413 protein-coding genes and 7 pseudogenes (2 of these 420 cut by a window edge) are annotated in these 455,245 nt (G+C 63.0%); 224 read left to right on the top strand and 196 right to left on the bottom strand.

Going from position 1 to position 455,245, the window contains the following annotated elements:
- Window positions 1-127: the 5' portion of an FAD binding domain-containing protein gene (locus AB7245_RS31650; RefSeq protein ID WP_439035370.1), read on the bottom strand. Its footprint begins 701 nt before the window's first position; only the first 127 of its 828 coding nucleotides appear in the window; the start codon lies at window positions 125-127; its stop codon lies beyond the left edge, outside the window.
- 151 nt (window positions 128-278) lie between these two features.
- Here AB7245_RS31650 and AB7245_RS31645 point away from each other — a divergent pair, with 151 nt between their 5' ends.
- Window positions 279-1,628, top strand: a complete 1,350-nt coding sequence (locus AB7245_RS31645; RefSeq protein WP_439035369.1) for an 8-oxoguanine deaminase — start codon at window positions 279-281, stop codon at window positions 1,626-1,628.
- 109 nt (window positions 1,629-1,737) lie between these two features.
- Here the strand turns inward: AB7245_RS31645 and AB7245_RS31640 are convergent, their stop codons facing one another.
- The 4 genes from AB7245_RS31640 to AB7245_RS31625 form a co-directional block, all read right to left on the bottom strand.
- The gene (locus AB7245_RS31640) at window positions 1,738-2,814 is read right to left on the bottom strand and encodes a BMP family ABC transporter substrate-binding protein (RefSeq protein WP_439035368.1); all 1,077 of its coding nucleotides are present in this window, start codon (window positions 2,812-2,814) and stop codon (window positions 1,738-1,740) included.
- A 76-nt stretch (window positions 2,815-2,890) separates the two neighbouring features.
- On the bottom strand, window positions 2,891-3,808 hold the full coding sequence (locus AB7245_RS31635; protein ID WP_439035367.1) for an ABC transporter permease: 918 nt from the start codon (window positions 3,806-3,808) through the stop codon (window positions 2,891-2,893).
- On the bottom strand, window positions 3,795-4,886 hold the full coding sequence (locus tag AB7245_RS31630; protein ID WP_439035366.1) for an ABC transporter permease: 1,092 nt from the start codon (window positions 4,884-4,886) through the stop codon (window positions 3,795-3,797). Before AB7245_RS31630 ends, AB7245_RS31635 begins: the two co-directional genes overlap by 14 nt.
- Window positions 4,870-6,441: an ABC transporter ATP-binding protein gene (locus tag AB7245_RS31625; protein ID WP_439035365.1), complete on the bottom strand. Its 1,572-nt coding sequence runs from the start codon at window positions 6,439-6,441 to the stop codon at window positions 4,870-4,872. Before AB7245_RS31625 ends, AB7245_RS31630 begins: the two co-directional genes overlap by 17 nt.
- Before the next feature lie 573 nt (window positions 6,442-7,014).
- On the opposite strand from AB7245_RS31625, the gene AB7245_RS31620 reads away from it, so the two are divergent.
- Complete coding sequence (locus AB7245_RS31620) at window positions 7,015-8,124, top strand: hypothetical protein (protein WP_439035364.1); 1,110 nt, start codon at window positions 7,015-7,017, stop codon at window positions 8,122-8,124.
- A 190-nt stretch (window positions 8,125-8,314) separates the two neighbouring features.
- On the opposite strand, the gene AB7245_RS31615 is transcribed toward AB7245_RS31620, so the two are convergent.
- From AB7245_RS31615 to AB7245_RS31590, 6 genes are read right to left on the bottom strand one after another with little or no spacing between them, the layout of a single operon-like run.
- Window positions 8,315-8,800: a nucleoside deaminase gene (locus AB7245_RS31615; protein WP_439035363.1), complete on the bottom strand. Its 486-nt coding sequence runs from the start codon at window positions 8,798-8,800 to the stop codon at window positions 8,315-8,317.
- A gap of 13 nt (window positions 8,801-8,813) precedes the next feature.
- On the bottom strand, window positions 8,814-10,346 hold the full coding sequence (locus AB7245_RS31610; RefSeq protein ID WP_439035362.1) for an ABC transporter ATP-binding protein: 1,533 nt from the start codon (window positions 10,344-10,346) through the stop codon (window positions 8,814-8,816).
- Window positions 10,343-11,026 (bottom strand): biuret amidohydrolase, encoded by a 684-nt coding sequence (gene biuH, locus AB7245_RS31605; protein ID WP_354096633.1) that lies wholly within the window; start codon window positions 11,024-11,026, stop codon window positions 10,343-10,345. Before biuH ends, AB7245_RS31610 begins: the two co-directional genes overlap by 4 nt.
- 11 nt (window positions 11,027-11,037) lie before the next feature.
- On the bottom strand, window positions 11,038-11,964 hold the full coding sequence (locus AB7245_RS31600) for an ABC transporter permease (RefSeq protein ID WP_439035361.1): 927 nt from the start codon (window positions 11,962-11,964) through the stop codon (window positions 11,038-11,040).
- Between the two features lies 1 nt (window position 11,965).
- A complete protein-coding gene (locus AB7245_RS31595; RefSeq protein ID WP_439035360.1) occupies window positions 11,966-13,078 on the bottom strand; it encodes an ABC transporter permease in 1,113 nt (370 codons plus the stop codon).
- Window positions 13,075-14,187: a BMP family ABC transporter substrate-binding protein gene (locus AB7245_RS31590; RefSeq protein WP_439035359.1), complete on the bottom strand. Its 1,113-nt coding sequence runs from the start codon at window positions 14,185-14,187 to the stop codon at window positions 13,075-13,077. The genes AB7245_RS31595 and AB7245_RS31590 overlap by 4 nt, the downstream gene beginning before the upstream one ends.
- Window positions 14,188-14,585: 398 nt before the next feature.
- Here AB7245_RS31590 and AB7245_RS31585 point away from each other — a divergent pair, with 398 nt between their 5' ends.
- A complete protein-coding gene (locus tag AB7245_RS31585) occupies window positions 14,586-15,860 on the top strand; it encodes an allantoate amidohydrolase (protein WP_439035358.1) in 1,275 nt (424 codons plus the stop codon).
- A gap of 101 nt (window positions 15,861-15,961) precedes the next feature.
- Window positions 15,962-17,335: a hypothetical protein gene (locus AB7245_RS31580; protein WP_439035770.1), complete on the top strand. Its 1,374-nt coding sequence runs from the start codon at window positions 15,962-15,964 to the stop codon at window positions 17,333-17,335.
- 8 nt (window positions 17,336-17,343) lie between these two features.
- Here the strand turns inward: AB7245_RS31580 and AB7245_RS31575 are convergent, their stop codons facing one another.
- Window positions 17,344-18,663 carry a dicarboxylate/amino acid:cation symporter gene (locus AB7245_RS31575; RefSeq protein WP_063982032.1) on the bottom strand — a complete coding sequence of 440 codons (1,320 nt, stop codon included), beginning with the start codon at window positions 18,661-18,663 and terminating at the stop codon, window positions 17,344-17,346.
- Window positions 18,664-18,845: 182 nt separating this feature from the next.
- Between AB7245_RS31575 and map the strand changes: the two genes are divergently transcribed.
- The gene (gene map, locus AB7245_RS31570) at window positions 18,846-19,598 is read left to right on the top strand and encodes a type I methionyl aminopeptidase (protein ID WP_135215180.1); all 753 of its coding nucleotides are present in this window, start codon (window positions 18,846-18,848) and stop codon (window positions 19,596-19,598) included.
- An 86-nt stretch (window positions 19,599-19,684) separates the two neighbouring features.
- On the opposite strand, the gene AB7245_RS31565 is transcribed toward map, so the two are convergent.
- Window positions 19,685-19,906, bottom strand: a complete 222-nt coding sequence (locus tag AB7245_RS31565) for a hypothetical protein (protein ID WP_063982034.1) — start codon at window positions 19,904-19,906, stop codon at window positions 19,685-19,687.
- 365 nt (window positions 19,907-20,271) lie between these two features.
- Here AB7245_RS31565 and AB7245_RS31560 point away from each other — a divergent pair, with 365 nt between their 5' ends.
- Window positions 20,272-20,454 carry a hypothetical protein gene (locus tag AB7245_RS31560; protein WP_028152900.1) on the top strand — a complete coding sequence of 61 codons (183 nt, stop codon included), beginning with the start codon at window positions 20,272-20,274 and terminating at the stop codon, window positions 20,452-20,454.
- Window positions 20,455-20,479: 25 nt separating this feature from the next.
- Here AB7245_RS31560 and AB7245_RS31555 read toward each other — a convergent pair whose 3' ends face one another.
- From AB7245_RS31555 to AB7245_RS31545, 3 genes are all read right to left on the bottom strand, one after another.
- The gene (locus tag AB7245_RS31555; RefSeq protein WP_439035357.1) at window positions 20,480-21,859 is read right to left on the bottom strand and encodes a vWA domain-containing protein; all 1,380 of its coding nucleotides are present in this window, start codon (window positions 21,857-21,859) and stop codon (window positions 20,480-20,482) included.
- 5 nt (window positions 21,860-21,864) lie between these two features.
- Window positions 21,865-22,812 carry an AAA family ATPase gene (locus AB7245_RS31550; protein WP_085405733.1) on the bottom strand — a complete coding sequence of 316 codons (948 nt, stop codon included), beginning with the start codon at window positions 22,810-22,812 and terminating at the stop codon, window positions 21,865-21,867.
- Between the two features lie 146 nt (window positions 22,813-22,958).
- On the bottom strand, window positions 22,959-23,156 hold the full coding sequence (locus tag AB7245_RS31545; RefSeq protein WP_439035356.1) for a hypothetical protein: 198 nt from the start codon (window positions 23,154-23,156) through the stop codon (window positions 22,959-22,961).
- Window positions 23,157-23,383: 227 nt separating this feature from the next.
- Between AB7245_RS31545 and AB7245_RS31540 the strand changes: the two genes are divergently transcribed.
- Window positions 23,384-24,358 (top strand): quinone oxidoreductase family protein, encoded by a 975-nt coding sequence (locus tag AB7245_RS31540; protein WP_439035355.1) that lies wholly within the window; start codon window positions 23,384-23,386, stop codon window positions 24,356-24,358.
- A 44-nt stretch (window positions 24,359-24,402) separates the two neighbouring features.
- Here AB7245_RS31540 and AB7245_RS31535 read toward each other — a convergent pair whose 3' ends face one another.
- Together AB7245_RS31535 and AB7245_RS31530 are read right to left on the bottom strand one after the other, a co-directional pair.
- On the bottom strand, window positions 24,403-24,678 hold the full coding sequence (locus AB7245_RS31535; RefSeq protein ID WP_259256627.1) for a hypothetical protein: 276 nt from the start codon (window positions 24,676-24,678) through the stop codon (window positions 24,403-24,405).
- 99 nt (window positions 24,679-24,777) lie between these two features.
- On the bottom strand, window positions 24,778-25,386 hold the full coding sequence (locus AB7245_RS31530; protein WP_028152904.1) for a S24 family peptidase: 609 nt from the start codon (window positions 25,384-25,386) through the stop codon (window positions 24,778-24,780).
- Between the two features lie 166 nt (window positions 25,387-25,552).
- Here AB7245_RS31530 and AB7245_RS31525 point away from each other — a divergent pair, with 166 nt between their 5' ends.
- Both AB7245_RS31525 and AB7245_RS31520 read left to right on the top strand, forming a co-directional pair.
- Window positions 25,553-26,083 carry a GcrA family cell cycle regulator gene (locus tag AB7245_RS31525; protein ID WP_354102651.1) on the top strand — a complete coding sequence of 177 codons (531 nt, stop codon included), beginning with the start codon at window positions 25,553-25,555 and terminating at the stop codon, window positions 26,081-26,083.
- A gap of 38 nt (window positions 26,084-26,121) precedes the next feature.
- Window positions 26,122-26,694: a hypothetical protein gene (locus AB7245_RS31520; RefSeq protein ID WP_071911769.1), complete on the top strand. Its 573-nt coding sequence runs from the start codon at window positions 26,122-26,124 to the stop codon at window positions 26,692-26,694.
- Between the two features lie 50 nt (window positions 26,695-26,744).
- Here the strand turns inward: AB7245_RS31520 and AB7245_RS31515 are convergent, their stop codons facing one another.
- The gene (locus tag AB7245_RS31515) at window positions 26,745-27,101 is read right to left on the bottom strand and encodes a hypothetical protein (RefSeq protein ID WP_063982040.1); all 357 of its coding nucleotides are present in this window, start codon (window positions 27,099-27,101) and stop codon (window positions 26,745-26,747) included.
- A gap of 679 nt (window positions 27,102-27,780) precedes the next feature.
- Between AB7245_RS31515 and AB7245_RS31510 the strand changes: the two genes are divergently transcribed.
- Together AB7245_RS31510 and AB7245_RS31505 are read left to right on the top strand one after the other, a co-directional pair.
- Window positions 27,781-27,966 carry a hypothetical protein gene (locus tag AB7245_RS31510; RefSeq protein ID WP_063982041.1) on the top strand — a complete coding sequence of 62 codons (186 nt, stop codon included), beginning with the start codon at window positions 27,781-27,783 and terminating at the stop codon, window positions 27,964-27,966.
- A 151-nt stretch (window positions 27,967-28,117) separates the two neighbouring features.
- On the top strand, window positions 28,118-28,459 hold the full coding sequence (locus AB7245_RS31505) for a phasin (RefSeq protein WP_014493705.1): 342 nt from the start codon (window positions 28,118-28,120) through the stop codon (window positions 28,457-28,459).
- Window positions 28,460-28,509: 50 nt separating this feature from the next.
- On the opposite strand, the gene AB7245_RS31500 is transcribed toward AB7245_RS31505, so the two are convergent.
- From AB7245_RS31500 to AB7245_RS31490, 3 genes are all read right to left on the bottom strand, one after another.
- Window positions 28,510-28,686 (bottom strand): hypothetical protein, encoded by a 177-nt coding sequence (locus AB7245_RS31500; protein ID WP_439035354.1) that lies wholly within the window; start codon window positions 28,684-28,686, stop codon window positions 28,510-28,512.
- Window positions 28,687-28,764: 78 nt separating this feature from the next.
- Window positions 28,765-29,595: an alpha/beta hydrolase gene (locus tag AB7245_RS31495; RefSeq protein WP_063982042.1), complete on the bottom strand. Its 831-nt coding sequence runs from the start codon at window positions 29,593-29,595 to the stop codon at window positions 28,765-28,767.
- A 148-nt stretch (window positions 29,596-29,743) separates the two neighbouring features.
- Entirely contained in the window at window positions 29,744-31,540 is a 1,797-nt protein-coding gene (locus tag AB7245_RS31490; RefSeq protein ID WP_439035353.1) for a ShlB/FhaC/HecB family hemolysin secretion/activation protein, read from the bottom strand.
- A gap of 131 nt (window positions 31,541-31,671) precedes the next feature.
- Here AB7245_RS31490 and AB7245_RS31485 point away from each other — a divergent pair, with 131 nt between their 5' ends.
- Window positions 31,672-32,916 (top strand): FecR family protein, encoded by a 1,245-nt coding sequence (locus tag AB7245_RS31485; RefSeq protein WP_439035352.1) that lies wholly within the window; start codon window positions 31,672-31,674, stop codon window positions 32,914-32,916.
- Window positions 32,917-32,977: 61 nt separating this feature from the next.
- Window positions 32,978-35,722, top strand: a complete 2,745-nt coding sequence (locus tag AB7245_RS31480) for an EAL domain-containing protein (protein ID WP_439035351.1) — start codon at window positions 32,978-32,980, stop codon at window positions 35,720-35,722.
- Between the two features lie 19 nt (window positions 35,723-35,741).
- Here the strand turns inward: AB7245_RS31480 and AB7245_RS31475 are convergent, their stop codons facing one another.
- On the bottom strand, window positions 35,742-36,002 hold the full coding sequence (locus tag AB7245_RS31475; protein WP_439035350.1) for a hypothetical protein: 261 nt from the start codon (window positions 36,000-36,002) through the stop codon (window positions 35,742-35,744).
- A 267-nt stretch (window positions 36,003-36,269) separates the two neighbouring features.
- On the opposite strand from AB7245_RS31475, the gene rocF reads away from it, so the two are divergent.
- The 4 genes from rocF to AB7245_RS31455 all read left to right on the top strand — a co-directional run bounded on the left by rocF (window position 36,270) and on the right by AB7245_RS31455 (window position 39,605).
- Entirely contained in the window at window positions 36,270-37,247 is a 978-nt protein-coding gene (gene rocF, locus AB7245_RS31470) for an arginase (protein WP_439035349.1), read from the top strand.
- Window positions 37,248-37,406: 159 nt separating this feature from the next.
- Window positions 37,407-38,678 (top strand): sulfite dehydrogenase, encoded by a 1,272-nt coding sequence (soxC, locus tag AB7245_RS31465; protein WP_439035348.1) that lies wholly within the window; start codon window positions 37,407-37,409, stop codon window positions 38,676-38,678.
- On the top strand, window positions 38,665-39,207 hold the full coding sequence (locus tag AB7245_RS31460) for a c-type cytochrome (protein ID WP_439035347.1): 543 nt from the start codon (window positions 38,665-38,667) through the stop codon (window positions 39,205-39,207). Before soxC ends, AB7245_RS31460 begins: the two co-directional genes overlap by 14 nt.
- A 113-nt stretch (window positions 39,208-39,320) precedes the next feature.
- A complete protein-coding gene (locus AB7245_RS31455) occupies window positions 39,321-39,605 on the top strand; it encodes a hypothetical protein (RefSeq protein WP_439035346.1) in 285 nt (94 codons plus the stop codon).
- Between the two features lie 101 nt (window positions 39,606-39,706).
- On the opposite strand, the gene AB7245_RS31450 is transcribed toward AB7245_RS31455, so the two are convergent.
- Window positions 39,707-41,074 carry an NRAMP family divalent metal transporter gene (locus AB7245_RS31450; protein ID WP_439035345.1) on the bottom strand — a complete coding sequence of 456 codons (1,368 nt, stop codon included), beginning with the start codon at window positions 41,072-41,074 and terminating at the stop codon, window positions 39,707-39,709.
- Between the two features lie 695 nt (window positions 41,075-41,769).
- Here AB7245_RS31450 and AB7245_RS31445 point away from each other — a divergent pair.
- Complete coding sequence (locus tag AB7245_RS31445; protein WP_439035344.1) at window positions 41,770-41,943, top strand: DUF3606 domain-containing protein; 174 nt, start codon at window positions 41,770-41,772, stop codon at window positions 41,941-41,943.
- A 34-nt stretch (window positions 41,944-41,977) separates the two neighbouring features.
- Here AB7245_RS31445 and AB7245_RS31440 read toward each other — a convergent pair whose 3' ends face one another.
- Together AB7245_RS31440 and AB7245_RS31435 are read right to left on the bottom strand one after the other, a co-directional pair.
- Window positions 41,978-42,163, bottom strand: coding sequence for a hypothetical protein (locus AB7245_RS31440; protein ID WP_014493715.1), 186 nt, complete (start codon window positions 42,161-42,163; stop codon window positions 41,978-41,980).
- A 167-nt stretch (window positions 42,164-42,330) separates the two neighbouring features.
- A complete protein-coding gene (locus tag AB7245_RS31435) occupies window positions 42,331-42,489 on the bottom strand; it encodes a hypothetical protein (protein WP_193560894.1) in 159 nt (52 codons plus the stop codon).
- A 127-nt stretch (window positions 42,490-42,616) separates the two neighbouring features.
- Between AB7245_RS31435 and AB7245_RS31430 the strand changes: the two genes are divergently transcribed.
- From AB7245_RS31430 to AB7245_RS31420, 3 genes are all read left to right on the top strand, one after another.
- On the top strand, window positions 42,617-42,931 hold the full coding sequence (locus AB7245_RS31430; RefSeq protein WP_135215132.1) for a hypothetical protein: 315 nt from the start codon (window positions 42,617-42,619) through the stop codon (window positions 42,929-42,931).
- 42 nt (window positions 42,932-42,973) lie between these two features.
- The gene (locus AB7245_RS31425; protein WP_231142698.1) at window positions 42,974-43,165 is read left to right on the top strand and encodes a hypothetical protein; all 192 of its coding nucleotides are present in this window, start codon (window positions 42,974-42,976) and stop codon (window positions 43,163-43,165) included.
- A gap of 454 nt (window positions 43,166-43,619) precedes the next feature.
- On the top strand, window positions 43,620-43,868 hold the full coding sequence (locus AB7245_RS31420) for a hypothetical protein (RefSeq protein ID WP_014493719.1): 249 nt from the start codon (window positions 43,620-43,622) through the stop codon (window positions 43,866-43,868).
- A gap of 38 nt (window positions 43,869-43,906) precedes the next feature.
- Here the strand turns inward: AB7245_RS31420 and AB7245_RS31415 are convergent, their stop codons facing one another.
- The 5 genes and pseudogenes from AB7245_RS31415 to AB7245_RS31395 all read right to left on the bottom strand — a co-directional run bounded on the left by AB7245_RS31415 (window position 43,907) and on the right by AB7245_RS31395 (window position 46,835).
- Window positions 43,907-44,104, bottom strand: a complete 198-nt coding sequence (locus tag AB7245_RS31415) for a hypothetical protein (RefSeq protein WP_028153017.1) — start codon at window positions 44,102-44,104, stop codon at window positions 43,907-43,909.
- Window positions 44,101-44,301: a hypothetical protein gene (locus AB7245_RS31410; protein WP_439035343.1), complete on the bottom strand. Its 201-nt coding sequence runs from the start codon at window positions 44,299-44,301 to the stop codon at window positions 44,101-44,103. The genes AB7245_RS31415 and AB7245_RS31410 overlap by 4 nt, the downstream gene beginning before the upstream one ends.
- Before the next feature lie 213 nt (window positions 44,302-44,514).
- Window positions 44,515-44,895, bottom strand: a pseudogene (locus AB7245_RS31405) (SOS response-associated peptidase family protein); the annotation flags it as partial.
- Window positions 44,896-45,471: 576 nt separating this feature from the next.
- Window positions 45,472-45,786 (bottom strand): hypothetical protein, encoded by a 315-nt coding sequence (locus AB7245_RS31400; protein WP_439035342.1) that lies wholly within the window; start codon window positions 45,784-45,786, stop codon window positions 45,472-45,474.
- Window positions 45,787-46,232: 446 nt separating this feature from the next.
- Window positions 46,233-46,835 (bottom strand): helix-turn-helix domain-containing transcriptional regulator, encoded by a 603-nt coding sequence (locus AB7245_RS31395; RefSeq protein ID WP_439035341.1) that lies wholly within the window; start codon window positions 46,833-46,835, stop codon window positions 46,233-46,235.
- 111 nt (window positions 46,836-46,946) lie between these two features.
- Between AB7245_RS31395 and AB7245_RS31390 the strand changes: the two genes are divergently transcribed.
- On the top strand, window positions 46,947-47,729 hold the full coding sequence (locus AB7245_RS31390; RefSeq protein ID WP_354078568.1) for an outer membrane protein: 783 nt from the start codon (window positions 46,947-46,949) through the stop codon (window positions 47,727-47,729).
- Window positions 47,730-48,884: 1,155 nt separating this feature from the next.
- On the opposite strand, the gene AB7245_RS31385 is transcribed toward AB7245_RS31390, so the two are convergent.
- Both AB7245_RS31385 and AB7245_RS31380 read right to left on the bottom strand, forming a co-directional pair.
- Window positions 48,885-50,414, bottom strand: coding sequence for an FAD-dependent monooxygenase (locus AB7245_RS31385; RefSeq protein ID WP_439035340.1), 1,530 nt, complete (start codon window positions 50,412-50,414; stop codon window positions 48,885-48,887).
- 239 nt (window positions 50,415-50,653) lie between these two features.
- Window positions 50,654-51,088: a response regulator gene (locus AB7245_RS31380; protein WP_439035339.1), complete on the bottom strand. Its 435-nt coding sequence runs from the start codon at window positions 51,086-51,088 to the stop codon at window positions 50,654-50,656.
- A gap of 462 nt (window positions 51,089-51,550) precedes the next feature.
- Here AB7245_RS31380 and AB7245_RS31375 point away from each other — a divergent pair, with 462 nt between their 5' ends.
- The 4 genes from AB7245_RS31375 (at window position 51,551) to AB7245_RS31360 (ending at window position 55,806) form a co-directional block, all read left to right on the top strand.
- Entirely contained in the window at window positions 51,551-51,874 is a 324-nt protein-coding gene (locus tag AB7245_RS31375; RefSeq protein WP_049813059.1) for a hypothetical protein, read from the top strand.
- Between the two features lie 671 nt (window positions 51,875-52,545).
- Window positions 52,546-53,814, top strand: a complete 1,269-nt coding sequence (locus tag AB7245_RS31370) for a CaiB/BaiF CoA transferase family protein (protein ID WP_167768092.1) — start codon at window positions 52,546-52,548, stop codon at window positions 53,812-53,814.
- Between the two features lie 213 nt (window positions 53,815-54,027).
- Complete coding sequence (locus AB7245_RS31365) at window positions 54,028-55,233, top strand: acyl-CoA dehydrogenase family protein (RefSeq protein WP_439035338.1); 1,206 nt, start codon at window positions 54,028-54,030, stop codon at window positions 55,231-55,233.
- Window positions 55,234-55,242: 9 nt separating this feature from the next.
- Window positions 55,243-55,806: a flavin reductase family protein gene (locus tag AB7245_RS31360; protein ID WP_354123894.1), complete on the top strand. Its 564-nt coding sequence runs from the start codon at window positions 55,243-55,245 to the stop codon at window positions 55,804-55,806.
- A 24-nt stretch (window positions 55,807-55,830) separates the two neighbouring features.
- Here AB7245_RS31360 and AB7245_RS31355 read toward each other — a convergent pair whose 3' ends face one another.
- Entirely contained in the window at window positions 55,831-56,739 is a 909-nt protein-coding gene (locus AB7245_RS31355) for an NAD(P)-dependent oxidoreductase (RefSeq protein WP_439035337.1), read from the bottom strand.
- Between the two features lie 166 nt (window positions 56,740-56,905).
- Between AB7245_RS31355 and AB7245_RS31350 the strand changes: the two genes are divergently transcribed.
- From AB7245_RS31350 to AB7245_RS31325, 6 genes are all read left to right on the top strand, one after another.
- Window positions 56,906-57,889: an ABC transporter substrate-binding protein gene (locus AB7245_RS31350; RefSeq protein ID WP_038958560.1), complete on the top strand. Its 984-nt coding sequence runs from the start codon at window positions 56,906-56,908 to the stop codon at window positions 57,887-57,889.
- Window positions 57,890-57,964: 75 nt separating this feature from the next.
- Window positions 57,965-59,659, top strand: coding sequence for a dihydroxy-acid dehydratase (gene ilvD / locus AB7245_RS31345; protein WP_439035336.1), 1,695 nt, complete (start codon window positions 57,965-57,967; stop codon window positions 59,657-59,659).
- A gap of 124 nt (window positions 59,660-59,783) precedes the next feature.
- Window positions 59,784-60,629, top strand: a complete 846-nt coding sequence (locus tag AB7245_RS31340; RefSeq protein ID WP_439035335.1) for an ABC transporter ATP-binding protein — start codon at window positions 59,784-59,786, stop codon at window positions 60,627-60,629.
- A complete protein-coding gene (locus AB7245_RS31335) occupies window positions 60,626-61,411 on the top strand; it encodes an ABC transporter permease (RefSeq protein ID WP_439035334.1) in 786 nt (261 codons plus the stop codon). Before AB7245_RS31340 ends, AB7245_RS31335 begins: the two co-directional genes overlap by 4 nt.
- Window positions 61,408-62,175, top strand: coding sequence for an ABC transporter permease (locus tag AB7245_RS31330; RefSeq protein ID WP_135215118.1), 768 nt, complete (start codon window positions 61,408-61,410; stop codon window positions 62,173-62,175). The genes AB7245_RS31335 and AB7245_RS31330 overlap by 4 nt, the downstream gene beginning before the upstream one ends.
- A gap of 39 nt (window positions 62,176-62,214) precedes the next feature.
- The gene (locus AB7245_RS31325) at window positions 62,215-63,261 is read left to right on the top strand and encodes a peptidase M29 (RefSeq protein WP_439035333.1); all 1,047 of its coding nucleotides are present in this window, start codon (window positions 62,215-62,217) and stop codon (window positions 63,259-63,261) included.
- Here AB7245_RS31325 and AB7245_RS31320 read toward each other — a convergent pair.
- Genes AB7245_RS31320 through AB7245_RS31300 form a run of 5 tightly spaced genes read right to left on the bottom strand, consistent with a single transcriptional unit; the run spans window position 63,258 to window position 68,967 of the window.
- Window positions 63,258-64,250: a 3-hydroxybutyryl-CoA dehydrogenase gene (locus AB7245_RS31320; protein ID WP_439035332.1), complete on the bottom strand. Its 993-nt coding sequence runs from the start codon at window positions 64,248-64,250 to the stop codon at window positions 63,258-63,260. The genes AB7245_RS31325 and AB7245_RS31320 overlap by 4 nt on opposite strands.
- A gap of 3 nt (window positions 64,251-64,253) precedes the next feature.
- Window positions 64,254-65,342: an NAD/NADP octopine/nopaline dehydrogenase family protein gene (locus AB7245_RS31315; RefSeq protein WP_439035331.1), complete on the bottom strand. Its 1,089-nt coding sequence runs from the start codon at window positions 65,340-65,342 to the stop codon at window positions 64,254-64,256.
- A complete protein-coding gene (locus tag AB7245_RS31310) occupies window positions 65,339-66,865 on the bottom strand; it encodes a class I adenylate-forming enzyme family protein (protein ID WP_439035330.1) in 1,527 nt (508 codons plus the stop codon). The genes AB7245_RS31315 and AB7245_RS31310 overlap by 4 nt, the downstream gene beginning before the upstream one ends.
- 2 nt (window positions 66,866-66,867) lie before the next feature.
- Window positions 66,868-68,157, bottom strand: a complete 1,290-nt coding sequence (locus tag AB7245_RS31305; protein WP_085405771.1) for an acyl-CoA dehydrogenase family protein — start codon at window positions 68,155-68,157, stop codon at window positions 66,868-66,870.
- Window positions 68,158-68,169: 12 nt separating this feature from the next.
- Window positions 68,170-68,967: an alpha/beta fold hydrolase gene (locus AB7245_RS31300; protein ID WP_439035329.1), complete on the bottom strand. Its 798-nt coding sequence runs from the start codon at window positions 68,965-68,967 to the stop codon at window positions 68,170-68,172.
- 210 nt (window positions 68,968-69,177) lie between these two features.
- On the opposite strand from AB7245_RS31300, the gene AB7245_RS31295 reads away from it, so the two are divergent.
- The 3 genes from AB7245_RS31295 (at window position 69,178) to AB7245_RS31285 (ending at window position 72,299) form a co-directional block, all read left to right on the top strand.
- On the top strand, window positions 69,178-69,939 hold the full coding sequence (locus AB7245_RS31295; RefSeq protein ID WP_085405773.1) for an SDR family NAD(P)-dependent oxidoreductase: 762 nt from the start codon (window positions 69,178-69,180) through the stop codon (window positions 69,937-69,939).
- Between the two features lie 31 nt (window positions 69,940-69,970).
- Window positions 69,971-70,807, top strand: a complete 837-nt coding sequence (locus AB7245_RS31290; protein WP_439035328.1) for an enoyl-CoA hydratase family protein — start codon at window positions 69,971-69,973, stop codon at window positions 70,805-70,807.
- Window positions 70,808-71,048: 241 nt separating this feature from the next.
- Window positions 71,049-72,299, top strand: a complete 1,251-nt coding sequence (locus AB7245_RS31285) for a flavin-dependent oxidoreductase (RefSeq protein ID WP_439035327.1) — start codon at window positions 71,049-71,051, stop codon at window positions 72,297-72,299.
- Window positions 72,300-72,308: 9 nt separating this feature from the next.
- On the opposite strand, the gene AB7245_RS31280 is transcribed toward AB7245_RS31285, so the two are convergent.
- Together AB7245_RS31280 and AB7245_RS31275 are read right to left on the bottom strand one after the other, a co-directional pair.
- The gene (locus tag AB7245_RS31280; RefSeq protein ID WP_007601580.1) at window positions 72,309-72,764 is read right to left on the bottom strand and encodes a cupin domain-containing protein; all 456 of its coding nucleotides are present in this window, start codon (window positions 72,762-72,764) and stop codon (window positions 72,309-72,311) included.
- 27 nt (window positions 72,765-72,791) lie between these two features.
- Window positions 72,792-73,967 (bottom strand): ABC transporter substrate-binding protein, encoded by a 1,176-nt coding sequence (locus AB7245_RS31275; RefSeq protein ID WP_354246536.1) that lies wholly within the window; start codon window positions 73,965-73,967, stop codon window positions 72,792-72,794.
- A 260-nt stretch (window positions 73,968-74,227) separates the two neighbouring features.
- Here AB7245_RS31275 and AB7245_RS31270 point away from each other — a divergent pair, with 260 nt between their 5' ends.
- The 3 genes from AB7245_RS31270 (at window position 74,228) to AB7245_RS31260 (ending at window position 77,057) form a co-directional block, all read left to right on the top strand.
- Entirely contained in the window at window positions 74,228-74,737 is a 510-nt protein-coding gene (locus AB7245_RS31270; RefSeq protein WP_439035326.1) for a MarR family winged helix-turn-helix transcriptional regulator, read from the top strand.
- A 148-nt stretch (window positions 74,738-74,885) separates the two neighbouring features.
- Window positions 74,886-76,577 (top strand): benzoate-CoA ligase family protein, encoded by a 1,692-nt coding sequence (locus AB7245_RS31265; protein WP_439035325.1) that lies wholly within the window; start codon window positions 74,886-74,888, stop codon window positions 76,575-76,577.
- 21 nt (window positions 76,578-76,598) lie between these two features.
- Complete coding sequence (locus AB7245_RS31260; protein WP_354123911.1) at window positions 76,599-77,057, top strand: RidA family protein; 459 nt, start codon at window positions 76,599-76,601, stop codon at window positions 77,055-77,057.
- Window positions 77,058-77,075: 18 nt separating this feature from the next.
- Here AB7245_RS31260 and AB7245_RS31255 read toward each other — a convergent pair whose 3' ends face one another.
- The 3 genes from AB7245_RS31255 to AB7245_RS31245 form a co-directional block, all read right to left on the bottom strand.
- On the bottom strand, window positions 77,076-77,804 hold the full coding sequence (locus AB7245_RS31255) for a CBS domain-containing protein (protein ID WP_439035324.1): 729 nt from the start codon (window positions 77,802-77,804) through the stop codon (window positions 77,076-77,078).
- A 91-nt stretch (window positions 77,805-77,895) separates the two neighbouring features.
- Window positions 77,896-78,870: a CHAD domain-containing protein gene (locus AB7245_RS31250; RefSeq protein ID WP_439035323.1), complete on the bottom strand. Its 975-nt coding sequence runs from the start codon at window positions 78,868-78,870 to the stop codon at window positions 77,896-77,898.
- 25 nt (window positions 78,871-78,895) lie between these two features.
- The gene (locus AB7245_RS31245) at window positions 78,896-80,419 is read right to left on the bottom strand and encodes an AAA family ATPase (RefSeq protein ID WP_439035322.1); all 1,524 of its coding nucleotides are present in this window, start codon (window positions 80,417-80,419) and stop codon (window positions 78,896-78,898) included.
- Between the two features lie 183 nt (window positions 80,420-80,602).
- Between AB7245_RS31245 and AB7245_RS31240 the strand changes: the two genes are divergently transcribed.
- Both AB7245_RS31240 and AB7245_RS31235 read left to right on the top strand, forming a co-directional pair.
- Window positions 80,603-81,442, top strand: coding sequence for a universal stress protein (locus AB7245_RS31240; RefSeq protein ID WP_439035321.1), 840 nt, complete (start codon window positions 80,603-80,605; stop codon window positions 81,440-81,442).
- A gap of 68 nt (window positions 81,443-81,510) precedes the next feature.
- A complete protein-coding gene (locus AB7245_RS31235) occupies window positions 81,511-84,204 on the top strand; it encodes a bifunctional acetate--CoA ligase family protein/GNAT family N-acetyltransferase (protein ID WP_439035320.1) in 2,694 nt (897 codons plus the stop codon).
- A 9-nt stretch (window positions 84,205-84,213) separates the two neighbouring features.
- On the opposite strand, the gene AB7245_RS31230 is transcribed toward AB7245_RS31235, so the two are convergent.
- Window positions 84,214-84,696, bottom strand: coding sequence for a phage holin family protein (locus AB7245_RS31230; RefSeq protein WP_439035319.1), 483 nt, complete (start codon window positions 84,694-84,696; stop codon window positions 84,214-84,216).
- On the bottom strand, window positions 84,697-84,972 hold the full coding sequence (locus AB7245_RS31225) for a hypothetical protein (protein ID WP_354134238.1): 276 nt from the start codon (window positions 84,970-84,972) through the stop codon (window positions 84,697-84,699).
- A 176-nt stretch (window positions 84,973-85,148) separates the two neighbouring features.
- Between AB7245_RS31225 and AB7245_RS31220 the strand changes: the two genes are divergently transcribed.
- The 6 genes from AB7245_RS31220 to AB7245_RS31195 all read left to right on the top strand — a co-directional run bounded on the left by AB7245_RS31220 (window position 85,149) and on the right by AB7245_RS31195 (window position 90,221).
- Window positions 85,149-86,285, top strand: a complete 1,137-nt coding sequence (locus tag AB7245_RS31220) for an ABC transporter permease (protein WP_135215101.1) — start codon at window positions 85,149-85,151, stop codon at window positions 86,283-86,285.
- Between the two features lie 2 nt (window positions 86,286-86,287).
- Window positions 86,288-87,055 carry an ABC transporter ATP-binding protein gene (locus AB7245_RS31215; protein ID WP_167768084.1) on the top strand — a complete coding sequence of 256 codons (768 nt, stop codon included), beginning with the start codon at window positions 86,288-86,290 and terminating at the stop codon, window positions 87,053-87,055.
- Window positions 87,056-87,058: 3 nt separating this feature from the next.
- Entirely contained in the window at window positions 87,059-88,162 is a 1,104-nt protein-coding gene (locus tag AB7245_RS31210) for an ABC-type transport auxiliary lipoprotein family protein (protein WP_439035318.1), read from the top strand.
- Window positions 88,163-88,289: 127 nt separating this feature from the next.
- The gene (locus AB7245_RS31205) at window positions 88,290-89,003 is read left to right on the top strand and encodes a helix-turn-helix domain-containing protein (RefSeq protein ID WP_354134236.1); all 714 of its coding nucleotides are present in this window, start codon (window positions 88,290-88,292) and stop codon (window positions 89,001-89,003) included.
- Between the two features lie 83 nt (window positions 89,004-89,086).
- Entirely contained in the window at window positions 89,087-89,212 is a 126-nt protein-coding gene (locus AB7245_RS31200) for a hypothetical protein (protein WP_256376474.1), read from the top strand.
- Between the two features lie 280 nt (window positions 89,213-89,492).
- Window positions 89,493-90,221: a Crp/Fnr family transcriptional regulator gene (locus AB7245_RS31195; protein ID WP_028149678.1), complete on the top strand. Its 729-nt coding sequence runs from the start codon at window positions 89,493-89,495 to the stop codon at window positions 90,219-90,221.
- Window positions 90,222-90,225: 4 nt separating this feature from the next.
- Here AB7245_RS31195 and AB7245_RS31190 read toward each other — a convergent pair whose 3' ends face one another.
- Window positions 90,226-91,008 (bottom strand): cyclase family protein, encoded by a 783-nt coding sequence (locus tag AB7245_RS31190; RefSeq protein ID WP_028149679.1) that lies wholly within the window; start codon window positions 91,006-91,008, stop codon window positions 90,226-90,228.
- 429 nt (window positions 91,009-91,437) lie between these two features.
- Between AB7245_RS31190 and AB7245_RS31185 the strand changes: the two genes are divergently transcribed.
- The 5 genes from AB7245_RS31185 to AB7245_RS31165 all read left to right on the top strand — a co-directional run bounded on the left by AB7245_RS31185 (window position 91,438) and on the right by AB7245_RS31165 (window position 95,326).
- A complete protein-coding gene (locus AB7245_RS31185) occupies window positions 91,438-91,596 on the top strand; it encodes a hypothetical protein (RefSeq protein WP_439035317.1) in 159 nt (52 codons plus the stop codon).
- Between the two features lie 22 nt (window positions 91,597-91,618).
- Entirely contained in the window at window positions 91,619-92,590 is a 972-nt protein-coding gene (locus tag AB7245_RS31180; protein ID WP_439035316.1) for a TRAP transporter substrate-binding protein, read from the top strand.
- A 75-nt stretch (window positions 92,591-92,665) separates the two neighbouring features.
- Complete coding sequence (locus AB7245_RS31175; RefSeq protein ID WP_014493779.1) at window positions 92,666-93,214, top strand: TRAP transporter small permease; 549 nt, start codon at window positions 92,666-92,668, stop codon at window positions 93,212-93,214.
- Window positions 93,205-94,497: a TRAP transporter large permease gene (locus AB7245_RS31170; RefSeq protein ID WP_014493780.1), complete on the top strand. Its 1,293-nt coding sequence runs from the start codon at window positions 93,205-93,207 to the stop codon at window positions 94,495-94,497. The genes AB7245_RS31175 and AB7245_RS31170 overlap by 10 nt, the downstream gene beginning before the upstream one ends.
- Window positions 94,498-94,519: 22 nt before the next feature.
- Window positions 94,520-95,326: an SDR family NAD(P)-dependent oxidoreductase gene (locus tag AB7245_RS31165; protein ID WP_247303232.1), complete on the top strand. Its 807-nt coding sequence runs from the start codon at window positions 94,520-94,522 to the stop codon at window positions 95,324-95,326.
- 15 nt (window positions 95,327-95,341) lie between these two features.
- On the opposite strand, the gene AB7245_RS31160 is transcribed toward AB7245_RS31165, so the two are convergent.
- Genes AB7245_RS31160 through AB7245_RS31145 form a run of 4 tightly spaced genes read right to left on the bottom strand, consistent with a single transcriptional unit; the run spans window position 95,342 to window position 99,623 of the window.
- Window positions 95,342-96,040: a molybdate ABC transporter substrate-binding protein gene (locus AB7245_RS31160; protein ID WP_439035315.1), complete on the bottom strand. Its 699-nt coding sequence runs from the start codon at window positions 96,038-96,040 to the stop codon at window positions 95,342-95,344.
- Entirely contained in the window at window positions 96,037-98,163 is a 2,127-nt protein-coding gene (locus AB7245_RS31155; protein ID WP_439035769.1) for a molybdopterin cofactor-binding domain-containing protein, read from the bottom strand. The genes AB7245_RS31160 and AB7245_RS31155 overlap by 4 nt, the downstream gene beginning before the upstream one ends.
- Window positions 98,164-98,165: 2 nt before the next feature.
- Window positions 98,166-98,636 carry a (2Fe-2S)-binding protein gene (locus tag AB7245_RS31150; protein WP_063982107.1) on the bottom strand — a complete coding sequence of 157 codons (471 nt, stop codon included), beginning with the start codon at window positions 98,634-98,636 and terminating at the stop codon, window positions 98,166-98,168.
- A gap of 15 nt (window positions 98,637-98,651) precedes the next feature.
- Window positions 98,652-99,623, bottom strand: coding sequence for a Bug family tripartite tricarboxylate transporter substrate binding protein (locus AB7245_RS31145; RefSeq protein WP_439035314.1), 972 nt, complete (start codon window positions 99,621-99,623; stop codon window positions 98,652-98,654).
- 237 nt (window positions 99,624-99,860) lie between these two features.
- Here AB7245_RS31145 and AB7245_RS31140 point away from each other — a divergent pair, with 237 nt between their 5' ends.
- Both AB7245_RS31140 and AB7245_RS31135 read left to right on the top strand, forming a co-directional pair.
- Window positions 99,861-101,951 carry a molybdopterin oxidoreductase family protein gene (locus AB7245_RS31140; protein ID WP_439035313.1) on the top strand — a complete coding sequence of 697 codons (2,091 nt, stop codon included), beginning with the start codon at window positions 99,861-99,863 and terminating at the stop codon, window positions 101,949-101,951.
- A gap of 129 nt (window positions 101,952-102,080) precedes the next feature.
- Entirely contained in the window at window positions 102,081-102,863 is a 783-nt protein-coding gene (locus AB7245_RS31135; RefSeq protein ID WP_439035312.1) for an enoyl-CoA hydratase/isomerase family protein, read from the top strand.
- 1,502 nt (window positions 102,864-104,365) lie between these two features.
- On the opposite strand, the gene AB7245_RS31130 is transcribed toward AB7245_RS31135, so the two are convergent.
- The 4 genes from AB7245_RS31130 to AB7245_RS31115 form a co-directional block, all read right to left on the bottom strand.
- The gene (locus AB7245_RS31130; protein WP_439035311.1) at window positions 104,366-104,581 is read right to left on the bottom strand and encodes a hypothetical protein; all 216 of its coding nucleotides are present in this window, start codon (window positions 104,579-104,581) and stop codon (window positions 104,366-104,368) included.
- Between the two features lie 265 nt (window positions 104,582-104,846).
- Window positions 104,847-105,077 (bottom strand): hypothetical protein, encoded by a 231-nt coding sequence (locus AB7245_RS31125; RefSeq protein ID WP_166342999.1) that lies wholly within the window; start codon window positions 105,075-105,077, stop codon window positions 104,847-104,849.
- Complete coding sequence (locus AB7245_RS31120) at window positions 105,074-105,394, bottom strand: hypothetical protein (RefSeq protein WP_439035310.1); 321 nt, start codon at window positions 105,392-105,394, stop codon at window positions 105,074-105,076. The genes AB7245_RS31125 and AB7245_RS31120 overlap by 4 nt, the downstream gene beginning before the upstream one ends.
- Before the next feature lie 34 nt (window positions 105,395-105,428).
- Window positions 105,429-105,563 (bottom strand): helix-turn-helix transcriptional regulator, encoded by a 135-nt coding sequence (locus AB7245_RS31115; protein WP_439035309.1) that lies wholly within the window; start codon window positions 105,561-105,563, stop codon window positions 105,429-105,431.
- A gap of 209 nt (window positions 105,564-105,772) precedes the next feature.
- On the opposite strand from AB7245_RS31115, the gene AB7245_RS31110 reads away from it, so the two are divergent.
- Window positions 105,773-105,982 (top strand): hypothetical protein, encoded by a 210-nt coding sequence (locus AB7245_RS31110; RefSeq protein ID WP_439035308.1) that lies wholly within the window; start codon window positions 105,773-105,775, stop codon window positions 105,980-105,982.
- A gap of 557 nt (window positions 105,983-106,539) precedes the next feature.
- Here the strand turns inward: AB7245_RS31110 and AB7245_RS31105 are convergent.
- From AB7245_RS31105 to AB7245_RS31095, 3 genes are all read right to left on the bottom strand, one after another.
- Window positions 106,540-106,806: a hypothetical protein gene (locus AB7245_RS31105; RefSeq protein ID WP_157788368.1), complete on the bottom strand. Its 267-nt coding sequence runs from the start codon at window positions 106,804-106,806 to the stop codon at window positions 106,540-106,542.
- Window positions 106,807-106,876: 70 nt separating this feature from the next.
- On the bottom strand, window positions 106,877-107,029 hold the full coding sequence (locus AB7245_RS31100; protein ID WP_439035307.1) for a hypothetical protein: 153 nt from the start codon (window positions 107,027-107,029) through the stop codon (window positions 106,877-106,879).
- A gap of 8 nt (window positions 107,030-107,037) precedes the next feature.
- Window positions 107,038-107,739 (bottom strand): hypothetical protein, encoded by a 702-nt coding sequence (locus tag AB7245_RS31095; RefSeq protein WP_439035306.1) that lies wholly within the window; start codon window positions 107,737-107,739, stop codon window positions 107,038-107,040.
- Between the two features lie 170 nt (window positions 107,740-107,909).
- Between AB7245_RS31095 and parS the strand changes: the two genes are divergently transcribed.
- Window positions 107,910-108,389: a type II RES/Xre toxin-antitoxin system antitoxin gene (gene parS / locus AB7245_RS31090; RefSeq protein ID WP_439035768.1), complete on the top strand. Its 480-nt coding sequence runs from the start codon at window positions 107,910-107,912 to the stop codon at window positions 108,387-108,389.
- A 35-nt stretch (window positions 108,390-108,424) separates the two neighbouring features.
- Here the strand turns inward: parS and AB7245_RS31085 are convergent, their stop codons facing one another.
- Window positions 108,425-108,655, bottom strand: a complete 231-nt coding sequence (locus tag AB7245_RS31085) for a hypothetical protein (RefSeq protein ID WP_038934721.1) — start codon at window positions 108,653-108,655, stop codon at window positions 108,425-108,427.
- Window positions 108,656-109,670: 1,015 nt separating this feature from the next.
- On the opposite strand from AB7245_RS31085, the gene AB7245_RS31080 reads away from it, so the two are divergent.
- Entirely contained in the window at window positions 109,671-109,871 is a 201-nt protein-coding gene (locus AB7245_RS31080; protein ID WP_282520785.1) for a hypothetical protein, read from the top strand.
- Window positions 109,872-110,315: 444 nt separating this feature from the next.
- Here AB7245_RS31080 and AB7245_RS31075 read toward each other — a convergent pair whose 3' ends face one another.
- The 5 genes from AB7245_RS31075 to AB7245_RS31055 form a co-directional block, all read right to left on the bottom strand.
- Window positions 110,316-111,755 (bottom strand): undecaprenyl-phosphate glucose phosphotransferase, encoded by a 1,440-nt coding sequence (locus tag AB7245_RS31075; RefSeq protein ID WP_439035305.1) that lies wholly within the window; start codon window positions 111,753-111,755, stop codon window positions 110,316-110,318.
- Window positions 111,756-111,903: 148 nt separating this feature from the next.
- Window positions 111,904-112,833, bottom strand: a complete 930-nt coding sequence (locus AB7245_RS31070; RefSeq protein ID WP_439035304.1) for a hypothetical protein — start codon at window positions 112,831-112,833, stop codon at window positions 111,904-111,906.
- A gap of 194 nt (window positions 112,834-113,027) precedes the next feature.
- Complete coding sequence (locus tag AB7245_RS31065) at window positions 113,028-114,170, bottom strand: acyltransferase family protein (RefSeq protein ID WP_439035303.1); 1,143 nt, start codon at window positions 114,168-114,170, stop codon at window positions 113,028-113,030.
- Entirely contained in the window at window positions 114,167-115,192 is a 1,026-nt protein-coding gene (locus tag AB7245_RS31060) for a hypothetical protein (protein ID WP_439035302.1), read from the bottom strand. The genes AB7245_RS31065 and AB7245_RS31060 overlap by 4 nt, the downstream gene beginning before the upstream one ends.
- 17 nt (window positions 115,193-115,209) lie before the next feature.
- Window positions 115,210-116,385 carry an O-antigen ligase family protein gene (locus AB7245_RS31055; RefSeq protein ID WP_439035301.1) on the bottom strand — a complete coding sequence of 392 codons (1,176 nt, stop codon included), beginning with the start codon at window positions 116,383-116,385 and terminating at the stop codon, window positions 115,210-115,212.
- 237 nt (window positions 116,386-116,622) lie between these two features.
- Between AB7245_RS31055 and AB7245_RS31050 the strand changes: the two genes are divergently transcribed.
- The 3 genes from AB7245_RS31050 to AB7245_RS31040 all read left to right on the top strand — a co-directional run bounded on the left by AB7245_RS31050 (window position 116,623) and on the right by AB7245_RS31040 (window position 119,989).
- Complete coding sequence (locus AB7245_RS31050; protein WP_439035300.1) at window positions 116,623-118,194, top strand: hypothetical protein; 1,572 nt, start codon at window positions 116,623-116,625, stop codon at window positions 118,192-118,194.
- A 74-nt stretch (window positions 118,195-118,268) separates the two neighbouring features.
- Window positions 118,269-119,192, top strand: coding sequence for a glycosyltransferase family 2 protein (locus AB7245_RS31045; RefSeq protein ID WP_439035299.1), 924 nt, complete (start codon window positions 118,269-118,271; stop codon window positions 119,190-119,192).
- A 71-nt stretch (window positions 119,193-119,263) separates the two neighbouring features.
- Window positions 119,264-119,989 carry an FkbM family methyltransferase gene (locus AB7245_RS31040; protein ID WP_354134222.1) on the top strand — a complete coding sequence of 242 codons (726 nt, stop codon included), beginning with the start codon at window positions 119,264-119,266 and terminating at the stop codon, window positions 119,987-119,989.
- A 37-nt stretch (window positions 119,990-120,026) separates the two neighbouring features.
- On the opposite strand, the gene AB7245_RS31035 is transcribed toward AB7245_RS31040, so the two are convergent.
- The 3 genes from AB7245_RS31035 to AB7245_RS31025 all read right to left on the bottom strand — a co-directional run bounded on the left by AB7245_RS31035 (window position 120,027) and on the right by AB7245_RS31025 (window position 125,480).
- Window positions 120,027-121,316, bottom strand: coding sequence for a lipopolysaccharide biosynthesis protein (locus AB7245_RS31035; protein WP_439035298.1), 1,290 nt, complete (start codon window positions 121,314-121,316; stop codon window positions 120,027-120,029).
- A gap of 206 nt (window positions 121,317-121,522) precedes the next feature.
- A complete protein-coding gene (locus AB7245_RS31030; RefSeq protein WP_439035297.1) occupies window positions 121,523-122,578 on the bottom strand; it encodes a glycosyltransferase family 2 protein in 1,056 nt (351 codons plus the stop codon).
- Window positions 122,579-122,897: 319 nt separating this feature from the next.
- The gene (locus tag AB7245_RS31025; protein ID WP_439035296.1) at window positions 122,898-125,480 is read right to left on the bottom strand and encodes an Ig-like domain-containing protein; all 2,583 of its coding nucleotides are present in this window, start codon (window positions 125,478-125,480) and stop codon (window positions 122,898-122,900) included.
- 669 nt (window positions 125,481-126,149) lie between these two features.
- On the opposite strand from AB7245_RS31025, the pseudogene AB7245_RS31020 reads away from it, so the two are divergent.
- Window positions 126,150-127,238: pseudogene (locus tag AB7245_RS31020) on the top strand (acyltransferase family protein); the annotation flags it as partial.
- Between the two features lie 192 nt (window positions 127,239-127,430).
- Complete coding sequence (locus AB7245_RS31015) at window positions 127,431-128,342, top strand: aldo/keto reductase (protein WP_049802953.1); 912 nt, start codon at window positions 127,431-127,433, stop codon at window positions 128,340-128,342.
- Window positions 128,343-128,435: 93 nt separating this feature from the next.
- On the opposite strand, the gene AB7245_RS31010 is transcribed toward AB7245_RS31015, so the two are convergent.
- On the bottom strand, window positions 128,436-129,641 hold the full coding sequence (locus AB7245_RS31010) for an acyltransferase family protein (protein ID WP_439035295.1): 1,206 nt from the start codon (window positions 129,639-129,641) through the stop codon (window positions 128,436-128,438).
- A gap of 170 nt (window positions 129,642-129,811) precedes the next feature.
- Here AB7245_RS31010 and rfbF point away from each other — a divergent pair, with 170 nt between their 5' ends.
- The 5 genes and pseudogenes from rfbF to AB7245_RS30985 all read left to right on the top strand — a co-directional run bounded on the left by rfbF (window position 129,812) and on the right by AB7245_RS30985 (window position 134,261).
- Window positions 129,812-130,654: a glucose-1-phosphate cytidylyltransferase gene (gene rfbF, locus AB7245_RS31005; protein WP_354134217.1), complete on the top strand. Its 843-nt coding sequence runs from the start codon at window positions 129,812-129,814 to the stop codon at window positions 130,652-130,654.
- The gene (locus tag AB7245_RS31000) at window positions 130,602-131,726 is read left to right on the top strand and encodes an NAD-dependent epimerase/dehydratase family protein (RefSeq protein ID WP_439035294.1); all 1,125 of its coding nucleotides are present in this window, start codon (window positions 130,602-130,604) and stop codon (window positions 131,724-131,726) included. The genes rfbF and AB7245_RS31000 overlap by 53 nt, the downstream gene beginning before the upstream one ends.
- A 273-nt stretch (window positions 131,727-131,999) precedes the next feature.
- Entirely contained in the window at window positions 132,000-132,770 is a 771-nt protein-coding gene (locus AB7245_RS30995) for a response regulator transcription factor (RefSeq protein ID WP_354134215.1), read from the top strand.
- Between the two features lie 828 nt (window positions 132,771-133,598).
- A pseudogene (locus AB7245_RS30990) lies at window positions 133,599-133,892 on the top strand (hypothetical protein); the annotation flags it as partial.
- 96 nt (window positions 133,893-133,988) lie between these two features.
- On the top strand, window positions 133,989-134,261 hold the full coding sequence (locus AB7245_RS30985; protein ID WP_244433011.1) for a Crp/Fnr family transcriptional regulator: 273 nt from the start codon (window positions 133,989-133,991) through the stop codon (window positions 134,259-134,261).
- A gap of 150 nt (window positions 134,262-134,411) precedes the next feature.
- Here the strand turns inward: AB7245_RS30985 and AB7245_RS30980 are convergent, their stop codons facing one another.
- Window positions 134,412-135,800 (bottom strand): glutamate-1-semialdehyde 2,1-aminomutase, encoded by a 1,389-nt coding sequence (locus AB7245_RS30980; protein ID WP_354134214.1) that lies wholly within the window; start codon window positions 135,798-135,800, stop codon window positions 134,412-134,414.
- Window positions 135,801-136,360: 560 nt separating this feature from the next.
- Between AB7245_RS30980 and AB7245_RS30975 the strand changes: the two genes are divergently transcribed.
- The 4 genes from AB7245_RS30975 (at window position 136,361) to AB7245_RS30960 (ending at window position 140,135) form a co-directional block, all read left to right on the top strand.
- Complete coding sequence (locus AB7245_RS30975) at window positions 136,361-136,942, top strand: dTDP-4-dehydrorhamnose 3,5-epimerase family protein (RefSeq protein ID WP_354134213.1); 582 nt, start codon at window positions 136,361-136,363, stop codon at window positions 136,940-136,942.
- Window positions 136,943-137,067: 125 nt separating this feature from the next.
- Window positions 137,068-138,357, top strand: coding sequence for a methyltransferase domain-containing protein (locus AB7245_RS30970; protein ID WP_439035293.1), 1,290 nt, complete (start codon window positions 137,068-137,070; stop codon window positions 138,355-138,357).
- Between the two features lie 29 nt (window positions 138,358-138,386).
- Window positions 138,387-139,748 carry a DUF4910 domain-containing protein gene (locus AB7245_RS30965; RefSeq protein WP_354134211.1) on the top strand — a complete coding sequence of 454 codons (1,362 nt, stop codon included), beginning with the start codon at window positions 138,387-138,389 and terminating at the stop codon, window positions 139,746-139,748.
- 9 nt (window positions 139,749-139,757) lie between these two features.
- Window positions 139,758-140,135 (top strand): VanZ family protein, encoded by a 378-nt coding sequence (locus AB7245_RS30960; RefSeq protein WP_439035292.1) that lies wholly within the window; start codon window positions 139,758-139,760, stop codon window positions 140,133-140,135.
- 38 nt (window positions 140,136-140,173) lie between these two features.
- Here the strand turns inward: AB7245_RS30960 and AB7245_RS30955 are convergent, their stop codons facing one another.
- Together AB7245_RS30955 and AB7245_RS30950 are read right to left on the bottom strand one after the other, a co-directional pair.
- The gene (locus AB7245_RS30955) at window positions 140,174-142,183 is read right to left on the bottom strand and encodes an HlyD family type I secretion periplasmic adaptor subunit (RefSeq protein ID WP_439035291.1); all 2,010 of its coding nucleotides are present in this window, start codon (window positions 142,181-142,183) and stop codon (window positions 140,174-140,176) included.
- 90 nt (window positions 142,184-142,273) lie between these two features.
- On the bottom strand, window positions 142,274-144,415 hold the full coding sequence (locus AB7245_RS30950) for a type I secretion system permease/ATPase (protein WP_439035290.1): 2,142 nt from the start codon (window positions 144,413-144,415) through the stop codon (window positions 142,274-142,276).
- A 343-nt stretch (window positions 144,416-144,758) separates the two neighbouring features.
- Between AB7245_RS30950 and AB7245_RS30945 the strand changes: the two genes are divergently transcribed.
- The 4 genes from AB7245_RS30945 to AB7245_RS30930 all read left to right on the top strand — a co-directional run bounded on the left by AB7245_RS30945 (window position 144,759) and on the right by AB7245_RS30930 (window position 149,639).
- Window positions 144,759-146,114, top strand: coding sequence for a glycosyltransferase family 4 protein (locus AB7245_RS30945; protein ID WP_439035289.1), 1,356 nt, complete (start codon window positions 144,759-144,761; stop codon window positions 146,112-146,114).
- A gap of 1 nt (window position 146,115) precedes the next feature.
- Window positions 146,116-147,249, top strand: coding sequence for a radical SAM/SPASM domain-containing protein (locus tag AB7245_RS30940; protein WP_439035288.1), 1,134 nt, complete (start codon window positions 146,116-146,118; stop codon window positions 147,247-147,249).
- Window positions 147,250-147,266: 17 nt separating this feature from the next.
- Entirely contained in the window at window positions 147,267-148,463 is a 1,197-nt protein-coding gene (locus AB7245_RS30935; protein ID WP_439035287.1) for a glycosyltransferase family 4 protein, read from the top strand.
- 405 nt (window positions 148,464-148,868) lie between these two features.
- Window positions 148,869-149,639 (top strand): hypothetical protein, encoded by a 771-nt coding sequence (locus tag AB7245_RS30930; RefSeq protein ID WP_439035286.1) that lies wholly within the window; start codon window positions 148,869-148,871, stop codon window positions 149,637-149,639.
- A gap of 35 nt (window positions 149,640-149,674) precedes the next feature.
- On the opposite strand, the gene AB7245_RS30925 is transcribed toward AB7245_RS30930, so the two are convergent.
- Both AB7245_RS30925 and AB7245_RS30920 read right to left on the bottom strand, forming a co-directional pair.
- Window positions 149,675-149,917 (bottom strand): cold shock domain-containing protein, encoded by a 243-nt coding sequence (locus AB7245_RS30925; protein ID WP_430642631.1) that lies wholly within the window; start codon window positions 149,915-149,917, stop codon window positions 149,675-149,677.
- 63 nt (window positions 149,918-149,980) lie between these two features.
- A complete protein-coding gene (locus AB7245_RS30920; protein WP_439035285.1) occupies window positions 149,981-150,124 on the bottom strand; it encodes a hypothetical protein in 144 nt (47 codons plus the stop codon).
- A gap of 237 nt (window positions 150,125-150,361) precedes the next feature.
- Between AB7245_RS30920 and AB7245_RS30915 the strand changes: the two genes are divergently transcribed.
- Both AB7245_RS30915 and AB7245_RS30910 read left to right on the top strand, forming a co-directional pair.
- On the top strand, window positions 150,362-150,697 hold the full coding sequence (locus AB7245_RS30915) for a TIR domain-containing protein (protein WP_439035284.1): 336 nt from the start codon (window positions 150,362-150,364) through the stop codon (window positions 150,695-150,697).
- Window positions 150,698-151,127: 430 nt separating this feature from the next.
- Window positions 151,128-151,556, top strand: coding sequence for an SDR family oxidoreductase (locus tag AB7245_RS30910; RefSeq protein WP_439035283.1), 429 nt, complete (start codon window positions 151,128-151,130; stop codon window positions 151,554-151,556).
- Between the two features lie 346 nt (window positions 151,557-151,902).
- Here the strand turns inward: AB7245_RS30910 and AB7245_RS30905 are convergent, their stop codons facing one another.
- Window positions 151,903-154,485 carry a MobA/MobL family protein gene (locus tag AB7245_RS30905; RefSeq protein WP_439035282.1) on the bottom strand — a complete coding sequence of 861 codons (2,583 nt, stop codon included), beginning with the start codon at window positions 154,483-154,485 and terminating at the stop codon, window positions 151,903-151,905.
- Window positions 154,486-154,746: 261 nt separating this feature from the next.
- Here AB7245_RS30905 and AB7245_RS30900 point away from each other — a divergent pair, with 261 nt between their 5' ends.
- Window positions 154,747-155,457: a hypothetical protein gene (locus AB7245_RS30900; RefSeq protein WP_439035281.1), complete on the top strand. Its 711-nt coding sequence runs from the start codon at window positions 154,747-154,749 to the stop codon at window positions 155,455-155,457.
- A 301-nt stretch (window positions 155,458-155,758) separates the two neighbouring features.
- Here the strand turns inward: AB7245_RS30900 and AB7245_RS30895 are convergent, their stop codons facing one another.
- A complete protein-coding gene (locus tag AB7245_RS30895) occupies window positions 155,759-156,151 on the bottom strand; it encodes a DUF1214 domain-containing protein (protein WP_354134197.1) in 393 nt (130 codons plus the stop codon).
- A gap of 66 nt (window positions 156,152-156,217) precedes the next feature.
- Here AB7245_RS30895 and AB7245_RS30890 point away from each other — a divergent pair, with 66 nt between their 5' ends.
- Window positions 156,218-156,721 (top strand): hypothetical protein, encoded by a 504-nt coding sequence (locus AB7245_RS30890; RefSeq protein ID WP_439035280.1) that lies wholly within the window; start codon window positions 156,218-156,220, stop codon window positions 156,719-156,721.
- Window positions 156,722-157,189: 468 nt separating this feature from the next.
- Here the strand turns inward: AB7245_RS30890 and AB7245_RS30885 are convergent, their stop codons facing one another.
- Both AB7245_RS30885 and AB7245_RS30880 read right to left on the bottom strand, forming a co-directional pair.
- Window positions 157,190-157,801 (bottom strand): hypothetical protein, encoded by a 612-nt coding sequence (locus AB7245_RS30885; protein ID WP_439035279.1) that lies wholly within the window; start codon window positions 157,799-157,801, stop codon window positions 157,190-157,192.
- Window positions 157,802-158,048: 247 nt separating this feature from the next.
- On the bottom strand, window positions 158,049-158,639 hold the full coding sequence (locus AB7245_RS30880) for a metallophosphoesterase family protein (RefSeq protein ID WP_439035278.1): 591 nt from the start codon (window positions 158,637-158,639) through the stop codon (window positions 158,049-158,051).
- Between the two features lie 81 nt (window positions 158,640-158,720).
- Between AB7245_RS30880 and AB7245_RS30875 the strand changes: the two genes are divergently transcribed.
- The 3 genes from AB7245_RS30875 (at window position 158,721) to AB7245_RS30865 (ending at window position 160,198) form a co-directional block, all read left to right on the top strand.
- Window positions 158,721-158,954: a helix-turn-helix domain-containing protein gene (locus AB7245_RS30875; protein WP_038934759.1), complete on the top strand. Its 234-nt coding sequence runs from the start codon at window positions 158,721-158,723 to the stop codon at window positions 158,952-158,954.
- 264 nt (window positions 158,955-159,218) lie between these two features.
- The gene (locus AB7245_RS30870) at window positions 159,219-159,521 is read left to right on the top strand and encodes a hypothetical protein (protein WP_354134192.1); all 303 of its coding nucleotides are present in this window, start codon (window positions 159,219-159,221) and stop codon (window positions 159,519-159,521) included.
- A gap of 224 nt (window positions 159,522-159,745) precedes the next feature.
- Complete coding sequence (locus AB7245_RS30865) at window positions 159,746-160,198, top strand: hypothetical protein (protein WP_354134191.1); 453 nt, start codon at window positions 159,746-159,748, stop codon at window positions 160,196-160,198.
- Window positions 160,199-160,668: 470 nt separating this feature from the next.
- Here the strand turns inward: AB7245_RS30865 and AB7245_RS30860 are convergent, their stop codons facing one another.
- The gene (locus AB7245_RS30860; protein ID WP_439035277.1) at window positions 160,669-160,965 is read right to left on the bottom strand and encodes a hypothetical protein; all 297 of its coding nucleotides are present in this window, start codon (window positions 160,963-160,965) and stop codon (window positions 160,669-160,671) included.
- Between the two features lie 385 nt (window positions 160,966-161,350).
- On the opposite strand from AB7245_RS30860, the gene AB7245_RS30855 reads away from it, so the two are divergent.
- The gene (locus AB7245_RS30855) at window positions 161,351-162,442 is read left to right on the top strand and encodes a nucleotidyl transferase AbiEii/AbiGii toxin family protein (protein ID WP_439035767.1); all 1,092 of its coding nucleotides are present in this window, start codon (window positions 161,351-161,353) and stop codon (window positions 162,440-162,442) included.
- A 497-nt stretch (window positions 162,443-162,939) separates the two neighbouring features.
- Here the strand turns inward: AB7245_RS30855 and AB7245_RS30850 are convergent, their stop codons facing one another.
- The 3 genes from AB7245_RS30850 to AB7245_RS30840 form a co-directional block, all read right to left on the bottom strand.
- Window positions 162,940-163,164 carry a hypothetical protein gene (locus AB7245_RS30850; protein ID WP_354134189.1) on the bottom strand — a complete coding sequence of 75 codons (225 nt, stop codon included), beginning with the start codon at window positions 163,162-163,164 and terminating at the stop codon, window positions 162,940-162,942.
- Window positions 163,165-163,961: 797 nt separating this feature from the next.
- Window positions 163,962-165,104, bottom strand: a complete 1,143-nt coding sequence (locus tag AB7245_RS30845) for an acyltransferase family protein (protein ID WP_354134188.1) — start codon at window positions 165,102-165,104, stop codon at window positions 163,962-163,964.
- A 723-nt stretch (window positions 165,105-165,827) separates the two neighbouring features.
- Window positions 165,828-166,043 carry a hypothetical protein gene (locus tag AB7245_RS30840; RefSeq protein WP_439035267.1) on the bottom strand — a complete coding sequence of 72 codons (216 nt, stop codon included), beginning with the start codon at window positions 166,041-166,043 and terminating at the stop codon, window positions 165,828-165,830.
- Window positions 166,044-166,383: 340 nt separating this feature from the next.
- Here AB7245_RS30840 and AB7245_RS30835 point away from each other — a divergent pair, with 340 nt between their 5' ends.
- Window positions 166,384-166,590, top strand: coding sequence for a hypothetical protein (locus tag AB7245_RS30835; protein WP_354134187.1), 207 nt, complete (start codon window positions 166,384-166,386; stop codon window positions 166,588-166,590).
- Window positions 166,591-167,216: 626 nt separating this feature from the next.
- Here the strand turns inward: AB7245_RS30835 and AB7245_RS30830 are convergent.
- The 5 genes from AB7245_RS30830 to AB7245_RS30810 all read right to left on the bottom strand — a co-directional run bounded on the left by AB7245_RS30830 (window position 167,217) and on the right by AB7245_RS30810 (window position 169,185).
- On the bottom strand, window positions 167,217-167,582 hold the full coding sequence (locus AB7245_RS30830; RefSeq protein ID WP_354134186.1) for a hypothetical protein: 366 nt from the start codon (window positions 167,580-167,582) through the stop codon (window positions 167,217-167,219).
- A gap of 96 nt (window positions 167,583-167,678) precedes the next feature.
- Entirely contained in the window at window positions 167,679-167,831 is a 153-nt protein-coding gene (locus tag AB7245_RS30825) for a hypothetical protein (protein ID WP_439035276.1), read from the bottom strand.
- A 511-nt stretch (window positions 167,832-168,342) separates the two neighbouring features.
- Window positions 168,343-168,639: a hypothetical protein gene (locus tag AB7245_RS30820; RefSeq protein WP_354134185.1), complete on the bottom strand. Its 297-nt coding sequence runs from the start codon at window positions 168,637-168,639 to the stop codon at window positions 168,343-168,345.
- Window positions 168,636-168,824: a hypothetical protein gene (locus AB7245_RS30815; RefSeq protein WP_354134184.1), complete on the bottom strand. Its 189-nt coding sequence runs from the start codon at window positions 168,822-168,824 to the stop codon at window positions 168,636-168,638. The genes AB7245_RS30820 and AB7245_RS30815 overlap by 4 nt, the downstream gene beginning before the upstream one ends.
- Window positions 168,825-168,912: 88 nt before the next feature.
- Window positions 168,913-169,185, bottom strand: coding sequence for a hypothetical protein (locus AB7245_RS30810; RefSeq protein WP_063983276.1), 273 nt, complete (start codon window positions 169,183-169,185; stop codon window positions 168,913-168,915).
- A gap of 270 nt (window positions 169,186-169,455) precedes the next feature.
- Here AB7245_RS30810 and AB7245_RS30805 point away from each other — a divergent pair, with 270 nt between their 5' ends.
- Window positions 169,456-170,820 carry an MBOAT family O-acyltransferase gene (locus AB7245_RS30805; protein ID WP_354134183.1) on the top strand — a complete coding sequence of 455 codons (1,365 nt, stop codon included), beginning with the start codon at window positions 169,456-169,458 and terminating at the stop codon, window positions 170,818-170,820.
- 310 nt (window positions 170,821-171,130) lie between these two features.
- A complete protein-coding gene (locus AB7245_RS30800) occupies window positions 171,131-171,700 on the top strand; it encodes a hypothetical protein (RefSeq protein ID WP_439035275.1) in 570 nt (189 codons plus the stop codon).
- Window positions 171,701-171,949: 249 nt separating this feature from the next.
- Here AB7245_RS30800 and AB7245_RS30795 read toward each other — a convergent pair whose 3' ends face one another.
- Both AB7245_RS30795 and AB7245_RS30790 read right to left on the bottom strand, forming a co-directional pair.
- Window positions 171,950-173,812, bottom strand: a complete 1,863-nt coding sequence (locus AB7245_RS30795) for an acyltransferase family protein (protein ID WP_439035274.1) — start codon at window positions 173,810-173,812, stop codon at window positions 171,950-171,952.
- Window positions 173,813-173,948: 136 nt separating this feature from the next.
- Window positions 173,949-174,500, bottom strand: a complete 552-nt coding sequence (locus AB7245_RS30790; RefSeq protein WP_439035273.1) for a site-specific integrase — start codon at window positions 174,498-174,500, stop codon at window positions 173,949-173,951.
- Window positions 174,501-175,704: 1,204 nt separating this feature from the next.
- Here AB7245_RS30790 and AB7245_RS30785 point away from each other — a divergent pair.
- Window positions 175,705-176,001 carry a hypothetical protein gene (locus tag AB7245_RS30785; RefSeq protein WP_439035272.1) on the top strand — a complete coding sequence of 99 codons (297 nt, stop codon included), beginning with the start codon at window positions 175,705-175,707 and terminating at the stop codon, window positions 175,999-176,001.
- A 210-nt stretch (window positions 176,002-176,211) separates the two neighbouring features.
- Here AB7245_RS30785 and AB7245_RS30780 read toward each other — a convergent pair whose 3' ends face one another.
- Window positions 176,212-178,278, bottom strand: a complete 2,067-nt coding sequence (locus tag AB7245_RS30780; protein ID WP_439035271.1) for an acyltransferase family protein — start codon at window positions 178,276-178,278, stop codon at window positions 176,212-176,214.
- 612 nt (window positions 178,279-178,890) lie between these two features.
- A complete protein-coding gene (locus AB7245_RS30775) occupies window positions 178,891-179,190 on the bottom strand; it encodes a hypothetical protein (RefSeq protein WP_439035270.1) in 300 nt (99 codons plus the stop codon).
- Between the two features lie 178 nt (window positions 179,191-179,368).
- Here AB7245_RS30775 and AB7245_RS30770 point away from each other — a divergent pair, with 178 nt between their 5' ends.
- Complete coding sequence (locus tag AB7245_RS30770) at window positions 179,369-179,890, top strand: hypothetical protein (RefSeq protein WP_439035269.1); 522 nt, start codon at window positions 179,369-179,371, stop codon at window positions 179,888-179,890.
- Between the two features lie 263 nt (window positions 179,891-180,153).
- Here the strand turns inward: AB7245_RS30770 and AB7245_RS30765 are convergent, their stop codons facing one another.
- The 6 genes from AB7245_RS30765 to AB7245_RS30740 form a co-directional block, all read right to left on the bottom strand.
- The gene (locus AB7245_RS30765) at window positions 180,154-180,426 is read right to left on the bottom strand and encodes a hypothetical protein (RefSeq protein ID WP_439035268.1); all 273 of its coding nucleotides are present in this window, start codon (window positions 180,424-180,426) and stop codon (window positions 180,154-180,156) included.
- 1,195 nt (window positions 180,427-181,621) lie between these two features.
- A complete protein-coding gene (locus AB7245_RS30760; RefSeq protein ID WP_439035267.1) occupies window positions 181,622-181,837 on the bottom strand; it encodes a hypothetical protein in 216 nt (71 codons plus the stop codon).
- A 436-nt stretch (window positions 181,838-182,273) separates the two neighbouring features.
- Complete coding sequence (locus tag AB7245_RS30755) at window positions 182,274-182,513, bottom strand: hypothetical protein (RefSeq protein ID WP_354248929.1); 240 nt, start codon at window positions 182,511-182,513, stop codon at window positions 182,274-182,276.
- Window positions 182,514-183,029: 516 nt separating this feature from the next.
- Window positions 183,030-183,458: a GlcG/HbpS family heme-binding protein gene (locus AB7245_RS30750; protein WP_354134181.1), complete on the bottom strand. Its 429-nt coding sequence runs from the start codon at window positions 183,456-183,458 to the stop codon at window positions 183,030-183,032.
- Window positions 183,451-186,426: an FAD-binding and (Fe-S)-binding domain-containing protein gene (locus AB7245_RS30745; RefSeq protein ID WP_439035266.1), complete on the bottom strand. Its 2,976-nt coding sequence runs from the start codon at window positions 186,424-186,426 to the stop codon at window positions 183,451-183,453. Before AB7245_RS30745 ends, AB7245_RS30750 begins: the two co-directional genes overlap by 8 nt.
- A gap of 104 nt (window positions 186,427-186,530) precedes the next feature.
- Window positions 186,531-187,268 (bottom strand): GntR family transcriptional regulator, encoded by a 738-nt coding sequence (locus AB7245_RS30740; protein ID WP_212102428.1) that lies wholly within the window; start codon window positions 187,266-187,268, stop codon window positions 186,531-186,533.
- Between the two features lie 131 nt (window positions 187,269-187,399).
- On the opposite strand from AB7245_RS30740, the gene AB7245_RS30735 reads away from it, so the two are divergent.
- From AB7245_RS30735 to AB7245_RS30720, 4 genes are all read left to right on the top strand, one after another.
- Window positions 187,400-188,602: a pyridoxal-phosphate-dependent aminotransferase family protein gene (locus AB7245_RS30735; protein ID WP_439035265.1), complete on the top strand. Its 1,203-nt coding sequence runs from the start codon at window positions 187,400-187,402 to the stop codon at window positions 188,600-188,602.
- Window positions 188,603-188,654: 52 nt separating this feature from the next.
- Window positions 188,655-189,980 (top strand): MFS transporter, encoded by a 1,326-nt coding sequence (locus AB7245_RS30730; RefSeq protein WP_439035264.1) that lies wholly within the window; start codon window positions 188,655-188,657, stop codon window positions 189,978-189,980.
- 71 nt (window positions 189,981-190,051) lie between these two features.
- On the top strand, window positions 190,052-191,251 hold the full coding sequence (locus AB7245_RS30725) for a pyridoxal-phosphate-dependent aminotransferase family protein (protein WP_354134177.1): 1,200 nt from the start codon (window positions 190,052-190,054) through the stop codon (window positions 191,249-191,251).
- A 41-nt stretch (window positions 191,252-191,292) separates the two neighbouring features.
- On the top strand, window positions 191,293-192,090 hold the full coding sequence (locus AB7245_RS30720) for an enoyl-CoA hydratase/isomerase family protein (protein WP_135215083.1): 798 nt from the start codon (window positions 191,293-191,295) through the stop codon (window positions 192,088-192,090).
- An 82-nt stretch (window positions 192,091-192,172) separates the two neighbouring features.
- On the opposite strand, the gene AB7245_RS30715 is transcribed toward AB7245_RS30720, so the two are convergent.
- A complete protein-coding gene (locus AB7245_RS30715) occupies window positions 192,173-192,784 on the bottom strand; it encodes an A24 family peptidase (protein WP_354126204.1) in 612 nt (203 codons plus the stop codon).
- 63 nt (window positions 192,785-192,847) lie between these two features.
- Between AB7245_RS30715 and AB7245_RS30710 the strand changes: the two genes are divergently transcribed.
- From AB7245_RS30710 to AB7245_RS30690, 5 genes are all read left to right on the top strand, one after another.
- The gene (locus AB7245_RS30710; RefSeq protein WP_354134174.1) at window positions 192,848-193,195 is read left to right on the top strand and encodes a hypothetical protein; all 348 of its coding nucleotides are present in this window, start codon (window positions 192,848-192,850) and stop codon (window positions 193,193-193,195) included.
- The gene (locus AB7245_RS30705; RefSeq protein ID WP_028149699.1) at window positions 193,192-194,166 is read left to right on the top strand and encodes a Bug family tripartite tricarboxylate transporter substrate binding protein; all 975 of its coding nucleotides are present in this window, start codon (window positions 193,192-193,194) and stop codon (window positions 194,164-194,166) included. Before AB7245_RS30710 ends, AB7245_RS30705 begins: the two co-directional genes overlap by 4 nt.
- 201 nt (window positions 194,167-194,367) lie before the next feature.
- The gene (locus tag AB7245_RS30700) at window positions 194,368-194,910 is read left to right on the top strand and encodes a tripartite tricarboxylate transporter TctB family protein (RefSeq protein ID WP_212102434.1); all 543 of its coding nucleotides are present in this window, start codon (window positions 194,368-194,370) and stop codon (window positions 194,908-194,910) included.
- A 9-nt stretch (window positions 194,911-194,919) separates the two neighbouring features.
- Entirely contained in the window at window positions 194,920-196,434 is a 1,515-nt protein-coding gene (locus tag AB7245_RS30695; RefSeq protein ID WP_354126207.1) for a tripartite tricarboxylate transporter permease, read from the top strand.
- A gap of 92 nt (window positions 196,435-196,526) precedes the next feature.
- On the top strand, window positions 196,527-196,793 hold the full coding sequence (locus AB7245_RS30690; RefSeq protein WP_354134172.1) for a right-handed parallel beta-helix repeat-containing protein: 267 nt from the start codon (window positions 196,527-196,529) through the stop codon (window positions 196,791-196,793).
- 97 nt (window positions 196,794-196,890) lie between these two features.
- Here AB7245_RS30690 and AB7245_RS30685 read toward each other — a convergent pair.
- The 3 genes and pseudogenes from AB7245_RS30685 to AB7245_RS30675 form a co-directional block, all read right to left on the bottom strand.
- A pseudogene (locus AB7245_RS30685) lies at window positions 196,891-197,079 on the bottom strand (CoA transferase); the annotation flags it as partial.
- 186 nt (window positions 197,080-197,265) lie between these two features.
- Window positions 197,266-198,267 carry a class I SAM-dependent methyltransferase gene (locus AB7245_RS30680; protein WP_354134171.1) on the bottom strand — a complete coding sequence of 334 codons (1,002 nt, stop codon included), beginning with the start codon at window positions 198,265-198,267 and terminating at the stop codon, window positions 197,266-197,268.
- Window positions 198,264-199,235: a fatty acid desaturase family protein gene (locus tag AB7245_RS30675; RefSeq protein ID WP_354134170.1), complete on the bottom strand. Its 972-nt coding sequence runs from the start codon at window positions 199,233-199,235 to the stop codon at window positions 198,264-198,266. Before AB7245_RS30675 ends, AB7245_RS30680 begins: the two co-directional genes overlap by 4 nt.
- Window positions 199,236-199,474: 239 nt before the next feature.
- Here AB7245_RS30675 and AB7245_RS30670 point away from each other — a divergent pair, with 239 nt between their 5' ends.
- Window positions 199,475-199,657: a hypothetical protein gene (locus AB7245_RS30670; RefSeq protein WP_439035263.1), complete on the top strand. Its 183-nt coding sequence runs from the start codon at window positions 199,475-199,477 to the stop codon at window positions 199,655-199,657.
- 404 nt (window positions 199,658-200,061) lie between these two features.
- Here the strand turns inward: AB7245_RS30670 and AB7245_RS30665 are convergent, their stop codons facing one another.
- Window positions 200,062-200,745 carry a class I SAM-dependent methyltransferase gene (locus tag AB7245_RS30665; RefSeq protein ID WP_212102441.1) on the bottom strand — a complete coding sequence of 228 codons (684 nt, stop codon included), beginning with the start codon at window positions 200,743-200,745 and terminating at the stop codon, window positions 200,062-200,064.
- 9 nt (window positions 200,746-200,754) lie between these two features.
- A complete protein-coding gene (locus AB7245_RS30660; RefSeq protein WP_212102442.1) occupies window positions 200,755-201,753 on the bottom strand; it encodes a glycosyltransferase family 2 protein in 999 nt (332 codons plus the stop codon).
- A gap of 232 nt (window positions 201,754-201,985) precedes the next feature.
- Here AB7245_RS30660 and AB7245_RS30655 point away from each other — a divergent pair.
- Window positions 201,986-202,183, top strand: a pseudogene (locus AB7245_RS30655) (tripartite tricarboxylate transporter permease); the annotation flags it as partial.
- A gap of 46 nt (window positions 202,184-202,229) precedes the next feature.
- Here the strand turns inward: AB7245_RS30655 and AB7245_RS30650 are convergent.
- The 4 genes and pseudogenes from AB7245_RS30650 to AB7245_RS30635 all read right to left on the bottom strand — a co-directional run bounded on the left by AB7245_RS30650 (window position 202,230) and on the right by AB7245_RS30635 (window position 208,016).
- Window positions 202,230-204,044, bottom strand: coding sequence for a chloride channel protein (locus AB7245_RS30650; RefSeq protein WP_439035262.1), 1,815 nt, complete (start codon window positions 204,042-204,044; stop codon window positions 202,230-202,232).
- Between the two features lie 396 nt (window positions 204,045-204,440).
- Window positions 204,441-205,382: pseudogene (locus tag AB7245_RS30645) on the bottom strand (CaiB/BaiF CoA transferase family protein); the annotation flags it as partial.
- 983 nt (window positions 205,383-206,365) lie between these two features.
- The gene (locus AB7245_RS30640) at window positions 206,366-207,559 is read right to left on the bottom strand and encodes a CaiB/BaiF CoA transferase family protein (RefSeq protein WP_439035261.1); all 1,194 of its coding nucleotides are present in this window, start codon (window positions 207,557-207,559) and stop codon (window positions 206,366-206,368) included.
- Between the two features lie 130 nt (window positions 207,560-207,689).
- A complete protein-coding gene (locus AB7245_RS30635; protein ID WP_224517384.1) occupies window positions 207,690-208,016 on the bottom strand; it encodes a hypothetical protein in 327 nt (108 codons plus the stop codon).
- A 201-nt stretch (window positions 208,017-208,217) separates the two neighbouring features.
- On the opposite strand from AB7245_RS30635, the gene AB7245_RS30630 reads away from it, so the two are divergent.
- The 3 genes from AB7245_RS30630 to AB7245_RS30620 all read left to right on the top strand — a co-directional run bounded on the left by AB7245_RS30630 (window position 208,218) and on the right by AB7245_RS30620 (window position 212,945).
- Entirely contained in the window at window positions 208,218-211,169 is a 2,952-nt protein-coding gene (locus AB7245_RS30630; protein WP_354134167.1) for a M10 family metallopeptidase C-terminal domain-containing protein, read from the top strand.
- Between the two features lie 178 nt (window positions 211,170-211,347).
- Window positions 211,348-212,016 (top strand): acetyltransferase, encoded by a 669-nt coding sequence (locus AB7245_RS30625; protein ID WP_439035260.1) that lies wholly within the window; start codon window positions 211,348-211,350, stop codon window positions 212,014-212,016.
- An 8-nt stretch (window positions 212,017-212,024) separates the two neighbouring features.
- Window positions 212,025-212,945: a hypothetical protein gene (locus tag AB7245_RS30620; protein ID WP_439035259.1), complete on the top strand. Its 921-nt coding sequence runs from the start codon at window positions 212,025-212,027 to the stop codon at window positions 212,943-212,945.
- A 5-nt stretch (window positions 212,946-212,950) separates the two neighbouring features.
- Here the strand turns inward: AB7245_RS30620 and AB7245_RS30615 are convergent, their stop codons facing one another.
- The 6 genes from AB7245_RS30615 to AB7245_RS30590 all read right to left on the bottom strand — a co-directional run bounded on the left by AB7245_RS30615 (window position 212,951) and on the right by AB7245_RS30590 (window position 219,599).
- Window positions 212,951-213,781, bottom strand: a complete 831-nt coding sequence (locus tag AB7245_RS30615; RefSeq protein WP_354134164.1) for a phytanoyl-CoA dioxygenase family protein — start codon at window positions 213,779-213,781, stop codon at window positions 212,951-212,953.
- Window positions 213,778-214,929 carry a class I SAM-dependent methyltransferase gene (locus tag AB7245_RS30610; RefSeq protein WP_354134163.1) on the bottom strand — a complete coding sequence of 384 codons (1,152 nt, stop codon included), beginning with the start codon at window positions 214,927-214,929 and terminating at the stop codon, window positions 213,778-213,780. Before AB7245_RS30610 ends, AB7245_RS30615 begins: the two co-directional genes overlap by 4 nt.
- Window positions 214,926-215,546: a class I SAM-dependent methyltransferase gene (locus AB7245_RS30605; RefSeq protein WP_354134162.1), complete on the bottom strand. Its 621-nt coding sequence runs from the start codon at window positions 215,544-215,546 to the stop codon at window positions 214,926-214,928. Before AB7245_RS30605 ends, AB7245_RS30610 begins: the two co-directional genes overlap by 4 nt.
- A gap of 23 nt (window positions 215,547-215,569) precedes the next feature.
- Window positions 215,570-216,547, bottom strand: coding sequence for a glycosyltransferase family 2 protein (locus AB7245_RS30600; RefSeq protein WP_212095417.1), 978 nt, complete (start codon window positions 216,545-216,547; stop codon window positions 215,570-215,572).
- 583 nt (window positions 216,548-217,130) lie between these two features.
- Window positions 217,131-217,826: a WbqC family protein gene (locus AB7245_RS30595; RefSeq protein ID WP_354134161.1), complete on the bottom strand. Its 696-nt coding sequence runs from the start codon at window positions 217,824-217,826 to the stop codon at window positions 217,131-217,133.
- Window positions 217,827-217,958: 132 nt separating this feature from the next.
- Entirely contained in the window at window positions 217,959-219,599 is a 1,641-nt protein-coding gene (locus AB7245_RS30590) for a hypothetical protein (RefSeq protein WP_354134160.1), read from the bottom strand.
- Between the two features lie 609 nt (window positions 219,600-220,208).
- Between AB7245_RS30590 and AB7245_RS30585 the strand changes: the two genes are divergently transcribed.
- Window positions 220,209-222,002, top strand: a complete 1,794-nt coding sequence (locus AB7245_RS30585; RefSeq protein WP_439035258.1) for a hypothetical protein — start codon at window positions 220,209-220,211, stop codon at window positions 222,000-222,002.
- Between the two features lie 2 nt (window positions 222,003-222,004).
- Here AB7245_RS30585 and rffA read toward each other — a convergent pair whose 3' ends face one another.
- The gene (gene rffA / locus AB7245_RS30580) at window positions 222,005-223,165 is read right to left on the bottom strand and encodes a dTDP-4-amino-4,6-dideoxygalactose transaminase (RefSeq protein WP_354134158.1); all 1,161 of its coding nucleotides are present in this window, start codon (window positions 223,163-223,165) and stop codon (window positions 222,005-222,007) included.
- Between the two features lie 372 nt (window positions 223,166-223,537).
- On the opposite strand from rffA, the gene rfbA reads away from it, so the two are divergent.
- The 3 genes from rfbA (at window position 223,538) to AB7245_RS30565 (ending at window position 227,418) form a co-directional block, all read left to right on the top strand.
- A complete protein-coding gene (gene rfbA, locus AB7245_RS30575) occupies window positions 223,538-224,428 on the top strand; it encodes a glucose-1-phosphate thymidylyltransferase RfbA (RefSeq protein ID WP_212095421.1) in 891 nt (296 codons plus the stop codon).
- A 12-nt stretch (window positions 224,429-224,440) separates the two neighbouring features.
- Window positions 224,441-225,505, top strand: a complete 1,065-nt coding sequence (rfbB, locus tag AB7245_RS30570; protein ID WP_439035257.1) for a dTDP-glucose 4,6-dehydratase — start codon at window positions 224,441-224,443, stop codon at window positions 225,503-225,505.
- Window positions 225,506-226,086: 581 nt separating this feature from the next.
- Window positions 226,087-227,418, top strand: coding sequence for an O-antigen ligase family protein (locus tag AB7245_RS30565; protein WP_439035256.1), 1,332 nt, complete (start codon window positions 226,087-226,089; stop codon window positions 227,416-227,418).
- Here the strand turns inward: AB7245_RS30565 and AB7245_RS30560 are convergent.
- Window positions 227,407-228,399, bottom strand: coding sequence for an ABC transporter substrate-binding protein (locus AB7245_RS30560; RefSeq protein WP_354134155.1), 993 nt, complete (start codon window positions 228,397-228,399; stop codon window positions 227,407-227,409). The two genes, AB7245_RS30565 and AB7245_RS30560, sit on opposite strands and share 12 nt — an antisense overlap.
- Window positions 228,400-228,468: 69 nt before the next feature.
- Window positions 228,469-229,794, bottom strand: coding sequence for a hypothetical protein (locus tag AB7245_RS30555; protein ID WP_439035255.1), 1,326 nt, complete (start codon window positions 229,792-229,794; stop codon window positions 228,469-228,471).
- 243 nt (window positions 229,795-230,037) lie between these two features.
- Between AB7245_RS30555 and AB7245_RS30550 the strand changes: the two genes are divergently transcribed.
- The 11 genes from AB7245_RS30550 to AB7245_RS30500 all read left to right on the top strand — a co-directional run bounded on the left by AB7245_RS30550 (window position 230,038) and on the right by AB7245_RS30500 (window position 241,949).
- A complete protein-coding gene (locus tag AB7245_RS30550; RefSeq protein ID WP_439035254.1) occupies window positions 230,038-231,174 on the top strand; it encodes a Gfo/Idh/MocA family protein in 1,137 nt (378 codons plus the stop codon).
- The gene (locus AB7245_RS30545; RefSeq protein ID WP_354134152.1) at window positions 231,171-231,638 is read left to right on the top strand and encodes an acyltransferase; all 468 of its coding nucleotides are present in this window, start codon (window positions 231,171-231,173) and stop codon (window positions 231,636-231,638) included. Before AB7245_RS30550 ends, AB7245_RS30545 begins: the two co-directional genes overlap by 4 nt.
- An 11-nt stretch (window positions 231,639-231,649) precedes the next feature.
- The gene (locus AB7245_RS30540; RefSeq protein WP_354134151.1) at window positions 231,650-232,750 is read left to right on the top strand and encodes a DegT/DnrJ/EryC1/StrS family aminotransferase; all 1,101 of its coding nucleotides are present in this window, start codon (window positions 231,650-231,652) and stop codon (window positions 232,748-232,750) included.
- Window positions 232,751-232,775: 25 nt separating this feature from the next.
- Window positions 232,776-234,326 (top strand): lipopolysaccharide biosynthesis protein, encoded by a 1,551-nt coding sequence (locus AB7245_RS30535; RefSeq protein ID WP_354134150.1) that lies wholly within the window; start codon window positions 232,776-232,778, stop codon window positions 234,324-234,326.
- An 84-nt stretch (window positions 234,327-234,410) separates the two neighbouring features.
- Window positions 234,411-236,249, top strand: a complete 1,839-nt coding sequence (gene asnB / locus AB7245_RS30530) for an asparagine synthase (glutamine-hydrolyzing) (protein ID WP_439035253.1) — start codon at window positions 234,411-234,413, stop codon at window positions 236,247-236,249.
- Between the two features lie 3 nt (window positions 236,250-236,252).
- Window positions 236,253-237,344 carry a glycosyltransferase gene (locus tag AB7245_RS30525; RefSeq protein WP_354134148.1) on the top strand — a complete coding sequence of 364 codons (1,092 nt, stop codon included), beginning with the start codon at window positions 236,253-236,255 and terminating at the stop codon, window positions 237,342-237,344.
- Between the two features lie 87 nt (window positions 237,345-237,431).
- Window positions 237,432-238,028, top strand: coding sequence for an acyltransferase (locus AB7245_RS30520; RefSeq protein ID WP_354134147.1), 597 nt, complete (start codon window positions 237,432-237,434; stop codon window positions 238,026-238,028).
- Window positions 238,029-238,046: 18 nt separating this feature from the next.
- Entirely contained in the window at window positions 238,047-238,904 is an 858-nt protein-coding gene (locus AB7245_RS30515; RefSeq protein ID WP_354134146.1) for a class I SAM-dependent methyltransferase, read from the top strand.
- A complete protein-coding gene (locus tag AB7245_RS30510) occupies window positions 238,901-239,827 on the top strand; it encodes an NAD-dependent epimerase/dehydratase family protein (protein ID WP_439035252.1) in 927 nt (308 codons plus the stop codon). The genes AB7245_RS30515 and AB7245_RS30510 overlap by 4 nt, the downstream gene beginning before the upstream one ends.
- Window positions 239,824-240,984 carry a glycosyltransferase family 4 protein gene (locus tag AB7245_RS30505; protein WP_354134144.1) on the top strand — a complete coding sequence of 387 codons (1,161 nt, stop codon included), beginning with the start codon at window positions 239,824-239,826 and terminating at the stop codon, window positions 240,982-240,984. The genes AB7245_RS30510 and AB7245_RS30505 overlap by 4 nt, the downstream gene beginning before the upstream one ends.
- A gap of 32 nt (window positions 240,985-241,016) precedes the next feature.
- Window positions 241,017-241,949, top strand: coding sequence for an NAD-dependent epimerase/dehydratase family protein (locus AB7245_RS30500; RefSeq protein ID WP_439035251.1), 933 nt, complete (start codon window positions 241,017-241,019; stop codon window positions 241,947-241,949).
- A gap of 101 nt (window positions 241,950-242,050) precedes the next feature.
- Here the strand turns inward: AB7245_RS30500 and AB7245_RS30495 are convergent, their stop codons facing one another.
- Entirely contained in the window at window positions 242,051-243,271 is a 1,221-nt protein-coding gene (locus tag AB7245_RS30495) for a glycosyltransferase family 4 protein (RefSeq protein WP_439035766.1), read from the bottom strand.
- A 2-nt stretch (window positions 243,272-243,273) separates the two neighbouring features.
- A complete protein-coding gene (locus AB7245_RS30490; RefSeq protein WP_439035240.1) occupies window positions 243,274-245,187 on the bottom strand; it encodes an SDR family NAD(P)-dependent oxidoreductase in 1,914 nt (637 codons plus the stop codon).
- Window positions 245,188-245,800: 613 nt separating this feature from the next.
- Between AB7245_RS30490 and gmd the strand changes: the two genes are divergently transcribed.
- Together gmd and fcl are read left to right on the top strand one after the other, a co-directional pair.
- Window positions 245,801-246,871: a GDP-mannose 4,6-dehydratase gene (gene gmd / locus AB7245_RS30485; RefSeq protein WP_439035250.1), complete on the top strand. Its 1,071-nt coding sequence runs from the start codon at window positions 245,801-245,803 to the stop codon at window positions 246,869-246,871.
- Window positions 246,852-247,802: a GDP-L-fucose synthase gene (fcl, locus tag AB7245_RS30480; protein WP_439035249.1), complete on the top strand. Its 951-nt coding sequence runs from the start codon at window positions 246,852-246,854 to the stop codon at window positions 247,800-247,802. Before gmd ends, fcl begins: the two co-directional genes overlap by 20 nt.
- Before the next feature lie 189 nt (window positions 247,803-247,991).
- Here the strand turns inward: fcl and AB7245_RS30475 are convergent, their stop codons facing one another.
- A complete protein-coding gene (locus AB7245_RS30475; RefSeq protein ID WP_224517380.1) occupies window positions 247,992-248,510 on the bottom strand; it encodes a D-glycero-alpha-D-manno-heptose-1,7-bisphosphate 7-phosphatase in 519 nt (172 codons plus the stop codon).
- A gap of 696 nt (window positions 248,511-249,206) precedes the next feature.
- Entirely contained in the window at window positions 249,207-250,430 is a 1,224-nt protein-coding gene (locus AB7245_RS30470) for a phenylacetate--CoA ligase family protein (RefSeq protein WP_354134763.1), read from the bottom strand.
- Window positions 250,431-250,516: 86 nt separating this feature from the next.
- Between AB7245_RS30470 and AB7245_RS30465 the strand changes: the two genes are divergently transcribed.
- Window positions 250,517-251,668 (top strand): AGE family epimerase/isomerase, encoded by a 1,152-nt coding sequence (locus AB7245_RS30465; RefSeq protein ID WP_354134764.1) that lies wholly within the window; start codon window positions 250,517-250,519, stop codon window positions 251,666-251,668.
- Window positions 251,669-251,671: 3 nt separating this feature from the next.
- On the opposite strand, the gene AB7245_RS30460 is transcribed toward AB7245_RS30465, so the two are convergent.
- The 6 genes from AB7245_RS30460 to AB7245_RS30435 all read right to left on the bottom strand — a co-directional run bounded on the left by AB7245_RS30460 (window position 251,672) and on the right by AB7245_RS30435 (window position 258,910).
- On the bottom strand, window positions 251,672-252,511 hold the full coding sequence (locus AB7245_RS30460; protein ID WP_354134765.1) for an ABC transporter ATP-binding protein: 840 nt from the start codon (window positions 252,509-252,511) through the stop codon (window positions 251,672-251,674).
- A gap of 125 nt (window positions 252,512-252,636) precedes the next feature.
- Entirely contained in the window at window positions 252,637-253,920 is a 1,284-nt protein-coding gene (locus AB7245_RS30455; protein WP_208070463.1) for an ABC transporter substrate-binding protein, read from the bottom strand.
- Between the two features lie 46 nt (window positions 253,921-253,966).
- Window positions 253,967-255,040, bottom strand: coding sequence for a branched-chain amino acid ABC transporter permease (locus AB7245_RS30450; protein WP_071912027.1), 1,074 nt, complete (start codon window positions 255,038-255,040; stop codon window positions 253,967-253,969).
- A 3-nt stretch (window positions 255,041-255,043) separates the two neighbouring features.
- Complete coding sequence (locus tag AB7245_RS30445) at window positions 255,044-255,937, bottom strand: branched-chain amino acid ABC transporter permease (RefSeq protein WP_014493866.1); 894 nt, start codon at window positions 255,935-255,937, stop codon at window positions 255,044-255,046.
- A 223-nt stretch (window positions 255,938-256,160) separates the two neighbouring features.
- Entirely contained in the window at window positions 256,161-258,092 is a 1,932-nt protein-coding gene (locus AB7245_RS30440; protein ID WP_354134766.1) for a long-chain fatty acid--CoA ligase, read from the bottom strand.
- Window positions 258,089-258,910, bottom strand: a complete 822-nt coding sequence (locus tag AB7245_RS30435) for an ABC transporter ATP-binding protein (RefSeq protein ID WP_063986231.1) — start codon at window positions 258,908-258,910, stop codon at window positions 258,089-258,091. The genes AB7245_RS30440 and AB7245_RS30435 overlap by 4 nt, the downstream gene beginning before the upstream one ends.
- 337 nt (window positions 258,911-259,247) lie before the next feature.
- Here AB7245_RS30435 and AB7245_RS30430 point away from each other — a divergent pair, with 337 nt between their 5' ends.
- Window positions 259,248-259,922: a Crp/Fnr family transcriptional regulator gene (locus AB7245_RS30430; RefSeq protein WP_028160237.1), complete on the top strand. Its 675-nt coding sequence runs from the start codon at window positions 259,248-259,250 to the stop codon at window positions 259,920-259,922.
- Here the strand turns inward: AB7245_RS30430 and AB7245_RS30425 are convergent.
- Complete coding sequence (locus AB7245_RS30425; RefSeq protein ID WP_354134767.1) at window positions 259,919-261,169, bottom strand: MFS transporter; 1,251 nt, start codon at window positions 261,167-261,169, stop codon at window positions 259,919-259,921. The genes AB7245_RS30430 and AB7245_RS30425 overlap by 4 nt on opposite strands.
- Before the next feature lie 290 nt (window positions 261,170-261,459).
- Here AB7245_RS30425 and AB7245_RS30420 point away from each other — a divergent pair, with 290 nt between their 5' ends.
- Window positions 261,460-264,780 carry an adenylate/guanylate cyclase domain-containing protein gene (locus AB7245_RS30420; protein ID WP_354134768.1) on the top strand — a complete coding sequence of 1,107 codons (3,321 nt, stop codon included), beginning with the start codon at window positions 261,460-261,462 and terminating at the stop codon, window positions 264,778-264,780.
- Window positions 264,781-264,801: 21 nt separating this feature from the next.
- Window positions 264,802-265,482 (top strand): redoxin family protein, encoded by a 681-nt coding sequence (locus AB7245_RS30415; protein WP_354134769.1) that lies wholly within the window; start codon window positions 264,802-264,804, stop codon window positions 265,480-265,482.
- A gap of 17 nt (window positions 265,483-265,499) precedes the next feature.
- Here the strand turns inward: AB7245_RS30415 and AB7245_RS30410 are convergent, their stop codons facing one another.
- The gene (locus tag AB7245_RS30410; protein WP_354134770.1) at window positions 265,500-266,339 is read right to left on the bottom strand and encodes a uroporphyrinogen-III synthase; all 840 of its coding nucleotides are present in this window, start codon (window positions 266,337-266,339) and stop codon (window positions 265,500-265,502) included.
- A 142-nt stretch (window positions 266,340-266,481) separates the two neighbouring features.
- Between AB7245_RS30410 and purU the strand changes: the two genes are divergently transcribed.
- On the top strand, window positions 266,482-267,345 hold the full coding sequence (gene purU / locus AB7245_RS30405; protein WP_354134771.1) for a formyltetrahydrofolate deformylase: 864 nt from the start codon (window positions 266,482-266,484) through the stop codon (window positions 267,343-267,345).
- A 72-nt stretch (window positions 267,346-267,417) separates the two neighbouring features.
- Here the strand turns inward: purU and AB7245_RS30400 are convergent, their stop codons facing one another.
- On the bottom strand, window positions 267,418-267,702 hold the full coding sequence (locus AB7245_RS30400; protein ID WP_212095446.1) for a hypothetical protein: 285 nt from the start codon (window positions 267,700-267,702) through the stop codon (window positions 267,418-267,420).
- Between the two features lie 526 nt (window positions 267,703-268,228).
- On the opposite strand from AB7245_RS30400, the gene AB7245_RS30395 reads away from it, so the two are divergent.
- From AB7245_RS30395 to AB7245_RS30370, 6 genes are all read left to right on the top strand, one after another.
- Complete coding sequence (locus AB7245_RS30395; RefSeq protein ID WP_063982179.1) at window positions 268,229-269,419, top strand: ABC transporter substrate-binding protein; 1,191 nt, start codon at window positions 268,229-268,231, stop codon at window positions 269,417-269,419.
- 134 nt (window positions 269,420-269,553) lie between these two features.
- A complete protein-coding gene (locus tag AB7245_RS30390) occupies window positions 269,554-270,423 on the top strand; it encodes a branched-chain amino acid ABC transporter permease (RefSeq protein ID WP_354080902.1) in 870 nt (289 codons plus the stop codon).
- An 8-nt stretch (window positions 270,424-270,431) separates the two neighbouring features.
- Window positions 270,432-271,460 (top strand): branched-chain amino acid ABC transporter permease, encoded by a 1,029-nt coding sequence (locus AB7245_RS30385; RefSeq protein ID WP_439035248.1) that lies wholly within the window; start codon window positions 270,432-270,434, stop codon window positions 271,458-271,460.
- Window positions 271,457-272,212: an ABC transporter ATP-binding protein gene (locus AB7245_RS30380; RefSeq protein ID WP_071912046.1), complete on the top strand. Its 756-nt coding sequence runs from the start codon at window positions 271,457-271,459 to the stop codon at window positions 272,210-272,212. The genes AB7245_RS30385 and AB7245_RS30380 overlap by 4 nt, the downstream gene beginning before the upstream one ends.
- Window positions 272,205-272,921: an ABC transporter ATP-binding protein gene (locus AB7245_RS30375; protein ID WP_354134773.1), complete on the top strand. Its 717-nt coding sequence runs from the start codon at window positions 272,205-272,207 to the stop codon at window positions 272,919-272,921. The genes AB7245_RS30380 and AB7245_RS30375 overlap by 8 nt, the downstream gene beginning before the upstream one ends.
- A gap of 19 nt (window positions 272,922-272,940) precedes the next feature.
- The gene (locus AB7245_RS30370; RefSeq protein WP_439035247.1) at window positions 272,941-274,059 is read left to right on the top strand and encodes a cobalamin-independent methionine synthase II family protein; all 1,119 of its coding nucleotides are present in this window, start codon (window positions 272,941-272,943) and stop codon (window positions 274,057-274,059) included.
- Window positions 274,060-274,234: 175 nt separating this feature from the next.
- Here the strand turns inward: AB7245_RS30370 and AB7245_RS30365 are convergent, their stop codons facing one another.
- The gene (locus AB7245_RS30365; RefSeq protein WP_354134775.1) at window positions 274,235-275,932 is read right to left on the bottom strand and encodes a caspase family protein; all 1,698 of its coding nucleotides are present in this window, start codon (window positions 275,930-275,932) and stop codon (window positions 274,235-274,237) included.
- 166 nt (window positions 275,933-276,098) lie between these two features.
- Here AB7245_RS30365 and AB7245_RS30360 point away from each other — a divergent pair, with 166 nt between their 5' ends.
- From AB7245_RS30360 to AB7245_RS30340, 5 genes are all read left to right on the top strand, one after another.
- Window positions 276,099-277,454 (top strand): hypothetical protein, encoded by a 1,356-nt coding sequence (locus AB7245_RS30360; protein WP_028151997.1) that lies wholly within the window; start codon window positions 276,099-276,101, stop codon window positions 277,452-277,454.
- 62 nt (window positions 277,455-277,516) lie between these two features.
- Window positions 277,517-278,713, top strand: a complete 1,197-nt coding sequence (gene metK / locus AB7245_RS30355) for a methionine adenosyltransferase (RefSeq protein WP_071912054.1) — start codon at window positions 277,517-277,519, stop codon at window positions 278,711-278,713.
- Between the two features lie 126 nt (window positions 278,714-278,839).
- The gene (ahcY, locus tag AB7245_RS30350; RefSeq protein ID WP_063982186.1) at window positions 278,840-280,261 is read left to right on the top strand and encodes an adenosylhomocysteinase; all 1,422 of its coding nucleotides are present in this window, start codon (window positions 278,840-278,842) and stop codon (window positions 280,259-280,261) included.
- 163 nt (window positions 280,262-280,424) lie between these two features.
- Window positions 280,425-280,844: a nuclear transport factor 2 family protein gene (locus AB7245_RS30345; RefSeq protein ID WP_439035246.1), complete on the top strand. Its 420-nt coding sequence runs from the start codon at window positions 280,425-280,427 to the stop codon at window positions 280,842-280,844.
- A 49-nt stretch (window positions 280,845-280,893) separates the two neighbouring features.
- Window positions 280,894-282,360 (top strand): flavin-containing monooxygenase, encoded by a 1,467-nt coding sequence (locus AB7245_RS30340; protein ID WP_439035245.1) that lies wholly within the window; start codon window positions 280,894-280,896, stop codon window positions 282,358-282,360.
- A gap of 17 nt (window positions 282,361-282,377) precedes the next feature.
- On the opposite strand, the gene AB7245_RS30335 is transcribed toward AB7245_RS30340, so the two are convergent.
- The 3 genes from AB7245_RS30335 to AB7245_RS30325 are packed head-to-tail and all read right to left on the bottom strand — an operon-like array spanning window position 282,378 to window position 284,614.
- A complete protein-coding gene (locus AB7245_RS30335; RefSeq protein WP_439035244.1) occupies window positions 282,378-283,619 on the bottom strand; it encodes a YbfB/YjiJ family MFS transporter in 1,242 nt (413 codons plus the stop codon).
- A gap of 32 nt (window positions 283,620-283,651) precedes the next feature.
- Complete coding sequence (locus AB7245_RS30330) at window positions 283,652-283,888, bottom strand: tautomerase family protein (protein ID WP_063982190.1); 237 nt, start codon at window positions 283,886-283,888, stop codon at window positions 283,652-283,654.
- Between the two features lie 15 nt (window positions 283,889-283,903).
- Window positions 283,904-284,614 carry an SDR family NAD(P)-dependent oxidoreductase gene (locus tag AB7245_RS30325; RefSeq protein ID WP_439035243.1) on the bottom strand — a complete coding sequence of 237 codons (711 nt, stop codon included), beginning with the start codon at window positions 284,612-284,614 and terminating at the stop codon, window positions 283,904-283,906.
- Window positions 284,615-284,827: 213 nt separating this feature from the next.
- Between AB7245_RS30325 and AB7245_RS30320 the strand changes: the two genes are divergently transcribed.
- On the top strand, window positions 284,828-285,751 hold the full coding sequence (locus AB7245_RS30320; RefSeq protein ID WP_439035242.1) for a LysR family transcriptional regulator: 924 nt from the start codon (window positions 284,828-284,830) through the stop codon (window positions 285,749-285,751).
- 153 nt (window positions 285,752-285,904) lie between these two features.
- Complete coding sequence (locus tag AB7245_RS30315; RefSeq protein WP_166342742.1) at window positions 285,905-286,060, top strand: hypothetical protein; 156 nt, start codon at window positions 285,905-285,907, stop codon at window positions 286,058-286,060.
- 21 nt (window positions 286,061-286,081) lie between these two features.
- Here the strand turns inward: AB7245_RS30315 and AB7245_RS30310 are convergent, their stop codons facing one another.
- Entirely contained in the window at window positions 286,082-286,702 is a 621-nt protein-coding gene (locus AB7245_RS30310) for a hypothetical protein (protein WP_439035241.1), read from the bottom strand.
- A 233-nt stretch (window positions 286,703-286,935) separates the two neighbouring features.
- On the opposite strand from AB7245_RS30310, the gene AB7245_RS30305 reads away from it, so the two are divergent.
- Window positions 286,936-287,865 (top strand): aspartyl/asparaginyl beta-hydroxylase domain-containing protein, encoded by a 930-nt coding sequence (locus tag AB7245_RS30305; protein ID WP_282523645.1) that lies wholly within the window; start codon window positions 286,936-286,938, stop codon window positions 287,863-287,865.
- Between the two features lie 60 nt (window positions 287,866-287,925).
- Here AB7245_RS30305 and AB7245_RS30300 read toward each other — a convergent pair whose 3' ends face one another.
- Both AB7245_RS30300 and AB7245_RS30295 read right to left on the bottom strand, forming a co-directional pair.
- Window positions 287,926-288,753, bottom strand: coding sequence for an amino acid kinase family protein (locus AB7245_RS30300; protein WP_166342736.1), 828 nt, complete (start codon window positions 288,751-288,753; stop codon window positions 287,926-287,928).
- Between the two features lie 13 nt (window positions 288,754-288,766).
- Window positions 288,767-289,579, bottom strand: a complete 813-nt coding sequence (locus tag AB7245_RS30295) for an amino acid kinase family protein (protein WP_259256748.1) — start codon at window positions 289,577-289,579, stop codon at window positions 288,767-288,769.
- 131 nt (window positions 289,580-289,710) lie between these two features.
- Here AB7245_RS30295 and AB7245_RS30290 point away from each other — a divergent pair, with 131 nt between their 5' ends.
- Window positions 289,711-290,169 carry a YybH family protein gene (locus AB7245_RS30290; protein WP_282523646.1) on the top strand — a complete coding sequence of 153 codons (459 nt, stop codon included), beginning with the start codon at window positions 289,711-289,713 and terminating at the stop codon, window positions 290,167-290,169.
- Between the two features lie 57 nt (window positions 290,170-290,226).
- Here the strand turns inward: AB7245_RS30290 and AB7245_RS30285 are convergent, their stop codons facing one another.
- The 3 genes from AB7245_RS30285 to galE form a co-directional block, all read right to left on the bottom strand.
- Window positions 290,227-290,928 (bottom strand): fumarylacetoacetate hydrolase family protein, encoded by a 702-nt coding sequence (locus AB7245_RS30285; protein ID WP_166342732.1) that lies wholly within the window; start codon window positions 290,926-290,928, stop codon window positions 290,227-290,229.
- Window positions 290,929-290,966: 38 nt separating this feature from the next.
- Window positions 290,967-292,769 (bottom strand): ABC transporter ATP-binding protein, encoded by a 1,803-nt coding sequence (locus tag AB7245_RS30280; RefSeq protein WP_354134785.1) that lies wholly within the window; start codon window positions 292,767-292,769, stop codon window positions 290,967-290,969.
- A gap of 118 nt (window positions 292,770-292,887) precedes the next feature.
- Window positions 292,888-293,901, bottom strand: a complete 1,014-nt coding sequence (gene galE, locus AB7245_RS30275; protein ID WP_028153516.1) for a UDP-glucose 4-epimerase GalE — start codon at window positions 293,899-293,901, stop codon at window positions 292,888-292,890.
- Between the two features lie 126 nt (window positions 293,902-294,027).
- Between galE and AB7245_RS30270 the strand changes: the two genes are divergently transcribed.
- Window positions 294,028-295,065: a glycosyltransferase family 4 protein gene (locus AB7245_RS30270; protein ID WP_166342725.1), complete on the top strand. Its 1,038-nt coding sequence runs from the start codon at window positions 294,028-294,030 to the stop codon at window positions 295,063-295,065.
- Between the two features lie 219 nt (window positions 295,066-295,284).
- On the opposite strand, the gene AB7245_RS30265 is transcribed toward AB7245_RS30270, so the two are convergent.
- The 3 genes from AB7245_RS30265 to waaF form a co-directional block, all read right to left on the bottom strand.
- Window positions 295,285-295,683 (bottom strand): hypothetical protein, encoded by a 399-nt coding sequence (locus tag AB7245_RS30265; protein WP_282523651.1) that lies wholly within the window; start codon window positions 295,681-295,683, stop codon window positions 295,285-295,287.
- A 280-nt stretch (window positions 295,684-295,963) separates the two neighbouring features.
- Window positions 295,964-296,263, bottom strand: a complete 300-nt coding sequence (locus tag AB7245_RS30260; protein ID WP_028153513.1) for a hypothetical protein — start codon at window positions 296,261-296,263, stop codon at window positions 295,964-295,966.
- Between the two features lie 254 nt (window positions 296,264-296,517).
- Window positions 296,518-297,567, bottom strand: coding sequence for a lipopolysaccharide heptosyltransferase II (gene waaF / locus AB7245_RS30255; RefSeq protein ID WP_282523652.1), 1,050 nt, complete (start codon window positions 297,565-297,567; stop codon window positions 296,518-296,520).
- Between the two features lie 174 nt (window positions 297,568-297,741).
- On the opposite strand from waaF, the gene rfaD reads away from it, so the two are divergent.
- From rfaD to AB7245_RS30220, 7 genes are all read left to right on the top strand, one after another.
- Window positions 297,742-298,722 carry an ADP-glyceromanno-heptose 6-epimerase gene (gene rfaD, locus AB7245_RS30250; protein WP_282523653.1) on the top strand — a complete coding sequence of 327 codons (981 nt, stop codon included), beginning with the start codon at window positions 297,742-297,744 and terminating at the stop codon, window positions 298,720-298,722.
- 13 nt (window positions 298,723-298,735) lie between these two features.
- The gene (gene rfaE1 / locus AB7245_RS30245) at window positions 298,736-300,220 is read left to right on the top strand and encodes a D-glycero-beta-D-manno-heptose-7-phosphate kinase (RefSeq protein WP_354134789.1); all 1,485 of its coding nucleotides are present in this window, start codon (window positions 298,736-298,738) and stop codon (window positions 300,218-300,220) included.
- Between the two features lie 41 nt (window positions 300,221-300,261).
- Window positions 300,262-301,509: an O-antigen ligase family protein gene (locus tag AB7245_RS30240; protein WP_282523743.1), complete on the top strand. Its 1,248-nt coding sequence runs from the start codon at window positions 300,262-300,264 to the stop codon at window positions 301,507-301,509.
- A gap of 99 nt (window positions 301,510-301,608) precedes the next feature.
- Window positions 301,609-303,522 carry an SDR family NAD(P)-dependent oxidoreductase gene (locus AB7245_RS30235; protein WP_439035240.1) on the top strand — a complete coding sequence of 638 codons (1,914 nt, stop codon included), beginning with the start codon at window positions 301,609-301,611 and terminating at the stop codon, window positions 303,520-303,522.
- Between the two features lie 2 nt (window positions 303,523-303,524).
- On the top strand, window positions 303,525-304,745 hold the full coding sequence (locus tag AB7245_RS30230; protein ID WP_439035765.1) for a glycosyltransferase family 4 protein: 1,221 nt from the start codon (window positions 303,525-303,527) through the stop codon (window positions 304,743-304,745).
- On the top strand, window positions 304,742-304,882 hold the full coding sequence (locus AB7245_RS30225; protein ID WP_282523656.1) for an NAD-dependent epimerase/dehydratase family protein: 141 nt from the start codon (window positions 304,742-304,744) through the stop codon (window positions 304,880-304,882). The genes AB7245_RS30230 and AB7245_RS30225 overlap by 4 nt, the downstream gene beginning before the upstream one ends.
- Window positions 304,828-305,688, top strand: a complete 861-nt coding sequence (locus AB7245_RS30220) for an NAD-dependent epimerase/dehydratase family protein (protein ID WP_439035239.1) — start codon at window positions 304,828-304,830, stop codon at window positions 305,686-305,688. Before AB7245_RS30225 ends, AB7245_RS30220 begins: the two co-directional genes overlap by 55 nt.
- On the opposite strand, the gene AB7245_RS30215 is transcribed toward AB7245_RS30220, so the two are convergent.
- Window positions 305,676-306,671, bottom strand: a complete 996-nt coding sequence (locus AB7245_RS30215; protein ID WP_354134923.1) for an MraY family glycosyltransferase — start codon at window positions 306,669-306,671, stop codon at window positions 305,676-305,678. The two genes, AB7245_RS30220 and AB7245_RS30215, sit on opposite strands and share 13 nt — an antisense overlap.
- A gap of 35 nt (window positions 306,672-306,706) precedes the next feature.
- Window positions 306,707-307,666 carry a lysylphosphatidylglycerol synthase transmembrane domain-containing protein gene (locus AB7245_RS30210; protein ID WP_354081092.1) on the bottom strand — a complete coding sequence of 320 codons (960 nt, stop codon included), beginning with the start codon at window positions 307,664-307,666 and terminating at the stop codon, window positions 306,707-306,709.
- Window positions 307,667-307,887: 221 nt separating this feature from the next.
- Between AB7245_RS30210 and AB7245_RS30205 the strand changes: the two genes are divergently transcribed.
- From AB7245_RS30205 to AB7245_RS30155, 11 genes are all read left to right on the top strand, one after another.
- Window positions 307,888-308,877 carry an SDR family NAD(P)-dependent oxidoreductase gene (locus tag AB7245_RS30205; RefSeq protein ID WP_439035238.1) on the top strand — a complete coding sequence of 330 codons (990 nt, stop codon included), beginning with the start codon at window positions 307,888-307,890 and terminating at the stop codon, window positions 308,875-308,877.
- A gap of 7 nt (window positions 308,878-308,884) precedes the next feature.
- Window positions 308,885-310,297 carry a mannose-1-phosphate guanylyltransferase/mannose-6-phosphate isomerase gene (locus AB7245_RS30200; protein ID WP_439035237.1) on the top strand — a complete coding sequence of 471 codons (1,413 nt, stop codon included), beginning with the start codon at window positions 308,885-308,887 and terminating at the stop codon, window positions 310,295-310,297.
- 181 nt (window positions 310,298-310,478) lie between these two features.
- Window positions 310,479-311,483, top strand: coding sequence for a Gfo/Idh/MocA family protein (locus AB7245_RS30195; RefSeq protein ID WP_439035236.1), 1,005 nt, complete (start codon window positions 310,479-310,481; stop codon window positions 311,481-311,483).
- Between the two features lie 10 nt (window positions 311,484-311,493).
- Window positions 311,494-312,681 (top strand): DegT/DnrJ/EryC1/StrS family aminotransferase, encoded by a 1,188-nt coding sequence (locus AB7245_RS30190; RefSeq protein ID WP_354124025.1) that lies wholly within the window; start codon window positions 311,494-311,496, stop codon window positions 312,679-312,681.
- 320 nt (window positions 312,682-313,001) lie between these two features.
- Window positions 313,002-314,528, top strand: a complete 1,527-nt coding sequence (gene murJ / locus AB7245_RS30185; protein WP_439035235.1) for a murein biosynthesis integral membrane protein MurJ — start codon at window positions 313,002-313,004, stop codon at window positions 314,526-314,528.
- A 226-nt stretch (window positions 314,529-314,754) separates the two neighbouring features.
- Window positions 314,755-317,490, top strand: coding sequence for a helix-turn-helix transcriptional regulator (locus tag AB7245_RS30180; RefSeq protein ID WP_439035234.1), 2,736 nt, complete (start codon window positions 314,755-314,757; stop codon window positions 317,488-317,490).
- A 145-nt stretch (window positions 317,491-317,635) separates the two neighbouring features.
- Window positions 317,636-318,622 (top strand): alpha/beta hydrolase, encoded by a 987-nt coding sequence (locus tag AB7245_RS30175; protein WP_439035233.1) that lies wholly within the window; start codon window positions 317,636-317,638, stop codon window positions 318,620-318,622.
- A 446-nt stretch (window positions 318,623-319,068) separates the two neighbouring features.
- Window positions 319,069-319,986, top strand: coding sequence for an NADP-dependent oxidoreductase (locus AB7245_RS30170; protein WP_439035232.1), 918 nt, complete (start codon window positions 319,069-319,071; stop codon window positions 319,984-319,986).
- Between the two features lie 431 nt (window positions 319,987-320,417).
- Entirely contained in the window at window positions 320,418-320,693 is a 276-nt protein-coding gene (locus AB7245_RS30165; protein ID WP_063982213.1) for a DUF1127 domain-containing protein, read from the top strand.
- 286 nt (window positions 320,694-320,979) lie between these two features.
- Complete coding sequence (locus AB7245_RS30160; RefSeq protein ID WP_439035231.1) at window positions 320,980-323,289, top strand: xanthine dehydrogenase family protein molybdopterin-binding subunit; 2,310 nt, start codon at window positions 320,980-320,982, stop codon at window positions 323,287-323,289.
- A gap of 131 nt (window positions 323,290-323,420) precedes the next feature.
- A complete protein-coding gene (locus tag AB7245_RS30155; RefSeq protein WP_028153044.1) occupies window positions 323,421-323,867 on the top strand; it encodes a c-type cytochrome in 447 nt (148 codons plus the stop codon).
- A gap of 134 nt (window positions 323,868-324,001) precedes the next feature.
- Here the strand turns inward: AB7245_RS30155 and AB7245_RS30150 are convergent, their stop codons facing one another.
- Window positions 324,002-324,415: a hypothetical protein gene (locus AB7245_RS30150; RefSeq protein WP_439035230.1), complete on the bottom strand. Its 414-nt coding sequence runs from the start codon at window positions 324,413-324,415 to the stop codon at window positions 324,002-324,004.
- A gap of 234 nt (window positions 324,416-324,649) precedes the next feature.
- On the opposite strand from AB7245_RS30150, the gene AB7245_RS30145 reads away from it, so the two are divergent.
- Window positions 324,650-325,933 (top strand): cystathionine gamma-synthase family protein, encoded by a 1,284-nt coding sequence (locus tag AB7245_RS30145; protein ID WP_063982215.1) that lies wholly within the window; start codon window positions 324,650-324,652, stop codon window positions 325,931-325,933.
- A 132-nt stretch (window positions 325,934-326,065) separates the two neighbouring features.
- Here the strand turns inward: AB7245_RS30145 and AB7245_RS30140 are convergent, their stop codons facing one another.
- Window positions 326,066-326,317, bottom strand: a complete 252-nt coding sequence (locus AB7245_RS30140) for a DUF1127 domain-containing protein (RefSeq protein ID WP_063982216.1) — start codon at window positions 326,315-326,317, stop codon at window positions 326,066-326,068.
- 170 nt (window positions 326,318-326,487) lie between these two features.
- Here AB7245_RS30140 and AB7245_RS30135 point away from each other — a divergent pair, with 170 nt between their 5' ends.
- A complete protein-coding gene (locus tag AB7245_RS30135; protein WP_439035229.1) occupies window positions 326,488-328,056 on the top strand; it encodes a winged helix-turn-helix domain-containing tetratricopeptide repeat protein in 1,569 nt (522 codons plus the stop codon).
- A gap of 89 nt (window positions 328,057-328,145) precedes the next feature.
- Here AB7245_RS30135 and AB7245_RS30130 read toward each other — a convergent pair whose 3' ends face one another.
- Window positions 328,146-328,562 carry a CHRD domain-containing protein gene (locus AB7245_RS30130; RefSeq protein ID WP_014493929.1) on the bottom strand — a complete coding sequence of 139 codons (417 nt, stop codon included), beginning with the start codon at window positions 328,560-328,562 and terminating at the stop codon, window positions 328,146-328,148.
- A 153-nt stretch (window positions 328,563-328,715) separates the two neighbouring features.
- Between AB7245_RS30130 and AB7245_RS30125 the strand changes: the two genes are divergently transcribed.
- Entirely contained in the window at window positions 328,716-329,645 is a 930-nt protein-coding gene (locus AB7245_RS30125) for a c-type cytochrome (protein ID WP_439035228.1), read from the top strand.
- Window position 329,646: 1 nt separating this feature from the next.
- On the opposite strand, the gene AB7245_RS30120 is transcribed toward AB7245_RS30125, so the two are convergent.
- The 3 genes from AB7245_RS30120 to AB7245_RS30110 all read right to left on the bottom strand — a co-directional run bounded on the left by AB7245_RS30120 (window position 329,647) and on the right by AB7245_RS30110 (window position 333,086).
- Window positions 329,647-331,431, bottom strand: coding sequence for an alpha/beta hydrolase (locus AB7245_RS30120; protein ID WP_354124032.1), 1,785 nt, complete (start codon window positions 331,429-331,431; stop codon window positions 329,647-329,649).
- The gene (ypfJ, locus tag AB7245_RS30115; RefSeq protein ID WP_439035227.1) at window positions 331,428-332,534 is read right to left on the bottom strand and encodes a KPN_02809 family neutral zinc metallopeptidase; all 1,107 of its coding nucleotides are present in this window, start codon (window positions 332,532-332,534) and stop codon (window positions 331,428-331,430) included. The genes AB7245_RS30120 and ypfJ overlap by 4 nt, the downstream gene beginning before the upstream one ends.
- Before the next feature lie 306 nt (window positions 332,535-332,840).
- Complete coding sequence (locus tag AB7245_RS30110; protein ID WP_014493934.1) at window positions 332,841-333,086, bottom strand: Lrp/AsnC ligand binding domain-containing protein; 246 nt, start codon at window positions 333,084-333,086, stop codon at window positions 332,841-332,843.
- 128 nt (window positions 333,087-333,214) lie between these two features.
- Between AB7245_RS30110 and thiD the strand changes: the two genes are divergently transcribed.
- The 4 genes from thiD (at window position 333,215) to AB7245_RS30090 (ending at window position 337,144) form a co-directional block, all read left to right on the top strand.
- The gene (gene thiD, locus AB7245_RS30105) at window positions 333,215-334,015 is read left to right on the top strand and encodes a bifunctional hydroxymethylpyrimidine kinase/phosphomethylpyrimidine kinase (RefSeq protein WP_439035226.1); all 801 of its coding nucleotides are present in this window, start codon (window positions 333,215-333,217) and stop codon (window positions 334,013-334,015) included.
- A 225-nt stretch (window positions 334,016-334,240) separates the two neighbouring features.
- Entirely contained in the window at window positions 334,241-335,053 is an 813-nt protein-coding gene (locus AB7245_RS30100; protein WP_028159777.1) for a UDP-2,3-diacylglucosamine diphosphatase, read from the top strand.
- A complete protein-coding gene (locus tag AB7245_RS30095; protein WP_063982221.1) occupies window positions 335,053-336,096 on the top strand; it encodes a glycosyltransferase family 4 protein in 1,044 nt (347 codons plus the stop codon). The genes AB7245_RS30100 and AB7245_RS30095 overlap by 1 nt, the downstream gene beginning before the upstream one ends.
- 64 nt (window positions 336,097-336,160) lie before the next feature.
- Window positions 336,161-337,144 carry a threonine/serine dehydratase gene (locus AB7245_RS30090; RefSeq protein WP_439035225.1) on the top strand — a complete coding sequence of 328 codons (984 nt, stop codon included), beginning with the start codon at window positions 336,161-336,163 and terminating at the stop codon, window positions 337,142-337,144.
- Between the two features lie 73 nt (window positions 337,145-337,217).
- On the opposite strand, the gene AB7245_RS30085 is transcribed toward AB7245_RS30090, so the two are convergent.
- Window positions 337,218-338,990, bottom strand: coding sequence for a caspase family protein (locus AB7245_RS30085; RefSeq protein ID WP_439035224.1), 1,773 nt, complete (start codon window positions 338,988-338,990; stop codon window positions 337,218-337,220).
- Window positions 338,991-339,195: 205 nt separating this feature from the next.
- Between AB7245_RS30085 and AB7245_RS30080 the strand changes: the two genes are divergently transcribed.
- Window positions 339,196-339,411 carry an RbsD/FucU domain-containing protein gene (locus AB7245_RS30080; RefSeq protein ID WP_371497739.1) on the top strand — a complete coding sequence of 72 codons (216 nt, stop codon included), beginning with the start codon at window positions 339,196-339,198 and terminating at the stop codon, window positions 339,409-339,411.
- A 95-nt stretch (window positions 339,412-339,506) separates the two neighbouring features.
- On the opposite strand, the gene AB7245_RS30075 is transcribed toward AB7245_RS30080, so the two are convergent.
- Both AB7245_RS30075 and AB7245_RS30070 read right to left on the bottom strand, forming a co-directional pair.
- Window positions 339,507-341,189 (bottom strand): Na/Pi cotransporter family protein, encoded by a 1,683-nt coding sequence (locus tag AB7245_RS30075; protein WP_439035223.1) that lies wholly within the window; start codon window positions 341,187-341,189, stop codon window positions 339,507-339,509.
- A gap of 121 nt (window positions 341,190-341,310) precedes the next feature.
- Complete coding sequence (locus tag AB7245_RS30070) at window positions 341,311-341,694, bottom strand: VOC family protein (RefSeq protein ID WP_063986236.1); 384 nt, start codon at window positions 341,692-341,694, stop codon at window positions 341,311-341,313.
- 147 nt (window positions 341,695-341,841) lie between these two features.
- Here AB7245_RS30070 and AB7245_RS30065 point away from each other — a divergent pair, with 147 nt between their 5' ends.
- From AB7245_RS30065 to AB7245_RS30055, 3 genes and pseudogenes are all read left to right on the top strand, one after another.
- Window positions 341,842-342,201, top strand: coding sequence for a hypothetical protein (locus tag AB7245_RS30065; protein WP_063982225.1), 360 nt, complete (start codon window positions 341,842-341,844; stop codon window positions 342,199-342,201).
- Window positions 342,202-342,339: 138 nt separating this feature from the next.
- Window positions 342,340-342,606 (top strand): SDR family NAD(P)-dependent oxidoreductase, encoded by a 267-nt coding sequence (locus AB7245_RS30060; RefSeq protein ID WP_283843394.1) that lies wholly within the window; start codon window positions 342,340-342,342, stop codon window positions 342,604-342,606.
- Between the two features lie 71 nt (window positions 342,607-342,677).
- Window positions 342,678-343,090: pseudogene (locus tag AB7245_RS30055) on the top strand (SDR family NAD(P)-dependent oxidoreductase).
- 219 nt (window positions 343,091-343,309) lie between these two features.
- Here AB7245_RS30055 and AB7245_RS30050 read toward each other — a convergent pair.
- Window positions 343,310-344,674 (bottom strand): hypothetical protein, encoded by a 1,365-nt coding sequence (locus AB7245_RS30050; RefSeq protein ID WP_439035222.1) that lies wholly within the window; start codon window positions 344,672-344,674, stop codon window positions 343,310-343,312.
- A gap of 75 nt (window positions 344,675-344,749) precedes the next feature.
- On the opposite strand from AB7245_RS30050, the gene AB7245_RS30045 reads away from it, so the two are divergent.
- Complete coding sequence (locus AB7245_RS30045; protein ID WP_439035221.1) at window positions 344,750-345,946, top strand: MFS transporter; 1,197 nt, start codon at window positions 344,750-344,752, stop codon at window positions 345,944-345,946.
- On the opposite strand, the gene dgcA is transcribed toward AB7245_RS30045, so the two are convergent.
- On the bottom strand, window positions 345,916-346,911 hold the full coding sequence (dgcA, locus tag AB7245_RS30040; RefSeq protein WP_439035220.1) for an N-acetyl-D-Glu racemase DgcA: 996 nt from the start codon (window positions 346,909-346,911) through the stop codon (window positions 345,916-345,918). The two genes, AB7245_RS30045 and dgcA, sit on opposite strands and share 31 nt — an antisense overlap.
- Window positions 346,912-347,054: 143 nt before the next feature.
- Between dgcA and AB7245_RS30035 the strand changes: the two genes are divergently transcribed.
- Genes AB7245_RS30035 through AB7245_RS30025 form a run of 3 tightly spaced genes read left to right on the top strand, consistent with a single transcriptional unit; the run spans window position 347,055 to window position 349,871 of the window.
- A complete protein-coding gene (locus tag AB7245_RS30035) occupies window positions 347,055-348,188 on the top strand; it encodes an MlaE family ABC transporter permease (protein ID WP_166090162.1) in 1,134 nt (377 codons plus the stop codon).
- A 2-nt stretch (window positions 348,189-348,190) separates the two neighbouring features.
- Entirely contained in the window at window positions 348,191-348,973 is a 783-nt protein-coding gene (locus AB7245_RS30030) for an ABC transporter ATP-binding protein (RefSeq protein WP_208087736.1), read from the top strand.
- A gap of 16 nt (window positions 348,974-348,989) precedes the next feature.
- Window positions 348,990-349,871, top strand: coding sequence for an MlaD family protein (locus tag AB7245_RS30025; RefSeq protein ID WP_085405869.1), 882 nt, complete (start codon window positions 348,990-348,992; stop codon window positions 349,869-349,871).
- A 179-nt stretch (window positions 349,872-350,050) separates the two neighbouring features.
- Here AB7245_RS30025 and AB7245_RS30020 read toward each other — a convergent pair whose 3' ends face one another.
- A complete protein-coding gene (locus AB7245_RS30020) occupies window positions 350,051-355,792 on the bottom strand; it encodes a negative regulator of septation ring formation (RefSeq protein WP_085405870.1) in 5,742 nt (1,913 codons plus the stop codon).
- A 395-nt stretch (window positions 355,793-356,187) separates the two neighbouring features.
- On the opposite strand from AB7245_RS30020, the gene AB7245_RS30015 reads away from it, so the two are divergent.
- Both AB7245_RS30015 and AB7245_RS30010 read left to right on the top strand, forming a co-directional pair.
- Window positions 356,188-356,562 carry an Hpt domain-containing protein gene (locus AB7245_RS30015; RefSeq protein ID WP_187388006.1) on the top strand — a complete coding sequence of 125 codons (375 nt, stop codon included), beginning with the start codon at window positions 356,188-356,190 and terminating at the stop codon, window positions 356,560-356,562.
- Window positions 356,563-356,728: 166 nt separating this feature from the next.
- Entirely contained in the window at window positions 356,729-357,049 is a 321-nt protein-coding gene (locus tag AB7245_RS30010) for a 2Fe-2S iron-sulfur cluster-binding protein (RefSeq protein ID WP_014493954.1), read from the top strand.
- Between the two features lie 15 nt (window positions 357,050-357,064).
- On the opposite strand, the gene AB7245_RS30005 is transcribed toward AB7245_RS30010, so the two are convergent.
- Complete coding sequence (locus AB7245_RS30005; protein WP_231142336.1) at window positions 357,065-357,532, bottom strand: acyl-CoA thioesterase; 468 nt, start codon at window positions 357,530-357,532, stop codon at window positions 357,065-357,067.
- Window positions 357,533-357,714: 182 nt separating this feature from the next.
- Between AB7245_RS30005 and AB7245_RS30000 the strand changes: the two genes are divergently transcribed.
- Together AB7245_RS30000 and AB7245_RS29995 are read left to right on the top strand one after the other, a co-directional pair.
- Window positions 357,715-358,743, top strand: coding sequence for an NAD(P)/FAD-dependent oxidoreductase (locus AB7245_RS30000; RefSeq protein ID WP_354124042.1), 1,029 nt, complete (start codon window positions 357,715-357,717; stop codon window positions 358,741-358,743).
- Between the two features lie 107 nt (window positions 358,744-358,850).
- Complete coding sequence (locus AB7245_RS29995) at window positions 358,851-359,462, top strand: DUF2147 domain-containing protein (protein WP_063982234.1); 612 nt, start codon at window positions 358,851-358,853, stop codon at window positions 359,460-359,462.
- Between the two features lie 115 nt (window positions 359,463-359,577).
- Here the strand turns inward: AB7245_RS29995 and AB7245_RS29990 are convergent, their stop codons facing one another.
- Window positions 359,578-360,678 (bottom strand): hypothetical protein, encoded by a 1,101-nt coding sequence (locus tag AB7245_RS29990; RefSeq protein WP_245328613.1) that lies wholly within the window; start codon window positions 360,676-360,678, stop codon window positions 359,578-359,580.
- Between the two features lie 399 nt (window positions 360,679-361,077).
- On the opposite strand from AB7245_RS29990, the gene AB7245_RS29985 reads away from it, so the two are divergent.
- Window positions 361,078-361,434, top strand: a complete 357-nt coding sequence (locus AB7245_RS29985; protein WP_028158285.1) for a hypothetical protein — start codon at window positions 361,078-361,080, stop codon at window positions 361,432-361,434.
- Between the two features lie 9 nt (window positions 361,435-361,443).
- Here the strand turns inward: AB7245_RS29985 and AB7245_RS29980 are convergent, their stop codons facing one another.
- Together AB7245_RS29980 and AB7245_RS29975 are read right to left on the bottom strand one after the other, a co-directional pair.
- Entirely contained in the window at window positions 361,444-363,708 is a 2,265-nt protein-coding gene (locus tag AB7245_RS29980) for a TonB-dependent siderophore receptor (protein WP_439035219.1), read from the bottom strand.
- A 267-nt stretch (window positions 363,709-363,975) separates the two neighbouring features.
- Complete coding sequence (locus AB7245_RS29975; RefSeq protein WP_080583959.1) at window positions 363,976-364,392, bottom strand: winged helix-turn-helix transcriptional regulator; 417 nt, start codon at window positions 364,390-364,392, stop codon at window positions 363,976-363,978.
- Window positions 364,393-364,619: 227 nt separating this feature from the next.
- Between AB7245_RS29975 and AB7245_RS29970 the strand changes: the two genes are divergently transcribed.
- Window positions 364,620-365,741 carry an L-dopachrome tautomerase-related protein gene (locus AB7245_RS29970; protein WP_439035218.1) on the top strand — a complete coding sequence of 374 codons (1,122 nt, stop codon included), beginning with the start codon at window positions 364,620-364,622 and terminating at the stop codon, window positions 365,739-365,741.
- Between the two features lie 48 nt (window positions 365,742-365,789).
- Here AB7245_RS29970 and AB7245_RS29965 read toward each other — a convergent pair whose 3' ends face one another.
- The 3 genes from AB7245_RS29965 to AB7245_RS29955 form a co-directional block, all read right to left on the bottom strand.
- On the bottom strand, window positions 365,790-366,059 hold the full coding sequence (locus tag AB7245_RS29965) for a hypothetical protein (protein WP_063986239.1): 270 nt from the start codon (window positions 366,057-366,059) through the stop codon (window positions 365,790-365,792).
- Window positions 366,060-366,252: 193 nt separating this feature from the next.
- Window positions 366,253-367,521 carry a sensor histidine kinase gene (locus AB7245_RS29960; protein ID WP_245344303.1) on the bottom strand — a complete coding sequence of 423 codons (1,269 nt, stop codon included), beginning with the start codon at window positions 367,519-367,521 and terminating at the stop codon, window positions 366,253-366,255.
- Between the two features lie 92 nt (window positions 367,522-367,613).
- On the bottom strand, window positions 367,614-368,294 hold the full coding sequence (locus tag AB7245_RS29955) for a response regulator transcription factor (RefSeq protein WP_071912145.1): 681 nt from the start codon (window positions 368,292-368,294) through the stop codon (window positions 367,614-367,616).
- Window positions 368,295-368,641: 347 nt separating this feature from the next.
- Here AB7245_RS29955 and AB7245_RS29950 point away from each other — a divergent pair, with 347 nt between their 5' ends.
- Window positions 368,642-369,535: a MipA/OmpV family protein gene (locus AB7245_RS29950; RefSeq protein WP_201266286.1), complete on the top strand. Its 894-nt coding sequence runs from the start codon at window positions 368,642-368,644 to the stop codon at window positions 369,533-369,535.
- 6 nt (window positions 369,536-369,541) lie between these two features.
- Window positions 369,542-370,282 (top strand): hypothetical protein, encoded by a 741-nt coding sequence (locus AB7245_RS29945; protein ID WP_085405877.1) that lies wholly within the window; start codon window positions 369,542-369,544, stop codon window positions 370,280-370,282.
- A 17-nt stretch (window positions 370,283-370,299) separates the two neighbouring features.
- On the opposite strand, the gene garD is transcribed toward AB7245_RS29945, so the two are convergent.
- The 8 genes from garD to AB7245_RS29905 all read right to left on the bottom strand — a co-directional run bounded on the left by garD (window position 370,300) and on the right by AB7245_RS29905 (window position 381,720).
- On the bottom strand, window positions 370,300-371,841 hold the full coding sequence (gene garD / locus AB7245_RS29940) for a galactarate dehydratase (protein ID WP_439035217.1): 1,542 nt from the start codon (window positions 371,839-371,841) through the stop codon (window positions 370,300-370,302).
- 141 nt (window positions 371,842-371,982) lie between these two features.
- Complete coding sequence (locus AB7245_RS29935) at window positions 371,983-373,431, bottom strand: aldehyde dehydrogenase family protein (RefSeq protein ID WP_085405879.1); 1,449 nt, start codon at window positions 373,429-373,431, stop codon at window positions 371,983-371,985.
- Between the two features lie 19 nt (window positions 373,432-373,450).
- A complete protein-coding gene (gudD, locus tag AB7245_RS29930) occupies window positions 373,451-374,794 on the bottom strand; it encodes a glucarate dehydratase (protein WP_085405880.1) in 1,344 nt (447 codons plus the stop codon).
- A 26-nt stretch (window positions 374,795-374,820) separates the two neighbouring features.
- Complete coding sequence (gene kdgD, locus AB7245_RS29925; protein ID WP_038952797.1) at window positions 374,821-375,765, bottom strand: 5-dehydro-4-deoxyglucarate dehydratase; 945 nt, start codon at window positions 375,763-375,765, stop codon at window positions 374,821-374,823.
- A 131-nt stretch (window positions 375,766-375,896) separates the two neighbouring features.
- Window positions 375,897-376,802: a LysR substrate-binding domain-containing protein gene (locus AB7245_RS29920; protein WP_063982246.1), complete on the bottom strand. Its 906-nt coding sequence runs from the start codon at window positions 376,800-376,802 to the stop codon at window positions 375,897-375,899.
- Between the two features lie 122 nt (window positions 376,803-376,924).
- Window positions 376,925-378,280, bottom strand: coding sequence for an MFS transporter (locus tag AB7245_RS29915; RefSeq protein ID WP_063982247.1), 1,356 nt, complete (start codon window positions 378,278-378,280; stop codon window positions 376,925-376,927).
- A 317-nt stretch (window positions 378,281-378,597) separates the two neighbouring features.
- Window positions 378,598-380,547, bottom strand: a complete 1,950-nt coding sequence (locus tag AB7245_RS29910) for a hypothetical protein (RefSeq protein WP_439035216.1) — start codon at window positions 380,545-380,547, stop codon at window positions 378,598-378,600.
- A 90-nt stretch (window positions 380,548-380,637) separates the two neighbouring features.
- Window positions 380,638-381,720 carry a lysylphosphatidylglycerol synthase transmembrane domain-containing protein gene (locus tag AB7245_RS29905; protein ID WP_063982249.1) on the bottom strand — a complete coding sequence of 361 codons (1,083 nt, stop codon included), beginning with the start codon at window positions 381,718-381,720 and terminating at the stop codon, window positions 380,638-380,640.
- 444 nt (window positions 381,721-382,164) lie between these two features.
- On the opposite strand from AB7245_RS29905, the gene AB7245_RS29900 reads away from it, so the two are divergent.
- The 3 genes from AB7245_RS29900 (at window position 382,165) to AB7245_RS29890 (ending at window position 386,752) form a co-directional block, all read left to right on the top strand.
- Complete coding sequence (locus AB7245_RS29900) at window positions 382,165-382,671, top strand: YciE/YciF ferroxidase family protein (protein ID WP_439035215.1); 507 nt, start codon at window positions 382,165-382,167, stop codon at window positions 382,669-382,671.
- A gap of 143 nt (window positions 382,672-382,814) precedes the next feature.
- Window positions 382,815-384,248, top strand: a complete 1,434-nt coding sequence (locus AB7245_RS29895) for an MFS transporter (protein WP_085405883.1) — start codon at window positions 382,815-382,817, stop codon at window positions 384,246-384,248.
- A gap of 104 nt (window positions 384,249-384,352) precedes the next feature.
- Window positions 384,353-386,752, top strand: coding sequence for a bifunctional diguanylate cyclase/phosphodiesterase (locus AB7245_RS29890; protein WP_283017056.1), 2,400 nt, complete (start codon window positions 384,353-384,355; stop codon window positions 386,750-386,752).
- Between the two features lie 3 nt (window positions 386,753-386,755).
- Here AB7245_RS29890 and AB7245_RS29885 read toward each other — a convergent pair whose 3' ends face one another.
- Window positions 386,756-387,190 (bottom strand): hypothetical protein, encoded by a 435-nt coding sequence (locus tag AB7245_RS29885; protein WP_028158298.1) that lies wholly within the window; start codon window positions 387,188-387,190, stop codon window positions 386,756-386,758.
- A 79-nt stretch (window positions 387,191-387,269) separates the two neighbouring features.
- On the opposite strand from AB7245_RS29885, the gene AB7245_RS29880 reads away from it, so the two are divergent.
- Together AB7245_RS29880 and AB7245_RS29875 are read left to right on the top strand one after the other, a co-directional pair.
- Window positions 387,270-387,857: a hypothetical protein gene (locus tag AB7245_RS29880; protein ID WP_085405938.1), complete on the top strand. Its 588-nt coding sequence runs from the start codon at window positions 387,270-387,272 to the stop codon at window positions 387,855-387,857.
- Between the two features lie 71 nt (window positions 387,858-387,928).
- The gene (locus AB7245_RS29875; RefSeq protein WP_439035764.1) at window positions 387,929-388,519 is read left to right on the top strand and encodes a YdcF family protein; all 591 of its coding nucleotides are present in this window, start codon (window positions 387,929-387,931) and stop codon (window positions 388,517-388,519) included.
- 70 nt (window positions 388,520-388,589) lie between these two features.
- On the opposite strand, the gene AB7245_RS29870 is transcribed toward AB7245_RS29875, so the two are convergent.
- Window positions 388,590-389,933 carry a PLP-dependent aminotransferase family protein gene (locus AB7245_RS29870; protein WP_014493975.1) on the bottom strand — a complete coding sequence of 448 codons (1,344 nt, stop codon included), beginning with the start codon at window positions 389,931-389,933 and terminating at the stop codon, window positions 388,590-388,592.
- 185 nt (window positions 389,934-390,118) lie between these two features.
- Here AB7245_RS29870 and AB7245_RS29865 point away from each other — a divergent pair, with 185 nt between their 5' ends.
- The gene (locus tag AB7245_RS29865) at window positions 390,119-390,355 is read left to right on the top strand and encodes a DUF1127 domain-containing protein (RefSeq protein WP_071912174.1); all 237 of its coding nucleotides are present in this window, start codon (window positions 390,119-390,121) and stop codon (window positions 390,353-390,355) included.
- Between the two features lie 150 nt (window positions 390,356-390,505).
- Here the strand turns inward: AB7245_RS29865 and AB7245_RS29860 are convergent, their stop codons facing one another.
- Both AB7245_RS29860 and AB7245_RS29855 read right to left on the bottom strand, forming a co-directional pair.
- Complete coding sequence (locus AB7245_RS29860; RefSeq protein ID WP_071917342.1) at window positions 390,506-390,931, bottom strand: universal stress protein; 426 nt, start codon at window positions 390,929-390,931, stop codon at window positions 390,506-390,508.
- Between the two features lie 60 nt (window positions 390,932-390,991).
- A complete protein-coding gene (locus tag AB7245_RS29855; RefSeq protein WP_439035214.1) occupies window positions 390,992-391,528 on the bottom strand; it encodes a SixA phosphatase family protein in 537 nt (178 codons plus the stop codon).
- Between the two features lie 93 nt (window positions 391,529-391,621).
- Between AB7245_RS29855 and AB7245_RS29850 the strand changes: the two genes are divergently transcribed.
- From AB7245_RS29850 to AB7245_RS29810, 9 genes are all read left to right on the top strand, one after another.
- Complete coding sequence (locus tag AB7245_RS29850; protein ID WP_085405887.1) at window positions 391,622-393,058, top strand: NAD(P)/FAD-dependent oxidoreductase; 1,437 nt, start codon at window positions 391,622-391,624, stop codon at window positions 393,056-393,058.
- Between the two features lie 108 nt (window positions 393,059-393,166).
- A complete protein-coding gene (msrB, locus tag AB7245_RS29845) occupies window positions 393,167-393,679 on the top strand; it encodes a peptide-methionine (R)-S-oxide reductase MsrB (protein WP_028148532.1) in 513 nt (170 codons plus the stop codon).
- Window positions 393,680-393,970: 291 nt separating this feature from the next.
- Window positions 393,971-396,250, top strand: coding sequence for a flagellar hook-basal body complex protein (locus AB7245_RS29840; protein WP_439035213.1), 2,280 nt, complete (start codon window positions 393,971-393,973; stop codon window positions 396,248-396,250).
- 34 nt (window positions 396,251-396,284) lie between these two features.
- The gene (flgK, locus tag AB7245_RS29835) at window positions 396,285-398,168 is read left to right on the top strand and encodes a flagellar hook-associated protein FlgK (RefSeq protein ID WP_439035212.1); all 1,884 of its coding nucleotides are present in this window, start codon (window positions 396,285-396,287) and stop codon (window positions 398,166-398,168) included.
- Between the two features lie 20 nt (window positions 398,169-398,188).
- Complete coding sequence (locus AB7245_RS29830; RefSeq protein ID WP_439035211.1) at window positions 398,189-400,063, top strand: flagellar protein; 1,875 nt, start codon at window positions 398,189-398,191, stop codon at window positions 400,061-400,063.
- 72 nt (window positions 400,064-400,135) lie between these two features.
- Window positions 400,136-400,918, top strand: a complete 783-nt coding sequence (locus AB7245_RS29825) for a hypothetical protein (protein ID WP_135214576.1) — start codon at window positions 400,136-400,138, stop codon at window positions 400,916-400,918.
- The gene (locus tag AB7245_RS29820) at window positions 400,908-402,557 is read left to right on the top strand and encodes a hypothetical protein (protein WP_439035210.1); all 1,650 of its coding nucleotides are present in this window, start codon (window positions 400,908-400,910) and stop codon (window positions 402,555-402,557) included. The genes AB7245_RS29825 and AB7245_RS29820 overlap by 11 nt, the downstream gene beginning before the upstream one ends.
- Window position 402,558: 1 nt before the next feature.
- Window positions 402,559-403,812: an ATP-grasp domain-containing protein gene (locus AB7245_RS29815; protein WP_439035209.1), complete on the top strand. Its 1,254-nt coding sequence runs from the start codon at window positions 402,559-402,561 to the stop codon at window positions 403,810-403,812.
- Complete coding sequence (locus tag AB7245_RS29810) at window positions 403,809-405,308, top strand: pyridoxal phosphate-dependent decarboxylase family protein (protein WP_439035208.1); 1,500 nt, start codon at window positions 403,809-403,811, stop codon at window positions 405,306-405,308. Before AB7245_RS29815 ends, AB7245_RS29810 begins: the two co-directional genes overlap by 4 nt.
- A 79-nt stretch (window positions 405,309-405,387) precedes the next feature.
- Here AB7245_RS29810 and flbT read toward each other — a convergent pair whose 3' ends face one another.
- Entirely contained in the window at window positions 405,388-405,813 is a 426-nt protein-coding gene (gene flbT / locus AB7245_RS29805; RefSeq protein ID WP_063982266.1) for a flagellar biosynthesis repressor FlbT, read from the bottom strand.
- 323 nt (window positions 405,814-406,136) lie between these two features.
- Between flbT and AB7245_RS29800 the strand changes: the two genes are divergently transcribed.
- The 3 genes from AB7245_RS29800 to flaF all read left to right on the top strand — a co-directional run bounded on the left by AB7245_RS29800 (window position 406,137) and on the right by flaF (window position 410,252).
- Window positions 406,137-407,741, top strand: coding sequence for a flagellin N-terminal helical domain-containing protein (locus AB7245_RS29800; protein WP_135214580.1), 1,605 nt, complete (start codon window positions 406,137-406,139; stop codon window positions 407,739-407,741).
- Between the two features lie 244 nt (window positions 407,742-407,985).
- Window positions 407,986-409,593 (top strand): flagellin N-terminal helical domain-containing protein, encoded by a 1,608-nt coding sequence (locus AB7245_RS29795; protein ID WP_028148522.1) that lies wholly within the window; start codon window positions 407,986-407,988, stop codon window positions 409,591-409,593.
- A gap of 290 nt (window positions 409,594-409,883) precedes the next feature.
- On the top strand, window positions 409,884-410,252 hold the full coding sequence (gene flaF / locus AB7245_RS29790) for a flagellar biosynthesis regulator FlaF (RefSeq protein WP_014493991.1): 369 nt from the start codon (window positions 409,884-409,886) through the stop codon (window positions 410,250-410,252).
- A gap of 53 nt (window positions 410,253-410,305) precedes the next feature.
- On the opposite strand, the gene AB7245_RS29785 is transcribed toward flaF, so the two are convergent.
- The 4 genes from AB7245_RS29785 to AB7245_RS29770 form a co-directional block, all read right to left on the bottom strand.
- On the bottom strand, window positions 410,306-410,668 hold the full coding sequence (locus AB7245_RS29785; protein WP_028148520.1) for a hypothetical protein: 363 nt from the start codon (window positions 410,666-410,668) through the stop codon (window positions 410,306-410,308).
- Between the two features lie 159 nt (window positions 410,669-410,827).
- Window positions 410,828-411,325 (bottom strand): hypothetical protein, encoded by a 498-nt coding sequence (locus AB7245_RS29780; protein ID WP_085405895.1) that lies wholly within the window; start codon window positions 411,323-411,325, stop codon window positions 410,828-410,830.
- 11 nt (window positions 411,326-411,336) lie between these two features.
- A complete protein-coding gene (gene flgJ, locus AB7245_RS29775; RefSeq protein WP_085405896.1) occupies window positions 411,337-411,705 on the bottom strand; it encodes a flagellar assembly peptidoglycan hydrolase FlgJ in 369 nt (122 codons plus the stop codon).
- The gene (locus AB7245_RS29770; protein WP_085405897.1) at window positions 411,705-412,829 is read right to left on the bottom strand and encodes a flagellar basal body P-ring protein FlgI; all 1,125 of its coding nucleotides are present in this window, start codon (window positions 412,827-412,829) and stop codon (window positions 411,705-411,707) included. Before AB7245_RS29770 ends, flgJ begins: the two co-directional genes overlap by 1 nt.
- A 270-nt stretch (window positions 412,830-413,099) precedes the next feature.
- Between AB7245_RS29770 and AB7245_RS29765 the strand changes: the two genes are divergently transcribed.
- Entirely contained in the window at window positions 413,100-413,513 is a 414-nt protein-coding gene (locus AB7245_RS29765; protein ID WP_063982271.1) for a flagellar assembly protein FliX, read from the top strand.
- Here the strand turns inward: AB7245_RS29765 and AB7245_RS29760 are convergent.
- Window positions 413,510-413,881, bottom strand: coding sequence for a winged helix-turn-helix transcriptional regulator (locus tag AB7245_RS29760; protein WP_085405899.1), 372 nt, complete (start codon window positions 413,879-413,881; stop codon window positions 413,510-413,512). The genes AB7245_RS29765 and AB7245_RS29760 overlap by 4 nt on opposite strands.
- Before the next feature lie 163 nt (window positions 413,882-414,044).
- Here AB7245_RS29760 and AB7245_RS29755 point away from each other — a divergent pair, with 163 nt between their 5' ends.
- Window positions 414,045-414,656: an NAD(P)-dependent oxidoreductase gene (locus AB7245_RS29755; RefSeq protein ID WP_231142312.1), complete on the top strand. Its 612-nt coding sequence runs from the start codon at window positions 414,045-414,047 to the stop codon at window positions 414,654-414,656.
- Window positions 414,657-414,869: 213 nt separating this feature from the next.
- A complete protein-coding gene (gene dksA / locus AB7245_RS29750; RefSeq protein WP_008554760.1) occupies window positions 414,870-415,235 on the top strand; it encodes an RNA polymerase-binding protein DksA in 366 nt (121 codons plus the stop codon).
- Window positions 415,236-415,524: 289 nt separating this feature from the next.
- Here dksA and AB7245_RS29745 read toward each other — a convergent pair whose 3' ends face one another.
- Window positions 415,525-415,923: a winged helix-turn-helix transcriptional regulator gene (locus AB7245_RS29745; protein WP_201266287.1), complete on the bottom strand. Its 399-nt coding sequence runs from the start codon at window positions 415,921-415,923 to the stop codon at window positions 415,525-415,527.
- A gap of 93 nt (window positions 415,924-416,016) precedes the next feature.
- On the opposite strand from AB7245_RS29745, the gene AB7245_RS29740 reads away from it, so the two are divergent.
- Together AB7245_RS29740 and AB7245_RS29735 are read left to right on the top strand one after the other, a co-directional pair.
- Window positions 416,017-416,811, top strand: a complete 795-nt coding sequence (locus AB7245_RS29740) for an NAD-dependent epimerase/dehydratase family protein (protein ID WP_439035207.1) — start codon at window positions 416,017-416,019, stop codon at window positions 416,809-416,811.
- 102 nt (window positions 416,812-416,913) lie between these two features.
- Entirely contained in the window at window positions 416,914-417,693 is a 780-nt protein-coding gene (locus tag AB7245_RS29735) for a 2-keto-4-pentenoate hydratase (protein ID WP_085405902.1), read from the top strand.
- Window positions 417,694-417,840: 147 nt separating this feature from the next.
- Here AB7245_RS29735 and flgH read toward each other — a convergent pair whose 3' ends face one another.
- The 4 genes from flgH to flgF are packed head-to-tail and all read right to left on the bottom strand — an operon-like array spanning window position 417,841 to window position 421,328.
- The gene (flgH, locus tag AB7245_RS29730) at window positions 417,841-418,605 is read right to left on the bottom strand and encodes a flagellar basal body L-ring protein FlgH (RefSeq protein ID WP_063982276.1); all 765 of its coding nucleotides are present in this window, start codon (window positions 418,603-418,605) and stop codon (window positions 417,841-417,843) included.
- A gap of 3 nt (window positions 418,606-418,608) precedes the next feature.
- Entirely contained in the window at window positions 418,609-419,751 is a 1,143-nt protein-coding gene (gene flgA / locus AB7245_RS29725) for a flagellar basal body P-ring formation chaperone FlgA (protein ID WP_085405940.1), read from the bottom strand.
- A gap of 10 nt (window positions 419,752-419,761) precedes the next feature.
- Window positions 419,762-420,550, bottom strand: a complete 789-nt coding sequence (flgG, locus tag AB7245_RS29720) for a flagellar basal-body rod protein FlgG (RefSeq protein ID WP_014494004.1) — start codon at window positions 420,548-420,550, stop codon at window positions 419,762-419,764.
- Between the two features lie 16 nt (window positions 420,551-420,566).
- Window positions 420,567-421,328, bottom strand: coding sequence for a flagellar basal-body rod protein FlgF (flgF, locus tag AB7245_RS29715; protein WP_063982277.1), 762 nt, complete (start codon window positions 421,326-421,328; stop codon window positions 420,567-420,569).
- A 381-nt stretch (window positions 421,329-421,709) separates the two neighbouring features.
- On the opposite strand from flgF, the gene fliL reads away from it, so the two are divergent.
- From fliL to AB7245_RS29690, 5 genes are all read left to right on the top strand, one after another.
- Window positions 421,710-422,210: a flagellar basal body-associated protein FliL gene (gene fliL, locus AB7245_RS29710; RefSeq protein ID WP_085405903.1), complete on the top strand. Its 501-nt coding sequence runs from the start codon at window positions 421,710-421,712 to the stop codon at window positions 422,208-422,210.
- Between the two features lie 19 nt (window positions 422,211-422,229).
- Window positions 422,230-423,432, top strand: a complete 1,203-nt coding sequence (gene fliM, locus AB7245_RS29705) for a flagellar motor switch protein FliM (protein ID WP_071912214.1) — start codon at window positions 422,230-422,232, stop codon at window positions 423,430-423,432.
- A complete protein-coding gene (locus AB7245_RS29700; protein WP_063982280.1) occupies window positions 423,429-423,875 on the top strand; it encodes a DUF6468 domain-containing protein in 447 nt (148 codons plus the stop codon). The genes fliM and AB7245_RS29700 overlap by 4 nt, the downstream gene beginning before the upstream one ends.
- A 9-nt stretch (window positions 423,876-423,884) precedes the next feature.
- Window positions 423,885-424,646 (top strand): MotE family protein, encoded by a 762-nt coding sequence (locus tag AB7245_RS29695; RefSeq protein WP_014494009.1) that lies wholly within the window; start codon window positions 423,885-423,887, stop codon window positions 424,644-424,646.
- A 661-nt stretch (window positions 424,647-425,307) separates the two neighbouring features.
- Window positions 425,308-425,505 carry a hypothetical protein gene (locus tag AB7245_RS29690; RefSeq protein WP_144030896.1) on the top strand — a complete coding sequence of 66 codons (198 nt, stop codon included), beginning with the start codon at window positions 425,308-425,310 and terminating at the stop codon, window positions 425,503-425,505.
- Window positions 425,506-425,527: 22 nt separating this feature from the next.
- Here the strand turns inward: AB7245_RS29690 and AB7245_RS29685 are convergent, their stop codons facing one another.
- Window positions 425,528-428,926, bottom strand: a complete 3,399-nt coding sequence (locus AB7245_RS29685) for a VCBS domain-containing protein (RefSeq protein WP_439035206.1) — start codon at window positions 428,924-428,926, stop codon at window positions 425,528-425,530.
- A 371-nt stretch (window positions 428,927-429,297) separates the two neighbouring features.
- Here AB7245_RS29685 and AB7245_RS29680 point away from each other — a divergent pair, with 371 nt between their 5' ends.
- From AB7245_RS29680 to AB7245_RS29660, 5 genes are all read left to right on the top strand, one after another.
- Window positions 429,298-429,990, top strand: coding sequence for a FecR family protein (locus tag AB7245_RS29680; protein WP_084795356.1), 693 nt, complete (start codon window positions 429,298-429,300; stop codon window positions 429,988-429,990).
- 144 nt (window positions 429,991-430,134) lie between these two features.
- The gene (locus tag AB7245_RS29675) at window positions 430,135-430,908 is read left to right on the top strand and encodes a tetratricopeptide repeat protein (protein WP_245328614.1); all 774 of its coding nucleotides are present in this window, start codon (window positions 430,135-430,137) and stop codon (window positions 430,906-430,908) included.
- 36 nt (window positions 430,909-430,944) lie between these two features.
- The gene (locus AB7245_RS29670; protein ID WP_085405907.1) at window positions 430,945-431,139 is read left to right on the top strand and encodes a hypothetical protein; all 195 of its coding nucleotides are present in this window, start codon (window positions 430,945-430,947) and stop codon (window positions 431,137-431,139) included.
- Between the two features lie 232 nt (window positions 431,140-431,371).
- On the top strand, window positions 431,372-435,118 hold the full coding sequence (locus AB7245_RS29665) for a tetratricopeptide repeat protein (RefSeq protein WP_439035205.1): 3,747 nt from the start codon (window positions 431,372-431,374) through the stop codon (window positions 435,116-435,118).
- A gap of 81 nt (window positions 435,119-435,199) precedes the next feature.
- A complete protein-coding gene (locus tag AB7245_RS29660; protein WP_028148501.1) occupies window positions 435,200-435,436 on the top strand; it encodes a hypothetical protein in 237 nt (78 codons plus the stop codon).
- Window positions 435,437-435,664: 228 nt separating this feature from the next.
- Here AB7245_RS29660 and fliP read toward each other — a convergent pair whose 3' ends face one another.
- A complete protein-coding gene (gene fliP / locus AB7245_RS29655; protein WP_439035204.1) occupies window positions 435,665-436,420 on the bottom strand; it encodes a flagellar type III secretion system pore protein FliP in 756 nt (251 codons plus the stop codon).
- Entirely contained in the window at window positions 436,417-437,394 is a 978-nt protein-coding gene (locus AB7245_RS29650; protein ID WP_354134558.1) for a flagellar biosynthetic protein FliO, read from the bottom strand. The genes fliP and AB7245_RS29650 overlap by 4 nt, the downstream gene beginning before the upstream one ends.
- A gap of 350 nt (window positions 437,395-437,744) precedes the next feature.
- Between AB7245_RS29650 and flgB the strand changes: the two genes are divergently transcribed.
- From flgB to atzF, 9 genes are all read left to right on the top strand, one after another.
- Window positions 437,745-438,149, top strand: a complete 405-nt coding sequence (flgB, locus tag AB7245_RS29645; protein WP_208070577.1) for a flagellar basal body rod protein FlgB — start codon at window positions 437,745-437,747, stop codon at window positions 438,147-438,149.
- A gap of 97 nt (window positions 438,150-438,246) precedes the next feature.
- Window positions 438,247-438,672, top strand: coding sequence for a flagellar basal body rod protein FlgC (gene flgC, locus AB7245_RS29640; protein WP_028158335.1), 426 nt, complete (start codon window positions 438,247-438,249; stop codon window positions 438,670-438,672).
- Between the two features lie 16 nt (window positions 438,673-438,688).
- A complete protein-coding gene (gene fliE, locus AB7245_RS29635) occupies window positions 438,689-438,997 on the top strand; it encodes a flagellar hook-basal body complex protein FliE (protein WP_008142413.1) in 309 nt (102 codons plus the stop codon).
- Window positions 438,998-439,127: 130 nt separating this feature from the next.
- On the top strand, window positions 439,128-439,391 hold the full coding sequence (gene fliQ, locus AB7245_RS29630) for a flagellar biosynthesis protein FliQ (protein ID WP_014494021.1): 264 nt from the start codon (window positions 439,128-439,130) through the stop codon (window positions 439,389-439,391).
- Window positions 439,392-439,408: 17 nt separating this feature from the next.
- Complete coding sequence (gene fliR, locus AB7245_RS29625; RefSeq protein ID WP_028148497.1) at window positions 439,409-440,179, top strand: flagellar biosynthetic protein FliR; 771 nt, start codon at window positions 439,409-439,411, stop codon at window positions 440,177-440,179.
- 7 nt (window positions 440,180-440,186) lie between these two features.
- Window positions 440,187-441,266, top strand: a complete 1,080-nt coding sequence (flhB, locus tag AB7245_RS29620) for a flagellar biosynthesis protein FlhB (RefSeq protein WP_063982289.1) — start codon at window positions 440,187-440,189, stop codon at window positions 441,264-441,266.
- 154 nt (window positions 441,267-441,420) lie between these two features.
- Window positions 441,421-444,003 carry a cell cycle histidine kinase CckA gene (gene cckA / locus AB7245_RS29615; RefSeq protein WP_439035203.1) on the top strand — a complete coding sequence of 861 codons (2,583 nt, stop codon included), beginning with the start codon at window positions 441,421-441,423 and terminating at the stop codon, window positions 444,001-444,003.
- A gap of 229 nt (window positions 444,004-444,232) precedes the next feature.
- Entirely contained in the window at window positions 444,233-445,264 is a 1,032-nt protein-coding gene (locus AB7245_RS29610) for a Tim44 domain-containing protein (protein ID WP_208087689.1), read from the top strand.
- A 169-nt stretch (window positions 445,265-445,433) separates the two neighbouring features.
- Entirely contained in the window at window positions 445,434-446,819 is a 1,386-nt protein-coding gene (atzF, locus tag AB7245_RS29605; protein ID WP_439035202.1) for an allophanate hydrolase, read from the top strand.
- Between the two features lie 10 nt (window positions 446,820-446,829).
- Here the strand turns inward: atzF and AB7245_RS29600 are convergent, their stop codons facing one another.
- The 4 genes from AB7245_RS29600 to AB7245_RS29585 form a co-directional block, all read right to left on the bottom strand.
- The gene (locus tag AB7245_RS29600) at window positions 446,830-447,555 is read right to left on the bottom strand and encodes a Crp/Fnr family transcriptional regulator (protein ID WP_063986244.1); all 726 of its coding nucleotides are present in this window, start codon (window positions 447,553-447,555) and stop codon (window positions 446,830-446,832) included.
- 90 nt (window positions 447,556-447,645) lie between these two features.
- On the bottom strand, window positions 447,646-448,485 hold the full coding sequence (locus AB7245_RS29595) for an ABC transporter ATP-binding protein (protein WP_439035201.1): 840 nt from the start codon (window positions 448,483-448,485) through the stop codon (window positions 447,646-447,648).
- Between the two features lie 20 nt (window positions 448,486-448,505).
- Entirely contained in the window at window positions 448,506-449,330 is an 825-nt protein-coding gene (locus AB7245_RS29590; protein WP_439035200.1) for an ABC transporter permease, read from the bottom strand.
- 14 nt (window positions 449,331-449,344) lie between these two features.
- A complete protein-coding gene (locus AB7245_RS29585) occupies window positions 449,345-450,346 on the bottom strand; it encodes an NrtA/SsuA/CpmA family ABC transporter substrate-binding protein (RefSeq protein ID WP_439035199.1) in 1,002 nt (333 codons plus the stop codon).
- 323 nt (window positions 450,347-450,669) lie between these two features.
- Here AB7245_RS29585 and AB7245_RS29580 point away from each other — a divergent pair, with 323 nt between their 5' ends.
- Together AB7245_RS29580 and AB7245_RS29575 are read left to right on the top strand one after the other, a co-directional pair.
- Entirely contained in the window at window positions 450,670-451,344 is a 675-nt protein-coding gene (locus tag AB7245_RS29580) for a lectin (RefSeq protein ID WP_439035198.1), read from the top strand.
- A 200-nt stretch (window positions 451,345-451,544) separates the two neighbouring features.
- Window positions 451,545-452,252: a glutathione S-transferase gene (locus AB7245_RS29575; RefSeq protein ID WP_439035197.1), complete on the top strand. Its 708-nt coding sequence runs from the start codon at window positions 451,545-451,547 to the stop codon at window positions 452,250-452,252.
- A 17-nt stretch (window positions 452,253-452,269) separates the two neighbouring features.
- Here the strand turns inward: AB7245_RS29575 and AB7245_RS29570 are convergent, their stop codons facing one another.
- From AB7245_RS29570 to AB7245_RS29555, 4 genes are all read right to left on the bottom strand, one after another.
- Window positions 452,270-452,944: a methyltransferase family protein gene (locus AB7245_RS29570; protein WP_135214607.1), complete on the bottom strand. Its 675-nt coding sequence runs from the start codon at window positions 452,942-452,944 to the stop codon at window positions 452,270-452,272.
- Between the two features lie 80 nt (window positions 452,945-453,024).
- A complete protein-coding gene (locus tag AB7245_RS29565) occupies window positions 453,025-454,146 on the bottom strand; it encodes a helix-turn-helix transcriptional regulator (RefSeq protein ID WP_135214608.1) in 1,122 nt (373 codons plus the stop codon).
- Window positions 454,147-454,522: 376 nt separating this feature from the next.
- The gene (locus AB7245_RS29560) at window positions 454,523-454,693 is read right to left on the bottom strand and encodes a hypothetical protein (protein ID WP_166090739.1); all 171 of its coding nucleotides are present in this window, start codon (window positions 454,691-454,693) and stop codon (window positions 454,523-454,525) included.
- A 258-nt stretch (window positions 454,694-454,951) separates the two neighbouring features.
- A protein-coding gene (locus tag AB7245_RS29555) for a hypothetical protein (protein WP_071912253.1) crosses the window boundary here: on the bottom strand, window positions 454,952-455,245 show its 3' portion. 180 nt of this gene lie beyond the right edge of the window; only the last 294 of its 474 coding nucleotides appear in the window; its start codon lies off the right edge, out of view; the stop codon is at window positions 454,952-454,954.

The following is a 455,245-nucleotide window of genomic DNA, read 5'->3' as shown; positions in this document are numbered from 1 at the left end:
TCAGGTGGACCTGGGGCTCCGCGAACAGCCAGGTGCCACCCGCGAGCCAAGCATCACCTTCCGTCCAGGCGGGCAGCTGCGCGCGCGTTTGCGGATGGGCCACCGTCGTGATGGTATTCAAATCCATGGCTGCGCCAAAGCTTCCGCCCGGTGAATCGTACAGATGAGTCTTGCAAGACCGGAGCCAAGTCGCAACAAGCAAGTCGTAGCATGAAGGTGATCGGGCCGGCGGCCGCCTTGCCGGCCTTGTCATCAGCGGGTGTGAGGAGACCACGATAATGAGCGATGCAAAGCCGATCTGGATCAGGGATCCCCTCGCCATCCTCGCTGATGGTGCCGAGCGCGGGATCGTGGTGAGTGATGGCCGGATTGTCGAGCTCGTGCCGGCCGGCGGCAGGCCTGCGACGGCGGATGTCGCAGTGTTCGACGCGGGCGAGCATGTCGTGCTGCCGGGCCTGATCAACACACATCATCATTTCTACCAGACGCTGACGCGGGCGCTGCCGGCGGCGATGGACCGCGAGCTGTTTCCCTGGCTCCAGGCGCTCTATCCGGTGTGGGCGAGAATGACGCCGGAAGCACTCGAGCTTGGCGTCACCGTGGCGATGTCCGAGCTCCTGCTCTCGGGCTGCACCACCACAACGGATCACCACTATGTGTTCCCGGCGGGACTCGAGGAGTCCGTCGATATCGAGGTCGCAGTCGCAAAGCGGCTCGGTGTCCGGGTGCTGCTCACGCGCGGCTCGATGAACCTGTCGCAGCGCGACGGCGGCCTGCCGCCTGACAGCGTCGTACAGGACGAGGACACGATCCTCGCCGACAGCGCGCGGGTGGTTGCAAAGCATCACCAGCGCGGCGCGGATGCGATGGTGCAGATCGCGCTGGCGCCATGTTCACCATTCTCGGTCACGACGTCCCTGATGCGCGCCACCGCCGATCTCGCCGACAAGCTCGACGTCCGCCTGCACACCCATCTCGCCGAGACCGAGGACGAGAACAAATTCTGCCAGCAGATGTATGGCTGCCGTCCGCTCGACTATCTCGAGCAATGCGGATGGCTCAATGCGCGGACCTGGCTCGCCCACGGCATCTTCTTCAATGCGGAGGAGATGAAGCGGCTCGGCAAGGCCAAGACCACCATCAGCCACTGCGCATGCAGCAATCAAATTCTGGCGTCGGGCTGCTGCCCGGTGTGCGAGATGGAGGAGGCCGGTGTCGGCATCGGCATCGGCGTCGACGGCTCGGCCTCGAACGACGGATCGAATTTGATGCAGGAGGTGCGGGCGGCGTTCCTGCTGCAGCGGGCGCGCTACGGAGTGGCCAAGGTCAGCCACAAGGATGCGCTGCGCTGGGCGACCAAGGGCTCGGCGGCCTGCGTCGGCCGGCCGGAACTGGGTGAGATCGCCGTCGGCAAGGCTGCCGATCTCGCCCTGTTCAGGCTCGACGAGCTACGCTTCTCCGGTCACGGCGATCCGCTGGCCGCGCTGGTGCTGTGCGGGGCGCATCGGGCCGACAGGGTGATGGTGGCGGGACAATGGGCCGTGATCGACGGCGCGATCCCGGGACTGGATGTTCCCGATCTCATCCACCGCCACGGTTCCGCGGCGCGGGCGATGCAGGCGGGATAATCCGGGCAAAAAAGAAAGAGGGGGCGACCACAAGTGCCGGGTGCTTCTGGCCACCCCCTCCGAACCTCCTCCGGGAGGAGCAGGTGATCTAGGCAATGCAAGAAGCGTGCTACTTGCCCGGAAGCTTGTCGTCGATGCCCTTGACGTAGAAATTCATGCCGAGGATCTGGCCGTCATCGAGGTGATCGCCACCTTTGCACTCGACCGGCTTGTCGTCCTGCCCAATGACCGGGCACTTGAATGGATGCAGCTTGCCCGCTGTGATCGCGGCCTGGGCATCCTCGGCGAGCTTCTTCACGTCGTCAGGCATGTTGGTGTAGGGCGCCATCGCAAACATATGGCTGTCGAGGCCACCCCAGCTGTCCTCGGACTTCCAGGTGCCGGCGAGTTCGGCCTTGACGCGTTCGATGTAATAAGGGCCCCAGGTGTCCAGGATCGAGGTGAGCTGGGTCTTCGGCCCGAACTTGATCATCTCGGAATCCTGGCCGAAGGCGAGCTTGCCGCGTTCGCTGGCAATCTGCATCGCCGCCGGCGAATCCGTGTGCTGCATGATCACGTCGGCGCCCTGGTCGATCAGCGCCTTGGCGGCGTCGGCCTCCTTGCCCGGGTCGAACCAGGTATTGGCCCAGATGATCTTGACCTTGATGTTCGGATTGATGGTCTGCGCCGCGAGGATCGTCGCGTTGATGCCGGAGACGACCTCCGGAATCGGGAACGAGCCGATATAGCCGAGCACGCCGGACTTCGACATCTTGGCCGCGATCAGGCCCTGGATGTAGCGGCCCTGCCACCATTTGGCCGAGTAGGTCGACATGTTCGGGTTGCGCTTGTAGCCAGTGGCGTGCTCGAAATGCACGTTCGGATATTTCTTGGCGACTTTCAGCGTCGGGTCCATGTAGCCGAACGAGGTCGTGAAGATCAGCTTGTTGCCGGCGCGGACGAGCTGCTCGATGGAGCGCTCGGCGTCGGGACCTTCGGGCACGTTCTCGAGATAGGTGGTCTCGATCTTGTCCCCCAGCTCCTTCACCAGGGCCTGGCGCGCGAGGTCGTGCTGGTATGTCCAGCCCAAGTCTCCGATCGGACCCAGATAGATGAAGCCGACTTTCAGCTTGTCGGCGGCGGAGGCTGCGCTGACGCTTCCGGCAAGCAAAAGCCCGGCAGCCAGCGCAAGAAGTGATTTCCTCATCATCAATCTCCAAACATCAGGGGACAGCCACGATCCGCAACGTGCGCGCCCCATCGCGCCCGCCGCGGAAATGAAACTAGCGGTCGGGCACGAACACGGTGCCGAGTGCGGCCGGCGCGGTCGAGCCGCCGGTGCGCGCGCGTGAGAGCAGGACCAGAACGATGACGGTTGCGAGGTAAGGCAGCGCCGACATGAACTGCGAGGGAATGCCGACGCCCCAGCCCTGCGCGTGCAGTTGCAGGATCGTCACCGCGCCGAACAGGTAGGCGCCGACCACGAGCCGGCCCGGCCGCCAGGACGAAAACACGACCAGTGCCAGCGCGATCCAGCCGCGCCCCGCGGTCATGCCGGGAATGAAGAACGGCGTATAGGCTAGCGGCAAATAGGCGCCGGCCAGGCCTGCGCAGGCGCCGCCGAACATCGCGGCAAAGGTGCGGATGCGCAGCACGGGATAGCCGAGCGCATGCGCGGAGACATGGTTGTCGCCGCAGGCGCGGAGGATCAAACCCGCCCGCGTGCGGTACAGGAACCACCAGACGCCGATGACGAGTGCGATGGAGAAATAGACGAAGGCGTCCTCGCCGAACAACACCCGGCCAATCAGCGGCATATCCGTGAGGCCGGGAATATAGAGGTGCATCGCGGGCGTGATGCGCTCGCCGACGAAGCCGGCGCCGATCAGGCCGGACAGGCCGACGCCGAGGATGGTCAGCGCGAGGCCCGTTGCAACCTGGTTGACGGCGAGCCCGAGCGTCATCAGCGCGAACACCAGCGACATCAGCGTGCCCGCGACGATGCCGAACAGCGCGCCGATGAAGATCGATCCGGTGAGCCACGCACCCGCAAAACCGCAGGCCGCACCGACGATCATCATGCCCTCGACGCCGAGATTGAGCACGCCGGAGCGCTCGGTCACGAGCTCGCCGGTCGCCGCGATCAGGAGCGGCGTGGATGCGGCGAGCACCGCGAGGATGATGGCTTCAACCAGTTCCACGGGGCACCTGTCGATTCGGGAGCACCAGCTTGAAGCGGTAGAGAATGAGGGAATCGCAGGCGAGCACGTAGAACAGCAGAATGCCCTGGAATACCTTGGTGACGTCCAACGGGATCTTCATCGCGATCTGCGCCTGCTCGCCGCCGATAAAGGTCAATGCGAGGAAAAGGCCTGCAATTAATATTCCAAGCGGGTTCAGCCGGCCGAGGAAGGCGACGATGATCGCGGTAAAGCCGTAGCCGGGCGAGATGCCGGGCTGAAGATGCCCGACCGGACCCGCGACCTCGATGATGCCGGCGAGCCCGGCGAGCGCGCCCGACACAGCGAAAGTCAGGATGACCAACTGGTTGGCGTTGAAGCCGCCGAACCGTGCGGCGCGCGGCGCCGCGCCGACCACGCGAATCTCAAAGCCCTTGATGGTTCGGCCGAGCAGGATCGCGGCTGCCGCGACGACGAGCAGGGCGATGATCGAGCCGAGATGCAGCCGGCCGCCTTCGATCAGCAGCGGCACCGTTGCCACCGGATCAAATTCCGCTGTGGTCGGGAAGTTGAAGCCGTGCGGATCGCGCCAGGGCCCGCGCACGAGATAGTCGAGGAAGAGGTCGGCGACATAGACCAGCATCAGGCTGGTCAGGATTTCGCTAGCGCCGAACTTCACCTTGCAGATCGCCGGGATTAGCGCATAGAGCGCGCCTGCTGCGGCGGCGAGCACGAGCATGACCGGAAGCACCCAGGCGCCGGCATCGGTGCCCTGCGTCTTCACCGCGATCCAGCTTCCGGCCACCGCGCCGATCAGGAATTGGCCCTCGGCGCCGATGTTCCATGCGTTGGCGAGATAGCAGAGCGACAACCCGATCGCGATCATCACCAGAGGCGTCGCCTTCACCGCGATCTCCTGCAGCGAATAGCCATCGGTCAACGGCGCGATGAAGTAGGCGTGCAGCGCGAGCAGCGGATTCTTGCCAAGGATCGCGAACAGGATGGTCATGGTGACGATCGTCAGCCCGATCGCGATCAGCGGCGAGACCAGCGCGATCGTGTTGGAACGCTCGACGCGCTTCTCAAGCACCAGCTGCATGCGCGGCCTCCTTCGGCTCCAGGCTGCTGCCCCCCATCAACAGGCCGAGTTTTTCGCGCGTGGCTTCGCTCGTGGCAAGCGGCGCCGAGAGCCGGCCGTGGAACATCACGGCGATCCGATCGGCGATCTCCGCGAGCTCGTCGAGATCCTGGCTGGTGACGAGCACGGCGGCGCCTGCGGTTGCGAGATCAATCAGCGCCTGGCGGATCACGGCGGCGGCGCCGGCATCGACGCCCCAGGTCGGCTGGCTCACCACCAGCACCGCGGGGTTGCGCAGGATCTCGCGGCCGACGATGAACTTCTGCAGATTGCCGCCGGACAGGCTCGCCGCTTCCGGATCCCGCTTGGCCTTGCGCACGTCGAACGTTTCGGTGGCGCGGTCCACGGTCTTTAGTGTCGCCGCGGTGTCGATGAAGCCGTGATGGACCATGCCGCTGGCGGCGTGCCCGGTCAGTAGCGCGTTCTCCGACAGCTTCATGCGCGGCGCGGTGCCGTGGCCGAGCCGTTCCTCCGGAACGAAGGCCGCGCCCAGCTTGCGGCGCCGGGTGATCGAGAGGTGGCCGGCGGCGATGCCTTCGATCACGACGGTGCCGGGGTCGTTCGACAGGCGCTCGCCGGAGAGCACGGCGAACAACTCGTCCTGGCCGTTGCCGGCGACGCCGGCGATGCCGAGGATCTCGCCGCCCTTCAGCTCGAACGAGATGCGCTCGAGCCGCACGCCATGCGCCTCGCTCGGCGCGAGTGAAAGGTCGTTGACGACGAGCCGCGGCACGGTGGTCTTCCGGCCTGCCGGTGCTCTCACTTCCCTGATCTCGCCGCCGACCATCATCCGCGCGAGCGAGGCCGCGGTCTCGAGCCGGGGATTGCAGGTCTCGACCTTCTTGCCGCCGCGCAGGATCGTGGCGGTGTCGCAGAGCCGCTTCACCTCCTCCAGCTTGTGGCTGATGTAGAGGATGGCGCGGCCTTCGGCCTTGAGGCGTTCCAGCACGATGAAGAGCTGGTCGGCTTCCTGCGGTGTCAGCACGGCGGTCGGCTCGTCCAGGATCAGGAATTTCGGATCCTGCATCAGCGCGCGGACGATCTCGATGCGCTGGCGCTCGCCGACCGAGAGTTGCCAGACCTCGCGCCTGGGATCGAGCGGCAGTCCATAGGTCTTCGACACCTGCTCCAGCCGCGCCGACATGTCCTTGAAGGATTCCCTGCCGTCGAGGCCGAGCGCGACGTTCTCGGCGACCGTGAGATTGTCGAACAGCGAGAAATGCTGGAACACCATGCCGATGCCGCGGCTGCGCGCCTCTGACGGACCCGACAGCACGATGGGGTGGCCCTGCCAGTGGATCTCGCCGGCGCTGGGCTGGATCAGCCCGTAGATCGCCTTGACCAGCGTCGACTTGCCGGCGCCGTTCTCGCCGAGCAGGGCATGGATCTGTGTTGGCTGGATATCGATGCTGATGGAGTCGTTGGCGAGGAAATCACCATAGCGCTTGGTGAGCCCGATCGTCTGAAGCAGAGGGGGCTCTCCGGAATGCTGGTCGTTGGACGTCTGATCTAACATTCGCTGATGCGCTGGCACGGGGTGAAGTGCCTCAATTGTGGGCTAGTTTGAACCGTCGCGTAAGATGTGAAAAAGCGTCATCCCTTGCTCAACGCTTCGGCAGGCGGTCTGTGTCGCGAGTCGCGGCCCTTGTCAGTCGATGATCGTCGCCAACCGACATCAGGGAGAGCCATTGCGGCGGCCTCCTGCGAGAGAGCCTGTTGCAAATTTGTGACGGCTCAAACGAAATCGGAACCCGCTGTGCAGGCCTGACGTGAAGTTGAGCAAAGTCGCGCCGGCGCGCGTATGCAATTCCCGACCGGGCCAACGGTCGCTGTCGTCAATTGTGTCTGCATTCTTGCGCCGCCACAAAAGACAAGTGAAATCAAACGGGAATGTTCGGCATCGCGTCACCGCACGCACGCAACAGCGAAACGGAAAAAATCCTCGAATTCCTAGGTTGAAAGGCCACCTCCTGCCGAAACAAGCGGCATGCCTTGAAAGAAGTTGAGGCTTCTCACTCCGGGAGATCGGCGCAAGTGTCGCACCCAAGGGGCGTTCATTTTTACGTGTCCAAACTTGGGGGTATTCAGGATGTCGTTTCGTTTCAAGGCAATCGCAGCCGCGGCGCTGTCGATTGCTACACTCGCTACCAGTGGGCTGGCTCAGGCCGCGGACCTGCCGGTCAAGGCTGCCAAGAAAGCGTCGGACGTCCCGTTCTTCCTGGTGATCGACAACCGCGTCACGTTCTCCTGGATGCCTAAGGGCACTGACCCCGGCATGTGGAGCGTCAATCCGAACGGCAGCATCAACGGTACGACCGCCAAGCAGGTCTATTCGTTCACACACTTCGACCTCTGGGCCTATGGCACCAACTTCTTCACCATCTCGATGTTCAAGTCGGGCCATAACGACCCTGCTTCGCCCTGTATCGCACCTGGTCTATCTTCCTCCTTCGGTGCAGCCGACTGCGCCGGCGCGACCGAGATCTACGGCCTGTTCCGCTCGACCTTCGGCTGGAACCAGCTCTTCAACACCAAGGCCTTCACCACGGGGCCGCTGCAGAACATTTCGTTTGAAGTCGGTATGGATGGCAATTCTGAGAACACCTTCTTGGCGCCCGCGAAGCGGGACGTCGTTGCCGGTCTCCAGTTCGCCTTCGATCTTCCTTACAAGGGCTACATCAACGTCGCGCCCTTGATGTACTGGGAATTCTCCAACCACAACGCCTTCACTCAGTGCGGCAGCGGTTTTGCTGGCCCCCTCCCGGGTGTGAGCTGTAACTCCGATGGCAATGTCAGCTACAACCCGACCTGGGCCGTCGAAATCAACTACTACATGGACCTCGGCTTCCTGCCGCCGAACATGCAGTTCTGGTCGATCAGCGGCCGCGCCGGCTGGTATGGAGCGAAGGGCGACTCGAACGGCCTGCCTGCGCTCTCCGGCCCTGGCCGGTTCTCCACTGCTTCCAAGGTCGAGTTGAACAGCGAACCGATCCGCCTGACCTTCGACGCTTCGAAGGCCGCCTGGGGTGACAAGTACTCGCACTTCGTCGATCTCTGGGTGGCCTACCGCTACTGGCAGAACAAGTTCGGCCTCGACCACAACGCCATGCCCGGCGTCTGCACGGTCGCCGCGACCGGCCAGAGCACCAACAGCTGCACCGAGTCCACGGTGTACGGTGGCGTCACTGTGAAGTTCTGATCGGCTGAGTCTCCAAGCTACAACGATGGCGCCGCGCATGTCCGCGCGGCTCCATCGGCGTTTGTGAGAGCGTAGGGTGGGCAAAGGCGCAACGCGCCGTGCCCACCATCTCTCCGAGCGGTTGGGATTGCTGGGCACGCTTCGCTTTGCCCGCCCTACGAAGGCTACGAAGCTGAGTATGTGGCGGCGCCTACTTCGTCCACACGCCGCCGTGGAGCGCCTCGGCCTCGTCCTCGAGCAGCGGCCCCACAACCTCCGTCGGCCGCTGGCCGCTGGCAAAGACCTGGCGGCACGGCAAATCGAGCGTGGGGTTCTCCGGATGGTTGCCGGTGACGCCGCGCAGGCGGTGCTCGCTGAGGCCGTAGACCACACGGCCGATCCCGGCCCAGTAGATCGCGCCGGCACACATCGCGCAGGGCTCTGCGGAGGAATAGAGCGTGGCCTTCGCCAGCACCTCGCGGTCGAACCTACGGCAGGCCTGCGTGGCCGCGAGGCGCTCGGCATGCGCAGTGCCGTCGTGATCGGGCATGTAGCCGTTCTCGGTCTCGATCAGTACCTTGCCTGCGGCATCGACGACGACGCAGCCGAACGGATGGTTGCCATGGGTGAGGGAGCGGCGCGCGACCGTAAAGGACAGGCGGAGGAAGTGCTCGTCGCGCTCGGATCCGCCGCTCATCGCTCGTCCCTGGTCAATGCCCCGCCATATGCCGGCCGACCACGGTGAGATCGGCTTCGCTGGTTCGTGCTTCATACACGAATTCGCCGTGGAACATCACCACCAGCCGATCGGAGAGTTCGAGCAATTCGTCGAGATCCTCGCTGACGAGCAGCACGGCGGCGCCACGGTTGCGGGCGGCCACGATCTCGGCGTGGATCTGCGCCACCGCCGCGAAGTCGAGGCCGAAGCAGGGATTGGCCGCGATCAGCACCTCGACGTTGCCGCCAAGCTCGCGCGCCAGCACGGCACGCTGCACGTTGCCGCCCGACAGCGCCGCGATCGGCGTATCGGGCGTGCGGGTCTTGATCTTGTACTGGACGATCTTCTTCTTCGCATCGTCCCGGAAGGCGCCGCGGTTGAGCCACCAGCCGAGGCTTGCGAAGGGCGCGCGGTCGAATTCACGGAAGGCGATGTTGTCGGCGACGCTCATGCCGCCGACGCAGGCGTTCTTGAGCGGCTCCTCGGGCAGCAGCGACATCTTGTGGCGGCGCATCTCCTCGCGGCTGGCGTGATAGGAATCGCCCGCGACGCGAATTTCACCACCCTCTGGCTCGCGCTGGCCGGCCAACACCTCGACCAGCTGGCGCTGGCCATTGCCGGAGACGCCGGCAATGCCGACGATCTCACCGGCGCGGACCGTGAGTGAGACGTCGTGCACGGCGATGGCGCCTGCGTCGTCGAGCGCGCGGACTTTTGCCAATTCCAGCCGGGCCTGGCCGGCTTCGCCAGTGCGCGGCGGCTGCACGGTCAGTTCTTCGGCGCCGATCATGGTTCGCGCCATCGCATCCGGTGTGAGTTCGGAAATCTTGCCGGCACCTGCGAGCTTGCCGCGGCGCAGGATCGTGACGTCGTCGGCGAAGGCCATGACCTCGCGGAACTTGTGCGTGATCATCAGGATGGTCAGCTCGCCCTTGACGACCATGTCGCGGAGCATGCCGAGCACCTCGTCGGCCTCCGCGGGCGTCAGCACCGAGGTCGGCTCGTCCAGGATCAGGAAGCGGCGCTTCAGATAGAGCTGCTTGAGGATCTCGCATTTCTGCCGCTCCCCGGCGGAGATGTCGGAGACCTTGGCGCCGAGCGGCACCTTGAACGGCATCCGCGCCAGAAAGGCCTCGAGCTCCTTCATCTCCTTCGGCCAGTTCACCACGGCCGGCACATCGTCGCGGGCCAGCACGAGGTTTTCGGCGACTGTCATGGCTGGCACCAGGGTAAAATGCTGGTAGACCATGCCAAGGCCGAGCGCGTGGGCGTCCTTTGGATTTGCGATCGCCTGCTCGCGACCGCCGACGAGGATGTCGCCCTCGGTCGCGTGGTAATAGCCCATGATGCATTTGACGAGCGTCGACTTACCGGCGCCGTTCTCGCCGAGGAGCGCGTGGAACGAGCCCGGCCGCACCTTCAGCTCGACATTGTCGAGCGCGAGGAAGTCGCCGAAGCGCATGGTCATGGCGATTGCGTCGACGCCGAAGGCGCCTGCTGGCGGCGGCGATTCGCCGATGATCACGAAATAGCTCCGATGAAGGCGTCGGACGTCGAGACCGCGCCGAACACGCCGCCCTGCATCTTGATCATCTTCAGGGCATGATCGTGATTGCTCTTGTCGGTCGCGCCGCAGCAATCGTGCAGCAGGACGCATTCGAAGCCGCGGTCGTTGGCCTCGCGCATGGTGGTGTGGACGCAGACGTCGGTGGTGATCCCGGTCAGCACGATATTCTCGATGCCGCGCACGCGCAGGATCAGCTCCAGGTCGGTGGCGCAGAACGAGCCCTTGCCGGGCTTGTCGATGATGGGCTCGCCCGGCAGTGGTGCGAGCTCTTCGATGATGTCCCAGCCCGGCTCGCCGCGCACCAGGATACGGCCGCAGGGACCAGGATCGCCGATGCCGGCGCCGATCTGGCGCGAGCGCCAGCGCTTGTTGGCGGGAAGGTCGGAGAGATCGGGGCGATGGCCCTCGCGGGTATGGATGATGTGAAAGCCTTGGGCGCGCATGGCCGCGAGCAGCTTCTTGATCGGCTCGATCGGCGCCCGCGTCAGCGAGAGGTCGTAGCCCATCTTGTCGACATAGCCGCCGATGCCGCAGAAATCGGTCTGCATGTCGATGATGACGAGCGCGGTGTTTTGGGGGCGGAGATCGCCATTGTAGGGCCACGCGTAGGGCTCGGACTTGATATAGCGCTCGGGCATGATTTCGTTCTCTAACGGGTGATCGACAATTCGGCCGGGGCTCCGGTCAGTGTGCGTTTCGGCGAGCAGGTGATGATCATGATCGCCAGCGTCAGGATGTAGGGGGCGGCGTTGAAGAGGTGATAGCCGGAGGTGACGCCGACCGATTGCAGTGCAGGGCCCAGGGCCGCGGCACCGCCGAAGGCGAGCGAGGCCCACAGGCAGAGCAGAGGATCCCAGCGCGCGAAGATCACGAGGGCCACGGCCGTGATGCCCTGGCCTGAGGAGAGGCCCTCGTTCCAGCTTCCGGGATAGAACAGCGACAGGAACGAGCCGCCGATGCCGGCAAGGAAGCCGCCGACCATGGTCGCGCGCAGGCGGATCAGCAACACGGAATGGCCCATCGCGCGCGCTGCGTCGGAGCTCTCGCCGGCGGTGCGGATCAAAAGGCCCCAGCGCGTGGTGCGGAAGGCCCAATAGAGGATCGGCGCGAGCGCGACGCCGATCAGGAACAGGACGTTGACGCGCAGCGCGGCGCGAACCTGCGGGACGTCGCTCCACCAGCCAAAATCGATCGCGGGCAGGCGCGGCGCGGTGGGCTCGATCAGCGGCTTGCCGAGATAGAAGGCAAGGCCGGTGCCGAGCAGCATCAGCGCGATGCCGACCGCGATATCGTTGACGCGCGGCAGCGAGCAGATACCGGCGTGCAATGCGCCCAGCAGTGCACCTGTAATGCCGGCGGCGAGCACGCCAAGCCAGGGGGATCCCGTGAGATACGAGATGCCGTAGGCACTCATCGCGCCCATCACCAGCGTGCCCTCGAGGCCGAGATTGATGCGGCCGGAGCGCTCGGTGATGCATTCGCCGAGACTCACGAACAGGAACGGCGTCGAGACGCGGATGGCGCCGCCCAGCACGGCAAGGGGGACAGTCCAGAGTCCGATCGATCCGTCTGCCATCTCAGGATTTTCCCTTCAAAAATCCAATGCGGCCGTAAAGCGCGTCGCTGGCCAGCACGAAGACGAAGATGATGCCCTGAAGCACCAGAACGGATGCGTCGGGCAATCCGAGGCGGCGCTGCAGCAGGCCGCCGCTGGCGCTGATGCCACCGAGCAGGATCGCGACGGGAATGATCGCGAGGGGATTCTGCCGGGCGAGGAACGCGACGAGGATGCCGGTGAAGCCGTAGCCCGCCGCAAGGTTGGCGTTGGTGCGTCCCTGCACCGCGGCGACCTCGACCATGCCGGCAAGGCCCGCGGCGCCGCCGGCGAGGAAGCAGACGGTCAGGATCAGCTTGCTGACGCCGAGACCGACGATCTTTGCGGCGCGGATGTTGCCGCCGGCGACGCGCGCGGCGAAGCCGAACACGGTGTGATAGATCAGGATGTAGGCGGCGATCGCGGCGATCAGGCCGAAGACGAGGCCCCAATGCACGTCGGTGCCGGGAATGCTGCCGATCATGTTGGCGGCGCCGATCTCGCGCGTCGACGGCTTGTTGAGGCTGGCGGGATCGCGCATCAGCCCCTCAACGAGATGGTTGAGGATCGCGAGCGCGATGTAGACGAGCAGCAGGCTCGAGATGGTCTCGTTGACGCCGCGATACTGGCGCAGCGCGCCGGACAGCATGATCCACAGGCCGCCCCCGATCACGCCGCCGATAACCATGGCAATTTGGACGACGAGCGGCGGCATGCCCTGAAGCGCTAGCGCGGCGCTGGTCGCCGACAGCGCGCCGATCAGGAGCGCGCCTTCGCCGCCGATGATGACCATGCCGAGCTGTGCCGGCAGTGCGGTGCAGAGCGCGGTGAGGATCAGCGGCGCGGCACGCGTCAACGTATTCTGCCAGGAGAACCAGGTGCCGAAGGCGCCGTAGTACATATAAAAATAGAGATCGAGCGGGTTCTTGCCGAACATCGCGACGAAGATGCCGAAGACCACGAGCGCGCCGGCCAGCGCCGCACCCGGGATCAGGATGTATTCGATTGTCGCGCCGTGGCGCTGAAGAAAGCCGGGACCGGCGGCCGAGGCAATTGTCCCGGCCGCTTCAGTGGAATCCGCGGCTTCCGTTGTCACGAAGTCGCTCCGATCACGCCTTCGACCAGGTAGTCCATCTTCTCCAGCTCAGGATCCTTCTGGCCGCGATCGGTGCCGGCCGCGATCACCGTCTTGCCCTTGTTGTCGACCAGCCCGCCCTTGAAGATGGCGTAGCCCTCCGCCGACAGGAATTTGGCCTTGACCTCGTCGGCGTGCTTGCGCGCCTCGGCGGCGACTGCCTCACCGTAGGGCGAGGTCTTGACGATCTCTTCCTTGAGTCCGCCGCGATAGAAGTTCGGGATGCTTTCGCCGGCGGCGATCATCTTGACGAACTTCGGATAGAGCGCTTCCCAATTCCACTCGGCGCCGGTGAGATACGCCTTCGGCGCCAGCGGCGACTGGTTGGTGTGATAGCCGCAGACGAAGGAGCCGCGCCGCGCCGCGTTCTCCACCATGGTCTTCGGGCCGTCGACGTGGCAGGTGAGTACGTCGACGCCCTGATCGATCAGGCTGTTGGTGGCTTCGGCCTCCTTGACCGGCATCGACCAATCGCCCGTGAAAATAACCTGCGTGGTGGCCTTAGGGTTGGCGAGCCTGGCGCCGAGCGCGAAGGCGTTGATGTTGCGCAGCACCTGCGGGATCGGCTTGGCGGCAACGAAGCCGAGCTTGCCGCTCTTGGAGGTGTAGCCGGCGACGATGCCCGAAATGTACTGGGCCTCGTCGATATAGCCAAAATAGCTGCCGGCGTTCTTCGGATCCTTGTCGCTCCACAGGCCGCCGCAGTGCTCGAAGCGCAGCTTCGGGAACTTGGTGGCCATCTTGATCATGTGCGGGTTGTAGTAGCCGAACGAGGTCGGGAAGAGCAGGGTAGCGCCGTCGAGGTTGATCATGGACTCGATCGTCTTCTCGACCGCGTCGGTCTCCGGCACCTTCTCTTCCTCGACGACCTTCAGCCCCGGAATTTTCTTCAGTGCCGCCGCGCCCTGCGCATGCGCCTGGTTGTAGCCGTAGTCGTCACGCGAGCCGACATAGATGAAGCCGATGGTGGTATCGGCCGCGAAGGCGGGACGGACGCCCGCTGCCGCACCGAGGGTCAGGGCCGCGCCGCCCTGCAACAAATAACGTCGTGAAATCTTGCCGAAATCCATTGCTCGCTCCCCTTGGCGGATGTCCCGCCTTAATCTCGCGGCCGCGCCGGTCTGGCGGAGCCTGGGGATAGATGTCGCAAGCTTCGTGCCAGAGGCCACCGCGTGGTCAATTGATCTGAAGCCATTGAAAAATATCGTGTTTACAAATTTTCAGAATCCTGCCGAGCAAGCTGGCAGATTAACTTTTGAGCAAAATATAGAAGTTGTATGCAATCGAGTTGAGCAGGCAGGCCAGGTCGTGTGTGTGCATGGCGGGAGCTACGAACTGCCGGCAACCCGCATTCATGCTACCCACGCGCGGATCGGGACCGCGGTCGTGATTTTTTGCTGGCACCGAACTTGTATCGATCGCCGCCAGGACCGCCGCCGCGGTCCCAAGAGATGGGAAGCTCGTCGAGATGGTTGCTGGTAACGCCGTTCAGAATGCATCGCTCGGCGAGGAGATCGTGCGACGGATCGACGAGCTCGCCGCGATCTCGGAAGACGGCGACAAGCTCACCCGCATCTATCTCACCAGCGAGCTGCGCAAGGCCGCTGACCTCATCCTGAGCTGGATGCGCGAAGCCGGCATGAGCGCGCATCTCGATGCGATCGGGAATGTCTGCGGACGCTACGAAGGCGAGCAGGCGGGGGCGCCCTGCCTGATGCTCGGCTCGCACTACGACACGGTGCGCGATGCCGGCAAATGGGACGGGCCGCTGGGGGTGATCACGGCGATCGCCTGCGTCGCCGATCTCAACCGTCGCGGCAAGCGCCTGCCGTTCGCGATCGAGGTGATCGGCTTTGCCGACGAAGAGGGTGTGCGCTTCGCCTCGACGCTGCTCGGAAGCCGTGCCGTGGCGGGCACCTTCGACGAGAGCGTCCTGAACACGCGCGACCGCGACGGCGTGTCGATGCGCGATGCGCTCGTCGCGTTCGGCCTCGATCCCGATCACATCGGCGCGGCCGCGCGGGCACGGCGCGAGCTGCTCGCCTATCTCGAATTGCACATCGAGCAGGGCCCGGTGCTGGAAGCCCAGAACCTGCCCGTCGGGGTCGTCACTGCGATTGCGGGCGCGACACGGCTCGCTGCGCGGCTGACCGGCATGGCCGGCCACGCCGGCACCGTGCCGATGGCGCTGCGCCGCGATGCACTCGCCGGCGCGGCCGAATGCATCGGCGCGATCGAGCAGTTTTGCCGCACCGACGCGGACGGGCTGGTCGGCACCGTCGGCTATGTCCAGGCGAGGCCCGGCGCGACCAATGTCATCCCGGGCGAAGTGTCGTTCACCATCGACATGCGGGCACCGACCGACATGCATCGCAAGCGCGCAGTCGCCGACGTCGTCCGGCAAATCGAGGCCATCGCCAAGCGCCGGCAATTGGCGCTTCAGCTCGACGTCACTCACGAGAACCGCACCGCGCCTTGCGCACCCTGGCTGAAGGACCAGATCGCGCAGGCGATCGCCGCCGAAGGCGCGTCGGTGTTCGAGCTGCCGAGCGGGGCAGGGCACGACGGCATGGCGATGATCGATATCGCCGATGTCGGCATGATCTTCGTCCGCTGCCGCGGCGGCATCAGCCACCACCCGGACGAGCACGTCGAGCTCGCCGATGCCAACGCGGGCGCGCGCGTGCTGCTGCGGGTGATCGAGAATTTCAGGCCGCAGGAGGGCCGTGCCGGCGCGAACTGATAGCCCGAAGCCCGCAAGTCACCGGGTAGAGATACGAATCAGTCATGTTTAAAATGGTGACCGCCATCACGGAGTCACGAGACATCAGCCGATTGACGCATATGAACAGCGACATCTCTTTTCCATCGCATCGTGAAAACCGGTTCTACCAGGGGATGGCTGCGACCTTCGTCGCCAACGCGCTTCAGGCGTTCAATTTTCTCGGTGATCGCTTCCTGAGACAATCGCATCATGCGTTGTCGGACATCGAGGATCTCTACCGGCACTCGATGGACAGCGCCTTTTCAGTGACCGAGGCCTTCCTCGTCACGGGGGCGCCACATGCTTCCGCCTATTACCCGCGCGACTTCGCCTGGTTTTATCCCGACGTTCTCGATCCCGAAACCATCATGGATTCGCAAGACGCAGTGCGCCGGGCGCGCCTGCTCGAAAAGAGCGTTCGCCTCTTGCTGCAGGCGGTTCGCGCCGACGTGGTCACGACGACCATCGTTCCTGCGGGACGCGGGCGGTACCTCGGCGTGAATTATTTCTCGCGCCCCTCGGACACGCTGCTCGGCATTCTCGCCGGTCTCCAGCAGATGATAGGTGCCGACGAGAGAGCGTCTTCCTATCTGGCGATGTCGCAATGCGCACATGCCGGCCGCCTGTTGCTGGCCGAGTATGGCGCAGACCTGAAGCGCGCGATCCTCCGGCTTGCGAGCGAACTGGAGCCATTTGACACTGATGGCACCAGATATCTGCTGTGCGATGCCGGCGGGCCTCGCTCTGCGGCAACGGATACGCGGGCCGAGCGCAGGCGCTTCGTCACCAACGCCTGCGTTTACACGACGTTTGTGTGGGGCGTGCAGCTCGGGATCGTCGACGAGAACGAACTGAAGCGGCTGCTCGGTCGCGACCTTGCGCAGTACAAGCGAGATCTGCTCCGTTTGTTCGGCAAGGACGGCCATATCAGGCATTCGCTTGACGGCCCGGCGGGCGCACCGGTGTCCTTGGTGGCCTTGGATTTCGTCAGCGTGCATCGCGGCTTCTGGGACATGAACGATGTCAGCGAGCGGGCGCTGTTTGCGGCTACGACGGATCTGATCATCGCCGAGCCGCGCTTTCGCATCCCCAGCACGTTCCACTTCCTGGTGTCCGCGGATAATCCACGGAACAAGATGATCCACAAGATCGCGGCGCCGGCCTATCAGGGGCGCTCGTCGTGGCCGACATTCAATGTCGAATTCGCGGATCGGATGCTGGATTTTGATGAAGCCTCAGGGAGCGATACCTATCGGGCTTGCGCGCAGGGGATATTGAAGGACATTCGGACCGCGACCGAGGTCCATGGCGGCTATCAGGAGCTGATCTCGGAGCAGGGGCTCAAGTATCGCACCTGGGCCTATAAGGGCGCCGTGGCGCACTCCTGGTTTCCGCGCTTCCTGTCGGTCTGGAGGAGGGCGTATGGAACGCCGCTCCTCCAGTGGAATGATTGATCCGCGGCCTATCCCGCGGTCACGTCCACCAGTTCGCCGCCCTCCAGCACCTTGGCCGCCTTGGCGCGGTCGAGATCGCCTTCCCAGGCGGCCACCACCACCGTCGCCACGCAATTGCCGACGAGGTTGCCGACCGCGCGGGCCATGCCGATGAACCAATCGACCGACAGCACCAGCACGAGGCCGATGGCGGGAATGCTCGGCACCGCGTTGAGCGTCGCGGCCAGGATCACGATCGCCGAGCCCGGCACGCCGTGCGCGCCCTTCGACGTGATCAGCGAGACGCCGAGCACCAGCAGAAGGTCGCCGAAGGACAGCGGCGTGTTGGTCGCCTGCGCGATGAAGACGACGGCGAGCGTCAGGTAGATCGAGAAAGCGTCGAGGTTGAAGGAATAGCCGGTCGGGATGACGAGGCCGACGACGGAATCCTTCACGCCCATCCGCTCCAGTTTCTTCATGATCTGCGGCAGCACGGCATCGGAGGACGCGGTCGCCAGCACAATGGTCAACTCTTCGCGCAGGTAAGCGAGGAATTTGAGGATGTTGATTCCGGCGAGCGCCATCACGCCGCCGAGCACGCCCAGCACGAAGATGCCGACCGAGACGTAGAACAGCATCACCAGCGAAACGAGCTGCTTCAGCGAGCCGACACCGTATTTGCCGACGGTATAGGCGACCGCGCCGAGCACGCCGAGCGGCGCGACCCGCACGATCAGCCCCATGACCCGAAACAGCACGGTGGAGGCCGCGTCGATGATCGATGTGACCAGCGCGCCCTTCTCGCCGCCGACGAGCGCAAGGCCGACACCGAACAGGACCGCGAAGAACAGCACCTGGAGCACGTCGTTGCGCGACAGCGCATCGAAGGAGGTGCTGGGGATCACGTTCATCAGGAAGGCGCCGATGCCGCCGCCGGACAGCTTGTGGGCGTTGTCGGCATAGGTGTTGAGCGCCTTGGCGTCGAGCGTCGAGGGATCGATGTTCATGCCGTGGCCGGGACCGAAGAGATAGGCGAGCAGCAGACCGACCACGAGGGCGACCGTCGTCATCACCTCGAAATAGACCAGCGCCTTGACGCCGACCCGGCCGACCTTCTTGAGGTCGCCGGCACCGGCAATGCCGTGCACGACGACGCAGAACACGATCGGGGCTACGATCATCGAGATCAGCTTCAGGAAGGCGTCGCTGAGGATCTTGAGCCCGATGGCGAAGTCCGGAACGGCCATCCCCAGGATGACGCCAAGCACCAGCGCGGCGAGGACCTGGACGAACAGCGAGGTGTAGAGCGGCTTCGGCTCGGCGGTAGGTGCCGCGGTGATGGTCGACATGGTGGACTCCCCCGGTTTGACGCGTCTTGGACGTCAAAAAGGAGCAACAACCGTGCCAGATTGTCGCGGCCTGGTCTTGGAAGTGATCCAGGGCGCCGCATAATCCGGGATTCTTGTGCGCGCTCTTCCGTTTGCAAGTCGGCATCGCAACAGCTATGTCCCGGCTTTCGCAAGAGCTTGATATGACAATCTCGAATGAGAACGATCTGATCTGCCTGAAAGAGGTCGGGCGTATCGTCGCCAATGCCCTTGAGGCGATGGGGAAGGCCCTCGAGCCCGGCATGACCACCGCGGAACTCGACCGGATCGGACGAGAGCTCCTTGAGGCCGCCGGAGCGCGTTCGGCGCCGGAACTGGCCTATGCCTTTCCTGGCGCAACCTGCATCAGCGTGAACGAAGAGATCGCTCATGGCATCCCGGGTGCCCGGCGGATCGAGCGTGGCGACCTCGTCAACATCGACGTCTCGGCCGAGAAGAGCGGCTTCTTTGCCGATACGGGAGCCTCGTTCGCCGTTCCGCCCGTGACCCGTTCGATCGAGCGTCTTTGCAGGGATGGTCGGCGGGCGATGTGGACGGGCCTGCGGCAGGTCGGAGCCGGCAAACCGATTGCCGGCATCGGTCAGGCCATCGGGACGTTTGCGCGGAAAAACGGCTACATGCTCGTCAAGAACCTAGCCAGTCACGGTGTCGGCTTGTCGCTCCACGAGGAGCCGACGGAGATCGCGACATGGCCCGATCGCTCCGAGCGCCGCATCATGAGCGATGGTTTGGTGTTCACCGTCGAGCCATTCCTGTCGCTCGGCGCGGAGTGGGCCGAGAACGGTGATGATGATCCTTGGACGCTCTACAGCAACCCCGAGGCGCCAACCGTTCAGTACGAGCACACGGTTATCGCAACCCGAAATGGACCTTTGATCGTTACGTTGGCGGGTTGAGGTCATCCCCGCGACACGCCGTCAGCGGGAACGCAAAAGACAATTTTCAGGCGATCATGCAGAGCTGTTGCGCGCGGACAGTCTCGTCACGCCACGAGATCCAGTAGCCGGCACGATCCGCGCACCAGCACCTTGCGTCCCGTCGGCGTCATCGAAGGTACGCCGTCACTGACAACAACGAGACCGAGCTTGACGAGACCTTCGACGAGATAGGCCTTCGAGAGGCGACCATTCGACACGGGGTTGCGAAGCGCTTTCAGCGCTTCCCATTGGTCCGGCGAAAGATCGAAGTCGATGTCGTTGCTCATGTTGCCTCAAGCGATAGTCCAAGTTCGCGAGCCCCTGTTAGCGGCGCCGCATGAACACCGTGCGACGACAATGAGTCGGGAATTCGGTAAGCTGTTTAGAACCTCTCTTCACGAATTGCCGCACTTCATTGCGCCACAACAGTTAAGATCGTTCGCGCACGAAAATCGTCCCGGTCTCCGATCACTAATTGATGATGTGCGCTTGATCGTGCTGCGAGAGTTACCGCAGTGCACGGGAAGCATCACTGTCCCATTGCGCGTCGCGATATGCACAGAAATCGTGAAGCGAGGGCGATTGGACTCTGACTGGACTCTGCTACGTTGATTCGCAGGGGATTGGCTTCACACGACAGGAGTGTGAGTGCATGAACAGGCTGATGGCAATTCGCAGTCAGGAATTCCTCTGCCGAGAGCGCGCCGCGCTGGATTCGGAGCGACGGGCGTTCTGGCTCGCGCAGGCCCAGGAATGGGAGCAGCGCGCGCTCGACGAAATTGCGCATCACTTTCGGGAGTGCAACCTCGTCCAGGCCGAGCTGACTGCCGCCTGACGCCAGCGGCGGACGTGATTGCCGTCTACTGATAAGTCGCCACGATGTCGGACACGGCGCGTTCGAGCTGCTGTGCGGTGGCGCATTGGCGCACGACAGTGCAGAAGGTCGCGTAGCGCGGCATCTCGGAATCACCGAAGCCCCAGGCGAGCCGTCCTTCGGGATTGAGCCAGACCACGCGCTTCGAGCGTTCGGAGATGCGGCGCAGGATGTCGGCGCGCGGGTCGAGATTGTTGCTGCGGGCGTCACCGAGCACGATCACCGTGGTCTGCGGCGTCAGCGTGCTCATAAACTCCTTCTCGAAATCGACGAGCGAAGAGCCGTAGTCGGATGAGCCGAAGCCGACCTTGGACATGATCTCGGCCATCGCCTCTTCCGGCGACTTCTTCTCCAGGATCTCGCTGACCTCGATCAGATGCGAGGAGAAGGCGAAGGAGTGGACGTCGTCGACCACCTCGTGCAGCGAGTGGATCAGGAGCAGGAAGAAATCGGAGACCTGCGCGACCGAGCCTGAGACGTCGCAGATTGCGACGATCTTCGGCCGGTCGCGGTGCTTGCGCTTCCACGCGGTGAGGAAGGGCACGCCGCCCCATGCCGCGTTGCGGCGCAGTGTGCGGCGGACGTCGAGATGGCCGCGGCGCTGACGCTTGCGCGGCTTCGAGTAGCGCTCGCGCAGGCGCCGCGCGATCTGGCGGATGAGAGCGCGCATCTCCGCGACCTGGCGCCGCTCGATGCGGGCGAGAGGCGCGTTGCGCAGGATCTCGTTGCGGAGGTTTTCGGCCTCCTCGCGGGCATAGAGCGCAAGGCCTTGCGAGACGGTGTCGCGGACTGCTTCTCGCAACGCGTCCAGCGCGCCGCGCAGACGCTCGGCCAGCGACGGATTGGTCGCGGTGAGCGCGTCGAGATCGTCGCGCAGGCGCTGAAGGCCCATGGCGTCGAGGATGCGGCTGGAAAAGATCCCGCGCTGAGTCGAATAGCGGATGTCGGACAGCGAAGCCGCGCCGGAAGCGCTGGCGATCGCGGCTGCGATCGCGTTGCGATCCTGCGACAGCAGCATCTGCGCAAGCGGGCCTAATCCTTCGGAAGGCTGGCCTTCGCCTGCTTCACTGGCCGAGCCGGGTGAGGGGGTTTGATCCGCGTCCTGCGATGCGTCGTCGTTGTCGTCGGCCTCGGGTTGATCCTGCCGCGGCTCTGGTTGGCTGAAGAAGAGATCAAAGCAGTCGCCGAGGGCGAGCTTCTCGTCCTGCGACTTGGCGAGCGTCAGGAGCAGCGCATCGCGCAGGATGGCCCGGTCGGAAAAGCCGACCTGGTTGACCGCGCGCATCGCATCGATGCTTTCGGCGGGCGAGACATGCACGCCGGCACCGCGCGCCGCTCGAAAGAAACGATGGAGATTCTCGCGCATCGGCGTCAACCGAAGACGTTGGACCGTGCCGCCTTGGCAATGAAGGTCGTAACTTGCGGCGTTGCTGCCTCGATGTCGGCCTCGTATTTCAGGAGCACGTTGAGTGTGTCCTTGACGATATCGGTGTCTAGCTCCGTGGCCTGAAGTAGAACCAGAACGCGCGCCCAGTCGATGGTCTCACTGACCGAAGGCAGTTTCTTCAGGTCGAGCGAGCGGATCTCGTGGATGAAGCCGACCATCTGCCGGCGCAGCGCCTGCGAGATGCCGGAGACGCGGCTCTCGACGATGCGTTCTTCGAGCCGCTGCTCGGGGAAGCCGATATGCAGATGCAGGCAGCGCCGCTTCAGGGCGTCGCCGAGGTCACGCTCGCTGTTCGAGGTGAGGATCACCGTCGGCGGCGTGATCGCCGCGACCGTGCCGAGCTCCGGGATCGTGACCTGGAAATCGGAGAGGATTTCCAGCAGCAGCGATTCGAATTCAGCGTCGGACTTGTCGATCTCGTCGATCAGCAGCACGCAGCCGCCAGGCTGCTCCAGCGCCTGCAGCAGAGGGCGCGGCTCGACGAACTCCTTGGAGAAGAACACGTCGCCGAAATCGTGGAGCTGATTGAGTGCGTCATGCAGCGTCTGCGCACCGCCGAGGACTTCGCCGAGCTTGTCCTTGAGGATCTGGGTGTAGAGAAGCTGTTTTGCGTATTTCCACTCGTAGAGCGCCTTGGCCTCGTCGAGGCCCTCGTAGCATTGCAGGCGGATCATCTTCATGCCGCGCCAGGCAGCAATGGCCTTGGCAAGCTCGGTCTTGCCGACGCCCGCGGGGCCTTCGACCAGAATCGGTTTCTCGATCTGCTGCGACAAATAGACGGCGGTCGCGATCTGCCGGCTCGCGATATAGCCCTGCGCGGCGAGGCCGCTCTCCACTGCCTCGATCGAGGTCGAGGCCTTCTGTTCAGCCACGAAAGGGCGCTCCCAAAGGTCTTGCTTGAGGCTTGTTCTGCCTGCGTTCCCGGCAAAGAACAAGCCTCGTTTGGGACGGCCTGACCCGCGCAGAACGTCGCTTTTTCCGTTCAGCGCAAATACTTAAGCGATGGCTGATCGTGCGGTCAGTGCCGCAGCTCCGGCTTGCGCATGGTCTGCCGGACTTCCGCGCCGCAGTCCGCGCATTCATAGACGAAGTCGATCCTGGCAAGGCCCCAATGCGGTTCGACCTCGCGGACGTACATCGGCAGGAACCCCATGCAGGCGGGACAAATTACAGGCGCGATTTCGATGTCCTGATGATGCTGTACATAAGCTGGCATCTCGGCTCTCCTTCGCAGGCGACCACCAAACCCCGCGAAAAGGCTACTGCCGGAACGCGCCGGTGCCGTCATCAACTCTTTCGAACAGAGGCGGAACGGCAGGCGTTTGTCGTTCGCTGTGACATTCTTGTTACGTCTCTGTACTGTAACGGGCCGACCGAATTCCTATTTCACAGGCCGATCCGTTTTCCACGGACCTTCACTGCAACTATAAGGGAGCAACGCCCATGACGCATGCCATTCGCTTTCACAAGACCGGCGGTCCTGAAGTCCTGGTCTGGGAGGAAGTCAGTGTCGGCAAGCCCGGGCCGGGCGAGGCGCGCATTCGCCACACGGCGGTCGGCCTCAACTTCGTCGACATCTACAATCGCTCCGGTGTGTATCCGGTACAATTGCCGAGCGGTCTCGGCAGCGAGGCGGCCGGAATTGTCGAGGAGGTCGGGGCCGGCGTTACCGATCTGAAGCCCGGCGATCGCGTTGCCTACGGCGCCTCGCCGCTCGGTGCCTATTCCGAGGCGCGGCTGATCCCGGCAGACCGGCTGTTGAAGCTGCCCGACGGTGTCGATGACAAGACCGCGGCGGCCATGATGCTGAAGGGCCTCACCACGCAATATCTGATCCGGCAGACCTATCGCGTGAAGGCCGGCGACACGATCCTGCTCCACGCCGCGGCCGGCGGCGTTGGTCTCATCTTGAGCCAGTGGGCAAAACATCTCGGCGCGACAGTGATCGGCACCGTCAGCAGCGACGAGAAGGCAAAGCTCGCCAAGGCACATGGCTGCGATCATGTGATCATCTATACGCGCGAGGATTTCGTGAAGCGCGTGGACGAGATCACGGGCGGCAAGAAGGTGCCGGTGGTCTATGATTCCGTCGGCAAGGACACGTTCCTGAAGTCGCTGGATTGTCTTGCGCCGCTCGGTGTTGCCGCGCTGTTCGGTGCGTCCTCCGGCGCTGTCGAGCCGCTCAATCTCGGCCTGCTCGCGCAGAAGGGCTCGCTCTACGTCACCCGTCCAACGCTGTTCACCTACGCTGCCAAGCGCGAGGCCCTGGTCGCGATGGCGAACGAGCTGTTCGACGTTGTGAAGTCCGGCGCGGTCAAGATCGAGGTGCACCAGACGTACCCGCTGAAGGATGCCGCCAAGGCGCATGCCGATCTCGCCGCGCGCAAGACCACGGGATCAACCGTTCTCACGGTGTGATCTCCGGCCGGGCAGTGGAGTGACGCAGGCCGCTTGGGCCTGCGTCACGTCTTCTCGTGCTTGCGCAGGTCGCGGGCGTGATCGAGGCGGATGGCCTGGAGGTCGACTTCTTCAGGCGGAACCTGGGGGAGGGCGGCCTCGGTCAGGATCGCCTCGGTCACGTCCTCCACCGCATTCTCCGCGATTTCGTGGATGAACGAGATGTTTCGATATTCACCCGAAGCGACGCGGGAGATGACCTCGCGCCTCGTGATTTCGGGATCGACGACCGCCTCGCGTCCGCGCCGCCCATAGTCGATCATCACGACGAAATACTGCATGAAACGATCCTGCCGCGCCCCGTAGCCGGGAGCGCGGCAGAGTATTTCCGAAAAACAGAATTAAGTCAAGGGTGATTTCCAGAAATCGGAAATCGACCTTTATTTGCTCTTCTTGCGAGGGCGTGCCGACTTGGCGCGCAGCCGCTCGAGTTGACCCTTGGGCATGGACAGGCAGATCTCGCCGACCCACTCGAGCTTGACGCCGACGATCGGCTTGGCGTTGAAGCTGTTGAGATTGACGACGGAGGGAGTTTTCCCGCGTTCGATGGTCTTCAAATAGCGTTCACCGGTCTTGAGCCGGACCACGGCCTCTTCACCGTAGAAGCTCGACAGCGGATGACGCTGGTCCTTGTAGACGACGATCACGTCGCCGCTCTCGTATTTGGGCAGCATCGAATCGCCAACGATCTCGAAGGCGACGGTCTCTTCCATGATCGGGAACGGCAGCGCGATATCGCCGAGGCCTTCCGGGGGAACCTGTTCATAATCGGGCTCGATCACAGCGCCGGCCCCGACGCGGCCCATGATCGGCGCGAGATTGAGCTCAAGATATTCCATGATCGGAATGATTTCGGACGCCTTCACCAGGCGCTCGCCGCCCAGGATCTCCGACACCGCGCCGGGCCGCACGCCCATGGCCGCCGCCAGGCCGCCCTTGCTTTTGCCCGTCTTCTCCAGGCCCCGCTCGATCATTGCAACGTCCAACATGGTGATTCCCTCGATTGCCCATCGTCCCGCCTCTTGTAATCCGAAATTCGGAATTGATGCAATTATGAATATCAGAATTGTCGCTTGACAGTTGCTTCGGAATAACGGAATGTACGCTCCGCCTCGCGATCGAACGATCGGAGGAGGCGCATCACAGGACAGCAGCATGGAACCGGGTCATTGGCCGTCGGAGCACTCCGACGCGCTTCGCGACTATTTTCTCAAGGGGATGTCTTATGCGGAGATCGGAAGACAGATAAACGGAAGGTTTGGAACGGCTTACACACGCAACGCGGTGGCCGGCCGCGCCAAGCGGCTTGGACTCGCGGCACCGGCGCGGATGACGAGTCCATCGATCGTGCCGTCCTTGCCGTCAGGAGCCTGTCTCATCGGGCCGCCCCGTGCGGCGGTGCCGAACCTGAACTTGCCACCGAAATCCGCAATGAAGCCCGCGCGTGTCAAGTTGCGCTGTGTCGGCGTCCAGCCCCGCTTGGTCGCGCTGGGCGAACTCGGGCGCGACGACTGCCGCTATCCCTATGGTGGCGACAAGGACGGGGAGGGGATCGCCTTCTGCGGCCATCCGCGCCAGCCGGGCTCGAGCTATTGCACGCCGCATGCCTGCCTGACGCGAAGGTCTGAGGCTGCGTCCGCTCGCGCCGCCGGCCCCGTCGTCCTGAGGCTGATCTCTGCCGCCTGACGGGACCGCTATTCATTCAATTTGCGAGGAGTATCCGAGTGGCAGGTGCACGACGTAACAAGTCCTACAGATTGACTGGAATCTACGATCGGCGCTCGCGCGAGGTGCCGTTCAATGCCGAGGTGGCGGAGGTCGAGGTCGACAATCCGCTGGCGCTCGATGCCGGCGAGAAGATCGTCGCCGTCCGCTCGATCCGCGGCGATCCGCTCGGCCGGTTGCACGCGCATCACCAGATCGACGAGGCGCAATATCGCGGCGGGCGCGCCTTTCAGAGCGACTGGGAGAGGGCGGAGCGCGGGCCCCAGGCGGTGGACCCGACGCGCGAATACGTCGATGGGACGCGCTCGCGTGAGCCCGTTACCGAGGACCAGCGCCAGGCTGTGCTGCGCCTGAACCGGGTCGAGCGCGAACTCGGTACCGACGGCGCCGCGCTGGTGCACGACGTCCTGGTGCTGGGGCTGACCATGGATCAGATCGGGGAGCGGCGCGCTGTTCGTACCCAGCGCTGGAACGACTATTTCGCGCGGCGCTTTCGCGAATGCCTGGACCGGCTGGCGCTGATCTACGGCTTTGCGACGGAAGGCCGGGCTCGGCGCGCCAAGCAGCGTTGAGAGTAGTGGCGCGCCTGCGGGTCTCGCCGCAGGCGCGCCCGGGTCGCTTGTTACGGATGCGGCACGATCTGGTAAGGCGTCGTGTAGGGCTCGACACGGAGAGACGCGTTGGCCAAGAGCCCGATCTTCGCGGTCGGCGCCTGTTGCAATTCACCGTTCGGGCCGCGATGCACGTTGTACTGCCAGACCGTGAGATCGCCCTTCTGCGCCAGCGCGTGCGCAACCGCGCTCGCATCATTGCCGCCGAGCGCCTGGAGCTCCTCCGCCGACAATCCGACGACGATTTCGTCCTTGATGGTGACGATCTTGAACAGATTCATCCTGGTCTCCTGCGCCCACGCGCCTTGTATCGAGAAAGTGAGAAGCGCGACGGCGCCGCCCTTGATGAGATCGCAGCGGGAAAGCATGCTGTCGTCCTTTGGTGCTGAGGCGCGCCCGAATCGAGAAGTCCGTCAGCCATGGCGCCCGTGGTCTGCGTGGCCGCTTCGCAACCGCTTGGTCGTTCCACCTTGAACGACGGTTCATTGGCGGAGATATCTTCGGACCGATGAACCCGGTACGGGGAACCGCGTCCAAGCCGAGCAGCTCAAGGGGGGCTTCACTGGCGGACGGATCAAGACGCTGCAGGCCGGCTGCGCGGCTCGACGTTCATTTCGCCGACGATACAACCGCCGAGGTCGGACTCAACAATTACGTGTATACGCTGAAGAAACTTTAATCTGGCCTCGTTCACACCGGAAACACGGCGAAACGCCGCACCGATTGGCAGCGCCCGAGGCCGTGTGCGTGAGTGATGCCGCTTCTTGACGCAGGTGGGTGACGACGGTCCATATTCCTGTTATCCGGAATTGCCGTGGTGCGATGCGGACGAAGCATCGCTACGGCGACGGTTGGGCTTGCCGGAAGGGTTGTTTCTTGACATAATTGCAACCTGTTCGGTTGAGCCAGTATATGGTTCAGCGTGTTAACCCACCGGGTGCCCCGGCCGAGATCTCAGGGTCACCATGGCGTCCGGTCATGGTGTTCGGTTCTCGAGCGAGACCTCGACGTGTGATCACGAGGGCTGATGCTTGTCATAGGTGCGAGATGAAAAACCTCAATTTCGCGGCTGAACTGCACCTCAAGCTCGGCGCGCCTGCAAGCAGCACCGTTGAAAGTCTGCGCCTGCTTCGTGCGTTCCTGAAGCTCGGGCCTCGACAGCGTTTCGAGGTCATCAAGCTGGTCGAAGACCTCGGCACCGAAGAAACCCTTCCCGAGCACCCCCTGTCCTGACCCCGGCCGCGCGCCGGCCGTACGCCTCGTCCCTCGTTTTCCTGCCGGAGCGGACCGCCGGGCGACGTTTGTCCCCCAGGCTGCCGCTGGAATGCGGTCCGGCAAGTGTGGTATTCAGTTGGGAAAAACGGGGAGGAGGAGGAGTATGACCATGATCGAACCGAAGCTCGAAGTCCCGGCCGAACTGCGCGACCTGGCCGAAAAGACGATCGACCAGGCGGAACAGGCGTTCGGCATGTTTTTCGAAGCTGCCACCAAGTCGATGACGTCGGTTCCCGGAGCGGGTACCGAAGTGTCCAAGCAGGCGCTCGCGTTCACTGAGCAGAACATGAAGTCGGCGTTCGAGCACGCGCGCAAGCTCGTGCATGCCACCGACCTTCAGGAAGCGATGCGAATCCAGTCCGACTTCCTGCGCAGCCAGTTCACCAGCGCCGGCGACCACATGCGCCAGATGACCGGCAGTTTCATGCAGCCCGGCAAGGGAAAGTCCTGAGTTCCAGTGTGCGCCGCGTGCCCGCAAATTGATCCTGCGTGATGCCGCGCTCAGCCGCAGCACGATCCTGGAAATTGCGAGAGATCGATGCGGGCGATGATCGACCTCAGCAGCTTGCGGGTCGCACGATAGAGATGCCGCGCGAATGCCGGTGTCCTCGCAGCCGGCAGGCCAAGGCGTGCCGTATCGAGACGTTTCGGATCAAGGCTTTCGATGGAGTGCGACACGTGCCTCTCCGGGATGGTGAGGCCCTTCCTATCGTCGCCACCCTGGAGCTGCCTTGATCTGCCGCAAAGGGGGCCCGGCTAGTAGTCGCCGGGGTTCATGATCATCGGGCTTCTGGTGTCAGCCGGCGCGAGCGAGCTGCTGGCACTGTCACGCAGGAAGCGGTCGAGTGTCGCCTGGATCTTCTCCTTGACCGCATCGGGACCGCGATCGCTCATCTCGGTGTGCTGAGCACCGGTATGGACGATGTCGATGCCGCGCGCTTTGGCCTCTTCAGGCGTCGGCAGCACGCCCGGGTCGGTCTGGAAATGCGGATCCTTGGAGCGGAACGACAGGATCTTCAGGTTGTCGCTGAGCACGAAGGGCACCCGCAGATTGTCGAGCGTGATCACCTTCGACACGATCTCCGGGTGCTGATGGGCGACATACATCGAGACGTCGCCACCGTTGGAATGGCCGACGAGGGTGATGTGGTCGTAGTCGGTGTTTTCCTGCCGTCGCTTCAGTTCGGCCAGGGCGAAAAGGATGTTGGCCTCGCAGCGGATATAGACCTCGCGCCGCCCGACATATTGCTGACCGACATGGGTCATCAACGGCGGATCGCTCGGCAGGTCCTGCTGGATGCTGGCAACGAGATAACCGCGCGCCGCGAGCACGTTGGCGAGGAAGGAATACTCGGTCGCCTTGACGGTGTTGCCGTTGCTGATGATGGCGAGCGGGAGCTTCCAGAGCCCGAGATTGGCCTTGGTCTCGTAGTCGCGCCGCACCGCGATCTCGACCGAGATCGGCCGTTGGCGCGAGGCATCGAACAGGGTCAAAATCTCATGTCGGATCGCGAACCGGCTGACCACGAAATACTGGCCGACGCCGAGTACGCAGAGAAAGGCCAGGATTGCAAACACCCTCTTCATGGTTCCGTCCCAATCACTTTCGACTGAAAATGGTCATTGCAAGCCCCCGGATCGAGCGATCGTGAGCAGGTTACGGGATTAAATTTAGGCAAGTCTGTGAGCAAGGCCGCAAAAGGGCCGCATGCCGGGTGTGCTCAAAGCGCGGCAGCTAGAGGCAGCCGCCCCTGCCGCGTTCGGGGCAGAGCCGGAATGCGCTCGAGAGGGTGAACAGGAAGCGTGGGCTGCGGCGCTCGTTGTCTGGAGCCCGGTAGCTCAAGGGGACGGCTACGCCGAGATCGGCTTGAAGATCATCCGGCAGAAAGAACCGCACGCCGGCTCCGGCCGATGTCAGCGACAGGCCGTCGCTCAGGCGGTAGCCGTCGTTCCAGACTGCGCCGGCGTCGCCAAAGGCGTAGAGCTGATAGCCGGTCCAGTAGCGGAAATTGAGCTTCTGGTCGAAGCGCAGCTCGAGCGAGCCGGCAAGACCGTTGTCGCCGCTGATCTCGGCTGCACCATAGCCCCGGCCGAAAGCCGCGCCGCCGAGATAGAACTGCTGCGAAATGAACAGCGGCCGCGATGCCGTCTGGCTGGCGGTCGACAGCTTGAGCGACCAGACGTCGTTGAGGGTCTGGTAGCGCGTGAACCAGAGGTTCAGCACCGAGAAGTTCGACGCGGCGCCGTCGCGCGAGAGCAGATCGTCGTCGAAATGCGAGGCACCGAAGATGTCGAGACCCTGGCGGTAGGTGAGCGTCGCGAAATTGGTGCCGCCGAAGCGATCCTGGAGCCGGTAATCGGCGGTCAGGCTCGCGGTCCTGATGTGGTCGTTGTACCAGGGGCCGTAAAGATCGTGCTCGGACACGTTGCTGGAGGTCCCGGCCAAGGTCAGCGTCAACGCCGATGATTGCGACATGAAGGGCACGGTGCTTGCCCGCAGCTCGAACGCCTCTGTCGTGGTGATGTCGCTGTCGAGGCGGCGGGCGTCACCCGGCCGGACCGCGCTGTACAGGACGGAAGCGCCGAGGCGCACGCCGTCGACGCCGACGGGCGCGTCATAGGATAATCGCGCGAAGCCAAGCTCACGCGGATCGTTGGCAATGGTCGACAGGTTGACCGCCAGCGTATCGCCGGGCGTGAGGTAGGAGTTGAAAGCGCCGGTCGCGTAGGTCTGCCACGGGCCGACCGACGATGAGCCCAGATTATCCAGGCCGAACGACGAGAAGACGTGCCAGGTCTTCAAATGGACGATGAGGCGGAAGCGACCGGTGGCACCGCCGATCTCCTCGAGCGCGGTGTCGGTGATCCGGATGCCCGGCCCGCTATTGATGAGGAAGAGCTGACGTTCGAGCGTTGCCAGGCGCGACGGCTGCTCGGCGAGAACCGGGCCCAGCATCGGCCTCACGCCAAACTGCTCGGCGCCGTCGCCTTTCAGCTCGGCCTGCACGATGGCGCCTTCAATCACCTGGATCCGGACGCGGCCGTCGGCGATGTCCTGCGGCGGCACGATCGCCCGGCTCAGATGAAAGCCGTCTGCGCGGTAGAGATCGCTGATCGCGCCGGCGATCGCGGCGAGGTCGGCTTGCGAGACCTTCTTTCCGAGATAGGGCTGATAGGCTGCGGCGATGCGATCGCGGGGAATGGCTTGGGCGCCGCTGACATCGATCCCGCGCAACACGAATTGCGGTTTCGTATCCCCGCCTGTGTTGGGCCGGCCGACCGCCGGCAGCGTGACCGGAGGACGGCTCAGCGATTCCTGCTCGGTTTGGTTTTCAAAGTATTTCTCGGGCTGCCGCGGATCGAAGCCCGGTTGGTTCGCCTGTTGAGCGAACGCCTGCGAAACTCCCGTGAAAATCGGTGCCGCCAGCACCAGTGCAACGAGGAGATGCCGCTTCTCAATACGCGCAGCGAGCCGCTCACCGTAGTATAACGGAGCGGTGCCCAGGAGCCGGTAAGAGTTCGTTAGCTGCATGATTTTTCTTAGTTTTTTATGGTCAATGAATGGTTAATGCAGCCACTGGACTTGCCGCTTCCCGCTAATTCTCTCTTGAGTGATTTCGGATACGCCTCAGCACTGGCTGTAATGCGGGACTGAGGATCGTGATGCTGGGCAGAGTTGGAATGCGGTGCGCTTTCGTGGCCGCGCTGATTCTGGGTACGGCCTCGTTCGCATCTGCCGCGGACGATGGCGTCTGGTCAGTCAGCAAGTCCTCGGGTGAGGTCTGGCTTGCCGCCAACGGCGCGCAGCCTGTGTCATTGACCCAGGAAGGGACGCTGAGGGCCGGTGATACCATTCGCACCGGACGCAACGGACGCGTGCTACTCGTCCGCGGCGAGGAATCGATTTTGATCTCCCCGAACTCGGTGGTCGGTTTGCCGGCCGAGAAGAAGGAAGGGCTCTCGACCACCATCATCCAGCAGGCGGGTTCGATCCTGCTCGAGGTCGAGAAGCGCAACGTCAAGCATTTCGAGGTCGAGACGCCGTATCTCGCCGCCGTGGTCAAGGGAACGCAATTCAGCGTCACCGTGAATGCTGGCAGCACCAAGGTCGGCGTGCTCCGCGGCCAGGTTGAAGTCTCCGACTTCAAGTCCGGACAGATCGCACAGGTCATGCCGGGACAGGCCGCCACCTCCTTTGAGCACGGCAAGCCCGGCCTCAGCCTGAGTGGTGCCGGCACCTTCAATCCGATCGAGCACGGCAAGCCGCGCGCCTCGACGATCGAGCGAGTCCCGGTGCCGAAATCGGGCCTGTCGGCACCGCGCAATGCGGCGAGTGGCCATGCGATCCATGCGCTCGGTCCGATCGACAAGGGGACCAAGGCGGCCGGCGCGCCGGCGCAATCGCATCAAGCGGCCGGCGGTCAGGCGCCCAAAGGCGTCGTGCGTATCTCCAGTTCGCTCGGCGAGGTCAAGCTGAACGTCCACAAGGTTACGAACGGGCTCGCCCACGGCGCCGTGACAACGGGGCACGTGCGCAACGCGAACGCCAGCACCGGGACGGAGACGGTGTGGAGCGATACGAAGGCGAGCACGACGACCACGGCCGCCAACAGCTCCAACGTCACGGCGGTTACGGTGAGCAGCAGTGCACCCGCGGCCAGTGCCACGTCGACGTCGTCAAATACGACGACGACCGTTGCGACTACCGCTGGTTCGACCAGCGATGTGTCCGGCGGAAGCTCTGTGAGCGGAAGCAGCGGGACTGGCGCGACCAGCAACGGAAGCGGCGGCACCGGCAATAATGGCAACAACGGTAACGGGAACAGCGGAAACGGGAATAACGGCAACAACGGTAACGGCAATCATGGCCACCACTACGGTTGGTATTGGGGCAGAGGCCATCGCTAGGACCGTGTCGTCGGTATAGGGGAGCGCCTGGCGGCAGGGACCGCCGGTGCAGGGGAGCAAAGTGAAACGCCATCGGCCGCATATTCTTGTCATGATCGCGCTTGCGGTCGTGCTGTCCACGGGGTGGCACGGCGCGCTCCGCAATGCGCTCACCGATCTGCGCTTCGCCTGGCAATCGCGTACGGCCAGCGGCAATGTCGTCGTGGTGGCCATCGACGCACCCTCGATCGACCAGATCGGGATATGGCCCTGGCCGCGCCGGCTCCACGCGGAGCTGTTGCACAGGCTCGAGGCGGCGGGGGCACAGGACGTCGCCTTCGACGTCGATTTCAGCACACCATCGGATCCGGCCTCTGACGAAGCCCTCGTCACCGCGCTTCGGGAGGTTGGCGGTTCGACGATCCTACCCTCCTTCAAGCAGCCGACGCCGAATGGTGGCGCGGTTCACGTCAATCGTCCACTGAAGCCGTTCAGCAACCAGTCGTGGCCGGCCGTCGTCAATGTTGCGATCGAATCCGACGGGCTCGTGCGCCGCTATCCGGTCGGAGAGAAGCTTGGCGATGCCGTGATGCCGTCGATGGCCGTCGTGTTGGCCGGGCAGGATGCCAATCGGCGCCCGCCCTTCCTGATCGATTTCGGCATTCGTGCGGCCTCCATCCCAAGTGTCTCCTATTTTGACGTGCTGCACGGCGATGCCGCGACCTTGGACAAGCTGAGAGACAAGAAGATCATCGTCGGTGCTACTGCCCTCGAACTGGGCGACCGGTTCAGTGTTCCAAACGGTAAGAGCGTCTCTGGGCCCGTCCTCCAGGCGCTCGCGGCGGAATCGATCCTCCAGAACCGGATGCTGCGCTGGACGTCCGATGCCGGCATGATCATTGGCTTGGGCCTGATCTGCCTGGCGATGATGTATTCGTGGCGCCGTTCCGCACCGGGCGTCCGCGTCACCATCCTCGTCGCCGCAGGAGCGGGCGCGGAACTTGCCGCTGCGCTCGTGCAGGCAAGCTGGCCGCTCATCATCGACACGTCGCTGTTTCACATTGCGATCATTGCCTATCTGACCGCGATTGCACTCGACGAGATCGATTTCCGTAGTCTCCTGGGACGTATTGCCGAGAGCCGCTTTCATCGTATCGCGATGTCGCTCGGCGACGGTCTGATCTGCACCGACGAGGATCATCGGATCACGGTGTGGAATCCGGGCGCCAGTGCGATCTTCGGTTACATGCCGACCGAAATGATCGGACGTCCGTTCGAAACGCTCTGTGCGGAGCCCACCGGCGGTGGCGCAAAGGCTTTTGCCATGCGCGATGCTGCGCGCCAGGCGCTGTTGGTGCCCGGCGGTGCCGTCGTCGTCGAGTTCCAGGGGCGGCGGAAGAACGGCGAGACGTTCCCGGTCGAAGCGAGCTTTTCGGGCTGGCAGGGCACGGACGGCTTCCAGTACGGAGCGATCCTGCGCGACATCTCGGTCCGCAAGCGCGAAGCCGAACGCGTCAGGTATCTCGCCGAACATGACGCGTTGACCGGTCTTGCCAACCGCAACATGCTGCATGCGAGCCTCGCCAATCTGATCGCCGCGGCGGAGCGGCGATCGTCCGACGTCGCGCTGCTCGTGCTCGGGCTCGACGGCTTCCAGCAGATCAACGACATGCTTGGACATTCGGCCGGCGACCTCGTGCTGCGGGCCGTCGCGGAGCGCCTCCGGACCAAGGTCGATGGCAAGGCGGTCGTCGCCCGGCTCAGCGGCGACGAGTTCGCCATCGCGCTTGATTGCACGGAGGCTGGCGAGCCGATTGTGGAGTTTGCCGAGCGGATCGCGCGCGCGTTCGAAGTGCCGCTCGCAACGGGCGCGCGCCAACATCGCGTCAGGATCAGCATTGGCGTCGCCGTTTATCCGGAAGGTGGGCACAACGCCGATGATCTTCTCGGCAATGGTCATCTGGCGCTGAGCAAGGCAAAGATGACGCGGCGCGGCAGCCACGTGATCTTCGAGAGCGCGATCAGGCAGGAGCTGGAGAACCGGCTGACATTGGAGAGCGAACTGGCGCTTGCCGCGGATCGCGGCGAGTTCGAACTGTTCTACCAGCCACAGGTTCGGCTGGTCGACGGCAGCCTGCTCGGGGCTGAAGCGCTCATCCGCTGGCGGCATCCCGCGCGCGGCTATGTCTCGCCCGGGGAATTCATGCCGGTGGTCAACACCTCGCCCCTGTCCGAGCGGATCGCGAACTGGGTGATGGAGACCGCCTGCCGGCAGGCGCGAGCCTGGGAATTGTCCGGAAACAGCGTGCGCGTCGCGATCAACCTCTCGCCGTCGCAGCTCGACTCCGGCGACCTCGCGCATTCCGTTGCGGCGCTGCTCGCGGAGACGGGGCTCACGCCGTCGCTGCTCGAGCTCGAAGTTACGGAGGATATCCTGCTGCATGACGAAAGCCGCGTGCTCGACATGTTCGAGCGGATCCAGCAGCTCGGCGTCCGCGTCCTGTTCGACGATTTCGGCACGGGCTACGCGAGCCTGAGCTATCTGAAGAAGTTTCCGCTCGACGGGCTCAAGATCGACCGGTCGTTCGTGCTTGACCTGCTCGCCGATTCCGACGACGCCGCGATCGTCGGCTCGACCATCGGTCTCAGCAAGCAGCTCGGGCTCACTGTGGTGGCGGAAGGCATCGAGAACCGTGCCACGGCCGACTTCCTGGTCAGCATGGGATGCGAGGAAGGGCAGGGATATTTCTTCGGCCGCCCGATGCCTGCCGAGGCGTTCGAGAGGCAATTCCTGCCGGCTGAACTCGAAGCCGTCAGCGCGGCCTGAACCGCTTCAACTCCGATCGCTAGCGCCGGCGTGCAACTGCCACGCCAAAGAGGAAGGCGACGAACAGACTGGCCAGGGGCGCTTCGCGCGTGATTGCCGCGACCGTCGCGAGCGGCCGGCCGGGTTTTCGTGCTTCGTCGATTGCGGCAGTGAGGCGATCGACCGCGGCGTGCAGGCCGCCTGCCACCTCGCCAATGGTGCGGGACACGTCGGTTGCGCCGTCGATGGCACGCTCGGCCATGCCGGGCGGGGGATTGGGCTGCGGTATGTCCGTGCTCAAGATCGCGACCTCCGGAATTGGCGAAGAGATGGAGGCCGGCACCTTTGGCTATCCGCGCGTGCGCTCGTTTTGAACAGCGGGTCGAGAGACCTTTGGCTATCCGCGACAGGCGCCGTTTTGAACGGCGGATGCCGGCCCTGTAAACAAAACGCGGCGTCCGGGAATTTGTTCCCGGGCGCGCGAGCCCATTCGTCCTGTAATCCCGGGAAACGACGGATGCGAATCTCTGTTAGGCTGGCGAAGGCTTGCTGATCTCAGGAGATTGCCGTGACCGATCGGATCATGACGGATCAAGGCCGGCGCATCGCCTTGCTCGGCGCGCCCATCGACATGGGAGCTTCGCAGCGTGGCACCTTGATGGGCCCTGCGGCGCTGCGCACCGCCGGGCTTGCGGCATTGCTCGAAAGCCTTGATTTCGAAGTTGTCGATTATGGCGATCTCTCCGTGGCGGAGGTCAGGGACCTCGCTGACAGGCTGCCCGAAAAAGCCAACCACTATCGCGAAATCCAGCGCTGGACGCGCCTGCTGAGCCGCAGAGGCCATGAGATCGCACAGACCGGCGCGTTGCCGATCTTCCTCGGCGGCGATCACACATTGTCGATGGGCTCGGTGAATGCCATGGCGCGCCACTGGCAGGAGCGCGGACGCGAGCTGTTCGTGCTCTGGCTCGACGCCCATGCCGATTACAACACGCCCGAGACGACGATCACCGCAAACATGCACGGCATGTCGGCGGCGTTCTTGTGTGGCGAGCCCGGCCTCGACGGATTGCTCGGCGATGATCCGCGCGCCTCGATTGATCCCGACAGGCTGGACCTGTTCGGCGCGCGTTCGATCGATAAGCTCGAAAAGGAATTGATGCGCACACGCCGGATCAGGGTTGTCGACATGCGCCAGATCGACGAGTTCGGCGTCGCCGTGCTGATCCGGCGCGTCATCGAGCGCGTCAAGGCGTGCGATGGCGTGCTCCATGTCAGCTTCGATGTCGATTTCCTCGATCCGTGTGTGGCGCCGGGGGTCGGCACCACGGTGCCGGGCGGAGCGACCTATCGCGAGGCGCATCTGATCATGGAGCTGCTTCATGATTCCGGCGTGGTCGGATCGGTCGACATCGTCGAGCTCAACCCGTTCCTGGACGAGCGCGGCCGCACCGCGCGCACTGCGGTCGAGCTGATCGGCAGCCTGTTCGGACAGCAGATCACCGACCGCCCGACGCCGAGTAACGCGATCGCACCGGGCGAGTGACAGCTGAGAGCTGTTTTGCATCGCGAAGAACGGAATGGCTGTTGCGGCTGGCTGATCTAGACCAGTCCTGGTCGAAATCGCCTGTTTTTGAAATATGTGCGGATTGCAAACGCCCTTCGCGGAGGGTTTGATGCGGGTCGCGCTTCGGGAGGATCCGCAATGAGCAGCACGATCGACGCCGCCGGAAAATCCACGAGAACATCACGCCGTCGCTTCCTGCAAGGCGGCACCGCGGTGGCGGGCGGTGCCGTTCTGGGCGCTGGTGCGTCGGCCGCGGCGGAGACGGACAACCTTCCGCCCAACATTCCCGAATGGATGAAGGCGCCGGGCGAGCCGATGGGAGCCCAGCCCTATGGCGCGCCGTCACCGTTCGAGAAGGGCGTCGTCAAAAACTTCTCGAAGACTCTCAAGCAGTACATATCGGCCTCCAGCCGCACGCCATTGCAGGAGCTCGACGGCATCATCACGCCGAATGGATTGTTCTACGAGCGGCATCATGGCGGTGTTCCGACCATCGATCCCGCGCAGCATCGGTTGATGCTGCACGGCCTCGTCGAGCGGCCCCTGATCTTCACGATGGACGATCTCAGGCGCTTCCCGTCGGAGTCGCGCATCCACTTCCTCGAATGCTCCGGCAATCCCGGTTACACCAAGCCCTATGGCAAGACGGCATCGGACCTCGTGGGTCTGGTGAGTTGCGCTGAATGGACCGGCGTGAGCCTGAAGCTGGTGCTCGAGGAGGCCGGATTGAAACCGGACGCCAAATGGGTCGTCGCCGAAGGCGCTGACGCCGCCGCGCTGACGCGCAGCATTCCGATCGAGAAGTGCCTCGAGGACGCCCTTCTGGTCTACAGCCAGAACGGCGAGCGGTTGCGTCCGCAGCAGGGCTATCCCTTGCGGCTGTTCCTGCCGGGCTTCGAAGGCAATATGAGCGTGAAGTGGCTGCGTCGCCTGCACGTGACCGCGGAGCCCACTTATTCGCGCGAAGAGACCTCGAAATACACCGATCTCTTGCCCGACGGCACGGCGCGCGAGTTTTCCTTCTACATGGAAGCGAAGTCGATCATTACGCGCCCCTCGGGCGGTCATCGCCTGAGCGCGCCCGGCTTCCACGAGATCACCGGCATCGCCTGGAGCGGACATGGCAAGATCAAGCGCGTCGAGGTTTCGGTCGATGACGGCAAGAGCTGGCAGGACGCGCGATTGCAGGAGCCGGTGTTGACGCGCGCCCTCACGCGCTTCCGCCTGCCTTGGCAATGGGACGGCAAGCCGGCCGTGATCCAGAGCCGTGCCGTCGACGAGACCGGCTATGTGCAGCCGACGCTGGCGGAGCTGCTCGCGGTGCGCGGCGAGAACTATTTCTACCACAACAACGCGATCTGGCCCTGGCGCATCGCGGCCGACGGCGAGGTGACCAATGCGCTGGCGTGAGACCTGCGGCGTTGCCGTCGCAATCGCGCTGGGTGCCTTCGCGAGCGAAGCGCAGGCGCAAAGCCCTTATGGCATCGGTCGCCCTGCGACGGCTGCGGAGATCGCGGGCTGGAATATCGATGTCGGACGTGACGGCAGCAATCTGCCGAAGGGAGGCGGTTCGGTCAGCCATGGGCGCGAGGTGTTCGCCCAGCAATGTGCTTCGTGCCATGGCGATAAAGGCGAAGGCGGCCTGGGTGACCGGCTCGCCGGCGGGCAGGGCACGATCGCAACGGCCAAGCCGATCCGGACCGTCGGCAGCTATTGGCCTTATGCGCCGACGCTGTTCGATTATATCCGCCGCGCCATGCCGCAGAACGCGCCGCAGTCGCTGAGTGACGAGGATGTCTATGCGGTGTCCGCCTATATCCTGAACCTGAACGGGCTGGTGGGAGCCGATGCGACACTCGAAGCCAAATCGCTTTCGGCAGTCAAAATGCCGAACCGCGACAGCTTCGTCGGCGATGCGCGCCCGGACGTGAAAAAGTGATCGTATCGGGACGATCAGTTCCGCGCAGTGGCTCGGAACTTGCTTAAGCGAAGCGCGGAACTCGCAGGATGCGTTTGAGTTAACCCGCGAGAGGAAACAGCACGGGTCCTTCGATGACAACACATCGCTTCGCAAACTCCATGTCCTCGGCGCTTCGCCATCCCGGCGTGATCGCGCTGATCGTGGCCGGCTTGACGATTGCTGCGATGGTGATCGTCGATCACGGGCCGTGGAACCGCGCCAAGACTCAGCCGGCTCATGTTGCGATGTATGCGACGACGGGCGAGGCCGCACATGCCGCCGACGCCAAGGTGCTTCCCACCGCACCGAAGTCGCCGGTCGAGCCGGAGCGGCCGGGGCCGAAGACGTCTCCGACCGTCAATCCCGTGACACCGTAATACGATCCATCAGCGTGCCGGCCGTGCTCGCGGCTTTCATCATCGTAGTCACGTCGCAGATCTTGGCGTCGCAGATCTCGGCGTCGCTGTCGCCGGTCTGGTCAGCCGATCGCGGACGAGCCGAGCAGGGCGAGGACGGCCAGCGCCATGATCGCGGTGCCGAGCCAGCCCAGCGCGACCAGCCGTGAGCGGGCCTTGAAGCGGCCCATGATCGCACGGCTCGAGACGATCAGCATCATCATGGCCATGACCGGCACGGCAACGATGCCGTTGAGCACCGCGCTCCATACCAGCATGTGAATCGAGTCGATGCCGGTGAAGCCGAGACCGAAGCCGATGATGGTTGCGGCCGCGATGATGGCGTAGAAGCCGACCGCCTTTTCCGGCTTCGCCTCCAGCGTGGCGTGCCAGCCGAAAGTCTCAGCAACGGCGTAAGCCGCCGAGCCCGCGAGTACCGGGATCGCCAGAAGGCCGGTGCCGATGATGCCGAGCGCGAACAGCGCGAAGGTGAAATCGCCGGCGAGCGGACGCAGCGCTTCGGCCGCTTCCGTCGCCGAGTTGATCCTGGTGATGCCATTGCCGTTCAGCACGGCCGCCGTGGTCAGGATGATGAAGAAGGCGATGCTGTTGGAGAGCAGCATGCCGACGATGGTGTCGGCCTTGATGCGCGCGATTTCAGGGGCGCCCCCGGTTGGAAGGTCGCGCAGCGGCTTGTCGCGCTTGCCCTGGTTCATCTCCTCGACTTCTTGCGAGGCCTGCCAGAAGAAGAGATAGGGGCTGATGGTGGTGCCGAGCACGGCGACGACCATCAGGAAATAGTCGGCGCTGATCGTCGCCTTCGGCCATACCGCGGCGAGCAACGCGGTGCTCCACGGGATCTCCACGGTGAAGGCGGTGGCGACATAGGCGAACAGCGTCAGCGTCAGGAATTTCAGCACCGGCGAATAGCGGCGATAGGGCACGAACACCTGGAGCAGGGTCGAACCCGCCGCGAAGATCAGGGCGTGCTCGTGATTGAGCCCGCCGATGACCAGCGAGAGCGCCTCCGCCATCGCGGCGATGTCGGCGGCGATGTTGAAGGTGTTGGCGATGACGAGCAGCGAGACGAGCCCCAGCACGATCCAGCGCGGCGCGAGCTGCAGGACGTTGGCGGCGAGCCCTTTGCCGGTGACCCGGCCGATGCGAGCGCTGACGAGCTGAATCGCGATCATGAACGGCAGGGTCAGAAACACCGTCCAGAGCAGCCCGTAGCCGAATTGCGCACCCGCCTGCGAATAGGTGGCGATGCCCGACGGATCGTCGTCGGCTGCGCCGGTGATGAGCCCGGGCCCCAGCCGTTGCAGCAGCCCCGGTCCGGACTTCGCCGATCCTTTGGGGCTGTCGTGCTTGGCGGCGTGCTGCTTCGATCGGTTTGACAGGGGCTGACCTTCCGGCTTCCGGAATTGCGAAGTGTGCTTCAAGCGCGTCATGGCCGCAAAGTTCCTGCGTCGGCCAGCGCCCGCGCCGTCCGCTGACGCCAACGCCCCGTCATCCTTTGACACGTCGGGCAAAACACTTGTAGAGTGATACCATCACAGAGATCGTCGAGCCCGCACCGTCACCGGTTGCGGGCTCTTCCTTTTCCCTCCGTTCAAAACGGTCGCCAGCCTCTCGCGCGAGAAGATGTCGCCGACAGTCGGCCGATCCCTGGACACGGAAGCCGTCGGCGATCAGGCAGCACCTGCTCGGCTGTCCGCTGTCGCGCGCGGCACGGTTTGATTCTCATGCCAGTGGCGTCCGCCGACCGGTGGGGTTATCGTTGCTGTGATTCGCGCCTTCCGAAAACCTGGAACCAAAGCTGGATGAGCGCGTCGCGGTGCCGCTCGACGGGCCGTTCCAACCCGCCCCGGCAGCAAAGTCACGGTGCGGTCCTGCCCTTTCCAAGGCGGGGCCGGGCGCCGTACGAGCAAAGAATTTGCAACGACAAAAGGGGGCACATTTGGCCGCCGATCTGGTTTTCAGAATTGCAATTGTCGGGCTGTTTCTGTTTTCAGCGGTGCTCGCTTCCATGCTGTGGCTGAACGTGTGAGCCTCGACGCGTGAGCTCCGACGTATGGTCTCGTCCTGCCGTTTGGAACGGCCGGTCCATGGTGGCGTTTTGCTCTTCCATGAGGGAGGACACGCGATGGACAATCTGACGAAGCGCGGGCAACCGGACCGCAGCAAGATCAACATGCACGAGGCCTTCGAGGTCAAGTACTGGACGCACGCGCTCGGCATATCGAAGGAGGATTTGCAAAAGGCCGTCGACAAGGTCGGCAATTCCGCCGCCGCCGTCCGCAAGGAATTGGCGAGGTAACGCGCCCAATGCATGCGTGCCGACGCGCGTGCCGCTACTTGATGCTGACGAACATGCCCCAGGCGGCGGCCAGCGCGCCGCCGGTGAAGACGACCACCGGGTTGTCGCAGAACGTGCTGCCATAGCTGCACACGTTCGCACCGAACTGGCCGAGCTCGTGATGGCTCGCGGAGTAGAACAGTCCCGACAGCACCAGCAATGCGGCGGCGACGTAATACATCGACGGAATCTCCAGCTTGCCCATGCGCCCTCGCAAGGGACATGTCCCAGCATGACGCGGGGAGATTTCATTCCGCCGAATCCGCTTCGCCGCATTTGGATAAAATTCGAAGCGTCAGGTAGCAGAGTGAACCGTGTGCCAACGCGCGGGCCACGACGGGCGACCCACTAGGCGCGCAGGCCCTGCCGGGTCGAAATCCTCTTCATGCCGCCGCAGGCGCAATGGACGATCGCATCATCGGCGTACATTCCCAAAATCGTTTCGATGTCGCCGGTGCGGTAGGCATCAAGCCAGTCAACCGCAGCGGCCATCGGGTCAAAGGACATGTTTCCTACCTACGTGCCGTTATTGGCCGCAGCTTTAGGCAAGGCACCGTGAACCCGAAGTGAAGATCGTATTGACTCATTGTTCATGATTTGTTCTTATTGTCCCGTCGTCAGGTGGAGATGGGCCGTGGATAACCGCATCAATGAAATCCGCAACATCGTCAGAGCGTTACGCGTCAGCATGCGAGAGGCCGAGGCCATCATGCATGAGCAGATCAATCGCGACGAGGACTGCACCTTCGTGGCGGAAGAGATCATGAAGATGCGCGTCGTGATGAGCGGCCTGGTTCACGAGCGGACACGGCTCGGCGACAGCGAACCTATTCTTGTGAACAGCCTCTTCGTTCCGCGCCGGCCGCCGGCAGCGCCGCGGACTGGTCTTGCCAAGCGCCGCCTCGTACCGCGCGGAATTGAGCAGCAACGGGGCCACGCACGCCAGTGATCATGGATGGACAATCTCAGGCGGTTTCCGGCGCCGTGGGTCATGATCGCGGAAGAGGAGTGCTTCCGAGTCAAGGACGCGAACGGCTTCACGATCTGCTGCGTTCTTCATCGCGATGATCTGCACTCGTGGGGCTACCAATATGCCCACCAGTATCTATCGCGCGACGAGGCGCGACGGATCGCAACGGCAATCGCGCGATTGCCGGAGCTGTTGAAGCGTCCTCAGTATTGAGCTGTTCGCTTTGCCAGGTCCCCCATTGGAACTTCTTGCTCCAAACTGGAATTAGCTTTGTGGTCGGCCCACCGCCGATGGCCGGCCTGGAATGGCGGCTCCGGCGCCCCCAGCCCCCCGTCCCGCGCCGGGGCCGTTTTCAGGAGTTAGGGCTGGTCCGACAAAAACATCGGCGCAGGCCCTTTGCATCATCGGCAGACCTTCAGCAGGCACCGGTAGATCGTGTTCTGGAGATCGTTTTCGGTCTCGACGAAACACGCCTGAAACATTGCTGAAACCCGATTGTCCTGAACGCCGCGCCCGTTGGCCCCGACCAACGGAGCGAGAAGGAGACAAGTCATGATCCAGGTCGGTTCGAAGGAAGAAGTCGCGTTTCTGCTGGCGCTGTTCGGCACCCACACCCAGCCGGTCAAGCGACCGAACCCGAAATCGCAGCAACGCTGAAGGCTGAGCCATGCCCGGTTTGGCCGATTGCCAGAGCCTCTTGCGTCTCTTGATCGCAAGGGGCGATCCGAGGGCTATTCCGCTCGCCAAAGGCGCCATCGATCAATATTTGAACACCGCGCCGGCCAGCCTCCGGGGGCGTGGCCTGCGTGTGCTCCAGCGCGACGCGCTCGACCAGCATGGTGCCGCGGTGGGGGTGCAGCGCTCCTTCGCCGAGACGGTGGACGCCTATATCGAGCGCAAGCTTGCGGAGGAGTGACGCCTTCCGGTGCGGCGGTTCAGGCGCGTGGCTGCCAGTCAGGCTGCGATGGGCGGCGTGGCTTGCGCCAGCAACAGCCCGATCTTCCGGTCGAGCTGCCAGACCTCGACGTTGCCCCGGCGCGTGAACTGTTGTGCAACGCGAAGCGCGGATGCATCGGAATCGGCCTCGAACGCTTCGGCGGAGCGAAACACGCCGTTCTCGCCGACCAGATAGGCGCGGTATTGCCGGCTCATGTCGGCGCCCTCAGGCCCGGCGAATGCAGCCAGGACTCGATCTGCATGGCCGTCTCGTCCTGTCGCGCCCGGCGCAGCAGGATCTCGCGGCGGCGTCCCGGCGCAAGCGCCTGGGCCTCCTCGCGAAGGCGAACGGCCTCGTCAGCGAGCCGCTCCTTGAGAGTTTTGGACTGTTTGTAACGACGTCGCTTCAGCATGGCATTGCTCCCTCGTTCGAGTGGGGCGGGAGCGCAACTGGCGTTCTCATCACCGACCGATGCCAAGTGCCGCTGCGGTGACATTTCAACTCTACGCTTCGGGCCGAGGAGAGTCAGTATCATTTGTTAAGTGGTTCGAAGAATCTCTCGGGCGTCATCGCAGCTCGGTTTGAGCAGTTTATTCCTGTCGCGTGCAGGTAGTTCCTAAGTTCACTATTGAACGGAAGTGGCGTCGGCGATTGAAGGGCTATCCTCCTTGTCTGCGCCCCGCGCCACGATTTTAAGCGCTTGATCTGACAAAGGCCGTTGCAGCGCCTTGGCCTCGTCCCATGGCGCCCGCAGCCAAACATCTCGTTCTTCGGCCGTCGTCAGGATCACCGGCATTGCCTTTGGATGAATGGGCTCGACAACGGCATTTGGCGCCGTCGTGAGAAAGCCATAGACCTGATGAGGTCCAGGCACGGGCTTTGACTTCGTACCGCGATCGCCCTTGAAAGTCGTCCAGATACCGGCGAACGCGAACAGTGGCCGCGTCTCGTCTATCGCAAACCACACGACGTCTTTCTTCTTTGTTTCCGGATTCGGCTCAGGCCGGCACGATCGAGGGCGAGGAACGCATACGTTACTCCGATACGATAAGGGCGGAGAGACGGCCCTGGCTCCGGGGGCAAAGGCAGGAGTCGCTCCGCCGGCTCTGGCAGCGAGCCAGCGACGACTCAAATATTCGCGCGCGGTTGTGGTTCCTTTTAAAACTCAAGCCGGCGCTGTCCGTATTTGACCCAGTGTCCGAAGCTGATTCAACGGGGCCTAACATGGTAGAAGGCAAGCTAGCGGGGAAAGGCGCTCCCACGTCCCGCGCGGGCAACAGGAAGGCTCAGCAACGGATCAACTTTGCTGAGTGCCGAGAACATGCTGACCACTATAAGAGACTTTCTCGCGCGAGCGGCATTTCCAAGGATCGCGCCGCCGTCCTGAAAAACATCGCCCGTAGTTTCGTGGGTTTGGCCGGCCAACTCGATAGACTGGCGTCGCTCGCGAGGAACGAGCAGAGGTAAGGCCACGGCCTCGGTAACGCTGCGATGTAGTTGCCGGCGTCGAGCAGCGTCACCAGCCTGCGGCCGTCCGGCAGCGCGATCAGTTCATTGAAACTTCGGCTCCATCCTGTCGGCCTCATCCGCGCTTGTGCCACGGCCGGCTGCGGTCGCCACCGATCGCACGCGCCTCCTTGATCTGGTCGTAGCTGAGCGGCGATTCCAGGTCCGTCCAGGCAGCCGGGAAAGCCGCCTTGGCCGCCTCGAGGCTGCCGGCACGCCCGCGGTGCGTGCTCGGCTGGGGCACATTTGGCAGGCACGACCATGACCATGCTTCCTTGCCCCCGACGGTGGTCGTCTTAAAGATCCGGCCGATCGAGAGGCGATCCCAGGTCACAATATAGTCGTCATAGTCGTCGGGCGCAGTTTCGCCGCCGATCACGGTTCGGCGCATGGAGAGGTCGTCGGGTGTGGGCCTTCATGAAAGCTTGTCTGGTCAGTGCGGATAGAACCGGCCGGTTTGCGGCGATTTTGCTGCGCGCAATGACTTGCGGTTCTCGCGACGGTTGAGTATTGACCACGCGGGGCTGTAGGAATGAATTCTCGCACGCATATATTGTGCGCGAGCATACTGTGTATGCTTGCGTGTTATTTTTTGGTTTGGCCGGTCTGGCGGGCTCAATTCCCGATCGAGATTTGGTTCACCGAGTCGTGGAACGCATTCCATCAGGATATCGCGGCCGCTGGGCTGAGGTACTCGCCCGCCGCCGCACTGGTCGCAGGACGCGGTCCTGCACATCATGCAAGGCCAGCGGGTTTTCTTTGCCGTTTTCTGGCTTGAAAGAGTTTCCCGTACGAGGCCGCATATAGGTGCCGGAACGGGGCTCAACTTGAGAAATGCTAAGGCCGCTCGAGCAGGGTCTTTCGCGGTCGACCAAGCTTCGGACGGGGTGGTCTGACCTTGGGCTCAGTCGACGGCGCGACCTCCAGCCTGACCCGGAAAGTCTCAAAGAGACTTAGGACCCGGCTTAGTTGCGGATCCACGGTTCCTCCGAACGTCTTGTAGACCGTCGTCCGCATAATGCCGAGTTCGCGCGCGAGCGAGGTGACGTTCTGCGATTTGACGACGGTGCTCAGCTCCCGGATGGTGTCAGTCGGATCGTCGAAAGCGAAGGCTTGACTGAGCCGTGTAGCGATCGCGCTCGGGCTGGCGATCCTGGACGCAGGCGTAACCCGGGCCTTTACGTTCAGCGCTTCGAGCAGCCTAAGAACCCGGCTGAGCTGCGGGTCGATTCGACCGCCAAACGTCCTATAGAGGGTGTCGCGTCGAAGGCCCGCGTCCCGTGCCAGGATCTGTACGTTATGAGCTCGCGTGACGAGGCTGAGCGCCGTCTTAGCCTTTAGTATCTCGTTTTCTTCAAAGTTATCAGATAGATAGATGGCGATAGCCGCTGGATTGTCGCGGACTAAATTGGCTATGTCTTCTTCGTTGCCAGCCAGCATTTCCAGAGCGTTTGTCCGTCACTGTGGCCTTCCAGCTACAGCATTATCGGCCAATCCGTCTAGATTACCTCACAGACATCGACGACGCTTCCACTTGGGGTAATTTTGACAATGAAAAAGACTTTGCTCGCTCTCGCCGCGGTTGTGGCGATGACCGGTTCGGCCTCGGCCGCTGACCTGGCTGCCCGTCCTTACGTGAAGGCTCCGATGCCGGCGCCGGTCGCCAACTGGACCGGCTTCTACATTTTCGGCGGTGGCGGTGGCGGCCTCTCGAATGCTGACCAGAGCGTTGTGGATACGGTTTCCGGTACGCCGCTGACGATCACCCAGCGCCAGGGCGGCTCGGGCTGGTTCGGCACCGTGGGCGCCGGTTACGACTGGCAGTTCAGCGGCACCTGGGTCGCTGGCGTGTTCGCTGACGGTCAGTTCGGCAGCATCCGCGCCACCATCCAGGATCCGCTCAACGGTATCACGGGCAACCAGAAGCTGGAAACCTCCTGGGCCGCTGGTGTGCGCCTCGGCTGGCTGGCCGCTCCGAACGTTCTCACCTACGTCAACGGCGGTTACTCGGGCGCCCACTTCGGCCAGACCAACTTCACGGACCTCGCCGGCGTTCCCGTCGGTGCCCACCTCAACAGCTACAATCGTAACGGTTGGTTCATCGGTGGTGGCGTCGAGAACAGCCTGAACTTCTTCGGCATCAGCTCGCCGGGCTGGTTCATGAAGACCGAGTATCGTTCGGCCTTCTACGACCAAAAGACCCAGACCGAACTGCTCGACGTTGGCAACGTTCCGCTGGCCAACAGCATCCGTGCCAACAGCTGGAATCAGACGATCTCGACCTCGCTGGTCTACCGCTTCAATTGGACCGGTCCGGTCGTCGCGAAGTACTGATCTGAACTCAACTTCAGACGTCAAAGCCCCGGCATCGCCGGGGCTTTTTCGTTTGTCCTGAACGCTCGTGCAACACGAAGTGCGATGGGATCCAGGCAAACGCCTAGCGCTGGAATATGCAAAATGACCTGCACGATCACATTGAATGCCGAATTACGCTCGCCCGGACCTCCGCGGCGGGCTTTGTCGTTTCGGCCGGTAATGAAGGTCGGGGGTGCTTTCGGCCTCGGCTACGTTGCCGGCGGCTGTGGCTGAGCGTTCTTGGAAGCTTCGGCGCGACGGGCGATTTCGACGAAGAGCTTTGGCTGCGTTCGCAGGAGAATACATGAGCACTGACCGACAGAAGCGTAAGCGCTGTTCAGCGGCCACCTACCGGATGACGGGGTGATCTGCGAGTCTGCGGTTTGTTCGGACCGTTAGGCTTAGAATGGACACAGTGCATAGTGCTATCGCGGAGCCGGTGCGGCGGCTTGCCGATACCTCTCCCAACGCATTCCCGTACGAAACTGACCAGCGATATGATCGCGTAATTCGGTATGGTCGCAGCCGACCGCATAAGCGGGGCTGACGCGGCCCCTCAGAGCCATGCCAGTCCGTCTCAGCGTATTGCGGTACATCCTGAACGACGGATCTCTGAAGCCTCTCAGCGCCTCTCACTGGCGTGCCTTCTCATTGGTGACGTTGTCGCGATAGCGCGTGAGAAGCTGCGCAACAGTGATTGTATTGAGAGATCGTACGTCATTGGGGATCAAAGTCCGATCTAACTCGGCTTCGATCTGCCGTGCCCAACGTTGTGCATCAGATTTTGATTGAAACGACTTGGCTTGTTGTGTGTGTCCGTGGCGTCTGACTTGGACCTGCCACTTCCCGTTCCTGAACCGTAGGCTTGCCATTCAAAAAGCTCCTCACGCGTGACCAGCTTGTGACCGGCCGGTCTGAGGAGCTTTTGAGGAGCTACCACCAACGCTCTAAGAGGTTGGTAGATCGAGAGAAACACTGGCGCACCCGACACGATTCGAACGTGTGACCTTTGCCTTCGGAGAGCAGCGAGCGGCGTAATGTTCGGATATTGAGCCGTGTTTCGAAAACCTGATGCCAATCAAGCCCGCGGAATCCCGCGGGCTTTGTTTGTATGGCGCCTCTGACGTTCGCGCGCTACACCGCAGCAGCCGGTCCAAACCAGGTGGTCAGCGCGTCCTCGAGTCCTCGTTGGCTTTCATCGCCGACCCACGCCACGTGCCCGTCTGGCCGAACCAGCACGGCTTCGGGCGCGGCGACCTGCCCGATGGCGGGGAGCTCCCACGCGCCGTCGTGGCTGGCGTTGACGACCCTGATGCGGTCTGCCCAGGGTGCGATGTCGAACCCGCCGGACTTGCCGAAATTGATCAGCAGGGCCTGCGCTCCGTGCAGCAGCGTGAACAATCTCTGCGGATGGCCCTCGACGATCAGGTCGAGATCGGGCATCCGGCGCCCGAGCAGTTCGTGTCCTTCGCCGAGATCATAGCGGATGTCGAGTCCGCTCATCATCGCGCCAAAACGTTGGCGGGGCTCGTCCATGGCGAGCAGGTCGGACACCACGTCGCGCGCGGCCTTGAGGCCAGCCTCGCCGCGGCGGAGCATGGCGATTTGCGCCAGGGTGTTGCGCAAGACGCGCGCAGCAACGGGATGACGCTCGGCGTGGTAGGTATCGAGCAGGCCGTCGGGCGAAATTCCCCTGACCACCTGCGCCAGCTTCCAGCCGAGATTGACCGCGTCCTGCACGCCGGTGTTGAGGCCTTGCCCGCCGACGGAGTGATGGATATGCGCGGCATCGCCGGCGAGCAGCACGCGCTCCCGGCGATAGGACACGGCCTGCCGCGCCGCATCGGTGAAGCGGGAGATCCAGGCGGGATTTTGGAGCCCGAAGTCGGTGCCGTACACGGCGACGAGCGCATCGCTGAGATCGCGCAGGCCGGGTTCGCCGGTGCGGTCGAGCGTCGCTTCCGTCACGACGACCAGCACGCGACCGCTCTCCGCCTTGCTGAGGCCGTGAAAGCCGATGGCGTCGTGGCGGAGACCCCATACCGGCTCGTCGCGCATCTCGACTTCGGCCATGAGATTGCTGAGCGTCGGATCGGAGCCGACGAAATCGATGCCGGCCTTCTTGCGTACCCGGCTGCGACCGCCGTCGCAGCCGACGAGGTAGCTTGCGCGCAATGTCTTGCCGCCGGCGAACGCAACGTCGATGCTGGTCGCATCCTGAACGAAGCCGATCACTTCGGAGTTTCGATAGATCGGCACCGCGAGCTCCTCGACCCAGTCGGCCAGGATGCGCTCGATGTGGCTCTGCCGCAGCGCGAGGCCATAAGCGTGCCGGCTGGGGAGATCGCCGATGTCGAGCCTGGTCCAGGCGAAGCCCGCGAGCTGGGTGACTTGCCCCTCGCGCAGGAAGCGCTCCGCGACGCCGCGCTGATCGAGGATCTCGATGGTCCGCGCGTGCAATCCGCCGGCCCGCGTACCGACGAGCTCCTGATCCGGGCGCCGCTCGACCACGGCGACGTCGACATCCGCGAGCGCGAGCTCGGCGGCCAGCATCAAACCGGTCGGGCCGCCGCCGGCGATCAGCACGGCATGGTGACTCGCGCGGCTGGCGCCGGCCCGCTTGGTACGGCCGCGCGGCCGGGACGACGGAAGCAATACAGGCATGTGGACCCCCTCGCGTTGCTGCTTTGGATGCTCATTGGGGCGGGGGTTCTACGGCAGGGCGGGGGACTTGAAGCAAGCCCCTTGCGCACCACATATCAAACTGGGAGGAAGGGCTCCTTCTTCCGCGTTCGCCGTGTTGACACGTCGGGCAAAACACCGGCAGAATGGCATCATCGACCTGAGTTTGGTTCGACCCGCGCGGGAGCTCCCGCCGCGGGTTTTCTTTTGGGCTCTGGCGTTCAGCGAACGCCGGTGGTTCGCCGCATGGTGTCGGGGAGCTCCTCGAACGAAAACGGCTTCCTGATCATTGGCAGGCCCCCGCGCCGCGGTTCGCGCCCCGATAATTGCAGGATCTTCAATTCCGGGCGTAGCTGCTTCGCCAGTTCGGCCAGTTCGTGACCGTCCATGCCCGGCATACTGATGTCCGTGATGAGGATGGAGATGTTCTCGTTCTGCCTGAGCCGATCAAGCGCATCCGGGCCGCTTTGGGCGCTTGTCACCTCGCAGCCGAGATCTTCCAGCATGCCCACGATGACGTCGAGGACGCCGGGATCGTCGTCAACAACCAGTACAGTATGGCTCATCGCGCGCACGGTCCTTTGACCGAAGGAATAAACGCGCCGCTCTTCGGCTAAGTTCCGGCACGGTGTGGTCGAACGAGGGATGTTTGACATGTCGAAACACTGGCAAATGACATCATCGAGACGAGTTTGGTCACCCGCGCTGGAAGCACCCGCCGCGGGTTTTTCGTCTCGATTTTGAGATCGGACGGTGGCCGCGCATCCGGCCACGCACTCGCTAGACCACGTTCAAGGAACGCCGACCGGCGCGGCGCCGGGTCCGTTGCTCGCGCCGCTGCGGTCTCGGGGCTCACGGACATAGGGTTCGCGCCCGAAACGATCGCGCTTGGTCACGCGATCTGCCGCTTTTTTCCTTTTTAGTGGAGAGACGATGACCGCCTAACTGATATCGCTCGCACTCGCGGGCTTGGTTGCAGTCGTGTTGTGGGAGACATTTTCTTGAAAGATGAGATCGAAGGCGAGCTCGCGAGCGAGCCGGCCCGCCCGCCCGCGCGACGGAAGACGTCTAAGGCGCGGATGCTGACCGAGACTGATTGTATCCTTCTACTTCGCCAAGTGTGGTTTCGAGAACGTTGCAAGGATCATCAACCAGATGATGAAATCAGGGCGATCGTGGCTGAGACACTTGCCGAGCAACACAGGCTGCAACAGGAGAGCATCGATGCCTTCGTACTGAAGGCCGTCGCATCGGTGCTAACTTCCTTCGGAATCGAACACGACGACCGGAAGGAGCTAAGGGCTGATCTCCAACACGTGCGGAGGTGGCGAAAGAGCGTGGAGCAGGCGCAGAGCTACACCTTCAAGGCCGTTATCACGGTGATCGCGACCGGACTGATGGGGGCCGTTTTGCTAGGCGTTAGGGTCGTGCTGGGCAAGTGAGCTCCCACGGTGCCGACATCTCTGCACTTGCACGCACGCTATTTCCCGCAAACGGGCCGTACAAAATTCGTATCGTTGATGCATCCGATGACGACGTCGTCGATACGTTGGCTGATCTGCATCGGTCGACGCTCTTCGACGCGGCGGCCATGCCGCAATTCGAGTTGGGAGCGTGGTGGCTTGCCTAACATGGCGATGAGGCGGTCGCATTTGCCGGCGTCATACCGTCGACGCACATTCGAAACGGCGCTACTTCTCGAGGGTCGGCGTGCTGCGACGGCATTCGGAGCGGGGACTTCAGGGGGCTGCGTATCGAAAGGGATGCCATTCTCTTGAATACGACGGACAACTTCATCCAGGCGGGCTATCGGCTCTTCGAGCCAGAGGTACCCGAGGCCTCGGCGCACACGCTCTATTGGCGGAAGTGGCTTCGCTGAGCGGGGTTTCCCGTAATGCGGAACGAGTTTTTCTCGGTGCAGGATGGCCAATGCGAGACACAGCGTAGCTCGCACTCCCAAAATGTTCGGGCCCGACGGCTTGATGGCTGCCGGGCTCTTTTTGCGTATTGAAGCGATGCGGGTGAAGCACTTGCGAAGTTGGCGGCGCCGGGCTTTAAGTTTGCTCTTGCAAGAAATTCGGCAACCATAAGCCGATGTAAGGGAGCGCCGTCGATGCCCACCAAGCCTCAATTACCGGAACGTTCGTCGCGGGCGACGGGCGCGCCTACCGCGCTCGACGGTCTGTTGGTCGTCGATTTTACGCGGGTCGTGGCGGGGCCGGCCTGCACGCAGACGCTTGCCGATTTCGGTGCACGCGTCATCAAGATCGAGAATCCGGATGGTGGCGACGATACGCGCGCCTATGAGCACGCCGAAATCGGCGGCGAAAGCGCCGCTTATCTGAGCCTGAACCGCAACAAGCGCGGTATCGCGCTCGACCTGACCGTGCCGCAGGCTCGCGAGATCGCATTGGACCTGATCCGGAAGGCGGATGTGGTCGTGGAGAATTTTTCAAGTGGAGTCATGAAGAAATTCGGCCTCGACTACGAGGCGGTCGCGCCGCTCAACCCGCGGCTCGTCTATTGCTCGATCTCGGCTTACGGACGCTCAGGACCATTTGCCGCGCGGCCCGGCTTCGATCCCATCACGCAGGCGGAAAGCGGCTTCATGTCCCTCAATGGGTTTGCCGATGGGCCTGCGGTTCGTACCGGCCCCCCGATCGTGGACATGGCGACGGGGATGTCCGCCTGCAACGCCATCCTGCTGGCGCTTTTGGCGCGCGATCGGCTCGGCCGTGGGCAGCATGTCGAGGTCGCCCTGTTCGACGTCGCCATGGGCATGACCGGCTTCTACGGCATGGCCTATCTGATCAACGGCGAAAACCCTGGCCGGTTCGGTAATTCGCCGAACGGGTCCCCCACGGTCGGTGTCTATGAAGCTTCCGATGGGCCGCTTTACCTGGCCTGCGCCAACGACCGGCTCTATCGTCGGCTGGTGGTCGAGGTGCTGAACCGCCCCGATTTGATCACTGATCCGCAGTTCGCGTCGCGCAAGGCGCGCTCTGAGAACAAGGAGCTCCTGCGGGCAGCCATTGCAGAGGTCTTCGCGAGCGATACCCTCGAGAACTGGATGGCAAAGATGAAGCTGGCCAATATCCCGGTCGGCTATCTCCGAACGGTCGAGGAGGGGTTCAATGCGCCCGAGGCCCGCGAGCGTCATCGCCTGAACAGGATTCCGCACCGTACCGCGGAGTGGGTCCCTAATATCGAACCTCCGATCAATATGAGCCTGACGGGAGCAATTGATCCCGTCGCTGCTCCCTTGTTAGGCGAGCATACCGAAGACGTCCTGCGTGATACGCTCGGTTACGACGAGCGCCGGATTTCGGAGTTCACTCAGAAGGGCGTCTTTGGATCAGGCAAGCCATCGACCTCAGGCTAAGCTTGAGCGGTCAGCTCCGTGGAGCCAGGCATCGCAAAGCTTGCGGAAAGCTGCTTTGAGAACACGGTGTACGCGACATCGCATTCCTGCGAACAGCTGGGGTGTAGGGGCGACCACGCAACGTTAACCCTGCCCAGCTTGATTTGGCGAAGTTCCCGCCGCATAACTATGTGAAAGCGAGGGACACGAATGGCGCCTGGTCAAGAGCCGAGCATGGGCCAGCCGACGGGGCAGGAAGCCGGCGAACGCGCCTATGCGGCAATGATCGCGAGGACCCGGGCACTCGTGCCGCGGCTGCGAGAGCGGGCTGCCCGTACGGAGGAACTGCGGCATCTTCCGACGGAAACCGAGAAGGATCTCCACGACGCCGGCCTGTTCCGCATGCTGCAGCCGAAGCGCATCGGCGGTGCCGAGCTTGACTATGTCGCTCTTGTCGACTGCGCCGAACTGCTGGGAATGGCGGATGCGTCAGTGGCGTGGAATCTCGCTAACCTGGCGAGCCACCATTGGATGCTCGGCATGTTCGAGCAGAAGGCGCAGGATCTGGTCTGGCGCCGTGATCCCGACGCGCTGATTGCGTCCTCGTTCATTTTTCCAGCTGGTCGTGCCACGAGGGTCGAGGGCGGTTACAGGTTGCACGGGAGCTGGCCGTTCTCCTCGGGCGTTGCCTCCTGCGAATGGAACATGCTTGCAAGCGTTGTCTATTCTGACGACGAAGCGGACGGGATCGAGTACCGAATCTTCCTGTTGCCGAAAGTCGACTACAAGGTGCTCGACACATGGAATGTTACGGGACTGCGCGGTACCGGCTCCTGCGACGTCGAAGTCAGGGACACTTTCGTGGCCGACTATATGACGGTCGCGGTTGGTGATCTTGCCGGCGGCCCGACGCCGGGAAGCAAGGTCAATCCCAATCCGCTGTATTCGCTACCTGTGTTCTCGCTTTTTCCTTACGTCCTCTCTGGCGTCGCGCTGGGGAACGCTCAAGTATGTCTCGACGATTATGCGGAGGTCGCGCGTCATCGCATCTCGACCTACAACCGTGCCAAGCTCAGCGACTTTCAAAGCACGCAGATCAAGATCGCGGAAGCCTCGGCCAAGATCGACGCTGCGCGCCTGATCATGCGTTCGGCCTGCGTCAATGCAATGGAAGATGCGAGGCGCGATCGTACTCCTGATATGGCGACCAAGACCAGGTATCGTCGCGATGGAGCATTTTCGGTGAATCTATGCACCGACGCGGTCTCGATGCTGTTTGCGGCGAGCGGAGCGCGCGGTCTGTTCACGACGGGCGTGTTGCAGCGGCAGTTCCGCGATGCGCACGCGATCAACTCGCATCTTGCGTTCAACTTCGATGCGGCCGGAACCAATTACGGACGGGTGGCTCTGGGCCTGCCGTCCGAGAATCTCACGCTGTGAGGCCGGCCGATGAATGATCTGCCGAAGCAGCCGGCCATTTCCGATCCAGCCAATGAACTCGCCAGCGACAGTTCGCCGATCGATCCTCGCGATTTTCGCAACGCGCTTGGCACATACGGAACGGGCGTAACGATCATCACGGCCATGGCCGCTGATGGAAAGCCCTATGGCATCACCTGCAATTCGTTCGCGTCAGTCTCGCTGAATCCCCCTCTGGTCCTGTGGAGCCTCGGATTCTATTCCTCGAGCCTCCCCGTGTTTCAGAACGCCAGCCATTTCGCCGTTCACATACTCGGCACGTCGCAGCAGGCGCTTGCAAACAAATTTGCAAAATCGTCCGAGGACAAGTTCGCCGGGGTCGACTGGACCCCGGGCCTCGGGAACGCGCCGGTCCTTGCCGAGAGTGTCGCCAACTTTCAATGCCGATCGGTCAATCGCTATTATGGCGGTGACCACGTGATCTTTCTCGGCGCGGTCGAGGCCTATGCCTACAGTGCCAAGGAGCCCCTGCTGTTTGCGCGCGGGGGGTATGGCCGGTTCCTAGCTGATGATGAACGCAAGAAGTTGCCATAAGGCGATTCAAGGACGCGCGTCGGCTCAGCGGTCTGTGGCCGAGAGCTTGTAGATTTCCAAAGCGTCCGCGTCGGCGCCGCGTGCAGCCTTGGCCAGCCTGAATATCTGTCCCGCGAGGGTCGCCATCGGCACCGGCGTTGACGTCGCCTGGGCGACATCGGCGACCGTGTCGAGATCCTTGAGCATTGTCGCGATATGGCCAAGCGGCGGCGAGTGGATGCCCTGGACCATGCGCGGCACGAAGAGCTGAAGCGGGATGGAATCCGCAAAGCCGCCGGCGAGCGCCTCGGGCAGCCGGCTTGCGTCAATTCCTGCGTTCGAGGCAAGACGCGTTGCTTCCGCCAGAACGGCCATCGCGCATCCGACGATCACCTGGTTGCAGAGTTTTGTGGTTTGGCCAGCCCCGATCGGGCCCATGTGGGTGAACCTGCGTGCCATGTGCAGCACGTAGGGCCGTGCCCGCTCGATGTCAGCAGCTTCTCCGCCGGCCATGATGGCGAGCGTGCCTTCCTCTGCGCCCTTGGTGCCGCCGGACACCGGCGCATCTATCCAGCCTGCGCCATTCGCGTCTTTCAGCCGCGCTGCAAGATCGCGCGCGGCGTCGGGATGGATTGACGAGAAGTCAACGACGAGCTTGCCTGCGCCGGAAGCCGCTGCAAGACCGTCGGGGCCGAAAATCACGTCTTCGACGGCGGCGGCATCGGTTACGCACATAAAGACGATATCCGCGTTCGCCAACATGTCGCGGGGCGTGGCTGCGCGCCTGGCGCCGGCCGCGACGAGCGGAGCGACCTTGCCCTCCGAACGATTCCAGACAGCGACCTGATGGCCGGCTTTGAGCAAGCGCCGGGTCATCGGCGTTCCCATCAGTCCAAGGCCGAGATAGCCGAGCCTCTCGACGCCCTGCGGGTTTGTCTTGCTCGCATCAGCCATAGGTTGCCTCCTTCTGTCGCAGCGCAAACGCCGCCTTACCATACATTGCGGGTCGGACAGCGAAACCGTCCGGCTCGCATGGCTTGCCTGATTGTTTGAACCATGAAACATTTGAGTGGTCGGGTTGGGCGGCGCCGGTCGGCGCCGGAGCAGCGGAGTGGGCACGATGCGAACCGTTTCGAAGTGGATCCTGGCTTTGGGAGCGGCCGCGGCTGCGAGCGCGGGGGCAGGCCCGTCATGGGCACAGCAGACCATTCGCGTCGGCTGGACCATTCCGGCCGAGGAATCCAAGTACTGGATGATGCGCAGGCCGGCTGAGTTTCCCAATATCGGCAAGGCCTACAACATCGAATGGACCCAATTTCAGGGCACCGCGCCGATGACGCAGGCATTGGCGGCCGGCGCGCTGGACTGCGCGACGCAAGCGCCGCTGTCGCTCGCCAACGGTGTGGTTGGCGGCAATCTCAAGGCCTACATCGTGGCGCAGCACGTCTTCGAGAAGCCCGGCGGTTTCTCGGTCTATTGGGCGGTGATGGATGACTCGCCGATCAAGACGATCGCCGATCTCAAAGGCAAGACGGTCGGCATTTCCGTGATCGGCGGCGGCACGCAAGGCCCCTTCAACCTGTTGCTCAAGCAGAATGGCGTCGATCCGGCGAAGGACATCAAGCTGGTCGAGGTCGGATTTGCCGTCTCCGAAGATGCTCTGCGTCAGGGCCGCGTCGACGCAGTCAACATGAACCAGCCGTTTGCTGCACGTGCGGAGGCGAAGGGGGGCACAAGAAAGCTGTTCTCGTTGTCGCAGGCGATGCCGAACATCGTGCACATCCTGGAAGCCTGCCGCGCTGATTTCGTCGACAAGAACCCCGACTTGGTGAAGGCCTACGTGCGTGACATTACCTCAGGTATGAAGAAAGCGCTGGCCAACCGCGAAGAGACGCTAAAGGTCGTCAATGAGGTTCTGAAGGCGCCTATTCCGGTGCTCGAGACCTATCTGCTAAAGGACAACGATTTCGGCCGCGATCCGGGTGCGGCGCCGAACTTCCCCGCGATCCAGAAGATGCTGGACATCTACGCGGAGACCGGAATGCTGCCGAAGCTGGATGCCATGCAGTTCAAGCACGCGACGATCGTCGCGCCGCTAGAATAGGCGACGGGCGAATTGTCCCAACAAGGGGCGCGGCGTCCTGGATCATCCCGGACGTTGCATGAAAAAGATGCGCGCATGAAGAAGTTGCGATCACGGGTCACGACTGACGGCCTCGACCGGGCCCCGCACCGCGCTTTCATGCGCGCAATGGGGCTCGACGACGCAGCGATCGCCAAGCCGATGGTGGGCGTCGTCAGCATGAAGGGCGAGCAGACGCCCTGCAATATGACCCACGACTTCCAAGTGGCCGCGGCAAAGACGGGAATCGAGGAGGCTGGTGGCACGCCGCGCGAATTCTTCACCGTGTCGGTCTCCGACGGCATCAGCATGAATCACGAGGGAATGAAGTTTTCTCTCTTTTCGCGCGAGCTGATTGCCGATTCGATCGAAGCCGTCGTTCATGGTCTCGCCTATGACGCGCTGATCGGGTACGGCGGATGCGACAAGACACTTCCCGGCGTGATGATGGGCATGGTTCGTTGCAACGTACCGTCCATTTTCATCTACGGCGGCAGCTCGCTGCCGGGCCGGGTGGACGGGCGGACTCTCACGGTGCTCGACTCCTATGAAGCTGTCGGCAGCTTCATGACCGGAGAGATCGACGGCGCCACGCTCGAGCGGATCGAGCGCGCCTGCCTGCCGACTATTGGCGCGTGCGCCGGCCAGTTTACCGCGAACACGATGGGGATGGTGTCGGAGGCGATGGGGCTGACCATTCCCAACGTCTCGATGGTGCCCGGTGTCTATGCCGAACGTGCACAGATCTCGCGCCGCGCCGGGCGGCTGGTGATGGAGATGCTGGAACGTGGCGGCCCGCTGCCGCGCGACCTCGTGACTCGGAAATCCCTCGAGAACGGTGCGGCGATTGTTGCCGCCACGGGCGGCTCGACCAACGCTGCGCTGCATCTGCCGGCGATCGCGAATGAGGCCGGGATCGCATTCACGATTGATGACGTCGGCAAGGTCTTTGCCAGGACGCCGCTGATTGGAAACTTGCGGCCGGGCGGCAAGTACACTGCGAAGGATGTCTACGACATCGGCGGCGCGGCCGTCGTGATCCGCGAGTTGATCCAGAGCGGGCACATCGATGGGAGCTGCTTGTCCGTCACGGGACGCACGCTCGCCGAAGAATATGGCGCGGCCAACGCTCCCGATGGTGAAGTCGTTTACGCCTCTCGTGCGCCGATCATGCCTGATGGTGGCGTGGCGGTTCTGAAGGGCAATCTCTGTCCAGACGGTGCGGTGATCAAGGTCGCAGGTTTAAAGAGTCAGCACTTCGAGGGCGTTGCGCGCGTCTTCGAAGATGAGGAGGCGTGTGTCAAAGCGGTCCGTGACCGCGCCTACACGGCGGGCGAGGTGCTGGTGATCCGCAATGAAGGGCCAGTCGGCGGCCCGGGCATGCGTGAGATGCTCGGCGTTACCGCGCTGATCTACGGCCAGGGTATGGGCGAGAAAGTGGCCCTGATCACCGATGGACGGTTCTCCGGCGCTACTCGCGGCATGTGCATCGGCTACGTGTCCCCCGAAGCGTTCGTCGGCGGTCCGTTGGCGCTTGTTCGCGACGGCGACAGGATCCTGATCGATGCCGCAAACCGGCGGATGGATATGCTGGTCGACGAGCAGGAACTCACGGCGCGCCGACGCGATTGGAAGCCGAGGCCGCCCCGTCACCGTGGAGGTGCGCTCGCAAAGTATGCGCGGCTGGTCGGACAGGCGCCGGGCGGAGCCGTGACACATGAGGGCCCTGCAGAATGGCCTTGGTTCGAATGATGCGCCGCTCCCGCGCGAGAATGACCGCCTGTCTGGCAAGTTTCTTGCTAAGCTCGATCAGCTGATGGAGGACATCAGCGGATCGGCTGCGTGACGTTCGCGCGTGAGTCAAGCGAGAGACGGAATGAGGGTAGTGCCTTCGAGATCAAGCGAATGGGTGAATCCGGTGACGTCACAAAGGCCGGCTTCTGCGATCATCGAGATCGACCGCGTCTCCCAGGTTTTCCAGACCTCGGCGCGCAAGGATCATTTGGCGCTATCGGACATCTCGCTGACGATCGAGGAAGGAGCCTTCGTCTCCATCCTTGGTCCGTCCGGCTGCGGCAAGTCGACACTTCTTTATATCGTCGGCGGCTTCGTCCGCCCGACCAGCGGCGTGGCGCGGATGAAGGGACAGACGATCACGGGCCCGGGTCCGGATCGCGGACCAGTGTTTCAGGAGTTCGCTCTGTTTCCCTGGAAGACCGTGTTGGGCAATGTGATGTATGGCCCGCGCCAGCAAGGTGTGCCTGCCACCGAGGCCGGAGCACAGAGCCGGGCCTTGATCGAGATGGTCGGCCTCAAAGGCTATGAGAACTTTTATCCCAAGGAGCTCTCGGGTGGCATGAAGCAGCGCGTCGCGCTGGCCCGGACATTGGCTTACCACCCTGAAGTTCTGCTGATGGACGAGCCGTTCGGCGCGCTCGACGCGCACACCCGTACACGTCTCCAGAATGATCTCCTGAACATCTGGGAGCGTGACCGCAAGACGGTGCTGTTCGTGACCCATTCGGTCGACGAGGCCGTCTTCCTGTCGGACAAAGTCGTGATGATGTCGAAATCTCCCGGCCGCATTCGGCAGGTGATCGACATCGATCTGCCTCGGCCGCGTCGCCGCAACGAGCTGTTGCTCGATCCGCGCTACCAGAAATACGTCGTCGACATCGAGCGCATGTTCGACGAGGTCGACGAGACCGGATCGCCGTCATGACATCGCTGGCTGCCGCCGCCAGACGTGCCGCCCCGGTGTTCGCTTGCATCGGGCTGCTGGCGGTGTGGCAGGTCGCGTCGCTCGTACTGAAGAATGACAGCTTTCCGACGGCGATCGAGGCGATCCGCGCAATCCCGGATATCCTTGGCGACAAGGAGTCGCTGATCAACATCCTGGCCTCGCTTCGCCGCATGGCGATCGGGTTCGGCGTAGCCGTGCTCGTTTCGATCCCGCTGGGTCTGTTGATGGGGCGCAGTCGTGCCGTCGCGGCCTTCTTCAACCCGCTTCTAATGGTGATCTATCCCGTGCCGAAAGCGGCGCTGATGCCGATCATCATGCTTTGGCTGGGCGTCGGCGACATCACGAAGACGCTGGTGATCTTCCTCGGCGTCAGCCTTCCCGTGATCTATCACAGCTTTGAGGGCGCCCAAGCCGTCGAAGAGAAGATGCTGTGGTCGGGCGCCGCGATGGGACTTTCGCCGCTGCAACGGCTGGTGCGGATCGTGCTGCCGGCGGCGCTGCCGGAGATCCTGACCGGATGTCGCACCGGTCTCGTGCTGGCGCTGATCACGATGATCACCAGCGAGATGATCGCCCGCCAGTCCGGCGCCGGCAACATTCTGTTCAATGCGCTGGACATGGGCCAATACGACACCGTCTTCGCGATGATCATCATCGTGGGGGCGATGGGAATTTGCCTCGATGCGATTTTCGAGCGGGTCCGCGCACGGCTGGTGCGCTGGTCCGAGCCTCAGTTCGACATGCCGCTGAGCTTCTCATGACATCGCGTCTTCCCTCAGCAAACGTCGTTCTCGGGCTCGCGCCAATTGCGCTGGTGATCGCGGTTTGGCAAGGCCTCGTATCGTTCGGCTTTGCGCCTGCGGTCTTGCTGCCGCCCCCGGGATACGTCTTCAGCAGGTTGCTCCAGCAACTCGTGACGTGGACGTTTCAGCAGGAGATCGCGGCGACCCTGATCCGGCTGTTTGCCGGCTTTGCGATTGCGGTCGTGCTCGGTGTAAGTATCGGCATCGCCGCGGCCGCCAATCAAGCGATCAATGCCGTAGTTCGGCCAATCGTGCGCGTATTGGCGCCGTTGCCTAAAGTCGCACTCTATCCGGCGCTGTTGCTTCTGCTCGGCTTCGGCCACGGATCAAAGATCACGCTGGTGGCGGCGGACGCACTCTTTCCCATTCTGCTGTCCACTTATTACGGCGCATCAGCCGTCGAGCAGAAGCTGATCTGGTCGGCGATGGCAGCGGGAACGCCGCGCTATGAAATCTTGTTCAAGGTGGTCTTGCCGGCAGCGATGCCCTCGATCCTGACCGGCTGCCGGATCGGCCTTGTGATTTCCTGCATCGTGGTGTTTCTGGCCGAGATGATCACGTCGACGGACGGGTTGGGGCACGTGCTGGTGACGGCGGCCCGAACTTTTCAGGCCGTCGACATGTTCGTACCGCTGATCACGATTTCGCTGCTGGGGTTGATCCTGAACGGCTTGCTGGGTGCCCTGCGATCGTATCTCTTGCGGGGCTTCCCCGAAGCGTGATCTGACTGAACAAAGAAACCAGAAGACCGGGAGTGAACCATGCTGGCGGATCGCATCGAGGCAAAATGGATCGACGCGTTTTGCGAGATCTTTGAGCGCTGCGCCGTCAAGGCCGGCGACACCGCGGCAATCCTCTCGGAAACCCAATCGCGTGCGCTGAACGTTCATTTGGCGGAGCTCGCCCTGCTGCGGATGGGCGCGCGGCCGTTTCACGTGGTGATGCCGACGCCACGTAACCGGAATATCGTGCCGGTTCGCTCGACCGGGGCAAGCGAGGCAATCCAACGGCTTGGTCCGGTCATCACCGCACTCCAGCAGGCCGGCTTTGTGGTGGATTGCACCATCGAGGGCTTGATGCACGCGGTGGAGACGCCGGAGATCCTCAAGGCCGGTGGACGGATATTGGTGATCTCCAACGAACACCCGGAAGCGCTGGAGCGGATGGTGCCGGATCCCGCACTCGAGAAGCGTGTTCGCGCGGCGGCGAAATTGTTGCGTGGGACGAAGCGGATGCGCGTGACATCGAGGGCCGGCACGGCGCTCGACGTTGACATGGTCGGAGCGTCCACGGTCGGCGTGTGGGGCTGGACCGACAAGCCCGGCACGCTGGCGCACTGGCCGGGTGGCATTGTGGTTAGCTTTCCCAAGAGCGGAACGATCAACGGGACCTTGGTGATGGCCCCCGGTGACATCAATCTGACCTTCAAGCGCTACCTGGCGTCCCCGGTGAAAATGACGCTAAAGGACGATTATGTTGTCGAGCTGGAGGGCGAGGGCACGGATGCGGCGATGATGCGCGCCTATCTCGCAGCGTGGGGTGATCGCGAGGCCTATGCGGTCTCGCATGTCGGTTTCGGCATGAATCCGGGGGCCCGCTACGAGGCCCTCTCGATGTATGACCAGCGCGACACCAACGGCACTGAAATTCGTGCCGTCTCCGGCAATTTCCTGTTCTCGACCGGCGCGAACGAATTTGCCGGCCGCTACACGGCGGGCCACTTTGATTTGCCGATGATGGGGACGACGATCGAACTCGATGGCGTCGCGGTCGTTCGCGAAGGCGTGCTGCAGGACGTTTTCGGCTAGCTGCGGTCGAGGACCGGTGGGCGCGCCAGGCCGAAATGCCGGAGCAGGTCGACCATGGCCTGAAGCCGCTTCACGCGATAGGCATCGACGTCCATGCCTGAATAATCGAGGAAGCCGGCACCCGTTCGCAAGCCGATCCGGCCTTCTTGCATATTGCGGGAAATGACGTCCGGCGCGCGATAGCGGTCGCTGCCGAGCGCGCCTTCGAGGTACCGGCTGGCGTAGTACAAGATGTCGCCGCCGCCCCAGTCGATGAACTCGAGCAGTCCGAGCACGGCATAGCGGAAGCCAAAGCCGTAACGGATCGCTTTGTCGATCTCCTCGGCGCTGGCGACGCCCTCCTCGACCATGCGTGCGGCCTCGTTCATCGCCAACGCCTGGATGCGCGGGACGATGAAGCCGGGCGTCGCCGCGCACACCACGGGGACCTTTCCGATGGCTTCGAGCAGCGCCTTGACCTCATCGATGATGGCGGGATCGGTGGCTTTGCCGGGTGAAACCTCGACCAGCGGGATCAGATAGGCCGGATTGAGCCAGTGCACATTGAGGAAGCGCCGAGGGTTCACGATCGCCCCAGCGAGATCGTCGACGAGGATGGTCGACGTGGTCGAAGCGATGATCGTATCCGGGCCGACCTGCTTTGAGGCCGCCCCCAGCACCTCGCGCTTGAGCTCGACGACCTCGGGAACGCCCTCGAAGACCATCCCGGCTTCGGCCAGCGCTGCGCTGCTTCGGCTGGCTGGTACCACCGAGACCCGTGCGATAAGCGGATCGACATCTGCCTCGCTCAGCAGTCCCAGCTTCGACAGGCTGGCAAAGGTCTTCCTGACTTCGTCGAGCGCGTCCGCCTCCAGCCTGGCGAAGTCCTCCGCGGAACGGGCCTTGATGTCGATCATCGTGACCGCATGACCCGCATAGGCGAACGCGACGGCGATGCCGCGTCCCATGCGGCCGGCTCCCAGACAGGCGATATTGGCGCGACCGGTCATCGGTTAAAACCCCGTACGGAGAATCGTCTGTAGTTCGGCCTTGCCGAGATTGCCTAGTCCGAGCGTCTCGAGCGTTCGGCCGCCTTGCGCAAAATCCTCACCGCACACAGCGCCGCCGATGGAGAGGAATGCTCTGGCCAGCGGCGTGGATACACCCGCGATGCCGGCAACGGAGACCAGCAGCGACAGCCCAAGCCGCAGATCCTCACGCATATAGCGGTGCTCGGTCAGCACGATCCGCTCACGCCAGTCGCCGGAATCGGTCAGCCGGTCGTGCGAGCCACGGCCATACATCCAGATCTCGCCCTCTTTGGCGTAGTGGTGGGCCAGCGGAAAATGCGGTGCGCCATAGCCAAGCGCTTCGCGCACCGCGATTCGTTCTGCGTCGAGCGCGTCGGTCACCCGGCGGATCGCGGCCTGCGTTCCTTCCTTGTGGATGTCCCATCGTTCGAAATGCTCGATCGGGCCCGCGTTCATCACGATCAACGGCGGGTGAATAATGGGCCCAGCATTCATCAGCGCGCCGGAGAGTGCATCGCCGCAGGGCTCGATCGCATCAGGGAAAGCGCGTCCGATCACTTCGATTGCATGCGCGGCCCGATCGAGCGGAAACACGCCAACCGGCAACCGCTTGGCGCGGATGGTAATCGCGACCTCGAACGGCCCGTGCTTGCGGGTCAGCCAAGGCAGCGTGCCGGTCTCGGCAAAGCTCGCCTTGGCGTGGTTTCCGGCATCCCGCGCGGCTTGGGCGAAGATCATCGAGCCGAATGTGGCGGGCGGCAGGAACACGACCTGGCCGTCCTTTAAATGCGGAGCGAGCAAACGAGCAATGTCCGGCTGCGCGAAGGCAGGGGCGGGGCACAGAATCAGCTCGGTGCCATCAATTGCTTCGGCGATGTCGGTCGTCACCAGCGCGAGCTTCACATCGTGCCGGCCATTATGATCCTTCACCAGGATGCGCGAGCCGGCCGCGCGATGCGCCGTCACCTGATCAGCGTCGCGGCGCCAGAGCCGGACCTCATGCCCGGACAGCGCAAAATCGCCCGCGGCCGCGAAAGAGCCGTTTCCCCCACCCAGAACTGCAATCTTCAAGATGCTTCTCCTTGCGCGCGCGATTGCGCATCAAGCTGCTTCAGCAGGAAATGCTGGACCTTGCCCAGCGCCGTGCGCGGCAGGTCGTTGACGAAGACGATGTCGCGCGGAACCTTGTAACGGGCGAGCTGCGTCTGAAGATGCGCTCTCAGCTCCTCCGCTTCGAGCCGGCAGCCGGACCGCCCGATGACATAGGCGATCGGCACCTCGTCCCAGCGCGGGTCCGGCCGGCCGATCACGGCGCATTCGCTGACATCGGGATGTTCGAGCAGGACGCGCTCGATCTCGGCCGGATAGACGTTCTCGCCGCCGGAAATAATCACATTCTTCTTGCGGTCGCGGACCCAGAAATAGCCGTCGGCGTCGCACAGGCCGATATCGCCGGTGCGATACCAACCGTCGTGCAGCGCATCGCGCGTGGCATCCGCATTGCCCCAATATTCGAAGAACACGTTGGGCCCTCGCACGGCGATTTCGCCCGGCGTACCCGCAGGGACCTCATTGCCGGCCTGATCGATCACCTTCGCTTCGCAGCACAGGCCGGCAAGTCCGGTCGATCCCGCGCGCGAAAGATCGCCGCCAAGCCGGGTGTAGATTGCGATGGGGCAGGTTTCCGTCGATCCATAAACCTGAAGCACCGGAACATCGCGCGCCACGAAGCGATCGATCAGGTGCGGTGGCACGATGGTCGAGCCGGTCGAGACGGCTTTGAGCGACGAGAGATCGGTCGTTGTCCAGGCGGGATGCTCGCTCACGGCCTGGAGGATTGCAGGCACCATCACCGTCAGGGTCGGTCTTTCCCGTTCAATGGCCGCGAGCGCGGTATCCGGCGTGAAGCGGGCGTGGATCGTGACGGTCGCACCAAGCTGCAGCGCCGGCGTGGTCTGGATGTTGAGGCCGCCGACATGGAAGAACGGCAGCACCGTCAGCACGTGATCATCCGACGTCATGTTGTGCATGTGCTGGCTCATGACGCCGTTCCAGAACAAGGCTTCTTGCCGCAGAACTGCGCCCTTCGGCCGTCCCGTCGTTCCTGACGTGTAGACGATCAGAAGCGGGCAGGAGAGATCAGTGTGCGGATTGCGGCCGCTGCCTTCGCTGCGAGCCAGCAACGCCTCGAATATCGCGCCACGAGGTGGCGTGAAGTCGAGTCCGATGACGGCCGTCCCCGGCGCAAGCTCCGGGAGAACTCCCGCAAATGCCTGCTCGAGTACCAGGACCTTTGCGCCCGCATCGGTGAGAATAAAGCGCTGCTCGGCAACCGCCAGCCGCCAGTTCAGCGGCACCAGAATCGCACCAAGTCGCGCGCATGCGTAGAGCAGAACCAGATAGTCCGGTCGGTTCAGGCTCAGGATTGCGACGCGGTCGCCTCGGCCGACGCCGAACTCCTGCTTCAACGCCGTGGCGGTCCGTTCGATGCGCGCGGCGAGTGCGCCGTAGCTCAGCCGCTCACCTTCGAAGGCGATCGCCGTCTTGTCTGGCGCGAACGCCGCGTTGCGATCGATCAGACTACAGAGGTCCACCGTCAGTCGTCCGTTTCACCGGCCTCGTACAGCGCCTCGCGCCCGATCCGGTCGAGGCAGAGCTCGGCGGTCCAGGGCAGCATCAGCGAGCCGCAGCGGCTGTCGCGATAGATGCGCTCCAGCGGCAGCGAGCGGAGCATGGCCTGACCGCCGCAGGTGCGGATCGCGAGCGCGGCGAGCTCATTGGCGCCCTCCATCACCGAATATTGCGCGGCATAGGCGCGCAGCACCTGCTCCTTGCTTGGATTGGCGCGGGCCTCGGTGACGGCCTGGAACCAGATCGCCTTGATCTGCTCGAGCTTGATCTGCATCTGCGCGACCGCGATCTGTTTGGTCGGGTACATCCGGCGCTTGACCGGCGGCATGCCCGGTACCTCGCCGCGAAGATAGCGCACGGTGAAATCATAGGCGGCTTGCGCCAGGCCCATATAGGTCGGCGACAGCGTCAGGAACATATGAGGCCAGCGCATCGCCGCCTGGAAATAGACGCCGCGCGGCATCAGCGCGGAATCCTCAGGGACGAACACATCCTTGAACAGCAGCGTGCGAGAGACTGTGCCGCGCATGCCGAGTGGATCCCAGTCGCCGACCACCGAGACACCGTCCGATTTCGCGGAGATCGCGAGGTAAAGGGTGTTGCGGCGCGAGGCTTTTTCGCCCTCCTCGATCTCGGTGCAGAGCACGCCGTAATAGTCGGCATGACCGGACAGCGATGCAAAGATCTTCCTGCCGTTGACGATCCAACCGCCCTTCACGGGCTTTGCTTCCGTGCCGAACGCGACGCCGCCGGCCGCGGCCGCTCCACCCTCGGAAAAGGGCTGCGAGTAGATCGCGCCATCCTCGACGATACGCTTGTAATGCACCGCGCGCCGCCGCTCGTGCTCGGCGCGGGTCTCCGCGTCCATGTCGAGATCGTCGGCGAGCGGACCGGACCACAGGGTCGAGCAGACGTGCATGTTCCAGGTGAGGGCGGTCGCGCCGCAATAGCGGCCGATTTCCGCTGCCGCCAGTGCGTAGGTTTGATAGTTCGCGCCGAGCCCGCCATGCTTCTTGGGTACCGCGATGCCGAGCAGGCCGACGCGATGCAGGTCGCGATAGTTCTCAGTCGGGAAAATCGCCTCGCGATCGTAAGTCGCCGCGCGACCAGCGAACACGCTTTGGCCGATCTCGCGGGCGCGCGCGATGATGCCGGCCTGCTCGTCGTTCAGGCGGAATGCGACGGGATCGAAGATCGGCGTATCCAGTGCGACCTTGTCGGTTACGCCGATGTTCTTGCTGACTTGCATGGTCATTGCGCAGCCACCTTACGTTTTGGTTGCGACGGAATTCAGGAACCGGCCGAGGGCTTCGTCGAACGCGTCAGGGCGTTCAAGATTGGCGAGATGGCCGACCCCAGCCAGCTCGACATATTCGGCAGAGGGAATGAATGTTGCCGTCTTTGCCATCATGGGGGCAGGCGCATTATTGTCCTTGGAGCCGGACAACAACAGCGTCGGGACGGAAATGTCCTTGAGTGTGCTGCGCTGATCGAAGCCCATCAAAGCCAGCATCATGGCGCGATAGCTCGCCTCGGGCACGCTTGCCATGCACTCGCGCGCAAGCTCCATTCCCTTCGGATCGGGATCGTCGCCGACAAGCTCCTTCACCAGGGAGGGAGCCAGCGACTTCATGGTCTCACCGCGATCGAGCGGCCCAAGCCGCGCCGCGATGAACGATTTTTGCCAATCGCCATCGGCCTTGCCGAAGGCCGGGCTGGTCTGCGCGAGGACGACCGCGCGGGCCAGCTTCGGAAATTGCGCCAGCCATTTCTGCACGATCATGCCACCGATCGAATGGCCGACCAGAATTGGCTTGCTTGCACCAAGCTGCTCAATGAATTGCTGGAGCACATCGGCAAGGGCCGTGATGCTGACGGTGGCGAGTGGCGCCGATCCGCCGTAGCCCGGCATGTCCCACGCAATCGCGCGGAACTGGTTGCTGAATCTGGCAAGCTGCTGCCGCCAGGCCCGTGCCGCGCCGCCAATGCCATGCAGGAAGATCAGGGGCGTCGCGTCCAGATCGCCCGCGGCTTCATAGGCGAAGCGGCCGTCTTTTGTTATCATTGGCGCAGGCTGCGACACGCGACATCCTTTTGCTCGGCCGGGCGATGCTAACAGGCCTGTGGGGGATGGGAAGCGATAATTTTATACTTAAAGCAATTTTCGGGCCGGTCTCTCGCGCGAAGGCGTTCGCGGCGCTGCGGCAGCTTCGTTGCAAAAACTTGAAGGTTAAAATATATCGAGGAACGATCAGCAGAGCCAAGGAGCCAGCGCATGTCCGGATTGCCGCACTCGCCGCACGCGCTCGTGACCGGTGGCGGTCGCGGCATTGGCCGCGCCATCGCAGCCTCTCTTGTCGGGGTAGGTGCAACCGTGACGGTGCTCGGCCGGAACGCGGCTGTTCTAGAAGAGGCGGTCAGCGCAGGTGCCGCGCATTTTGCTGCGGTCGCCGACGTCTCGAACGAATTATCACTGAAAGCCGCTATCGCTGAAGCGAGCGCGCGAAAGCCGATCGACATCCTGATCGCCAACGCGGGAAGTGCAGAATCCGCGCCGTTCGCGAAATCGGACGCTGCCCTGTTTGCGCGCATGATGGACGTCAATTTCATGGGCGTTGTCCATGCCATCCAGGGCGTTCTGCCGGGCATGAAGGATCGTCCCTATGGCCGCATCGTCGCGATTGCCTCGACGGCGGGGCTCAAGGGCTACGCCTATGTCAGCGCGTATACGGCGGCGAAGCACGCCGTCGTCGGTCTCGTGCGCTCTCTTGCCCTCGAGACGGCCGGAAGCAATGTGACTGTGAATGCGGTGTGTCCGGGCTTCACCGACACCGATCTGGTCGCCGGCAGCATTGAAAACATCATGAGGAAGACCGGCAGGAGCCGCGAGCAGGCGATCGCCGAGCTCGCGAAGCACAATCCGCAGGGACGGCTGATCACGCCTCAAGAGGTGGCTGACGCAGTGCTTTGGTTGTGCGGCGAAGGCGCCGGTGCGATCACCGGGCAGGCGATTGCAGTCGCAGGCGGCGAAATCTAGTAGCGCGGAACAAACATAGTTAGGAGATCGCATGAGCAGACCAGCCAATCCTGTGACCGTGCCGCTCGCGGATTATTCGCCGCAGCACTTCCTGCTGGCGGTGGTCGACAGCGTTGCCACGGTGACGCTCAACCGTCCCGAGCGGAAGAATCCACTGACCTTCGAGAGCTATCGGGAACTGACGGATTTCTTCCGCGCCTGCGCTTTCGATGATGCAGTCAAGGCCATCATCGTCACCGGCGCCGGCGGTAACTTCTCGTCCGGCGGCGATGTGTTCGAGATCATCGGCCCGCTCGTGAAGATGGACACCAAGGGGCTGACCGCCTTCACGCGGATGACCGGCGACCTCGTCAAAGCGATGCGGGCCTGCCCTCAACCCATTGTGGCCGCGGTCGAAGGCATCTGCGCCGGCGCCGGCGCGATCATCGCGATGGCATCGGATATGCGGCTCGCGGCGAGCCGCGCGAAGGTCGCGTTCCTCTTCAACAAGGTCGGCCTTGGCGGCTGCGACATGGGCGCCTGCGCGATCCTGCCGCGGATCATTGGACAGTCCCGCGCCTCCGAGCTGCTCTACACCGGCCGGTTCATGACGGCGGAGGAGGGCGAGCGCTGGGGCTTTTTCAGCCGCATCGTCACGCCCGAGCAGGTGCTGCCCCAGGCGCAGTTGCTGGCCAAGCAGGTCGCGGAAGGCCCGACCTTCGGCAACACCATGACCAAGCGGATGCTGGCGATGGAATGGGCGATGTCGATTGAAGAGGCGATCGAAGCGGAAGCCGTTGCCCAGGCCTTGTGCATGACCACAGCGGATTTCGAGCGCGCCTTTGAAGCGTTCGCCAACAAGGTCAAGCCGGTCTTCAGGGGCGACTGAGCCCCGGACTTGCTGCGGGAAGCCAGCAATGGGGATTTGCGCCGCAGTACTTGCCCGGAACAGATCAGATTTTCTGCAACGACGTGCGCGACCGGCGGGATCTCGAGAAGCTGAGAATTAAGGCTAAGCCCAAGACCCGGGCCGAGCTCAAGGCGGAGGCGACAAAGCCGCTTGCGGCGGAGTGACCGCCCGTGCGACTTTAACCCCATTGCCTGGCGTATTTTCGAGTGGAGTAAGGGCGATGAAGGCGATTATCGTCGGTGGCGGTATCGGTGGTCTCACCACGGCATTGATGCTGCGCTCGCGCGGCATCGGATGCGAGATTTTCGAGCAGGCCGACACCATCCGCGAACTCGGCGTCGGCATCAACACGCTGCCGCATGCGATGCGGGAGCTTGCCGGCCTCGGTCTCCTCCAGCAGCTCGACGACGTCGCGATCCGCACCGACCAGCTCTATTACCTCAATCGCCACGGCCAGGAGGTCTGGCGTGAAGCCCGCGGCATCGACGCCGGCCATGACGTGCCGCAATTCTCGATTCACCGCGGCCGCCTTCAGGGCGTCATCCATCGCGCCGTCGAGGAGCGGCTCGGACCGGAGGCAATTCACGCCGGCTGCCGCCTCGGCGCCTTCACGCAGGACGAGGGCGGCGTCACCGCTTATTTCTTCGACCGCTCGGGCGCGCACATCCATACTGCGCGCGGCGATATCCTGATCGGCGCTGACGGCATCCATTCACGCATTCGCGACACGCTGTTCCCGAACGAGGGACCGCCGTGCTGGAACGGCCTGATGCTATGGCGCGGTGCGCGCGATTGGCCGCTGTTCCTCACCGGCAAGTCGATGATCGTGGCCGGCGGCCTCAACGCCAAGGTGGTGATCTATCCGATCGCAGAGGGATCGAGCCCGGCGAGCCGTCTCACCAACTGGGCGGTGCTGGTGAAGGTCGGCGAAGGTAATGCCCCGCCGCCCCGGAAGGAAGACTGGTCGCGGCCCGGCCGGCGCGAGGAGTTGATGCCGCATGTCGCGCGCTTCTCGGTGCCTTATATCGACGTCAAGAGCCTGATCTCGGCAACGCCGGAATTCTACGAATATCCGACCTGCGACCGCGATCCCTTGCCTTACTGGTCGTCCGGGCGCGTTACGCTGCTCGGTGACGCCGCGCATCCGATGTATCCGGTCGGCTCCAACGGCGCATCTCAGGCGATCCTCGACGCGCGCTGCCTTGCCGATGCGCTGGTGCGCGCCGAGCATCCGCGCCAGGCTTTGCTTGAATATGAGAAGAAGCGTCTGCCGATGACCGCTGACATCGTCCGATCCAACCGGCGCGGCGGTCCCGAGGGCGTCATCGACGCAGTCGAGCAGCTTGCGCCCGATGGCTTCGACAACGTCGATAACGTGCTGAGCTATTCCCAGCGCGAGGCGATCGTCCGCGGCTACGCCACCAAGGCCGGCTTCGCCGCAGTGCCAGGTCTGGCGGCGGTGCGCGCTTAGGACTCGCTGCTAGCCGCCGGGCGGCGGCGGCAGGAAGTGGATGTTGAACTCGGCGGCCATCGCCACCACGTCCTCGGGCTTCTGTTCCTTCATATTGTGAAGGCCCCAGAACAGGTCGAACAGCTTGCGGGTCGGCGACACCCAGAACAGCACCTTTGCGGTCTGCTCCGACTTGTTGAAGATGCCGTGCGGCACACCCATGCCGAGGCGGATCAGATCGCCCGCGGTCGCCTGCGACTCCGAATTGCCGAGCATGAAGTCGAGCTTGCCCTCGAGCATGTAGAGATACTCATCCTGGTCGGGATGGATGTGCGGCGGCACGAATGTGCCCGGCGGCAATGTCGCGTGCCAGGAGAAGCTGTGCTCGGTATTGCTCTTCGGCACGTAGGTCTGGCCGAGGATGTTCCAGGAAATGCCCTGGATCCCTTCATTGGCCCGTGTGATGCCGGTGATTTCGCTTTTCATTGCAGTCCTCCCGTAATGCGGTGCGGCTTAGTTTGCCGCCTTGCAGTCCTTGGCATAGCGGTCGCCATAGTTCTCAAAGACTTTCTGAACGATCTCGGTCTGGAACTTGCCGTCCGCACGCTTGGCGACCTTGGTCAGATAGAAATCCTGGATCGGATAGCCGTTGGTGTTGAACTTGAAGGCGCCGCGCAGAGAGGTGAAGTCGGCCTTCTTCAGCGCAGCTCCAACCGCATCCTTGTTCGAGAGATCGCCTTTCACGGCCTTGACCGCGCTGTCGATCAGCATCGCGGCGTCATAGGCCTGGAAAGCGTAGGTGCCGGGCACGACGTTGTAGGCGGCTTCATAGGCCGCGACGAACTTCTTGTTCTGGGGGTTGTCGAGATTGGGCGCCCAGTTCGCGCCGCCAAACATGCCGACGGCCGCATCCTGCTGCGCCGGCAAGGTCGATTCATCCACCGTGAAAGCCGAGAGCACCGGAATGCTGTCGGCAAGGCCAGCCTGCCGGTATTGCTTGACGAGATTGACGCCGAGGCCGCCCGGCATGAACGTGAACAGCGCATCGGGCTTCTGCGACGAGATCTTGGAAAGTTCCGGCTGGAAGTCCAGCGTGTTCAGCGGCATGTAGGATTCTTCGACGATCTCGCCCTTGTAGTCGAGCTTGAAGCCCGCCACTGAATCTTTGCCGGCCTGATAGTTCGGCACCATCAGATACATGCGCTTGTAGCCGCGATCCTGCGCGACCTTGCCGAGGATCTCGTGGACCTGGTCGTTCTGATACGACGTCACATAGAAGAACGGGTTGCAGTCCTTGCCGGCGAAAGTCGATGGGCCGGCGTTGGGGCTGATCAGGAACGTCTTGGACTCCGTAATGGGGCGGTGGATCGCCTGGAGGATGTTGGAGAAGATCGGGCCCACCACGAAGTCGACCTTGTCGCGCTCCAGAAGGCCCTTGACCTTCGTGACCGCTGCGTCGGGCTTCAACTCGTCATCGGCGACGATCACCTCGACATCTCGGCCGCCCATCTTGCCGCCGAGATCTTTCACGGCGAGCGCAAAGCCGTCGCGGACCTGCTGGCCAAGTGCGGCGGCGGGGCCCGACAGGGTCACGACCACGCCCAGCTTGATCTTCTCCTGGGCGAGGGAAGGGCTCACCGCGGTGCCGAGCAGCAGGGCGGCAGCGGCCAAGGTCATTTGCGTCTTCATGATGTGTCCCCCGTGACGATCGGGCTTGCGCAGCAAGCCGCGTACTCCAATCCAAGCTTATGCCGATGATGGCGGCCGCGGCAAGCAAGCTCAAGGCGCGGCCATCCTGCAGGCCGTGGCGCATGCAAGCGGCGCGCCAGTTATTTGAAGCCTAAAGAAATTCGGATGTGGTCGATTGTTGCAGCTTTAGGCTTGCGGCCGGGGCCGATTTATTTGAAGCTCAAAACGTTGGGGAATCCGTGCTGGCGCCAAGGCCGGCCATGAGTGACTGCATCGAGATGCTCGATTCCGAGACCAAGGCCGTCGAGACGCCGGAGGACCACGCCGAAGAGCTTCGGCTGTGGCTGCGTCTGCTCACCTGCACGAACCTGATCGAAGGCGAAGTCCGCGGCCGCCTGCGACAGCGCTTCGACGTCACGCTGCCCCGGTTCGACCTGATGGCGCAGCTCGACAAGGCGCCCGACGGCATGACGCTGTCCGACGTCTCCAAGCGCATGATGGTGTCCAACGGTAACGTCACCGGCCTCGTCGAACGGCTGGTGGAATCGGGCCATCTCGACCGGCGCACCTCGGAGACGGACCGCCGCGTCCAGGTGATCCGCCTCACAAAGCTGGGTCGCGCCGAGTTTCGCAGGATGGCCGCGGAGCACGAGACCTGGATCGCCGATCTCTTCGCCGACCTGACCCCGAAGGATGTCCGCGAATTGATGCGGCTCCTGGCCAAGACAAAGGCGTCGGCGCAGAAATCGGCCGGTCGCCGCCGGCCGTAGTCCGCCAGCCGCGGCCCCCGCCAGTCCCACCTTGCCGCAGGAAAATGCATGGGATGCCCAAAATCCGCTATTGCGCCGAATTGTTTTAAGCCTAAAATGTTTCCCAGATGATGCTGCCGGGTGCTTTCCATGCTGAAAGGAGCGTGCGATGGCCAACGCCGCTAAGGCTCAAGAGTCGGGCTCGTATGACGGCAACGCCGCGACAGCCCACGTCGATACATTCGCACGGCAGCATCTGCCGCCGCGAGAGTTCTGGCCTGAATTCATCTTCACGCGGCCGGAGCTGCACTACCCGCCGCGATTGAACTGCGTCAGCTATTTTCTCGACCGCTGGGTCGAGCAGGGCCACGGCGACGCGCCGTGCGTCATCAGTCCGGCCGTCAGCTACACCTATCGCGAGCTGCAAGCGCTCGTGAACCGCATCGCCAACGTGCTGGTTCGCAAGCAAGGTCTCGTAACCGGCGGACGCGTGCTGCTGCGCTCCGCCAACAATCCGATGATGGTTGCGACCTATCTCGCGGTGATCAAGGCTGGCGGCATCGTCGTGGCGACCATGCCTCTGCTGCGCGCCAAGGAACTATCTTATCCGATCCAGAAGGCGGAGATTGCACTCGCGCTCTGCGATGGAAAACTCTCGGAGGAGATGGAGAAGGCGAAAGCGGCGGCGCCCGGCCTCAAGCACGTGGTCTATTGGGGCAACGGCGCGTCGGACTCGCTCGAGGCGCTGATTGCTGATGCGAGCCCGGAGTTCAAGGCGGTCGATACCGCCGCCGATGACATCTGCCTGATCGCCTTCACGTCGGGCACGACGGGCGATCCCAAGGGCACCATGCATTTCCATCGGGATATGCTGGCGGTCTGCGACGGTTATGCGCACAACATCTTGAGGGCGGAGCAGAAGGATCGCTTCGTCGGTTCAGCGCCGCTCGCCTTTACCTTCGGCTTCGGCGGCGTGTTGTTTCCGATGCATATCGGCGCTTCCTTCGTCGTGCTGGAGAAGACGACGCCGGACGACATGCTGACGGCGATCGAGCAATACAAGACCTCGGTCTGCTTCACCGCGCCAACCGCCTATCGCGCCATGATCGGCAAGCTCGCAGGTCGCGACATTTCCTCGCTGCGAAAGTGCGTCTCTGCCGGCGAGACCCTCCCCAAGCCGACATTCGATGCCTGGCTCAAGGCCACCGGCATCAAGCTGATGGACGGCATCGGTTCGACCGAGCTGCTGCACATCTTCATCAGCGCGACCGAGGACGAGATCCGTCCCGGCGCAACCGGCAAACCCGTGCCGGGTTACGAAGCAAAAATCGTCGATGACGACGGCAATGACCTGCCGCCGGGCACGATAGGGCGGCTCGCGGTGCGCGGTCCGACCGGCTGCCGCTATCTCGCCGACGAGCGGCAGCGCAAATACGTCCAGAACGGCTGGAACATCACCGGCGATACCTATCTGATGGATAGCGACGGCTACTTCTGGTACCAGTCGCGCTCCGACGACATGATCGTGTCAGCCGGGTACAACATCGCGGGCACGGATGTGGAGGCAGCGCTGCTGACGCATCCATCCGTAGCCGAGTGCGGCGTCGTCGGTGCGCCGGACGAGGCGCGTGGCATGATCGTGAAGGCCTATGTCATCGCCGCCCCCGGCGTGACGCCGGACGCTCAACTCGCAGCGGAGTTGCAGGAGCATGTCAAACGTGAGATTGCGCCTTACAAATATCCGCGCGCGATCGAGTTCGTGGCGCAACTGCCGAAGACCGAGACCGGCAAGTTGAAGCGATTTGCCCTGCGGCAGTTGGCGCAGGCTGCAGCGACGTCCTCTGGCGTTGCGGCGGAATAAGAGAAGGATGAAGAATTGTCCGTGACGACGCCGAAAGGTCCGCACCTCGCGGTGCTGCCGACAGCAGCCGAGGACGAAACCGGCTCCAGGGCGCAGGTGCTCCAACCGTCTGGCTGGCCGCTACCGAAAGGCTATGCCAACGGCATGGCCGCCGAGGGACGCATCGTCGTCACCGGCGGCGTGATCGGCTGGGACGCCGAGGAGCGTCTCGCGGACGGCTTTGTCGCGCAGGTGCGCCAAGCCCTGAGCAACATCGCCGAGATATTGGCGGAGGCGGGTGCGCGGCCCGAGCACCTCGTGCGCCTGACCTGGTACGTCGTCGACATGGACGAATACCTGGCGAACCTGAGGGAGCTCGGCAAGAGCTACCGCGCCACCTTCGGTGCGCACTATCCTGCGATGGCACTGGTGCAGGTCGTCCGCCTCGTCGAGAAGGCGGCGCGCGTCGAGATCGAAGCCACCGCCGTCATTCCCCGCTAAGCCGCCTTTGGTTCGCACCTAGCTGGCCTTGGCGAGATCGTCGTCCTCGGGCGAATTCAGATAGACGCCCGATACGGTGTCGACCCAGCACAGATGGTCGTGCACCTTCTTGACACCCTCGACGTTCTCCGCCGCAACGACGGCGGCCTGACGCGCGCGTTCCTCGGTGATGACGCCGCTGAGATGAACGATGCCGCCCCGGACGATGACGTTCAGTCCGAACGGGCACCAGTCGTTTTTCTCCATGGTGTCGATGATACGGCCGCGAATGTGATCGTCGTCGGCCGTCGGATCCGGTACCTCGCGGGCGAGCCCCGCCACCGCCTGCAACAGATTCGCGCGGGAGACGATGCCGACGACCTTGTCGCCGCGCACCACCGGCAACCGCTTTACGTTGTTCCGTTCCATGAGATCAACGATCTCCGCGAGCGCCGTATCCTCGGTGATGGTCACGACCGAGGCGGTCATCACCTCCGAGACCGTGCGGCCATGTTCGTGGACGAAATCGCTGGCGGATGCGCCGGGGCCGAGGATGAACCGCAGCCAGCGGCCTCGCTTGCGCCCGGTGCCGATTTCGCTGCGGCGGACGAAATCCCCCTCGGAGACCACGCCGACCAGCTTGCCGGCATCGTCGACCACGGTGAGGCCGCTGACGTGCCGCTTCAGCATGATGTTTGCCGCCTCGACGATGCTGGTGTGGGGGGCAACCGAGATGACCGAGCGGGTCATGATCTGGTGGGCGCGCATGGGGAAGCTCCGCAAGTTCACACGAATATCGATGTGTGGAGCTTAGGTCACCGGCAGGAAGCTGATTTGACCCAAGTCAAGCTGGTCGCACCTAATCCTCGGGCTCTGCATTCGGGGCGAGGTCGGAGGAGCGGAACGGCTTGGCCTTGTCCAGTTTCCGGTAGGCGTTCGAGGCGGTCCGCAACAGCTTCTTTTCTCGCTTCCGGTTGAGGAAACGAATGCCCGCCTCGGGGACGGCCTCGTTCAGTGACGCTGCCAGGGTTTGCCCTCGCGCATCGTCGTTCAATTGCCCGAGGGACTTCTGCGCCTTGCGCAATTGCTTGAGGATCGACTTCTGTTTTGTCAGCGATTCGTCTGCAAACAAATCCTCCAGCGATTCGATCGAATAGGTCAGGCGCTTGTTGAGGAGCCGCAGCCTGTGCCGCTTTTCGACGTCGAGCTTGCGCAGTTTCCGCGCCTTCCTGAGCAGCGTCGTTTCCCATTCCGTGAGCTGCGCCGTCGCGTGGTCGGCAAGCGGGCAGCGGCGCAATCGGATGGCTTCCTTGCTGCGCCGGGTCGACCAAGGACCGCTCTCGATCCAGGCCGAGGTCTGCTCGACAAGACGGCGATACCGCGCCGATTGCAGCGCGCGCGCCAGCAGGCGGTGGCTCTCGGCGCGCTTCTCGTCCCAATGCTGAAGCTCGGCGATCACGTCAAGCTCGCCCCCGCTCTCGGCGATAACCCGCTCGATCGCCACGTCGAGGTCGCGCACCATGCCGAGCTGGCTGTTCAGCCATTTCAGTTCGGCCCAGACATTCGGCCGCAGGGCATCGTCGACCATGGGCGAGAAGAAGCGGATGGCGGTGCGCAGATGCGTCAGTGCGATCCGGATCTGATGCAGCGCCTCCGGATCGCCGTGGCAGGTGCCATCGTGCTGGGCGAGGACGGCATCGAGGTGACGGCGGGCGATGATCCGGAACGCGGTGTCGCAGGCCATACCGGGGCTGAGGCGGCCGGGCAGAACATTGCGTCGCGCCGCAGGCTTGGCGCGAGCGGTCGCCATCGAACTCGTGGTGGGTCGCGCCATCCTAGCCCGCGCCAATCGGATTGCCTTATTTGCCCTCAGCGATTACGTCCCGGCAGTTCTGGAGCGTCTGCGCTTGTGTCCCGGATGCATCGATGGTCGCCCAACCGACATGGCCGATACTATAGTGCTCTTGCTGCGCGGCAACCTCTTGCGTGGCGTCGGAAGCGTCGCCCCGGCGGCCGCCGATTCGCGCCTGGCGGGTGGCGAGGTCGGCGACGAGGAATAGTCCATTGAGCGGTGCGCCGCACTCGCGTGCCAGGGCGGCCATCTCGTTTCGCTCGGACTCGCGCGCAAAGACGGCGTCGACGATGGCCGAATGGCCTTGCGCCAGAACCTGCCGGGCGCGCTGCATCAGCACCTCGTAGACGCGCGCCGTCACGTCAGGCCGGTACGTGGACGGCGGTAGCCGTTCGGTGTGTCCCACCTGAAACAGCTGCTTGCGAATGACGTCGCTGCGCAGCACGACGGCGCCGGGCTGTGGCGCCACGGCGGGCGCCAGCGCGCGGGCGAGCACGGATTTGCCGGTGCCCGATAGTCCGCCAACCGCGATCAGGCGAGGGGCGGGGGGATGAATCAGAGCCTGGGCGCGCTCGAAATAGCGGCGCGCCTCGTCGAGAGTGCCGGGGCCGTCGGCATCAGGCCGCCTCAGCCGCGCCAGCGCCACCTGCGCACGGATCGCCGCGCGCATGGACATGAACAGTGGCAGCGCAGCCAGGGCGTCGAGCGTTTCGCCGGGCGCCGTCATCAGATAATGGTTCAGGACGGCATTGGCCGTGGCCGACTGGTCGTGGCGCAGCAGGTCCATCAGCGTGAACGCAAGATCATAGAGCATGTCCACGGTCGCCATCTGCGCGTCGAATTCGATCGCGTCGAACAGGACAGGCTGCCGGTCGATCAGCACGATATTGGCAAGATGCAAGTCACCGTGACAGCGGCGCACGAAACCGTGGCGCGCGCGTTGTTCCAGTGTAGCGCGGACGCGCAGGAATGCCTGATGTGAGGCTTCGCAGAGTTGCTCGATCTGGGCGGCTTCGAAATGATCGCCATTGCGCAGCCCGGTGCTGTTGCCATCGATCAGAGCAGGAATGGAGGCAATCCACGCGGCGCCATCCGCGACGGGCGCTCTCGCATGCGATGCTGCGATCGCATCCGCGATGGCCGGGGCGAGCGCTGCATCCAGCGGGCCGGCATTTGCCACATGGTCCAGCGTCCGGTTTTCGTCGAAGCGGGACATGTCGACTGCATACTCGACCGGCCGGCCGCGACCGTCGATCTCGATCGATCCATCCGGCTCCTCCGTGATCGCCACGACGCGGTGATAGATTTGCGGCGCGAGCGGCCGGTTGATCCTGATCTCCTCTTCGCAGGCCGCCTCGCGCTTTTCGAGCGTCGAATAGTCGAGGAATGGAAACTTGACAGCCCGCTTGATCTTCAGGGCGCGCGTTCCGTCGAGAAACACCGACGCTGCGTGGGTGTCGATCCGCTTTACGCCAGGACGCGCGTTTAGAGCTTCGAAGACCCGTTCCTGGATTGCAGAATCGTCTGTCATCTCAGCAGGCATTTCCAGATGCGTCAGCGGTGAGGCAGCAGGCTAATCCTTAGAGGCGGATCGGGGCCAGTCCTTGACACCGGTCAAAGCCTGTCGTCGGCTGGCTGCGCGGTGTTCCCGCCTTGAGGAGGATCAAGCTTCCCGGCGAAAGGTGGCTTATCCTGACCGGTAAGGAGAAACCCGATGCCCATCAAGGATGTCTTTCTGCCGCTTGTCGGCCAGCCGCGCGGGCCGGCCCTCGCTGCGATCGCGACATGCGTGGCTGTCGCCGCCGACCTCGGCGCCAGGATCACCGCGCTCGCGCTCGAGGAAGATGTTTTCGTGCGGCCGACGGTAATCAGCCCTGGCGATCTGGATTCCGCGGAGGCGAGCGGTTCGCGTGAGGTAAGCGACGTGCAGCAACTCCTCAACGCCTTCACCAATGCAGCCTCCCGCGCCAACATTCGCGCCCAAAGCCGATCGGGTAAGGTGCCGGCGGACCAGATCGCGTCGATCCTGGCCGAGCATGCGCGCTTCAGCGATCTGATGCTGGTCCCCGTGAGGCCGCATGACAGCCGAACGGAGCGCATCATCGAAACGCTCCTGTTCGAATCCGGCCGGCCGCTGCTGCTCTGCCCGGAACAGCATGTGGACGAGCTGCGACCGGAGTTCGAGAACGTCATGATCGCCTGGGATCACTCCGCCCGTGCCGCGCGGGCCGTTGGCGACGCGCTGCCCATTCTTCAGGCTGCGGCATCCGTCCGGGTGGTTACGGTGGCGGACGACAAGACCGATGCCATCGTGCAATCCGGAACCGCGCTCGTCGACCATCTGAGGGAACACGGGGTCTACGCCTCGTTCGAAACCGCGAAGGGCGGCGGCAGCTCGATCGGCAAGGTGCTCGGAAGCTGGGCGAATTCCCATGCCATGGACGCGATCGTGATGGGGGCCTACCATCATTCACGCCTGAACGAGATCGTCTGGGGTGGTGTGACAAAGACTGTCATTGGCCAGCCGCCGTGCTGGGTTATGATCTCGCACTAGGCGCATCGCCAGTTTATCGGCCGATCGTCAACCATCGGAATCGCCACCGACCGGGCGCATATGCTTTCATGTCAACCTATCGCTTGAAGAATCTGCTGTCGCCGCGTTCGGTTGCGCTCGTCGGCGCGAGCGCCCGCCCGGTCTCGGTCGGACGCGCCGTTCTCGAGAACATTCACAAAGCCGAGTTCAAGGGTCGGTTCGGCCTCGTCAATCCGCGCCATGCCGAGATCGGCGGCATCGCTGCGGTGGGCAGTCTGGACAGGCTGGACTTCGTGCCCGAGCTCGTGGTCATCACCGCGCCGGCGCGAGAGGTCCCTGGCATCATTGATCAGGCCGGACGTCGGGGCTCGGCCGGCGCGCTGATCGTCTCGGCGGGCCTCGGTCATGGACCGGGATCCCTGCACGAGGCCGCGATCGCTGCGGCACGCAAATACGGCATGCGGCTGATTGGGCCGAACTGCCTCGGCATCATGATGCCCGGCGTCAGCCTCAATGCCAGCTTTGCCGCACACATGCCGGGGGCGGGCAACCTCGCGCTGATCTCGCAGTCCGGCGCGATCGCGGCCGGAATGGTGGATTGGGCTGCGCAGCGCGGCGTCGGGTTCTCCGGCATTGTCACGATCGGCGATCAGATCGATGTCGATATTGCCGACCTGCTCGACCATTTCGCGATGGATCACAAGACCCGCGCGATCCTGCTTTATATCGAAGCCATCAAGGACGCGCGCAAGTTCATGTCGGCGGCACGGGCCGCGGCGCGCGTGAAGCCGGTCGTCGTGGTCAAGTCCGGCCGCATGGCGCAGGGTGCCAAAGCCGCGGCAACCCATACGGGCGCGCTCGCCGGCGCCGACGCCGTCTATGATGCCGCGTTCCGCCGTGCGGGCGTCCTGCGAGTCTCCGATCTGCGCGAGCTGTTCGATTGCGCCGAGACGCTCGGTCGCGTCGAGCCGCCGGCGGGAAAGCGTCTCGCTATCCTCACCAATGGCGGCGGCATCGGTGTCCTGGCCGTGGATCGGCTGGTGGACCTTGGTGGAATCCCGGCGTCCATCTCGGCCGCGACGCGCAAGAGCCTCGATGCGGTGCTGCCGCCGACCTGGTCCGGTGCGAATCCCGTCGACATCGTCGGTGATGCCGATGCATCGCGCTACGCGGCGGCGCTGGAGGTGCTGCTCGCGGACCCTGATAATGATGCCGTCCTCGTCCTCAACGTGCAGACCGCGATCGCCCCGGCGGCCGACATCGCCGCGACCGTGACCGAGCTCGTCGGCAAATATCGCGAGCAGCAGCGCCGATGGGCGAAGCCCGTGCTGGCGGCTTGGGTCGGAGCCGATCAGAACATCATTCAGGCGCTCTCCGGCGCGGGCATTCCGAATTATCCGACCGAAGATGATGCGGTGCGCGGCTTCATGCATCTCGTGAGGCATCGCGAGGTCGTAGAGGAGCTGAGCCAGGTCCCTCCCGCGATGCCCGACACGTTCGTGCCTGACGCCCGGGCTGCCAGGCAGATCGTCGCCGCTGCGATCGCGGACGGCCGCAAATGGCTCGATCCCGTCGAGATCAAGCACCTGCTCGGAGCCTATGATATCGCGATGGTACCGACTCGTGCGGCGACCGATGTCGAGCAGGCCGTCGCCTACGCCAGCGAGATGTTCGTGCAGGGCGTCACGGTCGTGCTGAAGATCATGTCGCGCGACATTGTCCACAAATCGGACGTCGGCGGCGTCGTCCTCAATCTGACCACGCCGGAGGCCGTGCGCGCGGCTGCCACCGACATTCTCGCGCGGGCGAGGAAGCTCCGTCCCGAAGCCCGCATCGAGGGCGTCATCGTGCAGGCGATGGTCGTCAAGGCGAAGGCGCGTGAGCTGATCCTGGGTCTTGCCGACGATCCCACCTTTGGCACCGTCGTCGTCTTCGGCCGGGGCGGGACGGCGGTCGAGATCATCAACGACAAGGCACTGGCGCTTCCGCCGCTTGATCTGCAGCTCGCCCGCGACCTGATCGGCCGCACGCGCGTATCACGGCTGCTGCAGGCCTATCGCGACGTACCCGCGGTCGAGCAGGACGCCGTCGCGATGGTGTTGGTCAAGCTCGCCCAGATGGCCGCTGACATTCCCGAGATCCGTGAATTCGACATCAACCCACTGCTTGCGGACGAGACCGGCGTGACTGCGGTCGACGCCCGCGTCGCGGTGGGGCCGCCGCAGCGCAAATTCGCCGGCTCCGGCCCGGCCAACTTCGCCGTCCGGGCCTATCCGTCGCAGTGGGAGCGCCGCCTGGCGCTCAAGGACGACTGGCGCATCTTCGTACGGCCCTTGCGTCCCGAGGACGAGCCGACCATCCACGAATTCCTGCGTCACGTCACGGCGCACGACCTCCGCCTGCGCTTCTTCGCGCCGATGAAGGAGTTCACCCACGAGTTCATCGCGCGCCTGACCCAGCTCGACTATGCGCGCGCAATGGCCTTCATCGCATTCGACGAAGCGACCGGCGAGATGGTCGGCGTGGTCCGGCTCCATTCGGACTCGGTCTATGAGAGCGGCGAATATGCGATCCTGCTGCGGTCGGACCTCAAGGGCAGGGGGCTCGGATGGGCGTTGATGCAGTTGATCATCGACTATGCGAGGTCGGAGGGGCTGAAGACCATCTCGGGTGATGTTCTCAGGGAGAACACCACAATGCTTGAGATGTGCCGCCAGCTCGGCTTCGACGTGAAGCCGGATTCGACCGAGCCCGACCTCTGTGACGTCAGGCTCAAGCTCTGAGCGTTCCGATCACGAGTGCGCTTCGCGCGATGCGGCGGATTCCGTGGCCGTTTTCCGCAGACTCTTGACGATGATCGCGATCAGCGGCACCAGCACCGGCACAATCGTGCTGAGCGGATGATGGACCGCGCCTGACACCTGGGCTTGGAGCGCCCGCGCCTCGAGCTGCAAGGCTTCGATAGATGCGCCGTGAATTTCATTGGCGAGCTCGATGTCGCGGCCGGATGGAGGACGGCCGGCAACGATGAGGAGAATCGCCGCGATGGCGAAATTGACGGTGCCGAGGATGGCGGCCGCCGCAATTGCGCTCCAGATCTGGACCAGGGCGAAATAGGCCGACAGCTCCAGCATCAGGAGCCCGAATGTCGCGATCAGCGCCGCGAAGGCCCGCAGGCCGAGACCGATCAACAGATGGCGCAGCCTGATGTCCGCGATGATCCTGTCGGTGCGCCACAGTGCACGCAGATGTTTGACGACATTTTCCGTGTTCACCTAGTGACTCCTCAGCATGACGCCGACGACCACGCCGAGCGCGAAAGCCGAGGCCAGCGACGTGACCGGGCGTTCCGCAATGAGGCGCTGAAGCTGCTCCTGCTCGTCGCTGACGGTTTCTCCGAGCTCGGCAAGCGCAGCCTTGATCTGATCGGCCAGAGCCTCGGTCCGGTCTTTCGAGCTGTCGAACATCTCTTCGCCTGCGGTGCTCAGCAGACGCGTGACGTCAACCTTCAGCGCTCGCAGTTCTTCGCTCATCCTGTCGCTGTTGAACATGGATTTGAGAACTCCCTTGAATGGAAGAGACCCTAAGGCCCGGCGGCGCGGCCGCGCTTGATTTGCGTCAAGGGACGGCGCGCGGTCCTGGTGTTGAGACAGGTCAACCCGGCCGCCATATGCTGGCCTAGAAGTGGCGGCTGAATGGGGGCCAATTGTCCCGATGAGGTGGATGCGTGAACTCCGAACCGCTGTTGCTGGCAACGCCCTCCGGCGATGCGCTGAAATTGCGCCCGGAAGGGCCGTGGACGGCAGCCAACGTCTCGGCGCTCGAGACGCTGTCCCGTTCGGTCGGGGCCGATGTCGATCGATCCAGCGCCGTGACGCTGGACATGTCCGGCGTCAGTGCGCTCGACACGCTCGGCGCCTGGGTGTTGGAGAAGCTGTCGCGACGGGCCGCATCATCCGGCAGATCGGCCGAATTCGTCGGCGTCGCCGATCATTTCAGCGGCCTGATGGACGAGGTGCGCCAGGTCAACCGCCACACCCCGGCGGTTGCGGCCGCGCCAAACCCGGTCCTGCTCAGGCTCGGCGATCTCGGCAAATCCACGGTTGGCGCGCGCGAAGACGTCACGATTTTTCTTCAAATGCTCGGTGCATTGTTCATCGCCGTGATCGGCGTGCTGCGCCGGCCACGCTCGCTGCGGCTGACATCGCTTGTCTATCAGCTCTACCGGATCGGCTGGCAGGCCATTCCGATTGTCGTTCTCATTACCTTCCTGATCGGTGCCATCATCGCCCAGCAGGGGTTCTTTCATTTCCGTAGGTTCGGTGCGGAGTCCTACACTGTCGACATGGTCGGAATCCTGGTGCTGCGCGAGCTGGGTGTGCTGATCGTCGCCATCATGGTCGCCGGCCGGTCGGGGAGCGCGTACACCGCCGAGCTCGGCTCGATGAAGATGCGCGAGGAGATCGACGCGCTCTCGACCATGGGCCTCGATCCCGTCCATGTCCTGATACTGCCGCGAGTAGCAGCCCTCGTCATCGCGCTGCCGATCCTCGCGTTCATTGGGGCAGTTGCGGCGCTTTATGGCGGAGGGCTGGTCGCGCAATTCTACGGCGGCATGGCGCCGGCGATCTATATCGCGCGGCTGCATGAGGCCATCTCCGTCACCCATTTCGAGGTCGGCATCCTGAAGGCGCCCTTCATGGCTCTGGTGATCGGGATCGTCGCCTGCAGCGAAGGATTGCGCGTGAAGGGCAGCGCCGAGTCGCTGGGGCGGCAAACCACGACGTCAGTGGTGAAGTCGATCTTCCTGGTGATCGTTCTCGACGGCCTCTTCGCGATCTTCTTTGCCTCGATCGGAATGTGACGATGGAGCAGTCGCAAGAGGAGTTCGCGATCCGCGTCCGCGACCTCGTGGTCGGCTTTGGCCGCCAGACCGTGCTCGATCATCTCTCGCTCGACGTCCGCCGGGGCGAAATCCTAGGGCTCGTCGGTGCGTCCGGCGGCGGCAAGTCGGTGTTGATGCGCACCATCATCGGCCTGATCCCACGCCAGGCCGGCACCATCGACGTGATGGGACAGCCCGTCGGCGGTCGCAAGGAGGGCGCAGCCACGACATGGGGCATCCTTTTCCAGCAGGGTGCGCTGTTCTCCTCGCTGACGGTCCGGCAGAACGTCCAGTTTCCGTTGCGCGAAAATCTGGTGTTGTCGCAAGAGCTGATGGACGAGATCGCGATCGCCAAGCTCGAGATGGTCGGGCTGCGGGCGCAGGACGCCGACAAATATCCGTCCGAGCTCTCGGGCGGCATGACCAAACGCGTGGCGCTGGCCCGCGCACTCGCGCTCGATCCGCCGATCCTGTTCCTGGACGAGCCGACCTCCGGTCTCGACCCGATCGCCGCCGGCGATTTTGACGCGCTGATCGGGACGCTGCAGAAGACCCTCGGCCTCACCGTGTTCATGGTCACCCATGATCTTGCGAGCCTCACCACAGTCTGCGACCGCGTCGCCGCGCTCGCCGACGGCAAGATCGTGGCGATCGGCCCGATGCACGAATTGCTGCAATCCGAGCATCCCTGGGTGCGCGCCTATTTCCACGGCAAGCGCTCGCAGATGCTGCAACACCAGATGAGGTGAGACATGGAAACCCGCGCTCCCTACGTGCTGATCGGCAGCTTCGTGCTGGCCGCTATCCTCGCGGTGTTCGGCTTCGTCTATTGGCTGAACAACACGGGCGGCATCGGGCCGCGCGCAAACTATCATGTGCAATTCCAGGGGCCGGTGCCGGGCCTGCTGGTCGGTGCCGGTGTGCTGTTCAACGGCATCCGGGTCGGCGAGGTGACGCAGATCGGCCTCGCGCCGGATAATCCGCGCTTTGTCAATGCGACGATCTCGGTTGCCTCGACGACACCCGTGCGTACCGACACGAAGGTCGGGCTGGATTTCCAGGGGCTGACCGGCGTGCCGGTGGTGACGCTGGAGGGCGGCATGATCGTTGCCAAGGCCGGCGAGCCCGTGACCCTGATCGCCGAAGCCGGTGCAGGCCAGAGCATGACGCAGGCTGCGCGCGATGCGCTGCGACGGGTCGACACCGTGCTGGAGGACAATTCCGGTCCGCTGAAGGACACCATCGCGAACCTCAAGACATTCTCCGACGGGCTCGCGCGCAACACCGGCAAAATCGACGGTATTCTGGCAGGCCTCGAAAAGATGACCGGCGGCGGGACGCCGGCGCAGAAGATCACCTACGACCTGCGCACGCCGCAGAATTTTGGGCCGGCCGGCAAGACGCTTTCGGCGTCACTGGCGATTCCCGAGCCGACCGCGGTCGCGATGCTCCAGACCCAGCGGATGTTGTTTGCACCCAGCGGGGATAATCCGGGCTTTGCGGAATTCCTCTGGGCCGACAGCATTCCAAAACTGGTGCAGGCGCGGCTGATCGACAGTTTTGAGAATTACGACATCGTTCACGCGCCGTTGCGCACGAGCGATCTCGGCCAGGCGGACTACCAGCTCCTGATCGACATCAGGCGCTTCCGGATCGCCACGGAAGGCGAGGCTCGGGTCGAGATCGGACTGTCGGCACGCATCGTCGACAAGAACGGCAAGGTGGTGGCGTCGCGCCTCGTCGAGACCAGCGAGACGCTTGACAAGGTCGAGCCGGCCGCAGCGGTCGCAGCGTTCGACACAGCTTTCGCCCGCATTGCAAAGGAGCTGATCGGCTGGACGGTGCAGGCGGTCTAGCAACAGCACAAGACGGCCATGCCCGCCAAAATTGATCTGGGTCAATCGGCTTTGGCGCAGTGCAGTAAAATGCAGCCCGCGCGGTGGGCTCGGCCTGATGCGGGGCAGCCGGTGCTTGGAGCGGTAGATGAAGGCTTCCGTGGTGACGATCGAGCCGAACGGGCATTTCTGCAGCGATTGTGCGGTCCGCGACTTCGCGGTGTGTTCGTCGCTGGACCCGGCCGAGCTCAGGGAATTCGAGCATCTGGGACGCCGCGTCCTCTTTGAGGGGGGCGAGACCGTCTTCTCCGAGGAGGACACCACGACCTCGTTCTACAATCTCCTCGACGGCGTCATGCGGCTCTACAAGCTGTTGCCCGACGGTCGGCGGCAGATCGTGGGATTTGCGTTACCAGGCGATTTCCTGGGGATGAATATTTCCGGCCGTCACAATTTTTCGGCCGATGCGATCGGTGGCGTCACACTGTGCCAGTTCGCAAAGGCGCCCTTCGGCCGCTTCGTCGAGAGCCGGCCGCATCTGCTCAGGCGGATCAACGAGCTGGCGATTCGCGAGTTGAGCCAGGCGCGCGACCACATGGTCCTGCTCGGCCGCCGATCGGCGGACGAGAAAGTTGCGACGTTTCTGCTCGCCTGGCGCGAGCGGCTATTCTCGCTGAAGGGGGCGTCGGACACGGTTCAGCTGCCGATGAGTCGTCAGGACATCGCCGATTATCTCGGCCTGACCATCGAAACCGTCAGTCGCACCTTCACCAAGCTGGAACGACATGGGGTGATCGAGATCGTTCAAGGCGGCATCAGCCTGCTCGATCCGGCGAAGGTCGAGGCCTTGGCTGCGGCCTGATCCGGCGCTCGCCAATTTTGATCCCAATCAATGACGGCGGTCGTGCGCCGCCAATAATGCCCAAAATAACAGGGGAGGGCATCATGCCGACTGACGCACTGCTGGTGACGATCGCTGTCGTGGTCGTTTTTGTCACATTCGCCGGGGCTTTGGCATGGGCAGACCGGCAAACCAGCGCAGGTCGGCCCGATTCGGAGGCCAAGCACTGACGGTCCTGAGATCACAATCGCGTTTTACCGTGCTTGCCGCGGAGGCTTCCACGGCCAGCTCGCGGCCGGCGGCAGCGCCTCAACGCAATGGTGCGCGCGATAGTGCAACTCTGCATCGACCGGGACACATTGGCTCATCCCCCGGATGCCGCTTTGGCGCCCGACCGCGGCATTTTCGCCGTATTTGGCTCAAACCGTGCACATGCTTTCCGGTTGAAAAGCCTGCTAACGTTGACTACGCAGGAACTCCAGTGCCTCGCAGTCTTAGGAGCCGAGCGGCGTGCCTCAGGACAAGACCGGCGACCCCCGACAAGCGGCGGGCAACAAATTATCGGTCCTGCGCAAGCACCCGATCTTCGCGGATCTGGAGCCAGATGCGCTCGATCAGCTCTGCCGCTACGCCAAGCACACCACGGTGAAGCGCGGTGCGACGATCGCCGCCAAGGGCGATCCCGGCAACAACCTGTTCGCCGTGATCACGGGAACAGTGAAGATTTCCTCTTCGTCGCCGGATGGAAGGAACGCTATTCTCAATCTGATCGGTCCTGGAGAAATCTTTGGCGAGATCGCGGTTCTCGACGGCGCGCCGCGCTCGGCCGACGCGACTGCCAACACCAATTGCGAACTCTACATCATCGACCGTCGCGACTTCCTGCCATTCGTGAAGAGCCAGCCGGCGCTGGCGATGAAATTCATCGAGTTGCTTTGCGCGCGCCTGCGCTGGACCAGCCAGCAGGTCGAGCAGGTAATCCTGCAAAATCTGCCGGGCCGGCTTGCGAGCGCGCTGCTCGGTCTCACCGAAGAGCGCAAGTTCGACTCCGGAAGCGGCACGCTCGCCATCACGCAGCAGGAGATCAGCGAGATGGTGGGGATGACGCGCGAGAGCATCAACAAGCAATTGCGCGCCTGGGCCGGCCGCAACTGGGTCCGTCTCGAGCACGGCGCCATCGTCGTGCTGGATACCGATGCGTTGCGCGACCTCGCCGCGAGCGGCCTCGACGGCGAGTGAGGCATCAGACCTGATTGTCGACGATGGCGACCGCTCGGGTCCACCCTGCGGACGCTCGCTCGATCTTTACCGGGAAGCATGAGACCGTGAATCCGGTCGACGGCAGCTTGTCGAGATTGTGCAGCTTCTCGAGATGGCAATAGCCGATGTGTCGTCCCGCCTTGTGACCTTCCCAGATCAGGCCGGCATCTTTTGTTTCGGCATATTTCTTCGCGGTGTAGACGAACGGCGCGTCCCAGCTCCAGCCGTCGGTGCCGGTCAGCCGCACGCCGCGTTCGAGCAGGTACATGGTGGCCTCATAGCCCATGCCGCAGCCGGAGTTGACGTAATCGGCCTGGCCGAATTTGGCGCCGGCGCTGGTGTTGACGACCACGATCTCCAGCGGCGACAGCGTGTGCCCGATCCGTTTCAGCTCCTTCTCGACATCGTCGGCAGTCACCACGTACCCATCGGGCAGGTGGCGGAAGTCGAGCTTCACGCCGGGCTGCAGGCACCATTCGAGCGGCACCTCGTCGATCGTCCATGACCGCTCGCCGCGATTCATGGTCGGGTGGAAGTGCCAGGGCGCGTCGAGATGCGTGCCGTTGTGGGTGGACAGCGAGACCTGCTCGACCGCCCAGCCCTGGCCATCTGGCAAATCCTCCGCCTTGAGGCCGTCGAAGAACTGCAGCATGCGGGGCAGGCCCTGCTGGTGATCAATATACTGGATCGTCGGGTGATTGCCCGGCGGATCGGCCGTCACGTCGTTTCTGAGCGGCACGGAAATATCGATCAGCTTCCGCGGCATGGGAATTTCCTCGCGATGTTCAGTTTCGGCGCATCTTGGGCGGGCTCTCCCTGTGGCGTCAAGTAACGCCCCGGTGCAGGCGATTTCGGAAAAACGGGGCCATTCGCCGGTCGCGCCCTCGAAGTGATGCATGACCGATCGATGCAACTCCAGCATTGATCGATGCCGGATTTGGCTTGGACTCAGAATGCCGCCCGCCCTAGGGACGACGTTGGCGACATCGCGCTGATCAGCGCGCATCGCACAAGGATGGGGCGACCGTCACGTCTGCACCTCCAAGCCGCAACCAATAGCGGTCGATTCTAAAACCAGAGGAACGTCCATGGATATGACGAGCATCGTCACCTCGCGTCCGGCATTGGCCGACGGCGAGGCGGGATTAAAGGGAAGCCGGCACCTGCCGTGCAAGTCGCCGCCGGGGAGGGCGCGATGAAGCTCGCACCTTCCCTCGCCGTGATCATCCACCAGTCAAATCCGCTCGACTCCGCCGCGCAATCCTACCAAGGTGGTGCGTTTGTGACGCTTGACTTTACACCTGAAGTGGAGCGACCCAAGGCGGCCTGCAGCATCGGCCCGACAACGACATAATTAACTCAGGAGGAAGCCCCAGATGAAGACACTCACCGGCATCATCGCAGCCGCCGTACTGGCGGTCTCAGCGCCGCTGGCGACCGCACGCGATTTCCGCTCGGCCGACATCCACCCCGTCGATTATCCGACCGTCGAAGCCGTCAAGTTCATGGGCAAGCAGCTCGCAGCCGCGAGCGGCGGCAAGCTCGGTGTGAAGGTGTTTCCCAACGGAGCTCTGGGCTCGGAGAAGGACACCATCGAGCAGCTGAAGATCGGCGCGCTCGACATGATGCGGATCAACGCATCGCCGCTGAACAACTTCGTGCCCGAGACCATCGCGTTGTGCCTGCCCTTCGTGTTCCGGGACACGCAGCACATGCGCGCGGTTCTCGATGGTCCGATCGGCGACGAAATCCTGGCGTCCATGGCGCCCGCGGGCCTGATCGGCCTTGCCTATTACGACAGCGGCGCCCGGTCCATTTACACCGTCAAGGCGCCGGTCAAATCGCTCGCCGACCTCAAGGGCCTGAAGATCCGCGTCCAGCAGTCCGACCTCTGGGTCGGCATGATCCAGAGCCTCGGCGCCAACCCGACACCGATGCCGTATGGCGAGGTCTATACCGCGCTCAAGACCGGCCTCGTGGACGCCGCCGAGAACAACTGGCCGTCCTACGAATCCTCGCGTCACTTCGAGGCCGCCAAGTTCTACAACGTCACCGAGCACTCGCTCGCGCCGGAAGTTCTCGTGATGTCCAAGACGGTCTGGGACACGTTGAGCAAGGAGGATCAGGCGATGATCCGCAAGGCGGCCAAGGAATCGGTGCCCGTCATGCGCAAGCTCTGGGACGAGCGTGAGCAGGCCTCGCGCAAGACCGTCGAGGCTGCCGGCGTTCAGGTCGTCACGATCGCCAACAAGGCGGAATTCGTCGACGCGATGAAGCCGGTGTACGACAAGTTCGCAGGTGACGAAAAGCTGAAGGGCCTCGTCAAGCGGATCCAGGACACGAAGTAGGGCCACAGCGTCGGGTCCGGCGTCGCCGCGAGGCGGCACCGGACCCTCGCGAAGGGGACGCGCAAGGAGACGCCGATGACAGACCCACATGTCGCAAGCCACGAGCAGGAGGTAACCGGCCGACCGTCGACCGGCTTGCTGTCGCGGATCAATGCCGTCGTTGCTCGCCTCGGCATGTATCTGTCCGTGACCGGCCTGCTCGTCATCGTCACCATCGTGTTCTACCAGGTGTTCGGACGTTACGTGCTCAATTCCAGCCCGACCTGGACGGAGAACCTTGCGCTGGTCCTGATCCTGTATGTCACGCTGATCGGCGCCGCCGTCGGCGTTCGCGACGCCGGACACATCGGCATGGACAGTTTGCTGGTGATGCTTCCGGATCATCTGCGAGAGAAGATCGAGCTCGTGATCCACGTTCTGGTGGCCGTGTTCGGCATTGCGATGGCCTATAACGGCTGGATCCTCGGAGCGTCGGTCGGAACCGTGAAGATCCCCAATCTCGGGCTCCCCGAGGTCATCCGCTACGTCCCGCTGATCGCCTCCGGCGTCCTGATCGTCTCCTTTTCAATCGAGCACATCATTGCGCTCCTGCGCGGCGAAGAGGTCGTCCCCTCATGGAACTGATCATTCTCGGCGCGACCTTCTTCGGCTTCCTGATCCTCGGCGTACCCGTCGCCTTCGCGATCGGCCTCTCGGCGATTTGCACCATCCTCTACGAAGGCCTGCCGGTCGCCGTCATCTTTCAGCAGATGATGTCGGGGATGAACATCTTCTCCTTCCTGGCCATCCCGTTCTTCGTCTTCAGCGGTGAGCTGATGCTGCATGGCGGGGTCGCCGACAAGATCGTGCAGCTTGCCAAGAATCTCGTCGGACACATCCGCGGCGGGCTCGGCATGTCGAACGTGGTCGCCTGCACGCTGTTCGGCGGCGTCTCCGGCTCGCCCGTGGCCGACGTGTCGGCGATGGGCGCGGTGATGATCCCGATGATGAAGAAGGAAGGGTTCGATACCGACTACGCCGTCAACGTCACCACCCATGCCTCTCTGGTGGGCGCGCTCATGCCGACCAGCCACAACATGATCATCTATGCGCTCGCCGCGGGCGGCAAGGTCTCGATCGGCGCGCTGATCGCGGCCGGCCTCCTGCCGGCGCTCGTGCTGATGGTGTGCATGCTGGTTGCCGCCTACGCGGTCGCGGTGAAGCGCGGCTATCCGGCCGGCAAGTTCCCGGGCTGGGCCGAGGTTTTCCGCTCGTTCGCGGCCGCGCTGCCCGGCCTGCTGATCGTCGGCATCATCCTGGCGGGCATCCTGTCCGGCGTCTTCACGGCAACTGAATCCGCAGCCGTCGCGGTCACCTACACGATCCTGCTGACGTTCTTCATCTACCGCACGATGACCTTGCCGAACTTCCTGCGGGCTGCCGCCAAGGCCGTGAAGACGACAGGCGTGGTGCTGCTGCTGATCGGCGTCTCCACCATGTTCCAGTATCTGATGGGGCTCTACGAGGTCGCCGACTTCGCCGGTGACCTCATGAGCAAGGTATCGTCGCAACCCTGGGTCATCTTCCTGCTCATCAACGTCATCCTGTTCGTGCTCGGCACCTTCATGGACATGGCGGCGACCATCCTGATCTGCACCCCGATCTTCCTGCCGATCGCGATGAAGGCCGGTATGGACCCAGTGCAGTTCGGCATGCTGATGCTGATCAACTGCGCGCTGGGGCTGAACACCCCGCCGGTCGGAACGACGCAATTCGTCGGCTGCGCTATCGGCGGCATCTCGGTTGGCGCGGTGATGCGCACCATCCTGCCGTTCTATGCCGCCCTGATCGCAGCTCTGATGTTCGTGACCTACGTCCCCGCGTTCTCGCTGTGGCTGCCCCGCCTGCTGATGGGCTACAAGGGATAGCAGCAACAGGGAGAATCCGTTCGTGACTGACTATCGCAAGCTCTTCGATCTCACCGGCAAGACCGCCGTGGTGCTCGGCGCCGCCTCGGGCATCGGCAAATCGTCGGCCGAGGCGCTGGCCGGGCTCGGCGCCCGCGTCGTTTGCGCAGATCGTGCGCTTGACGCCGCCGAGGCGACGGCAGCCGGAATTCGCGATAAGGGCGGCTGGGCGGAAGCAGCCAGCTGCGACGCCGCGAGCGCTGCTGACGTCAATGCGCTCGCCAAGATCGTGATGCAGAAATTCTCGCGGCTCGACATCGCCGTGACGACGCCCGGGCTCAACATCCGCAAGACCATCCTCGACTACACCGAGGAGGATCTCGACCGCGTCCTCAACCTCAACATCAAGGGCACCGTCTGGTTCTTCCAGGCCTTCGGCCGCATCATGGTCGAGCAGAAAGGCGGCAGCATCATCGCCTGCTCCTCGGTGCGCGCGGTGACCATCGAGCCCGGTCTTGGCGTCTATGGCTCGACCAAGGCGGCGATCGGCCTGCTGGTGAAGGGTTTTGCTTCAGAGGTCGGCCACGCTGGCGTCCGCGTCAACGCGATCGCGCCGAGCATTGCGGAGACCGCGCTGACCGGCCCGTTCAAGCAGCGGCCCGACATCTACAATCTCTACGCCGGCCACACCGTGTTCAACCGCTGGAGCAGCGCCGACGAGGTCGCGACCGCCGTGGCCTACCTCGCTTCGGATGCCGCGAGCTATGTCAGCGGCAGCACGCTGTTCGTCGACGGCGGCTGGACCGCGGTCGACGGGCCGCCGACCGGTCTCACCCAGCTGCACAAATAAGGCGGCCGTCGGCACCTAGCCGGTAAAGCCCATGCTCCGGCGCAGCTCCTTCCGGTCTGCGCCGGTCAGCAGTGCGATCAGCGCGGCCGCCTCCTTCGGGTGTGCGGCCCGCGCCGTGACGCCGGCCGTGTACATCGTCACCAGTTCGCAGCCCGGCGGCAGCGACCCTGATAGCGCGATGCCGTCGGTCGCGATGATCTCGGTCGCCTGCGTGCATCCGATTGGCCGTGCGGCGGTGGACGACGCAAGCTCCCGCATCGCGGTCGCTCCGTTCGGAAAGATCTTGAGACGCGATGCGACCTCATAGGCGATGCCGAGCTGATCCAGCACTTTTGCGACATGCTGTCCCGCGGTCGAGTCTTTGGTGTCTGGAACGTAGATGGCATCCGCGGATCGCAGCACCTCGCGGAGATCGGCTTCAGTCTTCACCGTGACTTTCGGATCGCGGTTGCGGACCGCCAGCGCGGTCTCGACCCGGCCGATATCTGCGATCGAGGAGGGGACGACGAGCTTCTCCGCGGCGAGCTTCGCAAGGAGCGCCTGCGTCAGGATCACGAGATCCGCCGGGGTGCTGGCGCGCAGCTTGTCGGCCATGATGCCGACCGCGCCGAACTCGCCGTCGATACTGAGGCCGGTCTGCACCTTGAAGGGCTCGCTGAGGCCGCGCACCAGGCCTTGCGCCGCGCCGCCGCTCAAAATGGTCACTGTCGTCACGATGCAAGCTCCATGGCTGCGATGATCCTGTCGCGCGTGATCGGCAGGTCGCGTACGCGCACGCCGAGGCAATCGTAGACCGCATTGGCGATCGCCGCCGTCACGGGACCGTGCGCGGCCTCGCCGGCGCCGACCGGCTCGATCTCCGGCCGCTGGATGATTTCGACATCCACCGCCGGCACCTCGCTGAAGGTCAGGATCGGATAGTCCGTCCAGGATGTCGACGTGATGTGCGTGCGATCGAAGCGCACGCGCTCCCTCAGCACCCAGCTCGTGGCCTGGATCGCACCGCCCTCGATCTGGTTGATGACGCCGTCCGGATTGATGGCCTCGCCGACGTCGACCGCAAGCGTCAACCGCCGGACGCGAATGTCGTCGGTGCCTTCGATCTCGGCGATCGCGGCGCAATAGGCGCCCGTGTTCTTGTAGCGAGCGAAGCCGACGCCGTGGCCGATGCCAGACTGTTTTTGCGGTTTCCACTGCGCGCGCCGTGCCGCGGCGCGAATGACGTCGCTGGCGCGCTCGTCGCGGAGATGACGCAGGCGGAACGCGATCGGGTCCTCGCCGCGCAGGACCGCGATCTCGTCGAGTATGGATTCGATCGCGAACACATTGCCTTGCCCGCCCAGGGTCCGCAGCGCCGACGTGCGCACCGGCATCGTCAGCAGCCGGTGGCTCGTGATGGTCCAGGCCGGAAGGTCGTAGAGTGGAACGGAGTTGCGGTCGCCGCCCCCGCCATTGGCGGCCGGTGGATTCGTCGAGATCATGCGCGGGTAGGGGTTCGCGATCTCGGTCGCCGCAAGCAGCGCCGGCTGTGCCGCGCGTCCCGGCCGGGCGGCGTGACCGTTGCTCCAGATCGCATGGCGCCAGCCGACGATCTCGCTGTTCGCATCGAGGTCGGCCTCGATCTCGATGGCCATCGCTGCGCCAAACGGCGCATGAGACATCTCGTCATGGCGCGACCACTGCACCCGCACCGGGCGGCCGCCGGCGGCTTTCGCCAGCCACACGGCATCGAGCGCGACGTCGTCGGCCGCATTGTGCCCGTAGCAGCCGGCCCCCTCCATATGCTCGACGACGATGTTCTCGGCCGGCAGCTCGAGCACGATCGCAAGATCGGCGCGCAGCAGATAGACGCCCTGGCTGTGTGTCCAGACATGGACACGCTCGCCGTCCCATTGCGCCATGGCGCAGGACGGCGCGATCGAGGCGTGTGCGATGTAGGGACGGGTGTATTGCCGGCGGAGGGTGCGCGCAGCTTTCTTCGTCGTTGACGCTGCTCTGGTGTCGATGACGGTGGTTTCGACCGGCTGGCTCTTCAGAAAGCTCGCGAGATCGTCTTCGTCGGGCAACGGCTCGCCGGCCGACCAGGTTGCGCCCTTGCGCAAGGCTTTCAGTGCGGCTTCCGCCGAAGCCTCGCTATCGGCAACCACGCCGGCAAAGCCGCCGTCGCGGACGATCGCGACGAGGCCGGGAACGACGCGCGCCGCCGTCTCGTCGAGCGCGATCAGCCTGGCACCCGAGATGTCAGGCCGCAGCACGCGGCCGTGCACCAGGTCCGGCAATGCACAATCGTGAATGAAGCGCGGTCGCGCAAACACCTTGTCGGGAATGTCGACCCGCTGGACCGAATGTCCGGCGACATCGCGTGTGGCAGCGGGCTTCGCGACGGCGCCCGCAGTGGCGTCGCGGTCGAGCGAGACGTCGCCAGCCAGCTCCCAATAGCTGGTCCTGACGTTGCCGGGACCCGAGATCGTGCCGTCATCGACATCGAGCAGCGCCGCATCGACGCCGAGACGCTCCGATGCGGCTGCGAGGAAGCGCTGGCGCACCTCGGCGCAGACGTGTCGCAGCGCGCGGCCGGACTGCTGGACCGAAAGACTGCCCGAGGTGACACCCTCGTTCGGGCTGGCCGCCGTCGAGGCGCGGATCAGCTCGATCCTGCCGATATCGACGTCGAGCTCGTCTGCGGCGATCTGCGCCAGCGCCGTGACGATGCCCTGGCCGATCTCGACCTTGCCGGGCGAGATTGCGACACCGCCTTCGCCGCTAAACCGCACCCAGGACGACAGCTTTGGATTGGCCGCGAGGCTAACCGGCAGTTTCGGGACGGGGGAGGGCATACTCATGACGTCGCCGTCTCCGCTGCCGCGCGCAGCACGGCGCGGACCATGCGATTGTGCGATCCGCAGCGGCACAGATTGCGATCGAGCGCGGCTCTGACCTCGGTCTCCGTCGGCGAGGGATTGCGCTTCAGCAGCGCTGCCGCGCTGATGAGGATTCCCGATACGCAGTAACCGCATTGCATCGCCTGCTCGGAGACGAAGGCGCGTTGCAGCGGATGCGGCTGCTCGGCCGTGCCGAGGCCCTCCACCGTGACGACGTCCTTGTCCGCCACCGACCACATCGGCATGTCGCAGGAGGCCATCGCGCGGTCGCCGACCATGACGTGACAGGCCCCGCACTCACCGGCCCCGCAGCCGAAATGCGGACCGGTGACGCCGAGCCGGCCGCGCAGCACATCGAGCAGCGTCTGGTCGGGATCGGCATCCACGGCTATCGCCGCGCCGTTGAGCTGAAATTGAATGGTCGGCATGATCGCTCTACGGCCTCAGGACTTGTCGAACTTCTTGACGACATCGGCCCATTTCTCGATATCGCCGCGAAGGAATTTTTCGAATTCCTCCGGCGTCATGGACATGGGTACGGCACCCTGCTCGGTCCAGAGCTTTACGATGTCCGGTCGCTTCACCATTGCGTTCACGGCGGCATTGAGCTTGTCGATGACAGGCTTCGGCGTGCCGGCCGGGGCCATTAGGCCAAGCCAGATCGTCGCCTCATAGCCTGCTACGCCGGCTTCGCCAGCGGTCGGCACGTTCGGCAGCACGGCCGAGCGCTCCTTGCCGGTGGTCGCGAGCGCGCGGACCTGGTTCTCGCCAATATTCGGCGCCATCGCCGGCACGGCGTCGATCATCATCTGCACCTGTCCACCGATCACGCCGCTGCGCGCCTCGCCGCTGTTGCGGTAGGGCACGTGGACCACATCGATGCCGGCCATCGCTTTGAACAGCTCGCCGGCCATGTGATAGGGAGTGCCCTGGCCGGAGGAGGCGTAGTTCAGCTTGCCCGGCTGCGATTTGGCGAGCGCGATGAACTCCTGCAGCGTCTTCGCCGGAACCTGCGGGTTCACCACGATGACGAGGTCGGAGTAGTTCACCGGCGCGATCGGCGCGAGGTCGCGCATCAACTCGTATTTGCGCTTGTCCGGCGTCAATAGGGATTCATTCGCGGTCTGGGTGTTGGACATCATCAGCAGCGTGTAGCCGTCGGCCGGCGACTTCGCCGCTTCGACCGTGCCGATGACGCCGCCCGCGCCGGTGCGGTTCTCGACCACGAAGGGCTGGCCAAAGCTCTCCTGGAGCACGTTGCCGATCAGCCGGGCCGCGACGTCCGCGGGCCCGCCGGCGCCAAAGGGCACCACGATCCGGACGGCGTGGGTCGGGTAATCCTGTGCCAATGAGGGGGATGCCGAGAGTGCGGCGAACAGGCTTACGGCCAGCGCCAGCATAAAACGTCGGGCCATTATGCCCACCTCCCTGATGTCGTTCTTGTTGGCTGGCACTGTAGCGGCAGGGAACGTGGACTGTCGACGCCTCACAAAGCTGGTCGAACAGGGAATATCGGGCGGTTTTCGGTGTGATCCCGCAGCATTTCGCAGGCGCGGCAGGAACCGCGGGCGCGCGCGATTTGAGCAAATCGCATGGGCATTGCCGGATAAATGCCCTCGGCTGCCCGCTATTTTGATGTTACGAACTGGGACATGAACCAGCACGCCAAGATCGAAATCCGCCATTCGACCTGTCCGCACGACTGCCCCTCGGCCTGCGCGCTCGATATCGAGGTGGTCGAGGGCCGCAGCATTGGCCGCGTCCGAGGTTCGAAAAAGCAGACCTACACGGCTGGCGTCGTCTGCGCCAAGGTCGCCCGTTACGCCGAGCGCATCCATCACCCCGAGCGGCTGATGTATCCGATGCGCCGCACCGGGCCGAAGGGCTCCGGGCAGTTCGCGCGGATCTCGTGGGACGAGGCGCTGGACGAGATCGCGGATCGCTTCAACAAGGCCGAGCGCGAGTATGGCGCGGAATCGATCTGGCCTTATTACTACGCCGGCACGATGGGGCTGGTGATGCGCGACGGCCTCAATCGCCTCACGCATGTGAAGAAATATTCGCGCTTCTATCAGACCATCTGCGCCAATGTCGGGCGCATCGGGTTCGCGATCGGCACCGGCAAGATTGCCGGCGTCGATCCGCGCGAGATGGCGCTCTCCGACCTCGTGGTAATCTGGGGCACCAACCCGGTCAACACGCAGGTCAACGTGATGACGCATGCTGCCCGTGCTCGCAAGGAGCGCGGCGCCAAGATTGCCGCCGTCGACATCTACGACAACGAGACCATGAAGCAGGCTGACATCAAGATCATCCTGCGTCCCGGCACCGACGGCGCCTTCGCGTGCGGCGTGATGCACGTCCTGTTTCGCGATGGGTACGCCGACCGCGCCTATATGGACAAGTACACGGACTGCCCCGATGAGCTCAAGGCGCATCTGAAGACGCGCACGCCGGAGTGGGCGTCCGCGATCTGCGGCGTGCCGGTGTCCGAGATCGAGGCCTTTGCGAAACTGGTCGGCGAGACCAAACGGACCTTCTTCCGGCTCGGCTACGGCTTCACCCGCTCGCGCAACGGCGCCACCCAAATGCATGCGGCGCTCTGCGTTCCCGCGGTGACCGGCGCCTGGCAATATGAGGGCGGTGGCGCCTTCTTCAACAATTACGCGCTGTGGCACTTCAATGAATCCCTCATCGAGGGCCACGACGCGATCGATAAGACCACGCGGGCGCTCGATCAGTCGCAGGTCGGCCGCATTCTTACCGGCGACGCCGAAGCCTTGCTCGGCAAGGGGCCGATCAAGGCGATGCTGATCCAGAACACCAATCCGATGACGGTGGCACCGGAGCAGGCGCTGGTGCGTCAGGGGTTTGCGCGCGAGGATCTGTTCGTGGCGGTGCACGAGCAGTTCATGACCGAGACGGCCGAGATGGCCGACATCGTGCTGCCGGCGACCATGTTCATGGAGCATGACGATCTCTATTACGGCGGCGGCCACCAGCACATCTCGGTCGGGCCGAAGCTGATCGACCCGCCCGGCGAATGCCGCTCCAACCATCAGGTCATGCAGGCGCTGGCGCCGCGGCTTGGCGCGAAGCATCCGGGCTTCGAGATGACGCCGCGCGAACTGATCGACGCGACGCTGAAGCTCAGCAACCACGGCGACATCGCTGGTCTCGAAGCCGACATCTGGCGCGACCTGCAACCGGACTTCCAGACCTCGCATTATCTCGACGGCTTTGCCCATGCGGACAAGAAATTCCATTTCAAGGCCGATTGGGCGCATCCGCCGTTCGGCCAGACGATGGGCGATTTCGACAAGATGCCGTCGCTGCCGGACCATTGGGCGGTGATCGAGCATACCGATCAAGCCCATCCGTTCCGGCTCGCCACCAGTCCCTCGCGCAGCTTCCTCAACACCACCTTCAACGAGACGCCGTCTTCGCAGGCGCGCGAAGGCAGAGCGAGCGTGATGATCCATCCGCTGGATGCGGCCGCGCTCGACATCGCCGACGGCGATGCCGTGACGCTCGGCAACACCCGCGGCGAGACCACGCTGCTCGCAACGCTGTTCGACGGCGTGCGGCGCGGCGTGCTGATCGCGGAATCCGTTCACCCGAACAAGAATCATATCGGTGGCCGCGGCATCAACGTGCTGACTGGAGCCGATACCATCGCGCCGATCGGGGGAGCTGCATTCCATGACAACAAGGTCTGGATCAGGAAAACGGTCTCGGCCTGAGCGCACGCTTCGCTCGCCCGCCCATTTGTGTCGAGGCACTAAAGCAAGGCCTCGTCGCAGATTGCCCTTGCGCCCGCCGCCCGAGCTGCCGCAAATGGCTGCAAACGGGAGCAAGGAAGCGAGCGTACCATGACCGACACCACAGCAATCATCACCGAAAAGCGTGGGCAGGCGTTCTGGATCACCATCAACCGGCCGGAGAAACGCAACGCGCTGAACGGCGAGGTCATCGCCGGCATCACCAAAGGCTATCGCGACGCGCATGACGACAAGGACGTCCGCGTCATCGTGCTGACGGGGTCGGGCGACAAGGCGTTCTGCGCCGGCGCCGACTTGCAGAATTCCGGCGCGGCGTTCGCGATGGATCATTCCAAGCCGAATGTCGACTATGCCGATCTGCTGCGGCTGTCGCAGAACGCGACGAAGCCGGCGATTGCGCGGGTCGGTGGCGTCTGCATGGCCGGCGGCATGGGCCTGTTGTGCATGACCGACATGGCGATTGCGGCCGATCACGTCATCTTCGGCCTGCCGGAGGTGAAGGTCGGCGTATTCCCGATGCAGGTGCTGAGCCTGTTGCAGAGCATCGCGCCGCCGCGACTCGTCAACGAATGGGCGCTCACCGGCGAGCCGTTCAACGCGAAAGCGGCGCAAGCTGCGGGCCTGCTCAACTACGTCGTGCCCACCGTCGAGCTCGATGCCAAGGTCGACTGGCTGATCGGCCGCATCGTCGACAAGTCCCCGACCGCGATCCGCCGCGGCAAATATGCCATGCGCGCCATCGCCTCGATGTCGTTCGACGAGAGCATCGCCTACACCGAAAGCCAGATCGCGTTACTCGCCATGACCGAGGACGCCAAGGAGGGCCTGAAGGCGTTCAGCGAGAAGCGGAAGCCTGCCTGGACCGGGAAATAGCATTCCCACTCCACGGGGTTCAAAGTAGATCGCAATTGCGAGGCGTTCACCTGTACGTCTCGCGTAAGCTCCAATTATCTCGAGAGCAATCTTCGGTCGCGTAAGCTCTGATGTTGTTGGTGTGGTCGCGACTCCGAACTCGCATCAGTCCTCGTCTGAAGCGCGCCGACAGGAGAGGCTCATCAATGATTGTGGCTCGCGCGAAAACGTTGTCCGTACATTATCGCCGATGGTGCAATCGGCGACGACGCTTGGCCTTAGAGTTTCACGAGCGAGCGGCCTCCGCCCAGTCTCCCCCTTGATTCCGAAGGCGGACTGAGAAGCTTGATCCGTATCGGAAATGACCTTCCGGCAACGGCTTGAGCGTCTGATGGTGTCGAGATAGCGCAACCAAGATGCGTCGAAGCCGATCGGCCGCGGTAGTCGCGAGTTTTGCTCGTCCATTCTCATGAGGGCAAAGTCTTTCGCGGCGCCTCACGCTGCAGAGTACGTCAGGGTCCCCGGGCGACGAACGCTGTACGTAGAACTTTTGAAGCGGGTCGCTCACCCGGTAAATGGACCTCAGGCTTGGCCTTTCAGGGCGAGTTGCTTGGCGGCCTCAAGTAGCAGGCGGCAAAGTATGGCCGCCGAACGCGATAACGTTGCACAAAGCCCTATCGGTCATTGTTATCAGGAAATGATGGCCGACACGCGGATACAAGGGAGCGCGCTTAGCGCCTGTCAAGTACCGGCCTGAGCCACCACGAGTGAGCTTGATCTCCGTCGAAATCGCACTGCGATAGGCGTTCGCCGTGAGGCTTGCCGGTCGGAAAATAAGCTTCGCATCAAGGCGATCACGGCTGGGAATTTCGTGCTTATCTAGGTATCTCGGTCCGAACAGCCAGATCCGCAGTATCCGTCTCGCTCGTGACGGTAAAGCCGACTGCTTTGCCGTTCACTGCTTCCAGCGCGCGAGTCAGTTCCGCCTTCGTCTCTTCCTTTCATGTTTATTTTCACCATGTTGGGGCCGCCTACGCGACCTATTAACAGACACTCGTCCGTTCGGTGACCTCCGGCGATTGCATCGGTAAGATCTGCCTAGAGCACTACCTTGGAATGATGCGTTGCATAACCGCAACCGCTGACCATCTGGCCCGCCGGAGACTCCGGTGCCGGCTGTTGAAAACGGGGACGGCAGCCGGAATCCTGTTAGGCCATCTGTACGTTCGGAGTTAACAGCGTTTTGGCTTGCCGAGATTTGCATGCTTTTGTGTCACGGTGCCGAACGAACTGTAAGGTCCGCGCCGTCGGCTGAGGCCTTTCCAGCGGGCATAGAAGCTTAGCTCGCGGCACAGATTCATCTCACCGCGGATCCAATCACCGACGCCCTGCTGAGGCCGAGGCGGTGAAGTCCCGCCGGAACCATTCCGCTGCCGCCGTTGGGACGAACGGGGGACCCAAAGTCCGGCCGGAGAGCCGTGTCCTCGAAGGAGCCCGAGAGGCAAGGACCGGGTCGATCTCCATCACATCGAAGCAGCCTTGAGAGCCATCCAAGGACGAGTGTCCGAGCGCGTCGCGGCCATGTCGAGACGCGCCCCCTGGCGAAAGCGATCGTCGCAAGGGCGCTGGCGCGCGGAATAGCACTTGACGAAGCCTTCGAAGATCGGCTGTCGATCTACGGCGATGCTGCCACGTTGGGGAAAATGCTGGAAGCCGCGGATCAGATAACGGACTTCCATGCCTACGCCTCCGAGATCGGCATCAAAGATCCGAACTCGCAACCATGAGCTACTGAAACGACGCCGGCACGTCCTCGCGCCGAAAGATCCAGGCGCGGATCTTGTGCGGATGCGGAGAAGACGGTTAACGGCTGGGCTTTAGTTCGGATCGTCCGAACTAAAGTAGTAATTTCCACACCGTAATCCGAGTAGCCGGTAATTCGATGAGCAGCTTGCCTGGGACGGCCGCCGCGCAGCAGGTGACTATCCGTTTTCGGAAACTTCTCTACTGCGGCCCGCAGTGACAGCGGTCCCTGGTGCAGATATCCTTGTGGCCTTCGCGCGGGCGCATGTCGAACTTCGGGCTCGCCATCGACTTCGACGCCTTGTCGGTCTCGGCGATCTGCCGCCTGACGGCGTGGGTCGCGGTGTCATCCTGGGGCTCCAGGCGCAGCGAGACGTTCTCGAGCGCGGTCAGGATCGCGAGTTGATTGCGGAGGGCCAGTTCGATGCTCATGCGGCAACTCCCTGATCGAGGCGCTCGAACGCCTTCTCGACGCCCTTACGAATTTGCGGATCTGCGATCGAGAGGTCCTCGAGGGTGAAGATGAAGTTGCGGACCACGACGTAGCGCAGGCCCGCGTCATCCACCGCCCAGGCCGTACGGCCGCCAGCGCCATCGATACCTTCAACGTAAGGCCACCGATCAGCCTTCCCTGCCTTGCGGCCGGCGCGTTTGCGCATCGCTGCGATCGCGCCCGTCAAGCCTGTGTCCGCCAGCATATCGGCCGTCGCCGTCGGGTTCTCGCGTGGGTCGAACATCAGGATCTGCATCAGACCACCTTCCTGGTGCTTTCCTGCCAGGCCTTCACATCATCGGCGAATTAGGCGATGCGTTGGGAGTGATCGCGCGAGCGGCCGGGAAGTGCCCAGCGTCCATCTCGCGATAGAGCGTCGCTCTCGACATCGGCACGGCCTTCAGCACTTGCTTGACGGACAGCATCGGTCGCAGATCGACAGGCTAATCGTTATTTGCGTTCTCGGTCATCATGAGACTGAGCATGACGCCGCCGCCGACAGCGCGTTAGAGGCACGCATTCTCTCTCCGCAAAAACCACCGTTCACCGTCCACCACCGGCGTCCACCATCCACCACCGTCATTGACGCGCTCTGTAAAATGTTCTCTATTTGTTCTCAAAGAGGAGGCGAGCTATGGCGGGTCGGCGGGCCGCGGAATGGCGACTTCCGACAGAGAAGCAGCAGCGCACCGACGAACTGCGCAAGGCGCTGCTCAACCGGACGCAGTCAGCTCCAACAGATGAAGATGCCTGGTGGGACTCGGTGCTGTCGGATCCTCGCGCCAGGCCGACGACGCCCATTGCTGATCGTGAGCTTGGTCAAATCACTGAGGAGGTGCTGTGAGTCGAGTGCTTGAGATGCATGCGCATCGTCCAGATCACGCGCGCGGATGCGATCAAGCTCTACAGCGTAGGTTCAGTGTGGCGCGCCGTCTGAATGCATCTGTCCGCCGATGGCTGCCAGCACCGCACCGGCAGCCACGAGGAAGACGGCTGCTGGCCGGATTTTCGTTGATGCTAACTAGGTCCGAATCGGCCCTGTTGGGAGCTCCCAACTTTTCGAGTTTTGAGCCAGCACCGCACCGGCAGCCACGAGGAAGACGGCTGCTGGCCGGATTTTCGTTGATGCTAACAGGTCCAAAGCGGCCCTGTTGGGAGCTCCCAACTTTTCGAGTTTTGAGCCAGCACCGCACCGGCAGCCACGAGGAAGACGGCTGCTGGCCGGATTTTCGTTGATGCTAACTAGGTCCGAATCGGCCCTGTTGGGAACTCCCAACTTTTCGAGTTTTGAGCCAGCATTCGCGCCGCCAACTAGGGCCGAAGCGGCCGAGGTGACACCTGTCAACTTTTTGAGTTTTGGCTCCCGGCCTTGTACAGCCGACTGAGTTGGCAGATGCCAACTCAGTCTTCCTGGCTGCGCCGGTGCGCCCACATGGCGACCTTCGCGACCAACAGCCAAACCGATGTCGCGCGGGAGTGCTTCTCGATGCGACCGGTATCTGTCCATGCCCGCACTGCGGTCAGATCGTTGTCTTCCTCACCCACCGTGAACTCGTAGTCGCCAACCCACGCTGAGCCGCCGACATTCGAGATCTCGGCGCGCGCGAGTGTACGGATGAACCTTTCTTGGCCACCTGGAATCAACTCAACTGTCACACGCAGCGTCATCTGAGACCTCCGCATTTTCTCGACTGAACAAAACGTTTAGTCGAAAAAAATCGCCTGACGTCAAATGCGATCAGGGCAGCTTCACGCGGTCGAATTCGGTGAAGACATCCTTCAACCACTTCTTAACCGTCCCGCTCAGCACGGCCAACTGATTGTTGGCACCGAACGCAGCGAAGCCGGAGTTGGACCTGTCGACCGCCTCGCTCGCCTTGGCGGACAACATCGGGATCTTCACTGCGCCAGCGGGGAAGGCGAACTTGGTGTCATTGATGTGGTTGACGATCGCGATGTGACGCATGCCGGCGATCTTCTGCGCGACCGGCGCCAGCTCATCGATCGACGCCTGGTTGTTGCCGGCACGTGCATGATCGTGATGCCAAAGCGGCTAGGATCGAGGAAGCCGATATCCTCCAGGAGCTGCCGCGTCGGCGACAGCAGGCCGGCGCGAACATCGATCACCGTGGCGGTGGCGCCGCTGATCGTGTCGAACACCTTCATCTGGTCGTCGGAGTCGCGCAAGTTCACGATCTCGGTGCGCTCCGGGAAGAAGCGCTTCCGCACGCCTTCGGCGACCTCATTCTCCGTATCGAAGGCTCGGTTGCTGACGCCGCGCGCGTCGAGGAAATCCAGAAAGGCGCGGGTGACGGTGGTCTTGCCGACGCCGCCCTTATCGGCGCCCACGACAAAGATGACGGGCTTGCTGTGCATGGTGGAAGGACCTCCTTGATCCTGCTGCGCGTGAATTCGCGGCAGGCACGATCGCCTCCATGCCGGTGTGCTCGCAAAGAAGAATCGAGTCGATTTAAGCGAACCTTGAGTCTGGCTGGCGACGCCCACCCACCAGGTGGCTACGCAGCATAGCCGACATCCCGCACCGCGAAGCCCAATGGTGCGCGCTCGATCGCTTGTCTGAATGCCCCGGATCTTGGTCATAAGGATGCGACCCAACCATATTCAGTGAGGTGGCTCGACCCGCTTCGAGGCCTTTGAGCATGCGTCCTACCGCAGGATCCCGCGGGCACCGGCCGCAACACCGATCCGCCTTTCTTGAACGTTTGCGCCAACTGTCATAGATGGAACGACACATGACTAAACGACTTCAAATGCGTAAACGAGACACCGACCCGCCACAACCGATTGAGAAGACGCGGCTGGCTGCAGTCGCTAGTCTGCTTGGCGCTCCGTCTACTTTTCGAAAGGTTCCCCAAAGCCCGTTGGAGGCGCATGAGATGCTTCTGAACGGGCTGCCGTCCAGAGCACTGTTACATCTGGTTGAGAACCTGGCGTTTCTTCGCTGGGACGACTCTTTCGCCAAAGCGATTGGAATGAGCCATCGCACCTACCAACGCCATGCCTCCGCGGGAGGCAAGCCACTCAGCCCAGAGCAAAGTGGGCGAACATGGAAGCTCGCGGAAGTCCTGGCGAAAGCAACCTCCATTTTCGGTTCCATGCAGGAAGCTGAGCAATGGTTGGAACGGCCGGCTATCGGCTTGAACCAGCATAAGCCAATCGATCTGTTGGCCACACCGGCTGGTGTTGAGTTGGTGGAAGATTTTCTCGTTCGACTTGAGCACGGTTTCTAAAGTCTGCGCTCAGCTGATCCGTTCGACATGACATATCATTGAGTGGTGCCGTGGTGATTGATCACGGCAAGGATACCGTCAACGAACGCCTGGCACTCAGCGTGGGTCTTGAATGTGCCTTTGTATTTTCCGAATAGGAAGATGGTTCGTCCGTGGCCCTTTCCGAACAAATATTGGCCGATCGGCCTCCCGGCTTCGTCTTTAAGTTCAATGCTGTCGACGCTTTGCACTGCCTTGAGGTCGGTCGCGGGAAGCTTAATCTGCATAAGGTGTCTCCGCTGGATTGAGACCAGAACAGCCTCGCACCTGTTTGGTCAAATCCGCTGCTGCCGCGCCGGCAAGCAAGCCGTTTGTGCCATTATTTCTGGTCGTCCTTGCCGATCCAGAGTTAAAAAGTAAGATGCGCATCTGAAAGCCCTCCATACATCCAACCGCAACCAAAGCGAGAGCTCAAGGGGCGCCACCCTCATTAAGCGGTGGATTGCCCCAATCATCCTTTGACCCGCCGCGACTAAGGCGCGCCCTTCCGCAGCGCAATTATGCGCGTTGTGGAGCCGAGTATATCCCGTGTCAGGGCGCCCTGGCGCCGCCACAGGTGCAGGCGCGCGGGCCGTCCCAAGGACGGTCACGGCTGTTTCTCGCAAACCCAGCCGAGATCGTCACAGTTGATGCACGTCGTGGTCATTGCACCGGCGGCCAGAGGCTAATCCTCACGGGGCATCAGGCGACTCCGCGCAAGGGCAGCGTCAGCTGCATGTCGAGGCGCCTTCGTGGCGTTAGCGGCGATGAAGTCCTGCAGTGCAGGCGAGACCTCCACATCGGTGTCGGCTGCGCGCTGGGCCAGTGCGTCGGCAACGTCGGAAGTCGCATCCCGCGACCAAGGTAGGGCTTACAAGGGCACGTCAACCGCCCGTTCGCACCCCCTGAGGGAGTAAGTCAGACTCCTGAAGGGATTGGACTAGCGCCCGGAGGGAGTGAAAATTGCTGAAACTTGAGATGCGTCAAATCGACGGGGCCCCTCCCATCTAAATTTTCTTCATGTGGGCAAGAACAGTTGTGGGGTTTTCAATCCTTTGTATTTCGGGACCGAGGGCTCGACCAGCCTTGGTGTACCACAAGTTGCGCTCAACTTTCCCTATCATTTCGTCCCTCGCAACGTTCGCGCGGCCCCGGAATATCCCGCCACCGGCGCTAGCTCTCCGCTGCGGCTATTTACGAATGACATAACGGCCAGAACAACACGCTCAGTATATGCGAGGCAGGCCTTTGAGTGACCCGGGGATGCTGAACATCGTGCTGGATGGGTGCAAGGCGGAGCTCCAAATTCTCCAGGCCGAGCTTGATGACTTGCTCGGCTCAAATCCGCTGGACGTGACTGCCGTTCAGGACGTCGCACGACGCACGAGCGCGGTTGCCTTAAATCTCGCAGCGGTCAGCTTTGCGATTCTGGCTGGCCGGCCGTCGGGTGATCCTGTGAACTGAGCAGTTCGCTACCCTTGAGGTAATGGACTGGCGCCATCGAAGGGATAAGAGTTGCGCCGCAGTATCGACCCAGAGTGCCGGCATTGTTGCCGATACCAACAAAAAATGCCAACAAGCTGACGCGCCGTGGCAAAAATAAAACAGCAGGCTCCTTGCAGCAGGGAATGCCCATGCCGCTCCGGTCTCCACAATCGTCCCAACTGGAATCGAACCCGGCTCGGATCGAAATTGCTGCGGGATCGAGCTAACCCAATATCAGGAGGTCAAGGGCGGGTCTTGTCATACGTACCCATCCATTAGGCCCGACGATGTCGAGCGAGACACTTACCTCACAATAGACGACTTTGGCGGTCAGCTCGGTGGCGCATGGCACGAGACCGACGTCGAAAAGCGCTGATCGCGCGACGCTGATCCGCGATATGCTGAACCTACGATAAGAATGGCTCAATAAACGTCCTGACCCGAGAGCGCCACCACAGTCCGCATCATGATGCGGATGTCCAGCCAAATGCTCCAATTTGAGACGTACCATACGTCATACTCGACGCGCTTATTCATCAGATCGATGGTGGGTGTCTCGCCGCGCAAGCCGTTTACCTGAGCCCAGCCGGTCAGGCCTGGTTTGACGTGACGACGACAGGCGTAATTGCCGATCATCTGATCGTAATAGTTGTCGTGCGCGAGAGCATGGGGTCGCGGACCTACTAGCGACATTTCTCCGCGCAGCACATTCCACAGCTGGGGCAACTCATCGATACTGGTCTTGCGCAAGATCCGGCCGGCCCTGGTAACGCGCGCGTCCTCCTTGCTTGCCTGCTTGATCTCGGGACCATTCTCCGAGACCGTCATGCTGCGGAACTTCCAGATATCGAACAACTCGCCGTTGAAGCCACGGCGGGTCTGACGGAAAATGATGCTGCCTGACGAATCCAGCTTGACGACGATCGCCGTGATGATGAGCAAGGGCGCAAGAAACAAAAAGCCGATCGAAGCAAGGCCAATATCGGTGGCGCGTTTCAAGGCTCGCTCGCCGACCGAAAGAGGCGCTCGCTGGATTTCGATCGTGACAGATCCGCCGATGGGTGAGAATGGCCGAGATACAAGGTCGGCGATCTCGGAATCCGGCAGCAGACGGACTGGATTCGGCACCTGACGCAAACATTGGCTCAGATGCTGAAATAGCGGCAGGTCTCGCCAGTTGAAGGCCAGCAGAAATTCGTCGGCGCCTGCGCGACGCGAACTTTGAACGACACTCGCGAGCTCGCGCTTCATTGCGGCTGCGTCAGACTTCAGCGCAGGGTCGAGGACGAAGTGACCTACCACCTGAAAGCCGTTTCTGCGCAGATCTTTGAAACGGGCTGAGGTGAAGTCAAGCGGCTCGCCGCTGATCAAAACGACTCTTCGTTTGGGGGAGTGCCTGCGCGCGAAAGAAGAAGACAGGGCAAGTCGCCAAATCACGCGGTGTGCGACCAGACCAACGAAGCCGGTCGCGGTAAACAGCACGATGGTGATGCGAGATAACTCGGCGGTCGATCTCAGCAGGAAGGCGGAAAGCACGAGAATTGCGAGTGAGAGAAGCCATACGGTCGAGGTATTGCGCAGCTGCAAGCTCGTGTTGGCCAGGTTGTGGTTGTCGTAATAGCCTCTGAAGAAGGAGATGGCGACGAATGCTGTCGCCACAAGGAACGCAACACCAACGGGAGGTTCCCGCTCGGCAAGTGTCGCCATGAATCTGCGGTAGATCAGGTCGGCCGCGGCGTAGCTGAGCAGAATGAGCAGAAAATCGCCGGCCACGATGAAGAATTGGAGCGGCCTCTGGAGTGAGACGCCCCGCCTTGCCGGCATCGGGAATGAGGACTTCGAACCGTATGTGGTTAATGACATGAATGGCCTCATATCAAAGACTTGACGCGGAAATCGTATTCGCGAGAGGTGCTTTCAAAAATCTGCGTCGAGAGGCGACGGCCCCGATGCGATCGACGTAGCTCCTCGCGACGTCTCGACGATCGCGAGGATGAATTGCGTATGGCTCCTATCGCGGCGCCAGGGTCCGCAGACACGGCGAGGGTCCGCTCGCAGTGCGCTGGGTGCTGGCGACAGTGGAGGGGAGCGAAGACTCGGCCAGGGGTGGGGGTGGGTCCGCGACGAACTGCGCCGTGCTACCCGAAAAGAAGTAGAGTGTTGACCAATTGGTAGAGAGCTCGACCCAGTTGCTATTGCCGGCTCCTCGATTGTTGGCACCGTTGTGCAGCGCGTCCGGAGAGCGCCACCAATCGGCTCCGACATTAGCGACCACTTTCATCTCGGGATCCGTCGTCTTCATGTCGATCTGGACGTAAACGGCATCGACGGCGCCGGCGGCGTAGCTACCGCGTCTCACGAGCCACATCAGGTCATTGCGGCCGGAAGGAGGGCCGTCGACAAGGGTGCCTCCATCCGTCTGAACTTCGACCTTCAACTGGACGGCCACGTTCCTCGAGACAATCGCGTCGAAATGGGCTCCGACGATCTCGTTCTCCGACTGGTCTTGCACCAGAACCCATTCCTTCGTGGTGCGGAGGCGAACCCATGTCTTTCCGTTGGCGACGACGATCTTGCCGTCCTTGCCCGGCGTGGTCGCCCCGAACTTTGGAAATACAGACGCTATTCCCGTGACGGCGGTGAAGTCGGCGGGAGGTTCGCCGTTCTCGGGTTTGGAGGCGCCATTGCACCAGGAGGCCGTCTTTGGCGCTCCGGCAGGATATGCTTGGCTATACCCGGTGGTGTTTTGCTCGACGACGCTCGGGACGGCGTTCGGCCTTTCGTTCGCGGCATCGGCACTCTTCGTAGGGAAGGCTAGAATGCCAATGATGCCGAGTGACAGGAGCCAACCTGAGATGGACCGCTCGCAGGCGCAAATCGTACGAGCCTTAGCGGTAGGTGGCGAACAGGACGACGGGATAGAATGGCAAGTGTCAGACATAGACCGACCCATAACCAGTTAAGCGTCTTTTGGATCGTAGGCACCGGCGGTGCTCCGGACTTGACGAACGTCAAGAATGGCTCTGCGATTGGCGATGCGGCTCGGAAGATCGGCGTTGCGAAGCATTCCGTATCGCCAGAGCTGTTGGTTCCGGGCTCCGGAACAGCCGTGATGACTGTCGGCGTGCTGCCGCGTCAGCCCGTTTGACGCCGAAGCCCTTTGTTGTCGGGTGCCACGACGTCCGCGATCCGGCGCCTGCTGCCTCGCCCGAGACCGTCGATATAGTGCCGCGCCGGCGTTTCGATCACGACGTAGGAGAAATAGGAGATCGCGAATATGATCACCCATGAGATTGCGCAGAACACGACCATGAGTCCGGACGATGCCTGGAAGAGCTTGTCGGCGATCGCATTCATGACGATCAGGATGACGAGGGAGTGCCACATATAGATCGAGTAGGTCAGTTGGCCGAGAGGAGCGAAGCGCTTGACCAGCGCCGGCGCAGTCGCTTGATCCGCCGCGATTGCCGCGATTGCAACGACATAGACGAGCCCAAGCGAGATGAGATGATGGGTGTGGGTGACCATCGAGATCGTCAACATCGTCAAAGATAATAGCAGGACGCGTCCCGGTGCTGGGATCCGAACCTTGTCGCGGAAGTAGAACAGGCAAACGCCGATCATGAAGGAGGGAAGCGCCCGGAGGGGTGGCCAAACGTCGACCCAGGAGCGATCGACCGGGTTCTGCACGAGATCGACGATGATCATTGCAACGAGCGCAAGGGAGGTTATCGCAAGGAACCGGAGCTTTGACCTGACCACCGCCCAGGCGAACAGCGGAAACATCAGATACATGACCATCTCGGCGCCGATCGACCATGATACGCTGCTGAATGAGATTCCGTTGCCGCAGGAGAACATCGAATTGAGCAGAACGGCGGTTTCAGCGATGCATCTCGCTTCGAAGGATGGCTGGTGATTTCCTGCCTTGCCGAGCGCGACGAATCCGGACCAGACGATAATCGCCGCGACTAGCGTCAGCCAATGCAGCGGCATCAGCCGGCCGACACGTCGTTGGAGGAACATCCCGTACTCGGAAAGGGTGCCCACTTTTCCCTGGTAGACATGTGCGATCACGAATCCCGAGATCGCGAAGAAGAGATCGACGAACAGGGCGAGGCCGCTCGGGAGCGTCGGCCGAATGGCAGCCGGATAAAAGAACTCGAACGAATGCCGGACGACAATGCCGACAGACGCGATGAACCGGAGCAGGTCCAGATGCAGCATCTCATCGGATGCGACCTGCAGAGCAGGAAGTTTCCACGCGTTGGCCGTCATGCTTTCACATCCGGTTTGCCCGTCTGCAGCTTGGCAGTTCTGGTCCGGCCAACTTTGACCAGTGCTCCCAGCGTCAGGGCGAAACCCAATAGGCAGTCGTTCGCCATCACACGGACGGTTGTGATCGGATCGGCGAGAATGATGTGCGAGCCGGAGTTGATGGACTGCTGCGAGGCCTGTTGAGCTGGAGCCTGCTCGCCGGTCGCGTTCAGGCCGGTGTGTTTCTGCTCCCCGGAAGGCGGCGCAGGTTGAATCGGCCCCTCCTGGATGACATTCTCGCCGCTTCGGGCAGGTGCCGGAGGGCTTGCGGGCGGCGTCTCCGTCGCCAAGCCGCGCAGCGGCGGAGCCGGGCTTGCGAAAAAATCATCGGCGCTCATGGAATAGAAGCCGATCACCTTCCACTGCGTCGAGAGCTCGATCCAGTTGGTGCCGCCGATGCCCGGATTATTGCTGTGGTCGTCGAGATATGGGGCTCGTGCGTCGCGCCACCAGTCGGCGCCGACCATAGCCACAAGACGCAGGTTCGGATCGGTGACCCGCATCTCCATCTGGACATAAACGGCATCCACGGCGCCAGCTGGGTAGGTTCCGCGCGCCTTGTACCAAAAATGGTTGTTGTAGCCGGCTGGGGGCGCATCGAACGCGATCGTCGCCCCGGCCAGGGGAGTGGCCTTCATGGGAATGGCAACGTTGCCGACGAAGTCGGGGACGAAATGTCCTCCCGTCAATTGGGTTTTGGCCTGGTCCTGCACCAGCGTCCATTCGCCCGCATGCTTGATGCGGACATAGGTCGTGGCGTTGGCGACCTCGACCGTCGCACCCGGATTGGAATACGGCGCCTCTCCCACCTTGGGATAGACCTGTCCCCAGCCCTCGACCGCGGTGAAATCCGTGGGCGGCGACCATAGCCCACCGTCATTCCAGCCCTGATACCAGTTGTAACTCGGGGGCACACCTGCCGGAAAGCCTTCGCTGTTCCCGGGGCTATTCTGCTTGATGAGCGCTGAGATCGAGAAATCCATCAACTATGCTTCCTTGCTCATGCATTGGGCAGGTCACGTGCCCGCCATTTCGGGGACGTGAACCGGCCTGCGTAGGAAAAGAACAGTGTCATCGACGTGAAATTGTCGATCAGGTTTTCGGACAGGAAGTAGATCAGAAGCACCGTGTACATTATCTTTGCCGCCCGATCCTTCAGCGAGAAAACGATGCTGAAGACGAAGACGACGAAGACCAGGAAATTGAGCAGGCCATATTCCGCCAGGACACGAAGGTAGTCGTTGTGCGGCGGGAGTGGCAGCACGGTAAGGACGCCGGTCTGGCTCGCGCCGTATCCGAACAGTATTCCGCCGGGCCCCAGCGACGAATAGATCTGCCAGATATTGGTCCAATGGGTGATGCGAAAGAACGCGGACATGTCCGTCGTTCCAGTCAAATCGATCAGCTGCTTCGTCGTCATCCGGGCGACCGTGCTCGGGTCAAGGCTCCAGATCAGCGCGATTGCGTTTAGCCCGGTCAGAAGTCGATCGAGTGCCCCGAAAGCGTGGGCCGCAATGCTGGCGCACGCCAGCAGGATGAGCACGACGAAGACCTGCGGTCGCAATGGGAAGAAGGACCAGAGGCCGATGGAGACGATGGTCGCCAGGGCCGGACCGACACGGTTCATGATCGCGGCATTGATAAACTGCGCGACCAGGACCCGATTTCCGAACCAGGGGGACAGAGCGAAGAACAACGCCGAGAAGTAAAGCGCTGCGGTATTCGTGTTGGGAAAGTAGGAGAACACGTCAGGATATTCGATGCTGGTGTAGACGTGGGTCTGGCCAACCACCCTGAAAATGAGCGGCAAAGCCGCAAGCATGTAGATGCAGCGCTTTTCCGGGAGTTGCATCCGCTCGGACATGCCGCGGCCGGCGACATAGAACGAATAGATCGAGACGAGCTTCAAACCATCGGATAGTTCGAAAGAGCCGAAGTTCACTAGATAGCTCGTACCCGTGAAGATGCAGGCCAGCGTCAACAGCGCATTATAGAAGTAGTTCTTTTCGTTCGTGATCATGACGTGGTGCGCAGACCACAGGATCAGGAGCAGGCTCGTCGAGTTGCTCAGGACGTTGAATACCGTCGAGCCGGTGAGATGAAAGAGGAAAGTCAGGCAATTCAGGAACACCAGGCCAAAGCAGGTGACCACGAAGAAGCGACCCTGCATGGTCATTGAACCGGAAGCGAGGTGCGGTGTTCCCTCCCTTCCCAGAGCTAGATCGTTCACGGCAGGCGTACTCCGCGCTTCTGACCTTTCGGTTCCGCGTCGTCCCTTCGAACGGGAGCGCCCTATCCGGCACCGATCTGTCGGATCAACATGTCGGCAATTGCCGGGTCTGAGTTGACGGTCGTCAATACCCGCCCGAGCGCTTGGGTGGACCGTGGGCTGTCACAAGAATTGGAGTCAACCGTGGAACGTGGCACGAGCAGTGTATTGGCCAGTGCATTCGGTCTGTTGTGGCGTCGGCAATGGGTCATCTATCTGTGCTTGTTGCTGACGTCCGGCGCGGCCTTTCTGTACTACGCTGCGGTTGGCGACCGCTATGAAGCCTATGTCCTGCTTCGTGCCGGGCAGGGCATCAAGGAGCGATCTGCCACGAATGCGGCGACCTCGCCATTCGGAGAGGGCGTCGACCTCCAAAGCCGAATGGAATCCCTGTCGCGCATCGCCAAGATCGATCAGGTCATCCTCGAAGCGGCGAAGAACGTCGGCTACGAGAGGCTATCGGCCGACTCGAATCCGACGCTTCTGGCCAGATTCATGGCATGGGGAAGGGAGATCGATCTTCGGGACGTATTCACCAGGGAATCTGCAGACCAGAAGGCGCAGGCGAATCCGGTTGACGAAACGGAAGAGGACATCGAGCGCAACCAGGCGGGCATTCTCAGCTTGCGGGACCGGGTGAATGCGAAACAGGAAGGGCGCTCGGATCTACTGAAGATAACGTTTCGCCACAAGGACCCGGTGATCGCCGCGAGCTATCTGAACGAGCTCGCCAACGCGTTGGTCACCGTGCAAAGCCTCGACGTGCAAATGCCGGGCGCTCAGGAGTTTTTCCAGGCACAAACGAAACGGCTGGAGGAGGAAGCCGAGGTCGCGGCTGCGGACCTGAAGCGCTTTTCCGTCGAGGCCTCGATTTATGCCGTCGACGACCAGCGGCAATTGCTTCTCAAACGAGCCAGCGACCTTTCTGCGCAGATTGCCACGACGCGAGGAACGATCGAGGACAAGAAGGGACAGAAATTGTCGATCGCCGATCAGCTGTCGATCTTGCGGCCAGTTGCACAGAACAAGACCGTCAGCCGGATGGTGACCACGCTCGGAGGGCAAGATACCCGCAAAGCGCTTGATCCGGTCGCAAAGCCGCCGGATCAGTTTGAGGAACAGCCGCCGTTGCTTCTGATCAAGGTCTACCAGGACAACATGGCATCACTGATGAAGCTGAATGCCGAACTCAATGGTCAGACGGAACTCCTCAATCAGCTCGGCACCGAGCTCGAGAAAGTGAACAAGGAGCTGGCGTCGCTCGCTGCGAAAGAGGCGGAATACGGAAGATTGAAGCGGGTTCTCACAACCGCATCGTCGGCTGCCGCTCAGTACGCGACTCGTATTCTCGAAGAGCAGATCAGCTCTGAGGTCGCCAAGAAGAGCCAGCTCTCCTCTCTTAGAGTGGTGCAGAAGGCGATAACGCCGACGGCCCCGGTGTTCCCGCAAGTCTCGCAACTCGTCGCACTGGCGATTGCTGGCGGAATTCTGCTCGGTCTGGGCGGCATTTTCGGTCCCGAGATTGCCAAGAGCACCATGTCTCCAGCGTCAAGCCAGGCCACCGCGGTTGCGGATCAGGATCAGGTCACGAATCTGTTGATGGCCGCCCAAAGAGGAGATCGGGTGAGGGGGCTCTATCCAGCCGGGTGGGCTGACTACGAGGACAACGGCGCCGGCACTGCGCGATCGTCCAGAATGCCGCCGCTCAAGGGATGAACGCAGTGTGCCGTGCGCGTGAGTGCCACCTGATGCGTTGGTAGCCGTCGCCGGTACAAAGGGTGATCCGCGACATGAAGATATTCAGCATTTGCTGCGTTCGAGACGAGAATGACATTGTCGAGGAGACGCTGAAGGCGGCTCTTGGGTGGAGCGATCGGATCTTTGTCTTTGACAACGGAAGTGTCGATGGGACCTGGGAGACGCTCCAGGATCTCGCCAATTGCCACCCCAGAATCGAGCTCGTTGGCCACGACGACAGGACGTTTACCGACGAACTCCGTGGAGACATATTTGAAACGCGACGCCACGTTGCTTCTCCGGGAGACTGGTGGTGCAGGCTCGATTCCGACGAGTTCTTCATCGATCATCCGGCCCGATTCCTCAAGGACGTGCCCCAGAACTACGGCTTCGTTCTCTCGGCGACGATGAATTTCTACTTCACGGATGCCGATTTGAGGAATTACGAGGAAAACCCGGCGGAATGGCTCGCCCGCCCTGTGCAGGAGCGCCTCAGATATTATCAGAACAATTGGAGCGAGCCGCGTTTCGTCCGTCATCGGCGCGATCTCCGCTGGGGCGGACTGATCTGGCCACATAATCGCGGACGCACATATCCGTCACGGATACGGTTGAAGCACTTTCCATACCGCTCGCCGGCCCAGATATCCAAGCGGCTTGCGATCCGTCAACAGCAGCCGGGGCTGTTCAAGCACGAGGCAAATCGGGTGCTTGCGAAGGGTCTTCAGCCTGACTGGGCGGACAGCGCTCCAACGCCGCAGCATGAGCTCGCCTCCTGGCGCGATCGCGTGAGAGAGGCTGCCGAATGCGATCTCGATCAGGGCGATGGAGTCTTCTTCACGCGCGACGATCTGATGCCCCCCCTTCCGTCGCCGGCCCTGGACCTGGTGAAGGTTGGGCTGCGGCGGACCCAACTGGGCAGGGCAATTGTGTCGCCGCTCCTGAGATGGCGGCGAAGCCAATTCGGCTGGCGGTGAGCCGTCTGTCCCACCCACACGCGATATCGACCACCTGGTCGAACTTGACTGAACCCGACAGGAGCAGAGACATGATGGTGAAGGATCGACTGAAATCGTTCGTCAGAGCAGCTGGATACGAGATTCGCCGTCATCATCCGAATTTGACGGAGTTTCTCCAATCCCGCTCTGTAAACCTTGTTCTCGACGTCGGTGCGAACGAAGGCCAGTTCGGGCAGGATCTCAGATCGCAGGGTTATTCGGGCAAGATCGTCTCCTTCGAGCCTGTGGTTGACGTGTTCAAGAGTCTCGAGAAAAGGTGCGCCGCCGACCAGAAATGGGAGTGCCGGAATACTGCGCTTGGTGACGCCAATGGCATCATCCAGATCAACGTGAGCAAGAACTCCGCGATGAGCTCGATCGTCAGCCAAACGGAGATCGGTCGCGCCAGCATCTACGAATCCCAAGTGGTTCGCGTCGACCAAGTCCCGATCGCCACGCTTGACTCGATGTTCGCGGAATTCGCCGGCGAGCGCGTGTTCCTGAAGGTCGATACGCAGGGGTTCGAGCAGAGCGTCCTGCGTGGAGGCGCAAACTCGCTTCATAACCTGCTTGGCGTTCAGCTCGAATTGCCCCTGATCCATCTCTATGAGGACACCTGGAAGTTCGATGAAGCACTCTGCTTCATGCGAGAGGCTGGCTTTACGCTGAGCCAGTTGCGCCCGGTGACTTATTACACCCGGGATCCCGCATCGTTGCTCGAGGTCGACTGCGTATTCAGGCGGACCAAATATGCCGGCGGTGTCAGCCGTCCCTGACGGCTGAACATTCCCGGGAACGCTCTGAACCTCTGAACTAGACGCCCGCCCGGCGGGAATGGACGTTCGAGACAGGGAAGCCGAACAGCAGCCAGTAGCGCCACAAGGTCATGATGAGCGAGGCCAGGAGGATTGCCGCTCCGGCGCCATGGAGCCCAGCGATGGGCAACAGCGCCAATTGCGCCAGTACAAGTACGCCGACCGAGGCGAGGTTCGTGACCGTCGTCAGACGGTCAAGATGCGCCGTAAACAAGGCCAAGGCTCCGAAATCGGCCATGTAACGAACGGCCAGTCCCGCCACGATCAGCCAGAATGCCGACAGTTGGGCGATGAGGGCTGGCTGTGGGGCAACCCAAGGCAGAAGCACCTGGAATGTGAATCCAACCGCCGTGCTGAGCGCAGCGGTCGCGAGCGCCGTCGTCTGCAGGAAACGCCAGGCCAGCTGACGATGCGCCGAGGGGCCGCTGGTCCGATATGCGCTGATCAGCGATGGGCGCTGCTTCTGTTGCAGGACCAGAGCCAGGAAGGTGGTTGCGGAACTGCCGACCGTCCAGAAAAGGAAGTAGACGCCGGCGACTTTCAGGCCCAGGAACAGTGTGATCAGGTAACGGTCGATATATTGACTCGTAATGAATCCGAGGTCGCTCAACAGCATCAGATAGGACCTGCGGATCGCGTCGGTGATCACGGCAACCCGGAACGGACGGGAAAAGGATGCCAGCCATGGCCATGACCGGCTCAGGAGGGCGAACAGTCCCACTGAGGCGGCGCCTCCCACCAGCCAGAAGCCGAACAGATGCGGAAGCGATCTGAAGCTGGTGTCCCAGATGGCGAGCGGGACAAAGACGAGAATCCAGGCCGCGCCACGAATGAAGCCGATGGCGTTTGCCCAGACGTGGCGCTGCAAGCTGGAAAGGAGGTAGAAAATGTCGTTGCCCACGTGCTCGAACGCGATCACGGCGACGATGAGGATCCAGAGAGACGTGGTGCCGAGGAGGACGGTTACCAGCGCCGCGATCGTCAGAAGAGTCGTGTACGCGAAGCCCACGAAGCCCCAATAGTGGCGCATGCTGTCGATCATGTCGTCGGTAGAGGCCGTGACGGCGTCGCGCATGAGCAGGTGGTTCATACCAAGATTGACCACGATCGGGACGGCTGCGATCGCGCCGGCGGCGAGGCCATAGAGACCCAGCGACGACAGGTCGAGATAGCGGGCGATGAACAGCGCGAGGCCGAATTTGCAACCCATGACGCTCGCCCGCATGGCCATGACCATGAGATCGACGAGAAGGCGGCTGGATGAAGCAGGCAACGCTGTTGTGCTCATGATGCGGGCAGTGAATCAGGCATAAAAAACCACCATCGCGCTCTTTCGCGTCCTGTCCGCTCGATCGGCAATCAACGACTCCCGGGCAGCCTAGGGCGCGAGAGCCGGACGAATTTGAGAGGCATCAATAACGGTTTAGGCCGGTCAATCGTGGCCGACTGTGCCGGCCCTGCAGAATTCGCTGGCGGCCGGCCAGGTTCGTGCCGTCAAGCGAGTTGTTCGGCGGTGCCGCGCCTCAAGCGACGCAGGCGGGCGGCGAGAAGCGGAGGACAAAGGGCGACAGCAACGAAGCGAAGGATGGCTTGCAGGCTTACGCCGCGAAAATCCCGGCGGAACTGCCAAGCCACGCTCGCCATCTCCGCGATGCTCGCACCGCCCTTGCGGAAATCCGTCAACGTGATCAGTCCCCGACGTGCAAAGCAGCGCCTGGCCTGGAGCTGGATGGTCTTGCGCAGCTGCATGTCCTGCACACAGGATTCCGCGGTGTGCGCGATCAGATCGGCGACCTTGCGACCGTCCTCCAGCAGCTGTTCCACTCCCAGTCGAGCCGTCTCGGAATCGTCGTGATAGGTGTAGGTCGCGCAAGCTTCGTTGACGAGACCGGCCTTGCCGAGAAGAAGCAGTGGTGCCCATGCGGCAACGTCGGCGGTGTGCGGCAGATCCAGCGGGATGCCGCCACGCTCGCGCAGGAGGTCGATGTTCATCATCACGCCGCATACATTGACGGTAATCTGGTCGGTCAGGAATGCATTCAGAATCGTGGCTCCGTCCCAGACGCCGGTATCGAGAGTCCGGCTGGCGCGCGGAGGGCGCGTCTGGCCGAGCGAGGCCGCATGCAGATTGCTCAGCGTGATGACGACTGGAAGTTGCGGCTGTTGTTCGATGAGGGCGACGCATCGCTCGAGCAGAGAAGGCATGATTCTGTCGTCATCGGAGACGAGAATGATGTAATCGCCGCGGGCATTCGCGACGCATGCATTCCAGTTCGGAAGCAGGCCGATGTTCGTTTCCTGGGTGATGACGCGCAGCCGCGGATCGCTGAATTCGCCCAGGATCCGTGCGGTATCGTCCGGCGACGCATTGTTCGAAACGAGAACCTCGAAATGAGGGTAGGTCTGCGCCAGCGCCGATACGATGCATCCCTTCAGGAGTGCGGCCCGGTTATACGTCGGAATTGCGATCGTCACGTAAGGATGGCCTGTCGCGGCTGGAAGCGCGCGATCGGCGGCCGCACCGGCATGATTGGGCGGGGGAAACTCCACGATGTTTGCCGAATTTGCCGTGGGATTTGGGATCATCCGACGTGTCGCCGCGTCAATTGCCATGAGGCGCTTGATCTCGCCCGACCTAGTTTCCGATCGGAAGTAGAATTGCTCGGATGCACGGCCGGCTCCTTCCACGTGTGAGATCGCGCAAAGGCGTCATGGACGGCGAACGGCATCATTCTGGGCGCGCCCGGGGTCATCTAAACTGCGGCAGGTCGGGCCGAGTTGACGGCTATCAATTCCGTCTCTCGAAGCAAAAACGGGGCGCCGTGAAAAACGGGGCCCCGGAACTTGGTTCTATCCCGTCGCCGGAAAGCTAGTGTTGGGCGGGCAAGGAGAGCGTCTGCGCGAGTGAAGCGTTCGGGTCGGTTACAAGCGGCCCGTTCGTCACTGCGCTGGTTGTGGTCGCATCGGTCGCACTATATTGGCTCATCAACGCGACCGCCTGGTTTGCAGTGCTCAGCAGCGACGCTGAGGCAGAGCCTGCCGGCTTTGCAACCAAAGACACGTTGTCGTAGAGCGCACCGAGCCCGTCACTGCTCTGGCCCGCAACTTCGCGGAACGTCACGCGGTCCTGTCCGCCCGTGCCGGTCACCGTGAAATCGTAGTTCTTCCACGTGCCGTCCGGCGGTACCACTCCGACGACCGAGCCGTTCCAGAGCACTTCGATCGAGCAGGTCGAGCTTGTGAACCCCGGCCGCGAACGCGCGTCGAGGGAAAGAACGTACTGCTGCCCGGCCACGGTTTTCACATCCTGGTAAAGTCCGTCGCGGGCCCCAGCGTAGTCCAGTTCGCCGAAATTGACGCCGTCGGTTGCCTTCACGCCATTCAGATTGTTCCAGAGCTCGATGGTTCCGCCACTGATGGCGTGCCAGCCTGGAATGGCATCGAAGGCACCCCAGCGGCCGTCGAGGAGGGGCCCCAGCGAAGAGGATTCGAACGATCCGTTCACCAGAAGGTTCTTGTCCGCTGACTGCGGCGGTGGATCGACCGGCTTCGCCGTGGCGGTGAGCTGGATGTTGTCGTACATGGCACCGAGGCCGTCGCTGCCCTGGCTGACGACTTCGCGGAAGGTCAGGCGATCATTGCCGCCGGTGCCTACGACGTTGAAGTCGTAGGTGTCCCAGGTGCTACCGGGCGGGACGGTCGCAATGACCGAGTTATTCCACAATATCTCGATCGAGCAGGTCGCGCCGGTGAAACCGGGTCGCGAGCGAGCATCGAAAGACAGTTGGTAAGTTTGTCCGGCGACGGTCTTCACGTCCTGGTAGAATCCATCTCGCGCACCGGCATAGTCGAGCTCGCCAAAATTGCCGCCGTCGGTCGCCTGGACGCCACCGAGGTTGTTCCAGAGTTCGATCGTTCCGCCGGAGATCGCAGTCCAGCCCGCCACCGACTGGAACGCACCCCAACGGCCGTCGGCGAAGGGCGCGAGAGTCGTTGCCTCGAACGATCCGTTGACCAGCAGGTTCTTGCCATCTGCCGGTGGCGAAGTGACGGGGCCGCCCACGGTCACGTTCAGGGCAGCAGATTTCGTGCTGACGTTACCCGCGGCGTCAGTGGCCATCGCTGCAAAAGCGTGGCTGCCGGCCGCCAATTGGCCCGTTGTCAGGCTCCAGGCGCCGCTCGCGTCAGAAGTGGCCGTGCCAATCACGATCGTTCCCTCGACGACCTTGACCGTGCTGCCGGCTTCCGCCGCGCCGCTCAACGTCAACTGCCCGGTGTTCGTCGTCTTGGCCGCGGCGGTAACAGCACCCGGTGCCGTGATCGTGGGGGCCGCCGGCGCCAGCGTATCCACGCGCATGCTGAGTGAAGCGGATGTGCGACTGACGTTGCCCGCCGCGTCCGTGGCGGTTGCGGTGAAGGCGTGATTGCCGTCCGACAATTGGGCCGTGGTCAGGCTCCAGCTGCCACTTGTACCGGCTTTGGTCGTGCCGACCACGGTGGAGCCTTCAAGCACCTTGATGGTGCTGCCCGCCTCAGCCGTTCCGCTCAACGTCAATTGCTTGGCGTTGGTGATCTTGTCTCCGGTGGTACCCGTGTCCGGCGAAATCGTCGCTATCGTGGGCGCTGCCGGAGCCAACGTGTCGGGAGACATGACCGGGGGCGTTTGAGGAGACCCAAGCAGCGGCGGCGGCAAGTCTGCCTGGAACGCCGTAGTGCTCAGGGAATAGTAGCCGATCGTCTTCCACTGGGTCGAAAGCTCAATCCAGTTGCTGCCTCCGACACCTGGATTATTGCTGTGGTCGGCAAGAAATGGTGCCGTGGCGTTGCGCCACCAGTCCACGCCGACCATGCCCACCAGCTTCGCGTTGGCGTCGGTCGTTCTCATGTCCATCTGGACGTAGACGCCGTCGACCGTACCGGCCGCGTAGGTGCCGCGCGATCCATACCAGAAATGATCGTTGTATCCGGTCGTCGGCGCATCAAAGCTCGCTGCTCCGTTCGACAGGCGGGTCACAGTCATCGGGTATGCCGAATTACCCGCGAAGTCAGAGACGAAATGGCCACCGCCGATGCCAAGCTTCGACTGGTCCTGGACTAGCACCCACTGACCGGTCTCCTTGATGTGCACGTAGGTGACTGCGTTGGCGACTTCGACGTCAGCGCTTGGAGACGCAGCAGGAGCACCTTCTTCCGTATAGACCTGGCCCCAGCCTTCCACCGCGGTGAAGCCGGCCGGCGGTGTCATCTGACCGCCGGGATTCCAACCCTTGTACCAACTGTAGCTGTGCGGAACACCGGCAGGAAACGCCTCGCTCTGCCCGAGCGTGTTCTGTTTGATCAGGTCTGATAACGAAATCCCCATTTCACCTTCCCAGTCTTTCGATTTTTTGGATGTGAGACAGCACTCAAGGCTGACCGCGGATTGCGAGGCCAGAAGGCGCGCCGACGTCACGTCGTTCGCGCCTACCAAACGCTGTTTCTGCTGATACTCGACAGGTGCAAGAATCGGCCGGACGCCCTGCGGCCATTAACTCGCATTACGAAATCGGACTTGCCGAATCACTCTGAGCCTTTCCCGAAAGGATGAACTAAGCTGCGATAAAGTTCAATCAACGAGGCGCAATGAAATCCACGTAGCTTCACGTGATTGCACTCATTTCGAGCAGCGACTGTCACAAGCAGCGACCCTGCAACAGGGTTAACGCTTGCAACAGAATCTGTCGTCAATGTGATTGATTTGTTGCGGAATGGGGTAGCACTGAGGCACTCCTCCATCATTGCTGGATCATCGCGATATCTGCCTCAAGAGGCAGCAAGGCCTGTTTAATTGCCACCGCCGCTATCGCGAGGAAATACCGCTTGTTTTCGTCTTTCGTGCGTCGTGGGCTGGTCGCATGTTGGGCGCATTGCGTCGAATTGTCCTGCCTCGGTGTGCCGCATGGCTCCTCTGACATTTGAAACTTCGCGCATCGGCATCTCCTGACGAATGCGATCCTCGCCATCCCTGCGACGAGAGGTATTCGCGTCTGCCGCCGCTGGACCGCTCATTATTGAGCATCGTCAACTCGACTGGAAAGCTCGGGATTAAGCGGGAAGGCTGGCGTCTTTTCGGTGGTTCGAAGTGGTTCGAGACGGAAGGCATCACGTGATCGGCTTTCGCGCACAGACCGGAATTTCGAATGTCGTGTCGGATTGGCTCGATCTCGCACGCGGCCTCGCGGCAGTCGAAGTCCTGGCATTCCATTCCTATCAGCTGATGTTCATGGAGAAGCTGCCGGACGAGAGTTACGGTCCGGCAATCAGAGCGGTCTATTCCATGCTGTGGGCAATCAGCGCGAATGGCCCCGCGGCCGTCCTCGTGTTCTTCGTCCTGAGCGGGTATCTCGTCGGTGGGCCTGCCTTGGTCAGAAGCTCGCAAGGACGGCTGAACGCCGTCGATTATTTCTCCGCGCGCCTATCGCGTCTCTACCTCGTTCTCCTGCCGGCGCTGACGATATCCTTTTGCCTGTACATCTCGACACGGCAGTCGACGGGGTGGCAGACCTACGTGTCCTCGCACCAGGATGTCTATAACAGTGCGCTCATTTTCCGCGCGCCTGTCAGTGCGGCGGCCGCGATCTGCAACGGCCTGTTTCTCCAGTCGATAGCCTGTTCGGAATTCGCGGGAAATGCCGCCCTCTGGAGCCTGTCGAACGAATTCTGGTACTATGTGCTGTTTTTTGCGCTGATCTCGGTGCGCAAGAAGCCAGCTTACGTCGCAATGATCGTCGTCGTCTTCGGGCTGTTTGCGCTCGCAGAGCATCACGACGCCAGCGGCACGCATGTGGGTCTGAAGTTCATCTTCTTCTTTTTCATCTGGTGCCTCGGCGTGATCGCCTACGCGGTGGTTGCGCCGGCCTGGGCGTGGTGCTGCTGCTTCCTGTTGAGTGCAACGGGACTGTATCTTCTCACAATGAAGGGCCTCTTCCCGCAATGGGCCGCGTTCAGCATGGCGGTCGGATTGGGCACAACCGCAGTCATTGTCGCCATAGACCATCTGAAGGTATCGCTGCCCTCATTTCTTCACGCCGGCAGGGAGCTCGCAAAGTTCAGCTTTTCCCTTTATGCGATTCATTATCCGATCCTGCTGCTCCTGAACGCCACAGCCGCCAGTGATCGCCAGGAATTCACCTTCGCCTCGGTCGGACTCAACGCAAGTTTCATCCTGTCGTGCCTGCTCACGGCGACCATCTTCTATTTTATGTTCGAAAGCCGTACGCCGGCCGTCCGTGACTGGCTGAAGGCCGTGATGGTTCGCAGTTGGGCAGGTGGGCGCGCTTTCCAATCGGCAGTGATTGCCTCCATGCCATACGCCTTGGCGTCCGATCGTGGCGTGGCTGGGCCGGCTACGACTGCTTTTGGAATGGCGCCGAGGCAAGCAGAGCCGCCGCAGGAGCACCTCGCTGCAGCTGCAGCGCAAGTCCCGATGGTTCTGTTGAACGACGGCCAGGCACTGCCTCAACTCGGCCTCGGGGTCTGGCAGATCGACAACGCGATCGCGCCGGAGGTCGTCACATCCGCGATCAACGCTGGTTATCGTTTGATCGACACGGCTGCGGGTTATGGGAACGAGAGCGGCGTTGGCACGGCCCTCAGACGGGCAAGAAACCAGTTCTACATCACGACCAAGCTTCGCAACGAGGATCAGGGATACGACCGGACGATGCGGGCGTTCGAGGCGAGCGCAGCGAGATTGCAGGTCGACATCGTCGATCTCTATCTGATCCATTGGCCATGCCCACAACAGGGCGCTTATCTCGAGACCTGGCGCGCGCTCGTCGAGCTCCGAAAACAGGGATGCGTCCGGTCGATCGGCGTATCGAACTTCGTGGCCGATCATCTGGAGCGAATCATCCACGAGAGTGGCGTCGTACCGGCGGTGAACCAGATTGAGCTGCATCCAGCGTTCCAGCAGCGCGAGCTGCGGAACATCCACGAGCGCTATGGCATCGTGACGCAGGCGTGGAGTCCGCTCGGGCAGGGCGCGGCTCTCGCCGACCCGAGGATATCGGCCATTGCGGAACGGTGCGGCCGTTCGCCTGCGCAGATCGTGCTTCGCTGGCACCTCGAAAATGGCACAATCGCGATACCGAAGTCAGCGAATGTGGCCCGTATGGCCGAGAACATCGACTTGTTCGGGTTCGAGTTGACCAGCGATGATCACGCCGTCATTTCGAGGCTCGACCGGCATGATGGAAGGATCGGCCCCGATCCGGCAGCTTACGGTCGCATTGGCCTGCTTCGCCGACTGAGCCGCCGCATCTCGAGGTCCTGAGGCAGCGGGGCTCCTGGTCCTCATGGTTTCCGGTTGCCCGACGCCGGCTGGATGAGTGGACGGAGCCGTCGGCTTGGAAGGTGCTGTGCGGGCTCACGCGGGCCGGCGAAACAGCGAGCTCCACGCGGTGAGGAGCATGTACCGCGAGCGATCCGCGAGTACGGAAACGAACGCCAGGATCGGTTTCTTTTCCGCCATAACCCTGGATTCGAGCAGGTGCCAGGATGCAATCGCGAATATCGAAGTCACGGCAAGGCTGAGGCCAAAATTGACGTACCAGATGCGGTGGTTCGGCAGCAGCTCGGCCATCGTTTGCTGGACGGGAAATCCGTAGAGATAGATGCCGTACGAGTAGTCGGCCACTCGGGTGACAGGTCCAATCTTGAAATTGAGCAGTCCGAGATACACCGTGAAATAACTGACGAAGAGTGCGGCGAGATCCTCCCCGGCGCGGCTGGAGGCGAGCACGGAAGCAGCGAAGCCAACCAGGCTGATCAATAGCCGCCAGCGCGAATACACAATCCGAGTTCGATTCAGGAACAGCGCCACTCCGCACAGGAAGGCGAGAACCAGCATCCGGCCCGGCGGCGCGGCGGGCGAGGCGGGCTTCGCCCCCACAATGTCTCGCAACGCCATCGCGATGACGACGAACAGGACTGCGAACAGGAAGAGCCGGTGCCGTTTCGTCAGGCCGATCAGCGCGGCCACGCTGATGACAACATAGCATTCGAGTTCGTGCGGGACGGTCCAAAGCTGGCTGTTCACCATGTTTGGTACGGGTAGGTCGGAAAAGACACCCGGCAGATAGAAGTGAATGTCACCGATCGTATTGAGAAAGTAACGGAAGAAGTCCGTGTCGGTGAAATATTGCGACAAAGCGAGATCCGTGAAGAGCGGGCCGATCAGAACGGCAGAGATCAGGACTTCCGCCGTCAAGGCAGGGAATATCCTGATGACCCGCAAAGTGACGAATGCCGGAAGGCTGTTTCGCTCGAGGCTTCCGGCAACGAGGAATCCGCTGAGAGCAAAAAAGGCGGGAACGATAACCCAGACCACAGGCTTCAATGGGCCGCCGTAGAACCATTGTTCGGCGGGCAAGCCGTAGCAGACCGCGACCGAGTGCCAGAGGATGACGGCGACCGATAACGAGATACGCAAGAGATCGAAGCCCGCGGGCCTGCCCTTCGCCGCTTCCCACTTGTCGCCGACCGATGTCATCGCGCTTTCCGCTTGGGTGGCGGGCGTCCGCCTCGATCCTCGAATATCGGTGGCGCCGATCGGCAAGTTGATGAACGTCAAATCGTCGCGCTGGTGAACGCGTCGCGACAGGGCGGTGCACGGTTCGATATCGCCCTCCCGAGTTGACGATCATCAACTTGATCGTGCCCCAGCGACCTACGGTCCAGGCTGCGCCATCCGAAACTGCAGCTATGCATGTTTCGGTGGGGAACCCAGCACAGGAGATCCCTATGAAGGTTGTTATCCTCGCCGGTGGCTACGGCACGCGATTGAGCGAGCATACTTCTGTGGTACCGAAGCCTCTGGTCGAGATCGGCGGTCGTCCGATCCTGTGGCACATCATGAAGCTGTATTCCCATCACGGCCTGAACGACTTCGTGATCTGCTGCGGCTATAAGGGCACCGTGATCAAGGACTACTTCATGAGCTATTTGTCCCATCAGGTTGACTTCACGATCGATCTCCAGCGCAACCGCATTGAGATGCATCGGAGCGGTACGGAGCCCTGGAAAGTGACGCTGGTCGATACCGGAGAGAAGACGATGACCGGCGGGCGGGTCAAACGGGTGCGCGAGCATCTCGGGGACTCCACCTTCTGCATGACGTATGGCGATGGCGTCAGCGACGTCGACATCGGCGGCCTCATCAAATTCCACCATCAGCAGGGCGCACTGGCGACGGTCACCGCGGTTCAGCTGCCAGGCCGATTTGGCGCCATCAATCTCTCGTCTGATCGTCCCCGCGCGGCCGGCTTCCGCGAGAAGGACGCGACCGACGGTCAGGTCATCAACGGCGGCTTTTTCGTTATCGAGCCGCAGGCCCTCGATCTCATCGACGACGACAGCACGAGCTGGGAGAACGAGCCGCTTGCCCGTCTGACCGAGCAGGATCAACTGGCCGTCTACAGGCACCGCGGTTACTGGCAGAACATGGACACCTTGCGCGACAAGGCCATTTTGCAGAGCCTCTGGGATGCCGGGGATCCACCCTGGTGCGTCTGGAATAAGGGCTCCGCCGCGAATGGAAGCGCCAAGGTATCGCAACCCGCAACCGCCGATCAGGCGACTCATTGAGGAGATGAATCAGATGCGAGTTCTCTTCACTGGGGCTGACGGATATATCGGTGCTGTGCTTGGTCCGCGACTGCTCGAGCGCGGTTACGATGCGACAGGCATCGACACTGGCCTCTATCGCCGCGGCTGGCTGTTCGATGACGGCAGGACGCGTCCGATGGTCATGTCGCGCGATACGCGGCAGCTGTCACCGTCCGATCTGGAAGGCTTTGACGCCGTGGTCCACCTCGCGGAGCTTTCCAATGATCCGCTGGGAGAAAACGATCCTGCCATCACGATGGAGATCAATCATCGCGGCTCCGTGGAATTTGCCCGCAAGTGCAAGGCGGCGGGTGTCGAACGGTTCATCTATGCGTCCTCCTGCAGCATCTATGGTGCCGCCGGCGCCGAGACGAAATCCGAGACGTCCTCTTGCGAGCCTCAGACTGCGTATGCGCGATGCAAGGTTCTCGTCGAGCGCGATCTTGTCGAGCTGACCGATTCCCGTTTCACGCCCGTGTTTCTGCGTAACGCTACCGCGTTTGGCGCGTCTCCCCGACAGCGCTTCGATCTCGTCCTGAACAATCTTTCGGGGTGGGCGTTCACAACGGGAAAAATCCGCGTCATGAGCGACGGCACTCCCTGTCGCCCGCTGGTCCACATCGAGGACATCTGCCAGGCCATCCTGTGCGCGTTGGAGGCGCCGCGCGAAGCGGTTTGTGCCGAGGCGTTCAATGTCGGCGATGAAAGTCAGAACTACACGGTGCGGGAGATCGCGGAGATCGTGAACGACACGTTCACCGGTTGCGATCTTTCGTTTGGTCCCAGCGGCCCGGACAATCGCAGCTATCGCGTCTCTTTTGCGAAGATCAAGGCGCATATGCCGAATTTCCGCTGCCAATGGAATGCGCAGCGCGGCGCGCAACAATTGAGGGGGGTGTTCCAGCGCATCCAGCTCGACGAAGCGACCTTCAATGCCGCGCCGTTTACGCGCCTTTCCGAGCTCCGGCACCTGCAGCACACCGAGCAGCTGGATCCTCATCTGCGGTGGACGCCAATTCCGGAAATCGTTCCGACGATTGTGGGTGCATGATCACGCAATTTTGACGTGTTCTCCAGGCGACGCCGGCCCTTTGGCGCGTCGACTTCGGAACGCATTGCTATAATGCGTTGACTTTTCCCTAACTCCTCATAATATTTTTGCAATGCGGCAATCGATCATGCCGTCGTTTGAGTGGAGGTAGGGGACACCAAGAGCTAAGAGCCTATGACCGTGCCTGTTTTGCCATCGTAATTATTATTCGTTCGAACTGCCATCTATGTGAGAGTCCCGGGTAAGAGTACGGGATTGCTCGGAGTTTGAGCAGTGCCTGTCATTCTGATTGTTGATGAGCACAGTGTTTATCGGAGCGGCCTCCAAGGTGTTATTGAAGCCCGGTTCAAGAAGTCGCGCGTCATAGACGCTTCACAGCTCGAGAATTTTGAGCTGGAGACAAGTGTCGACCTAATCCTGATTGATCTGGATTGTCTTAACCATCACGCGCTTGCGGTCCTATCCGAAGTTGTCGATTTGAGGCCGGCGACCCGTATTGCGGTCATGTCGGCGTCGAGCAGTCGGGCGGATGTACTGAAGTGTCTTTCGGCTGGCTTTCATGGGTTTTTGCCCAAGCTCCAGTCGGACGAGGAATTGCTGTCCGCGATCGGCGACCTGCTCTCCGGACGCATCTACGTTCCGCGATGGTTGGTGGATGATGATGTCAGCCGACCCGAGCCCCAACAGACGGTCAACTTCAATCTGGAATCTCTGCGATTGACTCGCCGGCAGAACGAAATTCTTCCACTGCTAGCCCAGGGAATGTCGAACAAGGAGATTGCGCGCGAGCTGAGCATCGCGGAAGGGACCAGCAAGATCCATACGGCGGCGCTCCTGCGTGCGCTTTGTGCCCGCAATCGGACGGAGGCGGCGTTTATCGCCGCGAAATTGGTCGGCCCCAGGGACAAGCTGGCGAGAAAGACGAGAACCAGGCGCTTCTCATTGGATCGGAGCAATGGCTCGGGCCCAGGCTCGGATTTGATTATTGGCGATCGATGGGCGCGGCCTGCGGAGAGGTTCGTCTTTAGGCGAACAAACGGGTGATCGCTGCATTGGCTCAAGCTGTTTGAGATGGCCTCTCGGCGACCGTGTTCGCCGGCGGTCGTGCCGGTTCGGCTGAATAAGCCCCCATGCGCGAGATCTTGTCCTTCTGAACCGGCTGCCGTGCGGCGGCAGCCGGAGGGATGCCGGTGGGGTCGCGATACGCGACCGCAACCGCAGAGCCGCCGATAATCCACGATATCATGAAGCTCCGCCACGCTGCGGACCAGCAAGGCCGAACCGTTGCAGTCCGGTCAAAGACGACCGGCGGCGGGTGTGGGGCCGCGGAGATTGGGTGAAAGCCGTCGAGGGTCGCGTCGTCCCGTCGCGGTGATCATCGTCAACGGCGACGGCCGGTCGGCAGGAGTTCGACATGGCTCACGCGATGTCACCACCGGTACGGGAGGTCAAGGTTCTGACGCCCTTTGGCAGCGCTGTACCAACCTTAAGCTGAGCTTTCCGGCTCAAGCGACTGTCAGGGCCTCTTCGAGGAGCTCGCGGCTTCTCGGACAGGCGAGCAGCTTCGGATGACGTCATGCCAAGGGGCAATAGCTTGTTCGAGAGCGTAACTTTCCTCGAAAAATGGCACGGAAGATGAAGCTCTCAGATTGGGCAAATGTGGCAACTGCGTGAGCATCGCTGCTGCCAATCTGCAAGAGTCTTTTGCGCCACTGAGCGCCGGACGGGCAGCGAATAGTTTTATCGCCTGACCGGACTAGTCCAACCGGCTTAGCCGGAACCGGAAAAATCCTAACGCATTAGCCTGAATATCCTTCGGATTTAGTCAGCCTACACTTCAGCGTATTGGAATACGTGCTGAGGTGTTTTCAAATGCTTACCGAATCCGCGTTTCTTCCGAATGGTGAATCCCTTTCGCAAGGTCTCAGATCGAACGTTGCTAATTTTCGGCGCCCATCCACGTCCTTTGTCCCTCGCTGCCGGGCCCTCTTTTGGGAAGGAGAGGAAGACGCGCAGAAGATCGAGATCGTTGAGGGGGTCGTGCGGGCAGTCCGCCTTCTCGAGAACGGAAATCGCCAGATCCTCGCTTTCTACTGGCCTGGCGAAGTAGTCATGCCGACCCATTCAACCCATCAGCAATTTACTGCGGAGGCCGTGACGGATTGTCGCGTTATCCGATCGAGGACCTCCGGAGTGTGCCGAAGCGATGAGCCCTGTGGGGCGCACCAGGTTCTGGCAGATACCCTTACCCTCGTGATGACCATGAGCCAGAAAAACTGTGTGGCACGCATCGCCTGGTTGTTGTTGCGCATTCGGCCGCGCCTGCCTCCAGACCCCAAACGCCCTGGCGCGTTTCGGCTTCAGCTCCCCCGGGCCGATATCGCCGATCACGTTGGCACGTCGCTCGAAACGGTCTGCCGTACGCTGGCGGAGTTCAAGGCGAAGGGGGTCATCGACCTTCCCAATCGTAAGACGATCAAATTCACTGATATCGAGGGGCTCGCGAGGATCTCCAACGGGCGCGCCGCCGACTAAACCGATCCATGTGTTTCAAGCTTCTCGCCGCGAATTGCTCCTTGAGCTCGCGGCGAGTTGTTTTTGGATGTCGAACGTGATCGGATCGGCGGGCCTTGCAATACGAGACGCCGCGCCAGCCCCGATGACTCAACCGGCCTTGGCGCGCCTTCAACGGCGAGCTTTCGTTGCAGGCGCCGCGGTCGAAGTCGAAGTGGCTCGTCGACGAAACACCGGCGCGACCGGTCGGCCAGTCAGATGGGTTTGCGGCCCGTCTTCCAGCGCCCTCTGATATACCGCGAATGCGCCGTCGATCGCCTCGATGGTCCGGTCGATGTCATCGTCGCTGTGCGAATAGCTTGTGACCAGCGAGGGCGCCAGCACGCCGCGACGAATTGTCTCCTGGAGGAACAACGTGCGGAAGATCTGTGATGGCACTCCGTCGCGATCACAACAGGCATAGACCAAATTCGCAGTTCGGCCGGCGAGCCTGAAATTGCGGGTAAGGCCGCGGCGCTGCGTCGCGGCTTCGATGCCTGCCTTCAAGCGATCTCCCTGGCGGTGAAGCGTTTCGACGACTGGCTCGTCACGATAGGTGTTCATGACGGCCAGGGCCGCAGCCAAAGCGTGGGTCTCGGCTCCATGGGTCGTCGAGAGCAGGAAGACGCGATCGCGATCATGATCAAGGCCGCCCAGCTCCATGATTTCGCGCCTGCCGACCAGCGCCGAAATCGCGATGCCGTTGCCCATCGCCTTGCCGAAGGTCGATAGGTCGCCCTCAATTCCATGGTGGCGTTGGGCGGAGCACCCTGGCCATCGAAAGCCAGTGATCATTTCGTCCAGGATCAGGAGGGCACCGTTCCGATGACACACCTCTCGCAAGCCGGCTAGATATCCTGGCGCCGGCGGCACGTCCTTTTCGGCCTCCAGGATCAATGCCGCCAGCCGACCCGGGTACCGGGCGAAAAGCGCCTCCGCCGAGGACAAGTCGTTGTATCGGAATCCCTGTGTCAGGTTCGCCACGGCGCTGGGAATGCCGCTGCTCATAGGTGTCGTGCAGATTGCCCAGTCGTCGTAAGAGAAGAAGGGGTGGTCGGAGCAAAGCGCGATCATGTCGCGTCCCGTGTAAGCCCGGGCAAGCCGGATTGCGGCCGTCGTGGCCGTCGATCCGTCCTTCGTGAACTTCGCCATTTCGGCGCCTGGAACGAGTTCGATCAGACGTTCCGCACATTCGACCTCGAGCGACGAAGGCCGCGTGAAGTTTGTGCCTCGCAGCAGCTGCTCGACTGCGGCCTGCGCGGCAGCCGGAAAGCCGTGGCCCAGCGACACTGCGCGCAGGCCCATTCCATACTCGATGAACTCGTTGCCATCGACGTCCCAGACATGGCAGCCCGCGCCTCTCGAGATGAAACCGGGCGACACGAGTGGATACTGATCGTCACCCTTCGCGTAAGTATGTGCTCCGCCCGGAATCGCGGCGCGCGCTTGCAACCGTAGCGCTCCAGACTTGGCATACTTCTGCGCGTCTACTTCCGAGAAAAACCGTGACCTGATGTTCATTGCCAAAGCCCCTCACAATGCGTGACTCATGAAAAACCGCAATCGCATGCCGCCCTGGGAGCATTTGACGAAGCCCGAACTAGGCGAATTTGACGGTTCTCAACTTGGAACCGACTCCGGCCACGATTCCGGGAGGCATTGTCCAGGCCGCAATCCGGTTCAGGCGAGACCTGGAGGTCATCGACCTCTAGACGATGTCCGGCGCGGATGCGGTCGGACTGGCGGGATCCATTATCCTGCTACCCACAGCGTCGTTCGGGCGCTGCTGTCCCATGGCCCGCGTTATTGAGCTTTGTCAGATTGGCGAGCCTTTCCCTGGCTAGCCTGTCGCGAGGTCTCGTCACAGATTGAGCGGCCCAATGTCTGAATTCGATCAACTCAGGACCACAACCTACGCACCGCAGCTCAGGATCGCGAAAGCCTTAAACTGGCCGGCTCTGGGTATCGGGGTTGCGCTGGTCAGCCTCGTTGCGTGGGATCTAGCCTTGGCGTGGCTTGCCTTCAAACTCTGCCGAATCGTCTTCCTCCAGTAGCCAGAATCGAGCCAACGCGTCTGTCGTATGATATTTTCCGAAACAATCCTCGCGGGCGCCTACACCGTGGAAATAGACCGGCATCAAGACAGCCGGGGTTACTTTGCTCGGGTATTTTGTGCTGACACGTTTCTTGCGCACAGTCTGAAGCTTGCCGTTGCGCAGGCGAGCATCAGCTACAATGCAAAACGCGGCACTCTGCGCGGCCTGCATTTCCAGTACCCCCCCGCAGCGGAGGTCAAGTACGTCCGTTGCACAAAGGGGGCGGTGGCGGACGTGATCGTCGACCTGAGGCCGGAATCGGCAACATATCTACGGCACGTCATCGTTAACCTCTCGGCGGACAATGGCCGCGGGCTCTACATACCGGAGCGCTTCGCGCACGGGTTCATCACGCTAACCGACGATACGGAGCTGATCTATCTCATCGGCAACTATTACACGCCAGGCGCGGAAGGCGGGTTGCCGCACGACGATCCTGCGCTGGCAATTTCCTGGCCGACAGAAGTGCGCGTGCTCTCGGATCGCGACCGGGTCTGGAAGCCCTATGGCAATATCGGGGACGAATTGAAGGCCCGCATGAACTTCGCTGCGGCCAGGGGATCGTAGATCGAGCGCGGACGCGATCCGCAGGCGTCAAAAGCAAACGTGACTTGACGACCGTCAATAGCTCTGTCCCTGGCCGACGCTAGCCTGTCGGCGACAATCACAGATTGCCCTGCAGGAGACCTAGAATGCTGAAAGAAGCGGCGTCCCCCATCAATCTCAAAGCACCAATCGGGCACGCGCCAGAGTTGAGCTGTTGCCGTTTCTGTAACGCGCCTCTCGAACGCGTGTTCATCGATCTGGGGCTGTCTCCGCTGGCCAATTCCTATCTTCGTGACGAGAAGGCCAAGCAAGACGAACGGTTCTTTCCGTTGCGTGCTTACGTCTGCGGAGAGTGTTTCCTTGTCCAGCTCGAGGAATGGGAGGCGCCGGAGAACATCTTTGGCGACTACGCGTATTTCTCATCCTACAGCGATTCATGGCTGCAGCATGTGAAGTCCTACGTCAGCCGGGTCATCGAACGGTTCGGAATCGGGGCGAACAGCAAGGTCGTCGAGATCGCAAGCAACGATGGTTATCTGCTGCAGTACTTCGTCGAAGCCGATGTGCCGGTCCTGGGCATCGAGCCGGCGCAGAACGTCGCCGCGGTGGCGCGGGCGAAAGGCATTCCCACTCGCGTGGAGTTCTTCGGTGAACGTGCGGCCCGTACCCTGCGACGCGAGGGGTTGCGCGCCGATCTGCTGATCGGAAACAACGTCCTGGCGCACGTGCCGAACCTGAACGATTTCGTCAAGGGAATGAGCTTGCTTCTCGCCGAGTCGGGTGTCATCACGATGGAGTTCCCCCATCTGATGCGTCTGTTCGACGAGTGCCAGATCGACACGATCTATCATGAACATTTCTCGTACTTCTCGTTCATCGCCGTGGAGAAGATCCTTGCGGCCCACGGCTTGAGGTTGTTTGACGTCGAAGAGTTGCCGACCCATGGCGGTTCGCTTCGGATCTACGCTCAGCACGCCAACGAGGGGTGGCATCCGATCTCCCATCGGGTGCTGGATCTCAGGCGACGCGAAATCGACGCCGGGTATGCCAATCTCGATCACTATGCTGCGTTCGAGGAGCGCGCCATGGAGACGAGGAAGAAGCTTCTTTCCTTTCTCGAGGAAGCAAAACGCCAGGGCAAGCGCGTGGTCGGATACGGTGCGCCGGCCAAGGGCAACACTCTCCTTAATTACTGCGGCATCACGGCGGACCTCATCGAGTATACGGTCGATCGAAACCCTCACAAGCAGGGATCGCTGTTGCCGGGATCTCACATCCCGATCTACGAGCCCGAACGCATCAATGTGACGAAGCCGGACTACATCCTCATCCTGCCTTGGAACCTGAAGCGGGAGATCGTCAGCCAATTGTCCTTCGCCCGCAGCTGGGGAGCTCAGTTTGTGGTGCCGATTCCCGAGCCCAGAATCGTCGATTGAGTCAGCAGGATCCCGGAGGACGGTAGAGCATGGACGATATAGCAAAACATGCGGACCTCGCGGGCCTCCGGGAGAGTGACGCGGCCGTCGACCTGTCGGCGGACAAGACCGGACGCGCACTCCACGAATTTGTTGCGGAGATGTACCCCATCTCTCGCAGCATCACGGGAGATGGGGTCCGAAGAACGATCGATCTCATCCGAAACCATATCCCGCTGACGACGTGCGAAGTGCCGTCCGGCCTCCAGGTATTCGACTGGACCGTGCCACCCGAGTGGAACGTGCGCGACGCCTACATCAAGAACTGCGCAGGCGAACGGGTGATCGATTTCAGGAAGTCGAACCTGCATCTTCTTGGTTACAGCATACCGGTCAGAGCGCGTATGACGCTCGAACAGCTCAAGCCTCATCTCTACTCGGACCCCGATAAACCGGACTGGATTCCCTATCGGACGAGCTACTACAAGGAGGCCTGGGGCTTCTGTCTGTCGCACAATCAATTGTTGGCGATGCAGGAGGACGAATATGAGGTTTGCATCGATACCAGCCTCGCTCCGGGCCATCTGACCTATGGGGACCTGAGGCTGCTCGGTCGCACCTCGGACGAGGTGCTGATCTCGTGCCATATCTGTCATCCCTCGCTCTGTAATGACAATTTGTCCGGAATCGCGGTCGCGACCGCGCTCGCGCAACACCTGCGGAAGATGGAGCACAAGTACACCTATCGCTTCGTCTTCATCCCCGGTACGATCGGAGCGATTACCTGGCTGGCGCTCAACGAGGGGCATGTCGGTCGCGTGAAGCATGGGTTTGTGCTGACCTGCGCAGGCGATCCGGGGTCGATGACCTACAAGAAGAGCCGCCGCGGCAATGCGGAGATCGATCGGGCCTGGTGCTATGTGCTCAAGCAGAGCGGCGAGGCTCACGAAATTCAGGAGTTCTCGCCCTACGGCTACGACGAGCGGCAATATTGCTCGCCTGGCTTCAACCTGCCAATCGGGACCGTGATGCGAACGCCCTTCGGCAAGTTCGCGGAGTATCACAGCTCGGCCGACAATCTGGATTTTGTTCGCCCCGACGCGCTGTACGATACTCTGACGAAAGCGATTGCAGCTATCGACGTCATCGAAAACGACGCCTGCTTTCGGAACGAAAAGCCGTTCTGCGAACCGAAATTGGGTAATTATGGCCTTTATCGCGGATTGGGCGGGCTCGCAGCTGGAACTTTCCAAATGGGGCTGCTCTGGATTTTGAATATGTCGGACGGCGACCATTCACTCCTCGACATAGCAGAACGATCTATGCTGCCTTGGGCCGTGGTCAAGGAAGCCGCCGCCGCATTGAGCGGAGCTGGTCTCATCAGGCAAGCCGTGCCGATTTCAGCAGAATAGTATGAGGCAATGATCCAAAGGCTGGCTCTCATTGCCGGGTGGGCGGCGCTTGGGTTCATCACGTTCGCGACACTATCACCGATTCAAGATTGCCCGACGCTGGCTGGCCTCAAGACGGAACACTTTGCAGCCTTCGCTGTCACGGGCTTTGCGTTTGCACTCGGCCTACCGCGTCGCACATCGGGCGTTCTTGCGCTGACGATCCTCAGCGCGCTTGTCCTCGAGAGTGCTCAGTTGCTGACGCCGGATCGGCATGGTCGGCTTCTCGACGCTGCCGTGAAGGTCCTTGGCGGCGTCTGCGGGATCGGCTCCGGCCGTCTCGCTCCGAGCTGGCGGCAGCTGATCGAACTCGGCACATCGTCATCCGCGAAACGTCAACAGCAGTAGCACGGCCAATGTTCGGGCGAAGTGCTCGCGCTCTAAAATTAGCGCTCCCGCAAGCTTTCCTGCTTGTACCGCATGATCGGCGACAAGAGATAACTGATGATGCTGCGCGAGCCGGACTTGATCTCGACCGTGGTGGCCATGCCGGGGGAAAGGCTGACGTGCTTGTTCTCGATGTTCATGTAGTTGCGATCGAGTGACACCCGTGCCGCATAGACCAGCTCTTGCCCAGTCGGTTCGCTGCTGGTCGTCCCGGCACCGAACGACTTGGCGTTGCCGTTTTCCGGCGGCTTGTTGCGGGGAATTGCATCCTGGGAGATGCTGATGACCTTGCCTGTGATCAGTCCATACCGGGTAAAATTGAAGGTATCGATCTTGATTGCGGCGTCCTGACCTGCCTCGACGAAGCCGATATCCTGATTGGAGATCATGGCTTCAACTTCGAGATTGCTATCGCGCGGGACGATCATCATGGTGGGTTGCGCGGGTGTCACGACACCCCCAACCGTGTGAACGGCGAGTTGCTGTACGACACCATCGATTGGTGCCGTCAGGGTCTGCAGGCCCGTGTGCCGCTCGGCCTTGATGACATCCTGGCTCAGGCCGGCAGCCTTCTGTTCGGCCTTCGCTAACTCCTCGAACAGATTGCGTTCGTACTCGGCGATGGTCTTGTTGCGGGTCTCCACCAGGACCGCGATGGCCGCTTCCGCTTCGCCAAAGCGGCTTTGCTGAACGAGTATTTCCTGGCGTTGGCCAAGTAGCTCCTGGTATTCGGTCAAATACTGTAGCTTGGATCCGAGTTCCTTCTGGTACAGCTGCTCGCGTATCTCGACGCGCTGCTGGAGTGGGCCGATCGTGGCCTTCAGCTTGTCGATCGACGCTTTCGAGGTGGCTCGTTCGGCTTCCTTTTGCGAGATCTGGCGGTCAATTGCAGCCAGTTTCGAGGCCTGCTCTGCGGTTTGGCTGGCGAGAAAGCGACGATGCATCTCGATCAGGGCAGGCGGGGCGGCTGGCGGTGGGACGAAAGCTGAGGCGGGGTCAGTCTTCGACAGTAATGCCTTCAGGCGAGCAGCGTCGAGCTGCGCACTCATCAGATCGCTCTTGAGGTGGTTCAGCTCTGCAGTCGAAATGGTCGCATCCAGATCGATCAGGCGTTCGCCGGTTCTGACGGATTGGCCGTCTTCAACGTAAATTGCGCGGACGACGGCTGTCTCGAACGGCTGGATGGTCTTGGTTCGATCGCTCGGGATGACCTTGCCGGGAGCGGTTGCAACAATGTCGATGGTTCCAAGGCAGGCCCAGATCAGCGCGACAACGAAGCCCGCCGTGATGCTGATGACGATCGTACGTCCCACCGGCGAAGGAGGGGTCTCTACGATTTCCAGCGCCGCCGGGAGGAAGGCGAGTGCTTCGTTCGGGCGAGCGCCGCGAGAAGGTGTCAGCCCCGCAACCGCCCGACCGAGCCTGCGGGCATGGTCAGCGAAAACGATGACGGCATTCCCGCCGTTCGTCCTCTGGAGCGGCTCCGCCGGCGCAGCCGGCTGCGGCTTGGAAACCGCGGACGCGCGACCAGCGAGGGATGAAAACAGTCCAGCCGGTCGTATCCGCACGACCCCGTAGCGCTCCTTTGACTGCCGAACAAATCCGAGACAGCTTCGCAGAATGCGCGAGAGCAACGCGGTGGCGGCGCGTCGTGGTGCGATCACGATCAATCGCCCGTCCCAAGTGGTCTCGAGGTCGTATCTCGAGATGATGGACGGCCTCTCGGCGCCCGATGTCATCACGACGGCCTCATGGCCATGGACCTTCCCGAGCAGAAGAAAGCCTCCGCCGCGAAATGGCAGGATGCCGGGCAGGGCAGATCCGGACAATCCATCCCAATCGGTCGTCACACAGCTCGCAGAGAGATTGAGCTCCTTCGCATAGGCGAGCATCTCCGGAACGCCGATCGGCCGGTAACCGAACCGCTGGAGAATGTGATCGAGGCTGCTGTCAACGCCGCGCAAGCGGAGGAGCAGGTCGAGCACGAACAGCCCTGGATCGTCGCGCATCTCCGCTCTTGTCTGTTTCATGCGATCTCGTCGACGCTGGCGTGTGCTCGACCGTTTCGTCGGTTGGTGGCGCGGTGAGCGATGGGGAAACTATGGAAGGTCATGGAAACCCGACTGTAGGCGGAAGAGCTTTGAATAGCGCCCCCCGCGCTTGATCAACTCCTGATGCGTGCCGTCCTCGACCAGGCGGCCATCTTCGATCGTGATGATCCGGTCGGCCATTCGTAGCGCCGATAGCCGATGCGCAATGATCAGCACAGTACGGCCCTGCACGATTTTCGCCATGTTCTGTTGGACGACGTGCTCACTCTCGTAGTCGAGTGCGCTGGTCGCCTCGTCGAAGATCAGGATTCGGGGGTCGGTGACCAGCGCGCGTGCTATCGCAATGCGCTGACGCTGTCCACCGGATAGACTGCTCCCGCGCTCCCCAACGATGGTGTCGTACCCGTTCGGTAGCTGCAGGATGAAATGATGCGCGCCGGCCATCGTGGCTGCCTGGACCACGCGTTCCGTCGATGTCGCAGGATCGGCGAAGGCGATATTGTCCCTGATCGAACAATTGAAGAGCACGCTATCCTGGAGAACCACGCCGATCTGTCGTCGCAGCCAGGCAGGGTCAACCTGCGTCACGTCAATCCCGTCGACCAGAACGCGGCCGCGCTCCGGGATATACAAGCGCTGAACCAATTTTGCCAAAGTGCTCTTTCCTGATCCCGAGGAGCCCACGATTCCAATGACCTGCTTTGCTGGAACGCGTAGTTGGACGTCTCGAAGGATCTCGGGTCCATCGATGCGGTAGCGAAAAGTCACCTGCTCGAATGCGATGTCGCCTCGGATCGTCGCCATCGACATCTTGCCGGGACTGTAAACGGGCTCGGGTTCCGTATTCAGGATGTCGCCGAGACGCGCGATCGATAGCCTAGCCTGATGAAAATCCTGCCAGGTTTGGGCCAACCGGAGCACTGGGGCGCTGACGCGACCGGAGATCAGATTGAAGGCAACCAGCTCGCCAACGGTAAGGTACCCTGTCATGACGAACCGTGCGCCGAAATAGAGGATGGCCACGCTGACCAGCTTGTTGATGAACTGGACTGATTGGCTCGATACGTTCGCGAGGCTGGTGACGCGAAAGCTTGCCGCGACATACCCGGCAAGCTGCTGCTCCCAGCGACGTTGCATCTGAGGTTCCACAGCCATCGCTTTGAGCGTTTCCATGGCCGTCACCGTTTCCACGAGAAACGCCTGGTTCTCTGCGCCCCGCTGAAATTTGTCGTCGAGACGTTGTTGAAAGAGAGGCGTTGCTCCGACGGAAATCGCGACGTAGATCGGAAGCGAGGCGAGAACGATCCAGGAGAGGGTTGGCGAGTAGAAGAACAGCACGGCAATAAAGACGACCGAAAAAAACAGGTCGATGACCAGGGTCAGGGCCGAGCTCGTCAGGAAGTTGCGGATATTTTCGAGCTCTCGGACCCTTGCGACAGAATCACCCACCCGTCGCGCCTGGAAGTAGCCGATCGGCAGCGCCAAGAGGTGACGGAACAGCCGGGCGCCGAGCTCGACATCGATCCGGTTGGTGGTGTGAGAAAACAGATACGTCCGTAGAACTCCGAGGATCACTTCGAACAACGCCGTTGCCAGGAGGCCGAACGCAAGCACGTCCAAGGTGCTCATGCCGCGGTGCACGAGCACCTTGTCGATGACGACCTGGAAGAAGAGGGGCGATATCAGGCCGAACAGCTGAAGGCAGAACGATGCTGCAAGGACCTCGAGAAGCAATCGCCGGTATTTTCGAATGGCACCAAGAAACCACGTGATGTCGAAGCGCCGTGCAAGATCGGAAAGCGAGGCGCGGCGCGTCATCAGGATGACCGCACCGTCCCAGACGGCCTCAAGTTCCATCCGCGACAACATCACCGGTTGCGGTTGACCAGGCTCGAGCGCGATGACTCGCTCCTCGGTGGCCTTTCCGAATATGAGAAATCTGTCTTCCCGAAGGATCGCAAGAACCGGCATCGGTAGACCGGAAAGCCTAGACCAATTGGTCCTGACGATTCGGGCCTTCAACCCAAGCTCCTTGGCGCAGCGGAGGATCTCGGCGGCCCTGATGATGGTCCCGAACTGGTGACGGATGCGCTCAGGATCTATCGCGAGCCCGTTGAATCGGAGCATCATGACCAACGCAATCAACCCTTGGTCGGGGGCTGCGCCGATTGGCTCAAGTTGCTCGGGCATGCTCTCTCCGCGCGGCATCAAGCAGTTATGACCCGGCAACCCCGTGCAGTTTCTCGCCGATTATGAGGCTATTTCGCGTTGGCGCCCGAGCGGGCCGTAGGAGCCCCCGTATCCGTCGAATGGGGCAGCCTTGCGACTTGAAGCCAGCACGACATCTTAGCTCGGGCGACGACGCCGAGTTGACGGCCGTCAACTTCGGCGGGCAGCGGTCGCCTATCATCCCGGAGATGGTTGTAATTGCGACGAGATCGGCCGTGCACCGCCCGACCGAATACCAGGCCCCAGGCTTTGGTGTTTGTCCAGCGGTGCGGCCTGTCCCGGTCACCAGGGAAGGGCCGCCGCGATGACGGAGCCTTCGATCGATTTCAGCGAGGAGGTCGCCGTTTCGGCCGCTCGTTCAAGGCTCATCATCGAGCAAGATGCCCAGGCACGCAAATTGAAGCGGCTCGGTGATCCGGAAAGGCACGTCGAGAAAGTCCTGTTTGCGAACAAGTTCTTCTTTCGCAATGGCGGATCCGAAGTCGTCATGTTCGACGAGATGGATCTGATGCGGAAATGGAAAGTCGACATCGTCGAATTCTCCATGAACGACGATCGAAACATGCCGTCGCGCTTCCAGTCGTACTTCGTTTCGCAGAAGTCGTACCGCGCCTCATCCAGGCGCGAAAAGCTGAAGTCGGCCATATCCTTCATTCATTCGCCGGAAGCAGTCTCGAACATTACGCGTCTGATCCGGGATGAGAAGCCCAGCATCCTGCACTGTCACAACATCTACCACCAGCTCACTCCCTCGATCGTCACCGCAGCAGCGGAGATGGGCGTTCCCGTCGTTCTCACGCTTCACGACTACAAGCCGGTCTGTCCGGTCTATACGCAGCTCAGCAACGGAGAGGTGTGTTCAAGATGCGGCGACGGCGCCTTTGAGACGATTCTCGCCCGCCGTTGCGCAGACGGCTCTTTGGGACGTAGCGCCCTGCTTTGGGCGGAGGCTCGCTATCACGCGCTGCTGGGAAGCTACCATCGTGTCGGAAAGTTCATTGCGCCGAGCAAGTTCATGTACGATGCCGTGGTTCGACGGTTCGGTGCCGACAAGGTCGTTCATATTCCGAACGGTATCGACGCGTCGCGCATCGACGCTTCGGCGGGCGATGACGGATACGCGCTGTATCTTGGCCGCCTGTCGCCCGAAAAAGGCGTCGAGGATCTTCTCAGGGCCCACGCGAAAGCCGAGGGAGCCTGGCGGTTGGTGATCGCCGGCACCGGTCCGCTCTTCGATGAGCTTCAGCGCAAATACCCCGCTGCGGAGTTCAGGGGGCATCTCACAGGCACCGACCTTGCGCGAACCATCAAGGGGGCCGCGCTGATGGTGGTGCCCTCCGTATGGCACGAGAACAGTCCGCTCTCGATCCTCGAAGCGATGGCGCACGGCAAGCCGACCGTTGCTTCGAGCATCGGCGGAATTCCCGAGTTGGTCAGGGACGGGACGACAGGTCTGCTGTTCGAGCCCGGCAATACGGCTCAAATCTCCGAAAAAGTCGGAAATCTTCTCGTCGACCGTAGTCGTCGCGAAGCGCTCGGTCGCAATGCGCGGGCAATCGTCGAGACCGAGTACACGCTCGAGAAGCACGGCGCGGCGCTGTTCTCGTTATACGAGGACCTGATTGCATCAGCTGGCTCTTACAGGAAAGTTGGATCATAAAATGGACCTCACCGTCATTTCCACGTTCCGCTGCAACTCCAAGTGTCAGATGTGCTACATCTGGCAGAATCCGACCGAGCCGAAGGAGGAAGTGTCGCTGGCAACATTGTCGAAGCTGCCGTCCGGCTTCGACAATCTGAACGTGTCGGGCGGCGAACCGACGCTTCGCAAAGACCTCGGCGAGATGATCGACCTTCTCTATCCCAAGGCGAGGGTGGTGGAGATCTCGTCGAACGGGCTGCATCCGGAGCGCCTCGTTCCGATCATCAAGAAGCACCCCAACATCAAGGTGCGGTTCTCGCTCGAGGGCGATCAGGAAACGAGCGACAGAATTCGCGGCGAGAAGGATGGCTATTACACCAAGGTCGCGGGGCTGCGTATGCTGCGCGAAGCTGGCGGCACCGACCTTGGCTTCGCCATGGTCATCCAGGACGAAAACGTCGATCAGCTCGTCAATGTCTACGAGTTCGCTCGCAAGGAGGGCTTTGAGCTCGCAACTTCCACGCTTCACAATGCCTGGCAGTTCTACAAGAACGACAATTACTTCTACGACCGGAAGGCAGTCGCGCGGAAGGTCGAGGGGCTCATCTCGGCGATGCTGCGCAGCAAGAAGCCCAAGAACTGGTTTCGTGCCTATCTGAACCTCGGCCTTATCGAAAAGATTCTTGGTCATGACCGGCTGATCCCTTGCAGCGCAGGCAAGGATTTCGCCTTCATCGATCCCTGGTCGGACGTGTGGGCCTGCAACGTCCGTTCTGATCTTCCCATGGGAAATCTCGCGCGGGAATCATGGGACGAGATCATGGACAGCGAGGTCGCCCAGCAGACGCGGAAGAAGGTCGCGAATTGCGGACAGAACTGCTGGATGGTGACCACCGCGCGAACGGCGATGCGGTCCAATCTGGTGCCTCAGCTCCCGAAAAGCGATCCGCTGCTCTGGGTCCTCAAGAACAAGCTCAAGGTCTCGATGGGCAAGAGCGTCTGTTTTGACAGTTACATCAATTATTCCGACGTGCGCCCGTCGCCGCACGTCGAGCGAACGTCGTTCCTGAACAAGACTGTCAAGGCCAGGCTGGTCAAGGGACGCATGACGGCAGACGAACATTACCCGTTGCGAACATTCATGAACAATTAGATTTGGAGGAAGTCCAGATGAGCAGGCGTGAGATCTACATGTTTGGCTTCCGTGGCTTCCCTCAGATCCAGGGTGGTATCGAGACGCATGCCGAGAATCTCGCACCAAGGGTGGTCGAGCTCGGCAGGCGGGTGACCGTCTGCATGCGATCTCCCTATGTGACGCCGGATGTCCCAAAAGTTTGGCGGGGCGTTCGGGTGCTGCGGCTGTGGACTCTCAGCAACAAATATCTCGAAACGCTGCTCCATTCCGTGGTCTGCGCAATTGTCGCGATGGTGCGGCGGCCGGGGTTGGTCCATATTCATGGCATCGGCCCTGCAATCGTGACGCCATTGCTTCGTGCTGTCGGCCTGCGGGTCGTCGTCACGCATCATGGTGAGGATTATAATCGCGAGAAGTGGGGCTGGGCCGCGCGCATGGTGCTTAGGACCGGCGAGGCTCTCGGAATGCGTTATGCGAGCAAGCGCATTGCGGTCAGCCGCAGCATCGGCGAACTGATCACGTCCAAGTACGGTAAACCCTGCGAGGTCGTGCCGAATGGCGTGGTATTCTCGGATTTGCCGCAGCAGAGCGAAAAGGTGGTCGAGTTGGGCCTCGAGCCGGGACGATACGTGTTGACCGTCGGCCGGCTTGTGCCGGAGAAGCGGCAGCTCGATCTGCTGCACGCGTTTCTGGCCGCGGAACTGCCGGGGTGGAAGCTTGCCATCGTCGGAAAGATCGACCACCAGAATGAATACGCCGATCAACTGGTTCGAGAGGCGGCCGGCCACCAGAACGTCGTCATGGCCGGTTTTCAGACCGGCGACGGCTTGCGGCAACTCTACGCACACGCTGCGCTGTTCGTTCTGCCGTCATCTCATGAAGGGTTGCCGATCGTTCTGCTTGAGGCGCTCAGTTACGGATTGCACGTGCTGGTCAGCGATATCGCCCCGAACCTGGAGGTGGTGACCGATCCCGAGCACATTTTCCATGTCGGTGACTGTGAGGAGTTGGGTGCAAAGCTGTCGGCGCTGACGAAGACACGTTTGAGCGAGGTCGAGCGCGAAGCGGTGCGCCGCGAGAGCGCCATGCGGTACGATTGGTCCGACATCGCGTTGCGAACGCTGGACATTTATGATGACCTGCTCGGCCGCCAGCAGCAGGGCAATCTGTCGCACGCAGGCTGGGCCGCAGGGTCGCCATCTTCGCCTTACGGCACGCCCGCCAACAACTGAGGCATGGCCCGACGCACAGTCTGGCAACATGCGCGACGCGCCCCAGTCGTTGATCGCACCAGTCTGACGCCGGGCGCCGGCCGGTGACGCAGCGGATTATGGGGGACCCGGAGTCCGGTTAAGATCGGGCCCCGAATGTTCTTGGTGTTGAGATCTCAACTCGGTTAGTTGCCCCGGGACGTTGGTGTGGCGATAACGCCGGCCCGACATGGGCTTGGCCGCTAAAGTCTTCAGCCTTCAATCGAAATCCTGGTGAACCGCAGTTTTTTGCGGCCGGATCCTGTCGATCGCCCAGCCGCCGGCACAAAGCCGGATTTGCCCCGTTGCCCGGGTACCAAGCATAAGATTGGGCTTTCGAAACCGGTTGAACCCTGAGAGGCTCCGGGCTGGGGATTCGTAGGCCCGATGGCCAGCCAGGTGTCGAGGCGCCGGGCGGCGTTGCCGGATGATCTGAGAATGAGCAGTGTGGTGGGTGTGCTGACGACCAGCGAGATCGACGAGCGGATCGTTTCGATCATCGAACTCGCCGGAGAAAGGTTGATGCGCTTGTCCGATCCGTCATTCGAGTTCGTGACGGAGCGGATGAGAGGAGGGATATTGACTATTCATCAGCGCCTGAAGGCTGAGCTTGCTTCGCTTGTCGAACTGCGGACCGTGTATGGCGATCTGATGGTTTGTCGGGTTGTTGCCGGCGACTATTCGCGGGGCCATGATCAGGTGTCACCGTATCAGCATTTGCGGCTCGCCTGGCTGCAGCTCAAGCAGTTGGGCAACATGTTCGATCACTCCATGAGCGAGCTTGATCGGCTTCACAACGAAACGCTTGAACTGCTCTCTATCGACGTCGAAACGGCAGCTGTGGGTGACGCTCCCCGAACGAGGTTGAGCGAACGAGAGGCGCCGGCCGATCGATGGTTCGCAATTTTGCCAGGACATGGAGTGCCGAGGTTCGAGAGGATGAGGGTTCCGGGCGAGTTGTCGATCGCTGATGCAGACGTCGCGGAGTACTGTGACAATGCCCGGCGCGAATTATTTGCGCAATTGGACGCGACCGTCGATATCGTCAGTTCCGGCATTGCCGGTTTCCTGTCGAACCATGGGGGCGAGCTGCTGGACCTTATCGGTCGCTACAACGACCTTATCGACAACCTTCAACATCAGCATCGACGGATGTAAGACGAATCCGAACCGTCGATGGCACCAGGTTGCGTTCATTCTGCAGACTTGGACTCGCGGGTTGCGACGCGCAGCTGACCGGCCGTGACCTTGCCTTCAACGGAGACGAGTTCATAGCTCACACTCTGGCCTTGGATGAGCGTTGGCAAACCAGCTTCTTCGACGGCAGACATATGGACGAATATGTCTTTACCTCCGCCGTCGGGCCTTATGAAGCCGTAACCCTTGAACTGGTTGAACCAGACTACAAATCCGTTAGCCAAAATTCCTCCGGGCATTCGCGTAATCCAGTCCGACGCAATCATCGCAATGTGCTGAATTTACATCGAATCCAGATGCAATCACCGTGCCAAAGAGCCCTGGTTACCGCGTTGCGCGAGTTTCCATCCTTCGAGCACGCAAACGACGCCGCGGTCGACGTATTCCTCGATCGCCGCGTAATCGATCGCGAACCAATCGAGGAGGACGCCGACCTTGCTCTCCATGCCTTGGGCTTCGCGCTACAAGATATCGGTTGGGCGTCTTGAAGGCTCAAGCCAGCGGATTCCGGTTCAGAGAGGGAGCCCGGCCCGCCAGCACGACGAAGGCCTCCTTGGGATTTTCGTCCACTAGGCGAGCGAGCAGATCGGTGCCGCCCCGGGAACGGGCTGCCACCAGTTGCCAGAGCTCCGCCGCCGTGTCCGGATATCGTCCCACCTATTTGCGACATATTCGGCAGGCCTATGACCGACACATCGAAAACTATTTTTGGTTTCCAGACGATCCTTGGTAACGAGCGCCTCGCTTGCATATCTAGCTGGAACTCAGCCGGCGGGCTGGTACATCCGCGCGCGCCGTACGAGTTCATCGACATGTCGGTGAAGGAGGCATACGACAGCGGTTGGAAAGATAAGGTGCGGACTCGGATTCGCCGATCTGACGGCGTCATCGTTCTTGTGAGTAAGAACTCCACCAACTCGACCGGCCAGAAATTGGAAATTGCCTGTGCCAAGGAAGAGGGCAAGAAGGTCCGTGGAATCCGGGCTACAGCAACGACCGCACGGAGATCCAGGGCATAACCACCTAACTTGGTTGGCGACGTAACGCCTGGCAGCGTCTATGCGCACATCGATCAATCGCTGGGGCCTTGGGGCGGCCAGAGGCCCGTATTCAAGACCAACGTCAAGTCATTTGTCTCCCTCCGAAAAGCCGCGCCACCCATTGCGCTCGAAGAGTTGCTGCAGTTGGCCAAGCACTTTCCGAAGCCGGGGTTCAATTTCCCGCTCGATCCATCTTACGAGCCGGAAAGATCTCAGGAGCAGCGCGACGATCCAAGCATTCCTCCACCTGGTCCTGCAAAGAATGTCATCTTTAAAGTGCTGCAGAACTACGTCAGGGTGAACTTGGTTCGGCGGGTTTCACGACACCAGTTATGCGAGGGTTATCGATTCCGAGGTCTGCCCGGGGGTAGAACTCGACCACCCAGGTTGGGAGCGCCGAAAAGACTGAGTGGAAACGTTTCCCGACCAAGCGGTCGAGCCAATCATGCGAGACGGTGGCTCGATCATCATGACCACGGCCTGGTTGAACCAGGTTGGGGTGTCGGGGCGTGCTGTCCTGTCGGCTTCAAAAGCGGCCGTGCGCTCTTTCGCCCGCACCCTGTCGGCGGAGCTGCTGGACCGGCGTATTCGCGTCAATGCGATCAGTCCAGGTCTGATCGACACTCCTATCCTGCGGGGAGTGGGACAGTCCGAAAATCCTGGACGGACCGAAGCGCAGTTTCGTGACTACCTCGCAGGCGCGAGCAGCATCATTCCGATTGGACGCCTTGGACACGCCGACGAAATTGCTGCGGCGGTACTGTTCCTCGCCAGCGACGCATCCAGTTATATGCTCGGATCGGAGCTGGTCGTCGATGGTGGGTTCGCCGAGCTCTGAGAAGGTTATCATGGCGCGGCACAATCCGACTTTGGGCCGAGCACGCTTGCAGTCAAGCAGGTCTGCTATAGACCCGAAGGCGATTTCGGCGGCTGTCATTTGACATCCGAGTTGGCGCCGAAGCCGGAACACCAGCGCGAACAAGTAAGCCCAAGTCTCCTCACGGCTTGTACCCGAACCGCGCTGCCGAGCAAGGCAGCGCGGCTTATTGTTGGTCACGGACCCTGCGACAATTCATGCGGAGCTTTTAGGATAAGCAGGTCAATTGAGGAGTGTTCCGCCGTCTCCTTCTCGTAGCGAAGCGCGATGGTTAACGAACGGTTCCGGAGGCTGCTCGATCGAATCGTCAGCCCATGTCGCGCTCGCCCGGACGGTTGTGCCGACGATCGTTATGACAGAGTGTTGCTTTCTGCCACGGCACAAGCGGATTCGGCAGGTCGCGGAAGCGCCCGAGTCTTACTTCGAGCTCAAGGCTGCTCAAATCCCAGATGAATAGCTGGACCTCCCAAATGGTCCAGTTCGTTGGTTCATCCAAGTCAGGCGGCAGATCGAGGTCCGCATCGGGATCGCTCTGCGCGTGCTTGTGCCGAGCGGTGAATCCATCGACTTCCTCACCGGCGTAGTGACGAACAAATGCCTTGGTGATAGGGCTGAACGCGTCCAGCGCCCTTTCCCGGAAGGAGCCGCAAGATGGATTTCTTGAGCTGCATAGGTCTTGCAGCAATTTGAGGCCGCTGCGAGCGGAGGCGCTATATGCAAGCCGATTGCGTACCTCCTGCGATGCAATGATCGGTGCTGGAGTGCTATCCTTTCCGTTCTTGGGCAGCTCTTCCCAAAAAAACTGATCCCCCAGCATGCTCGCGTCGGCGTTCGCGTCGCGACATTGTGTCCGTTGATGCGGGAGCGCGGCGAACAGCGACCGACGGGCAGCCTCGACAAGCTCAAGCTGGTTTCTCGCGATCTGGGGATCGACAAAAATCTTCACGCCGTCGTTATAGCGCGCTGCGAGCAGAAGAGCAGCCCATACCCGGCGCGGATCCGTGGCCTCAATGGTCAATTGGGCAGGGGCCGTGAGACCGAAGGCTTGCCTCAGGGAAATAGCTGCCGCCGGCTGAATGTGGGCGTGGTCAAGCTTAAGGTCGATCACCTGACGCTCGTCCCAGATCATAACGTCAGTTACGCCGCTTGCCCGATCGATAGCGGCGATCTGGAAAAACTCGCCGCATTCGATGGCCTCATTGGAGACCAACTTGTCGGTTGTCACGAACCATTCGCCGACAGAGAGTGCGTCCTGGACGATCGACGGCGCTATAGGAGTGTAGTGAAGACCGGAATGCCCGTCGGCGCCTCGCGCAACATTGTGCGTCGAGACAAGTCGCGTTGGATCGTCGCACACGATAAATTCCAGCTTGTGCGGACGGTGGTCAAGGCGATCGCCGAACGCGATAAAGCCACCGCGCACCATCAGCTCGACGGCGTGCCGCACGAGGCCGGCCCGGAGCAGTCGTCCGGCAACATCCGAAGCGTCCTGCTCCGCCGGAATTTCGGGGCTTGCCAGCACGTCCGCGGCGTAGGCGGCGAGCTGGCGGCGCACTGTTCCGGTCTGGGCGCCTTGAACGTGACCGAGGACGAGCTTGGAGCCGGCCTTTTTCGCGGCCACGATCAACGAAGCCAGCGGCTGGTCTTCGATGAGCTCGGCGTGGGGGACGATCACGGGGCGTCCGGGCCGCAGGGCCAGCGCGTCGGTAATGGCCGTTGATTCCAGCCCGTCGATCCTGAGGAGCCGGGTTTCCGGGTTTGAAAGCACATTCGCGGTGGCCTCGCAGTTGGAGAGCGCTTCTGCGAGGAGGAGGGGGCGGTCAGCCGATGCGTTCTCGCACAGCCGGGCGATCTGCACCACGACGGCGGGCTCATCGGCGCCAGTGGCGGCGACGACTGTGCTCTGTCCCTGCTGATCGAGAATTTCGGTGGCCAGCGTCAGCAGATCGTGGACTGGCTTCGTTGTCACGAAGGCGGCCGTCGACGGCTTGCGAAGATCGGCGTAAGTGACGATTTCCTTGCCCATCAAGATGCGGTCGATATGCGAGTCCCCGCCGTCCACGAAGAATTTCCCGCATAGTTGGCGCACAGCGGCAACCGGAAGGGTGGATCGGCCACGGAGGAGTCCGTCGACGAGCAGGAGGGGCGGCCCTTTGATGATGTCGATGTTGGCGCTGCGGTAGTCGAGACGCGCGGCGGGAAGCTCGTTCCTGTCCGTTAGATGCTTCATGGGGCTGGGAGCAATGGGATCGACGATGAGATCGGTGCCAAGCTCGACGAAAAATGCCTGCTGGGTCTCCCAGCTAAGGTTCGGCCAGTGGATCCCTTCCTTGACTTCTACCTTGACCTTGGCCTGATCGCCGCGAGGACGGACGCGTGCCACGAAATCGCGCTGCTTCAGACCGAATTTGCCGTTGGCGTCGATCGGCCGAGTGGAGAAAAGATAGTGCGCGTGGCGGTTCGTGCCAGCTTCGTGGATCGCCAGGTGGATCGTCAGACGTGACGATCCACGGACATGTAATGCGATCCTCTGCGTTATCTCGATAGCTTCGTGAAGCGACGCCTCGTGCGGTGCGGGCAGGGCGACAACGAGGGCAAACCCTGCCTGCGGTGGCCGTTGGCGTTCATCGAGGGGCTTGATCACCTTGCTAAGCTCGGCGCTGTCTATCGCGCGTGCAAGAGAGGCGCTGTCATAATGGCGGACGAGGTGAGCGTCCGGCAGCCAGACATCCTGGTAGCTGACGTCGCCCGCGAGGTGGATGTAATCGACAGCTCCTCCGGGGAGGCGTGGATCGTTGATCCGGTCCCGAAGGATATAGGCGACGTTCGTGGTCGCGCCCGCCAACTCGGTCAGCGACACGATGGTAAATCGGGCGTAAGGGATCGCCATCAGAAACTAAGCTTCCAAAGATTGCATATTGAGCGTTTGGCATTCAGCAGGCCAACAATGGGCAGCCGCCCTGGAAAGCCGCAAGCTCATAGGCCGGCCGTCCCCGCAATTTGAAGTTTTTGCAGGTATCCTGCCCGGCCGCGCGGTGGTGGACGGCAGCAATCCACACCACTCCACGAAATGTCACCCCGCTGGGCGTCTTCTCGCTTTGACCCTGCTGGACGTCGTGCTCCGATACGGCGGTAGACGGAGGGAGATCCCATGAAGAACGAACTCAAACGCATCGATGCAAGGCTGGCGCGTATCAGCGAGGAGCGCGCAGAGCTTGATCGCGACACCGCGGCCGCGAAGGGCGAACGTGAGGCGGTGGTGCTTGCCGGGTTGAAGGAAGCGGGGGTGTGCGAGCTGCCTCCTGCGGAGCTGGAGGCGCTGATCCGGGGCATCCGCGCCGCCGGACAGGTCCAGACCAAGGCTTCCATCGACGAGGCTGGCACCAAGCAGGATTGCGTGAAGGTGAAGGTCCGTCTTAGCCGTAACGCAAGCGAGCAAAAGCAAGGCGCTTTGCGCGCGGCGGGGGTCAACTGGAATGGTAAGCAGGGGCGGTATGTCGGTCGCGTCAGTAAAGCCACGCTGGCGAAGCTCATCGAGCAGTTTGATGACCGGGTCGAGGTCGAGGCCGCCGAAGAACCGCCGCCGGATGGAGGATTGCCGTCCACCGCCTTGCCGAGCGTCGAAGCGCCGTCGGTGGCAGCCGAACCGGCTGGCGAGCCGGCGCCGGAGGCTGCTCTTGAAGCTGACCAGGCGCCGCCGGCGGTGGACCCGTCCACCGCCGCCCCGGCCGCCGAAGAACCGCCGGTGGCCGCCGCTGAGCCCTCGCCGGCGTCTGAGCTGGTTGCTCCACGCGAGGGCCTCCAGCAGCCTCCGCAGGCGCCCTGGCCCCGCCTGCCGCCGTTGCGCCGCCCGAGCACCTAGAGCGGTTCACGGAATTATTGAATCGGTGCGGCGACGGGCATAAAACGCCCCCACAAAAACGCCCTCCACTTTCGCAGGACACAAAAAACCCCACCGGCGACGGCGGGGTTTTCCTTTGGGTGATGCGGTTGAACTTGATCGAGAGGAGGCTATCCCTCGAGCTTGTGGGTCCCTTCCAGCCATCCCGGGAGCAATTCCTCGACCACCCCGGACACGCTCGTCTTTTCGCGGGCGGCGGGCTCTCGCGCGGATCGAACAATGAGCCCCTTGTATAGCGGGCGCAGGGGCTGCGCCTGCTCGGTCAGTTGACCCGTTTCACCGCAGGCAGCCGGTACGAACCGTCGAGGATCGGCGTCTGCGGTCCGTAGAGCCGCAGCGTCAGATTGAAGGCACCCTCCGGAGCGGGAAGCCAGTTCGAGGTGTCGGCCGGCTTGTCCTTCTGGATCGCGACCGTGAGCGAGCCGTCGGCGTTTTTCTTGAGCCCGTCGGTGGTGCTGCCGATGCTGTAGCGGCCGAACTCGTTCTCGACGAACAACATGTCGCTTCCGTACATCGACATGTTCCAGAAGGTCGCGACCGGCGGCAGTTTGCCGGCATCGAAGTGCAGCACGTAGCACCGGGCGCCGGTCAGTTGCTCGCCTTTGTCGTCGACCGTCGTGTTCGGGTACCCGCCGGCAGCGTGCTGTCGGTTCAAGGGCCCCGGAGGGGAAACCTGAAGCAGCCTTTGCTTTGTCTGTTGGGCCTCGCCCCCTGAGAGCCTATGCGGATCATTATTTATGTTGACGGTTTCAACCTTTATTACCGGATGCTTGAAAAGCGTCCCGATCCGAAATGGCTGAACATCAAGCGGCTCTGCGTCCAGTTTCTCAAACCGGAAAATATCATCATTAGTGTTCGCTCTACACCGCGCCGCGTTGATCCGCTCGCTCCAGCCCGGCAGCAGGTCTATTTCGACGCGCTCGCTACCATTCCTGAAATTTCTCTGCACATGGGGAGTTTTCTGAGTGCAAAGAAATTCTCAGGCCTGGTCCACCCGCCAGCGCTCCGTCCGCCGCTCGCCAATCAACTTCCGCAGCCACGGCCAGCCGTCGTCAAGGTTCACAAGACCGAGGAAAAAGGCGGCGACGCAAATCTCGCCTCGCATCTTCTTCTCGGGGCATTTCGAAACGATTACGATGTTGCGGCTGTGCTCTTAAATGACACTGACCTTGTCGAACCTAGCATGTTGCTTCTCAAGATTTTAGCGAGTTGTTGCGATCCTTAAGTAATTCGCAACACGCCTTCTCCAAGAGGGCCCAGACCCTCTGTCTGCGGTGGTGCGCAACCACCATGCACTCGGCCTTACGCGCTGGGTCGCCAGTCAAAGGGTTTGCGGTCTCCGTAATCTCGACATGGTAGTCCGAGCAGTCAGCGAGGTCGCTTACGTTGGATATCTGCATCGAAGCGATGGCGCGGCTCTCCAACTCAATGCCTCCAGGCACCAATTCGATTGTTATCCTCAGCATTTGTTCCGCCTTCTTTGTTTGATGCGGGAAGCTCGGCCCGATGCCGATTGAACGTTGCCCAACCGGAAGCCTGAGCAGTGATCGAAAATTACGACTTTGGAGCGCCCATCGGCATCCGACGAATTGTTGAACCGCAGCAACTCATAGGAGGAGTTGCGCGAATTGCAGGAGAACTTAAACGCCAATAATGGAAGTGAGGTTTGCAGCTTCGCGTACATGGAAGGCTGTCATTCCAGCCCTAACGACGCAGGAGACACATCGGTAAAGCTGTTGGTTTTCGGATCGTATCGTCTGCAAGACAGAATTTGAATCTTGCCGTTGATCTCGCCTCGACGGATGTAAATGTTCTCGAGGCCAGGCTTCATTGGCGCTCGTTCACCCTTAGCGTGAAGGTCGCAAGCGGTTGCAAGGTAACTTCCGCGGCGGTAGAGCCGACCCTCCTCACTGCAGATTTCACACGTGCATGCTGAACACGCACATGCGAGCTCAATCAGCTTATCCACGTTAGCAGTGGTGGATTGCGAAAGTAGCCCATTCCAAGAAACCCGTAGGAGGCCTTGCTCCTCCTTGATCTGCATCAGCTTAATCGTATTGCCTTTACCTTCTTCGTCGAGAAGGTATTGGAGCTGTGTACAGAGCCGATCGAGAATGCCGAGCCATCCTATTCCGCAGTCGGGAAGACCTTCAGCCAACTCCGGATGAGATTCTGGTGGTTGGAAGAGCTTGTAGTGCACCCAGACAAGTTCAGCTCTCCAATCTTCGGGCACGGGGCACGAAGGCATGCCTTCCTCTTCGAGGTCCAGATTATCATGAGAAAAGACTCGCTCGTCTTCTGCCATCTTCAAATGTCTATGATGAGTTCAGGGTCGAAGTGGCCGCCTTCGACGGGATTGCAGATTACGCGGGTTCGACCGCATTCTACGTGGTAGGGAGCATGAACATGACCGCAGACCCAAAGTTCAGGCCGGACATGATCGGGTAATGTTGGTAGGATGTTTGATGTGTAGAAGGCGGGTGCCCACCAAGGAAGCCGAGCACCTCGATATGCATCGACGCAGGCAGCGAGAGGAGGGTGGTGTGTAATTACTACGGTTGGGCCTTCGTGGATAGAGACGAGTTCGTCAACGAGAATAGCCCTTTCCCGCGCATGCTCGGCTGCGGCATCATATGGGGTCCATCTGCCTCTTTCGGTTGTGATCGCGCCATACTCACGGGGACCGGTCTTTGGATGAACCGCGATAGCGCGCGCGCGGGCTGCCCACTCGATTTCATTGTCAGGCCCCACATCCAGCGGCTGGCTTGAGCCCAATCCCCCCAAAGCGTCAGCCCGATAAAGCGCGTATCGTCAATTTCGTATGTAGGACTGTCGGCGCTTAGAACGGTGACAACCTTTCGACGAGCCTCGGCGTTTTGTCGATCTGCCTCATTACGCATTAATTTGATGACGTCAGCGATGGTGTGTCCACCGGTCTCATGAGTCCAAAACTCATGATTACCAGGAACAATTAGCGCGGGCTTTCCACGCGCGATTTGCGTGACACACTGAACAGCTTTTTGGGGTTCGCCTTCCCAAATGTCACCGGCGCAGACCAGCACGTCGAATGACTCACTCAGGTACGGTAGTTCGTTTAACGCCCGGCGTTCCAAGTGCAGATCCGAAATAGCGAGTACTCTCATAAGATCGGATCCAGCCGGAATCGCACGATGTGAATACTATAGTCTGTAGTCCTTTAGTGTTCAAGCGCGAACTATCGCGGGGTGACAAACCCCAACATAGCCTTTGGAAAACTGGTCGCTAGTCTACGGCAATCCGCCCAACTCTCTCAGGAGGAGCTTGCGGACCGGGCGGCTATTCATCGAACCTACGTGAGCCAGCTTGAACGTGGCTTAAAATCGCCCACGCTTGTCACACTATTCAGGTTGTCGAAGGCGCTTGGCACAACTCCAAGCAAGCTGGTGCGGCAATTGGAGACCGATCTCGGCGGAATATAGTTCGAGGTCTCTTGGCTGAATGGCGTTTTCCGGAACATAGGTGGCAAATATCATTCGTGCACGGCCGCTCACCTCGCTTCAACTGGTTATCGAGGATGTCCGGTGGTTTGCGGGCGCGCCGGATACCTTACTAGTCGATGCTAGACCACCGCGCGCCGCTGTGCTTGCCGTTACCGGATTCAGTCGACGGGCACGCTTTGATAACGCTCGACCAGAGCCTCGCGGACCTCCGAATAGTTCAAGGTCGTTTCGGCCACGTGCAGCATGGTCGGAAAGGCGAAGGCTCGTGCACGCGCGAAGGAGTGGCGCAGCAAGAACGATGGTCAGGGCCGGCCGGAAACCGTTGACGTGGCGATGGCGATGCTGCGCAGCTTCCTGCGCCAGTTTGCGATCGACGAGACGTTCGCCACGGCGATGAACAAGCAGGAGCAGAACCTGATCGCCGGCATGCTGCTTGACCTGCTCGAGCAGGGCTACAGCCAGGACCAGATCGTGCTGGTCTGCAAGCGCTATCGCCAACGCGTCGACGCCGACGACGCCATCCAGGAGGTCGTGAACGACGAATAGGCTGAAAGCCGCGAGGAGAACGCGAGGATTTCTCTGCGCCGCCACCTAAGGCCGCGGCCGCCTGGGAATACTGACCACCTGTTCCATCGAGCTATGCATAAGCCCAATCAATCGGGCGTTCCTCGGGCTGTCCGGAAGCCGCCGGCGGTCATCCGGATAAGCGCCCCCTAGGAAGGCGCGTTTGAACGCGATGCAATCAGAAAGCCAACTGCCAGCGTGAGATTGTGCCCGCCACGGCGCCGGTCGGCGGCCTGGCGGACGAGTTCGACGCATACCTGATCTCCACCGGATCGCGTTTCGCGACCTTTTCTCGCGAACTGTGCGCCTTCGTCGTCTCCGAGGAAGGCAAGGTCCGGTACAGCGCCCGCTCTGCCCAGCTTTGCGAAGCGAAGGGGTGGATCAGGCCAGGTTCGCCGTTGCCGACAGATGGCTACAGCGCCCGTGTTCGCGCCGGTGAAAGGCCGTCGGGAGCCGAAGACGCCAATTCGGATTCATTCCTCGAGGAGTTGGCGCGGGATGGAGAGCTCTTCGAAAATGCGCTGCACTTGGGACAGTCGGACCAAACTTTGACGCTGCTGTGGTTCGACGACGATCAGCTGTCGGCGCCGGCTCCGGCGCGAAAGCAGTGGGACGAGGACACCTACAGACTGCCCAAGCTCGACGGAGTGCTTCCGTGACTTGATTCAGGTTGCCAATATTGGAATGGCGCGATCGCAACGGTGAGACACCGGTAGAACACATTGCGATCGCGATTTTTCGAATTGTCTGAATTGGTTACGAGGCGTCGACTGACGCCGCTGGAAGAGCTGCTTTTCGCTATCTAACCCACGTCGCGAAGCGCTTCTGGAAGCCCGTTCACCGGCATGCGCTTCGGTTAGCCCTTCGCTCGTCTGTGATGCCTTGCGCTTACTGCCGGGAGCCGGGCTTGCTTCTATCGGATTTCTGGCCTCGGCTCGGTTTCTAATTGCATACGCGTACGTAATTACGCGTCCACTCCAGAAAATGTGCTCCCCCATTACATGGCACAAAAAGAATCGATGATCTGGTGACCCTTTTGTCAACGGAGCGTGGCTACATCCCTGCCAGCACGCAAAGAAAAGCCCGCGGCCAGAAGGCAGCGGGCGACGTTGCGCTCGAAGTAGCCTAATCAAACGGGCGATCTCGGAAATGCATCGGAAAGCCGGCGCCTCGCCGTCGTCCAACTCGAACCAAACCGTATGCCGCCCTTGGGCTCGAAGCGCAGGCGGTCTTGCCTGCCGACAGCTAGGTCGGCCTGCAGGGCGCTGAAGTCGGTCCGCTCGTTGACGGCCACGACGATCTCGCCGTCGACGATCGCGCTGCCGAGTCCGGCCGAGGCGTAGGCCGCCGCGATGCCGGTGAAACGCTTGGTCCAATTCAGGCTCTTCCGGGTGAAGATCTCGGTGCCGGCGTCCGAGACGTGCAATTGGCTGCGGTAGCCGTCGAACTTGATCTCGTGGATCCAGCGGCCACCAGCCGGCGGCTTCGGCTTCAGCGTCGCGAGTTGAGGGGCGATGAACCAGGCATCGGCCCGAGGGGAACTACTCCCTCGACGGCCGTCAGGTCCGGGATCCTGCTACGCTAACGCCGCCCATTGTGAGAGAGATAGGGGCTCAAGTCCCTGAAATCGAATCATTTCTTGCGACTTGCAGGTCTGTTCCCGATTATCGGGTGTAGATCGAGAAGAGCCATGCTGCACACCAACAAGCCCGTTATGCCGGTCATCAACGGCATCCTGGAACTCCGCGAGGGCTACCGCCGTCCGCTCGGCGGGCGCGAACAGCGCGTCGTCGACGCTGGCCGCGCGCTCTATGGTGAGCGGTGGATGCGCCGTCTCCCGCCTCGTGAATGCCTCCCGTTCGATGGAGGTGTCTCACCAGGCTGCTGCTACGCGCTACGTGTTCGAGCGCGTCCTGGTGCGCCTCGGTGAGTGCGAAGTCTGGAACAAGCGCCTCGTGCTGAAGGGCGCGATGGCTCTGATCGGTGTGACGCAGGATCACCAGCGTACCACCACCGACATCGACGTCTGGGCGATCGACAAGCTCACGCGCGAGGAGGCGATCGAGGCGTTCAAGGCGATCGCCTCCGTTACGCCCTCCGATGCCGATCCAATGACGTTCAACCTCGACACGCTCAAGGTGGAATCGATCAACACCAAGGCTGACGAGCCGGGTCACCAGATCACCTGTGAGGCCCGCATCGGTAATATGCGCCTGAAGTTCAAGTTGGAGATCAGCCACGGCCACGTCTGCACGCCGAAGCCGGTCATGATGACCTATCCGACCGTCCTCGACGGCCACGCGCCGGCGAAGATCATGGCTTACAACGCCGAGACGATGCTCGCGGAGAAGGTGCACGCCATTGTCTCGCTCGGCACGCACACCAGCCTCTACAAGGACTTCTACGATGTCGCTCTCATCATGAAGAAGTGCGATCTCGACGGCCATGATACCGAGCAGGCTTTCAAGCGCACGTTCGGCAACCGCCTGACGGATATCCCGGACCTGGACAGCGAAAAGCTCCCCGTCTTTCATCCGGAGTTTTTCGCTGAGGGCGAGCGCAACTGGCGTGAATGGGCTGATAAGAAGTTCGCCGGACAGCGCGGCTACGTGAAGCAGAGCTACGCTGATCTGGTAGCTGTAATCGAGCCCTTCATTTCGTATTGCTGCTCGATGACCCGCGACGAGGCCATGACGATGGACTGGAAGGCCCAGGCCTGGAGCGTGCCGCTGGTCGACAAGGAGATTCTGGACTGGCAGGCGGACATCGCGTGGACTATCGCGACTGAGCGCCGAATGGCATCTGGCGAGTACGTCAGTCAGCGTGAGTTGATTGAGCGCGCGCGGTCCGCGGCCACCAGCGTGACGGAAGAGGAGGCGCCTGGGCCCGCCTTCGGCATGTAGCCTAGTGGGCCAGCGTCTCCGATCACGCGGCGCAGCTCAGCGGCGAGCGTAACCACGACGGCGCGCTTCTCATCCAGCATATATCGTACTTGTCATAGATCGCAGTGACGTCGCCGTTGATGTGATCGAGCATCGCCTTGACGTCCGGCCGTGGTGCGCCAGCGCGCCTGGCGAGCGCTGCAGCGGTGCGGCGCAGGTCGTGCTCGGTGAAGTGATCCAGCTTCAGGAACTCGCGAATCCCGATCCGGTCCTCGCGACGGCCGTCTCGCCGTTTCTCGTTCTTCTTGCTGTTCAGTCTGCCAGGGTTGAATGCGAATTAAGAACTGAGGACAAGTGCGCTCCCGACAATTGCGCAGCCTCTGGCGTATGCTTCCGGTTTTGCATGATTAGGAGGTTGAGCAAGCAAGTCCGCGACCGGTCGGCGTCGACCGTCGCAAAGACCTTGATGTGGTCGACGTCGCCGACCTATTTGGCGATGTTTACGTATGCGAAGACGGTCATTGATCCCTCTTGAGCTTGCGCCGGCCCCAATGCGGCCCTTTTCCCTTCGGGTTGAACTCTGGAACGTGGTGCCGGTTCAATGCCCGTATGATGCCGATCCGGGCGAACATCGTCGGGCCGCCGCGCTCAAGTGCCAGCAACAAGGCTTCCATCGCCGCTCGCCACTCCGTCGTGTTGTGCTCCTTCTTCGGCAGCACTGTGCGCCCGGCAGCGGCCAGCATTCGGGTTGTCTACTGCGGCTGACAAGAGCGACCTAGATCTGTAGGCTGGTCTTCTACATCCAGCTTACCGGTTCTGACGATGAGGGTATTGGCGGTCGTCGCCTTGCTACTACTGCCAACCAATCCGCTCCGCGCCGGCGCCACCATCGTGGGTGCCGGCTCGCAGTCGTGCTCGGCTTGGACGAACAGAACCAAGAATGCGGTAGTAAAGGGCGCTTTCGAATCCTGGGTTGTAGGCTTCATCAGTGGCCTGAATGTTAGCGGCGATAGAGAAATTGTTGGAGGCGGTGACTTTACAGCGATAATTGCTTGGATGGACCAGCGCTGTCGATCTCGTCCGACCGACCAAGTTGGAATCGCAGCCCTAGATCTCGCGATGGAATTAGCTGGCAACGCGGCGAAGCGCTGACCCGCCGGTTCACGTTGATGGGCCTGCGCTAATCATTCGTGAGTTGACCCCGTGCCGGACGCCTAGAAATATTAATCCGGCTATGGATCCCATGTTACTAATTACAGGCGTTGTCGCCGTTCTGGTTGTCGGCGTCACGTTCGCGGTGGTCATCTATTTCGATGCTAGAGCTGAACGCAGGCGCCACCGGTAGTCTGCGCAATAGACCAAGACCCCCGCACGCCCATCCCGCGCATGATTGGCTCGCGCGTCCGTCTAAGCTCGAACAGGCTCCGAGCCGCGGCCGGTATCCCTGGTCGCAATCTACAGTCCAAATAAACTCCCGGCCGGCTCACAAGGTCGGCGGGTTTTTCTTTTGACCTTGGGAAATTTACGGGTGGGCGCCGGTTCACGCTGGCGGGCCAGTCCGCGTCGGGGCAAAAACGGTTCCATCGCTGCTGGTGATTCTAGCGGGCTGCCGCGGCTCGGCGAAGCTTGCCGCGCGTGCACCGATCCATCTGGCTGCAACGATTGCCAGGTTGTTTGCCGGAAGGAACAGGACAGCGGCAAGCAGCGAGAGGATCACAACTGCAATGTCGATGACCAGACCAGCCATGATGCTGCCGTTCGCACGCCTCAGCAGGGGCTCCCCCACGAGCCAGATTACAGGGCCATGGATGAGGTAGAGCGGGTAGCAGATATCACCGAGAAGTCTCGATGTCTTCGATCCTAGCAAGGTGCGCGCGGAGTCAAGGCAAACGCATCCCACGACCAATGCCAGAACGCCGAGCTCCCATCCGATCCAGGAGCGTAAGGGAACGCTCAGGAATCCGGCCAAGATCAAAAGCCATCCTACGGGACGAGGAATGGTATTGAGCCAGCCCCTGAGATGAAGGTCCGCAAGGACGCAGCCGGCGGGAAAAAGCGCCAACATCCGCCAATAGTCGTCCAACACCAAGCTTAAGATGACGGCGATCGCGCTGAACCAAAAGATCCGTGCAGGGGCACGCCGCAAGGCGATGACACCCGCCAGCGCAATGAACGAGCCGAATAGCTCGTACCGCATTGTCCAGAGCGGACCGACATAAGTGTCGCGATAGTCGAAGAAGACACCGTACCAGGAAAAGTAGAACAAGTGCTGCCAGGTCGGAGCAAAAGCCAAACCCTGCTGGAATTTCGGGTGCCTGATCTCACCTGGTGATATTGCTCCCGCAATCATTGCGAGATGGACCACTAAGCAGGCCAGGAAGATCGGGATCGTCAGGCGGAAGTAGCGGCCGGCTACAATTCTTACCCACGACTTCAGATCGCCTCGATCGAGATAATCGACCGAGAGCGAAAATCCAGACACGACGAAAAATATGAAGATTGCCATGATCCCGCTGAAGGGCAGGAACAACTGAAGCAACGCCGCGGCCCTGTCGTCAAACGGGATTGCATCGCAAAAGACGTGATAGAGCAGCACAAAAATAGCTGCCCATCCGCGTAAGCCATCGAGAAACTTAAGCCGTGGCAAATCGTCGTCCCCCCCTGAAGGTGCCTGATTTACCATGCACGAGCCGGGCGAGAAAATCGGCTCACACTGGAGGCGCGGATCTTGCGCGAGCTGCCTGTCGGGGGGTGGGGAAGTGAAGCTCCGGCTCTCGTTGGCGGCCCACCATCCCCGCCCTTTCCCTGGCCTGGTGGATTTATTCTTCCACTCCGTGCACGCTAGCGTGCATTTAGTTCCCGGTAAGCGCTTAGTAATAATAAGGAATTTTTGCTAGAGATCTGAGCTGGGTGTTGCGGCTTGGCTACATCAACCTGCGGGCGAACGGAATAGCATCGATCTCGCAGGGGAGCGTCATTGCCTTTTTTGGGGATGGTATGGTGAACGTATCTCTCAGATCTTGGTGCGTGTCGTTCGCTTGGATTGCGATTCTGGCGTTCGTTGCGTACGAGATCGCAAAACTTCCCTGGTAACGCTTCAAGCAAGGCAGGCGCTCAACCCAACGGCCTTTTCTTTGTGCTCAGCGTAGCCACCAGCACCGCTGCCAATAAAGCCCAGCCGACGATATCGATAGCACTCATAGAACCGTACCCTCAAGATTATCAGGGTAGTGCCTTGGCTCCGAGAAAGGTTCAAAATCTTCGTGTCGTCGCTGGCGCGTGCGGTCGCTAGTTCGTGACTGGAATCAGAGCTTTTTTGCTTGATGACGCGCCTCCCCGGGGAATGTCGCGCCTCTTAGGGCGATGTATGCAAGTCCCAATCGTAGGAGCTCCGAATGCGCGCGAGCTACTGCCCGTCGTGGGTGTGGAAAAGCAGCCGAAGTCGCAGGCGTGCCCGTCGGTTGGTCGCAAGGTCATCCGCGATTGTTGTGCCGAGCGTGTTGATCGCCATTTTTTTTCGATTGGTCGTAGCGGGCGCTTCTGCCCCGAGCCGCTCGAGATACGCATTCATTAGCTGATCGACGAGGGAATGGCGGACCCGGGGCAGGTCAGTCCGAGCCATGATTTGAGCAGCGTCACCGTTCCGAACGGCCGAACGAGACCTGGCACGGAAACGAAAGCTGACTCGATATAGACTACGAGGCGCACTAGGACGGTCGCGACACGTCTGAGCCTCAGAAGCCGGCGATGTTGCTCATGCGTCGCGCCTACCACCGGCCAGGTTTTCATTGTTGGTAGTCGGTGGACATTCGGACATATTGCGCAGCCCGATGCATCTTTTGCGACTGAGGCAGCCGGTCCTTGTGTACAACAAGCGCGTTTGCCATGGTGCTCCTCCCGCGCGGCAACGGTCTTACCGCGCTCTTGTTCAAGCCCCAGAGCAATATTTAAGAACCAAGACCGTGGTCAGCGCCACGGAAGTCACAGGCGCAGGTGGACTGTCGATGCTTTTTTCCAGTCTCACGTTCTTGGTCGGTTTCTGTTTTTCTTCTTACTTGTCATTGGGGGCTCTGGCCACCAATCTGATAGTTGATCACCGCGAGAACGCCGTCGACGAAAGCCTGACATTCAGCGTGGGTCTTGAACGCGCCTCTATATTTCCCGAATAAGAAAACGATCCGCCCTCGGCCCTTTCCAAACAAGTACTGTCCGATCTGCCTTCCGTCCTCATCTCTAAGTTCAACACTGTCGAGGCTTTGGACTGATTTGAGATCTGTCTCCGGAAGCTTGATCTGCACAAGTGGTCTCCGCGATCCATTCTTCATAACGGGCAGCTTCGGAGGGCAGGCTAGATGCTGAGGGCAAACCGCCATCATCCATTTTTCCGCTTCCCATGCTGCGCCAAATCTTACCCGCATCTCCGAAAGAACAGAACGAGGTGCGCGCCGTTCTAATCTGCCGTCGTATTGAGCTGTGGTGGGCTGCAAAGCTGCACTGCTTTGCATGCCGCATAGGCAATTGGGTGCATGGGGAAGATCATTATTGCAAGCGCAACAGAGATCAGAATCAGGAACAGAGCGTCCCCAATTGAAAACTTCATCGAAATTACCTCAGCCCCAAAAGATAAGATCCCACCACCACAACCCCTGATCGAGCAACGCGTGTGTGCACGGGCGCGCCAAGGCGCCGCGCAAATACGCCGCTGGGCTCGAAATACTATGTCCCGGCGGCACCTTTGGCGCTGAGCCCTCTAAATCCTCAGCCAGAGCCGTTTCCATCTCGTGCCGCTGGACAACTAGGGTTTTACGGTGGCAGTTCGCTCCACCGCAGCCCTCAACGCGTCCAAATCGGCCCGAATTGCTCTTGTTTCCCTGACGTTGGCCGGGGTTTCTTCGGTAGCTTTTTCTACCTTGATCATGCGATCGTTCAATCCGGACAGTCCCCTGTAGATGAGGTCCAGATACATCGTTTCGTTCTTCTTGGTCTCAACTAATTCCTTGGCCAAGAAGTCAAATCGTTCGGTTGATGGTTGCTGGATCCGCGTAAAATATTCTTGCTCGGTCCGCCATATCGCGAGCCTCTGCCATTCGAGGAGGCCCATGAAGACGAGGTTGACCGCAAGCAGCGTCACCAAAATTACGCGCCAGTTCTCTTTGAGCATACGAATCCCCCTCCCGAGGCGAGAAGTCTTATCACCAAGGACCTGCTGACGGACTCGCAGACGGTTGATTGCCCACAACATCAAAGGCCCGCCGGTTTACTGTGAAAGTGCGGGCGAAGCATTGAGGCGCGCCATCAGGTCGATGACCATCCAATCGATGATACTGAGCTGGAGCAGAACATCGGCGCCGATGATCTCGAGCACGACGAGAGCGACCTGGAGCCCTCGCTGGGGTCGTGTGAAAACCATCCGACGAGCCCTTGGCACACTCCCGGCGCTCTAATCCGCAATTGGATCGGCAGCCGGGAGCAGTTGGGGCTGGAATCGATATGTGCCATGTCGGCCCTCCAAGTGACAATACGTAGAAAACCGGATTCCGGTAGTTGTCCGGACTCCATTTTCGGAACGGGGTGTTCTACTGAAGGAACACCGGCGCGATTTGAGCACCAAGTTTTTTCGTTATTCCGGGAATGCCGCAGTGGGGGCTGGAACCACGCTGCGGCTTTTCCCATTGTGCGGTAGTGGCCTGTTTCCGAGCGCCGTGGCCTGATTTGATCTAGCTCAACGGTCGGCGCCTGCCGTTTCGGGCCATGGGCGTCATGACGAAGCCCGATGAACAGAGTGAGGTGAAGGATCATCCTAGGCCCTCTCGCCTGGAAGAGGCACGCCGGGTTATCGAGGAGTACGCCGCCGGCCTCCGGGAGATCATTAGGAAGTTGCGCCAGCGGTTGCACTAGGATGCAGGACACCTGCGGCTTCTTTACTGATCCCTCTTCAGCTTCCGCCGCCCCCAATGCGGTTCTTTGCCCTTCGGGTTAAGCTCAGGGACGTAGTGGCGGTTCAATGCCCGCATGATGCCGACGCGGGCAAACATGGTCGAGCCGCCACCTTCCGCCACCAGGATCAGCGCTTGCATCGCGGCTTGCCATTCCGGTGCGGCGTGCTCTTTCTTAGGCAGTGCCGCGATGTACTCGCCGGCGTCGAGTAGTGTCACCAGTACGCGATCACCGATCCTGATCGGATCCTCGAAACGCCGACCCCAGCCTCGTTCGGTCATTCCTTCCGCTTCCGCTCAGGCACCACGGCAGCGATGGCGCGTTCAACCTCGTCGGCCAGGGTCAGATGCTCGGCCAGCTTGGTGAACAGGTCTCGCTTCTTGGGTTCAGTTGCCAGATCACGGATCAAGGCGCACTCGGCAGCATCCGTGCGGAGCTTTTCCAACTGGGCCTGCATGTCTTTCATTGCGATCGGTTCCGTCAAAAGCGGACAGAACCGATTCCCGGTTTTTCCCACATTACCGCCAAGGTAACCTCCAAACGGCCCCGGCAACTTAGTCTTTTGCTGGGGCCGCTTTTGCGCTGGTGTCGATCAGCCGGACGTAGGTCCCGCTCTCGTGCAGCTCGAGCCAGCCCTTCTCAACTGCATGCTTGATGCCAGCGCCGAACTCCAACCCGGTGGCCTTGAGCGTGTAGAGAAACGGAGCGTTGAGCTTTTCGATGTGAATGCGACCGTCCTGGACGGCTTCAATGGTCTTCGCGAGCTCGACCAGTTTGCGGGCGGCGGCTTCCGGAGCGGCAAAGGCACGTTCGGCGGCGAGTTTCATGCAGATCGACTACCTGATTCTTCGTCCCAAGGCCGAGCTGCTTCACCCGCACTTGTGGTTTTGGGCGTGCAGCGCGGTTCGATCGCCAGTCATCTCACCGCCATTGCGGTGGATCAAACTATTGAAAATAAAGGGATATTCTTCTCTATTCGCCATTAGTCCCCAAATTGGTCCCCAACCAAGATCAGGAAATCCGCTTCGAGCCTGCTCATTCTCACGTGTCCGCCTGCACTATCCGATTGCAGGGCGCTCTGTTAGACGACGACTCCGATGACCTTCACGTCCTGGCAGTTCGGTGTCTTTGTCGTTCTCGTGCTCGCGATCTACTACCTGCCGCTGGCGGCGCGGTGGCAGGTCCAACTTCTCGTCATGTCCAGCCTGTTCTTCTACGGGTACGGACAGTCGGAACTGCTACTGCTTCTAGCAGCCGCTGTGCTCGGAACCTACGCATTCCTCATCTTGGCAATCGCAAACAGGGCGGTGTGGCTGCCGCTCGGGATTGTCTTCAACCTCCTGCTTTTGGCCTTCTTCAAATACAAGTTCCTATTCATTGACGCGTCCCATCCGGCTGTTTCCGGCATCGGATGGCTGGATTTCCTAGTCAAGCTGCCGCTGCCAATCGGTATCTCGTTCTTCGTGTTCCACAACATCAGCTTGCTCGTCGATCTGAGCCGTAGGCTCGACCGGGCACCGCCGCTGCGAGATGTTTTCCTCTACATCATCTTCTTTCCTCAGTTGGTGTCGGGCCCAATTACACAGGCCAACAACTTCATGCCGCAGATTCAGCCGAAGGTCTGGGCCACTGTGCCCCTGGTCGAGGCCGTGCAGTGGATCGTGATCGGGTATTTCTTCAAGCTGTATGTGGCAAACAACCTGAACACGCTGACGGCGTTCATGGACTTCCCAAACTTCCAGCTGCTTGGTCGAACAGACAAGTGGATTATGGTCGGGCTGTACAGCGCGCAAATCTATGCAGATTTCTTCGGTTATTCCTCGATCGCTTTGGGGCTCGGGCTGCTATTCGGCTATCGTTTGCCGCTCAACTTCGATCGGCCCTATATATCGCGGTCATTCTCCGAGTTCTGGACTCGGTGGCACATTTCGCTGTCAAGCTGGCTTCGGACCTACCTTTACATACCGCTCGGCGGGAACAGATGCGGCCCTATCAAAACCTACGCCAACTTGATCGTGGTGATGGGCCTAGGCGGGCTTTGGCACGGCGCGGGCCTTAGCTATCTCACCTGGGGGCTGATGCACGGCCTATTGCTAGCCGTGGAGCGCCCGTTTCTGCCGCTAGTCAAAGCTCAGCACCGCATTCTCACGGCCGCTCGTATCGTGGTCGTGCTGTTTTGCGTGTCAATGCTTTGGATCTTCTTCAAGCTGCCTAACTTCGAGCATGCTGCGAGCTATATCGCCGGCCTGTTCTATAAAAACGCCCATCCGGGACAGGGGCATATAGTGCGTAGCCTCGCGTTGCTTTACGCCGCACCGGTAATCATTCAGCATGTCATACCTGTGCACACGCTTTTGAAGCGGATAGGGTACCGTTTCGAACCCGTGCTCTATGGCGGAATGGCTGCGATGGCCTTTCTCGAAAGTGGACCTGATAGTGCATTCATCTATTTCCAGTTCTGACTCAGCCCGCCGCACATATCGCTGGATGATGTCGGCTGGCGCTACGGCCGCAGCTATGATTGCCTTTTCGGTGGTCTTAGCTCCGGCAGCAAAGAGCGTGCCTCCCCTGCCTCCGACTACCGTGGCTGACGAGGCGGACCGGATCATCACCCGATACCGTTCCTCTCCCACGCCAGACGTCCTTCTCGTCGGAAGCTCTCTCACCTTCCGACTACTTGAAGGCTATTTTAGTCCTCTGAGGGTCAGCAACTTGGCACTTCCTGGCGATTCTCCGCTCACAGGGCTTGAGATTGTCAGACGGAGCGCGGCTGTGCCGCGGCTAGTGCTGGTCGAATCGAACTTGCTCAGCCGCCCACTAAACAAACCACTGCTGGAGCGATACTCGCAGCCACGCGACCAATTCTTCTTCAGACCGATTCAGACGGCGGTGGCGTACGTCGTGAGCGCGAGTTCGGCAGCTCAAACTTATATTGATTACTCCAAGCTGCTAGACTTGGCGCCTCAGGGCTACAACAACGCTGCGGCCATCGATGAGGCTGCGAAGGTGTTCAGCAACAGTGATCTAGATACCGTTATTCGGGAAGATGCAAAGGAACTGCCCGATCTGGTTTCGGCTCTCGAGGAAAGAGGCTCGAAAGTTTTCCTCTTTGAAATGCCATTGCCTGAAAAGATCGCCGCGTCTCACTGGGCAGAGGTTACACGGTCGGCAGCCCATGATGCTGTTCGGCAGGATCATTGGCTTCAGCTGCGATATCCGACCGAGGAACTGCGGTTCACGGATCACGCTCACCTAGACGAGCGTTCGGCCTTCATCGTAGCTCAATCGATTAAGCGGGCCATCGAACAGCCTCCATCCGAAAAAGCCAGCGGGGTCGAATAAGGACATGCGGCACGTTCCCGTTCGCGCTTTTAAATGTATGGCCGAGAACGGCGCGCCCCTGCAATAACCGTCGAACTCGCAAGCCGCCGACTAGGGCGTGTACTCATAAACGTCCGCTCTCCAACGCGGAGCGGAAGGCCCTGGCGGCCGCTCGGTACTCTGCCTTGGTCATGGCCAAGATTACGAGCGAGTCGGGCAGGGAGCCAGCCGCTGGATTTCGCAGGGCTGAAGCGGACCGAGCCCAAGCGGTCAATAGGCTAGCGCTCGTGGACCCCAAAGCACCTTATCGATCACCGTCGCCATTAGAAGAATAGACGCGCCGTCAGTGAGATGCACTGCATCGCTCGAGGTGAGATCGGCCGCCGTTGGTCCAAGCCGCGTCAGGCATCCCCGAGGATCGCAAAGAGCATCCCAAGCCGAAACGAATTCCGCCCCAAGCGGCTCTAGCTTTGCACGCATGGCCGCATCCTGCCAATTTGTGGAAAGACCTTCCCTCGTCCTGTCCGGTAGAAGTTCCTGGTGCTGCAAATAGTGCATTATCGCTTCTTGGGGGAGGCCGCGGCGCCACACGGGTACTAGACCAAGCACCACGACACGAGCGTGAGTGCGCCGTTTAATGGCTAGCACCAGATCGGCGATGCCATCGAAGTTTATGCCCCAGTAGGCATGGAGCAGCACTACCTCCGGATCTAGCTTCGCTGCGATTTCGAGCACCCGCGCATTGTGCTCGCGGCAGTTCAGGGCTGCGTCCAAAGCAGGCATGCAAGAACTGGCGGTGAATTGCGCAATGCCAAATTCGCGCGTTTCTTGGGCTTGGCGCAGTCCAGGCAGAAGCGCACCGGCCGTCGAATCGCCCCATAGGAAAACCATGGGGCGCTTGCCGTGATCGACGCACGTTTCGGCGTAATCTGTTTTTTGACTTAGATCGAGAAGGCATTCGCCGACTCGCCAGCCAGAGCCATCCTTGCGGATGGAAGCGATCGCTCGGACCTGCGGAGGCAACCGCGTGTCAAAGCCATCCGATCGAACCACAATTATACCGGCGGCCGCGATTGCCATCATCCCCGCGACTAGGCCGCCAGTCTTGAGCGGTTGGCTGCGGCCGAACCGGATTGGAGATTCAATGAACCGATAGGTCACCCATGCCAGCAGCACGCTGAGGCTGATGATTAGGCCACGCTCGATTTCGGTCAGTGAGGCGGTTTTGATCATCGCGAAGTAGACAAGCAGCGGCCAGTGCCAGAGGTAGTGCGGATAACTGATCAAACCACCCCACACCATCGGTCGGCTGGCAAGAATGACTCGGCAACCCCACGCGCCGGGAGACGAAAGCACAAGCAGCGTTCCGATAACGGGCAGCGCAGCCCGCCACCCAGGAAATGGAGTGGCGCTATCGAATAGAGCCACCGTGCAGCCGATCAACAGTGCGCCTGCCAGTGCTCGAATGTCCTGCCATCGCCCTTCCGAGGCCTCGCGACAGCCCAAAGCAAGCGTTGCGCCCGCGAAAAGCTCAAAGGCTCGGGTGAGCGGCAGATAGAAAGCCGCAATGGGGTGATTGCCGATCACCGCCAAATTTAGCGCGAATGAAGCCAAACCGAGGAACAGCGATGCCCGGAACAGGCTCAGGCCTTTGCGGGCAAATACAATTAAAACCAATGGCCAGAAAAGATAAAACTGCTCTTCGATGCCGAGCGACCATAAATGCAGAAGCGGCTTCTTCGCCGATTCCACGTCGAAGTAGCCGGACTGCATCATGAGCGCGATATTGGCAGAGAACGCCGCGCTCGCCGCCGTGTCGATGCCAAGTTGCCGATAGGCGTCTGGAAGCATCAACCTGTAGCCGAGGACCAGTGCGGCGGCTAGCACAACCAGAAGCGCCGGGAAGATCCGGCGAGCTCGCCTTGCGTAGAAGTCAGCCAGATCGAAGCGGCCCGCGCCAACGTCCCGAGCAATAATGCCCGTGATCAAGTAGCCGGAGATGACGAAAAAGATGTCAACGCCAATGAACCCGCCCGGGAAGGTGGACGGATAGGCGTGGAACAAGACGACCAGCGAAACCGCGATGGCGCGGAGCCCGTCAATGTGCGGTCTATAGATAGCTTGATTGCCCATGGCCCAGCGCCCCCAGAAACATTGGGCAATAAAGCGTAACGAGCGCACAAGAGCAATCATTGCGCGAGCCGCTATTCCAGGGTCGGAAATCGACTAACTGGCAGGTGCTGTTCGGGAGTTTCAGTCATAGAGATCCCTACAGCAGGCCAGCGCCAGCATGATCCTTAAAATGCTCAGCTTCTTGAACGTCGCCGCTCATGGTCTCAATCGACTTGTGCCGACTCACATCACGCATCCGGAACTTCCCGGCAGCAGCAGCGGATGTGGGGAAGCCGCGGCGCAGCGAGTGCCCGGAGAATTGCTTTTCATCCAGGCCAGCAACGCCCGCATAGGTTTTGACGATGTTGGCGACCGATCGATCCGTGAGCCTATCGGTGCTCACCGTGCCGGCTTTGTTGACCGGTCGGAACGCCGGCCCGGTCTCGATGCCAGCCGCATCGAGCCATTCCCGCAGAGCAGCGACGGGGCAGGCCGTGGAAGATCCTCGAGCAATGGCTATCGTCACGCCCTGGGCCTCCTGGTTGGTCTTCGACTTGGCGATGAAGGCCCGCAGCCCTTCGGCCGTCTCCTCCAGATGTTCCACGTCAAGCGCAACAAGCTCGGAACGACGGAAGGCGCCCCCAAAGCCCAGCAGGAGCAGGGCGCGGTCGCGCTTCCCGGTCAAGGTCACTGGGCACGCTTCCGCCATAGCCTTGATGCGAGAGGTGACGGCGGGGGCTTTCTACCCACTGCTGGATGACGCCTAGCACAGCTTGATTGTTTGATTTCTTTTCAAATGGCTGGCGGTCCACAGCGATCAATCGCAGGACGGCAATATTTTGTGCCCGTGTCTGACGTGGTTCGGCTTTCAATGGCTGACTTGCTCCCGCAGGCCTTACTAATTCCTACTATCGGCCGGCGCGCGCACTGCGCAGAAATTACGCCAGAGGCGCAATTGTCGCGCGCGGGGACCTTGTCATTTCTTGTCATGTGGAGGTTCACATTTGCTCACATGCGCCTTGCTATTTCTAGCCATCCCCGGAGCGGTCGACGCAGCCTGTCTAATCGCTTCTATTTTAGAAGCGTCGATGACCAACCGCTCAGTTCCTCGCGCGCGCGTATTGGTCTCGAAACTACGCCATCGGCGGACTGAGAGCGCTCCTTCACTTTTAGGGCATTACATAATTCGAGAGGATCGCCAGGATTGCCATTTTCAAAATGAGCAAGGCTCCTGACATCTCCTGACACAAAGGCCCCGTTGCTCTGAACGGCAGACCTTTGATTTCCTTTACAAAGAGATTTTACCCAACCCATCCGAGCACGCGAAGATGCTTTCATTTGCCTTAGTCCTGCTCTGATCAGCTCTAGTTGGAGGAGACGGCAAACATGCGCGAAAGATTTCCACCCTGGGTTTAAATTCAAACCGCCAGTGGCGTAGCGGTAACTAGGGCGTCTACTCATAAACGTCAGCTTCCGAGGGTTAAGCGGAAATCGCTCCGCTTGGTCAGCATCGACCGCTTTTGGACCCAAAGCGGAACTCTGCGATAGAGGTCCACCGCTCGCAGCTCTCCATCGGAAGGAGGTAACGTTGCACTTCATCTCAAGTAATTGACATTGGAGCGTACGCAGTTCCGAGTGAAGCTGGATCACGTTTCCGATCGGCCCACGCGCTTGATCTAGATCAAGAAGTACGTCGCCATTGTGCAGCATGCGTGAGACAACGTCGCAGAACTGGCCCAGTGCAGTTGTTTCGAGGGCACAGGAGCTACCGCTGCTGGCATATCACTGGAAGGTCGGAGCGGCGTTGCTCTTTGTCGCAGACTATTGTGTCTCGAGGGGGCAATCCCTGGACAGTGCCGGCTGATCGACCAGCATCACGCATTCACTCCGATCGCAAATGGCCGGAGCGAAGTGTGCTCGACGCCCGGTCGCCGACAATCGTTTCCGCCGCACCCGCGGTCAAGATCCCCGATGTCGCGATGTCGTCAGGCGTCACCGAACCGCCCGTCAACCGGATCGATAACCCGACAGTCGCGAATGCACTCGCAATGCTGCCGCGTCCGGATGCACGCCCGCTCGAATCTATCGATCGCAAGCGACAACACAAGACATCAAACGTCGCCGCCCGGCCGAGACGGCACGTCAAGCCGCAGATGCTTCTAGTGGCACGGCAAGGGCAGTTCGGCTGGTTCGGCTTCAGAACCTGGTGATCGGCGTCCGGGCAAGATCCAAACGCCGAGTCTCGCGGCCCCTATTCATACTTCGCACAGACACCTCCCTGCCAACGGAGACACCTGCGCACAGCACGCCGGGTTTGGCGGATCGTCGTCCTTGCGACGCAGACGCTGTTGATCCGCGTCCTGCTCACTCCTCCTTCCGACAAGGGGCAACACTCGGACATTGCGGTAAAAAGAGAAACACTACATCAAAAGAAAATCGAGGAAGTGCAAATGCTCCCGTACAAACACAGGACGCAGATGGACGCCGTCCGAAAATTTCGGCTCGCGCGGTCCGAAAAAAGGTGAACACGTCTCACCGTTACCGCAAACGTCAGGAAAGACGTCTAGCAACTTCGCGCCCGTGCGCTCCGCGACGGCGCGTAGATCTGCGTCATGCTGAGCAAAAGGCGCTCGCAAATCGGTAATTGGCACGGATTCTTGGGAATTTGGATCGACACGAAACCCAGTGACACTTCGAGTGACCATGCGTTGGGGATTTAGAGCGGTAGGGGACTGCGGCGCGCCTTGCACAAGGTAAACCGTCGCGTTTCGCTTCAGTTCGCGAACAAAATCTTCGAGGTTGGCATAAAAAGCGCGCCTGCCTTCGTCTCCCCCCTCCAGAGGGATAGACTTGCCCGCCCGCTCAATGAAGGCATGTTTCCTTGGCCAATAATGAGGACTGATAACGACCGCGTGCACCTTCTCTCTTCGCACTAACTCCGACAATCTGTTCACGACGACGCCGCAGTCTGCAAATTCGTCGCGTGCGGTCACGCCAGGCACCAACGGGCATGCGGGGCCTGTCACAAAATATGCGCTGACCGCCAATTGCCCTTGGTCTGCGAGTTGCTGCAAACGAGGGCCGTAGTGAAACATTGTGCTATTGCCGGCCAGCGCGACTTTACGGGCGCCTTGTCCGATCTGCGCCACTACCGAATTTCTGCGGCGATCAAACTCAAGAACGTTCATGCCGTTCGTCGGCGCGTAGGTCTCGTCGAGAGTGGCAGCATTCATCTTCTCCAGATCAAGGCTGGCCTGAAACCGTTGCGGCACACCACCTATGATCCATACCGTCAAGCCAGACGCGCCAAGCACGGCGACGCATGCCGCCGCAATGGCAGTGTATCGAAAGCGATTTGAACTAAGACGAACGGGCCGTTCAATGAAACGGTATGTGGCCCAAGCTAGCAGTAAGCTCGCAACCACAATTCCGAAAGCCATAAGAGAGGTTGGGGGCTTCCCTCGGATAACATAGGAGAAGGCGATCAGTGGCCAGTGCCAGAGGTATAGGGGATAGCTGATAAGGCCTATGGACACCGCAGCGCGGTTTGAAAGGATGGTTTTGTTAACAATGGCATTTGGTCCCGCCATGATGACCGCGATCGACCCCGCCACAGGTAGCAAAGCGAGCCATCCGGGAAAGCGCATCTCGGGCGCGAACGATGCCGCGGAGATTGCAATGGCTGCAATGCCCGCAATTGAAATTACATGCCTGAGGCTTGCTTTGAGATTGATATCCGGTCGCCAAGCCAGTGCTGCACCTGCCAGTAGTTCCCAGAAGCGGGAGACCGGCAGGTAGAAATCGCTCGCTGTGTCAGTGAGCGAGAGAGCAAAGTTGACCGCAAAGGAGGCCGCAAGCAACCCAGCTGTCAATCTCCCAATCGCAGCCTTTAGTTTGAAAGCAACCCAAAGCAGCGGTGGCCAGAGAATATAAAACTGCTCTTCAATCCCCAAAGACCAAAGATGCAGTAGCGGCTTTGAAGTAGCGTCACCGTCGAAGTACCCACTCTCGCTCCAGAGCGCGATGTTAGACAGGAAGCTGGCCCCGAAAAATACCTGCTTGCCGAGTTGAGCAAGCTGCGAAGGCATCAATACGACGAAGCCATATACGAAGACGGCGGTGAGGCAAACGGCGAGGGCAGGAAAGATGCGCCTGATGCGGCGCCCATAAAAGCCCGCCAAGGAGAAGCGGTGCTGCTCGATTTCGCTAAACAGGATTTTCGAGATTAGATATCCGGAGATGACGAAAAATAGGTCTACGCCGACAAAGCCGCCAGGGAGCCATGCTTCACCAGGGAAAGCGTGAAAGATCACCACCAGAAGCACAGCCACCGCCCGTAACCCGTCGATGTCGGGACGATAGCTTTGGACCAGCGCCGGTGTGTTGATTGGTGCAAGTCCGATGCAGTTTAGCTGCGGGGGCTGAAAGCCAAGTGCGACATCTGTCTTCGCCGACGCGTCGCGCGCAAGGCTGCCAAGCAGTTCCATTTCATCGGTTCGCCGGCGAACACCCCGCATCCTGTAATAGAGCCGACGCAACGGAGTAGCGTTGTGAAGCATCTCCCTAACCGCAGTATGATTTCGCCCTCAGGTTGGGTGGTCGCATGTTTTTCCATGTGTGTCTAATTATTTCCAAGGCTGCCTATTTCGCGGTAGCCGTCGCAAAATTCGGTGTAAATTGACGTTTGCTTGGTGAGAGACGGCGCCATTTGCCGGCCTAAACCGAAGCGTTTTCTGCGCTGCCGAAATCACCAGAGCCAATGGGGATTTCGGCGCTTCATTGGATGCTCGGTCTGTCTCGACCCTCGGAGGAGCGGGGCGCCGAGAGGGCGAAGCGCTCAAAGTACCGAACAACTTTCGAATGATCGCCAGAATGGTACGCGGCGAGAGCCGCTATATCGCCATCCAGGAACATCGCGAGAGCCACTTGGCTGACCACCCAAATGCCGCCCCCAACTCGCCTGCCGAGTCCATGCTGATGACACCAGTTGCGGATCGTGGTTTCCGACTTTCCAGCCCTCTTGGCTGCCGCAGCGAGGCTAATCCGTTCCCGAGGATCATACGGCATCAGGATCTTAAGATGAGAATGCTCTGGGGGTTTCATTTTTCCACCGTCCTAAGCAGCGTTGCTAGTGGGCCCGCCGAACCGCCCACTCGTGCCAAGGCACGCTGGATCGTCTCGACCGGACAGCCATGCTGAAGGGCCAAGTATGCGACGATTGCCGCATCCTGAGCGTTGGATTCGGCAGCCGTACCGACCTTCGTCCCGTTGATTAATACCTCGGCGATCCGCCCGTCCTCGAACGTGCCGATGCCGTCGGTATAGGACTGGCCGTCGCATTCGAACCGGAAGAGCCAATGGGCTCTCCGGTCCTTCAGACGGGTTCTGCGGCCGGTCATTGCGCGCCTCCAACCTCTCCATGGGCGCCCATGGTGCGTCCGGTAGCTCCAACACGTAGCGGGAACCGGGGCCGAAGCCGTCCCGCGTCGACTTGATCCCAAGCTCGGTTCGGGCGTCACGGAAGGACTTGCTCTTGCTGAGCCGCTTGTTGTCCTCCAGCAGCGCTGCCGCCCGGGCTTGGCGCTCGACCTCCAGAACGTCCACCGGACCATCGGACAGGATATCCCTAAGGAACTCTATGAGGTCCTCTTTGCCGCCACCCAATTGACCCTTCTTGGTCCCCCGATTCTCGGAGGCGGACAGCGCTTCGTCGATCGACTCGCTCACATGGTCGCCTTCGAACATGACGTTCGAGGACATCACGTCGTCGCCAACCAAGCGCTGCTCAAGCCGGAAGGCCAGTCCCTTGCACTTCTTGCCAAGGTTGTTCTTGGCTTGGAGCAGGAACCGTCGCTCATCGTCTTCCGGATCCTCGATAACGGCGAACGCTGCACGCTCCGCGGCGACGAAGGCGATCGAGCCGGCGAACCGGTTCAGAGCGCCCTGGCTGCCGCCACCTCCGCCCTTGTTGAGGTGCGTCACGGCGACCACGGCGATGCGCAGACGGGTAGCCGTGTCGGCCAGCGGCTCCAGGACTTCCCGGGTCTCCACGTTCCCGTTGCCGTCTGCCCATGTACGCCGAGATCGGATCGACGATGATCAGCCTGACCGTGCCGATTTTCCTCGCCATCTCTTCCAGGAGATCGACGTCCGTTTTCAGGCTGAACGTCTTCCGGCCCGTTCCGTCCGGTTGGGCTTTGCCTGAAAAAGTGAGTCGACCGGTTCTAATCGATCAGGTCTGCTGATAAGATCTAACCGCGATCGGCGGACACCAATTGTAATCGCAGTCAACTCCCCGCCGGCTCACAAGGTCGGTGGGCTTCTCTTGCGTGGCAAGCTAGCCATCACTCGCCGATGAGCCGTTAGTTCGCTAGTTGAGCGCGCGCCTGTTTGATATTGCGTGAGACGACGCAATCGTAGGCCGATAAAGCGGCATCGGTCGCTAACTCAACCATTTCTCGATAAGCGGCGTCGTTCGTTTGAGTGAAGCTTTCGCGGATTGCTCTGGCAAGCTGTTCGTCCGATACGGCGTCTCCCGGGGCCGCTCGTCCGGTGAGTCGGCTATACAGATTCAAGCGATACACGTCGGCGGCGATTTGCCAGGCCCAATCCTCCAGCCTCAGTTGTTGAACCACCCGGTCGACCCCTTGCTCTACGCTCAGAAAAATTGGGGTAGTCGACGCTGGGCATGGAAAAAACCAACTCAGGTTAGAAAAAAACCAGGTGGAAGCCGCCGCCCGAGGCTGCTAAAGACCCGGGCTGATGCGGACGCAGTCGAAGGCCCGTCAGCTTATCGGACTGGCGGTTCGTTTGCTGAGAGGCGGTGCGTCATGGACTGTCTCAGCCTTGTTATACCCGCCGCTATTGGCGTGCTGGCCGGTTTGTTCTTCCTTAGCCACAGTAAGATTGATCGGCGGAGACGGTGATGCAATTGGCCCTCATGTGTATAGAGAGCCCGCCGGCTCACGCTGGCGGGCTCTTCGTCAGTGGAATCGCGGTCTAAGCCGTTGAACTGACTCTGGTTTGATCCGGAATAGGCCAAAACGATTCACTGCCCGAATCCCCGCCGGCGTCACGTCGGCGGGGGGCTGACACTAACGGGAGGCGGAGTGAATGGTTTTTTGGGCGCTCGTTTCGAATTTGATGGTGGTGGCCTGCGTCTTGGCGGCAAACTACCTAGATGGCCGAGCTATTGAGGCCGGGGCCTCTGGTCTGCGGTGGCGCCGACAGTAAGGCCGCCTCAGTTGGCCTACTTGCCGGTTTTCGACACTGTCTCGCGCCGCATTGGCACAAGCTGCACATGCCAAGGAAAAGAGTCCCAGCTACGAACTTATCGGTTCGGCTTTGTCGTGCTGTCGATCTTCAGCGCTTTGGGGGTGGTATGGATGATTCTCACTGTGAGCCGCGCTACGCGGGGCGTCAGCACGTATCGTGCAGTTGGGTCTTGGTGCGTGTCGTTCGCTTGGATTGCGATTCTGGCGTTCGTTGCGTACGAGATCGCAAAACTTCCCTGGTAACGCTTCAAGCAAGGCAGGCGCTCAACCCAACGGCCTTTTCTTTGTGCTCAGCGTAGCCACCAGCACCGCTGCCAATAAAGCCCAGCCGACGATATCGATAGCACTCATAGAACCGTACCCTCAAGATTATCAGGGTAGTGCCTTGGCTCCGAGAAAGGTTCAAAATCTTCGTGTCGTCGCTGGCGCGTGCGGTCGCTAGTTCGTGACTGGAATCAGAGCTTTTTTGCTTGATGACGCGCCTCCCCGGGGAATGTCGCGCCTCTTAGGGCGATGTACGCAAGTCCCAATCGTAGGAGCTCCGAATGCGCGCGAGCTACTGCCCGTCGTGGGTGTGGAAAAGCAGCCGAAGTCGCAGGCGTGCCCGTCGGTTGGTCGCAAGGTCATCCGCGATTGTTGTGCCGAGCGTGTTGATCGCCATTTTTTTTCGATTGGTCGTAGCGGGCGCTTCTGCCCCGAGCCGCTCGAGATACGCATTCATTAGCTGATCGACGAGGGAATGGCGGACCCGGGGCAGGTCAGTCCGAGCCATGATTTGAGCGGCGTCACCGTTCCGAACGGCCGAACGAGACCTGGCACGGAAACGAAAGCTGACTCGATATAGACTACGAGGCGCACTAGGACGGTCGCGACACGTCTGAGCCTCAGAAGCCGGCGATGTTGCTCATGCGTCGCGCCTACCACCGGCCAGGTTTTCATTGTTGGTAGTCGGTGGACATTCGGACATATTGCGCAGCCCGATGCATCTTTTGCGACTGAGGCAGCCGGTCCTTGTGTACAACAAGCGCGTTTGCCATGGTGCTCCTCCCGCGCGGCAATGGTCTTACCGCGCTCTCGTTCAAGCCCCAGAGCAATATTTAAGAACCAAGACCGTGGTCAGCGCCACGGAAGTCACAGGCGCAGGTGGACTGTCGATGCTTTTTTCCAGTCTCACGTTCTTGGTCGGTTTCTGTTTTTCTTCTTACTTGTCATTGGGGGCTCTGGCCACCAATCTGATAGTTGATCACCGCGAGAACGCCGTCGACGAAAGCCTGACATTCAGCGTGGGTCTTGAACGCGCCTCTATATTTCCCGAATAAGAAAACGATCCGCCCTCGGCCCTTTCCAAACAAGTACTGTCCGATCTGCCTTCCGTCCTCATCTCTAAGTTCAACACTGTCGAGGCTTTGGACTGATTTGAGATCCGTCTCCGGAAGCTTGATCTGCACAAGTGGTCTCCGCGATCCATTCTTCATAACGGGCAGCTTCGGAGGGTAGGCTAGATGCTGAGGGCAATGGTCGCAACTGGAGTCAGTTGGCGAACTGATAGAAAAATCACACGAACCTTATCGGTAGGCGCTCCGTATCCCGGTGAAGCCGGTCGCATCACCGAGTGGATTGGCGCGTCGCGCGCTTGCACGGCGCTGGAACGATCGGATTCCGCAACAATGGCGAGATTTCCGTTCGAAGGAGCAACGGTTCGCTCCGTTCGAGTGATGTATTTTCAATTTTGTTGTGCGGGCTTCCAGGTCACCGCAGAAAGGATGTCGTTGATCAATGGACGAAGGGGAGAATGTGGGCGCGGCGTCGTTCCACCATCGGGAGGCTGAAGGTCCATTTTCGCTGGATCGGCGAGAGGTGGTTGTCGGCTTGGCGGCAGGGGCGGTCGGACCTCTAGCCGTGTAGGCTGCGACATCGTTGGCCTATCGATCAATTCCGTATTTCGCTCTCGGCGTGGACAACTGCTATCCCGCATTGGCCGTGAGGCCGGCGGTCAAGATGCCGGCCACGGCACAAGCCTCGTCATTGTCGGAGGTGTCGCCGGAGACGCCGACGGCGCCGAGCAAGGTCGCACCATCCATGATCAGCACGCCGCCGGGGACCGGCACCAGCGCGCCCTTGGCGATGGTGTTTACGGAATCGATGAAATAGGCCTGCTCCTGCGCGCGCTGGAACAAGGCGCGCGAGCCCATGCCCATGGCGAGCGCACCATAGGCCTTGCCGTGGGCGATCTCGGCGCGCATCAGGCTAGTGCCGTCCTGCGCCGCGGCGATCTTGAGCACGCCGCGTGCGTCCAGGATGGTGACGACCAGCGGCTTGAGCTTCAGCTCGGTGGATTTTGCGAAGGCGGCGTCGAGGATCTTGCGGGCGGTGTCGAGCGTGAGGTCAGCCATGGCTGGTTTCCTTTTTGGTGTGAGAAGTGGAATTTGCTCCGGCGCGGTCGAGGCTCATCGCCAGCACGCGCGCGACGTGAAGCGCTTCGCGCTGGGCGCCGTCGTGGATCTGATGCCGGCAGGAGGTGCCGTCGGCAACGACCAGTGTAGCTTGGTCGGCGCGCCGCACCGCGGGCAGCAGCGACAGCTCGGCCATCTCGATCGAGGCATCATAGGTGTCGGCGCCGTAGCCGAAGGCGCCGGCCATGCCGCAGCAGCTCGATTCGATGGTCTCGACCTTCAGGTCCGGAATGAGGCGCAGCACCTGCTCGACCGGTTTGAAGGCGCCGAAGGATTTTTGGTGGCAATGGCCGTGCACGACGGCCTTGTCGGCGACGATGCCGAGCGGCAGTTGCAGCCGGCCGGCCTCGGCCTCGCGCACCAGGAATTCCTCGAAAGTCAGCGCGTGGGCGCCGACGGCCCTGGCGTCGTTGTCCTTGCGCAGCGAGGCGAGCTCGTCGCGCAGCGTCAGCAGGCAGCTCGGCTCGAGGCCGACGATCGGCACGCCGCGGGCGGCAAAGGGCGCGAACGCGGCCACGAGGCGGTCGAGCTCGGCCCTGGCTTCGTCGATGAGACCGGCTGAGAGGAATGTACGGCCGCAGCAGAGCGGGCGACTGGCGCTCGCCGGCTTGGGCAGGTGCACGCGATAACCGCCCGCCGCGAACACGCGGAGCGCGGCGTAGAGATTTTCGCGCTCGTAGATGCGATTGAAGGTGTCCGTGAACAGCACGACTTCGCGGCCGGTCTCCGGCCCGACCGCTCCCGCGGGCGGCACGAACACGTCGCTGCGGAAGGCGGGCAGGGCGCGGCGCGCGCTGATGCCGGCAAAGCGCTCGAACAGCTTTCGCAGCAGCGGGCTGCGGTTGCGCAAATTGGCGAGTGGCGCGAAGCGCGACGCGAGACCGGCATAGCGCGGGAGGTAGCCGACCAGGCGGTCACGCAGGGTCAGGCCATGGGACGCGGCGCGGGCGGCGAGCACCTCGATCTTCATCTTGGCCATGTCGACGCCGGTCGGGCATTCGTGGCGGCAGGCCTTGCAGGAGACGCAGAGTTTTAGGGTCTCCATCATTTCGTCGGAGGACAACGCGTCAGGACCGAGCTGGCCGGAGATGGCGAGCCGCAAGCTGTTGGCGCGGCCACGGGTAACGTCCTTCTCGTTGCGCGTGGCGCGGTAGGACGGGCACATCACGCCGCCCTCGAGCTTGCGGCAGGCGCCGTTGTTGTTGCACATCTCGACCGCGCCCTGGAATCCGCCGCCGGCGCCGGGATAGGCGGACCAATCCAGCTTCGTCTGCAACTCGTTGACGCGGTAGTCGGGTTTGAAGCGGAACAGCGAGCGATCGTCCATCCGGGGCGCATCGACGATCTTGCCGGGATTGAGGACGCCCTCGGGATCGAAGCGGCTCTTCACCTCCCTGAAGTCGGCGACGAGACGCTCGCCGAACATGGTCTCGTGGAATTCGGACCGCACCAGGCCATCGCCATGCTCGCCGGAATGCGAGCCCTTGTATTCGCGCACCAGCGCGAAGGCTTCCTCGGCGATGGCCCGCATCGCCTTGACGTCCTTCTCCAGCTTCAGGTTCAGCACGGGCCGTACGTGCAGGCAGCCCTCGGAGGCATGCGCATACATCGTGCCGCTGGTGCCGTGCTTGGCAAAGACTTCGCCGAGCCGCGCGGTGTAGTCGGCCAGATGCGGCAACGGCACGGCGCAATCCTCGACGAACGAGACCGGCTTGCCCTCCTGCTTCATCGACATCATGACGTTGAGGCCGGCGGCGCGGAAATCGGCGATGCCGCTTTGCAGCGCGGGCTCGGTGATCTCGACCACGCCGCCCCATTTACGCTTGTCGTTGTTCCAGCCGAAGCCGAGATCGCCCATCAATTCGCCGAGCTGCTTGAGGCGCACCAGATTGTCGGCTTGGTCCTCTTCGGCGAATTCGACCACCAGAACGGCATCCGGATCGCCCTTGATGGCGGCGGAGATGACCGGCCTGAACATCGCGATGTCGCGGCCGAGTGCGAGCATGGTGCGGTCGACCAGCTCGACCGCGATCGGCTTGAGCTTGACCAGGTGCTGGGCGGCGTCCATCGCCTCGTAGAAGCTGCCGAAATGACAGATGCCGAGCGCCTTGTTGCGGATGACAGGCCACAGCTTCAGCTCGACCTTGGTGGTGAAGGCGAGGGTGCCTTCGGAGCCGACCAGGAGATGCGCCATGTTGTTGCGCGCATTGCGCGGCGTCAGCGCATCGAGATTGTAGCCGCCGACACGGCGCTGCACCTTGGGAAAGCGCGCGGCGATCTCGTCGGCCTCGCGGGCGCCGAGATCGAGCATGTCGCGGAACAGGGCGCGCGCGCTGTCGTTTGCATCGAGGTCGGAGAGATCACGCGACACCTCGCCGTAGCGGCCCAGCGTGCCGTCGGCGAGCGCCGCCTCCATCGACAGTGTGTTGTCGCGCATCGTGCCGTAGCGCAAGCTACGGCCGCCGCAGGAATTGTTGCCGGCCATGCCGCCGATGGTGGCGCGCGAGGCTGTGGAGACGTCGACCGGAAACCACAGGCCCTGCTTCTTGAGCTGACGGTTGAGGTCGTCGAGCACGATGCCGGGCTCGACCACGCAGGTGCGGCCCGCGACGTCGAGCGACAGGATGCGGTTGAGGTGCTTCGAGAGATCGACCACGAGGCCGTCATTGACGGTCTGGCCGCATTGTGAGGTGCCGCCGCCGCGCGGGGTGACGTTCAGGCCCTCGTCGCGGGCGATCGCCAGTGCCCGCAAGGCCTCGTCCATGGTCCTGGGCACGACCACGCCGGCTGGCACGATCTGGTAGAACGAGGCGTCGGTGGCATAGCGGCCGCGGCTGAAGCCGTCGAACAGGACGTCGCCGGTCATTTCCGCGCGCAGGCGCCGTTCGAGCGAGGAGGCGTTTGTCATCCCTGGTCCCGGATTGACCCAGCGAGGCCCAGCCTTGCCGAGTTATTCATTATTTCTCACGACCGATTATATTATGAATTCAAAATGAGCAAGTCGGGCGCCCCTCAGGGTGAGGCCGGTGCGTCCTCTTGGGGCTCGGTCAGGTGCTCGATCGCGGCCGCCCGCTTGTTGCGCAGGTGCTGGAACAGGATGTCGCTGAGCTCGCTGGCGGCGCGGCGGCGCAGCGCGTCGAGGATGGTCTCGTGCTCGCGCATCGCTTCCGCCCAGCGCTGCCGCTTGCGGGCGAAATTGGCGGAGTAACGGACCCGGCGGATGCGGCCCGCGAAGTTGGCGTAGGCGCTCTTCAGCGTCTCGCTGCGCGCGGCCGTGACGATGCTTTCGTGGATGCGCTGGTTCGTTTGGAAATAGCCGTGCATGTCGCGATGCAGATAGTGCCCGTACATCTCGTAATGCAGCTGCTCGATCGCGGTGATTTCCTCATCCGTAATGGCCTCGCAGGCGAGCCGCCCGGCAAGGCTCTCCAGCCCCGCCATGACGTCGAACAGCTCTTCGAGGTCGCGCTGGCTGAGTTGGCGGACGCGCGCGCCGCGGTTGGGCAAAAGCTCGATCAGGCCCTCGGAAGCGAGCACTTTCAGGGCCTCGCGCAGCGGCGTGCGGGAGATGCCGAGCATCGCGCAGAGCTGGCGCTCGGGGACGCGCGCGCCGTCGGGAATATTGCCCTCGACCACGTAGTCGCGCAGCCGCAGCAGGATCTCGCCGTGAAGCGAGGCCTCCTGGCGGTCGCCGCCATTGCCGGCGGGTGGGGTGATCGGAACCCCGGTGTCGGGAATCGTCGATTTCATTTGCAGCACAATAGTTTGCCTATTTGATCGCGTCGACGTTCACAATCGAATACCAAAATTCGATTGAAATGACAAAAAATGAATGCAAAATAACTCCGAAGCCGGCCAGAGTCAGCCGACAGGGAGGTTTCATGCACCAGGGACGCCATTTCCTTCAGATTCCGGGCCCGAGCCCGGTCCCCGAGCGGGTCCTGCGCGCCATGGACATGCCGGTCATCGACCACCGTAGCGCGGAATTCGGCGAGCTCGGCCGCGCCGTGCTCGCGGGCAGCCAGACAATTTTCCAGACCGCGGGTCCGGTCGTGATCTTCCCCTCGTCGGGGACGGGCGCCTGGGAGGCCGCGATCGTCAACACACTGTCGCCTGGTGACCGGGTGCTGATGGTCGAGACCGGCCATTTCGCCACCCTGTGGCGGCAGATGGCGGGGCGGTTCGGCATCGAGGTCGACTTCGTCCCCGGCGACTGGCGCCGCGGCGCCGACCCCGCATTGATCGAGGCGAAGCTCACCGAGGACAAGCCGCGCGCGATCAATGCCGTCATGGTCGTGCACAACGAGACCTCGACCGGCGCAACCAGCCGCATCGCCGAGATCCGCGCCGCGATTGATCGCACTGGTCACCCGGCGCTGCTGATGGTGGACACCATCTCCTCGCTCGGCTCGGTCGACTACCGCCACGACGAGTGGAAGGTCGATGTCAGCGTGAGCTGCTCGCAGAAGGGTTTCATGCTGCCGCCCGGTCTCGGCTTTAATGCGATCTCGGAGAAGGCCCGCGCTGCTGCGAAAACCAACAAGATGCCGCGCTCCTATTTCGACTGGGAGGAGATGCTCAAGCCCAACGCCAACGGCTTCTTCCCCTACACGCCGGCGACCAATCTGCTCTACGGCCTGCGCGAGGCGATCGCGATGCTGCTCGAAGAGGGGCTCGACAACGTGTTCGCGCGCCATCAGCGGCTGGCTGCCGCGACGCGTGCCGCGGTCAGTCACTGGGGCCTCGAGATCCTCTGCCAGGAGCCCTCGGAGTTCTCGCCGGTGCTCACCGCGGTGTTGATGCCACCGGGCCACGACGCCGATCAGTTCCGCAAGATCGTGCTCGATAATTACAACATGTCGCTCGGCTCGGGCCTGTCGAAGGTCGCCGGAAAAGTCTTCCGCATCGGCCATCTCGGCGAATGCAACGCGCTGACGCTGCTCGGCGCGCTCACCGGCGTGGAGATGGGCCTGTCGGTTGCGGGCGTGCCGCACCGCTCCGGCGGCGTCGACGCTGCGATGAAGCTGCTGGAGCAGCGCCCGCAGGGCAATGCCTCCCCGCATCTCAAAGTGGTCGGCACTTAGGTCGCGCGGGACACGCAAGGCCAATCATAAAAAACAGTCAGGGAGGGTGGAGATGGGAATTCGGTTCAAGGCCACGCACGTCGTCTTGGCGATGCTCTGCGCGATGTATTTCATCACCTATGTCGACCGGGTGAACATCGGCACCGCCGCGAGCGAGATCCAGAAGGAGCTGGGTCTGTCGAACACCCAGCTTGGCCTCGTCTTCTCCGCCTTCGCCTATCCCTATCTGCTGTTCCAGGTGATCGGCGGCTGGGTCGGCCATCGTTTCGGGCCGCGCAAGACGCTGTTCTGGTGCGGCATGATCTGGGCGGCGGCGACCATCTCGACCGGCTTCGTCAACGGTCTTGCCGCACTGTTCGTCGCGCGTTTCGCGCTAGGCTTCGGCGAGGGCGCGACCTTCCCGACGGCAACGCGCGCGATGCAATATTGGACGCCCGCGAACCGCCGCGGTTTTGCGCAGGGACTGACACACTCGTTCGCGCGGCTCGGCAATGCCGTGACGCCACCAGTGGTGGCGCTGCTGATCGTCTGGCTGACCTGGCGCGGCGCGTTCGTCGTGCTCGGTCTCGTCAGCCTGGTCTGGGGCGTCGTCTGGGTCTGGTACTTCCGCAACGAGCCGAAGGAGCACGCTTCCATCACCGAGGCTGAGCTCGCCGCACTGCCGCCGCGCCCGACCGGCGAGCGGCGGCGCGTGCCGTGGGGGCCGCTGCTCGGCCGCATGTGGCCAGTGACGCTGACCTATTTCTGCTACGGCTGGTGCCTCTGGCTCTATCTCAACTGGCTGCCGCTGTTCTTCAAGAACAACCACAATCTCGACATCAAGAACTCGGCGCTGTTCGCCTCCGGCGTGTTCTTCGCCGGCGTGGTCGGCGACAGCGTCGGCGGCGTGCTTTCGGACAAGATCCTCGATCGCACCGGCAACGTCCGTCTGGCGCGGCTGAGCGTCACCGTTGCGGGATTTACGGGCGCGCTGCTCTCGCTGTTTCCGATCCTGTTCGTCCACGACATCACGATCGTCGCGCTGTGCCTGTCGGCCGGCTTCTTCTGCGCCGAGCTGGTGATCGGCCCGATGTGGTCGATCCCGATGGATATTGCCCCGAAATATTCCGGCATCGCCTCGGGACTCATGAATACCGGCTCGGCCTTCGCCGCCATCGTCTCCCCGCTCGTTGCCGGCTTCGTGATCGACGCGACCGGCAACTGGTACCTGCCGTTCCTGATGTCGATGGGGCTGCTGTTGCTCGGTGGCTTCTCCGCCTTCCTGATGCATCCGGAGCGTCCGTTTACGGAGGCCGAGGGGCGCCTGCCGGTCGGAAAGGTGGTGGCCGCGGAGTACGGGCGGCGGAGGCCCGCCGCTTATGCATGGGAGGCGTCTTGAGAGGGGACAAGCCGGTCAAATGGTGCTATTCGGCGCCCATCAAAACCAAGGCTAGACCGGGAAGGACGCCGATGACCGTGCACACTGGAAGGCATTTCTTACAGATTCCAGGACCGACCAACGTGCCCGACCGGGTGCTGCGGGCGATGGACATGCCGACGCTGGACCATCGCGGTCCGGAGTTCGCGGAGCTCGGTTTTGCGGTCCTCGCCTCGATGCAGCGGGTGTTCCGCACCCAGCAGCCCGTGATCATCTTCCCCTCGTCCGGCACCGGTGCCTGGGAAGCGGCGATGGTCAACGTATTCGCCCCCGGCGACAAGGTTTTGATGTGCGAGACCGGCCAGTTCGCCGTGCTGTGGCGCGGCATCGCCGACAAGTTCAAGCTCGACGTCGACTTCATCCCGAGCGACTGGCGCCATGGCGCCGATCTCGCCGAGATCGAGAAGCGCGTTGCCGCCGACAAGCAGCACACGATCAAGGCGGTCTGCGTCGTCCACAACGAGACCTCGACCGGCTGCGTGACGCCGCCGCTCGACGTGCGCAAGCTGCTCGACCGCGTCAAGCATCCGGCCCTCCTGATGGTCGACACCATCTCCGGCCTCGGCTCGATGGAATACGAGCACGATGCCTGGGGCATCGACGTCTCGGTCGCCGGCTCCCAGAAGGGCCTGATGCTGCCCCCGGGCCTCGGCTTCAACGCCGTCTCGGAAAAGGCGCTCGCGGTGGCGAAGGCCAACCCCGGCATGCGCTCCTACTGGGACTGGCAGGAGGTCATCTCCTTCAACAAGCTCGGCACCTTCCCCTACACACCCGCGACCAATCTGCTCTACGGCCTGCGTGAAGCGGTCAAGATGCTGGAAGAGGAGGGGCTGGAGAATGTCTGGACCCGCCACAAGCGCCACAGCGCCGCGACGCGCGCCGCGGTCAAGGTCTGGGGCTTGGAGACGCAGTGCGCCGATCCTGCCGCACACTCACCCGCGCTGACCGGCGTGCGCGTGCCCGATGGACATGACGCCGACGCCTTCCGCAAGGTGGTGCTCGAAAACTTCGACATGTCGCTCGGCACGGGCCTGAACAAGGTCAAGGGCAAGGTGTTCCGCATCGGCCATATCGGCCATTTCAACGATCTGATGCTGATGGGCACGCTCGCCGGCGTCGAGATGGGCCTGGATCTTGCAAAGATTCCGCACCGGAGCGGCGGCGTATTGGCGGCCATGGACGTCCTGAAGGGACGCGACGCGGTGCCGATGGCCAAGGCTCAGGTGGCCTGAAGGCTCAGGTGGCCTGAACTAACTTAGAAAGTGAGCGCGCGATGAACGCACCGACGACGACCAACGAAGACCTGCTCTACTCCGTGACGGACGGCATCGCGCGGATCACCTTCAACCGCCCCCAGGCGCGCAACGCAATGACCTTCGCCATGTATGATCGCATGGCGGAGATCTGCCAGGAGATCAACGCCGATCGCTCGATCAAGGCGCTGATCCTGACCGGGGCCGGTGACAAGGCCTTCGCCTCGGGCACCGACATTTCTCAATTCCGCGCCTTCAAGACCGCGCAGGACGCGCTCGACTACGAGGCTCGCATCGACCGCGTGCTCGGCACGCTCGAGCAGTGCCGTGTGCCCGTGATCGCGGCGATCGCGGGAGCCTGCACCGGCGGCGGCGCCGGCATCGCGGCCTGCTGCGACCTCCGCATCGGCACCGAGACGACGCGCATCGGCTTTCCGATCGCGCGCACGCTCGGCAACTGCCTGTCGATGTCGAACATCAGCCGCGTCGTCTCGCTGGTTGGTCCCGCCCGCACCAAGGATCTGATCTTCAAGGCGCGCCTCGTCGAGGCGCAGGAAGCGCTGTCGCTCGGCCTGCTCAACGAGGTCGTGCCCGACGTCGAGACGCTGCAGCGCCGTGCCGACGAGACCGCCAAGCTCGTCGCAAGCCATGCGCCGCTCACGCTGGAAGCGACCAAGGAGGCGGTGCGCCGCATCCGCCGCACGCTGTCGCGCGAAGAGGGCGAGGACCTGATCCTCAAGGCCTATATGAGCGAAGATTTCCGCGAGGGCATGGACGCCTTCCTCAACAAGCGTACACCGAACTGGAAGGGCAAGTAGCGCGCAATCCAGGTCTCCGCGTCTCGATCACTCAACCGGCGGCCGTGAGACCGCCGCTGCACCGGCGTTGCAAGCCGCGAGGTCAACCCGGCCAGAAATACCCCCAGCGCAAGAGCAATTGTTCGCTCAGCCAGCCGACCCAAATAGCTGGTGCCATAAAAAGTCCGAACGGCAGGAATGCCGTACCTCGCAGCGACCGCCGTCGCACGAGAGCATTGGCGATGTATGCGGCAATCGCTGAAAGTGCGGCCAATTCGATCACCGCAGCCGCCGTTGGGAGTTCGAGCCAGGCACCGGCAACCGCGGCAAGCTTGACGTCCCCAAGCCCCAATCCGTCCCGGCCGCGCCAGTAACGGTAGAACAACAAGAGAAAAAACAACGGCAGACTTACCGCCGAGGCGCGAAAGACCGGCCACAATATCGATGTTGCACTGGCATTGGGTAAGGTTAATCCGCGTAACAAGGCAATGCCGAAAGCCGCGGCGGTCAGCTCGTTTGGAATGAGGTAGTGGCGGGCGTCGTTGCAGGCGATGCCGAGCATTAAGGCGGCGAGGTATGCACCTAACAGCCCATCCGCGCCCGGCGCGATCATGAGGCTCGTGACAACGAGCACGAATACGACAACAGCGAATGCCAAAGTGCTTTGAATTACTTCTGGTTTTCGACCAGTGGAATTCCGATTGAAATAGACCATAGGCTCTCGGCATCTGCGAAATGAGGAAACGCGCCTGTTCTTCACTGAAGCGACTGGAGACCAGTGATCATATCGGTTGCGTCCGGCGTGCTGGCCGATCCGCCCGATGATTTCGCGGACTTTGTGGCACAAAGCTGTGACAAATTATCTCTCACCGCCAGACAGCAGGGAATTTGCGGCAACCCGAACTGCAACGTTGATTTGGCGACTCGCCTTCTATTCCAGTCCCGAGATTTCAGCGGTCGAGCTTGCAATCGATCTCATTCCAAAGTCATAAGCGGAGCGGCGCCGGGCCGGCTTGAACTGGCCGGCATTCGCCCGCACAATGCAATTCGCATTGCTTCGCGAATTGCCAATCCGAACAAGAACATAGGCGAAAACTTGGGGAGACGCACGTGGGACAAGGAATGAAGGCCGCGGTCGTGCTGGCCGCTGCGCTTTGTGGCGCGCCGGCTTTTGCCGGCTGGGAGCCGACCAAGCCGGTCGAGATCGTGGTGGCCGCCGGCGCGGGCGGCGCCTCCGACCAGATGGCGCGGATGATGCAGGCCGCCATTCAGAAGAACAATCTGATGAAGCAGCCGATCGTCGTCTCGCTCAAGGGCGGCGCCTCGGGCGCGGAAGCGCTGATGTACATGAAGTCCAGCGAAGGCGACCCGAACAAGGTGCTGATCGCCTATTCGCTGATCTACATGCTGCCGCTATCGGCGAAGATCCCGTTCAACTGGCGCGAGCTGACGCCGGTCTCGGTGATCGCGCTCGACCAGTTCGTGCTGTGGGACAACAGCGCAGGTCCGAAGACGGTGAAGGAATTCGTCGCGGCTGCGAAGGCGGCGAGTTCGCCGTTCAAGATGGGCGGCACCGGCTCCAAGCGCGAGGATCACGTGCTGACCGTCTTCCTCGAGCAGAAGACCGGCGCTAAATTCTCCTATCTACCCTACAAATCCGGCGGCGAGGCCGCGACGCAGCTCGTCGGCAACCACACCGAATCCAACGTCAACAACCCGAGCGAAAATCTCGAAGTCTGGCGTGCTGGCCAGGTGCGCCCGCTCTGCGTGTTCGACAAGGAGCGCATCTCCTACACCAGCAAGGTGACGGACACGCAATCCTGGGCCGACATCCCGACCTGTAAGGAGGAGGGCGTTGACGTCCAGTATCTGATGCTGCGCGCGATGTTCCTGCCCGGCAAGGTCACGCCGGAGCAGCAGGCGTTCTATGTCGATCTGTTCCACAAGGTGACGCAGACCGCGGAATACAAGGACTACATGGAAAAGCAGGCGCTGAAGCCGATCTTCCTCACCGGCAAGGACATGGTGCAATTCCTCGAGGAGGACGACGCCACCAACAAGTCGCTGATGACGGAAGCCGGATTCGTCGCGAAGTAGCCGTCTCTCTTCTCCCTCTCCCCGTTCTTACGGGGAGAGGGCAGGGGGAGGGGCTCCCTCCCCGAAGAGAGTGGCAGACGGACTCGCGGAGAGTCTCCCTCACCCGCTTCGACGTTCGAGAAAACGGCCGCGGACGCGGCCTCTGCCTCTCCCCGCAAGCGGGGCGAGGTGACATCACTCCCGGCTTTTGCAAAGCAGCTCATGTCCCAAACCGATCTTGAAATCGTCGTCGACGATCCGACCGCGCCTGAAGACGACTCACCCTCCGTCGTCTCCTCCGGCACGATCGAGATATTCGTCTGCCTGCTGTTGCTCGCGTTGGCCGCAACGCTTGGCTATGACAATTGGCGCACCGGCGCCTCCTGGGATTCGACCGGGCCGGAGCCCGGCTATTTCCCGTTCTATCTCTCCGTCATCCTCGGTGGCGGCAGCCTCTATGGCCTGATTGCGGCCTTCGTGGCGCACCGCGCGGCATCCGAAAGCTTCGTCACGCGTGCGCAAGCGCGCCGTGTGATGGCGGTGTTCGTGCCGACGCTTCTGTTCTGCCTGGTGATGCAGTTCCTCGGCCTCTACGTCGCGAGCTTCCTCCTGATCGTGGGCTTCATGCGGCTCGTCGGCAAGATCGCGCTGTGGAAGTCGCTGCTCACGGCCTTCCTGTTCACGGCGATCATGTTCGTCACCTTCGACATCGCCTTCGACGTCATCATGCCGAAAGGGCCGCTCGAAGCGGCCTTCGGCTACTAGGCGCTCACGATGGAAGCTTTCGGTCTCTTGCTTCATGGCTTCGCCGTCCTGCTGACCTGGAAGACGCTCGTGCTGATGATGGTCGGGCTGGTGCTCGGCATCTTCGTCGGCGTGCTGCCCGGGCTCGGCGGCCCCAACGGCGTTGCGATCCTGCTGCCGCTCACCTTCACGATGGATCCAACCTCGGCGATCGTGATGCTGTCCTGCATCTACTGGGGCGCGCTGTTCGGCGGCGCCATCACCTCGATCCTGTTCAACATCCCGGGCGAGGCCTGGTCGGTTGCCACCACCTTCGACGGCTATCCGATGGCGCAGCAGGGCAGGGCGGCGGAGGCGCTGACCGCGGCGTTCACGTCCTCCTTCATCGGCTCGCTGGTCGCGGTGCTGCTGATCACCTTCCTCGCGCCGATGATCTCGTCCTTTGCGTTGAAGTTCGGTCCGCCCGAGTTCTTCGCTGTTTATCTGCTGACCTTCTGCTCCTTCGTCGGTCTCGGACGCGAGGCCAAGCACAAGACGGTCATCTCGATGTCGCTCGGCCTTCTGCTCGCCGGCGTCGGCATGGACACGGTGTCGGGCAATCTGCGCATGACCTTCGGCTCGGCCGAGCTCTTGCGCGGCATCAACTTCCTCGTTGCCGTCATCGGCCTTTTCGGCATCAGCGAGATCCTGCTGACGATGGAAGAGCGGCTGGCGCTGCGCGGACACGCGGCGAGCATCTCGCTCCGCGTCGTGCTCGGCGTCTGGAAGGACCTGCCGAAATACTGGGTGACGCTGCTGCGTTCCTCGTTCATCGGCTGCTGGCTCGGCATCACCCCAGGCGGCGCGATCGCGGCCTCCTTCATGGGTTACAACCTCGCAAAACGCTTCGCCAAGGATCCCGAGAGCTTTGGCAAGGGCCGCATCGAGGGCGTGTTCGCACCGGAGACGGCGGCGCATGCCTCCGGCACCTCGGCGCTGCTGCCGATGCTGGCGCTCGGCATTCCCGGTTCCGGCACGGCCGCGATCCTGCTCGGCGGGTTGATGGTGTGGGGACTCAATCCGGGTCCGCTGCTGTTCGTGGAGCATAAGGACTTCGTCTGGGGCCTGATCGCCTCGATGTATCTCGGCAATGTCGTCGGCCTCGTGCTGGTGCTGACGACGGTGCCGATCTTCGCCTCGATCCTGCGGGTGCCGTTCGCCGCGGTGGCGCCGATGATCGTGGTGTCCTGCGCGATCGGTGCCTATGCGATCCAGAACGCGATGTTCGACATCTGGCTGATGCTGGGCTTCGGCGTCGTCGGCTACGTCTTCAAGAAGATCGGCATCCCGCTCGCGCCGTTCACCCTGGCGCTCGTGCTCGGCAATCGCGCCGAGGATGCCTTCCGCCTGTCGATGATCGGGTCCGGTGGCAACCTCAAGGTGTTCTGGTCGAACGGCCTGGTCGGCTCGATCACAACCTTGGCGATCGTGCTGCTATTTTGGCCTGTGATCGACCGCTTGCTGCGCTGCGTCGGATGGCCGCGGCGGGCGAAGCCTGCCGCTTGACCCAAGCGGATTGGAAACTGGAGCGCTGAACGTCGTGAACACCACGGGATATGGGAGGCAGCGGCTTTACGATTGCAAGCGCGGCTGCGGGCTTGATCAAGGCGACGCTCAGCAACGTCAAGGTGATCAAAGCGGCCGGCGGTATCGGCGTGGGTGCCGGCGCGGCCGTTCACCTCAGCAATTCGGTCGTGTCAAGCAACTCGGTTGCCGGCATTGCCATCTCGGGCGGCGGCATCAACATTGACGCCACGACGATCTCCTTCAACACGATCGGCGTCAAGCAAGTCGGCGGATCGGTCGACCTGTCCAACAACGACCTTTCTCCGCTATGTCGGCACGCGCTTCGACGGTTTGCGTAAGATCTAGATGGTTGCTTAAGCCGTCAATGCGCGGCCGATGGTGATCACCGCGGCGGCCCGGACCCGAAAGGCCGGCTGTCGCGACGCGGCCGTTCTTTCACACCACCTTGGCGTTCCAGAGCGTCGCGATCTCGTCTGCACTGAGGCCGAACTCCTTCAAGATCTCGTCGGTCTGCTCGCCGAATTCCGGCGGCCGCGCCACCATCTTGCTCGGCGTGCGCGACAGCGTGACGGGTTGGCCGACCAGTCGAATGTGGCGGTCCTCGTCGTTCGGCACGTCCTGAGCGCAGGTCTTTGCGTGTGGTGATGGCTGAGAGAGGTCGGAGAATTCTCGCCAAACGGATGATCTTGCACGCAGATCTCGCAGCTCTTCTAGGCTGCGTCGGGAGTCTTCTCAGCCATGGCATTCATATGGAGCCGGGATTCAGATTGCCGTCCGGCCCGCGCGCTGATTCCTATTGGAGCGACGTGATCACGCACCGCCAGAAATCCTGCTTGACCCCAACTTCGCCCTCGAAATCGGTGTTGCCGATGATGTCTCAGAAGTGGATGATTGGGCCGTGAGGATGCAATTCATCTGCGACGTCTTAGAGAAAGGCATCCTGACAAAATCGAACGCCGCAAAAAGCAGATGAAAAAAGGGAGTAAGGCTGTTCTGCAGCGATGGCCGTGCAGCTGACACCTCCGCGAGGCCAAGGCGCTTTAATTCGTTAATGGCGCTTACGGTCCAGAATGGGGCGCCTTGCGTATACGAGCAATTCAAAACATGAAGGCCCGCGGATTCACAGTGACGAATGAAGCTAGGTTTGGTGAAGAGAACAAAATGTCGAGGCGTGTGATATCCTCCCCAGGAACGATATCTAAAAATACGAGCGTCTAGCGAGTCGTAGTTGGGCGTTTTAATCCAAATGAGACCACCAGGAGAAAGCAGGCTCTTTGCCTTTTTCAGTATCTGGATCGGATCTGGAACGTGCTCGATCAGGTTTAGCATCAAAATCAAGTCAAACGTTTTTTCAGTCTCGAAGCCTTCAATAGGCGTGAGGTGAAAGTTGTGACCTTTGGCGCGGGCGACATCGGCCGCTCCAGCATCAATGTCTACGACGGTTGTATCAGCAATTCTGGAATCGGCTCTCTTCAGCCCGTCGAGGAGCCAACCGATTCCGCCTCCAACGTCTAATGCAGACAGGCGTTCTCCATTGAGTTGTTTGGTGATTGCTTGGAAAGCCCTGTCGTCAAGACGCTTCTTGAAGCGTAGTGCCAAGGTATCGGCTGCATTGGCGTGAAACGAATAATAGTTGGATGGATAGATTTCATTCAGCCGATCCGACAGCATCGGGTAAATGAACAGAATATCGCAGCTGTCACAGCGGTAGAAATCGAAGAGCCTGCCGGATGTAAAATACTCAACGTCGTTGGCTTTCGCGAAATGACGCACAGAACCATCGGCACAAATCGGGCACGTTATTTTGGTCATGTGAACCTGAAGAGACTGAGGAACGTTTTCAAATATGTGGAGCGACGCTGCTCGATAACCGATGCTAACTCCGTCTTGAGGAGATATGTCTCCATTTCATGCAAGTTGGTATAGGAAACCTGCGGCTCCCAGTGGTGCAGTAGGTGGCGATTGAATCCCGCGGCTCCGAATACCGAAGCGAATATGCCGGGTCCAAACACCCTCGTATAGGCGCCATGATCATGCTCATTGTAGTCGACACATGGATCCGCAGAGGGGTCTCTATGTTCCAGCAACTGGCGAAGAGCGCCGAAGAGGGGGAAAAACATCACAGTCCCCAGGACCCACGCGGCGCAAAAAAGTAGCTCGCGAGAAAAGAAGGAAATCGTGACGATTGCGATGTGCGCAAGGAGACCCATGGGCCTGACCCATGTGCCTCGATCGACCCTCTTGGCTTTAGCTTCGAGTTCGGTGCGCGACCGCAGCACTTCCATCACTCGGACGCCAAACAGAGCCTTGATCAGAAATGCCAGATTAAGCGAGGAGAAATAAGTCGATTCGCTGTCGTCGATTCTGCCGAGCGCGCGATGATGCTGAAAATGGGTGATGCGGTACTGCTGAACAGATGTGCCTATCATCCAAGCAACCAGAATGTTGCATAGAAAATCACTCTGTCCTCTATCAGGGGCGAAATTGAAGTGAGCGCCTTCATGAAGGAACAGTTGCAGGTAGGCGATCCAGAAGCCAATAGAGATTGCACCAGCAAACACAGTAAATAGCAGTCCATAGTCCATTTCCACGGGCACGGCGCGGACAAACGCAAAAGTAACAATCAGCGCAAAGTAGCCGAGCGCAATATCCAGATAGAGCCTCGTATAGTTGGGCGTCAGCGTCTTGATGAAGTCCGCGTATCTGAGACCTTTGTCATTTACGAGAAATGGCCTTAGTTCCTGAAACCTTCGCGAATAGTCATCATTACTATCGATCATTTGCCGTCACCCCGGAGATGGTTCGCCGCCTGAGCGTGCGCCGAGCGTCATTGGTTTCGCCCCCGTCTGGCTCAAGTTGAAGAGGTCAGGTTAATATTTCCATTCCCGGTCCATCCTCCGATAGACGCGTTGAGCGAGAACGGACAGCGAACGGCAGCCGGGCGCAACAAACCGATGGATCAAATTGGATTCCCCCAGCGGGGCGACAATCTAATTCGCAACCTCTAATTGAGCAACTCATGACCGACCCTTCGGCGCCGATACCAAGTTGCGCACCGTCTCACTTCTACAATTCGCCTGGTGGCGCTACGGCTGTCGCGCAGTCGCCGACTACCGGCGCGAGCGGTGGCGTTAACGGCGGGCTCGGCGGCTCCGAGGCGCGGCCGCGCGATATCGCGCTGCTTGCGTGGATCAAATACTGAGAACTCGCTATGAAAATCTGGAACTACAGCTCAGAAGCCGGCGAGGTCCTTACTGAGAGCGCCGCCGATCCCTGTCCCGTGCAGGAAGACGTTGGTTAATCCCGGCTTTCGCGAGAAAATATCCTATTTGCGGACGGAGCTTGATTCGTCATGCTGGAAGCCGTTCTTCTGCTACTAGGAATTGGAGCGCTGGCTCTTGTAGTGATTGCCTTCTGGGGCGCGTCTATTTGGCCCCATCAGGCGCGATTTTCTCAAGCTGCTCGACGAATACAAGCTTGATGCGACACTGCTTGAGCTGGACACGCCGGGGGTGACGCTGCTCCACTGCCCGCCGGACTGGCAATGCATCTTCAGCGACAATGTGGCGGTCGCCCATCGGCGGTTGGATGTGTTGTAGAAATAGTTCAGGCGGTACCAAAGGCGGCGTATTGGGCGCCGAGCGGAATATGCCTCAAGGCACCCTCGACGCGGCGTGCCGGCTCTGCCTCCCAGGGCAACAGTAGGAAATGATGCGCGCCGATCTTCTGCAAACCGCTAGCCGCCATCAATCTCCGTGCCTTGCGAGCGCTGAGCAACACGGCGTCGCGATCGAATTCGCAGCGCGCAACGGCAAGGCGGGTAAGCGGATTGAGGGGATTGTGCTCGATGATGCAGATAAGGCCCCCCGGGCGCGCCACGCGCCGCATCTCATTGATGAAGTTGGTCCATTGCGCAGGCGCGACGTGGTGCAGCACGCAAATCGCAGTCACGATATCGAAACTGTCGTCGTCGAAGGGAAAGCTCCTGCCGTCGAAGGCGCGGTACTCGCCGCCGGGATTGTCGGCGCGCGCCTGCTCGATACTCTCCGATGAAACATCGATGCCGGTCAGGCTGCCGACCATGCCGCGCAGCAACGGATGAAAGCTGCCGACGCCGCAACCGACGTCGAGCATCGCGGGATTTGCCGATCCGAGACGCCGCGCGGTCAGGTCGCGCAGGAGGTCGGCTTTGGAGCGCATGAAGAAGCTGTGGGGCAGGCCCGAGAAGTCGATCGATGATTGGACGACGTCCCGGTAATTGCTGCGGTACTGGTCGAAGAGCTCGCTCATGTGGGCTCACTATTCGTGCATAGCGTGAGCTGCGGCGCCCGCCGGCGCAGCCTGGGCGCGATCGAAGCCCAACCGCTTCTGCACGACGTAGAGTGGACGGTGTTTCACCTCGGCATGAATGCGGCCGATGTAGAGCCCGACGATGCCCGTCATCAGCATGTTAAGTCCGCATAGGAGCGATATGACGACCATGGTCGAGGACCAGCCGGCAACCAGGTGGCTGTCCTTGCTCATCCACAGCACAAGCACCCAGCCGCCGTAGAGGAGGGCCAGACACGACACCACGAGCCCACACCAGATTGCCAGGCGTAAGGGCACATCGGAAAAGCCGAGCGCTGCAGCCAACGCAAGACGGGTCATCTTGAGCAGAGGATATTTTGTTTCGCCGGCCGCGCGCTCAAGGCGATGGAAGGTCACTTCAGTCTGCCGGAAGCCGAGCCAGGCGATCATGCCGCGCACGAAGCGGTCCCGCTCCGGCATCTGGCGCAGCGCGTCGAGCACCTTGCGATCGATCAGGCGGAAGTCACCGACGTCGGCCGGAATCCGAACCGAGGTCATGCGCCCGAGTATCCGGTAGAACAGATGGGCCGTCGAGCGCTTAAACCGGCTTTCGCCAGCGCGCGACAGGCGCCGCGCATAGACGACTTCGTAACCTTCTTCCCATTTGGCGATGAGTTGCTCCACGACCTCAGGCGGGTCCTGCAGATCGGCATCCATAACCACAATCGCTTGGCCCTGCGCCGCGTCCATGCCGGCGGTAATAGCGACTTGGTGGCCGAAATTGCGCGACAGGCCGATCAAGCGATAGCGCGGATCGCGTTTGACGAGTGCTTCCAGCACGATGGTGCCGGAATCGCTGCTGCCATCGTCGACGATAATGACCTCCGCCGGCCCGTTGAGCCGGGTCAGCAGCAGGTCGAGCCGGCGCAGCAATATCGGGAGAACGGCCTCCTCATTGAAGACCGGGACAATGATGCTGTAGCTAACCGTCCGGGAATCGATCGCCATTGGGTTCATTCCGCTTTGAATGGGCTGAAATCTAGAGCACCTGTGGTTAAAGCAGCCTTGCATGAACAACTAGGAACGGCCGGAACGGAGACTCTTTTTTCGTGAAAACCGGGATGGAGGGTCAATAAGGCTTATCCGGTCGGGCCGGGCGGCCCCGAACGGACAGGCATCCAACGTTTTACCCAATGCGAGACTGCCCCTGTTCTGAGCGGACTCAGACGACGCCCGCCTCCTAGTCTTCGTGCTCGGCAACCGCGCCGAGGATGCCTTCCACCTGCCGATGATCGGGTCCGGCGGCAACCTCAAGGTGTTCTGGTCGAACGGTCTGGTCGGCCCGATCACGACGTTGGCCATCCTGTTGCTACTTTGGCCGGTGATCGACGGTCTTCTTGGCGGATGGACGGGGCGGGCGAAACCCGCGTCGAACTAGCAAAGAGGGTCGTAGGCGCAGATCGTCGGCGAGGCGAATCCGCTGTCTAAAGCCGCGCGTCGTCAAGGGTGGTCACCTGTTCTGACGGGCTGCGGCGGCCGAGGCCGAAGAAGGCCGAGCGCTGCTTCTCGACGGATCTTGCGGTGGCGCGAATGCGCAGGAGATCCTTGCGGGCAACCAGGCCGACGAGATGCCCGCTCGCGCGTTCGACGATCGGCACGCGCCCGACGTCGGCCAGAACCATCCGATCCGCAAGATGTGACACCGGTTCGTCGGGATAACCGAGTGTGAGCGAGCGGTCCGAGGCGCAGTCGAACAGGGTGTCGCGACCGTCGGCGCTTTCCGCTCGCCAGCGCAGGACATCCGAGCGGCCGACGAGACCCGAGACCTGACCGTCCGCATCGATCAGCGGATAGGACTTGTGACGCCGCCCGTTCCCGGAGAAGAACGTCACCGCTTCGCCGACCGTCATCGTTGCCGGCAGCGTATCGACGTCCGTCACCATCACGTCGTTGACGCGGAGCAGTTCGAAGGGATCGATGCCGTATTCGCGCACCACGTGCTGGCCGCGCCGCGCGATTTTCTCCGTGAGGATCGAGCGCTTGAGCAGCAATACGGTGAGCGCATAGGAGGCGCTCGTGGCAATCAGAAGCGATCCGAGCAGCGGAAAGTCGCCGGTGAGTTGGACGGCGAACAGGATACCGGTCAGCGGCGAGCGCATGGTGCCACCCATCATCGCGGCCATGCCGACGAGCGCCCAGGCCCCATGCGACCCCGGCAGCAATTGTCCTTCGAGCCAGCCGACGCAGCCGCCGAAAATGAGAAGCGGCGCGAGGACGCCCCCAGATGTGCCCGACGCCAGGGCGACGATCCAAGTCGCGGACTTTACCAGCAGGATCAGCACCGCGGCCGATACCACGATGTTGTCGTTGAGCAGGTCGCCGATGATGTCGTAGCCGACACCGAGCGCCCGCGGTTCGATCAAGCCACCGGCGCCGACGAACAGTCCGCCGATCGCTGGCCACCACATCCAGTGGATCGGCAGGTGACTGAAATAATCCTCGGCCTTGTATAGCAGTGTGGTCAGCAATCCCGATTGCAGTCCCGCGACCACGCCGACACTCACGCAGGCAAGCGGCCCCCACCAGGGCAGATCGAGCTGGCCGGCGAACGGAAACAGTGCGCCGCTGCCGATCAGCCAGGGGCGCAGCGACGACGAGACCACGCAGGCGGCGATCACGGGGATCAGGCTGCGCGGCTTCAGCTCGAACAGGAGAAGCTCGACGGCGAGCATGACGGCGGCGATCGGTGTTCCGAAGATGGCCGTCATTCCCGCGGCGGCACCGGCCACCAGCAACGCCTTGCGCTCGGCCGCGCTGAGATGGAAGCATTGCGCGAAGAGAGAGCCCAACGCACCGCCGGTCATGATGATCGGGCCCTCTGCGCCGAACGGCCCACCGGTGCCGATCGAGATCGCCGACGACAGCGGCTTGAGGACGGCAACTTTCGGCTGCAAACGGCTGCCGCCGATCAGGATCGCCTCGATCGCCTCGGGAATGCCGTGGCCGCGAATTTTTTCGGACCCGAAGCGCGCCATTAGGCCGATGACGAGGCCGCCAATGGCCGGGGCCGCAACCATCCAGGCGTCGGGTTTCAGATTGGCTGTCGAGAGGGTCTGCGTGCTCAGCGTGTGCAGCCACACGGCATTGGTGACGAGCGCGATGGCGCGCAGCAACAGCCACGCCGTACCGGAGCCACCCGCGCCGACGAAGACAGCCATGGCGACCAGCATGAGAACGCGCCGGTCTGTCGTGAAGTCGCAGAGGCGCGGCATTGAATTGGCGGGGATGGGGCGGGGCATCTTGGTCCGATCGGGATAACGCGATTGTGAGGATGATGAAGCGGCGCCGATCACATCGGCCGGCGCCGGAAATATATCGTAGAACGATATAAATCAACGGATCATTGCTGGCAGGAAGGCTGGTTCGCAGATCAGGCGAGAAGGCAGCCTAGCGCGGCAGCTCGGGAATCCGGGTGATGCAGGCATGGGCTCGGCACCGCTTCAGATGCGCGGCGGAGCAGACCGCCAGGTACGATTTGAGTTGGACGACAACGATGACCCGCGGTTCTGCTCCCCTGGAGCATGATATTCTTCGGTCCGAGATCGCCTCGGCAGATCGCTTCAGGCAGGCCCGCGAGACGATCCCCGAGCCGTGCGCAGGCCCTAGCGGGCCGTGCGCGTTAGCGCTGCACGACGTCAAACGACCTTCGCTCGTCTCAGTTCGGCAGTTTCGTCAGGGGCGAAGCCGAACTCGGCGAGCACTTCGCTCGTCTGCTCGCCGAATTCCGGCGGCCGCGCCACCATCTTGCTCGGCGTGCGCGACAGCGTGACGGGCTGCCCGACCAGGCGGATTGCGCGGTTCTCGTCGTTCGGCACGTCCTGCGCCATGCCGAGATGTTTGACCTGCGCGTCCTCGAACATCTGGTCGATGGCGTAGATCGGCCCGCAGGGCACGCTGGCGTCGTTGAACTCGCGGACCCAGGTCTCGGTCGACTTGGTCACGGTGCGCTCCTCAAGCTCGGCGTTGAGCGCGTCCCGGTTCTTGGAGCGTGAGGGCGCGGTCGCATAGCCGGGATGGCTAAAGAGCTCGGGGGCGCCGATCGCCTGCGCGCAACGCTCCCAGATCCGTCCGCCCGTGGTGGCGATGTTGATGTAGCCGTCCGAGGTCTTGAACACGCCGGTCGGGATGCTGGTCGGATGGTTGTTGCCGGCCTGCTTGGCGACTTCCTTCTCCATCAGCCAGCGCGCGGCCTGGAAGTCGAGCATGAAGATCTGGGCCTGGAGCAGCGAGGTCTGCACCCACTGTCCCTTGCCGGAGACCTCGCGCTCGAGCAGCGCGGTGAGGATGCCCGTGGCGCAGAACAAGCCGGCCGTGAGGTCGGCGACGGGAATGCCGACCCGCATCGGCCCTTCGCCCGGCGCGCCGGTGATCGACATCAGTCCGCCCATGCCCTGAGCGATCTGATCGAAGCCCGGCCGCTTGTGGTAGGGGCCGTCCTGTCCGAAGCCGGAGATGCTGCCATAGACGATGCGCGGATTGATCTCGCGCAGGCTCTCATAGTCGATGCCGAGCTTCTTCTTCACGTCGGGACGGAAATTCTCGACCACGACGTCGGCCTTGGCGGCGAGGCGCTTGAACGCAGCAGCCAAAGTCCTCGTCCCACTAGCTGGAGCGAGAGAAGGCCGGCTAGTGCCACATCCCAAACGCTTAGCCTGGGGCCGCATCTAAGCGTCACCATCTCGCGCTGATCTCATCGGTTCTTCAGAGCGGACCATTCTCTGACGAGGGAGGCGAACGTCGATCTACTCGAAGTATTAAGTTGGTTTGTATTGAGGCCGCCACGACCGCTCAACGAAATCACTGCATTCAGGTGCAGGGTCCAAGATTTCGTCGAATATCGCTGCAACATTGGGCTTTCCAATATGAGTGCGCGTGAAAGGCTTTGCGGTGCCAAGCTTTGAGCGGGCTTTGAGCAACGTATAAATCGGCAAGTACTGAGTGTACCATTGGGCGAACACCTCGCCGCAACCGGGACATTGGAATTGTCCGGCTTCCGCTAAGGGAACGAACCGCATTGAACGTTCGTAAACAGACCCGCATGTTGGGCAGGACATTCGGTCATGAATCTTAGGGGCCATCCGAAGAGCTCACCATGAACGCTATTTGGCTAATCTGAGGCGGGGCTCTTTCCGCGGTGTCGATTTGGCTACTTCCAAGCCAATAGCTATATCCGAGAACTTGTCTATATTAACAGAATCGGCAGAAGGAAACCTCAACACACCTTTGCCTGACCGAGCCCGTGCCAAACGTCTTACTCTGATGAATGGTTCTCAAATGGCCAAGAAAGTAAGGAGGTCGGGGCGGATCACAGAGGCGGTTTTGGTCAGCCTTGTTGTCTCGTCCTGCGTGAGCTCCGATCAGGCTTCCTCGGTCGCGACCGTTAAAACCGGTGCACCTTGGGCTCGAGACCTCAATGAGCCACCGCCCAGCCGAGGGCCGGTAATGAGCCCTGCGCAGGCGTCAGCTGATCTACGGGCCGCACGGGAGAAAGCATTGCGCTAACGCTTGCGGAACTCCCACTGCTTCTTCGTTATCCACGCTCTCCTGGTCGTTTTGTAGTTCAAACGACCTTGGCAGCCTTTAGAGCTGCGATTTCCTCCTGGTCGAACCCGAACTCCTTCAGCACCTCATCAGTCTGCTCGCCGAATTCCGGCGGCCGCGCCACCATCTTGCTCGGCGTGCGCGACAGCGTGACGGGTTGGCCGACCAAGCGGATGTGGCGGTCCTCGTCGTTTGGCACGTCCTGCGCGATGCCGAGATGTTTGACCTGCGCGTCCTCGAACATCTGGTCGATAGCGTAGATCGGTCCGCAGGGCACGCCGGCGTCGTTGAACTCGCGGACCCAGGTCTCGGTCGACTTCGTGACCGTGCGCTTTTCGATCTCGGCGTTGAGCGCGTCGCGATTCTTGGAGCGGGCCGGGGCGGTCGCATAATCAGGACGGCTGTAGAGCTCCGGCGCGCCGATCGCCTGCGCGCAACGCTCCCAAATCCGTCCGCCCGTGGTGGCGATGTTGATGTAGCCGTCCGAGGTCTTGAACACGCCGGTCGGGATGCTGGTCGGATGGTTGTTGCCGGCCTGCTTGGCGACTTCCTTCTCCATCAGCCAGCGCGCGGCCTGGAAGTCGAGCATGAAGATCTGGGCCTGGAGCAGCGAGGTCTGCACCCACTGTCCCTTGCCGGAGACCTCGCGCTCGAGCAGCGCGGTGAGGATGCCCGTGGCGCAGAACAAGCCGGCCGTGAGGTCGGCGACGGGAATGCCGACCCGCATCGGCCCTTCGCCCGGCGCGCCGGTGATCGACATCAGTCCGCCCATGCCCTGAGCGATCTGATCGAAGCCCGGCCGCTTGTGGTAGGGGCCGTCCTGTCCGAAGCCGGAGATGCTGCCATAGACGATGCGCGGATTGATCTCGCGCAGGCTCTCATAGTCGATGCCGAGCTTCTTCTTCACGTCGGGACGGAAATTCTCGACCACGACGTCGGCCTTGGCGGCGAGGCGCTTGAACACGGCGAGCCCGCGCTCGTCCTTCAGGTTCAGCGACATCGCCCGCTTGTTGCGATGCAAATTCTGGAAGTCGGACCCTCGCCGCGGCCCGCCCGGCTGCTCGCCGCCGGAATCCTCGGTCAGCGCGTCGATCTTGACGACATTGGCGCCCCAGTCCGCGAGCTGCCGCACACAGGTGGGCCCGGACCGGACGCGGGTCAGATCGAGCACGGTGAAGCGCGACAGGGCTTCCGAGGCATGCGGAAAGGGCATCGTGAGAGGCTCCGGGTCAGATTGCGGAGCCACCATAGTGCCGAAACATCATGCGGCAAGTCTGCGCCGGCGCGGATGCCGCCTGTCAAAATGCAGTGCTTGGTGCGGTTTGCTGCGCTGCATGAAGGGATCAGCGCGACAGGCGCTTCAGCTCGTCGCGTGCCTGCTCGGCCAGCGGGTCATCGCCGTGGCGCGCAATGAAGAGCTCGAACGCCTCCCTGGTTCCGTTCTGACGCGCGGTCTCGTATTCCCGGGTGACCGTCGCCGCGGGGTCGCGGGCCATAGGCATGGAGGGGGCGCGTCCCGCCTTACCGCTTTCATTGCCTTTGTCCCTGCCGCCGTCGTCTGCATTGGCTTTCCCGACCATGGCGGGCTGTTCTCCGATGGGCAGACGATCCGGCCCGGCGAACACCGCCATGACCCCAATGAGACCGACTGAAAATAGGCCTGGTTTCATGATTTCCCTTACAGATCATACCCGCAGGCGGGACCTGAATCCTTGCCCTCGGCGCGTACCGCTACTTGATTTGATGGCTAATACGGCCTTATGAAAGGGGGCCGGCGGCCGCTGCCGAATTTTAACCAAACGTATAGCTCTCAAGCTAGAATCACACGCCTTCGTCCGCGAATCGCGTGATCCGTTGCTCCGGAGAGACCATTGGCTAATTCTGTCACCGTTGGTGCCACCAACAACGCCGATATTGACGGCTTGCTGTCGGGCTACAAGTGGACCGGCACGATCACCTATAGCTTTCCCGACTTGGCCAGCGACTACTCCAATCCTTATTACGGCGGCAACAGTGAGCCGACATCGTCTGGCTTCGCCGCGGCGCCAAGCGCGATGCAGGCGGCGATCAACTACGCGATCGGACTGATCCTCGGCTACACCAACGCCAGCATCCAGTACGTGGGGACCGACGGCGCGGACATCATGATCGCGCAGTCGTCGAAGCCCGCAACCTCCTACGCCTACTACCCCGGCGACTATGCGGCCGGCGGCGACGTCTGGTTCGGGACCCAATACAATTACTCGCTGGCCAAGCTCGGCAATTATTATTTCACGACCGCGATGCACGAACTGGGCCACGCTCTCGGTCTCAAGCACAGCCAGGAGACCGGCGGCCCCGCCAATGTCGCGGTGCCGAGTGCGCATGACGACAGCGAATACACCATCATGAGCTATCGCAGCTATGTCGGCGCCTCGACGACCGCCGGCTACAGCAACGAGGCTTACGGATATCCGCAGACCTATATGGCCAACGATATCCTCGCGCTCCAGACAATGTACGGCGCGAACTACGCGACCCAGGGCGGGAACACCGTCTACTCCTGGAATCCCACCACGGGTCAGGAGTTCATCAACGGTGTCGGGCAACTCGCGCCGGGCGGCGGCACCGGCAACTCGGCCAACCGCATCTACGAGACGATCTGGGACGGCGGCGGCATCGATACCTACGATCTGTCCAACTATACGACGAATCTGAGCATCAATCTCAATCCTGGCGCGACGTCGCTGTTCTCAACCGTGCAACGGGCCAATCTCGGCGACAACCAAAATCTCGGCTACGACCATTACGCCTCAGGCAACGTCTACAACGCCTATCTCTACAACAACGACGCGCGCTCCTACATCGACAATGCCACCGGCGGCTCCGGCAACGATACGATCATCGGCAACGCCATCGCCAACGTGCTGAACGGCGGCGGCGGCAACGATACGATCACTGGGGGCGGCGGCAACGACACCATTATTGGCGGCACGGGCACCGATACGGCAGCGTATTCAGACAGTCAGGCCAATTACGCCGTCACGTACAATTCGGCGACGCAGACATTTACGCTGGTCGATCAGCGCTCCGGTTCGCCTGACGGCACCGATACGGTGACGGGAGTGGAAAGCTTCCAGTTCGCCGACGGTACGGTGACGAGTGCGAGGCTGATCAGCCAGATCACGCCAGTCGTGATCGAGGCGGTCGGTACGACCAGCCTGGTGCAGCTGGGTGGCAACTATTACGTCAATCCGACGGCCGGTGGCACAGGGCCGACGCTGAAGTATAGTGGGCCCGCGATCACTGTCGGGCAGTTCGGCGATTACATTCCAATCGGCGCCGAGCAGATTTCGGGCGGCTACGAGGTCGCCTGGAAGAATACGACGACAGGACAATATTCGGTCTGGAGCACAGACTCCAATGGCAATTACACCGGCAACCTATTCATGCCGGGTTCGGGCGATAGTGCTGCGTTCGAGAACCTCGAGACGAGTTTTGGACAGGATCTGAACGGCGATGGCCTGATCGGCGCGCTTGTTCCGTTCGTTGTCGAGGCCGCCGGTTCGATTGAGCTGGACCGGTTGGGCGCCCATTATTTTCTTGGCCCGGTCGGTGGCGGCAGCGCGCAGGAGTTGATGTATCAGGGCGTGGCCGTCACTGCGGGCCAATTCGGCGATTACATTCCGATCGGCGCAGAGGCGGTTTCGAATGGCTACGAAGTTGCCTGGAAGAATGCCACGACCGGCCAGTATTCGATCTGGAGCACGGATGCCAGCGGCAACTATACCGGCAATTTCTACATGCCCGGTTTAGGCCATGATACTGCGTTCGAGACCCTGGAGCCCAGCTTCCATCAGGACCTAAACGGTGACGGTACGATCGGAGTCGCGTCTTCGGCGATATCCTCGACGATCGAGGCCATTGGAACGACCGCATTGGTCTCTTTGGAGAACAACTATCTCCTCAATCCCGTAGCCGGCGGAACTGGGCCGACGCTCAAATATCAGGGGACTGCGGTTACGGCTGGGCAGTTCGGCGGCTATACGCCGCTCGGCGTCGAGCCGATTTCGAACGGCTACGAGGTAGCTTGGAAGAATGCGTCCACCGGTCAATATTCGATCTGGACCACGGACAGCAGCGGCAACTATACCGGCAACCTCTTCATGCCTGGTCCAGGCAATGCTGCGGGGCTCGAGGCTCTGGAGAGCAGCTTCAACCAAGACCTAAATGGTGACGGGACCATCGGGCTCCCTCCGTCAGTAATTGAGGCGATCGGAACGACCGCACTGGTCTCTTCGGGAAACAACTATCTCCTCAATCCCGTAGCCGGCGGAACTGGGCCGATGCTAAAATACCAGGGGGCCACGGTCACCGCCGGCCAATTCGGCAGCTATGTTCCGATCGGCGCCGAGACGGTTTCGAATGGCTACGAGGTGGCCTGGAAAAACGCTGCCACAGGCCAATACTCGGTCTGGAGCACCGATAGCAGCGGCAACTACACCGGAAATTTCTACATGCCCGGGCCTGGTAACACCAGCGCGTTCCAGAACCTGGAGATCAGCTTCCAGCAGGACTTGAATGGGGATGGCGCGATCGGCGTTCCCAGCCATTCGAACACCGTGGCGACAGCGACTGTCGCCGGAGACCACTTCATCTTCGCGGCTAGCGCCAGCGGGCAATCGAGCTCGAGCATCATCGACACCTCGCAACTGCCGCTCTGGACGAGCGACGCGGGAGATCTGATGAACGCATCGGACTCCCGCGAACCCGTCGTGGATGACGGCGGACATCACCTCCCGCTTCATCAAGACCTGCTTGGTGGCTTTATCCTGTCCCACTGAACTACCTGATGTTATGCAGGCGGCGCTAACGCCGGCGGCCCTTTGATTTCCGCTCTCGATACCATTCGGGTTGGACGTTGCGGATTTCTTCGGAGTAGAATGGAGCGAGTTGACGATCAGGTGCTTTGTAATTGAGATGCGCGGAAAATCGCGCTAGGAAATTCCGGTGGGAGATATCGTGCAGAAGCAACCAATCGTCGTTTTTGGAACGGGTGAAATCGCCGAGTTAGCCGATTTCTATTTCACGCACGATTCGCAATACGAGGTTGCCGCATTCACGGTCGACGCTGCGTTCCTGAAGCAGCATGAGTTTCGCGGACGGCCGGTGGTGGCCTTCGAGGATGTCGCGGAGAGGTTTTCGCCCGCCAGTTTCGACTGCTTTGTGGCCGTCAGCTACGCCAAGATCAATGCGGTACGGACCGAGAAGGTCGCGGCGGCGCGGACAAAGGGCTATCGGCTCGCGAGCTATCTGAGCAGCCGCGCGACCGTGTTTCCCGGCTTCGACCTCAGGGAGAACTGTTTCATCCTCGAAGACAACACGATCCAGCCGTTCGCGACGGTGGGCGCCAATGTGACCCTATGGAGTGGCAACCATATCGGGCATCATTCGACGATCGAGGATGATGTGTTCATCGCCTCGCACGTCGTGGTATCCGGCGGCGTGCGGGTCGGGCAGGGGAGTTTCGTGGGCGTCAACGCGACGATCCGCGATCATGTGACGATGGGAAAGAAATGCGTGCTCGGCGCCGGCGCTTTGGTGCTGGAGGATCAGCCGGACTTCTCGGTGGTTGCACCGCGCGGGTCCGAGCGCTCGCCAGTGCCCAGCAACCGCCTTCGAAATCTCTGAGGCGCGCTATGTCGTGGCGGCGCCTGGGCCTTGTCTATGCTTCGAGCGGAACGCTGCCCTGGGCGCGCAGTCATGCGGCACTGCCTACGCCGATCCATCTGGATGGTGACATTTTTCGCTTCTTCTTCAGCTCGCGCGACGCGGACAAGAAATCGCATGTCGGATGGGTGGATGTTGAGGTATGCGACACGCCTCGTGTCCTCGATGCCGCGCTAGCTCCCGTGCTTGCACCAGGAGCGGACGGCGCGTTCGACGACAGCGGGGTTGGTATTGGAAGCGTCGTTGTCACGGACGAAGGGGTTTCGATCTACTATATGGGCTGGAACCTCGGAATTCGCTCACCCTGGCGAAATGCCATCGGGCTTGCGCGATCCTCTTCCTCGGGCGGTGCATTCGCACGGTACTCACCTGGTCCGATCCTGGACCGTTCGCCGGAAGACCCCTACACGCTCTCCTACCCTTGCGTGCTGCAGTTCGGTCTTGGCGACTGGCGGATGTGGTACGGTTCAAATGTCGCGCCGGCGGTGGGCAACGCCGATATGCAGCACGTGATCAAGCAGGCACGATCGGTCGACGGAATTCACTGGGGACGGGATGGCAAGACGGCGATTGGATTCGCGGACGAAACCGAATATGCGCTGGCGCGCCCGAGCGTGGTGAAAATCGGCGATAATCTTCTGATGTGCTTCGCCTGCCGAGGCGCCAGCTATCGTATCGGCGCCGCGATATCCAGGGACAGCGGCTTGAATTGGGAGCGGTGCGATGCCGAGATGGGACTTGGTGTTTCGGAGCACGGATGGGATAGCGAGATGACCTGCTACCCGGCGCTGTTCTGGCACAAGTCTCGCTTGTGGCTGGCGCATAACGGCAACGGATACGGGGCGACCGGCTTTGGCCTTGCCGTATGGGAAGGGTCAATTTCCTACTGAAAATGTCAGGACTTTTTCGGTCGCTGCGCGAGGTAGTCGGCGACCGATCCGGGCTGACGCACGTCGTAGCCGAGCAATCTGCGCAGCTTGCTGTCGGAGGTGAACGTATCTCCCAGCGCGCTCGGCAGATCGATCTGCTGGCTGATCAACGGAATGGTGTAGACATGATTGACTGCGCGGCGCGGTCTCACCGTCGTGTTGACGCCGCCGCTATGGAACACCATGCAGTCAAGCACGATGAACGAGCCTGCAGGTGCAGCCACGGGCAAGGCTTGTGTGTTCACGAAATCATCAGACGGAAAGTCCTCCTGACGGTGTGAGGCCGGCAGCACCTTCGTGGCTCCGTTTTCCAGCGTGAACGCGTCGAGGCAGAATAGCGCATTGATGGCCAGCGGGCGCGAAGATACGAAATGCTGGTACGGCAGATCTCTGTGCCATAAACCCTGATTGTACGGCTTTCCATTTGGCGGATTGATGATGCCGTTCTGCTGGTTGAGCACCGCGTAACCGGAGATCAGCCGGCTGCAGATCTCCAAGATTCTGTCGTTGCTGGCCAGTTGGAGGAAGACTGGTTCGTGCGCAAGGGGCAACCGGATCGTGTTGTGCTCGTCGATTGATCTGAGCGCATCGACGCCGCCGTGGCGGGTCGCATAACGCTCCTGCGTCCGGTCAAAAGCATCCGCCAGCGCTGCGAGCTGTTCGTGGCCATAACCGCCATTGATTACGCCATATCCCAACCGCCGGATGGACTCGCACGTCCTCTCGATCTCGTTCGTCGATTGTTCCTGCCGGAGGACACCATAGCGCCGGGGAGTTTCGTTCTGGGGCGTATTCATCTGGGTATCAGTTCGTTCCATGTAACAGGGTAGAGGCCATCGCGTTCCAGACGCTTGGCGACAGCCTGCTGAACGCGAGGCGTAGTCGCGATCAGCGTCGGCCTGCCGGGAGTCTGGACCGCATGCCGATAAAGTGCAACGGGCGGCCCCAGATTCCAGGCCTCGGTCGGATCGTCAAGTACGAGCGAGGCCACGCGTGCCCAGGTTTGCGGCGCATAGGCCCGCAGCAAGGCCGCCGTCTGGCCGGCACCAAAGCTCAGCAGATTTGCAGTGGATCGCGATCTCTCGAGCAGAAACTGGTCCAGCATTCGCCAACCATCGAGGTACGACTGCCGGTCAGAATGAAGCCGCGCCGCATCGGTGGCGTCCGCGGGGGGCGCATGGCTATTATCAGTCTGCGCGGTGAAGACTGACATCTGGAAATCGCCGATATTGTTTGGCGCCGGTATTTGCTTTTCTGCTGCCAGAGCCGCGCCTCTGCCGCAGATCCGGAGGCCGTCTCGCGTCAGGCTGTAAAGATGGTCGAAGAACAGCAGTTCCACGTTCGGCGAATGTCCGTCCGGACATATGATGACGATACGTCCGTTCGGAGCAAGATGATCGCGGAGGGAGCGGAGGAATGCGCTGGGGCTCGTCGTGTGCTCGATGACATTGACGGCGACGATCAGATCGAAGGCGCCCGCGACGGTGGGGATGTCCTCGACAAATCCGCGAACAAGCGAAATGTTCCGCTGTGACTGGGTCGTCTTCGGCAGGGCGGGGTCCACACCGCAGGCATGCGCGTCGGGCCAGGTTTGCAAAAGCTCGGACAGCAGCGCCCCCGAGCCGCATCCGATTTCCAGAATGGACCTCGGTGGATTGAATTCGCTGCGGATCCAATCGCCGTACGCCCGTGCTCGGGCCGCATCCGATTTCGGCGCAGCCGAGGCGAGTGTGTAATCGTCATCGTAGATGGCGCGAATGTCGACTTCGGCCGTGCTCGACGCGTGGAAGGCGGAGCCGCAGGCAAGGCAAGACATTTTGGTCAGTGCGCGGGGAATCACTCTTCCGTCGCTCAACATCGACCGGCTGGGATGCGGGGGCGTCAGCGCGGCGGCGCCGCTGCCGCAAAGCGGACAGTGGGCGGTCGATGAGGCCGCGTCGATCAAGGCTTCGTCTCCGGATGCCGCACCAGCACGGTGAACTCGTAAAGTCCGTAGTCCTGCAAGAGCGCGACAGATCGCCCATACCGCGACAGGCAGTAACCGAGCATCAATGTCGGGTCGGCATAGTACAGGTTAGGTCTTCGCCGGTCGGGATCACTCGAAAGGCTCAAGACGTTGAAGCCAAACCCCTTGCGTCCGGCGCCGGCGAGCACATCCAGGGTTCGGCGGATGTAGCCGAGCCATGCCTCGTCCCCGACCTCGCCCCTGACGTTAAATACGCCGCTTGCAATGGCGAAGTCCGCCGTTGCTTCTGGGGAGGCACCCACATGCCAGCACCGGTCGTCGCCTTCTCCGTGAACCTTGCGAGCAGCCTCGATCATGCTGCGCGCGACATCGTACCCTCTGAAATGTCCGCGATGGCCTGCGCTTCTGAGAAATCCCAGAAAATCCCCAAAGCCGCAGCCGAGATCGATGATCGATCCGTCCTGATCGTGCTCGATAAGGCGGAGAAATTGCCGGTGGCGAATTTGATGCGATTCGGTGCCGTTCCAATCGACGCCCCGCGACGTCGCGCCGTGCATCTCCAGTCTGGCGGCATAGTATGCCGCGACATCGGACAAGATTCGTTCTTGGCTCGCGTCTGTCACTCTCGGCCTTCTGTATCAAGGAGGGAAGCGGGCTGCATCTGCTCCACGGCGGGCCTGGACGACCGGTGCACGGAGCGCACGATAGTGTAAGGTCTGCGCTTGGTCTCGGCCAGGATGCTGGCCATGTAAATACCCAGTATGCCGAGGATCAGCGTGATGAGGCCTCCGAGAAACCACAGCGAAATAATCTGCGAGGTGAATCCACTCACCCCGATTCCGTTCGTGAGGTAGCGCAGCAGGAAGTAGAGCACGACACAGATCGAGGAGAAGAAGATCGACAACCCCGTGTAGAAGACGAGATACAGCAGTCGCGTCGAAGAGGTGGTCAGGTGCTTAACCGCAAGATCGATCCGCCTCCACACCGAGTAGGTCGACGGCGAGCTCGATAGCTTTGCGACGGTCATGGGGATTTGTCGAAACCCGGTGACCGCCCAGAGATCGGACATAACGAACTCCCGGTCGCGATGGCGGACCAGCGCCTTGACATAAGCGGCCGTCATCAATCGCGAGGTCACGAGATTGCGCGGCAGCGGTCGGTCGCCGAGTGCATCGACGAGCGCGAAAAACACCGCGCCTCCGGTGCGCTCCAGAAAACCGCCGCGTCGGGTCTGCTGTACGCCGTACACGACGTCGCAATCGCCCCGACGAAAGCGTTCATAGAACGACGCAAGATCTTCCGGCTGCTCTTCAAGGTCGCTGTCGATCAGGAAGACGAGCTCGCCGGAGGCATGAGCCAATCCCGTCATGATTGCCTTGTAGTGTCCGAAATTTCGGGAAAGATCGAGGACGATGACCCGAGGATCCGATCTCTGCACTTTCAGCGCCCTCTCCAGGCTGTCGTCTGGGGAGCCGTCATTCACGATTATTAGTTCGATTTCACCGGTGATCTGGCGTGCCACTTCGATCGTTCGCCGGTAAAATTCCTCGACATAGGCTGCCGATCGGTAAAGAGTGGTGACGATCGAGATTTTCATCTGCCGCTCCGCCGTGCGCAGAAGAGGGCCGAGCGCGCGTGGTGCGTGACTTTCCGGCATTTCAATGGAGCGAACACGAATCTATATCGCGGGTACTGCCGTTCAAAACCTTCGCCTCCGGGCAATCTGTCGCGCTCTGCTCTATCCATCAAACTTCTCTTCGAAACTAAGGTAATTCGCGAACGCCGCGATCTTGCAAATGCCGTTAGGACGTGACGGATGGCCAACGAACAACCTGTCATACGACAGGCAAACTCGACGGGCAAACTTACAGCACCTCCGACAACCACGGTGATGAACGCGGCGAAATGCACGGTCTTGGAAGCGCTTTTCGCAGGGAGCGGTCCAGACCTCGGCGGAACCTGCCACCTCAGTATTCCGCGAAACCTTGTTTCGGTATGCCATGGGTCAATTCGGTCGACAGGTTTCTGAGAATGCAGAATTTTGACGTACGCTCGGGATGGTTTCGAACTAATATTGTTTAAATATTTCAATGATTTGGAATATTTTTGATGGCAAGGAGGGCATTCGCCACTGCGCCGTTCGAGCTTTTCACATTCGCCATTGAAGAGCAGTCTGAGACTCAGTCCATGGTCTGTGGGATGATGAAGCGCGGTGCTTCAGGACCAGTGTTGAAGAGGACATCGAGCACGCTCACGGCATGTTCGAAGCTGCCATGAAGTTGCGGATACTCCGGATAGCCGTCGTAGCTCATCCAGTCGGTGGCGATCCCGGCGGCGGCAAACAGCGCTTCGTCGAGGTAGGCGCGTGCGGAAGGCCCGCTAAGATAGCGCCGGGCGCCCGCGGCCGCTGCAATCGCGAGCAATCTCTCCGTCTTGGCGCCGTCTGCTGGATAGGCCATATCCCTGACGATGTTCGTCCTCAGCCCAAGCAGACTTGCAATCTCGCGCGTGAACAATTCGTTGACGGCCGTGAGATGCGTCTCCTTGTCGGCGCGCTCATACCAGCCCCTCACAAGGGGCGCCAGAGCTTCGAAGAACGGTGCACGGCGATAAGCGAGCTCGAGCGCTCGCCAGTGCTTCTCGGCCCAAGATTTCTCGATCAGGACCTCGTCGATCGGCTGATCGAACCGTCCCTTCGTGATGACAGGTATCGTGAGCCATTCCAGGCCGTTTGCGGTCTTGATCCGATTTCGATTGTGCCAATGTCGCTTCACGAACTGCATGCGATCGTAGATCACATACTCGTCGCACTGCCCGATAAGGTCGAAAAAGCCCTTCCAGGGGATATAGCAGGACTGGATGATCGAAATTCGCAAGTTGCCGTTCCTGATAAGATCTGCCTGAAACCTAGACGCGCGGTATCTAGCCCTTTCCGGCGCTGTGGAAAAGGCCGGGCCGGCGCGTTCAGGGCAGATTTGGCAGCCGGTCAGGGCGGATAGCGGCACCGTTTATTCGGTTGCTGCTGCGCAGCTGGCGTTCACGATAGTCCACAGTTCGCCTTTGCTTGTAATCTGAGTCCGCAGCGGCGTCCCATAGTGTTCCATGCAATACGTGTTCAGGAGTGCCTGTTGCGACGGTGCCGCGATCAGGGATATTCCCGCCTCGGAGCGCAATCGCACCAGGAAGCCTCTGTTTGCAGCTTCATCCGCGGTGGGGACGGAAAATGGCGCGAGCGTCAATGCGCCCAGGCCGTAGAACCGGATTGAGCGGACCTCCTCCGCGCGTGTGAACACCGGAAACACGGTCTCAAATGGCAGCGCGTCGCCCCAAATGAACGTCGAATCCGATGACGAAAATTTCTGATGCCGGGCGAGCTCTATGGCTCGGTTGTCCGCGTCGGCCTCTCTGATGAGGTACCGACCGTTAAAAATTGCGCCGGCAATCACGGCGGCTGCCAGAACGATCCCCCTCCACTGTGGCAATCGCGATTGCATGGCCAGAGGAGCGAGCGTCAGAAGTGCGAGCAGCGGGAAGCAGACGCGAACCGGCGGCGGGCGCCCAATCGCCGCAAGTATGAGGATGGCAGCATAGAAGAGTAACCAGGCGAACAGCAGGCCTGGCCTCAACAAGACCATCAGCAGGAAAGCCCCGACACATGTCAGTGCTAGCAGCTCCGGACTCCGCGGCAACGCGTTAACAACAGGCAGGCTCGCCGCGAGATTTGTTTCGACCATCGTCTTCGCCGGAATTTCGCCGATCAGTGACCGGAGCAAATCCGGATTGGAGAGCTGCGGGTCGACGAAGAACCAACCGCTGACCATCCGAACGTCGTTCGCGGACACGCCATGCCGGTCCATGAGCTCGGGACGATCCAGGATGAACTTCGCCGCGCCGAAATCCGTGAGGGGGGCTCGCGCCGCGTTCTGTTGCCGGAAGGTCTGCCATTCCGGCGATGAGTAGGCCCGCTCGTCAGTGATCGTCGCGCCGGCGATGCAAATCACAAGTCCGGCCGCTGCCCAGCGTGCAGGACGTGCGTCGGCCAATTTGCGCCAGGGCAGCAGCGGCAGGGCAACAGCCATGACCAGCGCGAGTTCGAGATCCCGGATCAGAAATGCGAGAAAGATAAGCCAGCATGCGGCGACGAGATCGCGAACAGATCCGTGGCGAGAATAGGCCTGCAGGCCGAGCACGGCCGAAACCGCGAGCAATCCGGCTGTTACCGTGAATTGCGGCAGGAGGGTCGGTCGCATGAACACGAGGATCACGGCGAGGATGGCAACGATCGGCCTAACACCCAGGCGCAACAGAAAATAAGCGGTCGCGCCGCTGGCCAGTGTCATCGACAGCAATGTCGCGATGGAGTAGCCGAGTATGCCGTCGATCATCGGGAGGCTACGGACGAAGGAGCCCCACAGCACGTTGGAAAAGAACAGAAGATCCGAACCGTAGCTGGCAATGCCGTAGCCATGAGCGACCATCGACATCGTGACGTCGTCGTTACTTTCCCATCTGGGATCGAAGGCAGAGCAAAGCAGGATCGTCCAGCCGATTGAAATCGCGGCGGCGGTGAGCAATGCGCGGGCCGGCGATGAGCCGCGACCGGTCGCGCTCGGAGAGACGAGTGAGGTAATCGAAATGTTTGAATACATTGATTGGAAGAATCGCCGCTTTCTCGGCTATCGTTCTTTGCGGCGGATCCGCCAACCCGATCATCCGCTCCCACCCGGCCGGTGAGTCATAGAGGATTGAGCAGGCTATGGCAAACAGCCGGCCGACATCGAGTGAAGGATGCCTTGTACGACTGCTCTGAAAGGCTGCGAGGCGCACCGCTGGTGGGTGGCGCTGTGGGTTGATAACGCCGCGGACCGGATCTACTTTGGCGCTGAAGCCTCACCATCGCTGGTTTATTTTGATAGTGGGCCATCGTAGGGAAATATTGATGTCTGAATGCTTTGGGCCAACAGTATCGGCCGCGCTGTGTCCTGAGCTGGCCCCGCAATCATGATTGCCACAGCACCATATCCTAATGTCAGGTTCGACGATTTCGCGGGAAATCCAGGAACGATGCGTCCGATCGCGCTGCTCGCGACGCCGGCTCAGCGCAGCCCGGCTCTCGATCTCATCCGCCATGGGACGGGGTAGCCCTGGTGCCCCAAACCGACGTTAAACGAGCTTCTTCGATTGCATCGAGAGTGCGCACGTTGTCTCATTGCAAAGGTTCGGTTGAAGTGGTTGACGAGCAAAAAAGGGGAGGCCCGGTGGACTTCGCCTCATGGGCAGCTTTGCTTGGCATCCTGCTGGCGAGCCTAAGTTTGATGAGCTGGCTGTTGCTACTCTGTCGGTCAGGGTTCGACTTGACCGACGAAGGCTTCTACCTGCACTCGATCGCCGAACCGGGGAACTACCCATACTCGGTAACCCAGTTCGGATTTGTCTATCATCCGCTGTACAAGCTGGTTGGCGGCGACGTGTCGCTTTTGCGGGGCACCAATCTTCTCATTTCAATCAGCCTTGGGTTCCTGCTATCTTCGGCCATTGTGCTACCTGCCTTCGGGCCCTGGAGTTTAGTGTCCCGAAGCACGCGCGCGGCCGTCATCGCGTCTGCCTTTGCCGTAGCTGTCGCATCGCTCTCGTTCTTCGCACTCTGGCTTCCAACACCGAACTACAACACCCTGACCTTCCAGTCTTTGCTGGTTGCAGCAACGGGATTCGCTCTCGTTCGCGAGCCGCGATATCGTCTGGCGGGCTGGCTGCTGATCGGCCTCGGAGGAGGGGGCGCGTTTCTGGCGAAGCCGACCACCGCTGCGGCGCTTGCCTTCATCGCGTTGCTGCATGCCGCGATAGCCGGTCGGCTGCAGCTTCGTGAAGTCCTTGTCGCCGCCTTCGCCGCAGTCGCGCTGCTCGCCTCTGCGGCTTTGCTGATCGATTCTTCCTTGCACCTTTTCTTTGACCGGATGGCTGGCGGTCTTAAGCTCGCCGAGCTGATGTTGCCCTTTCAAGACGGCGTACTCAAAAGTTTCAGCCCGGAATTTCTCCACTTCAGTCACGAAGCGAAGGTCAGGTTTGTCACGCTCTTCGGCACGTATTTGACGATAGGGGCCTTGTGTTTCACCGTGACGCCTCCTGCGCGCATCGCCGCTGCGTTGATTATCTTGTTCAGCTCGGCACTTTCGATCTTCGCTCTGTTTGGATTTGTGGCCGTCAAGGCTTCAGATGAGCCGGGGGAGACCTATCTTTTGCTTGCGGGAGCCGCTGGCATCACGGCCGCTTCCGCGCTCGTCTTGAAAGCATGGCCGTCCCGTCAATCGATAGCCACCGCTTGTGTACTCTTCCTGCTTCCGTTTGCCTTGGCTGTGGGAACGAACGCCAATGGCTGGATGACGGCGGGGCGCGCCGGCTTCTTCTGGATTATGATCGGTCTGCTCGCCGCATGCAGATTGGCCGTCGCGCAAGCTACTTGGCGTCCATTGCTTTGCGTCGGTTCCTTATCGCTTGTGGGCACCACAATTTTGGTCCATCTCGCCACCGAATTCCCATACCGGCAGACGCAGCCCCTGCGATTGCAACGGCGCGTCACGGAGGTTGGTCCGGCAAAGACCCGGCTGGTTTTGACCGAGCAACGTGGAGCGCTGATTTCCGGTCTGCATCACCTTGCTGCGGAAGGCGGTTTCGAAGCCGGTCAGCCGATGCTCGATCTCACAGGAGAAAGTCCCGGACTGGTTTACGCTCTGGGCGCTCGTCCGCTAGGCGTTGGCTGGACCCTCGGAGGCTATCCTGGATCCGCGAAGCTCGTGTTGGCGGGGCTTAGTTGGGAGAGCTGTGCGGCAATCGGCGCATCCTGGATCTTGTCGTCCGGGACATCGCGGGGGTCGATCTCGCCTGATTTCCTTAGAGAAGTCGGAATAGACGCCCGTTCTGATTATCAGGACGTCGGAACCATCGAATCCGATTCCACGTTCGCCCAATTCCCGAAGATGCATTATCATCTTCTTCGACCCGCCAGAAGCCAAGCCACATCCATATCGTCTTGCGAGAGCGCGCGAGGCGAATAGAGCTAGCGGCTGGCGACGTCTCTGGACTGGCCTCGTAGATGGCGCCCGAGCACCTCGACGACGCGTTGCTGCTGGGTCTCGTCGAGACTGGTCCACATTGGCAGCCTCACGAGCCGCTGCGAGAGCGATGCAGTCAGCGGCAGCTCTCCATGGGTTCTGCCGAAACGCGTTCCGGCGGGGGAGGAATGCAAAGGAATGTAATGAAACACTGCTCCGATTTGCTGATTTTTGAACTCGCTGAAGAGGTGCTGTCGGTCGAACTCGGGCGCCAGGATGACATAGTACATGTGGGCGTTGTGCTCGCAGCCGTCCGGCACGACCGGACGGCGGATGAGGCCTGCTTGTTCGAGCGGGGCGAGCAGATCGTGATATCTGTCCCAGATCGCGAGGCGCCCTTGCGTGATTTCGCGTGCCTGTTCGAGCTGAGCCATCAGGAAGGCGGCTGCCAGTTCGCTCGGCAGGAATGATGAGCCGACATCCTCCCAGGTATATTTGTCGACTTCTCCGCGGATGAAGCGGCTGCGGTTCGTGCCTTTTTCGCGCAGAATCTCAGCACGCTGGACCAGGTTGCGGTCATTCACCAGCAAGCTGCCGCCTTCGCCCGAGATGATGTTTTTAGTTTCGTGGAAGCTGAACGCGCCGAGATCTCCGATCGAACCGAGGGCTCGGCCCTTGTAGCTTGCCATCACGCCTTGCGCGGCATCCTCCACGATCCTGAGATCATGCCTCCTTGCGATTGCTGTGATCGAATCCATTTCGCAGGCGACTCCCGCGTAGTGAACGGGGACGATGGCGCGCGTCCGCGGAGAGACCGCAGCCTCTATGAGCCGCTCGTCCAGATTAAGCGTATCCGCGCGGATATCGACGAAGACGGGTACTGCACCGCGAAGCACGAAAGCATTCGCCGTCGAGACGAACGTGTACGAGGGCATGATGACTTCGTCGCCCGGTTCAATGTCGACAAGCAGCGCGGCGAGCTCCAGGGCCGCCGTGCAGGAGTGGGTCAGAAGCGCCTTTGCGCAACCGGTCTTGCTTTCGATCCACTGGTGACAACGCTTGGTAAACGGCCCGTCCCCGGAGAGTTGACGATGAGCGATCGCTTGGTCGATATAGCCGCGCTCATTGCCGGTGGCCTGAGGCTTGTTAAAGGGTATATAGGTCAATGCGGGTGCCCGCTGATACTGGCTTGATGGTCGTTTGGCTCTGGTTTTGGCCGGCTGCCTCTCGCCGCCCGATCGATATCCCTGTCGGAGAAACGGAAACGCGGCTCTGGCATGACCGATGAATAATATGATAGTTCATCCTTATAAGCAACGCGATCCCGTGCGTAGGTCAGGGTGTGATGTCGCGCTCGAGCGCAATTCGGCCCTGCTTGCGAAAAGCGCTATTTCGATGAACCCGTTCCCTCCGGCTTCCTTGGTCCGAAGCGGTTGTAAAGATCGCAGATTGAGAATCGGCTTGCGTTGCCTAGGCCATTCACTAGCAAGTGGCGAGCGTGTCGACTAATATTGGTAGTTGGGCGGCTTCGAGGACTCATGAAGGGTATCATTCTAGCGGGGGGAACGGGTTCCCGGCTCTATCCGGTGACCGCCGTGGTGTCGAAGCAGCTTTTGCCGGTCTTCGACAAGCCGATGATCTATTACCCTCTATCCACCCTGATGTTCGCGGGTATCCGGGACATCCTCATCATCACGACACCGCAGGACCAGCCCTTGTTTCAGCGGTTGCTAGGTGATGGCTCCGAGATCGGACTTCGCCTCTCCTACTCTCATCAGGAAAGTCCGCGCGGGCTGGCTGATGCTTTTATCGTTGGCCGAGACTTCGTCGGAAACGACTCGGTTGCTCTGGTGCTCGGCGACAACATCTTCTACGGCAATCGTCTTCCGGAAATGCTTTGCCAAGCCGCTGCGCGGGGGGCTGGCGCCACGATTTTTGGATATCCCGTCAACACCCCGGAGCAATATGGCGTTGTCGAACTTGATGCCGGCGGGCGCGTGCTCTCCATCGAGGAGAAGCCGCTAGTTCCGCGGTCCAACATCGCCGTGACGGGTCTTTATTTTTACGACAATGATGTCCTCGATATCGCCGCCGGGATAGCGCCGTCTTCACGGGGCGAGCTCGAGATCACCGACGTCAACCGCGCCTATATGGAGCGTGGAGAGCTGTTCGTACGGGTCATGGGCCGCGGGATGGCCTGGCTCGACACTGGCACGCATTCCTCGCTTGTCGAAGCAAGCCATTTCGTTCAGATCCTGGAGCAGCGCCAGGGCCTGCGCATCGCCTGTCCCGAAGAAATCGCGCTGCGGAATGGCTACATCTCCTTGGCCGCCTTCGAGAAGCTGGCGCAGAAGAACGCCAAGAGCAGCTACGGCCAATACCTGTTGTCGGTCTACCGCTTCTTCGGGCGCGAGGTTGGTGGTTCCTGAAACGGAGACGGTATGCGTTTTGACGGGACCACTATTTTCGTGACCGGCGGCGCCGGCTTCATCGGCTCAGCCGTGATCCGCCATCTCCTTTCGGATAGCGGCGCACGCGTCGTCAATGTCGACAAGCTGACCTACGCAGCCAACCTCGATTCCCTGCAGGGCGCGGCCGGTCATCCGCGCTATGCTTTCGAGCAGCAATGCATCAGCGAAAGCGCCGGGTTGCAGAGCCTATTCGAGAAATACCAGCCGGATGCCGTGATGAACCTCGCGGCCGAAAGCCACGTGGACCGTTCGATCGACGGCCCGGCGGAGTTCATCAGTACTAATGTGGTGGGCACGTTTACCCTGCTGCAACAGGCGTTGCGCCACTGGCGGCGCCTGACGCCCGAGAAGCGCGCCCGCTTCCGATTTCTTCACGTCTCGACCGATGAGGTGTTCGGGTCACTCGGCCCCAGCGGTCTGTTCACCGAGCAGACTTCCTACGCGCCGAACTCTCCGTACTCCGCTAGCAAGGCGGCGTCCGATCATCTCGTCCGTTCCTGGCGCGAGACCTATGGCCTTCCCACCTTGGTGACCAATTGCTCGAACAATTACGGGCCATATCATTTTCCCGAGAAGCTGATCCCACACATGATCATTCGCGGACTAGCGAACGAGCCGCTGCCGGTCTACGGCGACGGTAGCAACGTCCGCGACTGGCTCTATGTCACCGATCACGCGGACGCGCTGATGTTGGTGCTCGAGCGTGGCGGCGTTGGGGAGACCTATAACATCGGGGCGCGCTGCGAACGGACCAACCTGGATGTGGTGGTGCGCATCTGCGATCTGCTCGATGAAATCTTGCCCGGCGCCGCGGCTCCGCGCCGGGACCTCATCAGCTTCGTAACCGATCGTCCCGGCCACGACCGTCGCTACGCCATGGATCCCGGAAAGATCGAGCGCGAGCTTGGCTGGCGCCCACGTGAGGATTTCGAGAGCGGCCTTGCCAAAACTATCCGCTGGTTCTGCGACAACCGGGCATGGTGGCAAGGCATTCTCGATCGCGGCTACCGAAGCGCGCGGATCGGTCTCGGCTGAAAAGACGTCCTTGCCCTGTATTTTGCCAGTCGCGCTCCACCTCCCGGGTGTGATGGGAAGGCCGAAACGTGGATCGCTTGTTGGTATGAAAATACCGCATCGCGCCCGGCAGACGGAGCCGGACCCATGGCTGCCGAGGGTGCGGTAACTCATCAAGATCCGCGTGTCGATATCTTCATTGCAGAAATGGCTTACATGATCTCTTGGCATCGGGTTCGGACTTGCATCGGACCACCTTGCGCCGCCCGCCGACGGATCAGGGAAGCGATGGGTTCCCAGCGCAAATAGAGTTTGGCTTTCGCCCTGAGCGCCAATTCGGCCGGGTGAAGGATCGCCCCGTGGCGGTTAGACCCGGTTCCTGCTTTCTGGCGATTTAAGGATCCTGGGTTGCCCGGGCTGCAGCATCATCCTCATCTCCTGGCAATCTTTCTTGAGCGTCTGATGCAATTAGATGACCGATTGAGCGATCCGATCCTGCGCTTGGGCCAGCAACCGATGTTCTGATATATTGAAGTAATGGTCGATTAAGCTTTGTACTAGGACGTACTATTCGCCAACAGTATGCTGAGGGGGCGGGACCATTGATCAGGATACCGAAAGCAGCGAGCTTGGCGTTTGCTCTAGCACTTTCCGGCTCTGCGGTATTTGTCTTGATATATGGATCTTTGGGCCTGAATGGATTCGGCGCTTTTACGGCGTCATATCTGGGCCTGACCGTCCTTATGATGATGGTTTTCGGCTCCTTTAGAGATTTCCGCTTCTCCGCGCTGGATGTTCCGTTCCTGGTTCTGATTGTCTGCGCAGGCGCATCTTTTGCCAACAATCCCGTTCATGCAGACCTTCGGGAATTTGTATTGCTGATGCTGGCAGCGTCGGCTTATTTTGCTGGACGTTTTCTTGCTAAGGAGGATCTGTCCGTCCTGCGGGCGACCTCCTTTTGGACATCGGCTGCCGTCGTTTGCGCGGGTGCAGTCCTGACGGTTCCATATCTCATCTCAGATTCCCAGCGTGGCGCCTTGGGAAGGCCGTTCGTGCTGGGGTTTGATAGCGCAACGACGGCTTTTTCAACCTCTCTAGGCATCTGTGTTATCGTATTATTGTCTTCGGGAAATAATTGGCGAGCTTGGACCCGATACGTAGCCGTGGCCATGATCGGAATCTCGACGGCGGTCTTTGCTGCCTCGATGGTCCGTTTCTCACTTTTGGCGATTATGGCTTGCGCGGCGCTCTGTGCCTTGGTGTCAAAGCATCGGCGGCGCTTTGCCTCGGGCTTGTTAGGCCTCCTTGTTGCATCAACGGGTCTCGGCTTGATTGCCAGATCCACCAATGCGGACCTCTATTTGCGCTACACGATCGAGGGAACTAGCTCAAGCAGCATTGGCTCAGCCGGCATCTTTCCCCCGTCCCATGCGGCATCAAGAAATCCCGAAGCGACCACAACCAGTTGTGAGCAGGTAAATACCAGAAACTCGGTCGCTATTCGAAAGCAACTGATGTCCGACGCTTTCGATCTCATTCCGCGGGCTGGTTTCTTTGGTTTTGGATTCATGTCTTTTGGTAACTTGGGATGCTTTCAGGGTATGTCACCCCACAATGATCTCGCACAAACAATTATTGAGCTTGGCTGGATAGCTGGGATAGCATTTTCGCTGTTGATTATCTGGGTACCCTTGTCCCTCGCTAAGTCGGCCCGTTCCGACGACGAGATGCTTTTCCCGTTTTTGCTAAACGCATTTATGATCATGCTCAGCATGAGTTATGGCCAGATCGGGAGAGACCTGCCGCTTTTTCTGTTTCTCGGTTTGGGTGTCAGTGTGTTGTCGAGGAATCATTCGCCAGCGGCGGCTGCTGAGTACTTGCCATACCGCAGCGAGCACGGAACTTCCGACAGGAAAGTTGAATCATTTTCGTAGTTGTTCAGGTTCGCAAGGGATTCCGGGCTCTGCTATGTCCCAATTGCGACCGCTAAAGCGCACGACATCGAGTTTGCAGCGGTTCACCTCGCTCGGGTCTCGTAGTGTCAACTCGATCGATCGCGCCAGGGAGTAACCGTAAGCAGCCGCGTTGGAATCCCAGTCATCCTGTGGCAGGTGCGCCCGGCTGAACGTCTTCCATTTCGCTGAATCCAGTGAAGTGACAGCGCCCTCATTCGCTATCGAGATGATCTGTGCACTAGGATTGAGCCGTCCGTGGTCGAGCGACAAGGCTGCATCGCTCATGACAAGAACAGGCTTCCACTCCAACTTGGCAAGATCGCGGCTCAGCTTCAGCTGCAGAGTCTCAGGACCAAACATAACAAACAGTCCGGAACGACCTATGCTCACGAGCTCAACCTGGTTCACGCGTTCATCGAGTTTCTTTATCTCGTCGGCATGCGCAATTGACGTTCGAGCGCGCTCCATGCCCAGACCTTCATAAAACCCGCTGGTGTATTCCGAGTTCGCTGGTTGGATCATCGCAATAGTGGAGTCAGGCAAATGCCAGGATACATAGCTTCCCAGTATTTTCGCCTGTCGAAAGCTGGGCACCCAGTGAAACAAAACAGGTATCTTCTTCAATCTCACATATGGGTGGACAATTTCGTTCGCTCTAGCGTTCAGGTCGAACAGGCAGGCAACATGATCCCTTTCGACGAGCGTTCGAGCCAAGTCTAGGGTCTTCTTCGAGTTGTCCTCGTCGTCATATGCGATGACCACGACCTTGCGACCCGAGATGCCGCCGCCGTTGTTGATCTTCTTGAAATATTCAGAGATCACGCGAGTCCGAATCAGCCTGCCTTCAGTCACTTCATCGTGGCTGAAAATTGTTCCGATACGGATGTCATTGCCGCTGACAGGTTCGTCGCTACGCGCAAATTCAGGAAGCGCAATAAATCCGAACAGCAGGACGATCAATGGGAGCAGCCTCTGGACAGCGATCATCTAATCCGTACCCAAGGTCTCACTGCGGGCATTGGCGTGCCATTACTTTCTGCGCCGATGAAGAATATCTCTTGCCTTGATCAATGCAAACAGCGTCAACGGAATGCTTGCCAATCCCCCGCCTAGCATTGCAGACTGTATCGAGCTGAGCATGAGCTGGACGATGCCAATAAATGAACAGCCAAGTAGCCCGATTGTCATCGGCGACTTGCCTTCGGCAACGAAGATGACGTCAATCATTCTACAGATCGCTCCCGCCAGAATGCTGGTCACGGCGACGCCAAAAAAGGAAAAATCCGCCCAGGCGTCGGCGATGAACATCGCATTGCTGGTCGAGCCGGATTGACCCCGCCACAACAATGAGACCTGTTCGTAGGCTGGAGTGAATTCCTTGTTGAACAAAATCGCCACAACGCGAATGTTGAGGCCCCAAGTATGCGAGATGTAATATGGAATCGCGCTGAAATATTCCAGCAGCACTTCATTCGAGATGAAGAACGTGCGCCAGAAGAAAAACTCCGTGGCTGATGTGGCGCGCGAAGCCTCCGGGATCGAGAGCTCGACCAGAGGATAAAACACAAGGGCAACCGCAGTCGCGGCGGCGACGCCGAGGCCGACACTGTTTCGATTACGAAAGGAAAGCAGCGTGGCCAGGCCAATCTGTGCCGCCAGCAAAGCTATCGGCACCTTGCTGAGGGTTTCCAGGCGACCAAGCAGTGTGAGCCCGAACAGCACGCAGGCAGTCGCGAGCAATAGCCAATTGCGCTTGATCAGACCTTCGAGAAAGCTCCACGTCAGGAGAAAGGGAGCGATTGAGGTAAGCGCGACCCGGTAGGCATAGGAGGCGCTTCCCGCATGCAGCAGGCGATATTCCCCTTTTGCGGATTGCGAATTGGCCGTCTCGAGAAAGCCCAATATGACGGCGATATGGTGCTCCCGTATGGAAGTCCAGGCCATGAGCGCAATCAGGGTCGCATTGACCGCAATCAACCAGCCGTCGATCGAGGATGCGCTCCGAAGTGGATTGGCATTCCAGTCTTGCAGTGTCTGGGTCAGTTTTAGCGCTCTTCGTGGGGCTAATCGATCGATCAACTCGATCCCGATGATACAACCCAGATACGTCATGGCGATCGCGAGATTGAGAGACGCGGACGCATCATCAAAGTAAGGCGTCTTCATCAGCTCCCGATAGATCGGGGAATCCTGATTGTAGTAAAGCATGTAAACGAGGTAGGCGGGGCCATAGAGCAGCAGCAGGAAGCTGAGCAGCATTGACGTGGCGGAGATGAAGCCTCGCGTCTTTTTGACGAGGTAAATGGCGGCGCCGAGCATCGAGAAGGCGGCCAGCAGAAGAGTCGCGGCGGTCATGCGCTCAAGCGCCCCGGTTCAGGGCAGGCGACGCCGGATATCCGAGATCCGAGGCCGTCTTGCTGTTTCCCGATCCAAACGATTGTCCTGCTGGGCCTGTAGCCCAACGGATTCACGGAGTTGGCACAGGCGTTCTTTATGAGAGTTGCTCATTGGACTAGACTAGGGCAGTTTCCGATACTTATCACAGGAACTCAACCCTCTTGATTGTTTTGCGCTTTTTCTAGTATTCAAGCGTGGTTATTGGCGAGGCTTCGGGGTGGACTGGGTGATCAACCGATCGTTGGTGAGCCGTTTCGGATTAGCAGGACAAGTTTCATGATCAGATTCGGTCTGCTTGGTTGTGGGCGCATTGCCAAGCGCCATTCGGAGCTATTGGGGGGGGGGCATATCGACGGAGCGCGCCTCGTCGCGGTTTGCGACCCAATTCGCAGGCGCGCCGACGCCGTTGCCTCGAAGTTCGGCGTCCCGGCAAGCTACGACATCGACGACTTTCTTGCCCGCAAGGATATCGACGCGGTAGCGGTCCTGACCCCGAGCGGAATGCATCCTGAACACGTGATCGCCTGCGCAAAGGCAGGCAAGCATGTCGTCGTCGAAAAGCCGATGGCGTTGCGTCTCCAGGACGCCGACGCGATGATCCGTGCTTGCGATGAAGCAGGCGTCAAGCTGTTCATTGTCAAGCAGAACCGCTTCAACGTTCCCGTCGTCAAGGCGCGTGAGGCGCTAAACGCTGGCAGGTTCGGCCGATTGATTTTGGGGACGGTTCGGGTGCGCTGGTGTCGCGATCAGTCTTACTACGATCAGGACGACTGGCGCGGAACCTGGGCTCAGGACGGTGGTGTGCTCACCAACCAGGCCAGCCATCATGTCGATATGCTGGAGTGGTTTTTCGGGGATGTCGTCAGCGTTCACGCCCGCGCGATTACTGCGCTTGCCAGGATTGAAACTGAAGATACCGCTGTCGCAACGCTGAAATTCCGCAACGGGGCGCTCGGCATCATCGAGGCGACCACCGCGGCCCGCCCGACCGACCTCGAAGGCTCGCTTTCGATCCTCGGCGAGGGCGGCACGGTTGAAATCGCTGGCTTTGCGGTCAATCAGATCAGGCATTGGCGTTTTGTCGACGAGCTTGCGTCAGACAAGGATGTGGTTGAAAAATTTTCCGTCAATCCGCCGAATGTCTACGGCTTCGGCCATCAGGCCTATTACCAGCACGTCATCGATTGCCTGATCAATCAGCGAGCGGCGCTGGTGGACGGGCTTGAGGGCCGCAAGAGCCTGGAGCTGATCTCCGCGCTCTATGAGTCGGTCGAGACCGGGCAGGAAGTCCCGCTGCATTTCACGCCGCGGCTGTGCCGCCTCGGTATGGCGTCGTGAACCAGCCGCAATCAAATCATGTCGCAGTACGCGACGTGACGTTCGGCGCCCGGGTAAAGATCGTCGAACCCTGCAATCTCTATGACTGTGAGATCGGCGACGATTGTTTTGTCGGACCTTTCACCGAGGTCCAGAAGGGCGTTACCATCGGCGCCCGCAGCCGGGTGCAGTCGCACGCCTTCATCTGCGAACTGGTGACGATCGGCGAGGATTGCTTTGTCGGTCACGGCGTGATGTTCATCAATGATACCTTCGCCACCGGCGGCCCGGCTCGCGGCGACAAGGCGTTGTGGCGGAACACAGTGATAGGCAACCGAGTGTCGATCGGCTCTAACGCCACCATCATGCCGGTGCGCATTGCCGACGATGTGGTGATCGGGGCGGGTTCGGTCGTCACCATGGACATCGCGGCCGCCGGCACTTATGCCGGAAATCCCGCGCGACGGTTGGTGCCCCGGAATTAGAAGGTGGATTCATGCTGGTACCCTACGCGGATCTGCAGCTGCAGTATCAAAACATCAAGGGCGATATTGATGCGGCGATAGCCGCGGTAATTCGCGACAATTCCTTCATTCGCGGACCCTACGTCGATGCCTTCGAGCGGGACTTCGCCAAGGCAGTCGATATCAAGCATTGCGTGTCCTGCGCCAACGGGACCGACGCGCTCTATCTTGCAATGTCGGCACTCAAGGTGCAGCCCGGCGACGAGGTCATCACCACAGCGCATTCGTGGATCAGCACATCGGCGATGATCACACATGCCGGCGCAACGCCGATTTTTTGCGACACCGACGGCGCGAACTTCACCATTGATCCGGCGGCGATCGAAGCTGCGATTACGCCGCGAACGGTGGGCATCATTCCGGTGCATCTGTACGGACAACCGGCGGACATGGACGCGATCATGGCGATCGCGCGCAAGCAGAAGCTATGGGTGGTCGAGGACTGCGCGCAGGCGCATCTGGCGCGCTACAAGGGCCAGCAGATCGGCACCTTCGGGCAGGCAGCGACCTATTCGTTCTATCCGGGAAAGAACCTGGGGGCGATGGGCGATGCCGGCGCGGTGGTTACGAAGGATCCGGACCTCGCCGAACGTATTGCCATGCTTGCGCGGCACGGAGGACTGCTCAAGCACCAGCATCAGATCGAAGGGATCAACAGTCGCCTTGACGGCCTGCAGGCGGCAATTCTGTCGGCAAAGCTACCGCACCTTGCGGAGTGGACCAAAGCGCGTCAGGAGGCGGCGAAGCGCTACGACAACGCCCTCAACCAGATCGAAGCCATCGAGATCCCCCAAGTGGCCCCGGGCCGGGATCACGTCTACCATCTGTACACAATCAAGCATCCGCAGCGTGACAAATTGGCAGCTTACCTCGCGTCGAAAGGCATACAGACAGCTGTCAATTATCCGACTGCGCTGCCGTTTCTGCCGGCCTACAGTCGCTTCGGTCATCGTCCGGAAGAATTCCCGCATGCATTTCGGGACCAGAGCCGGATTTTGTCCTTGCCGATGTTCGCCGAGATAACACCTGCTCAGCAACAGGAAGTCATTGAAGGGATCCGGTCTTTCCAGTGATGGAGCGACTGGCTCGCGTGGCGCGATGACCCAAGGCGGCGGCGCGAAGCGGCTGGTCGGAAATTCGATCTGGAACGTTGCGGCGTTCGTCGTCGTCGCCGCGCTGAACCTGATGATCTTGCCCTTTGCCGTGCGTCGTCTGGGTGTGCCCGCGTTTGGTGTGGCGTCCCTTGTTGTGGCGTGCATGGCGCCCGCCTTGATCTTCAGCAGTGCCTTGTCGTTGTCGACCTCGCGAGAGTTGGCTCACGGGCTTGCACATGAGCGGATAGGGGATACGCGCAGGCTGTTTGCGACAGCGATGTTCCTGGCGCTCGTGGTCGGCGTCTTGCTATCGTTCGCGTTTGCCTTCGCAGGGCCGCAGCTAGCGCGACTCGCTTTCAACTTGCCCGGTAATACTGGAGAGGATCTCGGCGTCGCGTTTGCTTTTGGTGCAAGCGGGTGGCTTTGCCAGTGTCTGATGTCAGTTCCGCTCGCCCTCCTGATCGCGCGGCAGGACTATGCGCGGATATCCGCCGCCGCCATGCTCGGCACGGTGGTTGCGACCGTGTCGATGCTGGTCCTGCTCCCCGGCCGTCCGATCCCCTCGACCTTTATTGCATGTCAGGCAGCGGGTTTGATGGCGAACCTGGCGGCCGTCCTTGCGCTTGCTCTCCGTTCCTCGAGCCGTTGGATGGCTTGGCCGGCTCTCCGACGCGAATCGATTCGCCGAATTTTGCATGTGGGCTCCTGGCAAATGGCAGCCCAAGGCGGAGCGCTGATCGCAGCGCAGGCCGACCGTTACCTGCTCGGAATCATGTTGGCACCTCAATTCGTCGGATTTTATTCGGTTGCTCAACGGCTCGAGGAGGCCGTCTACATCGGCATCCTCAAGGTCGGCGAGATCTTGTTTCCCTTCTTCAGCGGGATGCAGGACGAGACGTGTGAGCGCAAGGCGGAACTGGTCTTTCGCTCGTCGTGGATCTTGAACCTGCTTGCTGCAAGCGCGCTCGGCGCGATCGTTCCTGCGGCCGGCCCGCTCCTGACATTATGGGCAGGCCCCGAGTTGGCTTCGGGTGCGCGTCATGTGCTGATGGTCCTGGCGATCGGCGGCATGCTTGGCTGCGGCGTGAACGTATTTGCGTTCTTTCTACTGGCGCAAGGCCGTTCGAAGTCGACAGCGCTGATTTCCCTGGTGACAGCGTTCTTCACTTTGACAACCAGCGCTCTCGCGCTTCCTTATTTCGGATGGTCTGCAGCCGGGTGGAGCGCATGTGTGGGCGTAGCGGCTCAGAATGTCGCGACCGCTCTCTTGCTCAAGTCCACCTTCAGGCAGATTTCGATCTGGTCGCGGTTCGCTCATCTCGTGGCGCTGCCGCTGCTCGTCGGCATAGGAACCGCTATCTTGTTGGGGCAGCTGATGAGTTTGGACGGGCTTGCCGTGCACGCAAGCTGGCCGGTTGTCGGCGGCCTGTATTGCGTCTCCGCCGTTGCGATCTTCATAGCGGTGGCGGCGGCGTCTCAATTCGGCCCATATCGCGCCAGCTGCCGCGAAGACCTGCGTGTCATTGCACTCAGGGCTTTTGTATGGTTACGGTGACGAACTGGTGCTGAGGGCTGCAGGAGACCGGAGGCTGCTTGGCGTCAAGGATTTCTGTTCTCCCCATATAGGTTACCTGGACTGATGTGCGGCATAGCTGGGATCGTCGATTTCGGAGGCAAGCCGGTCGCGGCGGACGAGCTTGGCAGGCTCACGGACTTGCTTTCGCACCGCGGGCCGGACGGCGCGGGTGTATGGCTCAGCGCGGATCGCACGGTCGGATTGGGGCATCGGCGGCTGGCGATTATCGACGTCAGCGACCGTGGCTCGCAGCCGATGATGTCCAGCGATGGCCGATATACGATCGTATTCAACGGAGAGATCTATAATTTTCTCGAGCTGCGCCGAGAGTTGGAGAGCGCAGGCGCGATTTTTTGCAGCGACTCGGATACCGAGGTCATTCTCGCTGGCTGGAATGCCTGGGGCGAGGCCATGCTGCAGAAGTTCAACGGCATGTGGGCTCTTGCGATCTACGATACTGTCACAAGGGAGCTCTTCCTTGCGCGCGACCGCTTTGGCGTGAAGCCGCTGCTCTATGCCAGATCGGGGACACGGTTCGTGTTTTCGTCAGAGCAGCGCGCCTTGGTTCGAAGCAGGTTCGTTGACAGCGCCGTCGATGCGGACGTCGCCCGGCGGCTGATGGTTGACCCTTTCGGCGTCGAAGCAAGTACGCGAACATTGTGGCGTGAGGTCAGCCGCCTCCAGGCAGGGCATTGCATGTGGCTGCGGGAAGGGCGCCTCGAGATCAAGCGCTGGTGGCGTACAGTTGACCATCTGCCTGAGGTCCCGAGAACGGAGCCGGAGCGAGTCGCGCGATTCCGCGAGTTGTTCATGGATTCGGTTGCGCTGCGCATGCGCAGTGATGTGCCCATTGGCACGTGCCTGTCCGGCGGATTTGATTCCTCGGCCGTGGCATGTGCGATGGCCGCGCACGAGAAGAGCGGACTTGGGCCGCGGGACAATGTGTCTTGGCGTCACGCGTTCGTGGCGATTTTTCCGGGCTCTTCCAACGACGAGCGGCCAATGGCCGAGGAAGCGGCGCGATGGGCCGGCATTTCTCCCACCATGCTCCCGATCGGGGACAAGGATGCGCTGAACGAGATTGACCGCATCATCGACGACAATGACGACGTGTATATCAGTCTGCCCAGCGCAGTCTGGCTGATCTATCGCGAACTCCGCCAGCACAGCGTCACTGTTTCGCTCGACGGCCACGGGGCTGACGAGCTGATGGGCGCCTACCTACAGCAGGGGCAGTCCGCGGCTTTCAAGCTCCGGAATGCTCTAGCGGCGGGAATGCTTCATTCGCAACTCGCGCGACGGGCTGCGGATCTCTCCCGTGCAGCAATACTGGGGCAGCGGGGACGATATTTCCTGAGGGGCGGCCTGCGCGCACTCCCGAAGCCGTTCGACCTCGCAGCGGAAGGCGACAGACTCCCTTCGAGCTGGGGGCCGCTCAACCGCCGGCTTTATCGCATGTTTCACAGTACTGTTCTGCCGACTATCTTGCGGAACTTCGACCGTCTTTCAATGGCGCATGGCATCGAGGTGAGAATGCCGTTCATGGATTGGCGGCTGGTGACCTACACCATGGCGCTGCCTGACGAGAGCAAATGGTCCCAGGGCTACACCAAGATGGTGGCGCGCCAGGCCATGGCGGGAGCGATGCCCGAGGCGATCCGGATGGGACGGCGCAAGGTCGGCTTCAACTCGCCGATGCCTGAATGGCTTAATGGACCCTTAGCACCGTGGATCTTGGACTTGCTCGAAAAGAAAGTTCCGTTGTTCGCGGAACTCGTCGATGAAAGGCGACTGCATTCTGCCGTCGAGCTTCTGACCAAGCGCAAATTGTGGAGTTGGGAATCGGTTGGGCATGTCTGGCCGTACCTGAACATGAAGTGGGCTCTTGCGAGGGCAAGCTGACGGATGCGTGTCTTTCAAAACAGCGGCGTATATCCATCCTACCGCCCGCGTTTCGATGAGCTGGCTAGCGGATCGAAGAGCTTTCGAGAGCGCCGAGACGCCTTTTTGAAGGATCGCTTCGCCGCTTTGCATTTCCTTGAACCGGTGCTTGAGGGTTTCGAAGAGGCGTTTTTTACCAATGCGGACGATGAGGTGCTGCAGCGTTTCTGGGCGCGCGAGAACGGGCTGGCATCTAATACCTCGCTCGAAGACATCCTGTTGGCCCAAATCGAGCATCATAAGACCGATGTCTTCTACAATCTGGATCCAGTGCGCTTTCCGAGCGCCTTTTTGCGCAAGCTACCAGGCTGTGTACGTACCACGCTCTGCTGGCGCGCAGCGCCTTCCGGCAGCGTCGACCTAACGGCCTATGGCGCAGTGGTCGGAAATTTCCCATCGATCCTCGATTTCTGGCGCAACAATGGGTGCAGGGCCGAGCTGTTCTTCCCCGCAATCGATCCCGTGATGCGGGAATACGGTCAACAAGAGAGATCCATCGATGTCCTCTTTGTAGGAGGGTATTCGCGGCACCATTCTGGGCGCGCCAAGGCGCTTGAGCAGGTGGCCGGACTGGCACGTGCTCACGATGTTGTATTTCACTTGGATGCTTCCCGCTTAACCCGTCTGGCGGAATCACCGATCGGCCGCTTGGTTCCAGGGCTCGGGAGGCATAGACGACCGCGCGCAGTGGCTAGCATCGCCCGGCCACCAGTATTCGGGAGGCGCTTGTACGAGCTGCTCGGGGCGTCCAAGATCGTCTTTAACGGAGCGGTCGATATGGCAGGGACGGATCGGGGGAACATGCGGTGCTTTGAAGCGATGGGCTGCGGCGCTCTCCTCGTGTCAGACGCAGGAAATTACGCGGCGGGCATGGTCCCAGGGGATACGATTCAAACCTATGCTTCCTGGGAGCTCGCTGTGCCAACCATCAGCCATGCGCTAGAGTATTGGCCGCAAGCTATGGAAATTGCTGCAAGAGGTCGGTCGGAACTAAGCCAGATTTACACGAAAGGTCGGCAATGGCGCGATTTCAAGGAGCTGGTCGCGCAGTTATGAGCCACCGCAGCGCTGTTCCGAAAGAAGGCAAGTAGGGCGCCACTCTGGGCAAACAGTGACAGCGGAGCGACTCAGGAAGGAAAGCACGTGAACTTGCTTGCTCGCGGTACGATTGGTACTCTCCTTGGCTTGCCCAACTGGACTTCTAAGACAATGTCCGTGGGGGCTGGCACGACGTTGGCTCGGAGGCGCATTCGAGGTTTGCGTGGTAACAGCCTGAGGGTCGCTGACCAATCTATCATTCACGCCAATATCACATTCGAAGAGGCTGGCGGAGAGATTCAAATTGGAAGCCGGTGTTTCATTGGAAGAAGCAATCTCATTTGCTACCGCAGGATCAATATTGGCGATGACGTGATTATGTCGTGGGGCATCACTGTCGTTGATCATGATTCCCACAGTTTGGAATGGGAAGGCCGCAAGGACGATGTCCGGCATTGGGCAAATGGTCGCAAAGATTGGAGTAATGTCCCTCACGCGCCGGTTGAGATTGGAAGCAAGGTCTGGATCGGCTTCAATGCTGCAATCCTGAAAGGAGTCATCATTGGCGAAGGAGCAGTTATCGGAGCGTGCTCTGTAGTTACTCGGAATGTTCCTCCCTACTCATTGGTGGCCGGTAACCCGGCCAAAGTTATCCGTTCACTTCGACCCTCCGTTCAGGATTATTCAACCGGAGGGCTGTGATCTGCAAAGCTTTCTGTTATGACCCCTGAATCGAAGATGCTCACCTGGGAGGATGCCGTGGTGTGGCTGCGCGAGCAGCCGGATCAGCGCCAACTGGTGCTTGATGCCTATTACGACGATCCGTTGACCGATGCAGCGGAGCGATACTTCCGGAGCGGCGAGTGGCAGGAGATCGCCAAGCTGCTCGCGGGCCGCAGCGGCAAGGCGCTTGACGTAGGCGCGGGCCGAGGAATTGCCAGCTATGCGCTGGCGCGGGAAGGGTTCGACGTCACTGCGCTGGAGCCCGATGGCAGTGCCATTGTCGGCGCTGAAGCAATCCGTAAGCTGGGCCGCGATGCTGGGCTTGACATCGAGGTGGTACAGGAGTTTTCGGAAGTCCTACCGTTCGAGAGCGGCAGCTTCGACGTGGTTTTCGCGCGAGCGGTACTTCATCATACGCGTGATCTCAACGCGGCATGCCGCGAGATGTTTCGCGTGTTGCGCCCTGGGGGCGTATTCCTGGGGCTGCGCGAACACGTCATCAGCCGCGAAGAGGATTTGGCCCGTTTCCTGGAGCAGCACCCCCTCCACCGGCTCTATGGCGGCGAGTGCGCCTATCCGCTTTCAAGCTACCATGCGGCGTTGGAGAAGGCCGGCTTCTCGCGCATCGAAATCCTCACTCCACTGGCGAGTGCGATCAATCTCTTTCCCTACACCCGAGAGAGTCTGCGGGCAGCGATTGTCGACCGGCTTTCCCGACGGACTCCGGCGCGTCCCCTATTTGAGCTTTTACTCGGCCGAAGGCGAGGGTTCGATTATCTGTTGTCGCTTGCCGGACGCTTCGACAATCGTCCGGGCCGGCTTTACTCCTTCGTCTGTTACAAGAGCGCCTCATGAGCGTCTGGGTCACAGGCGGCAACGGCTTTATCGGCCGTCACCTCGTAGGTCACCTCGCCCGGCAGGGCCAGAGCGTGTATGGTCTGGGCCACGGTGCGATCGATGATTCGGACCGGCAGCAGCTTGGACTGACGGGCTGGATCAACGGCGAGATCAACGCGCCAAATCTGGACGGCTTGCTACAACGTGGTGGCACACCGAGCGCCATCTTCCACCTCGCCGGCGGCTCATCGGTCGCGCGTTCGATCGAACAGCCCTACGAGGACTTCTCGCGAACCGTTGCCGCGACGGCGAGCCTGCTAGAATGGCTGCGCCATTCCGCGCGCGACTGCCGGCTAATCGTCGCCTCCAGCGCCGCGGTGTACGGTGCGCAGCATGTTGGCGCGATCTCGGAGCAGGTCACCACGCAACCGATGTCTCCTTATGGTCATCACAAGCTGATCATGGAGCAGCTCTGCCGCAGTTACGCAGATTCGTTCGGCATTCGCGCCATCATCGTCCGCTTGTTTTCGGTCTATGGTCCCTCTTTGCGCAAGCAGCTGTTGTGGGACCTTTGCTTGCGGCTCGGGCGAGGCCAGCGGGAGCTCGTGCTCGGCGGCACCGGCAACGAGGCGCGCGATTGGACTGATGTCAGGGATGTCGTGCAGTTGGTTGCATGGCTGGCGAGGGTTGATGGGGAGTCCCTGAAGTTGCTGAATGGCGGCAGCGGCATCGCGACCAGCGTCGCGGAGATTGCCCGTTTGGTGACGAAAGCTTGGGGCGGCAATATCGCGGTGAGGTTTTCCGGCACGGTGCGCGCGGGCGATCCGTTCAGTCTGGTCGCCGACGCCCGGCAACTCGCCGCCTTGCCGTTCAACTGGCGCATCCCAGTCCAGGAGGGCATCGCCCAGTATGTGAGCTGGTACAAAGGACAAGCCCATTGAGCGTCGCTCGCCCGATCCGGCTCGCTTTCACCTTGATATCTCGCAAGGCTTGGGCGGGCGGTTACAACTACCAGCTCAATTTGTTCAATGCGCTTGCAAACTATTGCCCGGAGGCCATTACGCCCGTGGTGTTCGCGGCCGAAGGTCACGACGCCGGCGAACTTGAACCAATGCGACAGGTCCCGGCTGTTGAGATCGTTTGCTCAGCGCATTTCGATCGCCCCGCGCTGACGTCATTGCTGCCGACCATGTTCGCCCAAGATCGCGGTGCGATATCCAGCTTTCGCAGCAACAAGATCGATGCGGTCTGGGAGAACGCCCGCTTCTTCGGATGGAGCTCTCCCTATCCGACAGTGGCCTGGGTCCCCGACCTGCAGCATCGGCAGCTGCCACATCTGTTCTCGAACAAGGCGAGGCGCCGGCGTGAAATGGGTTTTCAGCTGCAGGTCCTGTCCGGCCGCACCATCATTCTGAGCAGCCGCAGCGCCGAACGCCATTGTCTTTCCTACTATCCGCGCACCAAGGGCCGAACCGCCGTCGTGAGGTTCGCCAGCGAGCCTTCGGCCGAATTGCTCAAGCTGGATCCGGTAGAAGTGCTCCAGAAGTACGATCTGCCGAGAACGTACTTCTATATCCCCAACCAGTTCTGGCGCCACAAGAACCACAGGATTGTCCTAGACGCGCTTTCGTTGCTTGCGCAGCGAGGCGTCCATCCGGTTGTCGCTGCATCCGGCGGCGGTGATCCGAATGATCCGGAATATCTCGATCAAATCGTGCGTGAAGCGGCAGACCGCGGCCTGGCACAGCAGTTCCGCTACCTCGGCATGATTCCGCTCGCCGAAGTCTATGCCCTTCTGCGTTCCAGCGCAGCGCTGATTAATCCATCTCGCTTCGAGGGCTGGAGCACCACGGTAGAGGAAGCAAAATCGTTCGGCGTGCCGATGATGCTGTCAGATATCGACGTGCACCGTGAGCAGGCTGGAGAGCGCGCGTGCTATTTTGGCGCCGACGATGCCGCAGCGCTCGCCGCCCATTTGCAGGATTTCACGTACCCCGCGTTTGTGGTGCGCGAGATGAACGATCAGTTGGGCGGGCGGGTGCGGGAGTTCGCCGAGAGCTTCTCCTCGACCATTAAACGGGTCGTTCGAGCGCATTGATATGGACTGGGTCTGCTGGAGCGCGCACCGCCATGAATCAACCGGTCGTCCTCGTCACCGGCGCAACCGGATTTGTCGGACGCAATCTCGTCCCGTTGCTTGAGAGCCGCGGCTATCGCGTGCGCCGGGCGCTACGGGCCGGCCGGGCCGGAGAGAACGATGTCGTGGTCGGTTCGATCGGACCGACCACCGATTGGGACGCTGCGCTCGCGGGAGTGGACGCGGTGGTCCATCTGGCCGCTCGGGTGCACCAGCCCAATGAAGAGCACGCCGCTGAGCTGTACGACGCGGTGAATACGCAGGGCACGATCCAACTGGCCCATGCCGCCGCGCGGGCGGGGGTGTCCACGTTCGTGTTTCTGAGCACGATCTTGGTCAACGGAAGCTCGACCGATGGGCGAGGGGCGTTCAAGCCGGATGACGCAGTGATGCCGCGCGGCGTCTACGGACAGTCCAAGGCGGCGGCGGAGGCTGCCCTGCAGCGCCTGGCAGCCCAATCCAAGATGCGGGTGGCTGTGGTGCGTCCGCCGTTGGTGTATGGGCGCGATGCGCTCGGCAATTTTCGTTACCTCGTCGGCGTGATCGGACGGCGGATCCCGCTTCCACTTGGCCTCGTCGATAACAAGCGGGCGTTCGTCAGCGTGCAGAATCTCGCGTCCTTTGTCGCGCATCTGGTCGCTCTACAGGCGGTGCCTGCGTACCGGGTCTATCTGGTTGCTGATGACGAGCAGATCTCGACCCCCGCTTTCGTTCGCCGGATTGGCGAGGCGATGGACCGGACCGCCATCCTGTTACCGGTTCCCTCGATGGTGCTGGCACTTGCTCTCAGGGCGATGCGGCCGGAGCTACGCCACAGCCTGTTGGGCTCCATGGAAGTTGATATGTCCGCCACGCTGTCGACCGGCTGGGCGCCACCGCTCAGCATGACCGAGGGATTGCGGCTAGCCGTCGGGCCATCGAGCTGAGCTCCTCCAGCAAAGGCAGGTTTGACCTTAGCGACCTTGGCGCTGCGCTCCAATTTTGCTCTAGATGTCGCAGCATTCTTCTGGCGAAGGGGCGTGGTGGCTTATTGTCGCTCCGCCAGATCGGGGTTGCGCAACAATTCGTCGATCAGCCCGGCATAGGCGTTCATCGCGGTCGTCCGGTCGAATTTCGCTGCCGCCTTCACTGCGCGTTCGGCCATAGCGGCGGCGTCGCAACGAGATGCCGCGCGGATTGCGTCGGCGAGCTGATCAGTGCGGCCCGGCGTCACGACCCAGCCGAGCCCGTTCTCCACCACCGTCAACGCAGCCTCGGCCTCCGGCTCGGAGACCAGCGCCACGGGACGGCCGACTGCCAGCAGATTGTAGAAGCGGCTCGGCACCGACACCCCCGCCACGTCCTTCCGGTACGGAATGATCCAGAGATTGGCAGCCGCCAGGAACGCCTCGAGCTCGGCATCCGCGACCCGCGCCACGAAGGACACATTGGGCAAGTTCGCTTCAGCCTGCAACTGCTTCAGCCGCTCGAAGCCGATGCCCCAGCCGGATAGCAGGAAGTGGATGTCCGGTTCGTTTTTCAAAAGGCGTGCCGCCTCGAACACGATCTCCGGATCATGGGTGAAGCCGAGATTGCCCGACAGGCCGACAATGAATCGCGCGGAAAGCGCTTTGCGGAACGGATTGTCCGGCGCCAGGGGACGTGCCGCGGGTACGAGCGTCGCCCAGTTCGGGATAAAGCGGATCTTGTTCCGCGTCATGCCGGAATAGCTCAAGAGCGGCGGCTCCGCATCGCGGCCGATGGTGATGACGGCATTGAGCGCGCGGAACATCAGGCTGTTGGCCGCGCGCATCGTCCGCGTCACCAACGAGCCGGGCTTCAGGATTTCCGCCATCACGAGAACATCGGGGAAGAGGTCGTGCATGATCAGCGCCGAGCGCGCCCCCCTCAGCCTTGCTGCCGCCGCGACCGCATATGGCAGCATGAACGGCGCGGTGACAGTGAGCACGACGTCACCTGCCCTAAGCTCCCGGATCAGCGCGAAGAACGTGCGCGCCGCAAACAGCAGCTCGGACCATCCACGCCGCACCAGCGCGGTCTTTCCCGCCATCCGGTTCTTGATGGCAATCACGCGCGGCTTGCCCGGGCCGGTTTGCGAGGCCGGCAATTCGCCGGGCGAGCCCGACAGCACGATGACCTCGTGGTCGACGGCGACGCGGCAGGCGATCTCGGCCATGATCGCCGCGGTCGTGCTCGGATCAGGCGGGTAATGCTGGCTCGCGACGACGATCTTGCCTTGAGAATGCATGGTCAAGCCGCGGTCGACCCGAATTCCGGAACCGCATCCTTCAGGATGGTCTTGATCGTGGCCCGATCGTCCCGCGCGATCGCCTGCTCCAGCGCCGCGATCCATTTGCGCAGCGTCTGCATCGGCGGCTCGTTCGGCTGCGCGGCCATAATGCCGGCGACACCGATCTCGCGGGTCGGCTCCTCGGAGGCGAACAGGATCTCGTGCAGGCGCTCGCCCGGCCGCATGCCCGTGAACACGATCTCGATGTCGTAGCCGGGCTGGAGGCCCGAGAGGCGGATCATGCGCTCGGCGAGATCGACGATCTTCACCGGTTGGCCCATGTTGAGCACGTAGACCGAGACGTCGGGACGCTGCGTTCCGAGCGCATGCGTTGCCGCCGTGATGACGAGATCGCAGGCTTCGCGGATGGTCATGAAGTAGCGGACCATGTCGGGATGCGTCACCGTCACGGGGCCGCCGGCCTCGATCTGGGCCTTGAACTTCGGCACCACCGAGCCGTTCGATGCCAGCACGTTGCCGAACCGGACCGAGATCAATCGCATCGGCGACCTGACACTACCGGTACCTGCGGCGAGATCGTGGTCGAGCGCCTGGCAGTACATCTCGGCGAAGCGCTTGGTGAGGCCGAGCATCGACACCGGCTCGATCGCCTTGTCGGTCGAGATCATCACCATGGCTTCGGCGCCGGCGCCGCGCGCCGCATCGGCAACGTTGATCGAGCCGAAGATGTTGGTCTTGACGCCCTCGCTCCAGTCGCGCTCCAGGATCGGCACGTGCTTGAGCGCGGCGGCATGGAACACGATGTCCGGCTTGAACTCCGCCATCAGGCGGATGATGCGCTCGCGGTCGCGAATGTCGGCGATCCGCCCCTCGATCGCGGCCGCCGTGCCGTGCGCAGCGAGCGCTTCCGTGACCGCGTAGAGCGCCGGCTCGGAATTTTCCACGATCAGGAGGCGCGCGGCGCCGAAGGCGACGACGCGCTCGCAGATCTCGGAGCCGATTGAGCCGCCGCCGCCGGTGACGATCACCGCCTTGCCCCTAATCAGGGATTCGAGGCGCGCATAGTCGATTGTCTCGCTCGGCCGCAGCAGGAGGTCCTCGACCGCGACGGCCGTGAGGCGCGGCGTATCGCCGCTCTCCAGCGAGGGCATGCGATTGACGATCACCCCTAACTTGCGCGCGCGCATCAGGATCGATTCCGGATGAGCGTCCGGCTCGAACGCGGACGGCGTCATCACCAGGCGTGCGATCGGCTTGTCGCGTTTGGCGAAATCACTAATGACGTCCTCAATGTCGTCAATACCGCCCAGCACCGGCACATTGCGGATCAACTGGCCGCTATCTGCACTCGACGGCGACAAGACGCCGACCGGCCAGATGCGCTTGATCGCGCCGCTCTCAATGCCGCGCAGCAGCACCTCGGCATCCGCGGCGCGGCCGATCAGCAGTGTCGGCGCGGCATTCTGGCCCTTGGCACGACGCCGCACGCGCGTATAGCGGAAGTGCCGGTAGGCTATGCGCAACGCAGTGAGGAACGTTATCTCAAGGAACCAGTAGAGGACGATCGTCACCTTGCCGATGAAGAAGGCGCCGCGGACGTTGGGGGCGACGAAGATGTAGTCGAGCGCCAGGAGGGCAACCGTCAGCACGGTCGCGACGCGGATGATGTTCAGAGCGTCAGGCAGCGAGATGAAGCGCCATTTCGTCGTGGTCAGGTTGAAGACGAAGAACACGACCATGCTGAAGGCGAGGAAGTAGGGCAGGATCTGGAATAGCAGCGGCAGGCGGTCGAAGAAGCCGTGGCCCCCCTCGAAACGCAGGTAGAACGCTGCGAACAGCGCCGCCGTGGTCGCCAGCAGGTCGTGGAGCGCGATCAGGAAATTGCGCAAGGTGAGATGCGAAAGACGCGTCATTAATTCGCTCATCTCGGACTTCGTTATTTACCGGTGGTTCGGTTGCAGCACCAAACAGGGGTCAATCCGAAATCCAATGTTCCATCAACGGTCGAGAAGCCCGCAGGGCTAAATCACATTCAAACGATTCGCTACGCGGAGAAGTCCTTCCGTTGATTCCCAACCGTGTAACTGACACCGCTCTCAGAGAGCTCCTTCTCCAATTGAATGATAGAGCGGGCCCGTTAAAGACAATTATTTAAGCGGCACACCAGCGCTGATTTTCCTAGCAGTCAGCTTGCTAGGCGGTCGGTTGTGTGACGGCGTCTTAGCGGGCCCATTCCGGCGATTCACGAAATACTTTGGCGAGCTATCTAGCTGGTTTGGGAACATATTCTAGCTGGTTGGGGAACATGTTGCCATGTGCCTACGAATAAACTTATAAGTGTATCAAGAGATTAATACTCCGTTTGCGCGATGCGGCCGTCAACGTTTTAGTCTTCGTTAGTTCACTCTTTCGGAACTCGCGTTTGTTGCCGCGGTGACCCGACCTTGACGAGGCGGCCGCAATGTTCAAATGGTATCAGCGGTATTGATCGGTACGCACTCGCTCGAATTTGGGGACAAGGATAGTATGACGAAGCGGGTGGCTTTAATCACCGGCGTGACCGGTCAGGACGGCGCCTATCTCGCCGAATATTTGCTGTCGCTCGGCTATGTCGTGCACGGCATCAAGCGGCGCTCGTCCTCGTTCAACACCGCGCGCGTCGATCACCTCTATCAGGACCCGCATGTCGGCAACGTGCCGTTCCTGATGCACTATGGCGACATGACGGACTCGACCAATCTGATCCGGCTGGTGCAGCAGATCCGGCCGACCGAGATCTACAATCTCGCCGCCCAGAGCCACGTCGCCGTCAGCTTCGAGAGCCCGGAATACACCGCCAACGCCGACGCGATCGGCGTGCTGCGCCTCCTGGAAGCGATCCGCATCCTCGGCATGGAAAAGGAGACGCGGTTCTACCAGGCCTCGACCTCCGAGCTCTACGGCCTGGTGCAGGAGATCCCGCAGAAGGAGACGACGCCGTTCTATCCGCGCTCGCCCTATGGCGTCGCAAAACTCTACGGCTACTGGATCACGGTGAACTACCGCGAAGCCTACGGCATGTTCGCGTCGAACGGCATCCTGTTCAACCATGAGAGCCCGATCCGCGGCGAGACCTTCGTGACCCGCAAGATCACCCGTGGCGTCGCGCGTATCGAGGTCGGGCTGGAACAGACGCTCTATCTCGGCAATCTCGAAGCCAAGCGCGACTGGGGTCATGCCAGGGACTATGTCGAGGGCATGCACAGGATCCTGCAGGCCGACAAGCCCGACGACTTCGTGCTCGCGACCGGCGAGATGCGCTCGGTGCGCGAGATGGTCGAGCTGTCCTTTGCCCATGTCGGCCGCCGCATCGCCTGGCGCGGCAAGGGCGTCGAGGAGACCGGCGTCGATGAGACGAGCGGCAAGACCGTGGTGAAGATCGATCCGACCTATTTCCGTCCGACCGAGGTCGATCTCTTGGTCGGCGACGCCAGCAAGGCGCGCGAGGTGCTCGGCTGGACGCCGAAGCGCAGCTTTGCCCAGCTCGTCGAGGAGATGATGGCAAGCGACCTGGCGGAGGCAAAACGGGATGCGGCCAGTGGCAAACGCACCGTTTGAGCTGAAGGGCAAGAGCGTCTACGTCGCCGGCCATCGCGGCATGGTCGGAGCCGCACTGCTGCGCCGGCTGGCGCGGGAGGACGTGCGGCTCGTCACGGTCGACCGGCGCGAGGTCGATCTCTGCAACCAGGCCGCTGTGTTCGACTGGTTCGCGAAAGCGCGGCCGCAAGTGATCTTCCTCGCCGCGGCCAAGGTCGGCGGCATCGTCGCCAACGACACGCTGCGCGCTGAGTTCATCTACGACAACATCGCGATTGCCGCGAACGTGATCCAGGCCGCGCATCTCAACGGCGCCGAGAAGCTAATGTTTCTGGGCTCGTCCTGCATCTATCCGAAGCTGGCGCCGCAGCCCTTGCGCGAGGATTCCGTGCTCACCGGCCCGCTGGAGCCTACCAACGAGCCCTATGCGATTGCCAAGATCGCCGGCATCAAGATGGCGGAAGCCTATCGCAGCCAGTATGGCAGCGACTTCATCAGCGTGATGCCGACCAATCTGTACGGCCCCGGCGACAATTATCACCCTGAATTGAGCCATGTCGTCGCCGCGTTGATCCGCCGCTTCCATGAGGCGAAAGTCGCAGGCGCAAAGAGCGTCATCGTGTGGGGCACCGGCACGCCGCGGCGCGAGTTCCTCTATGTCGACGACATGGCGGATGCCTGCGTGCACCTGATGAAGACCTATTCGAGCGCAGAGCTGGTCAACATCGGTACCGGCGAGGACATCACCATCGCCGAGTTCGCGCGGGTCGTAGCCGACATCGTCGGTTACGGCGGCGAGATCAGTTTCGACACCTCGCGTCCCGACGGAACGCCGCGCAAGCTGCTCGACGTCAGCCGGCTCGCCAAGCTCGGCTGGCGCGCGACGACCTCGCTCGAGGATGGAATTCGGCGCGCTCATGAGGCTTACTTGTCAGTTGCTGAGAAGCGATAGATCTCAAGAATTGATCGATCGCCACCCGTTTGAGCGGCCCGACTAGGGGGCGCACAATCGCGCACCACTGTTTCGGCACGTGGCCCACGACTTCCAGCAGCTTCGTTAGAAGTTCGTTCTTCCAACTCGCACGACACGCCGCTGGCTGATGTCGTTCCTAAGTCTGCGCCTGAGTTGGACCACCCACGCTCAACGCAAGGAGAGCGCTTGCCGCACGAACGCCTCGAGGTTTCCGTTCTGAAACAATAGGCCCTGGATGCCCGCAGCTTCGGCCGCCTCCAGGTCGCTTGGCTTGTCGCCGATCAGGATGCTTCTGTCCGCAACCACGGGAAAGCGCTTGAGGAGGTCGGTAATCATGCCAGGGGCGGGCTTGCGACGGTCGCTTACGCGTCGATAGCGCTCGATAGCGGCTTCGGGATGGTCGGGACAGTATTCAAATGCGTCGATGTGCGCGCCGATCACTGCCAGCTCCTTTGTGATCCAGCGATGGAGAGTTTGGACGTCGCTCTCCTCGAAGAATCCGCGGGCCACACCCGACTGGTTGGTGACGACAAAGGCAAAATAGCCCGCGTCGTTGACGAGCTTGACCGCTTCACGGGCGCCGTCTTTCCACGCGAACTTGCTTGCCTCGAAGACATAACCGTGATCGTGATTGAGTACGCCATCGCGGTCGAAAAAGACTGCCGGGCGAAACATTGTCGCTGTCATCTGCCGCCCCTGATAAGTTGTAGTCTCTCCTCACAAGTGGTTTGTCAAGGACCCGAATCTGTTGGCGGAGCTGTAGTCCGCGATTACCTTTCCGTTGCTTCAGGCCGCGGGCGTTCATCGACCCGGTGCCTTTCACTTGAGTTCTGAGTCCGCTGATCGCAACGTACGCTTGGGTTCGGGAGTATTTGGAAAACAAAATACGCCTTGGGAGCGGGAATACGCGGGTCTCTGTCGAAGGGGCGAATCTGAGCACCGAATCGCCCGGAGAGTAGCGCGCGCCTCCTGATGCGAGCGGATGGAATGACAGCCTTTGTTGGGGGCGTCCGATCGGCCCCGCAATCTCAGCAATTTTTGGACGCGCCACGAAATAAGGGCGACAATCGCAACTGTCACTATGATCGGCACAACGGTGAGTTCGACGGGTTTGTCATCGACGACGCTCGTCCTGTGACGATGCGCTTGAGAGGCGAATGTACAGGAATTGCCTAGCGGCCACTCTGACAGGCCGTTCCTATGCCTAACCGAGGAGCGCGCACTACGGCTTAGATTCCACGTGCCTTAATATCCCTGCCGCCAACAACGACCGACGCGCGTCCATGCCAGCGAGGGACCGCGAGAGCATATGTCGTCGGGCCTGCCGATTTGCACCGATTTCGCGCAGAATTCCCTAATACCAGGGAATTGGGGTGTAAGCACTTAACGCTCGTCCGCGATCACCTTGCCGTCGTTCGGCAGCGCGCCCGGGCTGACCAGTTCGACATTGCCGCCGAGTTTCGTCACCGCGCGCAAGGTGCCTGCAATTTCCTCGCGCAGGGCGTCGCTCGCGGCCGCAGTTTCTGCTCGCAGCGTCATCGCATCGGCCTCGCCCTGGCGCATGACGACGAGGCGCAGGCGGCCGAGCGCGGCATGGCGCTTGCCGATCTCGGCGACCTGCTCCGGTCGGACGAACATGCCCTTGACCTTGGTGGTCTGGTCGGCGCGGCCCATCCAGCCTTTGATGCGCATGTTGGTGCGGCCGCATTTGCTCGGACCCGGCATCACCGCGGTAAGGTCGCCGAGCGCGAGACGGATCCAGGGATGGTGCGGATCGAGCGAGGTCACTACGATCTCGCCGACGTCGCCCGGCGCGACGGGATCGCCGGTGCCGGGCCTGACGATCTCCATGATCAGATCCTCGTTCACGACCATGCCCTCACGCGCCTCGGTCTCGAAGGCGATGAGGCCGAGGTCGGCGGTGCCGAAGGCCTGGTAGGCGTCGATGCCGCGCGCCTTGATTTCGGCCTGGAGCGAGGGTGGGAAGGCCGCACCCGAGACCAGCGCGCGCTTGATCGATGAGACGTCGCGCCCCGAGCTTGCGGCGGCATCGAGCAGGATCTTCAGGAAGTCCGGCGTGCCGCTGTAGCCGACCGGACGGTAGGCCTCGATCAGCTCGAATTGCTGCTCGGTATTGCCGGGGCCGGCCGGGATCACCGCGCAGCCGAGCGCGCGCGCCGAGGCATCGAAGATAAAGCCGCCGGGGGTGAGGTGGTAGCTGAAGGTGTTGAGCACGATGTCATCGGGGCGGAACCCGGCCGCGAACAGCGCCCGCGCACCGCGCCAGGGATCGGCCTGCCGCCCTTCAGGCTCGAAGATCGGACCGGGAGAGGTGAAGAGGCGGGCGAACGATCCCGGGGCTGCCGGCACGAAGCCACCGAAGGGCGCAGAGGCCTTGTGCAGGGTGGGGAGCTCCGATTTGCGCAGCACCGGCAGGCCCGCCAGCGCCGCCCTGGAGGTCACTGCGGCCGGATCTATGCCCTTCAGCCGTTCGGCATAGGCGGGCGCGGCCATCGCGCCGCACAGCACGTCCGGCAGGCGGGAGAACAGCTCCGCCTCGCGCACGGCCGGTTCGCGCGTCTCGCGGGCGTCGTAATGGGCGGTCATGGCTGGTCTTTCCGGGTTGGCATCCGTTGCACGCCGCCGCCGGCATGGGTATCAGACGGCCAGTGTCGAGGCGTGGAGAGGACGCGATGGCGGACGAAGGCATCATTGCGGCGGACGAGGCGGCGGACGTCGTCGCGCGCCTGAAGCGCCGCATGATCGACGAGGCGCTGCCGCTGTGGTCGTCCGTCGGCTGGGACGATGCGGCAGGCGGTTTCATCGACCGGCTGCACCGTGACGGCACGGCCGATGCGGCCGCACCGCGGCGCGTGCTCGTGCAGGCGCGCCAGATCTATTGTTACGCCAAGGCGGCGCAGATGGGCTGGTACCCTGGGGGGCGCGCCATCGCGCTGAAGGGGCTGGAGCATCTGCTCAGCAAAGCGAAGGCGCCCGACGGCCGGCCCGGCTACGTGCACCGGCTGACGCCGGACGGCGCCGTGCTGGACGGCCGACGCGATGCTTACGACCACGCCTTCATCCTGTTTGCGCTCGCGGCCGTCTACGGGCTCGACCAGGATGCGCAAATTCGCGCCGAGATCGATGCGCTGCTCGCCTTCCTCGACGGCCATCTGCGCTCGCCGCATGGCGGCGTGCATGAAGGCCTGCCGGTCTCGCTGCCGCGCCGGCAGAACCCGCACATGCATCTGTTCGAGGCGATGATCGCGTGCTTCGATGCGACCCACGACCTGTCGTTCCAGAACCGCGCCGGCGAGTTCTTCGCGCTGTTCCTCGCCAATCTCTACGACAAGCAGAAGCGGATCCTGACGGAGTATTTCGAGGAGGACTGGTCCAAGATCGAGCCGGTCAGCGTCGAGCCCGGCCATCAGGCCGAGTGGGTCTGGCTGCTGAAAGGGTTTGAACGCATCACGGGATGCCCGACCGGAGAGCGTCGCGCCGAACTGCTCGCGACCGCGCTGCGCTATCGCGACGAGGCCACGGGGTGCCTGGTCGACGAGGGCGATGCCAGCGGCAACATCCGTCGCAGCACGCGCCGGCTGTGGCCGCAGACCGAGATGGCCAAGGCGTGGATCGCGCAGGCCGAGTCCGGCGAGGCGGGCGCTGCGGACGAGGCGCGCGCGGCGCTGGTGCGGCTCGAACGGCATTATCTCAGCCATCCCGTGAAGGGCGGCTGGTACGACCAGTTCGATCGCGACGGCAAATCGCTGGTCGACACCATTCCTGCGTCGTCGTTCTATCATGTTCTCTGCGCAGTCACGGAAGCGGAGCAGGTGCTGAGCTGAGTTTCACAGCCACCGTTTGCGCCGCTTGAAACTCTTGAGGTTCTTGAAGCTCTTGCGCTGATCGCCGGCGCCGCCGAGGTAGAACTCCTTGACGTCCTCGTTGTCGCGCAGTTCGTCCGCGGTGCCGTCGAGCACGACCTTGCCCTGTTCCATGATGTAGCCGTGGCTCGCAACCGACAGCGCGGCGCGGGCGTTCTGCTCGACCAGCAGGATGGTGACGCCGAGGTCGCGGTTGATCTTCTGGATAATCGAGAACACCTCTTTCACCAGCAGCGGCGACAGGCCCATCGAGGGCTCGTCCATCAAGATCATCTTCGGGCGCGCCATCAGAGCGCGGCCGATCGCAAGCATCTGCTGCTCGCCGCCTGAGAGATAACCGGCAAGGCCGGTGCGCTCCTTCAGGCGCGGGAAATAGTTGAAGACCATGTCGAGATCGGCATCGACCTCGCGATCCCTGCGGGTGAAGGCGCCGAGCTTGAGGTTTTCGAGCGACGTCATGTCGGCGACGATGCGCCGGCCCTCCATCACCTGGAAGATGCCGCGACGCACGATCTTGTCGGGATCGACGCCGGCGATAGCGGAGCCCTCGAACAGGATCTCGCCGCGAGTGACCTCGCCGTCCTCGGTCTTGAGCAGCCCCGAGATCGCCTTCAGCGTCGTCGACTTGCCGGCACCGTTGGCCCCGAGCAGCGCCACGATCGCGCCCTTGGGCACGTCGAGGCTGAGGCCGCGCAGCACCAGGATGACGTCGTCATAGACGACCTCGATGTTGCGGACGGCGAGGAGGGGCGGTGCGGGCACGACGGTCGGGGAGGACCGTGTTGCATCGATGATTTCGGTCATTGGGTATGCCGCCAATCTGCTACTGTCGTCATGCTCGGGCTTGTCCCGCGCATCCACGTTCTTCATGCCGAGTGGTCAGACGTGGATGGCCGGGACAAGCCCGGCCATGACGTCGGAGATAGCGCTCACCACCCCAGCAATTCCGGCTTGCGCGGCAGCTCGACGGTCTTGACCTTCTCGAGCTTGATCGTGCCCTTGGCCATGAGATCATTGAGGTCGCCGTCGGTCGCACCCGCGATCTTGGTGCGATAGAGGTCGACCTTCAGCGTGCCGCGGTGGTCCTTGTCGGTCCAGGTCGAGGCATTGCAGACGCCGTCCATTCCGGCCGGCACCCAGTCCTTCTTCTGGTAGAAGCCCTTGGCGACGTTCTCGCCGGTCGCCCCGCCGTTCTTGGCAGCCCAGTCGAGCGCCTCCCTCATGTAGAGCGCCGAGCAGACCGCCGCGATGTAATGCACGGGCCGGTAGACCTTGCCGGTGGGGTCGGACATCTTGGAGATCTCCATCACCGTCTTCATGCCGGGCGCATCGCCGCCCCAGCTCACTGCGGTGCGCAGCGGGAAGATCACGCCGTTGGCGGCATCGCCGGCGGTCTTGGCGGCGTTCTCGTCCATGCCCCAGACATTGCCGAGGAACTGAATCTCGACGCCGGCGGTCTTGCAAGCCTTCAGGACGGAGATGTTGGAAGCCGCGGTGTTGCCGAGATAGGCGTAGTTGGCACCCGAGGATTTCAGGCTCAGGCACTGCGCGCTGTAGTCACCCGGTGTGAGCGCGAACACCAGCGGCGGCAGCACCTCGAAGCCGAGCTCCTGCGCCATGGCTTCGCCTGCGGCCTTCGGCGCGTTCGGATAGGGGTGGTTGGCGCCCATGTGCACGAACTTCGGCTTGCCGGGCTTGCCCTTGGCCTTCCAGTCCTCGGCCGCCCACATCAGCATCGCGCGCAGCGAGTCCGAATAGCTCGGGCCGTAGAAGAAATTATAAGGCGCAGGCTTGGCCTTGCCGCTGACGCCCTCGGGATCGGTGAGGGCTGCGGCATAGGAGCCGGAGAGGTCGGGGATCTTGTCCTGGGCGAGGAAGCCGGTCAGCGCTTCGGTGTCTGCGGTGCCCCAGCCCATGATCGCGGCGACCTTCGAGTCCGGCGCCGACCATTTCTTGTAGAGCGCGATCGCGCGCGGCACCTGGTAGCCGTAATCGTTGGTATCGACGCTGAGCTGCTTGCCGCCGACGCCGCCGTTCTTGTTGACCCAGGCGAAGGTGTCGGCGACGGCCTGGCCGTAGGGCGTGCCGACGTCGGAGGTGCCGCCGGAATAATCGGCGAGATGGCCGATCGCGATCTGCGCCTGCGCGCCGGCCGAGAATGCGGCGATCGCCAGCGCGAGCGATGCAGTGCTCAAAAGGGATTTTGTCTTCATTGGTTGCCTCCTCCTGTTTATTAGTTGGTTAGCGAGTTGCCCGTGCTCAATGCGAGAACGGGTAGAGTTTCCAGTACGCCTTGATCTGTCGCCAGCGATGGGCGAGCCCGTCCGGCTCGAACATCAAGAACGCGATGATGATCACTCCGATCGCGATCTCGCGCAGGAAGGTGATGTTGGTGTTGAGGGACAGCGCCTTGTCGATCGCGCCACCCTTCAGGTAGAGGCTGATGAATTCCATCGTCTCAGGCAACAGCACCACGAAGGCGGTGCCCATCAGCGTGCCCATGATCGAACCGGTGCCGCCGATGATGATCATTGCGAGGAACAGGATCGAGCGCTCGATACCGAAACCCTCCTGCGAGACCACGAGCTGGTAGTGGGCATAGAGCGCACCGGCGATGCCGGCGAAGAAGGCGGCCAGCCCAAACGACAGCGTGCGGTATTTGGTGAGGTTGATGCCCATGATCTCGGCAGAGAGATAATGGTCGCGGATCGCCACCAGCGCGCGGCCGTCGCGCGTGCGCATCAGATTGGTGACGAGGACGTAGCTCGCGACCACATAGGCCAGCACGACATAGAAATACTGTCTGTCGCCGCGCAGCGTGAAGCCGAAGATCGAGAACGGATTGGCGCTGGCGGGCACCGAGCCCCCGGTGAACCACTCTGCGCGGGAGAAGAAGTCGAGCAGGATGTATTGCGCCGCCAGCGTTGCGATGACGAGGTAGAGCCCCTTCAGTCGCGCCGCCGGGATGCCGAAGATCAGCCCGACCAGCGCGGTGACGACGCCCGCAAGCGGGATCGCGAAGAACACCGGGATCGGCGCGTTGTTGGAGATGTAGGCCGAAGTGAAGGCGCCGAGCAGGAAAAAGGCGGCATGGCCGATCGAGATCTGGCCGGTGAAGCCGACCAGGATGTTGAGGCCGAGCGCCGCGATCGAGAAGATGCCGATCTGGATCAGGATGCTGAGCCAGTACCCGCCAAGGAGTTGCGGCACGAGGCAGAGCAACAGCACGCCGATGATCGCAAAGTTGCGGCTGGTCGTGGTCGGGAAGATCGTGGTGTCCGCCGCGTAGGAGGTGCGGAAATCACCAGCAGGGATGAGGGCAGGGCCGGCCATGGATCAGATCCGCTCGATGTCGTGGGTGCCGAACAGGCCGTAGGGCTTGATCATCAGCACGATGATGAGGACGTAGAACGGTGCGATCTCGTAGAGATTGCCCCAGTGCAGATACTCGCTGTCGACATATTGCGCGATGTTCTCGAGCAAGCCGATGATGATGCCGCCGAGCACGGCGCCGCCGACGGAATCGAGCCCGCCGAGGATCGCCGCCGGGAACACCTTGATGCCGTAGGCCGCAAGTCCCGAGGACACGCCGTTGACGACGGCGACCACCACGCCCGCGACCGCCGACACTGTCGCGGAGATCGCCCACGCCATCGCGAACACGCTCTTGACGGAGATGCCGAGCGACTGCGCGACCTGCTGGTTGAACGCGGTGGCGCGCATCGCGAGGCCGTATTTGGAGGCGCGGAAGAACCAGGCCATGCCGATCATCATCGCGACCGAGACCACGAGGCTCATGACATAGACGGTCTGGATCTGAAGCCCGAGCAGGCTGACCGACTGGCTCTCGAACACGCGCGGGAACGGTTGCGGATTGACGCCGAACATCCATTTCAGCGTGGCCTGGAGCACGGTCGAGAGGCCGATCGTCACCATGATCACCGAGATGATGGGTTCGCCGATCATCGGTCTCAGGATCAGGACCTGGATCGCGATGCCGAATACGAACATGAACACCAGCGTCATCGGCATGCCGATCCAGAACGGCACCTGGTACTTCGCAAGCAGCGCCCAGCACACCCAGGCGCCGACCAGCAGCAGTTCACCTTGCGCGAAGTTGACGACCTGCGTCGCCTTGTAGATCAGCACGAACGACATCGCGACCACGCCATAGAGCGTGCCGACCACGAGGCCGTTGACCAGGAGCTGGATGAGGAAGGCGGTGTTCATGTCGATGCCCGCGCAAAATGCAGAAGCGATGACGGTGCACCCTCTCCCCTTGTGGGAGAGGGTGGCTTCGCGAAGCGAAGCCGGGTGAGGGGTTCTCTCGGCGGCGACGGTGCGGAGAGAGGATCCCTCACTCGGGTGAGGGTGTGGCTAGCGGCGGAGATGCCCTCTCCCACAAGGGGAGAGGGCGCATCGGCTGGCAGCGCGGTCTCGGTTCGAAGCAGGTTCACTCCGCGACCTCCGCCATATGCCCATGTCCGCCGAGATCCACCACGCGCAGCGTCGTTCGCACGCGCTGCGTGGTGCCGTCCTGGAAGCGGATCACGGTGTCGACGGGGATGTCGGCGTCGCCGCGGTAGATCGCGTTGATGATGCCTTCGTATTTCTCGTTGATGACGCTGCGGCGCACCTTTCGGGTGCGGGTGAGCTCGCCGTCGTCGGCGTCGAGCTCCTTGTAGAGCAGCAGGAAGCGCGAGATGCGTTGCGCCGGCGGCAATGTGGCGTTGACGGTCTCGACTTCCTTCTTGAGCAGCGCGTAGACCTCGGGCCGCGAGGCGAGGTCGCTGTAGGTCGTGAACGAGAGCCGGCTCTTCTCCGCCCATTTCGAGATGATGGAGTAACGGATGCAGATCATCGCCGCGAGCGCGTCGCGGCCGGCCCCCAGCACCACGGCCTCCGCGATATAGGGCGAGAACTTCAGCTTGTTCTCGATGAACTGCGGCGAGAAGCGCTCGCCGCGCGACGTCTCGGCCAGGTCCTTGATGCGGTCGATGACGACGAGCTGCTTGTTATCGTTGAAGTAGCCGGCGTCGCCCGACAGCATCCAGCCGTCCCTGATGTCGGCAACGCTCGCTTCCGGGTTCTTGTAATAACCCAGGAACATGTGGGGATGCCGCACCACGATCTCGCCGACGCCGTGGACGTCGGCATTGTCGATGCGGATCTCGACGCTGTCGGCCATCGGCACGCCCGTCGTGTCGGGATCGACCTTGCCCTCGGGATGCAGCGTGTAGGCCCCTAGCAGTTCGGTCTGGCCGTAGAGCGTGCGCAGCGGCACGCCCATGGCCTGGAAGAACTTGAAGGTATCAGGGCCGAGTGCCGCGCCGCCGGTCGCGGCCGAACGCAGGCGGGTAAAGCCGAGGCGGTCGCGCAGCGCGCGGAACAGGATTGCGTCGGCAAAGCTCGAACGTTTGCCGTCTGCGAGAGCGGCGAGGCCGCTTTTCATGCCGATGTCGAACAGGCGCTGCTTGAAAGGCGTCGCGTCCATCACCTTGGCGCGAACGTCGGCAGCGATGGATTCCCAGACGCGCGGCGCAAACAGCACGAACGTCGGCGCGATTTCGCGCAGATCGTTCATCATCGTATCAGGCTCTTCGACGAAGTTGATCTTCATCCGGCACAAGAGGCCTTTGCCGAGCACATAGACCTGCTCCATGATCCACGGTAGCGGCAGCACGGAGACGTATTCGTCGTCGGGCCCTTTCGGATCGAAGGCGAGATAGGTCGCGCAATGGCCGAGCACGCGACCGGCGGCGAGCATGGCGAGCTTCGGGTGCGAGGTGGTGCCCGACGTGGTGCAGAGAATCGCCACATCCTCGCCCTTGGTGGCATCGACGAGGCGATCGTAGAGCTCCGGCTCACGCGTGGCGCGGCCGCGGCCGAGCTCGGCGAACGCTTCCGCCGACATCAGTCTGGGATCGTCGTATTTCCGCATGCCGCGCGGATCGGAATAGATGATGTGCTTCAACCGCGGCACACGCTCGGCAAGCACGAGCAGCTTGTCGACCTGCTCTTCGTCCTCGGCGAAAACGACCTGCGCCTCGCCATAGTTGAGGAGGTAGGAAGCTTCCTCGTCCAGCACGTCGCGATAAAGCCCAAGGCTCAATCCACCGATGGCGTGGGTCGCCACTTCCGCCGCGACCCAGTCCGGCCGGTTGTCGCCGATGATGCCGATGACGTCCTCGCGCCCCAAGCCCAATTCGATCAGGCCGAGCGCAAAGTCGCGTACGCGGGTGTGGTAGTCATTCCAGGTGAAGACGCGCCAGAGCCCGAGATCCTTTTCGCGCAACGCGATCTCGTTGCCGTGCTCCCTGGCATTGAGCCGCAGCATCTTTGGATAGGTGTCGGCCTGGGCGACGCGGCCCGCGTAGTCCATCATGCCGCACTCTCCTGCGCTGGCGGAGCATCGTCCGGGTCGACCAGCACCTCGTCCTCCTCGCCGAGATAGGCGCGCCTGACGTGGGGATCGGCGAGCACGGCGGCCGGATCGCCCTCGGCGATCTTGCGGCCGAAATCGAGCACCATGACGCGGTGGGAGATATCCATCACCACGCCCATGTCGTGCTCGATCATCACCACCGTCATCCCGAACTCCTCGTTGAGGTCGACGATGTAGCGGGCCATGTCCTCCTTCTCCTCGAAGTTCATGCCGGCCATCGGCTCGTCGAGGAGAATGAGGCGCGGCTCCAGTGCCATGGCACGGGCGAGCTCGACGCGTTTGCGCAGGCCGTAGGAGAGGGTGCCGGCTTGCGCCTTTCGCACCGACTGGAGATCGAGGAAGTCGATGATCTCCTCGACCTTGCGGCGGTGCTCGAGTTCTTCCTTGCGCGCGCCGGTGAGCCAGTACAGCGATCCCGTGAGGAAATTGTTGTTCAGGAGGTGATGGCGCCCGACCATGATGTTGTCGAGCACGCTCATGTGGTGGAACAGCGCCAGATTCTGGAAGGTGCGGCCGATGCCGAGCGTGGGGCGCGCGTTCGGCGTCAGCCCTGTGATGTCGCGGCCGCGGTAGAACAGCTGGCCTTCGGTCGGCTTGTAGCGGCCGGAAATACAATTCACGATCGAGGTCTTGCCGGCGCCGTTGGGGCCGATGATCGAGAACAGCTCGCCGTCATTGATGGCAAAGCTGACATCGGTCAGCGCACGGACGCCGCCGAATCGCAAGGACACGCCGCGCACTTCGAGACTGGTAGCCACCAAACAAATCCCTCCCGGTGATGGCGCATTCAGCGGCGCTCTTCGTCCGTTCCTGTCGGGCGATCCTAGTACGGCCGTGCCGGTGAGGCCATGCAGCTATTGGTCTCGACCGGCGCCGCTCCACTCTTGCTCCCGATCGGGATCAAAAGCCGCATCGCCCAAGGTGGTCCTCAATAGGGGAAAGCGCTATTTTGAAATGTCTCCCGCCTGACAATTCTGCGACAAAGTTTTTTCAGGCGGGAGTGGCCTTCATCTTTCGTCGGATGGCGGTCGAAGCGGTCGTGTTGCAGTGCAGCAGAGAGATTGGGTGGCGAACGGTGCGGCTGGCTTCGGCATCATGATTTCAGAGGATCAACTGAAGCGGGTCGCCGCCTGGTCGCGCGAGCTCACGGAAGCGGAGATCGAGGTCGCTCGCGCCGGAATCACGGAACGGTCTTACCGCACCGGCGAGACCGTGTTCATGCGCGGCGATACGTTCGGCTATTGGGCGGGCATGGTGAGCGGCCTGGCACGGATGGGCGGGGTCTCGCGCGACGGCAAGGAGACGAGCCTTGCGGGGCTGACGGCCGGGGCCTGGTTCGGCGAGGGCAGCGTGCTCAAGAACGAGCCGCGCCGCTACGACGTGGTCGCGCTGCGCGACAGCCGCGTCGCGCTGATGGAACGCAGCGCCTTCATGTGGCTGTTCGAGAACAGCGTCGGCTTCAACCGCTTCCTGGTGCGTCAGCTCAACGAGCGGCTCGGCCAGTTCATCGGCATGCTCGAGGTCAACCGCACGTTGGATGCCACCGCACGCCTCGCGCGCAGCATCGCCTCGCTGTTCAATCCGATCCTCTATCCCGAGTCGACCGCGCATCTGGAAATCACCCAGGAGGAGATCGGGGCGCTCTCCGGCATGTCACGGCAGAACGCCAACCGCGCGCTGAACCGGCTGGAGAAGGAGGGGCTGCTGCGGCTCGAATATGGCGGCGTCACCATTTTGGACGTCGAGCGGCTGCGCGGCTACGGGGACTAGCGCGCGTTTGCGGGGGCGTGGACCGGCCAGAGGTCGGCGCGCCAGCGGACCGCGATCGCTAGCATCGCGATGAAGCCCGCGGCGGCATAGAGCGAGCCCGTCGCGGAATAGCCGATGATGTCGATCAGGCTGCCCGCCGCGAGCAACCCGAGCGGCAGGCCGTAGATCACCATCATGCGGACGCCCATGACGCGGCCGCGCAGGTGCGCGCTCGCCGTCCGCATCAGGATCACGGCAGCTGAGATCATCGACATGCTCTGGGCGATGCCGGCGAGAACGAGGCAGGCCATCGCCACCGGCATGGTCCTGATCTCGACGAACACCAGCAGCATGGCGTACCAGGCCAGCGTCGCGCCGATGAGAAGCCGGGCAATGCGCAGTCCGCTGACCAGGCTGAGCGTGATGGAGCCGATCAGCGAGCCCACGGCGAAGCTCGCCGAGAGATAGCCGAGGCCGGTCTGGTCGGTATGAAAGATGTCCCGCGCGATGTAGGGCAATAGTCCGCCGGTGAAAGGAAAGGCGGTGAGATTGGCCAGGAAGGCGACGCACAGCGCCGCGCGCATTCCCGGGCCGTTCCAGGCATAGACGATCCCTTCCTTGAGGTCGCCCAGCAATCGCGAGACCGCGTGGCGGTTCGCCGGAAGATCGCTCGTCGTGACGGTCCTCTTCGGCCGGGTCAGGCAGAGCATGAGAAGTGCGGCCGCGAGATACAGACAGGCGATCGCCACGTAAACGAGGCCGATGCCGAGGACGGCGAACAGGCCTGCGCCCGTCAGCGCTCCGGCGATGCGGGCGCTGTCCTGGGTCGTGCGCGCAACGCTGATGGCGCCCACCAGTTGCTCGGGCGGCATGATCTCGGCAAGCAGCGCGCCGCGAACGCCGAGATCGGAGGGGCGGATCAGGCCCATGAGCGCGACGATGATCATCACGCTCAGCGGCGACAAATGACCGGTCAGCGCCAGAACCATGATGGTCGACGAGAGCGCCGTATAGGCAAGGCGCATCACGACCAGGAGATCGCGATGACCCATCCGGTCGCCGACCATGCCGAGCACCGGCGCGACCAGGGTCCCGACGAACTGCAGCGACGCAAGCACGGTGAGCAGCAGCACCGAGCCTGTCTCGACCATGATGTACCAGCCGAGCACCAGCGTCTCGACTTCGAACGCCCACGAGGTGAGCAGATCGGACGGCCACTGGAAGCGATAGTTGCGGATGCGGAAAGGCGCGAGTGCGGATGTGTTCAAGATGCGATGACGGGTTTCATGGCGATTCCCCCTTATTTTTGTTCTTCTGTTGGCAGGGGAGCCCCGGCCATGCCTCTGTCAATTGGTGCTACCGCATGCCGCCATGCTTGCCGACGATTTGCGGTGCGCCAGTGCGCCCGCAGCATCGCTTCGTCGCCTAGCCGATACGGAGCGGGTGATCAACCACCGCTTGCTCTTCCCGTGTGACGAGCCCATGCTTGCCTGGTTCCTGGGCCCATTCGGCAGGTCCAGGAGCTCGCGCCATCGCGGCTTCCGCGAGGTCCTGACCCATGAACTGCTCTTGCTGTGGTTTAGAGGTCCAGAGCGGCTTTGCCTTCTGCCCGAAGTGCGGCACGAAGCAGCCGAACGCGTGCCCTGGCTGCGGGTTTCCATGCGCGCCGGATTTCGCCTATTGCCCGAAATGCGGTGCCTTCGTCGCTGAGGTCCCCACAGGCGGGCAGGCATCGGCGCGGACGAGCCCGACGACGCTCCCGATCCGGTCCTCCTCTCCGCCGCTCGTGCCGACGGAGGACGCTCAAGCCGCATTTCGAGCTCCGTCGGACAAGATCGACAGCGAGGCGAACCGCCGTACCATCACCGTGCTGTTTGCCGACCTCAGCGGCTTCACTGCGATGAGCGAGCGGCTCGACCCCGAGGTCATGCAGACGCTTCAAAACGAATTGTTCGAGGAGTTGACGGCCGCGGTGCAAAGCTTTGGCGGCTTCGTGGACAAATTCATTGGCGATGCGCTGCTGGCTCTGTTTGGTGCGCCGGCGGCGCACGAGGACGACCCGGAGCGGGCGGTGCGCGCTGCCCTCGACATGATCGGCCGGACGGCGCGCCTCAGCGAACGCGCGGAGGCGTATGCCGGTTCACCGCTGCTGCTCCATGTCGGCATCAACACCGGGCACGTCGTCGCGGGCGGGCTCGGGGCGGGTGTTGCCAAATCCTATTCGGTGACCGGCGACACGGTGAATACCGCCCAGCGGCTACAGTCGATGGCGGCTCCGGGCGAGGTGCTGGTCGGGCCGTTGACCCACCGTCTGACGCGGCATGCGTTCTCCTATGACTCGCTTGGCGAGGTCTCGCTCAAGGGCAAGATGGGCAGCGTGCTGGTCCACCGTCTGAAGGAGCCGCTCGACACGCCCCGTGCGGCGCGAGGCCTCGACACGCTGGGCCTCAATGCGCCGTTGATCGGGCGCGACGCCGAGCTTGCGCGCCTGATCGGCAGCCTTGATCGCGCGTGCGGCGGCGCTGCTCAACTGGTGCGGCTGGTCGGTGAGGCCGGCATCGGGAAAACGCGCCTGGTCAGCGAATTCGTCGCGCGCATCCGCGATCAGGATCGATTCGCCGGCGTGGCGATCCGGCACGCGGCGTGCTCGCCGCTCGGCGAACAATCCTACGGCACTCTCGCCGCCGTGCTGCGCAGCGCCTATGGCATCGCGCAGAAGGCGGGCGCCGCAGAGGCGGAGGCGAAGGTCGCGGAAGCGCTGTCGGAGCTTGGCCTCGCGACCGACGAGGCCGACCGCCTGATGCCCCTCTATCTGCATGTCCTCGGTCTCGGCGACCCCAACGCCGCGCTAAGGCATGTCGAGCCCGAACAGCTTCGCCGGCAGGTATTCTTCGCGATTCGCACCGTCTTCGAACGCCGCCTGGCACTGTCGCCACTGCTGATCATCGTCGAGGATCTGCATTGGGCCGATGCGGTGTCGCTTGAAGCGTTGCGGTTCCTGATGGACCGACTGGAGCGGACGCGGCTGATGCTGCTGTTTACGCATCGGCCGATGCTGGAACTGGACCAGTTCGGTTCGAGCAGGATCAGTCACACAACCCTCCGGCTGCCCCCGCTTGGCGACGCCGACGGACAAAGGCTGCTCGCGGCCTATTTCAGTCACGGTTGGCGTGAACCGCCGGGAGCTCTGTTCGGTCGAATCCTCGATCGCGCCGGCGGCAATCCGCTTTTCCTCGAGGAGATCATACGCGGCCTGATCGAAGCCGGCACTCTGGAGCGCGACGGCGCGCAGTGGCGGATGAAATCGGATGAAGCCGCCGCCGATATTCCGGCAAGCATTCAGGCGTTGTTGCTGGCGCGTCTCGACCGGTTGCCGCATCAGGTGCGCCGCTTGGCACAGGAAGCCGCCGTGATCGGCCCGCGTTTTGATGCGGCTGCTCTCGGTGCGGCGGCAACCGAGCCGGCAAGGGTTGAAGCGGGGCTCGAGCTTCTGTGCGACGCGGAGATCATCGAGGAGATCGCGGGCGCGAACTCGATTTCGCTGCGGACCTACCGCTTCACGCAAACCATGCTTCAGGACGTGATCTATCAAAACCTGCTTCTGCAGCGCCGGATCGAGCTCCATGGACGGATCGGCGGGGCGCTCGAGAGGCTCTATGGCACCGAGCCCGAGCGCCTCGAAGATCTCATACTGCTCGGACATCACTTCAGTCTGAGCGCGAGCAAGCCGAAAGGCGCGCGCTATCTGCGCGCGGCCGGCGATCGCGCGCGCGACAGCTATGCCAATGACGATGCCATCCGTCTCTACCAGCAGGCCCTCGCCGTGCTGTTGACCGGCGGCGAACGGGAGCCGGAACGTCTGGTCCTGTACGAGCGGATTGCGGACCTCTGTGCCGCGGCTGGCCGCCGGAACACGGCCGAGGAGCACTATCAGAGCGCGTTGGAGGGGCACCGCACGATCCAGGACCGGATCGGCGAAGCGCGAATCCTTCGCAAGCTTGGCCGATTGCTGTGGGACGCCGGCAAGCGGATCAAGGCAGAGACGCATTACGCCGAGGCGGCCAAACTGCTTGGAGGGACCGACGCACCCATCGAGTGGGCGCATCTGTTGCAGGAGCGTGGCCGTCTCGCGTTTCGGACCGGCGATCACGTGGCCGCCGCAAGATGGGCAGACGAGGCGCTCGGCTATGCACGGTCCGTACCGGCGGACGCGGACGAGCAGGGCGGGCTCGAGGCGGCACGTGCCATTGCGGAGGCCCTTAACACCAAGGGCGTTGCGCTGGCGCGCCTTGGACGACACGAGGAGGCGGTACGCGAGGTGGAGCAAAGCGTCGCAGCCGCCGAAACCGCCGGCCTCCTCAACGTAGCCTGCCGCGGCTACACCAATCTCGGCGTGCTCTACACGATTGTCGACCCGGCGAAGGCCGTGGAGGTCTGCCGGCGTGGACTCGATGTCGCGCGTCGGATCGGGGATCTCGGCTTCCAGGCGCGTCTTCTTGCCAATTTTGCCGTTGCCTGTTGCACCTTCACGGACAGATGTACCGAGGAAGGGGTACCTGCTGCCGAGAAGGCGATCGAAATCGACCGTGCGCTCGATCAGCGCGAGCATCTCTCCGTGCCGCTGATCGTGCTCGGGCAAATCCATCAATGCCATTTCCGCCCCGATCTGGCCGCCCTCTGCTACAATGAGGCTATCGAGGTGGCGAACGAAACCGGCGAACCGCAGCAGCTCTTTCCATGCTATGATGGTCTTGCCACGCTGAGCCTTGATCGAGGCGACATGCCCGAGGCCGACCGATATTTCGCGCTGGCCCATGATGTCTGCGCTCGCCACGGGCTCGATCCCGCCGGGCTGATCGTGCTGCCATTTCTTGACTAGGTCATATGAAGGAGTTCAACCATGTCAGCACTTCATGTCGATGGACCGCTTCAACCGGGCGATCGCGCGCCAAACGTCGTGCTGGACGCCATCACACGCGATGGAACGATCTCGCTCCAGGATTTTCGCGGGCACAGTCCGATATTGATCGGCTTGTTTCGCGGGCTGCACTGCCCGTTCTGTAGGCGCCACATCGCGGCCCAGGCGCAACTTGACGCAGCCCTGCGCGACAAGGGCGTCGAAAGTCTCACGGTCGTGAATACGCCCATCGAACGCGCGCGGCTCTACTTCCGCTATCATCCCTTGCCCAATCTGCTCGCCGCGTCCGACCCCGAGCGGGTCTCGCACCGCGCGTTCGGCCTGCCCACTATCGAGTTTACGGAGAACGAAACCGAGTGGCCGCGCAAGGTGGGTATGGACGTCGTCAAGAGCATGCAGGTGGATGTGCCCGGCGAAACGTCGGGGTCGATGAATCGGTTGGCGGCTTCCGAGTACCTCAACAGCAAGGACGGTTACGAGATGATGGAGGCCGATCAGCGCATGGCGGCAACCGGCCAGGGCCAGCTGTTCGGCCAGTTCCTGCTCGATCGCGAGGGGATCGTGCGCTGGACCTTTACCGAGGTTCCTGAAGGCGGCCACCGCATGTTCGGGGCTCCGAGCCCTCAGGAGTTGATGTCGGCCGCCTCGCAGGTGGCGAGCTAGGCATCGTCGGCCGGTGATTAACCCGCCACCCTCGGCCGTTTCTCGGCGAGCGCCGCCGCCATCGCCGAGATCAGCGGGCGCATGAAATAGTGGTCTTCCGCCGGTGCGATGTCCGTGCGCAGGCCATGCGCGGCGAGCTCTCCCGACACCGCAGGACCCACCGACGCAATCAGCGTCCGCTCCAACCCTGCGCGCAACCTCGCCTCACTGCCATGTGCCTTCGCGGCTTCCACGAGGCGGCGGACCTGGCCAAGATTGGTCAGCGCGATGGAATCGATCCGCCCCTCGGCCATGTCGTCGATGGCGGCGACGATGTTGGCATCCGCTGCCTTGGAATCGTAGGCATAAGGCAGCACGGTATCGACATCGGCGCCTTGCGCGGCAAGTGCGCCGGTCAGTGCGCTGTGGTCCTTGTCCGGATAAAGCTGAAGGCCGACGCGTCGCCCCTTCAGATCGAGCCTGCCCAGCATTTCGATCACGCCCTCGGTGGTCGGCTTCTCCGTGGTCTGCTGCGCATCGAGGGAGATCTCGCGCAACGCCTTGCCGGGCTTCGGGCCGCGGGTGAATTTTCGCGATTTGGCGAGGGCTGCGACCAGGGCCTGGTCGAGACCACGGCTCCGCGCGAGCTTCATGATCCGCCGCAGGCCTTCGCCCGTCATCAGCACGAGGTCGTCAAAGGGCTGGCCGATGGCGCGGCGAATCCAGGCCTCGACCGGGGCGGGATCGGGCGCGTCGTGAATGGTGAACATCGGGCACTGCACGACATCGGCACCTTGCTCGGCCAGAAGCTTTGAAAACTGCGCCTCCTCGCGCGTCTCCAGGATCAGGATGCGGTAGCCGTTCAAGCGGTCGGCCATGGGTGTGCTCCGGCGGTAAATTGCAATGGTCCGTTCATCCTGACTCCGCTGTCGGGATTGGCGCAAGGGCGGGGTCGGTGATAGAGCAGGGCGCAAATCGCGGGTCACTCCGTAGTCGCTGCCCAAACCTTCATCAAGAGCCATGCCCGATCATCAATATGTCCTGACCCTGTCCTGTCCGGATCGTCCCGGCATCGTCTCTGCGGTGTCGACCTTTCTGGCCCACAACGGACAGAACATTCTCGATGCCCAGCAGTTCGACGACGTCGAGACCAAGAAGTTCTTCATGCGCGTGGTGTTCACCGCGGCCGATCTCGCCGTGGAGCTGTCGGCGCTCCAGACCGGCTTTGCCGCGATCGCGGAGCGTTTCGGCATGGAGTGGCAGATGCGCGACCGTGCCGCGCGTCGCAAGGTGATGCTGCTGGTGTCGAAATCCGACCATTGCCTGGTCGACATCCTCTATCGCTGGCGCACCGACGAGCTGCCGATGGTCCCGACCGCAATCGTCTCCAACCATCCGCGCGAGGTCTATGCCGGGCTCGATTTCGGCGGCATCCCGTTCCACCATCTGCCTGTCACCAAGGAGACCAAGCGCGAGCAGGAGGCGCAGATCCTCGATCTCGTCGCCAAGACCGGAACCGATCTCGTCGTGCTCGCGCGCTACATGCAGATCCTGTCGGACGATCTTTCTGCCAAGCTTTCCGGCCGCTGCATCAACATCCACCACTCGTTCCTGCCGGGCTTCAAGGGCGCAAAGCCCTATCACCAGGCCCATGAGCGCGGCGTCAAGCTGATCGGCGCCACCGCCCATTACGTCACGCGCGACCTCGACGAAGGTCCGATCGTCGATCAGGACGTCGAGCGCATCAGCCACCGCGACACGCCGGAGGATCTCGTCCGCAAGGGCCGCGATATCGAGCGGCGCGTGTTGGCCCGCGCGATCCGCTACCACCTCGACGACCGCGTCATCCTCAACGGCCGCAAGACCGTTGTGTTTATGGATTAGCGAATAGTGAGTGGCGAGTAGCGAATGGAGAGGGTGGCGATATTCGCCACTCCCTATTCGCCATTCGCTCCCCTAGCGCACCGCGCCGCCCGACGTAGTCCCCGTCGCACCCTTCTGCGCCTGCTCTTCCTTCTCGCGATCGGCCGCCGGCAGCAGCCGCTTGCGTTCGCGCTCTTTCATGTAGGCGTCGTATTGGGGCGTGCCGGGCCGCGGCGGTGCGTCGGCTGGCAGGCCGCCAGCCCATTGCGGGACATAGTCGCCCATGCCGGCGGAGAGCTTTTCGTTGACGGTGCCGCAGCCGGACAGCCCCGCGGCGAGCGCTACGAGGGTGAGGACGGAGCGGAAGGGCTTGAGCATTGTGCGCGCGCGAATTCAGTCAGGTTGGACGCCGGGTTAGGCTGGCGCGGGAAGAGTAGTCTTCAACAAGGTAAAATAGACTTATTCGAGGTAGGTAATTAACTACCGATTTGCGGTGAACCGAAGCCTCGCCGGTGTCCGAATTCTGCAAAAGAAAGACGAAATTCTCCATCCACGCGGCCGGCCGCTTTCTAGACTGTTGTGCCAAGGGGCGCGCGACAAACTGGCTTGGTCGGCGGCGGGGCTTTTTCGTTGACAGGTCCATTTTATTTGTACAATCGTACAAATAGGAGCGACCAGGATCGGGACGCTCGGGTTACCCGGACGTAACCACGGCATCGCTCCCTGTCGTCGGCAATCGGGACGCGCGGCTTGCGCCGAATGGTCGCCAAACGTCCGATTGACAATAAGGGCGCGAAAGACGCCATGTGGCGCGACATCGCGCGTGCGTGAGCTAAGGTTGAGCCAAGGACCGGGCACTCGGTCCGGCGCACAAGAGGTCAGGAATGAAGGGGAGGGACATCTGATGTTCGAACGGAAGACGTTTTCTTATAAGGTCTCTTGGACCGCAGCAGCGGCCGCCATCGCCGGCCTCGCGGCCATCGTGCCGGCCAAGGCCGAGGACACCGTCAAGGTCGGCCTGATCCTGCCGATGACCGGCGGCCAGGCCTCGACCGGCAAGCAGATCGAGAACGCGATCAAGCTCTACATGCAGCAGAAGGGCGACACCGTCGCCGGCAAGAAGATCGAGATCATCCTCAAGGACGACGCCGCGATTCCGGACAAGACCAAGACGGCAGCGCAGGAGCTGATCGTCAATGACAAGGTCAATTTCATCGCCGGCTTCGGCGTGACGCCGGCCGCGCTCGCGGCCGCGCCGCTCGCAACCCAGGCCAAGATCCCGGAAGTCGTGATGGCGGCCGGCACCTCCATCATCACCGAGCGCTCGCCCTACATCGTGCGCACCAGCTTCACGCTGGCGCAGTCCTCGACCATCATCGCCGACTGGGCGGTGAAGAACGGCATCAAGAAGGTCGCGACGCTCACCTCCGACTACGCGCCGGGCAACGACGCGCTGAACTTCTTCAAGCAGAACTTCACCGCCGGCGGCGGTGAGGTGGTCGAAGAGGTGAAGACGCCGCTCGCCAATCCCGATTTCGCGCCGTTCCTCCAGCGCATGAAGGACGCCAAGCCCGACGCGATCTTCGTGTTCGTGCCGGCCGGCCAGGGCGGCAACTTCATGAAGCAGTATGCCGAGCGTGGCCTCGACAAGGCCGGCATCAAGGTAATCGGACCGGGCGACGTCACCGACGACGACCTGCTCAACAACATGGGCGACGCCGTGCTCGGCACGGTCACCGCGCATCTGTATTCCGCGGCGCATCCCTCGCAGATGAACAAGGATTTCGTCGCGGCCTACAAGAAGGCCTACGGCAACCGTCCGGGCTTCATGGCCGTGAGCGGCTATGACGGCATCCACCTCATCTACGAGGCGCTGAAGAAGACCAACGGCGACACCGACGGCACCAAGCTGGTCGAAGCCATGAAGGGCCAGAAGTGGGAAAGCCCGCGCGGCCCGATCTCGATCGACCCCGAGACCCGCGACATCGTGCAGAACATCTACATCCGCAAGGTCGAGAAGGTCGACGGCGAGCTCTACAATGTCGAGTTCGCGACCTTCGAAGCCGTCAAGGATCTCGGCAAGACCAAGAAGTGACGCGCGAAAAGCGCGTCATCCCCGAGCGCGCTTAGCGCGCATCGGGGATCTCGACGTGATGGAAATGGATTCCAGGTTCAGCGCTGCGCGCTGCCCCGGAATGACGAGTGATTACCAGGGTTCACCCGCTTCCGATGACCTCTATCCTCACCAACTTGTTCGATGGCGTTGCCTACGGCATGCTGCTGTTCGTGCTCGCTTGCGGGCTTGCGGTCACGCTCGGCCTGATGAACTTCGTCAACCTCGCCCACGGCGCCTTCGCCATGGCCGGCGGCTATGTCTGCATGGTCCTGGTCAACCGGATGGGCTGGCCGTTCTTCGCCGCGCTGCCGCTCGCCTTCGTCTCGTCGGCTGCGATCGGCATCGTGCTGGAGCGAACGCTCTACCGCCATCTCTATACGCGCAGCCATCTCGACCAGGTGCTGTTCACGATCGGTCTCACGTTCATGTCGGTCGCGGCCGTCGACTACATCCAGGGCTCATCGCGCGTCTTCATCAACCTGCCGGCTGCGCTCCAGGGCCAGTTCGACGTGTTCGGCGTCGGCATCGGCCGCTACCGGTTGATGATCATTGTGATCTGCGGCCTGCTCACCATTGCTCTCCAGATGGTGCTGGCCAAGACCCGGTTCGGCAGCCGGCTGCGCGCCGCGGTCGATGATCCCCGTGCCGCGAGCGGCCTCGGCATCAACGTGCCGCAGGTGTTCGCCTTCACCTTTGCTTTCGGCTGCGGGCTCGCCGGTCTCGGCGGCGCGCTGAGCGCCGAGATCCTCGGCCTCGATCCGTATTTCCCGCTGAAGTTCATGATCTACTTCCTGATCGTGGTCACCGTCGGCGGCTCGTCCTCGATCACCGGGCCGTTCCTGGCCTCGCTCCTGCTGGGCATCGGTGACGTCGCCGGCAAATATTACGTGCCGAAGATGGGCCCCTTCGTGATCTACACCATGATGATCGTGATCCTGATCTGGCGCCCGAACGGCCTGTTCGGCCGCACGGCCGCGCGTTGAGGCCGCCGATGAGCGCTTCCTCCGACGTCGGTTATCACGCCCAGCGCCAGGCGCGCTGGCACTACGGCGAAGTCGCCTTCTGGCTCGTCGTGCTGGTCTGCGGCTTCGCTTTTCCCACGCGCTATCTGATCATGACCGACATCCTGCGGCTGGCGCTGTTCGCGATGTCGCTCGATCTCATCCTCGGTTATGCCGGCATCGTTTCGCTCGGCCACGCTGCTTTCTTCGGCGTCGGCGCCTACGCCGCGGGGCTTCTCGCCTTGCATGGGATCATCAACGAGCCCGTGCTCGCGCTGATCGTAGCCGGCCTTGCCGCGATGGTGCTGGGGTTCGCCACCAGCTTCCTCGTGATCCGCGGCGTCGATCTGACCCGGCTGATGGTCACGCTCGGCATCGCGCTGCTGCTTGAGGCGCTCGCCGAACGTTTTTCCAACATCACCGGCGGCACCGACGGCTTGCAGGGCATCGAGATGCAGCCGATCTTCGGCGAGATCCCGTTCGACATGTTCGGCAAGACCGGCTTTTTCTACTCGCTGGCCGTGCTGTTCCTGTTGTTCCTGTTCGCTCGCCGCGTCGTGCATTCGCCGTTCGGTCTGTCGCTGCGCGCGATCAAGAACAATCCGCTGCGCGCAGCCGCCATCGGCATCCCCGTCAACCGCCGCCTGATCGCGATCTACACGTTCGCGGCGTTCTATGCCGGCGTCGCGGGCGCGCTGTTCACCCAGACCACGGCGATCGCCTCCCTCGACGTGTTCGCCTTCGAGCGTTCGGCCGATTTGATGCTGGTGCTCGTCATCGGCGGGACCGGCTATCTCTATGGCGGGCTGGTCGGCGCGGTGATCTTCCGCATGCTCCAGGAAGTGTTCTCCACCATCACCCCGCAGTACTGGCAGTTCTGGATCGGTCTCGTGCTGGTCGTGATCGTGCTGGTCGGCCGCCAGCGCCTGCACCGCTGGGTGCTCTATGTGCCGAACCTGATCATCAAGCAGGTTGCCGGACGCAAGGCCGTCGTCGCCGTGCCGGAGAGCGACGCATGACCATCGCGCTCGAAACCCAGAACCTCGAAAAGACCTTTGGCGGCCTCCGCGTCACCCGCGATCTGTCGCTCAAGATCGAGCAGGGCGCCCGCCACGCGCTGATCGGCCCGAACGGCGCCGGCAAGACCACGGTCATCAACCAGCTCACCGGCGTGCTCAAGCCGAACTCGGGCCGGATCCTGCTCGAAGGCCAGGACATTACCGATCTGCCCGTGCACAAGCGCGTGCTGCGCGGCCTGTCGCGCACCTTCCAGATCAACCAGCTCTATCCCGACCTGACCCCGCTGGAGACCATCGGCCTTGCCGTCTCCGAGCGTCTCGGCCATGGCGGCGACTGGTGGCGGCGGATGGGCACACGGAGCGACGTCAATGGCGAGATCGCCGACCTCCTGAGGCGCTTCCATCTGCTCGACGTCATGAACGAAGAGACCGTGACGCTGCCTTACGGCAAGCAGCGCCTGCTCGAGATCGCGGTCGCGATCGCCGCCAAGCCCCGCGTGCTGCTGCTCGACGAGCCCGCCGCCGGCGTTCCGGAGAGCGAACGCCACGACATTCTTGCCGTCGTAGGCAGCCTGCCGCGTGACGTCACCGTGCTCCTGATCGAGCACGACATGGACCTCGTCTTTTCCTTCGCCGACCGCATCTCGGTATTGGTCTCGGGCGCGCTGCTCACCGAAGGTCCGCCCGACGTGGTCGCGCGCGACCCGCAGGTCAAGGCCGTCTATCTCGGCGAGGAGGCGGTCAATGTCTGACCTGCTCGCGATCGACGCCCTGCGCGCCGGCTATGGCGAGGCGGTGGTGCTGCCCAACATGTCCCTGCGCCTCGCCGAGGGGCAGGTGCTTGCGCTGCTGGGCCGCAACGGGACCGGCAAGACCACGCTGATCAACTCCATCGTCGGCGTGACCCGCCGCTTCTCCGGCTCGGTCGCGCTCGCCGGCACCGATGTCACGAGCTTGCGGCCCGATCAGCGGGCGCGGGCCGGCATTGGCTGGGTGCCGCAGGAGCGCAACATCTTCCGCTCGCTGACGGTGGAAGAGAACATGACCGCGGTGGCGCAGCCCGGTCCCTGGTCGGTCGAGCGGGTCTACGAGATGTTCCCGCGGCTGAAGGAGCGGCGGAGCAATTTCGGCAACCAGCTCTCCGGCGGCGAGCAGCAGATGCTGGCGATCGGCCGGGCGCTGACCCTCAACCCGAAGGTCCTGCTGCTGGACGAGCCGACCGAGGGCCTCGCCCCCATCATCGTCGAGGAGCTTCTGAAGGCGATCGGCGCCATCACCCGGGCGGGCGGCATCTGCTCGATCATCGTCGAGCAGAACGCGCAAAAGATTCTGGGGCTCGCCGACCGTGTTGTGATATTGGAGCGCGGAACGATCGTCCACGACGCCCCAAGCGCCGCGCTGAAGGCCGACCCGTCGGTCCTCGAGCGCCACCTCGGCGTCGCAGGGGCGGCGGCCCACTAAAATATCCCGGGAGTAGAAAATGCAGCGAACCAAAGCCCCCTTCCGCGCCGACGAAGTCGGCAGCCTCCTGCGTCCGGCCAAGATCAAGGAAGCCCGCGTCAGGCTCGAGAAGGGCGAGATCTCGGCTGACGATCTGCGCAAGATCGAGGACATGGAGATCGAGAAGGTCGTGCACAAGCAGGCCTCGATCGGCCTGAAGCTCGCGACCGACGGCGAATTCCGCCGCTCCTGGTGGCACTTTGACTTCCTGGCCAAGCTCACCGGCTGCGAAATGTTTCACCCGGACACGGGCATCCAATTCGCGGGCGTCGAGACGCGGCATGATGCGGTCCGCGTGATCGGCAAGCTCGATTTCCCCGACGACCATCCGATGCTGGATCACTTCCGCTTCCTGAAGAAGTCCGCCGACCAGGCCCACGTCACCGCCAAGATGACGATTCCCTCGCCGGCCGTGCTGCACTTCCGCGGCGGCCGCAAGGCGATCTCCAAGGACGTCTATCCCGATCTCGATGCCTTCTACGAAGACCTCGGCAAGACCTACCGCAAGGCCGTGAAAGCGTTTTACGACGCCGGCTGCCGCTATCTTCAGTTCGACGACACCGTGTGGGCCTATCTCTGCTCGCCGGATGAGTTGCAGAAGGCGCGCGAGCGCGGCGACAATCCCGATGGTCTCCAGCAGATCTATGCGCGCGTCATCAATTATGCGCTGGCCGAGAAGCCGGCCGACATGGTGGTGACGACGCATGTCTGCCGCGGCAATTTCCGCTCGACCTGGATTTCTTCGGGCGGCTACGAGCCCGTGGCCGAGACCATGCTGGCCGGCACCAATTACGATGGCTACTTCCTCGAATACGACAGCGACCGCGCCGGCGGCTTCGAGCCGCTGCGCTTCCTGCCCAAGGGCAACAAGGTCGTCGTGGTCGGCGTCATCACCTCGAAGTTCGGCGAGCTCGAGAAAAAGGACGACATCAAGCGTCGCCTCGAAGAGGCCGCCAAATTCGCGCCGCTGGAGCAGCTCGCGCTGTCGCCGCAGTGCGGCTTTGCCTCGACCGAGGAAGGTAACATCCTCTCCGAGGAAGAGCAGTGGGCCAAGCTCGGCCTTGCGGTCGAGATCGCCAAGGAAATGTGGGGCAACTAAGTTTGCCACGCGGCTGCTGTCATTCCCCGCGAAAGCGGGGAATCCAGTACGCCGCGGCTTTTCGGTGAATCACGGACGTCTCGGCGTACTGGATCGCCCGATTCAAGTCGGGCGATGACACCGAGTGAGTGGCGGGCAGCGTCGCACCCTTGAAAACCAGTGCGCTCACCCGCCCTCACTTCTCCGCCAGATAAACCTCGCCCAGCAGCGACGAGTTCGACCACGGCACCTGCTTGTTCTTCGTGCTCGAGACCACTTCCGCCCGCACGCGCGTCAGCATCTGCTGCACCTCCAGCCCCGGCGTGCCGAGATGGCGGGAGAGGGCGGCGGAGAACGGCGAGTTGGCGCCTTCGCCATCGAGCGCGACCTGGCCCGGCGCGGTGGCGAACGCGATCAGCGTGCCTGCGCCCAGCGTTGCACCGGCGCCCAGGCTCGTTGGCGCTGCGAGGCCCGAAGCGCCCTCGATGCCTCGGTTGGTGCCGGTGGCTGCGACCTGCTGCGCCATCGGATTGTTGCGGCAGGCATCGAAGATCAAAATATTGGTGCGGACCTGGTCGTCGAGGCCGGCCATGATCGTGTCCATGTCGATCATCGCCTCCGTCATGCCCGCGCCGGGCTTGAGCTCGACGTCGACGGGGATGAGATAGTTGCGGCCGTCGACCTGCACGCCGTGGCCGGCATAGTACACCAACGCGACCTGTGCCCGCGCCGCCTCGCGCAGGAAGTCGCGCGTCACTTTCTGCATCGCTGCGCGGTCGAGATCGATGCCCTCGGACACCGTGAAGCCGATGTCGCGCAGGCTCCTGGCGACGGCGCGCGCATCGTTGGCCGGATTGGGCAGCGCCTTGACATGCGCGTAGGCGCCATTGCCGATCACCAGTGCGAGGCGCTTGCCAGGCGTCGCCGGGGTAGGCGAGGGCGCAGGTGCCGCGCCCGTTTGCGGCTGCGTCACCGGTGACGGCGCATCGCGCGGGATGGGAGCGAGCGCATCCGTCACCAGCGACAGCCGCACCTTGGCGGTCGCCTGGTTGGCCTTGCTGCCGGCATCGGACGCCACGATCGCCAGCGTCGCCTTGTAGTCGTCGCGCGCATGCGCGTAGTCGCCCTTCGCCTCATAGGCCAGCGCGCGGTGGATATAGCCGGAGATCAGCACGCTGTTCGGCGGCGTCATGATGTTGACGGGCGGTTTTTCCTTCGCAAGCCGGATCGCCTCGCTGCCATCGGCAACGGCGCGATCGAGATCGCCCCGCACGCGCCAGATCGCGGTGCGGTTGATCAGCGGCTGCGGCAGTGTCGGGTCGAGCCGGATCGCCTGGTTGATGTCGGCAAGCGCGCCGTCGAGATCGCCGAGCGCCTCCTTCGCAATGCCGCGATTCTGGAACGAGAACGCCGATTTGGGCTGCAGCTTGATCGTGGCATCGTAGTCGGCGATCGCCTTGGCGTAGTCGCCCTTGCCGCGCCAGGCGTTGCCGCGATTGTGGAAGATGGTGCCATCAGACGGGCCGAGCTTCAGCGCATCGTCGAAATCGGCGATTGCGATGTCGTAGTCGCCCTTGTCGTAATAGGCCGATCCCCTGAGATTGTAGACCGCCTGGCTCGGCTGGAGCCGGATCGCCTCGGTTGTGTCGGCGATCACCTTCGAATAGTCGCCCTTCTTGTTCCAGCCGACCGCGCGCCAGAAATAGATCGTCGCGAGCTGCTCGCCTTTGAACACCTTCAGCGCGACGATCTTGTTGCAGGCGTCGATCATCTGGTCTGGCGGCGTGGTGTCGGTGGTGCAGAGCGGCCCGAGCTGGCTCCGCGCCTGCGCGAAGGCGGGCGCGGCCCACAGGGTTGCTGTGAGCAGGCAGAGCGCGACGAGCAGGCGGCGCATGGCAATGGTCCCTTGAAGGAGAAGCGCTTGTTTGTTGCCCGGCGGTGCGCCGGGGTTCACGCGCTCGTCATTGGACGTGGGGTAAAGCCAAGAGAGGGTATTCCCTCAGTGGGCAGATTTTGCTACGACGCTGGTCCCAACCTCGCTGCCCACCGCTTTCCCACTCATGAAAAACGACGAAATCCTCAGCCAAATCACCGAGTTCTGCCGCAAGGCGGACATGGCGGAATCGACGTTTGGCCGGCGCGCGGTGAACGATGGGAAGCTGGTCCATCGCCTGCGCGAGGGAAAGCGGATCACGATCGACACGCTGGAGCGGATCCAGGCCTATATCGCCGCATCGACGACCGGCGGCCTGCCGCCGCCGCGGGGGCTCCAGGTGCCGCCGGAAAAACGCGATCCGCGCGGTAATTTCCGCTTCTTCGAGAACCGGCAAAAATACCTGCTGTTCGTCCATACCTGCAGCGAGAAGCGGGTGGTCGCCGAGCGCGTGGCGCTGGAGCTAGCCAGCATCCATCCGCGCCCCCCGGCGCTGCGCATCTTCGACGCGGGGGTCGGCGACGGCACGGTGCTGGCCCGGGTGCTGCGCGCAACGCACCAGCGCTACCCGCACATGCCGTTCTACGTGGCCGGCAAGGAGCTCAGTCTCGAGGACCTGCGGCTGACGCTGGAGAGGGTCCCGGACCGCATTTTCGAGCATCCGGCGTCGGTGTTCGTCTTCACCAACATGTTCTACTCCGAGGCGCCCTGGCTCACGCCGGCATCGCCTGCGGCGGCGGCCGCCACCGTCTGGCACGAGGTTCCGCTACGGGGCGCCTCGTCGGGCGAATTCGAGCAGCAGATCGCCGAGTTGAGGCCGTTCCTGGAACAGAACTGGCGCGCCGCGATCAGCCCGCGCACGGCCATGCCGCTCTACGAGCGGCCCGTCGTCCTGGTGCTGTACCGCGAGGACCAAAGGTTCCTGCTGGATTCGACCATTCCGCGGCCGGGCCAGACCGAGGCCAATTTCGACTTGGTCATTGCATCCCAGCCCTACCGCGCCCTGTCCTCGGTCAATTTCCGGGCAAAGCGGATCATTGCACCGCTGGCGCGGGCGCTTCGGCCGGGCGGGCGGCTGATCGGAATCCACTCCCACGGTCACGATCCCGGCATGGAAATGATCCAGGCGATCTGGCCTGGAGAAAATCCTTTCGCGGTCAGCCGTCATGAGCTATTGCGCGCCGTGAAGTACGAGCTTGGGTCGTTGGGCCGGGACCTAAATTTTAATGCTTATGCGGACAACCGTTCGATCTTCAGGTATGATATGGAAGCGCTGCCCAACGAGGTGACGGGTACCATCGGAACCTCGACGGCCTTTGCAGCGTGGAATGCGGCGGTGTATGTGGCGCAGATCGAGGACGACCGATTGACAGAAATGACTCAAAACGGCCGCACTCTGGATGCCGCCCGGGACGTGCTGCGGAAGTACAACGGGCTCTGGTTTCTCGACGAGTCCTACGTCATCTCGCGACGGCGTGATTGACATAATCCAAGGTTAAACATCGCAAACGCCCGCCAGGTTAACGGCGGAACAAGGGGTTACTGATGCGCGCGTCCTATCTCTTCACCAGCGAATCCGTGTCCGAGGGTCATCCCGACAAGGTCTGTGACCGGATCTCCGATGAAATCGTCGATCTGTTCTACCGCGAAGGGCCGAAGGCCGGCATCGATCCGTGGCAGATCCGTGCGGCCTGCGAGACGCTCGCGACCACCAACAAGGTGGTGATCGCCGGCGAGACCCGCGGTCCCGCATCCGTCACCAACGAGCAGATCGAAGGCGTCGTGCGCGCCGCGATCAAGGACATCGGCTACGAGCAGGACGGCTTCCATTGGGAGAAGGCCGACATCGAGATCCTGCTGCACCCGCAGTCGGCCGACATCGCGCAGGGCGTCGATGCGCTGCAGCCGGGCGAGGTCAAGGAAGAGGGCGCAGGCGACCAGGGCATCATGTTCGGTTACGCCACCAACGAGACGCCGGACCTGATGCCGGCGCCGATCTTCTACGCCCACAAGATCCTGCGCCTCATCTCGGAAGCGCGTCACTCCGGCCGCGAGAAGGTGCTGGGTCCGGACTCCAAGAGCCAGGTCACCGTGCAGTACGAGAACGGCAAGCCGGTCGGCGTGCGCGAGATCGTCGTGTCGCACCAGCATCTGGTCGAGGACATCTCGTCGAAGCAGATCCGCGACATCGTCGAGCCCTATGTCCGCGAGGCGCTGCCGAAGGACTGGATCACGCCGAAGACCATCTGGCACATCAATCCGACCGGCAAGTTCTACATCGGCGGTCCGGACGGCGATTCCGGCCTGACCGGCCGCAAGATCATCGTCGACACCTATGGTGGCGCGGCCCCGCATGGCGGCGGTGCGTTCTCCGGCAAGGATCCGACCAAGGTCGACCGTTCGGCGGCTTACGCGGCGCGCTACGTCGCCAAGAACATCGTTGCCGCCGGTCTCGCCGATCGCTGCACCCTCCAGCTCGCCTATGCCATCGGCGTCGCGCGTCCGCTGTCGATCTACATCGACACCCACGGCACCGGTAAGGTGTCGGAGGACGAACTCGAGAAGGCCGCCGCCAAGGCGATGGATCTCACCCCGCGCGGCATCCGCAGCCATCTCGACCTCAACCGACCGATCTACGCGCGCACCTCGGCCTACGGCCATTTCGGCCGCACGCCCGACAACGAGGGCGGCTTCTCCTGGGAGAAGACCGACCTGGTCGAAGCGCTCAAGCGCGCGGTCTAAGTACCAACGTCATTCCGGGGCGCCGCGACAGCGGCGAACCCGGGATCCTTATCCATCATGTCGAGATTCCGGGTTCGCCCCTCCAGGGCGACCCGGAACGACCAATTCAACAACAGGACCTCCGCTATGAATGCGAAGCCCGGCTTCACCGACTACATCGTCAAGGACATTTCGCTGGCCGACTTCGGCCGCAAGGAGCTCTCGCTGGCCGAGACCGAGATGCCTGGCCTGATGGCCACCCGCGAGGAGTTCGGCCCGAAGCAGCCGCTGAAGGGCGCGCGCATCGCCGGCTCGCTGCACATGACGATCCAGACCGGCGTGCTGATCGAGACGCTGGCCGCCCTCGGCGCCGACATTCGCTGGGTCTCCTGCAACATCTACTCGACGCAGGACCACGCCGCGGCGGCGATCGCGGCTGCCGGCATTCCCGTCTTCGCCGTCAAGGGCGAGACGCTGGCCGAATACTGGGACTACACCGCAAAACTGTTCGACTGGCACGGCGGCGGTCACCCGAACATGATCCTCGATGACGGCGGCGACGCCACCATGTACGTCCATCTCGGTCTGCGCGCCGAGAACGGCGACACCGCCTTCCTCGACAAGCCCGGCTCCGAGGAAGAGGAAGTCTTCTTCGCGCTCCTGAAGAAGCAGCTCAAGGAAAAGCCGAAGGGCTACTTCGCCGAGATCGCCAAGAGCATCAAGGGCGTTTCCGAAGAGACCACCACGGGCGTGCATCGTCTCTATGACATGCAGAAGGCCGGCACGCTGCTGTGGCCGGCGATCAACGTCAACGACAGCGTCACCAAGTCGAAGTTCGACAACCTCTATGGCTGCCGTGAATCGCTGGTCGACGGCATCCGTCGCGGCACCGACGTGATGATGTCGGGCAAGGTCGCGATGGTCGCGGGCTTCGGCGACGTCGGCAAGGGTTCCGCCGCCTCGCTGCGCCAGGCCGGCTGCCGCGTGATGGTGTCGGAAGTCGATCCGATCTGCGCGCTCCAGGCCGCGATGGAAGGCTACGAGGTCGTGACCATGGAAGACGCCGCGCCCCGCGCCGACATCTTCGTCACCGCGACCGGCAACAAGGACATCATCACGATCGAGCACATGCGCGCGATGAAGGATCGCGCCATCGTCTGCAACATCGGCCACTTCGACAACGAGATCCAGATCGCGGGTCTGCGTAACCTGAAGTGGACCAACATCAAGCCGCAGGTCGACGAGATCGAATTCCCCGACAAGCACCGCATCATCATGCTGTCGGAAGGCCGCCTCGTGAACCTCGGCAACGCGATGGGCCATCCGTCCTTCGTGATGTCGGCCTCCTTCACCAACCAGACGCTGGCGCAGATCGAGCTGTTCGCCAACAACAAGGACGGCAAGTACAAGAAGGAAGTCTACGTGCTGCCGAAGTCGCTGGACGAGAAGGTCGCGCGTCTCCACCTCGCCAAGATCGGCGTCAAGCTCACCGAGCTGCGCAAGGACCAGGCCGACTACATCGGCGTGAAGCAGGAAGGTCCGTACAAGTCGGACCACTACCGCTACTGAGATCGCATCCAGCTGCGACACGAAGGCCCCGGAGCGATCCGGGGCCTTTTTTTGTAGACTTATTGTGCTACGCTCGGAGGTAGAGCCAAAACAAGCCCGCCACTTCTGAAGCGGGTGGCCGCGTTTCCCACGTTCATTGTCAAATGCATATGGAGGGAATGCGATGTCCAGCGAAGCCAACGTTCAGTTGCTCAAAGAAGCCTATCGTCGGTGGAACGACAGCAAAGGCGGGAGCGTCGACTATTGGTTCGACAGCGTCATCGGCCCGCAGATCAAATTCGACTCGCTTCCGCAGGGGGCTCCGGCGGTGCCCTTTGCTAAGTGTTATGACGACCGCGCGCAGCTGCGTGGCTATTTCGACGGTCTGCTGGCATGCTGGAGCATGCAGCACTACACCATGAATGAATACGTCGCGCAGGGCGACGCTGTTTTCGCGCGCGGCTCATGTGCCTGGACCAACAAAAGGACCGGGAAGATCGCTGAGACCCCGAAGGTCGATTTCTGGCGTTTCAAGGATGGCAAGGCAGTGGAATTCTACGAGTATTTCGACACAGCCCTTGTCTACGGCGCTGCCACCGCCTGACGGTTGCAATTCGGCACGGCGTCGCCCATCCTGTGCCGGGGAGAACGCCATGGCTAAAGCCGCAGAACATTTCGACGTCCTGATCGTTGGTGCCGGCCTGTCCGGCATCGGCGCGGGCTATCATCTTCAGAGCAAGTGCCCGGACAAGAGCTACGTCATCCTCGAAGGCCGCGACTGTATCGGCGGCACCTGGGACCTGTTCCGCTATCCCGGCGTCCGCTCCGACAGCGACATGTTCACGCTCGGCTACTCCTTCAAGCCGTGGACCGATCCGAAGGCGATCGCGGACGGGCCGCAGATCCTGAACTACGTGCGCGAGACAGCAGCCGAGAACGGCATCGAGAAGCACATCCGCTTCCGTCATCGCGTCAAGCGCGCGGCGTGGTCGACGCCGGACGCGCGCTGGACCGTCGAGGCCGAGCGCATTACGGGCGAGGGCGCAACCGAGCTCGTGCGCTTCACCTGCAATTTCCTGTTCATGTGCTCGGGCTATTACAAATACGAGGCGGGCTATACGCCGGAGTTCACGGGCGCGCCGGATTTCGCCGGCCGCATCGTGCATCCGCAGAAATGGACCGAGGACATCGACTACGCGGGAAAACGCGTCGTCGTGATCGGTTCGGGCGCAACCGCAGTGACGCTGGTGCCGGAGCTCGCCAAGAAGGCGGCGCAAGTCACCATGCTCCAGCGCTCGCCGACCTATGTGGTGTCGCGTCCTGCGCAGGACCCCGTCGCGAACAAATTGCGCCGCAATCTACCGACACGGCTTGCCTATCATGTCATCCGCTGGCGCAACGTAATGTGGGGGATGTTCTTCTTCCAGCTCAGCCGGCGCCGGCCCGCCAAGGTCAAGGAGCTGGTGCTCAAGGGCGTGCAGATGGCGCTCGGCCCCGACTACGACGTCGCGACCCATTTCACGCCGCGCTACAATCCCTGGGACCAGCGGCTCTGCCTCGTGCCGGACGGCGATCTGTTCAAGGCGATCCGCGAGCAGCGTGCCGCCGTCGTCACCAACGAGATCGACACCTTTACGCGCGACGGCATTCGCCTGAAGGACGGCCGCGAGCTTGCGGCCGACATCATCGTCACGGCGACGGGGCTCGTGCTCCAGGTCGTCGGTGGTCTCGAGGTCAGCGTCGACGGCCGCGCCGTCGATTTCGCCAACACGCTGACCTACAAGGGCATGATGTATGCCGACGTGCCGAACATGGCGTCGGCCTTCGGCTACACCAACGCGTCCTGGACGCTGAAATGCGATCTCACCTGCGAATATGTCTGCCGGCTCATCAACTACATGGACCGGCATAATTTCCGGCAATGCATGCCGCACAATGACGACCCTGAAATCACCGCGCAGCCGTCGCTCGATTTCACCTCGGGCTATGTGCAGCGCTCGGTCGCGAAGATGCCAAAGCAGGGCTCGAAGCAGCCATGGCGGCTGTACCAGAACTACGCGCTCGACATCGTCACGTTGCGATTCGGCCGGATCGACGACGGCGTGATGCAGTATTCCTGATCACGCCGCCACCTGCTTTATGCCTTGCGCGCGGCGAGCGCGAGCCCAAGATCGATCGCAAGCGCGAGCACCACGGCGGCGCCGCCAAGTCCGAACAGGACCAGATAGTCGCCGCCGGTCTGCGCGTAAATCCAGGAGAAGCCGTAGGCTGCCGCCGCCTGGAATAGCGCGAAGCTCGTGGTGGCGTGGCTCCATGTCGCGCGCTGCTGCTCGGTCGAATGCGGGACGAGCTCGTGAATGCGCCCGAGCACGAGTGGCACGATACCCGGGGTGAAGCCGCCGACCACGACGCTCGACACGATCAGCGAGAGAGGTGCGGTGCTGACGGTCGGCAGCAGCACGGCGGCCGCCTCGATCAGGAACGCGGCGCGCAAGGCTGGTCCAAATCCCGAGCGGTCACCGAGATGGCCGGTGACGAGCGGGCCGACGATGGCGCCGAGACCGTACAGCACCCAGTAGCGCGAGCCCGCGGCAATGCCCTGGCCGAGGCCACGCGCCACGAAGTCGACGATGAAGACCATGTGCGGCACCAGGGCCACCGCGTTGAGGCCATACTGGACCAGAAGCGCGCGGACGGCGGGCGAGGCGTAATGGGACTTCGCGTGATGCGAAGGCGCGGTATCGCTCCTGGCCTCCGCGGGCCAGTTCCACCAGCTCGCGAGCGTGAGCACGGCGGAGAGCACGCCGAGGCCATACCAGCTCTGCTGCAAGCCCTGTTGCAGGAGCAACGGCACCAGCGTGCCCGACGCGGCGACGCCGAGGCCGACGCCGGCAAAGATCACGCCGCCGACGATGCCGCGCCTCGCGGCCGATACGTGCGGCAGAATGACGGAGGCCGCCAGCACCATGATGATTCCGCCGGTCAGGCCCGACAGGAAACGCCAGGCGAAAAACCAGGTGAATGACACCGGGGTAGAGCTCGCGAAGAAGGAGAGGGTGGCAAGCAGCATCATCGCCCGCAGCGCGCGGACGGCGCCGATGCGAGTGGCCAAGGCGCGTGCCGCGAGCGCGCCGGCGAGGTAACCGGCGAGGTTGGCAGCGCCGAGATAAACGACGTCGGATGCGCTGAACCACTTTGCGGCGATCAGCGCCGGGATCAGCGGCGTGTAGGAAAAGCGGGCGAGGCCAAGCCCGACCAGTGATGCGGACAATCCCGCCACGGCGTACCGCCAAGCCTGCCGCGAAGTCGATTCCGATTCCGATCCCGGCCGCTGATGCGGCCGGGCGTGGTGCCCAGTGTTTGCATTGAGTTCAGTCATGTCATCCTCCTGCGCACACAATGGTGCGCGGATCATCCTGTCTTTGCGGCGCGGCGGCGCCGGAAGTCCTGCACGGGCAGGCCGCCCCAGCCCCAATTGTCGGTGTCGACTTCCTCGATCACGACGAAGGTGGACTCGAGCGGCTTGCCAAGCACGTCGAGCAGCAACTGGCTCGATCCCTTGATCAGCGCGGCCTTCTCCTCCGCCGTGAGCGACGCTGCTCCCGGCGTCGTTCCTTCGCGGGTCACTTGAATGGTGACGATCGGCAAGGTGTTTCTCCGCGCTCAGTGGCCGGCGCTCTGGCCGCCGTCGACGTGCAGAATCTCGCCGGTGACGAAGCTTGCCTGCTCGAGATAGAGCACGGCGCCGACGATGTCGGACAACTCGCCCATGTGGCCGACCGGATGCAGCGCGCCGAGCTGGGCATGCGTCGCAACGGGATGCATCGGCGACTTGATGATGCCGGGCGCCACCGCGTTCACGCGGATTCCGCGCCTGGCGTATTCGATCGCGAGCGACTTGGTCGCGGCGTTCAGCCCGCCCTTGCTCAGCGAGGCCAGCACCGACGGCACGTTCGAATTGGCCTGATCGGCCAGCGTCGTCGTGATCTGGACGACGTGACCCGAACCCTGCTTCTCCATCTCCGCAATGGCGAGCTGCGTGATGTGGAAAAAGCCCGCAACGTTGGTGCCCATCACCGTCGCATAGTCCTCGGCCGTGTACTGCGTGAACGGCTTTGCGACGAAGATGCCGGCATTGTTGACCAGCGTGTCGACGCGGCCGAAGCGCGCGACGGCATGCGAGACCACGCGTTCCGCGGTGGCCCGGTCGGCGATATCGCCGGGAACGGCGAGGATGTCATCGTCGCCCGACGGCTTGATGGACCGCGCCGTTGCGACGACGCGATAGTTGCGATCACGAAAACCCTGGACCAGGGCGGCGCCGATGCCCTGCGATGCACCGGTGATGATGGCGACCTTCTGCTCGATACCCATGATGGACTCCTGTTGTTGGCTTTCAGAACCTGCGCCAGCAGCGGCTGGCTTGCCTGCTGAGCTACGCCGCGGCGGCCCGGCTGCGAATACACGTTGTCCGGCAGACACTGTTACGTGGCGCGAACGAATGCCGGTCCGGCCTTTGGCGACGGTTGTCGCGGCGGGGGCGAACGCCTAGCTTGTCACCGGAATTTGATGGGGCGACGGGCAGGCATGGATCGTCTGGATGCGATGAAGGTGTTCGTCCTTGCGGTGGACGAGGGCAGCTTGGCCGCCGCGGGGCGCAAGCTCGGCCGCTCGCCGGCGGCGGTCAGCCGCGCCATCGCTTTCCTGGAGGAGCGGGTCGGCGTCGAGCTGCTGCACCGGACGACACGATCGATCAAGCTGAGCGAGGAGGGCGAGCGCTACGTTGCGATCTGCCGCCGCGTGCTCACCGAGCTGGAAGAGGCCGACGACATCGCGGCCGGACCGCGCACGGCACCCCGCGGCCAGCTCACGATCACGGCGCCGGTGGTCTCGGGCGAGATGGTGCTGCGGCCGATACTCGATGCATTTCTCGATGCCTATCCGACGGTGTCGGCAAAGCTCCTGCTGTTCGACCGTTCGGTCAATCTGATCGAGGAGGGCGTCGACATCGCGCTTCGCATCGGACCTCTCGCGGATTCGGCGATGGTGGCGATGCGGGTCGGCGAGATCAGTCGCGTCGTCGTCGCAGCGCCGCGCTACCTGAAGCAGCACCCGCGCATCGCTGACCCCGGCGATCTCGCCAAGCACCAGATCGTGGCGATGGCGCATCTTCCCAATTCCTGGACCTTTGCGCCACAGGCCGGCTCATCGGCAGCCAGGACAGTCCAGTTCACGCCGCGGCTCGTCGTCAACAGCACCTATGCGGCGGTGGCGTCAGCGGTCGCCGGGCGCGGCGTGGCGCGGATGTATTCGTATCAGGTGGCCGAGCAGGTCGGGCGCGGCGAGCTCGAGATCGTGCTGGCCGGCGATGAGGATCCGGAGATGCCCGCGCATTTGATCTGCCCGCAGGGCCGGCTCGCGGTGCCCAAGGTACGGGCCTTCACCGACTTCGCCGTGCCCCGGCTGAAGAAGCACTTTGCGCAGCTCAAGAAGAGCCTCGGTGCACGCTAGACATTGCGGCCGCGCGGCGACCGCCAATGCGTTGTTTTGCGTATACGGCCGCCGGGCTGAATCGGCGATGGTTCCCGAACGGTTAACGCCGATTTAACGGATGAGTCCTAGCCTGTCTCGGCCGGGGTTACTCGCAAGGCCGAGGTGAGCCCAATGGAAGCCCAGAAGATCGCGGTCGACGCTGTCGTCGCGCTGACCGATTGCGACCGCAGCGCTGTCGTCGCCTTTATCCGCCAGCTCTATCTCGCCGGGGTTACCGACCCAAAGCGCCTCACCTTCAAAGGCCTGCAGGCGCTGTCGCGGGTCTGAGCGGCACGCGCGCAATCGAACCTACTTAGCCCCGACGGGCGGATCGCTGATCCGGATCGAGGTGACGCGGTCCTCCCGCACCTCGAATGAGAACGGCCATGGCTCATAGAGATCGGTCTTCTCCAGTCCGCTCGGCCCGACGCGGAAGGGGCCGCCGAACTGCGCCTTGAGCTTCTCGATGCTGGCGCCGAGATTGATCTGGTTGAAGCTGTAGGCGGCGATCGGCGCCGGCCCGCTGACCTGAAGTGCGACGACGCGGTTCGCCTTCACGACCGCGGCAAGATAGGGAAGCTGGTCGGTCTTGCCGAGGAAGTAGACATAGGCCGTCGCGTTGTTCGGTTGCGGCAGCCTGCGGTGCGGTTCGCCGAGCGCGGCCTTGAGCGAGGCCTCCGAGATGCCGAAGCCAAGCGCGCCCATGCGCTGGCAGGCAAGGCTGAGCACGTCGGGATCGGGCGGGGTGATGCGCTTACCGGCTTCGACCTTGCAGGCGAATGTCTGCCCGACCCGTAGCCACTGGCCGCGCAGCTCCGGATCCGGAGGCTTGCCGCCTTGGGGTGACGGCGAAGTGCCTTGGCCGTTTACGGGTGCGAATATTCCAAGCAGAACCAGCGCGAGCGCGGAGCCCGCCAACGACCGCCACATCCCCAAGACACACCCCGATTTTCCCACCCTGGAACCAGGATAGCATGCCGCAAACCGGCCGCAACGCCGGGATTGGCGGCGGGTCAGCTACGATTTCAAATTGTGCGCGGCACGGCTCGGGACGTCCCAATCACAACCTGCGGAACAGCCTCAGGATGCACGCCAATATCTTGCAGCTCGGGCCGGGTCGGAGTAGATCACGTCCCCGGCTGGGTCACTCGGGATTTGGGGAAATGCTGAAACAGCTTTTTGCGCCGCAACTTGTCATTCTCTATGTGCTCGCGGCTTCGACCATTTACGTTCACTTCCGCGGCAAGCAGCGACTGCGCTTCGCGCGCCAGCTCGGCGATCACTCGACCTATCTCGCGCCCTACAACGTGCTGATGTATGCGGGCTCGGCCGTGCCCAACAAGCCGGTGATCCCGGTCGAGCAGTTTCCGGAGCTGAAGCCGCTCAGCGAGAATTGGGAGACCATTCGCGACGAGGCCGTGCGCCTGTTCGACGAAGGCTTCATTCGGGCCGCCGCGAAGAACAACGACTGGGGCTTCTACTCGTTCTTCAAGAGCGGCTGGAAGCGCTTTTACCTGAAATGGTACGACGACTTCCTGCCCTCGGCGCGCACGCTGTGCCCGAAGACGGTGGAGCTGCTCAACGCGATCCCGAGCGTGCACGGCGCGATGTTCGCGATGCTGCCGCCGGGCGGCAAGCTGGGCGCGCACCGCGATCCCTTCGCCGGCTCGCTGCGTTATCACCTCGGCCTCGTCACGCCGAACTCGAACAAGTGCCGCATCCTCGTCGACGGCGTCGAATGCGTCTGGCGCGACGGCGAGGCCTTCATGTTCGACGAGACCTTCATCCACAGCGCGGAGAATGCGACCGACGTCAACCGCATCATCCTGTTCTGCGACGTCGAGCGCCCGATGAAGTACGGCTTCATGACCGCGATCAACCGCTGGGTCAGCCATCACATCGTCAAGGCCTCGGCGACCCAGAACGTGGACGGCGAGAGCGTCGGCGTCCTCAACAAGGTGTTCGGCAAGCTCTACGAGATCCATCTCGGCAGCCGCAAGGTCAAGGAGTGGAACCGCAACGTCTACTACACGCTGAAATACTCGCTGACGGCGCTGATCCTCGGTCTCATCGTGATGTCGGCGTTGCGCTAATCCGCCCTAAGAAAAACCCCGGAGCAGGCTCCGGGTTTTTTTGCGGACGTTGCTGCGGCCTCACACCGGCTTGGCGCCGGTGTTGATGATCGACCCCACATGCTGCCCGCGCAGCGCCGCCGCGATCCGGCCGGGAACGAGGCCGTTGACCACCTGCACGCGCGCGATGTGTCGTGCGTTGGCCATCACTTCGAGCAGCGCGGGATCGAACGGCAGTGTGCCCTTCAGCTTCGCAAGATCGGCAAAGCTCGTCTCTTTCAGCAGCTCGGCCTTCTTGCCATCCGCGCCATTCGGATCGGTCGTGTAGACGCCGTCAACGTCCTCCACGATCGTGAGCCCGGCAGCGCCAAGCGCGTCGGCGAGCAGGAAGGCGCCGGTATCGGCCCGATGCAGCGGGATGCGCGCGGTCGGGAATTCATGATGGTGGTAGGGCGGGAACGCGCTGCCGACGACAGCGCGCGCCGCCTGGAGGTGAATGGCGAGCTGGCTCGCGATGGTCGGGTGCTCGACATAGGAGACACCCTCCGGTGCGAGCAGGCTTGCCAGGATGTGGCCGTTCTGGCCGGCCTCGCTGGCGGCGAGCGGTGCGAGCGAACCCACGGGAAGGCCGAGATCGAGGCCGACGCTGTAGAGATGGCGCGCGCGGATGCCGGCGCCGGTCAGGATGAGCAGGCGATGCTCCGGCAAGAGCGACCGCAGCTCGTCGACGAGCGGGAGGATCGCTTCGTGACCGCGGTCCATGATGCGGCCGCCGATCTTGATGACCTGCAGCCAGGGCAGCAGCTTGATCGGGCGGTTGCCGGCAACGGGGCGGGTGAGATCGCTGTCGAGCAGAGTCTGGCGCGCGAGCGGCGAGGCGACGTGCTTGATCTGGTTGGTATCAGCCATGACGGTGCTCTCTTCAGCTCGCGGTGATGATGGTGCCGACATGCTCGCCCGCAAGCGCGCGGGTGAGATTGCCGGGGACGAGGCCGTTGATGATCTGCACCTGCCGGACATGGCGCGCCGAGGTGAGGAGATCGAGCACCGGGAATTCGAGGATCGAATCCTGCAGGCCCTTGGCCTTCATCTCCGCCACCGAGATCTTCGGGATGAAGGTGGCGTTCTTCGACGTCTTCGGGTTCGCGGTGTAGAGGCCGTTCTCGTCCTTCACATAGATCATCGCTTTGCAGCCGAACTGCTCGGCGACGAGGAAGCATCCGGCGTCGGTCCGGTAGGGCGGGATCACGCCCTCGGCCGCGGGCCGCATCCACAGGCTATAGGGCGGCATGCCGCTGAAGATCACCGCACTCACCTCGGCAAGGAACAGCGGCACGGACGACAGCCCGGCGCTGGAGACGGCGGAGATACCGTGCTTGGCCAGCAGCTGCCCGAGCATCGCGGCGTTCTGATCGGCGACGGAAGCCCCGAGTTGCGACAGCACGCCGGCCGGCAGCCGGAGCCCGGCGGCGATCGAATACAGATGCCGCGCACGGGTGCCGGCGCCGGTTCCGATCAGAAGCTTGTGCGCCTTGCGGGCGGCGACGATCTCCTCGACGATTGGATAGACCGCGGCACGGCCGCGATCGATCATGCTCTGGCCGCCGATCTTGATGACGGTTGCATCGGGGAGGATGCGGAAGTCCGCTGCCTTCTCCGCTGCGGCCACAAGCTGTGGGTCGGTGAGCGAGCGCTGCATCAGCAGCCCCTCGAGCTCCGTGATCGTGTTCGACATCCGAGACATCCTCTCGTTTTCTGATGCAGTCTCTGCGGCGGACCCTTCAGCCTCGACCGCGAATCTTGCCGCACACTTCAGTCCATGGCAACAAGGTGGCCGCGATTTAGCGGCCAAACATGGAGCAGGCAATGGCCCCGTTGCCACTTGCGAACACCGAGATCGTGCAATTCTTCCGCGAGTGGTTGGATACCTTCTCAGGCTATGTCCGCGAGGTCGACTACGCCTCGGCGCGGCCGCTGTTTCACCCGGACGTGCTCGCTTTCGGCACGCATAACGACGTCATCCCGGGGCTCGACCAGTGGGTTACGACGCAATGGAATAACGTCTGGCCGAAGACGACCGACTTCCGCTTCGTCCTCGACCAGGTCTCGATCCTGGCGTCCCCCGACGGCACGATGGCGACGGTGGTCGCGCCGTGGACGAGCAAGGGCTACCATCCCGATGGCAGCGCGTTTCCGCGCCCCGGCCGAGCGACGATGGTGTTTTCAAAAGATGGCGATGGCTGGCTGTGCGTGCATTCGCACATGTCGCTCAATCGCGGGGTGCCGCAGGCAAGCCATGCCAATCGGCCGGTGAAGGCCTGGTAGAAATGCAAAAGGCCCCGGACATGTCCGGGGCCTTTCGATTTCCAGATGTCGTTCAGCCTATTCCGGCTGGCCGATGCTCACCTTCAGCGTGCCGACGCCGTCGACGCCGCATTCGAGCTTGTCGCCCGGCTGGAGCTGCGACACGCCGGCCGGCGTGCCCGTCATGATGATGTCGCCGGCGGCGAGCTTCACCTGCTGGGAGAGCTGCCAGATGATCTCGGGCACGTTCCAGATCAGCTCGGTGAGATCGCCCTTCTGGGCTTCCTTGCCGTTGACCGTCAGCCAGATCCTGCCTTTGGCGGGATGGCCGATCTTCGAGGCCGGCTGCACTGCGGAGCAGGGAGCCGAGCCGTCGAACGACTTGCCGATCTCCCAGGGGCGCTCCTTCTTGCGCGAGGCGATCTGGAGGTCGCGGCGGGTGAGGTCGATGCCGACGGCGTAGCCGTAGACATGCTCGAGCGCCTTGTCGGCGGGGATGTTGAGGCCGCCGCTCTTCATCGCGACGATCAGCTCGACCTCGTGATGCAGATCCTTGGTTAGCGGCGGATAGGGAATGGTGGCGCCGTCGGGCACCAGCATGTCGGCGTGCTTGGCGAAGAAGAACGGCGGGGCGCGCTCGTCGTTGCCCATCTCGCGGATGTGCTCGAGATAGTTGCGGCCAACGCACCAGATGCGGCGCACCGGATAACGACCGCTCTCCCCGACGACGGGAAGCGAAGCCTGGGGCGGAAGCGGAATGACGTAGGAGGCGGCGTTCATGGAGCGATCTCGCTGCTCTTGGTGGGGTGAAGGAAACTCTATGCGGTTGCGCTGATCGGCGCCAGAGCGCCGGCGTCGTGGTGTTGCAGGCGGAAGAACGAGGCGTAGCGGCCCGAGCGGCGGAGCAATTCGTCGTGCCGGCCCTGCTCGACGATCTCGCCGCCCTCGACCACCAGGATCGCATCGGCGTGCATGATGGTGTGCAGGCGGTGCGCGATCACGATGGTGGTGCGGTTCTGGCAGAGATGCTCGATCGCCTCCTGCACCTGCCGCTCGGACTCGGAATCGAGCGCGGCGGTGGCCTCGTCCAGCAGGATGATCGGCGCGTTCTTGATCAGCGCGCGTGCGACCGCGATGCGCTGGCGCTGGCCGCCCGAGAGCTGCGTGCCGTGCTCGCCGACCGGCGTGTCGTAGCCGAGCGGGAAGCTCATGATGAAATCATGCGCGCAGGCGGCTTTCGCGGCATCAACGATTTGCTCTTCGGTCGCGCCGGGTTTGCCGAAGGCGATGTTGCTGCGGATGGTGTCGCGGAACAGATAGACGTCCTGGCCGACATAGGCGGTCTGCGCGCGCAGCGATTTGCGCGAGACCGCGCCGATCGACTGGCCGTCGATCACGATGTCGCCTTGCGTCACCTCGTAGAAGCGCAGCAGCAGCCCCAGCACGGTCGATTTGCCGCCGCCGGAGGGGCCGACCAGCGCGGTGACTTTTCCGGGCTCGGCAACGAAGGACATGCGGTTGAGGACGGTCTCGCCGGTCCGGTAGGAGAAGCTGACGTCGCGCAGCTCGATCTTCGCTTCGGACAGCTTCAGCGCCGGCTTGTCGTCGTCGGAATGTTCGCTCGCCGGGCTGTCGACCACTTCGAGCAGCATGCGGGCGCCGACGAGCTGGCTGTTGAGGTCGATGTTGAGCCGCGCCAGCCGCTTGGCCGGCTCGGTTGCCATCAGGAACGCGGTCATGAAGGAGAAGAACGCGCCGGGCGTGGCGTTGAGCGCGACCACGCTGTAGCCGCCGTAGAGCAGGCAGCCGGCGACCGCGAAGCCCCCGAGCATCTCCATCAGCGGGTTGGAACGGTTGGCGACGCGGGCCATCTTGTTGGCGTTGCGCTCGACGATCGCGATGTTCTCGTCGATGCGCTTCTGCATGGTGTCTTCGAGCGTGAATGCCTTCACCGTGCGGATGCCCTGGAGCGATTCCTGCATCGTCTCCAAGATGTCGGCGGTGCCGGTGAACTGGTTGAAGGCGAGGCCCTTGATGCGCTTGACCAGCTTGCGCAGCACCAGCATCGCCGGCGGCACCACGACGAGGCCGATGAACGACATCACCGGGTCCTGCCACACCATCACGCCGATCATCGCGAGCAGCATCATGAGGTCGCGTCCGACAGCGTTGACCAGCATGTTGAGCACGTCGGTGATGGATTTGGCGCCGGCGGTCAGCCGCGCCAGGAATTCAGACGAATGCCGTTCGGAGAAGAAGCCGACGCTCTCACGCATCAGCTTGGCGAACAGCTGGCGCTGGTTGGTGGCGAGGATCGCGTTGCTGATCTTGGTCAGGATCACCATGTGGCCGTAGGTCGCCACGCCCTTGATGAACAGCAGGATCACCGTGATGCCCGAGAACATCGCGATGCCCGGGATGTTCTTGTCGACATAGGCCTGGTTGATGACTTGGCCGAGCACGTAGGTCGCGCCCGCGGTCGATCCGGCGGCAAGCGCCATCAGCGCGAAGGCGACGAGGTAACGCCGCCAGTAGATGATCCCCTGTTCCGTGACCAGGCGGCGAATCAGGATTGCCGCCGTATAGGGATCGTCGGTGATTTTCTTTGGAAACTGGGCCATCCGGTGTCCATTGACGGGGCAAGGAAAAGCCTGCCCGCGCGTCAGGGATCGAAGGGCCTCTGTGCCCGCTAAAGCCGCGCTTTTCAAGCCCAATTAAGGGCTTGCGCTGGGATGGAATCTAGGCCGAGACGGCGTGGCGGAGCTCGCCATGGCGCTCGCGGAACAACTTGTCCTCCCAAGCCAGCGCGTGGGCCGCAATGGTCTCGAGGTCGTCGTATTGCGGCTTCCAGTCGAGCAGGCCGCGGATGCGGCTGGTGTCGGCAACCATGGTCATGATGTCGCCGGGCCGGCGCGGGGCGTATTGCACGGCGAAGCTGCGCCCCGAAACCCGACGCACCGCGTCGATGGTTTCCAGCACCGAATAGCCGCGGCCATAGCCGCAATTGAGCGTTGTCGAGGCGCCGCCATTGCGCAGGTAAGCAAGTGCCGAGCGATGCGCCTGCGAGAGGTCCGAGACGTGGATGAAGTCGCGGATGCAGCTGCCGTCCTGGGTCGGATAGTCGGTGCCGAACACGTCGATCTTGGCGCGCTGGCCGGTCGCGGCCTCGACCGCGATCTTGAGCAGATGCGTAGCGCCGACGGTGGCCAGCCCGATGCGCGCCTGCGGATCGGCACCGGCGACGTTGAAATAGCGCAAGGTCACGTATTGCATGCCGTAGGCGGCGGCGACGTCGTGCAGCATGATCTCGGTCATCAGCTTCGACGAGCCGTAGGGCGACAGCGGCCGCGTCGGCGCGTGCTCGGGCACCGGTACCAGGTCCGGATTGCCGTAGACGGCCGCGGTCGAGGAGAAGATGAAACGGCTGATGCCGCGCTTGACGGCGACGTTGAGCAGGTTGCGCGCGGTCATGAAGTTGTTGCGGTAGTAGCCGAGCGGATCGCGCATCGACTCCGGCACGACGACGGAGCCCGCGAAATGGATGATGCTCTCGATGTTGTGCTGGGCGATCACGCCTTCGACCAGGTTCTCGTCGCCGGCGTCGCCAATGAACAGCGGCACGCCCTCAGGCAGATAGGCCGAGAAACCGGTCGAGAGATCGTCGATCACGACGACGTCCTCGCCGGCTTCCGCCAGCGCCAGGACCGTGTGACTTCCGATATAGCCGGCGCCGCCGGTGACTAGCACAGTCATGATCTCACCCGTCTTCGATCAACGCGCCACGTTAACGTTTGCGCGGTGAAGAGGGGGTTTCGGCAGCCCTGAACTGGTCACTATGCTTAATGTTGCGTATAGGGGGCTTCCGTAACGGAGCATGACGTGGCGAATTCCCCCGGCGATCTCGAAGTGATCGTGCCAAATCTGCACAGGCGCTATTCCGGGGTCACCGCGACCAACCGGATGGTGGCGCCACGGCTGGCAAAGCTCTATCGCGCGGCGTGGTTCGGCTCGGATGCGCCGGAGGGGATTTCGCGACTGAGCGCTGCCGATTTCCTCAAACTATGGGGCCGCAAGACGCCATTGATCTGGCACGCGCGGCGCAACAACGAGATGATCGCGGGCGTGCTCCTGCGCGCGCTCGGCTGGCCATTGAAACTCGTGTTCACGTCGGCCGCACAGCGGCATCACAGCTGGATCACGCGCTGGCTGATCCGGCGCATGGACGCGATCATCGCGACTTCAGACATCTCGGCCTCGTTCCTGAAGGTGAAGGCGACGGTGATCCCGCACGGCGTCGACACTGACGTTTATGCGCCGCCGAACGATCGCGCCGCGGCCTTTGCGGAAGCCGCGCTGCCGGGCCGCTATGCGATCGGCTGCTTCGGCCGCGTGCGCGCGCAGAAGGGCACCGATGTGTTCGTCGACGCGATGTGCCGGCTGCTGCCGCGCTATCCTGACTTCACTGCAATCATCGTCGGACAGGTCACGCCGGAGCAGACTCCCTTTGCGAACGATCTGAAGAAGCGGATCGAGGCCGCCGGCCTGCAGTCGCGCATCGTCATCACCGGTGAACTGCCGATCGGAGCGGTGCAGCGCTGGTATCAGCGGCTGACGATCTACGCCTTCACCTCGCGCAACGAAGGTTTTGGTTTGACGCTGATCGAGGCGATGGCGGCCGGCAGCGCGCTCGTCGCCGCGCGCGCCGGTGCGGCCGCGCTCGTGGTCGAGGACGGCTCGACGGGTGTGCTGATCCCGACTGGTGACGCTGATGCGTTGGCCGCCGCGCTCGAACCGCTGATGCGCGACCCGGACGCCGCGCTCGCCATGGGCGCGCGGGGGCGGGCACGGGTGCTGGCGAAGTTCAGCCTCGATGCCGAAGCGGCGCGGATCGGTGACGTTTATCGTCCGCTGCTCTGAACTGCCGTTTTCGCGACCGCAAACAAAAATCTCGAAAACAACCCTATGCAAAGTAGCCGGCGCCAGCGGAATCAACGGGTTGACGGCCGGTGCGATGCGTTGCGGATTTTACGAGGCCGTTTGACACGTCGGGCAAAACAGCGGCACGATGTCATCATCGGCCGCAGTTGCGATACCCGGATCATCCATCCAGGTTCCTTCAAACCGTCGCGGTCGACTTCACATTGGGCAGCGCACATACGGCATTTGCACTGGCACCGGCTCCTTGGAGCTGAGTGTGATATTATTCTCTCCGGAGAATGTCAGGTCGAATGCGACGTCTGAAATCGAGACGCCGTCCGAGCACGACGCGATTATTCGCATATTCGGCCCGTCATCGCGCAACGATTTGACCGTGCATTTTTCAAATGTGCCGGTGACTTGCCTTCCCTGGACGATTAAACCGCCCGCGTGGAGATCAGCATCTTTCTTGAAGGCAAGCCTGTTGTTCTCTTTGGTGAATATTTGGCCACAGGCCGAGGCGTCGATTGTCCAAGCTCCGTTCAAATCCGCAGCCTGTATCGATGCCGATTGCGTCACGAGAAGTGCCAGCGTCACCAAAGGATTGAAGGTCCTCATGAAACTCTCCGACTAAATGGTCAATACTGCCAAATCAGCCTCTTCGACGCCGATGGAGGCGCAGCAAGACGCGCCCCTTCGTATCGGTCTTGAGCAGTATTTGGGTGCGGCGAACTGGCGAAGCTGTTGTTGATCTAAGTCAATAGGCTCTGCAGAGCGCTCGTCTGCTTGAGGCAAAGCGCAGCGTAGCGCGATGACGAGTGCGCTGTCAGAGCTGGAAAGGCCGCCGCATTTGTCCGGCGGCCTCCGCGCTTGAGTGGCTTGCGGGGCGGCGCCCCAGCTAGAGATCGATGCTAACGGCGATGTTGCGGCCCTGTAGTTGGGAAATCTTCATTCCGTCAGCCTGCACTTGCGCGAACTCCGGGTCGTTTGCCACGGCTTCCTGCACTTTGCCGTAAACTTCCCAATTGGAATAGCGCGTCGCAACCAGCAACTCTCCTGCCCACTGGCCAGTGTGGAAGCGGGAGAGCCGAAGAAATTCGGCGCCGTGTTTCTCAAAGATTTTCTTCGCCTGCCTGACGATCTTGATCATTTCCTCGGGCTTGTCGGTCTTGAAGCGAGTGAATTGAACGATCGGCATGGGGCTACCTCCATAACTGTGTAAAATGTCCAAGAGGCATGTATCGAGCGACGTTTGAGGAGCGAACCTCTTGTTCGAATCTCGATGAAGATTCGTCTTTGTCGACGTGATCTTGGTTCAGCCTTCACAAGCGGCAGCGACGCAGCCTTATCCCGCGAATGAACTGACAACGTCACTGACTAAAGCTGGCGGACGGAAAGACCTGCTGTTGGATTCGCTGCCAGTTGCCCGACCAACGCATGGCGTCAATGAGTTCACACTCCGAGCACCCGCTGCGCGATCGCCACGACCTCGGAAGCCGCGATATCCCGCATGCAGCGGTGGTCGTTCATCTTGCAGATCGTGCTCTGGCAGGGCTGGCATGAGAGCACGCTCTTGTCCTGGACCACGGTCGCGGCGAGGCCGTTGAGGGGGGCCCAGAGATAGGGGCTGGTCGGGCCGAAGATGCCCATGGTGGGTGTGCCGAGCGCGGCTGCGATATGCATCAGGCCGGAATCATTGGAGATGGCGACGCCGGCCGCGGCCATCGCCAGCACGCCGTTGCGCAGATCGGTGCCGGTGAGGTCCCGCACGCCCGGACCGCCGGCGGCGACGATCTCCTGGGCGAGGCCCTTTTCGGCGGGGCCGCCAACCACCCAGACCTCCAGCCCGCGCTCGGCCAGCAAGCGGGCAGCCTCCGGATAATAGGTCCAGCGCTTTGAGGCGCCGACTGAGCCGGGAGCCAGCGCGACCGCCGCCCCGGCGCTGAGGCCATTGGCCTGCCGCCAGCGGACGATGTCCTCGGCCGGGACCCGCAATTGCGGCACCGGCCATTCCGCGGGCAGGGGGGCGCCATCGGGTTGGGCCAGGGCGGCGTTCTTGTCGATGAAGCGGGGCAGCTTCTTCTCGCCCCAGCGCCAGCGGTTGAGCAGGCCGAACCGGAACTCGCCGACGAAGCCGACCCTTTCCGGAATCCCGGCCAGCGCGGGCGCGATGGCCGCCTTCCAGGTCCGGGGCAGCACCAGAGCTGTCCCGTAATTCCGCTCGCGCAGGAGCTTCGCCAGGCCAAGCTGGCGGCCTACGGCGAGCCGGCTGCGCGGCAGGTCCCACACGATGCCATCGCGCACACCGGGCATGTAATCGACCAGGGGGGCGCAGAGGGAGGTGGTCAGGAGATCGACTGGCCGGTTGGGCCAGCGCTCGTTCAGGACCCGGACAACGGTGTGATTCCGGACGAAATCGCCGATCCACATATAGGGGACGATCAGGATCGGGCGTGTGTCGCTCCGATCTGCATCTCGACCAAATTGCGAATCTTGATTCATTCGTTAATAGGACCGGGAACGTGCTGATGTTGCGGTTCGGTTACCCGCTCCGGACCTGCAGGTAAAGCCGGGACAGCGCCGATCCCAAAACCGCTTACACTTTGGCGGATCATGCGCTAGGGCAGGACCGGGCCGTGAAAATCGGGCAGGGCAAAACCTGGCAGGGTAGGTGGAATGTTGCTGGTGACCGGTGGGGCCGGTTTTATCGGATCGAATGTCGTCGCCGCGCTGAACGAGGTCGGTCGCAGCGATGTCGTCGTCTGCGATCTCCTCGGGACCGAGGGCAAGTGGCGAAACCTCGCCAAGCGCCAGCTTGTGGATATCGTCCCGCCGGCCGAGCTGCTCGACTGGCTGAAGGGCCGCAAGCTCGACGCCGTGATCCATCTCGGGGCGATTTCCGAGACCACCGCGACCGACGGCGACCTCGTGATCGAGACCAATTTTCGCCTGTCGATGCGCCTGCTGGACTGGTGCACGGCGGATGCGGTGCCGTTGATCTACGCCTCGTCGGCCGCGACCTATGGCGATGGTGCCGACGGCTTTGACGACGACGCCTCACCGCCCGCATTGAAGAAACTGCGGCCGATGAATCTCTACGGCTGGAGCAAGCACCTGTTCGATCTCGCCGTCGCCGAGCGCGTCGCGCGCGGCGAGAAGCTGCCGCCGCAATGGGCCGGACTGAAATTCTTCAACGTGTTCGGCCCCAACGAATACCACAAGGGCTCGATGATGAGCGTGCTGGCGCGCCGCTTCGATGATGTGAGGGCGGGCCGTGTCGTGCAGCTGTTCAAGTCGCACCGCGAGGGCATCGCCGACGGCGATCAGCGCCGCGATTTCATCTATGTCGACGACGTTGTCCGCGTCGTCATGTGGCTGCTGGCGACGCCGTCGGTGTCCGGTCTCTTCAACGTCGGCACCGGCAAGGCGCGCAGCTTCAGGGACCTGATGCTCGCTGCCTATGCGGCGCTCGGCACCAGGCCCAACATCGAATATGTCGACATGCCCGAGCAGATCCGCGGCAGCTATCAATACTTCACCCAGAGCGAGGTCGATCGCCTGCACCGCGCCGGCTATAACGGCGGCTTCACGACGCTCGAGGATGCGGTGAAAGCCTATGTCGGCGATTATCTCGACCGGCCAGACCGCTTCCGCTGAGGCTTCAAGGACCATGCCGACCCCCATTCTCGATTTCGACGCTCTCGCGCAAGCCATCTCAGGCCGTACGGTGCTGTGCATCGGCGACATCATGCTGGACGAGTTCGTCTATGGCGAGGTGTCGCGGATCTCGCCGGAAGCGCCGGCGCCCGTGATCGCCGCCCAGCGCAGCGAGATCCATATCGGCGGCGCCGGAAACGTCGCGCGCAATATCGCGTCCCTCGGGGCGCGCTGCATCTTCGTCGGCCTCGTCGGCGAGGACGATGCGGGCAAGCGGCTCGAAGCGGCACTTGCGGAGCATGTCGGCATCGAAAGCGCGCTGGTGTGCGATCCGTCGCGGCCGACCACGCGAAAAGTCCGCTTCGTCTCCGAGCATTTTTCCACGCATATGCTGCGCGCGGATTGGGAGCAGGCGGTGCCTGCCTCCGACGACATCGAGACCAGCCTGATCGACGCAATCCTGCCACAGATCGCGCACGCCGACATCGTGCTGCTCTCCGACTACGCCAAGGGCGTGCTGACCGCGCGCGTGATCCGCCACACCATCGACGCCGCGCGAACGCTCGGCAAGCCCGTGATCGTCGATCCCAAGAGCCTGAACTGGGCGATCTATCGCGGCGCCACGCTGCTCACGCCCAATCGCAAGGAATTTTCGGAGGCGACCCGCAGCCGCGCCGACACGCCGCAGAGCATCGTCGATGCCAGCGAGGACGTGATGCGGCTCGCCGATTGCGAGGCGATCCTGGTCACGCAAGGCGAGCAGGGCATGACGCTGGTGCCGCGCAATGGCGAGGCCGTTCACGTTCCGGCTGTCCCTGTGAAGGTGCGCGACGTCTCCGGCGCCGGTGACACCGTCGCCGCTGCGCTTGCGGTGTCGCTCGCGGCGGGCGCGGACTGGGACACGGCGTTGCGGATGGCGAATGCGGCCGCTGCCGTCGCTGTCGGCAAGCAAGGCACGGCCAGCGTGAGCGCGGCCGAGCTGCGGCGGAAGATCCTGCCGCATGCTTATCTCGCGGCTGAGGAGAAGATCGTGCTCGAGCCTGATACGCTCGACGCGCAGCTCGCGGAATGGCGCCGGCAGGACCTGCGCGTCGGCTTCACCAATGGCTGCTTCGACATCCTGCATCCCGGCCACGTCAAGGTGTTGACCGCGGCGCGCAGAGCCTGCGATCGCCTGATCGTCGGCCTCAACAGCGATGCCTCGGTGCGGCGGCTGAAGGGCGCCGATCGCCCGGTTCAGGACGAGCGGGCGCGTGCGGAAGTGCTCGCGGCGCTCGAAGCCGTCGATCTCGTCGTCATCTTCGAGGAGGATACGCCGATCGATTTGATCACCCGGATCAAGCCGAGCGCGCTCGTGAAGGGCGGCGACTACACCCGCGAGCAGGTGGTTGGCCATGAGGTCGTCGAAGCCGCCGGCGGAATCGTCGTGCTGGTCGACATCCTCCAGGGCTTCAGCACGACCGCGCTGGTCCATCGCGCGCGGGGAGGGGGCAAGTGACGGACCAAGCGACGACGCTCGCCCGGGAGACGACCGCCCAGATGTGGCGGCGCTTTCGCAGCCCGGCGGCGTGGTGCGAGACGGCCGACCTGTTCGCGATCCTGACCGTGGCCTCGCTGCCCTGGTCGACCTCGCTCGCGGCGATCTTCAACGCTCTGTTCCTGGTCTGCATGGTGCCGTTTCTCGACGTCCGCGCATTCCTGCAATCGCTGAAGCGCCCGATCGCGGCCGCGCCGATCGCGCTGGTCCTGCTCGCGCTGGTGGGCACGGTGTGGTCGGATGCGGCCTGGGGCGCGCGCTTCTATGCGGTCAACCCGACCGTCAAGCTGCTCGTGCTGCCCGTGCTGCTCTATCATTTCGAGCGCTCGTCGCGCGGGCACTGGATCTTCATCGCGTTCCTGGTGTCCTGCGCGCTGCTCTCGGTGATGTCGTGGCTGGTGGCCTTCTATCCCAACCTGACGCTCAAGCCCGATCACCTCGAGCGCGGCATCTTCGTCAAGAACTACATCGACCAGAGCCAGGAATTCGCGCTGTGCGCGGTCGCGCTCGCCTATCCCATCGTGATGCTGCTGCGCCAGAAGCGCTATTGGTTCGCGGGACTATTGATCGCGCTGGCTCTGAGCTTCTTCGTCAACATGGCCTTCGTGGTGGTGTCGCGCACCGCGCTGGTCACCGTTCCGATCATGTTCGGCGTGTTCGCACTGCTGCACCTGCGCTGGCGCAGCATCGCGATCATCTCGGCCGCTCTGCTCGCCGGCGCCGCTCTCGCCTGGCAGGCCTCGCCGCAATTGCGCAAGACCGCCGACACCTTCGCCAGCGACTACACGCGCTATGTCGAAAAGGGCGAGCCGACCTCGCTGGGCTTGCGGCTCGAATTCTGGCGGAAATCGCTCGGCTTCTTCGCGGAGGCGCCGATCAAGGGGCACGGCACCGGTTCGACGCGTGGATTGTTCGAGCAGGTCAAGACCGGCAGCGGCTACCAGGCCTCCGCCGAGGTGATCGGCAATCCGCATAACCAGACGCTAAATGTCGCCGTGCAATGGGGCGTCATCGGCATCGCCGTTCTCTACGCGATCTGGGTCCTGCATCTCCTGTTGTTCCGCGGCGACGGGCTGGTCCATTGGATTGGCCTGCTGGTGGTGGTGCAGAACGTCTTCACCTCGCTGTTCAACTCCCATCTGTTCGACTTCCACGAGGGCTGGATGTATGTCATCGGCGTCGGCGTTGCCGGCGGCATGGTGATCCGGGCCCGACACGCCGAGGCGAAGGTGGGGGAAGCTGGTTCCTGAACGGCCGCGCGGCTGGCAAGCCTTGTACTGGCAAGTCTTGTCGAGATGGGCTATCAGCGCAGTCAGGTTGCACCTAACTGGGATTTCATCGGTCGGCGGATGACGCGTCTTTCGCATCTCACCTTGCGCAATTTCCTGATCGCGCTCCACGACCTGCTGGCGACCACGGCGGCGCTGTTCGCAGCGTTCTACCTGCGTTTCGAGGGGGGCCACGGCTTCTTCGACCGCCTGCCGCTGCTATTCCAGATCCTGCCCTACTTCCTCGCCTTCAGCATGGTCGTGTTCTTCGTCTTCAACCTGACCACGACGAAATGGCGCTTCATCTCGCTGCCTGACGCTCTGAACATCATCCGCGTCGCGACCGTGCTGACGGTTGCCCTCCTGGCGCTCGACTACATCTTCGTCGCCCCCAACGTCCGCGGCGCCTTCTTCATCGGCAAGGTGACGATCGTCCTCTACTGGTTCCTTGAGATAACGTTCCTCACTGCGTTGCGCATAGCCTACCGGCACTTCCGCTATACGCGCGTGCGGCGTCGTGCCAAGGGCCAGAATGCCGCGCCGACACTGCTGATCGGCCGCGCCGCGGATGCCGAGGTGCTGCTGCGCGGCATTGAGAGCGGCGCGATCAAGCGCATCTGGCCGGTCGGCGTCTTGTCGCCGTCGAGTGCAGATAGCGGCCAGTTGATCCGCAATGTGCCGGTGCTGGGCGGTATTGACGACATTGAGGACGTCATTAGTGATTTCGCCAAACGCGACAAGCCGATCGCACGCCTGGTGATGACGCCGTCCGCGTTCGAGCCGGACGCTCATCCGGAATCGATCCTGATGCGCGCGCGCAAGTTAGGGGTGATCGTCAATCGCATGCCCTCGCTGGAGAGCGGCGATACGCCGCGCCTCACGGCCGTCGCGGTCGAGGACCTCCTGCTGCGGCCGAGCGAGACAATCGACTATGCGCGCCTCGAATCCCTGATTAGGGGCAAGGCGGTGATCGTCACCGGCGGCGGCGGCTCAATCGGCTCCGAGATCTGCGAGCGCGTCGTCGCCTTCGGCGCCGCGCGCCTCCTGATCGTGGAAAATTCCGAGCCGGCGCTCTACGCGGTCACGGAAGCGCTCGCTGCGCACGGCACGGCGGCCGCGATCGAGGGGCGGATCGCCGACATTCGCGACCGCGAGCGCATCATCCGCCTGATGGCGGAGTTCAAGCCGGACATCGTGTTCCATGCCGCCGCGCTCAAGCACGTGCCGATCCTGGAGCGCGACTGGAGCGAGGGCGTCAAGACCAACATCTTCGGCTCGATCAACGTTGCCGATGCGGCGCGCGGCGCCGGCGCCGAAGCCATGGTGATGATCTCGACCGACAAGGCGATCGAGCCGGTGTCGATGCTCGGCCTCACCAAGCGCTTCGCCGAGATGTACTGCCAGGCGCTCGACCACGATCTCGCCGCAGGTACCGGTAGTGTCAGGTCGCCGATGCGATTGATCTCGGTCCGGTTCGGCAACGTGCTGGCATCGAACGGCTCGGTGGTGCCGAAGTTCAAGGCCCAGATCGAGGCCGGCGGCCCCGTGACGGTGACGCATCCCGACATGGTCCGCTACTTCATGACCATCCGCGAAGCCTGCGATCTCGTCATCACGGCGGCAACGCATGCGCTCGGAACGCAGCGTCCCGACGTCTCGGTCTACGTGCTCAACATGGGCCAACCGGTGAAGATCGTCGATCTCGCCGAGCGCATGATCCGCCTCTCGGGCCTCCAGCCCGGCTACGACATCGAGATCGTGTTCACGGGCATGCGGCCGGGCGAGCGCCTGCACGAGATCCTGTTCGCCTCCGAGGAGCCGACCCGCGAGATCGGTGTCGCCGGCATTATGGCCGCGCAGCCGAACGAGCCGCCGATGCAGACGCTGCGCAAATGGATCGCGGCGCTGGAGCAGGCGATCGCGCGGGACGATCGGGCCACGATCAAGACCATCCTGAAGGATGCGGTTCCGGAATTCGGGTCGACCGCGGCTTGACCATGCATTCTCAAGGCAAGATCGTCGTCGCGAGCCAGCATTACCCGCCTGATCCGAGCACGACCGCGGCGATCATGGCCGAGATCGCCTGCCGCGTCGCCGTCGACCACGAGGTCATCGTGCTGTCGGGCTCGCCCGGCGAATTGCCGGCCTCGCAAACCGGCCCGGGCAAGCCGCGCGTGATTGCCATCAAGAACCGGATGGCGGGAAAGACCGCGCTGGTGCGGCGTGGATGGTCCGAGCTGCTGTTTGCGGCGCGCACGTTCTTCGCGCTGATCCGGGAGCTTAGGGCAGGTGACGTCGTGCTCACTGTCACCGCGCCGTTCATGCTGCCATATGCGGTCGCGGCGGCAGCAAGGCTGAGGGGGGCGCGCTCGGCGCTGATCATGCACGACCTCTTCCCCGATGTTCTCGTGATGGCGGAAATCCTGAAGCCCGGCTCGTTGGTGACGCGGACGATGCGCGCGGCCAACAGCCTGATGTTCCGCGCGCTCAATGCCGTCATCACCATCGGCCGCGATGCGGAGCCGCCGCTCTTGAGCTATTCCGGCATGACGCGGAACAAGATCCGCTTTATCCCGAACTGGGCGACGCTCGTACCCGCGGCACGTCCCCTGGCGCCGGACAATCCGTTCCGCAAAGCGCTTTCCGCGCGATTCATTGTCGGCCTGTCGGGCAATCTCGGCTTCACCCATGATCCGGAGATCGTGTTCGAGGCGGCACGCCTTTTGAAAAACGAACCGGACATCCACTTCCTGCTATCCGGCTGGGGCATCGGCTTCGAGCGGCTGAAGCAGTTGCAGGCTGAAGCGAACTTGCCCAATGTGTCCTTCGTGGCGCGGGTCGCGGATGCCGAGCTCGAGGCGTTCCTGGCGGCTGCCAATCTCTGGATCATTCCGTACCGGAAGGACGTGGCGGGGGTGTCGGTGCCGAGCCGCTTCTACAATCTGCTGGCAGTCGGCCGTCCCGTGGCGCTGGTCTCCGAGCCGGAGGCCGAGGCTGCGTTGACGGTGGTGGAGAACGGGCTCGGCTGGGTCGTGACGCCGGGCCGCGCTGATCAGCTCGCCGACGCAATCCGCGCGGCATCTCGTTGCGACGCCGCCGCTATGGCCGAACGCGCAGTGAAGGCGGCAGCGAAATTCGACCGGACGACCGCGATGAACGCCTATGCCGGGCTGATCGACGAATTGTTGCGCAACCCCGATCTGGCGGAGCAACGATGAGCGAGCGAAAACCGGTCGTGCTGGTGACAGGGGCGAGCGGCTTCGTCGGCCGTCATGTCGCGCCTGAGCTAGCGCGCGAGGGATGGTCGGTCCGCCCCGCGGTGCGCAGCCCGGAGGGATCGACGACGAGGTCGTGATCGAATCGATCGGCCCCGATACCGATTGGGAGGCGGCGCTCGAAGGCGTCGACGCCGTGGTCCATCTCGCCGCGCGCGTGCATCACAAGCACGAGGAGCACGCGGTCCAGCTCTACCGCAACGTCAACATCGCCGGCACGCTGCACCTGGCGCGCTCCGCGGCGACGGCGGGTGTGGGCCAGTTCATCTTCGTCAGCACCGTTCTCGTGCACGGCCGCAGCAATGAAGGCCGCGCGCCGTTCAGCGAGGAGGACATCCTCACGCCGCGCGGCCTCTACGGCATGTCCAAGGCCGCCGCCGAGGCGGGCTTGAGGACGCTGGCGCGCGACAGCGACATGAAGATCTCGGTGATCAGGCCGCCGCTGGTGTATGGCGCGGGCGCGAAGGGCAATTTCGCGCTGCTGACGCGCGCGGTGAATCTGGGGCTGCCGCTGCCCTTTGGCGCGATCCGCAATCAGCGCGCGTTCCTGGCCGTGCAGAATCTGTCGTCGTTCATCCTGCGCCGGCTGGCTCACCCCGATCCCACGAGCAATTTCGAGATCTTCCTGGTCGCCGACACGGAACAGGTCTCGACGCCCGAATTCATCGAGCGACTGGCGAAGGCAGCCGGCAAGAACTCGCGGCTGTTCGGCATGCCGCCGGACCTGCTCTCAACGCTGCTCAGCGTGCTGGGCCGGCAGGATACCCATGACAGCCTGATCGGCTCGCTCGAGCTCAACCTCGCCAAGGCGATTGCGACCGGCTGGCAGCCGCAGGTCTCCCTCGACGAGGGCCTGCGGCTCGCGCTGTCGGCTCAGGACGCCTGAGGGCGGGAGAAGCGGCGCAGCACGAATCCGATCGCGATCGCGCCCGCGACGAGCGCAAGCCATGTGACCGAGGTCGAGCTTGCGCGAACCGTGATGATGGCAAGCACAGCCAGCAATAGATTGAGCGCGAACACATCGCCGATCACGCGGCGGACCGTGAAGCCGTTGTCGGTCGCACGCTGGTAGAAGTGCGAGCGGTGTGCCGACCAGAATTGTTCGCGCCGCGCGATGCGCCGAAACAACGTGACGGTGGAATCCACGAGGTAATAGGCCGGCAGCAGCAGTGCCGCGGCGGGCTGCCCTTGCCAGGCGAGCTCCAGCAGGCACCAGCCGAGCAAAAGGCCGATCGGCAGGCTGCCGACATCGCCCAAAAACACTTTTGCGACCGGACGGTTGAACGGCGCAAAGCCGAGCATGGCGCCGCACAGCGCCGTGGCGATCAGCGCGGCGGATGGAGAGAGGTCGCCCCACCATCCGAGCAATCCGAGCGTGGCCGTTACAGGGACCACCTCCGCCACCGTCATGAGGTCGAGCCCGTCCATGAAATTGACGAGGTTCACGAACCAGACGCCGCCGATGAGAATGAGGGTGCGTTCAACCGCAAGCGGCAGAGCCGGAACGATCCGCAGCGCCTCCGGTGTCGTGAAGACGACGGCGGCCACAGCGCCCGCCTGCAACAGGAGCCGGAGCACGACCGGCAGCGGCCTGACGTCGTCGACAAGCCCAACCAGCGCGATCAGCACGGCGGAGCCGATCAGGGGCAGGGGAATCGCGGCATGGATCCAGGCGGCCCAGGGCGCCGCGACCAGCAGGGTCGCCGCGATAACCGCGATACCCGCGCCCTGTGGCGTCGGAATGCGATGCGAGGACCGAGCGTTCGGACGCGCCAGCGAATAACGTTGCAGCAGCGGCATGCTCCACCGGGTGATGCACGCGGAAATCGGTGCAGCCAGCACGGCTGGCGCAAGCGCAAACAGCACCAGCCCGGCTGCAACGCCCGGACTCGAGGCGTATATCGTCACTCCGGCACTCCGAGCGGCGCCGACCCTTTCGCGGCCTTCTCCGCGCTGAGGATCCAGACCAGGCCGCCGATCGCGCCGACGATGAAGAGCACGGCGCCGAACAGCAGCGAGACGTTGACGCCTTCGTTAGCGGAAAGCCCGGCGAAACCGAAGGCCAGGCCCATCGTCGCCTCGCGCACGCCCCAGCCGGCGATCGAGATCGGCATCAGGGTGATCAGCATGATCGGCGGAATGAGGAGGAATGTCTGGCCGAAGCTGACGGGTGCGGCGATCGACTGCACCACGCACCACGCAATGACGACGGCGAGCACGTGAACGAGAAGCGACAGAATTGCGACGATCGGTCCGCGCTTGGCGTTGAAGATCACGCGGTTGGCAATCACGGCGCAGGCGTGGATGTGATGGGTGGCCCACCAGGTCTTCAGCCACGACCATTTCAGCGCGCCGAAGATCAGGAAACCGACGCCGCCCGCGAGCGCGGCGAAATCGACGAGCAGCAGCGCCGAGCGTCCGTGCGGATCGGTGATGAGCTCGTAGCTCCAGGGCAGGCTCGCGACGACGACGATCGCCAGCGCGACGAGGCCGATCGCGCGGTCGACGAAGATCGAGTAGGTGGCCGCGCGCCATCCGGCGCCGGCGCGCGCGACCAGCCACAGTCGGACCGCATCGCCGCCGATCGCGGAGGGCAGCGTCTGGTTGAAGAACGCGCCGATCACGTTGTAGCGCATGGCGCGGCCGAGCTCGAGCGGCGCGCCGCATTCGGCGCTGATCTCGCGCCAGCGGACCACGCCGACGAAGATTTGCAGGAACGTGACCGCGATCGCAATGGCGATCCAGAGCAGGCTGGTCGCGGTCAGGCGCGAGAACAGTTCGGACAGATCGACCTTGCGCAGCGCCAGGTAGAGCAGCGCTCCGGAAATCAGGATTTTGGCCGTCGACAGCAGGATTCGGCGCATCTCGCCCGCATGAATAGGGTTTGCGAAGATTTGAGGCAACCCGACGCGAGGCGTCGAATTCGGCCGCTTTGGTATGGTCTTGGCGCCGATCTTGCAATAGCGCTTATCCGGAGCGGTGATGAATAGCCGCGGGGCTATTGCGACGGCCTCGATACCGCGGCTAAAGAGGCGCCGCGGGGCCGGCTTGGGGACCGCGTGGCAACAGATCGCTTGGGAACAGGATGACGGATCAGGCGATTTTGGTCACGGGAGCCGCCGGGTTCATCGGCTTTCACGTCGCCCGGCAGCTGCTGGCCGAGGGCCGGCCCGTGGTCGGGCTCGACAATCTCAACAGCTATTACGATCCGGCGCTGAAACAGGCGCGCCTGGCGCTGCTTCGGAGCGATTTCCGCTTCGCCTTCGTCGAGGCCGATCTCGCCGACCGCGAGACCATCGCGGCGCTGTTTGCGCGACATCGATTTGACAAAGTCGTGCATCTCGCGGCCCAGGCGGGCGTGCGCTACTCGATCGACCATCCGCACACTTATGCCGATTCCAACCTCCAGGGCTTTCTCAACGTGCTGGAGGGCTGCCGCAACAATTCTTGTCGTCATCTCGTCTACGCCTCGTCATCCTCCGTTTATGGCGCCAACACCAAACTGCCATTTGCCGTGCAGGACCGCACCGACCATCCCGTGAGCTTCTATGCCGCGACCAAGAAGGCGAACGAATTGATGGCGCAGTCCTACAGCCATCTCTACCGGCTGCCGGTCACGGGCCTGCGCTTCTTCACCATCTACGGCCCGTGGGGCCGGCCAGATATGGCGCTGTTTCTGTTCGTGAACGCCATCATGGCGGAGCGTCCGATCCGGCTCTTTAACCATGGCAAAATGCGTCGCGACTTTACCTATATTGACGACGTCACCCGTGTAGTATCCAAGCTGATCGATCAGGTGCCCGCGGATGACCCGGCTGCCGCAAATGCGCCGTCTAAGGTCTACAATGTCGGCAACCACCATCCGGAAGAGCTGATGCATGTCGTCGGGCTTCTGGAGCAGGAGCTGGGTCGGACGGCAATCAAAGAATTGCTGCCGATGCAGCCGGGAGACGTCTTGGAAACGTTCGCGGATGTCGAGGATCTGACGCGCGACACCGGCTTTGCACCGTCAACGCCGATCGCGCTCGGGGTCCGTAATTTTGTCGCCTGGTATCGGGACTACTTCAAGGTTTGAAATGACGATGGACAAACGCATTATCCCCCTGATCATGTGCGGCGGCGCCGGCACGCGGCTGTGGCCGGCTTCGCGCGAGGTGCGCCCCAAGCAGTTCCTGCCGCTGTTCGGCACGCGCTCGACCTTCCAGGACACGCTGCTGCGCGTGTCCGATGCCTCGCTGTTCGATCGTCCGATCGTCATCACCAATGCGTCCTATCGCTTCATGGTGCTGGAGCAGCTCGCCGAGATCGGCATCGAGGCCGACGTGATCCTCGAGCCGATGCGGCGCGATTCCGGCCCCGCGATCGCCGCGGGCGCAGTGTTCGCGCAGAACCGCTCCAGTGACGCGATCGTGCTCGCGCTCGCCGCCGACCACGTGGTGCAGGACAATGCGGCCTTCGTCGCGGCGTGCCGTGAAGGCCTCACCGCCGCGAGCGCCGGGCGCATCGTCACCTTCGGCGTCAAGCCGGAGCGGCCGGCGACTGAATACGGCTATATCAGCCCGGGCGAGGTGATCTCCGGCGAGGTGCACGCCGTCGCGCGCTTCGTCGAAAAGCCTGATGCCGTGAAGGCGGCCGACTACGTCAGTTCGGGCTATCTCTGGAACAGCGGCAACTTCATGTTCCCGGCCACCGTCCTGCTCGACGAATACCGCAGGGTCGACGCGGCGAGCGTCGAGGCGATCTCCAATGCGGTGAGCAATGCCGGCCGCGATCTCGGCTTCGTGACGCTGGAGCCCGAGGCGTTCGGCGCGGCGAAGGCGATCTCGATCGACTATGCGGTGATGGAGAAGACCTCGCGCGCAGCGGTCGTGCCGGTGTCCTGCGGCTGGTCCGACGTCGGCTCCTGGCACGCGGTGTGGGAGTTGTCGGAGAAGGACGCGCAAGGCAATGCTTCGCACGGCAGCGCGGTGTTCGAAGACTCGCGCAACTGCAACGTCACCACAGATGCAGCGCTGGTCGCGCTCGAAGGCGTCGACGATCTCGTCGTGGTCGCCACCGCGGATGCGGTGCTGGTCTCGCGCCAGAAGGATGCCAACGGCCTGAAGCGCCTCGTGACCAAGCTGAAGACGGTCGCACCGAAGGTCACCGAGGAGCATCTCAAGGTGCACCGGCCCTGGGGCAGCTACCAGTCCGTCGACAACGGCGAGCGCCACCAGGTCAAGCGCATCGTCGTCAAGCCGGGCGGGCGGCTGTCGCTGCAGAAGCACCATCATCGTGCCGAACACTGGATCGTCGTTCGCGGCGCGGCCAGGGTGACCGTCAACGAAACCGTCAAGACGGTGCACGAGAACGAGTCCATCTACATCCCGATGGGCGCGGTGCACCGGATGGAGAACCCGGGCAAGATCATGCTGGAACTCATCGAGGTCCAGACCGGAAGCTATCTCGGGGAAGACGACATCATCCGGATTGAAGACGACTATCAAAGGTCGTAACCAGCAAGCTCCGAATCACGCGACCCGGGCCGGAAGGCGCAAGCTATTGGCGCTAAGGCCCGGGGAACGTGTAACTTTTTGAATCAAATCGTGTCCGGTCAATTCGGCTGACATTCGCCACAAATGTGGCGCCCGTGCTAGAAGCGGCCCGGGGATTTGCGTTGAATCGGGGTTTACTCAGATGAGTTCCAAAGGGTTTGCACCGGCAAAGGCCGGCTTGCGCGTTGGCGTCGTTGGCGCAGGCGTGATGGGCAGCAACCATGCGCGCGTGCTCGCGGGTCTTCCAGGCGTCAGCCTCGTCGGTGTGGTCGATCCGTCGCCAGCGCATCTGACGCGCACCACGGAGCTTGCCAGCTGCCAGGGCTTCGAGACGCTCGACCAGCTCCTCGCCGAAGGTGTCGACGCCGTCACCATCGCCGCGCCGACCCATCTGCATCACGAGGTCGCGCTCGCCTGCATCGCCAGGAACGTTCATGTGCTGGTGGAGAAGCCGATCGCCTCCACGGTCGCGGAAGGTCGCGAGATCGTCGCCGCCGCGCAAAAGGCCGGCGTGACGCTGATGATCGGCCATGTCGAGCGCTTCAATCCGGCGGTGGCCGCCGTCAAGCAGGCGATCGCAGGCGAAGATATTCTCTCCATCGCGATCACCCGCGTCGGTCCGTTCCCGCCGCGCATGTCCAATGTCGGCGTCGTCATCGATCTCGCCGTGCACGACATCGATCTGATCCGCTGGTTCACCGAATCCGACATCGTCGAGGTGCAGCCGCAATTGTCGAGCGCGGTCGCCGAGCGCGAGGACATCGCGCTCCTGCAGTTCCGCACCGCCAATGGCGTACTCGCGCACATTAACACCAACTGGCTGACGCCGTTCAAGGCGCGCAGCGTCACGGTCGCGACCCGCGGCAAATACGTGATGGGCGATCTGTTGACGCGCCAGGTCACCGAGTGCTTCGGCTTCAAGCCGGACGGCAGCTATTCGATGCGGCATCTGCCGGTCGGCCACGACGAGCCGCTCCGCGCCGAGCTGATCGCATTCCTGAAGGCCGTCCGCAACGGCGAGACGCCGGCGGTCACCGGCGACGAGGGCGTCGCCAGTCTCGAGATCGCCACGCAGTGCCTCGAAACGCCGTCGCGGCCAGCGGCCTCGTCGGCTGCCCGCAACGGCCCGCGCCGCGTCGCCGGCTGATTCCCTTTCCATGCCGACCACTCAAGAAGGCGCCAAGAACCAGGCCATGAACCAGCATCTGCGTTCCGAACCCATTCCCTTCGTCGACGTCGCCTCGCAGCGCCGCCGGCTCGGCGCCTCGCTCGATGCCGCCGTCAAGCGAGTCCTCGACCATTGCCAGTTCGTCAACGGCCCTGAAGTCGCCGAGCTCGAGAAGCAGCTTGCGGCCTATAGCGGCGCCAAGCACGTGATCGGCTGCGCCAGCGGTACCGATGCGATCCTGATGGTCATGATGGCGAAGAACGTCGGCCCCGGCGATGCCGTGCTGTGTCCGTCCTTCACCTTCATCGCAACCGCCTCGCCGGTGGCGCGCACCGGCGCGACGCCTGTTTACGTCGATGTCGATGAGGCCACCTTCAACATGAGCCCGGAGTCGCTGAAGCGCGGCATCGCGACCGCCCGCAAGGCCGGCCTGAAGCCGGTCGCAGTGATTCCGGTCGATTTGTTCGGGCAGCCCGCCGACCACGATTCCATCGCCGAGATCGCCAGGGCCGAAGGCCTGTTCGTGCTCGACGACGCCGCACAGGGGTTTGGTGCGAGCTACAAGGGCCGCAAGCTCGGCACCTTCGGGCTCGCAACCGCGACCAGCTTCTTCCCGGCCAAACCGCTCGGCTGCTTCGGCGACGGCGGCGCGATCTTCACCGATGATGACGAGCTCGCCGCGACGCTGCGCAGCATCCGCGTGCACGGACAGGGCGTGGACAAATACGACAACGTCCGCCTCGGCCTGACCGGCCGGCTCGACACCATGCAGGCCGCGATCCTGATCGAGAAGCTGAAGATTTTTGACGACGAGATCGCCGCCCGCAACAGGGTTGCGGAGCGTTACGCGCGTGGCCTGTCCAACGTTGTCACTGTGCCGCGACTGGCACCGGGCAACACCTCGGTCTGGGCGCAGTACACGATCCGTCTCCCTGAGGGCACCGACCGCGACGGCTTTGCCGCCGCGCTGAAGGCCCAGGGCGTGCCGACCGCGATCTATTACGGCAAGTCGATGCACCAGCAGACCGCCTACAAGCAGTATCCGGTCGCCGACGGCGGCCTGCCGGGCTGCGAGAACCTGTCGCAGGACGTCATCAGCCTGCCGATGCACGCCTACCTGACCGAAGCCGACCAGGAGCGAATCATCGCCGCCGTGCGCGGCGCGATCGCGGGCTGATTTCGCTGTTTTGCCCTCCTTTCCCTCTCCCCCTGTGGGAGAGGGTGGCAGAGGCGGCCTTCGGTCGCCGTTCTTAAGGACGCCGATGCTTCGCATCGGCTATCGCGATAGCGGCGAGACGGGTGAGGGGTCTCTCTCCGCACGGAAAGCTGGGAGAGAGACCCCTCACCCGATTGAGTTTGTATCTACCTGCGGCGTGGCCCTCTCCCACAAGGGGAGAGGGCACAGCAATGCACATCGCAAGCCGAGCGCCCGTCTTTTTTGATCACGTCAAACTTCAAAGCCTTATCGTTGGGCTGATAAGTCTCTAAAACAGACGCATGCTCGGACGCATCTTCACGGTTGGTGGTTACACGCTGCTCTCGCGGCTGACGGGATTTGCCCGCGACATCATGCTCGCGGCTATCCTGGGCGCCGGCCCGGTGGCCGACGCCTTTTTCGTGGCGCTGCGGCTGCCCAATCATTTCCGCGCGATCTTCGCCGAGGGCGCCTTCAATGCCGCCTGGGTGCCGGCCTATGCGCATGTCCATGGCGAGCGCGGGGAGGGGGCGGCAAAACTGTTCGCTGACCGCATCTTCACGCTGCTGCTGGCCTCGCAGGTGGTGCTGCTGATCGTCGCCTGGTTGTTCATGCCGCAGGCCATGAGCATTCTGGCGCCCGGCTTCAGTGAGGACGCCGAGCAGCGCAAGCTCGCGATCGAGCTGACGCGGATCACCTTTCCCTATCTGCTGCTGATCACGCTGGTGACACTCTACGGGGGCATGCTCAACGTGATGCAGCGCTTTGCCAGCGCCGCGGCCGCGTCGATCTTCCTCAACATTTCCATGATGATGACGCTGGCGCTGGCCGCCTGGTTTCCCAGCGCAGGCCACGCCGCCGCCTGGGGCGTCCTGATCTCCGGCTTCCTGCAATATTTCCTGCTCGCGGGCGATCTCGCGCGCCATGGCGGTCTGCCGCGCTTTGCGCCGCTGAAGCTCGACGAGGACGTCCGCAGCTTCTTCAAAGCACTTGGGCCGGCGACGCTGGGATCGATGGGCACGCAGGTCGCGCTGTTCGCCGACACTATCATCGCGACCTTCCTGCCCGCAGGCGCACTGTCCGCGCTCTATTATGCCGACCGCCTCAACCAGCTGCCGATCGGTGTGATCGGCATCGCGATAGGCACGGTGCTGCTGCCCGAGATGTCGCGGCGGATCACCGCCAATGATCATGACGGCGCGATGAAGGCGCAGCGCCGCGCCTTCGATTTCACGCTGCTTTTCTCGGTGCCGTTCGTGGCGGCCTTCCTCACCGTGCCCGACGCGATCATGCGTGCGCTGTTCGCCCGCGGGGCGTTCTCGAAGGCCGATGCCGCCGCCGCCGGCGCCACGCTCGCGGCCTATGCCATCGGCCTGATCCCCTTCGTGCTGATCCGCAGCGCGGTCGCGACCTTCTATGCACGCAAGGATACGGCAACACCGGTCCGCGCCTCGCTGACGGGCATCGCCGTCAACGTCGCCCTGAAGGTGGCCTTGATGGGTTCGCTCGCCCAGATCGGCCTTGCGCTGGCGACAGCTGTCGGTGTCTGGACCAATCTGCTGCTGGTGCTGTTCTTCGCCGTGCGGCGAGGCTTTCTCGTGCTGGACCGCGCGTGGCTGATGTCGCTCGCCAAATTCCTGCTGACCGGACTGATCCTCGCCGCCACGTTCTGGCTGATCGCGCGCTTCAGCGGTTCTATGCTGGGCTCGATGCACTTCCGCGATGAGCTGATGCTAGTGCTGCTGGCCGTCGGAGGCACCATCGTCTACGCGCTTGCGATCCTCATCCTGTTCGGCCGCAGCTGGCTGGTCTCGCTGGTGCGTGGCTAGGCCTGTATCAATCCGGCGGGCCAAAGCCTGCTGCAGCAGGCGAGACACGCCGGAAGCAGCCATCACGTATATGGCTCTCCTCTGGTTCCCGGTACATGGTAACGTTTAACCTCGGTCGAGTTCGAAAGGGTGCGGTCTCACCAACGGTTATGCGATGACCAGACGGGCGAAAAAGGCTACCTCGCCGCGGAAAGGGCGGGTTGGTGCTACCCTTGCGTCCCCCAGTTTGCAGGGTCGCGCGCAGGACATTGCGCTGATCGATCACCTGATCGAACGGGTCGACCAGGGTGGCTCCACGCTTGTGATCAGCGGCGAGCCCGGCATCGGAAAATCTGCGCTCCTCGATGTTGCCAGACACAGGGCCAGTGAACGCGGCTTCACCGTCTTGGGCATGACCGGCGTCCTCGCCGAAGTGCATTTGCCGTTTGCAGCACTTGAACAGGCCTTGCGTCCGCTGATGAAAGGGGCCGAGGGCCTTGTCCCTCGCCAGCGATCGGCCTTGCTGGCCGCTTTTGGCATGCATGACGACGCGGGGCCGCCCGATATCTTCCTGGTTGCGCTCGCGACGCTGTCTCTTCTGAGCGAAAGGGCGACGCGCGAGCCTCTGCTGCTTGTTGCCGACGATGCCCAATGGCTGGATCAGGCGACCTTTGAGGTGCTGGCCTTCGTCTCGCGCAGGCTGAGCTCGGACCCGATCGTTCTCGTTGTCGCCATGCGCGACGACTTCAAGAGTTCGCTTGGCGACGCCTCCACCCTGAGGCTGCGCCTTTCAGGGCTCGATCAAGCCGACGCCGAGCGCTTGCTGGACGCCAACGCGCCGGGCCTTCCGGCGGAGCTGCGCAGCCGCTTCCTTCGGGGGGCCTCGGGCAATCCGCTGGCCCTTGTGGAGCTGCCCCGCGGAGAACGAGCCGCTGGAGATGCGCCGTGGCTTCCGCTGACCGACCGGCTCGAGCGCGCCTTCTCCAGTCGCTTGTCCGACCTCCCGCACATCGCGCAATTGCTGTTGTTCGTGACGGCGGAGAACGACGGGACATCGCTCCACGAAATCCTTTCCGCCGCCGAAGCCGTGTTGGGCGAGCGCGTGGGTATCGCTGCCATCGCGCCCGCGGTCGCCGCGAAGCTCATCGAGATCAACGGGACGGAGGTGAGGTTTCGGCATCCGCTCGTTCGCTCCGCCATGCACCAGGCCGCCGACCCGGCGACCCGCCAAAGGATCCACGCCGCGCTTGCTGCCGTGATTCACGATCAGCTCGACCGCCAATTGTGGCATCGTGCCGCAGCAACGATCGGACCTGACGACGAGCTCGCCGGCGAATACGACCTGATGGCGGCGCGCGCGTTGCGGCGCGGCGCCGTGGCGATGGCGATCGAGGTTCTGGAAAGCGCGGCACGGCTGAGCAGCACGGCGAAGGCGAGAGGCGACCGGCTGTTGCGGGCAGCCGAACTCGCCGCCGATCTGGGGCAGCCGGAGCTCATGGAGCGCCTGCTGCGGCAGGCCGACATCGACGAGACGAACCAGTTGGCGCTGGTCCGGATCGCCTGGTGCCGTGAGATCAGCCAGCCCCCGGCGGTCAACGATCCTGCGAAGATTCTCGCATTGATCGGGTTCGCCGCGAAAGCCCACGCCGCCGGCGCGATCGATCTGGCCGCCAATCTTCTTTGGCGAGCCGCGCAACGCTGCTGGTGGAGCAGCGCAAGCGATGAACTCTGCGCAAGGGTTCACGATGCGGCTGCGCGGCTGGAATTGCCTGACGGGGACCCCCGCCTGATCGCGATATCCGCTTACGTCGAGCCGCTGCGGCGGGGGGCGGACTTGTACCTCAAGCTTCAGGGGCTTGCGGGAACGGCGCACAGCGACCCCACCGTTGCGAGCATCCTCGGCAGCACCGCCAATATCATCGGGACCTTCGACATCGGCGTGAACTTTCTCGCCGAGTCCAGTGCCGTGCTGCGCATGCAGGGACGGCTCAGCGATCTCGCCCGGGTGCTTTTCGCCCAAGGGTGGGCGGAAATGGAAGTCGGTGACTGGCGGGGCGCCATGAGGGAGGCCGAGGAATCGGCCCGGCTTGCCGAAGAGACCGGCGGGCTTCCGTGGATTGCCGCAGCCACGGTCCTGAAAGCCAGGCTCGCAGGAATGCAAGGCAATCTGGAGCAATCCGAAGCGTATGCGGCGCAGGCGGAAGCCCTGGCCCTGTCCATCGGCGCGAGTTTCCTGCTGGCCATGTTGCAGATCGCACGAGGCGTATCCGCAATCGGCGCGGGCCGGCATTGGGAGGCCTTTGAGCATCTGCGACGCCTGTTCACGCCGGCCGATCCCGCTTTCAATTTCGGCCTTCAGTTCTTTGGCCTCGCGGATTTCGTGGAGGCCGCCGTGTCGTCCGGCAATGCGGACGAGGCGAGCCGCGTGCTTGATGAGATCGAGCGCGCCTCGGCTCCGACGCCGGTGCCGTGGGTCGGGACGATGCTGCAATATGGCAAGGCGTTCCTCGCTGCGCCGGAAGACGCCGAGCCGTTCTTCCTGCAAGGTCTTGGACTGCAAGGTGCTGGGCCGGCCGCGAAGAAATGGCCGTTCCTGCGAGCCCGTTTTCTCCTGGCCTATGGCGGATGGCTGCGCCGCCAGCGCAGATCCGCCAATGCGAGGGCTCCGTTGCGCGAGGCACGCGACATGTTCGATGCGCTCGGCGCTTCGCCCTGGAGCGATCGGGCCCGCGAGGAACTGCGAGCATCGGGCGAAACCAGCCGCCGGCGAACCGAACAGGTGTGGGACACGCTGACCCCGCAGGAGCTTCACATCGCGCAACTCGCCGCCGAAGGTCTCTCGAACAAGGAGATCGGCGCCAGACTGTATCTGTCCCACAGAACTGTCGGGTACCACCTGCACCGGATCTTTTCGAAGGCCGGAATCACCTCGCGGTCCGGGCTACGCCCCGTTCTCGCAAGCATCAGCCGCCCCGCGGACTGATCGCCGTCCCGTCATCGGACTGGTCATTTGACAGAAGCGGCACCCCTCCGCGCGGGCTAGCTGTGCGAGTGCGTCTACCCCCAAGCAAAAGTTGACCATGAAACTGTTCTCTTCACTCGCAATCCTCAGCCTCGGAGCAATCCTCATGACCCAAGCCGCCGATGCGGCCCCAGACGCCGGGACCGACCCCCGGATCGATCCCCAGGTTCGCACCTTCCTGCGCGAGATCAACAAGGATCCGAGCCCGTTCTGGGAGCTGCCCCAGCCCAAGCCGCAGGACATCCTGACGGAGCTTCAGAACAAGACGCCAGTCGACATGTCGGGGGTGAACACGACCGAGCAGACCATCACCCAGGATGGTCAGTCCGTGAAAATCTACATCATGAAGCCCGAGCACGTGACCGGAAAGCCCGGCGTACTGCTGTTCATTCACGGCGGTGTCTGGATCGTCGGCAATTTCCAGAACCATCAGCGTCTGTTGCGCGACCTGGTGGTCGGCTCCGGCCAGATCGGTGTTTTCGTTGAGTACACGTCCCTGCCGAAGGCGCGCTTCCCCACGCAGCTCGACCAGTCCTATGCGGTGCTGAAATGGGTGGCGAGCCACGCCGAAGAGTTCGGCGCGGACGGTGGCCGGATCGCGGTGGCCGGCAATTCGGTTGGTGGCAACATGACCGCGGCATTGTCGCTGATGGCCAAAGACCGCGGCGGCCCCAAGATCAGCTATCAGGTCATGATGATCCCGGCGACCGACGCCAGCGTGGACACCGCGTCCTATCATGAATACGGCGCGGGACGATTTCTGGCCCGTGCCTTCATGAAGTACGGCTGGGATCTGTACGCGCCGGATGCAGCGACCCGCAACAATCCCTATGTCTCGCCGCTGCGCGCCAGCCTGCAGCAATTGAAGGGGCTTCCCTCGGCTCTGGTCGTCACCGCAGAGAACGATCCGCTGCGCGACGAAGGCGAGGCTTACGCGCGCAAGCTCAAGGAGGCCGGAGTGTCCGTGATCGCGACCCGCTACAACGGGATGATCCACGACTTCGTCCTGCTGAACGGCATCCAGAGCGACCCCGAGCCCCAGGCCGCGATTCGGCAGATGTCGGCGGAGATCAAGGCACATCTCGCGCCTTGATCCAGCCTTGGAAGAGCAGGCGGCGACATTGTCGCCGCTTGCTACGTATTGATTGATCCCGAACTTATGATTGCGACGTTCTCGCGCAACGCCCCGCTGACTGAATAAGTCCAGTCGGTTGGTGTCTGCAGCAACTTGCCAAGCCCAGTTTTGCGATTCTCGTCGGCTCACAGTCTCAAGGCCGACATCACGGCATCGGTTGGTACAGCCAGAATCGTCAATCTTGGTACTTTTTTATAGCCAGGCGCAACGCATCTACTCGCTACGACCATAGATCGGAGCGAGCCCGATCCATCGGGCTTAGCGGGAGTTCCGATCAGTGCAGACAACTCAATCGCCGACACGGAGACAGGAGTTCCACACTGCCTAGCATTTTGTGGAAAGCCGGCGCGTGCGCGCTCCCTCGCATTTCCACCGAAGAGACAAATGACCAAGGAGAAAATCTCATGAAGGCTATCGTTGCAACGGAGCAAGCCGCGGGAACGGCCGGCATGAAGCTGGTGCACCGGCCCGAGCCACAGGCGGCGATAAACGATGTCGTCGTCCAGGTTCATGCGTCGAGATTTATCCCGACTGAGCTTGCGTGGCCCTCGAGCTGGGCCGATCGCCTTGATCGCGACCGAACGCCGTCGATCCCTGGGCACGAGCTGGCCGGAGTGGTCTCTGCCCTTGGATATGGAACGACGGGGCTGTCGGTGGGACAACGGGTGTTCGGCCTCGCGGACTGGTATCGTGACGGCACGCTGGCCGAGTACGTGGCAATCGAGGCGCGCAACCTTGCGCCGTTGCCGGGCGACGTCGACTTTACCGTGGGCGCGAGCCTGCCGATCTCGGGCCTCACCGCGTGGCAAGGGCTGTTCCAGCACGGTCGCATTCAGGCGGGGCAGAGCGTGCTGGCACACGGGGCGGCAGGCGCAGTCGGGTCTATGGTGACGCAACTCGCACGAGCGGCCGGAGCTTACGTCATCGGCTCCGGACGTGCCGCCGATCGTCAGACAGTGCTCGACCTCGGCGCGAATGAGTTCGTCGACCTTGACAACGACGCACTGGAGGACATCGGCGAAGTCGATCTGGTGTTCGATGTCATCGGTGGTGAGATCCAGAAGCGGTCGACAGGACTCATTCGAGCCGGGGGAACACTGGTGTCCATCGTCGGGCCGGTGGAAGCGCGGCCTTCCAACGGGCTGGCGATCGACTTCGTCGTCGAGGCTGATCGTGCCCAACTGAGTGAGATCGTTCAGCGGGTGCGGGACGGACGACTGCGGACTAACATCGGCAACGTCTCGACCCTCGACGATGCCGTCGCCGCCTTAAATCCGACCGAGCGACGTAAGGGAAATACGATTATCCGCGTTCGTCCCTGAGCGACGCACGTCCGTTGATGCGCGCAGCCGGCCGGCTCGTCCAGGTCGGCCGGCTGTTGAGCATGTCCCCGCGGGTCAATAGCCGCCCTCGCAGAGCGGCCCGCAAACGTCCGCTTTGGAATGCCCCTCGCGTAGGGGGCATGAACCGTCGCGTCGAATGAGCGAATTCGTTGGAGCGAGGGACTCGCCTCCAAGGTGCAACCGACCTCTGCACATCCCTTGATTTTGCACGATGGCCGTGGTATTGGCGCCGCATGATCAAATCGTCGCGCCACTTCAACCGCAACCACATGACCCGCTTCGGCTGGGCCGTGGGAGGAGTCGCGCGCTAGGAATTCGACGACGACATCTTTTCCACCAGGCCCCGCCGGCATCGGACGGGGCCTTTTGTTTGGCCACGCTCCCTGCCGGCACAACAGCAGGAGCATCCGATGCCACCCCAACAGACGAACATCTCATCCGAGATTGAGCGCGATGCCGCGAGGCTTCGCCTCGACCTCTCCATCGTCTTGAGCCTGCTCAGGCGATATTGGTATGCGTTTCAGGAGCGGCGGCCGCGCCCGCAGGTCGCATTGCAGGACCTGAGTGACAGGGAGCTGACGGATATCGGCTTGACGCGTGCCGAGATCGACTACATCACGCCTGAACGCGCTATCGATACGCTGAGAGATCGCGCCACGGATCTTTGGAGGCGGGGCGTGATATAGGCGATCAACGGTCAGAAGCGGAGATACGCTTTGCGAACAAGCGGCAGTCAGCACGACTACTTCTTCTTGGAAGTGCACCGCGGGACGAGTTCGGCAACTATCGTGCCATCAACCGAACCGTTCCTCACAGGGAAATGACCGGGCTGCGGCGTTTTCGTCGCATCCCGCTCTGACAGGCGAGGCACCGGGCGAGCCTGCGCGGCCTGTGCACGCCTAAAGCCGTTTGCCTTGCCACTTTTTCCACGGCAATATGCCCGCAAAACAACCATGAGGACGGGATAAGAAAATGGCGGCTCCCATCAAGTTCGGCGTTGGCCAAAGCGTGCTGCGCAAGGAGGATGACGCGCTCATCCGCGGCAAGGGCCGCTATACCGACGATTATGCGCCGCAGGCCGCGCTTCGCTGCCTGATGCTGCGCTCGCCGCACGCGCATGCCAAGTACACGATCGATGCGAGCCGGGCTGGCACGCTGCCGGGCGTTGCGCTGATCCTGACCGCCGATGATGTGAAGGATCTCGGCAATCTGCCCTGCCTGTTCAACCTCGAGACCGATCCCTTCACCGGCCCGCCTTACCCGATCCTCGCCAAGGACGAGGTGCGCCATGTCGGTGATTCCATCGCCTTCGTGGTCGCCGAGACCATCGACCAGGCCCGCGACGCGATCGAGGCGATCGAGGTCAAATGGAGCCCGCTGCCGGCGGTGACCGGCGTCGTCAACGCGGTCAAGAAGGGCGCGCCGCAGGTCTGGCCGGACAAGGCCGGCAATGTGCTGTTCGACGTCTCGATCGGCGACAAGGCGGCGACCGAAGCTGCCTTTGCGAAGGCGCATGCGGTCGCCGAAATCAACATCGTCAATCCGCGCGTGGTCGCGAGCTTCATGGAGGCGCGCGCGGCGGTCTGCGAATACGACGCCAAGCGCGATCATCTGACGCTGACGGTCGGCAGCCAGGGCAGCCATCGCCTGCGCGACATCCTCTGCCAGAACGTGCTCAACATCCCGACCGAGAAGATGCGGGTGATCTGCCCCGACGTCGGCGGCGGTTTTGGCACGAAGCTGTTTCCGTACCGCGAATACGCCTTGATGGCGGTCGCCGCGCGGCAGCTCAAGAAAGCAGTGAAATGGGCGGCCGACCGCACCGAGCACTTCATGGGCGACGCGCAGGGCCGCGACAACGTCACCACCGCCAAGATGGCGCTGGCCGAGGACGGCAAATTCCTCGCGATGGATTGCGACCTGATGGGCGACATGGGCGCGTATCTGTCGACCTTCGGCCCCTACATTCCGCATGGCGGCGCCGGCATGCTGCCGGGCCTCTACGACATCCAGGCCTTCCACTGCCGGGTGCGCACCATCTTCACCAACAGCGTGCCGGTCGATGCCTATCGCGGCGCGGGCCGCCCCGAGGCCGCTTACGTCATCGAACGCCTCGTGGACGCCTGTGCGCGAAAACTCGACATGACGCCGGACGCCATCCGGCGCAAGAATTTCATTCCGCCGAAGGCGCTGCCGTACAAGACCGCAACGGGCAAGGTCTATGATTCCGGCGACTTCGCCGCGCATCTCAAGCGCGCGATGGAGATCGGAGAGTGGAAGGAATTTCCAAAGCGCGCCAAGGCGGCTAAGAAGAATGGCCTGATCCGCGGCATCGGCCTTGCGAGCTATGTCGAGATCTGCGGCGTGATGGGTGAGGAGACCGCCAATGTGCGGCTCGATCCCAGCGGCGACGTCACCGTCCTGATCGGCACACAGTCGAGCGGGCAGGGCCACCAGACGGCTTATGCGCAGATCGTCGCCGAGCAGTTCGGGCTGCCCCCGGAGCGCGTGCACGTGCGCCAGGGCGACACCGACGAGATCGCCACGGGGCTCGGCACCGGCGGCTCGGCCTCGATCCCGTCAGGCGGCGTCAGCGTCGAGCGCGCCACGCGTGAGCTCGGGCAGAAGCTGAAGGAGATCGCGGCGCAGGCGCTGGAGGCCAGTGCCGGCGACCTCGAGCTCTCCGAAGGCGTGGTGCGGATTGCCGGCACCGACCGTTCGATGTCGTTCGCCGATCTCGCCAAGCGCGGGAGCGCCGATCCATCGAAGCTCAACGGCAGCGCGACCTTTGCCAGTGCCGACGGCACCTATCCGAACGGCACGCATCTGGCCGAAGTCGAGATCGATCCGGCCACCGGCATCATCAAGATCGTCAACTACGTGATCGTCGACGATTTCGGCAAGACGCTCAATCCGCTGCTTTTGGCGGGCCAGGTGCATGGCGGCGCCATGCAGGGTATCGGCCAGGCGCTGATGGAGCAGGTGGTCTACGGCGCCACTGACGGGCAACTGATCACCGCGACCTTCATGGACTACGCGCTGCCGCGCGCGGCTGATGGTCCGGACTTCGTATTCGAGACCAGCAACGTTCCCTGCACGACCAATCCGCTGGGCGTGAAGGGGGCGGGCGAGGCCGGCGCGATCGGCTCCTGTCCGGCCGTCGTCAACGCCATCGTCGACGGGCTCTGGCGCGAATACAAGATCGACCACATCGACATGCCGGCCACCCCGGAGCGGGTGTGGATCGCCGTCAACGAGCACCACCGCCGTCACAGCCTTTAATCTCGAGCTCGACCAAATAATCCATAGTGCGACGATCTATCGCCGCGCTTTGGATGGAATGAACTCTGCCAATCGGTGTTGGCCCAATGTGGGGTCAGCACGATCCTGTCTCAGGGAAAGGGATTTTGCGAATGAAGCGAGTGTTGGTTGTTGGGGGCGCGCTGCTGCTCGGCATGGGCGCGGTTTGGGCGCAGCAGGACTCCGTCAAGGAGGTCCAGACCCTCATGAAGGGCAACGGCAAGAACGCCGGCGCGGTTGCGGCGATCGTCAAGGGCGAGAAGCCTTACGACCAGGCCACGGTGGACAGCGCACTGGCGCAGTTCGCGGATACGGCCAAGAAGCTGCCAAACCTGTTCCCGGCGAGCGCAAAGGGCCAGAAGCCCGAGGGCGACTACAGCGCCTCGCCGAAGATCTGGGAGGACAAGGCCGGCTTCGACGCCAAGATCGCAAGCTTCGCCAAGGTCGTCGGCGAGGCCAAGGGCAAGATCAAGGACCTCGATTCGCTCAAGGCGACTTTTCCCGCGGTCGGCAAGGAATGCGGCGGCTGCCACGAGACCTTTCGTGTGAAGAACAGCTGACGCGGAGTCGGCAAAAAGTGAGGGCGGATGCGCACGGCATCCGCCCTTTTTGCGTTGTGCGCGGGCGCCTCGGTTGACTCGTACGCCTTTTCGGTCGGACGCGCATGTGGGCGGATCGAAGGCGAGCGTATTGCTCAGCCGGCTCCCGATGCTTTTCGAGCGGCAGGCTTGCGAGTCTCTTTTTCGAGTAACCACCCCAAAGCCTTCGCTGGGTTCAACCAGCGCACCTCATCGATCTGTTCGGCGAGCGTCAGCGCATGAACGGTCAGTACCTCAATGTCCTGAGGGTCGACGTCCGCCTTTTCCAGCACGTGTATGCACCGGTTGATCGCCGCCAGATCGAGCTGAAGTTGCTCGACACTTGAGTGGTGATGTTTGGCCCCCACGACTTTCCATGGTCTCATTGCGCGCACTTCTTTCTCCTCATACGCGGTCACGCCTTCGTGAGTGCAGTTTGTGGCGGCAACACGAAAATGGATGGACGGAATCGGGGATGTTTGCGGGCGGCCCGTCAAAGGTAGGGCAGCAGCGGGGGAGGCTTGGACCATTGCGTTGAGGTGCCTCGGTTACCGAGGCATCGATTCGTCGAACCACACCAAAGGCAAAATTTGTTTGCGAGGCCTGGCTGATCGCTGTCGGGGCGCCACGTATGAGCTTATCTTCAACCGCAGCCGCTGCGACGTTGACGAGAGTTGTTGGATGCAGGCGCATCCGAGTCGTGTGCTTCGATCGCAGAGTTCCAATTCGCAGCGAGAATCTGAATCAAAACAGCGAGGCAGGCCATGGTCAAACCGTTCCCGTCGAAGACGCACATCGGCAACCATATGCTGCATCCTGAAACGCTGATGCTGACCTATGGCTATGATCCGCAATTGTCGGAAGGCGCCATCAAGCCGCCGGTGTTCCTGACGTCCACCTTCGTGTTCAAGACGGCCGATGACGGGCAGGACTTCTTCGATTTCGTTGCCGGCCGGCGCGAGCCGCCGGAAGGGATGGGCGCGGGGCTGGTCTATTCGCGCTTCAATCACCCCAACAGCGAAATCGTCGAGGACAGGCTCGCGATCTACGAGCGCACCGAGAGCTGTGCGCTGTTCTCATCCGGCATGGCGGCCATCGCAACCACAATCCTGGCGTTCGTCCGCCCCGGCGATGTCATTCTGCACTCCCAGCCGCTCTATGGCGGGACGGAAACCCTGCTGACGAACACGCTTGCGCGCCTGTCGATCGGCGCCGTCGGCTTCGCCGATGGCGTTGATGAAGCGGCGGTCAGCCAGGCCTCGGAGGAGGCCATGCGCAAGGGCCGGGTCTCGATGATTCTGATCGAAACTCCGGCCAACCCGACCAACGGGCTGGTCGACGTCGCGATGATGCGCCGTGTCGCCGAAGCCATCGGAAAGACCCAGGGGCACATTCCGATCATCGCCTGCGACAATACGCTGCTCGGTCCGGTGTTTCAGCGGCCGATCGAGCATGGTGCGGACATTTCCCTGTACTCGCTCACGAAATATGTCGGCGGTCATTCGGACCTGATCGCGGGTGCCGCGCTCGGCGCGAAGGCGATCGTGAAGGGCATCAAGGCGCTCCGGGGCGCGATCGGCACCCAGCTCGATCCGCATTCCTGCTGGATGATCAACCGCTCGCTCGAGACGCTGAGCCTGCGCATGGAAAAGGCCGACAGCAACGCGCGCCTCGTGGCGGACTATTTGCGCGATCACCCCAAGGTGGCCAAGGTCCACTATCTCGGCCATCTCGAGAAGGCTTCGCCGGCCGGAATGGTGTTCGCGCGGCAGTGCCTGGGGGCGGGCTCCACCTTCTCGTTCGACATCGTCGGCGGCAAGGACGCGGCGGTGAAATTCCTCAACGCGCTGCAAATCCTCAAGCTGGCGGTGAGTCTTGGCGGAACGGAGTCGCTTGCGAGCCTGCCTGCAACCATGACCCATTCCGGCGTTCCCGCCGACATCCGCCGCAAAATCGGTGTGCTTGATTCCACGATCCGGCTGTCGATCGGCATCGAAAACCCGTCGGACCTGATCGCGGACCTCACACAGGCGCTGAACGCGGCTTGAGGGCGTAGCCCCGACATTGCCGAAGCGTCCCCAAGCAACGCAATGAGGTCGGCCATGCCGCCGCTCGCGCGAGCCAAGGTGCCAAGCCGTTGGTCAGGCTGGTGTCCCCTGGCAGGCCGAATGGCTCCGGACTTACGCTCCGCGCGAATGGCTCACGATGTCTCGCGGGTCGATATCGCGGCTGGAGGCAACGTAGTCGATCTCGCCGCGCGTCGTGCCGATGTCCATCAACTCCCGGTCACTCAAGCCGGACAACGTGCCGCGCACTCTCTGGCGATCGCGACGTGCCTGAAAGACATCCCAGTACTTCCAGATCAGGCCGCGGACATGCCGGGACGATATGGACGCCCGTTCCGGCCACATTGTACCTTGGATCAGGGTCATTGCAGTGCCTTCGGAGGGTGTTTTTCACCCCGAGAAGGTGCCCGAAGACCGACGCGCGTGCTTGACCGACAGCTTACATTTTTCCTACCGGCAGCTTATTCTTGCGACGTCCAGCGGGCCAAAAAGCCCACCCCGGTCGCCCCGGAGGGCTCACCCAAGGGATTCGCACCGTGCGCTATCTCTTTGAGGAGTATGCATTCGACGCCGGTCGGCGAGAGCTGCATCGCGGAGCGGATCGGATCTCAGTTACGCCACTGGTGTTCGATCTCCTCGATTACCTGATCCGCAACAGGGAGCGCGTCGTAGGCAAGGATGAACTCATCGATGCCATTTGGCAGGGGCGCTGCGTGTCCGATGCCGCGCTGACGACCCGCCTCAACAGTGCGCGATGCGCGATCGGGGATTCTGGCGAAGAGCAGCGGCTGATAAGAACACTGCCACGCAGGGGCTTCCGCTTCGTGGGTCAGGTCCGGGAAACGCTTGCCGCCGAGGGCGCAGCGGCCGCCGACGGCGGAGCCGAGACGCCGAAACCTGCGCTCTCGCTCCCCGACAAACCCTCGATCGCGGTCCTTCCATTCGCCAACCTGTGCCCGGATCCGGAGCAGGACTATTTTGCCGACGGTATGGTCGAGGACATCATTTCGGGACTGTCGCGTTCGAAGTCTCTTTTCGTCATCGCGCGACATTCGACTCTGGCCTACAAGGGCAGGGCGATCGACGTCAAACAGATCGGTCAGGAGCTGGGCGTTCGCTACGTGCTCGAAGGCAGTGTGCGCAAGGCCGGCAATCGAGTCCGAATTGCCGGTCAGTTGATCGACGCGACGACCGGCCTGAATCTCTGGACGGACCGGTTTGACAGTGAGATCGAAGATCTTTTCGACCTGCAGGATCGGCTGACGAGCAGCGTCATCGGCGCAATCTCCCCGCGACTGGAGCGCGCCGAAATCGAGCGCGCCCAACGCCAGCCGACCGACAACCTTCAGGCTTACGACTATTATCTTCGGGCATTTGCCTCCTTCTTCAAATTCACCGAGGAAGCAAGCATCGAGGCTATCGAGCTCGCAAAAACTGCCCGCGAGATCGATCCCGAATTCGCGCGTGCATACGCGCTCGGCGCCCGTTGCTATGTCCTGAGGAATGTTTTCGACTGGATCACTGATGAAGCCCATGAACACAGTGAAGCCGCGCGGCTGGCGAGGCGGGCGGTCGAGCTTGACCCGAACGATCCGTCGGTGCTTGCGATGGCCGGACACGCGCTCTCCCAGGTGGCAGGCGAGGTCGAGGAAGGCGATGCTCTTCTCGTGCGCGCGATAAAGCTGGACCCAAACCTCGTCATCGCACGACATTGGAACGGTTGGAGCCAACTCTGGCTTGGTCGTGGTGACGCCGCAATCGAGCAGTTCAACACCGCATTGCGTTTGAACCCGCTTCATCCGCATGGGGGCGCCAATGCCCAGACGGGCTTGGCTTACGCTCATTTTCTTGCTGACCGTCATGATGACGCCTTGGCTTGCGCGGCAGCCGCCATCAGGCTGATACCGATCTTTCCGCCTGCGCAATTCATTCTGGCGGCATGCCATGCGGCGTCAGACCGGGTTGGGGAAGCCCGGCGGATTTGCGACCGTGCGATGCAACTATGTCCCAATAAGCGTATCGATGCCTACACACGGCGATACCGCCGACGGGAAGATGCCGAAAAGCTGACGCAAGCGCTCCGGGTTGCCGGCATGCCGGAATGAGCGTGCGCGGCCGCCTCGCGGCGTGCGGAATCGAAAAGGCCGGACGCTCCCTCCGGCGCCCGGCCTTCGCGTACGAAGCAGCCTTGAGGTTACTTCGTCACCTGGCCGCGGATCTCGCCGCCCGGATTGGCCGCGGTGTGGATGTTGACGTAGAGCTTGCCGGCGAGCAGGTCAGCGGCCTGCGCATCGGTCAGCGTCGCCGAGCCCTCGACCGGGCTGGAGGTCGCATTCGGGATCGCGACCGCGACGCCGGCGTTCTTGCCGGCCTCGGCCGGCCCGTGGAAGTGGGCGGCTGTTGCCGGGCCGGACAGACCGGAATAGGTGACCTTCCAGGACAGCTTCTTGCTGGCGGCATCATAGTCCAGATCGGCGGTTCCGGTGCCGCTGGTGGTGGTTGCTGGCACCTCGGACTTGCCGTCGAGCGTTGCTTTCAGCTTTTCGGCGCCGGCGGGGGCTGCAAAAGCTGCGGCGCCCAGCGCGACCATGGCGATGACGGTCTTGTTCATGACATTCTCCCTGAGACCTCGTTGGCCTGCCAACCTTCCAACATTGGCCGTTTCAGTTTATTCCCGTATCCGGCCGGGGCGGGCTAAATTCTTCGTGGCTGGAGCCGCGTGGACATCGGTCATAAGTTCGCGGCAAGCAATGAATGGATCTGCATGTTGCAACGAACAATTGTCGTGGCGCTGCTTGCCGCGGTCGCTGCTGTGGGCGTCTATTGGTGGCTCAGCGCGCCGGTGGTGGCGGCCGGTGCCGCCGCAGCGCCTACCCATGTCCCCAATCTCGCCAATGGCGAGGTGATGTTCAACGCCGGCGGATGCACGTCCTGCCATGCCGTCCCCGACCAGCCCGATCGCACCAGGCTCGGCGGCGGCGTCGCGATCAAGTCGCCGTTCGGAACGTTCTACGCGCCGAACATCTCCTCCGATCCGACCTACGGCATCGGCAAATGGACCGACGCCGATTTCGTCAACGCGGTCATGCACGGGGTCTCGCCGGACGGACAGCATTATTTTCCGGCGTTTCCCTACACGTCCTATCAGCGCGCCAGGCGCGAGGATGTGCTCGACCTCTTCGCCTATCTGAAAACGCTGCCGCCCGTTGCAGGCAAGGTGCGTGACCACGACGTGCGCTTTCCGTTCGACATCCGGCGTAACATCGGGATCTGGAAATTCTTGTTTATGGACGGAAAGCCCTTCGTCGCCGACGGCACGAAGTCGCCGCAATGGAATCGCGGCGCCTATCTCGTCAACAGTTTCGGCCATTGCGCCGAATGCCACAGCCCGCGCAATGCGCTTGGCGGCATTATCTCCGGAGAACGCTTTGCCGGCGGCCCCAATCCGGAAGGCGAGGGCTGGGTGCCCAACATCACACAGAAGCGTCTCGGCGAGTGGAGCGCGAAGGATATTGCCTATTTCCTCAAGACCGGCGAATTGCCCGACGGCGACAGTGTCGGCAGCGCGATGACGCGCGTGATCAAGAACACCTCGCAATTGCCGGACGAGGATCTCGCGGCGATGGCGGATTACATCAAATCGCTGCCGCCGGTGGACGGGCCGCCGCGGCCGAAACGCAAGGAAGGCAGCTAGTCTAGGGTATGTAGCGGAAGTATGCGGCTTTTTGGGGAGGCTCAGGGAAGCCCCGGATTTCAACTAGCCGTGGTGGAGGCTTGCCTTCCATAAGTAGTATCGCAAGATCGTTAAGCACATTTCGTGTTGTGGCGAACGTGTTATGATTTAGTCCGAACAGTTCATCTCCAATTAGACTGACATCAATCGTCCAAAGTCCAGGCAAAACAACTGGCCCGGCATCAGGTACATCTCCTGCGCGCGGGATACCCCCGGCAATACGCTTCGATAGCTGCAAGGCCTTGTCGTTCTTGGATGCGTAAAGTGTAAGCCCCTTAGTGACCTTTGCAACGCCGGAGATGTCTTGAACAAACATGTCTCGGTCCACATCGGGGGCGACCATAATCAACTGCGCGATAGCCGTGGGTGATCGTGTCGCGGCGCTATTTGATAGGGCCTCAACTGCGATCAAGTTCCCCATACTGTGAGCTATCACATCGATGTTGTCATATCCGGCTTTGTAAAGATCGTCGATCACGCGAAGAAAGGCCGTGCGCGAAGCCAACGCGCTTTCTTTGTCATAGAGATAGTCCGCGATATCCCCGCGAGACGGCCATGAGAATAAGATTGTGGTGCCTCTGAACTGAAGATCCCAAGTTATCTGCGCTGCCCGGAAGACGGCGTCGCGGAATTTGGTATTGAAGCCATGGACAAACACGAGAGCCTTTCTCTTCTTCGTTGACGCTAGCGTTTTTATCCATTTCGCTTCGTCTGTTTTCTCGATGCTGCGAATAGTAAAATGCTTCGTTGGGTCAAGTGTGTCTCTTCTCAACTTAAATCCGAAGAGCTTAAGGCTCGAGGGCAATTCTATGTTTCCGATGTGGTGTCCTTCAGGCACCCGGACGCGAACGATCCCGACACTCAGATCAGGGTTGCGCTCGCCTGTGTAGCCGCTGACAGCAGTCCAGCCGTTTAAGCTGTAGACAGGAGGTCCATCGCTTGTGAATGCGGGCTGGGGATGGCCTTCGACATCGGGGGGAGTGTCCGACTGTTTGCGGTTCGTTGCATAGAAAAACTCAACGATACGTGTGTCGATTTTGGAGTCTTGCGCTGCGTTTTCTAAGGATTTGTCCGTATCGTTAGCCCCACTCGCTGTACTTTGATTCCCTTTCTGAATTGCACCGCCTTGGATATCCGGGTCTATTTTAGTGCCGCCGGGTTTAATCGTTGGCTTGATCGGGGCTACTATCACATCAAAAGGCGCGCGCCATGGCTCATCATCTGCCAGCGTGATGGGCCTAAACCTCTCGATAGAAATCCGTTGAATTGAGTTGGGATCAGTGAGGAACTTCCAGTAACTCTCGTACTGTGTGTTCTGAATCAAAAAAGTCACGCTATTTGGTTCGCGCTCGCGCTCCGATGCCGATAGGCAGCCTCGTAGCCGGTCCGAAAAGCGAGCGTATCTCCCAACGAAATTTTTGGCAGCTTCCGGCTGAACAATTTCCGGCATTCGCTCTGGGGCCTTCCGCGAAAACGCTTCGCAAATCTGAAGGACGTCTCGCTCGGCGACGATCGGTTGCGCGTAGCTGCTCCCGAAGCCCGTTGCGAAAGCAATTGACCAAACAGCCAAGTATTTTAACCAATGCTGGGGCACGGCACTCCCCTCAAAATGAAAATGCAAGAGACCGAGCAGGCGTTCGTCGCGGAGTTTCTCTTCGTCCAGTGGGGGCTCCCGAGCGGCCCCGCTCGGTAGTATGCAGTCGTCGTCGGACTTCGGCTGTTGAGAGTTGGGAAGGTCGGGCCTCATTGCCGCGCTCCAGCAAAGGTATTGCAGCTCTTCACCAATCCAGTTGCGTAACCGACATCGAACCAATGATGGCGCTGCGCGGCGCTGCCATGAGTGAACGAGTCAGGCACTACGTACCCCAAGGCACTTTTCTGCATGGTGTCATTGCCCAGTGCTTCTGTCGTTCGAATTGCCGCTGCTATGTCGCTCGCGTTGATCTTCGCTTTCTCTTTAATTTTACGCGCCCAAATGCCGGCGAGACAATCGGCCTGCAACTCGAGAAGAACTTGTAACCGGTTTCTCTCCGCCTCCGTTTCCATGCTCTCTTGGAGCTGGCGCACTTTTGGCATAATTCCCAGCAAGTTCTGAACGTGATGTCCGATTTCGTGGGCTATCACATAGGCCTGAGGAAGTTGACAGTCAGCGCCGCTCGAATCGCAGGCGTGAAGTTCAGTCTGCATCTCTTGGAAGAACGAAAGGTCGAGGTAGACTTTCTGATCATCAGGACAATAAAATGGTCCCATGATTTTCTCGGCTAATCCGCAGGCTGCGTAGGTGGCGCTTGTGTACAGGACGAGACGGGGTGGCCGATAAGTTAGGCGATCGGATGCGAAGATTGCCTGCCAGACCTCCTCCGTGCTGCCCAGAACTCGCGAAACGAAGAGATACATTTTGTCGCGCGGTGCACCGGTCTGGTCGCCCGACTTCGCTGGAAGCTCAGCATAAAGCCACTCGGCTTGCGCGTCATCGCGACTCGTTGTTGCCGTGAATCCTTCACCGAATAGGCGAGCCCGCATGAAGCTGCCAACCTCGATCTGTTCAGTTTGAGCCACGCCATGACGTTGGTGCGGCCGGACGGTTATTGGCTCCTGATAGCCGACCGTCATTTCCGTCGGGGGATTAAAGACAACTGAACCCGGACCAATCTTGTCGACTTGGTTACGGAGGATGGCAGCGGGGTCTATCGCTGCTGGGCGAACCGCCCAGGCTAAGCCGCCTGTGCAAAGCGCCCAGACAGCCACTGCTATCGAAACAAGCGGTCCTTTGGGCATTGCCGGCCCCCGGCGCTCACGATCCGTGCGAAAAGAGCATTCCAGGGTTGTATGTTCAATGAAATATTTCACACTTTGCGCGCGGCATAGGTGCAAGCGATCGGGCCGCCGAATTGTTCCTCCGCGGACCTAAGCGCGTGGGCTACGATGCAAAGGCCCCAACCACTTGGAGACTATCCGTTTTTTGACCGGACATTGGCGCGATGTCGACGCGGCCGTCATCGATGAAGCGCGTTGGGCCTTGCCAGTGCGAGAGGGTGTCGAGCGCTGGATGATGTGCGCGATGGTTAAAATCCGAAGAACTCACTTTGAGTACAATTGGTCCGCTGCGCTGTCTCGGAAGCGTACTTCCCATCCGGCCCTCTGTGAGTGCACACCCTAGCTCGCGCCAAACGCCTTGAAGGTGATGATAGTCAGGGTGTCCTGGATGCCCGGCAGCACCTGCACCTTCTCGTTGATGAAGTGGCCGATGTCGGTGTCCTTATCGACGTAGAACTTTACCAGCAAATCGTAATGGCCGGCCGTGGAGTAGATCTCGGAGGCGATCTCGGCTTCGGCAAGCGCGTTGGCGACCGTGTAAGACTGGCCGAGCTTGCATTTGATCTGGACGAAAAAAGGAACCATTGCAGTCACTCCGAAGCTTATCTGGCGGCTAATAGGCCAAAATCGGCCGGATTTAGCAAGCGAACTTGCGGGCCACCGGGGTGCGCGCTAGGACGGGCGATGGTCTCAAAAACGCGGAAAATCGCCCCATGACGACGCCCGTGGCGCTCACCATCGCCGGCTCCGATTCGAGCGGCGGCGCCGGCATCCAGGCCGACCTGAAGACCTTTGCCGCGTTCGGCGTCTATGGCGCCTCCGCCATCACGGCGCTGACGGCGCAGAACACAAAAGGCGTCACCGGCATCCACGCGGTGCCCGCCGACTTCGTCACCGCGCAGATCGATGCCGTGTTTTCCGATCTCGAGGTCGGCGCGGTGAAGATCGGCATGGTGGCGCAGGCCGCCAGCATCGATGCGATCGCGGGCGCGCTGTCGCGCTGGAAGCCCGAGCATATCGTGCTCGATCCCGTGATGGTCGCAACCTCGGGCGATCGCCTGCTCGCCGCGGAGGCGGTGGAAGCCCTGCGCAAAAAACTGATGCCGCTGGCGTCGGTGATCACGCCTAATCTGCCGGAGGCCGCGGCTCTGCTCGACGAGCCCGTCGCGACACGCGAGGCCGAGATCGAGAGCCAGGGGCGCCGGCTGCTGGCGCTGGGCTGCCGTGCGGTCCTGATCAAGGGCGGGCACGGCGAGGGCGCCGAAAGCATCGACTATCTCGTCGAGGCCGAGAACACGATCGCGCTTGTGGCGCCGCGCGTCGCCACCCGCAACACCCACGGCACGGGGTGCTCGCTGTCCTCGGCCGTCGCGGCGGGGCTTGCTAGGGGCGAGGATCTCGCGCGGGCCGTGCGGAACGCCAAGGCCTGGATCAGCGCAGCGATCGCGGCCGCCGACCGCTTCAGCGTCGGCCACGGCCACGGGCCGATCCATCATTTCCACAAATTTTACTGATCGGGGCCGCGAGCGCACCGCCAGCGGCGCGCGGGACCGCCGCCGTTAACCTGTTCAGCCATCGGTTCCGGGGTCTTGCGGAGGCCGTTGCGGCGTCATGTCGCCTGATTGTCGCATGCGACTGATATTCGCGGGACGGGCGAGGCGAGGTTTGATTCGTATCCGAGGGTGCCTCAAAGGTTCATTGGTCATCCCCTGTCACGGGATATTGTTACAGGCTGTCGCATGGGAAGTTACGATGTGAGTGACGAGAGCCCTGAAAGGCGCTTTCGCACGTTGTTCATCTCCGACGTTCATCTCGGAGCCCGCGGTTCTCAAGCCGACCTTCTGCTCGACTTCCTTCGCTACCACGATGCCGATACGATCTATCTCGTCGGCGATATCGTCGACGGCTGGGCGCTGAAATCGAGCTGGCACTGGCCGCAGTCGCATAACGACCTGGTCCAGAAGCTGCTGCGCAAGGCGCGGAAGGGCGCCAAGGTCATCTACATTCCCGGCAATCACGACGAATTCCTGCGCAACTATTACGGCACGCATTTCGGCGGCATCGACGTCGTCGAGAACACCGTCCACACCGGCGTGGACGGCAAGCGCTACCTCGTCATCCACGGCGACATCTTCGATCTCGTGGTGCAGAACGCGCGCTGGCTCGCCCATCTCGGCGACAAGGCCTACGACTTCGCGATACAGATGAATCGCTTCGTCAACTTCTTCCGGCGCATGTTCAAGGTGCCCTATTGGTCGCTGTCGCAATGGGCCAAGCAGAAGGTCAAGAACGCCGTCAACTATATCGGCGCGTTCGAGCAGGCGCTCGCCGCCGAAGCGCGGCGTCACGACGCCGACGGCGTGATCTGCGGCCACATCCACTATGCCGTGATCCGCGACGAGGCCGGCATCCGCTACATGAACTGCGGCGACTGGGTCGAGAGCTGCACGGCGCTGGTCGAGCATGACGACGGTCATTTCGAGATCATCACCTGGGCAGATCAGGCGCGGAAGCCGGCACAGGTCCCGCAGGTCGCAGCAAGGGCCGCTTGATGCGCATCCTGGTCGCGACCGACGCCTGGCACCCGCAAGTCAATGGTGTGGTTCGGACGCTGACCAAGCTCGCAGACGCCGCCAAGGGGCTCGGCGTCGAGTTCACGTTCCTGACGCCGCAATCGTTCCGCACCTTTGCGATGCCGAGCTACCGCGACGTGCGGCTCGCCATGCCGCGCCCGGCGCGAATCGCGAAGCTGATCGAAGAGGCGCGCCCCGACAGCATCCACATCGCGACGGAGGGGCCGATCGGCCTGATGGTCCGCCGCTACTGCCGCCAGCGCAAGCTGCCGTTCACGAGCAGCTTCCACACCCGCTTTCCCGAATATGTCCGCGCCCGCGTGCCGGTTCCGGAATCCCTGATCTGGCGGGCGCTGCGCCGATTTCACGCGCCCAGCCGCGCCGTGATGGCGGCGACGCCTGCGCTCGCCCGCGAGCTTGGTGAACGTGGCTTCGACAACGTCGTGCTGTGGCCGCGCGGCGTCGACACCAGCCTGTTCCACCCCCGTGGGATCGACCTCTGCCTGCCGGCGCCAGTGTTTCTCTCGGTCGGCCGGATCGCGGTGGAGAAGAATCTCGAGGCGTTTCTCGATCTCGATCTGCCCGGCACCAAGGTGATCGTCGGCGACGGCCCGGCGCGGGTCGCGCTGGAAGAAGCCTATCCGGATGCGATCTTCCTGGGCGAGAAGCACGGCGAGGCGCTGGCGGCAATCTATGCTGCGGCCGACGTGTTCGTGTTCCCCAGCAAGACCGACACGTTCGGCCTGGTCCTGCTGGAAGCGCTCGCCAGCGGCCTGCCGGTCGCGGCCTTCCCGGTGAAGGGCCCTCGCGACGTGATCGGCGATGCACCGGTCGGCGCCCTCGATCATGATCTGCGCAACGCCTGCTTCGCGGCGCTCGACGTCTCCCGGCAGGACTGCGTCGAATTCGCCGCCAATTACACCTGGGAGGCCTCGGCGAGGGCGTTTGTGGACAGCATCAAGGCGGTTGGCGCGGTGCTTCCTGGCAGGAATGGGGCGGAGCCGGTTAGTTTCGTAGCCTGAAAACCAAGGTTCATCGCGCGCAGGTGTCTTGCCCCGCGCCTCGTCCGGCGCGATAACATCAGGCATGACCGAACATCTCCTCCCAATCGGCCCTGCCGATATCGAAGCAGCAGCACGCGTGATCGCGCCCTTCGCCATCCGCACCCCGCTGTTGTCCTTTCCCGTGCTCAACGAGCGCGTCGGCGCAAAGGTCTTCCTGAAGCCGGAGATGCTCCAGCGCACCGGCTCCTTCAAGTTCCGCGGCGCTTTCAACAAGGTCGCCTCGATCCCGCAGGACAAGCGCGCCGGCGGTGTCGTCGCGTTCTCGTCCGGCAACCACGCCCAGGGCGTCGCGGCGGCTGCCAAGATCCTCGACATGCACGCGACCATCGTGATGCCCGCGGATGCGCCGCTGTCGAAGCGCGAGCGCACCAAATCCTACGGCGCTGAGGTCGTGCTGTACGATCGCGACCGCGACGACCGCGAGGCGATCTCGCGCGGCATCGCCGAGAAGCGCGGCGCGACGCTGGTCAGGCCCTATGACGATCCGTTCGTGATCGCGGGGCAGGGCACCGCAGGTCGTGAGATCGCGGAGGACATGGCTGCGCTCGGCCTCAGCCCCGACATCGTGGTGGCGCCGGCCTCCGGCGGCGGCCTGATCGCGGGTGTCGCCACTGCAGTGAAGGCGCGCTATCCGCTCGCCGAGATCGTGGTGGCCGAGCCCGAGGCGTTCGACGATCACGGCATTTCGCTGACCGCCGGCCACCGCGAGCCGCATGGGCCTGCGGGCCGCACCATCTGCGATGCGCTGATGGCCCTGATCCCCGGCGAGATGACCTTTGCGATCAACAGCAAGCTCTTGGCGCGCGGCGTGACTGCGTCGGACAAGGAAGTCGGTGCGGCCGTGGCCTTTGCCTATCGCGAGCTGAAGCTGGTGGTCGAGCCGGGCGGTGCCGTCGGTCTTGCCGCGCTGCTTGCCGGCCGCCTCGACGTCGCCGGGAAGAACGTCGTCATCGTGCTCTCCGGCGGCAATGTCGATGCGGATCTGTTTGCCGAGCTGGTTGCTTAGGTTTCGGACCTTCTAACATGAGGAAGGGGCAGAGCGTCGCCGCTCTGCCCCTTTGTCGTTTCGCTTGTGGCGATCAGCGCATGATGCCGCGGTGATTGTTGCCGCCGCCCATCGAGGGCGCCTGGTTCATCGACTGCCGGAAGTTGTTGCCGCCGTTGTTGACCACACGGTTGGCCGCATTGAACTGCGGGCGGTTGTTCTGCTGGTTGTTCTGGACCTGCACCTTGTTCACCGGATTGTTGTTGAGCTTCACGCCGTTGTTGACGCGGATCGGGTTGTTCTGCGCCTGAACGACCGGCTTCGTATCGACGGTCGTGCCACCCTTGCCGACATTCACCGGCATGCTGACGATCTTGCCAGGAGTGCCGTTGGTCGTGCCGTTGGCAGTGCCGGTATTGTTGCTGCGGCCGTTCTGCGTTGTGTTGGTCGCGGGCAGGGTGACGATCTTGCCCGGGGTCTGCGACGGCGTGCCGTTCGGCTGGTTCGGCTGATTGTTGCCGGCCGGCAGGTTGACGATCTGGCCGCCATTGCCGAGCTTGCCGATGACGTTGCTGTCGATCGGCTTCTGCACGACCGGCAGATTGCCATTCATCTGCCCACCGCCATTGCCCTGCTGCATCAGCGGCATGTATTTGGGCTGGCCGAGATTGCCGACCTTGAACGTCGGAGCAATGTTTTGCGGCGCCAGGAACTTGGTCGCCTGCATCAGGGGGATCAGCTTCGGCTGGGTCTGGAGCTTCAGCGCGGATTGCGCATAGGGGCTGTTGCCGTAGCTGTCGTAGAAGCTCTTGTAGCCGAGCGGGGAGTTCGCGAGCACCGCCTTGTGCCAGGCCTGCGTGATCAGCAGGTTCGAGAGCAGCCAGCGGATGTGGTCGCATAGCGGGTCATGCGGGTACATCTGGATGAACTCCTGATAGTACTCCGGCCGTCCCTCGGACACGACGTAGTCATAGGCCTGGCGCGTCGAACGGCTCGGCAGGTTGGCGGCCACCTGCACGACAGGCGCATTCACCGGCGCGCGGTTGGCGGCGACAGCGGTGTCGCCGAAGAAGGTGAAGTCCGAGGTCAGCGACGAGCTTTCCCACGGGATCTGCGCGCCGCTGGTGGTCTGGTTCACTTCGAGGCGCACGCGCTTGAACAGCTGCTCGATCGGCACGTTGGGTTCGCGCGCGACGTTGAGGAAGGCCTGGGTATAGGGGCTGTGGCCGTTGGTGCCGTCCTGTGCTTCCGCACCCGGCGCGGTCGAGTAGCCGACGATCGAGCCGTTCGGCGCATCGACGATGGCGAGGCCGCGGCCGGCGTCGTTGACATCAGGGAACGGATTGTTGCGGCAGGCATCGAGGATGACGATGCGCATGCGGCTCGGGATCGTCTCCAGCGTCGACATCACGTCGACGAGGCGCACCGAGTTGCTCACGAGCTCGGTGGGGTTCGAAACTTTCGCATCGACGGGGACGAGATAGTTCTCGCCGGCGAGCTGCACGCCGTGACCGGCGTAGTAGACCATGGCGACAGTGTTCGGACCCCGCGCGGAAACCTTGGCGGAAAAGTCCTGGACGACGCGGAGCATGTCGTTCTGGGTCAGGTCGGTCGCGGCAACCACCTCGAAGCCGGCGGAGTTCAGGAACTGCGCCATCGACTGCGCGTCATTGTCGGGGTTTTGGAGCTGCGGCGCGTTCTTGTAGTTGGAATTGCCGATCACCAGCGCGAGCCGCTGCTCCGGCCCTTGCAGCGCGGCGGGGGCAGGCTGGACCGGGGCGACTTGCGCGGAAGCAGGGCCGCAGGCGAAGCCGAACAGGCTTCCCACGAGGCCAGCCGTCATCAGGAAAGGCTTTAGGCGGGACATGGCGTGCTCCTCTGGCACTCATCTCGATGCGAGATTGGTTGCGAGGAAGCCTGGTCGCGTTCGAGCCCTTGGTCCGTGATCGCAATCACCATGATGAGCTGCGTGATCTGAATCACGCTTGGAACCTGCTATGGTGAACGGCCGATGACCGGCCGCGCCGGTTCGGCCCGCGAAAGACCCGCTCTACGATTTCGATCCCGATCCGGTGCGCGTGATGGCGCCGGTCGACGATCCCGATTGCGTCCCCGACGTGCAGCGCGCGGTGCTGGCGGAGATCGAACGCGCGGCCGGCGGCGCCGTCAGCCCCGGCAAGCTCTCGCGCTCGGAATTCTATCGCGCGGCGTCGGCGGGGTTCGGTGTCGTGCAGGTCGGCGACAGCAGGGGCTATGGCTGCTTCCTGATCCGCAAGGGCGTGATCTAGAGCCCCTTCCGATGGGATCGGAACGGGGCTCCAGATTCTTGTTTGACGCGTTTTCTTGACGCGAACCGGTATCCACTTCTTCGCTTGAAAACGCGCTAGCCGCGACCGATGAGATGGATCGCCGAACGCCAGGCGTGCTGCGACAACGCCTCGAGGTTGCGAACCGCCTCGACGCGAAGGAGGGCAGAGTCTGCGGTCAGTGTTCCATTGGCCACCGCACCAAGCGTCGCGCTGCGGTGGATGCGCAGCATTTCACGGAGTTGTGTCGTACAACGCTCGAACTCGGCGATGGCCTCGTCGGGCGGGTCGGCGCGGGGACCAGCCAAGATGTCGCCGGCATGCGAGGCGGGCGCGAAGTGCGTCGATCCGCGGGGCGGCGCCGCGACGCCGCGCGCAATCGCGGCGGCGCTCCGCATGACCTCGGCACATAGCTCTCCGGCGCGGATGTCCTCCGGCCCGCCTGCCACCGAGCCGAAATTGTTTCCTCCACTTGCGAGGTCCGTCAGTCGAGATGCGTGGTCGAGTGCGTGCAGCGTGCTCGTGAGACGCCGTTGCTCGTCGTCGGTGTCGGGTGGCCCGGCCACATCCGACAGGAATATTTGCGCCTGGCTCACGGCATCGGCCGCTTCCTGCACGGAGACGGTGTCCTTTCCCAGCCGTATCGGTGCAGCGCGGGCCGCCAGTTTCGCCTCGACCGAACCGCACACCGTCAGGAGCACGCGCGCGATCGTGCGCCGTACCGCCTCGACGGCCACGATCGGGGTCTCAAGCGCCGAAGGATCGAGACATCGCGTCAGCGGCGAGCCGCGCTCGGGCAGGATCCGTTCGACCAGCCGCGTAAACGGGTTGGTCAGCGGGAGCAGGACCGCGACGCCGACGACGTTGAAGGCTGTGTGGTACCCGGCCAGCAGCGTGACGCCGTCGATCGTGTCCGAGGCGCGCAGCAGCAAGGGCGTTACGACGGGAAAAGCTACCAGCGCGATGAGCGCGGCGATCAGCTTGAAAAGAACGTAAGCGATGGCCAACCGCTTCGCGGTGGCGCTCGCGCCGATCGCGGCGAGCGCGGAACTCGTCGCCGTTCCGATGTTCTGGCCGATGATCAACGCGCAGGCCTGGTCCAACCCGATTGCGCCTGCGAAATAGCCGGACAAGGTCACTGCGATGGCGGCCGTCGACGATTGCATCAGCGCGGTCATGACCAATCCGATCACCACCAGCGCCAGCACGCCGAGCAGGCCCGACCACCATGACGTCCCGGGACTGCCGAGGACCGCGGGCAGGTCCGCCGGGTGCAAACGTTCCGCCAGCCCGGCCATGCCCTGCTGCAGGGTCGTCAGCCCGAACAGCACGAGTCCAAATCCCGCGAGCGCGGCACCGGCGCCGGAAACTCGCCCTCGGCCGAGAAGCTTGGTCAACGCGCCGACGAAGATCATCGGCAACGCCGCGGCCGTTAGCGAGACACGGACGCCGATCAGCGCGACCAGCCAGCCGGTCCCCGTGGTGCCGATATTCGCGCCGAAGACCAGGCTCAACCCTTGCTGGAACGTCAGCAGGCCGGCGCTGACAAGACCGATCGTCGTCATCGTCGTCGCGCTGGAGGACTGCACCAGCAGCGTGACGATGGCTCCCCAAAATGAGCCAAGGAGCGGCGTCGATGCCGCCTTGCCGAGCACCCCGCGCAGCGCGGAGCCGGCCAGCGTCTTCAGGCCCTCCGTCATCACGGTCATGCCGAGCAGGAAGAGACCTACCCCGCCGAGCGTCGAGATCGCCGTGGACATGCATGCTCCTCGCGACAATGCACCACGAATAGCGAAGCAGACAGTACAGCAACAAAGCCCCGATGGGTCGGATCAATCGTTACGCGATCGTCTGCCATCACCCCACTCGGGAGGGGCATCGTCAGCCGCGGGAGGTCATCAGATCGGAAGGCCAGCCGATCCGGACGAGAAGGCCGTCAGGTCCGTTGATGCCGACCTCATACATCCCCCATTCGCGGTGGCGCAGCACGCCGCCCGGCCGGATGATCAGATCGTCCACGCGTGCGGCAATGGCCTCGACGTCGGGCGTGCGAATGAAGACGCCGAAGGGATTGTGCTCGGGCACGCGCCACGGGCCATCGCCGGCTTGCGTGAGATGCACCTCGCAGCCCCACCCCCTCATGATCACGTAGCCGGCGTCACCGCCCGCGCGCGTGAAGCCAAGACGCTCCCAGAACGGTATAGCAGCGGCAAGATCGTTACTCGGAATGATGGCGAAGGCGCCGACGGGCGGGGTTTGAGGCATTCGCTCGCTCCGGAATAAGCGGTTGTCCGCGCAGCTCTCATGCTGCTTTTTCAAGCTTATCGGGAGAGCACGGTGAATCGAAGCGGCGAAAAGTCTCGCACTCGAATTTGAGTGGCCTGTCAGCTCCCGACTGTCTATGGTCGGTTCATGTCTCGCCTTATGTGTCTATCCGTTGCTGTCATCCTGTCTCTGCTGCCGGCCGTCGCGCCCGCTGAGCCCGTTCAAAAGCGTCCTAAGCAGGCTTGGCATGGCTACGGCTTCCTGCCGGGCTATCGCCAGCCGCTGAGCAACAGCATTCCGCTCTACAAGCAGAAGGAGGCGATGCGCCGCATGTCGCGGAGCGATCGTCGCCATTGGTATATCGACCCGGTTCCCCAATATTACGGCTGGGACGGCGAATGGCGCTATTTCGGCCGGCCCGGCTTCGGCGGCGGCCGCTACAATGGCGGCAGCTTCGGGCCGTGCTGGACGCGGACCCCGATCGGCGCGGTCTGGAACTGCGGGTGAGCGGCCTCACATCGATTCGCGGAACGCTTCGCGCGACAGATTTCAATCGTAACCGAATCCGGTTCGGCTGAAACCAAGCCGTCTTTCCGGTGTCCTAGCTCTTGTCCGGACCTTGCGGGTTCGGATGGAGTTATTGGCATGAATGATCGGTTCAAGGACAAAGTCGTCATCGTTACGGGCGCCGGCAGCGGCATCGGCGCCGCAGCCGCAAGGCGCTTTCACGGCGAAGGCGCCATTGTCGTGCTCAACGGACGGCGCGAGTTCAAATTGGCCGAAGTCGGTGCAGAGCTAGGCACCGATCGCTGCATGATCCGATCCGGCGACGTCTCGATCGCCGAAGACGTCGAGAGTCTGGTCGCCAACGTGGTGCAGCGCTTCGGGAGGATCGACATCCTCGTCAACTGATCGGTTTCCTGGGCTCGCCGATCCAGCTGTGGCGAGACGTCTTCGCGGTCAATGTCGACGGTGTCCTCTACATGACGCGCGCCGCGCTTCCGCACCTGATCGAAAGCGGCGGCTCGATCGTCAACGTGTCGTCTCTCAGCGGGCTTGGCGGTGACCGGGGCGTGAGCTTCTACAACGCCACGAAGGGTGCCGTCAGCAATCTTACACGCAGCCTGGCGCTCGAATTTGGCCCGAGAGGCGTGCGCATCAATGCGGTGTGCCTATCATTGACCCTCACCGACCTGACGAGGCCGATCATGGAGCAATATCCGGAATTGTTCGTGAAGCTGGTGGAACGTATCCCCTGGGGCGCGCAGCCCGGTCCGAGGAAGTCGCGAGCGTCATCGCATTTCTCGCAAGCGACGACGCCAGCTTCGTGAATGGGGTGAATCTGCCAGTCGACGGCGGCGTCGACGCATCGACCGGGCAGGCCCCCTTCGCGTAGCGCGGCTAGGTTTGCGAGACCACCCGTGCAGCAGCCTGGGTCCCGGCTCTGCGCCGCAACTGCCTACGCGTTGCGGCTTGTCCGGGACACGAGAGAGGGTGCGGTGATTCACCTTGGCCCGTCATTGCGAGCGCAGCGAAGCAATCCAGAATCTCTCCGCGGAAAGACTCTGGATTGCTTCGCTGCGCTCGCAATGACGATTTGGAGAGCGCGCGCCCCTTACGAGAAGAACGCGATCTTCTCGGCCTGGGTCATGCGGCGGATTGGCGCCATGGGGTCGTTGGCCGCCGCGCGGGGCTTTTGCAGGATGCCGCTGGCGAGGATGGTGGCCCCGAGCGAGGGCTCGGGCAAGGAGGCAGACAAGGGCGAGGGCATCGGAAGCGTCGCGGTCGGCGCCGCACCGAATGTCGCGGCGGCCGCCATGGCCGGGACCGGCTGCTCCATCACTTCGGCGGCGGCCTCCGCAATGGCGTCGGTGAGGCGCGCGAGCGAGTCCATCGCGATCGGCGCGTCTTCGGCGGGCTCCTCCGCGACTGCGGTGGCGGCCGGCTCGGCTGCGACCGGCTCGGGAAGCTCTGCGGCAATCGGGGTTGCGACCTCCGCAGCCATCGGCTCCGGAATGGCCGCTTCCAGCTCGACCGGTTCGGTGATCTCGTCGAACTCCGGATCGGGCGCGGCCATTTCCAGCGCGATGGCATCGAGTATGGCTTCGTCCTCGGCTTCCGCGGCGGCGTCGAGCGAGACGCCGTCAGTCACCTCGGTGAAGGCGGCGGCCTCTGCGACCTCCTCTTCGGGGCCGACGTGATGGCCGGCAATGAGCTCCGGCCCGGTGGCGACGTCGATCGCTTGCTCGCCAACGGCGCGTGCTTCGGCGGCGCTGGCCTCGACCGCTACCTCGGGCGCGGGAGTCGATGCGATATCCTGCGGCGCCTCCGTAAAAGCCACGGGTGCTTCAGTGGCCATCGCGGCAGGCGCAGCCTCTGCGACGGGCGCTTCCTGCACCGGCACAGGCGCGGGATGCACCGCCGCTTGCGGCGCTGTGTCGCCGTCACCATCAAGCTGCTCGATCCGGTCCCTGAGCAGATCGAATGCGGCCTTGAGCTCGACGCGGGGGTCGATGATCGATAGCTGCCCGCAAGCGGCCTCGATGGAGGCGAGCTGCGAATCAATGAGATCGCAGATTCGCCCGTCGGCGCCGATCTCGCGCCAGCGCCAGGAGATCTCCTTGATGATGCGCACGCCGCGCGGAATCGGCGCGAGGCTGGCCTCGATCGCCGTAGGATCGAAGGCGGCGATCGCGATCGTCTCGGCCTCGCGGATGGCGCGGCGGATCTCGACCAGCGCCTCGGGCAGGCGATCCTCGACGACCGGTAGTCGCTGTGCCGCAAGGGTTTCTTCGATTTTCGCGACCGCATCGAGCACCATGCGGGTATCCGCATTGCGGTTGCGCTTGGCATATTCGCCGAGGAACCAGCGGCCGCGCGCGGTCTCCATGAAGGCTTCGCGGATCGCGTCGTAATCCTGCTCGTTCGGCTCGGCCGCACGGGCAGACATAGGCGAGAGGGCGAATGCTTCGTTGGCCATGACAATCTCGTCGCGCAAATCACTACGCGTTACTGTAACGATCACCACGATATCGACCGAATCGCAATTGGTTTGATGGCAGGCGAATCACAAATCCCCACGCAAGCCGCCGTGAAGCGGCGATTCGCCGTGAGTCTGGCGCTGTTCTATTCGGCGGTCTTCGCGGTGTCCGGCACGCATCTGCCGTTCTTTCCGCTCTGGCTGAAGGCGATCGGCATCGACGCAAGCTGGATCGGCCTCATCAACGCGCTGCCGGCGATCACGCGCTTCACCACGCTGCCGCAGGTCACCGCCCTTGCCGAAAGGCGACATGCCATTCGCGCCGGCATGATGGTGTCGGTGCTGGCAACCGCGATCGGGTTCACGGCGGTCGGCTTGCAGCAGCAGCCGCTGGCGCTGTTCCTGATCTATGCGCTGACCTGCATGATGTGGACGCCGACGACCCCGCTGACCGATGCCTATGCGTTGCGCGGCGTCGCCCGCTACGGGCTCGACTACGGACCGTTGCGGCTGTGGGGCTCGGCGGCCTTCGCCGCGGGCTCGCTCGCCTGCGGCTATCTCGTCGACCACATCGCGGCGCGCGATCTGATCTGGATCATCGTCGCGTGGGCCGTCGTTGCGGTCGCCGCCAGCCTGCTGCTTCAGCCGCTCGACGATGTCAGGCGAAGGACGACCGAGACGCATGCCGGCAAGGCCTTGCTGCGCGATGGCGGCTTCTGGGCCGTCATCGCCTCGGCCGCCCTGATCCAGGGCAGCCACGTCGCCTATTACACGTTCTCGGCCATCAACTGGCAGCTCCACGGCTTCGGCGGACTGACGATCGCAGGCCTCTGGACGCTGGGCGTGATCGCCGAGATCGTCGTCTTCGCGCTGTCGCCGCGGTTCTCGCTGCATCCGTCCACGCTGATCGCGATCGGCGGCGCGAGCGCCGTGGTGCGCTGGATCGTCACTGCGCAGGAGCCGCCGCTCGCGCTGCTCGTGATCGTGCAGCTCGGCCACGGCCTTACCTTCGGCATGACCATCGTCGGCACCATGAATCTTCTGGTGCAGCGCGTGCCATCGCATCAGATCGCACGGGGGCAGGGCTATTATGCCGCGTGCAACGGCCTGCTGGGTGCAGCGACATCGATCGCGTCAGGTGCGATCTACGCCCGCATCGGCGACAGCTTGTACTACGTCATGGCCGCGATGGCCGCGGCCGGCGCGCTCGTGATCTGGTCGGCGCGGCATCGACTCAAGGCTCATCCCCAGAGCGAGGAGGCGGGCGGATAGACCAGACTGTCGTCGTAGCGCAGCCCGTGGTCGCGGTCGCGCGCGAGCAGCAGCGGGCCGTCGAGATCGACGAAGCGCGCCTGCGGCGTCACCAGCATTGCGGGGGCCATCGACAGCGAGGTCGCGACCATGCAGCCGATCATGATCTCGAAGCCGAGCGCCTGCGCCGCGTCGGCCATCGCGAGCGCCTCGGTGAGCCCGCCGGTCTTGTCGAGCTTGATGTTCACGGCGTCGTAGCGCGCACGGAGCGGCGCGAGGGAAGGGCGGTCATGCACGCTCTCGTCGGCGCAGACCGCGAGCGGCCGTTTGATCCGCGCCAGCGCGTCATCCTTCCCGGCCGGCAGCGGCTGCTCGACCAGGGTGACGCCGACGGCGTCGCAGGCGGCGAGATTCTGCTCCAGATTGGCCTCGGTCCAGGCCTCGTTGGCATCCACGATCAGTTCGGATTCGGGGGCGGCCTTCCGAACCGCCGCGATCCGCTCCGGATCGCCGTCGCCGCCGAGCTTGATCTTGAGCAGGGGGCGATGCGCCGCCTTGGCCGTCGCCGCCGCCATGGCCTCGGGGGTGCCCAACGAAATCGTGAAGGCGGTGGTGCGCTCGCCCGGCACCGGGCGGTCCAGCAGGTTCCAGGCCCGCAGGCCGGTCGCCTTGGCCTCGAGGTCGATCAGGGCGCAATCCAGCGCGTTGCGGGCGGCTCCCGGCGGCATGGCGGCCTGCAGGGCCTCCCGCGAGAGGCCGCCCGCGACGGCCGCCTGCATGGCCTGGATGGCCGCAAGGGTCGCCTCGGGGGTCTCGCCATAGCGCGGATAGGGGACGCATTCGCCGCGGCCGGTGAGGCCGTTGCGGCTCACTTCGGCCACAACGGTCACGGCCTCGGTCTTGGCGCCCCGGCTGATGGTAAAACTGCCGGCGATGGGAAATCGCTCGATTCGCGCGGCGAGGGCCGGAACTTTGCTGGAAGTCATTTTGAACTCTGGCGAAATCTGAACCTGCTAGTTACCTCTAGCAACTAACATTAACCAGTTGGGGATACCTTCTCTGGGTAAGGGCGTGTGCACAACCATCTGATTCTACCCGTTTCTCGCGCCCCGGCCCGGGAGCGGACACCTTGAGCGGCGATCCGAAGCTGGAACGGATTGCCAAGGGCAACGCGCTGGCACTCTGCGCCACCGGAACCTGGACCGCGAGCTTCGCGCCGGTCCTGGAGCGGATGGTGGCTGACGCCGAGAAGCTCGCCGGCGGTTCACAAAACATATTCATCGACGTCTCCGAGGTCGCCAAGCTCGACACCTTTGGCGCCTGGCTGATCGAACGGCTGCGCCGCAGCCTGACCCAAGGGGCCGTCGAGGCGCAGATCGCGGGGCTTTCCGCCAATTATTCGAGCCTCGTGGACGAGGTGCGGCGGGTCAGGGCGACGCCGGTCGTCGACAGCAGCGCGGTCACCATCACCGGCATGCTGGAGCAGATCGGCCGGGCCGTGGCCGGGGTCGCCGGCACGGTTGCTGGCCTCGTCGACATGCTCGGCGCGGTGCTCGCGGCGGGGTTTCGCGTCCTGATCCACCCGCGCTCGTTCCGCCTGACCTCGACCGTGCACCACATGGAGCAGGTCTGCTGGCGCGCGGTGCCGATCATCGTGCTGATCACGTTCCTGATCGGCTGCATCATTGCCCAGCAGGGCATTTTTCATTTCCGCAGGTTCGGCGCCGACATCTTCGTCGTCGACATGCTCGGCGTGCTGGTGCTGCGCGAGATCGGCGTCCTCCTGGTCGCGATCATGGTCGCGGGTCGCTCGGGCAGCGCCTACACGGCCGAGCTCGGCTCGATGAAGATGCGCGAGGAGATCGACGCGCTGCGCACGATGGGTTTCGACCCGATCGAGGTCCTGGTGCTGCCGCGCATGCTGGCGCTGGTGCTGGCGCTGCCGATCCTCGCCTTCCTCGGCGCCATGGCCGCGCTTTATGGCGGCGGCCTCGTCGCCTGGCTCTATGGCGGCGTCGATCCCGAAGCCTTCCTGCTGCGTCTGCGCGACGCCATCTCGATCGACCATTTCATCGTCGGCATCGTCAAAGCACCGGTGATGGCCGCCGTGATCGGCATCGTCGCCTGCGTCGAGGGGCTCGCCGTGCAGGGCAGCGCGGAATCGCTCGGACAGCACACTACGGCCTCCGTGGTGAAGGGCATCTTCTTCGTCATCGTCATGGACGGCGTGTTCGCCATCTTCTTCGCCTCGATCGGGATGTGACGATGGCGCAAGAAACTCAAAACGCGATTCAAGATCCGATCATCCGCGTTCGCGATATCACCGTGCAGTTCGGCGCGACGCGCGTGCTCGATGGCCTCAACCTCGACGTCAAGCGCGGCGAAATCCTCGGCTTCGTCGGCCCATCCGGTGCCGGCAAGTCGGTGCTGACGCGCACCATCATCGGTCTCGTGCCGAAGGTCGCGGGCTCCATCGAGGTGTTCGGCGTCGACCTCGATTCCTCCAGCACCGCGCAGCGCCGCAGCGTCGAGCGTCGCTGGGGCGTGCTGTTTCAGCAGGGCGCGCTGTTCTCCTCGTTGACCGTGCGGCAGAACATCCAGTTTCCGATGCGCGAATATCTCCGGGTCTCGCAGCGGTTGATGGACGAGATCACCCTGGCCAAGCTCACCATGGTCGGGCTCAAGCCGGAAGTCGCGGATCGCTTTCCCTCGGAACTGTCGGGCGGCATGATCAAGCGCGTGGCGCTGGCGCGCGCGCTGTCGCTCGATCCCGATCTCGTGTTCCTCGACGAGCCGACCTCGGGCCTCGATCCGATCGGCGCCGGCGATTTCGACGAGCTGGTCAGGACGCTCCAGCGTACTTTGGGCCTGACCGTTTTCATGGTAACGCACGACCTCGACAGCCTTTACACAGCCTGCGACCGCATCGCCGTTTTAGGGAACGGTAAGATCATTGCGGCAGGGTCGATCGCCGACATGCAGGCCTCGCAGCATCCCTGGCTGAGACAATATTTCCACGGCAAGCGCGCCCGTGCGGTGATGGGCTGAGGTGCCGGAGTAGCTGATGGAAACGCGGGCCAATTACGTACTGATCGGATCATTCACGCTGGCGGTGATCGCCGCGGCGATCGGCTTCGTGCTGTGGTTCCAGTCGCTGCACACCACCAAGCAGCGCAGCCCCCTGCGCGTCGTGTTCGAGGGCCCGGCGGCGGGCCTGCGCAACGGCGGCAGTGTCAACTTCAACGGTATCCGGGTAGGTGAGGTGGTCTCCGTGAAGCTCGACAACCCGCGGCGGGTTGTCGCACTCGCCATGGTCGAGAACAACACCCCGCTCCGCAAGGACACCCTGGTCGGCCTCGAATTCCAGGGCCTGACCGGCGTCGCCGCGATCTCGCTCAAGGGCGGCGAGGAGGCCGCGCCTCCGCCGCCGCTCGACGAGGACGGCATCCCGTCGCTGACGGCCGATCCCAACAAGCTCCAGGACGTCACCGAGGCGATCCGCGGCACGCTCCAGAACATCAACAAGATCGTCGCGGACAATCAGGAGTCGGTGAAGAACTCGCTGAAGAACCTCGAGACCTTCACCAACTCGCTCGCGCGCAACTCGGAGAAGATCGACGGCGTGATGGCCAAGGTCGACGGCGTCATGCACAAGGCCGACAGCCTCATGCTTGGCCTCAACACGCTCGCCGGCGGCAAGGACGGCGGCGAGCTGTTCCAGGCGGTGAAGTCGATCCGCGAGCTGGCCGAGGATTTCGACAAGCGCTCCGGTGCATTGATGACCGACGGCCGGCGCACGCTCGGCGACATCAGCCGCGCCGTGAACAATTTCGACCGCAACCCGACCCGCGTGCTGTTCGGCGCCAGCAACAGCGCCCCGGCCGCCGCTCCGCCGCCCGCCGAGCCGCCGAGGCAGGCGCCCGCCGCGAGCGGCAGGCGGCAGTAGGCGTTTAGTACACGGACCTCACCTCGTCATTGCGAGCGTAGCGAAGCAATCCAGATTGTCTCCGCGGAAGCAGTCTGGATTGCTTCGTCGCAAGGACTCCTCGCAATGACGGGCTCAAACGAAAACGGAGGCCGTGAGGCCTCCGTTCTCATTCGCTATTCGTTGTCGCTATGGGCTGATCACCCGAGCCGGCCCGCTGCATGCGCGAGCAGCGTGTAGACCAGGCCCGTCTCCGAGGTCAGGTGGCTGCGCAGCTCCTGCGGACCACGGCCGTCGCGGGCGACTTCGTCGAGCAGACGCTCGAACTCGGCGACGTAGCGGTCGACCGTGCCCTTGAAGTTGCGGTCGGCGCGGTACTTGCGGGCGACCTCGTCAAAGGCCTTCTGGCCGGCGGGCGTGTAGAGGCGCTTGGTGAAGGCCTTGTTCTCGCCGCGCTGGTAGCGGTCCCACATCTCGGCGGCGAGGTTGCGGTCCATCAGGCGGCCGATGTCGAGCGACAGCGACTCCAGCGGATTGCTGCCACCCTGCGGAGCCTGCGGCTGCGGCGCGGGTGTCGCGCGGCCACGCGGGGCCTCACGTCCGGTCGGAGCACCCTGGTTGGCGTCCGTGCGGTTCAGGAGGTCCGACAGCCAGCCGTCGCGGCCCTGGTCGTTGCCTGCGGGCGCGACCGGCGGCGCTTCGGTGCGGCGCGAGGAGGCGGGCATGCCGAGGTCCGGCGGCGGCAGCGTCGAGGCGCTGCCGGTGTCGCGGCCGCGGGTCTCGGTGTTGCGCGTGCCGACGGCTGCCAGCAACGGCTCTTCCTGGCGCTGCGCGCCGGCGCGGCCCGTCGTGGAGACGTCGAGGCCACGGCCATGCTGGGCCACGATGCGGTTGAGCTCGGCGAGGGCCTCGATCTGGTCGACGATCACCTTGCGCATCTGCGCAGTGCTCTCGGCGGCCTCCTGCGGCATCTCGAGCACGCCGCGGCGCAGCTCGTTGCGGGTGGCTTCGAGCTCGTTGTGCATCTCGAACGCCATCTGCTTCATGCTGGAGACGAGGTTGGTGAACTTCTCGGTCGACTGCTTGAACATCGTATCCGCCTCGTCCGTGGTCTGGCGGTAGATGTCGTGCATGGCCTCGATGGTCTGGCGGTGCTCCTCCTCGGACGCCACGCGCACCGCCTCGAACTGGCGGGTGATCGCGGCGGAACCTGCGCCGGCGGTCTCCGCGACAACGCGGGCGATGTCGCGGGCACGCTCTTCGGCGGCGGCCAGCGATTCATCGAGCAGGCCGGTGAAGCGCGACAGACGCTGGTCGAGATCGGCCGTGCGCAGGTCGATGGTCGTGACGAGCGATTCCAGCGCCTGCTTGCGTTCGGCGAGGGAAGCGGTGGTGTTCTTGTTGCTCACCTCGACGACCTGCGCGGCCTCGACCAGTGCCTTGCCGTGCGCGTCGAACTGGGTCGATAGCTCGCCGAGGTCCTGCAGCGCCCGCGTGGTCTTCGTGTTGAAGACGTTGAGCTGGTCTTCCAGGTTCTGCGTCGCAGCGCCGTTGCGCGAGGTGACGTCGTTCATCGCCGAGACGAAGTCGGCGACGCGCGTCACCAGCGCCCGCTCGAGCGAGTTGAGGTTGTCGTGCGCACCGGTCAGCACCTCCTGGAGCAGGATGTTGCCTTCGCGCAGACGCTCGAACAGGGCCACCGTATCGGTACGCAGGATCTTGCTGGTCTCCTGCATCTCGGTGACGGCCGCGATCGAGACCTGGCGCGACTGGTCGATCGCCGAGCGGGAGGCCTGCTCGAGGTCCTTGAGCGACTTGCCGACCGCGCCGGTGGCCATCTCGCTCGCCGCGTTGATGGTGCGGGCGACTTCGGAGCCGTTGCCCATCATCGTCTGCGAGAACGCATGGCCGCGCGTCTCGATCGACTTCAGCGCATCCGAGGTGACGCGGTCGATGTCGAGCGTGAGCTGGCTGGTCTTCGAGCCGATCGCGTCGACCAGCGCGCCGCGCTTGGCGTCGATCATGTTCGACAGACGGTCGGCCTGCTGCTGCACGTAGGTGACGATCTCGTCGGTCTTGCCGGTCATGGCCTGGCCGAAGCTGCTGCTGGCGGCGAGCACCGAACGCTCGACGTCGGCCGAACTCGACTTGACACGCGAGCTTGCCTCGTTGGAGGCGTTGATCAGCGCGTTCTGGGCGTTGAGCGCGCTGGTCTGGATGTCGTTGGTGGCGTTGGTCGTGGCCGTGCTCAATACGCGCTCGATCTCGGTCGAGATCGTGCGGATCTGGCTTGCGGCATCCGCCGACGTCGAAGTCAGCGAGGTCTGCGCCTCACGCGCGCTGTTGAGGATGGTCGAGGCGGTGTCGGCGCCGATCGAGGTCAGCGTGCGCTCGATGTCCGTGGTCAGCGACTTGATCTGGCTTGCCGCATCCGTCGAGGCGGTGATCAGCGTGCCCTGGGCCTCGCGCACGCCGCTGGTGAGCGCCTCGATGGTGGCGCCGCCGGCGGTCGCCAGCGCGCGCTGCATCTCGGCCGCCAGCGAACGGACCTGGCTGGTCTGTTCGGCCGAGACGGAGAGCAGGGTGCTCTGGGCGTCGCGGGCGCTGGTCGTGATCGTCTCGGCGGTCGACTGGCCGACCTGCGAGAGCGACCGATGCACTTCGACCGCGAGCGACTTGACCTGGGTCGCCGCATCCGAGGACGCGTTGACGAGCGTGGTCTGGGCTTCGCGGGCGCCGGTCATGATGGTCTCGGCCGTCGAGGTGCCGGCCATCGAGAGCGAGCGCTGCACGTCCGAGGACAGCGCCTTGATCTGGTTGGCGGTCTCGGTCGAGGCCGCAATCAGCGCGCTCTGCGCATCGCGGGCGCCGGCGGTGATCGATTCCGCCGTGGTGGCGCCGGCCAGCGACAGCGAACGCTGCACGTCGGCGGTGAGGGTCTTGACGTGGTTGGCCGCGTCCGAAGACGCCGTGACGAGCGTGGTCTGTACCTCGCGGGCGCCGGCCAGGATCGAGGCTGCGGTGGCAGAACCGGCCGCCGACAGCGTGCGTTCGACGTCGACCGCGAGCCCCTTGATCTGGTTGGAGGCATCGCCGGAGGCAGCGACCAGGGTCGACTGAGCCTCGCGGGCGCTGCTCAGGATCGAGTTCGCAGCACCGGTGCCGACCGCGGTCAGCGCGCGCTCGACCTCAGTGGAGGTCATCTTGAGCTGGGCGTTGACATCGGAGGAGGTCATTTTGAGCTGGGCGTTGACGTCGGAGGAGACCGTCATCAGCGACTGCTGGGCGGTACGCGCACCGGTCTGGATCGTTTCGCTGGTGTTGACGACGAGGTTGGTGAGCGAGCGCTCGGCATCCTCGACATGCGAGCGGATCGCGGTCGAGATCATCTCGGCGCGGGACATCATGTCCTCGCTGGCCTGACGGCCGCTGCTCTCGATGCGGCCGGCGACGGCTTCGACACGCGAGCCGAGCAGGTCCTCGAACTGCGCCACGCGCACGTCGATGTCGTTGGCGACCGAGCCGACCTTGGTCTCGATGGCCTGGTGGATGTCCTGGAAGCGCGCCGTGACCGTGTCGGTCAGGTGCGTGCTGCGGCCGTCGATCATCTCGGCGACGCCGGTGATGCGGCGGTCGACCGCCTCGATCGCCTGCGCGGTGCCGTCGGTGAGCGTCGAGGTCAGGAGGGTGAGGCGCGTGTCGATCGACTGCACGGCCTGCGAGGCGCCGTTCGTCACCGCAGTCGTCAGGTAGGTGAGGCGCGTGTCGATGGATTCGAGCGCCTGCGAGGCGCCGCCCGAGAGCGTCGTCGTGAGGTGCGTCAGCCGCGTATCGATCGACTGGATGGTCTGCGATGCGCCATCGGTGAGCGAGGTCGCGAGATAGTTGAGGCGCGTATCGATCGTCTCGATGGCCTGCGATGCGCCGTCAGTGAGCGACGTCGTGAGGTGGGTGAGGCGGGAGTCGATCGACTGGATCGCCTGCGCGGCACCGTCGGTCAGCGACGAGGCGAGGGTGTTGAGGCGTCCGTCGATGGTTTCGGTCACCGACTTGGCGCGGGTGTCGAACGACTGCTCGAGCGCGGCGACGCGGCCGACGAGCTGGTCGTCGAAAGTCTTGATGTGGCCTTCGATCGTGCCGTCGAGGCTGACGATCTTGTCGTTCAGCGAGGCGTCGAGGTTGGTGACACGTTCGCCGACCGTGGTCTCGAACTGCACCAGGCGCTGGTCGAGCACAGCCGTGATCGCCCCGCCGTTCGAGGTGAAGCGGGTATCGAAATTGTCGACATAGGTCTTCAGGCTCTCGGCGATGTCCTGGGTGCGCTGGCCCATGCGATCGACGATATCACCGCCGAACGTCTTCACGGTGCGGTCGAACTCGGAGATGTGGCGGGTGATCAGCGCGCCGAGCGTGCCGGAGTCGCGGGCGAACCTCTCGACCAGCTCGGTGCCCTGGTTCTTCACCAGCTCGTCGAACGCGCTCATCTGCAGCGACAGCGAGTCGTGCGCGGTCTCGGTCTGGCTGACGACCTTGGCGACGAGGGTGTTGACGGTGGCGTCGAGCGCCTCGCTCGCCTTGTCGCCGGAGGTCATGATGTGGCCGGCGAGCCGGTTGCCGGCATCGTCGATCTTGGCGGAGAGGTCGTTGGAGCGCAGCTCGAGCTCGAGCAGCAGCGAGTCCGACGAATTCTTCAGGCTGTCGTGCACCTGCTCGGTGCGCTCGGAGATGCCGTCGACGATGGCGGCGGAGCGCTGCTCGAACTCGCCGGTGATGCGGTCGATACGCTCGTTCAGCATCTCGTGGACGCGGTCGGCGAGGTCGACGAACTCGTCGTGGACGTGGCCGGTCTTGAAGTTGAGGCTGGTGGTCAGCCGCTCGCTGGCGTCGAGCACGGCGCGCGTGGTCTCGTTGCTGGCCTCCTCGAGGCGGTCGAGCAGGTCGCCGCCGCGCTCGCCGAGCGCGAGGATCATGTTGTCGCCGGCGTTGCTCAGTGCGCCGGTGATGTGGGCGCCGCGCTCTTCCAGCGCGCCGGTGATGCTCTTGGCGACCTCGTCGACGCGCGAGGCGATCGCGTCCGAGATCAGCGCGATGTCGTGGCGCAGATCGATCTGCACGCCGGAGATGGCGCTGCGGACCTGCTCGGCCTGGCCGACCAGATTGTCGCGCTGGTGCGCGATGTCCTGGAGCAGGGAGCGGATGCGCACTTCGTTGTCGGAATAGGCGCGTTCGAGCGCCGCAACCTCGTTGGCGACCAGCGTCTCGAGTTCGCCGGCGCGCGCGATGGCGCGTTCGATGCCGTCGCCCATCGCCGCGACCTCGCGGCGGATGGCCTGGCCGACGGTGACCATGGAATCGGACGCCGAGCCCTCGGGCTCGGAGAAGCGGATCGCGACCTGCGCCATCGCCTGCGCGATCATGCGCATTTCCTGGCCGCGCCAGACCAGGCTCGCCAGGAAGTAGAACAGCATGATCGGCGCGAAGAACATCGCGATCAGGCCGGCGATGACGAGCACGCCGCCGCTCTGGCCCATGGCGGCCTGGATCGAGGGCAGGAAGCCGACGGTGAGCGCGGCGCAGGCTGCGAGCCAGACGCCGGCGAAGATGGTGGCGAAGGTGTAGACGCTGCGGGCAGGGCGGCCCTTCTGAAGCGCCTGGAGCAACTGACCGATGGTCTCGCGGTCATCGTTGGCGGCGCGGCGCGAGGTGCGCGGCTCCTCGATCGTATCGAACACGGTGGTGCGCTCGTTGGCGGCAGGACGCGGCTCGAAGGTCGGCTCGTCGAAGATCGGGGGAGCCGGCGGCCCCACCGGAGCCGACGTTTCGTTGCGCATCGAGGCGTTGCGGCTGGTGTCCGCGGCCGTGTCGCTGATGTTCAGGGCTTCCTGGATCGCAGAAAGCGCAACTTCTGTGGGGTCTTTGACCTTTTTCGGAGTGTTCGCCATGTTCAGTCCGAGCCCTCGTTACTTGTACGCGTCCTCCCGCGAGCCCAGCGCGCTACGCAAGCCCACAGACCGGATCATGCCGCTTACGCGGATTCCCAGCCGTCCCCACCCGGACGGCTTGTCCGCCAATTTCTCCCAACATCCTATTGGCAGAGCGTCGCGAATGAAATGCCCGGGATTAAGACAATCTTAATCATCGTTAACAGGATAGCGCCGTAACGCCTTAGCAATAAATGGAATTCTCCACCGGACTCGCCGGATTGCGGCAACTTTTCGTCAATAAACGGGCGGATTTGCGTAAAACGGCCCAAACACTTCGTTAACCATTTCCATGCTTCGGTGGGGGAACTTGACCGCCGGATCGGCGGACATCGCGCGATGCCGGGGTCTGCGCCATGACGCCTGAACTGCAACGGATGGACTGGATGCCTTCGCCCCCGCTTGCACCCATCGACAGCCCGCTCGACCTCGATCACCTCTCGCGCATGACGCTCGGGGACACTGAGCTGGAACAGGAAGTGCTCGCGATGTTCGCCGAGCAGGCGGTTCGCCTGGTTGCGGCGATGGCAGCACTGCCGGCCGAGGCCGGCACACTCGCCCACAAGCTCGAGGGCTCCGCGCGCGGAATCGGCGCCTTTGCGGTGGCCGATGCCGCGGCCAGCCTGGAGACCGCGGTCCGGACCGGCCATGGCCAGCCCCACGCCTTCGCCGCGTTGAAAGAGGCGGTGACCGAGGCTCGCGCCGCCATCGAGGCGATCCTGAAGCCCTAGGGCGACAGGGCGAGAAACCGCGCTCTAGTCTTTTGTTTTGACGCGTTTTCTTCCCGCGAAGCGGGATTCACGTCGCTTCAAAACCCTATGGCGCCGGGCGGATCGACCCGTTATAGGACAGCCCGGACCCTCCTTCATTCGCAACATCGCGGCAGCACGAGCACACATGGCCAAGATTAACTTTGTCGACCACAAGGGCGAAACCCGTACGGTGGAAGTCGAGAACGGCGCGACCGTGATGGAAGCCGCCATCCGCAACAGCATTCCCGGCATCGAGGCCGAATGCGGCGGCGCCTGTGCCTGCGCAACCTGCCATGTCTATGTCGACGAAGCCTGGCGCGAGAAGGTCGGCAGCCCGACGCCCATGGAAGAAGATATGCTCGATTTCGGTTTCGACGTGCGCCCGAACTCGCGGCTGTCCTGCCAGATCAAGGTCTCCGACGAGCTCGACGGGCTTGTCGTGGCGACGCCGGAACGACAGGCCTGATCGTCTCTCGATCTACTAGATGCTCGGCGGCGCGACCACGATACCGCGCTTGTGCCAGGGTCTGAGCTTCTCGATGATCTCAGCGGTGAGCGGTGCGGGCCGCCGCGTCGCCTCGTCGAGCATGACGCCGACCGACATCGCCGAAGCGATGCAATTTCCTTCCGAAAACACGACCTGTTCGAAGGTCACCGACGTCCGTCCCAGTTTGACCACGCCGAGGCCGAGCTCGATCGTGTTCGGCCAGTGCAGCTCGGCGCGGAAATGGATGTCGAGGCGCACCATGATCCAGGCGAGGCCCGGCGGCGTCAGCCCGTATTCCGGGCTCTTCATCAGCGTGACCCGGCCGGTCTCGAAATAAGTGGCGTAGACCGCGTTGTTGACGTGCTGGTTCGGATCGAGATCGCCGAAGCGGACATTGTCGCCGAGACGATAGGGATAGTCCTCCAGGCGCGGCGTCGTATCGAGGCGGCTTGGTGCGTTCACCGATTGATCTCCGTCATATCGCTTCCCGTTACAGCCCAGTTATCCTGACCCGGCAAGTGGGCGCGGCTGCGGGGTGCTCCCGCTTTTATGCCTTCCCTGATCCATCCCCGTTGGCTAGACAGGCAGGGTCACTTCTGCCCCCCGGGCGGCGTCCAACCGATAACGATCGATAAAGAGACGACATGAGCGACGTGATAAAAACCGATGTGCTGATTATTGGCGCCGGCCCCTGTGGTCTGTTCGCCGTCTTCGAGCTTGGCCTTCTCGACATGAAGGCGCATTTCATCGACATCCTCGACAAGGTCGGCGGCCAGTGCGCCGAGCTCTATCCGGAAAAGCCGATCTACGACATTCCCGGCATTCCGCACGTTTCGGGGCAGGGCCTCACCGACGCGCTGATGGAGCAGATCAAGCCGTTCCATCCGACCTTCCATCTCGGCGAGATGGTGGAGACGGTGGAGAAGATCGGCGATCCCTTGTTTCGCTGCACCACCGACGCGGGCAAGGTGTTCGAATGCAAGGTGGTGGTGATCGCGGCCGGCGGCGGCTCGTTCCAGCCCAAGCGCCCGCCGGTGCCGGGCATCGAGGCCTATGAGGGCACCTCGGTGCACTACGCCGTGCGCAAGATGGAGACGTTCCGCGACAAGAGCGTTCTGATCGTCGGCGGCGGCGATTCCGCGCTCGACTGGACGCTCAATCTGCATCCGCTCGCCAAGCGCGTCACGCTGCTGCACCGGCGCGACGATTTTCGCGCCGCGCCCCACAGCGTCGAGCAGATGCGCGCGCTGGTGGCCGACGGAAAGATGGATCTGCGGCTCGGGCAGGTCACCGCGCTGTCCGGCACCGAGGGCAAGCTGACCGGCGCCACCGTCAAGGGCAACGACAACAGCGTGAGCGAAATTTCCTGCGACACCATGCTGCCGTTCTTCGGGCTGACCATGAAGCTCGGTCCGGTCGCGAACTGGGGCATCGCGCTGGAGAACAATCTGGTGCCGGTCGAGACGTCCGCGTTCGAGACCAACGTATCCGGCATCTTCGCCATCGGCGACATTAACACCTATCCGGGCAAGCTCAAGCTGATCCTGTGCGGCTTCCACGAGGGCGCACTGATGGCGCAAAAAGCCCATCGCTACGTCTATCCGGAGAAGCGGCTCGTGTTCCAGTACACGACCTCGTCCTCCAGTCTGCAAAAGAAGCTCGGTGTCAACTGACGGCACCGGGTTCGGCAGGCAATGCCCCATGTTTCTGGTGCTGGAACCGTTCGCGAAATCGCCGTAGTCTGCGGCCATTGCAGTGGCGGCTTAGCAAGGTGATCATAATGCGGACTCTCTTTTCCAGCTTTCGACTGCTCTCGCCCCTCGCGCTCGCTGTTGCGCTGACGCTTGGCGCGGTTGGGCCGGTAGCCGCACAGGCGCAGCAGCCAACCGCCGCGGGTCTTTGGCAGAAGACCGAGGACGGCAAGACGGTGGGATGGTTTCTCTTCGTCGACCACAACGGCATCTTCGAAGGCGTGATCGCAAAAACCTTTCCGCGCCCCGGCGACGACCCGAATGAGGTCTGTGCGAAATGCACGGATGATCGCAAAAACGCGCCGGTGCTCGGGCTCTCCTTCATCCGCGACATGAAGCGCGACGGCTTGAAGTATGACGGCGGCAACGTGGTCAATCCGCGCGACGGCAACATCTGGAAGGCCAAGATGTCGGTCAGCCCGGACGGGCAGACGCTGACCATGCGCGGCTTCCTCGGCATTTCCCTGTTCGGCAAGGACGAGACCTGGACGCGTCTTCCCGACGCCTACATCGCCCAGGTCGATCCTGCCATCGTCGCCAAATATCTTCCGGCACAGGCGACCGCCGCGACGACGAAGCCGGCGCCCGCGCCCGCGGCGAAGAAGGGCGGCGCGATGATGGCGCCGGCGCCGAAGCAGTAGGGCCCCTCCGTATCCTCGCACTGTCTCTGGAATACTGGATCGCCCGATCAAGTCGGGCGATGACAGTTGAGTGTGTGGCTCGGGCCTGCCTCAGCAGCGACGGTCTTGACGACCGTCAATACGTCCGCGCCTTCTTGCAAGGCGCGTAGAACGTGCCGTTGCCGGCGACGACCCGCTCGAGGCATTGCCGGGGATCGGTGATCTCGCCGTCGACCTGGAAATAATAGGCCTGCGGTCCCAGGCTCAGGACGTAATGTCCCGGCGCAAGCTCGAGCCCTGAATCGCCGGTGTGAAGCTCGTACATCTCGGGCTTCCCCGGGATCGGCGACACCCGGAACGGATAGGAGAAGTTTCGGATCACCCCGACATCTTCTCCGCCGCCTAGATTTTTGCCTGCAGCGTCGGTAGAAAACTCCCTGGCGATCTTCGCGACGACCCGAACCTCGACGCGCTCGGGGATCACGTTCGCGGCGTCCCGCCGAAACACGATGAATTTGACGCGGCCGTTCGGCAGATGCGGGCGATCGGGCTTCTTGAACTCCGGTGAAATCGCGATGCGCATGTCCGGCGCCATCACGCCGGTCGCATTCAATTCCGCCAGCGATTTGTCGTCGATCAATGCGTAGATGCCGTAGTCGGTTGGCAATACGCGCGTCGAGGGAGGCGGGGCGGGGGCGACCATCTCCGGTTTGGCGACCGTGATCGTCGCCTCCGGCTTGGGCGATACCTGCGCGATCTCCTGGGCCTGGGACGAAATCTGGCGGCGCAGCGCGGCGATGTTGTCTCGCTGCGAGACGATCAGGATGACGGCGCCAACGGCAAGCAGGATGGCCGCCGTACGCTTGATCACCGGTAGAAGCGGGCCCGAGATCGCAGGCAGCTTGCTGCGGGATATCTCGATCCTCGATCGCAAAACGGTCGCGTCGCCGGACACCAGGAGACCGCCTGTCTCGGTCGCCTTTGACGACGTGAGCTGTTGTGACGGCAAGCGCTCCAGCGGCGCCTGGTCGCGCGAGAATTTTTCGACCTCCTCGATTGCGACCTCGAGCGCCCGCTTCATCTGGTCGATGTTCCTGGCGTCGGCGTAGGTGAACTGCTCCTGGAGCTTGTAGCGGGCAAGGTCGTAGACCATCTGCCGCCTGGCGTCCGCGTCGTCCTTCACCGTCTCGAGCATGCGCGAAATCACGAGCGCAAACTGCACTTCGCTTGCGGGCAAGTCGGTCGAATCCTGCTGGCCAGGAAGCAACTCTCTCGAACTCATAGCGCTGACGGTCCAATGCCAGTCACGCCAACACCTGATTTCTCTAATTGAAACAGTTGATTAAAAGATGCGGCCCGCGTCCGCGGCCGTTTCGTACACGTCCTCGCGGAACAAGGAAAGCCTCCAAAACAGCTGCGGCAAATTGCCGACGCGTTGGACATGCAGGACGTGCGCGCCGGCCGGGGCAACGCCGTGCGGCCGTAGTTCCCCGGAATGCGCGCTGGCGCCGGATTTGCATAGCTGTCGCAAAGCCGCTGGGGAGCGAGTCGCCGTCTCCACGCCTGCCGCGACCGTGCGGAAGGCGGACGGCGGTGTCTGTCCCTCGCGGCGCTGATTGCGATCCGCGGAGACGATATGCGACTTGCCAGACTATGTGCGGCGGCGCTGCTGGGGCCGATGGCGCTGCTTGCGACCTCGGCGCTGGCGCGCGACGACGGCCGCTATGCCAACTCGCCGCTAAAACCCTGGTTCGAGAGCCTGCACAGCCAATACGGGCAATGCTGCTCGGATGCCGACGGCTACGTCATAGCCGACGTCGACTGGGAATCCGATCGCGGCCACTACCGCGTGCGCATCGACGACGAATGGGTCGTCGTGCCCGACGGTGCCGTGATCACCGAGCCGAACAAGATCGGTCGAACCATGGTGTGGAAGCACTATGTCGACGGCCATCCGCGCGTGCGCTGCTTCATGCCCGGCAGCATGACGTAGCGGTCGTGGCTAGAATTTGTACGTCACGCTGCCGAGCACCGTGCGGCCGATTCCGAGAAAGCAGTCGCCGCGCGCCAGGCACGTGGTGAGGTGACGCTTGTCGAAGAGATTGCTGGCATTGACCTGAAGCCGCCAGGAACCGGTCTCGTAACGAACCATGGCGTCGAACAGCGTATAGTCGGGTGTGCGGAGGGTGTCGGTGCCGTCCCAGGAGGTGCCGATGTAGCGCACGCCGCCGCCGAGCGTGACGCCGGGCAGGCCGAGCAGGGACAGACGGTACTTCGCCCAGAGCGAGGCCTGGTGATCCGGCACGGTCTCGACATGCTTGCCGGAATTGTCGCCGCTTTCCACGCGGGCATCGAGATAGGTATAGGCGCCGATCAGGTCGAGCTCCGGCGTGACGCGCGCCAGCACCTCGAGCTCGGCGCCGCGGATGCGCACCTTCCCGGTCTGGATCGAGAAGCGGTCATCATCGGGGTCGCTGGCCAGCCGATTCCGTTCGGTGGTGTCGAAGATCGCGCCGTTGATCGCATTGCCCGGTGTCGGATTGTACTTGAAGCCGAGCTCCACCATCTCGCCGCGCTGCGGCGCGCACACCGTGGCGCAGACGCCGCTGCCGAACACCGGGTTGAACGACTGCGCATAGGTCACGTAAGGCGTGACGCCGAATGGCAGCTCGTACATCAGCGCGGCGCGGCCGGTGGTCGCCTGGTAGTTTTCGACCGGCGAGGCCTGCGTGTTACTGGTTACGTAGTCGTGGCGCAGCCCAAGCACGGCGAGCCACGGTCCGAGGCGCAACTGGTCCTGAGCGTAAATACCGAGCTGGGTCTGGCGCAGATCCGGTTCGGGAGACATCGTCGGCGCGGGTACGCCGCGGTAGACCGGCGCGTAGAGATCGAACGGCGTCGGGCCTGTGGTGAAGCCTGATTGCGCGTGCTCCCTGAACTCGCGGTAGTCGGTGCCGAACAACACTTTGTGTGCGACCGGTCCGGTGTGCAATTTCAGCTCGGCATTGCTGTCCGAGGTCAGGTTGTCCTTGACCGTCTCGCGGCTCCATACGCTGCGCGCCACGGAGCGTCGGCTGGCGTCGAGAAATGGATAGTTCGGATCGCTTGGATCGACGAAGTTCAGGTCCGGCCACGTCGACCGGTAAATGCCCTCGACATGGGCGTAACGCAGGTTTTGCCGGATCTTCAGACTGTCGCTGAAGCTGTGCTCGAACAGGCTGCTGATCGCGCCGGTCTCGGTCTGGTACTGGTCGAAGCCGGGCTCGCCGGCGAAGCGCCGCACCGGAATGTAGCCGTTGGGGCCGGCAAACAATGTGCCCTCATGCGGCAGGAAGGCCGTGGAGGACCCCGTGGTGTCCTTCTGATAGGTGCCGAGCACCGTCCAGCTGGTGTTGTTGGTCGGCCGCCAGGTCAGTGATGGCGCGAGCACGATGCGGCCGTCCTTGACGTAATCGGTCTGCGTGTTGCTGTCGCGGTATACGCCGATGAAGCGATAGAGCCACTCGCCGTCCTTGGTCAGCTTTCCCGTGGAGTCGAGCTGCACCTGCTTACGGTAGAAGCTGCCATATTGCACGCCGATCTCGTTGGCGGATTCGGCCTGCGGGCGCTTCGAGATCAGGTTCAACAGGCCGGCGGTCGAGGTGTCGCCGTAGAGCACGGAAGAGGGGCCGCGCAAGACCTCGATGCGCTCCAGGGTGTACGGCTCCGGCCGCCATTCGTTGAAGTTGTTGGTGTTCACCATGCGGGTGCCGTCGAGATAGATATTTGGGTCCTGGCCGCGGATGCGCGGATAGTCGCCGCGCGAGTCCGCGCCGTAGGCGTCGGCGAACACGCCGGGGACATAGCGCAGCGCCTCCTGAATGGTGGTCGCGCCCTGGTCGATGATGCGGTCGGCGGTGACCACGGTGATCGACTGCGGTGTCTCACGCAGCGGCGTATCGGTCTTCGTGCCGGTGCCGCTGCGGGTCGCGACGTAGCCGCGGACGGGGCCTGTCGCGGTCTCCGCGCCCGTGCTCGCGCCGGCCGCCTGTGTATCGGCGTTCGATGGTGCGCGCTCGGCCTGGCGACGGCGGCTTGCCGCCTGTGCGGCCTGACGGGAGGGAGACGGACGTGTGCGCGCTGCCGGCCGCGACGATTGCTCGACCACGACGGCGGGCAATTCCTGCGACGATGATTGCGCCTCGGCCGGCGCCGCATCCATCAGGCCTGCCAACAGCGGCAGCGCGCCGCCGATCAATCCTGCCGTCGTTCTGAGGTATGTAGTCATTCGCGACCCCATCATTTGCGGGGCGGACGACTAACAAGCGCAGTCGATGGCTTGAAGTGCGGGAGGGGCGCAATGGTCCCTCAATCATCAGATTTGGAATTAGTATTTATATAAGTAGAGCGCGCGCCGCTTGATGGCGGCGCGCGGATGGCCTCATGTGAGGATGGAGAATCGTGTCTCGTCGCGGCGTAGGCCCACGCCGTCTTGATCGACGTGTGCGATTTACTTGCAGTCGCCGCAAGGCATCGTGGATACGCAGGGGCCCGCCTACGCGCGACCTGCCGGCAGGCTCCGTCTGACCCGCGGCGAGAGCGAAACGGCGCCGTTGACCGCACCGGCACGGGCCGCTTCCGTCGCGAGATACTGATTGCCCCATGTCCAGAGCATGCGAACGACCGGTTCGAGCGAGCGCCCAAGCGCCGTCAGGGAATACTCGACCCGCGGCGGGACCTCCGCATAGATCTCGCGATGAATGAGGCCGTCCGCCTCGAGCTCGCGGAGCTGGCGCGTCAGCATGCGCTGCGTGATCCGGGACAGGCGCCGCTTGAGCTCGTTGAAGCGAATCGTATCGTCGAGCAGGTGGTAGAGAATCACGCCCTTCCACTTGCCGTCGATCAGATCGAGGGTGGCCTCCACGGGGCATCCCACGGCACAATCATACGTCTTGCTGCCGAGCTTCTGCATGGTTCACTCCGTGATACTAGAGGACTGGCCTGTGCGTAATTGTCAGTCCGCAAATTAGCGCGCATCGTGGCTCTCGCAAAGATCGATATCGGCGAGGCGGTGAACGAGCGGCCGCTTCGGCTCGCATTGGGTCTCTGCATTCAAATCCTGCGGCGGTTGCCGGCGCGGACCGGGCGCACGCGCGCCGGAATAACCGTGGAAAACAAAGGGAGGGAGCGGTGCGAAGCGTGAGGAGAGGAATTCGACTTGTCATTTTTCTGTCGGCGGCAATCGTCACGGGCGCGGCCTGTGCGGAGAACGGAGGCGGCAACGCGGAAGTCTTTGCGAAGCTCCCTCAGTCGGTCGGCAACATTGCGTTTACGCCGGACAATCAGCTGATCTTCAGTCACCATCCATTCTTCAGTCCCGACGTTCGTGTGGCGCGGCTGACATCGCCGACGACGTTCGAGCCGTTTCCAAATGCGGAATGGAATACGCCACGAAAAGGCACCGATCAGTACCTCGATAACGTCCTGGGTCTTCGTTCCGACGAAAGCGGTGTCGTGTGGATCATCGACATGGGATTTCGGACGCAGATCACGCCGAAGCTGGTCGGCTGGAACACGCGCACGAACAGGCTGGAGCGCATCCACTACATGCCCGAGCCCGTGACCGTGAAAGGCTCGCAGCCGCAGGACATCGTGATCGACCAGAAGAACCGGAAGTTCTACATCGCCGACGAAAACATCGGGCCCGGCGGCGATGGCTCTCACGCTGCGATCATCGTCATCGACATGGATACGGGTGCCGCCCGGCGCGTGCTGGACGGCGATCGATCCACCGTCCCTGAAAATGTGCCGATCACCGTGGATGGCAATGATCTGACCGTGCCTGGCAAGGACGGCAAGCCTTCGCTCATTAAGGTCGGCTGCGACGGCATCACGATGGATGCCAGGTCCGAATGGGTCTATTTCGCGCCACTCAGCGGCCGGTCGCTGTACCGCATCAAGGCCACCGACCTCGGCAACGAGAAGCTGCCCGCCGAAGAGCTGAGCGCGCGGGTAGAACGCTACTCGGACAAACCGAACAATGGCGGCCTGTCGATCGACTATGCGGGCAACATCTACCTGACTGCGGTCGAGACCAAATCGATTGGAGGCATAGGAGCCGACCGGAAGTTTCGCACTTATTTGAGCGATCCGGACATGGTGTGGCCGGACGGGATTACTGCCTCTCCCGACGGGTACATGTACGTGTCCGCGTCTCAGGTCTCCGCAGCCGCCATGTTCCATGGCGGCAAGGCCGAAAACAAGACGCCGTATCTGATCTATCGGTTCAAGCCGATCGCGGCAGGCTATATGTCACGCTGACGGCGGGAGTGACGACCCCGGCAAGGGCAGCCGGGGTCGAAAACTGCCTCAGCGCTCTTCGCTCGTGGCGTTGGCGCTCGCCAGCCGCTTGACGCGCGGCGACAGCACCGACATTTGCGCGGGCGAGGCCGGCATGCCGGCGACGATCATCGCGGGCGCAGACGGCTGCTCCTCGACCCCGGCGCCGCCGAGCACCTGCACTTGCGTCGTCGAAATCGGAAACGACTTCACGTCGTAAGAGGGAAGCTCGCCGGCAAATGCACCGGCCGAGCTCGCAATCATGGCGCCGGCAACGGCAAATATTGAAAGAACGCGCATTGGAAAATCTCCGCGGAAGATGGCAATCGGAGGTTTGGTCGCGGCGATGCCACGCCAGGTTCGCTTGTGTGCGAACATTCGACCGCCGCCGGCGGATCTATTTGATTGCGTGATGCGACAGACGTGAAACGCGGAAGAAGTTTTCCACGCCAATGTTTCCGGACGGTTTCGCCGAAGGGCTAGAAGCGGCTCGTCAGCCCGTTTGCAGATCGAGGTGCGGCGATCTGGTCGTCGCGGTGGCCTCGGGAAAGCGCAAGCTCATCGTCGTGCCGCGGCCCGGCGCGGAGGAAATGACCAGCTCTCCGCCGTGCGCGGCCATGATCTCGCGGACGATCGACAGGCCGAGGCCGGCGCCGTCGCCCGCGCTGTTGCCGGTCTGAAATGGCTCGAGCAGCCTGTGCTCCGCGCCGTCGGGCAGGCCCGCGCCGTCATCGTCGATCGAGATGTCGCCGCGGCTGAGCGTGGCGACGATGCGCCGCGCACCATGGGCGTGGATGAGCGCGTTGCCGACGAGATTCGCAAGCGCACTGCGCACCGCGGCGTCGACGCCTTGCACCAGGAACGGACCTTCTTCGGCGTGCTCCAGCGCAAGCTCTATGCCGGCGTCCAGCGCCGAGGGGCTGAAATCGGCCAGCACGTCCAGCGTGATCTCGGCAAGATCGATCGGTCGCTTCTCGATCGCATAATTTTGCAATCGCGCCAGGTCGAGCATGGCGGAGACCAGCGACGTCAGGCGGCGGACGTCGCGCACCAACTCCACCCTCAGCGCCGGCTCGGGCACGTCCTCGATTTTCGCGCGCAGCAGCGTGAGCGGCGTGCGCAGCTGATGGGCGGCGTTGCCGAGAAAGCGGCGTTGCATCCTGATGTAGGCGTCGATCTCGCCGAAGGCGCGGTTCAGCGCCGCGACCAGCGGCTTCAGCTCGGTGGGGACTTCGGACAGGGATATCAGGCCCTGCGGGGCCGATGGGTCGATCGCGAGCGCGCGACGCGCCACCCGTTCGATGCCGCGCGAGACGAAACGTGCGGCCAGCATTGAGCCGATGGCGACCGTCGCCGCAAAGGCCAGCGCCAGCGTGATGATCGCGAAAATGCTGCGGACAAGGAAGTTCCTTGCAATCCGGCCGAAGCGAACCTTGGGTTCGCCGACCATCATCGTAAGCTGCAACGGGCCCCGTTGCACGACGGCGAGACAAAAGGTGTTCTTCTGGTCGAGTGTGCTGAAGACGGACGAGCCGATCGGCCCGTGATAGGGAAACGCGAAGGGGAGGGTGGGCCGGCGTTCGCTCCCGTATTCGCTGACCAGATCGCCCGCGGACAAGACGTACCAGAGGTTCGGGCTGTCCGCTTTAAGCTCCCCGAGGGCGGGAGTCGGGCGTACCGTCAGGTTTTGCCCCTCGATCACCGTGGCGCGATCGAGAACGGCGATCACAATGCGGCAAGCCCTGAACTCGCGTTCCTCCATCGGGTAACGCCAGATGAAGACACCGAGCATGATCAGGAAGATCGTCGTCGCGGCGATGCCAAGCGACAGCGCAAACGTTCGGGCAATCGACGTCATCGCGGTGTTGCCAGCCGCAGGATGTAGCCGATGCCCCGCATGCTGCGGATCTCGACATCGCCGCCGAGCTCGGTCAGTTTCTTCCGCAAGCGCGAGACCTGCGCTTCGAGCGTGTTGGATTCGATCTCGTCGTCGAAGCCGTAGATCTCCTCGATCAGGGCGGCGCGGGTGATGACGCGGTCGCGGCGCATCAGGAGCGCTCCGAGGATCAGCGCCTCGCGCCGGCGCAGCAGGATTTTCGTGTCGGCGACCACCGCCTCGTTGCTGCCGAGATGCAGCTCGACATTGCCGAGCGACAGCACCGAGGGCGCGAGCTGCCGGGGGCGCCGCAACACAGCGCGCACCCGCGCAATGAGCTCCTGCGGCTCGAACGGCTTGCCGAGATAGTCGTCGGCGCCGCCATTGAGACCGTCGACGACATCCTCCTTGGCGTCCTTGGAGGTCAGCATGATGATCGCGGGACGGTCCGCCGATCGGCTCAGCGCCGTCACCACCTGGAGCGCATCTCCATCGGGCAGCATCCGGTCGATGATCGCGAGATCATATTTGAAATTGTCCAGCGCCTGGCGGGCATCGGCAATCGAGCCGACGACGTCGACAATGCCGTGCAATTGTCCGAGCAGGCGGCTGACATAGGCGCCGATCTGCGGTTCGTCTTCGATTACGAGGGAGCGCACGGGACGTCCTTGACTCTGCTGGGGCAACAAAACCTGAGCGTGACGCTCCCTGGCCGAAGTCTGGCGTTCCGGCTCGTGCGCAGGGTTCCCTTTAAGGCAGCGAGCTTGGCGAATAAAAGGCAGGAGCGAGGGCGCCGACCGGCCCTAGCGCTCAAAGTTTGAGAGCGTGAGCGCGGCCCGGCAATGTTCGGGCAACATTGATCCGGCGGCGCGCCCGGCATGCGCCGCGAATGGATCGGGGCGCTGTCTGCCCCTTGCAATCTTGGGGCAATTTTGCCGGACCACATGCTGTGGCTCCTAACCACACGAGTCGACCAGGCCAGCAAGGCCGGTCCGGGGCCCTGTAAATGAAGCATTTTGACGAAGCTGCTCTCGATCCTGCGGCGAGAGCGCAGCAGACCTTGCTGACCGCCTTCCTCGCCGCGTTCGGCGCAATCCTGGCAATCCCGCAGTCGGCATCGGCGCAGACGGCGTTCACGTTGCCAGCCCCGCCGTTCGACGTGCCGATGCTGCCGTCACCTTCCGGCAACTGGACCGTCATGGTCGGCATCGGCGGAGAGTACACGCCGGATTTCGTCGGATCGAAGAACGGGAAGCTCATGCCGATCCCGATCTTCTCCATTCGCCGTGCCGGATCGGTCGACCAGTTTCGCGGGCCCCGCGACAGCGCCAGTATCGCGCTGTTCGACGTCGGAAATTTTCGCGCCGGCCCCGCGTTCAAATACGTCGCGTCGCGCAGGAGCGATAAATATGCCGAGCTGACCGGCCTTGGCGACGTCAAGGCCGCATACGAGCTCGGCGGGTTCGTCGAATATTTCCCGGTCGACTGGCTGCGCCTGCGCAGTGAATTGCGCCAGGGCATGGGCGGAAATACCGGCACGGTCGCCGATGTCTCCGCCGACGTCATCGTGCCGCTGATCCAAAGGCTCACGATCTCGGCCGGCCCGCGCTTCACCTGGAAAAGCACCAAGGCGACTGCGCCCTATTTCGGCGTCGACGCCGTGCAGTCCGTGGCGTCCGGGCTGCCGATGTACGATGCCAAAGGCGGTGCGCATTCGGTCGGCTTCGGCGGCCAGATCTCCTATCGCATCAATCCGCAGTGGGAAGTCCATGCCTATGTCGAGTACGAGAAGCTGCTGGGCGACGCCGCAGACAGCCCGCTCGTGAAGCTGCGGGGATCGTCGAACCAGACGACGATCGGCCTCGGTGCGTCCTATTCGTTCGATTTCAGGATTCGATAGGTCACCATGCGCCGCATTGCTTTTCTATGGGTTGGCCTGGCGGTCGCTTGCATCGCCCTCGGCGCGGCCGCCGCGTTCGAGACGCGCGCGACCCGGCTCCAGGCGATCAAGACCGTCGGCATCGTCTCGGCCATCGGCGAGGAGATGAGCCTGACGCAAGCCGGCCTGATCGCGCTCGGCAACGCCGGGCAAAGCCTCTCGATCAGCGCATGGGGGCTGGACGAGCTGATCGTCCACCAGGCGACGAAGCTGCTCGGTGGACGCTTTCGCGTGCAGGCGGTGAGCTACCGACGTGCCGCGTTTGCCGCGATCAGGGATTCGGCGGTTGCGCCAGTCAATCTCCTGCGCAGCGATCCGTTCAAGGAGCTGGTTCGCAGCGATGTCGCGCCGCAGGGGTTGGATGCCTACATCGTCATCACCCGGGCCAGATCGAAGCTCGGCAACGGCCGCAACGTCGAGGGCATCGGGCTCGCCCAATATCGCACGCTGCTTGCGGATTACGGCCTGATCCACGCGCTCTACGAGGTGCGCGTGATCGACGGCAAGTCGTTCAACGTGATCGAGAAGCGGGCAGCCGCGCCGCTCGACAACACCGGCACCATGCGGCTCGCCGGACCCAGCGGGCCGATCGACGCGACGTTCGAGGGGCCGGCTGCGAACGAACGGCTACGCGCGGCGGTCGCGGATCTCATTACGCGCAGTCTGCCGGTCACGCTCGGCGACATGCACCTGATCGACGGTCAGTGAGGCCGGTTGGCCCGGCCTCAGGTCACCGGCGCCGGATTGAACAGCGTGAGGTCGTTGTGGATGCCCCAACGGTCCGACCACGGCTTCGTGCGGCCGCTGGCGACATCGAGGATCAGGCGGAACAGGTCCCAGCCGGTTTCCTCGATGGTCTTCTCGCCGGTGGCGATGCCGCCGGCGTCGAAGTCGATCAAATCCTTCCAGCGGCGCGCGAGCTCGGTGCGGGTCGCAACCTTGATCACGGGCGCAGCCGCAAGACCGTAGGGCGTGCCGCGGCCGGTGGTGAACACCTGCAGCGTCATGCCGGAGGCGAGCTGGAGTGTGCCGCAGATGAAGTCGGACGCGGGCGTTGCCGCGAACAGCATGCCCTTCTGGGTCGCCTTCTCGCCGGGCGAGAGCACGCCGGTGATGGCGGACGAGCCGGACTTGACGATCGAGCCGAGTGACTTTTCGACGATGTTGGCGAGGCCGCCCTTCTTGTTGCCGGGCGTGGTGTTGGCGCTGCGATCGGCGCCGCCGCGGGCGAGATAAGAATCGTACCAGGCCATCTCGCGCACCAGCGCGCGGCCGACGTCCTCGTTGATGGCGCGTCGCGTGAGGAGCTGGATCGCGTCGCGCACTTCGGTCACTTCCGAGAACATCACGGTCGCGCCGGCACGCACCAGCAGGTCCGCGGCGAAGCCGACGGCGGGGTTCGCGGTGACGCCGGAGAAGGCGTCGCTGCCGCCGCATTGCAGGCCGATGACGAGGTCGGCGGCCGGGCAGGTCTCACGGGTGCGGGTGTTGAGGATCTTCAGGCGGGCTTCGGCCTGGGTCATGATCGCATCGACGATGGCGCCAAAGCCGTCGAAGGCTTCGTCCTGCATGCGCACGATGGCATCGCTGACGCCCTCCGGCACCAGTCGCTCGGGCGCGAGCTTTTCGCAGCCGAGGCTGATGACCAGGATCTCGCCGCCGAAATTCGGGTTCTGCGCGATGTTCTGCAGCGTGCGGATCGGAACGACCGCATCGGGGGCATTGATGGCGACGCCGCAGCCATAGGCGTGCGTCAGCGGCACGACGTCGTCGACGTTCTGGTATTTCGGCAGCAGCTCGGCGCGGATGCGCTTCACGGCGTATTCCATCGTGCCCTTGACGCATTGCACGGAGGAGGAGATGCCGAGGATGTTCTTGGTGCCGACCGAGCCGTCGGTGTTGCGAAAGCCTTCGAAGGTGAAGCCTTCGAGCGGCGGCAGCGGCGCGGGGACGGCGGTCGAGATTTCCAGCTTGTCGAGGGCAGGGGCCTCCGGCATGCGGATGCGCGCTTCGTCGACCCATTCGCCGGCCAGGATCGGCGACAACGCGTAGCCGATCACCTCGCCGTAGCGGATAATCGGCTGATCTTGCGCGATATCGACCAGTGCCGTCTTGTGCCCCTGCGGCACGAAGGCGCGCAGCGTCAGCCCGCTGGCGAAGCGGGAGCCGGCGGGAAGCCCGAAATCATTGACCACGATCGCGACATTGTCGCGCTCGTTGAGCTTGATGTAGCGGGGCTGCTCTTTCGCTGCGACGTCCTGGTCCATGGGAGGACTCCGAAAGTGTAGGGTGGGTTAGCGTAGCGTAACCCACCAATGTCTTCATCCGCGGAGGCAGAAGAGGTGGGTTACGCCAGCGGACCGCGCGTTGCGCAGCCGCGGGCTAACCCACCCTACGATCGTGGCCTATCAACCCGGATAGGTATAGGCGGTCTTCACCGTGGTATAGAACTCGCGCGCATAGGAGCCCTGCTCGCGGGCGCCGTAGCTCGAACCCTTCCGGCCGCCGAACGGCACGTGATAGTCGACGCCGGCGGTCGGCAGATTGACCATCACCATGCCGGACTCGCTGTTGCGCTTGTAGTGCGAGGCGTATTTCAGGCTGCTCGTGCAGATGCCCGAGGCGAGGCCGAACTCGGTGTCGTTGGAGATCGCCAGCGCTTCCTCGTAGTTCTTGGCGCGGATGACGGCGGCGACGGGGCCAAAAATCTCCTCACGCGCGATGCGCATATTGTTGTTGGCCTCGGTGAACAGCGCCGGCTGGAGGTAATGGCCGGGCGTCTCGCGCTTGAGCAGCTCGCCGCCGAAGGCGAGCTTTGCGCCTTCGTCCTGGCCGATCTTGATGTAGCGCAGATCCTGGTCGAGCTGGCTCTGGTCGACCACCGGGCCGATATGCACGCCGGCCTTGAGCGCGTCGTCCACCGACAGGCCCTTCAGGCGCTCGGCCACCGCCGCGACGAAGCGATCGTGGATGCCTTCGGTGACGATCAGGCGGGAGGAGGCGGTGCATCGCTGGCCGGTCGAGAAATAGGCGCCGTTGACGGCGACCTCGACGGCGGTCTTCAGGTCGGCATCGTCGAGCACGACCAGCGGATTCTTGCCGCCCATCTCGAGCTGGAACTTCTTCATCGGGTTCGACAGCACGCAGGCCTGCGCGATCTTGCGGCCGGTCTGCACCGAACCGGTGAAGGAGATCGCGGCCACATCCGGATGGTCGAGCAGGGTCTGGCCGACGACGGAGCCGGAGCCGACCACGAGGTTGAACACGCCGGCCGGAATGCCGGAGCGGGTGATGATCTCGGACAGCGCATGTCCCGAGCCCGGCACCAGCTCGGCCGGCTTGAACACCACCGTGTTGCCGTAGCAGAGCGCGGGCGCGATCTTCCAGGCGGGGATCGCGATCGGGAAATTCCAGGGCGTGATCATGCCGACGACGCCGACGGGCTCACGGGTGAGCTCGACGTCGAGGCCGGGACGGACGGAGGCGCCCTTCTCGCCGATCAGGCGCAGCGCTTCGCCGGCGAAGAACGCAAAGATCTGGCCGGCGCGCGCGACCTCGCCGATGCCCTCGGGGAGCGTCTTGCCTTCCTCGCGGGCGAGCAGGCGGCCGAGCTCTTCCTTGCGGGCGAGGATTTCGAGAGAAATCTTGTTCAGCGCGTCATGGCGCACCTGCGGCGTCGACTGCGCCCAGGCGGGGAAGGCGGCCTTGGCTGCCGCGATCGCCTTCTCGGTCTGCGCCTTGTCGGCCTTGGCGTACTCGCCGACGAGATCGTTGGTGTTGGAGGGGTTGATGTTCTTGGTGACGCCGGAGCCGTCGACCCATTCGCCGCCGATGAAGTTCTTCAGGATCGCAGTCATGTAGTCCTCCGAGATTTTCTTAACGCACGAGGCAGGGACGCTTGTCGTCAAAGGTCCAGCCGGGGATCAGGTCCTGCATGGCAGTAGCGTCATCGCGGGCGCCGAGTCCATGCTTCTTGTAAAGCTCATGCGCGGTTTCGATGGCCGGGCGGTCGATTTCGATGCCGAGGCCCGGCCGCTCGGGCACGGCGATCTTGCCGCCCTTGATCTGGAGCGGCTCCTTGGTCAGCGCCTGGCCGTCCTGCCAGATCCAGTGGGTATCGATCGCGGTGACCTTGCCGGGCGCGGCGGCGCCGACATGGGTGAACATCGCGAGCGAAATGTCAAAGTGATTGTTGGAGTGCGAGCCCCAGGTCAGGCCGTTGTCGCGGCAGGTCTGGGCGACGCGCACCGAGCCCTGCATGGTCCAGAAGTGGGGGTCGGCCAGCGGAATGTCCACCGCCCCCAAGCGTAGTGCATGGGAGAGCTGGCGCCAGTCGGTCGCGATCATGTTGGTCGCGGTCGGCAGGCCCGTGGCACGGCGGAACTCGGCCATGATCTCGCGACCCGAGAAGCCGGCTTCGGCGCCGCAGGGATCCTCGGCATAGGCCAGGATGCCGTGCATGCCCTTGCAGAGGCTGATCGCCTCGTCGAGCGACCATGCGCCGTTGGGATCGAGCGTGACGCGTGCGCTGGGGAAGCGCTTTGCGATGGCGGTGACGGCCTCGATCTCCTGCTCGCCGCGGAGCACGCCGCCCTTGAGCTTGAAGTCCGCGAAGCCATAATGGTCGTGGGTGGCTTCCGCGAGCCGCACCACGGTCTCCGGCGTCATCGCCTCCTGGTGGCGCAGGTTGAACCATTCGGGCTTGCCGGTCTCGCCGCTGACGTAGTCAAGCTTGCTCTTGCGCCGGTCGCCGACGAAGAAGAGATAGCCGAGCGTCTCGACGCTCTTGCGCTGCTGGCCTTCGCCGAGCAGTGCGGCGACGGGCAGGTTGAGGTGCTGGCCGAGCAGGTCGAGCAGTGCGGACTCGATCGCCGTGACCGCATGGATCATCACGCGCAGGTCGAACGTCTGCTTGCCGCGGCCGCCGGCATCTCGGTCGGCGAACGCCGTGCGGACGTCGGCAAGGATGTTGTTCATCGCGCCGACGGTCTTGCCGATCACGAGATCGCGGGCATCCTGGAGCGTCTGCCAGATCTTTTGCCCGCCCGGTACCTCGCCGACGCCGGTGTGTCCGGAATTGTCGGTGAGGATGACGATGTTGCGGGTGAAGAACGGCGCGTGCGCGCCGCTCAGATTGAGGAGCATGCTGTCGCGGCCCGCGACCGGGATCACCTGCATCGATGTGACGACCGGTGCGCCGGAGACCTCAGTCTGGGCCATCGCACGCTCCTCCCTGTTGTTGTCTGTTATTCTGCAGCTTGTTGTGACGATCGGATGGCGGGGAGATTCTTCACCAGCGCGGTCAGCTCCGCAACCTCCTGCTCGGTGAGATCGGTCAGCGGCGGGCGGACCGGGCCGGAATCGCGGCCGATCACCTTCATGCCGGCCTTGATGATCGAGACCGCATAGCCCTTCTTGCGGTTGCGGATTGCGATCAGCGGCAGGATGAAGTTCTTCAGGCCGGCATGGATCGTCTCATGGTCGCGCTTGCGCACCGCGGCGTAGAAGTTGGTGGCGAATTCTGGAACGAAGTTGAACACGGCCGAGGAATAGGTCGTCACGCCCATGTCGAGATAGGGCAGCGCGAAGGTTTCCGCGGTCGGCAGGCCGCCGATATAGGTGAGGCGGTCGCCGAGCTTGGTGTAGACGCGGGTCATCAGCTCGATGTCGCCGATGCCGTCCTTGTAGCCGACGAGGTTCGGGCAGCGCTCGGCGAGGCGCGCCAGCGTATCGGGCTGCAGGATGGCGTTGTCGCGGTTGTAGACGATGACGCCGATCTTCACGGCGGCGCACACGGCTTCCACGTGGGCGGCAAGGCCGTCCTGCTCGGAATGGGTCAGATAGGGCGGCAGCAGCAACAGGCCGTCGGCGCCGGCCTTTTCCGCGCCGATCGCGATCTCGCGCGCGGTGGCGGTGCCGTAACCGGTGCCGGCGAGCACGGGCACGCGGCCCTTGGTCTCGTCGACGGCGATCTTGACCACCTGCGGAACCTCGGTCGGCGTCAGCGAGAAGAACTCGCCGGTGCCGCCGGCGGCGAACAGGCCGGCAACGTCATAGCCGCACAGCCAGTCCATGTTGGCGCGGTAGGTCGCCTCATCGAACGAATAGTCCGCCTTGAAGGGCGTGACGGGGAAGGACAGGAGGCCCGATCCGATCTTCTGGGCCATTTCCTGCGGGGTCATCTTGCTCATGGGCGCTGCTCCCTTAATTTGCGTGTTGTGGAGGACGCGGGCCGAAGCCTGCGCGTCCATGCGCCGTTGTTTAGGAGACCGTTCGATGCGCGTCCAAGCCAAAGCCTATATCGACCGATGCGGATTGAGCATCAATCGTCCGCTACCTCCGCGGAGGACAATTCGCCTGCGATTTTGACCAGAGCGGAGAGCAGCGGGTTCTCGTCGTCGCGGCGCCAGACCATGAACAGCTCGACGGGGACGCGGGTGCGCAGCTTCAACGGCCGCAGTCGCACGTCGGAGATCTTCAGGCTCGCAGCCGCGGCCGGCACGATGGCAAGGCCGAGGCCGGCGCGGACCATGGCGAGGATCGAATGGATCTGGCTCAGATGCTGCACATAGCGCGGCAGCACGTCGGCGCGGGTGAACAGCGCCACCAGCAGATCGTGGAAATATCGGCTCTCATAGGGCGAGTACATCACGAAGGGCTGGTCGTCGAAATCCTTGATGGTGATGGTCTCGGCATTCGCCAGCGGATGCTTCTTCGGGATCGCGGCGAGCAGGGGCTCGGCGACGACACGGCGGCTGGCCACTTCGGGGCGCGCGATCGGCGGCCGCAACAGCCCGGCGTCGATCTGGCCGGAGCTGAGCGCCTCGAACTGATCACCGGACACCATCTCCTTCAGCGAGAAATCGACCTCGGGCAGCTTGGCGCGGCAGGCGGCGACGAGCTCCGGGAGGAAGCCGTAGGCGGCAGCCGCCGTGAAGCCGATTTTCAGCGAGCCGGTTTTGCCGAGCGCGATGCGGCGGGCGACTTGCGAGGCGCTTTCCGCAAGCTTCAGGATGCGCCTTGCCTCGGGCAGGAAGCTGCGCCCCGCCGGCGTCAGGCGCACCGAGCGGCTGGTGCGCTCCAGCAGCGGCGCGTCGATGATGTGCTCGAGCACCTGGATCTGCCGCGACAGCGGTGGCTGGGTCATGTTCAGTCGCGCGGCGGCGCGGCCGAAATGCAGTTCTTCGGCCACCGTGACGAAACAGCGGAGCTGGTTGAGGTCGAACATCGATACATGCCTTAGATGGATAAGGCGTTTCCCCGGCACTTCTAGCATCGATCATCCCCAAAACAAAGACGGCGGCTGAGGAGCCGCCGTTGAGTTGCCTGGTCAAGCTCCCGCGGGAGCCCTCAGGAGGAACGTTTGAGCACCACCCGCTCGATCTTGCCGACCACCACGAGATAGGCGAACGCGGCCACCAGCGCATTGGCGCCGACGAACAGCAGTGCGCCGTTGAATGAGCCGGTCGCGGCCAGGATGTAGCCGATCACGATCGGGGTGCTGATCGAGGAGAGGTTGCCGAAGGTGTTGAACAGGCCGCCGGAGACGCCGCCGGCTTCCTTGGGCGAGGTGTCGGAGACGACCGCCCAGCCGAGTGCGCCGATGCCCTTGCCGAAGAAGGCGAGCGCCATGAAGCCGACCACCAGCGCCTGTCCGTCGACATAGTTGCAGGCGATGATCGACATCGACAGCAGCATGCCGCCGACGATCGGGATCTTGCGCGCCATGGTGAGCGAGCCGGTCTTGCGGAGAATGGCGTCGGAGATGACGCCGCCGAGCACGCCGCCGATGAAGCCGCACAGCGCGGGCAGCGTCGCGACGAAGCCGGCTTGCAGGATCGACAGGCCGCGCTCCTTGACGAGGTAGACCGGGAACCATGTCAGGAAGAAATAGGTCAGCGTGTTGATGCAGTACTGGCCGAGATAGACGCCGAGCATCATGCGGTTGGAGAGCAACTGGCGGATGTGATCCCAGCCGGAGCCGGACTCGGGCGCACGCTCCTGCACCAGATCGTTTTTGGGCGCGTCGAGATCGACCAGCGCGCCGCCTTCCTTGATGTAATCGAACTCGGCCTCGTTGATGCCGGGATGCTCCTTCGGGCCGTAGACGGTCTTGATCCAGACCAGGCCCATGATGACGCCGAGCCCACCCATCACGAAGAATACGAAGCGCCAGCCGTAATCATGCGCGATCCAGCCCATTAGCGGCGCGAAGATCACGGTGGCGAAATACTGTCCCGAATTGAAGAAGGCCGATGCGGTGCCGCGCTCATTGCCGGGAAACCAGGCGGCGACGATGCGGGCGTTGGCGGGGAACGAGGGCGCTTCCGCGACGCCGACGAGGAGGCGAAGTGCGAACAGCACGATGATGGCGGCGCCGGCGCTGAGGAAGCCGACCCAGCCCTGCATCATCGTGAACAGCGACCAGACGATGATGCTGAAGGCATAGACGAGGCGCGAGCCGTAGCGGTCGAGCAGCCAGCCGCCCGGCACCTGCGCCGCGACATAGGACCAGCCGAAGGCCGAGAAGATCCAGCCCATGGCGACGGGATCGAGATGCAGCTCTTTCGAGAGTGCGGGGCCCGCGATCGACAGGGTGGCGCGGTCGGCATAGTTCACGGTCGTGACCAGGAACAACATGGTCACGATGAACAGCCTGACGCGAGACCTCCTCACGTCCGCTGCGGACGACACCACTGCGCTCATCACGCGCCTCCTTAGAACTCGAAATGTTTCCTCTCTGCGACTCCTAGAGGCGCGCGCGGCAAAGTGTCCAAGTTCAAGGGAGTATCGATCGATGCCGTTTTTGGATCGATGGAACGGCAGGTGCGGGGAACGATCACGAGGTGACGAGAATGTGCGATCGTGATGCGCGAGGTCGTGCTCCGCACACCACTGTCATTCTCCGCGAAAGCGGGGAATCCAGTACGCCGCAGCCTCTCGATTCAATCACCGCTGTCACGGAGTACTGGATCGCCAGCCTTCGCGGGCGATGACACCGAGTATGTGGGAGCAGTGTCGTGCTATTGCTGCGTGCCCAGCAGCGGCGCCAACAGTCCGCGTGTCACGCCGGGCGGCACGGCATCGAGGCCGAGCACGCTGCTCGCGGCCGGCAGTGCGGCGTCCGCCATCGCGGCGTGGCCTTCCGCGCTTGGATGCACGGCGCCGCCGTAGACGGCGGAGAGCACGCCCCAGGTGGCGTCGTGGATGTCGGTCGGCTGGCTCGCCGCCGGCAGGCCTTGCGGATAGGTCATCGCGGCAAAATAGCTGTCATTGGCATCGCGGATCCAGCGCGCGCGCGGCAGGTAGGCGCGATACTCCGAGGCGCCGCGGCCGCACAGCATCGGCTGGCTCGCCGCGCTCACGATATCGGGATTGAAGCTCTGGCCGTTCTCGGCGAAACACGTGCGGTCGAATTCGGGATCGTTGCCCGCATGGGCGCAGAAGCCGTGATCGGCGAACACCGCCTGGTGCGAGTCCACGAAGGTCATGCGGTCGGTTTCGGGATCGCGGCACAGCGCCCCGCGCGTGCAGGTGGCGAGGCTCTTCAGCTGCGGCAGGAATTCGGTGTCGACGAAGGTCGAGACGCGGGCCAGGCGCTGCGGATCGGCGTTGAAGGACGGATGGATGTCGAACCCGGCGCGGCCGCCGCGGCAGGGCACGCCGCCATCGGCGAGCGCGGGATTGGCGTAGGAGACATAGACCACGTGCGAGAGGTCGCCGCTGACGAGCGGCTTCAGCGCCTCGCGCAGCTTGGCGAAATTCTGCGGCAGCTCGCGCGCCAGTGCATCGCGGGAATCGTCGACGCTCGCCATTACGCCGGAGCGGCGGAACAGCGCGCGCTCGGTCGCGGTGTCGACGATGACGTCGGCGACGAGGCCGGAGAAATAGACGTCGTTGGCGCCGACCGAGAGCAGCACGAGATCGAGCGTGCGGTCCGGCTGGCGCTTTTTCGCCGCGGTGAGCGCCTCACGCAGCTCGGCGACCTGGGCGTTCACGCTGGTGTTGCAGACGCCGGTCTTGCCGGGCGGGCATTCGCGGGCGCGCTGCGAGCCCAGCAGACCGTCGCCGATGCTGGCGCCGGTGCAGGCGAGTGGCAGAAAGGTCACCGCGATGTGGGTGTAGCGCACCGCGAGCGCGAGAGCCGTGCGGGCCTGGTAGCTGTAGAGCGAGCGGTGGCAGGGCGAGTTGAACCAGAGCGCGCCGTAATGCTGCCAGTTGGCGAGCGTGTCGGGTGCTTCGCAGGCGCGGCCACCTTTATAGCCGGCACGGCTCGGCCGGTAGTATTGCGCACCGGCGGTACCGAGATAGGAGCGGAAGCAGAAGCCCTCGTCCGACAGCGCCAGCGGCCGGTCCGGGTTGCCTTCGCCGGAGGCGATGCTGTCGCCGAGCCCGGCGACGAAGATGTCGCGGACCTGGATCTCGGCCTGGACGCGCTGGGTCGGATCGGAGCCGGAGGAGACGTCGACGCTCGCGACCGTCTGCTTGCCGTAGCGGACCCGCAGGTTGATCGGCTCGGCGCAATCGAAAGCCGAGGTCTGCGGCCCGTCGCCGTCGTCGAACGACCAGGCGCAGGTGGCGCCGACCGGCACTGCGCCGGTCAGGCGCACGGTCACCGGATGATCGGTCGGGGTGAGGTAATTCTCTTTGACGTTGTCGCGGGTGCAGGGCTGGTTGACCCGGCCCTGGAGGTCGATGCAGAGCCGGTTGACCATGTTGCGGGCCCAGCCGCGGCCCTCGCTCTGGAGCTCCAGCGACTGCTCGGCGGCGAGGATGCTGCGGTTACGCGCGTTCTCGACATGGAGCTGGAAGTCGCGCTCCTCGCGGAACAGGCGGAAGCGGTTGCGCACCTCCCAGGATATTTGCATCGCACCGGCGCCCTGCGCGGCGGCGCGCTCGAGCGGCAAAGACGTCAGAATCCCGGCAAGCAGCAGGAGGCCTGCGGGAAGGGTACGAAAGGAAAAAGGGATCATGGCCCGCGTGTTCAACGGCAAAGTTGAGGCGGAAATAAGAGAGCATTGCTGCGCCGCCCGCAACCTCTGTCTGACGGTCGCCCGCCCGCCTTACCGCTTGCTGGCCTGTCGCAACGACCGCTCGCGTTCCATCGCTGCTACCTGCTTGGGCAGGTTGCCTTGCGCGCAGGCCTCGGCCAGCCGCCGCCGCTCCTGCCAGGGCTCCACCACGTTCATCCAGAGCTCGCGCGCGCCCATGATGGAGATGGCGAGGCCGAACGGGATCACGAAATAGAGGATGCGGAAGACCAGCAGGGTCGCCAGAAGCTGCTCGCGGCCGAATTCGGGCAGCGCGACCAGCATGGCGACATCGAACACGCCGATCGAGCCGGGCGCGTGGCTGGCAAAGCCGATCAGCGTCGCCAGGATGAACACCACCGCCAGCGACATGAAGTCGATCGACGGATTGGCCGGCATCAGCAGGTACATCGCCGTCGCGCAGAAGCCGAGATCGACCACGCCGATCAGGATCTGGACCAGCGTCAGCGGCGCCGAGGGCAGCACCACCTTCCAGCCCTTCTGGCCGAGCTCGCGGCGCTTCTCGCCCATGCAGAGCCAGACCAGATAGGCGCCAATCGAGGCGAGGCCGCCGAGCCCGATCAGCCGGTTGATCGACGACGGCAGTTGATCCATCGATGAGGCGGCATCCGGATGGATGACCATGCCGATCGAGAGCACGAAGATGTTACCGAGCCAGAAGGTCAGGCCTGACAGGAAGCAGATCTTCGCGACGTCGATCGCGTTCAGCCCGTAGTCCGAATAGATCCGGAAGCGGATCGCGCCGCCGGTAAAAACGGTGGCGCCGATGTTGTGGCCGATCGAATAGGACGTGAAGCTGGAGAGTGCTGCGATGCGATAGGGCACATGCTTCTTGCCGATCGTTCGCAGTGCAAAATAGTCGTAGAAGGTCAGCGTACAGAACGCGAAGACGACGCAGATCGCCGCCAGCCCGATATTCCCGCGGGGAATCTCGGTCAACGCGGTCAGGATGACGCCGGTATCGATGTCCTTGAGGGTGCGCGCAAGCGTGGTGATCGCGAAGGCGATGATGAAGACGCTCGCGGCAACACCGAGCCGTCGCCAGCCGATCCATCTCTTGAAGCCGCGCTTCAGCGCGGGCAGCAGTCCGTGCATTCATCCTCCCGGCCGGGGGCAAGACCGATCGGCCAGACATTGACCGGTCGGGCGCGATCACTGCCCGAAATGGGCTTCGACCGCTAGGCATGTTGTAGCTCATTTAAGGCAAAAACAGCGACTTGTGCAGCCCTTGACAACGATAGGTTCTGCGTTCGACCGATAGGTTCTGCGGTGGACCGCCGCTTTTGTCATATGTGGTTCATATCGGGCGCGCGTTAAGCATATGAGTCGGGGCACCTGCCCGGAACGCGCGTCCGCATCTTGACATGATTTCGTGTCCGCCCGCAGTCGGCATTGTTCCAGCGCAAGCGATGCGAGCTTTTTTGGAACGTCGGTACCGTGCGCTGGTTAGCGCTCCATCAGCAATCGAACATGGCGGAATAATCGGCTTTTCGTGCGAGCCGACGCCTCCGTGTTCCCGAAACCGAGAGGATCGGAACGATGGGACTGTTCACAAAAGATATCAAAACCATGAACGACCTGTTCATGCACCAGCTTCAGGACATCTATTATGCCGAGCAGCAGCTCACCAAGGCGCTGCCGAAAATGGCAGATAAGGCCACCGATCCGCAGTTGAAGCAGGGCTTTTTGACGCACCTCGAAGAAACCAAGCAGCACGTCAAGCGGCTCGAGGAAGTATTCAAGATGCACGGCACGCAGGTGAAGGCGGTCGACTGCCCGGCCATCGACGGCATCATCGAGGAAGCCGACGAGACCGCCGGTGAAGTCGCCGACAAGGCGGTGCTGGACGCCGCCCTGATCAACGCGGCCCAGGCCGCGGAGCATTACGAGATCGTCCGCTACGGCAGCCTGATCGCCTGGGCCAAACAGCTCGGCCGCAACGACTGCGCCACCGTGCTCGCCAAGACGCTGGAAGAAGAGAAGGCGACCGACAGGAAGCTGACCGCGCTCGCCGAGAGCAAGGTGAACCTGCGCGCGGCGAGCTAGGACCGGGCGTAGCTACGAAAAAGGCGTCGCGCGGTCATCCGCGCGGCGTTCGCATTTGACGCATCCATAATACGATCATTGTCGAAGCATGAATGCGGGCTGGAAGCGTATGTTTCGCATGGGGCTGCAACCGAGGTGGCAGCATGCGAGCCAGCACCATCAAATATGAACCCCTCGACAACGGAGCCGGCGCGCAGCGTGCCGGCTCGCGCCTTGCGACCTCCCTCACGCTTGCCGCGATGAGCCTCGGCTATGGCGTGGTGCAACTCGACGTCACCATCGTCAACACCGCGCTCGACGCGATGGGTAAAACGCTCGGCGGCGGCGTCGCTGAGCTGCAATGGGTGGTCAGCGCCTACACCATCGCCTTTGCCGCCTTCATTCTGACCGCAGGTGCACTCGGCGACCGCATCGGCGCCAAGCGCATCTTCATGGCGGGGTTCGCAATCTTCACCGCGGCCTCGCTCGCCTGCGCGCTGTCGCCCAACGCCATCGTGCTGATCGCAGCACGGCTGGTCCAGGGGCTGGCGGCGGCGATCCTGGTGCCGAATTCCCTGGCGCTGCTCAATCATGCCTATGCGGACGACCGCGAGCGTGGCCGTGCCGTGGCGGTCTGGGCCGCCGGAGCGAGCCTGGCGCTGACTGCCGGTCCCTTCGTCGGCGGCGCGCTGATCACGCTGGTTGGCTGGCGCGCGATCTTCCTGGTTAACCTGCCGATCGGTCTTGCCGGCTTGTGGCTGAGCTGGCGCTACGCCAGCGAGACCACGCGGTCGCGCTCGCGCGAGATCGATCTGCCGGGACAGCTCGCCGCGATCGGTGCGTTGGGCGCGCTCGCCGGCGCGATCATCGAAGCTGGCGCGTTCGGCTGGAGCCATCCAGCCGTGATCGCAGCATTCGTTGCCTCAGCCGCATTCGCGGTGCTCTTCGTCTGGCGCGAGAGCCGCACCGTGCAGCCGATGCTGCCGCTGTCGCTGTTCAGTCACCGGCTGTTTACCCTGACCACGATCGTCGGCCTCCTCGTCAACATCGCGATCTACGGCCTGATCTTCGTGCTGAGCCTGTATTTCCAGAGGATCAACGGGCTGTCGGCCTGGTGGACCGGGCTTGCCTTCGTGCCGATGATGGGCGCGGTGTTGCCGCTCAACCTGCTGGCGCCGCGTCTGGCCGAGCGCATCGGCTCGTGCCCGACCATCGTGGTCGGCGCCTGTATCTCGGCGCTCGGCTGTCTCGGGCTGCTCTGGACCGAAGCCGGGACCAGCTACTGGGCGATCTTTGCGCAGATGATCGCGATCAGCGGCGGACTTGGCCTGCTGGTGCCGCCGCTGACCTCCACCTTGCTCGGCAGCATCGACAAGGCGCGCTCCGGCATCGCCGCCGGCGTCCTGAACGCGACGCGGCAGACCGGCAGCGTGCTCGGCGTCGCGCTGTTCGGCTCGCTGGTGGCCTCGGACAGTGCATTCATGACGGGCCTTCACCAGTCGCTAATCATATCGGCGGCCGTCCTGCTGCTCACCGCCGCCGTGATCGGCCTCGGCGCAAATGCACCTGACGCAAGGGCGCAAGGGCGCTCAATGTGAGCGATCCCACACATTCTATGTTCACCATTCCCGAAACCGGCACATAGCCGGTTACCGACTGTCCATCTCTGCCGGTTCTAGTGCGGTTGGAATAGGGACCGGCAATGTATCAAGTTCTTTACTGCCTGACGGATCAGCATGATTGGCGACTGGTCGCACTCGGCGGAGCGGTATGTCTGCTCGCCAGCGCGGCGGCGATCAGCCTGTTCCACCGCGCGCGTGCGGCGCGCGGGGGAGCTCGCGTATCGTGGGTCGCGCTTGATGCCGTCGTCGCCGGCGGCGGCATCTGGGCAACCCATTTCATCGCGATGCAGGCTTACGGGCCTGGTGCGGGCGGCGCTTACAACATTCCGTTGACGGTCCTGTCGCTGATCTTCGCGATCGCGGTCACCTTCATCGGGCTGAGCATCTCGGTGTCGGTGACGCGGGCGGGCCTGGTTGCGCTCGGCGGCGCCGTCGTTGGTGGCGGCGTTGCCGCCATGCATTACACCGGCATGATGGCGCTCGAGATTCCCGCGCACATCGGCTGGACGACCGGCACAGTGACGGTCTCGATCATCCTCGGCATCGTTCTCGGGTCGCTTGCCCTGGTGGTTGCGGGGCGCCGCGACAGCCTTGCGGGCGCGCTCGGCGCGACGGTGCTGCTGACGCTTGCCATCGTCTCACATCATTTCACCGCCATGGGCGCCGTGGAGCTGACGCCGGATCCTGCGGTCGTGATCAGCGGCCTGTCGATCCCGCCGGCCTCATTGTCGATCCTCACCGCCAGCGCCGCCGCTGCGATCATCGCGATCGCGCTCGCGGCGGCTCTGCTCGACCGCCGCGCCAAGGGCGAACTGGGACGCCAGCAGGTCGTGCTGGATACCGCGCTCGAGAACATGTCGCAGGGACTGTGCATGTTCGATGCGGACGGCAAGATCCAGCTCTTCAACGAGCGCTACGCGGCGCTGCTCGGCCGCACCGACATTCCGCTCGCCGGCCGCCTGCTCGTCGACGTGTTGCGGGAAGAGCAGGCCAAGGGCCAGTGGCAGGGCGATGCGGGCGAATTCTTCGCGCGCCTCGTGGCCGACGCGCGCGAGGGCCGCACGACCAGCCAGGTCGTCACCCGGTTCGGTCGCTCCATCCGCGTCGTCAACCAGCCGATGCAGGGCGGCGGCTGGGTCGCGACTTTCGAGGACATCACCGAATGGCTGGAGGCGCAGGCCAAGATCTCGCACATGGCGCGCCATGACGCGCTGACCAATCTGCCGAACCGCGTGCTGTTCCACGAGCAGCTCGAGCAGGGACTGGGCCGGGCGAAGTCGGGCGACCAGCTCGCGGTGCTGTGCCTCGATCTCGATCACTTCAAGGACGTCAACGACTCGCTCGGCCATCCCATCGGCGATGCGCTGCTCAAGGAAGTCGGTCGCAGGCTGAAGGCCACTGTCGGCGCGAGCGACACCGTGGCGCGGCTCGGTGGCGACGAGTTCGCCGTGGTCCAGATCGGGCGCTCCGAGGAAGCCGCGGCGCGAGCCCTTGCCGGCCGCCTCGTCGAGGTGATCTCTGCGCCTTACGAGATCGACGACCATCAGATCGTGATCGGCGTCTCGATCGGCATCTCGCTGTCGCCGCAGGACAGCGACAATCCGGACGAGCTGTTGAAGAACGCCGACCTCGCGCTGTACCGCGCCAAGGCGGACGGCCGCGGCACCTATCGCTTCTTCGAGACCGGCATGGATGCGCGTGCGCAGGCGCGGCGGCTGCTGGAGATGGACTTGCGGGCGGCGTTGCTGCGCGACGAGTTCGAGGCGTACTACCAGCCGATCCGCGACGTCGCCAGCGGTCGCGTCGTCGCCTTCGAGGCGCTGTTGCGCTGGAACCATCCGCAGCGCGGCCTGATCGCCCCCATCAACTTCATCCCGGTGGCCGAGGAGACCGGCCTCATCGTCCAGCTCGGCGAGTTCGTGCTGCGCAGCGCCTGCAGTGACGCCGCCACCTGGCCGGACGACGTCGATGTCGCCGTCAACCTGTCGCCGGTGCAGTTCAAGAGTCCGAACCTGATCGCATCCGTGACCGATGCGCTGGCAGCCTCAGGGCTCGCGGCGCGGCGGCTCGAGCTCGAGATCACCGAATCGGTGCTGCTCCAGAACAGCGAGGCGACGCTGACCACCCTGCACGAGCTGCGGGCCATGGGCGTGCGGATCTCGCTCGACGATTTCGGCACCGGCTATTCGTCGCTGAGCTACCTGCGCAGCTTCCCGTTCGACAAGATCAAGATCGACCGCTCCTTCGTGTCGGAGCTTGCGACGCGCGAGGATTCCATGGCGATCATCCGCGCCGTGACCGGCCTCGGGCGCAGCCTCGGCATCGTCACCACGGCGGAAGGCGTCGAGAACGACGCGCAGCTCGAGCTGCTGCGGCGCGAGGGCTGCACCCAGGCGCAGGGCTATCTTTTCAGCAAGCCGCGGCCCGCATCCGATGTCGCGTTGATGCTGAACCGGCCGCGGCTGCTCGCCTCGGCCTGATGTCTAGCCGCGGCGCAGCGCGAAATGCGCGCCGCAAAACGCCATCACGGCGCCAAGACATAGCGCGGCGAGCCCGGCGAGCACGCCCGAGACGGACGGGATCGGGCTCGGCGCCGAGGCCACCTGGCCCGCACCGGCAAGCAGCAGCACGCCGACCGCGATCAGGAACTGCCGCATCCGCTGCGGGATCTGTCCGGAGACGGCGCTCTGCATCAATGTCGCCGTGAAATAGCCGCCGGAGAAACCCACCGTGGCAATCAGCCACCAGGCGATCGCTGCGCCCGCGGGTATGAATTCGTGCGTGTCGGAATGCCAGAGCCCGCCGAGGTCGAGCCCGTAGCGCGCGCCCAGCATGTGCACCGCGAGCGCGAGCAGCACTCCGGAGATCACGGCGGCGCCGAGAATCAGGCGGCGCGGAAAAAAGGTCGTCTCAGCCATGCCCCGCTTGTAGGATGGGCGAGGGCGATCGCGCAAGCCGATCGCAGGCGGGATTGCGCGGACGGGATTGATTGTGGGGATACAGGTTTCGGGAGCGCAAGGCCCGTCGGTCACGAGCTACGCCTACAAGGCGTCGCTGATCGGCTCGGCGCATCGTTTCGAGCTGACGGACGAGGGCCTGTCCTGGCACATCGCCGGCCGCTCCGGCCTGTGGCGCTATGACGAGATCTCGGCGATCCGGCTGTCGTTTCGCCCGGTGTCGATGCAGCAGCACCGCTTTCGCGCCGATGTCAGCCACACCGGCGGCGGCCGCATCAGGATCCTGTCGACGAGCTGGCAGACCGCGGCGTTAATGGCGCCGCAGGACAACGGTTTTCGCGATTTCATCATCGAACTGCACGCACGTATGGCGCAAGCCGGCAGCCGCGCCGAATTGACCGCAGGCCTCGGCCGCAAGACCTATGCGGCGGTGCTGGCCTTCCTGGCGGTGCTGACGGTGGCGATGACGGGGCTGCTGATCCGCGCGCTCCTGATCGGCGAATTCGCCGGCGCCCTCTTCATCATCGGTTTTGCCGCGCTGTTCGCCTGGCAGGTCGGCGGCTTCGTGCGGCGCAACCAGCCGCACAGCTACAGTTTTGATCGTGTGCCGAAGGCGTTGCTGCCCTAGGTGCAATCGGCCGCAATCAAACGTGACTTCGTGCCCCTGCGCCGGTGTCGCATCGTGCTGTCATGCCAACCATGGATCGCAACAGGCAGCAGCCTACAGCGGATGAGATCGTCGAAATCAACCGTACGCATCTGATCGATACGCCGCTCCGGCCGGCCGATCTGTTGTTCATGTTCGGCACCCGCGAGGACGTTGGCTTGCGCGCCGACACCGCCGCGAGGCTGTGGCGCGAGGGCCTTTTCCGCTGGTCGATTGTCAGCGGTGGTGTGACGCCGGGCTCGGAGCAATCTGAGTGCACCATCATCAAGGCAGCGATGGTCGCGGCCGGCATTCCGGCGGACCTCATCCTCGAGGAACATCGCGCAATGAACACCGGCGAGAACGTGATCTTCTCGCTGCCGATCATTGATGCAGCGCTTGGACTGCGAAACATCCGGAGCGTGATCTGCCTCGGCAACACCTGGACGGCGCGCCGCTACCCGATGACGCTGCACCGGCACTGGCCTGACGTCGAGAAGATGCTGCTCACCGTCGACAGCTTTGCGACGCCGCGCGCGCTCTGGCACACCAATCTCGAGTTTCGCCGGCGTGTCCTGCACGAATGGGACAAGATCGAGCCGTACAAGGCGAGGGGCTTTATCGCGGAATGGCCGGCGACCTGAGCGGCGAAGGGCCGGATCTTTGTTGCGACGCGTTTTCGAACCGGTATCACTTCGCTCGCAACGCTCTCGCTTACTCCGTCGAGTCGAAATCCTCTTCCTTGGTGCCGAGCAGCGACACGAGTGTGCGCAGGCCGGAATCGAGCTGCTCGAGCGAGGGCGGGGCGAGCGCGAGCCGCACCGCGTTCGGTGCATGTCCGTGCGCAATTGCAAACGTCGAGGATGGCGTCAGTGCGATGCCGCGCCGGGCTGCTGCGGCGACGAAGGTCTGCGAGCGCCAGTGTGGCGGCAGCGTCAGCCACAAATGATAGGAACGGGCGTCGGCCGCGATCTGGTAGCCGGCAAGCAGCCTTGCCGCGGTCTGCTGCCGGCGCGCAGCGTCGATCCGTTTCAGCCGCGTCAGCTCGGCGACGGTGCCGTCGGCCATCAGCCGCTGCCCGGACGCCAGCGCGTGGCCCGAGGCGATCCAGCCGCCGGTCCGGACCGCGCTCATCACGCTCTCGCGCAGATGCGGCGGGGTCACGAGGATGCCGAGCGCGAGGCCCGGTGCGACCTTCTTGGACAGGCTGTCGATCACGATGCAACGGTCCGGCCCGAGCGCTGCCAGCGGTGTGTCGTCGGCGAGGAAGCCGTAGACGGCGTCCTCGATGATGGTGAGATCGAGCTTCTCGGCAACGCGCATGATGTCGGCGCGCCGCGTCGCGTTCATGGTGACGCCGAGCGGGTTCTGGATGATGGGCTGGAGATACAGCGCCGACAGATGCGCTTCGCGATGCGCTTTCTGGATCGCATCGGGCCGTGCGCCGTATTCGTCCATCGGAATCGGGACCAGCGTCACGCCGAGCCGCGCCGCGATGCTCTTGACGTAAGGGTAGGTCAGCGCCTCGACGCCGCAGCGGCCGCCGGTGGGAACGAGGGCGGCGAGCGCGGCGGCGAGCGACTGCTTGCCGTTGGCGGTGAAGACGATCTGCTCGGCCTGCGGCGTGAAATCCTTGCGCGCGAGATAGGCGACGGCCGCATTGCGCGCGCTCTTGGTGCCGGTGCTGGTCGAGACGCGCAGGGCGGATTCGAGCGCGTCGACGCGCTCGAGCCCGGCAAGGCTCTTGGCGATCATCGCCCATTGCTGCGGCAATAACGGATAATTGACCTCGAAATCGATCCGCGCGTCGCGCGGCTCGCTCAACGCCTCGACCTCGCGCTTGATGTCGCCGGAGATGAACGTGCCGCGGCCGACCTCGCCGACGACGAGCCCGCGGCGAAGCAACTCCGTATAAACCCGGCTCGCGGTCGAGACCGCGATGCCGCGGTCATAGGCAAAGTTGCGCTGTGGCGGCAGCCGGTCGCCGGGCCTTAACGTGCCTTTAGTGATATCGGCCGCAATGGCATCGGCAAGCTTCACGTATTCGAACTTGGACATTATTGCACCGAGAGCAATGTTTTACTTGCTCCGAGTAGTGTACTGGAGCATTTAAGTTCCATCAAGTTCCGCGATTGAGCCGAGGAGAGCGAGAGCAATCCGATGGCAAATGAGGTGCAGGCGCTCACAGCGTCCGCGCCAACGGCACCTGCTTCGCTGCGCGGACAATAGGCCGGAGAAGAAAAATGACCACGATCTCGCAAACTGCCGGGCGGAGTTTACGCCCATCCTCGTCGGGCGGATTTTTCAGCACGCTCGCCAACGTTGCCCATGCGCTGTTCGATCGTCTGGAGCGCCGCTCTGCCGTCAAGACGCTGAACGAGCTCGACGACCACGCCTTGCGCGACATCGGGATCACGCGCAGCCAGATCGAGGACGCCGTCTACGGGCAGTTCAAGGCCGAGCTGACGCGGTATCTGTGAGTTTGTTCGGCCGCCACGCCCGCAAGTCCGGGCGTGGTGACAATGCCTCCGCGTCGTCATTGCGAGCGGAGCGAAGCAATCCAGACTGCCACCGCGGAAAGACTCTGGATTGCTTCGCTCCGCTCGCAATGACAGCGTTTGTTGTGGCGCTCAGTGCCTGACCACCAGCACCGAGCACTTGGCGTAGCGCACGACGTGCCCGGCATTGGAGCCGAGGAAATAGGTGCGCATCGCCGGCCGGTGCGAGGTCATCACAATCAGGTCGGCCTTCATGTGCATGGCCTCCTCCAGGATCTCATGATAGATGCCGCCCTGTCGCACCACGCTGGAAATGCGCCCCGTCTCGATGCCTGACTCCCGCGCGACGATGGCGAGTGCTTCCTCGGAGGTCTGGCGCTGCTGCTCGTCGAAATCGGCCGGGACGTATTCGGCGAGCATCACCGGCGTCATCGGCAGCACGTTGAGCAGTCGTATCGATCCGCTCCAGGTCTGCGACAGCGTTATCGCGGTCGCGAGCGCCGGCTTGGCCAGATCGGTGTCGGCGAGGTCGATGGGCACGAGGATGGACTTGAACATCTGCGTCTCCCAATTGACCAAGCTAGGATCAACCGGTCGAGACGGCGCGCCCCGCGCGTCTCAACCCGATCGAAGCAGCTTGGGGCTGACGAACAGCACCAGTTTGCCGCGGCGGTAGGCCACGTCACCCCAATCCTTGACGTCAAAGTCGAAGATCGCAAGCCCCGACGTGGGCAGATTGTGAGCGAGCGCCTTGGCGCCGGCCGGATCGCCGCCGCCCATCAGCATCAGCGCGGCCTCGTGCATGCCGGGATTGTGGCCCACCAGCAGCAACTGCTTCGGGTTGGCCGGAACGGTTGCGGTGCGAATGGATTCCAGCATCTGGGCGGGATCGGCGCCGTAGAGTTCGGGCAAGACCTCCACCTGCGGCGCTGCGACGCGGTCCTTCATCGTCTCCCAGGCAATGTCCCAGGTCTGCCGGGCCCGGGCGGCGTGCGACACCAGCACGGCCTTGGGGAAAGGGGGATGGGTGGCGAGCCAATCCCCGATCTGCGCGGCGTCCTTGTGGCCGCGGTCGTCGAGGCGACGATCCTGGTCACGGCCGCTCGGCGCGTCAGTCTCGGTCTTGGCGTGACGCAGCAGCATCAAACGGCGCATGGCATTCTCGAATCGTTACGCGTCCAGGATAATCTACAGGCGCCGGTTGAGGACAAGGTGACAAGGGCCCGATCGGTCCTTTAAGGAAACGACATGAGCGAGACTTTCACAAGCGTGTCCCAGGAAGAAGCCGGCTTTCGTGAACGCACGCGACTGTCGTTTGATCTCGACGCCGACATCTGCGTGATCGGGGCCGGGCTTGCCGGGCTCTCCATCGCGCTGGAGGCAGCCCGGCTCGGAGCCAGCGTCGCGGTGCTCGAGGGCCGCCATATCGGCTGGAACGCCTCCGGAAACCAGCTTGGCACCGTGATGCCGGGCTTTGCGCTGCCGCTCGCCGATTTGATCGAGCGCATCGGCTTCGAGGACGCGCGCGAATTGTGGACACTGGCGAAGGAGGGCGCCGAGTTCGTCCGGGCCAACGCCACCGAAGAGAACATGCCCGGCATTGGCCCGAGCGATGGCGTGCTGGAGGTCTCCAACGTCGATGCCGGCGACCGGCTGATCAGCCGGTTGCAGATGCTCCACGAGGATTTCGACACGGAGGTCGAGGGCTGGCAGGTGGATCGCGTCCGCGAGGCGCTCAAGACCGACCGTTACTTCCACGGCGTCTATTATCCCCGGGCATTCCAGCTCGACGGCCGCAAATATGTGCACGGCCTCGCAGCGCTGGCGCGGCGAGCGGGAGCGCGCATATTCGAGGATACGCCGGTCGTCAGCATCGATCATTCCGGCATCCGCAAGCGCATCGTCACGCCCTCGGCGCGGCTGCGCGCCACCCACATCGTGCTCGCCGGCAACATCCACCTCGGCGCGCCGTTGAGGCGCCTGTCGGAGACGCTGCTGCCGGTCTGGCGCTATGCCGGGATTACCGCGCCGCTCGGCGAGTGCGTGCACGAGATCGTGGCGTTCAAGGGATCGGTGATGGATTCCGACGGGGTCGACCATTTCCGTGTCGTCGACGGCGACCGCCTGATGTGGGAAAGCCCCGAGACCACCTGGGCCGCGCGTCCGCAGCGCTTTGCGGGCGCGGTCAGGCGGCGGATCAGATCGATTTTCCCCCAGTTCGGCGATGTCGAGATCGCCGACATGTTCGGCGGCGCCACCGGCCAGACCGTGCACGGCATGCCGCAGATCGGCCAGTTGCGCAAAGGCCTGTGGGTAGCGAGCGGGTTCGGCCGCCAGGGCATGAACACGTCGGCCGTGGCCGGGCAGCTGATCGCGCGTAGCATTTTGTGGGGCGACGACCGCTGGAAGCTGTTCTCGCCATTCGAGCTGGTCTGGGCGGGCGGCACGACCGGGCGGGTCGCGGGCCAATTGGTGGGAGTTTGGGGCAGGGCGAGTTCCGCCGCCGCAGGCTCGCTCGCCCGCTACCGCGAGCGTGCGCGGGTCAAGGACCGGGAACGCGAGGCGCGCCTCGCTGAAGCCAACCGGGCCGCCGGCACTGGTCCTCGCCGTCCGCCGCCCAGCGTCCGGCCGCAGCCGGCCCCTCCGCCGAAACCTGTGGCCGAGGATGTGGAACCGGCCTCGTAGGACCAGGGTGTCTCGCGATAAGTTGATAAAAACCCCGCCCGGACGTGTAACGTCGGCCGTTAGAGCCCGTATCTCAGAGCGTGGACTCCCCCGCGCACGGAGAATGAGATGTTTGACCGCCGCATCCTGCTGACGACTGTTGCCGGCCTGTTCGGCCTTTCGGCCTTCCGCTGGCTGAGAGGAACGCCTGCCGAGGCTGGAGAGAAGGCCACGCAAAAATTCGAGATCGAGAAGACGGACGCCGAGTGGCGCGCCCAGCTCACGCCGCAGCAATATGAAATCCTCCGCAAGGAGGGCACCGAGAGGCCAGGCTCCAGCCCGTTGCTCAAGGAACACCGCAAGGGCATCTTCGCCTGCGCCGGCTGCGACCTGCCGCTGTTCTCGTCCGAGACCAAGTTCGAGAGCGGCACGGGTTGGCCGAGCTTCTACCAGCCGATCGAAGGCAATGTCGGCAAGACCGAGGACCGCACCTTCGGCATGGTGCGCACCGAAGTGCATTGCCGGCGCTGCGGCGGCCATCTCGGCCACGTCTTCGACGACGGTCCGAAGCCGACCGGATTGCGCTATTGCATCGACGGTTTCGGGCTGGTCTTCCACCCGGCCGCCGCGTCGGCAACGTAGGTCTCGCTGGAGTCATTCCGGAGTGATGCGTGATTATCGAATCCGGAATCTCGAGCTTCTCAGGTGCGTAATTGCGAACCTGAGTTCGGTGCTGCGGGCCGCCCCGGAATGACCCGATGCCCCGGCAATTGTTGCCGGCCCGGCAATTGTGCCCCGGTCATCGGACCGGGGCCTTCCCATTCAAGTCATTGATTTCCTGAGAATACCCGCATTGGCATAGCCCTTGCGACTGTCTCTTCCGACTGCGGCCATGGTCGACCGGCCGCCGAGATCGGATCTGGAGACAAAGTTATGGGTATCTTCGATGCAATGAACACCTCGGTGGGTGGCCTGCAGGCGCAGTCCTACGCGCTGCAGAACATTTCCGGCAACATCGCGAACTCATCCACCACCGGCTACAAGGGCATCGGGACCAGCTTCGTCGACCTCATTCCCGACGCCTCGGTGCCGAGCAAGCAGGTCGCGGGCGGCGTCACGGCCAACGCCAAGGCGACCATCACGACGCAGGGCACGATCTCAGGCTCCAGCGTCGCCACCAACATGGCGATCACCGGCGACGGCTTCTTCTCGATCCAGAAGGCAACCGGCGTCGTGGATAACGTGCCGGTGTTCAGCGGCGTCACCTATTACACCCGCCGCGGTGACTTCCAGCTCAATTCCAACGGCAACCTGGTCAATGGCGCCGGCTACTATCTGATGGGCGTCACGGTCGATCCCAAGACCGGCAACCCGACCGGCAATGTGGCGTCCGTCCTGAAATTCCAGAACAACTTCATCCCGGCACAGGCGACAACCTCGATCCAGTACGCCGCGAACCTGCCGAGCGTGCCGAACACGGGGGCGAGCTCGACCGCGGCGAGCGGCACGCTGCTGGCGGCCGGCGGCCTGAACCCGTCCGATTTCGCCGCCAACCCGCTGATCGTCGGCACGCCGCCGCCGCCTTATTCGAATGCGACGGTCTCCGGCGCGGCGGCCACCGGCAATCTGCGCTCGGCCTATACGGCGACGACTGCGACCGGCACGGTGGCGCTGCAGGACAACGCTTCGGCGGTGGCAACTGGCAGCACGTCTCTCGATGCGGGCTTGGCCACGCACCTCAACACCAGCCTTCTCACCAACCTGGCCGGCAAGTCGTTGACGGTCAACGGCCAAACAATCAACTTCGACAACACCGTCTCGGGCGTTTCGACGGTTGCGGGCCCCCCGGCGGTCACCACGATTGGTCTGAAGTCGCCCACCAGCGCACTGATGTCGGATGTCCTCAGCGCGATCGCGTCTGGAGCCGGCGTTCCCGCCTCCAGCGTGACTATGAATGCCAGCGGCAACATCCAGATCACGACCAGCACCACGGCCGACGTGACGATCGGCGGCACTGCGGCAGGATTGCTCGGCGTCAGCAGCGTGACGCGCGGCGGTAACGTGCTGTCCACTCCCGCGATTACGAGTGGTACACAGCTCGGCGGCACCGCGACGCCCGGCGGGGCGGAAGTCCTCTCGACGCCCTTCGTGGTCGGCAACACGATCCAGGTCAACGGCACGGGAGCTGCCAATACGATCACCTTCGTGGCCTCCGGCGCTACCCCTCCGAACCAGATCAACATCACCGACTCCATAGCGACTCTGCTCAGCCAGATCGACACGCTCAGCGGTGCGAGCGGTTCTTCGATCAGCAACGGCGTGATCACCCTGAATACCGGTATCGCCAATCCCACCTTGACGGTGACGAGCCCCAACAACAGCAGCGCCTTCGCCGCGCTCGGCTTCACGTCGTCAATCTCCAAGAACCGCGGCGGTGGCGGCACTGCCGGCACCGGCGGCGTGATCGGCAACGATATCGCCACGTTCACCAAGGAATCGATCAGCGGCGGTGCGGTCACCGCCTACAACGCCGCGGGCACGCCGGTGAACCTGCAGCTGCGTTGGGCCAAGACCGACAGCGCCTCGCTGGGCACCGGCCATTCCGACACCTGGAACTTGTTCTACCAAACCGATCCGAATGCGACGGGCACGACGGTCGGCTGGGTCAACACCGGGCAGGCCTTCACCTTTGCCAGCGACGGCTCGCTGACCTCGCCGAGCGGATCGGGCATCACCATCAACAACGTCAGCGTCGGCGGCCAGTCGCTCGGCTCGGTCGCTTTCAACATGTCCTCGGGCGGGCTGACGCAATATGCCAGCACCAGCGGCGCGGTGACGATCAACACCATCACGCAGAACGGCTACGCCGCCGGTCAGCTCCGCTCGGTTGCCGTCAACAACAGCGGCCTCGTGGTCGGCACCTTCTCCAACGGCCAGAACCTCAACCTCGCCCAGGTGACGCTGTCGCACTTCAACGGCACCAATTACCTCAAGGCCCTCGACGGTGGCGCCTACGCCGCGACCGAACAGTCGGGCACAGCGATCGACGGCGCGTCGGGCAGCATCAGCGGCTCGTCGCTGGAAGGCTCGAACACCGACATCGCCGACGAATTCACCAAGCTGATCGTGACCCAGCAGGCCTATTCGGCCAACACCAAGGTGATCACGACAGCGAATTCGATGGTGCAGGATCTCTTGAACGTGTTGCGCTGATCGGCGCGTGACGTAACCAAAGGCGGCTAGTGATATGGGTTTGAGTTCAGCCCTCGCCAGTGCGATGAGCGGTCTGCGTGCCAACCAGGCCGCGCTCTCGATCGTCTCCTCGAACGTCGCCAACTCGCAGACGCCGGGTTACGTCGTCCAGAGGCCGAACCAGATCGAGGTCACCACCGGCGATTTCGGCTCGACGGCGATGACGACCGGCGTCAGCCGGGAGCTCGACACCTTTGTGCAGAACCAGCTGCGCACCGAGACCGGCGGCAGCGGTTACGCCGACCAGATGGCCAACATCCTGAAGCAGCTTCAGAGTGTCTACGGCACGCCCGGCAACAGCGGCACGCTCGAAACCGCGCTGAACAATTTTACCACGGCGTTGCAGGCGCTGTCGACCAGCGCGGGCTCGTCGTCGGCGCAGACGGTTGCCCTCGGCGCGGCGCAGGCCCTGGCCCAGCAGCTCAACGTGACCACCAAGGGCATCCAGTCGCTGCGCTCCAACGTCGAGCAGGATCTCGGCACCTCGGCACAGCAGGCCAACGCGGCGATGCAGCAGGTCGCCGACATCAACACCAAGCTCCAGGGCCTGTCGGCCAACGATCCCTCGGCCGCGACGCTGATGGACCAGCGCGATCAGGCCATCAACACGCTGTCGAAATATGTCGACGTTCGCGTCACCACCGACGGTTCGAATCAGGCCAACATCTACACCACCACCGGTATCCAGCTGGTCGGCGCCGGGCTCGCCTCGCAATTCACCTTTGCCTCCGCCGGCGCGCTGTCGGCGACCTCGCTCTACAACGCCGACCCGGCCAAGTCGGGCGTCGGTGCGCTCAACATCAAGCTGCCGAACGGCTCGCAGCTCGACGTCGTCGCCAACAACGTGGTCTCCTCCGGCCAGATCGCGGCTGATCTCAAGCTGCGCGACCAGACGCTGGTGCAGGCGCAGAACCAGATCGACCAGCTCGCCGCCACGATGTCGAGCGCGCTGTCGGACAAGACCACGGCCGGCAGCACGGTCTCAGGCCCGCCGGCCGGATTCGATCTCGACCTTGCCGGTGCGCAGCCGGGCAATACGGTCAACATCACCTACAAGGACACGGCGACCAACACCCAGCGCCAGATCACGCTCGTCAACGTGACCGACCCGGCGGCGCTGCCGCTCCAGAACGCCACCAATGCCAACCCGATGCGGGTGGGCGTCAATTTCTCCGGCGGCATGAGTGCGATCGCCGCTGCGCTCAACACCGCGCTCTCAGGCTCGCACCTGACGTTCTCCGCCGCTCCGTCTCCGGCGACGGCCACGACGCTGCGGGTGACTGATGACAATACCGGCCTTGCCCAGGTCAATTCGGCCTCGACCACCAAGACGATCTCGTCGCTGACCTCGGGCAGCCCGCAGCTGGCGGTGTTCACCGACGGCGGGCAGGCGCTCTACACCGGTGCGATCACCGCCTCGGGCTCGCAGATGATCGGCCTTGCCGGGCGCATCGCCGTGAACACGCAGCTGGTCAGCGATCCCACGCGGCTGTCCGTCTACAACACCTCGCCGGTGACGCCCGCCGGCGATACCACGCGCTCGGACTATCTCTATTCGCAGCTCACCAATGCGGTGTTTTCCTATTCGCCGACGACCGGCCTCGGCTCGGCGAACCAGCCCTTCACCGGCAGCGTCTCGAACTACCTCCAGCAGTTCCTGAGCATCCAGGCCAACGCCTCGACCCAGGCCACCCAGCTCCAGCAGGGCCAGAGCGTCGTGGTCTCGACGCTCCAGGCCAAGTTCGACTCGACCTCCAGCGTCAATCTGGACTCGGAGATGTCGAACCTGATCCAGCTCCAGAATGCCTATGCCGCCAACGCCCACGTCATGTCGGTGGTGCAGAGCATGATGAACACGTTGATCCAGGCTCAAGTGTAACCAGTACAGGGTTCTGAAAGATGTCGATCAGCAGCATCAACTACTCTTCGTCGGTCCTCGGCGCGCAGATCCGCAACATCAATCAGCAGCTCACCGACCTGTCGACGCAGCTCGCGACCGGCAAGCTGTCGCAGAACTATTCCGGGATGGGCACCAACGAGGGCTTTGCGATCGCCGGGCGCTCGCAGCTCTCCAACATCGCCGCCTATACCGACACGATCACGAACGTGAACGTGAACATCAACCTCGCCAATACCGCGCTCCAGTCGCTCACGACGATCCGCAACACGGTGCAGACCGGCTCCGCGGGCACCGCGCAGGATCTCAACGTCAACGGACAGACCGTCGCGCAGAACACGGCCGCTTCGCAGTTCAGCTCGATGGTCGGCGTTCTCAACACGCAGTCGGGCAACCGCTATCTGTTCTCCGGGACCGCGTTCAACACGCAGTCGGTTGCCAATGCCGGCGACATCATCAACGGCACGACCACGCAGGCGGGCTTCAAGACCGTCATGGCGGAGCGCCAGGCCGCCGACCTCGGTGCCAACGGCATGGGACGGCTGGTGCAGACGCAGCCGACGCCGAGCTCGGTGCGGGTATCCGAGGACGTCGCCGGATCGCCGTTCGGAATGAAGATCGCGGCGGTGTCCTCGACGCTGACGGGTGCGACGGTCACCGGCCCGAGCGGCTCGCCGGTGTCGTTCTCGGTCGATCTCAACGGCCTCAACCCGAACGACGGCGACAAGCTGAGCGTCCAGTTCACGCTGCCGGACGGCACCACCGGGCAGGTCGACCTGACCGCGTCCACGGCCACGCCGACGCCGATCGGCAGCTTTGCGATCGACGCGACGACCCCGGCCAACACGGCCGCGAACCTCAACACGGCATTGAACACCGCGATCACGAAGCTCGCCAACACTTCGCTTGTCGCGGCATCCGCGATCACGGCCGGCGACAATTTCTTCAACACCGCAAGCTCCGCGATCGGTGCGCCCGTCAACAACCAGGCGGCGCCACCGGCTCCGATCAGCGGCGCAACGGCGCTGTCCGGCGCGAGCCCCTCGAATTCGATCTCGCCGGGCTTCGCCGCCGGTGACACCATCACCGTGAACGGCACCACGCTGACCTTCGTCAGTTCGGGCGCGACCGGCAACCAGCTCAATGTCGGCGACAGCATCCAGACGCTGATGAGCAAGATCGACCAGATCACGGGCACGTCGAAGCCTTCGACCGTGCATGGCGGCTCGATCACGATCAACACGGACGACGCGGCGAGCCTCAACATCACGACCTCGAACTCGGGCGCACTCAACGCGCTCGGCTTCGGCTCGACCCCGGTCACCGCGACGCAGCCGCCTTTGCGCGTCGGTTCTTCACCGGCGAGTTCGGCGACGACGCTGGTCAACGGCTCGGCCAACACGGTGAAATGGTACACCGGCAATGACGGGCCCGGCTCGCCGCGCTCCACGGCGATGGCGCGGGTCGATGATTCAGTCACGGTGCAATATGGCGCGCAGGCCAACGAGGACGCGATCCGCCAGCAATTGCAGGCGATCGCCGTATTCGGGACGTTCTCAACCTCGCCGACCAGCCAGTATGCGGGCGGGCAGGTCTCCGCGCTGAGCCTGCGGGTGACGCAGTCGTTGACGAAGCAGCCCGGCCAGCAGCACATCGAGGACATCCAGACGGACCTCGCGATGGCCCAGAACACGATGAAGGACGCAGGCACGCGCCAGACCCAGGCCAAGGCGCAGCTGCAGTCCATCATCGACCAGGCGGAATCGGCCTCGCCGGACCAGGTGGCGAGCGAGATCCTGTCGCTGCAGAACGCGCTTCAGGCGTCCTACCAGGTCACCTCGAACCTCTCGCAGCTCTCGCTCGTCAAGTTCCTGTAAGCGCGCATTAAGACGCCGTTAACCATGCCTCTTTACCTTTTGGTGAGGAGTTGAGCGGGGCGGGGGCCGTCGATGTCGGACAAGATGCAGCTGGTGGTGGCCACGCCGTGCTTCGGCGGGCAGGTCTCGAGCATTTATGCAAGCTCGATCTTCGCGCTCCAGCGCGCCGTGCACGGCATGTCCAATCTCGAGCTCAAGGTGCTCTTGCGCGACGGCGATGCGCTGATCACGCGCGCGCGGGCCAATCTGGCCGCGATGTTTCTCGACGATCCAAAGGCGACCCATTTCCTGTTCATCGACGCCGACATCGGCTTCAAGCCCGAGCAGGTGTTCCGGCTGATCGAATGCGGCGCGGATGTCGTCGCCGGCTGTTATCCGATCAAGCGGGTCAACTGGGACAAGGCCAGGCGGGCGATCGAGTCCGGCCGCGCGGATGTGCCGGCGGCCGCGCTCGATTATGTGCTCGAGATCGAGGATCCCGACCGCATCGTAGTGGTCAACGGTTTTACCCGCGTGCGCTACGCCGGCACCGGCTTCCTGATGATCCGCCGCCACGTGCTGGAGGCGATGTGCCGCCACCCCAACTATGCCGACCTGCAATTCTTCCGCGAGCATTCGCACGACACGCTGGCGGCGAGCCAGAACCGCTTCGCGCTGTTCGAATGCATGATCGATCAGGCGACGGGGACTTATCTTTCCGAGGACTTCGCCTTCTGCAAGCGCTGGACCGACATCGGCGGCGAGATCTGGGCCGACATCGAGAGCTCGCTGGATCACGTCGGGCCGTCGGTGTTCCACGGCGACATCGCCTCGCAATTCGCAGCCGCGCCCGCGGCAGCTGCCGATGCGGCGTGAGCCTTCCGGGATGAGCGCCGGCGCATCCGGTCTGTCGGTCCCCGAGCGCACATTCGACGGCGGCTCGCGCTACCGCCTGCGCGATCTCTTCACGCCATTGGACACGCTGCTCGTCTCCGGCGGAGATCCGCGGCTGGCGCTCGACGCTGGGGATCGCGTCAATGCCTATGGCTGTGCGGCCTCGCCGGAACCCGAGATCTGGAATTTCGCCTCCTCGACGGCATCGACGATCTCGCAACTCGCCTATGACCGCGCCGCGCTGGCGCGCGAAGAGCTGATGCACAGGTGCCTGTTCGATGAGGTCGAGATCGCCTTCGATGCGCGCTGCGAGGCCATGCGCGAGGAGTTGCGCGGCCATCTCCAGCTCTCGCCGCGCGTCGACGTCGTGTTCTCGCCGTCCGGGACGGATTCTCAGCTCCACGCCCTGTTCCTGGCGCGTGCGGTGCTCGGCGCGCCTCCAGTGACGATCGTGGTCGGCGCCGACCAGACCGGTAGCGGCACGGCCCATACCGCGCGCGGTCACCATTTCAGCTCCATGACGGCGAGCGGCCTTGCCGTGCGCAAGGACGGCGCGGTTGCCGGACTCGCCGGCGCCAGCGTGACGTTGCCGCTGCTTCGGGCCGGGCCCGGGATCGCGATGCGCGCCGACACCGATGCCGCGGTGCTGGAGGCGATTGAAGCGACGATCGCGCAAGGTGCGCCCGTGCTGCTTCAGATCTTGGATTCCTCGAAGCTCGGCTGGCGCGCGCCGGGCGTGGCCTGTCTCGACGAGATCGCGCGGCGCTGGCCGCGCAAGGTTCAGGTCGTCGTCGACGCCTGTCAGGCGCGGCTCGGCCGCCGCCGGCTGCGCTCCTATCTCGACCGCGGCTATATGGTGCTGATCACCGGCTCGAAATTCTTCGGTGGCCCTGCCTTCAGCGGCGCGCTGCTGGTGCCGAAGGGGCTTTCGCGGTCGCTCGACCGGATTGAGGGGATTGCGCCGGGCTTCTTCGACTATGCCGGCCGCTGCGATTGGCCGATGGCCTGGACGGCGCTGCGCTCACGCTTCGAGCGTCGGCCGAATTTCGGACAATGGCTGCGCTGGGAGGCGGCGCTCGCGGAAATCGGCAGCTACTACGCCGTGCCCGGAGCTTTCCGCGTCAGGGCGCTGGCCGAGCTTGCCGCCGGCATCGACAGCATGATCGCGCTGTCGCCGTCGCTTCAACCCGTTCCAACGGCGACCGAGAAGACTGCCGGAGACGACGAGGAGTTCGCGTACGCCACGATCTTTCCGTTCATGCTGCTGCGCGACGGCAAGCCGGTCTCGATGGCCGAGACCAGCGCCGTCCACCGGGCGCTGCGGCGTGACGTGAACGAGGAGATCAGCGGCAGCGCGGCGGACCGGCAGGTCGCCGTCCAGCGTAGCCTGATCGGCCAGCCGGTCCGGCTGGAGCGGCAGGACGACGCGCCGCAGGCCGTGCTGCGCCTCTGCGTCGGCGCCCGGCTCGTGACCGAGGCCTGGTCGCCGGATATGGCGCAGGCACGACGCAATGTGCAGCACCTGCTCGATCGCATCGCCCATGTCCTGGTGAAGATCGAGCTGCTGCTTGGCCGCGGCGCAGCCGCAACCGCGCCGGAAAAGTCCGCGTTCGAGGTATGAGATGCAGCATCCAGTTTTCGCGCCGATCGGCGTGACCGTGCCAAACTGTGCCGACCGCATCGGCTTTGCGCAGCTGACGCGCCAGGCGTTCGAAGGTGTCGATCTGCAGCCACTGCGCGATCAGCTCGTCACGCGGATCACGGAAGGAGCAGCGCACGCGGGCGAAGGCCTTGACCTATCGCTGATCGTCCAGCTACTCGGCGACAAGGCGGCGGGGCTGGCGATCCAGTCGGAGGTGCTGACCTTCCATCAATTGTTTCGCACGCCCGCTGCGGCTCCGAAGCCCAGCTTGCGCGTGCTCGCCCTTGCGGCCGACATCGACATGGGCGGCAACACGCCGATCGATTTCCTGCTCGAGGGCTCCGACATCGAGCTGTTGACGCTCTACGTGGTCAAGGGCTCCGGTCTCCCGGAGAATTTGCCCGATCACGACGTCGCCATCGTGATCGCATCCGATTCCGAGGAATGCCGGGAACCGCTCGCCCTGATCGAAAAGGCGGCGCCGCGCTGGCCGCGCCCGCTGCTCAATCGCCCCGATCTCATCGGCAACCTCGATCGCGACAAGCTGTATCGGCTGCTGGCGGGCATCCCTGGTCTCGAGATTCCATCGACCATCCACGCGACGCGCGCGCAATTGACGGATCTCGCGCAGGGCCGGATCGCTTGCGAGGACATCGCCGGCGAATTACGCTTTCCGATGATCGCGCGGCCGCGCGGCACGCATGCCGGTGTCGGGCTCGCGAAGCTCGACGATGCGCCGGGGCTCGCGGCCTATCTCGCCGAGCGCGAGGAGCAGGATTTCTTCGTCGCACGCTTCGTCGATTATGCGAGCCCCGACGGGCTCTACCGCAAATATCGTCTCGCCATGGTCGACGGCAAGCCCTACGCCTGCCACATGGCGATCGCCGATCGCTGGGACATCTGGTATCTCAACGCCTACATGGCGTTCAGCGAGGAGAAGCGGGCTGAAGAGGCCGTCTTCATGCTGGACTTTGACCACGCCTTCGCCGCGCGCCACAAGACCGCGCTCGACGAGATGAGCCGGCGCGTCGGCCTCGATTATTTCATCGTCGATTGCGCCGAGAACCAGAACCGCGAGCTGCTGGTCTTCGAAGCCGACAACACCGCCGTCGTGCACAACATGGATCCGCCGGTCGTGTTTCCGTACAAGCCGCCGCAGATGCGCAAGATCTTTGCCGCGTTCACGGCGATGCTGTCGCGGCACGCAGGAGAGGGCAAGGCGAGCGCAGCATGAACGAGATCATCCGCAACGCGCAAAGCTCCGTCGCGCAGGCTTCGCTCGATCCGCAGGACTGGAGCGAATTTCGCACGCTCGCCCATCGCATGCTGGACGAGGCGATCGACGGCATCGCCAATGTCCGCGCGCGGCCGGTGTGGCAGCCGATTCCCGACGGCATCCGCGCAGCATTGAAGGCCGACGTGCCGCGCGAGGCGAGCGACCTTGCCGATGTCTATCGCGAATTCGCCGAGCATGTCGCGCCCTATGCGACCGGCAACGTCCATCCCGGGTTCATGGGCTGGGTGCATGGCGGCGGCACCGCGGTCGGCATGCTCGCGGAGATGCTCGCGGCTGGGCTCAACGCCAATCTCGGCGGACGCGATCACATGCCGATCGAAGTCGAGCGCCAGATCGTCGCGTGGATGCGGCGCCTGTTTGATTTCCCGGAGAGTGCGAGCGGCATCTTCGTCACGGGCACGTCGATGGCCAATCTGATGGCGGTGCTGGTGGCGCGCACGAGCGCGCTCGGCAAGCTGGCGCGGCAGCACGGCATCGGCAATGACGGCGCGCTGCTCACGGCCTACACGTCGCATTCTGCGCATGGCTGCGTCTCCAGGGCGATGGACATTGCCGGGATCGGCACCGATGCGCTGCGCAAGATCGATGTCGATGTCGATCATCGTATCGACGTCGCCGCGCTGCGGGCGCAGATCGCGATCGATCGCGAGGTCGGATTCAAGCCGTTCCTGGTCTTCGCATCCGCCGGCACGGTCGATATCGGCGCGATCGACGACCTCAAGGCGATCGCTGAACTGTGCCGCGAGGAAGGAATCTGGTTTCACGTCGATGGCGCCTTCGGGGCGCTCGCGATCTTCTCGCCCGAGCTCGCGCCCATGCTCGGCGGCATCGAGCTCGCCGATTCCATTGCGCTCGACTTCCATAAGTGGGGGCAGGTGCCCTACGACGCCGGCTTCCTGCTGGTACGCGACGGCGAGCAGCACCGGCAGGCCTTTGCGCAGCCGGCGGCCTATCTGCGCCGCGAGGCGAGGGGGCTTGCAGCGGGCGCGGTCTGGCCCTGCGATCTCGGCCCAGACCTGTCGCGCGGCTTCCGCGCGCTGAAGACCTGGTTCACGCTGAAGACGTTCGGCACCGACCGGCTGGGCGCGGTGATCGCGCGAAGCTGCGCGCTGGCGAAATATCTGGAGACGCGCGTGCTGGCCGCGCCTCGGCTGGAATTATTGGCGCCGGTGAACCTCAACATCGTCTGCTTCCGCTATCGCGCCGACGATGCGGTCAATCGCGAGATCGTCGCCGATGTCCAGGAGTCCGGCGTTGCGGCGCCCTCGAGCACGACGCTGGACGGCAGGTTCGCGATCCGCGCTGCCATCGTCAATCACCGTACCGACGAGACGGACATCGACGCGCTTGTGGCTGCGGTGCTGGAGTTCGGCGCGCGGCGGACCGGCGATGGTCTGATCGAGGTCGAGGCGCCGCCGCTGGCGGCGCAGTGACCAGGAACGCAGGTGAAACGACAACGGCCCCGGAGATGATCCGGGGCCGTTGTCGTTTGGGCAGGTTGATGCGTGCCGATCAGGCGGCCGAGCTGACGTCGCCCTTGGGATGCGTCGCTTGGTACTGGTCCCGCAGCTTCTCTTCATAGGCGATCAGCTTGCGGGCATCCTTCAGCGCCCGGTAGAGATCGCCGCTCATGATGTTGTTGTTGATGCTTTCGATGATCGGCCAGGCGCTCGGCACCGCGGTGACGATGTCGCGCACAAGGTTGAAGTAGGTGCCGTGCTGGCTCTGCGGATCCGGCGAGATGTACATGAGCTGGACCGCGAGATAGACGAGCTTGGCCGGCGTGTCGGCGGTCTCCGGCGTGAGGATGTCGCGCTCGCGCAGGATCGGCACGTTCTCGCCGTCGATCAGGAGGCGGGCGCGCTGGTCGGTGTTGGTGATCACCGAATTGCCGACGATGATGCGTTCGTGCGGTTTGAGCTCAACCTTGAGAGCCATGCCTGTTCTCCATCAACCCTTTTACAACGATCCGTCGCGGCGTTCGTGCGATGAGGGCGATCGTTCGTGATTTGGAGCCGATCCTTGCGCAACATGGTTAACAGGTCGTAAACGACGGCGGCGGGGACGGAAAATGCAACAATTTCAAGGCCGATAGCGGCATGTCCAGCCGTCTGCCGCGGCCTCGAAGGGCGCTTTCAGCGTCGCGGCGGGAAAAGTGCGGGTTTCATTTCACGGATTGTTAGAGGCTTGGACGCACGGTCCGGCGGTCGTCTGATCAATTTTGGTCAGATAGGACGCGTAGCTACCAGAAAGGTAACAGTATGTCCGTCGTTCTCTCCGCATCGGTTCGCCAGAACCTGCTCTCCCTCCAGTCCACCGCCGACCTCCTCGCCACCACCCAGTCCCGTCTGTCGACTGGCCGCAAGGTGAACTCGGCTCTGGATAATCCCACCAACTTCTTCACCGCCCAGGGCCTTGATAACCGCGCCAGCGACATCGGCAATCTGCTCGATGGCATCGGCAACGGCGTTCAGGTTCTCCAGGCAGCCAACACCGGCATCACCTCGCTGCAGAAGCTGGTGGACAGCGCCAAGTCGATTGCCAACCAGGTGCTGCAGAGCCCGACGGGCTACTCCACCAAGTCGACCGTGACCTCGACCGCCATCACCGGCGCGACCGCCAACAACCTGCTCGGCACCGGCTACACCAACAACACGGTCGCCGGCACCGCCGTGCTGAACGACAACACCGGCACTGCGGTCAACATCACGGCCTCCACCCAGCTGGTCGGTACCGCCGGTGCGGGTTCCGACGACCTCGGCACCGCCATCACCAACGGCTCGGTCCTGACGGTCAACGGCAAGACCATCACGTTCTCGACCGCGCAGACCACTTCGACCACGGACACCGCCGGCAACGTCACCATCGGCATCGGCACGGGCAGCACCTTGACGGTGCAGAGCGTGCTGACTGCGATCGACGGCATCACCGGCACCGGCACCGCCTCGACCGTCGCGGCTGGTAAGCTCACGCTGAGCACCGGCACGACCTCGGATCTCACGATCGCGGGTTCGGGCAACGTGCTCGCCGCGCTCGGTCTCACCGCCGGCACCACCGCCCGCGTCCCGCCCGCCATCTCCGGCCAGACGCTGACGATCGCAGCCACCGGCGGCGGCACGCCCACCAGCATCACCTTCGGCACCGGCACCGGCCAGATCTCGACGCTGAACGGGCTCAATTCGGCGCTGGCGGCCAACAACCTGCAGGCCTCGATCGACTCGACCGGCGTGATCTCCATCACGACCACGAACGACGCGGCCTCCTCGACGATCGGTACGCTCGGCGGCTCGGCCTTTACCGCCACCGGCCCGTTCCACAGCGCTGCCATCGCGGCTCCGGTTGCCGATCCGACCTCGCAGACCCAGCGTGCAGGCTTGGTTGCGCAGTACAACAACGTGCTCGCGCAGATCAACACGACCGCGCAGGATGCCTCCTTCAACGGCGTCAACCTGCTCAACGGCGATACGCTGAAGCTGACGTTCAACGAAACCGGCAAGTCGACGCTGAGCATCACCGGTGTGACCTTCAACACCGCGGGTCTCAACATCTCGACCCTCGCCTCGGGCACCGACTTCCTGGACAACGCTTCGGCCAACAAGGTCCTGACCTCGCTCAATGCCGCCAGCAGCACGCTGCGTTCGGAAGCATCGACGCTGGGTTCGAACCTGTCGGTCGTGCAGATCCGTCAGGACTTCAACAAGAACCTGATCAACGTCCTGCAGACCGGTTCGTCCAACCTGACGCTGGCCGACACCAACGAGGAAGCGGCCAACAGCCAGGCGCTGTCGACCCGCCAGTCGATCGCGGTCTCGGCGCTGTCGCTGGCCAACCAGTCGCAGCAGAGCGTGTTGCAGCTCCTGCGCTGATACGCGGCGAAAATCGTCAAACAAGGCATTACGGCGGGGCTTTTGCCTCGCCGTTTTTTTGCGCGTGATGCGGCGTGAATCGGGTTTCAGGGAACCCTGACCGGTTAATACCTTGTTAACCTTGTGGCTTAAGCCGCCATTAACCTTAATTTAAAGGAGTGGGCCTAGAACTAGACAAAAGCCCATTTGCCAGACCGGCGGGCTCCGATTCGTACGCGTCGCGCTCCAAGAGGAAGATCTGCCAATGTCCAACATCGTTCTCTCGGCATCAGTCCGCCAGAACCTGTTGTCGCTGCAGTCGACAGCCGACCTGCTCGCTACCACGCAGGAACGTCTTGCAACCGGCAAGAAGGTCAACACGGCGCTGGACAATCCGACCAACTTCTTCACCGCACAGGGGCTCGACAATCGCGCCAGCGACATCAGCAATCTCCTGGATGGCATCAGCAACGGCGTGCAGGTGCTGCAGGCCGCGAACACCGGCATCACCTCGCTGCAAAAGCTGGTCGACAGCGCCAAATCGATCGCCAGCCAGGTGCTGCAGAGCCCGACAGGCTATTCGCCCAAATCCAACGTGACGGCGGCCGCGGTCCCCGGTGCGACCGCCAACAACCTGCTGGGCACGGCATACACCAACAACACGGTCACCGGCACCGTCGTCAACAATGACGATACGAGCGGCGCGGCGCCGATCACGGGCGCGACCAAGCTGGTCGGTACCGCCGGTGCGGGTTCCGACGATCTCGGTACGACGATTACCAACGGTTCGGTCCTGACTGTCGACGGCAAGACGATCACCTTCTCGACCGCGCAAACCACCTCGACCACCGACTCCTTCGGCAACGTCACGATCGGCATCGGTGCCGGCAGCACACTCACGGTGCAGTCGGTACTGAGCGCGATCGACGGCATCACGGGTACGGGCACGGCCTCGACCGTTTCCGGCGGCAAGCTCGTGCTCAGCACCGGCACGAGCCAGGATTTGGCGATCTCCGGCTCGGGCAACGTGCTCACGGCGCTCGGCCTCACTGCCGGCACCACCGCCCGCGTTCCGCCCCCGCTCAGCGGCAAGACGTTGACGATCGGCGCGACCGGCGGCGGCACCGCCACCAGCATCACCTTCGGCGCCGGCGTCGGGCAGGTTTCCACGCTCAATCAGCTCAACGCGGCGCTGGCGGCGAACAACCTGCAGGCGACGATCGACACGACCGGTCATCTCAACATCGTGACCTCCAACGACTCGGCGTCCTCGACGATCGGCGCAATCGGCGGCACGGCCGCGGCGAGCGGCCAGCCCTTCTATGGCCTGATCGCGCAGGCGCCCACCGTCGACCCGGATTCGCAAGCCACGCGCGCCAATCTGGTCGGGCAGTACAACAACGTGCTCGCGCAAATCAACACCACGGCGCAGGACTCTTCCTACAACGGCGTCAATCTGCTGAACGGCGATACGCTCAAGCTCGTGTTCAACGAAACCGGGCGTTCGACGCTGAACATTCAGGGCGTCACCTTCAACGACGCCGGCCTCAACCTTGCTCCCTTGACCTCGGGCGTTGATTTCCTGGACTCGAAATCGGCGAACGCCATTCTGACTTCGCTCAACTCGGCCAGCACCACGCTGCGTGCCGAGGCGTCGACGCTCGGTTCGAACCTGTCGATCGTGCAGATCCGTCAGGACTTCAGCAAGAACCTGATCAACGTGCTGCAGACCGGCTCGTCGAGCTTGACGCTTGCGGACACCAACGAGGAAGCGGCCAACAGCCAGGCGCTCTCGACGCGCCAGTCGATCGCAGTCTCCGCGCTGTCGCTCGCCAACCAGTCGCAGCAGAGCGTGCTTCAGCTCCTCCGCTAAGCGCGACGCTGACGTACACGATGAATCATTCAACGGCGAAGCCTAGGCTTCGCCGTTGTTTTGAGCGAGATCGCTAACTGTCGATTAGCTCAGATCAGCGCATGATGGATGCAATCGTTTACAGTGCGCGCACTCGGATTTAGCCTTGAGGTGAAGGTGGATGCCGCGACCCGTAATTGTCCGGAGATCGTCCGCACTCTCACGTAAGCAAATCTTAAGCGGTGCTGCCTAGGGTTGGGAAAGAAATCCTTAAGCCTGTACAACGGGCGAGGAAACCTCCAGGGTGATCGATGTCGAGTTCTGCTGCTTCGGCCTACGCGCGTGTAGCCACGACCACTGCGTCTCCTCGCGATATCGAGGCGCAGACGCTCCTGAAGGCCGCCAACAAGCTGCAGGACGCCATCAACAGTGCCGATCCCTTCAACGAGCAGACGACGCAGGCGTTGATGTTCAACCGCAAGCTCTGGACCATCTTCCTGAGCGAGGCGATGCGCGACACCAATCCGCAGCCGCTCGACGTTCGGCAGAGGATCGCCAACATCAGCGTGTTCGTGCTGAGCCAGACTGCAGCGCTGCTGATGAGCCCGCAGCTCGATCACTTCCGCCCGCTGATCGAGATCAATCGCAACATCGCCGCCGGTCTTTCGGGACGGTCGTAACGCGACCGATTCGAACGACCTCGATACGGCCGTCGCGACCCGCGGCGTGAACGTCAGGCGCTGCGATCGGTACTGAGTGGACGCGGGGGCTCGGACTTCATGTCCAGTGCGTGGAAATAGGCGCGCCGCCGCAGCATCGCTTCATCCGGAAACTGATCGACAACCGCATCGGTCCTTTCGTTCACGACCTGGAACACGAAGGACGCGGCGGGCTGGTTGAAAACGACCTGGCGTGAAACGCTGTCGTTGGTGCTCTGCAAATCATTGCGCGCAGCCGCGCTCGTATCGCTCGCGGCGACCGTCTGGCTCACCGGCAAATCAGTTTGCACGGCCTCGTTCGCCGCCGCATTGGACGTCGTTATGATCTGCACGGGGGCCGGTATCCCCACCGGCCTGATGCTGAAATCTGTACTCATGGCAGCCTCCTGGTTGCCTTGTCTGAGTCAAATCCCAACCCCTCTCAATACGCAACCATGGAACACCAGGATTGAAGACCGGGTAAGCAAACGTGCCTAACCGCGCGACGATATCGCCGCGCGGTTTTTCGTAAAATTGCAGGGAGTTTTCGCGCGCGCTCAGAGCGAGCGGCTGACCGCGAGCGGGGTGATGTGGCGTGGGCCCGGAGCCGCGCGGCGTCCCGCCGCCGTGTAGGTGTTGGGCACGTTGCGCTTCTGGATCTCGGCGTTGACGCCGCGCACCACGCTCTCGGAGACCGCGTGTGCGGTCGCGAGCACGGTGAGATTGACCTGGAGCATCGCGCGGAACGCATCGTGGTGCCGATGCAGCGTCGAGAGCAGCTCGGGCGCGGATTTCGCGAGCTGGGCCTGGTTCGTCTTCAATTCGCTGACGGCGCTGACATAGTTGCGCGACAGCTCCTGCTTCTTGCTCTCGAGCGTCATCGCTTCGCGGACCTGGCCGGCGCGGACGAGCTCGGTCTCGCGCTCGACCAGTCCGAGCAGGGCGTTCATCGAATCCATCAGCTGCTCGGCGACCTTGCGCGCCTCGGCGTTGCCGGGTGCGGTGTTGGGGCGCTGCGCTTGCACCGGCTGACGTGAGGCGTTGAAATGGTTCATCTCGGTTGACCTTATGCCGTGCGGATCGTTTTCGCCTGCTGCATGATGAGGGTGCGGTAGACTTCGGTGGCGACACCGACGCCGCCGGCCTTGGCGAAGTTCTTGGAATATTGCTCGGTCAGCATCGAGCGCCACACGCCGGTGCCCGGGGTGTCGCCGAACGGACCTTCGCCCTTCAGGCCCGAGGTCATCTGCGAGAACATGCTGTTGAGGAACATCGCCTCGAAATCGGTGGCGGTCTTCTGCGCCTTGGACTGCTGCTGTGGCGAGACCTTCTGCAACGCGGCGGCGAGCTCGAAGTCGGGCCGGCCGTTGCGGCTCTCCACCGAGAAGGCCGAGGAGGTGACGACGTGGGGGGGGGTGATCATGCTGGTCTGCATCACATCACCTCGATGTCGGCTTCGATCGCGCCGGCGGCCTTGATCGCCTGGAGGATGCTGATGAGGTCGCGCGGGCCGATGCCGAGGCCGTTGAGGCCGTCGACGAGCTGCTGAAGCGAGACGCCGTCCTTGACGACGGCGAACTTCTTGCCGTCCTCGACGACGCTGACGCCGGTGCGCGGCGTGACCACGGTGCGCCCGCGTGACAGCGGGTTGGGCTGGCTGACCTGCGGGCTCTCGGAGATGGTGACTGTGAGGTTGCCTTGCGCCACCGCGACGGTTGCGACGCGAACGTCGCGGCCCATCACGATGATGCCGCTGCGTTCGTCGATGACGATCTTGGCGGCGAGATCAGGATCGACCTGGAGCTGCTCGATCTCGGTGAGGAAGGCGACGACGTTGCCCTTGAACTCCGGCGGGATCGAAAGCTGCACCGTCGAGGGATCGATCGGCTCGGCCGTCTTGACGCCAAGATAGTCGTTGATCGCGGCCGCGATCCGCTTGGCCGTGGTGAAGTCGGCGTTGCGCAGCGCGAGCCGCACATTCGGCAGCCGATTGAGTGCGAACTCGATCTCGCGCTCGATGATGGCGCCGTTGGCGATGCGGCCGACGGTCGGAACGCCGCGCACGATTTTCGCGGCTTCGCCTTCGGCCTGGAAGCCGGAGATCGCGAGCGAGCCCTGTCCGACCGCGTAGACATTGCCGTCGGCGCCGAGCAGGGGCGTGACCAGCAGGGTGCCGCCGCGCAGATCCTTGGCGTCGCCCAGCGCGGAGACGGTGACGTCCATGCGCGTGCCCTGGGTGGCGAAGGCCGGCAGATTGCCCGTGACCATCACGGCGGCGACGTTGCCGGTGCGGATGGTGGCGCCGCGGATGTTGACGCCCATGCGCTCGAGCATCGCTTGCAGCGACTGCTTGGTGAAGGGGATGTTGTTGAGCGTGTCGCCGGTGCCGTTGAGGCCGACGACGAGGCCGTAGCCGATGAGCTGGTTCTGCCGCACGCCCTCGATATTGGCGAGGTCCTTGATGCGCGATGTCGCGCTTGCAGGCGTGACCGAGAGCGCCAGCGCTGACAGCGCGGCGCAGGCCACCCCAACAATCCTCACCCAACGAACGCCTGGCATCCTCTGCTCCCCGAGGCTCCTCACATCTCGAACCATCCTCGACACTCCCATGACGAGCTGGTCCGACGCTTTCCTTGCGAGTGCTGTGCCAACGCGGGGCAGCGGGGTTACGCGATTGAATAGGTTGAATAAACCTGTTTCCACCGGTGTCAGGGAGCGTTCTCCCTGAGGAGCGAAACTGCCGCCTCTCGGCAGATTTTGCCGGGCCGTTTACGCGCCGTTAACCATAAGACGGCGAAGGTGACGGCATCGATCACCCGGATTCCTGCGATGCGCATCTACGGACCGAACGGCACCACGCTTGGTACGCCGGCCAGCCAGGCCAGGCGGACGAGCTCCGGCACCTTCGTGCTGCCCGACACCTCGTCGGCGCAGGAGACGCGGGGCGCTGCCGCACCGAAGGCGGCCGCGAACATCGATGGGCTGCTCGCACTGCAAGGCATCGAGGAAGATCCGGTCGAGCGCCGCAAGCGCTCGGTCGCCCGTGGCAGGACCGCGCTCGACGTGCTCGACGATCTCAAGATGGGATTACTGTCCGGCAATCTCGACGCCTCGACCGTGATGCGGCTGCGCGATGCCGCGGCGAACCTGAAATCATCCTCGGGCGATCCTGGTTTGGATTCCCTGCTGTCCGAGATCGAGCTGCGCGTCGAGGTCGAGCTGGCCAAGGCCGGGCAGGCTTAGGCCGCTTCGTCCTTCTGCTGCGTGTCGTAGCGGCGCTGGGCGGCGAGCACGTCCTTCAGATTCTGCTCGGCCCAATCGCGCAGGGGATCGACGGCGGCCGCGAGCGTCCCCCCGAGCTGCGTGATCGAATACTCCACCGTCACCGGTACGGTTGCGATGGCGTGACGCTTGATCAGGCCGTCGCGCTCGAGCGACTTGAGAACCTGGCTCAACATCTTCTGCGAAATGCCTTCAATCGTTCGGCGCAACTGATTGAAGCGCATCGGCTCCTCGCGCAGCAGCAGCAGGATCAGCACCGCCCATTTGTCGCCGACGCGGTCGAGGATCTGGCGCGTGGGGCAGTTCGCTGCATAGACGTCTGGCTTCATCGTCAAGTCCTCACGATCCGTTTGGCCCCTTGCGGCTCGCGCGCCGGTGACGGGTCCCGGTTACTCTTGCGTAATCAGGTAAGCACAAAGTGCTCTCTTAACACCAGCATCCGTTGCGATATCTAGTAACCGTTAGTTACCAAAAGAAGCAAAGGAGCCTTCCATGAAAATCGCAGTCGCCGGCGCCTCGGGCCGGGCCGGGTCGGAGATCACCAAGGAACTGTCGCGCCGCGGCCATGCCGTCACGGCAATCGCCCGGAACCCCGAGAAGATCGCGACCCTGCCGAACGTCACGTCCACCAAGGGCGACGTGCTCGACCAGGCCGGCCTTGCCAAGCTGTGGGCCGGGCATGACGTCGCCGTGAGTTCCGTGCACTTCCTGGCCAGCGACCCGCTCAAGCTGATCGGCGCGGCGAAGGCGTCCGGCGTTGGTCGCTACCTCGTTGTCGGGGGTGCCGGCAGCCTGGAAGTCGCTCCCGGCGTCAAACTGGTTACAACCCCCGGTTTTCCCGCCCAATACAAGGCCGAAGCGGAGGCGGGCGGGGCTTTCCTTGACCTGCTGCGAGAGGAAAAGGACCTGAACTGGACCTTCATCTCGCCGTCGGCCCTCTTCATCGAGGGGGAACGAACCGGCAAGTTCCGGCTCGGGACCGATCAGCTTCTCGCAGATGCGAACGGGAAAAGCTGGATCAGCTTCGCCGACTACGCCATTGCGCTCGCCGACGAGATCGAGCGGCCGGCCCATCCAAGGCAGCGTTTCACGGTCGGTTACTAGGCCTTCGGCCGCCCCCGGGTTCTCCAGGATAAACCTTCCTGTGCAAGGGCTTGGGGGCGCTAACCGAACGATCAGGGAAATATTGTCTGTCACAGGAGGCCGCTATATAAGCCCGGCTTAACGGACCCCGTTCCGTTGCGAGTCGTTGCTTAGACAGATAGGCCGCCCTTGGAAAAGTTGAAAAACTACCGACCGACCGAAAAAGAGCCTTTCATGAACGACCGGCAGAAGGAGTACTTCCGTTTGAAGCTCCTCGCCTGGAAGGATGAGATCCTCAAAGAGTCCAAGCTCACGCTGCAGGCTCTGCAGGAGGAGAACGTGAACCACCCCGATCTCGCCGATCGGGCATCGTCCGAAACCGACCGCGCCATCGAACTCCGCGCCCGCGACCGCCAGCGCAAGTTGATCGCCAAGATCGACGCCGCGCTCCAGCGTATCGAGGACAACACCTACGGCTATTGCGAGGACACCGGCGAGCCGATCTCTTTGAAACGGCTCGAAGCCCGGCCCATCGCAACGCTCTCGGTGGAAGCGCAGGAGCGCCACGAGAAACGCGAGAAGGTCTACCGCGACGAATAGAGTCCGAGCCGCAGCGATGCGGCTCTTTGTTTTTGGGCTCACGGTGCAGCTTGAGCGCCGTGATCAGCATTTTGTCTGCCGCTTGCCGCGACGCGCATCAGCGATCGCGAAAAGTGAATCACGATCAATGGGCTAGAGTCACTTCCTCCGAGCTCACGTAAGTTCGGATGAGAAACAGCCTTCACTTCAGGTGGGGGAGGTTTTGCGAGTCGCATCAACGAGATCGACTCGAAGGCTGAGGCAACGATCCGGCAGCTTCACACATCGCTGCAATCAGGCTTGGCTGCAATCAGGCTTGCTGCGACGCCACAAGGCGCGCATCGCCATAAAGCCTGGACCAGCTCAATATTTCCTTAAACGCCGGCAACAGGCCATAGGCCGCATCCGTCAACTCGTACTCGACCCTCAAAGGTTTCTCCGCGAAGACGGTTCGCGACACCAGGCCGTCCTGCTCAAGCTCGCGCAGCTGCGTGGTCAGCATGTGCTGGGTGATGCCGCCGATCGCTCGCCGCAACGCACCGAAGCGAACGGCGCCGTTCATCAGCGCGAACAGGATCTCCAGCTTCCACTTGCCGCCAAGCGCATGAATGGCCCGCTTGAAGTCGGCGAGCAGGGCAGGGTCGGGGCTGCAATCGCAGTCGCCGTCGCAAACGCTGGTCAGGTTTTCCATACCGGTCTCGAAATCCATTCTACTTGTTCCCCGGGAGATAGTGACCAGATGCGGCCTTGAGCAGGGTGGCGGAACCAATTCGCCCGCCTGCGCAAGGAGGGGAATTCGGCAATGAGCATTGTTCTGGTCACCGGCGGGTCCGGCTTCGTCGGCATCCATGTCGTCCTGCAACTTCTGGCCGCCGGCCATCAGGTGCGGACCACGGTGCGCCGCCCGGACCGGCAGGCCGACGTGCTCGCCATGTTGCGCGAGGGCGGAGCTGCGTCGCCGGAGAGCCTGTCCTTTTTCACCGCCGATCTCACCGCGGACGACGGCTGGCGCGAGGCCGTCGCCGGCTGCGATTACGTGCTCCATGTCGCTTCGCCATTGTCGACCAGTGTTCCCAAGGACGAGAACGAGATGATCATCCCGGCCCGCGACGGTACGCTGCGCGTGCTGCGTGCCGCACACGAGGCCGGCGTCAGCCGGGTCGTCGTCACCTCGTCGCTGGGCGCGATCGGCTATGGCCATCCGGCGCGCGACAGGCCGTTCGACGAGACCGACTGGACCAATCTCGACGGCGCCGATTTGCACCTGCGCGCGATGACGGCGCCCGAAGCGAAAGGCGAGCGCTTCATCGCGGTCTCCGGTGAGACGATGTCGATCCTCGATATCGCCAGGGTGCTGCGGCGGGAACTCGGGCCTAGGGCGCGCCGGGTTCCGCGGCTCCAGGCCCCGGACTGGCTGGTGCGGCTGGCCGCGAACCGGATTCCGCTGCTGCGCGCGGTCGTGCCGATGCTTGGAAGGGTTCGGCATTCCACCAGCGCCAAGGCGAGGTCGCTGCTCGGCTGGCAGGCCCGTTCCAACACTGAGGCGATCCTCGCGACGGCCGAGAGCCTGATCCGGCTCGGCCTCGTCAAGGGCTGAGGGCGCCCTTGGGCCGTCCTTTGCCTTTGGCCCGCGCTTGTCACGCCCCGGCGGGGATGCTGAAGTGCCGACCTCAATTGCGTAGCGTGGGAGCCGGCGCCGATGGACAAGATTCTCAAAGCCGCAAAGGCGATTGCGCTCGCGCGCCGTAACCACGCGCCGCTCGCGGCGCTGGACCATCCACCGGCCGACGAAGCCGAGGGCTATCAGGTCCAGCGCGCGCTGCACGATCTGCTGCTGCCGCATGTCGGGCCGCTGGTCGGCTACAAGATCGGCTGCACCAGCCAGGTGATGCAGGACTATATCGGCATCCCGCATCCCTGCGGCGGCAGCGTGTTCCAGAAGGGCGTGCACGAGAGCGGGGCCAAGCTCGCGGCTGCCGACTATGTCCGTGTCGGCGTCGAGTGCGAGATCGCGGTGCGATTGAAGCGCGACCTCGCCGCCGGCGAGGCGCCGTTCACGGCCGAATGGGTCGGCGAGGCCGTTGAGTTCTATCATCCCGCGATCGAGATCGTCGACGACCGCTATGTGAAGTGGGAGTCGATGGGCGCGCCGACGTTGATCGCCGACGATTTCTTCGCCGCCGGCTGCGTGCTGGGTGAGGCGGTGCCGCGCTCGTCGGTGCCGGATCTGAAGGCGGTCAAGGGCCGCGCCATCGTCAATGGCGAAGAGGTCAGCCACGGCACCGGCGCCGACGTGCTCGGCCACCCCCACAACGCACTCGCCTGGCTCGCCAACCACCTCGCCGCCGAAAGCAAGGGTCTGCACGCGGGGCAACTCGTGCTGACGGGGAGCCTGGTGAAGACGCTGTGGCTGAAGGCCGGCGACAAGGTGCGGATGGAGCTGGACGGGCTGGGCGTGGTGGAGGCGGAGTTTACGTGAGGCTCCTACGGCAATCCCCGCCGTCAGTCGTCCCAATCGGCTTTACAAAATACATGCGGCCCTCGCCAGGGGAGCTAGCGAGGGCCGCGTAGTACATCGTCGTTCGCGCCTAGGTTCGCGAACACGATGTGGGAGCTCGGGAGAGGCTTAGAAGGGCAACAGCACGTCCATGACCTGCTGGCCGTAGCGCGGCTGCTGCACGTCCGTGATCTGGCCGCGGCCGCCATAGGCGATGCGGGCCTGTGCGATCTTGCTGGAATCGATGGTGTTGTCGCTCTGGATGTCTTCGGGGCGGACGATGCCGGCGACGATGAGCTCGCGGATCTCGTAGTTGACGCGGATCTCCTGCTTGCCTTCGACGACGAGGTTGCCGTTCGGCAGCACCTGGGTCACGACCGCGGCGACGTTGGTCTGCAAGGCCTCCGTGCGATTGACCGAGCCCTTGCCGTCGGCGGAGGATGTCGAGTCGGTGGTGAGAAGGCGGCCGGGCAGGATCTTGAGCGGCTGCGTGACCGTCTTGCTGCCGATGAAATCCGTAATCCCCGAATCCTCCTTGGCGGTTCGGCTGCGCTGGGTCTCGTTGGCGATGTTGGCCTTGTCGGTGATGTTCACGGTCACGGTCAGGAGGTCGCCGACATGGGTCGCGCGCTGGTCCTTGAAGAAGGCGCGGCTGCCGTTGCGCCACAATGAGTTCGGATTGTAGGAGGCGACTTCCGGCTTCGGCATCGGCATCTGCACCGGCTTGTAGCCGGGCTGCGTCGTCGGATTGTCGATCGCCGACAATTTCGGTTGCTCGCCGATCTGCGACAGGCGGTCGATCGAGGAGCAGCCGCTCGCCAGCGCGCAAACTGCCAGCAGCAGACCAGAGATCGCGACGCGACGAAGGCGGGAAGCCGAACTGAACCTGGACATGACTTACTCTGACTTGGCTGGAGCTTGCGGGACGCGAACTTGCGGAATCTGGGCTTGGGCGATCTGGGCCGGAGACGTGGGGGGCTGGACCAGGCTCTGTGCGAGCGCTGCAGCAGCGGCCGCGGGGGTGGGCGCTTCGTCGCGCTTGAGCGAGGAGGTCTGCTCGACCGCAGGCGCCATCGGCGCGGACTGGCTCGCGCCCTGGATCGTCACCTGGCCGCGACCGGTGACAATGCCCGCCAGCGTGCGCTTGGTCTGGAGATTGAGCACGCTGACGGTGTCGCCCTCGGCGCCGCTTTCGAGCGCCTTGCCGCGCGTGGTGAGGTAGATCCCGGGGACCTGGTAGATGACGGTGACGCTCTGGTCGCGCGACACGAAGTCGGGCTTGACGATGTCGGCGACGCGGATCGGCATACCCGCCCGCATCGGCCGGCGCAGCTGCATGCCGAGCGTGCGATCGCGCGAGGCGGGCTCGCCGGTGACCTCGGCCTTGGGCCGGCGCTCCAGCGCGATGTCGGAGGACTTGAGGAGATCGGCGCGGTCGATGTCGCGCGTCAGCACGGCCACCTCCACCGTCTCGATCGCGGTGCCGGTGAAGCGCAGCTTGGTCGGCGCCGGATTGCTGTCGTTGTTGATCTCGAAGGCGATGTCGAAACGGCCGTTGCGGGCGTCATAGCGGGTGGCGACCGGCTGGAGCGCGCCGGTGTTGGAGGCATCGAGCCGCATGTCGGCGACGCCGCGGTCGAACGTGACGGCGATGTTGGCGGCTTCCCCAAGGCCGAAGCGGCGCTCGAGCGCCGAGGCCACCGCGGTTTCGAGGTCCTTGTTGGCGAGCGTGCGGGCGAGGCGAGTGACCTGGACTTCCTTGATGTCGCCGGTCATTACGCCGATCACCTGTTTTGCGCGCAGCACAGACAGCACATGCGCGACCGGCAGCGCGCCGGTGGTGCCGAGATCGGGCGAGCGGTAGACCGGGATCAGCGCGGCCGAGCCGGCATTGTCGATGAGATCGCCGACCCGCACCACGTCCGAGGTCACGGTGACGCTCGCGCGCAGCGTCGGCGCTGCGATGAAATCGTCGGCGGCCTGCGCCGGCAGTGCCAGCAGCAGGAAAGCGGAGATCGTGGCGAGGGTGGTGCGGATCATCGTCATCACCTCAGCGGAACAGCGCCGTGGTCGATTGCATCATCTGGTCGGCGGCGCTGATGACCTTGGCGTTCATCTCGTAGGCGCGCTGCGCGGCGATCAGGTCGCTCATCTCCGAGACGACGTCGACATTGGCCTGCTCCAGGCTGCCCTGCGTGACCTTGCCGTAGCCTTCGGAGTTCGCGGTGCCGTCCTGCGGCGGGCCGGAAGAGGGCGTCTCGACGAACTGATTGTTGCCGACGGGCTGGAGGCCCGCCTTGTTGATGAAGCGGGTCACGCCGATCTGGCCCTGAACGGCCGACGTCGACGAACCCGGCAGCGTCACCGAGACCTGGCCCTGCTCGTTGACGGCGAGGCCGGAGGCGTTGTTCGGGATGGTGATGGTCGGCTGCACCGGGTTGCCCTGCGCGGTGACGACGCGGCCCTGGTTGTCCATCTGGAAGGTGCCGTCGCGGGTGTACTGGAAGGTGCCGTCGGGCATCAGGATCTTGAAGAAGCCTTCGCCCGAGATCGCGAGGTCGAGATCGTTGCCGGTCTGCGACAGCGTGCCCTGCGTCATGCTGCGCGGCGTGCCGACGGTCTTGACGCCGCCGCCGATGTCGACGCCGACAGGCACGATGGTGCCCTGGTCCGAGGCCTGCGCGCCGACGCGGCGGACGTGCTCGTAGATCAGGTCCTGGAACGCCGCCGTCTGCTTCTTGAAACCGGTGGTGCGCAGGTTGGCGATGTTGTTGGAGATGACCTGGACGTTGAGTTCCTGGGCCGCCATTCCGGTCGCAGCGGTGTGGAGCGCTTGCATGTCAGTGATCCCCTAATCAGGCCGGAACGTCGGCGAGCTTCTCGATCGCCGATTTGTGGAGGTCGCTCTGCTGCTGAAGCAGGTTGGCGATGGCGGTGTAGCTGCGCATGACCTCGACCATGCGGCTCATCTCGCCGACCGAGTTCACGTTGGACTTCTCGATGTAGCCCTGGCGCACGGTCGACTTGGTGATGGCCTGCGGGGTCGCGGAGCCGACGTCGTAGAGGTTGGCGCCGAGCTTGGTCAGCTTCGCCGCATCGTCGAACGCAGCCATGCGGATCTTGCCGCGGATCGAGTCGGTCTTGGCGGTGCCCTCGAGCACCGTGACGGTGCCGTCGGGCGCGACATTGATGTCGTGGTCGGTGGGCTGGAAGGTGATCGGGCCGCCAGTGCCGAGCACGAGGTTGCCGTCGGAGGTGACGAGCTGGCCGGTGCTGTTGAGCGAGAATTTGCCGTCGCGGGTGTAGCGTTCGCCGCCATTGGCCTGCACCGCGAAGAACGCGTTGCCGTCGATCGCCATGTCGAGCGGGTTGTTGGTCGGCTCCATCGGCCCCTGGCCGACGTCGCGGAAGGTGCCGCGGTCCTGCACATAGGAGACCCGGCGGTCGGACGCGATGAAATTGTCCTCACGCGCGTTCGAGTTGAGAAACTCCTCGAACAGCGAATGGTCGGCCTTGAAGCCGTTGGTGTTGGCATTGGCGACGTTGTTGGCGATGACATCCATCTGCCGTTCCAACGTCATCTGCCGTGACAAGCCGATCAGAAGCGCGTTCTGCATCGGAAATCTCCCCTGAGTGAGCCTGCCACCTCGCTCTCCCAAGCGCCTTGGCCGACCCGTGAACGAGACCGCCAGGTTCTCCCAAACCCTCCGGCCTCGGTCCTCTCTCAGCGAAAGCCGTGCCAACTCAGAAAACAAAGTAATTTCAATGTCTTGTCGATTTTAGCGGGGAGCGGGGAGGCGGCAGAAAGGTTCTGTTAGCCATGTTTGCCCGGCAGATTTTTCCTAGTGGAGGCCCAATCGAAAGATTCCGTTAACCATTATTACCGTAGCGTTTGCGTGTAAGAGGAGCGCACTGCGCTGGGGCATTTGTATCGCGTCACTGTCTGCCAGGAGGCTTCGCTCTTTCGACCCTTTATGAGATGAGCGAGCCTATCGACCATGGCAGACAATGAAGCGGAAGGCGGCGCAGCCGCCGAAGGCGCGGAAGCCGCTCCGCCGAAGAACAAGCTCAAGCTCATCATCATGGCCGTCGGTCTACTCGCCGTCCTCGGCGGCGGTGCCGCGACCTGGTTCTTCTTCTTCCGTCATGGCGACGACGAGCATCACGCCGAGGCGGCGCCGCCGCCGAAGCCGCCGGCCTTCGTCGACGTGCCCGACATCATGGTCAACCTCGCCGGCGCGCCCGGTGAGCGCGTGCAATATCTCAAGCTCAAGATCGTGCTGGAGCTGAAGGAAGAGAAGCAGATCGAGGCGATCAAGCCGACGATGCCGCGCATCACCGACATCTTCCAGACCTATGTGCGCGAGCTGCGCTCCTCCGACCTCAACGGGTCCGCCGGCGTCTTCCGCCTCAAGGAAGAGCTGACCAAGCGCGTCAATGCGGCGGTTTCCCCGATCCAGGTCAGCGCGGTGCTGTTCAAGGAAGTCGTGATCCAGTGAGCATGACGGGCTAGGGATCATGGCAGGCACCGACCAACCAGACCAGGATGCAATTGCCGCCCAATGGGAGGCCTCGCTTGATTCCGAGGATCCCGCGGAGGCCGCGAAGGCTGCTGCCGAAAACGAACTATCCGAGACCATGGCCCTGCAATGGGCGGCCATGGTCGAGGACGGCAGCCGCGATCTCGGCGCCGGCAAGAATTCCGGCGAGCGGGTGCTGTCGCAGGAGGAGATCGACAACCTTCTCGGCTTCGCGGTCGGCGACGTCACGCTCGACGACCATTCCGGCATTCGCGCGATCATCGATTCCGCGATGGTTTCCTACGAGCGTCTGCCGATGCTCGAAATCGTCTTCGACCGCCTGGTGCGGTTGCTGACGACCTCCTTGCGCAATTTCACCTCCGACAACGTCGAGGTCTCGCTCGACCGCATCACCTCGGTGCGCTTCGGCGACTACATGAACTCGATCCCGCTGCCGGCCGTTCTCTCGGTGTTCAAGGCCGAGGAGTGGGAAAACTTCGGCATGGCGGTGGTCGATTCCAGCCTGATCTATTCGATGATCGACGTGCTGCTCGGCGGTCGCCGCGGCGCCAGCCAGCTCCGCATCGAGGGCCGGCCCTACACCACGATCGAGACCGAGCTGGTCAAGCGACTGGTCGAGGTGGTGCTGGTCGACGCCGAGCAGGCGTTCCGGCCGCTGTCGCCGGTGACCTTCACGATCGACCGGCTCGAGACCAATCCGCGCTTCGCCGCCATCAGCCGTCCTGCCAACGCCGCGATCCTGGTGCGCCTGCGCATCGACATGGAAGATCGCGGCGGCAACATCGAGCTGCTGCTGCCTTACGCGACCATCGAGCCGATCCGGGGCGTCCTGCTCCAGATGTTCATGGGCGAAAAATTCGGCCGCGACACGATCTGGGAGGGCCATTTCGCCACCGAGATCAACCAGGCCGAGATCGCGGTCGATGCCGTGCTCTACGAGGCCGAAATCCCGCTCAAGCAGCTGATGCGGCTCAAGGTCGGCGACACCCTGCCGCTCGACATGCGCGCGGATGCCAACGTGACCGTTCGTTGTGGCGACGTCACCCTGACCGAGGGGCGGATGGGCCGGGTCGGCGACCGCGTCGCGATACGGGTGACGAAACCCCTGCGCAAGCCAAGTACGACACTTGCGATGTTCGAGAAGGTGGACGAGCAGAACAAGATGATGGAGGCCCCATGAACCACTCCCTGGGAATGGCGATCGAGACGCTGGTGGCTATCCTGCTGATGCTGACCATCGTCTACTGTGTCATGCTCAACAAGCGGCTGACGCGGCTGAAGGCGGACGAGCATTCGCTGAAGGCGGTCATCGGCGAGTTGATCACCGCCACCGAGATCGCCGAGCGCGCGATCGGCGGGCTGAAGCTCGCGGTGCGCGACGTCAACGAGAACCTCGGCAGCCAGCTGGCGGCGGCGACGCAGATGTCGGACCAGCTCTACAAGCAGCTCGGCGAAGCCGACAACGTGGTGCGGCGCCTGTCCAAGATTGCAATCGCCGCGCGCCCTGCGGCGAGCCCGGAAGCGGCCGCGGTGCCCGCGGCCAAGCCCTCATCGGCGAAGGCGGTGGCGGCTGCGGCCGAAGCCTTCTCCGAGCGCCGACGATCCAACGGCCTTGCGGCATAAAGTCAGGGTATGAAGTCCTTTCGTAACATCCGCGTCATTCCAGTCGTCCTGGTCGCCGTCGCAGGGCTCGCCACGCTCAAGGTCGTGGGCCTCGTGATCAATGGCGGCTATGTCTTCGACTACCAGCCGAGCCAGATCAAGAAATCCTGGGCGCAGGAGAATCTGAACTTTCCGACGGGGCGGGAAGACCCCGATATCACGGGATCTACCCACGGCGCGCCGAAGGAGGCGCCAAAGCCCGCCGCGCCCGAGACCAAGCCCGAGGGCACTGTGGTCAAGATGGACGAGGCCCAGCCGCAGGTCTCGGCCTCCGAGCGCGCGATCCTGGAGCGCTTGCAGGCACGCCGCCAGGAGATCGAGTCCCGCCAGCGCGAGATCGACATCCGCGAGAGCCTGCTGAAGTCGGCCGAGAAGCGCATCGAAAACAAGGTCGAGGAGATGAAGGCGGTGGAATCCCGCATCTCCGCGACCCAGGCCGAGCAGAAGGCGGCCGAAGCCCAGCGCATGAAGGGCCTCGTGACCATGTATGAGGGCATGAAGCCCAAGGACGCGGCACGGGTGTTCGACCGGCTCGAGATGGGCGTGCTGATCGAGATCGCCTCGCAGATCGCCCCGCGAAAGATGTCGGACATCATGGGCGTGATGTCGCCGGAGGCCGCCGAACGGCTGACGGTCGAGATGGCCCGCCGGGCCAATGGCGGCGGCGATCAATCGGCCGCGGCCGGCGATCTCCCCAAGATCGACGGCAAGCCGACGCAAAAGCCGAATTGAAGGCTCCGGAGGCGCGGCGGGCTGCGGCAGCCCGCGCGCAATCGCGCGGTCGTTCGGCCTGTACGCGGCTAGACGCCTTGCGTGTCTAGTGCGCGAACCGCTGTTGAACCCTGGGACCCGTCGCGCTCAGCGGCTTCTCGACGGGAAGGAGGGTCTCGCAGTGCTGCCTGATCAGCGCAGCCTTCGTCGTGCGAGTCACGAGATGAAGGGTGCTGTGGCAGCAGGAACACTCGTATACCTTTAGTGCATAGCCCCGCGCGATTGGAAAGACGGCTACGACCGCTCTTGCCTGGCTACATACAATGCAGTTGGCTTCTCCGCTCATTGATTGCTCCCCCAAAAAAGTTGACCAATCGCATTCGCATCGCAATGATCACATTTGATTCAGAGTCGTTGATGGACCGCAACACCTCTGAGGTTGTGCGAGCCTACTTGGCAACCAAGTACGCAGATCAAACGCGCCGGGGAGTGGGGGGCGCCGCGAGCTTGACGTCTTTGCCGCACGAAGCTCGTCGGCTCGCGTTGCAGATGCAGCTGAAGCAAGCGGCATCTTCTGAGGCTGCGATGAGTTGACGCGTGCAACTGTGAACTGGAGTACACTGGTGCTGGCGAGTTCGTCCTAGGCTCCCGCCAGCGGCAATCAGCCGCGCGGGCGGAAGCCATGAATTACTCGTCCGTAGCAGAACGCGCAATCGAAGCCGTCAATCGGCTGCTCATCGCGGCGATGACGTTGGCCTGGACATCCGCGCTTGACCATCAGCATGCATTGCCGCCGCAAGAAGGGGATGGCGACACTGACGATGTTTGTCCCGAGCGGGACAGCTCCGCCGCATCGGATGGCACGGGAAAACAACACTGAAGATCCAGTTGCCCTGTGGACATCACACGATGAGATCGTGCGGCACGTGGGCGTGAGCTGAGCCTGCACCGTGAGCCGGATCAATATGCGACGGGGACGGTTCAGGCATCGACGCCGCCCCGAATCCGTGGACGACGCCAGCATGTTCGTGATGACCGGACGGGTCCGAAGGATCGTCCCATCCTGCGCTGAGCTCTGAATGGTGGCCATGCAAAGCGCCATCCTTGATGGCGTAGGGTTCGACCGCCGCGTGCCAGGGCGCGGGCGCAATGTCACCCGAACCGTCAGAGCCGTGCTGCTTGAAATGAAATGAGTCCCCGAGGTGAACCGAAGCAACTCGAGGAAGGCCGTTCTCGGCTATCGGGTCCCCATGATGATGCTCGCGCAAGTGATTTTCGTGGTGTGACGTCTCGATGGAGTCTGGGCCGGACTCCATGCTTGGGTCGACCGTGGACGGCGTGACCGGGCCGCTGTCCTTGGCGGCCACGCTCTCTGGAGCGGGCGCGATCCCCTTGCCGTTGTCGAACGGTGTCAACTTGTCGAATACGAACCTATTCTCCGCGACTGCCGTGGGATGAAGCTGGTTGACGGGCTGCACGTGGCTCACCGCGGAGGCCACGTTCTCGCCGGTTGGCGCGTCCGATCGCGTGTTCGCATCGTCGGGCTGAACGAACTGGGTGTGCCCGACCCGGACAACCCGTTCGCAATCGACATCTAACCTGCACCCGCTCGCCTTCGCAGCTTGCCCGGGCCCGTCTCCGTCGATCAGGGCGGCTCGCTCATGGACGATTTCGCCCGATGAGAGGCTGGCCGCCGTCGTCGGGCTACCGGTCGCGTCGTTGTCCGCGCCCGGTTCGAGATTGGCCGGCTCGGCTGCCATCGCATGACCCGACGTTTCCAGCGCGAGCATGAAATCCGACGTCTGGACGGTGGAGAAGCCATCGAGATGGACTTCCACCAGGCTGGAATCGCCGATGCTCAGGCTTTGATCCGTCGGATTGACGTAAACGATGGTCTGGTTCGCCGAGCTGTCGTAGAGCCAGGCGATCGTATGTGCGGGCACCGTCGTGCTGGAGGGGTCGAGTGCCAGAACGGAGAGGGTGAGCGCGCCGAGCGCTATCAGGTCGCCCCGCTCAGAGTCTGCCTTGAAACCAGAGATGATATCAGGGCGCGCTGCACTGGAATTCGACGTCGAGGCAAAGACGAAATGATCGTCTCTGGAGCCGCCGGCAAGAAGGGTCTGTTCGTGCCCGTCGTGAGAGGTGTCGCGACCGCCGTTTGTGCCGATCTTGCCATGATCCGGACTTTCGCCGGAGGCGCCGATGCCATCCGTGTTCGCGTCATGGGTGCTCGCAGCCACCGTCGGACCGGCGGCAAAGGCTCTCGCAGCCGCATTGTCTTCGGGGGGCGCGGTGGCGTGGGGCGGATCGGCGGCATTGAGAGCTGCCGCGTGGCCGAAATGGTCGCGATCGTCGGCGCCGTGGATTGTGATGGCTATGGTCTGTTCCGTCCCATCGATGGTCGTGACCGTGAAGGTGTCGGTCAAAGTCTCGCAGGAAGGAAGCGCCTGCACGGCACAGTTGGTGGTGTCGAGCGTGTAGGTCCACACACCGGCGGCGGTCATCGTGAAAGCGCCGTAGCCGCCCGCGCTCCGTGTCGCACAAGTGACCGGCGTGAATGTGTTCGGCGTGTTGTCGACGTCGGTGTCAGTCAGTCTGCCGCTCGCCGTCGGCTTGCCGTGTTCCCTGCAATCGGGCTCGGTCACCGAGCCGGTGATGCAGCCGTGGATGATGGCCGGATCGTTCGTGCCGTGGATGGTGATCGTCACCACCTGCGCGGTGCCGTCGACGGTGGTCACGGTGAAGGTGTCGGTCAGGGTGTCGTAGGCGTTCAGCGCCTGGACGGCGCAATTGGTGTCATCGAGCGTGTAGGTCCAGACGCCGTCAGCCGTCATCCGGAAGCAGCCGTAGCCATGGTCGCTCGCCCTTGGCGAGGTCACCGGCGTGAAGCTGTCGGGAGTATTGTCGACATCCGTATCTGCAAGCTTGCCGGTCGCGATCGGAGTCCCGGGCTTCCAACATGCGGCTTCCGTCACGGTGCCGGTCGTCGTCCCGGAAATGATGGCAGCATCGTTGGCGCCGTTGATCGTGATGGTAATCAACTGCGGGGTGCCGCCGATGCTGGTCACCGTGAAGGTGTCTGTCAGCGTCTTGCCGACGTTCAGAGCCTGCACTGCGCTGTTGGATTGATCGAGCGTGTAGCTCCAGACGCCGTCGGCGGTCATGGTGAAAGTGCCGTAGCCGTGTGCACTCTTCGTCGGGGAATTGACGGCCGAGAAAGTGTTGGCGGGGTCGTCGACGTCGATATCCGAAAGCTTGCCGGTTGTGACAGTTGGGCCGGTTGTGACAGGTGGGCCGGATGCGGCATTGGCGACGCCGCCGGATTCGATTGACAAGCCGGTCGTCGTGCCGGAGATGATCGCCGCGTCGTCGGCGCCGTTGATGTTGATCGTGAAGGCCTGTTGAGCCGAAAGCGACCCGTCGGACACGGTGATCACAAAGCTATCGGTGGTCGGCGTCTTCAGCGCGTTGATCGCGCCACTGTTGGGAACGAAGGCATAGGCGCCAGTCGAGCTGTTCAGATAAAGCGTGCCATAAGAGCTGGTCTTCGATACGTCGTAGATCGCTCCCTCCAGCGCGGTAGCGCCCGTAGCGCCTCCGCTGATGCCGAAAGTCAGCGCGGCGCTGGAGCTGCTGGCGCTGAAGGTTCCCCTCGTTGCGGCGAAGACGTCGAACGCGACCGTGTCGAGTTCAAGCGGGCCCGCCTGCACATTCAAGATCGGCGGCGTCCGCACGGGCGTGATGATGTCGGGCACCGTGACGATGATCGGCTGCAACGGCAGCAGTGCGCTTGGCGCCGCGGGCGCTATGAAATTGATCGGCTCCAGCGGCAGAGATTCGACGAACGGAGGCGTGCCGGACCCGTTCTTGCCAAATCCCTTCGAGAAATTTTCGAGCGCCTCCTGCTGGGCCACCCGCAGCTCCTCCATGCGGGTCGCGCTGTTGTCGAGCTGATTCACGGTAAGCCCGGACCCGACCTTGCTCAGCACGACCGTTTGTCCGGGGTCCTCGACGATGATGTGCCGCGGGATTGATTCCTTGGTCGTGAGCTCGAACGTGCCGTGTGCAAAGTCCTTGTATGTAATCGTATCGTCGTCCATGAACGTTGCGTTCGGGTCTGCGGCCCTGACCTCTTTGATCATCGAGAAGAGCAATGCCGTGAGCGACAGCATCCTGAAACGGCCGGCAGAGGCTCGCTCATGAGATTGAATAGCGGGTACATTCGCCGTCTTCACGCGGCGATGCAGGCCCGCAGCGGCTTCGCGCTCGCCCCCGTGCTCTGCAGTGGACGTGACGGCCATTTTTCAACCTCGATTGCCCTAGCGGTCGGCCTCAGGCGTCGCCCTATGCCGCCGCGTCTTGGCCGGCTTGCCGCGTCACGCGATCGGGAACAATTTTGTGCCGGCAACCTCAGCTATGCCCGCTAAAAAGTTGTCGTTTCTGAGAATTCCGCCCAAGCTGATCACGGCAGAATTGCTGACGTTTCGCCCGACGGTACCGCTTTCAGCGCTAAAAGCTGTTTGAAATTGCCTGGCGCGGATAGTGACTCTTTTGGACACGGCGATCAGCCATTCGGATTACCCCGGAATAACCATTTTGGCTGTCGTGGTTTGCTGTTGCTGGTCTGCCATTATCGCCGATGGCTTTCGCCAGCGCTGTCGGAGCCGTTCGGATGCTCGAGGATCATATCTTCGAAAAGGAGGAAGCCATGGGCGCTCGTGCAGCGATTGTTCTCGTGGCAGGTCTCGTGCTTGCGCTGGCCGCTTCGTCACCCCGCCCGGTTCAGGCGCAGGACGATTCTCCGCGGCGTGCCGTGCTGGACTCGTCGTCAAAGCCAATCGGGAAAGTTGTGACAGCCGATGGCTCGGTCATCATCGAGCATGCGGGCGCCGCCATTGTCCAGGCAAACGTCGGGGCCGAATCCATCCAGACGAAAGTCGGTGATCCCGTCTATTTGGGCGATGTGGTTCGAACCGGTGCCGACAGTCGGGTCGGCATCAATTTCGTCGATGGAACTTCGTTCAACTTGTCGAGCAACGCCCGCATGACATTGGACGAATACGTCTACGAGCCGGGTGGAAAGTCCAATTCGACAGCCTTCAACCTGACCAAGGGTACGTTCGTTTTTGTTGCCGGCCAGGTTGCGAAGACCGGTGACATGAAGATCGAAACGCCGGTCGCGACGATGGGCATTCGAGGCACCACACCTCACGTCGAAATCTCGGACGACGGAACCACCAGGTTTTCCACTCTGATCGAAGAGGGCAAGACCAAATATACGAAGAAGCCCGGCGCAGCGGGGCCACGCCAACCCGAGCAAAGGGCCGAGCAAAGGCTCAATCTGAACATCTGCCGCGGCTGCTAGAGAATTGGTCCCAGCCGGTGCAATCGCCAGATCTCAGAAGATCGGGAGCCTGACATGAAACCAGGATCCTCCGTTGCCGAAGGCGGACTGGCGCTTGTCGTCCTGATGTTGGTCGGCTTGCCGGTCGTGGCCCAGAACTCCAGCGTGAAGGACAGCTATCTCAGCAATATCGAACTGTGCAACGGGACGGGTACCACCTCGCTCGATGCCCGGATCGGCGCCTGCACGACTTTCATACAGGCGCGTCCAGATTCGTCGGCAGCTCTGGCAATCGCGTATAACAATCGCGGCAACGCCTACACGGCAAAGGGCGACTACGACAGCGCCATCAGCGACTTCGATCAGTCGATCGCACTCAATCCGACATACGCAAAGGCCTTCAACAACCGCGGCGTGGCTCACTTGAGGAGACGTGAATATGAGCTCGCGATCGAAGCCTTTGATGATGCGATCAAGCTCGATCCCGGCTATGGCGCTGCCTTCGTCAACCGCGCCGGAGCCTATCTGAAGAAAAACGACCACCAGCGCGCGGCGCATGATTACGACGAGGCAATCCGTCTCCAGCCCGCCTCGCGGGCGGCATGGAGCGGACGATGTTGGACCCGCGCGGTTCTCAGCGCCTCGCGAGAAGCGCTGGAGGATTGCGACAGAGCGCTTCAATCGGGATCGACCAGCGCTGCCGTGTACGACTCGCGTGGGCTGATCCACCTGAAGATGGGTGAGTTCGGTGCGGCGATCGATGACTACAATGCTGCCTTGCGAGTCGCCCCCGAATTGGCGAGCGCGCTTTTTGGTCGCGGGCTTGCCAAGCTGAAGCAAGGCGATGCGATCGGCGGAAAATCTGACATTTCGACTGCAAGGACAATTCAGAAGAACATCGGCGACGAGTTCGCGCGTTATGGCGTCGATTACGACTGAGTTGGCTCGGTGAGGCGGAACGAATCGGAGGTGAATATGGATGCAAGGTTCGCGCTCATTCAAGCTCACGACGATAGCATTCGCCGCTATCAGCGGTTGTTGAACACACAGTTGACCGATCTCGAGCGTGAGTACATCGAGAGCCGAATCTCGGAAAAGCGATTGACCTTGCAGTCAATTCGCGAAGCGCGAGGCAAGTTGAATTCCTTGCCGGCTAATCGCGGGGTTTGATTGGCATTCCTGACGGGTGCGAACAAAGGGGGGGTTAACACCTCCTTAACCACTTGCTCTCCAGATTTCGAAGCACGAACGCCCGAGCCCGCAAGCAGGCGTCGCGACGCACTGTGCCGGGTGAATTCGTCATTACAGCATTAACAAGTCCTTAATTGGCAAAACCTACAGTCGACGGCACGGGCCGGCGCCAGTGCCGGCATGGACCGCCGAATTGGAAGAAACGCCGCCAATGGCGCAGAAGGCTGCCGCTGGATTTTTGTCGCGAGCCCGCGCTTTGGCGCGGGGGCTGTCGCGCCATGTCCGCAAGGCGCCCGTGCTGGCGGCCTGCCTGCTCATCGGCCTCGGTGCGCCCGCCCGCGCCGCCGATGTGGTCCGGGGCGAGGCGACTTTCTCGGCCGGTGGCGGCTTTGCCCGTCTGGTGATCAAGCTCGGCGAGGACGTTCCCTCCGAGGTGACGACGGCCGGCTCCATTCTCATCATTCGCTTCGACCGGGCGGTCGACGTTCCCGTCGATCGCGTTCCGGAAGGTGCGCCCGACTACGTCAATTCTGCCCGCCGCGATCCCGACGGCAGCGCCATCCGCCTGTCGCTGGCGCGGCGCGTCACCGTCAACACCATGAACGCCGGCGAGCGCACCTTCATCGATCTCTTGCCGGAGGGCTGGACGGGGCCGCCGCCAAGCCTGCCCATGGACGTGGTCAAGGAACTGGCCGAGCGTGCGCGTGTCGCCGAACGTGCCTTGCGCGCCCAGCGCGCCGCGGCAGAGACCAAAAAGCGTCCGCAGATCCGCGTGCGCGCCTCGGTGCAGCCGACTTTCGTGCGCTTCGTGTTCGAGATGCCCGACGGCGTCGGTGTGTCCTCCGTGCTCAACGAGCAGAAGCTCACGCTCGCGTTCAATGCCGGCCTCAATTTCGATCTGGCGGACGCCGTCGTCGCCGCGCCCCCGAATGTCGCCTCGATCAAGCAGAAGTCCGACATCGACCAGACCAGTGTCGAGATCGCGCTGATCGGCGATTCGGACGTGCACTCCTTCCGCGACGAGAAGAATTACGTCGTCGACATCTCCTTCCAGCCCGACAAGGGCAAGACCGCCGCGACGGCTGAGGCGGTGATCGCGCAGGCGAAGCCTGCGGCCCAAGGCCATGGACCGGCTCCGGAAAAGCCGGCGGCCGAGAAGCCGAAGGAGGTCCATCGCGAGATCGCGCCGCCGACGTCCGAGACGATCGCGCGCGAAGCCAGGATCGAAGCCAAGATCGAAGCCAAGCCCGAGGTGAAGCCGGAAGCTCAGGCGGCGATGCCGCCGGTCGAAGCACCGAAGCCTGCGCCGGCCCCCGCGGCCGAAGCACCGCATGCTGCGGAACCGCCCAAGGACGTGTCGAAGCCTGCGGCGCCGGCAACGGAAGCTGTGGTCGCGCCCGCCAAGCCCGCGGTGTCCGAAGCGCCCAAGGAGGTCGTGAAGGAGGCTGCGAAAGAGCCGGTCAAGGACAACGTCAAGGCCGCACCTGCCGAGGCGCCGGCCGCGCCGCAGCCCACCGTGGCCAGCGTCGATGTCCGCCGCGACAGCGATGGCTTGCGCGTGATCTTCCCCCTTCAGGTGGCAACGCCTGCGGCGGCGTTCCGCCGCGGCGATACGGTGTGGCTGGTGTTCGATACGCCGAAGCCGATCGACGTCGAGGCGATCCGCAGTCGGGGCGGTGCGATGATCGGCGAGGTCAGCCGCATGCCGCTCGACAAGGGGCAGGCGGTCCGCATCCGTCTCACCCGGCCGCTGGTCTACTCGCTGACGAGCGAGGAGGTCGGCAAGGAGACCAATTGGCTCCTGACGCTCGCCGACAAGATCCAGGCGACGCCGCTGCCGCTGATGATGTCGCGCAACATCACCGACCCCGCGCTCGCCAATATAGCGATCCCGTTCGCCAATCCGGGCCTGCTGCACAAGCTGACCGATCCGGACGCCGGCGACACGCTCTATGTCGTCACCGGGCAGCGGCCGGTGCGTGGCTTCATCAAGCGGCAGGATCTCGTCGATCTCTCGCTGCTGGAATCCGCGCACGGCATCGCGATCCGGCCGAACTCCGACGAGGTCGGCGTCGAGGTCGGATCCGACAAGGTCATTCTCGGCAAGAAGGGCGGGCTGACGCTGTCGCCGGTCGATATCTCCGCCGAGCGGGCGCCGACCGCGGTGCGGCCGGTCTTCAGTCCGGAAGGCTGGCGCAAGGGCCAGTCGGAGGATTTCTGGACGCGCCAGGGCAGTCTGATCACGGCGATCGCGGCCGTCGAGCCTGCGCAGCGCTCGCTGCCGCGGCTCGATCTTGCGCAGTTCTACATGTCGCGCGCCATGTACCACGAAGCCAAGTCGGTGACCGACCTGATGCTGGCCGATCCCCTCAACAAGGAGGAGAGCGGCGCGCTGATCATGCATGCGATCGCGAACATCTTGATCGGCCGGCCAGCGCAGGGCTTGAAGGACCTCGCCAATCCCGTGATCGGCAACAGCCACGATTCCCAGCTCTGGAAGGCGCTCGCCTATGCGCGCCAGGGCAAGTGGGCGGATGCGCGCGAGAAGTTCAAGAACGTCGAATTCGCCATCGCCTCGCTGCCGATCGACATCCAGCGCATCGTGACGATGGAGGCGATGCGCGCCTCGCTCGAGGTGAAGGATTATGCCGGCGCCTCCAAGCGCCGCAGCGAGATCGAGGTGGTCGGCATATCGCCAGAGGCGGCGCCCGGCTTCGCCGTGCTGCGCGGCCGGCTCGCCGAGGCGCTCGGCCACGACAAGGACGCGCTCGACGACTACAAATTCGCGGTCGCCTCGAACGATCGTCAGGCGGCGGCCGAGGCCAAGCAGCTCGAAGTGGCGCTGCGGCAGAAGCGCGACGAGATCAGCAAGGAAGACGCGCTGCGTGAGCTCGAGACGCTGTCGATGACCTGGCGGGGCGACTCGATCGAGGTCAAGACGCTCCAGATGCTGTCGCAGATATATGCCGAGAACGGGCGCTACCGGGACGCGCTCAGGGCGGCGCGCACCGCGACAAGGCTCCAGCCGAACGCCGAGGCCTCGCGTCAGGCGCAGGACCTCGCCTCCGACCTGTTCACGCAGATCTTCCTGGGGCCCAAGGGCGACGAGCTGCCGCCGGTCGAGGCGCTCGGGATGTTCTACGAGTTCCGCGAGCTGACGCCGATCGGCCGACGCGGCGACGAGCTGATCCGCCGCCTCGCCGACCGTCTCGCCTCGATCGACCTGCTCGACCAGGCCGCCGAGCTGTTGCAGTACCAGGTCGACCATCGCCTCGAAGGCGCAGCCCGCGCCCAGGTCGCCGCGCGCCTGTCCATGATCTACCTCGCCAACCGCAAGCCCGACATGGCGATCTCGGCGCTGCGCGCGAGCCGCATCAGCGATCTCTCCGGCGAGCTGCGGCAGCAGCGGCTGCTGCTGGAGGCGCGCGCGCAGAGCGACGTCGGCCGCCACGATCTCGCGCTCGACATCGTCTCCAACGTTTCCGGACGCGAGGTGCTCCGCCTGCGCTCCGACATCTTCTGGGCGGCGCGGCGCTGGCGCGAATCCGCCGAGCAGATCGAGCTCTATTACGGCGACCGCTTCCGCGACTTCAAGCCACTCAACGCGGTCGAGAAGAGCGACATCATCCGCGCCGCCGTCGGCTATGCGCTCGCCGACGATTCGATCGGCCTGTCGCGCTTCCGCGAGAAATATGCGCCGCTGATGAGCGAGAGTGCGGACCGGGTCGCCTTCGACATTGCGAGCAAGCCGGCAGCGTCCTCCAGCGCCGAATTCGCCGAGATCGCCAAGCTCGCTGCCAGCGTCGACACGCTCGACGGCTTCCTGCGCGAGATGAAGCAGCGCTTCCCCGACGCAACCGCCCGCGCGCCGGCCTCGCCGCAAGCGAAGGACGAGGCCGACCACACCGGCTCGCTGCCCACGATCCCCGTCGTGCGGCAGATCAAGATGACGCGGTAGGAACCCTGCTACCACGAGGCCTCTCGACAGGTGCCCGTTGAAGCGGCAACCTGCGCGTCTTCATGCCGGGAGAGCGTCGATATGAGCAAGCCTGCCAAGACTGAAGCCGAACTCATCGCCATGGCGCGGGCCGAATTGAAGGTCCATGCCGATGGTCCGGATGACCTCGTCATCTCGATTGTCCGCGACGGCGACAGCTGGGAATTCCGCGCCGATGCCGACCAGGCCGCGACGGATAAGCCGGGCTTCCCCGAAAGCGTCGCCATGCTGGTGCAGATCGGTGATCACCTCAGCAAGCAGTATGACGTGAAGGGGTAGGGGCGCTGTCGACGCCGTCTCACTGTACGCCACGTTCTCGGTGTCATCGCCCGACTTGATCGGGCGATCCAGTATTCCAGAGACCGCAGTGATGAAATCGAAAGGCCGCGGCGTACTGGATGCCTCGGTCCCGGCTCCGCCAAGGCTACGCCGGGCCACAAGCTCGCCCGGCCGCCGAAGCTTCAGCGAAGGCGGCAAGCCGGGGCATGACGGCGGATGGAGCCGCAGTTATCCGCTCCCGTAACTCTGCACCAGGCTTCCCGCCACCAGCGACCAGCCATCGACCAGCACGAAGAAGATCAGCTTGAACGGTAGCGAGATCGTTGCGGGCGGCAGCATCATCATGCCCATCGACATCAGCACGGAGGCGACGACGAGGTCGATGATCAGGAAGGGGAGAAACAGCAGGAAGCCGATCTCGAAGGCGCGCTTCAACTCGGAGATCATGAAGGCGGGGACGAGGATGCGCAGGGCGAGGTCATCCGGCGTGGCCGGCGGCGGCTCCCCGGAGAGATCCAGGAACAGCTTGAGGTCCTTCTCGCGCACGTTCTTCTGCATGAAGCCGCGCAAGGGGATGGAAGCGCGCTGGAGTGCGTCCTCGACGCCAAGCTGGTTGGCGACGAGCGGGCGGATGCCCTCGTCGTAGGACTTCTGCAGGACAGGTCCCATCACGAAGAAGGTGAGGAACATCGCGAGCGCGATGATCACCGAGTTCGGCGGCGCGGTCGCCGTGCCCATCGCGGTGCGCAGCAGCGACAAGACGACCACGATGCGCGTGAATGACGTCATCATGATCAGGATCGACGGCGCGATCGACAGCACCGTGAGCAGCGCGATGAGCTGGATCGCGCGCTCGGTGACGCCGCCCCCCTGACCGCCGAGATTGATGCTGATGTCCTGCGCATGCGCAGGCATCGCGAGCGAAGCCGCGGCGATCAGAACAGAAAGAAAAACAACTCTACGCGGGAGGGCCGGCAGCCTCACGAAGACGGCTTCGGACGGCCGAGCAGCGAGGCCATCTCGTCTTCGAGATTTTCAAAGCTGGTCTTCTCCGCGGCCGGCTTTGCGGGCGGAGCCGGGGGTGCCGGCGGCTCGCTGCGCGCGGCGCGGGGCGGCGGCGGCGCGGGCGGCTCGGGCGCAACCGGAGGCGCGACCGTCTCGCCGGCGGGGCGGCGCAGTGCGGCTTCGAGACGCTGCGCCATCTCGGCGAGATTCTGCTCGGCGTTCGAGGGCGCGGCAGGAGCGGGGGCCGGCGGCGGAACGGGCGGAGCCTGCGGCACGGGCGGGGGAGGCGGTGGCGCGGCCGCGCGCTCGGCCCGCACCGGGGGCACTTTCACCGGCTCGGTCTGCCGCGGGGGACGTGGCATCAGCGGAGGCTCGTTGCGGGCGATGCGCGGCGGAACCGGCTCGGGGCGTGACTCGCGCTCGGGGCGCGGCGGCAGGATCGGCTCAGGCGGAAAGCCGGCCAGTGGCGGTTCGTTGCGACGCTCGGCCAGTGCGGGAGCGGGCCGGCGGACCTCGTCGGCGAAGGAGGGACGCGGCCGCGGCGGCTCGGGCATTTGCGGTTCGGGATGATCGAGCAGTTCGGGCCGCGGAGCTTCGTCGGTCCAGCTGCTGGTATCGGGCATCGGGGCAAGGCGCGGCGGCTCGGCGGCATTGGAACGCTGCGGAAGCTGGTCGCGGCCGGGCGCGGCGCGCACGATATTTGGCTCGACGACGATGTCGGTGGGACCGCCAATCATCAGGAGATGCTCGACATTGTCACGCCGGACCAGCACCAGGCGGCGCCGGCCATCGACCGCGGCGGCATCGATCACGGCAAGCCGGGGCATCCGGCCGCGCTGGGTGTTGGCACCGAGCCGGCTGCTGGCGAATCGGCGAACCAACCATGCGGCGACGCCGATCAACGCCAGAACGACGATGAACGCCACGATGAAGGTGATTGGGCTGCCTTGCATACTTGTCCCCGACAAATGGCGCTTTTCTCGTGCCCATGGTCAGACGCGCCAACCATCGGCGTGGGATGCCCCAAACTGCGATTTCTTAACGTCCCACGGCAAGTTTTGCCGTCCCCAGCTCTTAATAACCTATGAATCGCTCGATCCAAAACGACTTCTTGGCCTGTGCATGGCCCGCCAAACGGTTGGGTTAATGCCGCTTTTGGATGCGTAGAATCACGGGGGGCGCAAAATGGTGTTCCATCAAGGGACATGCATCGACGCCATCTTTAACCACCTGTTAACCATACACGCGGCAAATTCTGCCTAGCTTCGGGCCTTTGGTCCGAGAGGCGGAAGGAGCCGCAACGATGTCCATCAACGACCTCCCGGTGCTGTCGGCGCTTCGCACCAAGATGCAGTGGCACCAGGAACGCCAGCGCGTCCTGTCCGAGAACGTCTCCAATTCCGACACGCCCAAATTCCGGCCACGCGACCTGGTCGAGCCGAAGCTCGACAAATCAGGCGCCGTCACCGGCTCGATGGGCCCCCTGGCGCTGACCCGCACCAGCGGCTCCCACATGGCGCCATCCGGCGCGGCCTCGGGCTTTGACCAGAACAGGAATGCGGGTTTCGAGACCCGTCCCGCGGGCAACGCCGTCAATCTCGAAGAGGAGATGATGAAGGCCGCCAGCAACCAGATGGACTACGCGGCGGCGACCTCGCTCTATTCCAAGAGCCTGCATCTGCTCAAGACCGCGATCGGCAAGGGCTAGAGCATGGTCCGGAAAAGTGAGCGGGCGGTTTTCCCTCGCGACAAACGCGGAACACGTTTGCGCGGAGATCATGCTCAAGAGCTAAGGGAAGCGCATCATGGCGAATGACAGCAGCGACTTTGCCCGCTCGATGGCGATCGCGACCTCCGGCCTGCGCGCGCAGGCCGGGCGCATGCGGGTGATCTCCGAAAACATCGCGAACGCGGATTCGACCTCGCAGACATCAGGCGGCGATCCCTACCGGCGCAAGGTGCCGACCTTCTCCTCCGCGCTCGACCGCACGCTCGACGCGCAGGTCGTCACCCTCGGCAGGATCAAGCCGGACCAGTCGAACTTCCGCACCAAATTCGAGCCGAACAATCCGGCCGCCGATGCGACCGGCAACGTCAAATATCCAAACGTGAACTCGGTGGTCGAGATGACCGACATGCGCGACGCGCAACGGTCCTACGAGGCCAATCTCAACATCATCAGTGCGACGCGCCGGATGATCCAGCGCACGCTCGACATCCTCAAGAGCTGAACAGGACAATTAAGCCATGGCATCACCGACAATCGCAGCCAATGCTTATGCCAACCTCGCCCGCGTGCTGGAGAACAGCGGCGCCGGCAAGGGCAGCGAAGCGAGCGGGCAGTCCTTCGCGTCGCTCCTGAAAGACGCTGTCGGCAGCGTCATGGAGTCCGGCCGCAAGTCCGACGCCCAAACCGTGGCGATGGCCGCCGGCAAGGCCAACGTAATGGACGTGGTGACGGCGGTCGCCGACACCGACGTCGCGGTGTCCACGCTGGTCTCGGTCCGCGACCGCGTGATCGCGGCATATGAAGACATCATGAAGATGCCGATCTGATCGGTCCTGTCATTCCGGGGCGCGACAACGTCGCGAGCCCGGAATCCATAACCACGATCGGGAGTATGGATTCCGGGCTCTCGCTTCGCGAGCCCCGGAATGACGAACAACTCACAGTGAGAAAAAGCACATGACCGGACCTGAAACCCTCGACGTCGCGCGTGATGCGATCTGGACCATCGTGATCGTGTCGTCGCCGCTGATGGTGGTCGGCCTCGTGGTCGGCGTCGTCGTGTCGCTGTTCCAGGCGCTGACGCAGATCCAGGAGCAGACGTTGATCTACGTGCCGAAGATCCTGGCCATCTTCGCCACGATGCTGCTGGCGCTGCCGTTCATGGCCGACGCACTCCATTCCCACATGATGCGGATCTCGTCGCGAATCATCGGCGGCTGAGGCACAATGCGCCCGTCATGCGCATCGACGTCTCGCTGCTGCCGGCGCTCGCCGCTTCCTTCATGCTCGCCTTCGCCCGGGTCGGTGCGATGGTGATGCTGTTGCCGGGGCTGGGCGAGACCAACATTCCGACGCGGATCAAGCTGGCGATCGCGCTGCTGCTCACGCTGATCATCCTGCCGCTGCATCGCAACGCCTACCACGTCGACATGGGCTCGATCGCGCCGCTGCTGGTCATGATGCTGCATGAGATCGTGATCGGCATCGTGCTGGGGGCGACCGCGCGCGTGACGTTGTCGGCGCTTCAGGTCGCGGGCGCCGTGATTGCGCAGCAGATGGGGCTCGGCTTCGTCACTTCGGTCGATCCGACACAGGGACAGCAGGGCGTGCTGGTCGGCAATTTCCTGACAATGCTCGGGGTGACGCTGCTGTTTGCCACCGACAGCCATCATCTGGTGATCGCCGCTCTGAACGACAGCTACACGATCTTCGCGCCCGGCGAGACCGTATCGAGCGGCGACGTCGCTTCACTGGCAACGCGCGCCTTTGCCGCCGCGTTCAGCCTGGGCTTGCAACTTTCCGGGCCATTTCTGGTGTTCGGCCTCGTCTTCAACATCGGGCTCGGCGTGCTGGCGCGGCTGATGCCGCAGATGCAGGTCTATTTCGTGGGCGTGCCGCTGTCGATCTTCGTGGGCTTCCTGGTGCTCGCCGTGGTGCTCACCGCGATGATGGGCACGTATCTCGACTATTTCATCGGTGTCATGCACCAGATGATGCCGCTCAAATAGGTGATCGATGGCAGACGACAACGATCCCGACAGTCAAACAGAAGACCCGACACAAAAGCGTCTCGAAGAGGCGCTCGAACGCGGCGACGTCGCCAAGAGCCAGGAGATCAACACCTGGTTCATGATCGCGGGCGGCACGCTCGTGGTCTCCACCTTCTCGGGCTCGGTGGGCAGCGGGCTGGTGACGCCGATGCGCAACCTGCTCGCCAATTCCTGGATGATCAAGACCGACGGCAGGGCTCTGCTCGCGCTGATGCAGCAGATCGAGGTCGCCGTGCTCGCGGCGATCGGCGTGCCCCTGCTGATGCTGGTGCTGGCGGCGATTGCCGGCAACGTGCTCCAGCATCGCCTGGTCTGGTCGGCCGAATCCCTGAAACCCAAATTCAGCAAACTGTCGCCGGCCGAGGGCCTCAAGCGCATCTTCGGCAAGCAGGCGGCCGCGAACTTCCTCAAGGGGCTCGGCAAGCTGATCGTGCTCGGCGCGGTCATGACCGTGGTCCTGTGGCCGGAGCGTCATCGCATGGAGGCGATGGTCAGGCTCGATCCGGCCGCCATGCTGGGCGCCAGCACCAGCCTGACCATTCATCTGCTCGGCGCAGTGGTCGCGGCGCTCGCGATCATCGCCATTGGCGACTATTTCTTCCAGTATCGCAGCTGGTTCCAGCGACAGAAGATGTCGCTCCAGGAGATCAAGGAAGAGTTCAAGCAGTCCGAAGGCGACCCGCACATCAAGGGCAAGCTCCGGCAATTGCGCCAGCAGCGCTCCAAGAAGCGCATGATGGCGGCGGTTCCCAAGGCCTCCGTGATCATCACCAACCCGACCCACTATTCGATCGCGCTGTCCTACGAGCGCGGCATGTCTGCGCCGATCTGCGTCGCCAAGGGCGTCGACAACCTCGCCTTCAAGATCCGGGAGATCGCGCGCGAGCACGACATCCCGATCGTCGAGAACGTGCCGCTCGCCCGCGCGCTCTACGCCACCGTCGAAATCGACCAGGAAATCCCGACCGAGCATTACCATGCGGTCGCCGAGGTCATCGGTTACGTCATGCGGCTGAAGCAGGGATTCGGCGCCGGACGCGGATAAAATGCCCGAAAAGTACCGGAAATGGCCGTAATCTGGGAATCAGCGTACCTTTCGCCCTTGCTACCCTTGCGCCTGCGGGTCCGATTCAGGCAGGGAGGACCCCACGCGCCCCGTAGCGCGTTGATTCTCTGCCGACAGGCTGTGCCAGCTTGAAATGACTGCCGAGACCGACCACGACCTCACACGCGAGCCCGTTGCGGCGCACGAGCCGTCGCCGCGCTCGGGCAGCATTGCGCTGGTGCTGCTCGTGGCCGCCGGCCTCGTCGCCGTCGCCGTCGGGCTGATGACGCTCGGGCGCGCGCAGGCGCAGCCCTATATCCTCGGCATCCTCGCCGTGCTGGCGATGGTCGGCCTGTTCAACCTGTTCGCCTTCGCCGCCGGCATCATCCGCTTCGTCGACCGCAGTCTCGACGATCCCGTGATGGGGCGCATTGCCGACCACGCCTTCGACGGCCTGGCCGTGACCGATCCCCGCGGCCACGTGGTCTATTCCAACGCCGCTTATCTGACGCTCACCGGCGCCAGCGGACCGCAGGAGGTGCGGCCCGTGGAACGCGTCTTCATCGGCAACCCCGACGTCTCCGAAGCCGTGTTCCGCCTGCTGAAGGCCGCGCGCGAAGGAAAACGGCAGCAGGAAGAGGTGCGCATCTCAGGCCATGACGGCAGCCAGGGCCGCTGGCTGCGCATGCGGGTACGCCCGCTCGGCACCGGGAAGCGCGAGGCGAAATACGCGGTGTGGTCGATCTCCGACATCACCCGCGACCGCGAGCGCCAGGAGGACGTGTTCCAGGAACTCCAGCACGCGATCGAATATCTCGATCACGCGCCCTGCGGCTTCTTCTCGGTCAATCCGGCCGGCGAGCTTGCCTATGTCAACGCGACACTGGCGAACTGGCTCGACTACGATCTTGCCGAGATCGGCTCGGGCGGGCTGAAGCTCACCGACATCGTCTCCGGCGACGGCGCCTCGCTGCTCACCGCGATCGTGGCGGTGCCGGGCGAGGTGAAGACGGAAGTCTTCGACATCGACTTGCGCATGCGCACCGGCAAGACCATGCCGGTGCGGCTCTATCACAAGCTCGCCTTCGGCGCCGACGGCGCGCCGGGGCCGTCGCGCACGCTCGTCATCAGCCGCGCCCGCGACGAGCGCAGCGATCCCGACCGCGCCGCCGAAGTGCGCTTCATGCGCTTCTTCGACCATACGCCGATGGCGATCGCGACCGTCGACCGCGGCGGCAACGTCGTGCGCGCCAACGCGCGCTACGCCAAGCTCGGGCAGGCGCTCGGGCTCGACAGCGCCAGCAAGTCGATCTTCCGCGCGGTCAATTCGCGCGACCGGCAACTTTTGATCACGGCCATCAACCAGGCCGCGGAGGGCCAGGCCGACGTCGCGCCGGTCGAGGTGGCGCTCGAGGGAACCAAGGAGCGCTGGGGCCAGTTCTTCGTCACGCCGGTGGATGCGGCCGAGAACGAGGCCGAAGCCGCCATCGTGCACATGCTCGAGACCACCGAGCGGCGCGCGCTGGAGAACCAGATCAACCAGTCGCAGAAGATGGAGACGGTCGGCCAGCTCGCCGGCGGCATCGCCCACGACTTCAACAACGTGCTCTCCGCCATCATGATGGCGAACGACTTCCTGCTGAACGCGCACAAGCCGACCGATCCGTCGTTCCAGGACATCATGCAGATCAAGCAGAACGCGACGCGCGCGGCGACGCTGGTGCGGCAGTTGCTGGCGTTCTCGCGGCGGCAGACGTTGCGGCCGCAGGTGCTCGACCTCGGCGATGCGCTGTCCGATCTCGCCATGCTGCTGCGCCGGCTGATCGGCGAGAAGGTCAAGCACGAGACCATCCACGGCCGCGATCTCTGGCCGGTGAAGGTCGACGTCTCCCAGTTCGAGCAGGTGATCGTCAACCTCGCGGTGAACGCGCGCGACGCCATGCCCGACGGCGGTAAGCTGATCATCCGCACCGCCAACGTCACCGCGGAAGAAGCGGCCAAGCTCGCCTACAAGGGCATGCCGGCCGCGGACTATGTACGGATCGAGGTCGCCGACACCGGCACAGGCATCCCCGCCGATATCCGTGACAAGATCTTCGAGCCGTTCTTCTCGACCAAGGAAGTGGGCAAGGGCACCGGCCTCGGGCTCTCCACCGTCTACGGCATCGTCAAGCAGACTGGCGGCTTCATTTACGTCGACTCGGAACCGGGGCAGGGGACTTCGTTCCATATCTTCCTGCCGCGCCATCACGCCGAGCCGGAGGTGCAGGAGCAGCCCGCAGCGGTGGTCGGCGCGGCCAATGGCGCCGCGAAGGAGACCGCACCTGCGGCGGCGGAGGCCAAGCCGCGGACCGATCTCACCGGACAGGGCACCATCCTTCTCGTCGAGGACGAAGAGGGCCTGCGCGCGCTGAACGCACGCGGCCTGCGCTCGCGCGGCTACACCGTGGTCGAGGCCGAGAACGGCGTCGAGGCCATGGAGGTCCTGGAGGAGCAGAGCGGTGCGATCGATCTCGTCGTCTCCGACGTCGTCATGCCTGAGATGGACGGCCCGACGCTGCTGAAGGCGATGCGCGAGAAGAATCCCGACATCAAGTTCATCTTCGTCTCCGGCTACGCCGAGGACGCCTTCGAGAAGAGCCTGCCCGAAGGCCAGCAATTCGACTTCCTGCCAAAGCCGTTCACGCTCAGCCAGCTCGTGGCGGCCGTGAAGGAGACCATGGCAAAGGCGGGGTGAGGGCGACCACCACTGTCGATTTGCGAGAGTTCCTGGAAATGACGAGGAAAAAGCGGCATTCCTGTCGTAAACCCGCCGGTAACCCGCGACCGCGGTTCCTCCGGCTCCCCGGCCAAACCCTCGCCAAATATGGGCTTTTGCCACATCCCCGCGACTGAGGGCCGCAGCCATAAGTTCCGAAACCGGCTTCACTTTTCGGGAAGTCTGCCCATCTTAGAAGCACGTCCCCATGCCGGGGATTTGGGAAACGCACATGACTTTCTCGCAACGCTCCCGCACTCTCTTCAAGACCCTCGCCGTCATGCTGGCGCTTGCGCTGCCGACTGCGCTGGTGATTTCGTCCGCCGACGCCCGCGTCGGTGGTGGCATGTCGTCGGGTTCGCGCGGTTCGCGCACCTATTCGGCGCCGCCGTCGACCACGACCGCGCCGGGCTCGACCTCGCAGTTCAACCGCACCTATACCCAGCCGGGTGCCGGCATGAATTCGGCTGCCGCCGCACCCGCGCGTGGCGGCCTGTTCGGCCGCGCCGGCGGCTTCATGGGCGGCCTTGCGGCCGGCTTCCTCGGCGCAGGCCTGCTCGGCATGCTGTTCGGCGGCGGCCTGTTCGGTGGCCTCGGCGGCCTGTCGTCAATCATTGGCCTGATCATCCAGATCGCGCTCGTGGTGTTGGTGGTGCGGCTGGCGATGTCCTGGTGGCAGCGCCGCCACTCGCAGCAGGCGGCCTATGCCAATGCTGATGCAGGCAGCGGTCAGGGACCCCAGCCGAACTATCGCAGCGGCCTCGGTGGCGGTAGCGGCGGTGGTGGACTTGGCGGTGGTCTCGGCGGCTTCGGCTTCGGCGGCGCCAACAACGCGCCGCTCGAGATCAAGCCGGATGACTATGAGGCGTTCGAGCGCCTGCTCGGCGATGTCCAGGCCGCCTGGTCGAACGAGGACGTGGCCAAGCTGCACACGCTCGCGACGCCGGAAATGGTCTCCTATTTCGAGCAGGACCTCGGCCAGAACCGCGCGCGCAACGTCGTCAACAAGGTGACCAACGTCAAGCTGTTGCAGGGCGACCTCGCGGAAGCCTGGCGCGAAGGCGAGACCGAATACGCCACGGTGGCGCTGCGCTTCGCCCTCACCGACAAGACGCTAGACCGCAACAGCGGTACGGTTGTCGCCGGCAGCGAGCAGCCGGGCGAGGCCACCGAGATCTGGACCTTTGCCCGCCGTCCGGGCAGCGGCTGGGAATTGTCGGCGATCCAGCAGACCAACTGATCGTACGCAGATTAAAGACAAGGGCGTCGTGCTTCGGCACGGCGCCCTTTTTCTTTGAGCCGCTTATATCCTGATACGGCCGACCATTTTGCGCGAAGCACTTAATTGCTTGTTGCCCGCGCAGAGCTCCCGCAATTTCGCGCCTGTCGGTTAGAGAGGGAGATATTCGGTGAGCCAGTCTGTCGCGCGCTCCAGGACAAATCACGAAACCATTGCCAGGAATTCGTCCCCGCCGCTGGAGGCGATCGAAGCGGCGTATGACCGGATCGAGGCCGAGCGCGACCGCAATTGCTGGATCTATCTCCGCCCGCGGGAGGAGGCGCTCGAAGCATGCCGGAAGCTCGTGGCGCGCGCGCGGACGGGCGAAAATCTTCCGCTGCTCGGCATTCCCTTTGGTGTGAAGGACAATATCGATGTCGAGGGAATGCCGACCACTGCCGCATGCCCCGCGTTCAGCTACACGCCCTGGCATTCCGCGCACAGTGTCGAACGCCTCACCGCGGCCGGCGCAATTTGCCTCGGAAAGACCAATCTCGATCAGTTCGCCACAGGCCTGTCCGGCGCGCGTTCGCCCTATGGCCCCTGCGCGTCGGTTGCCGATGCGCGCTATATTGCGGGGGGCTCCAGTTCCGGGTCCGCGGTCGCCGTCGCGGCCGGGCACGTCGCGTTCGCGCTCGGCACCGATACCGGCGGGTCCGGCCGCATACCTGCCGGCTTCAACAACATCGTCGGAATCAAGCCGACCGTTGGGCTGGTGTCATCACGCGGGCTGGTGCCGAATTGCCCGACGATCGATTGCGTTTCGGTGTTCTGCAACACCGTCAGCGACGGCGAGGCGATCCTCGAAATTATCGAAGGGTTCGATTTCGAGGATCCCTACAGCCGCCTGCCCAGGGCCTTTTCTTTCGCCAGCGGGGCGGTGCCATCGTTCCGGTTCGGCCGCATTGCGGCCGCCGATCTCGAATGCTTCGGCATGCCGGAATGCGGCGAGCTCTATGAGCGCGCCTGCGAGCGTTTCACGCAGATCGGGGGAACGGCGATCGAGGTGGACTTCGCGCCGTTCCGCCAGGCCGGGGAGTTGATGTTCAGCGGACCCTGGGTCGCGGAGCGGCACTCGGCCATCGCTTCGCTTATGGACATCGATTCTGGCTCCCTGCTTGATGTCACGAGGACCGTGCTGGGCTCGGCCGCCGGCTATTCAGCGATCGACACATTTGGTGCCATTCACCGGCTGCACCGGCTTCGCCGCGACGCCGAGGCGATCTTTGCGGGTATCGATGCGCTGGTGGTCCCGACCGCACCGCGGCCGTTCACGCTGGAGGAGATGGATCGCGATCCGATCACCCTCAACAATCGCCTCGGCTACTACTCGTACTTTGCCAATCTGCTCGATCTCTGCGGCGTGGCGGTCCCGAACGCGACATTGTCGAACGGCATGCCCATGGGCGTGACCCTGCTGGCGCCGGCCTGGCATGATCGCGCGCTGATCGGACTGGCGCGGCGGTTCGAGGCCAGTGCAGGCCGAGCGGCGTTCGAATTGAAGTCTGGCGGCTGAAGGTCGGAATTCATTCCATCTCTTGCTCGAGCGTCGAAAGATCCAGGATCGAAATCACGGATCTGTCGTACCTGATCACGCCTTCCTCCTGGAGCCGCGCGAGCTGTACTGTCACCCATTGGCGGGTGGATCCGATGAGATTGGCGAGATCGCCGTGGGTAAACGGCATCCCGATGACAACCTCGCCGTCGCGCTTCACGCCGTAGACATGCGACAGGAAGATCAACAGGCTATGCAGCCGCTCGGTCACCGAGCGCGTCCCGAGCATCTGGGCCATCGCCGAATAGCATCGCGCCTTGAATGCCAGGGCATCCAGCAAGGCGACGGCGATCGCCGGCGATTCCAGCGCAAGCCGCCGCAGCGCCAGTCCCGGCATGAACGTCAACAGGCTGGGTTCGGCCGCAACCGATGACCACATGTGCGGGCCCGTTCCGAATATATCGGGGCCGCCGACGAAGTTGCCGGGAAACCAGTAGGCGAGCGTGACCTCGCGCCCCGACGGCGCCGCATAGTAGCTGCGTATGCGTCCCTCGCTGATCAGGTAGATCCCAGCCTGTGTGTCGCCCTGAGACCAAACCAGTTGGCCGGCTTCCAGGGCCTTCTCGCGTCCGATCGCGCGCAGCCGATTGCAATCAGCCCGGTTGAGACCATCCAGCAAGCCGGGCAGCGGTCTGACGAGATTGTCCGACTCGGCCAGCATCACGCCTGCCGCTATCGCGCTATTCGCCCTGTGCATCGCCGGCTCCACGGTGAGACCCGGCATCGATTATTCAAGAACCATGCCAGCGCGCTGCGGGCTGCTTCGCGATTTCCAAGTTCTGGGGGATCAGCTCGCGTCCGACTGATTGAACGCCCGCAACCCTTCTGCGCGGATGACGTCGAGACAATCCTTCTTGAGGGAAAGATAGGTTGGCTCGACCATGACAGAGCTCGACCGCGGGCGCGGCAGCTTGACCGCGACTTCGCGCAGGATGCGGCCGGGTCCCGCGCTCATGATGAGAACACGGTCGGCCAGCACGATGGCCTCATCTATGTCATGCGTGACGAACACGATCGTCGCCTTGATCCGGTCGCGCAGCTCCAGCAGATTGTCTTGCATCACCGCCCGGGTCTGCGCATCGAGGGCCCCGAAGGGCTCGTCCATCAGCAGCACGCGGGGCTGATTGGCCAACGCTCGCGCGATCGCCACGCGCTGTTGCATGCCCCCGGACAGCGTGTTCGGATATGCGTCGGCGAAACGCTTGAGACCGACCATCGCGATCAGATCGTCGGCGATGGCATTCGCTTCCGTCCTGGACTTCCCAAGCATCCTGGGGCCGTGGGCGATGTTCCTGCGGACAGACTTCCAGGGGAAAAGATGCGGCTGCTGGAACACCATGCCGACATCGGGTCGCGGGCTGTAGACACGCGAGCCCTCTACCAGGATGTCGCCTTCAAACGGCACCTCCAGTCCGGCGATCGTATTGAGCACCGTCGACTTGCCGCAGCCGGAGGGCCCGACGATGCAAACGAACTCGCCAGGTGCCACGTCGAAGGAAACGCGATCCACCGCGATGGTCTGCCCGCGGCGGGTGTCAAAAACGATGCTCAGGTCTGAGACTTGAATGGCCGGTTGTTTCCGCGCCGATTCGACGGAGGCTGGCGAACTTGCCAGAGCCAGTTTCATGGTCGATCGAGCTCCAGACATCAACGCCACCAGACAGTACGTTCCGCAAGAGCCGAAAACAGCCGGTCGGCAGTGAACGAAATCAACCCGAGCGCTGCGAGCCCGCCCATGACCTGGCCCGTTTGCAAATTCTGCTGCGCAATCTCGATCCTGTAGACGATGCCGGCGAAAGCGCCTGCAAGTTCGGCCGCGACAAGCGTGTAAAAGGAGATGCTGACGGCGGTGCGCAACCCGACCACGATGTAGGGAAGCGCGCCCAGCAGCACGATCTCCTGGAGCATCTGCCGCCGGGGCGTGCCGAGCATCAGCGCCGCCCGAATCAGGCCGCGGTCGACCTTCTGCACGCCGATGTGGGTCGAAAGCCAAACCGTGAAGAACACGCCCCATACGACGAGGAACAGTTTTCCCGCCTCCGACAGGCCGAACCAGAGGATAACGATCGGCACGAAAGCAATCGGCGGAATTGGCCGCAGGATGTGGAATAGCGGGGACAGCAAGCTCGAAATAACAGGGAATTGGCCGGTGAGGATACCGAGCAGGATGCCGAGCGCGCCGCCCACGATGAACCCCGTGGTGACGCGAAAGAGGCTGGCCAGCAGATCGCCAAGGAACTGTCCGCTTCGTATCCACTCAAGGACGGCCGCAGCAACCACCGTCGGCGGCGGAAACAGCACCATGTTGACGGCCCCGGAACGGGAGACCAGTTCCCAGAGGCCGACGAACAGGGGAAGCGAAAGCGCCCCGACCAGAATATTGAGGCGGCGAAGACGAGCTGAATCCGGCCGCCGACCGCGACCGTCGGTGCGGAGAGCAATTTCTTGTCCTGCTGAAGTGCCGTCCTGCATGGCTGTGCGGGTGCCTATTTCCACGAGAGCGTGACGCGTGCGGGGTCGACCTTCTTCAGCGGCTCGGCGACGACGACCTTGCTGAAGTCGGGCATCACCGCTCCCGGAGGATGGTTGCCGCTCTCGAGGCGCCATACGGAGTGGGTCTTGAGAATCTCAATCAGCCGGTCGTCGAGACGCACCCGGTAAACATAGTCGGCCCAGATCGGAGCGAGGTCGTCCCGCTTCATGCCGACCGCGTCCGCCACGACCGTGATCGCTTCATCCGGGTGTGCTTTCATCCAGACCTCGGCGTCGATCAGTGAGGCGATGAACTTCTCAACCAGCGCAGGGTTGGCATCCAGATAGGTCCTCATGACAACGATGTTGAACGTCTCGGAGTAAGTGCCCGTTGTATCGAGCTCAGCGACGGCTTCGCTGAGGGCCTTCTTGGCGTTGGCGATGTGGGGTTCCCAAGTGTCGATCGCGTCGATGCTTCCTGCTGCAAGTGCCGGTAGCATCTCCTGCGGCCGCAGGTTGACGAGGGTGACATCCTTGGGAGTCAATCCCGCCGACTTCAGCAAAGTCGCCGTGTAGACCTCGCTGCCGGTGCCGGCAGTGAATCCGATTCGCTTGCCGCGAAGATCTGCCTTGGTCTTGACGCCGGCCTTGGCCGCGACGACCGTCTTGAGGTCGGAATATTCCATGCCGGCGACGAAGGCGATGGGCTGGTTTGCCATCGCCGAAGCGGTGACCGGCGCCTCCGCCGTCGTCGCGATGTCGGCGCCGCCCCCGATCACGGTGTCCAGGCACTGCTTGCCGGACGTGAAGTTCGAGACGGTGACGTCCAGTCCGTTCTTTTCGAAAATCCCCTTCGATTTGGCAACGATCGCAAGGCCGGAGATCGGTCCGAGGTTTTGCGCAAGCCGGGCTTTGAGCAATTCCGCGGCCGAGGCGGAGTCCGGACTGATGGCAAGGCAGCAAAGCGCGGCATAGCCGGCAATTGCCGCGATTGGGCGGACGGTGTTCCAGTGCATGACGATCTCCCCTCGCGCCGCGCCCGGCGGCAGCCCCGATGTGATCGCGGATGCCGCCCTGAACGGCCCCGCAGCTGACTCCCGCGTCCCCTCCCGGGCGATCTCTTGAGGATCGGCCCCACGTTGGTATGCTCGCCCGGCGCTACGGTCTCTGGAAGCAATTAATCGACATGGTCCTCGGGGCGACCGGTCGAGCGCCGCCGCTCGAGGTGATGCGCGTGCGGCGGATGGCCGCTGGAATAATGTCTGTCGTGACGGGTTCATGTCAGCGGATCAAAGACCGTCCAGCGAGGCGCAATCGCAGGAACAATCGGGAGGATAGGATGAGCATTCTTGCCAGGGTCATCGTGCCAGCAGGCGTTGCGCTCGCGGTCTTCGCAAGTCCATCGGTGTGGGCGCAGTCAGCCGACATGACCTTCTTTGTGACTTCGAGCGGGCCGGGCAAGGGAGCCGATCTCGGCGGCCTGGAGGGAGCCGATGCGCAGTGCCAGAAGCTGGCGCAGGCCGGCGGCGCCGGCGGCAAGACCTGGCGCGCCTATCTCTCGACGCAGGCCGCTGACGGCAAGCCCGCCGTCAATGCCAAGGACCGCATTGGCAAGGGACCGTGGCAGAATGCCAAGGGTGCGGTGATTGCCAAGGACGTTGCCGACCTGCACGGCGCGGCCAATAACCTCACCAAGCAGACAGCGCTCAGCGAGAAGGGCGAGGTCATCAACGGCGCCGGCGACACGCCGAACCGGCACGATATCCTCACGGGATCGCAACCGGACGGCACCGCTTTTGCCGCGGGCGACGACAAGACCTGCAGGAATTGGACGTCGAGCACGCAGGGCGCGGCGGTCGTCGGCCATGCCGATCGTAAGGGCCTGCGCGACGACGAGCCGTCAAAGTCTTGGAACAGCTCTCACCCCTCGCGCGGTCCTGACGGCGGCTGCTCGCAGGCCGATCTGAAGAGCACCGGCGGCGACGGCCTGCTGTTTTGTTTCGCGGCGAATTGAGTTAGGGCGCGCAGCTCTCTCCCCGCGACATTGCGAGCGTAGCGAAGCAATCCAGACTGTCTCCGCGGAAAGATTCTGGATTGCTTCGCTTGCGCTCGCAATGACGGGGTATGTGGTGCCGCCGTTCCGTCTCGCTCTCACGGAACCTTCGGCCGCATGTTACATTGGTCCGACCACTTCCACGCTCACGGACCCCTCCCATGAAATACGAGCTCTATTACTGGCCCGAGATCCAGGGCCGCGGCGAATATGTGCGGCTGGCGCTGGAGGAGGCGGGGGCGGCTTACGTCGACGTCGCGCGGGGGGCGCGCGGCACCAGCGCCATGATGAAGATGATGGACGCGCATGGCGGTACGCCGCCCTTCGCGCCGCCGTTCCTGAAAGCGGGCAAGCTCGTCATCGGCCAGACCGCCAACATCCTGCTCTATCTCGGCGCCCGTCATGGGCTCGCGCCGAAGACGGAAGCGGGCAAGCTTTGGGTGCACCAGCTTCAGCTCACCATCACCGACCTCGTGACCGAGATCCACGACACCCATCACCCGCTCGGGCCTTCGATGTACTATGAAGATCAGAAGGCGCCGGCGAAGAAGCGCACGGCCGAGTTTTGGGACGAGCGCGTGCCGAAATATCTCGGCTATTTCGAAGAGCTTCTCGCCGGCAATGGGGGTGCCTATGTCACCGGCCGCAGGCTGACTTACGTCGATCTCTCGCTGTTCCAGATCGTCGATGGGCTGCGCTACGCCTTTCCCAAGCGCGTGAAGGCGTTCGAGGGAAATATCCCGGGCCTTGTCGGCCTGCATGACCGCGTCGCCGCGCGGCCGAACATCAAGGCCTATCTCGAAAGTGAGCGCCGCATTCCCTTCAACGAGCAAGGCATTTTCCGCCGCTACAAGGAATTGGACAATTAGCCGGTCCGGATAGCGGCTCACCACACGCCGGGCAGCAGGCGATAGCGCACGCGCGTCATATAGTCGGAATAGCCCGGCAGGCCCTCGCGCAGCGTGCGCTCCTCGATGCCGATGCGGACAGCAAACAAAACGACGATGACCGGCGCTATCGCAAGGCCCCACCACGAGCCCAGCAGCAGCGGCACGCCGGCGAAGAACAGGATCATGCCGCTGTACATGGGATGGCGCACATGCGCGTAAGGCCCCGTCGAGACCACGCGCTGTGCGCGTTCGGCCTGGAGCTTCACCACGGGCGCGGCGAACGAGTTCTCGCGGAACACCCACAGGATGAACAGCGTCGAGAGGACGAACAGCAGGAGACCGAGCGCCTGGAACGCAACCGGCACGTCGGAGGACTGCGTGCGCCGGTCGAGCCCCATCGCGGCCAGCCAGGCCAGCATCGCAATGACGAAGACGATCATGAAGGCCTTGTCGGCGGCAGGCTGGTCCTTTTGTAGGACCGGCCGCAGACGTTCGGCGAGCAGCGCCGGATCGACCCGATAAAGCCACCAGCCGCAGAGCGGGCCGAGCAGGGCGCAGGTGGCGAGGAACACCCAGGCCGAAGGCCAATGCATCGTCCCGGCGCAAGCGAACAGCAGCGCGCCCATGCCGGCGGTGGTGATCGTGTTCTGCAACAGCAGTTTTGCGATCATGTTCGATCTGATTCCGTCACACGCCGGCGCATTGATAGCATTCTTCGGGCAAACATGCGGCCGGTGCGACAGGGTTGGCTTCAGATCTTGATGGGCGATGTAAAGGCCGCCACGAGCCGAACCAGATCCGCCTGTCGTTTGGTTCCGGTCTTCGTGAAGATCCTGGTGAGATGGGTCTTGATCGTCGTTTCGGCGATGCCCATGCTTCTGGCCACGTCAGGAACCCCGCCGATTTCGACGATGGCCAGGAAGACGCGCAGCTCGGCCGGCGTCAGCTTGAAGAGCTTCCGGATGAGGTCGGGCGCGACGATCGTCTCGAGCGCTGCCTTGCTGACGAACAGGACGGCGCAGGCCTCATAGCCGGCCCCGAACATTTGCCGGCGTCCAGCGGTGAGCGGCAGGAGATTCCCGACATAATGCGAGCCGTTGCGGGCCGTCAGATGCAGCGAGATGTTCGCACTCATCATCGACCGGTCGCCGAGAGCCGTGCCCGCCAGCGCCTGCCGCAGCATCCGATCGGCATTCAGGTCCGACGTCACGAGCCGGCCATGGACCGAACGAAGGACGTCGGCCTCGTCCAAAATCTCTCGCGCGCTTACATTGGCGTGCGTGACATGACCGTCGGCATCGAGCAGCAGAACGGCGGTGCGCAGAGCGTCGAGCGTGCGGACCGACGTCGTCTCCAATGCATTCTGCTGCTGCAGCTTCTGTCTGACGAGCATGGCCCGTTGCATGTGCGGCGTCAGGTGAGAGATCGTCTGATACATCCTGCGATCGACAGGCCCGCCGCCCTTCATGATCGAGAGACGGGATATTCCCTCGGCAGACTTGCCGAGCAGGATGTTGGCGGCGTCCTCGAGACCCTGCGGCCGCGCCCATTCGTTGTAGAACGTGGTCGTCCGGAATTCGCCGACGTCGATCCAGTCCCTGATCGTCTGGATTTGGCCGACCGCGGCGTGGAGCACGCTACGCGACGGATCGAATGGCTCGTAGGTTTCGATGTAGGACTGAACATAGGCGGGTTCGACACCGACGGCATGCGAGATCACGGCCTCGCCGGCTGCCCCGATCCAGACCAGACCACCGCTCTGGCCGCCCGCCATGTCGACGATGCTGCCAAGTGTCGCCGTCCATCGGGAATCGTCGAGCGCTGCATCGTAGATGTCCGTCACCAGCGAGAGCAGCTTTTCATTCAGTTCCATAGGCGTGTCCATGAACGGATGGATGGGCTCGTTCAGCCTCACAGATGAGCACGCCGGATGTGGAAATTTGATGAGCCGGATCACACTTGAAGACGCTCTCGCAGCCCTGGCGGGCGCTGAGCGAGATGCCGGGAGGAACGGGCCGGACGGACGTGGCGCGGGAACAGTCAGGCCGAAGGCCAGTGCATCGTTCCGGCGCAAGCGAACAGCAGCGCGCCCATGGCCGCGGCGGTGATCGTGTTCTGCAACGGCAGTTTTGCGATCATGCGCAGGTCAGCCGCGCACGATATTGGTCCCGCTATCCGGCGAAGATGCGGCCGGACACGCGAAAAGCCCGATCGACCGGATCGGGCGTTTCATCTTTGACCGGCCCTGATCAGGCGAGCTGATCGATCCGCGTGCCCTGACCCGGCGGCAGCGGCGCGGGCGGCGGCGGCTTGTAGGTCGGGTCGTTGTCCTTGGTCTTCTGGTCGTCCTGCTGCTTGGTCGCGTCGTAGCTCGGCACCACGATCGCAATCGGCGGCGGCGCAACGGTAGAGACGCTCATCCACAAATCCTCACACATGGAAACAATCGACCTTGCGCTGCGAGGAGCGAAGCTTCCGTCAAGCCAATCGTTAAAATGCGAGGGAGTTGGTGCGGTGGGATGCCGTTCTTGGTCCCGCGAGTGCACGATTTGAGTGGACCGCGGCTCTCTCCTCGTCATTGCGAGCGCAGCGAAGCAATCCAGAATCCCGCCGCGGGAAGACTCTGATTGCTTCGCTGCGCTCGCAATGACGGAGCGTGTGGAAAGAGCGAGTGCCGTCTACTCGTCCTTGCCGCGCGTGATCGCGATGGACGCATCCGTCTTGGTACGGGTGCATTCCATGTTGAGCCGGCGGTAGCGCATGACGACCTTGTCGCCGCGCAACAGTCCCATCCGCTTCAGGCAGCGTGTCGCGCCCGTCGTGGTGTCGTCCTTCGTGACGGTGAAGACGATCGCCGCCATCGACCCCACCAGTGAAAAGAACTCCGGTGTCGGCTTGCGATCGCCCTTGGCATAGAGCTCGATGGAATATTTGTCGCCGCGGCAACCCACGGACAGCTCCTTGGCCGCGGG

Origin of the sequence: Bradyrhizobium sp. 604_D8_N2_3, from assembly GCF_051810765.1 — a bacterium.
GTDB classification, from domain to species: Bacteria; Pseudomonadota; Alphaproteobacteria; order Rhizobiales; family Xanthobacteraceae; genus Bradyrhizobium; species Bradyrhizobium barranii.
Note: the sequence above shows the minus strand (reverse complement) of the source record. Positions and strands in the feature narration are given on the sequence as shown.

What these genes read in the sequence shown, in the direction of transcription:
- AB7245_RS31645 (WP_439035369.1), top strand. Translation starts at nt 279, where the DNA reads ATGAGCGATGCAAAGCCGATCTGGATCAGGGATCCCCTCGCCATCCTC.
- AB7245_RS31640 (WP_439035368.1), bottom strand. Translation starts at nt 2,814, where the DNA reads ATGAGGAAATCACTTCTTGCGCTGGCTGCCGGGCTTTTGCTTGCCGGA.
- AB7245_RS31630 (WP_439035366.1), bottom strand. Translation starts at nt 4,886, where the DNA reads ATGCAGCTGGTGCTTGAGAAGCGCGTCGAGCGTTCCAACACGATCGCG.
- AB7245_RS31625 (WP_439035365.1), bottom strand. Translation starts at nt 6,441, where the DNA reads ATGTTAGATCAGACGTCCAACGACCAGCATTCCGGAGAGCCCCCTCTG.
- AB7245_RS31620 (WP_439035364.1), top strand. Translation starts at nt 7,015, where the DNA reads ATGTCGTTTCGTTTCAAGGCAATCGCAGCCGCGGCGCTGTCGATTGCT.
- AB7245_RS31615 (WP_439035363.1), bottom strand. Translation starts at nt 8,800, where the DNA reads ATGAGCGGCGGATCCGAGCGCGACGAGCACTTCCTCCGCCTGTCCTTT.
- biuH (WP_354096633.1), bottom strand. Translation starts at nt 11,026, where the DNA reads ATGCCCGAGCGCTATATCAAGTCCGAGCCCTACGCGTGGCCCTACAAT.
- AB7245_RS31600 (WP_439035361.1), bottom strand. Translation starts at nt 11,964, where the DNA reads ATGGCAGACGGATCGATCGGACTCTGGACTGTCCCCCTTGCCGTGCTG.
- AB7245_RS31590 (WP_439035359.1), bottom strand. Translation starts at nt 14,187, where the DNA reads ATGGATTTCGGCAAGATTTCACGACGTTATTTGTTGCAGGGCGGCGCG.
- AB7245_RS31585 (WP_439035358.1), top strand. Translation starts at nt 14,586, where the DNA reads ATGGTTGCTGGTAACGCCGTTCAGAATGCATCGCTCGGCGAGGAGATC.
- AB7245_RS31580 (WP_439035770.1), top strand. Translation starts at nt 15,962, where the DNA reads ATGAACAGCGACATCTCTTTTCCATCGCATCGTGAAAACCGGTTCTAC.
- AB7245_RS31575 (WP_063982032.1), bottom strand. Translation starts at nt 18,663, where the DNA reads ATGTCGACCATCACCGCGGCACCTACCGCCGAGCCGAAGCCGCTCTAC.
- map (WP_135215180.1), top strand. Translation starts at nt 18,846, where the DNA reads ATGACAATCTCGAATGAGAACGATCTGATCTGCCTGAAAGAGGTCGGG.
- AB7245_RS31565 (WP_063982034.1), bottom strand. Translation starts at nt 19,906, where the DNA reads ATGAGCAACGACATCGACTTCGATCTTTCGCCGGACCAATGGGAAGCG.
- AB7245_RS31560 (WP_028152900.1), top strand. Translation starts at nt 20,272, where the DNA reads ATGAACAGGCTGATGGCAATTCGCAGTCAGGAATTCCTCTGCCGAGAG.
- AB7245_RS31555 (WP_439035357.1), bottom strand. Translation starts at nt 21,859, where the DNA reads ATGCGCGAGAATCTCCATCGTTTCTTTCGAGCGGCGCGCGGTGCCGGC.
- AB7245_RS31545 (WP_439035356.1), bottom strand. Translation starts at nt 23,156, where the DNA reads ATGCCAGCTTATGTACAGCATCATCAGGACATCGAAATCGCGCCTGTA.
- AB7245_RS31540 (WP_439035355.1), top strand. Translation starts at nt 23,384, where the DNA reads ATGACGCATGCCATTCGCTTTCACAAGACCGGCGGTCCTGAAGTCCTG.
- AB7245_RS31535 (WP_259256627.1), bottom strand. Translation starts at nt 24,678, where the DNA reads ATGCAGTATTTCGTCGTGATGATCGACTATGGGCGGCGCGGACGCGAG.
- AB7245_RS31530 (WP_028152904.1), bottom strand. Translation starts at nt 25,386, where the DNA reads ATGTTGGACGTTGCAATGATCGAGCGGGGCCTGGAGAAGACGGGCAAA.
- AB7245_RS31525 (WP_354102651.1), top strand. Translation starts at nt 25,553, where the DNA reads ATGGAACCGGGTCATTGGCCGTCGGAGCACTCCGACGCGCTTCGCGAC.
- AB7245_RS31515 (WP_063982040.1), bottom strand. Translation starts at nt 27,101, where the DNA reads ATGCTTTCCCGCTGCGATCTCATCAAGGGCGGCGCCGTCGCGCTTCTC.
- AB7245_RS31510 (WP_063982041.1), top strand. Translation starts at nt 27,781, where the DNA reads ATGAAAAACCTCAATTTCGCGGCTGAACTGCACCTCAAGCTCGGCGCG.
- AB7245_RS31505 (WP_014493705.1), top strand. Translation starts at nt 28,118, where the DNA reads ATGATCGAACCGAAGCTCGAAGTCCCGGCCGAACTGCGCGACCTGGCC.
- AB7245_RS31495 (WP_063982042.1), bottom strand. Translation starts at nt 29,595, where the DNA reads ATGAAGAGGGTGTTTGCAATCCTGGCCTTTCTCTGCGTACTCGGCGTC.
- AB7245_RS31490 (WP_439035353.1), bottom strand. Translation starts at nt 31,540, where the DNA reads ATGCAGCTAACGAACTCTTACCGGCTCCTGGGCACCGCTCCGTTATAC.
- AB7245_RS31485 (WP_439035352.1), top strand. Translation starts at nt 31,672, where the DNA reads ATGCTGGGCAGAGTTGGAATGCGGTGCGCTTTCGTGGCCGCGCTGATT.
- soxC (WP_439035348.1), top strand. Translation starts at nt 37,407, where the DNA reads ATGAGCAGCACGATCGACGCCGCCGGAAAATCCACGAGAACATCACGC.
- AB7245_RS31460 (WP_439035347.1), top strand. Translation starts at nt 38,665, where the DNA reads ATGCGCTGGCGTGAGACCTGCGGCGTTGCCGTCGCAATCGCGCTGGGT.
- AB7245_RS31455 (WP_439035346.1), top strand. Translation starts at nt 39,321, where the DNA reads ATGACAACACATCGCTTCGCAAACTCCATGTCCTCGGCGCTTCGCCAT.
- AB7245_RS31450 (WP_439035345.1), bottom strand. Translation starts at nt 41,074, where the DNA reads ATGACGCGCTTGAAGCACACTTCGCAATTCCGGAAGCCGGAAGGTCAG.
- AB7245_RS31445 (WP_439035344.1), top strand. Translation starts at nt 41,770, where the DNA reads ATGGACAATCTGACGAAGCGCGGGCAACCGGACCGCAGCAAGATCAAC.
- AB7245_RS31440 (WP_014493715.1), bottom strand. Translation starts at nt 42,163, where the DNA reads ATGTATTACGTCGCCGCCGCATTGCTGGTGCTGTCGGGACTGTTCTAC.
- AB7245_RS31435 (WP_193560894.1), bottom strand. Translation starts at nt 42,489, where the DNA reads ATGTCCTTTGACCCGATGGCCGCTGCGGTTGACTGGCTTGATGCCTAC.
- AB7245_RS31425 (WP_231142698.1), top strand. Translation starts at nt 42,974, where the DNA reads ATGATCGCGGAAGAGGAGTGCTTCCGAGTCAAGGACGCGAACGGCTTC.
- AB7245_RS31420 (WP_014493719.1), top strand. Translation starts at nt 43,620, where the DNA reads ATGCCCGGTTTGGCCGATTGCCAGAGCCTCTTGCGTCTCTTGATCGCA.
- AB7245_RS31415 (WP_028153017.1), bottom strand. Translation starts at nt 44,104, where the DNA reads ATGAGCCGGCAATACCGCGCCTATCTGGTCGGCGAGAACGGCGTGTTT.
- AB7245_RS31410 (WP_439035343.1), bottom strand. Translation starts at nt 44,301, where the DNA reads ATGCTGAAGCGACGTCGTTACAAACAGTCCAAAACTCTCAAGGAGCGG.
- AB7245_RS31400 (WP_439035342.1), bottom strand. Translation starts at nt 45,786, where the DNA reads ATGCGCCGAACCGTGATCGGCGGCGAAACTGCGCCCGACGACTATGAC.
- AB7245_RS31395 (WP_439035341.1), bottom strand. Translation starts at nt 46,835, where the DNA reads ATGCTGGCTGGCAACGAAGAAGACATAGCCAATTTAGTCCGCGACAAT.
- AB7245_RS31390 (WP_354078568.1), top strand. Translation starts at nt 46,947, where the DNA reads ATGAAAAAGACTTTGCTCGCTCTCGCCGCGGTTGTGGCGATGACCGGT.
- AB7245_RS31385 (WP_439035340.1), bottom strand. Translation starts at nt 50,414, where the DNA reads ATGCCTGTATTGCTTCCGTCGTCCCGGCCGCGCGGCCGTACCAAGCGG.
- AB7245_RS31380 (WP_439035339.1), bottom strand. Translation starts at nt 51,088, where the DNA reads ATGTCAAACATCCCTCGTTCGACCACACCGTGCCGGAACTTAGCCGAA.
- AB7245_RS31370 (WP_167768092.1), top strand. Translation starts at nt 52,546, where the DNA reads ATGCCCACCAAGCCTCAATTACCGGAACGTTCGTCGCGGGCGACGGGC.
- AB7245_RS31365 (WP_439035338.1), top strand. Translation starts at nt 54,028, where the DNA reads ATGGGCCAGCCGACGGGGCAGGAAGCCGGCGAACGCGCCTATGCGGCA.
- AB7245_RS31360 (WP_354123894.1), top strand. Translation starts at nt 55,243, where the DNA reads ATGAATGATCTGCCGAAGCAGCCGGCCATTTCCGATCCAGCCAATGAA.
- AB7245_RS31355 (WP_439035337.1), bottom strand. Translation starts at nt 56,739, where the DNA reads ATGGCTGATGCGAGCAAGACAAACCCGCAGGGCGTCGAGAGGCTCGGC.
- AB7245_RS31350 (WP_038958560.1), top strand. Translation starts at nt 56,906, where the DNA reads ATGCGAACCGTTTCGAAGTGGATCCTGGCTTTGGGAGCGGCCGCGGCT.
- ilvD (WP_439035336.1), top strand. Translation starts at nt 57,965, where the DNA reads ATGAAGAAGTTGCGATCACGGGTCACGACTGACGGCCTCGACCGGGCC.
- AB7245_RS31340 (WP_439035335.1), top strand. Translation starts at nt 59,784, where the DNA reads ATGAGGGTAGTGCCTTCGAGATCAAGCGAATGGGTGAATCCGGTGACG.
- AB7245_RS31335 (WP_439035334.1), top strand. Translation starts at nt 60,626, where the DNA reads ATGACATCGCTGGCTGCCGCCGCCAGACGTGCCGCCCCGGTGTTCGCT.
- AB7245_RS31330 (WP_135215118.1), top strand. Translation starts at nt 61,408, where the DNA reads ATGACATCGCGTCTTCCCTCAGCAAACGTCGTTCTCGGGCTCGCGCCA.
- AB7245_RS31325 (WP_439035333.1), top strand. Translation starts at nt 62,215, where the DNA reads ATGCTGGCGGATCGCATCGAGGCAAAATGGATCGACGCGTTTTGCGAG.
- AB7245_RS31320 (WP_439035332.1), bottom strand. Translation starts at nt 64,250, where the DNA reads ATGACCGGTCGCGCCAATATCGCCTGTCTGGGAGCCGGCCGCATGGGA.
- AB7245_RS31305 (WP_085405771.1), bottom strand. Translation starts at nt 68,157, where the DNA reads ATGACCATGCAAGTCAGCAAGAACATCGGCGTAACCGACAAGGTCGCA.
- AB7245_RS31300 (WP_439035329.1), bottom strand. Translation starts at nt 68,967, where the DNA reads ATGATAACAAAAGACGGCCGCTTCGCCTATGAAGCCGCGGGCGATCTG.
- AB7245_RS31295 (WP_085405773.1), top strand. Translation starts at nt 69,178, where the DNA reads ATGTCCGGATTGCCGCACTCGCCGCACGCGCTCGTGACCGGTGGCGGT.
- AB7245_RS31290 (WP_439035328.1), top strand. Translation starts at nt 69,971, where the DNA reads ATGAGCAGACCAGCCAATCCTGTGACCGTGCCGCTCGCGGATTATTCG.
- AB7245_RS31285 (WP_439035327.1), top strand. Translation starts at nt 71,049, where the DNA reads ATGAAGGCGATTATCGTCGGTGGCGGTATCGGTGGTCTCACCACGGCA.
- AB7245_RS31280 (WP_007601580.1), bottom strand. Translation starts at nt 72,764, where the DNA reads ATGAAAAGCGAAATCACCGGCATCACACGGGCCAATGAAGGGATCCAG.
- AB7245_RS31275 (WP_354246536.1), bottom strand. Translation starts at nt 73,967, where the DNA reads ATGAAGACGCAAATGACCTTGGCCGCTGCCGCCCTGCTGCTCGGCACC.
- AB7245_RS31270 (WP_439035326.1), top strand. Translation starts at nt 74,228, where the DNA reads ATGAGTGACTGCATCGAGATGCTCGATTCCGAGACCAAGGCCGTCGAG.
- AB7245_RS31265 (WP_439035325.1), top strand. Translation starts at nt 74,886, where the DNA reads ATGGCCAACGCCGCTAAGGCTCAAGAGTCGGGCTCGTATGACGGCAAC.
- AB7245_RS31255 (WP_439035324.1), bottom strand. Translation starts at nt 77,804, where the DNA reads ATGCGCGCCCACCAGATCATGACCCGCTCGGTCATCTCGGTTGCCCCC.
- AB7245_RS31250 (WP_439035323.1), bottom strand. Translation starts at nt 78,870, where the DNA reads ATGGCGCGACCCACCACGAGTTCGATGGCGACCGCTCGCGCCAAGCCT.
- AB7245_RS31245 (WP_439035322.1), bottom strand. Translation starts at nt 80,419, where the DNA reads ATGACAGACGATTCTGCAATCCAGGAACGGGTCTTCGAAGCTCTAAAC.
- AB7245_RS31240 (WP_439035321.1), top strand. Translation starts at nt 80,603, where the DNA reads ATGCCCATCAAGGATGTCTTTCTGCCGCTTGTCGGCCAGCCGCGCGGG.
- AB7245_RS31235 (WP_439035320.1), top strand. Translation starts at nt 81,511, where the DNA reads ATGTCAACCTATCGCTTGAAGAATCTGCTGTCGCCGCGTTCGGTTGCG.
- AB7245_RS31225 (WP_354134238.1), bottom strand. Translation starts at nt 84,972, where the DNA reads ATGTTCAACAGCGACAGGATGAGCGAAGAACTGCGAGCGCTGAAGGTT.
- AB7245_RS31215 (WP_167768084.1), top strand. Translation starts at nt 86,288, where the DNA reads ATGGAGCAGTCGCAAGAGGAGTTCGCGATCCGCGTCCGCGACCTCGTG.
- AB7245_RS31210 (WP_439035318.1), top strand. Translation starts at nt 87,059, where the DNA reads ATGGAAACCCGCGCTCCCTACGTGCTGATCGGCAGCTTCGTGCTGGCC.
- AB7245_RS31205 (WP_354134236.1), top strand. Translation starts at nt 88,290, where the DNA reads ATGAAGGCTTCCGTGGTGACGATCGAGCCGAACGGGCATTTCTGCAGC.
- AB7245_RS31200 (WP_256376474.1), top strand. Translation starts at nt 89,087, where the DNA reads ATGCCGACTGACGCACTGCTGGTGACGATCGCTGTCGTGGTCGTTTTT.
- AB7245_RS31190 (WP_028149679.1), bottom strand. Translation starts at nt 91,008, where the DNA reads ATGCCGCGGAAGCTGATCGATATTTCCGTGCCGCTCAGAAACGACGTG.
- AB7245_RS31185 (WP_439035317.1), top strand. Translation starts at nt 91,438, where the DNA reads ATGAAGCTCGCACCTTCCCTCGCCGTGATCATCCACCAGTCAAATCCG.
- AB7245_RS31180 (WP_439035316.1), top strand. Translation starts at nt 91,619, where the DNA reads ATGAAGACACTCACCGGCATCATCGCAGCCGCCGTACTGGCGGTCTCA.
- AB7245_RS31175 (WP_014493779.1), top strand. Translation starts at nt 92,666, where the DNA reads ATGACAGACCCACATGTCGCAAGCCACGAGCAGGAGGTAACCGGCCGA.
- AB7245_RS31170 (WP_014493780.1), top strand. Translation starts at nt 93,205, where the DNA reads ATGGAACTGATCATTCTCGGCGCGACCTTCTTCGGCTTCCTGATCCTC.
- AB7245_RS31155 (WP_439035769.1), bottom strand. Translation starts at nt 98,163, where the DNA reads ATGCCCTCCCCCGTCCCGAAACTGCCGGTTAGCCTCGCGGCCAATCCA.
- AB7245_RS31150 (WP_063982107.1), bottom strand. Translation starts at nt 98,636, where the DNA reads ATGCCGACCATTCAATTTCAGCTCAACGGCGCGGCGATAGCCGTGGAT.
- AB7245_RS31145 (WP_439035314.1), bottom strand. Translation starts at nt 99,623, where the DNA reads ATGGCCCGACGTTTTATGCTGGCGCTGGCCGTAAGCCTGTTCGCCGCA.
- AB7245_RS31140 (WP_439035313.1), top strand. Translation starts at nt 99,861, where the DNA reads ATGAACCAGCACGCCAAGATCGAAATCCGCCATTCGACCTGTCCGCAC.
- AB7245_RS31135 (WP_439035312.1), top strand. Translation starts at nt 102,081, where the DNA reads ATGACCGACACCACAGCAATCATCACCGAAAAGCGTGGGCAGGCGTTC.
- AB7245_RS31130 (WP_439035311.1), bottom strand. Translation starts at nt 104,581, where the DNA reads ATGGAAGTCCGTTATCTGATCCGCGGCTTCCAGCATTTTCCCCAACGT.
- AB7245_RS31125 (WP_166342999.1), bottom strand. Translation starts at nt 105,077, where the DNA reads ATGAGCATCGAACTGGCCCTCCGCAATCAACTCGCGATCCTGACCGCG.
- AB7245_RS31120 (WP_439035310.1), bottom strand. Translation starts at nt 105,394, where the DNA reads ATGCAGATCCTGATGTTCGACCCACGCGAGAACCCGACGGCGACGGCC.
- AB7245_RS31115 (WP_439035309.1), bottom strand. Translation starts at nt 105,563, where the DNA reads ATGCTGTCCGTCAAGCAAGTGCTGAAGGCCGTGCCGATGTCGAGAGCG.
- AB7245_RS31110 (WP_439035308.1), top strand. Translation starts at nt 105,773, where the DNA reads ATGGCGGGTCGGCGGGCCGCGGAATGGCGACTTCCGACAGAGAAGCAG.
- AB7245_RS31105 (WP_157788368.1), bottom strand. Translation starts at nt 106,806, where the DNA reads ATGACGCTGCGTGTGACAGTTGAGTTGATTCCAGGTGGCCAAGAAAGG.
- AB7245_RS31100 (WP_439035307.1), bottom strand. Translation starts at nt 107,029, where the DNA reads ATGTTGTCCGCCAAGGCGAGCGAGGCGGTCGACAGGTCCAACTCCGGC.
- AB7245_RS31095 (WP_439035306.1), bottom strand. Translation starts at nt 107,739, where the DNA reads ATGACCAAGATCCGGGGCATTCAGACAAGCGATCGAGCGCGCACCATT.
- parS (WP_439035768.1), top strand. Translation starts at nt 107,910, where the DNA reads ATGCGTAAACGAGACACCGACCCGCCACAACCGATTGAGAAGACGCGG.
- AB7245_RS31085 (WP_038934721.1), bottom strand. Translation starts at nt 108,655, where the DNA reads ATGCAGATTAAGCTTCCCGCGACCGACCTCAAGGCAGTGCAAAGCGTC.
- AB7245_RS31080 (WP_282520785.1), top strand. Translation starts at nt 109,671, where the DNA reads ATGCTGAACATCGTGCTGGATGGGTGCAAGGCGGAGCTCCAAATTCTC.
- AB7245_RS31075 (WP_439035305.1), bottom strand. Translation starts at nt 111,755, where the DNA reads ATGTCATTAACCACATACGGTTCGAAGTCCTCATTCCCGATGCCGGCA.
- AB7245_RS31070 (WP_439035304.1), bottom strand. Translation starts at nt 112,833, where the DNA reads ATGTCTGACACTTGCCATTCTATCCCGTCGTCCTGTTCGCCACCTACC.
- AB7245_RS31065 (WP_439035303.1), bottom strand. Translation starts at nt 114,170, where the DNA reads ATGACGGCCAACGCGTGGAAACTTCCTGCTCTGCAGGTCGCATCCGAT.
- AB7245_RS31060 (WP_439035302.1), bottom strand. Translation starts at nt 115,192, where the DNA reads ATGGATTTCTCGATCTCAGCGCTCATCAAGCAGAATAGCCCCGGGAAC.
- AB7245_RS31055 (WP_439035301.1), bottom strand. Translation starts at nt 116,385, where the DNA reads ATGACCATGCAGGGTCGCTTCTTCGTGGTCACCTGCTTTGGCCTGGTG.
- AB7245_RS31045 (WP_439035299.1), top strand. Translation starts at nt 118,269, where the DNA reads ATGAAGATATTCAGCATTTGCTGCGTTCGAGACGAGAATGACATTGTC.
- AB7245_RS31040 (WP_354134222.1), top strand. Translation starts at nt 119,264, where the DNA reads ATGATGGTGAAGGATCGACTGAAATCGTTCGTCAGAGCAGCTGGATAC.
- AB7245_RS31035 (WP_439035298.1), bottom strand. Translation starts at nt 121,316, where the DNA reads ATGAGCACAACAGCGTTGCCTGCTTCATCCAGCCGCCTTCTCGTCGAT.
- AB7245_RS31015 (WP_049802953.1), top strand. Translation starts at nt 127,431, where the DNA reads ATGGCGCCGAGGCAAGCAGAGCCGCCGCAGGAGCACCTCGCTGCAGCT.
- rfbF (WP_354134217.1), top strand. Translation starts at nt 129,812, where the DNA reads ATGAAGGTTGTTATCCTCGCCGGTGGCTACGGCACGCGATTGAGCGAG.
- AB7245_RS31000 (WP_439035294.1), top strand. Translation starts at nt 130,602, where the DNA reads ATGGAAGCGCCAAGGTATCGCAACCCGCAACCGCCGATCAGGCGACTC.
- AB7245_RS30985 (WP_244433011.1), top strand. Translation starts at nt 133,989, where the DNA reads ATGAGCCAGAAAAACTGTGTGGCACGCATCGCCTGGTTGTTGTTGCGC.
- AB7245_RS30980 (WP_354134214.1), bottom strand. Translation starts at nt 135,800, where the DNA reads ATGAACATCAGGTCACGGTTTTTCTCGGAAGTAGACGCGCAGAAGTAT.
- AB7245_RS30975 (WP_354134213.1), top strand. Translation starts at nt 136,361, where the DNA reads ATGATATTTTCCGAAACAATCCTCGCGGGCGCCTACACCGTGGAAATA.
- AB7245_RS30970 (WP_439035293.1), top strand. Translation starts at nt 137,068, where the DNA reads ATGCTGAAAGAAGCGGCGTCCCCCATCAATCTCAAAGCACCAATCGGG.
- AB7245_RS30965 (WP_354134211.1), top strand. Translation starts at nt 138,387, where the DNA reads ATGGACGATATAGCAAAACATGCGGACCTCGCGGGCCTCCGGGAGAGT.
- AB7245_RS30960 (WP_439035292.1), top strand. Translation starts at nt 139,758, where the DNA reads ATGATCCAAAGGCTGGCTCTCATTGCCGGGTGGGCGGCGCTTGGGTTC.
- AB7245_RS30955 (WP_439035291.1), bottom strand. Translation starts at nt 142,183, where the DNA reads ATGCGCGACGATCCAGGGCTGTTCGTGCTCGACCTGCTCCTCCGCTTG.
- AB7245_RS30950 (WP_439035290.1), bottom strand. Translation starts at nt 144,415, where the DNA reads ATGCCCGAGCAACTTGAGCCAATCGGCGCAGCCCCCGACCAAGGGTTG.
- AB7245_RS30945 (WP_439035289.1), top strand. Translation starts at nt 144,759, where the DNA reads ATGACGGAGCCTTCGATCGATTTCAGCGAGGAGGTCGCCGTTTCGGCC.
- AB7245_RS30940 (WP_439035288.1), top strand. Translation starts at nt 146,116, where the DNA reads ATGGACCTCACCGTCATTTCCACGTTCCGCTGCAACTCCAAGTGTCAG.
- AB7245_RS30935 (WP_439035287.1), top strand. Translation starts at nt 147,267, where the DNA reads ATGAGCAGGCGTGAGATCTACATGTTTGGCTTCCGTGGCTTCCCTCAG.
- AB7245_RS30930 (WP_439035286.1), top strand. Translation starts at nt 148,869, where the DNA reads ATGGCCAGCCAGGTGTCGAGGCGCCGGGCGGCGTTGCCGGATGATCTG.
- AB7245_RS30925 (WP_430642631.1), bottom strand. Translation starts at nt 149,917, where the DNA reads ATGCCCGGAGGAATTTTGGCTAACGGATTTGTAGTCTGGTTCAACCAG.
- AB7245_RS30920 (WP_439035285.1), bottom strand. Translation starts at nt 150,124, where the DNA reads ATGGAGAGCAAGGTCGGCGTCCTCCTCGATTGGTTCGCGATCGATTAC.
- AB7245_RS30915 (WP_439035284.1), top strand. Translation starts at nt 150,362, where the DNA reads ATGACCGACACATCGAAAACTATTTTTGGTTTCCAGACGATCCTTGGT.
- AB7245_RS30905 (WP_439035282.1), bottom strand. Translation starts at nt 154,485, where the DNA reads ATGGCGATCCCTTACGCCCGATTTACCATCGTGTCGCTGACCGAGTTG.
- AB7245_RS30900 (WP_439035281.1), top strand. Translation starts at nt 154,747, where the DNA reads ATGAAGAACGAACTCAAACGCATCGATGCAAGGCTGGCGCGTATCAGC.
- AB7245_RS30890 (WP_439035280.1), top strand. Translation starts at nt 156,218, where the DNA reads ATGCGGATCATTATTTATGTTGACGGTTTCAACCTTTATTACCGGATG.
- AB7245_RS30885 (WP_439035279.1), bottom strand. Translation starts at nt 157,801, where the DNA reads ATGGCAGAAGACGAGCGAGTCTTTTCTCATGATAATCTGGACCTCGAA.
- AB7245_RS30880 (WP_439035278.1), bottom strand. Translation starts at nt 158,639, where the DNA reads ATGAGAGTACTCGCTATTTCGGATCTGCACTTGGAACGCCGGGCGTTA.
- AB7245_RS30870 (WP_354134192.1), top strand. Translation starts at nt 159,219, where the DNA reads ATGGTCGGAAAGGCGAAGGCTCGTGCACGCGCGAAGGAGTGGCGCAGC.
- AB7245_RS30855 (WP_439035767.1), top strand. Translation starts at nt 161,351, where the DNA reads ATGGTGAGCGGTGGATGCGCCGTCTCCCGCCTCGTGAATGCCTCCCGT.
- AB7245_RS30850 (WP_354134189.1), bottom strand. Translation starts at nt 163,164, where the DNA reads ATGCTGGCCGCTGCCGGGCGCACAGTGCTGCCGAAGAAGGAGCACAAC.
- AB7245_RS30845 (WP_354134188.1), bottom strand. Translation starts at nt 165,104, where the DNA reads ATGGTAAATCAGGCACCTTCAGGGGGGGACGACGATTTGCCACGGCTT.
- AB7245_RS30840 (WP_439035267.1), bottom strand. Translation starts at nt 166,043, where the DNA reads ATGGCTCGGACTGACCTGCCCCGGGTCCGCCATTCCCTCGTCGATCAG.
- AB7245_RS30830 (WP_354134186.1), bottom strand. Translation starts at nt 167,582, where the DNA reads ATGCTCAAAGAGAACTGGCGCGTAATTTTGGTGACGCTGCTTGCGGTC.
- AB7245_RS30825 (WP_439035276.1), bottom strand. Translation starts at nt 167,831, where the DNA reads ATGGTTTTCACACGACCCCAGCGAGGGCTCCAGGTCGCTCTCGTCGTG.
- AB7245_RS30820 (WP_354134185.1), bottom strand. Translation starts at nt 168,639, where the DNA reads ATGACCGAACGAGGCTGGGGTCGGCGTTTCGAGGATCCGATCAGGATC.
- AB7245_RS30815 (WP_354134184.1), bottom strand. Translation starts at nt 168,824, where the DNA reads ATGAAAGACATGCAGGCCCAGTTGGAAAAGCTCCGCACGGATGCTGCC.
- AB7245_RS30810 (WP_063983276.1), bottom strand. Translation starts at nt 169,185, where the DNA reads ATGAAACTCGCCGCCGAACGTGCCTTTGCCGCTCCGGAAGCCGCCGCC.
- AB7245_RS30805 (WP_354134183.1), top strand. Translation starts at nt 169,456, where the DNA reads ATGACCTTCACGTCCTGGCAGTTCGGTGTCTTTGTCGTTCTCGTGCTC.
- AB7245_RS30795 (WP_439035274.1), bottom strand. Translation starts at nt 173,812, where the DNA reads ATGGGCAATCAAGCTATCTATAGACCGCACATTGACGGGCTCCGCGCC.
- AB7245_RS30790 (WP_439035273.1), bottom strand. Translation starts at nt 174,500, where the DNA reads ATGGCGGAAGCGTGCCCAGTGACCTTGACCGGGAAGCGCGACCGCGCC.
- AB7245_RS30780 (WP_439035271.1), bottom strand. Translation starts at nt 178,278, where the DNA reads ATGGAACTGCTTGGCAGCCTTGCGCGCGACGCGTCGGCGAAGACAGAT.
- AB7245_RS30775 (WP_439035270.1), bottom strand. Translation starts at nt 179,190, where the DNA reads ATGACCGGCCGCAGAACCCGTCTGAAGGACCGGAGAGCCCATTGGCTC.
- AB7245_RS30760 (WP_439035267.1), bottom strand. Translation starts at nt 181,837, where the DNA reads ATGGCTCGGACTGACCTGCCCCGGGTCCGCCATTCCCTCGTCGATCAG.
- AB7245_RS30750 (WP_354134181.1), bottom strand. Translation starts at nt 183,458, where the DNA reads ATGGCTGACCTCACGCTCGACACCGCCCGCAAGATCCTCGACGCCGCC.
- AB7245_RS30745 (WP_439035266.1), bottom strand. Translation starts at nt 186,426, where the DNA reads ATGACAAACGCCTCCTCGCTCGAACGGCGCCTGCGCGCGGAAATGACC.
- AB7245_RS30740 (WP_212102428.1), bottom strand. Translation starts at nt 187,268, where the DNA reads ATGAAATCGACGATTCCCGACACCGGGGTTCCGATCACCCCACCCGCC.
- AB7245_RS30735 (WP_439035265.1), top strand. Translation starts at nt 187,400, where the DNA reads ATGCACCAGGGACGCCATTTCCTTCAGATTCCGGGCCCGAGCCCGGTC.
- AB7245_RS30730 (WP_439035264.1), top strand. Translation starts at nt 188,655, where the DNA reads ATGGGAATTCGGTTCAAGGCCACGCACGTCGTCTTGGCGATGCTCTGC.
- AB7245_RS30725 (WP_354134177.1), top strand. Translation starts at nt 190,052, where the DNA reads ATGACCGTGCACACTGGAAGGCATTTCTTACAGATTCCAGGACCGACC.
- AB7245_RS30720 (WP_135215083.1), top strand. Translation starts at nt 191,293, where the DNA reads ATGAACGCACCGACGACGACCAACGAAGACCTGCTCTACTCCGTGACG.
- AB7245_RS30715 (WP_354126204.1), bottom strand. Translation starts at nt 192,784, where the DNA reads ATGGTCTATTTCAATCGGAATTCCACTGGTCGAAAACCAGAAGTAATT.
- AB7245_RS30705 (WP_028149699.1), top strand. Translation starts at nt 193,192, where the DNA reads ATGAAGGCCGCGGTCGTGCTGGCCGCTGCGCTTTGTGGCGCGCCGGCT.
- AB7245_RS30700 (WP_212102434.1), top strand. Translation starts at nt 194,368, where the DNA reads ATGTCCCAAACCGATCTTGAAATCGTCGTCGACGATCCGACCGCGCCT.
- AB7245_RS30695 (WP_354126207.1), top strand. Translation starts at nt 194,920, where the DNA reads ATGGAAGCTTTCGGTCTCTTGCTTCATGGCTTCGCCGTCCTGCTGACC.
- AB7245_RS30680 (WP_354134171.1), bottom strand. Translation starts at nt 198,267, where the DNA reads ATGACCAAAATAACGTGCCCGATTTGTGCCGATGGTTCTGTGCGTCAT.
- AB7245_RS30675 (WP_354134170.1), bottom strand. Translation starts at nt 199,235, where the DNA reads ATGATCGATAGTAATGATGACTATTCGCGAAGGTTTCAGGAACTAAGG.
- AB7245_RS30670 (WP_439035263.1), top strand. Translation starts at nt 199,475, where the DNA reads ATGACCGACCCTTCGGCGCCGATACCAAGTTGCGCACCGTCTCACTTC.
- AB7245_RS30665 (WP_212102441.1), bottom strand. Translation starts at nt 200,745, where the DNA reads ATGAGCGAGCTCTTCGACCAGTACCGCAGCAATTACCGGGACGTCGTC.
- AB7245_RS30660 (WP_212102442.1), bottom strand. Translation starts at nt 201,753, where the DNA reads ATGGCGATCGATTCCCGGACGGTTAGCTACAGCATCATTGTCCCGGTC.
- AB7245_RS30650 (WP_439035262.1), bottom strand. Translation starts at nt 204,044, where the DNA reads ATGCCCCGCCCCATCCCCGCCAATTCAATGCCGCGCCTCTGCGACTTC.
- AB7245_RS30640 (WP_439035261.1), bottom strand. Translation starts at nt 207,559, where the DNA reads ATGCCCTTTCCGCATGCCTCGGAAGCCCTGTCGCGCTTCACCGTGCTC.
- AB7245_RS30635 (WP_224517384.1), bottom strand. Translation starts at nt 208,016, where the DNA reads ATGAAACCAGGCCTATTTTCAGTCGGTCTCATTGGGGTCATGGCGGTG.
- AB7245_RS30620 (WP_439035259.1), top strand. Translation starts at nt 212,025, where the DNA reads ATGTCGTGGCGGCGCCTGGGCCTTGTCTATGCTTCGAGCGGAACGCTG.
- AB7245_RS30615 (WP_354134164.1), bottom strand. Translation starts at nt 213,781, where the DNA reads ATGAATACGCCCCAGAACGAAACTCCCCGGCGCTATGGTGTCCTCCGG.
- AB7245_RS30600 (WP_212095417.1), bottom strand. Translation starts at nt 216,547, where the DNA reads ATGAAAATCTCGATCGTCACCACTCTTTACCGATCGGCAGCCTATGTC.
- AB7245_RS30590 (WP_354134160.1), bottom strand. Translation starts at nt 219,599, where the DNA reads ATGTATTCAAACATTTCGATTACCTCACTCGTCTCTCCGAGCGCGACC.
- rfbA (WP_212095421.1), top strand. Translation starts at nt 223,538, where the DNA reads ATGAAGGGTATCATTCTAGCGGGGGGAACGGGTTCCCGGCTCTATCCG.
- rfbB (WP_439035257.1), top strand. Translation starts at nt 224,441, where the DNA reads ATGCGTTTTGACGGGACCACTATTTTCGTGACCGGCGGCGCCGGCTTC.
- AB7245_RS30555 (WP_439035255.1), bottom strand. Translation starts at nt 229,794, where the DNA reads ATGACCGCCGCGACTCTTCTGCTGGCCGCCTTCTCGATGCTCGGCGCC.
- AB7245_RS30540 (WP_354134151.1), top strand. Translation starts at nt 231,650, where the DNA reads ATGCTGGTACCCTACGCGGATCTGCAGCTGCAGTATCAAAACATCAAG.
- AB7245_RS30535 (WP_354134150.1), top strand. Translation starts at nt 232,776, where the DNA reads ATGACCCAAGGCGGCGGCGCGAAGCGGCTGGTCGGAAATTCGATCTGG.
- asnB (WP_439035253.1), top strand. Translation starts at nt 234,411, where the DNA reads ATGTGCGGCATAGCTGGGATCGTCGATTTCGGAGGCAAGCCGGTCGCG.
- AB7245_RS30525 (WP_354134148.1), top strand. Translation starts at nt 236,253, where the DNA reads ATGCGTGTCTTTCAAAACAGCGGCGTATATCCATCCTACCGCCCGCGT.
- AB7245_RS30515 (WP_354134146.1), top strand. Translation starts at nt 238,047, where the DNA reads ATGACCCCTGAATCGAAGATGCTCACCTGGGAGGATGCCGTGGTGTGG.
- AB7245_RS30510 (WP_439035252.1), top strand. Translation starts at nt 238,901, where the DNA reads ATGAGCGTCTGGGTCACAGGCGGCAACGGCTTTATCGGCCGTCACCTC.
- AB7245_RS30500 (WP_439035251.1), top strand. Translation starts at nt 241,017, where the DNA reads ATGAATCAACCGGTCGTCCTCGTCACCGGCGCAACCGGATTTGTCGGA.
- AB7245_RS30495 (WP_439035766.1), bottom strand. Translation starts at nt 243,271, where the DNA reads ATGCATTCTCAAGGCAAGATCGTCGTCGCGAGCCAGCATTACCCGCCT.
- AB7245_RS30490 (WP_439035240.1), bottom strand. Translation starts at nt 245,187, where the DNA reads ATGACGCGTCTTTCGCATCTCACCTTGCGCAATTTCCTGATCGCGCTC.
- gmd (WP_439035250.1), top strand. Translation starts at nt 245,801, where the DNA reads ATGACGAAGCGGGTGGCTTTAATCACCGGCGTGACCGGTCAGGACGGC.
- AB7245_RS30475 (WP_224517380.1), bottom strand. Translation starts at nt 248,510, where the DNA reads ATGACAGCGACAATGTTTCGCCCGGCAGTCTTTTTCGACCGCGATGGC.
- AB7245_RS30470 (WP_354134763.1), bottom strand. Translation starts at nt 250,430, where the DNA reads ATGACCGCCCATTACGACGCCCGCGAGACGCGCGAACCGGCCGTGCGC.
- AB7245_RS30465 (WP_354134764.1), top strand. Translation starts at nt 250,517, where the DNA reads ATGGCGGACGAAGGCATCATTGCGGCGGACGAGGCGGCGGACGTCGTC.
- AB7245_RS30460 (WP_354134765.1), bottom strand. Translation starts at nt 252,511, where the DNA reads ATGACCGAAATCATCGATGCAACACGGTCCTCCCCGACCGTCGTGCCC.
- AB7245_RS30455 (WP_208070463.1), bottom strand. Translation starts at nt 253,920, where the DNA reads ATGAAGACAAAATCCCTTTTGAGCACTGCATCGCTCGCGCTGGCGATC.
- AB7245_RS30450 (WP_071912027.1), bottom strand. Translation starts at nt 255,040, where the DNA reads ATGGCCGGCCCTGCCCTCATCCCTGCTGGTGATTTCCGCACCTCCTAC.
- AB7245_RS30445 (WP_014493866.1), bottom strand. Translation starts at nt 255,937, where the DNA reads ATGAACACCGCCTTCCTCATCCAGCTCCTGGTCAACGGCCTCGTGGTC.
- AB7245_RS30440 (WP_354134766.1), bottom strand. Translation starts at nt 258,092, where the DNA reads ATGATGGACTACGCGGGCCGCGTCGCCCAGGCCGACACCTATCCAAAG.
- AB7245_RS30430 (WP_028160237.1), top strand. Translation starts at nt 259,248, where the DNA reads ATGATTTCAGAGGATCAACTGAAGCGGGTCGCCGCCTGGTCGCGCGAG.
- AB7245_RS30420 (WP_354134768.1), top strand. Translation starts at nt 261,460, where the DNA reads ATGAACTGCTCTTGCTGTGGTTTAGAGGTCCAGAGCGGCTTTGCCTTC.
- AB7245_RS30415 (WP_354134769.1), top strand. Translation starts at nt 264,802, where the DNA reads ATGTCAGCACTTCATGTCGATGGACCGCTTCAACCGGGCGATCGCGCG.
- AB7245_RS30410 (WP_354134770.1), bottom strand. Translation starts at nt 266,339, where the DNA reads ATGGCCGACCGCTTGAACGGCTACCGCATCCTGATCCTGGAGACGCGC.
- purU (WP_354134771.1), top strand. Translation starts at nt 266,482, where the DNA reads ATGCCCGATCATCAATATGTCCTGACCCTGTCCTGTCCGGATCGTCCC.
- AB7245_RS30400 (WP_212095446.1), bottom strand. Translation starts at nt 267,702, where the DNA reads ATGCTCAAGCCCTTCCGCTCCGTCCTCACCCTCGTAGCGCTCGCCGCG.
- AB7245_RS30395 (WP_063982179.1), top strand. Translation starts at nt 268,229, where the DNA reads ATGTTCGAACGGAAGACGTTTTCTTATAAGGTCTCTTGGACCGCAGCA.
- AB7245_RS30390 (WP_354080902.1), top strand. Translation starts at nt 269,554, where the DNA reads ATGACCTCTATCCTCACCAACTTGTTCGATGGCGTTGCCTACGGCATG.
- AB7245_RS30385 (WP_439035248.1), top strand. Translation starts at nt 270,432, where the DNA reads ATGAGCGCTTCCTCCGACGTCGGTTATCACGCCCAGCGCCAGGCGCGC.
- AB7245_RS30380 (WP_071912046.1), top strand. Translation starts at nt 271,457, where the DNA reads ATGACCATCGCGCTCGAAACCCAGAACCTCGAAAAGACCTTTGGCGGC.
- AB7245_RS30375 (WP_354134773.1), top strand. Translation starts at nt 272,205, where the DNA reads ATGTCTGACCTGCTCGCGATCGACGCCCTGCGCGCCGGCTATGGCGAG.
- AB7245_RS30370 (WP_439035247.1), top strand. Translation starts at nt 272,941, where the DNA reads ATGCAGCGAACCAAAGCCCCCTTCCGCGCCGACGAAGTCGGCAGCCTC.
- AB7245_RS30365 (WP_354134775.1), bottom strand. Translation starts at nt 275,932, where the DNA reads ATGCGCCGCCTGCTCGTCGCGCTCTGCCTGCTCACAGCAACCCTGTGG.
- AB7245_RS30360 (WP_028151997.1), top strand. Translation starts at nt 276,099, where the DNA reads ATGAAAAACGACGAAATCCTCAGCCAAATCACCGAGTTCTGCCGCAAG.
- metK (WP_071912054.1), top strand. Translation starts at nt 277,517, where the DNA reads ATGCGCGCGTCCTATCTCTTCACCAGCGAATCCGTGTCCGAGGGTCAT.
- ahcY (WP_063982186.1), top strand. Translation starts at nt 278,840, where the DNA reads ATGAATGCGAAGCCCGGCTTCACCGACTACATCGTCAAGGACATTTCG.
- AB7245_RS30345 (WP_439035246.1), top strand. Translation starts at nt 280,425, where the DNA reads ATGTCCAGCGAAGCCAACGTTCAGTTGCTCAAAGAAGCCTATCGTCGG.
- AB7245_RS30340 (WP_439035245.1), top strand. Translation starts at nt 280,894, where the DNA reads ATGGCTAAAGCCGCAGAACATTTCGACGTCCTGATCGTTGGTGCCGGC.
- AB7245_RS30335 (WP_439035244.1), bottom strand. Translation starts at nt 283,619, where the DNA reads ATGACTGAACTCAATGCAAACACTGGGCACCACGCCCGGCCGCATCAG.
- AB7245_RS30325 (WP_439035243.1), bottom strand. Translation starts at nt 284,614, where the DNA reads ATGGGTATCGAGCAGAAGGTCGCCATCATCACCGGTGCATCGCAGGGC.
- AB7245_RS30320 (WP_439035242.1), top strand. Translation starts at nt 284,828, where the DNA reads ATGGATCGTCTGGATGCGATGAAGGTGTTCGTCCTTGCGGTGGACGAG.
- AB7245_RS30315 (WP_166342742.1), top strand. Translation starts at nt 285,905, where the DNA reads ATGGAAGCCCAGAAGATCGCGGTCGACGCTGTCGTCGCGCTGACCGAT.
- AB7245_RS30310 (WP_439035241.1), bottom strand. Translation starts at nt 286,702, where the DNA reads ATGTGGCGGTCGTTGGCGGGCTCCGCGCTCGCGCTGGTTCTGCTTGGA.
- AB7245_RS30305 (WP_282523645.1), top strand. Translation starts at nt 286,936, where the DNA reads ATGCTGAAACAGCTTTTTGCGCCGCAACTTGTCATTCTCTATGTGCTC.
- AB7245_RS30300 (WP_166342736.1), bottom strand. Translation starts at nt 288,753, where the DNA reads ATGGCTGATACCAACCAGATCAAGCACGTCGCCTCGCCGCTCGCGCGC.
- AB7245_RS30295 (WP_259256748.1), bottom strand. Translation starts at nt 289,579, where the DNA reads ATGTCGAACACGATCACGGAGCTCGAGGGGCTGCTGATGCAGCGCTCG.
- AB7245_RS30290 (WP_282523646.1), top strand. Translation starts at nt 289,711, where the DNA reads ATGGCCCCGTTGCCACTTGCGAACACCGAGATCGTGCAATTCTTCCGC.
- AB7245_RS30285 (WP_166342732.1), bottom strand. Translation starts at nt 290,928, where the DNA reads ATGAACGCCGCCTCCTACGTCATTCCGCTTCCGCCCCAGGCTTCGCTT.
- AB7245_RS30280 (WP_354134785.1), bottom strand. Translation starts at nt 292,769, where the DNA reads ATGGCCCAGTTTCCAAAGAAAATCACCGACGATCCCTATACGGCGGCA.
- galE (WP_028153516.1), bottom strand. Translation starts at nt 293,901, where the DNA reads ATGACTGTGCTAGTCACCGGCGGCGCCGGCTATATCGGAAGTCACACG.
- AB7245_RS30265 (WP_282523651.1), bottom strand. Translation starts at nt 295,683, where the DNA reads ATGAGGACCTTCAATCCTTTGGTGACGCTGGCACTTCTCGTGACGCAA.
- AB7245_RS30260 (WP_028153513.1), bottom strand. Translation starts at nt 296,263, where the DNA reads ATGCCGATCGTTCAATTCACTCGCTTCAAGACCGACAAGCCCGAGGAA.
- waaF (WP_282523652.1), bottom strand. Translation starts at nt 297,567, where the DNA reads ATGAATCAAGATTCGCAATTTGGTCGAGATGCAGATCGGAGCGACACA.
- rfaD (WP_282523653.1), top strand. Translation starts at nt 297,742, where the DNA reads ATGTTGCTGGTGACCGGTGGGGCCGGTTTTATCGGATCGAATGTCGTC.
- rfaE1 (WP_354134789.1), top strand. Translation starts at nt 298,736, where the DNA reads ATGCCGACCCCCATTCTCGATTTCGACGCTCTCGCGCAAGCCATCTCA.
- AB7245_RS30240 (WP_282523743.1), top strand. Translation starts at nt 300,262, where the DNA reads ATGTGGCGGCGCTTTCGCAGCCCGGCGGCGTGGTGCGAGACGGCCGAC.
- AB7245_RS30235 (WP_439035240.1), top strand. Translation starts at nt 301,609, where the DNA reads ATGACGCGTCTTTCGCATCTCACCTTGCGCAATTTCCTGATCGCGCTC.
- AB7245_RS30230 (WP_439035765.1), top strand. Translation starts at nt 303,525, where the DNA reads ATGCATTCTCAAGGCAAGATCGTCGTCGCGAGCCAGCATTACCCGCCT.
- AB7245_RS30225 (WP_282523656.1), top strand. Translation starts at nt 304,742, where the DNA reads ATGAGCGAGCGAAAACCGGTCGTGCTGGTGACAGGGGCGAGCGGCTTC.
- AB7245_RS30220 (WP_439035239.1), top strand. Translation starts at nt 304,828, where the DNA reads ATGGTCGGTCCGCCCCGCGGTGCGCAGCCCGGAGGGATCGACGACGAG.
- AB7245_RS30210 (WP_354081092.1), bottom strand. Translation starts at nt 307,666, where the DNA reads ATGCGCCGAATCCTGCTGTCGACGGCCAAAATCCTGATTTCCGGAGCG.
- AB7245_RS30205 (WP_439035238.1), top strand. Translation starts at nt 307,888, where the DNA reads ATGACGGATCAGGCGATTTTGGTCACGGGAGCCGCCGGGTTCATCGGC.
- AB7245_RS30200 (WP_439035237.1), top strand. Translation starts at nt 308,885, where the DNA reads ATGGACAAACGCATTATCCCCCTGATCATGTGCGGCGGCGCCGGCACG.
- AB7245_RS30195 (WP_439035236.1), top strand. Translation starts at nt 310,479, where the DNA reads ATGAGTTCCAAAGGGTTTGCACCGGCAAAGGCCGGCTTGCGCGTTGGC.
- AB7245_RS30190 (WP_354124025.1), top strand. Translation starts at nt 311,494, where the DNA reads ATGCCGACCACTCAAGAAGGCGCCAAGAACCAGGCCATGAACCAGCAT.
- murJ (WP_439035235.1), top strand. Translation starts at nt 313,002, where the DNA reads ATGCTCGGACGCATCTTCACGGTTGGTGGTTACACGCTGCTCTCGCGG.
- AB7245_RS30175 (WP_439035233.1), top strand. Translation starts at nt 317,636, where the DNA reads ATGACCCAAGCCGCCGATGCGGCCCCAGACGCCGGGACCGACCCCCGG.
- AB7245_RS30170 (WP_439035232.1), top strand. Translation starts at nt 319,069, where the DNA reads ATGAAGGCTATCGTTGCAACGGAGCAAGCCGCGGGAACGGCCGGCATG.
- AB7245_RS30165 (WP_063982213.1), top strand. Translation starts at nt 320,418, where the DNA reads ATGCCACCCCAACAGACGAACATCTCATCCGAGATTGAGCGCGATGCC.
- AB7245_RS30160 (WP_439035231.1), top strand. Translation starts at nt 320,980, where the DNA reads ATGGCGGCTCCCATCAAGTTCGGCGTTGGCCAAAGCGTGCTGCGCAAG.
- AB7245_RS30155 (WP_028153044.1), top strand. Translation starts at nt 323,421, where the DNA reads ATGAAGCGAGTGTTGGTTGTTGGGGGCGCGCTGCTGCTCGGCATGGGC.
- AB7245_RS30150 (WP_439035230.1), bottom strand. Translation starts at nt 324,415, where the DNA reads ATGGTCCAAGCCTCCCCCGCTGCTGCCCTACCTTTGACGGGCCGCCCG.
- AB7245_RS30145 (WP_063982215.1), top strand. Translation starts at nt 324,650, where the DNA reads ATGGTCAAACCGTTCCCGTCGAAGACGCACATCGGCAACCATATGCTG.
- AB7245_RS30140 (WP_063982216.1), bottom strand. Translation starts at nt 326,317, where the DNA reads ATGACCCTGATCCAAGGTACAATGTGGCCGGAACGGGCGTCCATATCG.
- AB7245_RS30130 (WP_014493929.1), bottom strand. Translation starts at nt 328,562, where the DNA reads ATGAACAAGACCGTCATCGCCATGGTCGCGCTGGGCGCCGCAGCTTTT.
- AB7245_RS30125 (WP_439035228.1), top strand. Translation starts at nt 328,716, where the DNA reads ATGTTGCAACGAACAATTGTCGTGGCGCTGCTTGCCGCGGTCGCTGCT.
- AB7245_RS30120 (WP_354124032.1), bottom strand. Translation starts at nt 331,431, where the DNA reads ATGAGGCCCGACCTTCCCAACTCTCAACAGCCGAAGTCCGACGACGAC.
- AB7245_RS30110 (WP_014493934.1), bottom strand. Translation starts at nt 333,086, where the DNA reads ATGGTTCCTTTTTTCGTCCAGATCAAATGCAAGCTCGGCCAGTCTTAC.
- thiD (WP_439035226.1), top strand. Translation starts at nt 333,215, where the DNA reads ATGACGACGCCCGTGGCGCTCACCATCGCCGGCTCCGATTCGAGCGGC.
- AB7245_RS30100 (WP_028159777.1), top strand. Translation starts at nt 334,241, where the DNA reads ATGGGAAGTTACGATGTGAGTGACGAGAGCCCTGAAAGGCGCTTTCGC.
- AB7245_RS30095 (WP_063982221.1), top strand. Translation starts at nt 335,053, where the DNA reads ATGCGCATCCTGGTCGCGACCGACGCCTGGCACCCGCAAGTCAATGGT.
- AB7245_RS30090 (WP_439035225.1), top strand. Translation starts at nt 336,161, where the DNA reads ATGACCGAACATCTCCTCCCAATCGGCCCTGCCGATATCGAAGCAGCA.
- AB7245_RS30085 (WP_439035224.1), bottom strand. Translation starts at nt 338,990, where the DNA reads ATGTCCCGCCTAAAGCCTTTCCTGATGACGGCTGGCCTCGTGGGAAGC.
- AB7245_RS30075 (WP_439035223.1), bottom strand. Translation starts at nt 341,189, where the DNA reads ATGTCCACGGCGATCTCGACGCTCGGCGGGGTAGGTCTCTTCCTGCTC.
- AB7245_RS30070 (WP_063986236.1), bottom strand. Translation starts at nt 341,694, where the DNA reads ATGCCTCAAACCCCGCCCGTCGGCGCCTTCGCCATCATTCCGAGTAAC.
- AB7245_RS30065 (WP_063982225.1), top strand. Translation starts at nt 341,842, where the DNA reads ATGTCTCGCCTTATGTGTCTATCCGTTGCTGTCATCCTGTCTCTGCTG.
- AB7245_RS30060 (WP_283843394.1), top strand. Translation starts at nt 342,340, where the DNA reads ATGAATGATCGGTTCAAGGACAAAGTCGTCATCGTTACGGGCGCCGGC.
- AB7245_RS30050 (WP_439035222.1), bottom strand. Translation starts at nt 344,674, where the DNA reads ATGGCCAACGAAGCATTCGCCCTCTCGCCTATGTCTGCCCGTGCGGCC.
- AB7245_RS30045 (WP_439035221.1), top strand. Translation starts at nt 344,750, where the DNA reads ATGGCAGGCGAATCACAAATCCCCACGCAAGCCGCCGTGAAGCGGCGA.
- dgcA (WP_439035220.1), bottom strand. Translation starts at nt 346,911, where the DNA reads ATGACTTCCAGCAAAGTTCCGGCCCTCGCCGCGCGAATCGAGCGATTT.
- AB7245_RS30030 (WP_208087736.1), top strand. Translation starts at nt 348,191, where the DNA reads ATGGCGCAAGAAACTCAAAACGCGATTCAAGATCCGATCATCCGCGTT.
- AB7245_RS30025 (WP_085405869.1), top strand. Translation starts at nt 348,990, where the DNA reads ATGGAAACGCGGGCCAATTACGTACTGATCGGATCATTCACGCTGGCG.
- AB7245_RS30020 (WP_085405870.1), bottom strand. Translation starts at nt 355,792, where the DNA reads ATGGCGAACACTCCGAAAAAGGTCAAAGACCCCACAGAAGTTGCGCTT.
- AB7245_RS30015 (WP_187388006.1), top strand. Translation starts at nt 356,188, where the DNA reads ATGACGCCTGAACTGCAACGGATGGACTGGATGCCTTCGCCCCCGCTT.
- AB7245_RS30010 (WP_014493954.1), top strand. Translation starts at nt 356,729, where the DNA reads ATGGCCAAGATTAACTTTGTCGACCACAAGGGCGAAACCCGTACGGTG.
- AB7245_RS30000 (WP_354124042.1), top strand. Translation starts at nt 357,715, where the DNA reads ATGAGCGACGTGATAAAAACCGATGTGCTGATTATTGGCGCCGGCCCC.
- AB7245_RS29995 (WP_063982234.1), top strand. Translation starts at nt 358,851, where the DNA reads ATGCGGACTCTCTTTTCCAGCTTTCGACTGCTCTCGCCCCTCGCGCTC.
- AB7245_RS29985 (WP_028158285.1), top strand. Translation starts at nt 361,078, where the DNA reads ATGCGACTTGCCAGACTATGTGCGGCGGCGCTGCTGGGGCCGATGGCG.
- AB7245_RS29980 (WP_439035219.1), bottom strand. Translation starts at nt 363,708, where the DNA reads ATGACTACATACCTCAGAACGACGGCAGGATTGATCGGCGGCGCGCTG.
- AB7245_RS29975 (WP_080583959.1), bottom strand. Translation starts at nt 364,392, where the DNA reads ATGCAGAAGCTCGGCAGCAAGACGTATGATTGTGCCGTGGGATGCCCC.
- AB7245_RS29965 (WP_063986239.1), bottom strand. Translation starts at nt 366,059, where the DNA reads ATGCGCGTTCTTTCAATATTTGCCGTTGCCGGCGCCATGATTGCGAGC.
- AB7245_RS29960 (WP_245344303.1), bottom strand. Translation starts at nt 367,521, where the DNA reads ATGGAGGAACGCGAGTTCAGGGCTTGCCGCATTGTGATCGCCGTTCTC.
- AB7245_RS29950 (WP_201266286.1), top strand. Translation starts at nt 368,642, where the DNA reads ATGAAGCATTTTGACGAAGCTGCTCTCGATCCTGCGGCGAGAGCGCAG.
- AB7245_RS29945 (WP_085405877.1), top strand. Translation starts at nt 369,542, where the DNA reads ATGCGCCGCATTGCTTTTCTATGGGTTGGCCTGGCGGTCGCTTGCATC.
- garD (WP_439035217.1), bottom strand. Translation starts at nt 371,841, where the DNA reads ATGGACCAGGACGTCGCAGCGAAAGAGCAGCCCCGCTACATCAAGCTC.
- AB7245_RS29935 (WP_085405879.1), bottom strand. Translation starts at nt 373,431, where the DNA reads ATGACTGCGATCCTGAAGAACTTCATCGGCGGCGAATGGGTCGACGGC.
- gudD (WP_085405880.1), bottom strand. Translation starts at nt 374,794, where the DNA reads ATGGCCCAGACTGAGGTCTCCGGCGCACCGGTCGTCACATCGATGCAG.
- kdgD (WP_038952797.1), bottom strand. Translation starts at nt 375,765, where the DNA reads ATGAGCAAGATGACCCCGCAGGAAATGGCCCAGAAGATCGGATCGGGC.
- AB7245_RS29920 (WP_063982246.1), bottom strand. Translation starts at nt 376,802, where the DNA reads ATGTTCGACCTCAACCAGCTCCGCTGTTTCGTCACGGTGGCCGAAGAA.
- AB7245_RS29915 (WP_063982247.1), bottom strand. Translation starts at nt 378,280, where the DNA reads ATGAGCGCAGTGGTGTCGTCCGCAGCGGACGTGAGGAGGTCTCGCGTC.
- AB7245_RS29910 (WP_439035216.1), bottom strand. Translation starts at nt 380,547, where the DNA reads ATGATCCCTTTTTCCTTTCGTACCCTTCCCGCAGGCCTCCTGCTGCTT.
- AB7245_RS29905 (WP_063982249.1), bottom strand. Translation starts at nt 381,720, where the DNA reads ATGCACGGACTGCTGCCCGCGCTGAAGCGCGGCTTCAAGAGATGGATC.
- AB7245_RS29900 (WP_439035215.1), top strand. Translation starts at nt 382,165, where the DNA reads ATGGGACTGTTCACAAAAGATATCAAAACCATGAACGACCTGTTCATG.
- AB7245_RS29895 (WP_085405883.1), top strand. Translation starts at nt 382,815, where the DNA reads ATGCGAGCCAGCACCATCAAATATGAACCCCTCGACAACGGAGCCGGC.
- AB7245_RS29890 (WP_283017056.1), top strand. Translation starts at nt 384,353, where the DNA reads ATGTATCAAGTTCTTTACTGCCTGACGGATCAGCATGATTGGCGACTG.
- AB7245_RS29885 (WP_028158298.1), bottom strand. Translation starts at nt 387,190, where the DNA reads ATGGCTGAGACGACCTTTTTTCCGCGCCGCCTGATTCTCGGCGCCGCC.
- AB7245_RS29875 (WP_439035764.1), top strand. Translation starts at nt 387,929, where the DNA reads ATGGATCGCAACAGGCAGCAGCCTACAGCGGATGAGATCGTCGAAATC.
- AB7245_RS29870 (WP_014493975.1), bottom strand. Translation starts at nt 389,933, where the DNA reads ATGTCCAAGTTCGAATACGTGAAGCTTGCCGATGCCATTGCGGCCGAT.
- AB7245_RS29865 (WP_071912174.1), top strand. Translation starts at nt 390,119, where the DNA reads ATGACCACGATCTCGCAAACTGCCGGGCGGAGTTTACGCCCATCCTCG.
- AB7245_RS29860 (WP_071917342.1), bottom strand. Translation starts at nt 390,931, where the DNA reads ATGTTCAAGTCCATCCTCGTGCCCATCGACCTCGCCGACACCGATCTG.
- AB7245_RS29855 (WP_439035214.1), bottom strand. Translation starts at nt 391,528, where the DNA reads ATGCGCCGTTTGATGCTGCTGCGTCACGCCAAGACCGAGACTGACGCG.
- AB7245_RS29850 (WP_085405887.1), top strand. Translation starts at nt 391,622, where the DNA reads ATGAGCGAGACTTTCACAAGCGTGTCCCAGGAAGAAGCCGGCTTTCGT.
- msrB (WP_028148532.1), top strand. Translation starts at nt 393,167, where the DNA reads ATGTTTGACCGCCGCATCCTGCTGACGACTGTTGCCGGCCTGTTCGGC.
- AB7245_RS29840 (WP_439035213.1), top strand. Translation starts at nt 393,971, where the DNA reads ATGGGTATCTTCGATGCAATGAACACCTCGGTGGGTGGCCTGCAGGCG.
- flgK (WP_439035212.1), top strand. Translation starts at nt 396,285, where the DNA reads ATGGGTTTGAGTTCAGCCCTCGCCAGTGCGATGAGCGGTCTGCGTGCC.
- AB7245_RS29830 (WP_439035211.1), top strand. Translation starts at nt 398,189, where the DNA reads ATGTCGATCAGCAGCATCAACTACTCTTCGTCGGTCCTCGGCGCGCAG.
- AB7245_RS29825 (WP_135214576.1), top strand. Translation starts at nt 400,136, where the DNA reads ATGTCGGACAAGATGCAGCTGGTGGTGGCCACGCCGTGCTTCGGCGGG.
- AB7245_RS29820 (WP_439035210.1), top strand. Translation starts at nt 400,908, where the DNA reads ATGCGGCGTGAGCCTTCCGGGATGAGCGCCGGCGCATCCGGTCTGTCG.
- AB7245_RS29815 (WP_439035209.1), top strand. Translation starts at nt 402,559, where the DNA reads ATGCAGCATCCAGTTTTCGCGCCGATCGGCGTGACCGTGCCAAACTGT.
- AB7245_RS29810 (WP_439035208.1), top strand. Translation starts at nt 403,809, where the DNA reads ATGAACGAGATCATCCGCAACGCGCAAAGCTCCGTCGCGCAGGCTTCG.
- flbT (WP_063982266.1), bottom strand. Translation starts at nt 405,813, where the DNA reads ATGGCTCTCAAGGTTGAGCTCAAACCGCACGAACGCATCATCGTCGGC.
- AB7245_RS29800 (WP_135214580.1), top strand. Translation starts at nt 406,137, where the DNA reads ATGTCCGTCGTTCTCTCCGCATCGGTTCGCCAGAACCTGCTCTCCCTC.
- AB7245_RS29795 (WP_028148522.1), top strand. Translation starts at nt 407,986, where the DNA reads ATGTCCAACATCGTTCTCTCGGCATCAGTCCGCCAGAACCTGTTGTCG.
- flaF (WP_014493991.1), top strand. Translation starts at nt 409,884, where the DNA reads ATGTCGAGTTCTGCTGCTTCGGCCTACGCGCGTGTAGCCACGACCACT.
- AB7245_RS29785 (WP_028148520.1), bottom strand. Translation starts at nt 410,668, where the DNA reads ATGAGTACAGATTTCAGCATCAGGCCGGTGGGGATACCGGCCCCCGTG.
- AB7245_RS29780 (WP_085405895.1), bottom strand. Translation starts at nt 411,325, where the DNA reads ATGAACCATTTCAACGCCTCACGTCAGCCGGTGCAAGCGCAGCGCCCC.
- flgJ (WP_085405896.1), bottom strand. Translation starts at nt 411,705, where the DNA reads ATGCAGACCAGCATGATCACCCCCCCCCACGTCGTCACCTCCTCGGCC.
- AB7245_RS29770 (WP_085405897.1), bottom strand. Translation starts at nt 412,829, where the DNA reads ATGCCAGGCGTTCGTTGGGTGAGGATTGTTGGGGTGGCCTGCGCCGCG.
- AB7245_RS29765 (WP_063982271.1), top strand. Translation starts at nt 413,100, where the DNA reads ATGCGCATCTACGGACCGAACGGCACCACGCTTGGTACGCCGGCCAGC.
- AB7245_RS29760 (WP_085405899.1), bottom strand. Translation starts at nt 413,881, where the DNA reads ATGAAGCCAGACGTCTATGCAGCGAACTGCCCCACGCGCCAGATCCTC.
- AB7245_RS29755 (WP_231142312.1), top strand. Translation starts at nt 414,045, where the DNA reads ATGAAAATCGCAGTCGCCGGCGCCTCGGGCCGGGCCGGGTCGGAGATC.
- dksA (WP_008554760.1), top strand. Translation starts at nt 414,870, where the DNA reads ATGAACGACCGGCAGAAGGAGTACTTCCGTTTGAAGCTCCTCGCCTGG.
- AB7245_RS29745 (WP_201266287.1), bottom strand. Translation starts at nt 415,923, where the DNA reads ATGGATTTCGAGACCGGTATGGAAAACCTGACCAGCGTTTGCGACGGC.
- AB7245_RS29740 (WP_439035207.1), top strand. Translation starts at nt 416,017, where the DNA reads ATGAGCATTGTTCTGGTCACCGGCGGGTCCGGCTTCGTCGGCATCCAT.
- AB7245_RS29735 (WP_085405902.1), top strand. Translation starts at nt 416,914, where the DNA reads ATGGACAAGATTCTCAAAGCCGCAAAGGCGATTGCGCTCGCGCGCCGT.
- flgH (WP_063982276.1), bottom strand. Translation starts at nt 418,605, where the DNA reads ATGTCCAGGTTCAGTTCGGCTTCCCGCCTTCGTCGCGTCGCGATCTCT.
- flgA (WP_085405940.1), bottom strand. Translation starts at nt 419,751, where the DNA reads ATGATCCGCACCACCCTCGCCACGATCTCCGCTTTCCTGCTGCTGGCA.
- flgG (WP_014494004.1), bottom strand. Translation starts at nt 420,550, where the DNA reads ATGCAAGCGCTCCACACCGCTGCGACCGGAATGGCGGCCCAGGAACTC.
- flgF (WP_063982277.1), bottom strand. Translation starts at nt 421,328, where the DNA reads ATGCAGAACGCGCTTCTGATCGGCTTGTCACGGCAGATGACGTTGGAA.
- fliL (WP_085405903.1), top strand. Translation starts at nt 421,710, where the DNA reads ATGGCAGACAATGAAGCGGAAGGCGGCGCAGCCGCCGAAGGCGCGGAA.
- fliM (WP_071912214.1), top strand. Translation starts at nt 422,230, where the DNA reads ATGGCAGGCACCGACCAACCAGACCAGGATGCAATTGCCGCCCAATGG.
- AB7245_RS29700 (WP_063982280.1), top strand. Translation starts at nt 423,429, where the DNA reads ATGAACCACTCCCTGGGAATGGCGATCGAGACGCTGGTGGCTATCCTG.
- AB7245_RS29695 (WP_014494009.1), top strand. Translation starts at nt 423,885, where the DNA reads ATGAAGTCCTTTCGTAACATCCGCGTCATTCCAGTCGTCCTGGTCGCC.
- AB7245_RS29690 (WP_144030896.1), top strand. Translation starts at nt 425,308, where the DNA reads ATGAATTACTCGTCCGTAGCAGAACGCGCAATCGAAGCCGTCAATCGG.
- AB7245_RS29685 (WP_439035206.1), bottom strand. Translation starts at nt 428,926, where the DNA reads ATGGCCGTCACGTCCACTGCAGAGCACGGGGGCGAGCGCGAAGCCGCT.
- AB7245_RS29680 (WP_084795356.1), top strand. Translation starts at nt 429,298, where the DNA reads ATGCTCGAGGATCATATCTTCGAAAAGGAGGAAGCCATGGGCGCTCGT.
- AB7245_RS29670 (WP_085405907.1), top strand. Translation starts at nt 430,945, where the DNA reads ATGGATGCAAGGTTCGCGCTCATTCAAGCTCACGACGATAGCATTCGC.
- AB7245_RS29665 (WP_439035205.1), top strand. Translation starts at nt 431,372, where the DNA reads ATGGCGCAGAAGGCTGCCGCTGGATTTTTGTCGCGAGCCCGCGCTTTG.
- AB7245_RS29660 (WP_028148501.1), top strand. Translation starts at nt 435,200, where the DNA reads ATGAGCAAGCCTGCCAAGACTGAAGCCGAACTCATCGCCATGGCGCGG.
- AB7245_RS29650 (WP_354134558.1), bottom strand. Translation starts at nt 437,394, where the DNA reads ATGCAAGGCAGCCCAATCACCTTCATCGTGGCGTTCATCGTCGTTCTG.
- flgB (WP_208070577.1), top strand. Translation starts at nt 437,745, where the DNA reads ATGTCCATCAACGACCTCCCGGTGCTGTCGGCGCTTCGCACCAAGATG.
- flgC (WP_028158335.1), top strand. Translation starts at nt 438,247, where the DNA reads ATGGCGAATGACAGCAGCGACTTTGCCCGCTCGATGGCGATCGCGACC.
- fliE (WP_008142413.1), top strand. Translation starts at nt 438,689, where the DNA reads ATGGCATCACCGACAATCGCAGCCAATGCTTATGCCAACCTCGCCCGC.
- fliQ (WP_014494021.1), top strand. Translation starts at nt 439,128, where the DNA reads ATGACCGGACCTGAAACCCTCGACGTCGCGCGTGATGCGATCTGGACC.
- fliR (WP_028148497.1), top strand. Translation starts at nt 439,409, where the DNA reads ATGCGCATCGACGTCTCGCTGCTGCCGGCGCTCGCCGCTTCCTTCATG.
- flhB (WP_063982289.1), top strand. Translation starts at nt 440,187, where the DNA reads ATGGCAGACGACAACGATCCCGACAGTCAAACAGAAGACCCGACACAA.
- cckA (WP_439035203.1), top strand. Translation starts at nt 441,421, where the DNA reads ATGACTGCCGAGACCGACCACGACCTCACACGCGAGCCCGTTGCGGCG.
- AB7245_RS29610 (WP_208087689.1), top strand. Translation starts at nt 444,233, where the DNA reads ATGCCGGGGATTTGGGAAACGCACATGACTTTCTCGCAACGCTCCCGC.
- AB7245_RS29600 (WP_063986244.1), bottom strand. Translation starts at nt 447,555, where the DNA reads ATGCACAGGGCGAATAGCGCGATAGCGGCAGGCGTGATGCTGGCCGAG.
- AB7245_RS29595 (WP_439035201.1), bottom strand. Translation starts at nt 448,485, where the DNA reads ATGAAACTGGCTCTGGCAAGTTCGCCAGCCTCCGTCGAATCGGCGCGG.
- AB7245_RS29590 (WP_439035200.1), bottom strand. Translation starts at nt 449,330, where the DNA reads ATGCAGGACGGCACTTCAGCAGGACAAGAAATTGCTCTCCGCACCGAC.
- AB7245_RS29585 (WP_439035199.1), bottom strand. Translation starts at nt 450,346, where the DNA reads ATGCACTGGAACACCGTCCGCCCAATCGCGGCAATTGCCGGCTATGCC.
- AB7245_RS29580 (WP_439035198.1), top strand. Translation starts at nt 450,670, where the DNA reads ATGAGCATTCTTGCCAGGGTCATCGTGCCAGCAGGCGTTGCGCTCGCG.
- AB7245_RS29575 (WP_439035197.1), top strand. Translation starts at nt 451,545, where the DNA reads ATGAAATACGAGCTCTATTACTGGCCCGAGATCCAGGGCCGCGGCGAA.
- AB7245_RS29570 (WP_135214607.1), bottom strand. Translation starts at nt 452,944, where the DNA reads ATGATCGCAAAACTGCTGTTGCAGAACACGATCACCACCGCCGGCATG.
- AB7245_RS29565 (WP_135214608.1), bottom strand. Translation starts at nt 454,146, where the DNA reads ATGGAACTGAATGAAAAGCTGCTCTCGCTGGTGACGGACATCTACGAT.
- AB7245_RS29560 (WP_166090739.1), bottom strand. Translation starts at nt 454,693, where the DNA reads ATGAGCGTCTCTACCGTTGCGCCGCCGCCGATTGCGATCGTGGTGCCG.